We start from the raw sequence: 461,373 nt of genomic DNA, 5'->3' as shown, positions 1-461,373 counted from the left end.
AACACGCCGTCGAAGAGCACGCGTTCCAGTTCGAAGTACGGGCGCAGTGCCTCGGCATCCACCGAGAAGCGTTCGGCGCGTACCTTTTCCGACCAGAACTGCCAATCCCAGGAGCGCAGTTCGGCGTCGGCGCCGACCTCCGCCCGCATGGCGGCGGTGAGTTCGGCGGCCTCACGCTCGGCATTGGCGACCGCGGGCGGGACCAGGCGGGCGAGCATATCCTCCACCGCCGCGACGGTTTTCGCGGTCTGGTCGGCGACCGCGTAGGCGGCGTGGTCATTGTAGCCGAGCAGCGTCGCCCGCTCGGCCCGCAGCGCGGCCATGCGGGCCGCGAGTGCGCCGTTGTCACCATTGCCGTCGAAGCCGCGCTCCAGCGAGGCGGCCATGACGCGCTGCCGCACCTCCCGGTCGGCCAGTTGCGCCAGCACCGGCTGATTGGAGACGTTCTGCAGGCTCAATGCCCACTTGCCCTGGTGCCCGAGCGATTCGGCGAGTTCGGCCGCGGCGGCGACGGCCGTGGGCGCGAGCCCGGACAGTTGCGCCTCGCTGTCGAGGATCAGCGTGGCGGCATTGGCGGCCGCCAGGTTGCGCTGCCCGAATTCCGTTGCCGCCGCGGCGAGTTCGGCATTGATTTCACGAAGCCTGGCCTGGCCCGCCGCATCCAGCCGGGCACCGGCGCGAACGAATCGAATGTGGTACTGCTCCAGCAGCCGTGCCTGTTCGGCGTCCAGATCGAGTTCGTCACGCCGCTCGTACAGCGTTTCGACGCGGGCGAACAGGGCCTGGTCCAGGTGGATGGCGTCCCGATGCGCCGCCAGCCGCGGCGAGATGTCCGCCTCGATGGCCTCGATCCGTTCGGTGGAGTCGGCGGAGGCGATGTTGAAGAACACATTCGACACCCGGGTCAGCAGGGCACCCGAGCGTTCCAGGGCCTCGATCGTATTCGCGAAGGTCGGTTCCGCACCGGTGGCGGTGATGGCCGCGACCTCGGCCAGCTGCTCGGCCATTCCCCGTTCGAACGCGGGCAGGTAGTGCTCGTCGGCGATCTCCGCGAAGACGGGGAGTTCGTACGGAAGCGGGCTGCGCTCGAAGAACGGGTTGATCGTCATGGCGCAACTTTATGCGGCGCGCCCGACAGGCGGCGCCGCGACCGGAGCGCGGCTCAGCCCCGATCGCCGAGGGTGAAGGCGGCGCTGCGTCCGCGGCCGTCGAGCCTGCCGTCGCCCCAGCTGGCGCTGCCGTAGGCGTCGACCTCGATGGCGTAGTCGCCGTCGGGGAGGGCGGGCAGGCGCAGCACGGCCGCGGTGCGGCGGCCGTCCACGAGTTCCAGGTACCGGCGGGTTGCGTCGGTACCCAAGGGCACCAGGAAGATTCGTGCGTACTCGAACTTGACGCGGGCGTCACCGGCGGGTGACCAGGTGATCTCCGCCGTATCGCGGCCCGTGACCGCGACCGTCACCCGCAGGGCCGCCACGGCCCGCTCCCTCACGACGACTTCCCGGTGCCGGACGCGGGTGTTCAGGCCCGCCGGTCGACCGCGACCCAGGCGGCCAGCGCCACCGCGCTCGAGACCACCGCCACCGACGGCCAGGCCCCGATCTTCTTCGCCAGCGGATGCGAGGCTCCCATGGCTCCGATCGCCATCCCGGTCAATGCCGCCGCACCCCCGGCACCGGCGGTCTTGTACCACCGCGGCACCGCTGCGAGGGTCCCCGCCGCGAACACCGCCCCACCCAACTGCCGCTGCTTGGTCGCCTGCGCGAGCGCGAAACCACCGGTGAGCCCACCGGCCGCGAGCAACGACGTGGGAATTCGAGCCATCAGCACAACCTCCACCAGAGTTCGAACAATGCCCTTCGACAGTACTCGCGGCACGCGGGCGGATATCACCGCCGTCAGTCCATACGCGCGCAGGCTCGCAGCCGCGCCATGGTCTGCGCGTCGGGATGGTCCACGACGCGGTAGCGGGTCGGGTGGATACCCTCGACCGGCCGCAGATCGACTGCGTCGGCGAGGGTTTCCCAGGGCAGGCCGAATGTCTCGCCGGTGTCGACATCGGTGAGGGTGACGGTGTGCGCCCGTGGCAGCAGGGTCGGCACCGTATCGGTCCACGCCGCGAAGGTCGTCTCGCTGCCGTCCGGCTTGCGGGCGTGCATGAGCTGTGCCGCACGATCCTCGATCAGGCCCGCGGCGAGATCGGCCCGCAGGTATTCGTACTGCTGTGTGTACACCTGGGCGGCGAGCGTCGACTCCGCGGAACGGATCTCCCGCCACGCCGGGTGACCCCGCTCGACGCGATACGGAACCAATGCTCCCGCCGCATCGACCGTGTAGGGAACCGGCGACACCGGCCGCACCGCGTTGTCGAACAGCTCCCGGGCGACGGACAGCAGCCGCAGCACATGCTGGTCGGAGAACTCCGCGCCGACCAGCACGCCGACGTTCTCGGCGACGAAGACGATCGGCCGTGCACCGGCTTTCGCGCCGATCCCGGCCAGCCAGCCCTCCACCAGCGGCAGCGATCCGGCGTACAGATCGCCGTCGGTATCGGGCAGGTGCATCATGCCGCCCTGCGTCCCCGGGTCGTAGCGGGCGAGGGTGTCGAAGGCCAGTTCCGCCAGATTGTCTCTGGTCAGTGGGCGCGGAGGGCGTCGAGGATCATGGGGCGGGCGGTGGCTAGGGCCTGCTGCCAGTAGGGCCAGACGTGGGTGCCCTGGACGAAGTCGAAGCGGGCGGGGATGCCGAGGGCGGCGAGGCGGTCGTGGAAGATGCGGGCGGCGGTCTGGGTCATGGCCTCCAGGGCCATGGCATTGGCGGTATTGCCGAGGCCGTAGCCGATATCGGGCAGGCCGGGGACACCGTTGCCGGTGGAGATGTACATCGGTAGGCCGCGCAGCCGTTCGGCCTGCACCGTGGCGTCATTGCGCCGCCAGGCGGGATCGCCCGCCGGACCCCACATGTCGTCGACGTTGAAACGGCCCTCATCCCACATCGCCGCCCGCATGGCCTCGTGCCACAGCGGGAAGGTCGGATTCACGAACCCCGAGAAGCTGCCCGCGAAGCGGAACTGGTCGCGATGGTAGGCCGCCAGGACGAGTGCGGCATTGCCGCCCATGGAAGCGCCGACGATGCCGTTGTTGGTGCGGGATACGCCGTACCGCGCCAGAAAGGCGGGCAGCTCCCGCGTCAGGAAGGTCTCCCACCGGTACGTCACCCGCTGGCCATTGGTCCCGCTCGGCCGATACCAGTCGGTGTAGAAGCTCGACCGCCCGCCGACCGGGAACACCAATGTCACGTTGTCACCGGCGAATTGGCGCAGGGCATCGGTGTCACTGGTCCACTGGCTGTGGTCGTCCGGCGCGCGCAACCCGTCGAGCACGTACAGCGCGGCACTCCCACCCCGTGCCGCCCACTGCACCTGTACCTTGATGGGGCCCATACTCGACGGCACCCACAGTTCCTGAAAACCACCGGCCGGTGCGCGCCGCGCCGGGGCGGCATCGGCCACCGCCGCACCGAGCGAGGCCATGAGCGCGACGGCCGCCACCATCGTGACGACCACCCGCAACCACGCGTGAATCACCCCTCGATCTCCGGACCGCACGACCCCGTCCACCACGTACCTCCCACCGTAGTCCCCCTGGGAACGCTACTACTAAGCGGCGAATCCTGCTGTGGCTCAGTAGGATTTACCGGATGGCGCAAGTGGGAACGCTGGTGGGACCACCATCGACGGCGATATCGCGCCCACCCGCGCACCATCCCCCGCGGGATCCGGCGAGCCCGCCGGACCGGTCGCACTGCCGCGGCCCCGGCGCAGCCGGTGTCGCTCGGTCGGCCGGCGCCGGTACGACGGCATCCCGCGAAATCCCCGGGCGTCGCGGTTTCCCCACTATGCTCGGCCGCGACACCGACCAGTGGGAGGGGTGAGCACTGGACACCCTGTGGAGCTATATCGTCGACCATCGCCAGCAGCTGATGACGGATTCGTATCTGCACGTCTCCGCGGTGGTGCAGGCCATCGTCATCGCCTCGGTGGTGGCGGTGCTGATCGGGGCGCTGGTGCACCGCAGCCCGCTGGGGTCGGCGGCGGCGACCGCCACCGCGAGCATCATCCTGACCATTCCGTCGTTCGCACTGCTCGGGATACTGATTCCCGTTCTGGGCCTAGGGGTTCCGCCCACCATCACCGCGCTCGTGCTGTACGCGCTGCTGCCGATCCTGCGCAACACCATCGTCGGGCTGTCCGCGGTGGATCCGGCGGTGACCGATGCCGCGCGCGGCGTGGGGATGAACCGGCTGCGGGTGCTGACGCGAATCGAACTGCCGCTGGCCTGGCCCGCCATTCTCGCGGGCATGCGGGTCAGTACCCAGATGATCATGGGGATTCTCGCCATCGCCGCCTACGCCAAGGGCCCCGGCCTGGGCAATCTCATCTTCTCGGGACTGGCCCGGCTGGGCACGCCGACGGCGGTGCCGCAGGCGCTCACCGGCACGGTGCTCATCGTGGTCCTGGCCCTGCTGCTCGACGCACTCCTCGTCCTCACCGGGCGACTGACCACATCCGGGGGTATCCGTGCCTGACACCAGCAGCGTCGAACCGGCCGTCTCCGGGGCCGAGATCGTGCTCGACGCCGTCACCAAACACTATCCGGGCCAACGTGACCCGGCGGTGGACCGGGTCTCCATGACCATTCCGGCCGGGGAGACGGTGGTGCTGGTGGGGCCGTCGGGCTGCGGCAAGACCACCACCATGCGCATGATCAACCGGCTCATCGAACCCAGTTCGGGCACCATCACCATCGACGGGCGCGACACCGCGGCGGTGAACCCGGATCGGTTGCGGCGCGGCATCGGCTACTCCATCCAGCAGGCCGGACTGTTCCCGCATCTGACGGTGGCGCGGAATGTGGCCACCGTCCCCGGCCTCGTCGGCTGGGATCGCGCCCGCGTCGCCGCGCGCGTCGACGAGATGCTCGAGCTGGTGGGGCTCGATCCGGACACCTTCCGCGATCGCTATCCGCGTCAGCTGTCGGGCGGTCAGCAGCAGCGGGTCGGAGTGGCGCGGGCGCTGGCCGCCGATCCGCCGGTGCTGCTCATGGACGAGCCGTTCGGCGCGGTCGACCCCATCACCCGCGGCCTGCTCCAGGACGAATTGCTGCGGCTGCAAGCCGAATTGCGCAAGACCATCGTCTTCGTCACCCACGACTTCAACGAGGCGGTCAAGCTCGGCGACCGTATCGCGGTGCTGGGCAACCGATCCCGCATCCTGCAGTACGACACCCCGGCCGCGATCCTGGCCGAACCGGCCGACGAGACCGTGGCCGGATTCGTGGGCGCGGACGCGGCGCTCAAACAGCTCACCCTCACCCGGGTCGCGGACGTCGAACTGGGTGACTGCCCCACCGTGGTGGAGAGCTCCTCGGTCGACCTGCTGCGCGAGACGCTCGCCAGCGGGCAGCGCGACTTCGGCCTGATTCTCGACGACCACAGCCGCCCGCTGCGCTGGGTCACCCTCCCCCAGCTCGCGCACGCGACCTCACTGCGGGAGGTGGGAACGCCGGTGGGCGAGGCAGTTTCGCTGCGGTCCACCTTGCAGGAGGCACTGGAGGCGCTGCTCGCCGACAGCACCGCCAATGCCGTCGTCACCGGCCGCCGCGGCGCCTACGCCGGTCTGATCACCATCGACACGCTGGTCGCGCACCTGTCCGCCATCCGGACCGCGCACGCGCGCGCGGACGCGGGAGATTCGGCGTGACCGCGCGGGCCGAGCGGCGCGCCGAACGCATCCGGCTGGTGGCGCAGCCGCTGCTCGCGGTGCTGCTGAGTGCGGGAGTCCTGGTGTGGGCCTTCGCGCGCGACCTCACGGCCACGCAGCGGGCCAGCCTCACCGCCGACAATATCGCCACCGTCACCCGACAGCACGTTCTCATCACCGTCACCGTGGTCGCGATCGTCGTCGTGATCGCCGTACCGCTGGGCACGCTGCTCACCCGCCCCCGATTCCGGCGTCTCACACCGCTGTTCGTCGGTCTGGCGAATATCGGCGCGGCGGCCCCGGCCATCGGCCTCATCGTGCTGTTCTACCTGATCACCCGCACCACCGGCTTCTGGATCGGGGTCGCCCCCATCGTGCTGCTGTCATTGCTGCCGGTGCTGCGCAATACCATCCTGGGCTACGACGAGGTCGATCCGGCGATCGTCGACGCGGGTCGTGGCCAGGGCATGTCGGCGGCGACGGTGCTGCGGCGCATCGAATTCCCGCTCGCCGTGCCCTACATTCTGGCGGGACTGCGCACCTCGCTGGTGCTGGCGGTGGGCACCGCCACCCTGTCGTTCCTGGTGAGCGCGGGCGGGCTGGGCATCCTCATCGACACCGGCTACAAGCTGCGCGATAATGTGACGCTCTGGGTGGGCGCGCTGCTGACGGTGGCGCTCGCCCTGTTCATCGACTGGCTGGGGGCGCTGGCCGAGCGGTTCCTCGGCCCGAGGGGGTTGCGGTGAACGGTCGAATCCGGCGCGGCTGCACGGCCGTGCTGCTCGCCATCGGAATGCTGGCGGCGGCCTGCGGCCTGGAGGCGGGCAGCGCGGTGCCGCTGCGCGTCGAGCCCGGCTCTGTTCAGCCGGTTCCCGCACTGGACGGGGTGTCGATCACGGTCGGCTCCAAGGACTTCACCGAGCAGCTCGTGCTCGGGTACCTCATCGAGTTCGCGCTCTCGGCGGCCGGGGCACAGGTGCGCGACCTCACCAATATCGTCGGCTCCAACAGTCTGCGCGCCGCGCAGGAGCGCGGGCAGATCGATATCGCCTACGACTACACCGGGACGGGCTGGATCAACTACCTGGGCAACGAGACTCCGGTGCCGGGTTCCCGGGAGCAGTTCGAGGCGGTGCGGGACGCCGATCTGGCCGCACACGGCATGGTCTGGGCGGCAATGGCTCCCATGAACAACACCTATGCCATCGCGACCAGCGCCCGCACGGCCGAGGAGACCGGGGTGCGGACCCTGTCCGACTACGCGGCGCTGGTCGCCGCCGATCCGGCCGCTGCCGCCACCTGCGTCGGCACCGAATTCAATGTGCGCCAGGACGGTTTCCCGGGCATGACGCGCACCTACGGCGTCGATGCCGGTCGGGTGCCGAAGCAGATCGTGCAGGACGCGCTCGTCTATCAGGCCGTCGCCGATGCCCGCCAGTGCCGCTTCGGCTCCGTCGCCGCCACCGACGGCCGTATTCCCGCACTGGATCTGCGGCTGCTCACCGACGATCGCGGCTTCTTCCCGCAATACAATGCGGCCCTGGTCATGCGGGAGGATTTCGCCACGGCGCATCCGGAGGTGATCGAGGTGCTGACCCCGATCTCGCGACTGCTCACCAACGAGACCATCACCGAATTGAACCGGCAGGTGGATGTAGAGGGCCGCGAACCGGCGCAGGTGGCGCGCGAGTGGATGGCGGAGCGGGGATTCGTCACCATCGGGTGAGTCAGGCCGGATCGAACGGCGACCGGTCCATCGCGCATCGGGTGTCCGCCGGAGGCAGTTCGCCGGTGAACAGGTATTCCCGCTTCACCCGTTCGGCACAGGTGCTGGGCACGTACATGCTGCTGTGGCCCGTCCCCTCGACCACCACCACGCGGGCGTCGGCCAGTTGCGCGGCTCCCGCGTCCGCGCCCGCCAGCGGTGTGGCCGGGTCGAATCGGCTGTTGAGCACCAGGATCGGGGCGGCGGTCCGGCGGTTCCAGGGGCCGGTGTAGCGGTCGGCGTCCTGTGCCTGCCAGAACGCGCAGGCCATCATGTCGAAGACACCGATCCGGCCGAAGTAGGGCACCCGCCGGTCCTCGGTGACGGCGGCGCGGCTGTACACCGCGAGATCGGTGGGCACCGTGCTGTCGGCGCACTGGGTGGTGAAGAACGCCTCCGTGCGATTGCCGGTGTAGTTCGCCCCGCCGGAGACCGGCGCGATGCCCGGCAGCCCGAACACCGCGTCGAACAGCGACTGCAGCAGTTCGGCCAGCTCGGGATAGGTGGACGGGCGCGAAAGGTCCGACGCCGCATTGACGATGGCGGAGTACGTCCAGGTGTACCCGTTCAGCCGGATGGGCGCGAAGCGCGCCCGTTCGGCGATCAACCGCCATTTGAGTCCGGGGAACCCCGCGGAGAAGGCGCAGTTCGGCCCGGCCTGCGCGCACTGCCGCAGGAAGGCGTCGAAGGTCTCCGCGATACCGGTGGCCACGTCCTGGCGGGCGTCCAGCGGAACGGTGGTCCCCTGGTTCCCGTGGCCGGTGACACTGCCCTGGAAGTCCATGGACCCGTCGAACACCAGGGCCCGGACACGTCCGGGGAACATGTTGGCGTAGGTGGCGCCGAGCAGGGTGCCGTAGGAGATGCCGTGGTAGGTCAGTCGCGGGTCACCGACGGCCCGCCGCAGCAGTTCCAGGTCCCGCGCGGTATCGGCGGTCGAGGCGTGGCGCAGTATCGGGCCCGCCGATCGCGCACAGTGCTCGGCGAATTCCCGGTTGTAGGAATAGAATTCGGCCTCGCCCGCCGCATCTCCGGGCATATTCGGGAACGCGCCCAGAAATGCCAGCTGCGCATCGGTATTCGGAAAGCACCGTGCCGCCGCGCTGCGCGCCACCGCCCGCGGATCCCACGAGACGATGTCGAAGCGCGCCCGCAGCTCCGCGGAGAACAGCCAGGGCCAGCGAGCCCGTTCCCGCAGCCGATCGACGCCGGACGCGCCAGGACCGCCGAAATTGACGAACAGGGTGCCGATGCGGGCATTCGGATCCGCGGCGGGCAGTTTGATCACGGCCAGTTCGATGCCCTCGTCGCGCGGACGGTGGTAGTCCAGCGGCACCGTCGCGCTCGCGCACTCGAACCCGTCACCGCAGTCGTTCCAGTGCAGCACCGGTGTTTCCGCCGCCTCGGCCAGCGCGTCGACATGGTTGTCGACGGCGTCGGCCGCGGCGGGCACGGGCACCGCACCCAGCCCGGCCAGCACCACCGCGAGGGCGACTAGCCACGGAAATCTGCTGCGCCCCAACCGCGAAACCACACCGAGCCTTCCGAACACCGAACGACACCTGCCCGGACCACCCTGCCACAGCGTGCCCGATGACGGGAATCCCGCTGGCGGCCGGTCGAACTCAGGCCAGGGAGAGGAAGAGCTTCTCCATCTTCTTGGTGTCGACGCTGTCCGGGCCGCCGGTGGTCAGGCAGTGCTGCAGGCCGGTGGCCACCAGCGCGTAGCCGCTGCGGCTGAGCGCCTTGTTGACGGCGGCGAGCTGGGTGAGGACGTCCTCACATTCCGCGCCCTCCTCCATCATGCGGATGACGCTGGCCAAATGGCCGTGAGCGCGCTTCATCCGGGTGAGCACGGCCCTGGTGTCCTCGGGCTCTAGTCGCATGGGTCCATCTCCTTCGGCTGATCGGCCGAATCGCGGCCGGACTCGTTCATTGTATATCCCCCCGGGGGGATGTACGCTGGGTCTTGCATCCCCCCGGGGGGATAAGTGAGAGTCGAAAGGAACACCGATGTCACCCGTCACCGAGCACACGTCCCGGCACGGCACCGCGGTGCTGCGCGAACTGTCCCCACAGCACCGTGAGCTGCGCCGCAGCATTCCCGAGGTCTACAAGGGCTTCGGCGAGCTGAGCAAGGCGGCGTTCGCGCCGGGGGCGCTGGACCGCAAGACCAAGGAACTCATCGCCTTCGCCATCGGCGTGGTGGAGGGCTGCGACGGCTGCATCGCCTCGCACGGGCAGGCCGCGGCCCGCGCCGGAGCCACCCGGCAGGAGGCCGCCGAGGCCATCGGCGTCACCTTCCTCATGCACGGCGGACCCGCCACCATCCACGGCGCCCGCGCCTACGAAGCCTTCTGCGAATTCGCCGACGCGGTCGACAACGGCGACGGCCCGGCATGACCCACCACGGAAAGGTAATCCCGCATGTGTAGCCCCGTCCGCTGCCGAACCTGCGGCAAGACCACCTGGTCCGGCTGCGGCCACCATGTCGCGCAGGTCCGCGCCGCGGTCCCCGCCGACCAGTGGTGCCCCGGCCACCAGACCGATACCGACCGAGGCTGGCTGCGCCGCCTCCGCAACCGATAGCGAGCAGGTGACGAGATGAAGACGAACCCGGAACTGTCGACCACGCTGCACACCTCCTTCGCCGATGCCGTGGAACGCACCCGAACGGCCCTGTCGCAGCAGGGTTTCGGAGTGCTCACCGAAATCGACGTCCGCGCCACCATGAAGGCCAAACTCGACGTCGACATGGAGGACTACCTCATCCTCGGCGCGTGCAATCCCCCACTGGCCAACCGCGCCCTCGACGCCGAGCGCCGCATCGGCCTGCTGCTCCCCTGCAATGTCGTGGTCCGCGGCACCGGACCCGACACCGTGCTGGTGGAGGCAGCGGACCCGCGAATGATGGCGGATCTCGCCGACGCACCCGCCCTCGAGGACGTGGCCGACGAGGCCACCGACCGGCTGCGCGCCGCCATCACGGCACTCGGCGACTGAGCGTCCACTCGCCGCCGTACGCATGCGGTGCTCCCCACACTGGGAAGAACCGACAATGGCAGCGAACGAACCGGATCGCGAGACGAGGAGTTGCGATGGACAGTGCGGAACGAGTAGACCTGCGCTCACCCACCGATCCGGCGCGCGAGCAGATCGATCAGGTCGTCGGCGCACTCGGCGAGCAACAGGCACGGCTCGCCGACATCTATCAGCGGCTGCACACGCTGCGCTGCACCGCCGAGTCGGCGGACGGCCTGGTGGAGGTCACCGTGGACGCCTCCGGTGTACTCACCGACGTGCGCTTCGGCGCCGACGCCCGGCGAATCTCCCTGGAACAGCTGGGCACCGCCGTCGCGGCGGCCGGCCGCGAGGCGTCCAAGCGCGCCCAGGCGCGCACCTGGGAACTGATGGCCTCCTTCACACCGACCCCCGGCCAGCTCCCCTCCCCGGCCGCCGTGGTCCCCGGCGCGCCGAGCTTCGGGTAGGAGGCCCCGACACGCGTTGCCCGCCGACCCAACCCTTCCTGCCGATCCACTCTTCCCCGTAATGGGAATACCGTAATCGGTGCATCCCGCCGTCATCTCGGATGATCACCAGGCGGCGTGATGACTCACGTCGGTTGACCGATGCCGGGTGCGGGGAGCGATGGGATGAGTGGGTTGCTCTCCCGGCTGGGACAGCAGATCTTGCAGCGGATCAGCACGGCGCTCCAGAGCGGAGCCAATCAGGGCGCCGCCCCGCCCATGCACCATGCCGCCGGCGAACTGCGCGCGACCGGCTCGAACGCTGTGGGGGCCGATCGGCACAACATGCGAGCCGTGGAAGGGCACTTTCCTTCCGAATCGCCACGGCATGTCCCCGACACGCCACCTGCCACGGCAACCGGCTACCGGCCGAGCCGCGAAGAACTGGAGATGCGACGTGGCCTGTCGGGGCCGGATCCGGGACGGCGGGTCGACTCGCTGCACGGACCCGACGCCACGCTGGGGAACGATCTCGAGCGGGGTCAGCGCGAAAAGCAGGTCTACCGTGCCGAATCGAGCGATGGCAGCCGCTATGTAGTGAAGCCGTTCACCGGCGAGATACGAACCCGCGCCTGTATTCCGGCTGGCGGGGGCGCTCAGGGCGCACGGGAGGTCGCGACTTATCGGGTGGACCACCTGCTCGGCTGGGATCTCGTTCCCCCGGCCGGGATCGCCGACAATGCCGCGGACTTCGGCCCCAGCGCGGTAATGAAGTTCGTGGAATCGGACGAGGCTCGCAGCCTGGAGGACTATGACATCGTCGACCGGCATCGGATGGCGGTGCTCGACTACATCACGGGCAATACCGACAGGCATGCGGGCAACTACCGGACGGTTGTCGAGTCGGATCGAATCCGCCCCGTGGCGATCGACCACTCGCTGACGTTCCCGGAGTATCGAGATACGGAATTCGGTATACGGTCCGACTTCATCTCGCACTACATGAACGACCGAGGACCCGATGCCCCGAGCGACGGCTCGCTGCATTCCGACGTTCTGCGGGACGTCCGCGCGTTGCACCCCGATCAGCTGCGGTCCGCTCTCGGGGATCTCGGCCTGAGCGACGACGCCATCAAGGGGGCCGTCGATCGCCTGGTCGAGATCCAGCAGGACGGTAAGATCACCGGAAGAGAATGGCGGCCAGGCATAATCGTTTAGGAAATCGAAGCCGTATGGACGAACATCTACCGACCCTTGTCGCGATATACGACCTCGGCTCCTGGGATCCCCGGCGCGTGGCCGAGTTCCGTCTGACCGAGACCGGTACGGCGGCACTCACGTTCACGGCACCCGGGGGATGCGCTCTCGCCGAGCAATGGCATCGATCCGGTATCGAGATCCGCGGTACGGGCAGGTACGTGCACCCAGACGACGGACCCGGGTTCATGCGCGCGCTGCTGCAACCCTTCGGCATGAGCTACTACGACATCGTCGACGAATCCGACGGTCAGCGGTAGCACGGCGGAGCGCCGATCGAACTCACCCCCGGACGCGCCGTCGCGGACCGCGTGAAATCGACCGGTATGGAAATCCCGGGGAGTCACCACCCTGCGGCGTGATCATCGTCTACCGTGATCCGACAAGTCGGGCATCAGCTGTCGGGCACACCCGTTCCGGCGCGGTGCCGTACGTTCTCGCGGCCACAAGCCGCTGCGGACCCGGGAGGTGCCCGTCATGGTCGAATTGGACGCGGTAACGCTGACCACGTTCGTCATCTATCTGGTGGCGATGGTGGCGATCGGGGTGTGGGTGTATCGCCGTACGGCGACGCTCGCCGATTTCGCGCTGGGCGGCCGGAAACTCAACGCTCCCACGGCCGCACTGTCGGCACAGGCCAGTGATATGTCCGGCTGGCTGCTGCTCGGGCTGCCCGGGGCCGTGTACGCGGCCGGGATCGGCGCCACCTGGATCGCCGTCGGGTTGGCGGTGGGCACCTATCTCAACTGGTTGTTCGTCGCGCCGCGCTTGCGCACCTACACCGAGCGGGCCGGTAACGCGGTGAGCCTGTCCTCGTATTTCGAGAGCCGGTTCGAGGACCGCACGCGGCTGTTGCGGGTGGTGTCGGCGCTGGTGATCCTGGTGTTCTTCACGGTGTACGTGGCCAGCGGGCTGGTCGCCGGGGGCGTGCTGTTCGAGGAGGTGTTCGGCGTCGACTCGACGCTGGCCATCACGGTCGCGGTGCTGGTGATCGTCCTGTACGCCTTCCTGGGCGGTTTTCTCGCGGTGAGCTTCACCGATGTGGTGCAGGGCCTGCTGATGTTCTTCGCCCTGGTGCTGGTGCCCATCGTCGCCGTCGCCGGCTTCGGCGGATTCGGCGCGGTGCGAGACGCGTTGCGGGACAAGACGCCCGACCTGATGGATATGGGCGCGGAGGCGAGTTTCGCCGACGGCGTCTGGGGTGACGGCGGTTCGCTCGGATTCGTGGCCATCGTGTCGCTGCTCGCCTGGGGGCTCGGCTATTTCGGCCAGCCGCATATTCTGGCGCGGTTCATGGGCATTCGCAGCGCCGACGACGTGCCCACCGCCCGCCGCATCGGAATGAGCTGGGTGCTCATCACGCTCACGGCCGCCTGCCTGGTCGGCCTGATCGGCGTGGTGGCGCTCGACGAGCCGCTGGACAATCCCGAGACGGTGTTCATCGCGCTCACCCAGCAGGAGTTGGCGCCCTGGATCGCCGGTCTGGTGCTGGCCGCGGTGCTGGCGGCCATCATGTCCACCGCCGACAGCCAGCTGCTGGTGTCCTCCACCGCCCTGACCGAGGACTTCTACCACGCCTTCCTCAACCGCGATGCCTCCGAACGAGTCCTGGTGTGGGTGGGCCGCGCGGCCGTGGTCGCGGTCGCCGTCGTGGCCTATGTGATGGCGCTCAGCGGCGGCGCGGTCCTCGATATCGTCGCCTACGCCTGGGCGGGTTTCGGCGCGGCGTTCGGCCCGGTCATCCTGCTGTCGCTGTACTGGCCGCGCATGACGGCCGCCGGCGCGATGGCGGGCATTCTGGGCGGAGCGGTCACCGTCGTGGTCTGGCGCCAGGTCGACGCCCTGGCCGACACCGGCTGGTATGAGATCGTGCCGGGCTGGATCGTCGCCACCGCCGCCGCCCTCCTCTGCGGCCGCTTCATCGGCAGTCCGCCGGAACGCGCCTGGGAGGGCACGACCGGCGAACCCGCCCCCGCCCGCTAGGCCGCCCACACGGCCTCGAACGGCGGAAATCCGTGCGGCACCGGGCAATCCGGCTACCGCAGCAGCGACGTATCGGAATCAGGCCGGGTCACATGATGGATCGTGCGCACGGAACAGTCGCTCGACCATGGCGTGGAATTGCCGCCGCTCCTCCGGGGTGAACGGAGCCAGGAAGTCGGCCTGCGCGGTGGCGAGTTCGGCCACCGCCTGCTCCAGGGTGCGCGCCCCCGCCTCGGTCACCGCCACCAGAAAGCGCCTGCGGTCGTGTTCGTCGCGTTCCCGACGCGCGTAACCGATCGATTCGAGCCGGTCGAGCACACCGACCATGGTGGTGCGGTCCAGTCCGGCGGCCTCGGCCAACTCCCGCTGCGACATCGACCGCGCGGCGGCGAAGCCGAGCACACGCAGGTCTCGGGCGCTCAGATTCCATTGCCCCAACAGCGTTTCGGTGCGCTCGCGCAGGAACTCGCCGAGTCGCAGCATGAGATAACCGGTCGACGAGGTGACCAGTTCCGTGGGGGATTGCGAGCTCATGCGCATACCTTACGCCGCCCTTGTCAGCCTCCTGATAGTCGCCTAGCCTGATTATCAGCACTACTGACGAATTGGAGACGGTTGTGGCCGAGAGATCGAATAGCGAATCCACGCTGCGGGTGTTGCTGATGACGATGGGGTTGATCACCGCCACCCCCGCCATCGCACTGGTCGACGCATACGCCCTGGAATGGACCTACCGGGTCACCGATCCCGATCCCATGACCCTCGCGCTGCTGCAACACCGCGGCATGCTGCAACTCCTGCTGGGCGCGGCCCTGGTGTGGGCCGTCTTCCACCCCTCCGCCCGGTTCGCCGCGGCCATCGCCGCGATCGTCGGCAAATCGACCTTCCTGCTGCTGATCCTGCCGAACCCGACCATCCGCGGCGATCTCGCACCGTTCAGCATCGTGTTCGACCTGCTGTGCATCGCCGCACTCACCGGTGTGGCGATCCGGTACGCCCGTCCCCGACGCACGATCGGCGCGCTCGCCTGATGGGCGGCATGCTGCTGATCGCGGGCCGCCTGGCCGCCGTCACCGTCAGCCTCCCGACCTTTCTCTATCTCTTCCTGCAGAATCGATTCCACGCGGACAACCTGTTTCTTTGGCCCGATCTGGTGCTGTGCGTATGGCTGACCACCGCCGCGCTGCTGCCTCACCGACATGCGGTCCCGGCACTCGGCTTCGGTTTCGCGTTCGCCGCCGGGGTGATCGGGACGGCCGTGTCCTCCTACCTCACCCGCGGCGCGTTCAATGTGTTCACCGCCCTGATCGCGGCGCTATGTGTCGCCATGGGGCTGGCGTTCGCCTGGCACCGCCGGGACCGGCGGGGTACTCCCCCGCGCGCTACGGCCCGGGCGGTCCCCGCAGGCTCGTGAGGGCGACCGGGTCAGAGGTCCACGCCCAGGATCGGTCCGGCGAGAGTGAACATGGCCAGGGTGATCAAGACCATGCCGATCACGTTGAGACCGATTCCGGCCCTGATCATCTGGCCGATGCGGATATGTCCCGAACCGAAGACCACGGCGTTGGGCGGTGTCGCCACCGGCAGCATGAAGGCCGATGTCGCGGCCAGGGCCACGGGGACCGCGAGCAGCATCGGGTCCAGGCCGAGGCCGCCCGCCACACCGATGATGATCGGGAGGAAGGTGGCGGTGGTGGCGGTGTTGCTGGTCAACTCGGTGAGCAGCAGCACCAGGCCGGTAACCACGGCGACCAGCAGCAGGATCGGAATGCCGCCGAGCCCGGACACCTGATCGCCGATCCAGGTGCCCAATCCGGTCACCCGGATCTGGTTGGCCAGCGACAGCCCGCCGCCGAAGAGCAGCAGAATGCCCCAGGGGATGCCCTTGGCCGTCTCCCAGTCCAGCAGGCGTTCGCCGCGGCCGACCGGAACGATGAACAGGGCGATGGCCATGACGATGGCGATCACCTCGTCACCGATGCGGGTCAGGAACGGCAAGGCGTCGCGCAGCGCGTCGATTCCGTTGGAGCCGAACAAGGTCGGTATGAGGATCCAGGCCAGCGCGGTGGTCACGAACACCACCAGGACCGTGATCTCCCCGCGCGACATCGGCCCCAGTTCGCGGTACTGCTCGTCGATGGCCTCACGACCGCCGGGTATTTCGGACATGCGCGGCGGAAATACCAAGCGGGTCAATACGATCCAGGCCAGCACCAGGAACACCGCGGCGATCGGCACCCCGAACAGCATCCACTGGCCGAACGAGATGGCTATGCCCTCCTCGGCCAGGTTCGACACCAGCAGACCGTTGGGCGGGGTGCCGATGATCGTGCCCAGCGAGCCGATCGACGCCGCGTAGGCGATACCGAGCATGAGCGCCGCGGCGAAGTTTGGATCGCCGTCGCCGTCCCCGAGCCGCGTGGTCAGCACGATCACCGACAGGCCGATGGGCAGCATCATGACGGCGGTCGCGGTATTGCTCACCCACATCGACAAGAAGGCCGTGGCCAGCATGAACCCCGCGATGAGCCATACCGGCCGGGTGCCCACCGCACGGATGGTCCGCAAGGCGATGCGGCGGTGCAGTCCCCACTTCTGCATGGCCGCCGCCAGCAGGAAGCCGCCCAGGAACAGAAAGATGATCTTGTCGGCGTAGGGCGCGGCGGCGCCGAGCACATCACCGGTGGTCGCGTCGTCCCCGACGGCATCGAGCCCCCGCGTTCCCATCGGCGCGACATTCAGCAGCGGGAACGCCACCAGCGGCACCAGCGCCGTAGCGGGCAGCGGCAATGCCTCGGTCATCCACCACACGGCCATGAGCACGGCCACCGCCGCGGTCGACCGCGCGGGCGTCCCGAGCGAATCGGGCAGTACCCAGTACACGATCACGGCCAGGATCACCCCGAGGCCGAGGCCGATCCACCGTCGCGGGGCCGCGCCGCTGGAATCGTCCACGACGACCGCGGAATCAGTGGAATGTGACATAGCCCACCTCTCAACGCGCTGTGTCCGTGACGGTACCGGGCGGTCCGGCCCCGTACGTGCGAAACGCGTGGGTCGCCCGGTCAGCGAATGGCGAGCGCGACCAGCTGGGTGACCTGTTCGGCGCTGAAGTTGTTGTCGCTCACCAGGATCAGCGTGCGTTCACCGGTGGCGAGACGCGGCCCCCAGGTCATGCCCTCGATATTGTCGACATGGGACAGGCCGAGCTCGTCCAGGTCGGCGACCAGCCGTTTGGTGGCCGGGCGGGCGTCGGTCACGCTGGTGCCGTGCACGTCGGTGGCGGCGGTCAGGTCGGCTTCGTAGAGACGGATCTTGGTGCCGACGCCCGGGACGAAGCCGCGTTCCAGAACGAGCAGCGTCGACGGGTTCAGGGCGTCGGCGGCGAGGATGGAGACGATGCCGTTGTCGCCGCGGCCGGGTTCGGGGCGCGACGCGGCGAAGACCGGCTCGGTCGGATACAGGTACTGGGCCAGCACCGGACCGAATCGGGACTGCACGGTCAGGCGGTTGAGCGATCCGCCGCCGGTGGTGGGTCCGGGACCGTCCTCGAGCAGCGGGCCCTCGAGCGCGGTCACGAACAGGGTGCCGCCCGCGGCGAAGGTCGCGGCCTCCAAGGCGGCATTGCGGCGCGGACCCGTGTCCGGGCGCATTCGTTCGTTGTCGGGGATCGGGAGATCCCCGGCGTAGGTGCCGTCCGGGCGGGCGATCCGCACCGACGGGTCGATCAGCACACCGTCCGCGCGCTCCCCCTCCTGGGTCCAGAAGTAGTCGCCGGTCCACGGATCGACCCGAATCTCCTCGGGGTCGACGGATTTCGCCGGGTACTCGGCACCGGCGGGATCGAGCAGCGGGTGCGTGCCGGTGAAGGTGACCGGCCCGACCCCGTCGCCATCCACCGTGAAGCGCGCGGTGTAGAACCGCGCCGGATCGCGTTCCGACCGATCATCGCTGATCAGCACGTAGTCGCCGGCACTCGCGCGATAGTCGATTCCCGACAGCCCACCGAGCACCGTCCCCCGCACATCGAGATCGTGGGCGATCACCCGCTCCCCCAGCAACCGCACCCCCGGTTGCGCGTGCGCCGTCGGCGCCCCCAACACCCCCGCGACCGCCACCGCCAGTGCTACCTGCCCAGCCCTACGCCATCCATGCGCCACGGGCCACCACGCTAGCGGCGGGCCGGGACCGACAGGTGAACGGCCGGGAACCATCCGATGCCCGGTACACGCGTCACGCGCGGTGGTAGGCGGGCGGCAGCGGGTACCCGCGTTCGGTTACGCCGGACCACCGATACGACGCGCACCCGAGCATTCTCGCCGACGGCGAGTCCGCGCCGACCGAGAATCCGCGGCGTGGTTCCCGCCAGCGGTTCTCGCCCGGCCCCTGCCGGATCACTCATTCGTGGTGGTCCGGCAGTCGGCCTCGAGGGTCGATCAGGCCGGGCGGTAGGTGTTGATGACGATGCCGCTGCCGGTGCGTTTGGTGTCGACGAGGTCGAGGCGGTGCAGTAGCCCGTCGTCGGTGAACAGGCGAGCCCCTTTGCCCGCGATCACCGGGTAGATCATGAGTTCCAGTTCGTCGAGCAGATCGGCCTCGAGCAGGCGGCGGACCAGGGTGGGACTGCCCGCGGTGCCGATGTTGTTGCCCGGCTGCCGTTTCAGCTCGGCGAGGGTGGCAGCCAGGTCGGCGCCGCGCAGCAGGGTGGCGTTGGTCCAGCCGACCTCGTCGAGGGTGTCGGATACGACGTACTTCCGGACGCTGTTGATATGTCCGGCGAAGGGCTCGTCGGTGGAGGTGGGCCAGTAGTCGACCCACTCCGTATAGGTGTTGCGGCCCAACAGCATGGTGTCGGTGGCGGCGAGCACCGTTCCCATGTGCGCGCCGAAATCCTCGTCGAACAGATCGAACGACCATTGATCGGGTGATTCCACGACGCCGTCCACGGTGATGAACAAGCCGCCCACTACTTTGCGCATTGCACTGTCCCAACGTTCTCGATCCGGTCCCGGATGGACCGAACTCCTGACAGATCGAAGGTAAAACCGCTGCTCGGCCTGCTGTCAGACCACAATGCGCCGTGCGCGGGACAGAACGCGCCAACCGCTTTATGGTGAGCGAGTGATCGCAGGAACGGTGCCGCCGCACATGCTGCGCCTGATCCTCGCCGCGGCGCTCGAGGCCGGGGTGAAGGACTCCGATCTCGTACGAGTGCGCGGGATGGCGGCCATTCACGAGGACGGCGTACGACTGTCTTCCGCTATGGCGCTGGATATCTGGCAGATTGCCGGAGACGAGATGGAGGCATGGGGCGGCGGCGCGCGGATCGCGACCCTGTGGCAGCCCGGACTGCTCAGTTCATGGGACTACCTGTTCCGCACCGCCCCCACCCTGACCGGTGGTCTCACCGCTGGGGCGAACCTGCTCGCGGCGGTCCGCGACCCGCTGGAGAGCGCGGAGGTCACCATGGACGCCGCGGGCGCGGCCACCGTCGTCTACCGCACGCCCTACGCCGACCTGTCGTGTGGCTCGATGATCAACGAACTGGCGATGGGCCTCATTCTGCGCGAGGCACGCGCCGCCGTGGGTCGGCACCTCCGCCCGCAGCGGGTGACGTTCACAACCGCGCCGCCGCCGCACCACCGGCATCTGGTGGAACTCTTCGGCACCGACGACATGCACTTCGGCGCGGAGCACACCACCATCACCTTCACCGAAGCCGATGCGGCACAGCCCCTTCCGGAGGCCGATCCGGTACTGGCCGCGATCATGCGGTCCTACACCGAGACCACCATCACCTCCGCCCGCCCGATGCTGGGCTGGCTGGACCAGTTGCACACCGCGATTCGCGAAGCGCTGCAACAGGGTTCGGCGCCAACCCTCCGCGCCGTCGCACACCGCATGGCGACCAGCCCCCGTACCCTTCAGCGCCGCCTGCGCGAGGAGGACACCACCTGGCGCACCGAACTGGAACGCGTCCGCCACACCGAATCCGCACGCCTGCTGCGGGAGTCGTCACTCGGTGTCGAGTCCATCGCCACCCGGGTCGGCTACGCCGACGTGCGCGCCCTGCGCCGCGCCTTCCACCGCCTCCACGGCGTCGCGCCCAGCGAATACCGCAGGCGCACCGCACGCTGAGTTCACCGCCGCGTCTCCGTGCCGTCGCGACAGCTTCGCCGCACGGCAAAACTACCGGTCAGACCCGCGAGCGGCGTTCTGTGGACCGGATCACCACGGCCGCCGTCCGGGTGGTAGCCAGGCGGACCTCTTGGTAGGTTTCGGCGTGTTCGCGCAGCGCGGCGCATGACTTCCAGCCCTCATCCGCGGAACGTCCCCACATCCATGTCCGAGCGCCTCTTTCGTCGTCGACGGAGGCGGTAACAGCCATGTCCACCCGCAGCCGACACACGGCCGTCTCGACGGCGCGCTCGGCGGCGGCATCGATGGAGCTTGCATGACACCCACCACCACGCCACCGGTCTCGGTGTGCGTGAACGAGATACCCGACGCCGTCGTGCGCGGTCGGGGATTGCTGATCGGATACTTCACCGGGCTCGGCGTCGTGATGGCCGTCTGGGGAACACGCATACCGGCCGTTCAGGAGGCCGCGGGTCTGGATACCGCGGGTCTGGCCGCGGTCCTCCTCGCCGCCGCGGTCGGGATGGTCGGCGGCCTGCAAGTCGGCGGCCGACTGGCCGAACCGGCCCGGCTGCCACGACTTCTGACCGCGGGCGCACTCGGCCTCGCCATGAGCTTGGCGCTGCTCGGCGTCTGCCGGGACCCGATCGCTCTGCTTGCGGCGGCGCTGCTCTTCGGCGCCGCGCACGGCGTTCTGGATGTCGCGGCGAATGCGGCGGCGGTTCGGTGTCAGGACGCCTACGGTCGGCCGATCATGTCGAGCCTGCACGCGGCCTACAGCCTCGGAGCCCTGGGCGGCGCGCTGATTGTCGCTGCCGTGGCGCACAATTCGCACACCTACATCTTCACCGCCACGGCGGCCGTCGCCGTGGCGGCCACGCTCGCGGTGGCACCGGCGACCCGCCACATCGGCTACCCGGCCCCACTCCCGGAAACCTCGCAAGCGCCCGAGAAGCCCGCGGCACTGCCTCGAATTCGACTCTGGCTGTTGGGTTTGCTGGCCGCCGCGTGTCTGCTGGGTGAAGGCGCCGCCGCCGATTGGTCCGCGGTTCACCTCAGCGAACTGCACGCGTCCACCGCGGCCAGTGCTGCCGCATACGCCGGATACAGCGCGGCCATGGCGGCTGGCCGACTGGTCGGCGATCGGCTCATCGCGTACTTCGGCGCGCCGAAAGTCGTTCGGGCAGGCGCGATCCTGGCGGCAGTGGGACTCGTGGCGGGCCTGTCCGCGGGTACCGTGCCGCTCGCGCTGCTCGGCTGGGCCGCTTTCGGACTCGGCCTGTCCGTCACGATCCCGTCATTGTTCAGCGCAGCGGGCGCGGGCGGTCCGCGTGCGGTCGCCGCCGTAGCCGTGACCGGCTACCTCGGTCTGCTCGCGGGACCGGCGCTCATCGGAGCCGTGGCCGCCGTGACCACCCTGCCCGTCGCACTCGTCCTGCCCGCCGCGCTCGCCGCGGTGGTCGCCGTCCTTTCCCATCGAGCACTGGAGAACAGGTGATCACCTCACAGCCCCCTCAGCCCGCACGACTCGACGCGGTCATCTTCGACTACAACGGCGTCATCGGCCTGCAACCGACCCTCCCGATGTGGGGCGAGCTGGCCGAACTCGCCGGATTCCGGGCGGATCAGCTGGAGCACTTCCGCACCGCCTTCTGGAGCGCCCGCGAGCGCTACGATTCCGGTGACCTCGACGACGCGGCCTTCTGGACCGCCGTGCTCGGCCACCGCCCGAACCCGGACCTGCTCGAGCGATTGCGTGCCGTCGACACCGCGCTGTGGACCCGCACCGACGACCGCGTGGTCGCGCTCCTGCACCGGGCACGACAGCTCGACCTCCCGATGGTCCTGCTGTCCAACGCACCGCACCCCGTGAGCGATGCTCTCGATGCCTCCCACTGGCGTCCCCTGATGAACGATGCCCTTTACTCGGCTCGCCTGGGCATGAACAAGCCCCACCCGGACACCTACCGGAACGCGTTGTCGGCGACCGGCGTTCACGATTCGGGCGGGGTGCTGTTCATAGACGATCGCGTCGACAACTGCCGCGCCGCCGCCAGTATCGGTCTGCGCGTACTGCACTACACCGGCTCGCCCGCCGATATCGAGAACCAGCTCCGCCTCACCGTGGCCGCGTGAACCAACGGCGCGAATCAGCCGCGCGATAATGTGAAGAATGTTAGTTTCACTCCGATCGGGGCGAGAGCTACACGGCCGGAAGGGATCTCATGGCTACTACTCGGGTGCGCGGCACCGGATTGGGTGCGACGACGCTCGGCATCGGCGCGGCGTTGGTGATGCTGGCGCCGCATGCGGCGGCCGCGGGCCAGGGGTATGTGGCGATGGCGGCATCGAATCCGAAGGTCGGGTGCGACTACGCGGTCACCAGCGGTGATCTCGTCGGCGGCGGCAGCAGTTCGAGCAATGGGCTGCCGATCACCTTCTACGACAACGGCGTCGCGATCGGGACCGACGAGGTGGGCGGCGGCCTGGTGGGCAAGGCCGCCAAGGTGACTTGGACGCCGAAGACCACCGGACAGCACGTGCTCACGGCCATCGGCAGCTGGGGCGACGACCACGTGATCACGCTGACGCCACTGACCGTCCAGGTCGCCGCGAGCACCGCCACCGGCAGCTTCGGCTGCCCGTTGCCGAGCATCTCCGGATAACCCACCGCCGAGGAGGACTCGGTGACATCGGAAACCGCTACCGTCCGCGAGCGGTGACGGCGTCGGCGGCAGCAGGGACGTCGGTATCGACGGCAGCAGGGACGGCAGGGTCGGCGGCAGTAGCGGGGCGGCAGAGTCGGCGGCGGCAGCAGCGTCGGTGTCAGCGGGTGTCGGTGGCAGAGTCGGCGACAGCATCGTCGGCGGCAGCGGTGTCGGTGTCAGCGGTGTCGGCGGCAAGGAGTTTCAGCACTACCGGCCGGGAGAGCGTACCGGCGACCTGCCGGGCCAATCGGTTCGCGCTCACCCCGGCGGCATGGGACTCCCGCAGTGCGGCGGCGAGGTCGTCGCGGGCGGCCGCGGCAGCCGTCTGCGCCTCCCGCAGGCGGCGGGCGGCCGCGGCGACCACATCGCCCGCACGCACATCCTCGCTGCGCGCGGCCGCGTGCACATCCTCACTGCGCCCGGGAGCGTCATCGGTCAACGCATTGACCAGTTCGAGATCCCCGTGCCCCGCCCGCATGGCCGATCGCGCGAAATCGGCCATGAACCGCTTGGTGGCCTCGGTGTCGTCGGCCGCCTCGCCGAGCAGCAGTCGGGTGGTCTGCGGCACCGCCAGCGACCAGTTGGCCAGCCCGCACAGGGCGAGCAGCACCAAACCGGCCCGGCGTTCGTCCACACCGAACTGCTCCTGGGCCCGATTGAACTTGCGCACATAGTGATCGGCGCGCCAGCCGTCGATATCGTGCGCGTCCGCACCACGGTGCAGGCCCTCCCACAGCAGCAGCCGCAGCAGCTGCGGGTGCGCGCGGTGATAGTCGAAGAGCTTGCCCACGTATTCGCCCGGTTCGGTCTCCGACAGCGGCTGCACCACCTCGAGGAACTCGCGCATGGTGTCGATGAGGATGACGTCGAACAGCTTGTCCTTACTGCCGAACAGGCCGTAGATGCGTTCCTTGTTCACCCCCGCCGCCTCTGCGATGCGGTCCACGCGCGCGCCCGCGAGGCCGTATTCGGCGAATTCCGCGCGGGCCGCACGCAGCAGGGCCCGCCTGGTCGCGTCACTGCGCTTGGCCGGAGCGTTCATGACGGCGACTCTAACATCCACTAATCCAACTATTTGGTTGACATGTTGGTCACCGGCGTCCTACCGTCGTCACCATGCCGACCACCGCCCTGCCGAATCCGACCGACACCCAGGTCTCGACCGCCACGCACCGCGCCCACACCGCGCGCACGCTACCGGTCTTCGTGTTGTCCGCCCTGCTGGCGACGGGGCAGATGTACATACCGATTCCGCTGTTCACCGCCATGCAATCCGACTGGCAGGTGAGCGCGAGCGCCATGACGTGGATCATCAGTGCCTTCGCCTTCGGGTACGCGGGCGGCTTCGTCGCCTTCGGCCCGCTGTCGGACCGGTACGGCCACCGGCGTGTGCTGATGACCGGGATGCTCGCCGCCGCAGTGGTCACCCTATTGACCGGTTTGGCGCTCAGCGCGCCGCTCGCCATCGGCCTGCGGGTCGTCCAAGGCCTGGTGGTCGGTTCGATACCGCCCGCGATCATGGCCTATGTGGCCACTCGGATCACGCCCGCGCATCGCGCCGTGGTGACCATGTCGGTGGCCACCTCGTTCCTGGCCGCGACGGTGCTGGCGCAGATCGCGTCGCAGGCCGTGGTCGCCTCGCTCCCGTGGCGGACCATGTTCCTCGGGTCGGCGGCGGCCTTCGCGGCGCTGGCACTGGCACTGCGCGCGGTCATGGTGCCCGACGCGCCGACCGGCACGGACCGTCCGCTGCTGCACAGCTACGCCACCGTCCCCGCGGTACTGCGGATCACGCCGCTACTCCCCCTGCTGATCGCGGGCGCCCTGTCCATGGCCGTCATGGTGGGCGTCTACACCGGCATCGAGATCACCGGCCTGGTCCACGGGTCGGGCGAACTGCTCGCCCTGCGCGCGGGCGCGCTACCGGTCATGGTGGCGCTGCCGCTGCTCGCGGTGCCGCTGGCTCGGCTCACCAAACACAATCAGATCGTGCTGGGCGCGCTGGTCGCGGCGGCGGCCATGGTGGCCGCCACCTTCGAGGGTGGCCATATCGGCATCCTGACCGCACTGCTCGCGATCCTGGTCGGCGGACTCGGCGTCATCGCGCCCGCCGTCCTCCAGACCACCGGCGAACTCGGCGGCGAGGCCCGGGCGGCGGCCTCCTCGGTCGCCATGTTCAGCTTCTACGTCGGCGCCACCATCGGCCCGATCATCGCGTCGATCGCAGCGCCGCACGGGTTCTCGGCCCTGGCCTGGACCCTGGCGCTGCTCCTGCTCGTCGCGCTGGGGTGCACCCTGCTGGGCGCACGCCTCCAGCGCGGGGCGGCCTCCTCCTGATCCGAGCACTCGGCACCGGCGTCAGAACGCGTCGGAGCAACCGCAGGAACCGCGGGTGCGCAGGTCCGCGTCGAGGCGGATGATGCCGGGATCCGGTGTGCGGCTTTCTATCTGCTCGAGCAGTAGGTCCACCGCCAGCTCACCCATGCGGCGGGCCGGTTGGACCATGGTGGTCAGGCCGGGGCGGGTGTACCGGGAGTATTCGATGCCGTCGAAGGCGACCACGGCCAGATCGTCGGGCACTCGCAGTCCCGCGTCGTAGGCGGCGCGGAGCATACCCATGGCCTGGAGGTCACTGGTGACGAATACGGCCGTCGGCGGGTTCGGCCCGGCCGCCAACTCGGCCAGGGCGTGATACCCGGCCGAGCCGCCGAAATCGGTCCGCACGATGACGCCTTCGGGCAAGCCCTTGGCCGCCAGGGCATTCCGATAGCCCTGCACCCGATCCTCGGCCGTGGAGACATGCGGTCCGCTCAGGCAGGCGATCCGGGTGTGGCCGTGTCCGATGAGATGGTCCACGGCCTGCTGCGCCCCCGCGACCGAATCGCACAGCACGTGGGTGCAGCGCGCCGGATCGATAATGCGGTCCAGGGCGACCAACACCATTCCGGCCTGCTCGCAGGCGTCGGCGATACCGGTCTCCCAGGCGGAGGAAATCGCCAGCAGCCCTTCGACGCGCCGGTCGATGAACGAGCGGACATAGGCTTGTTCCCGCCCGGGATCTCCGGCGGCATTGCCGACGAACAGCGGGTATCCGCGCGCGAACGCCGCCGCCTCGATCACCGCCGACAACTCGGCGAAGAAGGGATTGGCGCCGTCCGGAATCACCATGCCGAGGGCGTGGCCGCGGTTGGTGCGCAGGCTGCGGGCGGACATATTGGGCCGGTAGCCGAGTTCGGCGATGGCGGCCTCGATGCGGGCCCGGGTCGCCGGCGCGACCTGTCGCGGACCGCCATTGATCACATAACTGACCAGCGCCGGAGACGTACCCGCCAGCCGAGCCACGTCGGCCCGTGTGACCGCCATCGAGTTATCTCCTTCTCGCGCACCGTCCATCCAAGCATCGAACCGGCCGACGGTGAAAGACCAGCCCCTTGACAGCTCGTGACCCGCATCACACACTGTCATTCAACTCGTGTTGATCAACACGAGTTGATACTACGAAACAGATTAGGTCGGTTCACGATGAATGCACGATTTCGCCGCGCTCTGATACCTGTCGCCCTGGTCACCGCGGTTGCCGCACTGACGACCGGCTGCGGCCGCGGTGATGACTCCGGCTCCGACGAGTTCAAGATCGCGATCGTCACCCGGAACTTCACCAACCCGTACTGGGCGGCGTTGCGCGACGGTGCGAAGGCCGAGGCGGAGGCGCTGGGCGTGCGGGTCGACGTCCAGGCCGGACAGTCCGAGACCGATGCCGACGGCGAGAACGCCCAGATCTCCACCATGGCGGCCCAGGGTTACGACTGTTTCGGCGTGGTCCCGGTCAACAGCACCAATGTGATCACGCCGCTGACGCCGGTCGCGCGCAAGGACATTCCGATCCTGAACCTCGACACCCAGATCGACGCGAAGGCGTCCGAGGCGGCGGGTGTCAGCTACGCCAGCTTCATCGGTTCGGACAATCTCGATGCCGGTCGGATCGCCGGTGAGCGGATGGTGCAGGCGCTGGGCGGCAGCGGCAAGGTGGTGATGCTGCAGGGCATCGCGGGCGAGCAGAACGGCATCAACCGTGACCAGGGTTTCAGCGACGCCGTGGCGGGCAAGCTGGAGATCGTGCAGAAGGCACCCGCCGACTACGAGCAGGACAAGGGCCTCCAGGTCACCGAGGCGATGCTGCGGGCGCATCCGGACATCACCGGAATCTTCGCCGCCAATGACACCATGGGACTCGGTGCGGCACAGGCGATCAAGAACGCGGGCAAGTCGGAACAGATCAAGGTGATCTCGGTCGACGGCATCCAGGCCGCTCTCGACGCCGTGCGGTCCGGGGATCTGTACGGCACGGTGACCCAATACCCCTATGCGGAAGGCCAACTCGCCGTGCAGGGGTGCCTGGCCCTGCACCAGGGCAAGACCCTGCCCTCGCGCGTCGTCGCCCCGATCGCGTTCATCGGCGCGGACAATGTCGAACAGCAGATCGAGGCGTTCCCGCGCCCGATCGTCGCCTTCGACAACCCGATCGAAGGGCTCCTGGACAAGTGACGGCCACCGTGGACACCGCATCGGTCGACTCGCGCGAGCGCGCGGGACGCACCGAGATCCTGTCCAGAATCGCGGAATTCGCGGCTCCCCTGGCCCTGGTGGTGCTCTGGGTGGTGTTCTTCATCGCCACCCCGCACTTCCTGACACTGGACAACATCAGTGATCTGCTCGTCGCCTCGACCATTCTGACCGTGCTGGCCCTGGGCCAGCAGTTCGCGATCACGGCCGGTGGCATCGACCTGTCCGTGGGAGCCAACCTGCCGTGGGCCGCCGCGATTCTCGGCTATCTGACCGCGCAGGGTTATCCGCTGGCGATCGGCATCACCGGCGCGATTCTCGGCGGGCTGGCGGTCGGCGTCGTCAACGGGGTGCTCGTCGGTCGGCTGGGCATGACCGATTTCGTGGTCACCCTCGGCATGCTGAGCGTACTCAACGGCATCACGCTGCTGTTGACGCACGGCAATACGCAGGCGGTGAGTTCCCAGTTCCTGCAACGGCTCGCACTCGACGGCATCGGCCCGGTGCGCTGGTTCTGGCTGCTGGCGCTGCTGGCCGCGCTGGCGGTGGCGGTGATCATCTTCCGGACCCGGATCGGCACGCATCTGCTCGCGACCGGCGGTCGGCTGGAAGCGGCCCGCGACACCGGTATTCCGGTGAACCGGATTCGCCTGTTCGCCTACGCCATGTCCGGATTGCTGTGCGGCATAGCCGGTGTCATGCTGGTCGCCCGCAATGGCGGGGCGGACCCATCGTTGCAGACCACCTATCTGCTGAGTTCCATCGCGGCCGTGGTGCTGGGCGGCTCATCGCTCTCCGGCGGCAAGGCATCGGTCCTCGGAACCGTCTGCGGAGCGGTGCTTTTCACCTCGCTCATCAACGGGTTCACCATTCTCGGCATCTCGCAGTACTACCAGCCGGTCGCGGTCGGCGCGGTACTGCTGCTCGCCGCGGGCATCGCCCGCTTCCGAAAGTAGGTCAGCACATGGCGATTCCACTGCTGGAGGCACGAGATCTCACCAAGTCGTTCGACTCGGTGCGCGCGCTCGCCGGGGTCAGCATGACGATTCCCGAGGGTGAGGTCACCGCGCTGGTCGGTGACAACGGCGCGGGCAAGTCGACGCTGGTGCGCTGCCTGACCGGCGTACAGCCGCCCGACACCGGGCAGATACTGTTCCGCGGCGAGCCGGTGCGCCTGCGGTCGCCGGAGCATGCCCGACGGATGGGTATCGAGACCGTCTACCAGGACCTGGCGCTCATCGACGACCTGACCGTCTGGCAGAACCTGTTCCTCAATCGCGAGCTGGTGTATCCGCTCGGCATCGTCAACCGCAAGGCCATGATCAACCGCGCCGGAGAGATCCTGCGCGACCTGGATGTCGACGTGCCGTCGGTGCGCACCACCGTCCGGCGGATGAGCGGCGGTCAGCGCCAGAGCATCGCCATCGCGCGGGCGGTGGCGTGGGGCAAGTCCATGGTCATCATGGACGAGCCCACCGCCGCACTCGGAGTCCGGGAAACGGCCGCGGTGGAACAGCTGGTGCGCGGGCTGCGCGAGCGCGGCGTCACGGTGCTGATCATCAGCCACGATCTCGACCAGGTGCTGCGCATCTGCGACAACGTCGTGGTACTGCGGCGCGGCAGATCCGTTGCCGCACATCGCATCGACGAGGTGGACGGTGACCGGCTGGTCGCGCTGATCACCGGTGCCGCACCCGGCAACCTCGATGTCGCCGAGGTGGCCTCGTGACCGTGGTGGTGCTCGGTTCGGTCAATCGGGATGTGGTGTGCGAGGTGCCGCGGCTGCCCGCACCCGGTGAGACCGTCCTCGCGGTCGGCACGCGAACCAATCTGGGCGGCAAGGGATCCAATCAGGCGGTGGCGGCGGCCAAGGCGGGCGGGCGCGTCGAGTTCGTGGCCCGAATCGGCGCGGAACCGGACCCCTCGCTACGGAAGTCGCTGCGTGAGTATGGCGTCGGACTCGAGGCGATGTGCGAGGTACCGGGTGCCCACACCGGAACGGCCTACATCACCGTCGCCTCGGGTGAGAACCAGATCGTGGTCGACCCGGCCGCCAACTTCCAGTGGGAGACCGATCCGGAACTCGATGCCGCCGCCGCGGCCCGGCTGATCGCGGACGCGGATGTGGTGGTGGCGCAATTGGAGGTGCCGGTGCGGGTGGTGGACTGGGCGGCGCGGCGCGCACGGCGGTTCATCCTCAATGCCGCCCCGGCGGCGGAACTGCCCACCGATCTCCTGCATCGGTGTGATCCGTTGATAGTCAACGAAACCGAGCTCGCGACCTTCACCGGCGCGACCGCGACGACACCGCCGGAGGCGTTCGACCAGGCGCGTGAACTGTGCCGCGGCGGCGTTCCCGCCGTGGTCGCCACCCTCGGTGCGGCCGGAGCCGTCTGGGTCCGCCGCGACGGCGGCACCGTCGTCGGCGGGCATCAGCCCGCTCCACGAATCCACGCCACCGATTCCACCGGAGCCGGGGACGCCTTCGTCGGCGCACTGGCCACCGCGCTCGCACGCGGCGACGATCTGCCCGCCGGGGTCGCCTTCGCGACCGCCGCCGCCGCGCTGGCGGTCCAGTCCCCCGGCACCCATTCCGCCTACCCCGGCCACGAGCAGATCACCGCCGCCCTCGGCACCGTTCCCCCGGCCGCCCAGCTGCCCTGATCACTCCATCCCCGCAAAGGATTTCGATCGTGCGATCCACCGGAATCATCCACGCCGACCTGCTGTCGGCACTCACCGCGCTACGGCACACCGACCTGTTCGCCGTCAGCGACTCCGGTCTCCCCGTCCCCGCCGACGTCCCGGTCATCGACCTCGGAATCAGCTACGGCCTGCCCCGGTTCGAGCCGGTACTCGACCTCATTCTGGGCGAGGTCACCGTGGAGGCGGCGTGGGGCAGCGGCGATGTCACCACCCACAACCCCGACGCCGCCACCCTGCTCACCGACCGGCTTCAGGCGAAGCTCATCGACCACGCCGAGTTCAAGGCCCGTATCGCCCAGTGCCGCTTCGTCGTTCGCACCGGCGAGGCACAGCCGTACGCCAATGTGCTGCTGCGCGCGGGGGTGCCGTGGCTGTGAATCGGTGATGCCGCGCACTCGGCCGACAGGTCGGGATTACCGAGGAGCGCCCGGATTGGCGACCTCGTCCGGGATCGACGGGTTCGGCGTAACCGTGCGGCCGTCCGAGCCGAGGGTGTAGGTGATGACCACGGGACCACCCGACGGGCAGCAGTTGGCATCGTCACCGGTCAGCCAGCGATAGCGCACCTGAACCGCACGCTCGGAGGAACCGACGACGCTCGTGTACGCCGTGGCCTTGGATGTCGCGGTGCCGAGGTAGCCGTCGTGGTCGAAGAACAGCACGTGGTAGGGCGAACTGGCCGTGCCGCCCGGTGTCGTCGCCAGCACCCAGAGCAACTCCGGACACGAGCCGACCGGCGCGTCGGTGGCGCTGTCGATGCTGTACGGATCGCCGCCCACCGAGGGGCCGAGCGAGGTGATCGCCGCATCGACCACGGTCGAACTCGGATCCAGGCACAGACCGTTGCCCGCGGTGGCGGGAAGGCCGTCGGTCGGCGAGCTCGTCACCGGCGGCTGCTTGGGCCGCGAGGTGTTCGTCGGCGCGGCGGTCACGGTGCCCGGTGCCGACGGACCGGGCGTCGGTGATCCGGTCTCCGGCGGTGTCGTGGTGTCCTGACACCCCGTCACCACTCCGGCCACGAAGAAGGCCGCCAACCCCGTACCAATGATCTTGTTCATTGAAATTCCTCCCCACCCGCCATGGCATTCACTCCGAGAACGACAGGACCACCCGCAGGAACAGGTCGGCCCGGCGGTCCAGGTTCACCTGCTTGCCCGGTTCCATCAGGCATTGGGTCATCGTGCCGTCCTGCACGGCGACCAGCGCCTGGCCGAGCGCTTCCCGATCGGTGACCGTCCGGCCGACTCTCGCCAGCAGGGTTTCGACCACCGGGAGCAGAGCCGCGGTGATCGATTCCTCGCGTGCGACCATGACCTGGCGCAACTCCGGGTTCCGCAGCGCGTGCGCGGTGAACTCGAGGCTGATGCGAAACCACTTGTCGTCCATCGGAACCGCCCGCAGGAAGTGGTCGACGACATGACGGGCGTCGCGGATGTCGGTGACCGGTTCCTGTTCGAGCACCGCGGTCACGTCGGCGAGCAGCCGCGTGGCCCGGTCCGCCCACATGGTGAGGAACACCTCGTCCATCGAGGTGAACTGCGAATAGAACGCGCCCCGGGTGTATCCGGCGCGCTCGCAGATCTGCTCGGGCTTGACACGACCGAAGCCGACTTCGGCGAACACCTCGTAGGCGGCGTCGAGCAGGCGTTGCCGGGTTTCGGCCCGACGCTTGGTGACTCGCTTCCCGACCGGGCGATCGGACGGGGTGGACGACTCGGCCGTCCTCGACGTGGCCACGCGATCGATCCCTTCTGGCGCCGACTGGTGCAGCGATACGTTACCCCGTTCGAATCAGAGCTGCATCGGATACACATCAGCCAACGGATTCAGATTTGAATGCGATACACATTCGTCTTCGATGTGTTAGCGTGACCGTCGTCGCATTCAGTGGGGAATGCGACGGTTTCGCTATCAGAGAGTGGTGGAAGATCGATGCTGAGCAGGGGTGGGCGGCGCTGGCTGCGCTCAGGTGCCGTACTGATACCCGCGGTGATCGCCGCGACAATGCTGACGGCCCCGGTCGCCCCTGTGGCGCCCGACGGCGGGACGCGCGGGGCGCAATGGCTCTCCGACTACGAGTCGGCACCGAAATACCCTGGTGTACATATTGATTGGGATGTCCCGGTCACCATGAGCGATGGCACGGTCTTGAAGGCGAACGTCTACCGTCCAGCGGATGCCGACGGTCCGATCGCCGAGCGACTGCCTACCATCGTCAACATCACCCCGTACACCAAGCTGATGCAGAATCTGGTGGATTCCGCCATCGCGATGCCCGTGCTCTACGACGTGATCACGCGGTTGGCGCAGATGATCGACCTGTCCGCCTTCGGATTCGCCGGTCTGTCCGACCTCATTCAGACCGCACCGGCCGGTATGGGCCGCATCTTCGCCGGAGTGGACCGCAAACTCATTCAGAGCGGCTACACGATGGTCGTCGTCGACGCCCGGGGAACCGGCTTCTCCCAAGGTACGTGGGACGTATTCGGACCGCGCGAACAACTGGACGCGCGGGAGATCACCGAATGGGCGGGCAGCCAGCCGTGGTCGACCGGCAAGGTCGGCATGACCGGCGTCTCGTACTGCGCGATCAACCAGCTGCACGCGGCGCAGCAGGGCTCGACGTCGCTGGCGGCGATCTTCCCGGTGGATTCCGGCAACGATCTGCTCCACGACATCGCCGGTACCGGCGGCGCGTTCGGCGCGGGCTTCCTGGTGCCGTGGTTGGGCGCGGTCAATGTGCTGAAGTTCCTCCCCGATCTGGAGTCGATCCTCGCCGGTAGGTTCGACTGGCAGTGGTTCACCGATCGAGTGGACAGCCCGCTGGTCATGGCCGATGTACTCGCCGGATTCCTGTTCAGCCAGCGCGCCGACCAGGTGCCGCAGCCGACCCTGGACCTGCTGGATCCGTCCGATCCGCAACACCGGGCCTGGCTGGGCGGGGTCGACGACATCACGACGCCGACATTCATGGTCGGCAGCTGGTACGACCTGTTCGCGTACTCGGAAGTCAAGGCGTTCAACGACATTCCGCTGCCGTCGAGTCAGAAGAAACTGCTGATGGGCCATGGCTACCACGGAACGCCGCTGGGACGTGTCGGTGAACCGGGCAAGCCGCCCCGGCTCGATGTGCTGCAACGCGCGTGGTTCGACAAGTGGCTCAAGGGCATCGACAACGGCATCGACGAATACGACCCGTACACGTTGTATCAGCAGGGCGGCGGCTGGACGAGCACCGATCAGTTCCCGAGAGCGGGAGCAGAGCACCGGAGACTCTACCTCTCCGGACGGCCCAGCGGGACAACCACATTCCCGGTGGTGCACGACGGCAGTCTCGATCCGGAGGTGCCCATCGACGCCCAACGGCTCACCGTCGCACCGGGATTGACCACGCTGTGCTCCCGGGACGCGGCCCAGATCACCGCCGGCGCCATCGCGGTACTCGACATCTGCGCTGCCGACAGCCGCATCGCGGAAACGAACGCGCTGACCTTCACCAGTGCGCCGGTCGCCGAACCCACCGAGGTCTCGGGCCCGATCGCGATTCATCTGAACACCGTGCACGACACCTCCGACGGGTACTGGACCGTCACCCTCAACGACGTCGCTCCAGACGGCCGTTCGACCTCGATCAGCTCGGGACAGCTGGTGTCCTCCTTCCGAGAGATCGACGACGCCCGATCGACGCGTTCCGCGAACGGCGACTACACCGACCCGTACCCCACGCTGGCGCTCCAGGCTCGAAAGCCCACCGTTCCGGGTGAGCCCACCACCCTCGACATCAGCCTGCTGGCCACCGATGCGATCCTGCAACCCGGCCACCGCCTGCGCGTGGACGTCTATGCCGGCAACTTCCCGCGCGGTGTGCCGATGGGCCTTACCCTGACCGACAGCCGGCTCGCCCCGCAACACCTGCTGCTCGACCCGAACGCCCCGAGCTGGATCAACATTCCGCTGGGCGGAAACCCCGGATGGTAACAACACCCGGATGCAAGCGCACCGACCATCCCGCAGTTCGACACGTTCTACCGACCCGCGCCCGAGGTGGTCGCGGCGGCGCGGCCCGGCGAGATCCTGTCCGCCCGCCGGACGGCAGTGGTCGATTCCGGGAGCGATCACCGGGCAGGTGGTGGCGTCGACCGGCTTCCTCGAAGTGCAGGTGGAACTGCAACAGGGCTGGGCGGCATCCGGCGGCCGAGAATTGCACGCCGCTCGGATTGGACGGCGCCGCAACGGAAGTCGGCATGATGGGTTACTCCGGCGGGTCCATACCCACCATGCACGCCGCGGAACTGGCCGGAATGGGTGTCCATCGTCGGTGAGACCATCGCGGGACTGTTCGGCGCACCGATCGGCAACTGACGCCGCCGGTGCGCCGACGTCGGCGCTGCGGCGCGGCGCACGATGGGTTGTGCGGGGTGGCCGTGTCACAGCCGGATCGGTCCGAGGTCGGCGGCGGTGCGGGCCAGGGCCCGGATCGCGGCGCTGTCGGAGATGGTGCGCCAGGTCAAGGCCCACTGCAACTCCGGGGCGTCGGGCATGGGTAGGAAGACGACGCCCGGCGGGCTGTTGTAGCGGGCAGCGATCTCGCCGAGGGGGTGCACACACCGTCCGGACGCGACGAGGGAAATGATCTCGTGGAAGGTACGGGCGATCGGCCCGCGCGGGATTCGTCGCCCCTGCGGGGTGCGGGTGGGAACCATGGACGCGACCCAGTATTCGGGGGCGTCCGGGCCGAAGTCGGCGACATGGTTGTCGGCCAGATCCTCCAGCGACGCGGTGCCGCGTACGGCCAACGGGTGGTCGGTGGCCACGGCCAGCACGCGGCGTCCGGTGAGGACGGTGGGGCCGACGGTGAGGTCGGGCTCGACGACCGGTAGCCACACCACGTTCACGTCGTGGTCGCCGGTGCGGAGCGCGGTGAACGGATCGGCGCCGTTGATCTCGCCGAAGGTGATGCTGCTGCCCGGATAGCGGGTGCGGAATGCCTCTGTGAGGGGCCGTAATTCGTGGCCGGCATGGCCGAACACGCCGATCTTCAGAGTGCCGCCACCGCTCAGCCCGGCGGCTTCGGCCCGGGCGAGTGCGGCTTGCAGCAGGTCGTGGACCTGCTGGAGGTCCGCGCGCAGCCGTCGACCCACCGGTGTCAGCTGTACGCGGCGGCTGGTGCGTTCGAACAGCGCGGTGCCGATGCGTCGCTCTTGCTTGCGGATGGCCTGGCTGACCCGAGCCTGAGACACGTGCAGTCGCTCGGCGGTGCGGCCGAAATGCAATTCCTCGGCCAGCGTCAGGAAGATCTCTATGTCGCGTAGCTCCACACATAACTCCGGAGTTATCAATCAGTGCACGGAGTCTACGTTGTTCGATCGCGACTCGCGTCGGAAGCTGAGTTCGTCACCGCGGCACTCGACCCGGTGGACAGCACGACAGCGGGTGACCTGTCGCACCGACTGTCATGACAGCGGGAACGCGGTGTCCTGTGCCCGTGCCCCGCATCGAACGGAGGAAGACACAATGAGCCATAAGTACGACGTCGTCGTTGTCGGTGGCGGATACGCCGGAGTGATGGCGGCCAACCGTGTGACCCAGCGTGATGATGTGGCCGTGACCGTGGTGAATCCACGTGCGACGTTCGTCCCACGGCTCCGACTGCATCAACTGGTGGGCGGAACCCACGAGGCGGCCATCGACTACTCCGACGTTCTCGCCGAGCGAGTGCGGCTGGTGGTCGACACCGCGACCCGGATCGACCCCGCCGAGCGCGACATCACCCTCGCCGAAGGCGGCACGATCGGCTACGACTACCTGATCTACGCGGCGGGCAGCGGCAGCCCCACGCCGCAGGTGCCCGGCGCAGCCGAGTTCGCCTATCCGGTAGCGACATTGGAGGCCGCACAGCGTTTGCGGTCGGTGCTGTTCGATACGCCCACGGCGGCCGCGGTGACGGTGATCGGAGGCGGTCCGGCCGGCACCGAGACCGCTGCCGAACTCGCCGCGCAGGGGCGCGAGGTCACGTTGATCTGCGGCGGCCTTCTCGTTCCGTACCTGCACCCCAAGGCGCGACGAACCGCCCGCAGGTACCTCGCCAAGTTGGGAGTCGAGGTCATCGAAGGCTCCGATGCGGCGGTCACCGCGGTGACCGCCGAGGCCGTGACCCTCGCGGATGGCCGCACGCTGGCCAGCGAGGTCACGATCTGGGCCGCCGGCTTCGGGGTACCCGACCTGGCCGCCCGAAGCGGTCTGAGCACCGACACCGCCGGGCGACTGCTCACCGATGAGACATTGACCAGCGTCGACGATGATCGCATCGTCGCGGCGGGTGATTCATCGGCACCGTCGGATCTGCCGTTCCGGATGAGCGCCTACAGCGCGTACTGCCTCGGGGCCCACGCCGCCGACACCGTATTGCACCGGATCGCCGGTGAGCAGCCCACGCCGATCGACTTCACCTTCCCCGCCATGTGTCTGAGCTTCGGCCGCGCCGCCGGCATCTATCAGCTCGGCCACAAGGACGAGACCGCGCGGCGGCTCTACTTCAGCGGATTCGCGGGGCGCGCACTGAAGGAGATCGCCTGCGAGGCAGGGATCAAGCACCTGGCGAAGGAGGCCGTCGAGCCGGGCTCGCACCGCTGGTTCAAAGACGGCAAGTATCGGCCGGCCCTGCTGGCCGAGCGTGGCGGCGCGGCCGTACCGGTCGCGTAGGACAACCGACGGTCGACTCGACGAACGCGAACACCGCGATTCCATGGACAACACACCAGAAACCGATGATCGACGGGCGGCGTACCGCGACAGCGGCGACCCCGCCGTGATCGAGTCGACCGAAACGTTTCTCGCACACCGCAATCTGCTGTTCACGGTGGCATACGAGTTACTCGGATCGGCGGTCGACGCCGAAGACGTGCTGCAGGAGACGTGGCTGCGCTGGCACGCCGTCGGCTCCGACCAGATCGTGGACTCGCGCGCCGGTCTGGTCCGGATCGTCACCCGCCAAGCGCTCAACCGACTGCGGTCGGTGCAGCGCCGCGGGGAGTCCCATGTCGGCCCATGGCTGCCCGCGCCGCTGCCGACGGCTCCGGACGCGGCACACGATGTCGAACTCGCCGAGAGTATGGCGATGGCGTTGATGCTGGTCCTCGAAACACTCACACCGACCGAGCGCGCCGTATTCGTCCTGCGTGAGGCGTTCGACCTCGGCTACGACGAGATCGCCGCCGCCGTCGGCAAGGCGCCGACGGCGGTCCGTCAGATCGCGCACCGCGCTCGCCGACATGTCGCGGTTCGCCGCCCGCACCGGGCGGTCTCGGCGGACCAGGCCCGGCAGGCGGCCGACTCGTTGCGGCACGCGCTCGAAACCGGGGAGCCTCGGGTCCTGCTCGATGTCCTGGCTCCCGACGTCGTCCTCGTCAGCGACGGCGGCGACGGACGGGCCGCGACGCGGCCCGTCCGCGGTGCCGACAGGGTCGTCCGATTCATCGTCGGGGGGATCGGCAAGAGCAAGGCAGCGCCCACCTACGAGCCGGTCGTCGTCAACGGCAACGCCGCCCTGGCCGTTCATACCGACGGTGAGCTCGACGGCATCATGGCGATCGGTACCGACGGTGCCCGTGTCACCGGCCTCTACTTCGTCCGCAACCCGGCCGAACCGAGTCGTATCGACAGTGAGAACCCGCTGACCCTACGGTGATCCCGCCGCACCGATGAATCTCGGACGGCTGCCCCGTCCCTTTCTCAGGATCCGCTGCTACAACCGAGTAGCTCGTACCAGGGGCCGACGCACACCCGCGCCGCCGTACCGGCGGCGCGCGCCGAAAGGAGCCATCATGACCGATACCGACCAGCGCGACCGTCAACCCGAGCGCGGGACGATTCAGCGAATGGACAACGTCGCCATCGTCGTCGACGACCTCCCGGCGGCCACGGCGTTCTTCACCGCACTCGGCCTGGAGCTGGAGGGTGAGGCGACGGTCGAGGGCAGCTCGGTGGACCGCCTCATCGGACTCGAGGGCGTCCGAACGGATATCGCGATGATGCGCACCCCGGACGGCCACGGACGCCTCGAACTGACCGAATACCAGTCCCCCCAGGTCCGAGACGCCGACCCACACGCCCCGGCCAACACCCTGGGCATGCACCGCGTCATGTTCGCCGTCGACAACATCGACGACACCCTCGACCGCGTCCGCCCCCACGGCGCCGAACTCCTCGGTGAACTGGTGCGATACGAGAACAGCTACCGCCTCTGCTACCTCCGCGGGCCGGCGGGCATCGTCATCGCGCTCGCCGAGCAGATCGAGTGATCGCAAGCACCTACTGGTCCGCGTCGGTCCGTAGGTATTCGAGAATCGCCAGCACCCGGCGATTGTGTGCCGCACCGGGTGGCAGCTCGAGTTTGGTGAAGATCGCGTTGATGTGTTTCTCCACCGCGCTGCGGGTGATGAAAAGCTGGTCACAGATCGCGGTGTTGCTGTGGCCCTCGGCCATGAGCGTCAGGACTACTCGTTCCCGGTCGGTGAGCCGGTGCAACGGCGATTCAGCACGGCTGTGCAGCAGCAGTTGGCGCACCACCTCGGGGTCGAATGCGGTGCCGCCCGACGCGACCCGCTCGATGGCGTCGAGGAACGTGCCGATGGCCGATACCCGATCCTTGAGCAGATAGCCGATCCCGCCGGTGCCGGTGAGGAATTCGCCGGTGTAGCGACGTTCGATGTACTGCGAGAGCACGAGAACCGCTACGTCGGGCCAGGTCCGGCGTATCTCCAGGGCGGCGCGAATGCCCTCGTCCACATGGTCGGGCGGCATCCGCACATCGGCGATGACCAGATCCGGCTGTCGGTTCCGCACCGCGGCGAGCAGTTCGGTGGCGGTGCCGACCGAATCGACGACCTCATGGCCCTCCGCAGTGAGCAATTGGGCGATGCTCTCGCGCAGAAGTGCGGAATCATCGGCCAGCGTTATGCGCACGGCACCTCCACTCGGATGATCGTCGGCCCCCCGACGGGACTGTCGACCGACAGTGTGCCGTCGAGTGCGGTGACGCGCGAGGCGATTCCGCTGAGCCCATGGCCGTTCGGATCCGCCCCGCCACGGCCATTGTCGCGGACCGACATGCGCAGCAGTCCGTCCGCCGCGGTGACGGTGATGTCGATGCGGTCGGCGGCGGCGTGCTTGATGACATTGGTGACAGCCTCGCTGGCGGCGAAATAGCAGGCGGATTCGACAGGTCGGGGCGCGCGGCCGGTCGGCCGGTAGTCGATACGGGTGGGCACCGGGGTGCGATCGGCCAGCGCCTCCAGCGCACTGCGCAGACCGTCGCGGGCCAGCATGGCCGGATAGATCCGCCAGGACACCTCGCGCAGATCGGCCAGGATATTGCCGGTTTCGGCGAGCGCCCGGCGGCGTAGATCGGCCTGGCCGGCCGGGTCGGTTTCACGTTCCGCGCGGCCGAGCAGAATGGAGAGCGCGACCACCCGCTGCTGGACACCGTCGTGGATATCGCGTTCGATCCGCCGCCGTTCCTCGTCGATGGCGTCGATGACCTCGGCGCGGGTCGCGGCGAGCTGTACGACCCGCTGTTCCAGCGCGCCGGCACCGGGACGTGCGAACAACCGCCACGCTCGGACCTCCAGACCTACCACGCCGACCAGGCCCTGAGCGGCTAGGAAACCCAGTATCAGGCCGGGCGCGGCGAGTACCGCGACCGTCGTCCAGGTCACCCGGCCCGGCTCGGGCGCGTCGAACATCGGCACCGCGCCGCCCGTCGCCGCGCCGAGGGTGATGCCGGCGGACACCACCAGGCCCGCGCAGATCAGGACCGTGATCACCGCGGCCAGCAGGCCGAGCAGTGAGCGGACCGCCAGAAAGGCCGCGGCCCGACGACCGGCGGGAGAACCTTCCAATGCGGCGGCGTACCAGACCGTCAGGCGGCGACCTTCGACGGCGGTCACCGCGCGAACCGGACGCTCCGAGAACGGAGCAGCCGCCACCGCGGCGAGATCGAGGGGCACCGTCAGTGCGCCGAGCAGCAGTCCCACCGCACCCGCGGCAGCGCGACGCAGGAGCGTGGTGCGGGGGACGGCGCCGGACTTCATGATCGGATTCTCTCCTGCCGCACCGAACGCACCTGAAGCAGCCGCCGCACCACGAAGACCGCGGCCGCGACCACGACGGTCACGATGACGAGCTTCTGCAGCACGCCGGAATAGCGCTCCACCGACGACCAGTTCTCCCCCAGCTGATAGCCCGCGAGCACGAACACCGTATTCCAGATCAGGCTGCCCGCGGTGGTCAGCAGTGTGAACCGGACCAGGCCCATCCGCTCGATGCCCGCCGGAACGGAGATCACGCTGCGGAAGATCGGGATCATCCGGCCCAGGAACACCGCCTTGTCTCCGTGCCGGGCGAACCATTGCTCGGCACGATCCACATCCGACAACCGAACCAGCGGCATCCGCGCCACGATCGCCCGCATACGATCCCGACCGAACAGGGCCCCGATGCCGTAGAGCACCAGGGCTCCGACCACCGAGCCGAGCGTGGTCCAGCACAGCACCTCGACGAGGGTGAAGCGGCCGCGGCTCGCGGTGAATCCGCTCAACGGCAGGATCACTTCACTGGGCAGTGGCGGGAAGAGGTTTTCCAGCGCGATGGCGAGACCCGCTCCGAAGCCGCCCAGGTGCTCCATCAGATCGACGGCCCAGGCCGCGATGCCGTCGAGTTCGGCGGTCGAATTCGTTGTCGTAGTCATACTTTCGACGCTATGAACACCGGCCTCGACCGACCATGCGGACAGCCACCCGGCCGGGCGCGGACGACCGGAGTGCACGGGGTGGGGTTTTCCGCAGGTCGATGCTGTGCTCAGCCCCATCGTCGGGTGGCTTGCACCCTCCTAGTGTCGAAGTCCATGCAGAACGGACTTTTTCGCACGGCAGTGCTGTCCTGCGCGGTGATCGCCGCGTCGGTGTTCTCGTCCGCGCCGGTCACGGCCGCGCCGCGGGAGGATGCGCTCGACGCGGTAGTGGACCTGGCCGCGTCCAACGCGGCGGCCGATGTGCTGCTGCGGGTTTCCGATCCAGCGGGCGCGCGGCTGTGGACGGCCCGCGGTACCGATCTCACCCATCCGGGCGCGCTCGGCCCGGACAGCCGCTTCCGAATTGGCAGCGTCACCAAGACATTCGTCGCGACCGTGGTGATGCAGTTGGTGGACGAGGGCCGCATCGCACTCGATGGAACCATCGCCGACCAGCTGGCGTACCCGGTGCCCGGCGGCGACCGGATCACCGTGCGGCAGTTGCTCAACCACACCAGTGGTTTGTACGACTACATGAAAGAACCCGGCATGTCGACGAATCGTTGGCGTGGCGACGACCGTTTCCGCGGCTACCGTCCGGAGCAACTGCTCGACACCGCGTTCCGGCACGAGCCGTACTTCGCGCCGGGAACCGATTTCCGCTACTCCAACACCAACTACATCGTGCTCGGCAAACTCGTCGAACAGGTGACAGGCAACGCCTACGGGCAGGAGATCGACCGTCGTATCCTGCGACCGCTCGGGCTGGCGCACACCCTCGTCCCCGGCCAGGACGCGAGCGTCCCCGAACCGGCCGTCCGCGCGCGGCGCACCCTGGACGACGGCACGACCGTCGACGTGACCGAGATGAACCCGTCGTTGGACTGGGCCGCCGGGGAAATGCTGTCCACGACAGCCGATCTCGACACCTTCCTGAACGCCCTACTGTCGGGTGGACTGACCAGCCCCGCCGCCCTCGCCGAGATGATGCGCACCGTCCCGATGGGCCAGGGCTTCCACTACGGGCTCGGCATCGAACGCTTCGACGCGCCGTGCGGCGGCTCGCTGTGGGGGCACGGCGGCGAACTACTGGGCTACCTCACCTACGCCTACCGCTCACCCACCCACCGCACCATGACCCTGGCCATCGCCTCCGCCCACTCCGACGAGCTGGCGACGTTCTATGCCGCGACCACGGCCGCGTTCTGCGGAAGCTGAGCAGGATCAGGGTCGACCGGCCGCGGTCGAGAGCCGCGGTGCCGATCCACCCACCGCAACGAAAAGACAGAGCCGCAGGTCATCGAACTGCGGCTCTGCATCGGAAGTGGAGCTAAGGGGACTCGAACCCCTGACCCCCACACTGCCAGTGTGGTGCGCTACCAGCTGCGCCATAGCCCCGAGTGTTTGCTCTCGGAGTGCTCCGAGTGCGCGGATGAAAATTACACGGGGCGGGGGTGTGGGGGCAAATCGGGTGGGAGGGGGGCACTCCCGGCCGCTGTGAGGCGGGCGGCCGGGAGTGCGTCCGGGGCCTGGCGTGCGGTGGCGGTCCGACGCCTGAGCAGCGGCGCCCGGAGGTTGCGGAAGATTTGGTAGCTGGATGATCGCCTGGGAAAAAATTAAAGGCGGCCGGTATCTTTCAGGACTCGGCGAGCCTGCGCGAAGAGCATGCCGACATTGACGGTTTTGCGGCAGACGGCTACGACCACCACGTCGTCTCGGCTTTCGGTGCGGATGAACAGGTGGGTGAGGTTGTCGCTGTTGACCAGGATTTCCTGGAAATAGTGGCGGTCGGTTCGTACTCCGCGGCGTTCCTTCCAAATGTCTTCGATCATGGTCACATTGCGGCCCTGGAAGATTTCCAGGGTGGCGGCGGCGAGGAGATCGAGCACCTCCTGCGGGTGGTTGTCGACGGTTTCGACCGCGAGAAGCATGCCCGTGGCCATGTCGATCGCGCCGGCGGCGATGCATTCGGGGACCTCGGAGCGCATCACCTTCACGAGAATCGCGATGCGATCGGAGAGACTGCCTTGTCCGGCGGGGGTGGAGGTGTTCATGGCTTCCTTTCTGGTTCCCGCGCGACGGGGATGATCTGTTGACCGATCCGGGCGCGCGGCGGAGGTGGTCGGAGGGTGTCGTTGATGCCGCTGGCCCCGCGGCGGCGACGCGGCAGCAGGGAGCGGCCCGAGGGTGTGCGCGGCGGCTCGGGGATCTCCCGCTGCGGCGGGGTGATCGCGAGGATGTCGTCGCCGAGCATGCGGGAGACTTCCACGGTGACCGGGTAGAGACCGCGGCTGAGCTGCATGGCGATATCGCGGCAGCTGCGGTGGCCGTTCACCCACAGCAGGATCTCCGCACGCGGATTCGGGCCGGTATCGGCCAGCAGGGTGCGGCCGCGGTCGGTGAGCGCCAGGTGGTTTCGGTGCGGTGACACCCCGGCGTGCGCGAGGGCGCGCAATCGCCGATCGGTCTCGAACAGCAGCCAGCCGGGCTCGATACCGGGTGTGGGCGGCGCGAAGACGGGTGGTGGCGGTTCGATCGGCTCCTGCCAGTAGCAGCTGCCGAGCCAGCCCGCGGCTATGGCGAACGCCCCGTCCAGCGCCGCCATCATCGCCACCACCCGCATTTCCGCGACACCGGAGGAGGTCCGTCCGGGACGGGTCAGCAGATCGCCGACGCCCGGCGCACCGGGCGAATCGACGATGACTATCCGGCCCCGGACGATATGGAAATCACCTCCCGGATCTCCGGTGACACGTAATACTCCCGTTCGCAATTCCTTTGCTCCATCGGATAATTCGAGAAGTAGCTCCCGAGCGGTCTCTCGCCCCAGGGCGAGAAATTTCCCCGTATCGGAGAAGGTCCCCGCAGTCATGGCCTAACTCCTGAAATTGGACACACGCCGATGAATACTGTTCTCGCAAAAGGGAATACATCGCAACCACATCCGATCGGAAGCGGTCACGTGCGAGATATCCTGACAGCACAGCAGTTTTAGAGCAACCGATTCCGAGGAATTGCTCGCCGGATGCGCGCGTCCCGCCGCGACATTCCGGTACCGCACCCCCGCCACCAGCACTCGGGCCGCGCCACGCGCGCCCGGGACGGTCAAGCTGCCTTGACCCACGGCGGGATTCGGCCCCGGACGCGACGCAGCGCCCGCGCGGCTCCCGCGGGCGCTCGTGCCGGGCCGATGAGGCCGACTACGGCCGCGAGAGCGGCACGGTCAGGAACGACGCAGCGCCCGCATGCCGCCGGACGTCGTACGAACTGCCCAGCAGCGCCGGATAGTCCTTCGGATTCAGGATGTGCGTCGGCATATCCCCGGTGCCCAGGGTGATCTGGAGCCGGTGCCCGGGCCGCAGCACATGGAAGGCCGGGCGCGCCTTGATGTGATACTCGGTCACCTCCCCCGGCACCACCGGCAGCAGTGATTCGCGGGTGCCGGGGTGGAATGCCCCCTGCACGCTGCCGTCCGGTGCGCGCCAGGTGCGGTCCTCGTCCAGCGCCCGGTGGTTACCGGCCAATTGCCCATCGGTGAGGGCGGTGGCTGTGCCGTCCGGAGCGATGTCCTGCACCGTGACGCTGAAGGCGGACGCGGGCCGGTTCGAGGCCGCGAAGAGGGTGAGCCCGATGGGTCCGGCCAGAACTGTCGGCTCGGTGAACGCCTCGGTGGTGTAGCTCTGATTCTCCAGTAGGCCGGGCACTTCCGGATGCGCCGGGAAACGCGCACACGGGTCGTCGGCGCCGAGCAGACTGCTCAGCAACTGGAAGACACCGGAGAAGTTGCGGGAGAACGACGCGTTGCAGATGGTTCCGGCATTGACCGGAGAGAAGTCGAGCCGGTCCGATCCGGTCGGCGCGGTGGGCGCGTCGACGGTGAGCCGCCCGCCCTCCCGGAGGTACAACCGCCGCGCCGGAGCTTCCCGCACCGGATAGGTGGCGCTTTCGATGACATTGCCGTCCAGGTCGATAGCGCGCAGCGGGGTGTCGGTCTCGTCGATGCCGTTGCGGTCCCCCTTCAGCCACCGATCGAACCAGGCCAACTGGATGGCATGCATATCGAGATCGGCGGTGCTGCGATGGATTCCGGGTTGGACGTGGAACCACGGGCCGGTGAGCAGTTGGAACCGGCCGCTCGACGGGGCGTCGGCGGGCATCGGGCCGTTCTTCCCGCGCCCGGCGTAGGCATTCTGCAATCCGGCGAAGGTGCGCGGCGTGCCGTCCTGGAGCAGGTCGTAGTGCCCGCTGATCAGATAGGTCGGAATGTCGTTGGCGGCAATCTGTTCCAGGACATTGTCCAGCGCCCGCGCCTCCCAGTACGGCCCGTTGTAGAGCTTGTCGCCGTCGAGCAGGGCATTGACGATCGACGGCCAGGTGGCGTCGTCGCGCAGATGGGTGAGCAGGTGGTCGGTGAAGACGCTCAGCATCTTGCCGGGCTCGCGGTACAGCCCGAGAATCGGATCCAGTTGCGGCAGTGTCGTGATCGGCACCGCCAGCATGGAGGACAGGAAGGCGATGTTCAGGAATCCGTCGTGATTCAGCAGGTCCTGGAAGGCATGGTTGCCGACCATCAGCGGGAACAGCGCCTTGACCGGGGAATCGGGCCCCAGCGTTCCGGCGGTGAACAACTCGCTCATGCCGAGGTACGACAACCCCCACAGACCGATCTCGCCGGTCGAATCGGGCAGCCCCGCCGCCCATTCCACGATCCGCAGGGAATCCTCACGCTCCTGCGGTTGCAGCACGCTCCAGTGGCCTCCGGAGGATCCGGTGCCGCGAATATCGACGATGACGCTGATGTAGCCGCGTTTGACGAAGTAGTCGCCGTACCCCGCGGCGTCGGCGATCTGCTCGGCCACGTCGACGACGGTCGGCAGGGCGTTCTCCAGCAGTGGGCCGAGGCCCTCGTAGGACAGCAGCCGCATCAGCCCGGTGCTGTCCTTGCCGTAGGACGTCTGGGTCATGACGACCGGAAACGGCCCGGCCGCCGGAGCCCCGGATGCGTCGACGGGGTAGCGCACGTCGGCACGCAACACCACCCCGTCGCTCATGGTGATCTCGACATTCTTGTGTTCGCCGACGCCGTACCGCTCCGGCCCCGGCTCCCAGCCGTCCGGAAGTCCGGTGCGCGCATCGGCTTTCGGGAACGTGTCGCCGGGCGGGGGCACCGCGGCGATCGGGGCGGCGGTGGGCAGGGCCGTCGCGAGGACCGCGGCCGCGACGGCGATGGCGCCGCGCAGGAATCGTGCTCTCGTACGCACAGTGGTTCGCCTCTCGTCGGCGCCGGTCACCGCTGACCGATGGCGTGGCCGACCAGGGCCTGTGCCGCGGTCGGCAGTATCTCGCTCAGGGCTTGACCGAATGCGGGATCCGTCAGCGTGGTGACCGGCTCGGTCACGGTGCAGCCGGACGGCGCGGGGACGCCGTTCAGTCGGTCGCGCAACCAGTGGAACGCACCCGGCAGATGGGAGGCGATCCCGGAAATATGTTCGGCGGCAGCCTCTCTCACATAGGTGACGCTCGGCGCGCCGTCCCGGCAGTACTGGTCGACGACCGCGTCGGTCCCGGCGATCGGAATGAGTTCGTCCCACTGCGCGTGATAGAAGTACACCGGCACCGAGGGGGTGCGCTGCCCCAGCGAATTGTCCTCGATGGCGAAGCGGATCTCCGGCAGCAGCAGCGGATCCGTGCCCTGGAAGGTGCCCAGGTAGTTGAATCCGGGGAAGAGGGTCGCGCCCATCGGATGGCACAGCACCTTCTTCGAGCCCAGCACCAGTTGGCCGAGGATGTCCACCCGCTCCCGCAGCACGCGTTCCATCTCCGGATATTCGGTCGCCAGCCCGACGAAGGAGGCGGAGATGAGACCGGCGTACATGCCGCCGTTGTTGTGCCGCACCACCGCCGCGTAATCGCCCGCCGCCACTCCGCCCGAGGCCGCGCCGACGATATTCAACTCGGGCGCGTACTCGTCCTTGATCTCGGGCACGAAGGAGGTGGGAATGGTGCCGCCGGAATAGCCCCACAGGGCGACAGGTGTACTCGCCCCACTCAATTGGGCGGGTTCGAAATTCTCGACCGCGCGAATACCGTCCAGGGTGGCCTGGGCGTTCATGCGTGATGCGCCGTACGCCGAATTCGGACCCTGGTAGTCCGGCAGCGCGACCGTCCAGCCCTGGCCGATACCGGCGGCGATGGGGATGAGGGTCTCCGCCGCGTTCACGTAATCGAAGGGAATGGCCCCGGATTGGATGACGTAGGAGGGCGCGCAGTACTGGGCCACGCTGTCCTCGGCGATCTGGTACGAAAGCAGTTTGCGCCCGCCCGCCGGTGCCGCGCCCCGCGGTTTCAAGACCGTGGTGACGGTGGCGATGGCCTCGCCGCGACTGTTGTCGGTGCGGTAGAGCAGCTGCCAGGCGTCGATGTTCAAGGGCAGCAGTCCGAAGAACGCCGGATTGACGCGACGTGCCCGCAGGATCTCGCCGGGCTGCGCGGCCGCCACGATATCGGCGGCGGGCCGGTAGAAGTCGTCCAGTTCCGGCGGCAGAGTGAGCGCGGGCGCGGGTTCGATGCGGGCACCCTGATCACCCGGGGCCGTATGGCCCGAAACCATTGCCGCCCATGGTGTCATCACGGCGATGACACCGATTACGACGACGCGCCCGACTCTGCGCACGTTCATCCCGTTGCCTTTCCCGAAGCACTGCCGACATCGATGGGCATCCAGGTGGTCCCATCGTGAATGGGAGCGTAGGCAGGGAAATAGTCCGAAACCAGATGGAATCACATTCTGCGCCGAATCGAGCGCGACGGTCATATTTCGCGCGACGCGCGGTCATTCCCTCGCGCCCCGGAAATTCCTAGGATCGTTCGCCCGCTCGGACGCGATAGGCGCCCGGTGGGCTGCCCGTCCACCGCCGAAAGGCCCGGCGGAAGGCGCTCGGTTCGGAGAAGCCCAGGCGCGCCGACAGCTCCTCCACCGTCTCCGCACCGGCGACCAGACTCGCGATGGCGGCGTCGCGGAGGATCTCCTCCTTGATGACGGTGATGGAGGTCCCCTCCTCGCCCAGTCTGCGGCGTACCGTCGGCGCGCTCAGCGAGAGCCTGGCGGCGATGTCCTCGGCACCGGGCCACGCACCGGTCAGCCCGCGCGCCAGAATGCGGCGCACCTGCTCGGACATCGACGTGCCGTACTCGCGGCGGGCGAGCAGATCCGCCGGTGCGTCCCGGAGCCACGCGAGTAGTTCCGCCTCATCGCGGACGATCGGCGACGACAGCAGCGAACTCTCGAAAACCAGTGCGGCGGTGGCACTGTCGAAGATCGGGCGGATGCCGAACACCAGGTCGTAGTCGCCGATATTGCGCGGCCGCGGGAAGGGCAGCTCCACCTGCCGCAGCGGAATGCGGCGGCCGATCCCCCAGGCCATGAAGCGGTGCGCGGAGGCCAGGAGGAAGGCGGTGATCAGGTGCTCGGGATCGTCGAGAACCGCGGTGTCGATGGTGAATCGGGTGCGTGCCCGCGCGGTGACGGCCGCCATGGGCGGCAGGCCGGGCGTCAGCCGCTGGTAGTCGGTGAAGCGGGCGAGCGCCGACCCCAGGTCCGGACAGCCCAGCAGGCCGTAGCCGATCAGCCGCAGGGTGCCGCGTGGTACCGGTCGCGGTCCGAGTCCGAACAGCTCGTCATCGCTCAACCGCCACAGCCGCCGCACGGTGTACGCCATCTGCGCCACGGTCACCCGCGCGCGATCCTGCGCGATCAGGTCCGGGGCCACGCCGACCGTCCGCAGCAGGTCGGAGGTGTCCACGCCGCGGCGTGCCGCGGTCGCCACGGCGGCACGGACGAAGCCGATGGGCACGGTACGGGCGCTCTCGGCGGTCGCGGACTTATCGCTCACCGGCTCTCCTCGGCGACGGCTGCTGCGACCGTATCAGGCACAATGCGGGCTTCGGGAGGGGCGCGACCGACCTCTCGGTCCGGAAAGGCGGCTCCTCGTCCGGAAGCGCGGCGGTCAGGCCCGGGTCGCGGTCGCCGACCGCATCCGCTCGGCGACCGTGCGGAACAGTGTGAAGTTCCCGACCACGTCCGCGGGCAGTGAATCCAGCGGCAGCGATTCCCCGCGGACGCGTACCGAGACCCAGCCCTTGTGCACGACGATGCCGCTGACCCGGGCCCATGACACCGCGCGGTGGTCCACGCCGATCTCGGTGGATGTCATCCAGAAGGGTGCGAAGTCGAGGCGTCCGCCCGACTCCAGGGTGGCCAGCGCCCGCGGCAGTTGCGCCTCGGTGACGGCGCGGTCGATCTCCGGACCCCACTGTTCCGGGTGGTCGATGGTGTGCCGCAGCACGATCGGATCGCCGCCGGTGTCGGTCACCGTGTACGGGTGCGCGGTCCGGTCGGGCACGTGGTCGGCGTCCTCGGTCACCGCCCGCCGCACCGTGGCGGTGTCGTATCGGATGGTCCGTGCGCGGCCGCCGACCACGGCCACGCAGCCGCCGTCGTACAACTCCAGCCGGGTGTCGCGATCGCGTCCGTTCACGTAGGCCGATCGGGTCAGCTCGCACACCAGGCGCACGCCGAGCATGAGCGCGCCCGCGAGACCCGGAATGACCAGGACCGCCGCACCGGTGGCCGCGCCGATCGCCGCGACCGTTCCGCAGAGCAGCAGGCCCATGACCTCGAGCGCGTGCCGCCGGGTGGGCGGCCGCACGGCGACATAGGTGTCCCGGTGCGCGCCGAGTCCCGCACCGGAGTCGCCCCGGACGGTGGCGGTGCGGATGTCGAGATCCTTGACTACGTCCATTCCCGATCAGGTGCCCACCCGCGCGGCGGCCCAAACCACCCGTGGCAACCCTCCTTGACAGAGGTGTGGAAGATGCCCCGCACACGGCCGGAGCGCAGCGGGGTCGGCGAAGATCCGGGGCTGGGGCGCACACCCCGCATTCGGTCAGGAGACGGCGGGCGCCGCGAAGATCCGGGCGATGAACGCGGCGGTGGCCTCGTGCATCGCCGCGTTCATATCGGTGTGCGCGCCGAGGCCGAAGACGGTCTGGAAGTCCACGCCGTGCGCGGCGAACTGAGCCATCAGGGCGGCGTGCAGCGGGGAGGGCACCGTGGTGTCGGTGGCGTTGACCAGCAACAGGATCGGGCGGTCGTACCCCGCGACGGGTACCTCCATGTAGCCGGTGAGCGTGCTGCGGAAACGGTCGTCCACCAGCGGCTGGGCCAGCAGGTCGCCGAGGGACAGTCCGGCCAGGCGCTCGGTGATCTGCGCCGAGCACAGCCCGCCGATGCTGTCGACCACCGCGCGACCGGTGGGGCTGAGGTAGTGGTCCACGTCGAAATCCGGTCGGGCGGCCCGCAATCCGGCGAGAATGTAGGCGGAGAAATCGGTGATCTTGTCCAGCGCGCGGGCGTTCGGCACCCACGGACCCATCAGGGGTGCGACCTTCTCCACATCGGATTCCGGATCGAGGGCGATGGTGCCGCGGAAGTCGAGTTCGGGAGCGTAGGTGTCCTGGAGGTGGGCCGCACCCAAGGCCGCCTGGCCGCCCTGTGATTCCCCGAAGACCGCCCAGGTGCGGGAGAGCCCCGGATTCGCCGCCCGCGCCGCCCGCACCAGATCGATGGCCGCGGTGGCCTCGGTACGGATCTCCAGGTAGGGGTGCGTGCCGGTGTCGAAGCGCCCCAGGCCCAGATAGTCGGGGGCCACCACCGCGATGCCCCGGGCCACCAGGTCGCGGAACAGCGGCCACAGCGGCTCGGCGTCCGGGGTGGTCTGTCCACCGCAGTTCGGCCCGAGGCCGCTGGTGCCGTGGTCGTACACCATGATCGGCCAGCCGTCGGGCGGCGGCGGTCCGGCGGGGACGAACAGCGCGCCGCTGGCGGGGACCGGTTCGCCCTGTGATCCGGTCATCCAGTAGTCGATCACCGCCCCCTGGGCCATGCCGCGCCAGCCCGCCGGTCGGGCGATGACGTCGATGAGGCCGCCGGGCGTCGCGGCGGGCGCGGCGGTGGCCGGTGCCGCCGTGGCCAGCAGGGCGACCGCCACCGCGGATCCGATCAGTGCCCGACGCAGCATGCCCATGAATCAGCCTCCCATCGCCTGTGCGGGCCGCCGCCGACCCGATCCGACGGTAGCTGATCCATAGCTAGAGAATGGCGACCGGGGCGACCGGTGTTCCGGTCGCCCCCACGAAGGGTTCCGGCATGGCGGACAGCAGAAACTCGTATCGCCGTTCCTCCGCGCACACCGCCGACAGTTCCTCGAGATTCCAGTTCTGTCCCTGCACCATCCCCATGTCGACCAGGTGCAGCGCGTGCACCGCCAGGAAGAGGTTCTCGATCTCCGGCGGGAAGATCTCGAAGACCAGCGTGTCGTTGGCGACGGCCGCGACATCGCGCGCGTGGAACCATTCCGGGCATCGAATCGACAGTCCGGGTGAGGGCATGGCGTAGGCGTCGCGATCACCGGCGAGATAGAGCCGCAGCTGTCCGGTGCGCACCAGCACCACGTCCCCGGCCCGCACCCGCACTCCCCCGAAATCCTCGGCCGCCGCCAGATCCTCCGGTGTGACAGCGTGATTCGACGGCAGGCCCGCGACGCCGTGGGCGGCCGCCACATCCAGCAGCACACCGCGCGACACGATGTGGCGCGCCTTCTCGATGCCGCTGAAGGCGCAGCCGTGGTGGGCGGTGATGCTGTCGGCGGGGCGTCCGTTGTAGATGCGGCCGCGGTAGGAGATGTGGGTCAGCGCATCCCAGTGCGTTCCGGCCTGCAATCCCATCGTCACCGCGTCGTCGCTGGTGGCGATGGTGTCGGGGCCGAACATCTCCCAGTTCACCGCGAGCATGGTGTGCAGCGGGTTCACCCGGCCGGGAATCAGCCCGGTCTGGATCCCCTGCTGGCGCAACGGCACCGCCAGCGGCACCCGCCGTCCCGTCCGCACCGTCGCGGCCGCGGCCCGCACCACCTCGTCGGTGATCAGGTTGAGCGTGCCGATCTCGTCGTCGGAACCCCAACGCCCCCAATTGTTCACGCGTTCGGCGACGGCGAGGAACTCGGACGGTAGCGCCATGGTGGGCAAACTACCGGAAAAATCGCCCGCGCCACACCGCCGCGAAGATTGCCGACCGGTAGCCCCAATGGTTCCATGAGCTCCGAAGAACCTGATGGTTTGGCATCTCGCACACCGAACGCTGCCCGCCCGAAACACTGTGCTGGCGAAAGGGGCTGCGCCGGATGCCTGCGCGCGAGAAACGCTGGTGCCATTGCGGAATCACACTGCTCGCCGCGATCGCGACCGCCGCGCTCACGAGCGCGCCCGCATCCGCACACGACGAGGGCCGGGCACCGGTCGGCGCGAACGACTGGAGCTGTACGCCCACGGCGGCGCACCCGGAACCGGTGCTGTTGGTGCACGGCACCTGGGGCAACCAGAACTCCTGGGACACACTGGCTCCCGAACTGAAGGCGCACGAGGTCTGCGTGTTCACGCTCAATTACGGACACGCCACCGCCAGCCTGCGCGGCGCGGCCCCGGGCGTCTTCGGGACGGCGGATATGCGCACCTCCGCCAAGGAGCTGGCGGCCTTCGTCGACCGGGTGCGCACCGCCACCGGCGCGGCGAAGGTCGATGTGGTGGCGCACTCCCAGGGCGGACCCCTGGTTCGGCAGTATCTGCGCTTCGAAGGCGGCGCGCATCGAGAAGACCCGAGCCGCACCAGTATCCGGCGTCTGATCAGCATCGCCGCCACCCATCACGGCACCACCGCCGAGGGTCTGCGCTACCTGTTGCCGTCCGGCAGCGCGGGTGCGGTGGCCGACAGCCTGATCGCCCGGGTGCTGGGGACCGCGGCCGCGCAGCAGCTCATCGACAGCGAGTTCCTGGCCACGCTCAACGCCGCCGGTGACACCGAACCCGGTGTCGCCTACACCGCCATCGCCAGCCGGGTGGACCGCGTGGTCACCCCGCCGGAGGCCACCTTCCTGCGCGCCGGACCGCGCGCCACCGTCACCAATGTCTGGGTGCAGGACGTCTGCCCGACCGACACCCACCACCACGGCATCCTCCCGGACTCCCCCGCCGTCTCGTATCTGGTGCACCGGGCGCTCGGCCTGCCCTACCGAGGCACGCCCTGCCCCGCGGACTGACGCTCCGACCGATCCCGCCGCAGCGCTCCCGGCCGAGGCAGTCCGGCCGGTCCGTCACCCTCTCATGACGCGCGCCGCGCGGCCACCGACGCGCCGTCGAGCTGGTGCAGCAGCTCGGCGGTGGTCGACACCGCGCCGCAGCGGCGGGCGGTGTAGTTCAGGGCCATCAGGTGCTCCTCGCGGCTGAAGTCGGCGGTGGCGTCCAGGGCCAGGAAGGGCCGCACATCGCTCATGAAGGCTTCGGCGGCGCTGAGCATGCAGCCCATATGCGCGTACACGCCGGTGACCAGGAGATGGTCGCGGTTGTAGTAGCCGAGCAGCTCGCGCAGGTCGGTGCGCTGGAAGGCGGAGTAGCGCCATTTGGTGACCTGGATGTCGCGGTCGTCGGGGCGCAGTTCGGCGATCACCTCGGTCTCCGGGCCGTGTGACATGCCGGTGCCCCAGAAGTCGGCCAGGATGCCGCGGCGGGACGGATGCTGGTCGCCCGGCTGCATGGTGTAGATGACCGGAATCCCCAACTCGTGGCAGCGGTTTCGCAGTCGCGCGATATTGGCGATGAGGGTGCGCGCCGGTTCCGCCCCGGTGTCGTAGGCGGCCAGGAAGTACTGCTGCATATCGTGGATGAGCAGCGCGGTGCGGGCCGGATCGACGGTCCACCCCACCTGGTTGGCGGTCACCTCCTCGGGCGTGGGCATCGGATAGGGCGCGATCGGCGGAATAGGCATGAGATCTCCCGAAGTCGTGTGTGGCGGTCAGGCGACGGTGACCGGTAGGTCCGCGATGCCGAGCGGGGCCAGGATGCGCTGGAACTTGCCGGTGGTCTCGGCCAATTCGGCCACCGGATCGGATTCGGCCACGATGCCGCCGCCCGCGTGCGCCAGCAGGCTCAGACCGTCGGCGGCCAGTTCGGCGCAGCGAATGCTGACCATCCACTCGCCATTGCCCGCGGCGTCGCACCAGCCCACCGCGCCCGCGTAGAAGCCGCGGTCACCCTCGAGTTCGGCGATCAGCCGCGCCGCCTCGGCGGTGGGGGTACCGCAGATGGCCGGGGTGGGGTGCAGGGCCGCCGCCAACTCCAGTGCGGAGGGGCCGTCGGCGCGCACCGTGGCGGTGATCGGGGTGCCGAGATGCCACATCTCGGGGGTGCTGGTGAGTTCGGGGGCGGGCGCGACCACCTCGGCGCAGCGGTCACGCAGCACGCCGCTGACCTGGTCGACCACATAGCGGTGCTCGTGCTGATCCTTCGAGGAGCCGAGCAGTGTCTCCGCCACCACCCGGTCGGCCCGCTCGTCGTCGAGAATCCGCCGTGCCGATCCGGCCAGCGGATGACTGAGCACCTCGGCGCCGTCGCGTCGGAGCAGGATTTCCGGGCTGGACCCGACGAGATGCCTGCCGGTGTACGGCGCGCCCGCGGCCGACAGGTCCACCAGGAAACCATTGCCCATGGGATCGGTCGACACCAGGCGGTCCAGGATCTCCACCGCCCGCGTCGCGACGGCGGCGCGGGCACGAATCGACCGGGCCAGCACCACTTTTCGAATGGGATGCGTCTCATCGGCCAGCAGCCGCACCGCCGCGGCCACCCGCCGCACGTGCGTGTCGGGCTCCGGGACGGCGGCCGCGAAGTCGAAGACCGGACGGCTACCGGCGTCGGGTACGTAGCCGGATTCGGTCACGGTGATCGAGTCCGGCGCCCACAGCGCCGCCGGGGCGTCCGGCGCGAAGGGCAGCGCGCCGACGATATGGCCGACCTCGCCCGCGCGCAGCGCCGACACCGCATCGTGTGCGGATCGGAAGACGCGGCCACCGCGCCCCGCCACCACCGTGCGGTAGGGGCGGGCGAGCACGAAGGCGGGGTCCGCGCTGTCGGTCGAATCGGTATCTGGTGTGGCGGAAATAGGGATCATCCTCTCGGGTCACATATCGAGGGTCGCGCCGCCGTCCACCCGCAGATCGTGCAGGGTGATGTGGCGAGCGTCGTCGGATACCAGAAAGCGCACGGCCGCGGCGATATCGGCGGGCCGCGCGATGCGGCGCAGCGGGATGCCGAGCCGGAACTGCTCGGGATCACCGGCCAGCAGACCGGCGTGGGCGGCATCGTCGAGGGGTCGGTCGTCGCCGTCGGCGTACAGGCCGCGCAGCATGGCGGTGTCGGTGGAACCGGGCGAGACCAGGTTCACCCGGACGCCGTGCGGGGCGACCTGGAGGGCGAGTGCGCGGGTGTAGGCGGTGGCGGCGGCCTTGGCGGCGCAGTAGGCGGCCATGCCGACGCGGGGCGTGCTCGCGGCATTGGAGGAGACCACCACGATGGCGCCGCGTCCGGCGGTGACCATCTCCCGGGCCGCCCGCTGGGTGACGTGCATGGTGCCGGTGGCGTTGACGGCGAAGCTGCGGTCCCACACCTCCGGCGTGATTTCCAGTGCTGTACCGGAATCCATGACTCCGGCGGCGTGCACCAGCACGTCGGCCGGGCCGAACTCGCCGGTGAACCGGTCGAAGGCGGCCCGCACCGACATCGCGTCGGCCACATCCACCTCGGCGGCGCGTACGGACCCGCCGGTGCGGTCGGCGATCTCGCGCGCCACCCGGTGTACCCGCGGATCACGGTCCCAGAGCGCCAACGCGTGCGCTCCGCTCGCGAGTTCGGCGGCGACGGCCGCTCCGATGCCCGCGGCCGCGCCGGTCACGACGACCGCGCGCTTACCCGAATCGATCATGAACATAAGGTTAGCCTAACCTGATAAGAATATGGGGCGCGTACCGCTCCCCGGTGTGCGCGAGTGCCGACAGAATCCGCGAAAGAAGGTGTGCCCCAATGCCATCGACCGTTCTCCCCGGCTTCACCCCGTGGCCGACCGATGAGGCGCGACGGTATCGAGAACTCGGCTGCTGGACCGGAGAGACCTTCGGCGACGTGCTCGCCGCCCGCGCGGTCACCGCCGGAGCGGCCGTCGCCGTCGTGGACGAGCGGCACCGCTGGACCTACGCCGAACTCGACCACCGCTCCCGGTCGCTGGCCACCGGGCTGGCCCGGATCGGCATCCGCCCGCGCGATCGGGTGCTCGTGCAACTGCCCAATCGCGCGGAATTCGTGGAGGTGATCTTCGCGCTCTTCCGGCTCGGCGCGCTGCCGGTGTTCTGCCTGCCCGCGCATCGGCAGGCGGAACTGGTGCCGATCGCCACGGCCAGCGCCGCCACGGCCGTCATCACCAGCGGGGTGCATCAGCGTTTCGACTATGCGGCACTGGCGGATTCGGTCCGCGCGCAGGTGCCGTCGCTGCGCCATCTCCTCGTGGTCACCGACGACGGGGACGCCGCGCTGCCGGAGGGAGCGCACGATATCGCGGAACTGCGGGACGAACCCGGTGAGCTGCCCGCGCCCGCGGCGAGCGATGTCGCCTTCCTGCAACTGTCCGGCGGCAGCACCGGCATCCCGAAGCTCATCCCCCGCACCCACGACGACTACCTCTACAGCGTGCGGCGCAGTGCCGAGATCTGCGAACTCGACACCGACACCGTCTATCTCGCGACCTTGCCGGTGGCGCACAACTTCCCGATGAGCTCGCCCGGCATTCTGGGCGCGCTGTGGGCGGGCGGCACGGTGGCCATGACCCCGGACCCCACGCCCGCGACGGCGTTCCGGGCCATCGAACGCTTCGGGGTGACCATCACCGGGCTGGTGCCGCCGCTGGCCCGGCTGTGGGTGGAGAAGGCCGAGAGCGGTGACACCCCGGACCTGTCCAGCCTGCGGGTGCTGCAGGTGGGCGGGGCCCGCTGCCAGGAGGAGTTGGCGCGCCGGGTGGGTCCGGCGCTGGGCGTGACCCTGCAGCAGGTGTTCGGCATGGCCGAGGGCCTGGTCTGCTACACCCGGCTCGACGATCCGCTCGAGGTGGTGGTGAGCACCCAGGGCCGCCCGATGTCCGAACACGATCGCGTCATGGTCGTGGACGACACCGGCGCGGAGGTGCCACCCGGCACGCCCGGAAATCTGATCACCCACGGCCCGTACACGATTCGCGGCTACTACGACAATCCCGAGGCCGATGCCCGCAGCTTCACCGCGCAGGGCTGGTACCGCACCGGCGATATGGTGCGCATCCGCCCGGACGGCAATCTGGACGTGCTGGGCCGGGCCGGGGACTGGGTGAACCGCGGCGGCGAGAAGGTCTCGGCCGAGGAGTTGGAGGCGCATCTGCTGGCCCATCCGGGAATTCGGGACGCGGTCATCGTCGGCACCCCGGACCCGGTTCTGGGACAGCGCATCTCCGCCTTCGTTCAGCCCACCGATCCGGCGGACCGGCCCACCCTGACCGGCGTACGCGCCTTCGTACGCGAGCGCGGGGTGGCGGCCTGGAAGATGCCGGACACGGTGGAGGTCGTGGACGACTTCCCGGAGACGGGCGTCGGCAAGACCAGTCGCAAGGAACTGCGGCGGCTGCTGGCCGACGGGGCACAGCGGGTTCGATAGCGCCGGCCCAGGCATCCCGGTGCGGCCGACCGCCGCCGCGGGCGGAATCCCGCCACGGTCGGCCGCCGCCGGGTGCGGCACCGCGGAGGCGGCCGGTCGCGGGCGGGTCGGCGCGCCGGGGCACGCGGTCATCAGCCCAGGGCTTCGATCCAGGACCCCAGTACGGGGTCGGAGGCCAGCGTGGGGAAGTCGATGTGCTCGAATCCGGCGGAGCGCCACGTCTCCACCAGCGACATGATGCGCACCGAATCCAGTCCGGCATCGAGCAGATTGGTCTCGTCGGTGAGCTCGGCGGGCTCCACGCCCAGCGCGGCCGCCACATCGGCGATCACGCGCGCACGCTCGGCCACGATGGTGTTCTCGTTCGTCATGATCCCTCACTCGTCTCGGTCGTAGTCGGCCACGCCGCGCTTCCAGTACCCGGCGATCAGGCTGTCCTTCGGTCCCACCCCCAGGTCGGTGCGCACCCAGCGGCGCAGCGGTTTCAGCACCCCGGCCTCCCCCGCGAGCCAGACGTACACCCGTTCCCCGGCAGGCACTTCCACACCGCGAACCGCCCTTTCGAAGGCGTCGCCGGTGCCCGGTTCGGCGTCGCCGCGGTGCACCCACCGCACCTCGACGCCGAGCGGGGCGTCGATGGCGATCTCCTCGTCCGGACCGCCCACCTCGATGACGGCCCATCCGGCCGCCTCGCGCGGCAGCCATTCCAGCCAGCGGGCGATGGCGGGCAGGGCGGTGATATCGCCCGCCAGCAGGAACCTGTCATAGTTCGTCGGCACCACGACGCCGCCGGGCGGCCCGGCGATATGCATGGGGGTGCCCGGCGTGGCGGCCAGGGCCCAGTCCGAGGCCAGACCGCCGGGGTGGATGGCGAAGTCGATATCGAGTTCCCGATCCGCGGCGCTGAAGCGGCGCACCGTGTACTCGCGCGACACCGGGCGCGGCTGGCCCCATTCCAGGGACAGGCCGTCCTTCCTCGGCAGTCGCAGCACCCCGTCGTCGTCCGGAAAGACCAGGCGCACATGCTCATCCGGCACATAGCTGTGGAAGCCGGCCAACTCCTCGCCACCGAAGGTGATGCGCACCAGACCGGCTCCCACCGCGACGGTGCGTTTCACCTCCACCGCGCACAATCCGATCGGATAGCCGACCTTGGCTCCGTGCTCGCCGGACAGCACCTCGGTGATGCGTTCGGCATAGGCGGCACGATCCATGGGCGCTACTCCCTTCCCAACAGGGGCGCGGCGGCCAGGGCCGTGACCGCGCCGAGTACCAGTACGGACAGCCCGTAGACCACGAGAGCGGTTCTGGGCGCGAAGAATTGGCCCACCAGCCCGGCCACCATGGAGCCGACGGCGGTGCCGGTGACGGCCTGCACCATGAGCAGGCCGGACACCCGGCCGCGCAGCTCCTCGGGGGCCTGCTGCTGGAGCACGGTGTAGCGCAGCACCATGTTCACCGCGCGGGCCAGGCCGAATCCGGCGAGGCCGAGGAAGACCACGGCGGCGTGCGGCGCCAGTCCGGCCACGATGACGCCGATCGGCATGAGTGCCAGCGAGATCAGCAGGGCACGGCCGGGCCGGACGCTGCGCCCGATCCAGCCGCTGGTGAGCGAACCCAGCACCGCGCCCGCACCGGGGGCGGCGTAGAGCAGGCCGAGCGTGGTCGTGCCCGCGTCGAGATCGTGTTCGGCCAGGGCGGGCAGCAGCACCAGCGGGCCGCTCACCAGCATGGCGATCAGCCCGGTCAGTAGTGCGGCGCGAATCGCCCGGTGCCGCATCGCGAACCGAATGCCGATGACCAGTTCCCGCAGCGGATGCTGGATCTCGCGGGCCGGGGGCGGCTGCGGTCCGATGGCGCGGATCAGCCCGACCGTGGCCACGGTCGCACCGGCCGCCAGGAAGAAGGCCGGCCCCACACCGGTTTTCGCGATCAGCAGACCGGCCAGGGCGGGGGTGATCATGGTGCCCAGATCGGAGGTCAGCGCGGTGAGGGCACCGGCGGCGGCCACCTTCTCCCGGCCGACCAGCATGGGGACCAGCGCCATCAGCGCCGAGCCGCTGACGCCACCGGCCAGACCGTCCACCACGCCCGCGGCGTAGATGACGGCCAGGAACGGTTCCGGCAGTAAGGCGTTCAGGCCGAGCGCGAGGAAACCGAGTCCCGCCGCGGTGCGCGACCACTGAATGACATCGCGGCGGTCGTAGCGGTCCGCGATCACCCCACCCGCCAGACTTCCGGCGAACAGGGCGACCGCGGTGACCGTGGTAACGCCGGCGACCTGCAGCGAGGAGCCGGTCAGCTGGTAGACCTGCACGGGCAGGGCCACCATGAGCAGCCCGATCCCCAGCACCGATACCAGCCGGGCCGCGAAGGCGCAGCGGAACTCCCGGCTGGCGCGCAGGGGCGAGGTATCGATGAGCAGGCCGCCGACGGCTGTCACCGGAAGCGCTCCGCGAGCAGATCGAGGGTGGCCATCACATTGCGGTAGTCGGGGCGCTGGCTGGTGGCGGGCAGGTCGTAGACCTGGCCGGACCGGAAGGCCGGGAGCGCCGCCAGCATCGGGTCCTCCCGCAGCTGGGCGATGCTGCGACCGCCGTCGAGCTGCACGACGAACAGCACGGGCGCGTCGACCACGGTGGTGGTGAGTTCCGGGCTGAACGAGACCCAGTCGGCGGCCGCCGCGCGCGTGGGGTTGCCCGCCTTGGCCTCGACCTTGTCGTCGATGGTGAAGCCGACCTCGGACAGCAGTGCGGCCAGCGGGGTGCCGGGGGCGATGACCGAGGGCTTGAGATCCTTGCGCGACTGGAAGACCGACACCGCGCCCTGCGGCACCTTGATGGTGGACTTCACCTCGGCGACCTTGTCGTTGTACGAACTGATCAGGCCCTCGACCTCGGCGGACCGGTTCACCGCGTCGGCGACCGACTTCAGCTGGTCCTGCCAGTTGGTGAGATTCGAGGGCACCAGCACGGTCGGGGCGATGGCGGTGAGCTTGTCGTAGGCGTCGATGGACTGCTGGCCCGGATAGCCCTGGCCGCCGCCGATGATCAGATCCGGCTGCTGGGAGGCGATGAACTCCAGATTGATGTCGTCGCCGGAGGGCAGCACCTCGGTGCCCTGCGCCTTGGCGTCGTCCGCCCAGGCGGCCGGGAACTCACCGGGTTTCAGGGTCACGCCGAGTACGCGCGGGTCCGCCGCCTTCACCTTGGCGCCCAGATCGTAGAGGTATCCGGCGAGCGAGCCGTTGACGACGACGATGCGCTGCGGATCGGCGGGCACGCTCACCACGCCGCGATCGGTCCGCACCTCACGGGTGCCGGATGCGCTCGCATCGTCGGAGGCGGAACTGCTACAGCCCGCCACCACCGCGATCAGCGAGAGCAGGAACAGGGCGACGGCGGCGCGGAGGCGGGCCGTCATTCGGTACAGCGACATGGATGGTGTGTTCTTTCTTTTCTTCTTCTGGGGGAGGGTCATGCGCGGATCGCCGGATCGGCGTCCAGCAGCGCCGCGACCTCGGTCCAGCCGGTCGGGGACACGATGTCGACATGCGAGTAGGGCAGGCGGCGCACCACCAGCCGCGCGCCGTCGGCCAGCCAGCCGGACAGCTGGGCCTCGGCCCGACCCGGCTGGGTGCCGGTGTCGGCGGCGTAGAGGGCCATGGAGCCGTGGTAGCGCGGCGGCGTGGAACGGGTGACCATGTCCAGCAGCGCGGTCGCGGCGGTGCGCACGGCGGCCGCGAGTTCCGGTGCGTCCGAGGGGAGTTCGGGCAGCAGCCGGTCCAGGTCGGCCGGTGCGGTCAGCGCTCGGGCGGCCTGATCGGTGAGCGTCGCCAGCGGGTGCGAATCCACCAGGCCCACATAGGCGAGCGACTCCCCCTCGGCTTCGAGGGCGGCCGCCACGGCGTGCACGATATTGCCGCCCAGCGAATAGCCGAGCAGATGGTAGGGGCCGTGCGGCTGTATGCGCCGAATGGTGCCGAGATAGTGGCGGGCCAGCTCTTCCAGGGTGTCCGCGTGGAAATTCCGGTCCCGCAGGGCGGGCAGTTGCAGGCCGATGATCGGGCGGTCCGCGCGCAGCAGCCGGGCCAGCGGCCCGAACTGCCAGGCGGTACCGCCGACCGGGTGCACGCAGAACAGTGGCGCGGCCGAACCGGTGGCGCGCAGTTCCAGGACGTGGTCCAGACGGCTGCCGAGCAGGGCGAGACCATCGAGGTGGGCATCGACTCGGGCCGCGGTGCGCGCGTCACCCCTGGCTCCGTCGGTACTCCCGGCTCCGTACGCGCTCGCTACATCCCGCGTACCCGCGACAACCGCCGCGCCCGTGGCGGGCGGAGCCGCAGCCGTGGCTGGGCTCGCATCGTCGACGTGGCCGCGCACGGCGTCGAGACCCCGCACCGAGCCGCGCGCGCTGATGCGGGCGGTGAGCGCGCGTGCTGTCGGGGCGGCGAAGATGTCGTCCAAGACGGTGTCGATTCCGGCGCGCCGCAGTCGCCCGGTGAGCCGGACCGCGGTGAGCGAGTGGCCGCCCGCCGCGAAGAAGTCGTCGTCCGCGCCGAGATCGGGTGTGGACAGCACCGCGGCCATGGCGGCGCGGATATCACCGAGCAGCGCTGTCGCCGCCTCCGGACCGGAGTGCTCCCCCACGGCAGCGCCCGCTGTCAGCACGGGGTCCGCTCCCGGATCCGAGTTCCCCGGCGCGGCGGCATCCGCTGGCCGCGTGGACTCCCCCGCGGTCGGCAGTTCCTGTCGTGCCGTAGACCGATGCGCCGCCGCGCCGTCACCGTTCCGGGCGGGATCCGAACCGCTGTCGGGCTTGTCGTGCGCGCGTGGATGGCCGCCGGAGGCACCCGGGACTGCCGGGGCGGCAGGCTCGGCGTAGACCGGGATCGGCAGGGCCTTGCGGTCGATCTTCTCGCTGGCGGTGCGGGGGATCTGGTCGAGTACCACGTACGCGGCGGGAATCATGTACGCGGGCAGTGTGGTTCGTAGTTCGGCGCGGATCGTGTCGGGGTCGAGGTCGGCGCCTGAGCGTGGGATGAGGTAGGCCGCCAGGCGTTGGTCGCCGGGGGTGTCCTCGCGGAGCAGGACCGCGGCCTGCGCGATGCCCGTGCAGGTCAGCAGGGCCGCTTCGATATCGCCGAGTTCGATGCGCTGGCCGCGCAGCTTCACCTGGCTGTCGCCGCGACCGAGGTAGTCGAGTTCGCCGTTCGGGTTCCACTTCACCAGATCACCGGTGCGGTACATGCGGGCACCGGGTTCGTAGGGGTCGGCGACGAAGGCGGCGGCGGTCAGGTCGGGGCGGGACAGGTAGCCGCGGGCCAGCTGGGCACCGGTCAGGTAGAGCTCGCCGATGGTTCCGGCCGGGACGGGGCGCAGCCGCTCGTCCAGGACGCGGGCCCCGGATCCCTTGGCGGGCTTGCCGATCGGCACCGACGCGGTATCGGCGTCGGTGGCCTCGTGGTAGGCGATGCACACCGCGGCCTCGGTCGGGCCGTACAGGTTGTGCACCCGTGCGCCGGTCAGTTCCCGCACCCGCCGCGCGGTGGCCGGGGGCAGCGCCTCCCCGCCGGTGATGACGCAGCGCAGGTCGGCGCACCCGGCCAGATCGGTCTCCTCGGCGAGCACGGTCAGCATGGAGGTGGTCATCTGCACGACGCTGACCCGCTCGGCGCGCATGAGTTCGGCCTGGTAGTAGGGATCGCGGTGGCCGTCCGGGCGGGTGAGCACGATCCGCGCGCCGACCAGCAGCGGCAGATACAGCTCCAGCAGCGAGGCGTCGAAAATGGGCGGGGTGCGGTACAGCACCGTATCGCCGGGGCCGAAACGCTGCTGCTCCCAAAGCCATTCGAAGGTGTTCACAATGGACTCGTGGCTGACTGCCACTCCCTTGGGCACGCCGGTGGAGCCGGAGGTGAACAGCAGATAGGCGGTGTGCGCGGGACGCAGTGGTGCGATGCGATCGGTGTCGGAGAGTTCGGTGTCCGCGAATCCGGCGGTGTCGATATCGTCCAGAGATTCCAGAACCAGTGCCGGAGCGGCGGTGTCGAGTATGCGTTCGCGGCGCTGGGCGGGCTGGTCGGGGTCGACCGGCAGGTAGACGCCGCCGGAGCGCGCGATGGCGTGGGCGGCGACGACCGCGTCGATGGTGCGCGGCATGGTCACCGCCACCACGGTCTCGGGGCCGATACCGCGCGCGATGAGCCAGCGCGCCAGACGATTCACGCGGGCGCGGAACTCGCCGTGGTCGATCGTGGTGTCCGCGAGCGTCACGGCCGGTGCCGTCGATGCGACGGCGGTCCCCCAGTCCGCGAGCGTGCTGCCCCGCGTTTCCCGTCGCGCCGTCGCGGCGGCCAGCGTCGCGACCGTGGCGGTGGGATCGGTGACCAGAGCGGACAGTACGGCACCGAGGTGCTGAGCCAGGCGCGCCGCCGTCGCGTCCGCGACCGCCGCCGGGTCGTGGTGCAGCAGGAGGCGGAGCCGCTCGCCGGGGCGTGCGGTGACCGTGATCGGGAAGTGGGTGAGGCTGTGCACCACTACGTCCGCGACCCGCACCTCATGGGTATCGGGTTGGCGCAGGCCCGATTTCGGGAAGTTCTCGAAGACGACGAGGGTGTCGAAGAGTCGTCCGAGTCCGGCGGCGCGCTCGAGGGTGGCTAGGCCGAGATAGCCGTGGGCCTGCATGTCGAAGCACGACCGCTGGATCTCACCGAGCTGCGCGGCGAGCGGCCGGTCCGCGTCCAGCCGCACGCGTACCGGCACCGTATTGCTGAACAGCCCAACGGTTCTCTCGATATCCGGCAGTTCGGCCGGGCGGCCGGAGATGACGGTCCCGAAGACCACATCGGTGCGACCGACATGCTCGGCGAGCACCGTCGCCCACGCGCCCTGTACGAGCGTGCTCATGGTGAGGCCGTGCCGGCGGCCCAACGCCTCCAGGTCGGCGCCCAGGGTCGCGGGTAGGTCGACGTCCCGGCCGACGGCGGGCAGGCGTCGGCCCGCCGGGGCACCGACCAGCGTGGGTGCTGGTAACCCGGTCAGGAAGTCGCTCCACCGTTCGACCGCCGTCGCGGTGTCGCGGCCGCCGAGCCAGGCCAGATAGTCGCCGTAATACGGTGGGGCGGGCAGATTTCGGTCGTCGCCGTGGTACAGCGCGAGCGTTTCGCGCAGCATGATCGGCACCGACCAGCCGTCGGCGAGCAGATGGTGGGCGATGAGCACCAGTCGGTGCGCGGTATCGGTCAGGCGGATCAGGACGACGCGCAGTAGCGGCGGTTCGGCGATATCGACGGGTTCGGCAGCCGCGCGCGACTCCAGTTCGGCGGCGGCCCGCTCGGCGTCCCCGGCCGTGCGGTCGCGCAGGTCCACCACCCGGAAGTCGGCTCGCGGCACGGCCGGAACCACCTGGACCGGCTGATCGAAGTCCTCGTAGCGGAAGGCCGCACCCAGATTCGGGTGCCGGGCCAGCATGCGCTGGAAGGCCGTCGCCAGCCGGTCCGGGGCGACCGGGCCCTCCAGGTCGAATCGCGCCGTCATGGTGTAGACGTCGGCGTCGCCATCGCGCAGTGCGTGGAAAAGCAGGCCCTCCTGCAAGGGGGACAGCGACAGTACGTCGGCGATCTCGCCGTAGCGGGCCGCCAGATCGTCCAAGCTCGCCCTTGGCAGCGTCAGGCCCCGCGCGGGTCGGCCGGGGAGCGCGGCCTCCCCGACAACCGTTGCGCTGGCGGCGAGTTCACTCAGCGCCCGGCGCGACAGCAGCTCCTGCGGTGTCAGCACGAACCCGCGCTCACGCAGGCGGCTGCTGACACTGATGGCGGTGATGCTGTCCCCGCCGACGCCGAAGAAGTCGTCGTCCACACTGACGGTGTCGTGGCCCAGCGCGGACCCGACCACCTCGCACACCGCGATCTCCGCCGGGGTGGACGGCGGACGGCCGCCGGTGTCGGACGGTGGTTCGGGCAGCGCCGCACGGTCGATCTTCCCGTTCACGGTGTGCGGCAGCACATCCACCACGACCAGTCGCGACGGCACCATGTGATCGGGCACCACATCGGCCAGCCGCGAACGCAGTTCGACCGCGTTCGGCGCGGCCCCGGCCGCGACCACGTAGCCGACGAGCGTGGGTCGTCCGGAGATCTCACGAATGTCGGCAGCCGCCGCCCGCACCTCGGGCAGCGCCCCGAGCGCGGCCTCGACCTCCCCCAATTCCACGCGGTGACCGCGGATCTTGACCTGATTATCGACGCGGCCGACGTACTCGTAGCCACGGCCGGGCACCCAGCGCGCCCGGTCGCCGGTGCGGTACATGCGCGCGCCCGGCGGTCCGTAGGGGTCGGCGACGAAACGGTCCGCCGTCGCGTCCGGACGGCCGAGATAGCCGCGCGCGAGTTGCGGCCCGGCCAGATACAGTTCACCGACCCGATGGTCGGCGACGGCCTGGAGAGCATTGTCCAACAGATGGATTCGCGCTCCCCGAACCGGCGAACCGATGGCCGGATGCGCGCCGTCGACCGGTGCGGTGAGCGCGTCGACGGTGGCCTCGGTCGGCCCGTACAGATTGACCGCCGTGATCCCCGCGCGCTGCACGGCCCGCCACAGTTCCGGCGGGCACGCCTCTCCGCCGAGCGCCAGCAGTCGCGGGCCGATATCGGCCAACCCGTGCTCCAGCAGCGCCGCCGCGAAGGTGGGGGTTCCGTCCACGACGTCGATCCCGTCCCGCGCGAAGGCCGCGACCAGCGCGGCGGGATCACGCCGGATCTCACTGTCGTACACGTGGATACGGTGGCCGTCGAGCAGCCACAGCAGTGGATCGAGCGCGGCGTCGAAGGCGAACGACGTGGTATGCGCAACGGCCAGCGGCCGTCCGGCACGCTCGGCCGTCTCGGCGTACATCCCGGCCCGATGCGCGGCCAGCAGCCGCGCCAACGCCCCATGTTCCACCAGCACGCCCTTGGGCCGCCCGGTCGACCCGGACGTGTAGATCAGGTACGCGCCGTGTCTCGCGTCCAGACCGCCGCTGGGCGACGACGGTTTCCGTGCACCCGCCCCCGCATCGACGGCGAGAGCCGACACCGTGCCGCCCACTCCGTCGCTGTCGAATGGCGCGCCTGAGCACCGGTCGAGTTCGTCGCGGAAGCCCACGGCGTTCATGTCCACGCATCGGAGCGGTGTGCGTCCTGGCTCCGGGCCCACCGCCCCGGACACGGTGACCCGGGGGTCCCGGGTGTCGGCCGCGACGGCCAGTCGGGTGGTCAGATCGCCCGCGCTGAGTACCAGTTCGGGGGCGGCGTCGTCGATGACGGCGTGCAGGCGGGGTAGCGGGTGTTCGGGATCCAGGGGTAGGAATACACCGCCCGCGCGCCACACCGCGAACAGGGCCACCACCAGGTCCGGCGTGCGGGGTAGAGCGACGCCGACCACGACTTCCGGCCCCACCCCGCGGCCGCGCAGCCAGCGGGCGAGGCGGTTGACTCGGGCACCGAATTCGGCAGCCGACCACGGGTTCTCACCCTCGTCGCCCGGTGCGAGCACCATGGCATCGGGTCGCTCGGCCACCAGACGGTCGAGAGCATCCGGCGCCAGTTCGGCGCTGTCGGTCGCCGCCGTACCGGACCGGGCGGCCAGCAGCCGGGCGCGCTCCTCCCGCGCGATGATCGCCAGCGCCCCGACCGCGGGTTTGTCACCGCCGGTGAAGGCGTCGATCACCCGGACCAGGCCGTCGATGCGCCGCCGCACATCCTCCGGATCATTGGTGCGCGCATCGGGTTCGAAGCCGAGCAGCACCGTACCGTCGGGCAGCGGGGTGACGGTCAGGCCGAGGTCCTCCGGCGGCCCACCGGCCACATTGCGCAGGACGCCGCGCGCACCGTCGAAGTCCAGGGCGAAGTCGAAGACCTTGAGGTTGATGCCGACGCCGTGCAGCAGGTCGCCCGCCCCGTAGCCGTGGAAGTCGCGGGCCAGATCGTCACCGCTGTAGCGCTGGTGCGCCCGCACCGCACGCAACGCCTCGGCCACGCGCGGCCCGAGATCGTTCAGGCGGTCGTCGGCGCGCACGGGCAGGCGCAGCGGCAGCACATTCACGGCCATGGCCGGAGTGCTCAGGGCGGCCCGGCCGACCCGTCCCATGAGCAGCATGGAGACCACCACGTCGGAGGTGCCGAGTTGCCGGTTCAGGAAGGCCGCGTAGCTCGCCACCAGTACATCCGCCCAGGTGATGCCGTAGTTCTCCGCGCATTCACGCAGCCGGGTCAGCGTTTCGGCCGACAGCACGGCCTCGGCGCGCAGGGTGCGCTCCACCGCGCCGCCAACGTGGCGGCCGCGGCCGTCGAGATCGGGCCACGGCGTGAGCTGATCGCGCCAGAATCGGCGGTCGAGTTCGAACTGCGCACCGGCGCGGTACTCCCGCTCCTCCGCCACCAGTGCGGCGATGGTGCCGAAAGTCCGCTTGGGCGCGGGCTTTCCGCGCCGCAGCGCGGTGTAGTGCGCGGCCACCCGACGCGAGAGCAGGGCCGCGCTGTAACCGTCCACGATGAGGTGGTGGTAGAGCTGCACGCACCACACCTGGCAGTCGGTGACCCGGATGAGCGTGTAGTTGTACAGCTGCCGATCCACCATGGCGCGGCAGTCCTCGGCGGCGCGCTGCCGTTCGAGGGCCACCGCCTCGTGGGCGAGCGCCACGGGTTCGGCGGCGGCGCGCAGGTCGATGGTCGGCCGCAGCACGGCCTCGGCATCGGTGACGAACTGCCGTGGCCCCTCGGCGGTTTCCCGGAAGCGCAGCCGCATGTTCTCGGCCTCGGCCACGGTGCGGCGGATGGCCTCGGCGAGCAGTTCGACGTCGACGGGAGCGTCGCCGGTGATCTCCAGTACCTCGCCGACCAGGTAGCGGCCCGACTCGGGATCGAAGCGCTGAGCGTTCCAGATGCCCAGCTGTGGTCCGGTCAGCGGCAGTCCGAGAGAGGTTCTCGCATCGTTCCGCTCCACCGACACCACGGCAACTCCCTTCATCAGCAACAACATTCGGCCCGCACCACCCCTGCGGACGACCCACCAACAGACAACTGAAGTAGGTTAGCCTAACTTAAGTTGCAATGGGGAAGCTTCGTCTCGACGCCCCCGACCGGCGGTCGTCAACCGATTCGGGCCGCGCCGCGCGCCAGTGGAACGACCAGCGGCGCACCGGTTTCCGGATCGTCGATGACCCGGCAGCCGAGCGAGAAGACCTCCCGCACCAGCTCCGCCGTGACGATCTCGCCGGGCGGTCCGGCGGCGACCACGCGCCCGTCCCGCATGGCGATCAGGTGATCGGCGTAGCGGAAGGCGTGGTTCAGGTCGTGCAGCACCGCCACCACGGTGCGGTCGGATTCCCGATTCAGCGCCCGGCACAGATCCAGCAGGTGAATCTGATGGGCGATATCCAGGTAGGTGGTGGGTTCGTCCAGCAGGATCACCGGCGTGTCCTGCGCCAGCACCATGGCGATCCACACCCGCTGCCGCTGCCCGCCGGACAGTTCGTCCACCGGGCGCGCGGACAGCTCCGCCACGCCGGTGGCGGCCATGGCGGCGGCGACGGCCTCGGCGTCGGCCTGCGACCACTGCCGCAGCAGCGACTGATGCGGATAGCGGCCGCGCGCCACCAGATCCGCCACCCGGATGCCGTCGGGCGCGGTGGAGGTCTGCGGCAGCAGGCCGATGCGCCGGGCCACCTCCTTGGCCGGATACGACGCAATGGCCTTGCCGTCCAACAGCACCGCACCGTCCTCGGGTTTCAGCAGCCGGGCCAGCGCCCGCAGCAGCGTGGACTTACCGCAGGCATTGGGGCCGATGATGACGGTGAACGTCCCATCCGGAATATCCACCGAGAGCCCGTCACTGATCACGCGGCCGCCGTAGCCGAGCCGGACCCGGTCCGCACGCAGCCGCGCCGCGGCGGCGGCCGATTCCCCAGCGGTATCGACGGTTTCGTTCATCATCGCTTCCTCTAGTTCCGTCGCGCCTCGGCCACCAGCAGATAGGCCAGGTACAGTCCGCCGATCGAGACGGTGACGACGCCGACCGGGAGCGTGGTGGGGGCGAAGGCGCGCTGGGCCATCCAGTCGCAGGCGACCAGCAGCAGCGCACCCATGGCGGCGGCCGGGGCGAGCGCGGTGGACGGGGTGCGCGCCAGGCGACGACCCAGTTGCGGTGCGGCCAGGGCGACGAAGGCGATCGGCCCGGCCACGGCGGTGGCGGTCGCGGTGAGCGCCACACTCAGCACGATCAGGAGCATGCGGGCCCGGCCCACCCGAATTCCGAAGGCGTGGGCCAGATCATCGCCCAGTTCCAGCATGCGCAACCGGGGCGCGGCCGGAATCACGGCGATGGTCAGGACGGCCAGTATGAGCAGTGCCGGACCGACCTGCGGCCAGGACAGGCCGTTCAGGGAACCCGCACCCCAGGCGGCGGCCGACATGGCCGCGTGCAGATCGGCCCGCAGAATCAGCCAGGTGTTGACCGAGGCCAGCATGGCGCTCACGCCGATACCCACGATGATCAGCCGAAAGCCGGAGACATGGTGCCGGAAGGCCAGCAGTTGAATGGCCAGCGCCGCACCGAGACCGCCGATCAGCGCACCGGCCGCGGTCTGGAAGTTGCCGCCGCCCACAGTGAGAATGACGATCAGCGCACCGGTGTAGGCCCCGGTGTTGAATCCCACGATATCCGGACTGCCCAGCGGATTCCGGGTCACCGACTGCAGGATCGCACCGCTCACACCCAGCGCAGCGCCGAGCGCCAGAGCCAGCAGTACCCGCGGGAATCGCCACTCCCACACCACCAGTCGGTCGAAGCGATTGTCACCGGAGAACAGCGCGCGCACCACCCGATCCGGCGGAATGGCGTAATCGCCCGTGCCCAGCGCCAATACGGCCACGCCCAGCGCCGCGGCGAGCAGTGCCGCGCACACCACGGCGGTGCGCAGCCCCATCCGGGCGCTGCGGCCGCGGGCGCGCACCACCAGGGTGGTCCGGCCGAAGTCGGTCTCCGTGCTCATGCCGCACCCGCCTGGGCGCGACGGGCCAGCCAGATGAGTACGGGTGCGCCGAGGAAGGCGGTCACCAGACCCGCGGGTACCTCGTCACCGGGAATGAGGATGCGGCCCAGCACATCCGCGCCCAGCACCAGGGTGGGCGCGAGCAGCAGCGAGTAGGCGATGATCCACCGCTGGTCGGGTCCGACGATCCAGCGGGCGATGTGCGGGACCGCCAGTCCGATGAAGGTGATGGGTCCGACGGCGGCGGTCGCGGTGCCGCACAGCAGGGTCAGGGCCGCGGCGGTGAGCAGCCGGGTGCGGGTGACGCGCACGCCCAGCGCGTGGGCCAGATCGTCGCCGAGGGCGACGGCATTGAGCGAGCGCGCGGCGATGACGGCGGCCACCAGTCCGACGGCGATGAAGGGCGCCGCCCCGGCGATGATGTCGTAGCCGCGCCCGGTCAGCGATCCGGAATCCCACTGGCGCATCTCGTCGAAAGCCTTGGCGTTCAGCAGGATCAGGCCCTTGGTCAGGCCGGTCAGCACCGCGGTGACCGCCACACCCGCCAGGGTCAGGCGCACCGGATCCGCACCCTGCCTGCCCGCGGTGCCCAGGCGGTAGACCACCAGCGCGATGAGCGCGGCACCGATGAAGCCGAACCACACGTAGGAGGCGATATCGGTGACGCCGAGGAAGGCGACCGCGACGGTGATCGCGAAGGCGGCTCCGGCATTGATGCCGAGCAGCCCCGGATCCGCGAGCGGATTGCGGGTGAGCCCCTGCATCAGGCAGCCCGCGACGCCGAGCGCGATGCCCGCCAGCAGACCGAGCAGGGTGCGCGGCAGTCGGTACTCGGTGACGATCAGCCGGTCCGACGAGTCGCCGCCGTGCCACAGGGCTGCCCAGACCTCGCCCACCGCAATGGATTTCGCACCGATGAGCAGGCTGAACAGGCAGACCAGCGCGAGCACCGCACCCGCCGCGAGCCAACCCCGCCAATGCCGGGTGGGCGCGGCGGCGATTGCCGGAGCATCGCTGGCCGTGCTGAGGCTTTCTCGCGGTCTGTCCATCGGGGCTTTCTCATCAGCGCGTCAGTGCAGGTCACGCGGCACGTCAACGACTCCGGTCACAATAAGCGAGGTTAGCCTAACCTACAAACCGGGGGATTTGTCCAGCCGCGCGGATATCGATGACCGGTACGGCGAATCCTCCCAGTCTTAGCGAACTCGCTTGCCCACCAGGCTTTTTCACAGCATCGCTGTGATACATCCCATATTTGTACACCGTACGAGCCCTATTCCCGGTGCTGGTGGTGGTAGTCCTTCCCACTGCTAGACGCGAGTCGGTTCCCGGTCGTTGCGAGTTGTCCGAGAACGCGATTCGATTCCTCCACCTGATGAGGAAACCCCCACGATGCGAAAACTCCTTGCTGCCTCCGCGCTGGCAACCGCCGCCCTCGGGCTGGCCAGCGGTACGGCGACCGCCGACACCTTCGTCCCGCTGCCGGACGGTGAGACGGTCGGACCCGGCGTGACCATCAAGCGGGTCGCGGAGAGCGCCCTGATCTCGCCGTCCATGGCAGCCAACGGCGCCGGACGCGTGGCCTGGGTGAGCGGCACCGTACTCGCCGACGTGACCGAGACCCCCAAGGGCGACCCCAAGCCCTTCGTCGGCGGCAGCGGTGCGCCGGGTACCAACAATTCCTCGACGCACGGCTCCTCGCGCATCAACACCGGCTACATCATCGGCTGCCAGGTCAGCATCGCAGACAACGCCATCTCCGCCGGCGTCTCGGGCGGCATCACCACCACCGGCATGAACGCCGGTGGCTCCGTCTCGGTGAAGATCGGCCCGGGCGAGGTCAAGTTCGTCGGCGTCGAGGGCTTCGACATCGTCGAGGCGGGCCAGTACCACGTCAGCTACAAGGATGTGGAACTCCAGATCCAGGGCTGCGCCGGATACGCGCAGGCGCGCGCCTACACCGTGGTCGAGATCATCGGCACCAACTACTCGAAGACCACCCTCTACGGGGCTCCGTTCAGCATCGGCTGACACCGGCCGTCTTCGTCGATCCCCCTCGTGCTGAACAGCATTCACGCTCCGAAAGAGACATCATCATGACCATCCTGAAGAAAGCCGCCGCCCGCCTGGCCGGTGTCGCGGCGACCGCCACCGTCGCGCTGGGCCTGTTCTCCCCGGGTGCCGCGCACGCCGACACCTTCATCCCGCTGCCCGGCGGTGAGATCACCCAGACGCTGCCCGACGGCACCGCCGTCACCATTCGGCTGGTGAACGAGTCGGTCAATATCAACCCGTCCATGGGCGCCACTCCGCTGCACCGCAATGTGTGGGCGTCCGGCCGGGCCGAGGTGGAGATCCACGGCGAGCACAAGTACTCGAAGATCTACCCCGGCTACGTTGTCGGCTGCCAGGTCGACATCAGCGGCGGCAATGGCACCGGTGGCGCGAACGCCGCCACCACCTGGGAGGGCAAGGGTAGCGGCGGGGTCAGCACCGGCGGCAACCTGACGCTGGGCCCCGGCCAGGCGTCCACCTTCTGGCTGCTCGACCTCGAGGGCCCGGATGCCTACGGCGAGAAGAGCTACCTGCGCGGCTTCAAGTTCACCGAGCAGCAGGCGTCGGTGAACTGGAAGGACTCCACGCTCGGCCTGTCCGGCTGCGCCGGATACGCCCAGGCCCGCGCCTTCGTCGGCGTCGAGGTGACCACCAAGTTCGGCCGTTCCGAGCTGCGCCTGTGGGGCCAGCCGTTCAGCCTGGGCTGACCAGACGGCCCTGGTGCGGCCGCGGTCCCACCCGAATCCCACGGGCGGGACCGCGGCCGCACCTCCGATCCCATCGAAATCGAGGTAGCACCGGCGGCTCTCGAATGAGACCATGGCAGCGTCACTCGGAGGCGTCCGGGGGTTTCACACCACCCTCGCTAGCGAATTCTGGGCTACATTCGCCTGAATCGAAGAACGCACCGACTACGTCGACCCGGGAGGTCCCGTCATGACTGGCCCCGAAAACTATCCCGCCCCCGAGACCGGAGTTCCGGTCAAGGAACCCACTGTCGATCTGGATATCTTTCCACCGGAACAGCATTCACGCCTCACCGTACTACTGCGTCTACTGCTCATCATTCCGCAGGCCATTGTCGTCTGGTTCCTGGGGCTGGCCGCGATCGTCGTCGTGATCTGCGGCTGGTTCGGCGCGCTCGTCCTCGGCCGCCTGCCCGATTGGTGCACGGAGTTTCTGCGTGGCTACTTTTCCTACACCACTCGGGTCTACGGCTACGGCATGCTGCTGGTGGACGCCTACCCGCCCTTCGCCTGGAATCCGGCCGACTATCCGGTCCGCGTCCTGTTCCACCCGCCGACCGAACTCAACCGGCTGGCGGTGCTGTTCCGCCTGATCCTCGCCATCCCGATCCTGATCTTCGCCAGCTGGCTGACCACCGGGTGGACGGTCATCGCCTTCTTCATCTGGCTCATCGTCCTCATCACCGGCCGCATGCCGCAGCCGGTGTTCGAGGCCACCGCCGCCGTGATCCGCACGCAACTGCGCACCAGCGCCTACGCCTATCTGCTCACCCCCACCTATCTGAAGGGGCCCTTCGGTGACGGCACGCAGCCCACCGATCCGGTGCTGGCCGCCGCGCAGCCGCCGGCCGCCTCCCCCACCCGACCGCTGTGGGTTTCGCAGGGCGGCAAGATCCTGCTCATCGTCATTCTGGTGCTGGGCATTCTGGCCAGCATCGGCCAGTCCGTCGCCCAGCCCAGCTACGACGACACCGATACGGTCGACACGTCACAGGCCGATTAGGTCGTCAGCGCGGCGATTTCGGTGGCGAGTGCCGCCGCGATATCGGTGATGTCGCGGTGCACTCGCCCACGGACCACCCACCGGCCCGCGACCATCACATCGGTGACATCGGAAGCGGTTGCGGCGTACAGGGTTCCAGCGCCATCCGCACCCGCCGTACGCGGTGAGCCGGTATCGACGACCACCAGGTCGGCGTCCCGCCCGGGTGCGATCTCCCCCGGCCCCGACCAGCCCGAGGCGGCGTGCCCGGTGGCGGCGGACAGCAGTTCCACGGGCTCGAAGCAGCCTCGGCGACCGGCGGCCAGACGTTCGTGCCATTCCAGCGCCCGGGTTTCGAACCACGGATCGACCACCGCGTTCGAATCGCTGCCCAGGCACAGCCGCACCCCGGCGTCCGCGAGCCGCCGCGCGGGGCCGATACCGTCGCCCAGATCGGATTCCGTACTGGGACACAGGCATACCCAGCTTCCGGCCAGTGCGGTGATGTCGGCGGGTTCCAGATGGGTGGCGTGGACGGCCACCGTACGGGGCGTCCACGCACCGGCCGAGGCCAGCAGTTGCGTAGGGGTGCACCCGTAGCGTTGGCGGCATTCCGCGTTCTCACGCGGCTGTTCGGAGAGATGCACGTGCAACGGGCGGTCCGCGGCCGCGGCCACCACGATGGGCAGCTGGTCGACCGGGACGGCCCGCACGGAATGAATCGCGGCTCCGGTGACGACGAGACCGGCTGCCGGACGGAAGGATTCGACGCGTCGCGCCCAGGCGTCGGCATCGCCGTCGTCGAATCGCCGCTGCACACCGGCGGTGGGCTGCTCGAAGCCGCCCGCCAGGTAGCACACATCGAGCAGGGTCAACCGGATTCCGGCGTCGACGGCCGCGGCGACCAGCGCGTGGGAGAACTCGTTGGGATCGGCGTAGCGCTGCCCGCCACCGGGATGGTGCAGGTAGTGGAATTCGGCGACGCTGGTGTAGCCCGCCGACACCATCTCCGCGTACACCGCACGGGCCAGCCGGTAGTAGGAATCCGGTTGCAGCCGTTCGGCCAGCGCGTACATGCGGTCGCGCCAGGTCCAGAAGCTGCCGCGATCGTCATGGGTGCGCCCGCGCAGAGCACGGTGGAAGGCGTGCGAGTGGGTGTTCGCGAAGCCGGGCACCACCAGGCCGGACAGCACCGTCCCGGCGCGCGGCGCGCCGGTGGACACCGCGGTGATGACGCCGTCTGCCACCTCGACGCGCACGCCGTCCGCGACGCCGTCGGGCAGCCACGCCCGCTCGCACCAGTACGCGGTCATGCGGCGAGGCTCCGTAGCACGCGAGCCAGTTCCACTGTCCCGTAATCGATATCGGCGGGTTCGGCGAACTCCTCCGGCGCGTGGCTGATACCGGTGGGGTTGCGCACGTAGAGCATCGCCGTGGGCACGAAGGGGGCCAGCACCGCGGCATCGTGCCCGGCTCCGGTCGGCAGCATCGGCGCGCCGCCGAGCAGCGCGCCGAGCCGATCCCGCAGGGCCGGATCGAAATCGGCGGTGCCCTCGAAGGACTGCTCGCGCACCTCGACCGTGCAGCCCTCGAGTTCGGCCGCCGTGCGGGCCGCGTCGGTGATCTCCGCGACCAGATCGCGCACACTGCCCGGTTCGGGCAGTCGCGCGTCCAGCCAGACGTCGACCTGGGACGCGATCACATTGGTACCGCCCGGGGTCGGCGTCAGCCGCCCCACGGTGGCCCGGGCCTCCGGTACGGCCGCGGCGCACCGCCGCGCCGCCAGCACCAGCTGGGCCGCGGCCACCATGGGATCGCGGCGGTCGGCCATGAGCGTGGTGCCGGCGTGATTGCCCTGTCCGGTGAAACGGAACCGCCAGCGCCCGTGCGGAATGATATTGCTGCCCACGGCCAGTGGCGCGTCCAGGTGCACCAGGCCGCGCCCCTGTTCCACGTGCAGTTCCACGAATGTGCCGATGCGGCCAAGAGTTTCGTCGTCGCGACCGAAGTGCTCCGGACGCGCTCCGGCGGCGCGGGCGGCCTCGGCGAAGGTGGTGCCGTCGGCATCGCGCAGGGCCAGCGCCTCCGGGGCGGCCAAGGTGCCGGTGAGCAGGCGAGATCCCAGACACGGCACCCCGAAGCGACCGCCCTCTTCCTCGGCGAACACCACGATGGCGAGCGGACGCCGCGGTGTGAATCCCTGTGCGCGCAGCAGATCGACGGCGGCCAGCGCGCTCACCACGCCCAGCGGGCCATCGTAGGCCCCGCCGCCCGGGACCGAGTCCAGGTGGCTGCCGGTGACCACCGCATCCGGTCCGGGTGTGCCGAACCAGGCCCACAGGTTGGCGTTTCGATCGGTGTGCACCGCCAGGCCGCGCGCCCGGGCGGCGGCGGTGAACCACTCGCGCAGTGCGCCGTCGGCGGCGGTGAAGACATGCCGCGAATAGCCACCGCGCACGGCATCCGCGCCGATCCGTTCGATCTCGGCCAGCAGGGTGTTGGCCGCGGGCGTCTGCACGTTCACCGGATCACCGCTCCCACAGCGGGATTCGCACATCGCGGGCGCGCGCCACCTCGTCGGCCTCCGGGTAGCCGGCGTCCACGTGTCGCAGCACACCCATCCCGGGGTCGTTGCTCAGCACCCGCTCGATCTTCTGCGCGGCGAGTTCGGTGCCGTCCGCGACGGTGACCTGCCCGGCATGGATGGACCGGCCCATGCCCACGCCGCCGCCGTGGTGAATGGACACCCAGCTCGCGCCGGAGGCGGTGTTGACCAGGGCATTGAGCAGCGGCCAGTCGGCGACGGCGTCGGAGCCGTCGGCCATGGCCTCGGTCTCGCGGTACGGCGAGGCCACCGAACCGCAGTCCAGGTGGTCGCGGCCGATCACGATGGGCGCGGACACCTCGCCGCTGGCCACCATCTCGTTGAAGCGCAGTCCGGCCAGGTGCCGTTCGCCGTAGCCGAGCCAGCAGATGCGGGCGGGCAGCCCCTGGAACTCCACCCGCTCCCCCGCCAGGCGAATCCAGCGGGCCAGGGATTCGTTGTGCGGGAACAGTTCCAGGATGGCGCGGTCGGTGGCGGCGATATCGGCCGGATCACCGGAAAGCGCCACCCAGCGGAACGGTCCCTTGCCCTCGCAGAACAGCGGGCGGATGTAGGCGGGTACGAAGCCCGGGAAGTCGAAGGCGCGCTCGTATCCGGCCAGCTGCGCCTCACCCCGAATCGAGTTGCCGTAGTCGAACACCTCGGCCCCGCGATCCAGGAAGCCCACCATCGCGCCGACGTGGGCGGCCATGGATTCGCGGGCGCGGCGGGTGAATTCGTCGGGCTTGCGCGCCGCGTAGTCGTCCCAGTCCTCGAGCGCCACCCCGATCGGCAGATAGGTGAGCGGGTCGTGCGCCGAGGTCTGGTCGGTGACCACGTCCACCTCGATCTCGCGGCGCAACAGTTCCGGCAGCACCTCGGCGGCATTGCCGATGACGGCGACCGACAGCGGCCGCCGCTCGCGTTTGGCGGCCAGCACCCGGTCCAGCGCATCGTCGAGATCGGACGCGATCTCGTCGAGGTAGCGCGTCTCCACCCGCCGCTGCGCGTGCGCCGGATTGCATTCGATACACAGCGCCACACCGTCGTTCATGGTGACGGCCAGCGGCTGCGCACCGCCCATGCCGCCCAGACCCGCTGTGACGGTGAGGGTTCCGGCCAGGCTGCCGCCGAACCGCTTGGCCGCCACGGCCGCGAAGGTCTCGTAGGTGCCCTGCAGGATGCCCTGGGTGCCGATGTAGATCCAGGATCCGGCCGTCATCTGGCCGTACATGGTGAGCCCCATGGACTCGAGCCGCCGGAACTCCGGCCACGTCGCCCAGTCCGGCACGAGATTGGAGTTCGCGATGAGCACCCGGGGCGCCCATTCATGGGTGCGCAGCACACCGACCGGCTTGCCCGACTGCACCAGCAGCGTCTCGTCCGCGCCCAGATCGGTCAGACAGCGGCCGATGGCGTCGAAACTGGCCCAGTCCCGGGCCGCCTTGCCGGTGCCGCCGTAGACGACGAGATCCTGGGGGCGTTCGGCGACCTCGGGATCGAGGTTGTTGTGCAGCATGCGCAGCGCCGCCTCGGCCTGCCAGGTGCGCGCGGTGAGTTCGCCGCCGCGGGCGGCGCGAATGGTCCTGCTCATGAGTTCGAAATCCCCTCGTCGAGAATGCGATCGACCGCACCGGCTCGGATCAGCTCCACCGCCGCGGCGATATCCGGAGCGAGATGGCGATCCGGGCCCGGCCCGGGTACGTGGGTGCGCAGCAGATCCCGCACCGCGCCGGTCACGGGCGCGGGCCGCAGCGGCGCGCGCAGGTCGAGCGCGCGTGCGGCGGTGAGCAATTCGATGGCCAGCACGGTGGTCAGCCCGTCCACGGCGCGGCGCAGCTTGCGTGCGGCCGCCCAGCCCATGGACACATGGTCCTCCTGCATGGCACTGGACGGAATGGAATCCACCGAGGCGGGGGCCGCGCAGCGCTTGAGCTCCGACACCACCCCGGCCTGGGTGTACTGGGCGATCATGTAACCGGAGTCGACGCCCGGGTCGTCGGCCAGGAACGGCGGCAGGCCGTGCGAGCGATGCACATCGAGCATGCGGTCGGTGCGACGCTCGGCGATGGACGCCACATCCGCGATGGCGATGGCCAGGAAGTCCAGTACATACGCGACCGGTGCGCCGTGGAAGTTGCCGTTGGACTCCACCCGGCCGTCGTCGAGCACCACCGGATTGTCGACGGCCGCGCGCAGTTCCCGCTCGGCCACGGTCTCCGCGTACGCCAGGGTGTCGCGCGCCGCGCCGTGCACCTGCGGGGCACAGCGCAGCGAGTAGGCGTCCTGCACGCGCGGGCAGTCGTCGCCGCGGTGGCTAGCGACGATCGCCGAATCGGCGAGCGCCGCACGCATATTCGCCGCGGACACGGCCTGCCCGGGATGCGGGCGCAAGCCCTGGAGGTCGGCGGCGAACACCCGATCGGTGCCCAACTGCGCCTCCACGCTCATGGCGGCCGTCAGATCGGCCACATCGAACAGTCGGTGCAGATCGTCGATGGCCAGCACCAGCATGCCGAGCATGCCGTCGGTGCCGTTGGTCAGCGCCAGCCCCTCCTTCTCCGCCAGCACCAGCGGGGTGAGCCCGGCCGCGGCGGCGGCCTCGGCCATGGGGCGCGGGCCGTCCGGACCGTGCACCGAGCCCTCACCCATGAGCGCCAGCGCCACGGCCGCGAGCGGGGCCAGATCACCGGAGCAGCCCAGCGAACCGTATTCCGGCACCACCGGAATCAGGCCGCTGTCCAGCAGCGCCGCCAACGCCCGCGCGGTCTCCGGCCGCACGCCGGTGTGCCCGGACATGAGGGTGCGCAGGCGCAGCAGCATCATGGCCCGCACCACCTCCGCCTCCACCGGCGTGCCCGCGCCCGCGGCATGGGAGCGGATGAGCGAGCGTTGCAGGTCGGTGCGCCGGTCCGGCGGGATATGCCGCAGGGCCAGCGCGCCGAAGCCGGTGGACACGCCGTATACCGGCCGTTCCCCGTGCGCCAGCTCGTCGATATGGCCGCGCACCTTCACCAGGTGAGCCAGATCCGGTTCGGCGAGCTCCACGCGCGCGCCGTGCCGCGCGACCGCCACCACCTCCGCCCGCGTCACAGGGTTCGCGCTCACCAGCACCCGCTGGATTCCGATCGTCATGGGCACCATTCCAGCGCCTCGAGCCGTCGCGATCGAGCACCCCGGGCCGGGTTTTGTCTGGTATTTCAGACAGAATGGACGGCGGACGGGTGAGGTGATGGCGGATGAGCGGTGATATTCCGGCGCTGCGGCGCGGTCTGCGCATCCTCGGACTGCTCGCGCAGCGGCCGCATCCGGTGCCCGCCGCGGTGATCGCCCGCGAGCTCGACATTCCCCGCTCGTCCACGTATCAGCTGCTCAACGAGTTGCAGGCGGCCGGGTACGTGGCCTATCTGGCGGCCGAGCGCAAATACGGGCTCGGCATCGGCGCGTTCGAGATCGGTTCGGCCTACCTGCGGCACGATCCGCTCGAGCGGGTGGCGGCGCCGCTGCTGCGCGGTCTGGTGGACGCGGTCGGCTGCACCGGGCACCTCGGCGTCCTGCACGGCAACGAGTCGCTGTACCTCATCGAGCAGCGGCCGCCGCGCCCGCAGACCCTGGTCACCGATGTGGGGGTGCGCCTACCCGCCCATCTCACCGCCACCGGGCGGGCCATCCTCGGGCATCTGACGCCGAAACATGTGCGCGCGCTCTTTCCGGGTCCGGCCGCGTTTCCGATGCGCACCTCCCGGGGCCCGCGCGAGCTGCGGGCGCTGCGCCACCTGCTGCGCGTGGAGGCCGCACGCGGCTGGGCGGTCGAGGACGGCTACATCACGCCGGGTTTCGCCACCGTCGCCCACGCGGTGTTCGATCACGGCGGGCGACCCATCGCCGCCCTCGGGCTCACGCTGCGCCACCACTGCCCGGACGAGGCGACCGAATGCGGTCACACCTGGCCGGAACTGGCCGCCCCGCTGCGCACCGCCGCCGCGGCCGTGACCGCCGCCATCGGCGGCCGCGCTCCGGCCGGGTGAACGCGGTTCAGACCACCGGAACCGGATCGGGTACTGCCGCCTGGGCGGCCTGCACCGCGGCCAGCGCGTTGAGCCTGCCGAAGCCGTACCTGGCGCTGTGGCCCGCCGCGTCGTATCCGCCGCCGGACCTGTCGATGCGATCGCAGGAGCCCTGGAGCAGACCCTTGACCTGCCGCCAGGTCAGCTCCGGACGCACCGACAGCACCAGGGCCGCGACGCCGGCCGCACCCGGGCAGGCGCTCGAGGTGCCGCCGAAGCTGTTGGTGAAATGTCCTGCGGCATCGCCCCATTCGGGATCGCCGGGGTTGTAGCCGTCCGCGCCGCGCCGGTCGACGGTCCAGATGCCCGGGGTGAGGGGATCGGGATGACCGAAGGGGGCATGGCCGAAGTCGTTGCTGGGGAAGGCACACCACACGGCCTTGCCGAAATCGCTGTAGACGCTGCGCTTTCCGGTGTCGTTGCAGGCCGCGACGGCGATCACGGACGGGTGGCTGGCGTAGCCGTCGTTGTCGACGGACTCGTTGCCGTTGCCCGCGGCGAAGCAGATGACGCACCCCTTGCCGCCGCGGCCCTTGGTGATCACGTAGTCGATGGCGAGCCGGGTGCTGGCGGGCATGGGCACCACCCGCTGGTGGGCCGGATCGTTCGGCCGGAACCACAGGCCGTCGGCCGGGCCCCAGCTGCACGAGATGACGTCCGCGCCGTGGTCGGCCGCCCACTGGAAGGCTTGCGCCTCCGCCTGGGAACCGAGACCCGAGGCCAGGCGAATCGGCATGAGGGCCGCGTCGGGAGCCACGCCGGACGCACCGAGTGCGCCATTGGCGCAGGCCACGCCCGCGCAGGCGGTGCCGTGATTGTCGCCGAAGTCGGGACCGGTGCCGAACGGGTCCTTCGGTCGCGGATCGTCGGTGCGCAGGGTGGCGTCGCGCGGGGCGACCACCTTGCCGGTACCGGCGAATTCCGGATGGTCGATGTCCACGCCGTCGTCGATGACGGCCACCGTCGCGCCGGAGCCGCGGGTGACGGCATGGGCCGCTTCGACATTCGCGTGCGCGTCCACGGTGACCCCGCCGATGACGGTGGTGCGCAGATGCCACTGCGGGGGAAAGACGGCCTTGCGGGCGCGGCGGCGAATGAGTTCGGGATGGGAGTAGACGACGTCGGCGCGGCGCAGCAGAGTGTTCGCGATATCGAAGGTTCGCTGTCCGGTGCCTTCCGGCGCGGCGGCGAAGTAGGCGTTCTCGGCGTAGTCCACCCGCTGTTTGATCGACAGCCTGGCCTCGCGCAGCACGGCCTCGCAGTCGCGTGGATCCGCCTCGTCGACGAACTTCACGAAGATGTTCTCGGTGTACAGCACGGGTTCGTCGCCGATCGGATCCACCAGCACGTGTCCGGCGAAACGCACCTCGGGCGCGGCGTTCAGCCGCGTCTTGCGTTCCTCGACCGACCGGGATCCGGGCGGAATGCGATACACCTCGACCCCCGCCTCGGGGTAGGTCTGCACGAGGCTCGCGTCCTCGAGCACCCCGCTGACGGGGGTGCGCACCGACCCTGCCTGCAACGGCACCCCGCGCCCGTACCGCGCGCGCACCACGATCAGATCCGGACTCTGCTCGAGTTCGAAACCGGGTTCGTCCTTCGTCCCGAAATTCGCGGTAGGCATGATGACTCCCTTTCGCCCTGCAACCCCGGACCCACCGTAGAACCTATCCCCGGCACATCGCGGTGTACCGAGTACCCGGGTACTCGATTCGCGGCGGCGACCCCGCCGTTAGTAGACGTCCGCTATCGGGCGTCGGGGACGTATCCGGCGTGGTGGGAGAACCGCCCGGGGCGGCGACTGCCCCGGGCGGCGGCGCGGCTACGGGATCAGCAGCCAGGCGAGGAGGTTGTTGATTGCCGAGGTGACGTCGTCGATGAAGCGCGGGATCATAGGTGTTCCTCCTTCGTGAAGATGCGTTATGAAGCAAGGTGATTCGTGCGGTGATCGCTATTCGTTGCCGCGCGGGGAAAGGATGGCTACCGGTCGGCATTGGCCGGAAGTCGGTGGCCGACCAGGGCGTTCGGTTTGCAAAAGTAACTTCTTTACGGAATCATTACCATCGAGCGAGCCGGGAGGTCTGGACGGAGAACACTCCGCGACAACGGCTGATGCCCCACCCGCCGCCATGACTGTGACGGGATAGCTGAAAGTAGATGGTGGCACACGAAACCGCGCTCGCACTCATTCAACTGGGCGCGGTCTTTTTCGGATTGGGACTGCTCGGACGACTGGCCGCGCGGATCGGCATGTCGCCGATCCCGCTGTACCTGATCGGCGGGCTGGTATTCGGCACCGGCGGGCTGGTCGAACTCGACCACATCGACGAGTTCATCCACCTGGCCAGCGAGATCGGCGTGGTCCTGCTGCTGTTGCTGCTCGGATTGGAGTACAGCGCAAGCGAACTCGTCACGGGTATGCGCAGATCCTGGGCGGCGGGCGTGGTCGACCTGGTGTTGAACGCGACCCCGGGGGTGCTGGTGGCGCTGTGGCTGGGCTGGGGCGTGACCGGGGCGGTGGCCATGGCGGGCGTCACCTACATCTCCTCCTCCGGCATCGTCGCCAAGGTGCTCAACGACCTCGGCCGACTCGGCAACCGGGAGACGCCGACCATTCTGTCGATCCTGGTGTTCGAAGATCTCGTCATGGCCGGATACCTGCCGGTGCTCACCGCGGTGCTGGCCGGAATCGGCTTCCTCGCCGGGCTGCAGTCGGTCGGCATCGCGCTGGCGGCGGTCACCGTGGTGCTCGTGGTGGCGCTGCGCTACGGCCGCTACGTATCCATGATCGTGGACAGCGATATTCGCGAGATCTTCCTGCTCAAACTGCTGGGTGCGGCACTGCTGATCGCCGGGGTCGCCTCCGCGCTCCAGGTCTCGGCCGCGGTGGGCGCGTTCCTACTGGGTATCGCGATCTCGGGATCGACGGCGCACAATGCCGCCAAACTCCTGGAACCGCTGCGTGATTTGTTCGCCGCGCTGTTCTTCGTCCTGTTCGGGCTGAGCACCGACCCCAGCAGCATCCCGCCCGTACTCGGCTGGGCCGTCGCGCTGGCCGTGGTGACCACCGCCGCCAAACTCTTCACCGGCTGGTGGGCCGCCCGCCGCGCCGGAGCCTCCCGCAACGGCCGCGCACGGGCGGGTGCGGCGCTGGTGGCGCACGGGGAGTTCTCCATCGTCATCGCCGGACTCGCGGTCGCGGCCGGCGCGGTACCGGCGGAATTCGCGGCCCTGGCGACCACCTACGTCCTGCTGATGGCCGTGCTCGGACCGATCGCCGCCCGCGTGGTGGAACCGCTGCTGCGCACCTTCACGCCGCCGGTGCGGGTCAGCGCCTGACGGACCTCTCGAAACCGGTGCCGTCCGGTTGTCGTGATCAGCGTTGTGCCGATCGTCTGGTGGGTAGAGGCTGGGACGCACCCGGCCGCCGACGAAAGAGGATCGATGAAATACGTACTGCTGTTCATCGAGGACGAGAAGTTCGCCGCCGAACTCGAAGCCATGTCGCCCTCGGAGCGTGAGCACGCCTACGAGCGGGTCGGCCGGTGGATGGCCGAGCACGCCGACCGGATCCGCGGCGGCTCGAAACTGCGTGCCCCCGAGACCGCCACCACCGTGCGGCTAGGCGGCGCGGAACCGATCATCAGCGACGGTCCGTTCGTGGAGGGCAAGGAGGTGGTCAGCGGCTACACCGAGATCGACGTGGCCGATCTCGACGAGGCGCTGGCCATGGTGCGGACCTGGCCCGGCTGCCCGATCGTCGAGATCAGGCCGATCGAATCCTGAGATGGGCCAGCCCACCAGCGATCCCCACACCGCCCCCTCGCACGCGGAGTTGGTGCGGACGCTGCGCGAGCACGCGGCGCGGCTGACTGCCACGCTGGTCGCCCTGCTCGGCGATGTCGGGGCGGCCGAGGATCTGGTGCAGGACGCGGTGGAGAGCGCCCTGCGGCGCTGGCCCGTCGACGGCATTCCGGACCATCCGGATGCCTGGTTGCTGACCGTGGCGCGGCGGCGCGGGATCGACATCCTGCGCCGCGAGCGCACCTACCGCGCCAAGGTCGCGCAGCTGCAATGGCCGGTCCGCGCCGAGCCCGACGATCGGCTGCGGCTCATCTTCACCTGCTGCCATCCGGCCCTGCCGCGCACCGCGCAGATCGCGCTCACCCTGCGTGTGGTGTGCGGCCTGACGACCGCGCAGATCGCCGCGGCCTTCCTGGTCCCGGAACCCACCGTGGCGCGACGTCTGACCCGCGCCAAACGCAAGATCACCGAAGCCGCCATCCCCTACCGGATTCCGGACGCGGACGACCTTCCGGCCCGGCTGGACGAGGTGCTGGCGGTCATCTATCTGATGTTCAACGAGGCGTACCTCTCCTCGACGGCCGACGCGGTGCACCGGCCTGATCTGGCCGCGGACGCGGAATGGCTGGCCGCGCTACTGGCCGAACTCATGCCCACCGAACCCGAGGTCGCCGGACTGCTGGCCCTGATCCGGCTACACCGGGCCCGCACCCCCGCCCGCTTCGACACCGACGGATTGGTGCTGCTGCGCGACCAGGATCGCGACCGCTGGGACCGCCGCGCCATCGCCGACGCCACCGCCCTGCTCACCCGCGCCGCCCGCCGCCACCGACCCGGGCCGTATCAACTCCAGGCGGCACTGGTGGCCTGCCACGCGGAGGCACCCACCTGGGCGGACACCGACTGGCCGCAACTGCTGGCCCTCTACGACATGCTGCTGTTCCTGGCCCCCTCACCGGTCACCCGCCTGCACCGCACCATCGTCTCGAGCTATGTGCACGGCCCCCGCCGAGCCCTCACCGAACTCGACCCGCTCGCCCCCGCCCTCGACCGCTACCCGCTCTTCCACGCCACCCGCGCCGAACTGCACCGCGCCCTCGGCGAGACCGCCGCCGCCCAAGCCGCCGACGAACGCGCCCGCGAACTCACCGCCAACCCGGCCCAGCAGTCGCTACTCGAGCGGCGACTGGAGTGGGGATGACGGATTCCATGCCGGCGTTGTCGTATTCCGGGCGGTACCGATCGTCTGGAGGATATGACGACAATTCAGCCGATCCCCAGCACCTATCGTCGCGTCACCCCGGCCCTGGTGGTCTCCGGTGCCGCGAAGGCCCTCGAGTTCTACACCGAGGTTTTCGGGGCCACCGAACGCATGCGCTTTCCCGGTCCCGACGGCGGTATCGCCCACGCCGAGATCGAGATCGGTGACGCGGTACTCATCGTCGAAGACGAATCGCCGATGTTCGGCACTACCGCGCCCCCGCCCGCGGGCCTGCCCGGCACACCGATCTTCCTTTTCCTCTACGTCGCCGATGTCGACGACACCGTGCGCCGCGCGGCGGAATTGGGCGCAACCGTGGTCCGCCCACCCCAGAACCAGTTCTACGGCGACCGCGACGCCCACCTCACCGACCCCTTCGGACACACCTGGACGGTCGCGACCCACGTCGAGGATGTCGCGCCGGAGGAGATGACGCGCCGCATGGCGGAGCTGAGCGGTTCGCCGGACAGCGCGGATCACTCCGGCTGAGCGGCCTGCACCACCGACCCGATCACCCGCTCGATGCGTTCGGCGGCATGGTCGGGTTCGGGTTGTCCCGCGTCGAGCCACGCGATCACGGCTTCGAGAGTGAGGGTGGGAACCAGCCGAACGGCCCACTCCCGCCACGGCCCCTCCGGAATGGCCGCGGCCAGGTGCCGCTCGGCGATATCGGCCGAGGCCGTGCGGATGCCGTCGACGACGTCGCAAAACTCCGGCTCCCGGACGGCATGCCGGAACAGTAGCCGGAAGCCGTCCGGATCGGCGGCCGCCGCGCGCAGCAGCGCCGGAACCGAACCCTCGTCGTAGTGGTCGACGCCGACCGTCTCGGCCAGGTGGGCGCAGGCGCGGTCGAGGACGGCTCGGTAGAGCTCACTCTTGGAGGTGAAGTGCCGGTAGACGATGACGTGGGTGATCCCGGCCGCCGCCGCCACATCGTCCAAACCCGTTGCGGCGTAACCACCCCGAGCGAACACCCGGGTCGCTGCGTCGAGGATCTGCGCGCGGCGCTCCGCACGCGGCAATCGGCGAACGGCCGTCATCCCACCTCCTCTTGTTAAAGAGAGAATATACAAGTAGCGTTGTTTAAATCATCTTATACAAGAGCACTTGTACTTATGGAGCAGTCATGAACCACGTGCCCCAGCTGCCGTTCGAGAAGCCGCACGCTCTCGCCGCCGCACCGGAGCTGCTCGACCTGAGGTCCCGAGGGTCCATCCACCGTGTCCGCACCGCGGTCGGCGACGAGGCGTGGCTGGTCACCGACTACGCACAGGTGCGCGCGCTGCTGGACGACGACCGTCTCGGCCGCGCCCACCCGGAACCCGAAAAGGCCGCGCGGACCGGACATTCGGCGCTGTTCGGCGGTCCACTGGGCAATATCGACACCGAGCGCGCCGATCACGCCCGGATGCGCGGCCTGCTGCGACCGCACTTCACGCCCGCACACATGCGCGCCCTGCGCCCCCGGGTCGGCGAGCTGACGACGCGATTGCTGGACGAGCTGGAGAAGCAAGACCAACCCGCCGACCTGCACGCGGCGGTGGCGCTCCCACTGCCCATTCTGGTGATCTGCGCATTGCTCGGCGTGCCCTACGAGGACCGCGACCGGTTCCACGCCTGGACGCAGGCCGCCGCCGACACCGTGGACGGAACCCGATCCGAGCAGGGTCTGGCGGCACTGTTCGACTACGGCCTGCGACTGGTCGCCCGCAAACGCGCGGACCCCGCCGACGACGTGATCTCCCGGCTGTGCGCCACCGAGGGCGTGCCCGATACCGAGATCGCGAGTCTGACCATGGCCCTGCTGTTCGCCGGACACGAGACCACCGTGGTCCAGATAGGCTTGGGTACAGCACATCTGCTGGCCGACCGCACCCAGTGGCAGACCTTGCTCACGCAGCCCGAACTGATCCCGGGCGCGGTGGAGGAGCTACTGCGGGCACCCGCGAAGGGCGGCGGAGGCATCCCCCGGTATGCCCGAACCAGCCTGGAGATCGACGGCACAACCGTCCAGGCGGGAGAGCTCGTACTCTTGGACAACGGTGCGGCCAACCACGACCCGACGGTGTTCCCCGAACCCGCACGGACGGACGTAACACGTTCGGCGGCACAACATCTCACCTTCGGACACGGCGCCCGCTACTGCCTCGGCGCACCACTGGCCCGCATCGAATTGCGGGAGGTGTTCGCCCAGCTCATCCCGCGCTTTCCGAATATGCGGCTGGCGGTGGAGCCCGAGCGACTACGGACGCGGCCGAATGTGCTCACCGGGGGGCTCCTGGAACTACCCGTGGCCTGGCGAGGAAGCGGGGCGGTGCAAGCGCCTGCCCCGCCGCTCGATTCGGCTACCGAGGCGTATCCGAGGCTCCCCGGTCATGATGCCGCGATGCCGTCGACGATCATGTCGACGGCGGCGCGAATCGTCTCCGCCGATATCTCGCGGCCCAGGTGAATGGCGTGAATGTGAACCAGGCCGCCGAGCGACAGCACGACCGTGCGCGGGTCGGCGGTGGCCGCGACCTCCCCCCTGGACTGGGCGCGGCGCACGATCTGCTCGGAGGCGGTGAGGCGGTGGTGCCAGTACTCCTCGCGCATGGCGGTGACCTCGGGGTCGTCGTCGGCCACCACGGTTCCGCGCACCAGGGCGGTTCCGGTGGGGGTTGCCACGAAACGGGCCAGGGCGGTGGCGAATTCCGCTAGATCGGTGCGGACCGAACCGGTGTCGGGGATCGGGACCTCGGCGGCAGTGCGGGAGACCAGCGCGTCGGTGAGTAGGCGGGCGAGGGTCTTCCAGCGGCGATAGATGGAGGTCTCGTGCACGCCCGCCGCGACCGCCACATCGGCGATGCGCACCTGGTCGATGCCCACCGCCTCGACCCGGGCGATGGTCGCGTCGAGTACCGCTCGCCGCAGCTTCACGCCGCGCAGCTGCGGGGGCTTCGGCTTCTTCACGCCGGGAACCTTATCGCAAGTTCTCTTGCGTTTCTGTCGGTGGCGTCCTACGGTGGCCGTATCGCAAGTCAACTTGCGATAGAAGTGAGGAATCATGTCGATGGCGACTACCCACTCCGGCCGCTGGCGCGGTGAGATCACCGACGGTGTAGCCGTTTTCCGCGGCGTGCGCTACGCCCGCGCGCAGCGTTTCGAACCACCCCGTCGACTCGGCCCGCCCGACAACCCGGTGAGTCCGGTATCCATTGCGCCGCAGACACCTTCGCGCATGGAGGCGGTTATGGGCGCACCGGAGACGCTGCCGTGGTCCGAGGACTGCCTGTCGGTGACGGTCACCGTCCCCGCCGACGCCGAGCCGGGCACACTGCCCGTGCTGGTCTGGCTGCACGGCGGGGCGTACCTGTCCGGCAGCGGCGCGTGGGCGTGGTACGGCGCGCGGCGACTGGTGCGAGAGACCGGGATCGCGGTCGTCGCCGTCAACTACCGGCTCGGCGCGCTGGGCTATCTGCGCGCCGCGGGTGTATCGCCGGGCAACCTCGGCCTGCTCGACCAGATCACGGCGCTGGAATGGGTGCGCGACACCATCGCCGACTTCGGCGGCGATCCCGAGAATGTCACCGTCGCAGGGCAATCCGCGGGCGGGCAGTCCATCGCGGCACTGCTGGGGATCCCGAGCACCCGGTCACTGTTCCACCGCGCCATCCTGCAGAGCGCACCGCTGGGACTGTCCTTCCCCGACCGCGACCGCGCGGAACGGGTGGGTCGGGCGGTACTCGACCGGCTCGACGGAGACCCGCGCACCGCACCGGTCGAGGCCGTCATGCGGGCACAGGGTGCGGCGGTGCGGACGCTGGCCGGACCCGGCGGGCTCAACGCCGCACCACCGTTCCTGCCGATCGCCGGGGTGGACCCGCTGCCGGATCGGGAAGCCTGGCGCGATGAGGTGCGACACCGGGCGCGGGCGCTGCGGGTGATCATCGGCCACACCGAGCACGAGATGGCCGCCTTCCACGGCCCGCATCCGATCTTCGCGGCGGTTCGCCGGGTCCCCGCCGTCGGGCGGCGGGTCGCGGCGGCGGTATCGAATGCGATGGGACGCAGGGTCTTCGAGGAACCGGCCCGGCTCTTCGCCGACGAGCTCACCGCCGCCGGTGCGGTGGTCCACCGCTACCGCGTCGAACCGCTGGCACCGGACGCGCCGTTCGGCGCCTGCCACTGCATCGACCTGCCACTACTGCTCGGTGACGCCGACGCCTGGCACGACGCGCCCATGCTGCGCGGCCTCCCCTTCGACCGGGTCGACACCCTCGGTGCACCCATGCGCCGCGCCTGGGGCGAATTCGTGCGCTCGGGCACCGCCGACCCACTGCGCTGGCAACCGCACACCGTCGGCTCCCGCACTGTCTTCCCCTTCCCTTGATCACGAAAGGCCCACGGATACACAGCACCGGTTCCACCCGGGTCAGCGGGTGGTGTAGCCGCCGTTGGCGAAGATGGTCTGGCCGGTGACCCAACCGCCGTCGGTGACCAGGAATTCCACCAGGGGGGCGATGTCCTCGATGCGGGTGAGGCGGCCGCCCATGGCCTGGGACTTGTGGAACTCCACCCGCTCCGGAGTCTCCTGCGGATAGAAGAAGGGGGTGTCCATCGGCCCCGGGGCGACATTGTTGACCGAGATGCCGCGGGCGGCGAACTCTTTCGCCGCGGCGCGGGTGAAGTGCTCCACGGGGGATTTGGCACCGGCGTAGGTTGAGTAGCCGTCGGTGAAGGCGGCCAGCAGCGAGGTCACGACGGTGACGATCCGGCCGCCGTCCGCCAGACGCTTACCGGCTTCCTGGAGGAAGAAGTAGGCGGCCTTGGCATTGATGTCGAACATCGAATCATATTCGGCCTCGGTGGTTTCCACGATCGGCTTGCGCAGCACCTTGCCGACGGTGTTGACGGCGATATCCACGGTGCCGAAGGCATCGACGGCCGCGTCGAACAACTGCCGCACATTCGCCGGAACGGTGAGATCGGCCTGGAACTTCACCGCCTTGCGGCCGAGTGCCTCGATGGCGGCGACGGTCTTGTCGGCCTCGGCCTCGGTGCTCGCGCTGTTGTAGTGCACCAGCACATTCGCGCCGCGTTCCGCCAGGGAGTTGCTGATCAGTCCGCCGAGGTTCTTCGCACCCGCGGCGACGACCGCCGACCTGCCTGCCAACGTGTTGCTCATAGGTCAGTCCTTCGTTCGGAGTTCGGAGATCTTCCGGTACCGACGCTAGGAGTCGGACTGACAAATGAGAAACAGAATATTTGGGTGAATCTACAAATACTGATTGTTAGCCACTCGTATGCTGGTTATCGCCCGTGGTCAGTAGATCGCGAATGGCCGAACGAGTATGCGGGAGCCACACGGCCTGCACGGGAGCCAGCGGCGGATGCTCGATCTCGACAATCCACGCTCGATCGCCGAGTGCCGAACCGGGCGGCGCGGTGACGAAGGCGACCGCATCCGGATAATCGAGCACGGCCGTCGCCGGTGTCGTGCCCTGAATCCGATCGACCACCAGCTCAGGCTCGAAACCCGCACGGCGGCAGGTGCTCAGAATGAAGTCGGTGTAGAACGACGCACCCGGTGGAGCCCATACGACGATTCGTTCCGTGCGCAGCTCACCGAGGGTGACGGTACGGCGCCCGGCCAGCGGATGTCCGCTCGCGACGGCGATCCGCAGCGGGTGATACGCGATCACCGCCGAGGCCAGGGTGGCGGGCACGGTCGTACCCCGCCGCAGCGCCAGATCGACCCGGCCGTCCAGCACCGCCGCTTCGAGCTCCTTCGGAAACATCTGGATGGCCGTCACGGACAACTCCGGCATCCCCGCGCGCACCGGCTCCAGCACCCCGTGCACCTCCTAGCCGGTGATGGCCGGCGTATGCGCCACCACGAACGGCCGCTGCTGCGCCGCCGCCGCATCCCGCACCTGCCGCGCCAAGACCTGCCCCGCCGCCAACAACACCGACGCGCCCGCCCGCAGCGCCTCCCCCGCCGCCGTCAGCCGCACCTGCCGACCCGACCGATCGAACAGCGACACCCCCAGCTGCCCTTCCAACTTGGCGACCGAACTGCTGAGTGCCTGCTGACTCACATGCAGACGCTCGGCGGCCCGACTGAAGCTGGCGACCTCCGCAACACACAGAAACTGCTGCAAACGCCGCGAATCCAGCGGCTCCCCGAGCGGCGACAACGCGGTATTCAGCATGCGCCGGATGCTACCGGCCGGTTCGCCGCTGCCCACCGCACCGACGGCGGTTCTCACCGTTCGTCGGACCGCGCTGACCGGATGCCCGCCCCATGGCCGCACCACCACGGGCTCCACGCCGAGCGACCGTCCGCGCGTTACGGTGGGGCGGCATGGACACCGTCATGATCGAACCGCCGCGGGCCGATGTGCGCGCGGAATCGGTGCACCGGTCGCGGATGCGGCCGGTCGTGGTCGCGGCGGTGGGTGTGCTGTTGTTGCAGCTGGTGATTCGGGGGTGGGTCGCCGGATCCGGGTACTTCTACTGGGACGATTTCATTCTGGTGAGCCGGGCGGCCGAGTATCCGGTGTGGTCGGCGGAGCTGCTGCTGCACGACCACGACGGGCATTTCATGCCGCTGGCCTTCGTCACCGCGTGGGTGGTGACGGCGGTGGCACCGTTGGGGTGGACTGCGGCAGCGGCCTCCATGGTGCTGCTGCAACTCGTCGCGTCGGTGGCCGTACTGCGCATGCTGCTGGTACTGCTGGGCGCGCGGTGGGTGGTGCTGGTGCCGCTGGTGTTCTATGCGTTCTGCCCGTTGACGATTCCCGCCTTCGTGTGGTGGTCGGCGGCGCTCAACGCGCTGCCGCTGCAGGGCGCGCTGGCCTGGGTGATCGCCGATGCGGTCCTGCTGACGCGGACTCGGCGGCGACGGTACGCGATTTCGGGTGTCGCGGTCTCGGCGGTGGCGCTGCTGTTCTTCGAGAAGGCGGCGATCGTGCCGTTCGCGGCCTTCGCCTTCGCGGTGCTGGTCCGGTATCTCGACGGGCGGGCAGCGCCGGTGCGCACGGTGGCGCGACGGGGTGCGGCGCTGTGGATCGGGTCCGGCGTGGTACTCACCTGCTGGTCACTGGCCTATCTCGCGGTGGTCGGGCTGCCCCGCGCCTCGGGCGGCAGTACCGAGACCCGGGAATTCCTCTCCGGGACAGCGGCATTGGATGTCACGCCCGCACTGTTCGGCGGCCCGTGGCACTGGGAGCGCTGGCCTCCGGCGACACCGTGGGCGGATCCGCCGGACTGGGCGGTGGCGGCGGCGTGGTTCGCGCTGGCCGCCGTGGTGGCGGTGACCATCCGCGCCCGCCGGCGCGTGCTCGCGGTCTGGCTGGTGGTTGCCGCCTACATCCTGCTCGCACAGCTGCCGGTGGTGCTGGCGCGCGGTGGGCCGAATACCGCTGCGGCGGAACTGCTCCGGTCACTGCGCTATTTCGCCGACTCGACGGTGGTGCTGGCCGCGGCGCTCGCCCTGATCCTGTCGACGCACGCCCGCCGCAGCACCCGTGCGCGCCCCCGCGTCACCGTCGCGGTGACGATGGTGTTCATCCTGAGCTGCCTGTGGTCCACCTACGCCTTCGTGCGCTGCTGGCAGCCCAACCCGGCGCGCACCTACATCGCGAATACCGAGGCGGCACTGCGTGATTGGCGGCAGGAACCACTGCTGGAACAAGAAGTGCCGTGGCAGGTGCTGAACCCGACGGTCTATCCGCAGAATCTGGTCAGCCGGGTGCTGTCCGCCGTCGCACCGGCGGACGCCTTCGCCACCTCCACGCCCCGGCTGCGGATGATCACCGACACCGGCGCGATCGTCGACGCCGAGGTCTGGTGGAACCGCAGCATCACTCCAGGACCCGACCGCGACTGCGGATACCGCGTCCAGGGCACCGCGCCCACCGTTCTCCCGCTCGACGGCCCCCTGCTCGATCACGAATGGACGGCCCAACTCAATTACCTCGCGAGCGGGGACGGCAGCATCACGGTCGCCCTGGAATACGGCGACTGGGTGACCGTTCCGATCCGGCGCGGGCTGAACACGGTCTATGTGCGTACGGTCGGCAGCGGCCGCGCGCTCCGGATCGGCGCGCTCACCCCGGGGCTCACGGTGTGCGTCGGCGTCGGGCCGGTCGGCGTCGCCTCCTGGGACAACTGAGTAGCGGGCCGACCGAGCCGACGATCGAGGTGCATCAGCAAACCCGGGCCAGCGGCCGGCACACTACCCAACCGGAGCCGTTGTCGCGGCCGACCTGAGTCCAGGTGGTGGTGGTGCCGCCGGAGCTGTTCGACGCCTCGGCCTGCTCACCGAAGGAGGTCGGGAGGTGGTCACGCCGCGCCCGATCCCGCTCGGCCCGCGACCGGGGGTCGTCGAACGAGTGGTGGAACCCGCGCGGGTCGATGTGATCCCATCCGGTCGAATCGCCGAAGTCCTTCGTGGGCGCGGCGCTCGCGGCTCCGGTGCCCGCGGCGAAGGCCGCGCCGGTCAGTGCGCAGGCGAGGGTGGCACCGGCCAGCAGTCGGCGGGCCCGGGTGGTCGGCATCGTGGTGCTGGACATCGAATTTGCTCCGTTCATACCGTTCGGTCGAATCGGCGGGCTGGGTAGTGGCCGATCGATCCGGTAGCTTCTTGCCGCTATTCAGTGGCGCGTTAACCAGTGTCACACCTGGGAGGGAACTCACTGTTCCCAGCACTGGGAAGGCCTCCATCGGCTCGTCGATGGTCTTTCGCCAGGTGAGATCCGCCGGATACAGTCCTTTCTCGGCAATCCGAAGAGTGACCAACAGCCCCCGGATGCGACCTTCCAGCTCTGAGAACACACCATTCAATGTGCCGCTAATCAGCGGTACATTGAATGCATTGAGGAGTTCCCACCCCTTCGGTGCGATGGCACGGAAGGCATCCGATGAACGGAGACGGGTATGCGCACTGCGAGACAGCGTGGCCGCACACCGACACTGCTGGCCACCACGGCGATCGCGGCCTCATTGAGCCTGATCCCCGCCGGTGTCACGGCCGGGTTCGCCGGTGGCGTATTCACCGCCGCGACGGCGACGGCCGCCCCGGGTGCCGACGGCTCCGCAGGTGACAGCGACACCGGCGGCGGATTCGACGGCGGTGGATTCGACGGCGGCGGGTTCGACGGCGGCGGGTTCGACGGCGGCGGGTTCGACGGCGGCGGGTTCGACGGCGGTGGATTCGATACCGACAACTGGTCGGACCCCTCGCGGACCCCCAGCGGCGATTCACCGGGCGGCGGCACACCCGGTATGGGCGGCTGGGACGGGAGCGGACCGGGTTTCGGCGGCGACACCGACGATGACCACGGATTCGGCGGCCCGGGCATGGACGGCCCCGGCATCGGAGGCGGAATCCCCGACGCCCCGGGGTTCGACGGCGGCCGTGGCGACGGGCCCGCGTGGCAGCGGGATGACCACGACTCGGATGGCGGTATCGGTCACGGCACCGGCGGCCCCGGTCACGGGGGCGGGGACGGACTCGACCTGCCGAACTTCCCGGTGCGGCCCGACATCCCGGCGCAGCCCGCCGTCCCGGTACAACCCGGCGGACCGTCGCAGCCCACGGAACCGCCCCACCCCGTGGAACCATCGGAACCCGCGGCACCCCCGCGAACCGACCAACCGCCGCAGCACGGGATTCCCGGCGGACCGCTGTTCCCCTGGGACCCGGCCTTCCCCGGCGGGCCGTGGTTCCCCTGGCTTCCCCCGCACCCCGGCTTCCCCGGCGGGCCGATCGACGACGGCGGGGATCACGACGACGATGACGATCACGATCCGGGCGGTAACAGCCTCGGCTGCACCGACTTTCCACCAGCACCGCAACCGCGGCCCACCTGGTGCGACCCCCAGCACATCCAGGTCCCGCAGCTGCTGGTCCGGCCCGGAACCGTTCACACGCCGTGGGGCGAGGTCGAGGTCCCCGTCGTGGAGTTCAGCGCTGCGGCATCCCACTTCGGCGCGACAGCACCGGCGGAGCGGCCCGGACTCACGAATCGTTGAGCACCCCGGCGAATTCGCAGGCCTCGCGACGTTCGGGACGGTAGCGCATCATCACGACGGCACTGTCGAAGGTGGTCACGTCCGTCAACCGGAGCCGCGAGGTGTCGACCGACGACGGAAACAGCGGTATGCCGCGACCGAGCAGAATCGGGTGTACGAACAGCCGATACTCGTCGATCAGATCGTTGGCGATACAGGTCGATGCCGTCTCGACGCCGCCGAACAGGATCACGGTGCCCCCGGGGCCGGACCGCAGCGCGGCGATTTCGTCGACCGCCCGGCGACCGATCACCCGGGTGTTCCACCCCGGTGCACGCAACGTACGGGACAGCACGATCTTCGGCTTGTCCTTCCAGACCCGGGCGAAGTCGGCATAGAACGGCGAGAACGCATGATCGGAATCGGCCGTCGGCCACAACGCGGCCATGATCTCGAAGGTTTCGCGGCCGTAGAGAAAGGCGTCGGCGGCGCGGAACTCGTCCAGGAACGGTGCGCACAGTTCCTCGTCCACCACCGGCCAGTGCACTTCGCGGCCCGCGCCCTCGGCGAAGCCGTCGAGGGACATCTGCATCCAGAGCGCCACGCTTGCCATCACGCACCTACCTGTGTATCCGAGCCGAAGGGACACTGAAGTCTTCGGTCATCGCGGTGCGCGGCGCATCGGTATTGCCGCGGCCGCTACTTAAGTAGCCGAGTTCGTGACCGGAGTCCCGCGCCGCCGTGGTGAGCGGTGCGCCGGACCGTTTACCGGTGCACCCGCCGGGTAGCCCGACCACTGTGTCGAAGGTATCGGCAGACGAAGATCCGGCCCCGTCACGCCGGGCGGGCGCCGGGAGAAGGAGGTTGCTATGAGTACCGTCACCGCTTCGACCGAGGTCAATGTGCCGATCCGGACGGCCTACAACCAGTGGACGCAGTTCGAATCGTTCCCCCGCTTCATGGAGGGGGTGGAGCGCATCGATCAGCTCGACGACACCCATACGCACTGGAAGGTGAAGTTCGGTCCGGTGGAACGTGAATTCGACGCCACCATCACCGAACAGCATCCGGAGGAGCGGGTGGCCTGGCACTCCGACAGCGGGCCGGAGCACGCGGGTGTGGTGACCTTCCACCGCATCGACGACACCACCACCCGGGTGATCACTCAGATGGATATCGATCCGGAGGGATTCGTGGAGAACGTCGGCGACAAGCTCGGCGTCCTCGACCTGCGGGTGAAGGGCGATCTGAAGCGTTTCAAGCAGTTCATCGAGGAGCAGGGGCACGAGACCGGGGCCTGGCGCGGGGACGTGCCGCGACCGGGAAACTGACCCGATGCGGGCTCAGCGCGCCATGCCGATGAGTTTGTCGGGATTGCCGATGGTGTAGATGCAGCGGATGCGCTCGGTCTCGGGATCTATGTCGAGCACGCCGACGCCGTAGGGCTCGCCCCGGCGGAAACAGACGACGGCCGGCTCACCGTTGATGTGGCCGAGCCGAAGGTCGAGATCGACCATGGTGCTCCGGACGCCGGGACCGGTGAGCAGGCGGGCGACCTTGGCCGCACCCTCGATGGGACGCAGTGCGGTCCGGATACGTCCGCCGCCGTCGGAATGGAAGATGACGTCGGGCGCGAGCAAGTCCATCAGAGCCGACAGATCACTGCCCCGCTGCGCGTCGAGGAACCGCTCGGTCACCCGCCGCTGCACCACCGGGTCGGCGCGGAAGCGGGGTCGGCGCGCCTGTACGTGCGACCGGGCGCGGTGCGCGAGCTGCCGCACGGCGGCCGCCTCCCGGCCGATCATGGGGGCGATCTCGGCGTGCCGGTACCCGAAGACCTCGTTCAGCACGAAGACCGCCCGCTCCAGCGGGGTCAGGGTCTGCAGCACCACCAGCATGGCCATGGATACCGCCTCGGTGCGCAGCGCGGCGTCGGCGGTATCGGCGTCGTCGGTGAGCAGCGGTTCGGGAAGCCATGGGCCGATATAGGTTTCGCGGCGACGAGCGATGTCCGACTGGCGTGCCAGGGCGGCATTGACCGCGATGCGCACCAGGTACGCGCGCGGGTTGGCGATCTCGTCCGTGCCGCGTCGCTGCCGCGGCATCCAGGACAGCCAGGTCTCCTGCAACACGTCCTCGGTATCGGCGATACTGCCCAGCAGGTTGTAGACCAGGGCGAACAGCAGATCACGATGTTCGGCGAAGGTCTCGGTCGCGGTGTCCGCGGCAGCGTCGGTCACGTCTCCTCCTCTGACGGTGTCGAGCTTAGGAGGGCCCGCGCACCGCGAAATGTGACATGGCGACCGCGTGTGATCCACATCGCACGCCGTCACATTCACCGCTCCCACCCGTCTCTCATACGCACCACCGCATTGCCGCGGTCGACGGGAGGAGACAGAGGTGCTGGAGAGAACGACGAGCCTGTGCGCACGCCATCGGCGGGCGGTACTGGTCGTGGCCACGATCGCCGTGCTACTGGCGGGCATCGCGGCCGCGACCCTGTTCGACCGTTTGAAAGGCGGCGGATTCGATGATCCGGGAGCGGAATCCCGCGCCGCCGCCGACATCCTGAGCGAACAGTTCGGCCAGGGTGAACCGAATCTGGTGCTGCTGGTGCGGACGCCGGGTTCGGTCGACGATCCGGCCGCCACCGCCGCCGCCACGGCGCTCACCGCGCGCCTCGGCGCGGAACCCGACGTCACCGGGGTGACGTCCTATTGGACGGCGGGCAGGCCGCCGGTACTGCGCGGCTCCGGCGGCGACCGCGCGCTGGTGATCGCCACCATCCTCGGCGACCCGGACCATATCGACGAGCGGATCGCCGATCTCGCCCCGCGCTACGCCGGTGCCCACGACGGACTCGAGGTGCGGGTCGGCGGCTACGCCATGTTGCAGCGGGAGATGTTCGAGCAGAGCGAGCGTGACGCCATCGCGGGTGAATCCATCGCCTTCCCGATCACGCTCGTCGCCCTGCTGTTCGTTTTCGGCAGTGTGGTGGCGGCGCTGCTGCCCCTGCTGGTCGCGATGGTCACGGTGCTGCTCACCATGGGCGCGATCTGGCTGCTCGCCGGGGTGATGGACCTGTCGGCGCTGTCGATGAACGTGGTGACGCTGCTGGGACTGGGCCTGGCCATCGATTACAGCCTGCTGATCGTGAGTCGTTTCCGCGAGGAGCTCGCGGCCGGGGACGAGCCGGGTCCGGCCTTGGCGACGACCATGCGGTCGGCGGGACGGACTGTCGCGTTCTCCGCGGTCACCGTGGCGGTGGCGCTGTCCGGGCTGCTGTTCTTCCCGTTGCAGGCGGTGCGATCGGTGGGTATCGCCGGTATCGCGGTGGCCCTGATCGCGGCGCTCAGCTCGCTGACCGTGCTGCCCGCCCTGCTGGCGGTACTGGGGCGACGGGTGGACAAGTGGCGAATCCGCAACGCCGACAGCGAGTCCCGGGATGTGCGGGAGGGTCGGTGGCATCGGCTGGCCGTCTTCGTCATGCGGCGGCCCGGTACGGTCGCGGTATCGGTGATCGCACTGCTGCTCGCGGTCGGTTCGCCGTTCCTGGGATTGCGGCTGGGCTTCCCGGACGAGCGGTCCATGCCCGAATCCTCGAGCGCCCGGCAGGTCGCCGAAACCGTGCGCGCCGACTTCGACACCAGTGAGCAGAACGCGCTGACCGTCGTACTGCCGCGGCTCGACGCCGATCCGGGCGCGTATGCCGCACGCCTCTCGGAACTGCCGCATGTGCAGCGGATCGACACCATCACCGGCGGCTATGCCGATGGCGCACAGGTGATTCCGCCGACGGCCGCGCACGCCCGGTACGGCGCGGACGGCGGCGCCTTCCTCACCGTGGTGCCCGATACCGACGATGCCGGGACGCTGGAGACGCTGGTCTCCGATATCCGCGCGGTCGATGCGCCCGGCGAGGCGCTGGTGGGCGGGGTGGCGGCGGTCAGCCTGGATGCGACCGACGCTCTCGTGCAACGGCTTCCGCTCGCGCTCACGGTGGTGGTCGCCGCCATGGTGGTGCTGCTGTTCCTGCTCACCGGCAGCGTCTTCCTGCCGGTGGTGGCGGTGCTGCTGAGCTGCCTGAGCCTCACCGCGACCTTCGGCTCACTGGTCTGGATCTTCCAGGACGGCCATCTGTCCGAACTGCTCGGGTTCACCGTCACCGGCACCCTGACCGCCACCGTCCCGATCATGCTGTTCGGGGTGGCGTTCGGCTTGGCCATGGACTACCAGGTGTTCCTGCTCGCCCGCATCCGCGAGGAGTACGAACGCACCGGCGATCCGACCGCGGCCGTGGCCAGCGGCTTGGAGCGCATCGGCCGCATCGTCACCGCTGCCGCGGTGCTCATCTCCGTGGTGTTCCTCGGCTTCCTGGTCTCCGACATCACCTTCATGAAGGCGTTCGGCATCGGCCTGCCGCTCGCGGTGCTCGCGGACGCCACCCTCATCCGGGGGTTCCTGCTGCCCGCGGCCATGCGGTTGGGCGGCCGGTGGACCTGGTGGGCACCCGCGCCGCTGCGACATCTGCACGCCCGCTTCGGTATTCGGGAGGGTGAGAGCGTCGATACCGGGGAGCGGGTGACCGTGTAGCGCACGCGCCGGTGTCCGCGCTTCCGGCCGTGGCGGGTGCGCCCGGTCGGAAGCGCATACGCCGCGTCGACTTCGCATTGAAAACGATGTTCAGTAGTATCGCCGCGTGACGATCAGCGCGCAGCAGCGGACCGGCAAACCGGGAACCGGAACGTCCACCGACGATCCGGCCGCCGCCGAAGCCGTATTCTTGGACGCGACCATGCGCCTGCTCGCACCACTGGGCGTCACGACCGGCGACGTGGTCGCCGACGTGGGTCCCGGAGCCGGAACCGCCGCCGTCGCACTGGCCCACGCCGTCGGCCCGCGCGGCCGCGTCTACGCCGTCGACCTGGACCCAGGAATGCTCGAAGCCACCATGGCCGCGGCCCACGATGCCGGTGTGGGCGATCGGATCCGGCCGGTCCTGCACGATCTGGAGGACGGCGCACCGCCGCTGCCCGAAACCGTCGACGCGGTGTGGTCGTCCTGGTGCGTACACCACGCCCGCGACTGGGATGCCGCCACCCGGGCCCTGGTCGGCATGCTGCGGCCGGGCGGCGTGCTGTGCCTGGCGGAGGGCGGGCTACCCACCCGATGTCTGCCCTGGGACACCGGCATCGGCCGCCCCGGACTGGAGATCCGGTTGGACGAGGCCCACGATCGGCATTTCACCCAGTGGTTCTTCGGCCGGGCGGGCGCGAAACGCCCCGGGCGGGGCTGGGCCGACATCCTCGCCCGCGCCGGGCTCACCGATGTCACCGCCTTCACCGAACTGGTCGACATTCCCGCACCGCTGCCCGCCGAGGTGCGCGGAGTGGTGCTGGCCGAACTGGCGGCGCGCGTCGGCCGGGCCGGACCGTTCCTCACCGCCGACGACGCCGCCGCGTGGCAGCGGCTGCTCGATCCGGACGACGCCGCCTGGCTCGGGCACCGCCACGATCTGGCCCTGCTCACCGCCCGCACCGGCTGGCGGGGGCGCAGGCCCGAGGCGTAGTCAGCTCGCCATCTCCTCGCAGCGCCGCACCACCTCGAGCACCCGGTCGATCTCCTCCGGCGTGTTGTAGACGTGCGCGCTCACCCGCACCGCGTGATCGTCGGAATCCCGACCGGCCTGGCAGTGGGCGTCGGCGCGCACCATGATGCCCTCGTCGGCGAGGACGAAACCGAGATCGTCGGACCGGACCCGCGCGTGCCGGAAGGTCACGATGCCCTCCCGGCGCTGCACCGGGGAATCCGCGCCGAGGCTGTCCTGACAGCCCAGCACCCGCACCCCGGGTAACCGGGAGAGGCCGTCGGTGAGGCGGGCGGCGAGGGCGGTGTTCCACGCCCCGATGTCGGCCAGCCCGGCCGCGTCGAGCCAGTCGAAGGCGGCCGCCAGACTCACGATGCCGGTCGTATTCGGCGTGCCCGCCCAGCCTCGCAGCGCGAAGCGGGGGCCGCGCCGATTGCGTGCCCACACCGCGCCGACACCGGGCAGCGCCAGTGCCTTGTGCCCGGAGAACACGACGAAGTCGACATCGAGATCGGCCACCGAGACCGGCCGATGACCTACGCTCTGCGCGGCGTCCAGGCAGATCGGCACGTCCGGTCCGACCGCGGCGCGCACCCGGTGCACATTCAGGTCGACACCGAACACGTGGTGCACGTGGGTGACGGCGACGAAGCGGGTCCGGTCGGTCACGAGGGACGGCAGTGCCCGGTGGTCGTAGTCCCCGGACGCGGGGTCCACCGGCATCGGCCGTACAGTGACACGAATGCCGCTGCGCGCCAGGCTGTCTCGCAGGTCGAGCCAGGGCCGCAGATTGGCTTCGTGATCACCGAACGGGGCGATGATCTCGTCACCGTCGGTGAGCGACTCCGCCAGCCAGTCCCGCGCCACCGCCCGCAGCCCGTCGCTGGTGCCGCCGACGAACTCGACCGTCGACTCGGAGCCGTTGTCGCCCAGCACCTGTCGAATGCGCTCGCGGGCGGCGTCGATGCGTCGGCCGGTGGCGGTGCCCCACGGGTAGGAGCCGCGCCCGGCATTGGCGTTGCCGGTGGTGAGGTACGCGGTGACGGCGTCGAGCACCGCCGTCGGCTTCTGTGTGGTGGCCGCGCTGTCCAGATACGCCAGTCCCGGATTGTTCGCGATGATAGGGAACTGCGCCCGCAATCCCCGCTGCCAGTGCGCCAGGCGGTGCAGGACCTCGGCCGGATTCGTCATGGTGGTCATGGCATCAGTCCCGGACCAGCGGTGCGCCCGCGTCGCGCCAGGCCACGATGCCGCCGCGCAGACTGCGCGCGTCCCGATGCCCCATTCTCGTCAGCAGCGCCGCGTAGCGGGCGGACTTCTCGCCGACCGGGCACACCAGCAGCACCGGCCGTGCCGAGCCGAACGGCAGGCCGCCGCGCAGCAGGTCGTCGAAGAGTTCGTCCACCATATTGATCGAATTCTCGATATGCAGTGCGGTGTAGGCGAATCCGCCGCGCAGGTCCACCACCAGCGGGCGTTCCCGCTCGATCCACTCGCGCGCCTCGGGCACATCCACCTGGACGGCGGCGGCGATCTCGGCGTCGGTCAGCGTATCCACCGAATTGGGGCGCGGCGGCTGCTTGAACAGGTCGGGACGGCGCTTGCGCAGATAGCTCATATAGCTCTCCACCCGGTCGCACACGATGAACACCGCGGTGCGCCGCTCGGTGAGCGTGGCGTCCAGAGCCGAAAGATGACGCAGGGCACCGAAGTACGCCGCACCGGCGGTGGGGCCGCCCAGGATGCCGCAGCGACGGTTGAGGGTGAGCATGCCGTCGATGGCCTCGGCGGCGCTCACCGCGTCCAGGGTGTCGTAGTTCTCCGGGTCGAACAGCCCGACCTCGTTGACCTCGTCGATATTTCGGATACCGGGGATGAAATCGCTTTTGGCCGCGACCAATCCGACCACCGATACGGACGGGTCGTGTTCCCGCAGCACACCCGCCACCCCCGATGACGACCCGGCCGTGCCGACGCAGGCGATGAAGACGTCCGGGGCGCGGCCGTCGAGATCCTTGATGATCTCGGTGGCGGTGCCGACCCGGTGCGCGTCCAGATTGCGCGGATTGAAGTACTGATCGGTGTGCAGGTAGCCGTTGCCCTCCTCGGTGAGCATCCGGTACATGCGGGTCAGCGGATCCTCGGTATCGGTCGGGTCCAGGCATTCGGTCTGGCCGGGCAGCTCCTCGATCTGCGCGCCGAGCAACAACAGCAGATCCTTGATCTCGGGCACCCGCATGCGGTTGGTCACGCTCTTGAACGGCAGGCCGTGCATGGCGGCGATGACCGCGAGGGCCTTGGCGGTATTGCCGCTGGACAGTTCCACGATGGCGTCGCCGCGCTCGATGGCCGCGGGCAGGTCCTCGCGCACCATGTTCCAGGCCGGGCGGTCCTTCACCGAGCCGAACGGATTGAGCATCTCCAGCTTGGCGTACAGGTCGATATGGCGCAGCCCGTGCACGGTCGGGTCGATCCGGACCAGCGGCGTATCCCCGATGGCGTCGAGAATGCTGTCGTACTTCATGAGCGGTTCCCTTTCACCGGCCAGTACTGTTCGTCCAGGCACCACGACCATCCGCCCGCGGCGCGATGGACCGCGACCGTGCGGGCGATGGGCTGCATCAGCGCGTGATCCGCAGCGAAATCCATGAAGTAGCCGGCCGTGTTCACGAAGGCCAGCAGATCTCCCGGCTCCGGCGGGCGGGGCAGCGTGACCTGACGGCGGGTGATCAGGTCGTCCTCGAGACACAGATTCCCCGCCAGGTACACACCGGTCGGCGTGCCCGGGCGCGATGGCAGCAGCACCGGATCCATCAGCACCGCATGCTCTTCCGCGCTGATATCGCGCGAGTTGGCCGCCAGCCGGACCAGCGGGTCGCCGCTGTGGGTGGTGCGCACCTCGGCGATCCGGGCCAGGGTGAGGCCGCACTGGTCGGCCAGTGCGCGTCCGGGCTCGATGTACAGGTCGTAGAGGTTTTCCAGCAGCAGCGTGGCGAACGACCGTTCCAGGCTGACGGATTCGCGATCGAGCAGCTCGTCCAGGTACCGCGCGCCGGCCGTGTCGCGGTAGGCCGGATACACGCCCAGCGCACCGCGCAGGGTTCCGGCTTCGGCGCGCAGGCCGTAGCCGTGGTTCTGCCAGGTCATGGGTGGGCGCAGGCCGAGGACCGCGGTGCCGAGTTCGGTGGTGTAGCGCTCCCATTCGCCGCGGTCGGCCAGATAGTTGACGCCGAAGCCGCCGCCGATGTCGATCGCGGTGGGGGCGAAGCCGCGCCCCAGGGCCTCGTGCATGGCCAGCAGGCAGCCTTCGAGGGCGAGCGCCTTCTCCTCGATGCCGGTGGTGTCCAGATGGTAGGAGACGCCGAGCAGGCGCAGCACGGCCCGGTGCTCGTCGAGAGTGTCCAGCACGTCGGCGAGTTCGCGGGCGTGCACCCCGAATCTGCTGGGGCGACTGAGAATCGGCACGCCCGGCGAATCGAAGGCCGAGAGCCGGATCATCACCCGCACCGGCGGCAGGCCGAAGCGGGTGACGATGGCGGCAAGCTCCCGCAGCTCCGCGCGGGAGTCGGCGTTGACCACCGCACCCACCCTGGCTGCGAGCCACAGGAATTCGGCGTCCTTGGGGCCGGTCGCCATGATCCGATCCCCGCTGAACCCGGCCGCCAGCACATGCCGCAGTTCACCGAGCGAGGCGACGTCCACCCCGCACTCCCCCGCCGCCAGCTCGCGGATCAGCGCGCTGGACCGGTTGGCCTTGTGCGCGAAGTACACCTCTCCGCTCAGCCGCCGCCGGTCGTACACCGCGCGATACTCCGCCGCGTTGGCCGTGATCTGTTCGGGTACAACAATATTCAGCGGCGAACCGAGCGCGTCCACCATGGCGGACAGTCGCTCCGGGACCGCGAGGACATCCCTGACCAGCTCGCTCATCAGCGGCGTCAGAACCAGCTCCGGCTTCACCTATACAACCCCGTCCGAGTCCGGCACCGCACCTGGCGCAAACCACCGTCTTGCTTGTAAATCCAGGGTAGCGACCAGTATGGAACCGGACCGCTCCTCATGGCATGAGAGGCAGCGAACGGGCAGCAGTCACCCCGAGGGCCAACCTCCCGGCCCGGGGGCACGGATCGAACACATGCGAAGTCAAGTTCTGACCAGTCGGAATTGATCCGATCATTTTCCGGGAGATGGCGTTTGCAAGTACATGCTCTTGGTCATTCGTATAATTCGTTGTAGCGGAGCATATTACGATTCACCTGGCCATCGGAGGATGAATACGATGCCCACCACCAAACTGAAGGAATGCCCCCAGGAACTCTGGCTCGGCGAGTACGGGTATTCGAGCAGCGGAATCTGCTATTACATGAGCGAATACGTGCGCGAGAGCATATGGAACGGGGTCAAGAAATTCTCCGAAGCGGTCGACGCGGCCAAGGAGGCGGTACCCGCCACGATCGTGAAAGCGGGCAAGGCCAAGAACCTGCGCGACAAGGGCGGTGAGGCACACGGCAAAGCCCAGCAGGCGTACAACCAGATCCCCGCCGACCTGGCCACCAACAAGGTCTACCGCGTCGGCCTCTGGTTCGGCGAGACCGGCAAGAACCCTGCCAACGGCCAGCATCAGAACCACGAGGCCGTCGTCCTCACCAGCGGCGACACCGAAGTCGTCTTCTTCGAGCCCAACTTCGGCTTCTACCACGCCGATGAGGGCACCACCCGCAAAGCGGCATTCGAAGGAGCCGTCCGCAACCTCTACACCGGCAACGGCGAACACGCCGAGAACTTCCACTACGAGGTGGACCGCAGCGTCAAATAGAGAATGTCGGCGTCACGTAGGGAGTGATCGACGCCGCTGCACGAGGCGCGAACCCGACGGAGCCGTGGATCCATGATCCGCGGCTCTTGTTCGTGACAACTCGGCAACCCACTCTCGGATAGATCGCGACACACGACCTTCTGTGGTTCGCCGATGAGCCGTGTCAACAATGTGGTGCAGGCGGGCCAGCACGGGAAATGACGTCGGCCCGATGCGACACTGGAGGCGGTAACGATTCCAGAGCGAACAAGGGAGCGCCGACACCATGGCCGCCAACCCCGACCCCGACGACCTGTTTCTCAGCGACGAGGAGCGGACGCACGCCCTCGACGCGCTCGGCAAGCACTACGCCGACGGGCGCTTGGACAGCACCGAGTTCTACGACCGCTCGGGCGCGGTCGCCACCGCCCGCACGCTGGGCGCGCTCGGGGAGGCGTTCAGCGGCCTGCCCGGCGGCGTGCCGCTGACGCGAGTCAACGGGCAGGTGGCCAAGGTCCCCGTCAACGACAACCCCCCGGCGACGGGCGGCGACAACGCGGCGGCCGAACTCGCCGCGCTCCGCGCCCGCGGCAATACCATCGACTCACTCGACTGGATCATCGTCGGCATCACCCTCATCACCTTCCTCGTCCTCCAGGTGATCGTGAGCTGGGACTACGCCTGGATCGTCTGGCCCTCGCTGATCATCACCCTGAGCATTCCGCGCATGATCCTGCGATTCAGCGATTCCGACGAAGAGGTGTACGAGGAACTGAAGAAGTCCGACGCGGCCGCCCGCAAGAAGCGACTCTCCGAAGCCACCAAGCGGATCCGGGAACTCGAGGGCGGCGGCAACACCGGCGGCTGACGGTCAGTATCGCCACACGAAATCCGGGACCTGCCCGATGACATCGTGCAGGAAGTCGGCATGGAACCAGACCTCGTCCGGTCGCAGACGGCCCGCGCGCACGGTGATCGCCCACTGACCTTCGAACCGGAATCCGACGGTGTTCGCGCGGGCGTCGGCCAGTAGCCACTCCATCATCCGTGGGCTGAGCACGTCGTAGGCGAAACGTTCGCTGGCGGCGTCGATTCGAAAGCGTTCATTGAACTCCTGGCTCTCCAGCAGCACGCCCTTGCGGCCGCGACAGGAGAACAACCCGCTGCCGAAATCCCGGCTGACGCTCAGCCACGGACGGCACGACGGCAGCGCCAGTGCGACGAACTGCCAAGAATGGACCACGGTCGACTTGTTGTTCTTGGTGGTGTACCGGTACTCCCCGAAGACAATTGCCCGCCCGCGGTGGTTGCCCCGGAACACGTCGTGGCCGACGCGATCGTTCCCGACACCGAAAGGCGCACGGAGCGAGAGTGCGCTGACAGTACGGTCGTTCGGCGTGTAGTGCAGTCCGTTGCGCACGGCCCATTGATGCAGGCGTGCCATCTCCAGCCGACGGGCCTGCTCCCGGTGCGAGGTGATCGCGACAGCGACGACGATCGGCGCGACGATCGCCGACACCGAAAGAAGCAGCAGCACCAGCATCAATTCCATGTCCGCCCCCGGCCGGCATCAGTGTGCGGGCGGAAGGGACTGCGGTGGATACGGCGGCTGGACTTGATTCCCCCGATTCCAGAGTCCGCCGATCTGCGGCGCTTGGCGAGCCCGCGCGTCGGCGATTTCGAAGTACTCCGCCGGGGCGAACGAGAACATACTCGCGAAGAGGCTCGAGGGAACCGTCTGCAACCGCGTATTGTACTGGCGCACATTGCCGTTGAAGAACCGTCGCCCGGCCGCGATCCGATCCTCGGTCTCGGCGAGCTGCCGCTGCAGATACAGGAAATTCTGATTCGACCGCAGCTGCGGATAGCTCTCCGCCAGCCCGAGGAAGCCATGCAACGCACCGCTCAGCTCGGATTCCAGTTGCCCCTGCCGACCGCGACCGACATCCGACGCCTGCCGCGCCCGCACCGCCGCCGATCGCGCGTTCACGACAGCCGACATCGCCTGCTGCTCGAATCCGGCAGCGATACGCGCGGTGTCGACGAGATTGGGAATCAGATCATGCCGCCGCTGCAGTTCGACATCGACCTGACGCCATGCCTCCTCGATCATATGGCGCTGCCGCACGAAGGTGTTGTACGCCGAGAACACCACGATGAGCACGACCATGACGACGAGAAGCAACAGGACGAAAGCAACTGCCATGATGATCAGCTTGGCAGGGGGCGACCGGAATGCGCCAACGGGCGACGACTCGGCACGAGGCACGAAATCAATGGCTGACGTTTGGACGGACATGTTACCGTCAGCATCGTGACGGAGGTCGACTTTCCCATCCTCGGCACGGAGCCGCTGCCGGTGGAGTTCGCGAACACCGACTACGGCGGCGGTGCGGAGCGCATCGACTTCCTGCGGAGCGCCGAACAGATCGATCGATGGTTCGCGGTCGTTCACCCGCCCGCGATCGAGGGTGAGATGGGGCGCGCCGGTGAGCGGGTGCGGCAGTTGCGGGACGGTGTGCGTCACCTCCTGAGCGCTGCCGCCGACCGGGCCGCACCGGATCCGCGACGACTCGACATCGTCAATGAATTCGCCCGAGCCGCACCCACATTCGCACAGATGGTGTGGACACCGGATACTGCGCCCGCAGCCCGACGGTTCGACATCGCCACCGGCGCACCGGCTCTGCTGGGCCACATCGCCACCTGCAGTATCGAATTGCTCATCGGGCCACAGTCGGACGCCCTGCGCCGCTGCTCGGGTCCGGGCTGCTCCCTGCTTTTCGTCAAGAACCACGCCCGGCGACGCTGGTGCCACCCCTCCTGCGGGCACCGCGACCGCCAAGCCCGCTACTACCGCCGTCATCATCCCCGAGAGGTGCGCCCGTGATCACCTGGCGTCGACTGCGCGAGCAGGACTTTCCCCTGCTCGCGCACTGGCTCGAACAGCCGCATGTCGCCCGCTGGTGGCATCACGAAACCTCGCCCGAAGCGGTCGCCCGCGACTTCGGACCCGCCACCCGCGGCGAGGAACCCTCCGAGGACCTCCTGGTCTTTCTCGACCGCCGCCCCGTGGGCCTGGTCCAGCGCTGCGCCCTGGCCGACTACCCCGACTATCGCGACGAGTTGGCCGCCGCGACCGAGGTGCCCACCAACACCCTGACCATCGACTATCTGATCGGCGACCTCGACCGCACCGGCCACGGCCTGGGCAGCCGCATGATCGCGGCCGTCGTCGAGGCGACCTGGACCGATCACCCCACCGCGACAACCATTCTGGTCCCGGTCGTCGCCGCCAACCGCGCCTCCTGGCGGGCGCTGGAGAAGGCCGGTCTGCACCGAGTAGCCGAAGCCGACCTGGAACCGGACAACCCGGTCGACGGTCGAACCCACTACCTCTACCGGGCGGACCGCACCCGCACCACCGCCCACACCGAACGCGACGACTCGCCTCGACACGCGGTGCGGTGAGCCGACCGGCTGGACCGCCGAGCACCCTCCCTCTGTGAAAGGCGCTCGGCGAACTTGAGAATCACAGGTACGGCCGGGCGTTTATCTCGATACCGTGACCAGCGGGGTCGCGGAAGTAGACACCCCGCCCACCATGCTCGGAGTTGATCTCGCCGGGCCGGTGGAAGTGCGGATCGGCCCAGTGCGCCACACCCCATCGCGCAGGTGGTGTTGCCGGTGCTCACCGGAGAGGTGAGTGCTTGCGAGGACGCGCAGCGGCGTGGCGTGAGTCCGACGACGCTGGCCGACGGCACCCTTTGAGTGCCGTGCCGGGACTGAGTGCCTTCGAAGCAACCGCCCCGGACAGCCCGTGGTAGGCGGCGTCAGAATGCATCGGCGAAGGTCTGGACGACTGGTTGTCGCGGGTCGTAGGTGGCCCACCCGGGGTCTCCTGCTCTCGCGAAAGCGACCCAGGCGGAATGCATCTGGGCCGCGAGGCCGACCGGGACGTCGCCGGGACCGAGCAAGCCGGTATCCCCGCGAAGCCGTGGCTCGTCGATCGTGTCGAACACGAAGGGCAACTCGACGGCATGAGCAGCGCCGAGCCGCCCGCGCAGAGCTGTCGAACGGAACCCGAACGAGTAGACGTGCGTGCGGCCACCCGAAATCCGCGCGTGTGCCTGCGCCATCCGCGCGGTGCCGGCCCAGAACAGGGTGTCGCTGAGCACTGTGGAGCGCAGTTCTCCCGGTCCGGCATTCGGCCGGTCCGCGCGAAGCTCGGCGAGCGCGGTCTCCGGGTCCGCGTACGCGCGGTCGGTGACGGCGAGTAGGTCGGCCTCGGTAGTGGACTCGAGAGTTCCTGCGGGCACGACGTAGAGACGCCCCTCCTCGGTGTTGGTACCGATCAGCAACTCGACCTCGCTCGCAGGGCCGTCGGCCAGACCGTCGGCAGGTTGAACGGGCAGTACCAGACTGAACGGGCTGAGACCGACCAGCGGATCCGTCGCAGTGGCTGTGTGCAGATCCAGACCGCTCAGCGCAGGCAAGATAGCCAGTAGACGCTCGTCCGCAATCGCGGCGAACGCCTCCACAGTCGGTTCCACACCCAGCACAGCGGCCGCCGCCGCGGTAACCCGCTGCGCCTGCTCCGGTGTGAAAGCGCCTGTGCCATTGCCGCTCTGGATGATCGCTCGATGGAACAGGCCCCTGGCGTCCGGAGCCGCGAGTAGCGCGCCGACCAGTGTGGCACCTGCGGATTGACCGAAGACCGTGACATTCTCCGGATCCCCGCCGAACGTCGCGATCGTGTCGCGCACCCAGCCGAGTGCGGCGAGCACATCGAGCAGCCCACGGTTGGCCGGCGCACCTTCCAGGTCGAGGAAGCCGGGAATGCCGAGACGGTAGTTCACTGTCACGAGGACGACGCCGTCGCGGGCAAAGGCGCTGCCGTCGTAGAGCGCGGCGCGAGTCGAGCCGGTGACGAACCCGCCGCCGTGGACGAAAACCATGACGGGACGTTTGCCGCTGTCGGCGGCAGGTGTGCGGACATCGACCGTCAAGTACTCCGCGCCCCGCACCCAGCCCGGTCCGAAGTAGGGAATCATGTCGAGCTTGCCGAAATCGCGGGCGGGCTGGGGCGCCGTCGGCCCGTACTGGGTGCCGTCGCGGACGAAGGACCAGCCGGGATGCCTTGTGGGTGGCGCGAATCGGCGTGCACCGATCGGGGCCACCGCATAGGGGATGGCACGAAAGAACTGGCCGGACTCGTCGCGACCCCCGCGCACGGCGCCCGCGGGGGTTTCAACGATCGGGTCTGGATCAACAGGCATCGGAAACACTTCCTCTCCGGGAAAGTTCAGGAGATGCGGGAGAAACCCGCCCACTCCTTGATCGAGAACTTCGACCCGGTCCGCTCGATCCGGGCCGCACCCTGGCCGCCGAAATGCGCGGGGAACACGAGTGCGTTGTTCTCGGCGGCCTGACCGAGCAGCCTGTGCCGGGTGGCGCGGGCTTCGGCCGGGTCCTCACAGAAGCAGGAATTGGTTCGCGGCTCCACGATCTGCAACGGGGTGTGCATCAGGTCCCCGACGAACAGCGCCCGGTCGGTGCCCGACTCCAGGGTGAGGACGGACGAACCTGGCGTGTGCCCCGGCGCGAGATCGAGTCGCAAGTTCTTGTCGATCCGATATGACCCGTCCCACAAATGGGCCAGCCCCGCCTGATGGATCGGCGTGACACTGTCCTCGAAGACATTCTGGTTGCCGCGGCCGAGTACGGTCTCACGCTCGTTGGCCGGATCCCAGAACTCGAAGTCCCGCAACGGCATCAGATAGGTCGCGTTCGGGAAGGTCGGTACCCACGTGCGGCCGTCCAGACGGGTGTTCCAGCCGACGTGGTCGATGTGCAGGTGGGTGTTGATCACGACATCGACGTCCTCGGGGCGGACCCCGGCGGCGGCGAGGTTGTCGAGGTAGTTCGTATCGAGGCGGCTCCACACCGGTGCGTATGGCCGTTCCTTGTGGTTGCCGACGCCGGTGTCGACCAGGATCGTGCGCCCCTCACTGCGCAGCAGCCAGGTCTGCAGCGCCGAGTGGCACTCGCCGGTTTCGAGGTTCCAGAACTCGGGTGCCAGCCAGCCGCGGTGTGCGTCCCACGCGCCGTCGGGGCTGTCGGGGAAGAACTGGCCCGGGCTCATCTCGACCGTGCCGTAGAACTCTTTGATTCGGGTGACGGTGACCTCGCCAAGGGTGATCTGTTCCATGTCGTCGAGCCTGGACATCGCGGCGCGGACCAACCACTCCCGCTGTGTCCTACCACCGCCAGGGTGTGGCTGCGCCCGACCCGTCCCCGGATACTGGAGCAATGAGCGGACCCGGACCCCTCGGCGACTTTCTCCAAGCCCGGCGGGCAAGGCTGCGGCCGGAGGACGTCGGCTTGCGCGAGACCGGACCCCGCAGGCGGGTCAGCGGTTTGAGGCGCGAAGAGCTGGCCCAGCTGGCCGGGGTCAGCGTCTCGTATTACACACGGCTTGAGCAGGGGACGTCGCGCGGGGCCTCGGCCGAGGTACTCGACGCGGTCGCGCACGCGCTGCGCCTCGACGACCACGAGCGCGCGCACCTCGACCGCCTCGCCGCCGCCGCTCGCCACACATCCCGAGTGCGCCGGCCACGTCCCGAGAGACTCGCCGATGAGACGCGCGACCTGCTCCGCGCCGTCGACGGGGTCCCGGCGCTGGTACTCGGCAGGCGCACCGACGTGCTCGCGTGGAACACTCTCGGACACGCCCTGCTGGCCGGGCACCTGGACTTCCACAGCCCGGACGACCCATCGCGCCGGCCGAATATGAGCAGGCTGGTCTTCCTGGACCCGCACAGTCGCGAGCTGTACGCGGACTGGAAACGCAAGGCCCGCGCCGTAGTCGGCAACCTGCGCATCGCCGTTGGTATGTACCCGGATGACCCGCTGCTCGCGGAACTGATCGGCGAGCTGACGATGAAGAGTCCGGAGTTCGTGACACTGTGGGGCGACCACCGGGTGACACCCTGCGACGCCGCGTCCTACGAACTGCACCATCCGGTCGTCGGCACGACGACGGTGACGCAGCAGACCCTCTCGATCGCCCGCGCCCCCGGCCAGGCACTGATCGTGTGTACGACCGCCTCCGGGTCCCCTGCCGAGGAAGCACTCGCATTGCTCCGACAGGCAGGCGAGGGCCGCGCCGCAGTGAGTACTCGCACCCCATGATGGTGTGTAGTCATCACGGTGGGGGCAGCGGAGTCAGGTTCTCGCCGTTGAGGATTGCCTGCATCCGGTGTTCGATATGACCCTTCCACTCCGGGTGGGTCAGCACATAGAGACGTTCCTCCCGAATGGCTCGCAGCACCTGATCGGCGACAACTCGCGGGCTGGTGCCGTGGGCGAACATCTGCCGCAGGTCGTCCATACTCACCTCGGGCGGAAGCGAACTCGGGCCGACGTCGGCGAAGCGGTCGGGTCGATTGCGGTCGGAATCCAGGATGCGGGTATCGACCACCCCTGGCATCAGTACCGAGATCCGCGGCTTCAATCCGCCGCCGACAAGTTCCATGTGGACCGTCTCCGACAGCGCGATCACGGCGGATTTGGTCGCGCCGTACACGCTGGACCCGCCCGCCACACCGGCCACCGACGCCGTGTTGACGATGTGTGCCTCTTCGTCCTGCTCGATCATGATCGGCAGGAAGCTGCGGTGACCGTGCACCACGCCCATCAGGTTGACGCCGAGCACCCACGACCAGTCGTCGAGCGTGCTCGTCCACGACGGCACACCACCCCCGGCCACCCCGGCGTTGTTGCACAGGATATGCACGGCCCCGTACCGCTCCAGGGTCGCCGCAGCCAGTGCCGCCACCTCGTCGGGGTTCGACACATCCGTCACGATGCCGTGCACGTCCCCACCGGCCGCCCGCAACTCCGCCGCGGTCGCCGCGAGCGCATCCTCCTCCACATCGCTGAGGACCACCCGGGTTCCGGAATCGAGGAATGCCTCGACCATCCCCCGCCCGATACCGCTGGCCGCCCCGGTGACAACGGCGACCTTGTCGCGCAGATCCCGCACCGCGCCTCCCTTTTCGCCCGGACAAGACCCTTCCCACCGTACGGCGGCGACCGGTACCGCACATCGGCCCGACGAATGATGTCGCGAATCCGGTTCGACCGCAGGCCGTTAGATGATCACGGCTGGGCGCAGTCGGCTGTTGTATTGCGGCCCTGTGCGATACGGACGCTCATCGATGGTCGGCGTCAGCGTCGAGGTTCGCGATCATGCGCCGTAGCACATCCATCATCAGCGTGAAGTCGTCCTGGCTGATCCCTCGCGCGGCGATGTCGCGGATGCGGGCGACCTCCGTGCCCGCCGCGGTGTGTACGGAGCGGCCCGCGTTGGTCAGGGCGACGGTGCCGTCGGGTTGAGCGTGGATCCACCCGCGGCCGATCAGATCGTCGGTCAGTTCGGTCAGGTTTTCGTTGTTCACCTCCCAGAACGGCCGCAGGGCATCGATCAGCTCGTCGTGACCGCGGGGACCGGCGGCGAGAGTGTTGAGGGTCTGCCACTGGCGGCGGGTGAGTCCCGCATCGCCGAGCAGGCGGCCGAAGGTCGATTCGAGCAGTTGATCCAGACGCTTGAGCTGGTAGCCGATCAACCGTTCCGATCGTTCGTCTTCCGTGTTCCCAGCGGTCGTGGTGGTGCTCTGCGCGGTATCCGAACCGCACGCCGCCAGCGATCCGGCGATGACCAGCACCAGTGTGACGGCGATGGCGCGAAGTCTCATGAGGGTTCCGTTCCTGTCGGATTTGATTGTACATCTACATGTATATGCCCAATTACAACTACTTGTAAAGACGTATCATGCCGAGGTGGACGATGTGGATCTGATCGAGCGGGCGATGGTGGCGATCAGGCGCAGGCAGAACCGACGGTCCCTGGCCCCGCCGGGCGAGCCGACCGGCCAGGCGTTCGATGTCCTGGACGCCGTCGAATCCATCCCGGACGCAACGGTTTCGACGGTCGCTTCCGCCCTCGGCGCCGACCAGCCGCGCGTGAGCCGGTTGATAACGTCAGCCGTCGACGCCGGGTATGTCGAGCGGGTGGCCGATCAACGCGACGGCCGCCGCTCCCGTCTCACGTTGACCGATGCGGGACTGGCCGTGGTCACCGCCGCACACCACCGTCGCGCCCAGACGTTCGCGGCGGCGATGGCCGATTGGACCGCCGCCGAGCGCACCCAGTTCGCGACCCTGCTCACCCGCTTCGTCGAACGACTGCCGAATCCCGGGACACCACCTCGAGAAGGCTGACCAGCGCGGGCGCTACCCCTCGCGGACCAGCTCGACTTCCTGACGGCGCACCCACTGTGATGCCCACACCGCATCTACCTCCTGATATCATCGATATCAGGAGGTAGATGCCATGACGGATATCTTGATTCGCGACGTACCCGAACCAGCGATCGAGGAGATCGATCGGCGGGCTCGGGAATTGGGCGTCTCACGAAGCGAGTTCCTTCGGCGGTGGCTCAGCAACGACTTCCGGCCCGCCACCCCGGTCACGACCGGAGACCTCAGCCGTTTCAGCGAACTCGCACAGGATCTGGGCAACCCCGAAGTAATGGGCCGAGCATGGTCGTGACCGGCCGTCCCTGGTTGATCGACAAGTCCGCACTGATGCGCCTCGGTCAATGCGCTGATGCCCACGAGTGGGCTTCGCGGATCGAGCGAGGTCTGATCAGAATCTCGACAGTCACCCTGCTGGAGACCGGATACTCCGCGAGGTCCGCATCGGACCTCGCGGAACTTCTCGACCTTCCGCCGCTCGCCCAGATGCCGATCGAGTACATGACGCCGACCGCGGAAGATCGAGCGGTACAGGTACTTCGGGAACTCGCGGACACCGGGAAGCATCGCGCACCGTCTATTCCCGATCTACTGATCGCAGCAATCGCGGAGCAGGCAAAACTCGTAGTCCTACACGCCGACAAGGACTTCGACCTCATTGCCGAGGTCACCGGTCAGCCGACAGAGCGACTCCGATTCGACGCCCCCTGACCCGAACGACTATCGGACACTTCGGCATGTCTCGACATCGGCGATATCCGCAAGTTCGCGGCAGCGAGCGGTTCAGTCGCCCTGGAGCAAGAGTCGGAACGACGGATGAGCGGGCGTCAGAGGCCGCACGGCGCGAAAATCCTTCTCATCCAACGTCAAGATGTCATTGGTGAGGTAGCGCTCGGCGAGTACGACCGTGACCGCGTCGGCCAGGTCGAGGCGGAGGCCGCGATACTGCTCGATGACCTTCTGGGCGACTCGGAGGTCATCACGGTCCACCTGCGGTACGAGCACCGCGCCCTCCTCGGCCGAGGTGAGCAGGTCATCGAGGACGAGATCGGCTGTGCGGCGGTCCTTCCCGAACCGTGCCACGAGCAGATGATCAACCTCATCCAGCACCAGCGGCGAAACAACCGCAACAGAGGTGGAGAGAAATTCGCGCGCCCGCTCGTGCAGTTCCGCGGCACGGTCGTAAGCGGCGATGATGGCCGAGGTATCAGCGATGAAGAAGCTCACTCGTCGTATGCCTCGCCGAGCAATTCCTCACTGCTGGCGGCGAACCCAGGATCGCCGGAATCGAATGACGGCCAGGGCCGAGTACGGCGTACCCGGTGCGACCGCAACAACACCAACTCGATCCCCTCGCGGATCAAATCGGCTTCCGATCGTCCCGCCGCCGCGGCCGCCTCCTTGAGACGGGCAGCCTGCTCGGGATCCAGGTACACGCTCGTTTTGGCCTTCATGAACGTAGGGTACTACGTAGGGCATCTCTCGGGTTCGTGCCTTGCCGGAAAACGACAGAGCCGCAGGTCGATGACCTGCGGCTCTGTCGTGGAGTGGAGCTAAGGGGACTCGAACCCCTGACCCCCACACTGCCAGTGTGGTGCGCTACCAGCTGCGCCATAGCCCCGTGTTCAGTTCTGTGTCAGCGGGGTGTTCCCCGCTGGCTTGAACGAAGTTACACCACCGCTGTTGCGCGGACCAAATCGCCTGGACAGGTAGGTGACAAGAGCGATCTTCGGGAGTAGGCTCGAACATATGTTCGACAGCAGGGAGGTCCAGGTGATGGGTGACGAGGAGCTGGTCGACGCATTGCGGAGGGCGCACGGGGCCGCCGCATTCGCACAGGCGGCGGAGATCACAGCCGTGCGGGAGTTGTATCGGCGGCATCGGGCGGCCAATGCGGCGCCGGGGGCCGGCGGGGTGCGGGCCGGGGAATTCGCGGCGGCCGAGGTGGCGGTGGCGGTGCAGATCTCCGAGCCGGTGGCGGCGGCGCTCATCGACATCGGGCTGGCCCTGGACGAGCTACCCGGGACGCGGAAGGCGTTCGGGGACGGGCGGATCGATCTGGCGCGGGTGCAGGTGATCGCGGAGACCACTCGCGGGCTGGCGCGCGAGGTGCGGGAAGCGGTGGAGCCCAAGCTGATCGACGCGGCGACACGCAATGATCCGGCGCGGCTGCGGCAGACAGCGCGGCGGTGGGTGGCGCGGTTGGATCCGGACGGCGAGCGGGAGCGGCGCGAGGAGCGCGAACACGATCGCGACGTGCGGATTCGCGCCGTGCAGGACGGGATGGCGGTGTTCGACGGGCTGCTGCCCGCGGTGGGGGCGCAGACCGTGGCCAATCGGCTGCGGGAGCTGTGCGGACAGGTGTGCGCCGAGGACCCGCGCACCATGCCGCAGCGTCGAGCGGACGCGTTGGTGGCCCTGGCCGACGGGTCGCAGCGGCTGTGGTGTGCGTGCGGGCGCGGTGCGCGCTGCCCGAAGTCGGCGACCGCATCCGGAGCCGAATTCGCGGCGCCGCGCGACACCACCGGACCGGCATGGACCGAACGCCCGGCGACTCACGACGATGCCGGAGCGGCCGAGACCGAACGCCCGGCGACTCCGGACAGCACCCAACCAGCGCGAAACGAACCCCCAGCGCCCGTGGGCGGCACCCGATCGGCGCAGACCGGATCCGAAGCAGCCGGCGGCGACACCGCACCTTCGTGGACCGGACCCGCGACTCGCCGCGACGACACCGCGCCGGGGCGAATCGAACCGGCCGGCGCGGCTCCCGTAGGACCCGGGGCGCAGCCGCCGCGGCCACCGCTGATCCAGATCGGGGTGTCGGCCGAGTCCCTGGCCGGGCTGCGGAACGATCCCGCCATGCTGGTGGGGTACGGGCCGATCGATACGACACTGGCTCGGGAGCTCGCGAAGTACGCGCGGTTCGAGGTGGTGCCGGAGCCGCCGGCACCGGAGGCGGGGGCGCGGCGGCCGACGTCGACGCAGTCACCCGAGGATGTGCGGGCGATCGACGGCGTGTGCCGATTTCCCGGATGCGGGATGCCCGCCACCGATGCCCAACTCGCGTACGTGGAGGCGACGAACGCCCGGCCGCGGCTCCCGGGTATGGCGCACGTGGCAGCGTTGTGCACGCGGCACCACCGGCTGAAGATGCTGGCGGACCGGGGCAGTCAGGCATGGCGGGTGCGTCGCGCGGACGCCGATCGGATCGTGTGGACCGACCCCAGCGGCGAAACCCACACCACGACGCGCGAAGGTGCGCGGTATCTGTTCCCGCACACCGATATCGACGCCCCCACCGTGCCGCCGACACCCTACGAGCGGGTACACGTGCGACCGCCGCAGCCGGTGCGCACCGTCCCGGCCGATCTCACCTACCCGATCGACGGGCACGCCCTCATCCACCCGCAGCTGTCCCGCTGCACCCCCGACAACGACATCCCCGACGACCTACCGGTGAACCACACCGCGTCGTTCCGCCGTTGACCACGCGCCCCACTGCGCGCAGGCAACCACGCGCCGACCGCGGGGTGCGCAGCGCCGCTCCACGGCGGCTCCGGGGACCTGCGCGCCCTCACCTGCCGAGCGCGACGGTCGTGTCGTCAACCGACGCCACGCCGGGATTCCGCTCGCACCGCGAGTCGTCCGATGCGGCGGGTGCGGCAGCGGGCAGCCGCCGATCTGGCACGGCTGCCTTGTCTGCGGCCCACGGGTGCGGGGCGCGACGGAACTGAACACAGCTTGTCCGGCACAGAGAGCGAGCCGCGGGTCCAGTGCCCGCGGCTCGCTCGTGTGCTCTCGCTTCGGCCGTACCCGCTCACTTGGCGGCGTCGAGCACCCAGTCCTTGTTGTTGACGTCGATCTCGCGGCCGTCCAGGAAGACCGACGGGGTGCCCGCCGCGCCGCCGCTGGCCGCCTCCAGCGCGGTGATGGCCGCTTCGGCGTGGTTGCGGGCGGAGTCGACGCGGTCGCCGGAGGTGATGCACCGCTGGGCGGATTCGGGGGCTCCGGCATCCGCGGCGATGGCGGCCAGTTGCTGGTTGTCCAGGTCGCCGCTGCCTTCGGCGGGCTGCTTGTCGGTGAAGAGGAGTGCGTGGAACTTGGCGTAGACGGGGCCGTCACCCTCCTGCGCCACGCATTCGTTGGCGGCGACGGCGCGGGTCGAGTAGTCCTTGCTGCCGGACCGCTCGTCGAGGAAGTTGACCAGGCGGTAGCGGACCGCGATCTTGCCCTCGTCGATCTGCTGGGCGATCTCCTGGCCGTAGATGCGTTCCAGGGATCCGCAGGCGGGGCACAGCGGGTCCTCGTAGATCTCGACGGTCTTGGCGATATCGGGCTTGCCGAGCACGATCGCGCCATCGGAGTCGAGGGCCACGCCGACCGCCGGGTCGTGCGCGGGACCGTAACCGTCATTGCGGATCTCGCTGTCGCCGCCGCTCCACTGGAACAGGGCGAACACGATCAGCGCGACCACCACCACGGCCACCGCCCCGAGGGCATAGGTGGTCTTGTTGGACACCGGACGCGGGGTGTAGTTCGTCGTCGGTTTGCTCACGGCCACCACTCTGCCCCAACCCACCGCGTCGCGGGTACGCAACCCGTCCGAACGCTACCGGGTCAATCCTGGGGCCGGGTCGTCGCGGCGGCCGTCGTCTCGACCAGCGGCTTGCGCTGCAACGGTTCCGGCACGATCGCCCACGCCACCGCCGCCGACGCCAGCAGTGCGCCCGTGACCGCGAGCGCGAATCCGTACGAGAGGTGTTCGGCCAGCAGGCCGACCGCGTACGGGCCGAGCACCGTGCCCAGGTCAGCCGACATCTGGAAACCCGCCAGCACCGGTCCACCGCGCCGTCCCGCGCCGACGATATCGGCGACGGCGGCCTGCTGGGCGGGGGTGAACATACCGGACCCGAGGCCCGCGACGAAGGAGGCGACCAGCAGCCAGGGCAGGTTCGCGGCGAAGCCGAGTCCGGCCGTGCCGACCGCGCACAGCAGCGTGCCGCAGATCAGAAACGGTCTGCGCCCCAGGCGATCCGACCAGCGCCCGGACTGGAACAGCACCACCGCGTTGCCCGCCGCGAACACCGTCAACGCCACCCCGGCCAGGGCCGCGTCGTAGCGCAGTACCTCCACCACCAGCAGCGGCACCAGCGCCATGCGCACCCCGAACACCGCCGCGCCATTGCCGAAGTTGGACCACAGCACCGCCCGGTACTCGGATTTGCGCACCGCCTCCCGGAAGGTCATGACCGGGGTGTCACCGAGCGCCTCGGGCCGCACCAGCGGCGAATCCCTCAGCGCCAGATACACGATGGCACTGGCCACCAGCAGTGCGACCGCGTAGATGACGAACGGCGCGCGCAATCCCAGTCCGGCCAGCGCCCCACCCACCAGCGGACCGGAGATGGAACCGATCAGGAAGCTGGTCGAGTACACCCCGGACACCCGACCCCGCTCCGTCGGCGGCGACATGCGGATCACCAGCGCCAGCGACGACACCGTGAACATGGTCGACCCGATACCGCCGAAGGATCGCAGCACCAGCAGCTGCCAGTAGCTCTGCGCCAGCGCGCACGCCCCCGTGGACACCGCCACGATCAGCAGCCCGCCCAGATAGACCGGCCGCTCCCCCAGTTTCTGCACCAACCGCCCGCTCATGGGCGCGAACAGCAGTCGCATCAGCGCGAAGGCGCTGACTATGGCCGAGGCCGCCGCGACACCCACCCCGAAGCCGCGCGCGTACTGCGGTAGCGCCGGTGCGACGAGCCCGAATCCGATGGCGATGGTGAACGCCGCCCCCACCAGCACCCAGATCTCGACCGGCAGGGATTTGGATCTGCTCACTCCGATAGCGCCTGTCGCACAACTTCCTCCGCGGCCGCCTGCACCTGGGCCAGATGCTCCGGGCCCTCGAACGATTCCGCGTAGATCTTGTATTTGTCCTCGGTGCCGGAGGGACGGGCCGCGAACCACGCGTTCTCGGTGGTTACCTTGACCCCGCCCAGGGCCGCGCCGTTGCCGCGCGCGCGGGTCTGAATGCCGGTGACTTGCTCCCCGGCGATCTCGGTCGCTGTGATCACATCCGGCGTCAACGCCGCCAACCGGGCTTTCTGTTCCGGGGTGGCGTCGGCGTCGGTGCGCGCGTATGCCGGGCTGCCGTAGCGCTTCTCCAACTCGGTGTAGCGCGTGGACGGGCTCTGCCCGGTGACGGCGGTGATCTCGGCCGCCAGCAGCGCCAGCAGGATGCCGTCCTTGTCGGTGGTCCACACGGTGCCGTCGCTGCGCAGGAAGGAGGCTCCGGCGCTCTCCTCACCGCCGAATGCCAGGCTGCCGCTGAACAATCCGGGCACGAACCATTTGAAGCCGACCGGCACCTCGTACACGTCGCGGCCCAGCACCCGCACCACCCGGTCGATCATGGCGGAGGTGACCACCGTCTTGCCGATCTTGGTGAGCGCGTCCCACCCCATCCGGTTGGCGATCAGGTATTCGATGGCCACCGCCAGGTAGTGGTTCGGATTCATCAGTCCCGCATCGGGAGTCACGATGCCGTGCCGGTCGGCGTCGGCGTCGTTTCCGGTGGAGATGTCGTAGTCGTCGCGAATCGACACCAGCGACGCCATGGCGTAGCGCGACGACGGGTCCATGCGGATGCGTCCGTCACTGTCGAGCGTCATGAACCGCCAGGTGGGGTCGACGAACGGGTTCACCACCTCGAGTTCGAGGTCGTAGCGCTGCCCGATCTCCTCCCAGTAGTCCACGCTCGCGCCGCCCATGGGGTCGGCGCCGAGCCGGATGCCCGCGCCGCGAATGGCGTCCAGATTCAACACGTTCGGCAGATCCGCGATATAGCGGTCCAGGTAGTCGTAACGCTCCACCCTGCCGGCCAGCGCGTGCGCCAAGGTCGTGCGCTTCACCTCGGACAGGCCGTTACGCAGCAGATCGTTGGCCCGCGCGGCGATGGCGTCGGTGGCGACGGTGTCGGCCGGGCCGCCATGCGGCGGGTTGTACTTGAACCCGCCGTCGCGCGGCGGATTGTGCGAGGGCGTCACGACGATGCCGTCGGCCTGATGCCGGGTGCCGCCGCGATTGTGCCGTAGCACGGCGTGACTCAAAGCCGGTGTGGGCGTGTAGCGGTCGCGCGCGTCGATGATGGCGGTGACGTCGTTGGCGGCCAGCACCTCGAGCGCGGTGGTCCAGGCGGGCTCGGACAGGGCATGCGTATCGCGGGCCAGATACACCGGCCCGGTGATGCCGCGGGTGGCGCGGTATTCCACGATCGCCTGGGTGATGGCGAGTATGTGCGCCTCGTTGAAGGCGTTGTCGAGGCTGGACCCGCGATGCCCGGAGGTGCCGAAGGCGACCAGTTGCGCCGGATCCGCGGGATCCGGGATACGGCTGTAGTAGGCCGTCACCAGGTGCGCGACGTCCACGAGGTCCGCGGCCCGGGCCGGTCGACCGGCTCGATCGTGGGCCATGCTCGGGCCTCCCTTCCGTATCGCCTGTGCCCGGCTGGTCATCAGGATCACGGCAACCCCCCGTGCGCCGCGCCCAGGAACAACTGGGCGGCACCGGCTCCGAGGAAGGCCGCGGCCAGGCTCGCCACAACGCCGATCACGACGTTCGCCACCGCATAGCTGTAAGCGCCCTCCTCAGCCAATCGAACCGTCTCGTATCCGAACGTACTGAACGTGGTCAGCGCACCGCAGAAGCCCGTTCCGGCCACGGCGAGCAGCCAGTGGTTTGCTCCCGCGCCGATCAGTGCGCCCAGAATCGCCGACCCGGTCACGTTCACCGTCAATGTGCCCAGTGGGAAGACACTAGCGAATCGACGGGCCATCGCGCGATCCGCCAGATAGCGAACCGGCGCTCCGACCATGCCGCCGAGCGCCACGAGCAACATCGTCACGCGCGCTCCCCCTGCCAGGATTCCACCGGCGAGAGTGTCACGGTGAGCGAATTCAGCAGGTCCGCATTGGTTTCCACGAACCGCCGCAGCGCGTCGGTGTCGTCGACGATCATCACGAGCACGGGTAGCCGGTCGGCCAGATCCAATAGTCGAGTGGTGTGGATATCCGCCGACGCCCCGAATCCCTCGATGCCGCGCCACACGCTCGCCCCGGCCAATCCGGCATCTCGGGCACGCCGCACGATCTCGTGGTAGCGGGGGCGATGCTGCCACCGGTCGTCCTCGCTCAGCAGCACGGTGAGCCGCGAGGCGGGTCGCCAGCGCGCACCCGTCGGGTCGTTCATCGCCTGCCCCCTTTCGCCGTGCCTGTCCCGGTCCGTCTCCACCACCGCGTCGCGCCCGCCCCGATCACGACCGCGCCCACCGACGCCACCACCGTTCCCCCGAGATAGCCGAGCGCGGAAACCGTCCGCCCCGATTCGAGCAGTGTACGAACTTCCACACCGAAGGTGGAGAAGGTGGTGAAACCGCCCAGTACCCCGACGCCCAGAAAGAGCCGCGGTAGCCGCCGCGCAACCCAGATCTCGGTCACGCACACCATGAGGACGCCGATGGCGAAGCACCCGACGACATTGACGGCCATGGTCTGCCAGGGAATGTCCCCGCGCCGGGGCAACCACGCGGCCACACCGTAGCGCAGGCTCGACCCCAGCGCGCCGCCTGCGGCGATGGCGGCGAGAGCCGGTGCGTCGGATCGCGCGAACGTTGCGACCACCACCCCTCCGCCTCGATAGCCAATTCGTTGCTGTTCGGCGTGTTGCTGAGGCCGAACGACACCTCGGGACTGCGAGGATAGTGCCGCCATCTCAGCGTTGTCCCATCGGCCTGGAGGAGCGAAGTTGACGGTACGGCAGTCGATCAGGGGGTTGCTGGTCCGGAGCTCTGTTATCGCCGCGGCCGTAGCGGCGGCTCTGGCGAGCAGTCTCGGCGCGACTCCGGTCGCCCACGGCGCCATCTATCCCTTCCCGGACCCCGACGCGTTCTATGCGCCCCCGGGCAATATCGGCGCCTTCGCCCCCGGCGATGTCATCAACAGCCGCATCGTCCCCGCCCACGGCTATCCGGGCGCGACGGTGTGGCAGCTGAACTACCGCTCCACCAACTCCGCGGGCGCCCCCATCTCGGCGGTGACCACGCTCATCCTCCCCGGCGGTGGCGGACCGCGGCCCATCGTGTCGTATCAGCCGTTCGTGAATTCCCTGGGCACGCAGTGCGCTCCGTCGCACAGCCTGTTCGACGGCAGCCTGCAGGAGGCTCCGGCGCTGAATCTGCTGCTGGCCCGCGGCTGGGCGGTGGCGGTGCCGGATCACCTCGGGCCGACCAGTGCGTACGGGGCGGCCCGGATGGGCGGGCAGATCACCCTCGACGGCATTCGGGCGGTGAAGCGCTTCGCCCCTGCGGGACTGGGTGATTCGCCGGTCGGCCTGGCCGGATATTCGGGTGGCGCCATGGCGACCGGCTTCGCGGCGGCACTGGCGGCGGAGTACGCGCCGGAGCTGCCGATCGTCGGGGTGGCCATCGGTGGCGTACCGGTGAATCCCGGCAAGATGGCCCTGCAGATCGGCAATGCGCCGCATCCGCTGTTCGGGCTCGGCTTCGCGGTGGCGGTCGGGCTGGAGCGCGAGTACCCGGCGGAGATGAACCTCGACGACGCGCTCAGCCCGGCCGGTCTGGCATTGCGCGCGCAGATCGCCAATGCCTGCGTGGGCGAGATCATCAACGCGGGCGCGAACCACTCCATCGGCGAGATGTTCCGCCCCGGAATGGAAGCCAGCGCCAACAACATTCGCATCCTGCACGAGAACAGCCTGGAGATCCATCCCGGTGTGCCGCGCGCGCCGGTCTATCAGTGGCACGGCGGCAACGACCAGGTGCCGCTGGATCTGGCGCTCAGCGTGGCGGGACGCTACTGCCACGCCGGGACCCCGGTGCTGTTCGACGTGATCCCGGGAGCCGATCACGGCACGGCCATCTTCTCCGGAGCGCCGCGCGCCTTCAACTACCTGTCGGATCGTTTCGCGGGCCTCGCGGCCCCGTCCAACTGCTGAGCACGGACCGCCGCCGCGCCGGGCAGGGCGCAACGGTAACCCGCGCGGGCCATCGGGACCCACGCACCGCGTCGAGAAGTGCCCCGTCCGCGATCGCGGACGGGGCACTCCGGTATCGCGCGCACCGCTGCGGCGCGTGGCGCTGGGACTCAGTGCGCCAGTACGGGTTCCCCTTCGGCCGGGACCGGCACGGTATTCGGCATGATCACGCCGGTGATGATCGCGCCGACCAGGAAGATGCCCGCCGCCCACCAGAAGGTGGTGGTGTAGCTCTCCACGGCGGCCTGGGCCAGCACGCCGGGGTTGGGCGGCAGGTGATCGGCGACGTAGCCGTCGAAGGCGCTGGCCGCCAGGGTGCTCAGCAGTGCGGTGCCGATGGAGCCGCCGACCTGCTGGCTGGTGTTCACCATGGCCGAGGCGACGCCCGCGTCGGTGTGGTGCACCCCGGCGGTGGCGCCGGCGAAGGCGGTGGACATGGCCGCACCGAGACCGACGCCCATGATGATCAGGCTCGGCAGGATGTGGCTGGCGTAGCCGGTGTCCACGCCGATACGGGTGAGCAGCACCATGCCCAGGGTGGCGAGCAGGTAGCCGGACACCACCGTCACCCGCGGCCCGACCCGCGGCAGCACCAGCGACGGCACCGTGGTGGAGGAGATCACCATGCCCGCCACCATCGGCAGGAACGCCACGCCGGTCACGATCGGGGTGTACCCCAGCTGCTGCTGCATGTAGTAGGTGAGGAACAGGAACATGGCGAACATGCCGATGCCGATGGCGAATACGGTGAGGTAGGACGCCCCGCGAGTGCGGTCGGCGATCACCCGCAGCGGCAGCAGCGGATGCGCTACCCGCTGTTCGATCCAGAAGAACACCGCCAGCAGCACCGTGCCGCCGATCAGGAAGCCGAGCGTGGCCGAGTCGGTCCAGCCGTCGGATTCGGCCTTGGAGAAGCCGTAGACGATGGCGAACAGCGCCGCGGTCACGGTGATGGTGCCGGGAATGTCGAGTTTCGGCCGCTCCGCGGTGGTGACGTGCTTGGCCAGCAGCAGCACCGCGCCGATCAGCGCGACGGCCGCGAAGATCAGGTTCACGTACATGACCCAGCGCCAGGAGGCCCATTCGGTGAGTGCTCCGCCGAGCAGCAGACCGAGTGCGCCGCCCGCACCGGCGATGGCGCCGAAGATGCCGAATGCCTTGGCGCGTTCGCCCGGTTCGGTGAAGGTGACGGTCAACAGCGACAGCGCGGCCGGGGCCAGCAGCGCACCGAAGACGCCCTGGGCGACCCGGGAGGCGACCAGCATCTCGAAGTTGGCGGCCGCCCCGCCCACCGCGGAGGCGACGGCGAAGCCGACCAGGCCGACGATGAAGGTGGTGCGCCGCCCGAACAGATCGGAGAGCCGTCCGCCGAGCAGCAGCAGGCTGCCGAAGGCGAGCGCGTAGCCGGTGATCACCCACTGCCGGTCGGCGTTGGAGAAGCCGAGATCGGCCTGCGCCTCCGGTAGCGCGATATTCACCACGGTCGCGTCGAGCACGACCATGAGCTGGGCGACGCCGAGTACCGCGAGCACCCACCAGCGCAGGGCGTGGGAGCCGCGACGACCGGTCGGCGGAGCCGGTTTCGCTATGTCGATGGTGGAAGTCATGCGGTGTCCTCGTCCCGTACACTTAGTGGAGGAAGGCCCTCCGGTTTCCTGTCAGAAGTTACCATCAAAACGGAGAGATAGCCTCCACTTAATCCCGAAGGTTGCTAGCATATGGGTGTGAATCACGCCACCACCACGGCCGCAGCGGCCGCGACGACCCCCTCGGGTCGTCCCGCCACGGGACAGCCCACCCGTCGCCTGCGCGCCGACGCCGCCCGCAATCAGCAGCGGATCATCGCCGCCGCGCGCGAGCTGTTCGCCGAGCACGGACTCGAGATCACCCTCGACGACGTCGCCGACAAGGCGGGAGTCGGCGTGGGCACCGTGTACCGCCGCTTCGCCAACAAGCAGGAACTGATCTCGGAGGTGTTCGACCAGAACGTCAACGAGTTCGCCGCGGCGGTGGAAACCGCCCTGCACCATCCCGACCCATGGACGGGCCTGGTGGATCTGTTCGAGTACGCCTGCCGCCACATGGCCACCAATCGCGGCCTGAGCGAGGTGCTGCTCGAGATGAAGGACAGCATGGAGCGCTTCGAGTGCATGCGCGACCGCGTCCGGCCCGGCATGTTCCAGGTGGTGCAGCGCGCCAAGGACGCCGGAGCGCTGCGGCCCGAGATCGAGTCCGGCGACTTCTTCGCCATGGTCAATATGGTCGACGCGGTCGCGGGTTTCGCCCGACCGGTCAACCCGGACGTCTGGCGGCGCTACATGGCGCTCATCCTCAACGGCGTGCGCGGCGACGCGGTCCCCCGCATCCCCCTCGACGTGCCACCGCTCACCGAGGAGGAGGTGGAGCGAGGCAAGGCGGCCATGTGCATGAGCCGCAAACGGTAGCGCCGATCACATGTCCGGTTTAGAGTTGGACACATGACCAACTCTTGGGTGAACTGGGCCGGGGATCAGCGCTGTACTCCGGCAGCCATCGCCGAACCGGGCTCGCCCGAGGAAGTCGCCGCCCTGCTCGCGCGGGCGGAGGCCGCCGGGCACACCGTCCGGGTGGCCGGATCGGGCCACTCGTTCACCGACACCGTCTGCACCGACGGCACCCTCATGCGGCTGTCGAAGCTGAACCGGATCCACTCGGTGGACCGCGCCAGCGGACTCGTGCGCGTCGACGCCGGCCTGACGCTCAATGCCGCCAGCAATTCCCTGCACCCGCTCGGCCTGGCCTTCCCCAACCTGGGTGATATCGACGTGCAGACCATCGCGGGCGCGACCGCGACCGGCACGCACGGCACCGGGGCCAAACTCCAGAACCTCTCCGCCGCCCTGCATTCGGTCGAGATGGTGCTGGCCGACGGCAGCCGGGTGGAACTGAACGAGCGGACCGATCCGGACGGCTGGCGCGCGGCGCGGGTGAACATCGGCGCACTCGGCGTGGTCACCGCGGTGACGCTGCAGATGGTGCCCTCCTTCGTACTCGAGGGCATCGAACGGCCGCTCCCGCTCGAGGACGTGCTGGCCGATCTGGATTCCCACGTGGACGGCAACGAGCACTTCGAGTTCTACATGTTCGCCCACAGCGACATCGCCATGACCAAGCGCAACAACACCGTGCAGCTGCCGGAGCAACCGCGCGGGCGGGCCGTCGAATGGTTCTCCGACATCCTGATCAACAACCACGTATTCGACGCGCTGTGCCGCCTCACCCGCCGCACCCCCGCGCTCATCCCCCGGGTGCAGCAGTTCTCGGCGCTGGCGGGTAGCTATCGACGCCAGGTGGAACGCTCCTATCGGGTGTTCGCCAGCCCGCGGCTGTTCCGCTTCACCGAGATGGAGTACGCGATCGCGCGCGAACACTCCGTGGACGCCATTCGCGAGATCAAGGAGGTGGCCAAGCGGTTCGACACCGTCATGCCCATCGAGGTGCGGTGGGTCGCGCCCGACGACGCCTTCCTCTCCCCCGCCGGTGGGCGTGCCACCTGCTATATCGCGGTGCACCAGTACGCCGGGATGGAGTACGAGCCGTACTTCCGGGCCTGCGAGGCGGTCTTCGACCGGTACGGCGGTCGCCCGCACTGGGGTAAGCGGCACTTCCAGACCGCGGCGACCCTGGCCGAGCGGTATCCGGAGTGGGAGCGGTTCGCGGCGGTGCGCCGGCGCTTCGATCCGAACGGCCGCTTCGCCAATCCGTACCTCGATCGGGTACTCGGCCCGACACGCTGACCTGCGACAACTCCCGTTCCTGCCCGGTCGGTTCCGGATAGTTCCGGACCGACCGGGCTTTTTCATGTGGAACGGGCGTAGGATCATTTGCTGAAAGATCGCTCGTCGAAGTACCCCGAACCAGCGCGCCCGGTCCGGGCGTGCCACACCTACGGAGGTTTCGATGTCGCTCATGGACAAGGCCAAGGAGGCCGCGCAGAAGGCCAAGGAGCAGGCCGACCGCATGGGGAACAAGATCGAGGATCAGGCCGACGAGTTCGAATCCAAGTTCTACGAGGCGACCGGCGACGCCAAGCGCCGGGCGACCGAGGCACGGGACAAGGCCGAAGGCGCCATGCGCGACGCCAAGGACAAGCTCGGCGGCGGCCGGTAGGCGGGAGCACGCGTGGCCGACGAGGACAACAATCTCACCGCGACATCCGACGAACTCGCCGAGAACATCAGCGATACCGCTGGCGAGTGGGCCGAACGCGCCGGGGACGCGGCGGGGCAACTGGCCGAGAAGGCCAGCAGCGCCGCCGCCGAACTGGCCGACCGCGCCCAGACGGCCGCGGCCGAATTCGCGGATATGGCCAAGGCATTGGCCGACAGGCTCGCGGGTGAGGACATCCAGAAATCGCTCGATCAGGCTCGTGCGAATCTCGAGGGCGCGGCCGCCGACGCCATGCGGGCGCTCAACGAGATCGTCGAGAACCTGAAGAACAAGATGGGCGATTCGTAGCACCGCGGGTTCTCGACCCCGACCGTCTGCGGGCCGGGGTCGAGAACCCGTCCACACGGGGGATTCACAGGGGACATGCCAACACCACAGAGGACGGAGTACGTGAGCGCACCGAGCAGCGTTTCATCCGATACGAGCGCGGTTCACCCTCGATCCGCCGTCGAACCCAGGGTGTTCTGGCCCGCCGCCATCGTGGTGGTCGCGTTCACCGTCTACGCCATCGTGTTCCGCGAAACCGCCGCCGAGCAGGCGAAAGCCTTGCAGGACAATGTGATCGGCGGCATGGGTTGGTACTACATCGTCATCGTGTCCCTGTTCGTGGTGTTCGCGATCTGGTTGGGGCTGGGCCGATTCGGCAGCATCACCCTCGGCGACGACGGGGAACCGGCCGAGTATTCGATCACCGCCTGGCTGGCCATGCTGTTCGCCGCTGGGATGGGAATCGGGCTGGTGTTCTGGGGTGTGGCCGAACCGCTGTTCCACTACGACGATCCCCGCCCGGGCGTGGGCGATACGGACGCCCAGCGCGCCGACGCCGCCATGGTGCAGACGTTCCTGCACTGGGGAATCCACCCGTGGGCCATCTACGTGGTGGTGGGACTGGCCATCGCGTACTCGATCCACCGCCGCAAGCGTCCGGTGTCCATTCGATGGGCGCTGGAATCGCTCGCTCCGGAACGCATTCGCGGCTGGCGCGGTGACCTCATCGACATCGTCGCGGTGATCGGAACCGTATTCGGTGTGGCCACCTCGCTCGGGCTGGGCGTGCTCCAGATCTCGGCGGGCCTGAACTACCAGGGCTGGATCAACCAGCCCGGCAAGGGCTTTCAGGTGGTGCTCATCATCGCCGTGACCCTGCTGGCCACCGTCTCGGTGGTGACGGGCGTGGACCGGGGCATCAAATGGCTGTCGCAGATCAATATGGGGCTGGCGGGCATGCTGCTGCTGTTCGTGCTGGCGGTCGGTCCGACGCTGTTCATCGTGAACGACCTGGTGCAGAACATCGGCACCTACCTCCAGCAGTTGCCCAAGATCAGCCTCTACACCGGCGCGACCGAGGGCCCGAAGGGCACCAACTGGACGCAGCAGTGGACGGTCTTCTACTGGGGCTGGTGGATCTCCTGGGCACCCTTCGTGGGCGTGTTCATCGCCCGTATCTCGCGCGGGCGCACCGTGCGTGAATTCGTGGCCGGAGTGCTGTTGGTGCCGACGCTGCTGACCTTCCTCTGGTTCAGCGTCTTCGGCGGTGCCGGGCTGTTCCGCGAGATGTTCGGCGGCGGTGGACTCGTCGGGCCGGAGGGTCCCGATCGCGACAGCGCGCTGTTCTCCCTGCTGCACACGCTGCCTGGCGGCGCGCTCACCGCGGGCATCGCGATCCTGGTGATCGTGCTGTTCTTCGTCACCTCCGCCGATTCCGGTGCGCTGGTGGTGAATATGATCTCCTCCGGCGGCAATCCGGAGCCGCCGGTATGGAGCCGGGTGTTCTGGACCTGCTCCATGGGCACCGTGGCCATCGCGCTGCTGGTGGCCAGCGGCGAGGGCGCACAGGCGCTCACCACCCTGCAGACCGTGGCGGTGCTCATCGCACTGCCGTTCAGCGTGGTCATGCTGGCCATGTGCGTGGCCCTGGTGCGCACCTTCCGCAGCGACCGCGCGACCCGCACCGGCCGGACGCCGAAACGCGCGGGGGTGGGCTGAGTCACGAACCACCCCACCGACGTTGGCAACTTCACAGCTAATAGACCCGGTCGCCGAGGCGAAATCGCGGCTCGATCCGCCTTAGACTGCGCGCGGCACTAGTGAACCGGCGCGGATTGGATTCAGCGGATCATGTTCAAGGGTTTCAAAGAGTTCCTGATGAGGGGCAATGTCATCGATCTGGCGGTGGCGGTCGTCATGGGCACAGCCTTCACCGCCATCGTGACCTCGGTCACCAAGGGGCTGATCGAACCCCTGCTGGCGATTCTGGGCACCAATGGTGAACTGGGCCTGGGCTTTCAGATCGTCGGCGACAAACCCGCCACCTTCGTGGCGGTGGGGCCGATCATCAGCGCGGCCATCAATTTCGTCATGGTGGCGGCGGTGCTGTACTTCGTGCTCATCCTGCCGATGAACCACCTGAAGAAGCGGTTCGCCACCCCGACCGAGGTCAAGGCCGATCCCACCGAGCTGGAGTTGCTCGCCGAGATCCGCGACCTGCTGGTGGCGCAGCGCGCCGCGGGTGACGGCAAGCACGCGCTGGCGGCGCGTGCCACCGGCGACGGGCCGAACGGCGATTCGGCCACGAAGTAGCGCGAACGGCCGTGCCCGGCGCGGACATTCTCCGTTTCGGGCTATCGTCGTTAGCCGAACCATTGCCAACACGCGAGGCGAGGAGGCGCGACGATGGACCGGGTCCCCCACGGGCAGGTGCCCGCACCCGATTCCGACAGCGCGGACGCCCCGCTGCCCGGACGCTGGGCCATGCTGGCGGTGCTGTGCGCGAGCCTGCTGCTGGTGGCCATGGACGCCACCATCCTGAATGTGGCGCTGCCCTCGCTCATCCAGGACATGCAGCCCAGCCCGATCGAACAGCTGTGGATCATCGACATCTACGGTCTCGTCCTGGGCGGCCTGCTCATCACCTGCGGTGCGCTGGGCGACCGGCAGGGCCGAAAGCGCTTGTTCCTCATCGGCTTCGTGCTGTTCGGCCTCGCCTCGGTGGTGGCGGCGACGGCGCAGCAGCCCTGGCAGCTGATTCTCGGGCGGGTGCTGCTCGGCATCGGCGGGGCCATGGTCATGCCGTCCACGCTGTCGCTGATCCGCACCATCTTCACCGACGACCACGAACGCACGCTGGCCATCGGCATCTGGGCGGCGGTGGCCGGGGCAGGCGCGTGCGTGGGCCCGGTCGCCGGTGGTGTGCTGGTGGAGCACTTCGGATGGTCGGCCGCGTTCTGGATGAACGTTCCGGTGGTCGTGGTGACGGTGGCGGCCGGTATCGCGCTGCTGCCGGAGTACCGCGCGCCGCAACAGGGTGGCCTCGACCTCACCAGTGCGGCGCTGTCCATCGCCGGTGTGGTGGCGCTGGCCTGGAGCATCAAACACCTCGCCGCGGGCAGTGTGACGGTGCTCGACGCGGCGATGCTGCTGGTGGCGCTGGCGCTGCTGGCATTGTTCACGCTGCGGCAGCTGCGCTCGGCCGATCCGCTGCTGGATGTGCGGTTGTTCCGCAATCGCACCTTCCTGGCGGCGGCGCTGGCGACACTGGTGGCCATGCTCGCCATCGGCGCGGCGCTGTTCCTGATCTCGTTGTGGCTGCAGTACATTCACGGCTATTCACCGCTGGAGGCGGGTGTTCGCACCATTCCGGCGGCGGTGGCGACGCTGTTGGGGTCGCTGGCCACGCCGTGGCTGCTGCGCCACGTCGGGGTGCGCACCGTGCTCGGCGTGGGATTGTTCGCCCTCGCCGCCGGTTTCGCCGTGCTGGCGATCTCGCCGGAGCCCACCGTGTACCCGGTGGTGGCGCTGGTGCTGGTCGCCCTCGGGCTCGGGGACGGGCTCGCGGTCACGACCGCCGCCGCGGTCATGGTGGCGGCGGTGCCGCCCGAGCGTGCGGGTCAGGCCGGTGCCGTCGAGGAGACCAACTACGAACTCGGCATCGGTTTGGGGGTGGCGCTGCTCGGCAGTATCCACGCCCGGATCTTCGCCGCCCATATGACGGGTTTGCCGCTGCGCGGCGATGATCTCGAGACCGCGCAGGGCTCCGTCGGCGGTGCCGCCTATGTGGCGAGCCGTGCGGACGGTCCGATCGCCGAGCAGATCCTCACCACCGCCGGCCACGCTTTCGACCTCGCCCTCACCACCACGGCGTGGATCTCGGTGGCGCTGGTCGGCACGGTGGCGCTGCTCGCGGTGACCCTCGTCCCTCGCGGCTTCAAGGCCACCGCCAGCCACTGACAGCCTCGACTGGTATCCGCAGCCCACCCGATCGTCGACCGGGCACGATCGTCGACCGGGCACGGTTGCCGACCGGACACGGTTGCCGGGTGCGAGGTTGTCGGTCACGGGGGTTGTCGGTCACGGGGGTTGTCAGCCGCGGGCGGGGGCGGCGTCGGCCAGTAGGACCGTTTTCAGTTGGGCCAGGCCGGATCTGATGCGGGCCTTGGCGGCGGGTTCGCCGATGCCGAGGCGGGCGGCGACCTGGCGGTAGGTGAGGCCGCAGTAGAAGGCCAGTATCACCGATTCGCGTTGGCGTGGGGTGAGGGCGGTCAAACCCGTTCGTACCGCGTGTTCTTCGTGGCGACGCACGATCTCCTCGGCCACCACGTCGGCCGGGCGGCGGTAATCGCTCGCACCCCAGCGGTTTTCGTACCCGTAGGCGGTGCGTTCGCGGCGCACGCGGTCCACCGCCTGATGGTGGGCCAGGGCGCACAGCCAGGTGAGGGCGTTGCCGCGCGCCGGGTCGAAGGCGGCGGCGCTGCGCCAGACCTGGAGGTACACCTCATGACAGGTCTCCTCGGCGTATCCGATGTCGCGCACGACGGCCCGCACCCGGGAGAACACCAGTGTGCGGGTGGCGCGGTAGAGCCGGTCGTAGGCGTCGCGGTCGCGGTCGCCGACGCGGCGGAGCAGATCGTCGTAGTCGCTGCCGCGGCGGATCGGGCGGGCGGCGGCGGGTGCCGCCGTGGTACACGGTGGTTGTGACATGAGTGAAGCCCCCGGGTGGATATGCAGGATCGCGGACGGGCGTCGAGGTTCTGGACGCTCGCTTGTCATTGCGGAATCCATCCGGGGACAGGGGATCTCGGCTCCGCAGTGCTCAGGCTACTCCGTCGGCGAAATTCACATCGGGGATCTTCGCCAGGTCACTCAGATTCGCAGACCCAGCTCCACGATGCCGCGGGCGACGGCGTGCACGGTGACCCGATTGCGCCGGGCGTGGGCACGAATGAGCTCGAACGCCACGGCGGTCGTGGTGCCGTGCGCGTGGGCGATGACGCCCTTGGCCTGTTCCACCACGATCCGCGAGGTCAGCGCGTGCCGCAGTTGGGCGGTGGTGCGCTGGTGCTGGCGCACCTGATGTCTGCTGAGAATGTGTTCGGCGGCCATGGTGGCCAACAGTGCGGCACGGTGCACGTCGCGCCGCGACCACGGTCGCGGCGCATGCGAATACAGGCTCAGCACACCGGCTTCGGTGTCGTCCACGCGCATGGGGATGGCCGCCACGGCGCAGATGCCGTGCCGTCGCGCCAGATCGGCGTACTCCGGCCAGATGTCACGGTAGCGCTCGATCTCGGTGATGGTCATGGGCGCTCGGCACGAGAAGGCCACCGCGCCGGGGCCGTCGCCCCGATCCCACTGGCAGGCTTCGAGTTCCAGCAGTTCCTCGGGCAGCGCCCCGAACAGTTCCGGCTGATCGGGCAACCGGACCGCGACGGTGACCCCGTCGGGCTCCAGTACGCCCATGGCGCTGCGCAGGACCAGCAGCTCACCGTCTGACACCGCCATCACCCCGATCGCCGGACATACGTCTCCGCCGCGAAAAAGAACCCGTGCCGCGCCGCCCAACATCCCATCGTATGAGAACGTGAAGCTTCAACGGAATAGCCGTCTCATTCCGGCTCGAAACATATGCTCCGGTCCACCACGCCCCGTGCCACCTGGACCAGCGAAAGCCCGTGGGAGAAGGCGTATCCGCGCATCCGCGCGTAGGCGTCGGTCACCTCGATGCCGAGCTGGGCGCTGGCCATCCCCGCGGCCTGGTGGATCCACCGGCTCGACGACGGCTGCCCCCAGCGCCGCGTCTCCCCCTCTGCCGCCAGGACGAGGCTGGCGGTGACCAAATCGGCGACGTGCAGGCTCGCCGTCACCAGCCGGGGCCCGGGCCGCCCGATCGCGTCCCGGTACAGATCGAGCGCGCCGAGCCTGGCTCCGCCCAGGCGCAGCGGAATCGCCAGCAGGGATCCGCGCGGGGCGGCATCACCCAGCGCCTCGGCGAATCCGGGCCAGCGCTCGACCTCGGTGGCCAGGTCGGGAACGGCGACCGGCACTCCGTCGTCCACCGCCGACACCGCCGGCCCTTCCCCGGCGGTGGCCTGCGCGGCCTCCACCCGGTCGGCGATCTCGTCACTGGCGCACCAGGGTTGCAGTCCGGCATCGCGCTCCTCGAGCACGATGGCCGCCCGCCGCACCGGCAGCACGTGCACGCAGGCCCCGCACACGGCCACCAGTCCGCCGCCGCCGTCGCGCACCGACCGGAGGAACTGTCCGGTCAGCTGATCGAACTGTGCAGCACCCATCGCACCGAACCACCCCACGACACCTTGTTGGCAGCCAGTATCCGCAGGGTAGCCCGGCCGGTCCAGAGTCGAAAGTCCCTCGTGCACAGCACGATCGGTCGGTACGTTCCCGATGCGGCGGCTACGATTCCGCGACCGTCCGGTGCGGGACACCGAGCCGGGACAGTCCGCGCAGATCGTAGGTGTGCGTGGCGACGGCCCCGAACAGCAGGCCGATCCCGAGTCCGAGCACCGTCATCCAGATGCCCTGGCTCAGTCCCGCTTCCAGATGGCCGTCGAAGAACAGGATCGCGCGCACGGCCAGGTAGATCTGGTGCATGGGCTCGAAGGCGGCCAGATCGGCGATGTAGCGCGGGGTCGCCTCGATCGGAATGGACCCGGACGAGGACGGCAGTCCGAGCACCACGAACAGGACCATGTTGACCACCAGCCCCGGCGTGCCGAAAGCGGCCAGCACCGACAGCCCGGTCACCGCGACCGCGACCACGGCCAGGGTGCCGTACAGGAACAGCGTGAGCGGATGGTCGACGGGCATGTCCAGCAGGGTGGCGATGCCGAGGAAGATGGCGGACACGATGGGCGCGGTCACCACCGCGACGCCCCATTTGAGCAGCAGCGTACGCCAGCGACTGATCGGCGCGGGCGGCGAATTCCGGTAGTAGGGACCGTATTCCGCGGGCGCGTAGCCGAGCGAGGAGTCCACCAGCGAGTGGATGATCATGGCACCGCTGAAGCCCGCGAACAACAGGATGAGCGTGTAGAAGAAGGCCGACAGCCCCTGTCCGGTGCCCTCGGGCAGCGGACGGTAGGGCGCGATGTCGATGTTGATCGGCTCGGCGAGCTGCAGGCGCGCGGCCCCGGTGAGCGCGGCGGCCGCGGTCTCGCTACCCGGCGGCGGTCGCAGCTGCGCCTCCACCCGCTCGGTGAGCTGGGTGCCGACGGTCGCGTTCACCTCGCGCATGGCACGATCGGTCACCCGCTGCATGATCGAGGCCGCGTAGGTGCCCGCGCGCGGGTTGGTGTTGACGGTGATGATGGGCCGTTCCACCTCGCCGGGCACCACGGCGGCCGCGCCGAGAATGGCCATCCGCTTGGTGAAGTCCCCGGGGATGATGATGGCCCCGTAGACCTGTCCGTGCTGGAGTTGCCGCCGGGCCTCGTTGATGCCGAGCAGGCGCAGGTCGATCTTGTCGGCCGGAACCTTCTCGACCATGGCCGCGGTGATCTGGTCGCCGAAGTTGACGGGCTGCCCGTCGAGGGTGTCGCCGACGTCCTGATTGACCAGCGCGACCGGGAAGTCGTGCAGATTCTTCTCCGGGTCGGCGGTGTAGCCGAGGTACATGGTGCCCAGCAGTGCGGCGAGCAGGCTCACGACCGCGATCGGGAAGGCCCATCCGCGCGGGGAGAGGTGGCGTCCGGGTGCGGGGGCCGTCGCGGCGGCGGGTTGGTCTTGGGGTGCGTTCGTCTCATCCACGTGCGCACCGCTTTTCGCCTCGGGGGCGCTCTGGTTCGTCATAACCTTCGCCAATGTAGGCAGTGACTACAAAGTAGTCAATGCCAACATCGCGGATGTGTCGGATATCCTGTGCGGACCATGTCCATCCGTTCTCGCTACCACCACGGTGATCTGCGCTCGGCGCTGCTCCAACGCGCCGAGGCCACCTTGCGCAAAGTAGGGGTGGACGGCCTGTCGCTACGCCAGCTGGCCCGCGATATCGGCGTCAGCCACGCGGCCCCGAGCCGCCACTTCCGCGATAAGCAGGCCCTGCTCGACCAGCTCGCCGCCACCGGCTTCGACCGGCTGGGCGAATGCTTCGCCCACACCGTCACCGACGGACCGGTGACCGAACGCCTCTACGGCATGGCCCGCGCCTACCTGCGCTTCGCCGTCGAGAATCCGGAACTGCTAGCCCTCATGTTCGCCCGCAAACAACGCTCCACCTCCCCCGAACTGTCCGCGGCGGTGCAGCGCGCCTTCGCGGTGCCGGTGGACCTCATCGCCGTGGGACAGGCCGAGGGCGAGATCGTGGCCGGTGACCCCAAACGTCTCGGTCTGACCGCCATCGCCGCACTACAGGGCGTCGCCACCATCGTGGCCTCGGATTTCACCAGCGACTACGACGCCGACCAGCTGCTGACCGATATGGTCCGCCACCTCACCCACGGATTGCGTCCCCGCCCCTGAGCGATTCCCGCCCCGGCAGCCGCCCGGCTACGGTGTGTGACGTGACAGTGGAGGGCAGGCAGTACGGCGGGCGGGCCGTGGCCGAGCGCAGGGCCGAGCGACGGCAGCGCTTCCTGGACGCCGCGACCAAGATCTTCGCCGAACGCGGCTACGCCAACTGCTCGCTGGCCGACGTGTGCGCGGCGGCCGGACTGTCCAAACGACAGTTCTACGAGGAGTTCGAGACCCGCGAGGACGTCCTCGTCGCCGCCTACGACCGGATCCAGGACGAGGCCGGGGCCGCCATCGCCGCGGCGCTGGGCGATCTCGCCGGCGGCGATCCCACCGCCGCCGTCACCCAGGTGCTGGCGGCGTACCTGGCCTCCATCGACTCCGACCCGTACCGCGCCAAGGTGGCCTTCATCGAAGTGGTCGGCGTGAGCGAGCGTATGGAACAGCATCGTCGCGCCCGTCGCCACGCCTGGGGCCGGGTGGTGCTGGCGGCGCTGGAACCCATTGCCGGATCCGGTGCGCGGGTGCGCGGCAATCCGGCCCTGGCCACCAGCGCCCTCATCGGCGCGATCAACGGCCTGGCGCACGAATGGCTGCTGGAGCAGCCGCGCCCACCGGTCGACGAGCTCGTGGAACTGCTGGTGCCGATCGCGGTCGCCCTCATCGACCGCTGACGGCCGGATCAGCCGAGCTGGCGTTGGAAGTAGGTGTACTCCAGCGCGGTGGTGTACGCCCGCTCGTCATTGTTCGAGCCGCCGCCGTGGCCGCCCCGAGTGGCCTCGTAGAACAGGTACGGGTGCCCCTGTTCGGCCAGCCGCGCGGCGAATTTGCGGGCGTGCTGCGGGCCGACCCGGTCGTCGGTGGTAGTGGTCCACACCAGCGGTTCCGGGTAGACCACCCCGGGCTTCAGCTGGGCGTAGGGCGAGATGGAGGCGAGGAAGGCGCGCTGCTCCGGATCGGCCACCGTGCCGTACTCGTCCACCCAGGACGCCCCCGCGGCGATCTCCTCGTAGCGCAGCATATCCAGCAGCGGCACCGCGATATCGACGGCATTCCACAGGTGCGGGCGCTGCACGCCGACCAGCAGTCCGCCGTTCGAGCCGCCCTGGATGCCGAGGTGGCGCGGCGTGGTGATGCCTCGGGCGATGAGATCCTGTGCCACGGCGGCGAAGTCGTCGTAGGCGCGCTGCCGGTGCACCCCGCGCGCCGCCTCGTGCCAGCGCGGCCCGTATTCACCGCCGCCGCGAATATTCGCCAGCACGTAGACGCCGCCCCGCTCCAGCCACAGGCGGCCCAGCACCCCGTCGTAACCGGGTGTGGACACCGAACCGAACCCGCCGTAGGCCGACAGCACGGTGGGATTGGTGCCATCGAAGGCCATCCCGGCGGGCCGGACCACGAAGTAGGGCACGCGGGTGCCGTCCGGCGAGGTGGTCTTCCTCTGCTCCACCACGTAGCGCGACGAATCGAACCGGGCCGGAGCCATTTTCACCGGGGTGGCCACGCCGCTGGCCGTATCCAGGCTCAGCAGCGTGGTCGGGGTGAGGAACGAGGTCACCGACAGATAGGCGATATCGCCCGCCGCGTCGGCGTCCACGGCCTCCACGGTGGCGTTCTCGGGTACGGGAACCGGTGCGGCGGACCAGGTTCCGTCCGGAAGCGGGGTATGGACGGTGGCGCGCCCGCGCACATCGTCGAGCGAGGTGACCACGATCCGGTCGCGGGTGACGAGGACGCTGCCCAGCGCCTCCCGCGGGCCGGGCACGTACACCGGCACCGGCCGCATCCGGCTCGGGTCGGCGGTGAGCTCGGCCACCCGCAGCGACAGCAGGCTTCCGGCGGCGTGGGTGACGCCCGCGACGGTCCAGTCCTGCCGCAGACCGATCAGCAGTCGATCGCCGATCAGGCCCTCCAGGTCGTGCTTGGGCGGGATGCCGAGCAGTTCCGGCGCGCGGCCGTCGAAACGGCTCACCTCGTGCTCGAAGAAGGTGGTGCCGCGCCGGATCAGGCTCATCCGGCCGCCCGATCCGTCCTCCAGCAGCACCGGCTGAGTGGCGAGTTCGTCGGCGGGGTCGCCGCGCAGCACCTCCACGGCGGCGTCGAGTGGCTGGCCGCGCCGCAGCTGTTTGACGATATAGGGGTAGCCGGAGGCGGTGACCTCGCCGGGCCGCCACTCCCGCGAGACCAGCAGCGTATCGAGGTCGAGCCAGGCCACGTACTGCTTCCCGCGGGGCAGCGCGAACCCATTGTCGACGAATGCGCCTGTGGTGCGGTCGAATTCCCGGACGGTCACGGCATCCTCGCCGCCCTCGGACAGGCGCACCAGACATCGGGTGTGCCGGATCGGATCGCAGTCGATGCCCTTCCACACCCAGTTCTTGCCGTCCGCCCGCGCGACCGCGTCGAGGTCCAGCACCGTGGTCCAATGCGGTTGCGGTGACTCGTAGTCGGCTCGGGTGGTCTCGCGCCAGATACCGCGCGGATGCTCGGCGTCCTGCCAGAAGTTGCCGACCCGTCCGTGTTCGAGCCTGGGCACGGGGATCCGATCGGGCGAGTTGCCGAGTTCCCGGGCCACCGCGAGGTTGCCGGGGAAGTCCGGATGCCGTTCCAGCACATCGAGAGTCCGCGCGTTCTGGTCGGCCACCCACTGCCGCACCCGGGGGCTGTCGAGTTCCTCCAGCCACAGGTGCGGATCCTGTGCACCGTCCGCCGTACCGCATGCCGCGATCACCGCGACCACCACGGCCGCCAGCGCCGTCCGCCACCACCTGCCCACGCCACCCATGAAGCCCCCTTCGGTATCGGAACCACCCTGTCCACCCACGGTCGAGAATGACCGATGGTCGACGACGCGGTGGCGTGGCGCGCGGGATCGGTGTGTCAGCCGCGCGCCCGGTCGGCGATATCGAGCGCCGCGAGGTACCCGAACACCAGCGCCGGACCGATGGTCGCCCCCGGTCCAGCGTAGGTATGGCCCATGACCGGCGCACTGGTGTTGCCGGCCGCGTAGAGCCCCGCGATCACCGAGCCGTCGGCCCGCAGCGCGCGGCCGGCGGCGTCGGTGTCGATGCCGCCCTTGGTGCCGAGGTCGCCCGGCACCAGCCGCGCCGCGTAGAACGGGCCCTTGGTCAGCGGCCCGAGGCTCGGATTCGGCTTGTTGGCGATATCGCCGTAGTAGTGGTCGTAGACGCTCTCGCCGCGCTGGAAGTCCTCGTCCGCCCCGTTGTCCGCGAAGCCGTTGAAGCGCTCGACGGTGGCGGTCAGGGCGGCGGCGGGCACGCCGATCCGCTCCGCCAGTTCCGCGATGGTGGCCGCCTCGACCAGCACGCCGGACTCCAGCCACGCCTTGGGCAGCGGGGCGCGGCCGGGCAGCGTCGCGAACATGTACCGGTTGCGGTACTTCTTGTCGAAGATCAGCCAGGCGGGAATGTGCTCGCCCGGACCGTCGCCCTGCCCGAAGTCGCCGCCGTACATGCGATGCACCGCTTCGACATACGGCAGCGATTCGTTCATGAACCGCTCTCCTCGGGCGTCGACGATGATGCTGCGCGGCAGTGACCGTTCGGTCAGCGCGAACCACGGCCCCTCGGGCAGCGGGATGGCGGGCCCCCACCACGCGTCGTCCATGAGGCGCACGGCCGCACCGAGTTTCAGCGCGGCGGTGATGCCGTCACCGGTGTTGGTGGGCGCGCCGGTGGTCCACTCCGAACCGACGGGCTCACGCTGGTACTTGCGCCGCATCTCGGCATTGTGCTCGAAACCGCCGCAGGCCAGGATGATTCCGTGCCGGGCCCGCCACACCTCGGAGCGACCGTCGCGCTCGACGCGGGCGCCCACCACGCGATCGTGCTCGGTGATGAGTTCGGTGAGCGCGGTGCCGAGTTCCACGGGCACCCCGGCCGTTCGCAGCCCCAGCATGAGTTCGCCCATGAGGGCCGCGCCGAGGCCGCGCAGGCGGCGACCGCGCAGGTACGCCCCGATGGCCCGCGCACCGACCCGCAGCATGGCGGCCGGACCACGCCAGGTGCGCAATCCCACACTGATCCAACGGTATTCGGACTGCTTCACCACGACATTGGTGGGCGCGGTGCTGTAGGGCGGATGCAGGGTGGCGGCGTCCGCGCCGAGGCGGCGGGTGTCGAAGGGCAGCGGCTCGCAGGAGCGTCCACCCGCCCGGCCGCCGGGGGCCTCCGGATAGTAGTCGGAGTAGCCGCGCACCCATTCCAGATGCAGTGGGGCGGTGTCGATCAGGAAGTTCAGGGCTTCCGCGCCGCGGTCCAGGTAGGCGTCGATCCGGGCCGGATCGGCGTGCGGCCCGACAATGCCGTGCAGGTAGCGGCGGGCCTGTTCGAGGTCGTCGGCCGGGGCCTGCTCGCGCAGCACCCGATTGTCGGGAATCCAGACACCGCCGCCGGACCGCGCGCTGGAACCGCCCCAGTACGAAGACTTTTCGATGACGACCGGGTGCAGGCCGTGGGCGGCGGCGGTCAGCGCGGCGCTCATACCCGCCGCACCCGAACCCACCACGAGAACGTCGACGACGCGCTCGGCAGTTTCCGCATCCGAGCCCGAAATCTTCACGACGGTCCTTTCAGATCTTGTGCGAGCGGAAGGTTACCCGCCGGTCACCAGCCGGGCGAATCGGGCCGCACGCCCCGTCGGGCGAGCGGCTAGATTGACTGCGGGTCGGACAGTCCGAACGGGAGAACACAGGTCCATGGAACGCAACCGCGGCATCGCCGCCACCGGCGCACTCGCCCGCGCCGCCGTCCGGCTGTCGGTCGCGGCCGGGGTCGCCGCACTCGCCACGACGGTCGCGATCACTCCGGCCGGGGCGGAGCCGGCCGGATGCGCCGCCGTCACGACAACCGCACTGCCGCTGCGGATTCCGGTGCTGGACTGGGCGGAGAGCATCGGCGTCGATGCCCGCGGCGATATCTGGGTGGGGCGCATGTATCGCAACGCGGTGGAACGCTACAGCCCCTCCGGTGAACTCACCGCGACGGTCCCCGTGGCCTTCCCCGGCGCGATCGCCTTCGGCCCCGACGGCCTGCTGTACGTGAACACCGGCAATGCGCCGTTCTCGGCCCTCACCCGCTCCGGCGGCGTCGTCCGTCTGGATCCGACGGCCGCCGGCCCCCGACCGGAGCCCTTCGTGAGCGGCCTCGGCATGGCCAATGGCGCGGACTTCGACGCGGCGGGCAACCTCTACGTCGGCGACACCACCGCCGGGGTGATCCGCATCCGTCCCGACGGCACCGTCGACACCGCGTGGACCGAGCGCGCCCCGAAAACCGTCAGCGCCGCCGGCCTCGCCGTCAACGGCATTGCCGTACACGGTGATTCGGTCTACGTCACGATCATGAGCAGTCCGGCCGCCCGGGTGCTCCGCGTCCCCCTCGACGATCCCGGCCGTCCGACCGTGGCCGCCGACCTCGCGGCCACCCCGTTCACCGCCCCCGCCCTTCCCGACGATCTCACCGTCGGCCCGGACGGCCGACTCTACGTCGCCACCACCAGCGGCCACCTGGTGCGCCTCGACCCGGACACGCACACCACCTGCACCGTACTGACGGGCGAACCCATGACCGCGGTGACCACCGTCCCCGACTCCGACCGGGAACTGCTGGTGAGCACGGAAAGCGGCACGGTGCTGCGGGTCCGGCTCGGCTGAACGCCGGTGGCCTACGATCGACCCACCGCCGCCCGAGCGGCCCACCGGGATTCGCTCCGACCCCGGCAGCGGGCGCGCCGAGGAGCTGACAGGTGACCACCGAACAGATTCGGCGCCTCGAAGGGGCCATGGTGGACGGCCGCCGGTGGCGGGTGGGGACGCATCGGACAACGGTCGTCGAGCAGCCGGGGCTGGGGGCGATGGCGCAGCGGGTCGTCTGGGCGGCCTTCGATGCGGATGGCGCTGTCGTTACGTCGTTTCGGATCGATAACGATGGTGCGTACCTCGACATCGAGGGGGCGGCGCTCGAACTGCCCGACGACGCGCTCGTCGGTGTGGCGCATCCGCTGCACCTCGGCGACGCCCGCGCACGGTGGCGCGCGGTGTACTCCGAGCGCGGGCTGGCGCAACCGTTCGCTCAGCTCGATCGTGACGTGTACGCCTGCACGGCGGCGGAGGCCGCGTCGAATCGCTTGGCCCGCTTCGACAATCGCCGGGTGGCCACGGCACGGGTGTTCGGACTTCAGCGGTTCGGCTGGGTCCTCGCCGACCGGTGGGCGCACCGCCGCGTCGACGCCCGCCACGACGTGACGCTCACCCTCGACCGCGGCATTCGGGGCGGGTTCCACGACGACCCCGACGAGCTGCGCATCTTCGGAGTGGAGGTGAGCGGCGGCGTCTTCGGGGCATTGGAGCCCGTCGCCGCCTCGGAGCTGCTGCGACAGCTGGAACGGCTCTCCCGCTGACGCTGTTACTGTCGATGGGACCACTGGCGCGGCGCTGTCGCATCTCGCGCCGCGCCGACGAGAATGGTCCTCCCGTGAAATACCTCCCCCGCGTCATCCTGTTCCTGGCGATTCCCGCCCTGCTGTTCCTCCTACCCTGGTGGACGCTGGTCGCCGCGCCCACCGACGGCGCGAGCACGCTGTTCTGGCTGGGTACGGCGGTATTCCTGCTGGGCTACGCCGTGCTGCCGACGACCATGATGCTCGGGCACGGGAGCAGACAGTCGGATGCGGCGTCGATCGTGGGCGACACCCTGCTGGGCGTGATGTGGGTGCTGTTCAGCTGGTCGGCGATCGGCCTGGCGGCCGGGGTGGGGTTGTCGGTCGCGGGCGTGGACGATCCGGCGCGCTCCCGACTCGTCGCGGCGGGGGTGCTCGGCGTCTCGGTGGCGCTCAGCGTCTGGGGCGTCGTCGAGGCACGTCGGGTGCCCCGGGTACGCACCGTGGAGGTGCCCATCCGCGGGCTCGGCGCGGGCCTGGACGGGTTGCGGGTCGCGGTCGTCACCGATACCCACTACGCCGCCACCGACCGGCTGCGCTGGTCCGAACGCGTGGTCGAGGTGGTCAATGCGCTCGAACCCGATATCGCCTGCCATGCGGGCGACCTCGCCGACGGCGCGGTGGAGAAGCGGCACACCCAGGTCGACCCGCTCGGCAAGGTGGAGGCCCGCCTGGGCCGCTACTACATCACCGGCAACCACGAGTACTTCGGCGACGCCCAGGGCTGGATCGACCACATGACCTCGATCGGCTGGCAGCCCCTGCACAACCAGCACGAAACCCTCACCCACGGCGGCGACAGCCTCGTCCTGGCGGGCATCGACGACCCCACCGGCACCACCCTCCCCGGCCACGGCCCCGACCTCACCGCCGCCCTGGACGGCGCGAACCGCGACCTCCCCGTCATCCTGCTCGCCCACCAGCCCAAGCAGATCATCGAAGCCCAGGCGGCGGGCGTAGCCCTGCAGATCTCCGGCCATACCCACGGCGGCCAGATCTGGCCCTTCCGCTACCTGGTCCGCCTCGACCAGCCGGTGGTGGCGGGTCTGTCCCGGCACGGCGCGACCCAGCTCTACACCAGCCGCGGCACCGGCTTCTGGGGCCCGCAACTCCGCGTCTTCGCCCCCAGCGAGATCACCCTGCTGATCCTGCGTGCGGAACGGACCGACTCCGGCCGATGATCGTGAGGCACGGATGCCAGCGGACGGGAAGGTCGATCCCGGCCTGCGCGGCCGGGCCGCTCAGTCGCGGGGCGGGGCGGCCAGGCGGAGCAGGGCGGCACGGAGGTCCGGGCGGGGGCCGCGGTCCGTCAGTTCCATGAGCGCGGTTTCGGCGATGGCGGCGACGAGCAGGGTGGCGACCGGTTCGGGGTCGCTCCAGCCGAGCGCGGTGAGATCGGCGGTGAGGACGCCGGCGGCCCGCCTGTTGCGTTGTGCCACTTCGTCTCCGAGGGCGGCCTCGGTGCGGGCCTGGACGAGCAGGGCCTTGGTGGCCGGTTCGGCGAGGCAGCCGTCGAGGTACGCCTGGATACCGGTGGCGAGGCGTTCGGCCCCGGGCCGGTGGTCGGCGATCCGGTCCTGTACGCGCTCGAACAGGTGGTCGTGGAAGGCGCGGTGCAGGGCGAGGATGTAGTCGTCGCGGCTGGGCCAGTGCTGGTAGAAGCTGCCCTTGGCCATATCGGCGGTGGCGGTGATGGAGTTGACCGACAGTTTGGACAGGTCGGAGGTGGCCAGCAGGGTGCGGCCGGCGTCCAGCAGGGCGCGGCGGCCCGGTTCGGCGGATCTCATGACACCGATCCTGCCCGGTGCTCGAGAAACGGCCGCACCGCGTCGAGGAACAGCCCCGGGTGCTCGCTGAACGGTTCGTGCCGGGTGGGCAGCGTCGAGATGCGGGCGTGCGGCAGGGCGCGGGTGATACCGCGTCGGTTGAGCGGCCACGGATTGATCGGATCGCGCGTACCCCACACCACCTGAACCGGGGTGTGCGGCAACAGCGGAGCCTCGGCGACCAGGTCGCATCGCGGATCGGCGAGGCTGCGCCACAGCGAGCAATAGACGGCCAGCCGCACCGGATCGTCCGGAACCCGTTGCGCCCGTTCGTAGATGGCGCGGTGTCCGGCGTCGCGCAGCGGTCCCAGGTAGGCGCGGGCACTGGGCCGGACGAGGTGGCGCGCCAGTGCGGGCCGCCCCATCGCTCGACAGACCAGACGGGTCGCGACGGTCGCCGGGGTGAATCCGGCGGGCTGCACCAGCACCACCGCCCGCACCCGTTCCGGCCGGAGCTGTGCCGCGCGCACCGCGGCATAGCCGCCGACACTGTTGCCGATAATGGCAACGCGTTGAATTCCCCTCCGCCCCAACGCATCGACCACCTCGACCGCCACCTCTCCGAGGCTGTCCGCGGTCATCTCCTCCGGGTGCGCGGCGGACGAATCGCCGTAGCCGGGCCAGTCGACACCCGCTACCGGCAGCTCCCGAGCGAATTCCGCCGCGACGGCATCGAAATCGCGATGATCGCCCGGATTGGCATGCAGCAGTAGCACTCCCGGCACATCGCCACGTTCCGGACCGGACAACCACACCGCCACGCTGCCGTGGCGCGTATCGATGTCGAGGCGGGCAGGGCGGTTCATCGCACGCCCCCGTGCTCGACCGGCGGCGCCAACGGCCCGAGCAGCGGTGCGACCACGGTGCAGTCCACCGGCCGCGCCCGCTCCGGGTCCAGGGCATTGATCACCTCCGCGACCGCGACCGGGTCGGATGTCAGGCCGTAGTGCTCGCTGAAGTCGGTGGCGCACACATCCTGCAGCACCACGCTGCGCGCGTTGGGCCCCTCCAGAAGTCCGGTCGTGTACGGGGTGGCGATCTCGTCGTATCGGCTGACGATGCCGACGAATTCGGTGTCGGGCAGCAGCCGGGGGTCGGCGCGCAGCAGGTCGATCATCGGCGAACCCGGCGACATCTGGCACGGTCCGCAGTCCGCGACGATCGCCGCCGCGTCCGGCAGATCACGGACGCGGTCGCCGAGCATGGCCAGCCCGCTGACGGTCGTCCCGTGAAACGGCCCACCCAGGCCGATCAGGCGGGCGATGGTGGACGCGCCATCCAGGTGGTGCATGTAGAAGAAGGGCACCGCGGCACCCATCGAATGCCCCACGACATCCACCCGGGCCGCACCGGTCGCGGTGCGCACGCGGTCGATGAACGCGCCGATCTCGGCGGCGCTGCGCTCGACCGGAGCCAGCGCGCCCACCGCGGGCCCGAGCGCACCCGTGCCGTAGGTGGTGGTGAAGACGCAGTATCCGGACCGCGCGAGCAGGGGCGACAGCGTCTGCCAGGTCACGGTCTCATTGCCCAGCCCGTGCAGCAGTACCACCGGGCGCGGATGACGCTCGTTCGGGCGACAGGACCAGTCGTTCGCACCCGGCGGCGGCTGGCCCGGGGCGGCGGCCTGTGCTGCCAGTCCGGCCAGATAGCTGTAGGGCACCGGCTCGTCCCGCTCGGCCGCGGCCGTACCCGCGGCCCCACCCAGGAGCACCGTCGCCGTGGCGACCAGTGCCGCGCATCGTGTCACGAATTCCACCGCATCCCTTCCTGCCGAAGCACCGGGCGGTCACCACATCGACGGAGTGACCGACCGGTCGGTCATAGGCTACCGCGTGTGACACCGCCCTGGGAAGGGCGTTCGGAGAACGGAATTGCGAGCCGCTACCTCTTTCGCGCGACGTAGTAGCTGTTGAAGATGTCCGCCTCGATGTGCTTCACCTCGACGGAGGCGAATCCGGCGTCGTGCAGCATGCGGGTCGCGAGCTGCTCGCCCCACATGGTGCCGAGCCCGTCACCGTCGAGCGCCAGCGACACCGTCATACAGTGCATGGTGGAGATGGTGTACATGGACGGGCCGAGCGGATGCTCCATGTTCTCCTCCAGATTGCTGGAGGCCTGGATATCCACCATCAGGAAGGTGCCGTCCTCCCGGAGCGCATCGGCGATGCCGCTCAGTACGCGCGCGGGATGCGCCTGATCGTGGATCGAGTCGAAGGCGGTGATCAGGTCGTAGCTGTCGACCACGCCCAGATTCGTCACATCGCGCACCTCGAATCGGGTGTTGGTCACGCCCATCGCCGCCGCCTCCGCACGACCGGTGGCGATGCCCTCCTCGGAGAAGTCGTAACCGACGAACCGGCTGTTCGGAAATTCCCGGCCGAGCAGGTTCAGCGCATGCCCACTGCCGCAGCCGATATCGGCGACGTCGATGCCCTCCCGCAGCAGCTCGGGCAGACCCGGCACCAGCGTGATGGTGACATCGATCAGCGCGACATCGTGGATCGCGGAGCTCTCCTCCGCCATCAGCTGCTGGAACCGGCCGTACTTGGAGTAGGGCACGCCGCCGCCCCGCCGGAAGCAGTCGACGACATCGGATTCGACGCTCGCCGCCAGCGGGATGTACTGAGTGAAGGCGGCGACATTCTCCGGACCGGCTGCCCTGGTCAGCGCCGCCGCATGTTCGGGGGGCAGGGCGAAGGTACGGCTGCCCGGGTCGTAGTCGACGATCTTCCCGACGGTGAGCGCGGACAACCACTCCCGCACATAGCGCTCGTTCAGATTCGCGGCGCGAGCGATTTCCGCACTCGTCGCGGGGGGCAGACCGCTCATGGTGTCGAACAGCCCGGTCTGATGGCCGATACTGACCATGAGCGTCAGGAAGCCATCGTTGATCAGTTCCAGCATGCGGTTGCCGAAGGCCTCCGCCCGGGCGGCGAATTCCGGATCCTCCGATCCGGTCGCGGGGGCGGCTGCGAGTGTTTGAGTACCGTCGGACATGACATCTCGATTCCGAATGATTCGACCTGTTGATCAGCGCGGTCGACGAGCGCCGATCGCCCCCACCGCTTCCTTGTGACACCCACCCCACCCGCGGTGATGCCGACTATGCGCCGCACCCGATCTTCCCGAGACGTGATGCGCATCACATAGTAACCCCGGCGGTAGCAGCCGACAAGGCGAGCGAACCGCCCGCGCCGTCCCGACCGGAACGGCGCGGGCCAGGTCAGGCCGCCTGCGCCAGGCGCGGCCAGGTATGCGGCTGGTCGCGCAGCCACCGCAGGTTCTCCCGCACGGCATCGCGCCAATCCTGGGTCGGCAGGTATCCCAGCTTCGCCGTGGCGTAGTCGCTGGGGCACCACCAGTCCTCGGCGACGTGCACCAGGGACCGGGTCAGGAACGGATCCGCGCCGGGCAGCACCGGATGCAGCGCCTCCATCAGTCCACCGAAGGCGTATCCGGCGCGGTAGGGAACGCTGAACCACGGCGCGGGCGCGCCGATCTCGGCCGCTATGAACTCGATAACCGTTCGGGCGGTAGGGAATTCGGGTCCGCAGATATTGAACGACTCGTACGGATCGAGTCCCGGCGCGAGCGCCGCGCGCGCCACGCCCTCGCCGAGATCGTGGTCCCCGACCAGGGCCAGACGGGCACGTCCGCCGTTCAACCAGGGCACCAGCCGGGTAGGCAGGCGGGGTGCGAGCGCGGACACCAGACCGAGCGCATTCCCCGCCCCGACGAAGTGTCCGAGCCGAAGCGTGACCATTTCCGTTCCCGCACCGCTGCTTTCGCGCAGGTGCCGGTCGAGATCGATCAAGCGGTCGGCATGCGGCCAGAATCCCGTGTACCTGGCCGGGGCGAAATCGCCGACCGCCGTACCGTCCCGGCTCGGCGTGGCGATAGCCACCGTGGCGGCCAGCACGAAGCGACGGGCACCGGCCGCCACCGCCTGATTCACGAGGTCGACCGCGGGCTCCAGGAAGTGGGTGCGCTCTTCGCGGCGATGACCCCAGAAGGCACCCCAGGTGCCGAGGTGGCAGATCACATCGACATCGCGCACCACGTCGCGGCGGTAGCCCGGATCGAGCAGGTCGCCCGATCGCACCTGGCCGGTGAACCAGTCGGGCAACCGAATCGGGTTGCGGCAGGCGGCAATCGGTTCGGCATCGGCGCGCGTGGACAGTGCCCGCAGGGCGCGGCCGCCGAGGAACCCGGTGGCTCCGGTGACCAGTACCCGGGTGCGGTCGGTGGTGCTCATGCCAGGCCCTTCAGCTCGACGGCGGGAGTGGCCGCATCGATGTCCGACCGGTTCTTGCCGATACGCAGTTCACCGGCGCGCAGGGCGAGCACGGCCGCCGCGAGTGCGAAGATCCCGCAGACGAACAGCGCCCGCTGGAAGCCCGCGGTGAATGCCTCCGGCGGTGCCGTCGCCGCGGCGAGCAGCTCGTTGGTACGCGAGGTCGCGATGGCGGTCAGAATCGCCAAACCCAGTGCGGCGCCGAGCTGTTGCGAACTGTTGAGCAGTCCGGCCGCCAGGCCCGCCCGGTCGGCGGGCACCCCCGCGTTGGCCGCGGTCGTCACGGCCACGAATACCGCGCCGAGTCCGATGGACACCACCAGCAGGCCGGGCAGCAGATCCGACCGGTAGTCGCCGCCGACCGGAATGCGGGACAGCTGGAACATGGCGGCCGCGGCGATCAGCGCACCCGCCACGATCACCGGCCGGGTGCCGACGCGTTCGAACAGCTTGGCGGACACGCCCGCGGCGATACCCATGCCCACGGTCACCGGTAGATACGCGGCACCGGCCTGGGTCGGCGAGAAGCCGAGCACATTCTGCATGTAGAGGGTGAGGAAGAAGAACATGGAGACGAATCCGGCGAAGGCCAGCATCTGGGTGGCGTCGGCGGCGGCCAGGCCGCGAACCCGGAAGATGGAGAAGGGGAACAGCGGATTGCGGTGGCGCAGTTCGTTTCCGATGAACGCGGCGAGCAGCAGCGCCGCCCCGGCGAAGCAGGCGAGGGTGACGGCGGTGGTCCAACCCTGCTCGGGCGCGCGCACCAGTGCGTAGACGAGCAGCAGCATGCCACCGGTGCCCAACAGCGCACCGGCGGCATCGAAATCGCGCACCCGCTCGCGGGGGCCGTCGGCGGGCAGCAGCCGGTGCGCGGCGGCGATGATGGCCAGGCAGACCGGCAGATTCACCAGCAGCACCCACCGCCAGCCGGGACCGTCCGACAGCACGCCGCCGAAGAAGACCCCGGTGGCGGCGGCCAGGCCGGAAACCGCGCCCCAGACGCCGAGCGCCCGATTGCGGTCGGCCGTGGACCGGAAGGTGGTGGTGAGGATGGACAGCCCGGCCGGGGCCATCAGGGCCGCGCCCACGCCTTGCAGGACGCGCGCAGCGACCAGCATCTCGGGGGTGACGGCGAGTCCGCCCGCGAGGGAGCAGGCCGCGAACAGGACGGTTCCGGCGACGAGCATGCGGCGGCGTCCGACCAGGTCGGCCAGCCGCCCGCCGAGCAGCAGGAAGCCGCCGTAGGTGAGCAGGTAGCCGCTCAGCACCCACTGCACGCCGTGCGCCGTGAAGGGCAGGTCCGCGCGGATCGAGGGCAGGGCGACATTGAGGATCGAGGAGTCGACGATATCGAGGAATTGGACCGCGCAGAGGAGTAGCAGGATCAACCGGCCGCGGGCCGAGGTCAGGGTGGAGTCGGTTTCGGCAACCATGATTCACCTTCGATTGGACTGTTTAGTCCAATCGAAGGTAGCAGCCTTTGGACTATTCAGTCCAGAGTAGTGACGGGCCGTCCGCCCACAGCGAAATCAGGCGGCCTCCATCCGCAGCCGCACCAGCCCGGCCTCCACCGCCAATCGCAGCGAGACGGGGTCCCGCCGCGCATGCCCCAGCAGCAACCCGCCCTCCAAGCTCGCCAGCAGTCCGGTCGCCAGCGCCGCCGAATCGGCGCCCGACCGCAACTCACCCCGCTCGACCATGCGCGCGATGGCATCGGCGAACAGCCGCTCCCACGCGTCGAACGCCGACGCGACCTGCTGCCGCGCGGCCTCGTTCCGATCCCCCACCTCACCGGCCAGGGTCCCGATCGGGCATCCGGCCATGGTCTGCTCGTACACCGCCACGAACCCCGCGAGCGCCTGCTCGAGCTCCTCCAGACTCGCCACCCGACCCAGCAACCGAGTCAATTCCTCGATCACCCGCCCGCACCGATACCCCACCGCGGCGGCGATCAGATCGTCCCGATCGGCGAAGTAGTGGTACAGCTGGCTCTTGCTCGCCCCCGTCGCCGCGCGCACCACATCCAGACTCGTGGCATCTACCCCGCGTTCGCCGATGAGTTCGGCCGCCTGCTCGACAATCCGCTCCCGGGTCGCGCGCCCCCGGGTGGTCTTCGGGTCATTCGACATACCACGATGGTAGTCCAGTTCTGGACCACTCGGTCCATACCGCTGCCGTCGGCGAATTCCGCACGAATATCGACGCATACTCGATACCCCTTCCGCCGGAATTCCTGAAATTTACGACATATATACGAATGCGGCGGCGCATGCCCATGGCAATGCACCGCCGCGTTCGTGATGGATCAGGCGAAGATTCCGACGATCGAGCCGATCAGCTTGACGATCGCGGTGCCCAGGTCCAGGCCGCTCCCGAGCACGCCGGAACCGCTGTTGAGCACCGAGGAACCTGCATCGATTCCGCTGACGAAGTTAATCATTTCTGAACCACCTGTACTGATGAGGAGGGTTTTCGGGGACAAGGGGAAAGCTAACACCGGCAATTTCGGTCGACAACCCTTGTAATCGAAAGAAGGACACCGCTGATCACAATAATCAAATCGAGCCGAATACATCCCGATCAGCCGGGCCCCAACCCTGGCCACTACCGGCTCCCATAGATTCCGCGAATAGTTCGACAATTGCAGTTATTGGGCCGTTATTAACTTGGAATTCAGAGAATCCGGGCATTGTGAGTCCGGTCACCGAGCTGCCCCCGATCTCAGGGGCATGGCCTCCGGGGCACAGAAGATCCGGATTCCGCCACCGGCCCGGCTTTTCTACCGTCTGCCGTACGACGCGACGATCGCGTCGATCTGTCGAAGGTTGTGCATAGCTCCATGGAGGACGGTCATGGTTTCGAGGATCGGTTCAGCAGCGGTTCGTTTCGGCGTGGGAGCCGCGGCGGCGGTGGCGACATGTATGGGGTCGGCCGTGGCCGCCGGCCAGCCGGGTAGCGCCGACACCGGTAGCGGCATTCTCGGCGACATCATCGGTTCCGGCAGTTCCTCCGGAAGCTCCGGCAGCGGTTCCGGCGGCAGTGGTTCCGCGGGCGGGGGCTCGTCCGACAGCGGATCCTCCGGCAGCGGCCTGCCCGGCGGCGGCGTCCAGCAGTGCAACAACTCCACCAAATCCGGCGGCGCGGGCGTAACCACCACGGTCCACCAGCTCGGCGTCGCCGGACCCACCTCGTTCGTGCTGGCCTACGAGACATACGACATTCCCGATCGGATTCAGGTCTTCTACGAGAATGCGCAGATCCACGACACCGGGTATGTCGGCGACAATGCCAACCAGGGCACGGGTTCGGCCGTGGTGACCGTCCCGGCCGGTGGTGCCACCTCGGTCACCGTCCGGGTCACCGGGCCGTCCCGGACGAAATGGGAGTACACCGTCCACTGCCCCCGCTGACCGCCGCTCAGGCCCGGTGGCGCGGATCCCGCAGAAAGCCGTCCCTCGCGGCTTCCCGATAGAGATCCACCCGCGTCCGCACGGGCCGACCGGCCTCGGCGTACTTGCGGCGGATCCGGCCGAGGTAGTCGTTGACGGTGTACTCCGACAGCCCCAGCCGCCGCGCCACCGAACCCGCCGTCTCGCCGTTCGCGTACAGCTCGAGCACCTCGCGCTGCCGCGTCGGCAAGATGATGTCCCCCAGGCCCGGGTCGGAGCCGACGGCCGGTGCCCCACTCGCCGTGGGCACCGGCCGTCCGGCGGCCGCCGCCCGCACCATCGCCACCGTCAGCTCGACCGGGTCGGACTTGAGCGCGACACCCAGTGCCCCGGCCCGCGCCGCCGCCCGAATGAGGTCACGCCGTTCCCCGGCGGTATAGATCAGCGCGCCGAGCCCGCGTTCCCGCAATGTCGTGATGTTCGCCCGCGGTGTGGACCCGTCGGCGAGCACCAGACTCAGCACGACCAGATCGAGATCCGTTGCCCGCGCGAGGAGTTCGGGCACGGTCGGCGCGATCGCGGTCACGGCGAGATCCGGCTGCTCGCCCAGCACCGCGGCCAGACCCACAGCGGTGGCCTGATGGTCTTCGACATACCCGATACGGCGTGACGCACCGGGCTCGGCGAAATCACCCGGGAGTTCGGTAGCCGCGATACCGGCCATCGATAGGATGTGGCGCAAATTCACGCATCGATATGTACCGGACGTTTATCCACGCGGCAATGAGAATTCGTGCCAGTTACCATACCGACCAAGCGCCACATTTCCGAGATATCCGAATACGCAAACCGGATATTTCCACCATCAGCGCGTGAGTACCACAATGGGAATCTCCCATTCCACCGCATCCTGCATATCCCTCAGGAATCCCCACCGCTCGATCTGCCTATCCCACAACCGTTTCCGCTCCTCCCCCGCCGCCACCGACGCGACCATCGACCACACCTCGCGCCCGACCTCGACCTCCACTCGCGGCCGCGCGACCAGATCATGAAACCAATTCGGCCCCCGCTCCCGCCCGTTGTCCGCCGCGAACACCACCAACCGCTCCCCATCCCGCGCATACCCCACCGGTACGGTTCGCCGCTCCCCGCCATCCCCCTCGGTGGTCAGCAACAACACATCGAACTCCGCGTACACCCCGCCCAACTTCCCCCCATTGGCCCGAAACTCCGCAACGGCCTCCCGCTGCACGCGGCGACTCTCCTCGTAGGACATGTGCCGATGGTAGGCACCGCGAGCTACCGGAATCGCCCCGGACTATTCCGTCGCCGATCGGTGCCGCACCGCGACGCCGTCGAGCAGCAATCCGACTCCGGTCGTGAGCAGGTCGTCGAAGGACAGTGCTGGGCTCGGCGGGCGGGCAGCGAACATCCGGTGCAATGTCGGGCGGATGCGCGGGTCGAGTAGTTCGGCGATCTCGGCCGGGACCGTGTCCGAGCCGGCGCCCGGAAACTCACCCCGATCGGCGTTCCACATCAGCGCCAGCCCCTGTGCCAAACCGGAGCAGACGAGGTAGACGGCGAGCAGATCGGTGCCGGTCAGTTCGAGTTCGTCGAGGGCCGTGAAACTGCGTTCCAGCGAGTCCAACAGGGCCGGACCGACAGGTGGTCTGGTGCGGGCGAGCACCGCGAGCAACCAGGGGTGTCGCCGATAGAGCCGCCATTCCGCGCCGGCCTCCGCGGCCAGCGTGCTCCGCCAGTCCGGTCCGGGTGCCGGCGCCGGTGTCTCCTCCATGGCCAATTCGGTCATCGCTGCCACCAGAGTCTTTCGGTCGGGGTAGTAGCGGTACAGCGCGGCGGTCGCGACACCGAGTTCGCGAGCGAGGCGGCGCATGGTGAGGCCGTCGAGACCGTCCCGGTCCGCGACGTCGATCGCGGTGGCGGCGATGTGGACGGCGGTGAGCCGGACGGGTCTGGTCCGGCGCACCGGCGTGCGCCGATCTCGGCGGGCACGGTAGGCCCGCGCTTGGCACGACCGTGAGCAATACCGGCGCATCCGCCCGCGGTCGGCCTGGACCACTTCGCCCCCGCAGTACCCGCACACCGTCGATTTCCGCACACCAACCAGTGTGACGAAAAGGTCGTCACTGTGCTGCACGACTTCTAAATTGGCTGTCGCGAACGCTGTTAACCGGCGTCGCCGCGATGCCGCACGACGGCCAGGACAGCGGTGACCGAACCACCGGAATCAGCGTTCGAACCCCTTTCCGAAATCAGCGAGTACTCGACGTAGGGAGCGATGATGCGAAAAGACCGGACACCCGAAGGGCGAGTTCTGCCTCCCCGGGGCGAGGATTGGCCGCTCGTCCGGGATCGACTGCAGGCACTGCGTGACCTCGACGTCAGCCCCGGACTGGGGCGGCTCAACATCTATTGCCACCAGGGTTCGGAGCAGCTCGCGACGGTCCGGGACGAAGCGGCGCGGGTCTTCGCGCACTCCAACGCGTTCCTCGCGAAGTATCTCGACGGTTCCGACCAGGTCGAGTCCGAGGTGCGCCGGATGGTCCTCGAGGTACTCCATGGCGGCCCGGATGCCCAGGCGTTCATCACCACCGGTGGGACGGAGAGCATTTTCTGCGCGATCCACGCCGCGCGTGAGTGGAGCCGGGTGGAGCGGCCGACGCCAGGTGTCCCCGAGGTGATCCTTCCGTATTCCGGTCATGCCGCATTCGACAAGGCCTGCCATTACCTGGGCATGCGGATCGTGCGGGTCCCGGTTCGGCCGGACTATCGGGCCGATGTGGACGCGATGGCGGCGGCGATCACCCCGAACACCATCGCCATCGTCGGATCCGCGCCGTGCTGGCCGTACGGCACGATCGACCCGATCCCGGACATCGCGCAGCTCGCGCTCGAACACAACCTCTGGATGCACATCGACGCGTGTGTCGGTGGGTTCATCAATCCTTGGCTGGAGCGTCTCGGCTACGAACTGCCCGGATTCGATTTCCGGGTGCCCGGCGTCCGGTCCATGTCGGCGGACCTGCACAAGCACGGGTACGCCGCCAAACCGTGTTCCACGGTCGCCTTCTCCTCGATCGACCTGGAGCGCTATCACTTCGTGCCGGTGGACAACTGGCCCGACGGTGAGTACAAGACGACTGGATTCGTGGGTAGCCGACCGATGTCGTCGGTCGCCACCGCGTGGGCGGTCATGCAGGTACTGGGCGAAGCGGGATATGTCGACCTGACCCGCCGCTGCATGGAGACGAAAGCGGCGCTCGTCAAGGGTATCGAGAGCATCGCCGACTTCCGATGCCTCGAGAACGACTCGACCATGGTCTACTTCCGGTCCGAGCGCCTCGACATGATGACGGTGATCGGGGGCATGGCCGACCGCGGGTACTTCCCGTTCGGTGTCTTCAATCCGGTCATGCTGCAACTCGTCGCCGAACCGGTGTCGCCGGAGGTGATCGACTCCTATCTGGACGACCTCCGGCAGGTAGCCGCCGGCGTCGCCGATGGAACCATCACCTCGACCTCGATCGCCCGATACTCATGATCGCGAATCCGACGATGAAACGATCACCGCTGGCGACATCGGCATTCCAGCTGATCCTGTTCCTGATCGGTCGCCGGATTCAGTGGTTGGCCCGGCACGACCGCGGCTTCCGGTACGACATCCGGGAAAAACGACTGGTCCTGCAGATAGCGCTGCGTGGCGGGCGCGGCATCCGCTGGTTCGAATTCCGGGACGGCACCGTCGACACCCAACGAGGCTGGCACCCCCGCTACGAAGCGGCCGCTCGCGGACACCTCGGGGAACGAGTCACCGTCCTCACCTTCGCCTCGGCCCCGACCGCGGTGCGCATCATGACCAGCGGTACCGGTGATCTGGGGGTCTACCTGAGAGCCATACGCAGCAAGGAATTGGCTCTCGACGGAGATTTCACCCTCTTCCTGTGGTTCGGATGGCTGGCCGACCAGCTCGGACCCCGTCGCTGACCACCGACGGTCGAAGTCCCAGGGCCGGGACAGCACCCCGCGTAGCACCGCGGTTCGTGCCGGTCACCTCCGGCGGGCGGGGTTCAGGCGGATCTCGATGGCATCGGAGGTCGGCTCCTTGACCGGATCGGCGGTGACGCGGACCCGCACGGGACGGCCGGTTTCGGGTTCGACGAAGGACAGGGGCGGGCGGCCGTCCTGCAGGTACTTGTCGCCCCACTGCATGAGGGACAGGAAGACGGGCAGGAGGTCTTCGCCGGAGTGGGTCAGGCGGTATTCGTCGCGGGCCCGCCTACCCGGTTCCCGATAGGGGACGCGGGTGACGACTCCGGCGGACTCCAGCTGCTTGAGGGCTCTGGACACCGCCGGGGCGGACGTGCCGATCCTGGTGACGAAGTCTTCGAATTTGGTTGTGCCGTAGAAGCATTCACGGATCACCAGGAAGACGGTCTTGGTGCTGAGCAGGCCGAGTACTCGTTCCGCCGAGCAGCCGTCGCCGATCGACCAGACGTTCCGGTCACGCAGTCGCTCCTCGAACTCCATCGCCACCTCCGCATTGTAACTAACGCTTGCGTTATTCAGCGCCGCTGTGCTTGCATCTAACTAACGATGTCGTTACCGAGATGGAGGATGCGGTGGTCGCGATAGATGGCAAGGTGGCGGTGGTGACCGGCGGGCGGCGCGGGCTCGGCGCGGCACTGGTGGACGAACTACTGCGGCGCGGAGCGCGCAAGGTGTACTCCACCGCGCGCTCCGCATACGACGACGAGCGGCCGGAAGTGGTGACCGCCGAACTCGAGGTGCGGGCGGCGGATTCGGTGGCGGCGCTGGCGAGGATGGCGACCGACACCGAACTCGTGTTCAACAATGCCGGTGTGCTGCTGCCCGCAGCCCTGCTGACAGGCGAGTTCGACACTGTCGGTGAGACGATCGACGTGAACGTACTGGGTCCGCTGCGGGTGGCACGCGCCTTCGCCCCCATCCTCGCCGCCAATGGCGGTGGCGCGCTGGTGAATATGCATTCGGTGCTGTCCTGGTTGGCGGGCAGCGGGGCTTATGGCGCGTCGAAAGCCGCGGCGTGGTCGGTCACCAACTCACTGCGTATCGAAATGGCGAGCCAGCACACCCAGGTAGTGGGCGTGCACGCGGGATTCATCGACACCGACATGGTTTCGGCTATCCAGCGGCCGAAGGCCACACCTGTCGAGATCGCCGCGCGCATTCTCGACGGCCTCGAATCCGGCGCCACGGAGGTGCTCGCCGACGACGTGACGGTGGCGGTCAAGGCCGCCCTGTCCGGATCCGTGGAGCGGCTGACCTTCCCGGCCGCCAGCTGACACCCACCACCTACCGAGGAGACGAATCACCATGCCCCTGTGGACAATTCACCACACCCCCGGAACCTTCGCCGAGGCCGAAAAACGCGAGCTCGCCACCCGCATCGCCGACCACTACGAACAGGTCGGACTGCCCCGCTTCTACGTGGTCACCCTGTTCCAAGAGGTCCGCCCCGAGAACTTCTACGTCGGCGGCGAATCCACCCCCGTCGGCGTGCGCATCACCATCGACCACATCGCCCGACGCAACCCAGACCAGGCCAGCCGCCGCCGCACCGCCCAGTGGATCCGGAGCATGCTGCAACCCCAACTGGAACGACTCCCCGGCCTGCACTGGGAGTTCCACGCCGACGAGACCAGCGAGGATCTTTGGATGATCAATGGACTGGTCCCGCCGCCGGGCGGTTCGGACGCCGAAAAAGACTGGGCAAAACGAAATTCCACCTTCGCCTACTGAGTACGCGCAGCGCGGTAGCGCTGATCCGGAATCGAAGAAGGCCCCCTGACCTGGAATCCAGGTCAGGGGGCCTTCCGAGTGGAGCTGCCGGGAATCGAACCCGGGTCCTCCGCCGCATCTTCAGGGCTTCTCCGTGTGCAGTTCGCTGTGCCTCTGCTCGGATCTCTCGGTCACGCGAACAAGCCGAGATGACGATCCCAGCCGCTGTTTGATGTCCCGTCCGACGCCGCGGCCGCGGCGGACGGTAGAGCCCTCTAGCTGATGCCAGGGACCGGGTCGAGGGCGAACCCGGGCTGACAGACACGCTCTACTGCTTAGGCAGCGAGAGCGTAGTCGCGCTGATGAGAATCGGCGCTTATAGGGTTACAGCGACGCTTATACGGTGGTCTCCTGCCTGCACCGACACGCTTCCCCTGAATCAACGTACGCAGTCGAAACCGTTCAGCCCCGAGCTGTGTTCATCGATCCAGATGAACTCCCGGTCTCGCGACCGGGCTTGTAACTTTAACACTCCGCGACCGGCGGATCATTCCATTATCCCGCTGTGGCGTGGCTGACACGAACCGCGCAGGTGAGGGGTGGTCAGCGCATGCCCTTGATGCGGCGGCCGATCTCGCGGGTGACCTCGCGCTCGGCGGTGCGGCGGGCCAGGTCCTGGCGCTTGTCGTAGTCCTGCTTGCCCTTGGCCAGGGCCAGTTCGACCTTCACCTTGCCGTCGCTGAAGTACATGGACAGCGGGACCAGGGTGAGGCTGGTCTCCTTGGTCTTGCCGGTCAACTTGTCGATCTCGCGGCGGTGCAGGAGTAGTTTGCGGGTGCGTCGCGGGGCGTGATTGGTCCAGGTGCCGTGGCCGTATTCGGGGACGTGCAGACCGCGCAGCCAGACCTCGCCGTCGTCGATGGTGGCGTAGGCGTCGACCAGCGATGCCTTGCCCTCCCGCAGGCTCTTCACCTCGGTGCCGACCAGCGCGACCCCGGCCTCGAAGGTCTCCAGGATCGTGTAGTTGTGCCGCGCCTTGCGGTTGGTGGCGATGACCTTGCGACCCTTTTCTTTCACAGCACCACTCTAAGTGGTCGGGCAACGGGATTATTCCCTGGTCGGGCCGTGCTAACCGCCGCGTTGCAGCCACAGGTAGAGCAGCAGGGTCCCGATCCACAGGGCGGACATGACGATCGTGGTCAGCCGGGGGCGGCCGCGGCGCGGTGCGCGCCGCGGCCCCAACCAGCCGGTATCCACGATCTCGTGCACTCGCGGCGGTGGGACAACTCCCGCGTCCGCCGCCTCGGCCTCTGGTGGCCGCTCGGTTTCGAGTTCGTCACCAGCGCCGTTACCGGAATCCATGTCCGAAAGGTATCCCCAACCAGGGCGTTTTATGCCTCCATTCGCACGGTCGATACCGGACCGCAGGATTGCCGGGAAGTGGCGCTGTAGCGCGCCGTCAGTCCCAGTCGGGCGGCGGCACCTCGTCGTACTCCGGCGGGGGCTCGGGCAGCGGAATGTCGTCGGGAGCGTCGAATGCCGATGCCGCCGCACGGCCGGTGCGGGTCGGCGTTCGCGGCACCTCGTCCCCCGGGAACCGCGAGGACGGCCGGGACGCTGCGCCGGCACCTCCCGCGGACGCGGGCGATGCCACACCGGCTCCGGCGACGACCTCGAGCACGCCCTCGCCGTACTTGGCGCGCTTGCCCTCGCCGATACCCGAGATGCCGCCGAGATCGGCCAGCGAGGCGGGTTTGCGGGAGGCGATCTCGCGGAGGGTGGCGTCGTGGAACACCACGTAGGCGGGGACGCCCTGTTCCTTGGCGACGCCCGCCCGCCAGGCCCGCAGCTTTTCGAACAGCTCGTTGTCGGCCGGGGACATGTCCGCGGCCGCCAGCCGGGACGCCTTGCTGGACTTGGGTGTCCGGGCAGCCTTGGCGCGTTCGGGTTCGCGGCGCAGCTTCACCTCGCGTTTCTCGAACAGCACCTGATTGCTGGCCTCGGTGAGGGTGAGCACGCCGTAATCGCCGTGCACGGCCAGCAGTCCCTGGGCGAGGAGTTGGCGGACGACGCCGCGCCATTCGATGTCACGCAGTTCGGTGCCCACGCCGAAGACCTTGAGTTCGTGGTGGGCGTGCTGTTCGACCTTGGGGTTGCGCTTGCCGACGAGGATGTCGACGATATGGCCCGCGCCGAAGCTCTGGCCGCGCTCGCGCTTCAGCCGCAGCACCGTGGACAGCACCTTCTGGGCCGCGACTGTGCCGTCCCAGGACTCGGGCGGGGTGAGGCAGGTGTCGCAGTTGCCGCACTTCTCCCCGGTCTGGCCGAAGTAGTTGAGCAACTGGGTGCGGCGGCATTCCACCGTCTCGCACAACGCCAGCATGGCGTCGAGATGCAGCTGCAACTGTCGGCGGTGCGCGGCGTCACCGTCGGACAGGTCGATCATCTTGCGCTGCTGCACGACATCGCTGAGGCCGTAGACCATCCACGCCGTGGACGGGAGCCCGTCACGTCCGGCGCGACCGGTCTCCTGGTAGTAGCCCTCCACGGATTTCGGCAGATCCAGATGCGCCACGAAGCGCACATCGGGTTTGTCGATCCCCATGCCGAAGGCGATGGTGGCGCAGACGACCAGACCGTCCTCGCGCAGGAAACGAGCCTGGTTGGTCGCCCGGGTGCGATTGTCGAGCCCCGCGTGATACGGCACCGCCTCGATGCCGTTGGCGGTCAGGAAGGCCGCCGTCTTCTCCACCGAATTGCGGGACAGGCAGTAGACGATGCCCGCGTCCCCGGCGTGCTCCGTTCGGATGAACGACAGCAGTTGCTGTTCGGGCCGATTCTTGGCCTCGATCCGGTATTGGATGTTCGGTCGGTCGAAACTCGCGACGAAGTGTTTGGCCCCGGTCAGATCCAACCGCTGGGCGATCTCCTTGCGGGTGGCCTCGGTGGCGGTGGCGGTGAGCGCGATGCGCGGCACGTCCGGCCAGCGCTCGTGCAGCATGGACAGCGCCAGATAGTCCGGCCGGAAGTCGTGGCCCCACTGCGAGACACAGTGCGCCTCGTCGATGGCGAAGACGGAGATCTTGCCGCGGTCCAGCAACTGCGCCGTGGCGTCGAGCCGCAGCCGTTCCGGGGCGAGGTAGAGCACGTCCAACTCCCCCGCCACGAATTGCGCCTCCACCGTGCGCCGTTCGTCGGGGAACTGGGTGGAGTTGAGGAATCCGGCGCGCACACCGAGGGCGTTGAGCGCGTCCACCTGGTCCTGCATGAGCGCGATGAGCGGTGAGATCACCACACCCACACCGGGTCGCACCAGCGCCGGAATCTGATAGCACAGCGATTTGCCGCCGCCGGTCGGCATGAGCACCAGCGCGTCACCGCCGGAGATCACCTGGTCGACGATGTCCGCCTGCGGCCCCCGGAAACTGTCGTAACCGAATACCCGACGTAGCACCTCGTGCGCGGCCTTGCTGCCGACGTCGGCACCAGTTGCGGACATGGTCTCGATCTCCGGGGCACTCACCCCGGCAATCCTACGGATCGCCGCCGACAGCGGAACCCCGTTGTCCGGTCTCCGCGAGACTTCGCACCGCTTCTCCGTTCTCGCACCGCGTTTCGGCCGAAAGACAACGCACCCCACCCGATTCGGGTGGGGTGCGCCGATATCGTCGCGATGTGCGGACACTCACTCCCGCACGTAGTACCGCAGCGCGGCGTAGGCCGTCAGCGCGGCGAAACCGACGCCCACCGGCAGGATGACGAACGACACCGCCGCGATGTCGTCACCGCTGATACCCGGCAGCACCCGATTGTCGAACAGATCACCCAGCGCCCGATTGATCACCAGCGGTTTGGCGATGAACAGTCCCGCCACCGCCAGCGCCGAACCCACCAGCGCGGCCAACACGGCTTCCAGGAGGAATGGCAGCTGCGTATACCAGCGGGTCGCTCCCACCAGGCGCATGATGCCCACCTCGGTCTTGCGGGCCAGGGCCGCCACCTGCACCATATTCGCGATCAGCAGCAGCGCCGCGAACGCTTGGAGCAGCGCCAAACCGAATGCGGCATTGCGCAATCCGACGAAGAAGCTGACCAGTCGGTCGACGATGTCCTTGTCATTGAGCACCGTCATCACGCCCGGCCGGGTCGCGAACTCGTCGTAGATGGCCTGGTAGTTCTCGGCGTCGGTCAATTTCACGCGGAACGACGCGGGCAGCCCCTCCTTGGTGACCTCGTCGGCCAACCCCGGCTGATCCTTGAAGGTGGTCTCCTTGACCTCCTTCACCGCCTCCTCGCTGTTGACGAACTGCACGCTCGCCACCTTGTCGTTCGCCTTCAGGTCCGCCTGCAGGGATTTACAGGGTTCGGCCAGGCAGTCCGGGTCGGTGGTGGAGACGGTGTCGTCGAGATACAGCCGGATCTCGACACGGTCCATGTAGAAGTTCTCGATCTTGTCCGCCATGCGCACCGCGAGCAGACCGCCGCCGAGCATGGTCAACGACACCGCGGTGGTGAGGATCATGGCGATGGTCATGGTGATGTTCCGGCGCAGACCGGTGAACACCTCACCGAGTAGGAATCCGACGCGCATTACCGGCCCACCCCGTATACGCCGGTCTCGTCGTCGCGCACGAGTCGGCCGCGATCGAGTTCCACCACGCGCCGCCGCATGGCGTCGACGATGGTGTTGTCGTGGGTGGCCATCACCACCGTGGTGCCCGTGCGATTGATGCGTTCCAGCAGCGTCATGATGTCCTGACTGGTATCCGGGTCGAGGTTGCCGGTGGGTTCGTCGGCCAGCAGCACCAGCGGCCGGTTCACGAAGGCACGGGCGAGCGCGACGCGCTGCTGCTCACCACCGGAGAGTTCGCTGGGCAACCGGTCCGCCTTGCCCGACAGCCCCACCATGTCCAGCGCCTCGGGCACCGCGCGGTTGATGAACGAACCCTTCTTGCCGATCACCTCCAGGGCGAAGGCGACGTTCTGCTCGACCGTCTTCTGTTGCAGCAGCCGGAAGTCCTGGAAGACACAGCCGATGCGCTGCCGCAGTTTGGGCACTTTGCGCCCGGGTAGCCGGTCCACCCGAAAGTCCGCCACCCAGACCTCGCCCGCTGTCGGCTTCTCGTCTTTGAGCAGCAAACGCATGAACGTCGATTTGCCGGAACCGGACGGCCCGATCACGAAGACGAACTCGCCTTTTCCGATATCGACGGAGACGTTGTCCAGCGCGGGTCGCGTCGAGGTCTTGTAGGACTTGGTGACGTTCCGCAGGGTTATCACGGGGAGCCAGTGTAGCCAGACGCGCCGGACACTCCGGCGCGCCGCGCGGCCTCGAGGTCAGCGCGGCGGCGGTGTCCCACCGTCCTTCGCGTCATTGTTGAGCACCGAGTTGACGATGGGGGTATACGCCGGGCGCTGCGACGCTTCGGGCTTGACGAAGACGTACAGCACGAATGTCGCGACCCATACCGTCATCAGAATCGCCGTGGATTTGCGGGCTTTCAGCGTGAAGCCCGGTGATTTACGCAGTTTCACTCAGACCCTCTCGGCGCAGCGCCGCGGCCACCCGCACCCGCAGCTCGCGCCCTACTTCGAACTGTTTGCCCGGCAGTGTCCGGGCGACCATCTTGATGTTCATCTGGTCGACGGTGAGATCTTCGACACCCATGACGGTCGGCTCGTCGAGCAACAGCGATTTGAGCTTGCGATCGGCGAAAGCCCGGCTGCCGACCTCGTGCAGGATCTCGTTGACCCGGTTGATGTCGGCGCTGGCGGGTACGGGCACGTCGATGGCCGCACGCGCCCAATCCTTCGACAGATTGATAACTTTCACGATCTGACCATTGGGTACGGTGATCACTTCGCCGTCAGCGTTGCGCAGCGTGGTGATACGCAAGGTGACGTCCTCTACCGTACCTTCAGCATCCTGTGATGAGCCCGTTACCGCAATGCGAACGACATCACCATAGCCGTACTGCTTTTCGGTGATGAGGAAGAAACCGGCCAGCAGGTCCTGCACGATGCGCTGCGCGCCGAAACCGAGCGCCGCACCGAGCACCGCCGCCGGGGCGACCAGCCCGCCGAGCTGAAAGCCCAAGCGCTGCAATACTTCCAAACCGACCAGGAAGTACACCAGGGACAGCACCACCCAGGTGAGCACCTGGGCGAGCGCATGCCGATGCTTGGCCGCCTCCGAGCGCACCAGCGAATCACTGCTGCGGAATCCGGCGTCGATCCGGCGGGTCACCCGATCGCGCACGTAGGTCACGAACCGGCTGAACAGCATCGCGCCGACGATCAGCAGTACGATCTCGAGTCCGCTCGACCGGACCCAGTTGCCGAAGTCCGAGGCGGTGCTCGCGGCGAGCAGCATCTGCATGGTTGTACCTCGAGTCAGCGCTCAGTGATGGTGCCGCAAAGGGTTACTGGTTGTCGCCGGACATCCGCCATCGGATGCCGCCCGTGCTCAGGCATCCTGATTCTGCTGCATGCGCCAGCGGATCCCGCTCTCGATGAAGGAGTCGATGTCACCGTCCAGCACCGCCGACGGGTTGTTGACCTCGTAGTTGGTGCGCAGATCCTTCACCATCTGGTACGGGTGCAGCACGTAGGACCGCATCTGGTTGCCCCACGACGCGCCCTCGTTGGTCTTGAGCGCGTCCATCTGCGCGCGCTCCTCCTGCCGCTTGCGCTCCAGCAGTTTGGCCTGGAGCACGCGCATGGCCGAGATCTTGTTCTGTAGCTGCGACTTCTCGTTCTGGCAGGTGACCACGATGCCGGTCGGGATGTGGGTCAGGCGCACCGCCGAGTCGGTGGTGTTGACGCTCTGACCGCCAGGACCGGAGGAGCGGTACACGTCGACGCGCACCTCGTTGTCCGGAATCTCGATGTGGTCGGTGGTCTCGACCACGGGTAGCACTTCGACCTCGGCGAAGGAGGTCTGACGGCGGCCCTGATTGTCGAACGGGCTGATGCGCACCAGGCGATGGGTACCCATCTCCACCGAGAGGGTGCCGTAGGCGTACGGGGTCTTGACGGCGAAGGTGGCCGACTTGATACCGGCCTCCTCGGCGTAGGAGGTGTCGTAGATCTCCACCGGGTACTTGTGCCGCTCCGCCCAGCGCACGTACATGCGCATGAGCATCTGGGCCCAGTCGGCGGCGTCCACGCCACCCGCGCCGGAGCGGATGTTGACCAGCGCCTCACGCTTGTCGTACTCGCCCGACAGCAGGGTGCGGACCTCCATGGCCTCCACATCGGCGTGCAGAGCCGAGCGCTCGGCGTCGGCGTCGGCGACGGCCTGGGCGCGGGCCTCACCTTCCTCGCCCTCGGCGAGTTCGTAGAGCACGGGGAGGTCCTCGAGCCGCTGCCGCAGGTCACGCACGCGGCGCAGTTCACCCTGGGCGTGCGAGAGCTCGCTGGTGACGGCCTGGGCGTGTTCCTGGTTGTTCCACAGCTCCGGGTCGGCGGCCTGCTGCTCCAGCTCGTCGATGCGGCGGACCAACTCGTCGATATCGAGCACCGACTCGACGGTCTTCAGGGTCGCGTCGAGTTCGGCAAGATCAGCGGAGACGTCAGGATGCACGGTGTTCAAGGCTACAGGGCCGCCTCTCCGAAACTTAAGCGCCCGGCTCGGGTGCCGCGACGGGGTTGTGCACGCATATCGCCGGTCGGGACCGGGGGAATCCGATGGGTCGACCACCCTCGGGCGGGCTGTCCCGGAGCGAGCGGCGGAATGGCGTGTCGATGGGGAGTCGTCGGCCGCAGGGTGATCCGGCGCGGCCGGTTCTCTTCAAACCTCGGAGCGCGGCCGGCCGATGCCTCGTCGCACGGCGCGCGACCCGGCTCTCTGGGATTCGCTTCGATCGATCACGGTGCACATGATACGCCGCGCTCACACCGGTGACGAGTGGAAAAGATTACCGCCCAAGGGATTACCGTGACCACCGCTCAGCCGAGCGCGCGCAGACCGCCCGGACGGCGTCCCATCAACCGGTCGAGGGCCGCGGCGGTGGGGTCGTCGGCGGGGAGGTGAACGAGAATGTGCTGGTCGTCGTCGGCGGAGAGGTCCAGGCGCTCCCAGGCCAGGCGCAATTCGCCGACCTCGGGATGGGCCAGGCGGTGAATGCCGTTGGCGGCGGCGAAACCGGGTATCGATAGCACCCGGTCGGTGAATTCCGGGCCGACGGTGACCGCGAGTTCGTCGGCCAGGGACGCGACCAGGGCGTCGGAGCGGAAGGGACCGGCCTTCAGGGTGGCGACGGTGGCGTCGGCCAGGTGCGCCCAATCCAGGTAGACGGTGCGGGCGCGAGGGTCGGTGAACACGTAGCGGGTGAAGTTGGCGGGCAGTCCCGCATCGAGCAGACCCGATGGTTCCATCAGCCCGCGATAACTCTCCGTGCAGGCCAGCACCTCACCGAGCCGGTTGAGCACGGCGGCGGGCGCGGGTTCGAGCCGGTCCAGGATGGCGAGCACGGCGGGGCGCACCTCGCGGTTGGGCTGCGCGCCGCCCAGGCAGTGGAAGCCGCGGCCGGCCTTCTGCATCTGATACAGGTGAATGCGTTCGCTCGAGGTCAGCCGCAGTGCGTCCGCCAGCGCCGACAGCACCTCCGCCGAGGGATGCCGGTCGCGCCCCTGCTCCAATCGGGTGAGGTATTCGACGCTCACCCCGGCAAGGGTGGCGAGTTCCGAGCGGCGCAGGCCGGGCGTGCGTCGCCGCGGCCCGGCGGGCAGCCCCACGGCCGCGGGCGTGACGGCCTCGCGCCGACTACGCAGGAACAACCCCATCTCGTTATCACTCACGGCTCGAACGTAACAGCGTCCGCTCCCCGGAGAGTGGCCCTGCCACTACCACTCTCGGCGCGGCCTCCCGGCCACAGCACCGCGGCGGCAGAGTCGAATTCGGCGACCGAGCAGACAGCGCGGTCCTGACGGCGGAGACGCATCGACCACAGGTCGCCACCAACACCCGTATGCGACCGCGGCCAGCCGCGCCGCTCCACTTATGAAGGAGTTCCCATGTCCGACACCCTGCGCCTCGCGGTGATCATCGCCAGTGTTCGCGAGGGCCGCTTCGGCCCGGTGGTCGCCAACTGGATCACCGAGTACGCCCGCGCTCACGGCGGCTTCGAGGTGGATCTGATCGACCTGGCGGAGATGGAGCTGCCGCACGCCCTGCCCGCGGTCTCCCCACTCATGGACCCCAACCCACCCCGCCCGGCGGGGATGGTCGACCTGACCGAACGTCTGGGCGCGGCCGACGCGTTCATCATCGTCACCCCGGAGTTCAACCGCAGCTACCCGAGTTCCCTCAAGGCCGCCATCGACTGGCATTTCACCCAGTGGAACCGCAAGGCCATCGCGTTCGTCGGCTACAGCGGCAACAGCGGCGGCATCCTGGCCATCGAGCACCTGCGCCAGGTCTTCAACGAACTCCACGCCCACACCGTCCGCAGCTACGTCTCCTTCCCCCGCTTCTACCTCCTGTTCGACGCCGAGGGAAAGCTCCTGGACCCGTCCGGGCCGGAAGAAGCCGCCACCGCCATGCTGGACGAACTCCACTGGTGGTCGGCCGCCCTGGCCGCCGCCCGCACGGAGCCGGTGAGCGTGTGATCGAGAGCAGGTCGCGGTGGAGGTGTCCGGTGGCGGGTGACAGGTTACGGTTTGGGGCGTGACCTCGTATTCCAGTGACCTCGAACTCGCCCTGCGGCTGGCCGACGCGGCCGATGGGATTACCCGTGATCGGTTCGGTGCGCTCGATTTGAAGATCGACTCGAAGCCGGATCTGACGCCGGTGTCGGATGCGGATCTCGCGGTGGAGCGGGAGATCCGGACGATACTGGCGGCAGAGCGGCCGGAGGATGCGGTGCTGGGTGAGGAGTTCGGCGGGGAGGCCGAGTTCGGGGGGCGGCAGTGGGTGGTCGATCCGATCGACGGGACCAAGAACTTCGTGCGCGGGGTGCCGGTGTGGGCGACGCTCATCGCGCTGCTCGAGGACGGCGTGCCCGTGGTGGGCGTGGTGAGCGCTCCGGCGCTGGCGCGGCGCTGGTGGGCGGCGCGGGAGGCGGGGGCGTGGAGCAGTTTCGAGTCCGGGGAGCCGAAGGCGATCTCGGTGTCGGCGGTGCCGCAGCTGGGTTCGGCCAGTCTGGCGATCTCCAGCCTGTCGGGCTGGCGTGATATCGGCCGCCGGGATCAGCTCATCACGCTCACCGACGAGGTGTGGCGGGTGCGCGGCTACGGCGACTTCTTCGGGTACGCGCTCCTGGCGGAGGGCGCGGTGGACATCGTCACCGAACCCGAACTGTCCCTGTGGGATATGGCCGCGCTGGACATTCTCATTCGGGAGGCGGGCGGCCGCTTCACCGCCCTGGACGGCACCCCCGGCCCGCACGGCGGCAGCGCGGTGGCCACCAATGGGCTGCTGCACGACGTGGTGCTGGCCGCGCTGGCGAGCTGAGTTCGCGCCGGAAACGCCGAGAACGCCCCCGCTCCATCGCGGGGGCGTTCTGCTGTCCGGAGTGGAATCAGGCGGATCCGGTGCCGCCACCATCCATGGGGCCGATCAGCACCCCGACGAGACCACCGAGCAAACCAACGACTACAGAGACGAGTCCTGACAACATGACTTCCTCCTTTCGCCTCGGTGAAAAACGTAGTGCCCCTTGACAGTTGACGCTATGAGATCGAAATAACCGCATAAAACTCCTCGTTATACAGATCTTGCAACGCAGCGAATCGCTTTGAAAACAAGGAGGTTTGAACTTCGATCATCGCAATTGCGTTGTGTCAGAACATTATCCAAGATGACGCATCATAGCCCACATTTCACCCCATGACCTGCGCGGGTCGCGGCACAGCAACAGCTCCGCACCCTGTTCGTCATTGTCGATACCGAATCCGTTGTCGATCCGCCCCACCGATTCCGGTTCGTGACACAGGCTTTCGACCTCCGCTCGCGGAATACCCACCGTGAACACCCACCGGCCGTCGGCGGGCGGACCCCACCACCAGTAGGCGTTGTGCCCGCTGTGCGGCGTCGGCAGCCCGTACGCCGCGCCGAAGCGTTCGAGGGCGGCGGCCTCCCCGTAGTTGGACGTGAGTAGTTCGGCGTCGGGTGCGACCTCGGATCGGATCTCGGCGATCTGCCGTACGAACTCCGGCCAGCCGATGGTCTCCCCCGCGTCGTAATTCACCGCCGGCACCGGCGATTCCGGAACCGCGGAGATCGGGAGCACCGGCAGGAACAGCAGCGCCGACCCGACCGCGCCGACGCCCACCACGGCACCGACGCCGACCGCGCGCACCCGACGCGCCGTGTACCACCGCTCGAGTCCCACCGCCCCGGCGGCGAGCAGCAGCGGATACATTCCACCCAGGTAGTACGCCTTCCCGCCGGCGACGGCATAGAGAGCGAACAGCACGCCGTAGGTGAGAGCGAATGCGCGATAGGGCGGTCGCCGCCACAGCCACCACAACCCGTACCCCCACAGCGGCACCAGCAGCGGTCCGATCAACCCCAATTGCAGGAGTATGAAGGTGAGCGGCGTGTCCGAGGTGCCCGACGATCCGCCCGCCAGCGACCTGCTCACCTCCCATTGCGGCCAGCCGTGCCGGGCCTGCCAGACCAGATAGGGCGATATGAGCAGGGCCGCGAGCAGGACGGCTAGAGGGAAGTACCTGGTGGCGAATATCTTTCGCGGGCCGATCGCGGCGAAGCACAACGCCGTGACGACCAGCGGGACCGCGATGAGCGCCTTGTTCAGCAGCCCGAACCCCGCGAGCGCCCCCACCGCGAGCCACAGCCGCGGGTCGGCTTCCGGTCGCAGCAATCGCAGCAGCAGAACGACCACACCCGACCACACCGCGAGATCGATGATCGTGGTACCGAACAGATGCCCGGCCGCCATGACCAGCGCCGCGGCCGCCACCGAGGCCGACGCCAGCGCTTGCGCGGCCTTCCCACCACCGAGTTCCCGTGCCGCGAGCCCGGCGCAGATCACCACGACAGTGGCTGCCACGATCACCGGAAGCCGCAGCAGCACCAGCGAATCCGCGTCGATGGTCGAGATGGCTCGAGCGATCAGCGGTGTCAGCGGCGGTTGGTCGGCGTATCCCCAGTCGAGTCGCCGCCCCGCCGCGAGGAAGTACATCTCGTCGCGGTGGTAGCCGTACCGATCGGCGACCACTCCGAGGACGACCGCGAAAACCCCCGCTACCCAGTACATATCGTTACCGTCCCACACCGGGTCCGGTTCGGCGCGGGTACCGGCGCGCCAGCTGCGGTGCCGTCGCCGGTACGCGCGAGTCAGTCCGGAATCAGGTCGAATCCGGCGGAGTTGGTGTCGATGCCGACGTCCACGTCGGTGTCGCCGCCACCGGGCGTGGGCAGTGCGGAGTTGGAGCCGACCTCGCTGGCACTGCCGCTGCTGCCGAATTCGGTGCCGATCGCGCCGGCCTCTGCCGGGGTCTGAATCGGCTGGTACGGCTCCAGCGGGATGGTGGCGGATGCGGCGGGTACGACGGCGAGGGTCAGGGCGGCGACGGCACCGGCCGTGGCCACGAGTCTCTTCATGGTGCGACCTCCTTGCGGGGGCGGATGATGCGCCCCCACGGTAGCCCAGCCCGCCTCTTTCTGAAGCGAATTTGTTTCACTAGTTGCCGCGATCTCGACACTCCGCCACCGACCAGGTGATTCGACAACTCTCGACGGCTTTCTTACTCTGAAGTAAGATAGTCTTACTCAGGAGTAAGATTGCTGGGCAGGATCACCCCACACACCCGAGAAATTTGGTGATTATGAGTACTCGAGACACCGCAACGAAGCGGGACACCTCCGCTGTCGGACTCAACCCGGTCAAGCGCGACTGGATGGGCGCGGCCATGCGGGTCATGACGACGATCACGGGATCGGAACTCGCCGAGAAGTACAAGCTGCGCAAGCCGATCGAGCGGCTCACCTACGAGGGCACCAAGACCGGTTTCCGCACCCTCGGCGCGGCCACCCGGGCGTTCGAGAAGGTGTCCGGCGGCGGCGCTCCGAAGCGGCTGCCCGCCAACGAGTCCCGGGGCAAGGACTACTTCGACCTGACCCCGACCGACGAACAGCAGATGATCGTCGAGACGGTGAAGGAGTTCGCCGAGGAGATCCTGCGCCCGGCCGCCTACGACGCCGACAACGCCGCCAAGGCCCCGCGTGATCTGCTCGAGCGGGCCGCGGAACTCGGCATCACCCTGATCAATGTTCCCGAGGAGCTGGACGGCGCGGCCTCCGAGCGCGGCGCGGTCACCAACGCGCTGGTCGCCGAGGCGCTCGCGCACGGCGATATGGGACTCGCACTGCCCATCCTGGCCCCCAGCGGCGTGGCCGTGGCGCTGTCGCAGTGGGGTACCGACGCCCAGCAGCGCACCTACCTCGGCGCTTTCACCGGCGAGAACGTGCCGCAGGCGTCGGTCGTGATCAGCGAGCCGCAGCCGCTGTTCGACCCCTTCGCGCTGCGCACCAAGGCGACCCGCTCCCCCAGCGGCTACCGCCTCAACGGTGTGAAGAGCTTGGTCCCGGCCGCCGGTGACGCCGAGCTGTTCATCGTCGCCGCCGAACTCGACGGCCGCCCCGCCTTCTTCATCGTCGAATCCGACACCGACGGTGTGGTGATCGAGGCGGATCCGGCCATGGGTCTGCGCGCCGCGGGCCTGGGTCGACTGCTGCTGAACAATGTCGCGGTTCCGGCCAACGCCATCCTGGGCGATGCCGACGCCGTGCAGCGCGCCGAGGATTACGCCGACGCGGTGCGGCTGGCCCGGCTGGGCTGGTCGTCGCTGGCGGTCGGCACCGGCCAGGCCGTGCTGGACTACGTGATTCCGTATGTGAAGGAGCGCGAGGCGTTCGGTGAGCCGATCGCGCACCGGCAGGCGGTGGCGTTCATGGTCGCCAATATGGCGATCGAGCTGGACGGTATGCGCCTGGTGACACTGCGTGGCGCGTCGCGCGCCGAGCAGGGGCTGTCGTTCGCCCGCGAGGCGGCGCTGGCCAAGAAGCTGGCCACCGACAAGGGCATGCAGATCGGCCTGGACGGCGTGCAGTTGCTCGGCGGCCACGGCTTCACCAAGGAGCACCCGGTCGAGCGCTGGTACCGCGATCTGCGCGGCATCGGCGTCGCCGAAGGCGTCGTCCTCGTCTAGCCCCGACTTCTCACACGGAGACCACAATGATCAATCTCGAACTCCCCAAGAAGCTGCGGGCCAGCGCCAATCAGGCCCATCAGGTGGCCGCGGAGATCTTCCGCCCCACCTCGCGCAAGTACGACCTCGCCGAGCACGAGTACCCGGTCGAGCTGGACACCATGGCCGCCATGGTGGAGGGCCTGTCCGACTCCGGTGCACAGGACGTCTCCGGCGCCACCGGCGGACGCAAGGCCCAGGAGGGCGAGGGCGACGGCCACGCCACCGAACTGCTGGGCAACAGCAACGGCGGCAACATGTCCGCGCTCATGAACGCCCTGGAGACCTCGTGGGGCGATGTCGGCCTCATGCTCTCCATCCCCTACCAGGGGCTGGGCAATGCGGCCATCGCCGCGGTCGCCACCGATGAGCAGTTGCAGCGCTTCGGCAAGGTGTGGGCCGCCATGGCGATCACCGAGCCGTCCTTCGGCTCCGACTCGGCCGCGGTGTCCACCACCGCGGTGCTCGACGGTGACGAGTGGGTGCTCAACGGCACCAAGATCTTCGTGACCGCCGGTTCGCGTGCCACCCACATCGTGGTGTGGGCCTCGGTGGACAAGTCCAAGGGGCGCGCCGCCATCAAGTCCTTCGTGGTGCCCCGGGATGCCAAGGGCCTCACCGTGTCCCGCCTCGAGCACAAGCTCGGCATCAAGGCGTCCGACACCGCCGAGATCCGCTTCGAGGACTGCCGCATTCCGAAGGACAACATCCTCGGTTCGCCGGAAGTCAATGTGGAGAAGGGTTTCGCGGGCGTCATGCAGACGTTCGACAACACCCGCCCGCTGGTGGCCGGTATGGCCGTCGGTGTGGGCCGCGCCGCCCTCGAGGAACTGCGCAAGATCCTCACCGACGCGGGCGTCGAGATCTCCTACGACACCCCGCCGAACAACCAGCACGCCGCCGCCGCGGAATACCTCCGCCTGGAAGCCGACTGGGAAGCCGCCTACCTGCTCTCCCTACGCGCGGCCTGGATGGCCGACAACAAGAAGCCGAACTCCCTCGAGGCCTCCATGTCCAAGGCCAAGGCCGGCCGCATGGGCACCGACGTCACCCTCAAGGCCGTCGAACTCGCGGGCCCCCTCGGCTACAGCCAGCGCACCCTGCTCGAGAAGTGGGGCCGCGACTCGAAGATCCTCGACATCTTCGAAGGCACCCAGCAGATCCAGCAGCTCATCGTGGCCCGCCGGGTGCTGGGACTGTCGAGCGACAAGCTGAAGTAGGTTCTGGGACAGGGCAACCGGCGCGAGTTCCGCGGAGCTCGCGCCGGTTTCCGTTCGCGGCATCCATCGGGGATTCCACAGTGCTGTGCCCAGCGGGGCACCTCAGCCGATGGCAGCCAGCGGAGGCCAGGGCGACAGCCATGGCCCGCCCCACTCGATATCTCACATACTGGGGCGATGTTGCCCTTCACGTTGCCCGGTCGGTTCTGGCGGGGGAATCTGCACTGTCACTCGAACCGGTCGGATGGAGCGCTGGCACCGGAGGAGGTCTGTCGGCGGTATCGGGAGGCGGGGTACGACTTCGTCGCCGTCACCGACCACTTCCGCCCGGAGTACGGGTTTCCACTCACGGATACGCGGGCCATTCGAACCGACGATTTCACCACATTGCTCGGGGCCGAGTTGGAGGCGCCGCGAATGCAATTCGCCAGTAGATGGCATATTGTCGCGGTGGGGTTGCCGGTGGGGTTCGTGCCGCCGGAGCCGTCCGAGAGTGGGCCGGAGTTGGCGCGGCGGGCGCGGGCGGCGGGGGCTTTCATCGGGATGGCGCATCCGGCGGCAGCTTTGTCGACCGTCGAGGATGCGGCGACGCTGGATGCGGCGCATGCGGTGGAGGTGTTCAATTCGCTTGCGGCACGGGAGGATCGGGGGGACAGTCTGCATCTCTATGATGTGCTGCTGGGGCGGGGGTATCGGCTCGACGCGTATGCGGCCGACGACTGTCACTTTCAGCCGCAGGATCCGGCCGGGCGCGATGCCTGGGTGCAGGTGCGTGCCGAATCCCTCGATCCTGATGCTTTGCTGATCGCGTTGAAGGCCGGGCACTACTACTCCAGTACCGGGCCGGAGATTCACGGCATCGAGATCGCGGGCGGGCGGATCGAGATTCGATGTTCGCCGGTGCACAAGATCGTGGTGACCGGATCGGTTCCCGGGGCGCAGTGGCGGATGGGTGACGGGTTGACCGAATGTCGGCTGCCGCTGGACATGTTCGCGCGCAGCCCGTACGTGCGGGTGACGGTCACCGACGTGGCGGGCAACCGGGCCTGGAGCAATCCGATTCGGCGGCAGTGAGTTTCAGGGGTTCGGTGCCGAGCGTCAGGCGCTGAACTCCTCCACCAGGCGGCGATAGGTCTCGAAGGCCGCCTTGGGGCGGTAGTCGCTGGACGTGATTCCCAACTGCGCCATGGGTTCCGGCTGAGCGGAGTTGGCGTCGCGCAGGCCGAAGAGTTCGAGATGGGTCACGTGGTGGCGGCTTCGCACCGCCGCGACGGCGCGTACCAGGTGATCGATGCTGTCGGCCTGGTGTTCGGGGGTGCGCTCCGGGCCGGTGATGCTGCCGCATTCCGAGATGTGGATCGGTACGTGAGATCCTATGCGCGCCTTGGGCAGCGACTCCTCGCGCAGCTGCTGGATGGCGTGCTTCACCTGGGAATCGATATCGCCGGGCGTGCCGTGCGGTGCGACCGGGGAGAAGGCATCGGGATACAGCGCCAGCCCGACATAGTCGACCAGGTCGGCGAATTCGTGTGCGGGTACGGCCGCCAGCTGCTCCCAAAAGGCCGCGTCACCGCCCATCCAGTCCGGTGATTCGGCCACCGAGAATCCGATGCGCACCGCGTCCAGGCCCACCGTGTCGAGCGCCTTGCGCGCGTGCGCGATGCCGCGCACCAGGGCCGTCACCACGCCGGGGGAACTGCCGTCGATCCACGGGATGTCGAAATTGGGTTCCAGCGTGATCTGGAGGTAGCGCACGATCCGCCCGTACCGGTCGATGGCCCGGTCGATGAAATTCAGCCAGCCGTCCACGTCGACGGCAGTGGGCAGGTAGCAGAGCACCAGGTCCAACTGCCGGTGCCCCTCCAGATACCACCGATCCGGCATGGTCAGCTCGCCGTAGACGCGTTCGGGGTGCAGGACCGCAGCCCGTTCCGGGTCCGGTGGAGTACCCAGGTAGTGCAGGTACTCCCGCACCACGAACGGCGCGTCCCCCTGTAGCCGCCGCACCAGATCCGCGATGGCGGCGCGGTCGTCGGGCGGCCCGGCCACCGTGCTGACCTGCCCCGCCGCGTACACACCGAAGAGCAACTCCGTGGAATCGGTCACCCGGTCCATGTAACCATCGGTGAGCGCCCGCCGGTCACCGCCCGGATCGATACACCCGATCCGCCACGGCAAAACGCCTGGTCGGTGGACGCACCCGGCCGCGCTGTCCGATCTGACCGGATTTCTGTAACGTCGGTCACACTCCACTGCTACCGTTGCGCCAATCGCAGGGTGTCGTGCGGCGTCGAACCGGCACGACCACGAGTTCGGAGGTTGATCGAGATGGCCTCGATTCTGCATTCGGTGCAGCAGCGTATGACCCACACCGGAGAGGTGATCAAGGGTCTGGGGCGGTTGCGGGAGGTCGGCATCAGCGATCCCCGCAATCCCATGGAAACCCTGCGAACCATGCGGGAGGCCAAGGTTTTCGGGCCGCAGGCCACCATGGTGCAGCATGCCGCGCGGGTGTGGCCGGACCGCCCGGCGCTGGCCGACGAACGCGGCGAGATGACCTACCGCGAACTCGACGAGGGTTCGACGGCGGTGGCCCGGGGCCTCCAGGCCATGGGCATCCAGCCGGGCATGGTGATCGGCATCCTCGCCCGCGACCACCGCGGACTGCTGCTCTCGCTGGCGGCCGCCGGGAAGCTCGGCGTGCGCTCGGCGCTGATGAACACCGGATTCGCCAAGCCGCAGTTCGCCGAGGTGTGCGCCCGCGAGAACGTCAAGGCGGTGCTGCACGACAGCGAGTTCCTCGGCCTGCTCGACGCCCTGCCGCCGGAACTGCCGCGCGTGCTCACCTGGGTGGACGAGGGACACGAGGTCCCGGCGGGGGCGACGACGCTCGACACGCTGATGGCGGAGAACTCCACCGAGCGGCTGCCCGCCCCGCAGAAGCCGGGCGGTTTCATCATCCTCACCAGCGGCACCACCGGCCTGCCCAAGGGCGCGCCGCGCACCAAGGTCGGCCCGATCGGCACCGTGCAGATGGTGGACCGCATCGACTTCCCGCGCCAGGGCACCATGGTGATCGTCTCCCCCATCTTCCACAGCACCGGCATGGGCACCTGGCTGGTCGGCACGGCACTGGGCAACAAGGTGGTGCTGGTCCGCCGGTTCGACGCCGAACGCACGCTGCGGCTGATCGACGAGCACAAGGCGGACATGCTGGTGGCGGTGCCGACCATGGTGCACCGCATGGTGGAGTTGGATCCGGCCATTCGCGAGAAGTACGACACCTCCTCGCTGCGGGGCATCGTCATCGCCGGTTCGGCACTGTCGCCCGAGCTCAGCGTGCGCACCCAGGAGGTCTTCGGCCCGGTGCTGTACAACCTGTACGGCTCGACCGAATGCGCGGTGGCGACGGTGGCGCGCCCCGAGGATCTGGCCAAGGCACCGGGCACAGCGGGCAAATCGCCGCTGACCTGCGAGGTCGCCCTGTTCGACGATGACGACAAGCGCATCCACGCCAAGAATGTCACCGGCCGTATCTTCATCCGCTCCGGCGCACCCTTCGAGGGCTACACCGACGGGCGGCACAAGCAGATCATCGACGGGTACATGTCCAGCGGCGACGTCGGGCATTTCGACGACAACGGCCTACTGTTCGTGGACGGCCGCGACGACGACATGATCGTCTCCGGCGGGGAGAACGTCTTCCCGCAGGAGGTGGAGAACCTGCTGCTGGAGCGGCGGGACGTATTCGACGCGGCGGTGGTCGGCGTGGACGATGTGGAGTTCGGAAAGCGCTTGCGCGCCTTCATCGTTCCGGAACCGGGTGCGAGCCCGGACGCCGAGGAGATCAAGGCGTACGTGAAGGGCAATCTGGCCCGCTACAAGGTGCCGCGCGAGGTGATCTTCCTCGACGATCTGCCCCGCAACACCACCGGCAAGCTGCTGCGCCGCGTGCTGGTCGAGTACGAGGTGTAGCCGGGGGTCACATTCCGACCGCATTAAGCGCTACTTCGGGTAACAGAGACCTGAGCCACAACCTTTCTGCCTGCGCTTGCTAGGCTGCAAGCGCACTGGATCTCGATGTCGCGGTCCGCCCGGCCGACTCGTCCGGCAGGGAGATCGCGGGAATGGTTGTACCCATGTCAGTTGCCCGTCCGACGGCAAACAGCGCGTTGAAAAAGGTCAGCGACACGGCGCTCAGCGTGAACGCCATGATGAAGCGGGGCCTGTTCAATCCGCTGCGCCCCGATCATGCCGTCAAATCCGCGCTGAACGTGCTCAAGTTCGGCCCGTTCGCCGGCGTCGTCATGCATGCCGCGCAGACCAACCCGCACGCCGCCATCATCGACGAGCGCGGTGAGCTGTCGGTCAAGGAGCTCGACGAACTGTCCAACGCCTTCGCGCGCGGACTCAGCGCGCGCGGGCTGCGGCCCGGCGATGTGGTGGCGGTGCTGGCCCGCGACCACCGCGGCATGGTGCTGAGCCTGCTCGCCACCGGCAAGCTCGGGGTGCGCGCCGTCCTCATGAACACCGGCTTCGCCAAGCCGCAGTTCGCCGATGTGGCGGCCCGCGAGCAGGTCAAGGCGGTCCTGCACGACAGTGAGTTCTTCGAGCTCATGAGTGCCATTCCCGAGGACATTCCGCGCATCCTCACCTGGGTGGACGAGAAGGACAACGCCGATCCGGCCATCCCCACCATCGAGTCGGTGTCGCAGGGGCAGTCCACCGCACCGATCACGCCGCCGGACAAGCCGGGCGGCATGGTCATCCTGACCTCCGGCACCACCGGCACCCCGAAGGGTGCGCCGCGCGACAAGGTGAGCCCGTTCATCTCGGCCCAGTTCCTGGATCGAATTCCGCTGCCGCGCAACGGCACCATGGTGATGGCCGCGCCCATCTTCCACGGCACCGGCCTGTCGCAGTTCACCCTGTCCATCGCACTGGGCAACAAGGTGGTCTTCCAGCAGCGCCGCTTCGACCCGGAGCTCACGATCGCCAATATCGTGAAGTACCGGGCGCAGGGCCTGACCGTGGTGCCGACCATGCTGCAGCGCATGCTCGACCTGCCGTCCGAGGTGCTAGCCAAGTACAACCCGAAGGCGTCGCTGCGCGTCATCTTCGCCGCCGGGTCGGCCATCCCGCCGGACGTGGTCACCCGCAGTCTGGACTACTTCGGCCCGACGCTCTACAACCTGTACGGCTCCACCGAATGCGCGGTCATCACCGTGGCCACCCCGGATGAGCTGCGCAAGTCGCCGACCACCGCGGGCCGCCCGCCGGTCGGCATCACCCTCGCGCTGTACGACGAGAACCGTAAGCTCATCACCAAGCCGGGCGTGACGGGCACCATCTTCATCGGCAACGCGCATTCCTTCAAGGCGTACACCGACGGCCGTACCAAGGAGTTCGTGGACGGCCTCATGTCCTCGGGCGACGTGGGTCACTTCGACGCCGACGGCCTGCTGTTCATCGACGGCCGCGACGACGACATGATCGTCTCCGGCGGCGAGAACGTCTTCCCGCAGGAGGTGGAGCACCTCATCTCCAACCGCCCCGACGTGCTGGAGGCGGCCGTGGTGGGTGTGGACGATGCCGACTTCGGAAAGCGTTTGCGCGCCATCGTGGTTCCGGGCCCGGATTCCCAGCGCGACGCCCAGGAGATCAAGGATTTCGTGAAGGAGAACCTGGCGCGCTACAAGGTGCCGCGCGAGGTGATCTTCCTCGACGAGCTGCCGCGCAATGCCACCGGCAAACTGCTGCGCAAGCCGCTGGTCGAAATGGAAGTTCCGGCGGAGTAATTCGACGCGACCACTCCGTCCGCACTCCGGCGGGTAGCGGGTGTGGAGTCCGGAATCCAGGGACCGCTATCATCAGCGGGTGAGTTTCGAGTCCGGCCGCCCTACGGCGCATTTTCGCGGTGATGCCGCGGTATTGCGCGGTGGGGCGGCCGGTTCGATTTCCGGGGCGCTGGCCGTCGCCGCGCACGGTTGGGCCTCCGGCGCCATGGCCCCCGATTCAGGCGCGCTGACTCTGCTCATCGCGGGCTGTGCCGCCGTGGGCGCGCTGACCGCCGGGGTGCGCTCGCTGCGCACCACCGCCGTCGGTCTGGTGGGCGCGCTGGTGGGCGGACAGCTGCTGGGCCACCTCGCCATGTCGTGGGGAGCCGGCGGCGGGCATCACCACCAGCAGTCGGTGTGGACGCCGTCCATGCTGCTGGCGCATATCGTGGCCGCCATCGCCGCGGCTGTCGTGATCCTGGGCGCGGAGGCCGCCTATCGGATCGTCACCGCCGTGATGGCGCGGGTGCTGCCGGTACCCGTCGTGCTGCCGGTGCTCGCGGGGCCGCCCGCGCTGCCCATCGAGCACCGCGATCGGATCGTGCTGCGGCTCTTCGCCGCCGACGCACTGCGCACCCGCGGGCCACCCGTTCTCGTTCGAGGCTGATTCTCCTTTCTCGCCCGGCACACGGACTTTCCCGTCCGTGTGATCGCGCTGTCCACGTATGCCGATGCGGCATGCGGTATTCCGCGCATCCGGGCTGCCCCTCGAACAGAAAGTCCGCTAGTGACCACCACGGATAGCGGTGTCGAGACGACACCGCCTATTTCGCCTACCCCGGAAACGGATTCATCCGCCGAATCCGCGGGCGGTAAGAAGAAAGCAGGCGGCGCTTTTCAAGCGCTGATGCTGAGACTCCATTTTTACGCGGGCGTTTTCGTCGCCCCGTTCATCCTGATCGCGGCCGTCACGGGCGCGCTCTACGCCATTGCCCCGACCCTGGAGAACATCACCGAACGGGGCCTGCTGCACACCGATTCGACCGGCCCGGTCAAGCCGCTGTCGGATCAGATCCGCGCCGCTGTCGCGCGGCAGCCGGACCTGGCGCTGGCGGCGGTCGCCCCGGCGCAGGGCACCGGGGACACCACCCGTGTGATCTTCACCGACCCGACACTCGGAGCGTCCGAGCGACGCGCCGTCTTCGTGGATCCGGTGACCGCCGAGCCGCTGGGCGACAGCGTCGTCTACGGCAGCTCGGGTGCGCTGCCCATGCGCACCTGGATCGACCAGTTGCACCGTGACCTGCATCTGGGCGAACCGGGTCGCCTCTACAGCGAGTTGGCCGCCTCCTGGCTGTGGGTGATCGCCCTGGCCGGGCTGGTGCTGTGGATCCGGCGGGTGCGCGCCCGGCGCGAGCGCCGGTCCGCGCGCTGGCTGCTGTGGCCGGATCGTTCCCGCCCGCGTGGCCGTTCGCTGAATTGGCATGCGGCCGTGGGTGTGTGGATTCTGCCGATCGTGCTGCTGCTGTCGGTGACCGGTATGACCTGGTCCACCTACGCCGGTGAGAACATCGCGAAGATCCGCGAGGAGATGAGCTGGACCACCCCGAAGGTGAGTTCCGAACTGCCGGGTGCCGCGACGCCGTCCGCGCCCGCCGCCGGGGAACACTCCCATCACGCCATGCCGGATCCGGAGGCGGCCGCGCCGTCGGTCAAGGCGATCGAGCAGGCGGATCTGGTGTACGGCGTGGTGCGCGCCAATGGCATCGAATCGCCCGTGGAGATCAGCATTCCGGCGGCGGAGGACGTGGCGTTCACCGCCAAGGAACGCCGGATGCCCGGGGTGCTCACCGTCGACTCCATCGCCGTGAACGGCGCCAGCGGTGAGGTCACCGACCTGCTGCGGTATTCCGACTGGTCGCTGGCGGCCAAGCTGACCAACTGGGGCATCCAGTTCCATATGGGCCTGATGTTCGGGCTGCTCAACCAGCTGTTGCTGCTGGCCGTCATGGTCGGGCTGATCACGGTGATCGTGCGCGGCTACCTGATGTGGTGGCGGCGACGACCGACCAGGGACGCCAAGGCGTTCGCCGTCGGCAAGGCGCCGCGGCGCGGGGTGCTGCGGCAGACGCCGCTGTGGCTGCTGCTGCCGTTCGCGGCCGCGGCCGTGGTGGTGGGCTGGTTCGCTCCGCTCATCGGGCTCAGCGTGCTCGGCTTCCTCGTCGTGGACGTGGTGGTCGGTCTGATCGCACGCCGCCGGGCCTCGGCCTAACTCACTTCCGAACTGCACCCAGCGACACGGCATTCGAGCCGTGCCGCCGGTGCGGTCCGTCCACTCCCAGGGTCACGTCGCCTGTTCACTGGCATGGAGGCGGCGCGCTGGACCCTGCGCAGCTACCGAAGGAATTCACCTGATGAAGATCAACAAGTTCGCCGCCACCTCGGCCCTGCTCGTCGCCGCCCTCGGCGTCGCCACCGGCACCGGCCACGCCGACGCGCCGACCGGGCCCGCCCCGGTCAACGTCTCCTACCAGGCGCAGGAGCGGAGCCTGACGCTCTCCACCGATATCGGTTCGCTGGAGGTCGCGAACGGTGTGCTGGCGATCAAGTCGGCCGACGGCACGGTCGTGGCGGGCGCTCCCCTCCGGGTGCGGGTGGACGACTTCGTCTTCCCCGTCGCCGCGGAGGTCTCCGGGCACACCGCGACCCTGACGCCGCAGATCGACCGCGAACATGCTGTCTACCAGCCCGTTTCGCTGCCGTTCGAGGACAAGGCCGAGTTCAAGAACGAGTACGAGCGGGAGAAGGCCGCCTGGTCCCGGATGACCTCCCGCATCGGTTTGGCGGGTACCCTGGCCGGGCTGACCACGACCGTGCTGGGCGGTCTCGTCGGCTGCGCCCTCGGCGCGGTCGCGGGCACGATCGCGACGGGCGTCGTCGCCACGCTGTTCGGTGCCGGCCCGATCGTCGGCTGCCTGGTCGGCGCGGCGGCAGGCGCGAGCCTGATCGGCATCGCGGGCACGGTGCTGATCACCGCCCCGGTGGCGGTGGCGTCGATCATCGACTACTTCAACACCATCAACGCACCGCTGCCCCAGCCCGCCGACTGAGACGAGACCGACCCCGCCCGGCCAGCGACCGGGCGGGGTCACCGCTCCTCGGTGGGGACACCCTCGGGCCACTGCTCGGCCAGTCGTACCGCGTCGGCGACCGCCAAGGGCGCGTCGCATCGGCGACCTCCCGCGCGTGATCGGCGATAAGCAGACGTCCCAGCAACACCGCGGCCGCCGCCGCCAGCAGCGCGACCGCTGTCGACCACCGCGCCAACCGGCCCGGTCCGGCGGTCAATTCTTCCCTCACCGGCGGTGACCCTACCCATCCGTCACGCGCTCGGTCGACCGCCACGATCTCGAGCCCGGGAAGCGCCGATGCCGATCACCCCCGTACGCTGCGGATCTGTGAGTCATCCCATGCCGCCGCAGCAGCCGCAGTACCCGCCGCAGCAACCGTACGCACAGCAGCCCTACCCGCAGCAGCAGCCCGGGCCGCAGTTCCCGATTCTGGTCTCCACCATGAACGATGTGCCCGGTCAGGACATCGTGCAGGTTTTCGGGGAGGTGGCCGGGTTGACGGTGCGCAGTCGCAGTATCGGGTCGAATATCGGCGCGACCTTCCGCTCCCTGGGCGGCGGGGAGATTCACGAGTACACCCAGCTGCTGTACCAGTCCCGGCACGAGGCGATCATGCGCATGTGCCAGCACGCCATCTCGCTGGGCGCGAATGCCATTGTGGCCATGCGCTTCGACTGCAACGAGATCGCGGGCACCATGAGCGAGGTGGCGGCCTACGGTACGGCCGTGCGGATCCGGCCCGTCCAAGCCGCGCCGTAGCCAGCGCGCCGTCGCCCGGCAGCGGCGTAGATTGTTCATGCTTTTCTGTATACAGATTCTGATGTAGCGTCAGGGGTTATGGAGACCCTGCTGCACTCGGACGCGTTGGCTCGGTTCGGGCATGCGCTGTCCGACCCGACGCGTACCCGAATCCTGTTGAGCCTGCGGGACGGACCCGCCTATCCGTCGGAGATGGCGGAGCGGATCGGGGTGTCGCGGCAGATCCTGTCGAATCACCTTGCCTGCCTGCGGGGATGCGGGCTGGTGGTGGCGGTGCCCGAGGGGCGGCGCAATCGGTACGAGCTGGCCGACCGGCGTATCGCGGCCGCGCTGGGGGATCTGCTGGGTGTGGTGTTGGCGGTGGACCCCGCGTGCTGCCCCGCCGCCGAAGCCCAGGACTGCTGCTGAGCACACGAGAGCGAGTACGACGATGAGCGACGCGTGCTGCGGCATCGACGAAGGCCCCGGCGAGCACGGGAACGCGGCAGCGCCGGACGCCGGAGACGAACGCCCGCAGCGGTTGTGGCAGGTGCGGGAACTCCGGCTGGCCGGTGTGGCGGGGGTGCTGCTGCTGAGCGGTTTCGCGGCGGACTGGTCCGGCTTCGAGGCCGGGGCGACCACGGCGCACCTGGCAGCGGCGGCGGTCGGCGGGACGACCTTCGTACCGGGTGCGGTGCGGGCACTGCTGCGGCGGCGGATCGGCGTCGCCACGCTGATGACGATCGCATTGATCGGCGCGCTGGCGCTGGGGCAGTTCGCCGAGGCGGCGATGCTGGCGTTCCTGTTCTCCATCAGCGAAGCCCTGGAGGACTATTCGCTCGCGCGCACCCGCCAGGGGTTGCGGGCGCTGCTCACCCTGGTGCCGGACCGGGTGCGCGTGCTGCGCGACGGCCGCGAAACCACCATCGAGCCCGGTGAACTGCTGGTCGGGGACCTGATGCTGGTGCGGGCGGGTGACCGGATCGCCAGCGACGGCATGGTGCGCGAAGGGCGTTCGAGTCTGGACACCGCCGCGGTGACCGGGGAGTCGGTGCCGGTGGAGGTCGGCCCGGGTGACGCGGTGTTCGCCGGGTCGATCAATGCCCGCGGCGCGCTGGTGGTGCGGGCGACCGCGACCGTGGCGGACAATTCGCTGGCCAAGGTCGTCCGCGTGGTCGAGGACGCCCAGCGGCGCAAGGGTTCCCGGCAGCGGCTGGCCGACCGGTTGGCCCGCCCGCTGGTGCCCGCGGTCATGGTGCTCGCCGCCGGAATCGCCGCGCTCGGCGGTGTTTTCGGCGATCCGGCGCTGTGGTTCGAACGTGCGCTGGTGGTGCTGGTCGCCGCCGCCCCGTGCGCCCTGGCCATTTCGGTGCCGGTCACCGTCATCGCCGCGGTCGGCGCCGCCACCCGGCTCGGGGTGCTGGTCAAGGGTGGCGCGGCGCTGGAAGCGCTGGGCGCGGTGCGCACGGTCGCGCTGGACAAGACCGGCACGCTGACCCGCAACCGGCCCACCGTCGTCGAGATCGTTCCCACCGCGGACCATTCTCGCGAACGGGTCCACGCGCTCGCCGCCGCGCTGGAGGCGCGCAGTGAACATCCGCTCGCCGCCGCGATTCTGGCCGACGCTCCCGCACCCGCCGCGCCCGCACGGGACGTCACCACCGTTCCCGGTGCGGGGATCGAGGGCATCGTGGACGGGCGGGCGGCCCGCCTCGGCAAGCCCGGCTGGATTCGTACCGGCGCACTCGCCGACCATGTCGATCGACTCCAGGACGCCGGTGTGACGGTCGCGCTGCTCGAATACGATCACGTCCTGATCGGACTGGTCGGCATCCGTGACGAACTGCGCCCCGAGGCCGCCGACACCGTCGCCGACCTCCACCGGGCCGGGGTGCGGGTGGCCATGCTGACCGGCGACAACGCCCGCACGGCGGCCGCGCTCGCCGCACGGGCGGGTATCGACGACGTCCATGCCGAACTGCTTCCCACCGACAAGGCCGACCACATCGCCCGGCTGCGCCGGGAGCGCCCCGGCGCGGTCGCCATGGTCGGCGACGGCGTCAACGACGCCCCCGCGCTGGCCACCGCCGATATCGGAATCGCCATGGGCGCCATGGGAACCGATGTCGCCATCGAGACCGCCGATATCGCACTGCTCGGGCACGACCTGCGCCAACTGCCGCACGCCGTCCGGCACGCCCGCCGCGCCCGCGCGATCATGCTCCAGAACATGGGCCTGTCGGCCGCGATCGTGCTGTCGCTGGTCCCGCTCGCCGCCACCGGCGTCCTCGGCCTGGCCACCGTGGTCTTCATCCACGAACTCGCCGAGGTCTTCGTCATCGCCAACGGCATCCGCGCCGCCCGGCTGCGCCGTCGTGCCGACCTGCCAACCATGCAACCGGTCGGTACTCCCCCATCGTTCGACATCCGCGCCACACGACCGTCGGCAGCCACCCCGGCCTGTGACTGCTGCGCGGAACCCGCGCCCATCGACCTGACCATTCGTCCGTCGGAACGACAGGCAGCGCGGTTCGAACCTCAGTGGTTCGGTAACCGCGGGTGACGACGCGCGGGTGCCGGGCCGTGGGCGATGCCGAGCAGGGATGCGGCGCGGGAATGCAGGGAGCAGATCCCCGGATCGCAATCCCGGTGTAGGGCCAGCACGTTCGAGAGGTCCAGTCTGGTCAGGTTCTCCAATTCGACCGAGCAGTCGACGAGTTCGAGCGAGCGGGGCGCGAAGTACTCCATTGGCTCACCTTCGGTGATGCTTTCCGGTGGCACGGTGCCGACCGGCGGCGACGGGGACGAGGACCGCGTCGTCTTCCATCCACGTCTGTGTGTCGGGAGTACGGCGATCGTTCGTTACCGATGCCGCGGCGGACACGCGCGCGACGCGCCCGCGCACTCTCCGGCGCTGAGCTATTCGGCGGGCTGCTCGTCCTCCGGCGGGGTGGGTGGGACCTGGACGGGGCGCAGGCGGACCCAGGTGAAGAACACGGCGGCGGCGATGAGCATGCCGATGCCGGTCCACTGGTTGATGTCGATCCCGCCGGTTTTGGCCTCCTGTTCGGCGGCGTCGTAGGTCAGGCCGGTCACCAGGACGATGAGGCCGTAGCAGGCGAGCAGTGCGCCGACGATGGTGCGGATATCGAACAGCATGGCGGGCCTTTCCTATCCGGCGGGTGCGGTCAGCCGACGAAGATATTGAGGGCGATGACGATGACCAGGGCGATACCGGCCAGCAGGACGGGCCGCTGGTACCAGGGCAGCGTGTCCGATTCCGGGTCGGTGCGCACCTCTTTGGGAGTCTCGGAGTAGACCAGGCCGACCAGTTCCGCCGCGGGCCTGGGCTGCGACACCTGGGTGACGACCACGCTCACCACGATATCCACCGCGAACGCCACGCCCGCCGCCACGAAACTCGAACCCTGCCCGGACAAATGGAAGACACCGGCCTCGTGCAGGATGAAAACGACGATGGCGGAGGCGGTTCCGGCCACCAGGCCCGCCCACCCGGCGGCCGGTGTCATGCGCTTCCAGAACATGCCCAGGATGAAGGTCGCGAACAGCGGTGCGTTGAAGAAGCTGAACAGCGTTTGCAGATAGTCCATCATATTGCCGAAATTCCCGGCGATGAACGCGGTGCCGATGGCGGCGACGGTGGCGCCGACGGTGGCCAGGCGGCCCACGCGCAGGTAGTACCCGTCCTCCCGGTCCTTGACCACGTACTGCTGCCACAGGTCGTAGCTGAACACGGTATTGAACGCCGAGACATTGGCCGCCATACCGGCCATGAACGCCGCGAGGAGTCCGGCCAGCCCCACCCCCAGCAGCCCGTTGGGCAGCGTGTCCTTCATGAGGTACAGCAGCGCCTGGTTGTAGGTGGTGTCACCCTGGTAGTCCGGATTCGCCGCGGTCTGCGCCTTGAGGTCGATGATCTGCGGCACCAGCACCGCGGAGATCATGCCCGGGATGACGACGAGGAAGGGGATGAACATCTTCGGATACGCGCCGATGATCGGCGTGCGCCGCGCGGCGGAGATCGAGTGCGTCGCCATGGCGCGCTGCACCTCGACGAAATTGGTGGTCCAGTAGCCGAACGACAGCACGAAGCCGAGGCCGAACACGATGCCGAGAATGGACATGAAGTTGTTCGCGAAGCCGGACAGCTCATTACCCGGCCACGCCTCGACCTGCTGCGCGCCGCCGGGACCGGCGATCACCTTGTCGCGCAGGCCATCCCAGCCACCCACCTTGTGCAGACCGACCAGTGTCAGCGGCAGCAGGGCGGCCACGATCACGAAGAACTGCAGCACCTCGTTGTAGATGGCCGCCGACAGCCCGCCCAATGTGATGTAGGAGAGCACGATCACCGCGGCCGCCATCACCGACACCCACAGCGGCCAGCCCAGCAGCACATTGAGGATGGTGCCGAGCAGATACAGGTTGACCCCGGCGATGAGCACCTGCGCCACCGCGAAGCTGAGCGCGTTGACCAGGTGCGCACCCGGTCCGAAGCGCCGCCGCATGAATTCCGGGACGCTGCGCACCTTGGAGCCGTAGTAGAACGGCATCATCACCACGCCCAGGAACAGCATGGCCGGCACCGCGCCGATCCAGAAGTAGTGCATGGTCGGCATGCCGTACTCCGCGCCGTTGGCGGACATGCCCATGATCTCGACCGCGCCGAGATTGGCGGAGATGAAGGCCAGACCGGTCACCCAGGCGGGCAGCGAACGTCCGGACAGGAAGAAGTCGATACTCGACGAAACCCGCTGCCGGGCCAGCAGACCGATGCCGAGAACGAAGACGAAATACAGCGCTACCAGCGCGTAGTCGACGGGATCGGCATCCAGCCGCAATTGCCCGTCGGCGAGTACGGCGGTGAGGGGTGCGGCGGAACCGGCGACGTGGAACGGCATACAGCTCTCCTGACGAGACGATCGGGCGGAGACGAACAACCGTGCGGCGAATACTAACTGTCCAGTCCGTAGCGCCGGTGATGATCGCGTGGGACACGCCTGGCATCGGGTCACACGCCCAGCCCTCGAAGTCGAAGCCTCACAGCGCAGCATGCACAGCGAACCTTGCGAAAAGCAGTCCTACGCGTTCGTCCAAGTCCGATACGGGAAGCTTGTTTTCGTGACATGATCGACTCTGCTACCCGGGACCGTATGGCCGTACACGGGGTTCACCTCACCCCCAACGAGCCGCGCCCAGTGCGCACCGGGTGACCTCATGGCGGAGGAATCGCGGACCTACGATGAAGTGGCGGCTTCATCGGGGACGGAGCGGACAAAGGGGGCGGCTGGTGGGCAGGGAGGCAGGGCCAACGGAGAGGTCCGGTCGACTATTCGGATCCTGTTGGCGCACCGTGCTGTTCGGATTTCTGCTCTGCCTGCTGACCCTGCTGCTGCTCCTGGCTTCCCGCTCCTTCGGCGTGTTCACGCTCAGCGTTTCCGTCATCGCCAGCGTGACCATGATCGGGGTGGGGCTGCGCCGCTACGCACCTCCGCAGCCGTTGCCGTGGTATCTGCTCTCGATCTCCGCCGTGCAGTTCACCATCGGGACGGTACTGCGGGATGTCACACACTCGCAGACGCATCCGTTCGACGACCTGTTCACGCTCACCGGATACTGCGGTATCGGCGCGGCGGCGGTGCTGTGGCTGCGGCCCCGCAAGCGCAGCACCGATCACGATCTGCTGCTGGATTCCGCGCTCATCGGATTGGGCGCGCTGCTGGCCTCGTGGACCTTCCTCATCTCGCCGATCCTGCACGCGGCCGAGCGGATCTCGTTCACCACGCTGACCGCCGCCACCTACCCGGTGGTGGACGCGCTCCTGCTGACCGTGGTCGCGCATTCGGTGGTGACCTCGGCGCGTTCGGAATACTCCCTGCGTCTGGTGCACCTGGCCATGCTGATCATTCTGGCGGGCGATCTGGGCTACAACCTGGAGACGGCCGGATCGGCGGTGATCGAGCACGAGATCCTGCTGGTGCCACTGCAACTGGCGTACACGCTGATCGGGGTGGCGGCCCTGCACCCCACCATGGTCACGCTCGGGGAACCGCGGCGAATCCTGTCGCACCGGTCACGGCAGCGGGCCAGCATCATCGCCATCGTGCTCATCGTGGCGTCACTGGTGCCGGTGGTGGGTTCGAGCCTGGATCCGGTGGACCGGCTGGTGGTGTCGTCGCTGTTCGCGCTGCTGCTGGCCGGAATGCTGCTGCGCAGTGAGCGTGCCATCGAACGCAGCGCGCGCAGTGAGCGGCGGGCGCAGTATCAGGCCGATCACGACATGCTGACCGGGCTGCTCAATCGCGCGGCACTGCTGCGGGCGCTGCACCGCAATCGCGAGCACTGGGGTGAGGCGCCGCTGGCGCTGCTGTTCATCGACCTGGACGGGTTCAAACGGGTCAACGACAACTACGGGCACGCGGTGGGTGACGAGTTGATCGCCAATGCGGCGGCGCGGATTCGGCGCATCATCCGGCGCGACGACGCCGCCGCCCGCTACGGCGGTGACGAATTCGTGGTGCTCACTCCGGTGGGACGGCAGCAGGCCACCCTGCTGGCGGAGCGGCTGCTGGCCGCGCTCGGTGAGCCGTTCGAGCTCAGTGCGGCGGAGGTGCGGATCGCGGCCAGTATCGGTGTCGCGTGCAGCGGCGGACGGGGCAGTGACACCACCGTGTACGACCTACTGCGCGAGGCGGATTCGGCCATGTACCAGGCCAAGGAGTTCTCGCTCGGCTACGTGTTCCAGGACGAGGCGCCCCCGGTCCAGCCCGCCGATCCACCGGCCTGGCAGCGGGAGACGGCGGTCTGAGCGACCCCGCCCAGCCGGTCGCGCGGCGGCGCGACGGACCGGGCGGGACGGCGGGTCAGTTGCTGCCGAGCTCGTCGAGCAGGCGGCGGGCGTTCTCCAGTTCGGCCTGCAACTGTTCCACCTTGGCGCGCTGGGCGCCGCGCACCGCCTCGAGTACGGAGTCGACCACCTCGGCCACCTCCGGGTGCAGGATCTTGGCCGCCTGCGCTACCGACGAACTCGGCACCGAGAGACCGCGAATGGTGCGCTTCTTGCCGTTGACGACATCGAGGGTCCATTCACCGTCGGCGGTGCCGGAGAGGGTGACGGTCACCTCCGGGGCCTTGGCCTTGCGGGATGCGGCGGCGGCATTGCGGGCGGGGCGGGACCCGGCGGGCTTGGCCGCCTTGCCCGTGTCGTTGTTGGAGGTGGCGGCGGTGCCCGCGGGCTCCGGCCCCGAGCCGGGCTGCGCCGCTGCGGGATCGGGCGTGGGCGATGCGCTCGGCTGGGCCGATGGCATGGTCGCGGGCGACGACATCGTCACAGTGGAATCCTTCCTGGTTGCCGTTGTCGGTTTCGCTACAGGCGGTTTCGCGTCGGTCGTTGTCGCGGCGGCCGCGGCCTTGGCCGCGGTCGCCTTCTTCCCGGCCGCGGCGTCCTTCTGGGGCCGGGCCGGTTTGATCAGGGTGACCTCGGTGGGGCCGAAGGCCATCACATCTTTCGAGCCGGTCGGTTTTATCTGTAGGAAATCGCCCTCGGAGGGATCGCCGAGTGCGAGCACCTTCCCGGACCGCCCCTCCGGCACCCCGACCGCCGCGGCCGTGAACCACACCATCGGCGGACGGCCGGCCTCGATATCCGTGGCGATCTGCCGAATCTCGCTATCCGACAAGGGCTGTGGCTTGGTGCGGCGGGACGACATGGGGCACTCCGAGCGGTGGTGGACACTTGCGTGCCCAAGAGCATGCACCATGGCACCGACAAATCCACAACGGAGAGTTCGGCCCGCTGCTGATCCTAAGCGCTGCGCGACCCCCGCCGGGCGGGTTTGGCCCGAGCCCGGAGCAGCCTCCCGGCAACCGGTAATTCGAGTTCAGAGCTGTTCCACATCCCGCAGCACGCACGCCACGGTGTCCGGCCGCCGCACCGGATCGAGCCGAGTTTCGGTGGTGAAGTTCTCCGTCGCCCCCGGCTGCACCAGCACCTCGGTGCGGGTGCGCTCCAGTACGGTCGACTCCGGCGTGACGAAGCTGACCACGACCGCGTAGCGGTGCTCGACGTCATCGCGGTTGCTCACCACCCCGGCGGCCCGCCACCCGGCCGCCGTGCCCCCGCACTCGGTGACGAAGACACTGCGCTGCGCGTTCGACGCGTCCGTCGCGGCCGGTTCCGCACCGAACGCCTCGGTGGTGGTGTCGTCCCGATGGGCACATCCCGACGCCAGTACCGCACATGCACCTGCGACACCGGCCAACCACACGCGGCGGGCGATCATCGAATCTCCCTTTCCCCAGCACACTTCCGGCCCCCGAACCTCGGTTGCCGTCCATTAGCTGCGCGAAGAGTACCCCACCACACCGGCGTGTCGTCACATGACGCGTGGGTCGTGTCGCAATCACGCAATCGGCGCACGCGGACCCGCTACTATGGGCGAGTTTTCGCCAAGAGTTAACTGTTGCAGTGTTCCGGTACCCGGCGGCAAAGGTGGCTCGTGAGCAATCCCCAGCGTCACAGGTTTCTGGCCAGCGGTCTCACCCTCGCGCTCGGAGTGCTGGTCGGAGGCGGTTATCTGCTGTTCGACGTGATGCGGGTGCGACCACCCGGATCGACGTACACGGTGACCATCCAATTGGACCGGTCGGGCGGTTTGCAGGCGGGTAACAATGTCACCTGGCGGGGCTACCGGATCGGCGAGATCGCGGCCGTCGAACTCACCGACGCCGGTGCCGCGGTGGCGGTGCGCGCGGAAGTCGACAACCGATACCGGATTCCGAAGGATACGGCCGTCCAGGTGCACGCGCTGTCCGCCGCCGGGGAGCAGTACATCGACTTCGTGCCCAATACCGACCGGGGTCCCTACCTCGACGACGGTGCGGTAGTGCCGTTCGACGCCGCCCGCACCTCCACCCCGGTGCCGCTCTCGGAGGTCCTGATCGACTCCAGCGAGCTCATCGCCCAGATCGATCCGGACAAGTTCGCCGTCATCCTGGACGAACTCGATATCGCGCTCAGCGGCGGACCGGACCAGTTCCGCGCCTTCGTGAACGGCATCAGCCTGGCCGTGGCCGGGTTGGACAATCTGCTGCCGCAGACCACCAATCTCATCACCAGCCTGCGCACCATCGCCGCCACCACCTCCCAGGCCCAACCGGATCTGGGCACGCTGACCCGCAATTCGCGCATACTCATCGATCAGGTCACCGCCGCCGACGCCGAGATCCGGGCACTGCTCGACGACGCGCCGGGCATGATCGACGTGGCGGCGCGGACGCTGGACCGCAATGCCGACCCCATCACCAGCCTGGCCACCAATCTCAGCGCCGTGGTCCGCGCGGCCCAGCTGCGTATTCCGGCGCTGCGGGCACTGTTCCCGTCGCTGCTGATCGGCACCTCCGCCATGGGCGTGCCCGCGCACGACGGCGAGTTCTACACCATCGTCGACATCTGGCCGCGCCCGTTCTGCCAGTACCCGACCAAGCAGACTCCCCAATACGTGGTGCAGGACGGTACCTTCCGCCGCTGGAACTACTGCGTGAATCCGCCCGCCGAACAACAGATTCGCGGCTCGGGCAATGCGCCGCGGCCGAATGTGCCCGACAATGGCGCGAATCAGCCCACGGGGGTGGATCCGAACGAACGGACGCTGCCGCCGGTGCGCTGACCCGGCAGGCTGCCCGGAATTCCCGGCGGGAATTGTGCAACCGACAAGACCGGCCGCACGGGTATTCCACCGAGCGGATCGGCGTCCATATCGTGGGCCGATGAACGCGATTCGCACCCGGCAGCACGATGCCGTCCTCACCGTGGAACTGGATAATCCGCCCTACAACTTTCTCACCGGCGAGATGATGCGCGACCTGGAAGCACTGCTGCACCGGCTGGCCGACGACGAGACGGTGCGGGCGGTCGTGGTGACCAGCGCGCTGCCCGGGGTGTTCGTGAGCCACTACGACGTGGCCGAGATCCTCGCCGGGGCCGAGGCCAGCCCGCTGCCGCTGAGTCCGGCGCTGGCCGGTGCGGCACTGCGAACCACGCGCGCGGCCAGCCATCTGCCCGGGGCGCAGGCGGTGCTCGGGCGCGGGATGACCGCCGGGCTCACCGATATCCTGCGCTATCACGAGGTGTGCCGCCTGATGCGGCGATCGGACAAGGTCTTCGTCGCCGCGGTGAACGGCCACGCCATGGGCGGCGGCTGCGAACTCGTCCTGTCCTGCGATATCCGGCTGATGGCCGACGGGCCGTACCGCATCGGGCAGCCGGAAATCCTGGTCGGGCTGATTCCGGGCGGCGGCGGCACCCAGCTGCTCACCCGCTCGCTCGGGGCGGCGCGGGCGCTGGAACTGTGTCTGGAGGGCGCGCCGATCGACGCCGCCACCGCGCGGGATATCGGGCTGGTGAACCGGCTGGTCGATCCGGATCGGCTGCTCGCGGAGGCACTCGATACCGCGCGGCGGTTGGCGCGGCGCTCCCCCGTGGCCGTCGCCGCCGTCAAACGCGCTGTGCACGAGGGCGGTTCGGCCGGGTTGGAGGCCGGACTGCATGTGGAGCGGGCCGGATTCCTCGCCGCCGCCTCGCAGCCGCAGACGCGGGACGCCATGCGCGCCTATCTCGCCGATGTGCGGCGCAACGAGGCGGCGGGGAAGGATCTCACCGCGTTCATCGAGGAGCGGCTGCCGGATTGGCATCGGGGTACGGCCGGGGAATCCTAGGACGGCGCGGGTGAATTCGCCGGGGGTGGCCGTGACTGTTGGATTCCGCACACTTCCTACCAAGCAAACGCTTGGCTGATAACGTCGGAGGGGCAGGAGGACGGTGACGGACATCGATCGCAGCGCGGCGACGATGGAGCGCCGCAGCGCCCTACCGGTCCGCGTGGACGCGGCCGATCGGGGACTATCAATGGGGATGTACCGGGGGCAATTCGATGCCGCCCGAGGCTTTTCGAGCATGGGCGCAGGCCGTCTCGCGCCGCCCGTCCACCGCCAGTGCGAGAGACAGGAATGGGTACATGAGCACCACCACGCAGGTTCCGGATCCGAATCACCCGCTGCTGCCCCTGGCGCGGGCCTACACGAGTTACTTCACCCCGACGGTGAGCGGGCTGGAGAATCTGCCCGCCTCGGGTCCGGCGCTGGTCATCGGCAATCACTCGTCCATCTACTGGGCGCCCGAGGTGTGGATCACGTTCATGGCCATGATGGAGCGTCGCCCCACCGAGCCGACCTTCGGGGTCGCGCACGAAATCCTTTTGCGCGCACCGTTTCTCGGTGACAGTCTGCGGCAGTTCGGCGTGATTCCCGCGTCCCAGGAGGCGGCCGCGGCCGGACTCAAGGACGGCGGCGCGGTCATGGTGTACCCCGGTGGCGACTGGGAGGCGTGCCGTCCCTGGACCGAGCGCGGCAAGATCGATTTCGCCGGGCGCAAGGGATTCATCCGGCTGGCCCTGAAACTGGGGGTGCCGGTCATCCCCGCGGTCGCCAACGGCGGCCACGATTCCATCTTCGTCCTCAGCCGCGGCGAACGCACCGCCAAGCTCTTGCAGCTCGACAAGCTGTTCCGCGCCAAGGTATTCCCCTACACCGTCGGCCTCCCCTTCGGCATCGCCCCGGTGATACCGCAGATCCCCCTGCCCGCCACGGTCGACGTCAGCTTCCTCCCACCCCTGGACTGGTCCACCGAACCCGGTGACCCCGAGGACACAGCCGCGGTGGCCGCCCACTACGAATCAACAGTGCGCACCATGCAAACCGAACTCGACCGCCTCCGAGCCGAAACCCCCAACCCGGTGTCCGCGGGCATCAAGAACCACCTCGCGGCCCTCCCCGGACCGCTGTCCGGCTTGGCGAACCTCCTGTAGGACGACATACCGCCCGACGGACAGCCGTGGCCCGGAGAGACCTCCTACTCTCCGGGCCGCTTCCGCGCCGGGGCGACCGCTGTCGATGCACGCTCGGGCAGAGTGCGCGGATGCCGCAGTGGTGGGCCCACCGTCCCGAAATGCTCGGCCGCCAGCGATATTCCATGCTCTGATACTGCCGCGCGGGATACCACGCGCCGACGTCGTCACGCGGAACCCACGCCAGCGCCAGCCCACGCGTTGACATCGCCGCTCGGCACCTCCACACCAGCGGCACGCCACGCGCCGACGTCGCCGCGTGGTGCCCACGCCAGCGCTGGCGTGGGCGCTGATGTTGACGCGCGCTCGTCGCGGCGAGTGTGGTGCCCGGTCGGCGGTATCCGGGGCCTCGGGCGCTTCCGAAGGGAGGGCGAAACGCACGGGCGCGCGACGTTGCCGGGTCGCTGTGGTCGGTGGTCGTCGAATGTCGTGCGATCCACCTCGATCGAGCATCGGCGGGCTGTTGCCGTGCGGAGGTGGGGAATACGCGGTGAGAGCGACGCTATCCGTGCACGTCCACCACGAGGGCGGTGGCGTTGTCGGTGCCGCCGGAGGTGAGGGCGGTTTCCACCAGGGAGTCGGCGGTGAGGCCGGGGGTGGTGGGGTCGGTGAGCAGGGCTTTGACGGTGGCGATGTCCAGGGGCTTGTGGACGCCGTCGGTGGTGAGGAGGAAACGGCCGGTGCTGGAGCCGGTGGCGGCCTGGCCGATGTCCTCGGCGCGCGCGGTGCGGGCGGAGGTGGTGACCAGGTGGCCCATCCCGGGCAGGGGTTCGTGGCCACGCAGGCGGAAGTATTCGGCGACGGTGTGGTCGGTGGTGATCTGGTGCAGGACACGGCCGTTCCAGCGGTAGACGCGGCAGTCGCCGACCCAGGCGATATCGCACGGGCCGTCGGGGCGACCGTCGGCGGGCAGCACCGCGACCGCCAGCACGCTGTCACCGCCGGACTCGGGTAGCTCGCGTTCCAGTTCGGTTCGGGCGGCGAGGATTCCGGCGCGCGCCCCCTCGGTGACCGCCACCCGTGCCGCCGTGCGGGCCACGATGCGGGCCGCCCGGGCCGCGCCCAGATGGTCGCCGACGCCGTCCGCCACCACCACCGCGGTGCGCCCGACCCGGCGATCGGTCACCGTGGCGACCGCATCGGCGTTGATCTCGCGCCGTCCGCGCTTGCTGACCGCCTCCCCCGCGACCCGCACCGCCCGCCCCTCCCCGTCCGGACCTACCGACGTGACGGCTCCGACCTCGATGGCTGCGCTGTGCATGGCCCGACCTCCTCGGACTCGCGGGTGCTGCCGATCAGCACAACCCATAGTCAACAGCCTCGAGCCGTGTTCCGCGCCAGAATTACCTGTGTAGTTGCTATGTGATCGGATTGTCACCTAACCGGTCGTCGGTCGGCTGACCTGCTGCGGAGCCGTTATCGAGCGCACACAGCCGGGCCCGCAGGATCGGGCCGAGTTCGGCTGCCTTGTCGGCGCTCAACATTCCGGTATGCCAGGCGTCAACGGGGATTTCCTCGATACGGCCGGTGATGTACCGCCGCCAGGTCGCGGTGAACCCGTCCCGGTTCGGCTCGCGGGCGGAGGTGAACAGCAGGGCGTCGCCGGTGAAGTGGCGCGGGTCGTAGGGCAGCGGTTGGGAGAAGCTCTCCAGGACGCGTTCCACCTGCGGTGCCGTCAGGATGCCGGCGCGGCTGATCCGATCGGAGACCAGGGCGTAGAAGTCCTCGACCCGGTCGATGTCGGGAATGTCGGACAGGCCGAGCGCCTCTCGCCAGCCGCCGAGAATCCGGCCGACGGTCTCGGCCACCTCGCGCGGTCCCGGTTCCGGCAGTTCGACGGGTTCGGTGGTGATACCGGCGTCCACCAGGGCGAGCAGGCCGACCGGGTGGCCGAGTTCCTGCAGCCGGGCGGCCATGGCGTGGGCGATCTGGCCGCCGAGGGACCAGCCCAGCAGGTGGTAGGTGGTGTCCGGGAATCGCTTGAGGAGTTCGCGCACGTACCGATCGGCGTATGCGCCAACGGATTCCAGCCGAGGTTCGTCGGCGACGATGTAGGGGTCCTGGAGGCCGTGTACGGGGCGGTCCGGCTCGAGGTGACCGACCAGTGCGCCGTACACCCAGGCCAGACCGCCGCCGGGATGGACACAGAACAGCGGCGGGCGGGTGCCCGTGGAGCGCAGGGGGGTCAGGACGCCGAGCGAGATGTTCATGGTGTCCGCGCCGCTGTCGAGGGCGTGTGCGAGTGCGGCCGGGCTGGCGTCGGAGAAGAGGTGGCCGTACCGCAACTGCCTGCCGGTGCGGGACCGCAGCAGCGTGACGACCCGCACCGCGCTGAGCGAGTTCCCGCCGAGTGCGAAGAAGTCGTCGTCCGCGCCCACCCGGTCGACCCCGAGCACCTCGGCGAACACCGCCGCGACCAGCCGCTCGGTGGCGGTGGCCGGTGCGCGGAAGGTACGTGCCGCGAGCACCGGTTCCGGCAGCGCGCGGCGGTCGACCTTGCCGCTGGCGGTCATCGGCAGGGCGGTGAGCGCCATGACGGTATCGGGCACCAGATAGCCGGGCAGACGCCGGCCCAGCTCCCGGCGCACCCGATCCGGGTCCACGGTGTGCTCCGGCCGCGCCGTCACATAGGCCACCAGGCGCGCCCCGGCGGCGTCGTCGGGGGTGTGCACGACGACGGCCGCCTGCTCGATGGAGTCCAGCTCGGTCAGCGCCGCTTCGACCTCGCCGAGCTCCAGCCGTTGGCCGCGCACCTTTACCTGGAAGTCGGCGCGGCCCACGAAGGTCAGCACTCCCCGTCCACCGACATGGTCGGGGGCTGCGGCACCGCGCTCAGCAGCTGCCCCCGGACTCGCTCCGGGCCGAACCGGGCCGGAGGCGCCCGGCCCTTGCCGGAACTCGGGTACGGCCGAGTCGAATCCGCCGACCCCGGCACAGGTGTCGCCGGTCGTCCAGCGCACCAGGTCGCCGGTGCGGTACAGACGCGCGCCGGGTGGGCCGTAGGGGTCGGCGACGAACCGGGCCGCGGTGGCGGCGGCGCCGCCTCGATAACCGCGTGCCACACCGGGTCCCGAGATGTACAGCTCGCCGACCACGCCCGCGGGCACCGGGCGCAGCCAGCCGTCGAGCACCGTGACCGCGGCTCCGGGGATCGCCGAACCGAGGGTGACCGGGGTGTCGGGCAGCAGTTCGGCGCTGGCGGTCGCCCAGATCGTCGTTTCGGCGGGGCCGTAGAGGTTGTGCACGCGCCGCCGCCGCGCCGTATCGGTGCGCGACCAGCGCGACACCAGTCGGGACGGACACCGGTCCCCGCCGGTGAGCACCACCCGCAGGTCGTCGAGTCCGTCCGGGTCCACCGAGAGCGCCACTGCGGGTGTCAGGAAGGCGTGGGTGACGCGCTGTGCGCGCAGCACCCGCGCGAGCGGCTCACCGCCGAACGCGTCCGGGGGCGCGACGACCAGTGTGGCGCTGCCCGACAGCGCCAGCAGCAGTTCGAGCACGGCGGCGTCGAATGTCCGTGCCGCCACGGCAACTACGCGCGAATCCGGGTCGACATCGTATTCGCGCTGGTCCGTCGCCACCAGGGCGGCCAGACCGGAATGCGGGACCGCCACCCCCTTCGGGCGGCCGGTGGAGCCCGAGGTGTACACGACGTAGGCCGTCGTGGTCGGCAACAGCAGTCCGAGACGATCCGTATCGGATACCGCGGTCGCGTCGAACCGCGTCAGGTCGATCGCGTCGAGACGAATCGTCGGCACACCGGGCACCTCGAAGCCCAGGTCGTGCACCGCGAGCAGGCAGCGTGCTTCGGAATCGGTGCATACGAACAGGTTTCGTTCCGCGGGGTGCGCGGGATCCACCGACACGAAGGCCGCACCGGCCTTGGCGACGGCCCAGACGGCCAGCACCCAGTCCAGTGAGCGCGCGATGCCGATGGCGACCACCGCTTCGGGTCCGACGCCGTGCCCGATCAGGCAGCGCGCCAGCCGGTTCGAGCGCTCGTCCAGCTCGCGGTAGGACAGTCGCCGGTCACCGTCGACGACCGCGTCGCCCTCGGGATGGCCCGCCACGGCCGCCTCCAGCAGCTCCGGCATCGTGATCGTGGCGAGTTCGAGGTCCGGGCCGTGCCCGTATTCGGTCAGGAGGCGCTGCCGCTCCGCGATCGCGAGGATGTCGATATCCCGCACGGGCACGGCGGGATTCGCGGTGATGGCGCGTAGCACCCGCAGCAGGCGTTCGGCGACGTCGGCGACCGTCCGCGCGTCGAAGAGGTCGGTGGCGTAGCCGATGTGCACTCCGAGCGCGCCGTCGGCGTCGGCGATATCGGTCAGGGTGAAGGTCAGGTCGAAACGTTCGATGCCGGTGTCGGTCCCGACGGGCGTCACCGACACCTCCGGCAACTCCACCCCGGCCGGATCGAGGTTCTGGAAGGCCAGCATCACCTGGAACAGCGGGTGGTGGGCCTGGGTCCGAGGCGGATCCAGCGCCTCCACCACCTGTTCGAAGGGAATCTCCGCGTGTGCGAAGGCATCCAGGTCGACGCCGCGAACCTCGGACAACAGTTCGGTGAAGGGCACCGACTCGTCCACGCGGGTGCGCAGCACGAGCGTATTGACGAACATGCCCACCAGATCGTCGAGTTCGGCCGCGCCGCGCCCCGCGACCGGTGTGCCCACGGCGATGTCGGCACTGTTCGACAACCGCGCCAGCAGCACCGCCAAGGCCGCGTGGAACACCATGAACATGGTCACCCCGCGCGTGCGCGCCAGCTCCCGCAGAGCGGTGACCACCGCCGGGTCCACGGTGAACCGATGGGTGGCTCCCCGATGGGAGGCCACGGCCGGGCGCGGGCGATCGACGGGCAGCTCCAGGACCTCCGGCAGACCGCGCAGCCGCTCGGTCCAGAAGTCGAGTTGCCGCGACAGCGGTGCGTCCGGGTCGTCCGCCGTGCCCAGCGATTCGCGCTGCCACAGGGTGTAGTCGGCGTACTGCACCGGCAGCGGGGCCCACTCCGGCGGCCGCCCGGCGCAGCGCGCGGCGTAGGCGGTGGCCAGGTCTCGCGCCAGCGGAGCCATGGAGAAGCCGTCCGCGGCGATATGGTGCACGACCCACACCAGCACGTACTCCTCGGGACCGGTCGACAGCAGTCGCACCCGCAGCGGAACCCGCTGCCCCACATCGAATCCCACCGATGCCGCGGCGGCGACCGCGGCGGTCACGGCGGTGGGTTCCACCGGCCGCGGCGTCAGGTCGATCTCCGCCACGGCGGGCAACTCCTCGACCGGGACGACCACTTGGAACGGCACACCGTCCACATCCGGGTACCGCGTGCGCAGCACCTCGTGGCGGCCCAGCACATCCCGGACGGCGGCCGCGAGCGCCGGCACGCGCACCGCGCCGGACAGCCGCAGTGCCAACGGGATGCTGTAGGCCGCGGATTCGGGGGCGTACCGGTTGACGAACCACATGCGCTGCTGCGCGAACGACAGCGGCACCCGCTCCGGCCGCACCCGCGCGGCGATCCGCGGCACGTCCACCGTCGCAGCGCTGGTGCGGGTGTCGAGCAGCGCCGCCAGCTCCGCGACCACCGGCCGCTCGAACACGTCGCGTACGCCGACGCCGAGACCGGTCTCGTCGGCCAGTCGCGCCGACAGCCGGGTCGCCGACAGCGAATTGCCGCCCAGGGCGAAGAAGTCGTCGTGGCGGCCGATCCGCTCGGCCTCGAGCACGGCCGCGAACACGCGGGCCACCAGCTCTTCGGTGCGGGTGACCGGCGCGCGGTACTCCGCCCGCTGCCACACCGGTTCGGGCAGGGCCGCCTTGTCGACCTTGCCGTGCACCGTGACCGGCAGCCGATCCAGCACCGTGACCGCGTCCGGCACCATATAGCCGGGCAGGCGCCGACCCAGCGCGCGCCGCACCGTCGCCGGGTCGGGCCGGTGTCCCGGCGCGGCGACCACGTAGGCCACCAGGCGCGCACCGGCACCGCCGTTCGGGGTGTGCACGACGACGGCGGCCTGTTCGACGTCCGCCAGCTCGGTGAGGGCGCTTTCGACCTCACCGGGCTCCATCCGCTGACCGCGCACCTTCACCTGGAAGTCGACCCGGCCCACGAATTCCAGTACGCCGGAGCCGGATTCCGTGTCCGGCAGCCACCGCACCAGGTCGCCGGTGCGGTAGAGACGCTCCCCCGCCGTTCCGAACGGGTCGGCGACGAAGCGCGCGGCGGTCAGGCTCGCACGGCCTCGGTAGCCCCGCGCCACACCGGGTCCGGAGACGTACAGTTCACCCGCCACCCCGGCGGGCACCGGCCGCAACCACGAATCCAGCACCACCACACCCATGCCCGGGATCGGCCCGCCGATCACCACCGGGCGACCGGGTGTCAGTTCGGCGCCCGTCACCCAGACGGTCGCCTCGGCCGGACCGTACAGATTGCGCACCGTGCGCCGACCCGCGGTATCGGTGCGCGACCAGCGCGAAACCAACTGTGGCGCACAGCGATCACCGCCGGTCATGACCATGCGCAGCTCATCCAGACCCTCCGTTTCCACGGTCAGCGCCACCGCGGGCGTCATGAACGCGTGCGTGATGCGCGCGGTGCGCAGCAGCGCGGCCAGCGCCGGGCCGCCGTACACGTCGTCGGGTGCGATCACCAGCAGCGCGCCGCCCGAGACCGCCGACAGGAATTCGAGGACGGCCGCGTCGAAGGTCCGCGCGGCGACCGCCAGCACCCGCGAATCGGGCCGTACCTCGTGGTCACGGAGCTGCGCGGCGGCCAGGGCCGCGAGTCCGGCATGGGTGACCTGCACACCCTTGGGGCGTCCGGTGGATCCGGAGGTGTAGATGAGGTAGGCGGTATTGCCGAGCCGAATGCCGCGGTGGCGTTCGGCGTCGGTGACCGGTGTGGGCGCGCACGCCGCGATCGCGTCCGCGCTGCCCGGGTGGTCCAGCACCAGCCAGGCCACGCCGTCGCGCGGCAGTGCCGCCGCATGGCCTTCGGTCGTGATCCCGATGCGCACAGCGGAATCCGTGCAGACGAACCGATTGCGGTCGAGCGGGTGGCCGGGGTCCAGCGAGAGGAACGCGGCACCGGCCTTGGCGATGGCCCAGACCGCCAGCACCCATTCCGGGGAGCGCGGCAGGCCGATGGCGATAACCGACTCGGGGCCGACGCCCTGGCCGATCAGGTAGTGCGCCAATCGATTCGAGTGCCGGTCGAGTTCGCGGTACGTGAGGGTCCGATGGCCGTCGGTGACCGCGGCGCCGTCGGGATTGCGGTTCACCGCCGCCGCCAGTAGGTCCGGCATGGTCACGGCGGCCGTGGCCGGGTTGCCGCGGCGTCCCCAGTCGCGGACGAGCCGATCGTGCTCGGCGGGCGACGGCAGGCCGAGGGCACGTACCGGCGTCTCCGGGGCACGGGCGACCGTGCGCAGGGTCTCGTGCAGCCGGGTGGCGAACGCCGTGACGGCGGTCTCGTCCAGCACGTCCGGACGGTACTGCAATCGAATCCGCAGGCCGTCCTGTGCGATGACACTGCAGGTGAGCGGATAGTGGGTGGAGTCGGCGGCGCTCACGCCGGTGACGGCGACGGCGCCCGGACCGGTGAGCCGACGCACGGCGTCGACGTCGACCGGGTAGGACTCCAGCACCATGACGGTGTCGAACAGGGCGTCGCTGCCGGCGAGCGCGTGAATCTCGGTGAGCCCCAGGTGCTGATGGTCGAGCAGGGCCGCCTGTTCGTCGTGTACGCGGGTCCACAGCCGGGCGACCGGCTCGGCCGGGCGCAGTCGCACCCGGGTCGGCACCGTATTGATGAACAGGCCGATGGCGCGGTCGGCACCGGGCAGCTCACCGGGACGACCCGACACCGTCGTACCGAACACCACATCGCCGCGTCCGGTGAGCCGCGCGATCAGCACGGCCCACACCGACTGGAGGATAGTGTTGAGGGTGACGCCCGCGGCGGCGGCCGCGGCGGTCAGCTCTCGGGTTTCGTTGTCCGCGACGGTGATCCAGTGGTCGGCGACGATCCCGGTGTCGGCGGTGGCACCGGCGATCAGGGTGGGTTCGACGCCGTCCAGCGCGCGAGCCCAGGCGGCGCGGGCCGCGTCCCGGTCCCGGGTCGCCAGCCAGGCCAGGAAATCTCGATACGAGCCGGGAGCCGTCGGCGCGTCCTCGCCCAGATACGCGGCGAACAGCTCGGTGAGCAGCAGCGGGCAGGACCAGCCGTCGAGAATCGCATGGTGGTTGGTCAGGATCAGGGCCCACCGCTCGGGGCCCGTTGCGACGACGGTGCAGCGCAGCAGCGGGGCCGCCGCGAGATCGAAGCGCCGGCCCTTCTCGGCGGCGGCCAGCTCCGCAAGCGCCGCCTCGCTATCGGTCGCGTCGGTGAGATCCACGAATTCCCACGGTATTTCGGCGTCATCGCAGATCACGGCCACGGTGGTGCCGTCGCGGCCGCTGGCGAACGCGCTGCGCAGGCTCGGGTGACGTTCCAGAACCACCGCCCCCGCCCGGCGCAGCCGGTCGACGTCCAGGTCGCCGAACAGTCGCAGCAGCACCTGTGAGGCGTACAGATCGTCGGCGGCGGCCCATCGGGCGTGGAACAGCAGCCCGGCCTGCAACGGAGTCACCGGCCAGATATCGCTCAGCGCCGGATACGCCCGCTCCAACCCATCGATCTCGGCTTGCGTCAACCGCACCAGATCGAAGTCGGACGGCGAATGTCCACCCGCACCGGGCAGTTCGGCGTACTCGGCGATCGCGGTCAACGCCCCCGACCACAACTGCGCCAACTCCTCGACCTCGGACCGGTCGAGCAGCGTACGCGGGAACCGAATGCTCCCCCGCAGTCGGTCGCCCACCGCGATCGCACTGATGTCCAGGGCCACCGTCACCGGTGTCTCGGGATCGGGTGCCACCGCGAGTTCGCCCAGCCCGCCGTGGATCTCGTCGTCGCCGGTATCGGAGATCCGGCCGAGGTAGTTGAAGGCGATGCGGCCCGGCATCCGATCCGGCAGCTGGGCGGCGGTCTCGGGATTGAGGTACCGCAGCAGGCCGTAGCCGATGCCCTTGTCCGGGAGGGCGCGCAGAGTCTCCTTCACCGACCGCACCAGTGCGGCCGTACCGGCGCTGCCGGTGAGCGGCCCGTCCGGGTCGAGCCCGGTCGTATCGAGGCGTACCGGGAACATGGAGGTGAACCAGCCGACCGTGCGCGACAGGTCCGCACCGGGCACGACCTGCTCCTCGCGTCCGTGCCCCTCCAGTCGCACCAGCACCGACGGCTCCGCGATGCCGCGCCGGTGACGCCAGATGCGCACGGCCGCGGCCAGACTCGCCAGTAGTCCGTCGTTGACGCTGCCGTGGAAGACGGTCGGCACCGTCGACAGCAGTGCGCGGGTGACCGACTCGGGCAGTTCGATGCCGACCTGGTCCAGTACTTCGACGGTATCGATCCCCGAATCCAGGTCGCGCCCGCCCCACAGCGGGTCCGGACCGGTCACCATGGCGTGCCAGACGAGTAGTTCGGCCGTGCGGGACGCCTCGCCGGCGGCGGTCACCAGGCCGTGGGCCCAGCGCCGCAGGGAGGTGCCCACCGGCGGCAGGGTCGGCGCGCTGCCGGCGGTGGCCTGGGCCAGGGCCGCGAGCAGGTCCGGCACCAGGATTCGCCAGGACACGCCGTCGACGACGAGATGGTGCGCCACGATCAGCAGCCATCCGGGTGCGCCGTCGGCGGGCGCGAGCCAGACCATTCGCACCATGTCGCCGGTGCTCGGATCCAAGCGCCGCAGCGCCGAATCCAGTTCCACCGCGGCGATATGGGTGACGGTCCGGCGGCCTCGTTCGGAGTCGACGTCGACGGCCGGGTCGAGCGCACGCCGGTGCAGTACCGTCGCCGCGTTCACCGCATCGGCCGCGGCGATATGCAGGGACCACTCCCCCGATCCGTCGTGGCGCAGCGTCGAGCGAAGCGCGTCGTGCCGCTCCAGCACTGCGCCGACGGCCGCGAGCAGGTCCGATTCGTGGACACCGGCCGGGAGCCGCAACACCACGTGCTGGTCGAAACGCTGGAAACCCCTGCCCCACTCCACCATCCAGCGGGCGATCGGCAGCAGGGGCAGCTCGCCCACTCCGCCGCCGGGCAGCTCGGTCGCGGCGGCTGCCGCGTCCGCGGCGGTCCGGGCGACCGTCGCGAGACGGGCCGCGGTCCGCTGCTCGAACACCTCCCGTGGACCGAACACCACGCCCCGTGCCCTGGCTTTCGCCACGACCTGGATGGAGACGATGGAATCGCCGCCCAAAACGAAGAAGTCGTCGTCCACGCCGACCCGGTCGGTCCCGAGCACGTCGGCGAACACCTCGGCGATGATCCGCTCGGTCGCGCCGGCGGGCGCGCGGTAATCTCGTTGCGCGAGAGCGGGTTCGGGCAGGGCCCGGCGGTCGACCTTGCCGCTGCTGTTCAACGGCAGTTCGTCGAGCACGGTCACCACATCCGGCACCAGGAACGCGGGCAGCCGCCGGGCCACCGATTCGCGCACGCCGGAAGGGTCGAGGACGCTGCCGGGCGCGGCCGCGACATAGGCCACCAGCCGCGGCGCGGCGGCGTCGCCCGCCGGATGGTGCACCATCGCGACGGCCTGCCCCACCCCCGCCACTTCGGTCAGCGCGGATTCGACCTCACCGAGTTCCAGGCGCTGACCACGCACCTTGACCTGGAAGTCGGAACGCCCGACGAACTCCAGTTCCCCGGCACCGGAACCCGATTCGCCGGTGATCCAGCGCACCAGGTCGCCGGTGCGGTACATGCGCTGCCCGGGCCGCCCGTGCGGGTCGGCCACGAACCGGGTCGCGGTGAGGCCCGCGCGGCCCCGATAGCCGCGCGCCAGGCCGGGTCCCGAGACGTAGAGTTCACCGACCACGCCCGCGGGCACGGGCCGCAGCCAGGTGTCCAGGACAGCCACCGACATGCCGGTGATGTTCGCGCCCACCGTGATCGGCGCATCCGCGCGCAACTCGCGGCTCCCGGTCACCCAGATGGTGGCCTCCGCCGGACCGTACAGGTTGTGCACGCGCCGCCGCCGGGCCGGGTCGGTGCGCGACCACCGCGCCACCAACTGCGGTGGGCAGCGGTCGCCGCCGGTCAGCACGACCCGCAGCGCGTCGAGTCCGTCGGCGTCCATCGACAGCGCCACCGCGGGCGTGAGGAACGCGTGGGTGATGCGCCGCGACCGCAGCAGGTCCGCCAACGGCGGGCCGCCGTAGGTCTGCTCGGGCGCGACGACCAGCGCGGCGCCGCCGGAGACCGCGAGCAGCAGTTCCAGCACGGCCGCGTCGAAGGTGCGCGCCGCGACCGCCAGCACGCGCGAATCCGGGTCGACGGCAACGCGGTTCCGGTGGTCGGCCACCAGGTTCGCCAGTCCGGCATGGGTGACCTCCACCCCCTTCGGGCGGCCCGTCGAACCGGAGGTGTAGACCACATAGGCCGTGGTGGACGGTCGCACCGCACCGCGGTCCGCGGCCGTCACCGGTGCGGGCGCGCACGCCGCGATCTCGTCCGAGGTGGCGGTCGCGTCGAGGACCAGCCACGACACCCCGTCCACCGGGAGGTCGGCGGTGTGCGCGGTCACGGTGAGACCGACCCGCACCCGGGAATCGGCGCAGATGTAGCGATTGCGGTCGATCGGGTGGCCCGGGTCCACGGACAGGAAGGCCGCGCCGGTCTTGGCGACCGCCCAGACCGCCAGCACCCAGTCCAGGGAACGGGGCACGCCCACCGCCACCACCGACTCGGGGCCGACGCCGCGGCCGATCAGGAAGCGTGCCAGGCGATTCGCCTGCTCGTCCAGCTGCCGGTAGGTGAGGGTGCGATCGCCGTCCACCAGCGCCGCACCGTCCGGATTGCTCGCCACGGCCGCCGCCAGCAGGGCCGGCAGCGGAGTGCCCGCCCCGGCGTGGACGTCGTCCCCGGCGCACGGCGGCAGCTGACGCTCCCGCTCCGGCAGCGGGTCGATGTCGCGCACCGTGGCGGCGGTCTCGGTGCCGATGATATGCAGCACCCACCGCAGTTGCCGGGTGAACTCGGCGACGGTGTCGGCGTCGAAAATCGCCGTGTGGTACTGGATTCGCAGGCGCAGAGTGTCCTGGACGGTGGCAGTGCAGGTCAGCGGGTAGTGAGTGGCGTCGTCGGCGACGATGCGCTCGACGGTGAGGCCGCCGTCGCCGATGCTGTGTTCGATGCCGTCGGCGTCCACCGGGTACGACTCCAGCACCATGAGGGTGTCGAACAGACTGTCCTGCCCGGTGAGCGCGTGAATCTCGCGCAGGCCGACATGGTGGTGGTCGAGCAGCGCCGCCTGTTCCTGGTGCATGCGAGCCCAGAGCTGGGCCACGGATTCGTCGGGGCGCAGGCGAACCCGGGTCGGAATCGTATTGATGAACAGGCCGATGGTGCGCTCGGCGGCGGGCAGGTCGCCGGGACGCCCGGAGACCGTGGCCCCGAAGACCACGTCGGTGCGTCCGCTCCACCGTGCGATCATGATCGCCCAGGCCGACTGGAGCACGGTATTGACGGTCACGCCCGCCGCCGCGGCGGCGGCCAGCAGGTCGCGGGTTTCGCTGTCGTCCAGCGTGATCGCGTGATCGGCCACCGCGAGCGGGCCGGTGCCGAGGGTGGCCCCGGCGGCGAGAAGGGTGGGTTCGGCGCCGTCGAGCGCGGCGGTCCAGGCGGCGCGGGCCGCGTCCCGGTCCCGGGCCGCCAACCAGACGAGGAAGTCACGGTACGAACCGGACGGCGTTCCCGGCGCATCGGCGTAGTGGCCGAACAGATCGGTGAGCAGTAGCGGCCAGGACCAGCCGTCGAGGATCACATGGTGGTTGGTCAGCACCAGCGCCCAGCGGTCGGCGGGGAGTGCGGCGACCGTGCACCGCAGCAGCGGTGCGGCGGTGAGGTCGAAGGGGGCCGCCTTCTCCGTCGCGGCCAACCGCGCCAGCGCGGTGTCCGGATCGGGATCGTCGGTGAGATCCACCACCCGCCACGGCAGTTCGACGTCGTCGCGGAGCACCGCCACGGTGCTGCCGCTGTCGGTGGTGTGGAACGCGGTGCGCAGGCCGTCGTGGCGGGCCAGCAGCGTGGCCGCCGCGCGGCGCAGCCGGTCGACGTCCAGATCACCGGACAGTCGCAGCATCAGCTGTGCGACATAGGCGTCCGCGTCGGCGTCGACCAGGTGGGCATGGAACAGCAGTCCGGCCTGCAACGGAGTCACCGGCCAGATATCACCCAGGGACGGGTACGCGACCTCCAACGCGTCGATCTCCGATTGCGTGAGCCGCACCAGCTCGAAGTCGGACGGCGAATGCCCACCCGCACCGGGCGTTTCGGCACACTCGGCGATCGCGGTCAATGCCTGCGACCACAGCTGTGCGAACTCCTCGACCTCGGACCGATCGAGCAGCGTACGCGGGAAGCGGAAGCTGGCCCGCAGCCGATCGTCGATGGCGATCGCGCTGATGTCCACCGCCACCGTCACCGGCATATCGGGATCCGGTGCGGCATCGAGCTCGCCCAGTCCGCCGTGCACTTCGCTGTCGCCGGTGTCGGCGGCGGAGACGCGGCCCAGATAGTTGAAGCCGATCCGTCCGGGCATGCGATCGGGCAGTCGGGCGGCGGTGTCGGGATTGAGATAGCGCAGCAGGCCGTAGCCGATGCCCTTGTCCGGGAGGGCGCGCAGGGTCTCCTTCACCGACCGCACCACCGTGGCGACGTCCGCGAGGTCGACGCCGGTCAGATCGAAGCGCACCGGGAACATCGAGGTGAACCAGCCCACGGTGCGGGACAGGTCCGCGCCGGGCACCACCTGTTCCTCGCGCCCGTGCCCTTCCAGCCGCACCAGCACCGTCGGTTCGTCGATGCCGCGGCGCGCCAGCCAGAGTCGCACGGCCACGGCCAGACCGGCGAGCAGCCCGTCGTTGACGCCGCCGTGGAATACGGTCGGGACCGTGGTCAGCAGGGTGTGCGTGACCGCCTCGGGCAGCTCGACACGCACCTGGTCGAGCGTCTCGGCGGTATCGACCGCGGGGTCGAGGTCCCGTCCGCCCCACAGCGGGTCGGGTCCGTCGACGATGCCCTGCCAGAGCTCCAGTTCCGCCAGCCGAGCCGGTTCCGCGGCCGCCGCGACGAGGCCGTGCGCCCACCGCCGCATCGAGGTGCCCACGGGGGCGAGAACGGGGGCCGCGCCGGTACGCACCCGGTCGAGTGCCGACAGCAGATCCGGGACCAGCACGCGCCAGGACACGCCGTCGACCACCAGGTGGTGCACCACCACCAGCAGCCAACCGGGCGTATCGCCGGGGTCGAGCCAGACGAACCGCACCATCGCCCCGGCGGCCGGATCGAGCGCTCGCAGAGCCGAATCCAGCTCCGCGGCGGCGATATTCGTGACGGCCTCCAGGCCGTCGGATACCAGCTCCGGGTCGATCGGCCGGTGATGCAGCCGCGACGCGGCGGCGACCGTGCTCGGCGGCGCGACCGAGATCCACCACTGTCCGGACGCATCGCACCGCAGCGTCGAGCGCAGCATGTCGTGGTGGTCCAGCAGCGCGCCCAGCGCGTCGTGCAGCCCGGTTTCGGTCACGCCGTCGGGCAGCCGCAGCACCACGTGTTGCTCGAAGCGCCGGAAGCCCTTCCCCCACTGCACCATCCAGTGTGCTACCGACAGCAGCGGCAGTTCGCCCACACCGCCGCCGGGCAGCTCCGCCAGCGTGACCCCGGCGGCCGCGGTGGTGTCGGCGACGGCCGCCAGGCGCGCCGCCGTCCGCTGTTCGAAGACGTCGCGCGGGCCGAAGGCCACGCCCCGGGCCCGCGCCTTCGCCACCACCTGGATGGAGACGATGGAATCGCCGCCCAGGGCGAAGAAGTCGTCCTCCGCGCCGACCCGGTCGATGCCCAGCACCTCGGCGAACACCTCGGCCACCACCTGTTCGGCGGGGGTGGCCGGTGCCCGGAACTCGTGCGGGGCGAGCACCGGTTCCGGCAGTGCGCGGCGGTCGATCTTGCCGCTGCTGGTCAGTGGCAGTTCGTCGAGCACCGTCACCACATCGGGAACCAGATAGCCGGGCAGGCGTCGGCGCACCGACTCCCGCACCGCTGCCGGATCGAGCTCGGTTCCGGGCGCGGCGACCACGTAGGCCACCAAGCGCGCTCCGGCGGCGTCCTCGCTGCCGTGCGCGAGCGCGACGGCCTGCGCCACGCCGGTCACCCCGGTCAGCGCGGCCTCGACCTCACCCGGTTCCAGACGCTGACCGCGGACCTTCACCTGGAAGTCGGACCGGCCGACATACTCCAGAATCCCGGTGGCGGAGTCGGATTCGCCGCCGTGCACCCACCGCACCAGATCGCCGGTGCGGTACAGCCGCTCGCCGGGCCGCCCGTAGGGGTCGGCGATGAAGTGTCCCGCCGTCAACCCCGCGCGACCCCGATACCCGCGTGCCACACCGGGGCCCGACACGTACAGCTCACCCACCACGCCGACCGGAACCGGCCGCAGCGACGAATCCAGCACCCGCATTGACATGCCCGCGATACCCGCGCCGAGGGTGATCGGGTCACCCGCGCGGAGTTCGGGGCTGACGGTCACGATGACGGTGGTTTCCGTGGGGCCGTAGACATTGAAGAAGCGCCGCGCACGTGCGGTGTCGGTGCGCGACCACCGTGCCACCAGATCCGGTGGGTAGTGCTCGCCGCCGACCGTGACCACCCGCAGTGCGTCGAGCCCGTCGGGGTCCACCGACCGTGCCACCGCCGGGGTCCAGAAGAGGTGGCTGATGCGTTGGGCGCGCAGGAGTTCGGCCAGCGGTTCGCCGCCGTAGACATCGGCGGGCGCGAGCACCAGCGTCGCGCCGGTGGGGACGGCGAGCAGGATCTCCAGTACGGCGGCGTCGAAGGTGCGGGCGGCCACGCCCAGTATCCGCGACTCGGTGTCGATCGCGTACCGCTGCGCCTGGGTGGCGGCGACCGCGGACAATCCGGCATGGGTGACCGCGACGCCCTTCGGACGGCCGGTCGACCCCGAGGTGTAGACGATGTAGGCGAGGGCGTCGGGATGGAGCGCACCGCGCCGATCCGCGTCGGTCACCGGTGTGGCGGGCTGGTTGCGAACCCGCTGCGCCACTTCCGGAGCGTCCACGACCAGCCATTCGGGCACCGCGTCCGACAGCTCCGCACGGTGGCGCTCCCGTGTGATCCCCACACGCACCTCGGAATCGGCGCACAGGAACCGATTGCGCTCGCCCGGATGCGCCGGATCGAGGGAGAGGAATCCGGCCCCGGCCTTGGTGACGGCCCAGACCGCCAACACCCATTCCAGCGACCGCGGTATGCCGATGGCGACCACCGACTCGGGGCCGACCCCGCACTCGATCAGGTAGCGCGCCAACCGATTCGTGTGTTCGTCCGCCTCCCGGTAGGTCAGGCGGCGTTCGCCCGCGACGACCGCGTACCCGTTCGGATTCGCCGCCACGGCCCGTGCCAGCAGTTCGGGCAGCGTGCCGCCGGCGGAGGCCGGGACGGTGTCGGCGCGGCCCCATTCGGAGAGCAGGCTGTGCCGTTCGGAGGCCGAGAGGATGTCGATATCCCGCACGGCGCGGTCGAAATCGGCGGTGCAGGCGCTCAGTACGCGAATCAGCCGCTGCGCGAGCGCGGACACCGTGGCCTCGTCGAACAGATCGGTGGCGTAGCCGATCGCGATCGGCATGGCCCCGCGTTCGTCGGGGGTGTCGGCGGCGGTGAGGGTCAGATCGAACCGTTCCACGCCGGTGTCGGCACCCGATGCGACGACATCGACTCCGGGCAGGGCGATGTCGGCGTCGGCGAGATTGTGGAAGGCCAGCATCACCTGGAACAGCGGGTGCCGGGACTCGCTGCGCGGCGGATCCACCGCCTCCACCACCTGTTCGAACGGAATCTCCGCGTGCGCGAACGCTTCCAGGTCGACGTCGCGCACCTCGGCCAGCAGGTCGGCGACCGTGGCCGACTCGTCGATCCGGGTACGCAGCACCACCGTGTTCACGAACATGCCGACGAGACCGTCGAGTTCGGCCGCGCCGCGCCCCGCGACCGGCGACCCGATGGCGATATCGGCGCTGCCCGACAGCCGCGACAGCACGACCGCCAGGGCGGCGTGGACGATCATGAACACCGTGACGCCGCGGGCGCGGGCGGTGTCGTGCAGCCCGGCGACCACGCTCGGCGCCACCGTGACGTGGAGGGTGGCTCCCCGATGCGACGCCACGGCCGGGCGGGGACGGTCGGTCGGCAGGTCCAGGGTGTCCGGCAATCCGTCCAACTGCTCGGACCAGTACCGGAGCTGCCGTGTCAGTAGCGAGGTCGGGTCGTCCGCCGAGCCGAGGAGCTCACGCTGCCACAGGGTGTAGTCGGCGTACTGCACCGGCAGCGCCGCCCACGCCGGGTGCCGTCCGGCGGACCTGGCCCGATACGCCTCGGCCAGATCGCGGGCCAGCGGACCCATCGAGAAACCGTCCGCGCCGATGTGGTGCACCACCCACACCAGCACGAACTCCTCGGGCCCCACCGACAGCAGCCGCACCCGCAGCGGAACCCGCTGCGCGACATCGAATCCCACCGCCACCTCGGCGGCGACGGTCGCAGCGACAGCGGCGGCTGCCACGGGACGCGGGGTGGTGTCCACCTCCGCCGCGGCGGCAAGCTCAGCGACCGGCACCACCGACTGGTAGGGAACCCCGTCCGCGTCGGGGTAGCGCGTGCGCAGCACCTCGTGGCGGCCGAGCACATCCCATACCGCCGCCGACAGCGCCGCCACGTCCACACGACCGGTCAGCCGCAGCACCATGGGAATGCTGTAGGCGACGGAGTCCGGTGCGAAGCGGTTCACGAACCACATGCGCTGCTGCGCGAAGGACAGCGGCACCCGTTCCGGGCGCGTCCGCGGCCGCAGTGGTGGAACATCCGCGCCGGTGGTCGATTCCGCCACCCGGGCGGTGAGTGTCGCCGCCAGCTCGCCCACCATCGGCCGCGCGAAAATATCGCGCAGGCCCACCGTGACGCCGATCCCGTCGGCCAGCCGCGCCGACAGTCGGGTGGCGGACAGGGAGTTGCCGCCCAGCGCGAAGAAGTCGTCATCGAGTCCGACGCGGCCGGTACCGAGCACCTCGGCGACGATGGCCGCCACCCGCTGTTCGATCGGCGTGGCGGGCGCGCGATAGGCGGCCCGGGCCGATACCGGTTCGGGCAGCGCCGCCCTGTCCACCTTGCCGTTCACCGTCAGCGGCAGCTCGTCGAGCACCAGCACCGCATCCGGCACCATGTATCCGGGCAGACGTCGGCCCACGGCTTCCCGGATCCGGGCCGGATCGAGGCGGTGGCCCGGATCGGCCACCACATAGGCCACCAGGCGCGCGCCGCCGCCGTCCGCCGGGGTGCGCACCAGCACGACGGCCCGGTCGATACCGGCGAGGTCGGTCAGGGCGGCTTCGACCTCCCCCGGCTCCAGACGCTGTCCCCGCACCTTGACCTGTCCGTCACCGCGTCCGACGAACTCCAGTTCCGCCGCGCCCGAGCCGTTTTCGTCTGTCGTCCAGCGCACGAGATCGCCGGTGCGGTACATGCGGCGTCCGGTCTCACCGCTGGGGTCGGCGACGAACCGGGCGGCGGTCTGTGCCGGGCGGCCCGCATAGCCCCGGGCCAGTCCCGCGCCGCAGACGTACAGCTCGCCCACCACACCGGTGGGAACCGGCCGCAGCCACGAATCCAGCACGCGCACCGTCATTCCGGCGACGACCGCGCCCATGGGCACCGGGGCGCCGGCACGCAGGTCGGCGCTGCCGGTCACCCAGATCGTGGCCTCGGCGGGGCCGTACAGGTTGTGCACCCGCCGTCGACCCGCGCTGTCGGTATGCGACCAGCGGGTGACCAGGGCGGGCGGGCAGGCCTCACCGGCGAGGGTAAGCACCTCCAGGTCGTCGAGCCCGGCGGGGTCGACGGTGGCGGCCACGGCCGGGGTGAGCACGGCGTGGCTGACCCGTTCGGCGCGCAGCAGGTCGGCCAGGGCTCGGCCGCCGTAGACGTCGGGCGGGCTGATCACCAGCGTCGCGGAACCCGACAGCGCCAGCAGCAGTTCGAAGACGGCGGCGTCGAAGGTGCGGGCGGCCACGCTCAGCACCCGTGCGTCCGGGGTCACTCCGAATCGCTGGCGCTGTTCGGCGCACAGGGCCGCGAGTCCGGTGTGGGTGATGGCGACGCCCTTGGGGCGGCCGGTCGAGCCCGAGGTGTAGACGATGTAGGCGGTGCCGTCCGGGTGCGGCCGAACCGTGACCGGTGTCGGCGGGTACTGCCGAATGTCGGCCGCCACGGCCGGATCGTCGACCACCAGCCAGCCGATGGTCTCGCTCGGCAGTGCCGACGCCTGCCGGGTGACGGCAATGCCCACCGGCACAGCGGAATCGGCGCACATGAAGGAGTTGCGTTCCAGTGGATGCCCGGGATCGAGCGAGAGGAAGGCCGCGCCGGTCTTGGCGACGGCCCAGACCGCCGTCACCCAGTCCAGCGACCTCGGCAGCCCGATCGCCACCACCGTCTCCGGACCGATGCCCCGGTCGATCAGGAAGTGCGCCAACCGATTCGACCGCTCGTTCAGCTCGCGGTAGGTGATCCGCCGGTCCCCGTCCACGACCGCGTCGCCCTCGGGATCGCCCGTCACGGCGGCGGCCAGCAGGAGCGGCAGGGTCACCTCGGACGAGCCGGGGTCGACGGCGACCCCGCGCCCACGGTGCGACAGCAGTCGCCGTTGCGCTGGCGGCAGCAGGTCCACGGCCCGCAGCGGCAGGGCCGCGTCGGCGGCGATCGCACCCAGCACCTGCCGTAGGCGCTGAGCGAAAGCGGCGATGGCGGCGTCGGTGAACAGTTCTGGCCGGTACTGCAACCGCAGCCGCAGCGTCTCCTGCAAGGTGACGCTGCACGTCAGCGGGTAGTGCGTGGCATCGGTCGCGTCCACGCCGTCGATGCCGATGCCGACGCGGCCGGTGAGCGTCCGAATCCGCTCGGCGTCGAGGGGATAGGACTCGAACACCATGACCGTGTCGAACAGGCGGTCGCAGCCGGTGAGTTCATGGATATCGGTGAGTCCGAGATGCTGATGCTCGAGCAGCGTCGCCTGCTCGTCGTGCATACGCTGCCACAGCCGGGTGAGGGTCTCGGCCGGGCGCAGCCGCACCCGGGTCGGCACCGTATTGATGAACAGGCCGATGGCGCGCTCGGCACCGGGCAGCTCACCCGGACGACCCGACACCGTCGAACCGAACACCACATCGTCGCGTCCGGTCAGCTGCCCGACCAGCAGCGCCCAGGCCGATTGCAGCACCGTATGGACCGTCACACCGGCGGCCGCGGCGGTCGCCAGCAGCGCCCGGGTGTCGGCGTCGTCGAGGGTGACGGCGTAGTCGGCCACCGCGCCGGACCCGGTGTCGGTGCTCGCCGCGACCAGGGTCGGTTCGGCACCGTGCAGGGTTTCGCGCCACGCCGCACGCGCCGCGTCCACGTCCCGGGCGGCCAGCCAGGCCAGGAAGTCCCGATACGATCCGGCCGCGCCGAGGGAGCGGGTGTCCGGCTCGGCGTAGCGGGTGAACAGTTCGGTGATGAGCAGCGGCCACGACCAGCCGTCGAGAATGACGTGGTGGTTGGTCAGCACCAGCGCCCAGCGGTCGGCGGCCAGCCGCGCGAGGACGAAGCGCAGCAGCGGCGCGGACGCCGGGGCGAAGCGCCGGTCCCGCTCCGCGGCGGCCAGCTCCGCGAGAACGACGGTGGCGTCCGCCACGGCGGCCGACCCGTCACCGCCCCGCCGATCGGTGAGATCCACTACCTGCCAGGGCGGTTCGACATCGTCGAGGACGACGGCGACGCTGACGCCGCTGCCGGTGGTGGTGTACGCGGTGCGCAGGCTCGGATGGGCGTCCAGGACCGCGCGCGCGGCGTCGTGCAGGCGATCCACGTCCAGCGCACCGGTCAGCCGCAGCACCAGCTGGGCGGTGTACAGGTCGACGTCGGTGTCGAGTTCGGCGTGGAACAGCAGACCGGCTTGCAGCGGCGTCACCGGCCACACGTCGCGCAGTGTCGGGTAGGCGGATTCCAGTGCGGTGACGTCGGATTGGGTCAGCGACACCAGCGCGAAGTCGGAGGGGCTGTGCCCGCCCGCGCCGGGCAGTTCGGCGTGCTCGGCCAGGCCGGTCAGCGCCTGCGACCAGGCCGACGCCAGCTCGTGCACATCCGCGCGGTGCAGCAGCGTACGCGGGTAGCGGAAATTGGCGCGCAGGCGGTCGCCGCTGACGATCGCGCTGATATCCACGGCCAGGGTCACCGGCATCTCCGGATCCGGGGTGCCGGGCAGTTCGCCCAGCCCGCCGTCGATGCCGTCATCGCCGAGTCCCGCCAGGCGGCCGAGGTAGTTGAAGCCGATGCGGCCGGGCATGCGGTGCGGCAGACGGTTCGCGCTGTCCGCGTCGAGATGGCGCAGCAGGCCGTAGCCGATGCCCCGGTCCGGGATCGAGCGCAGTGTCTCCTTGACCGTCCGCACCACGGCGTCGAGTTCGGCCCCGCCCGCCGCCACCGTGTCGGGGTCGATGCCGGACAGGTTGAAGCGCACCGGGTACATGGAGGTGAACCAGCCCACGGTCCGCGACAGATCCGCTCCCGGTACGACCTGTTCCTCGCGCCCGTGGCCCTCCAACCGGATCAGCACCGACGGGTCGTCCACACCGCGGTGGGACCGCCAGCGGCGCACCGCCACCACCAGCCCCGCGAGCAGTCCGTCGTCGACGCCGCCGTGGAATACCGCGGGCACCCGCGACAGCAGCGCACGGGTCACCGCGGGCGGCAACTCGACGCGCACCTCGTCGAGCGTGGCGGCGGTGTCGACGGCCGGGTCGAGATCGCGTCCGCCCCAGAGCGGATCGGGGCCGGACGTCATGTGCTGCCAGAGCGCCAGCTCACCGCGCCGACGCGGGGCGGTCGCCGCCGCGTGCAGGCCGTGTGTCCAGCGGCGCAGGGACGTGCCGACGGGCGGCAGCACCGGCGGTGTCCCCGATCCCGCCTGTGCGAGCGCGGACAGCAGATCGGGGATGACGATCCGCCAGGACACCCCGTCGACCACGAGGTGGTGCGCCACCATCAGCAGCCAACCGGGCGCGTGATCGCCGGGGTCGAGCCACACGCACCGCATCATCGCCCCGGCGGCCGGATCGAGCCCGGCCTGGGCCGAATCCAGTGCCGCGGCGGCGATATCCGCGATGGCCGCCCGCCCCGCCTCGGTATCCGGGTCGGTTGCGGGATCGAGCGCCCGCCGGGACAGCACGTCGGCGGCGAGCACGCTGCCGGGTGCGGGCACGACCAGCGTCCAGTCGCCGAACCCGTTGCGCCGCAGGGTGGCCCGCAGGGCGTCGTGACGGTCGAGCAGTGCGCCGACCGCCAGGGCGAGAGCCGCCGCGTCGACTTCGGCCGGGAGTCGCAGCAGCACATGCTGTTCGAAGCGCCGGAATCCGCCGCCCCACTCCACCATCCACCGAGCCACCGGCAGCAGCGGGAACTCGCCCGTACCATCGTCCACGGTGTCGCGGACGGCCTCCGGCTCGACGGTGCGCGCGATCACCGCCAGTCGGGCGGGCGTGCGCTGTTCGAACACGTCCTTCGGGCCGAACACCACCCCGCGTTCGCGGGCCTTGGCCACCACCTGGATGGAGATGATCGAATCGCCGCCCAGGACGAAGAAGTCGTCGTCGGCTCCCACCCGCTCGATGCCAAGCACCTCGGCGACGACCCGGGCGATGGTCTCCTCGACCGGTGTGGCGGGTGCCCGGAAGGTGGGCGTGTCGAACACCGGCTCGGGCAGGGCACGCCGGTCCACCTTGCCGCTGCTGCTCAGGGGCAGCGCGTCGAGAACGGTCACCGCATCGGGCACCATGTAGCCCGGCAGGCGTCGGCTCACCGCCTCCCGCACCGCCACCGCGTCCAGTTCGGACCCGGACGCCGTCACATAGGCGATCAATCGTGTCCCGGCGGCGGTGGCCTGGGCGGCGGCGACCGCCTGTTCGACCCCGTCGACCTCGCTCAGCGCGGCCTCCACCTCACCGAGCTCCAACCGCTGACCGCGTACCTTCACCTGCGAGTCGGCGCGGCCGACATAGGCCAGTTCGGCGGCGCCGGACGCCGCGTCGTCGATCCAGCGCACCAGATCACCTGTGCGGTACCGCCGTTCGCCGGGGCGCCCGTGCGGATCGGCCACGAACCGCGTCGCCGTCAGGCCCGGCCGCCCCCGATACCCGCGGGCCACGCCGGGACCGGAGACGTACAGCTCGCCCACCACCCCGGCGGGGACGGGGCGCAGCCACTCGTCCAGGACGGCGACCGACATCCCGGCGATCGGGCCGCCGATACCCACCGACCGGCCCACGGCCGGTTCCGCCCCCGTGACCCAGATGCTCGCCTCGGCCGGACCGTAGAGGTTGTGCACCGTGCGCCGCCGCCCCGGATCGGTACCCGACCAGCGCGAAACCAGCTGCGGTCCACACTGGTCGCCGCCGGTCATGACGACCCGGAGGGCGTCGAGCCCGTCGGGGTCCACCGACATCGCCACCGACGGGGTGAGGAAGGCGTGCGTAATGCGCTGGGCCCGCAGCAGATCCGCCAGCGGCGGCCCGCCGTACACGTCCTCGGGCGCGAGCACCAGTGCCGCACCGCCGGACAGTGACAGCAGCAGTTCCAGGATCGCCGCGTCGAAGGTCCGGGCCGCGACCGCGAGCACGCGCGAATCGGCGGCCACCCCGGCGCGCCGCCGCTGGTCGGCAACCAGCGCGGCCAGGCCGGTGTGCGTGACCTCCACGCCCTTCGGACGGCCCGTGGAACCCGAGGTGTAGACGACATAGGCCGTGGTCGCCGGGTGCGGCGCCGCGATCCGCTCGGCGTCGGTCACGGCGGTGCCCGCGCACGCCTCGATATCGGAGCTGGCGGCCGGATCATCGGCCACCAGCCAGGACATGCCGTCGGCGGGCAGTGCCGCCGCATACCGCTGGGCCGTGATGCCCACCCGCACAGCGGAATCCGCGCAGACGAAGCGATTGCGCTCCAGCGGATGCGCCGGATCCACGGACAGGAAGGCGGCCCCCGTCTTGGCGACCGCCCATACCGCGAGCACCCATTCCAGCGACCGGGGCAGCCCGACGGCCACCACGGCCTCCGGTCCGATCGCGCGGTCGATCAGCCAGCGCGCCAGTCGATTCGAGCGTTCATCCAGATCCCGGTAGCTGAGCCGCCGGTCCCCGTCCACCACCGCGTCGCCGTCCGGATTGCTCGCCACTGCCGCGGCCAGCAGGTCGGGCAGCAGTACGCCGTCCACGACGTGATCGTTGCGGCCCCAGACGTCGAGCAGCCGGTGTCGCTCCGATGGCGACAGCACATCGATATCGCGCACCAGGACGGCGGGATCGTGCGCCACCGTGCGCAGCACCGAGCGCAGCCGCCGGGTCAGCGCCTCGATCGTGGCCGGATCGAAAAGATCGGTGGCATAGCCGAGTTCGACCGGTATCGCCCCGGTGGCGTCCGGTGTGTCGCTCAGTGTGAAGGTCAGGTCGAAGCGCTCGATGCCGGTGTCGGCTCCCGAGCCGGTCACCACCAGGCCGGGGAAGTCGAACCGGACCTCGTCGAGATTGTGGAAGGCCAGCATGACCTGGAACAGCGGATGATGCGCCCGGCTGCGCGGCGGATCCACCGCCTCCACCACCTGCTCGAACGGAACTTCCGCGTGCGCGAACGCGTCCAGGTCCACCCCGCGCACCCGCGCCAGCAGATCGGCGAAGGGTTCCGCCTCGTCCACCCGGGTGCGCAGCACGATCGTATTCACGAACATGCCCACGAGATCGTCCAACTCGGCGACGCCGCGGCCCGACACCGGTGAGCCGATGGCGATGTCCCGGCTGCCGGACAGCCGGGACAGCACGACCGCCAGGGCGGCGTGGAAGATCATGAACACCGTGACGCCACCGGTATGCGCCAGTTCCCGCAGCCGCGCGACCACCTCGGGTTCCACCGCGAAGCCGTACTTCGCGCCGCGATGCGACGCCACCGCCGCGCGCGGGCGATCGGTGGGCAGCGCCATCACCTCGGGCAACCCGTCCAGCTGCGTCACCCAGTACCGCAGCTGCCGCGCCAGTGGCGATTCCGGATCGGTGACCGACCCGAGCGCCTCGCGCTGCCACAGCGTGTAGTCGGCGTACTGCACCGGCAGCGGAGCCCACTCCGGCTGTCGCCCCCGGCACCGTGCCGCGTACGCCGCGGCCAGATCCCGGGCCAGCACCGCGATGGAGAAGCCGTCGGCATTGATGTGGTGCACCACCAGCACCAGCACGAACTCGTCGGGACGCACCGACAGCAACCGTGCCCGCTGCGGAATGCGCTGCGCCACATCGAAACCCGTTGCCACCACATCGGCGATCACCGCGCGGGCACCGGCCTCGTCCACCGCCTGCGGCGTGAGGTCGAAGTCCACGGCCTCGGCCAGTTCCTCGACCGGCACCACCACCTGGTACGGAATGCCGGCCACCTCGGGATACCGGGTCCGCAGCACCTCGTGCCGAACGAGCACATCCCGCACCGCCGCGGTCAGCGCCGCCACCTCCACCCGGCCCGCGATCCGCAGCAGCATGGGAATGCTGTATGCCGCCGAGTCCGGGTCGAACCGGTTCACGAACCACATCCGCTGCTGCGCGTACGACAGCGGCACCCGCTCCGGGCGCGGCCGCGGGGTCAGTCGCGGCGCCGCCGCCACCCGCGCCACATCCGCGCCCGCGACGCGTTCGTCGAGCAGCGCCGCCAGCGCCCCGGCCGTCGACGCCTCGAAGATATGGCGCACGGTCAGCGCGACGCCCACGCCGTCCGCCAGCCGCGCCGCCAGTCGGGTCGCGGACAGCGAGTTGCCGCCCAGTTCGAAGAAGTCGTCGTCGACGCCCACCCGGTCGATGCCGAGCACCTCGCCGAACACCCCGGCCACCACCTCCTCCATGGCGGTGGCGGGTGCGCGGTAGGCCGTGCGGGTCAGCACCGGATCGGGCAGGGCGGCCTTGTCGACCTTGCCGTTCACCGTCAGCGGCAGGCCGTCCAGGACCATGACCACATCCGGCACCATGTAGCCGGGCAGCCGCTCGCCCAGCCGCTGCCGCATCCGGGTGCCGAGCGCCGACGGCGACATCCACCGCGGCCGCTGCTCCAGCACGTTCACCCGGTTGGCGTCGACACCGGAATCGAGACCCCGCCGCACCGCGTAGACGATGTGCAGGTCGGTGCCCTCCACCTTCGGCGACACCCGGGAGGCGACCTGGAATCCGTGCTCCCGCAACAGCTTCTCGATGCAGGCGAGGCGGTCCTCGATATCGTGCACCTCGATGACCATCCGGTCGATGCGCGGCCAGTCGTCGCATGCGATGCCGCGCAGCGCATCCAGTTCGCTGCCCTCCACATCGATCTTCAGCAGATCGATATGGTCGATGGCGTACTCGCCGATGATGTGCGACAGGGTGCGGATGGGCACGTCGACCTGTTCGAACTCCAACCGGTCGGCGATCAGCTGATCGACGTACCGCTCCCCCGGATCTCCGCTCTCACCGCGGTATTCGTTGTGCAGATAGGACTCCAGGATGCCGCGCTGTACGTGGCTGTCGCTGCCGCGCCCGGACAGTACCGACATCTCCGGGTAGTAGGTGAAGGTGTCCATCTCGGCCGCCGCGCCGATCGCGTAGGGCACCAGGGTCGCGTTCAGGCCGTGCAGGGCGGCGTTGGCCGCGAACATGCGCCGCAGTTCCGGCATCGGCTCGACCGCGACGATCCTCAGCTCCGGTGACTTGCTCTGCGCGTAGAGGGAGAACATGCCGACGTGCGAACCGATGTCGACCACACAGCCCGTTTCGGGAATGGTCAGCCCGCAGGCGCAGTACTCCGCCCGTTCGAAGATCTCCTCGTACAGGAAGCGGATATTGGACCGATTGCGGCCCACCACCGGCATGCCGTTGGGCAGCTCGTGCAGTTCATCGGCGGCGATGACGCCGTCGCGCCGCAATTCCAGGCAGCGCAGCGCCACCGGCGCGACCCCCGGATCCGGAACCATATAGGCGACAAGCTGATCCGAGGACGCGGTGGGGCGGGTGGTGACCACGGCCCGCGCCACCTCGTCCTGGGCGGCGAGCACGGCCTCGATCTCGCCCAGTTCGATGCGATAGCCGCGGATCTTCACCTGCTCGTCGGCGCGGCCGAGGTACTCCAGCACCCCGGCCTCGGTCCAGCGGACCACATCGCCACTGCGGTAGAGGCGTCCGCCACCGGCCACGTCGAAGGGGTCGGCCACGAAGCGCGCGGCGGTCAGCCCCGGTCGGTCATGGTAGCCGCGGCCGACCTGACCACCCGCCACGTACAGCTCACCGGCGGCCCCGATCGGGACCGGTCGCAGCCAGGTGTCCAGGACATAGACGCGCAGATTCGCCAGCGGCAGGCCGATCGGGCTGCTGCCCGCCGCACCGCGCCAATGTGCGGGCTCGAGCGGCTGTTTCGTCACATGGACGGTGGTCTCGGTGATCCCGTACATGTTGACCAGTGCGGGAGCGGCCGCGGTGTCCAGCAGCGGCCAGCGCCGCAGCCGGGCCGGGTCCAGGGCCTCCCCGCCGAAGATGACCAGCCGCAGCGCGCTGGCATCCTCCGCACGCGTGCAATGGGATTCGATCAGGGCGTAGAACGCCGAGGGGGTCTGGTTGAGAATGGTCACGCCCTGCGCCACGACGAGTTCCCACAGCTCCGGGGGCGAGTACGCCACCTCGCGCGGTACGACCACCACGCGGCCGCCGTACAGCAGCGCGCCCCAGATCTCCCATACCGAGAAGTCGAATGCCTGGGAATGGCACCAGGCCCACACATCGTCGGGGCCGAACCCGCCCCATGGCCGCGTACCGGCGAACAGTGCTACCGCATTCGCGTGGGTTACCGCGACGCCCTTGGGTTTTCCGGTCGTGCCGGAGGTGTAGATGTAATACGCCGCATTGTCCGGACGCACCCGCGGCGATCGGGCCCGCGCCGCTCCGTCGTGCGGCACCTGGTCGACGCGCAGGCACGGCACCCGCTCGTGGTCGACCAGATGCGCCGTGCTGTCGTCGGCGAGCACGAGGCGCGGCGCGGCGTCGGCGAGGATGTAGGCGAGGCGGTCCGGCGGTGACGCCGGGTCGAGCGGCAGGTAGGCGGCACCGGCCTCGAGTACCGCCAGCAGCGCCGTGATCAGCTCCATGCCGCGCGGAAGCGCCACGGCGACAATCGTTTCCGGTCCCACTCCGCGCTCGGCCAACAGGGCCGCGAGGTGTCGGGCGCGGGTGCCGAGTTCGGCGTAGGCGTATGCCCGGTCGCCGGATACCACGGCGACCGCGTCCGGGGCCTCGTCCGCCCGCGCCCGGAACATGTCCACCAGGGTGCGGTCCGGGTCCACCGGTAGCGCGGTGTCGTTCCACAGCCGCAGCAGCCGATCGCGTTCGCCGTCGTCGAGGACGTCGACGCGCCGCACCGGTGTGTCCGGGTCGGTGACGATCGTGTGCAGGAAACCGTGGAAGAAGCCGAGGAACCGGCGATGCTGCGCCGCGAGTTCGGCCGGGGTGTAGAGGTCGTGGTTCCCGACGAAGTCCAGGCGGGTGGCCTCGGCACCGGCGCCGGAATAGCAGCTGACCGACAGATCCGAGACCAGCCCCGGGGTCAACACCTGGAGGTGGCCGACGATCGAACCGAGGACGATCTTGGTGTCGAACATCATCAGGTCCACGAACGGCCCGAACACCTGGGATTGCGGCGTGAGGCGGCCGATATCCCGGAACATGTCCTCCTGGCGGTAGCGCTGGTGGCGCAGCGCGTCGATGAGCTGCCGCTGCGCCGATTCGATGAGCGCGCCGACGGTGTCGTACGGGCCGGTGGTGATCCGGAACGGGAGGGTATTGGCCAGCATGCCGCCGGACCGCCGCGCCGAGGTGGTGACGCGCGCCGATACCGGCAGGCCGAGAACGACATCCGCGCTGTCGGTCATGCGGCTCAGGAACAGGCCGAACGCCGCGAGGATCAGGGCGGCCGGGGTGGTCGCGTGCTTCTTGACCACGGTGTCGAGCAGGTGCGCGGTCTCGGCGGAGAGCAGCCCGCTCACCGAAACCGGGTGGGCGTCGGCCTGCCCGGTGCGACCGGCGAGGCTCACCGGCGCGGGCAGTCCCGCCAGCCGCTCCCGCCAGTACTCCCGGTCGCTGACGAAACGTTCGGAGGCACGGTACTTCTCGTCCTCGGCGACCAGCTCGGCCAGACCGTGCACCCGCGCGGGTGCGGGCTCGGCGCCCTCGACCGCGGCGGTGTACACCGCGCCGACCCGGGTCAGCAGGGTCATGGCGGCGACGCCGTCCATGGCGATGTGGTGGGCGCGCAGGTACCAGAACCAGCGGCGCTGCTCCACCCGCAGCACCGCGGTGGTGATGAGCCGGTCGGCGTACAGGTCGACCGGCTCGCTGTATTCCGCGCGCATCCACTCGTGGGCGGCGGCGACCGGGTCCGGGGCGCGGCGCAGATCCAGGCACCGGGCCGGTTCGTCCAACTCCCGATCCACCACCTGCATCGGGATGCCGTCGGTTTCGATCAGGCGCAGGCGGGCGGCCTCGAACTCCCCCGCCACGCGCCAGAACGAGGCCAGTAGCAGGTCGGGATCGAGGTCGCCGTGCAGGTCGATGCAGAGCGAATTGGTGATCGGGGTCGAGCCGGATAACTGCTGTGCGTACCAAATCCCTTGCTGGGCAGCCGATAACGGAAACGGCAGTGATCGCGGAACGGTCAACTATGCTGCCCTTTTCTCGAGTCGAGCCAGTGCTGCGAGACCCTCCAGCACATCGGCGTCGGGAATGCCGAAGTCGATCAGGCACGCGATCTCGTCCACGCCGATCTCCCGCAGCCGGGTGACCATCGAGCTGGCGGAATCCGGGGTGCCGAACAGCCCGTTGTTGCGGTAGTAGCGTTCGAAGGCGAAGTCCAGCACCTTGGCCCGCGCGTGCTCGTCCAGGCTTTCCAGCGCGGCCGAGCCCCGCCGCCACAGGTCGACGGAATCCTCCAGATAGCGTTTGAACGGCCCCTCGACGGTGCGCCGGACCCGCGCCTCGTCCTCGCCGACGAAGGTGTGCAGCATGACGGTGACGGTGCCGTCGTCGACGCCGTGGCCGTGCTCCGCCCGCGCCTTGCGATAGGCCGCCACCTTCTCCGCCAGCTCGTCTACCTCTTGGAAGAGCAAGGCGGTCAACACATTCGCGCCGAGCGCGCCCGCCATCGCGAAGCGTTCGACCCCGCCGCTGCACGTCAGCCAGGTGGGCAGTGCGGGTTGGACGGGGTTCGGGAAGATCCGCACCGAGCGCTGCTCGCCCACACCATTGGGCAGTTCGACGGATTCGCCACGCCAGAGCCGCTGCACGGTGTCCATGCCCGAGCGGGTGATCTCGACCCGATCGGCGTAGTTTCCGTCGGCGAGGACGAAGTCGTCCACGTTCCATCCGGTGGCGAACGCCACGTCGACCCGGCCGTCGGACAGATTGTCGACCACCGCCCAGTCCTCGGCCACGCGCACCGGATTGTGCAGTGGCAGAACCACGCTCCCGGCGCGAATGCGCACCCGCTCGGTGGCGGTGGCCAGCGCCGCACCCAGCACCGCGGGATTCGGGTAGAGGCCGCCGAAGCTGTGGAAGTGGCGTTCCGGAACCCAGATGGCCTTGAAATCGTGCGCATCGGCGAACCGGGCGCTCTCCAGCAGCAGCCGGTAGCGTTCCCCGGCGGCGCGCTGCGCGTCACTGGCGAAGAACAGCAGGCTGAAATCCATGGTGCGTGCCGTGTTCTCCGCGCCGGACGCGCTCACCTTGGCCGCGATATCGGCCAGGCTCAGCCCGTCGAAGATCTCCTCGGCGGTGATCTCGGTGTCGTACCGGTCCTCGAGGATGGTCATGAGTTCGGCGGCCTGCACCGAATCGAGGCCGAGGGAGGTGAGCGGCGCGTGCGGGTCGACGGAGTCCCGTTCCAGCCGCCGCGCGACCCAGTCCACGAAGTAGTCCACCACGGTGGCATTGCCCGTCACACCGCTCATAGCGCACTCTCCTCCAATGCCGTTCCGGCCGAATAGGTTTCGCGCAGCCGCTGCCGCTGGATCTTGCCGCTGGTCGTCTTGGGCACAGCGCCCTTCTCGACGAAGACGACCTGATGCAGGCTGATGGCGTGCACGCGGCTGACGATGTCGCGAATCGATCCCTCCAGGGCCGCCGCGCTACCGGGCTCCAGGGTGTCGTTCAACTCCTGGACCGCGATGACGCGGTCCTCGTTGTCGATGGTGGCGGCGAATACCGCGCAGCCGCCGGGGCGCAGCATGGGGTGGTTGGAGACGATGGTCCGCTCGACATCCTGCGGGAAGATATTGCGGCCGTGGACGATCATCAATTCCTTGCTGCGTCCGGAGACGTACAGTTCGCCCGCGCACACGAAGCCGAGGTCGCCGGTGCGCAGATACTCGGCCCCGTCCTCCCCGGCGATCGTCGCCGCGAAGGCGCCGCGGGTCTGCTCCGGCTTGTTCCAGTACCCGGCGGCGACACTCGCGCCGCGCAGCCAGATCTCGCCGACCCGGTTGTCCGGGCAGCGTCGTCCCGTCGCCCGATCGACCACGGCGACGTGCTCCGGTCGCACCGGCCCCATACTCAGCAGTTCGCGGCCGGTGGGCCATTCGATGGCGACGCCGCGTTCGAGTTCGTCGGTGGAGAACCTGCGGGGGCGCGCACCCGCGCCCACCGGGCCGCCGCTCACGTAGAGGGTGGATTCGGCCAGGCCGTAGGTGGGCACGAAGCTCTCCGCGCGGAACCCGCTCACCGCGAAGGTGTCGGCGAAGGCGCGCAGGGTCTTCGGATCCACCGGCTCCGCGCCGACGAAGGCCATCTCCCAACCGCTCAGATCCAGCAGTGCCGCCTCGGCCGGTGAGATCCGCTTCGTGCACAGGCCGTACGCCAGATTCGGGCCACCGGCGAGGACGTTCTCGCTCTCCGATATCGCCCGCAGCCAGGTGAGCGGATTGCGCAGGAATGTCATGGGCGACATGAGGGTGGCCCGCATGCCGACGAACACCGGCAGCAGCATGCCCTGGATCAAGCCCATATCGTGAAAGGGCGGCAACCACGACACCAGCGAATTGCGCTCGGTGAGACCGAAATTCGCGGTGATGAGTTCGAGGTTGTGCACGAGATTGCGGTGCAGCACCGTGACTCCCTTGGGAGATCCGGTGGAGCCCGAGGTGTATTGCAGGAAGGCGATGTCATCGGGTGTGGGCGCAGCGCACCGTATTTCGAGACCCGTGCCACCGTCTATCGAATCGATATCGATGATCCGGAGATCGCGGCCGAGTATTTCCCCGTCGACCGGCACCGCGGACAAGGGCGCGATCGCCGCCGCCGCGCCGCTGTCGCGAACGATCGCCGTCACCGCGGCCACCTGGTGCGGCGAGGTGGGCAGGGGTACGGCGACCGCGATCCGGCGTGTCGCCAGGCAGGCGAAGAACGCGTGGACGAAATGCGGTCCGGGCGGACAGAGCAGCACCACCCGGTCACCGGGCGCGGTCGTGTCGATCAGCCGCTGCGCGACGGCGGCGACTCGTTCCCACAGCCGCCGGAAATCGACCTCCTCGGTGTCCTCCCGGTAGCTCGAGAACCGAAAAGCGATTCGGTGCGGGTCGTCGGTTACTCGTGCCGATGCGATATCCACCAGGGTGGGAGGGGTCCCCATGTACGCCCGGCTCCTTCCGGATCCTCGGCTGCGCACCGGGCCGGACGCGCCGACGACCCGGGTGAACAGCGGCTAGACGGAACAGCAGCTGAAAAGACCGTGCAAGATCATAGCTTGCAGGTGACCCGGATCACGTCAGCGCGATGTCGCGGAGCGTTGTCTCCCATCCTCGGTGCCGCCGCGGGCGCGGTCACGGCGGCGGGGTGAGCACCCTGTCGATCACGTAGACGGTGGCGTCGGCCGTTCGGAAACCACCACGCAGCACCGTCGCGCCGTTGACCTCGAGACCGTGCGTACCTCGCGTGACAGTCAATTCGCGGCCCGCGAGGGTGGGATAGCTGCCCTCGAGCATTTCGGGCGGCAGGCCGATCGGAACCGTGTGATAGGCGATGATCCTCAGCAGGGCGGCGCGGTCGGCGCGCAACCATCTCGTCGTCCCCGCATCGAGCGCGCGGAACGCGCCCGCCACCGGCATGAAGACGGTGAAACTCGGGTCGGCACGAGCATGGCCGTGCGGTAGCCGGTCGGGGGTCCGATATTCCGTTCGAACCTGTCCCGTCCCCGCCACCACGACGGCCACGGCCGCGGCGATCAGCGTCGACCGCCACCACCGGGATACGGGCAGCGCCGATCGCGACCGCCGTTGATCACTAGCCGCGCCCATCACCCCCCATGGCCGCGATCAGACTGTTCGGACGCATATCGGTCCAGTGCAGCTCCACGTAATCGAGGCAGTCGCGGCGGCTGCCCTCGTGGACGACCTGCCATCCCTCGGGGATCGGCGCGAAGTCGGGCCACAGCGAGTACTGCCCTTCGGCGTTGCGCAGCACCGAGAACTCGCCCTCGTCGTTGTCGAACGGATTGGTGTCGCTCATCGTGCATTCCCTTCTGTCGGTACTTCTTCCGTCGCTGCATCGTTCAGATGACTCCGCACTACCGGACCGATCTCGCCCAGTGCCGGGGGCGAGCCCATATCGACGTGCGACCATGCGGTGACGTGCTCGTCGACCGCACCGCGCACCACCCGCCGCCACGGGGCGGCACCACCGGCCGGGGCCGGGGCCCGGGTGGGCTCCGCGGGCGGAACCGGTTCGGTGGCCGTGAAGTACAGCAGATCGCCGTCGTAGACGCCGGGGCGATACCGGTGGCCCATGGCCGTCCCCGCCAGGTACCCCGCGTACATCCGCTCCACCCGCTCGGGATCGATGGAGCCGAGCGGGCCCTGCCGTTCGCGCAGCAGTCGCGCGGCATGCTGCGGAGTGATGTGACGCGTCGCCAGGCTCTCGTCCCCCAGTAGCGCGGCCAGCAGTTCGCCCGCACTGGGATCGGTGGGTTCGGGCGCGTCGGCCAGCACCCGGCTGTCGAGCAGGGCGAGCACACCCACCTGTGCACCCGCCGCGCGGAGCTGCACCGCCATCTCATAGGCGATCAATCCGCCCAGTGACCAGCCGAGCAGGTGATAGGGGCCGTGCGGACGCACCGCGCGCAGTTCACGGATATAGCGTTGGGCCAGTTCTTCGATGGAGTCGATGCCGACGCCGTCCTCGGTGAGATGCGGCAGTTGCAGGCCGTACACCGGCCGCTCCGGTTCGACGTGCGGCAGCAGGGCCGCATAGTTCCAGGCCACGCCGCTGACCGAATGGACGCAGAACAGCGGCGGCAGCGTGCCGCGCGCTCGCAACGGCAGCAGTGGATCCAGCGCGGCCGCGACGGCATCGACAGGACCGCCCCGGTCGGCGACATATGCGGCAATCCCGGCCGGTGTGGGATCCAGGAAGAGGGCCTGCATGGGAATCCGCGCACCATGGGTGTCCCCGAGCTCCGCCACCAGCCGGGTGGCGAGCAGGGAGTTGCCGCCCAGTTCGAAGAAGTTGTCGTCGGCTCCCACCGTGTCCGACCCCAGGACGGTGGCGAAGACGGCGCACACCCGAGCTTCCAGTGGGCTGCCCGGCTCACGATAACCGGCGCTCGCGAGGAGCACCGGTTCCGGCAGCGCCGCACGGTCGATCTTGCCCGCGGGCGTTCGCGGCAGCTCCGCCAGCACCGTGATGGCCTGCGGCACCATGTATCCCGGCACCTTGGCGGCGACATGGCGGCGCAGCTCCGCCGCCGTCGGGTGGGCGCCGGGCGCACAACCCACATAGGAGGCCAGGATCGTCGTGCCGCCCGGCAGGTCGTAGCCGATGGTAATGACGGCGGCCACCTCCGGATGGGTGGCGAGGACGGCGTCGATCTCACCGAACTCGATACGGAAGCCGCGAATCTTCACCTGATGATCGGTGCGACCGAGATACTCGAGTTCCCAACGGCCCTCGAGCCGCAGCCAACGCACCAGATCACCGGTGCGGTACATGCGGGTGCCGGGCGCTCCGAACGGATCGGCGACGAATCGCGCCGCCGTCAGTCCGGGTCGCCGGTGATACCCGCGTGCCAGAGCGTTTCCGGCCAGGTACAGCTCCCCCGGCACGCCCATCGGCACCGGATGCAACCGGTCGTCCAGCACCACGACGGCGAACCCCCGCAGCGGCCCTCCGATCGTGATCGGCGCACCGGGCAGCAACGGGGCGCTCACGGTCGCCGCCACGGTTGCCTCCGATGGCCCGTAGGCGTTCAGCATGGTGCGGCGGGACGCGGTGGTGTCGTCCACCCACCGCCGCACCAGTTCCGGATCGGTGCGGTCCCCGCCGACCATGACGAACCCGAGCTGGTCGAGACCCGTGGCGTCGACGGTGGACAGCGCTGCCGGCGTGCTGAAAGCGTGCGTTATCGCGTTGGTGCGCAACAACTCTCGCAGCTCGTCACCACCGTATACCGAGGGATCGGCGAGGACCAGCGTCGCGGCCGAGCCGAGTGCGAGCAACACCTCCAGGATGGCGGCGTCGAAACTGGGGGAGGCGAAGTGCAGTACCCGTGATTCGGCGGTCACCCCGCCGCGTGCGGCCAACTCGGCGGTGAAGTCGGCGATACCCGCGTGCGTCACACACACGCCCTTGGGCACGCCGGTCGATCCGGAGGTGTAGACCAGATACGCGGGGTGGTCGAGCCGCGGCCAACCGCCGGGCTCGGCGACTCGCACCGGCGCGTCCGAATACGTCCGCACCTCGGCCGCGAAGCCGGGGTCGTCGAGCACCAGCCACCGACTCCCGTCGGGCAGGGCGTCGCGACAGTGGGCGACGGTGAGGCCGATCCGCGCGTCCGCGTCCGACACCATGTGCCGGATGCGCTCGGCCGGGTAGGACGGATCGACGGGCACGAAGGCGGCTCCGGTCTTGATCACCGCCACCATGGCCCGCACCGATTCGACGGATCGTGGGATACCCAGCGCCACATACGATTCCGGGCCGATGCCGAGTTCCAGCAGTACCCGGGCCAGCCGGTTGGTGGCACGGTCGAGTTGGTCGTAGCTCATCTGGATCTCGTGATCGCGGACCGCGACGGTGTCGGCACCCGCGGCAACGGCGGCGGCGAAGAGCGCGGGGAACGACGCCGCACCGGTCGACGCCGCACCGCGCACGGGTGCGAGCACACGCCGCTCCCGTACGTCGAGCAGATCCACGTCCCCGACCAGGGTGTCGGGTTGTGCGACGACGGCGGCCAGGATTCGCCGGAACCGCTCACACAGCTCGCGAACGGTGTCGCGGTCGAACAGATCCTCGGCGTAGGTGACGCACAGCTCGATGCCGCCCGGACCACCCCCGTCCGTTCGCGTCTCCGTGAGGGTGAACTGGAGGTCGAATTTCGCCACCTCGACGCCAGGGTCTTCGGCGACGACGCTCAGCCCGTCCAGCCGCGGTGTGCCCGGCACCGTGCTGTGCACCGACAGCATCACCTGGAACAGCGGGTGGTACGCGGCGGACCGGGTCGGTGCCAGCGCCTCCACCAGACGTTCGAAGGGTATGTCGGCGTGCGCGAAGGCATCCAGATCGGTTTCACGCACCGAGTGCAGCAGATCGGCGAAGGATCGGTCGGGCGGCACCGCCGTGCGTAGCACGAGCGTGCCCACGAACATCCCGACCAGAGGCTCGAGCCTCGGATCGACGCGACCGCCGATGGGCGTGCCCACCGAGATGTCGGTGACACCGGCGAGGCGGCTCAGCAGCACCGCCGTGACGGCGTGCAGCACCATGAAAACGCTGACACCGCTGCGATGCGCCAGATCGGTCAGGGCATCGTGCAATTCCGCGTCGATCCGAGCGGCCACGGACGCGCCTCGGTGCGAGGGTACGGCCGGGCGTGGCCGATCACTCGGCAACGCCAGGCATTCCGCCGCACCGGCAAGTCGCTCGGACCAGTAGGCCAACTGGCGTGCGGCCGGGCTCTCCGGATCCTGCTCACTGCCCAGCGTCTCGTGCTGCCACAGACTGAAGTCGGCGTATTGCACCGGCAGCGGCGGCCATTCGGGTGCGCTGCCCACGCTGCGGGCCGCGTAGGCGGCGGTCAGATCCGCCGCCAGCGGTCCGACCGAGCCGCCGTCGGCGGCAATGTGGTGCAAGACCAGCACCAGCACATGTTCGACTGCCGTGAGCCGAAGCAACCGCGCGCGAATCGGTATCTCCCGGCTGATGTCGAATCCATCGGCGGCACAGCGGCGCACGTGGTCGGACACCTCACCCTCGGTGCTGTCGACGATCGGAACCGGGGGCGTGGCGTCGGGAACCGGCACCTGATGCGGTCCCTCCGCGTCCGCCGGGAACACCGTGTGCAGCACCTCGTGGCGCGCCACCACATCGGCGACCGCCCGGCACAGCGCCGTCTCGTCCAACGACCCCCGTAGCCGCAGCACCAGCGGCACGTTGTACGCCCCGGAGCCGGTGTCGAAGCGGTTGAGCAGCCACAGCCGCTGCTGCGCCGGTGACAGCGGCACCCGCGCCGGGCGGGTCCGCGCCACCAGTTCGGGACCGCGGCCACCGCTGTCGGCGTGATCGAGCACTGCGCCCAACCCGGCCGGGGTGGGATTCTCGAATACCGCCCGCACCTCGAGACGGCACCCGGAGGCCGCCGCGATCCGCGCCACCAGCTGGGTGGCCGAGAGCGAGTTGCCGCCCAGCTCGAAGAAGTTGTGCTCGGCCAGAACTCGCTCCTGCCCGATTACCTCGGCCATCGCGGCGGCCACCACCCGCTCGCCGTCGGTGCGTGGCTCGCGCCCGCCGTCGGACCTCGTCCAGCTCGGTTCAGGCAGCGCCCGCCGGTCCAGTTTTCCGTTGGGCGACAACGGGATCGAGTCCAGCACCAGGAACAGGGCGGGCACCATGTGCGCCGGGAGCCGTACTGCGGCCGCGGCACGGAGGGCACCGGTGTCGAGGGTCCGATCGTCCAGCGCGACCACGTAGCACACCAGCTGCGCCCGACCTGCGGCATCGTAGCGAATATCCGTGTGCGCGAATCGGACTCCCTCGCAGCCCGCGACGACCGCGGTGATCTCGCCGAGTTCGATTCGGAAGCCGCGCACCTTGACCTGATCATCGGCGCGGCCGACGAAGACGAGTTCGCCGTCGGCGTTCCAGCGCACCAGGTCACCGGTGCGGTACATACGCGCACCGGGACCCCCGGACGGGTCCGCGACGAATCGTTCGGCGGTCAGCACCGGTCGGCGGTGATAGCCGCGCGCCACACCGATGCCGCCGACATAGAGTTCCCCGACCACGCCCAGCGGCACCGGGCGCATCCGCCCGTCCAGCACCATCGCGGTCACACCGCGGATCGGACGACCCAGGGCGATCGGCCGCTCGGGGTGCATCGGCGCGGAGAAGGTGGTGGCGATGGTCGCCTCGGAGGGCCCGTAGCCGTTCACCATGGCCCGGCCACCTCCCCACTGCTCCACCAGCTCCCGGTCGAACGCCTCGCCACCGACCACCAGGGTGCGCAGCCGAGGCAGCGGCCAGCGCTCGGTGTCGATGGTCGCGAGGACGGCCGGCGTGATCACGGCGTGGGTCACCGCCCGGGTCTCGAGCAGCTCGGCCAGCGCGTCGCCGCCGTAGACGTCGGTCCCGGCGATGACCATGGTCGCGCCCGCGCACCAGGCGAGCAGCAGTTCCAGCACGGACACGTCGAAGCTGGGCGAGGCCAGGTGCAGGGTGCGCGAGCCGCGGTCCACGCCGAAGCGAACCCGTTGCACCTCGGCGCAGTTGAACAGGCCGCGGTGGGTCACGGCCACGCCCTTGGGCAGGCCGGTCGAACCCGACGTGTAGATCACGTACGCGATCTCGTCGAGACGCAGCGGTCCCCTGCGTTCCCCCTCGTCGATCGCGCCGGCCGGCCACTCCGACGCGGTGTCGACCGGCAGCCACTCCACTCCGAGATCCCCGGGCAACGCGGCCCGGTCCGCATCGACGGTGAGGCCGCAGCGCACCGCGGAATCGGTCAGCATGTGCCGGATACGGTCCACCGGATGGCGCACGTCCACGGGCAGGAAGGCCGCGCCGGTCTTGGCGACGGCCAACGCCGCGACGACGGACTCCACCGAGCGCGCCAGGCCCAGCGCCACGACGTCGCCGGGTCCGACACCGGCCGCGATGAGCCTGCGGGCCAACCGGTTCGACCAGGTGTCGAGCTCGCTGTAGCTCACCGTGCGGGCATCCGCGACGAGCGCCGGATGGGTGGTGTCCACGGCGCGGGCGAACATTTCGGGCAGGACGATCGGCGACGCGGCGGGCGCGCCGCGACCGGGTGCGAGCACCGAACGCTCCCAGGCGCTGAGCAGATCGATATCGCCGACCGGGGCGTGTGGATCGTCGAGCACGCCCTCGAGCAACCGGACGAAGCGGCGGCTCAGGCGGTCCGCCGTGGTGGCGTCGAACAGATCGGTGGCGTAGGTGAGGTTCAACTCGATGCCGTCCGGATCCCCGTGTGGTGTCCGCGTTTCGGTGCAGGTGAATTGGAGATCGCACTTCGCCAGGCCCGGATCGACGGGCAGGCCCGAGACCTCCAGTTCCGGCAGCCGCACCGTGGGCACGCCCACGTTGGTGAGCGACAGGCTCACCTGGAACAGCGGATGGTGTGCGGTCGAGCGAACCGGGTTGAGCAGCTCCACCAGTCGTTCGAAGGGCAGGTCGGCGTAGGCGAAGGCGTCGAGATCGGTATCGCGTACGGCCGCCAGCACCGTGGGGAAATCGGCCGCGCCGTCGATCCGGGTGCGCAGGACCAGCGTGCCCACGAACATGCCGATCAGATCGTCGAGCGCGGCGTCGCCGCGACCGGACACGGCCGTGCCGATTGCGATATCGCCGGTGCCACCGGTCCGGGCCATCAGCACCGCCAGCACCGCGTGCAACACCATGAAGACACTCGCATCGTGCGCCCGGGCGATATCGGTGACGCGGGCGTGCAGCCGCGCGTCCACCCGTACCGACGTCGTGGCACCGCGGTGGGTGGCCACTGCCGGACGCGGGCGGTCGGCGGGCAGCTCCAGGCATTCGGGCAGCTCGGCCAGCCGCTCGGTCCAGTACCGCACCTGCGCCGCCGCGACGCTGTTCGGATCGTCCTCGCTGCCCAGCGCCTCCCGTTGCCACAGGCTGTAATCCGCGTACTGCACCGGCAGCGACGACCACTCGGGGGCACGGTCGGCGCGGCGCGCCTCGTAGGCCGCCACCAGGTCGGCGGCCAGCGGGGTCAGCGACCACCCGTCCGCGGCGATGTGATGGACCACGAGCACCAGCGCGTGGTCGTCGCGACCGACCCGGAGCAGCGCGGCCCGCAGCGGCGGTGCCGCACCCAGATCGAATCCGGTGCGCGCCACCTCGACCGCGTCGTCGACCATCGTGCGTGCGCTGGAGACGACGCGCACGAACGGAATCGGGGTGTCCGGCGGCAGGATCACCTGATGCGGTCCCTCGGCATCCTCCGGGAAGATCGTGCGCAGTATCTCGTGCCGAGCGGCCACATCGGCGACGGCATGCCGCAGCGCGTCGATGTCCAGACGCCCGAGCAGGCGCAGACCAACCGGAATGTTGTAGGCCCCGGAACCGGGCTCGAAGCGGTTGAGGAACCACAGGCGCAGTTGCGCCGAGGACAGCGGCACCCGTGCGGGCCGCGGTCGGGCTTGCAGCGCCGGGCGGGCCGGATGCGGATCGGATGCCGAATCGTCCAGTAGCGCGGCCAGTTCCGCGGGTGTCGGATGGTCGAACACCGCACGCACCGCGAGCTGCCGACCACCGGCTGCCGCGAGGCGCGCGACCAGCTGGGTCGCCGAGAGCGAGTTGCCGCCGAGGTCGAAGAAGCCCTGATCGGCCCCGATGTCGGAGCGACCGAGCACCTCGCCCATCACCCCGGCGACCACCCGTTCGGTGGCGGTGCGCGGAGCGCGGCCGGGGGTCGCCGCGGGCCAGACCGGTTCCGGCAGCGCGCGGCGGTCCAGCTTGCCGTTGGGCGACAGCGGAATCTCGGACAGCGGCACGAACGCCGCCGGAACCATGTGCGCGGGCAGCCGGCGCGCCACCGCTTCCCGCAGACATGCCGTATCGGCGTCGGTATCGCCGTTCTCCGGCGCGACGAAGCACACGATGGCCGGTGCCCCGGCGGGATCTCGGCGTACTTCGGTGTGTGCGAAGCGAATTCCGTCGACCTGCGCCGCCACCGCGCTGATCTCTCCCGGTTCGATGCGGAAGCCCCGGATCTTCACCTGATCGTCGCCGCGGCCCAGGAACAGCAGCTCGCCGTTCTCCGTCCACCGCACCACGTCGCCGGTGCGGTACATCCGCTCCCCCGGCAGCGTGGCATAGGGGTTCGCCACGAAGCGCTGCGCGGTGAGCCCCGGGCGCAGCTGGTAGCCGCGGGCCAGACCGTCACCGGCGATGTACAGATCCCCGGTGACTCCCGGAGGGAGCGGCCGCAATCGCTGGTCCAGCACCACCACGGCGGTGCCGCGGATCGGGCGGCCCAGTACCACGGGGGCCGACTCCGACATCGGGTCCGAGATGGCGCTCATGATGGTGGTCTCGGTCGGCCCGTACCCGTTGTGCAGCGCCCGACCCGGGGCCCAGCGAGCCACCAGTTCGGCGCCTACGGCTTCACCGCCCACCACGAGGCGGTGCAGGGCGGGCAACGGCCACCGGCCGGCGTCGATGCTGGCCAGTGCCGCCGGCGTGACGAAGGCATGCGTGACCTGTTCGCGGTCGAGCAGTGCCGCCAGTTCGTCGCCGCCGTACACCTCGGGCGGCACGATCACCATGGTCGCCCCGGCACACCAGGCGAGCAGTAGTTCGAGCACCGCGGCGTCGAAGCTGGGTGACGCGAAATGCAGCGTCCGGCTGCCAGATTCCACGCCGTAGCGGGTGCGCTGCTCCAGGGCGAACCCGGCGAGACCACGGTGGGTCACCGCCACGCCCTTCGGACGGCCGGTCGAGCCGGAGGTGTAGATCAGGTACGCGACGTCGTCGATACCCGGGGATCGCACCCGGTCCGCGTCCGTGACGGCCGCCGCCGACTCGAAGCCCGCCAGCTCGGCCAGGGACAGCCAGCCGATGTCCCTCGGCAGCCGCGTATCCGTCACGGCGGCGGTCACGCCCAGACGCGCACCGGAATCGGTGAGCATATGGCTGATGCGATCGGCGGGATAGCGAACGTCGACGGGCAGGAACGCCGCCCCCGTCTTGGCGACCGCTACCGTCGCGAGCACCGATGCCGCCGAGCGGGGCAGGGCGAGGGCGACGGTGTCGCCCGGGCCGACGCCGTGGGCGAGCAGCGCTCGCGCCACCCGATTCGACCGTTCGTCCAGCTCGCCGTAGGTCGGTGCGCCGTCCGCCGCGACGACCGCGACACGGTCCCGTTCGGTGGTGGCCGCGGCGAACAGCTCCGGCAGGGTGGCCGCCACCGGCCCGGCCGGACCCCGCGCCGGAACCAGGGTGGCGCGCTCCGGTACCGACAGCAGGTCCAGATCGCCGACCGGTTTGCGCGGCCGCCTGCTGACCTGGGCCAGCAGCCGCAGGAATCGGCCCGCCAGCCGCTCGGCAGTGCCGACGTCGAAGATATCGGTGGCGTAGGTCAGCCGGATGTCGATGCCGTCCGGATCACCCTGGGCGGTATGGGTTTCGGTGAAGGTGAACTGCAGATCGAACTTCGCGATGTCGAGCGCGATCTCCTCGATCGTCACCTCGATCTCGTCGAACAGCGGTACCGCCGGGAGTGAGTCGTGGACCGACAGCATCACCTGAAACAGCGGATGGTGCGCGGTGGATCGCACCGGGTCGAGTTCTTCGACCAATCGCTCGAACGGAATGTCGCTGTGCGCGAAGGCGTCCAGATCGCGATCGCGCACCGCCGCCAACAGATCGGTGAAGGCCGTAGCGCGGTCGACCGGGGTGCGCAGGGCCAGGGTGCCCGCGAACATGCCGATCAGCGGGTGCAGCCGGGCATCGGCCCGACCGGAGATCGGCGTGCCGACCACCACGTCGTCGGTGCCCGCCAGGCGGGCCAGCAGTACCGCCAACACGGTGTGCAGCACCATGAACAGGCTCGCGTCGTGATCGCGGGCGACCCGCAACAGCGCGGTGTGCGCGGCGCCGTCCAGTCGTGCCGTGACCGCCGCGCCGTGCTGGTTCCGCACGGCCGGACGCGGCCGGTCTGCGGGCAGCTCGAGGCATTCGGCCAGCCCCGACAGCGTGTCGCGCCAGTAGCGCAGCTGCCGGGCGGCGACGCTGTCCCCGTCCTCCTCATCACCCAGCAGCGCCCGCTGCCAGATGCTGAAATCCGCGTATTGCACCGCCAATTCGGGCCATGTCGGTGCGTGACCGTTCCGCCGGGCCTCGTAGGCCACGGCCAGATCACCCGCCAGCGGCGCGATCGAGCCGCCGTCGGCGGCGATGTGGTGCACGACCACCACCAGCAGCCGATCGTCGTCGACCCGCAGCAGCTCGGCGCGCAGCGGTAACTCGGTGACCAGGTCGAATCCCGTGACCGCCAGCGCGCGCAGCCGCGCCGCCAGATCGTCGGCGGCGCAGTCGAGCACGGGCACCGGGAACTCCAGCCCGTCCGCGGCCAGCACCACCTGATGTGGTCCGGTCGCGTCCTGCGGAAACACCGTACGCAGCGCCTCGTGCCGAACCACCACATCGCGCAGTGCCGCACGCAGTGCGTCCACGTCGACCGGACCGTGCAGCCGCAGCGCCATGGGGATGTTGTAGGCGCCGGAATCGGTGTCGAATCGGTTGAGGAACCACAGCCGCTGCTGGGCCGGGGACAACGGCACCCGATCCGGTCGGGGCCCGCGTTCCAGCCGCGGCAGCGCGGTGTCGCCCCGCGTCAACCGCTCGTCGACGAGCTGAGCCAGGCGTTCCGGGGTGGGATGCTCGAAGACCGCGCGTACGCCGAGTTGCCGGCCGGTCGCGGTGGCGAGCCGCGCGACCAGTCGGGTCGCCGTGAGCGAGGTGCCGCCGAGTTCGAAGAAGTCCTGGTCGGCGTGGACGCGCTCCCGGCCGGTGATCTCGGCCATGGCCGCCGCCACCAGAATCTCGCTGGGCGTCTCGGGCTCGCGGCTGCCCTCGACCGCCTCCCAGTCGGGTTCGGGCAGGGCGCGCCGATCCAGTTTGCCGCTGGGCGAGAGGGGTACCTCGGCGAGCGGAACCACGGCGGCGGGCACCATATAGCCGGGCAACCGAGCCGCGGCCTGGCTACGCACCGCTCGCACGTCCACCGGCTCCGTCGTGGTGACATAGGCGACCAGCCGGGGCGTACCGGCTCGGTCGTGGCGAACCTCGGTGTGGGCGAACCCGATTCCCGCGATCGCCGCCACCACGGAACTGATCTCGCCGAGTTCGATGCGGAAACCGCGAATCTTCACCTGGTCGTCGCCTCGGCCCACGAAGACCAGATCCCCCGCGGCGGTCCACCGCACCAGGTCGCCCGTGCGGTACATCCGCTCCCCCGGGTGCGCGGCGAACGGATTCGCCACGAAACGCTCCGCCGTGAGCGCCGGGCGCTCCAGGTAGCCGCGCGCCAGGCCCGCACCCGCCACGTACAGCTCCCCCGCCACACCGACCGGCACCGGTCGCAGCCGGGTGTCCAGCACGGCGACCGCGACACCGCGGATCGGACGACCGAGCACGACCGGCTCATCGGTCGGCAGGGCCGACGAGATCACCGGTGCCACTGTGGCTTCCGAGGGCCCGTAGGCGTTGAACATGGCGCGGTGCGCGGCCCAGCGGGACACCAGGTCGGCGCCCACCGCCTCGCCGCCGACAATGAGACAGCGCAGTGCGGGCAGACGCCAGCGGGCCGCGTCGATGCTCGCCAGCGCCGCGGGGGTGATGAACGCGTGCGTCACCGCCTGGTTCTTGAGCAGCGTCGCCAGTTCGTCGCCGCCGTAGCTGTCGGCGGGAGCCACCACCATGGTCGCGCCCGCGCACCACGCCAGCAACAGTTCCAGCACCGAGGCGTCGAAGCTGGGCGATGCGAAATGCAGGGTGCGACTCGTGGATTCGACGCCGTAGCGGGCGCGCTGCTCCAGGGCGAATCCGGCCAGTCCGCGATGCGGCACGGCCACGCCCTTGGGCACGCCGGTCGAGCCCGAGGTGTAGATGACATAGGCGATGTCGTCGACGTGCACGCCGCGCAGCCGATCAGAATCCGTGACGGGGGCCGATGATTCGGACTCCGCGATGATGTCGGCGGGCAGCCAGGAGATCGCGGGTTCGGTGGGCAACCGGTCCCGATCCGCCGCGGTCGTCACCCCCAGCCGCGCCCCGGAGTCGGTGAGCATGTGCTGGATTCGCTCGGCCGGGTGCCGCACGTCGACTGGAAGATAGGCCGCGCCGGTCTTGGCGACCGCCACGGTGGCCACCACCGACTCGACCGATCGCGCCATGCCCAGCGCGACCACCGCGCCCGGACCCGCGCCATGCGCGATGAGTATGCGCGCCAGCCGATTCGACCACTCGTCGAGCTCCCGATAGGTCAGCGTGCGGTCCGCGCAGACCAGAGCCACTCGATCCGGGTCGGCCGCAGCCAGGGCGAAGAGCTCCGGCAGGGTGAGCACGATATCCGACACCGGGCCGGACACCGGGGACAGGGCGCGTGCCTCCTCCACGGTGAGGATGTCCAGCACGCCCACCGTCACATCCGGATCGGCGATGACGGCGTCGAGTACGCGCAGCAGGCGACGGCCGAGCCCGGCCGCGGTGGTCTCGTCGAACAGATCGGTGGCATAGGTCAGGCACAGTTCCAGCCCGCCGTCGGCATCGGCACCGAAGGCGAATTGCAGATCGAACTTGGCCACGGTCGGCTGGACCCGCAGCACCGAGACGTCGAGTCCGGGCAGCCGGGGCGCGGCGGGCACGAAATCGTCCAGCGACAGGCTCACCTGGAACAACGGGTGGTAGGCGGTGGAGCGCATCGGATTCAGGGCCTCCACCAGCTGCTCGAACGGCAGGTCGGCGTGGGCGAAGGCCTCCAGGTCGGTCTCGCGTACCGTCCGCAGCAGCTCGTGGAAGGCCCGGTCGCACTCCACCGCCGTGCGCAGCACCAGGGTGCCGACGAACGCACCGACCAGCCCCTCGAGTTCGGGTTCGGTACGACCGGCGACCGCGGTGCCGATGGCGATATCGGAGCCGCCGCCGAGGCGGGACAGCAGCAGCGCGACGGCCGCGTGCAGCACCATGAATTCGGTGACATCGTGGGCGCGCGCGAAATCACGCAGCCGCGTGCCGGTTTCGGCGGCCGCGGACAGCCGCACCGCCGCGCCGCGATGGGACGCCACCGCCGGACGCGGGCGATCGGTCGGCAACTCCAGGCAGTCCGGCAGCCCGGCCAACCGCGAGCGCCAGTACCGCAGCTGACGACCGGCCACGCTGTCCGGATCGTGTTCATCACCGAGCAGCTCGGCCTGCCACACCGCGAAATCGCGGAACTGCACGGGCAGCGGCGGCCACTCCGGGGCTTGTCCGGCCCGGCGCGCCGCGTAGGCCGTCAGGAGGTCGGTCAGGAGTGGAGCCAGCGACCAACCGTCCATGGCGATGTGGTGAATGGTGAGCGCGAGGGTGAAGTCGGCGTCTCCGCTGCGCATCAGCTCGGCCCGCAGCGGCAGCTCGGTGGTGAGGTCGAAACCGGGCTCGGCGAAGGCCTCCACATCGTATTCGACCTCGAGCGGCGACACCTCCATGCGGGTCAACGGCATCGGCACGTCGTGGGCGGGAATCACCACCTGGTGCGGTCCGTGCTCGTCCTGCGGATAGAGCGTGCGCAGAATCTCGTGCCGAGTGATCACATCGAGCAGCGCCGCCCGCAGCGCCGCCTCGTCCAGCGGGCCGCGCAGTCGCAGCGCCGCCGGGATGTTGTACACGCCCGAGTCGGTGTCGAGCTGATTGAGGAACCACAGCCGCTGCTGTGCCGAGGACAGCGGAACGCGGGCGAGCGCGGTACCCGGACGCAGCCGCGGGCGGAGCGACACCGCCTCGTCCACGGCGCCGTCCAGGATGCGGGCCAGTCCTTCGGGGGTCGGATGGTCGAACACCTCGCGTACGGCGAGCCGGTGCCCGTGCGCGGCGGCGATCCGGGAAACCAGCAGCGTGGCCGACAATGAATCGCCGCCGAGATCGAAGAAGCCGTGATCGGCGCAGACCATCTCCCGGCCGAGGATGCGCGCCATCTCCGCGGCCACCAGCTCCTCGGCCGGGGTCGCGGGTGCGCGCCCGCGGTCCTCGGCCTCCCATGCCGGTTCCGGCAGCGCGCGGCGGTCCAGTTTGCCGCTGGGCGACAGCGGCACCGAGGCCAGGGGGACGATCGCCGAGGGCACCATGTGGGCGGGCAGACAGGCCGCGGCGTGCGCACGCACCGCCCGCGGGTCCACCGCATCGGCTCCCTCGCCGAGTACGTAGCAGACGATCCGCGCCCGACCACCGTCGTCCGCGCGAAGCTCGGTGTGCGCGAAGCGAACTCCCGCACATCCCGTGACGACGGCGTTGATCTCGCCGAGTTCCACGCGGAATCCACGCAACTTCACCTGATCGTCGGCGCGGCCGACGAACACCAGTTCGCCGCCCGCGCTCCAGCGCACCAGGTCACCGGTGCGGTACATCCGTTCGCCGGGACCGCCGTAGGGGTCGGCCACGAAACGGGTCGCCGTCACCTCGACACGACCCCGATAGCCGCGTGCCAGTCCCGCACCGCTGAGGTACAGCTCGCCGACGACCCCGAGCGGGACCGGGCGCAGGCGGCGATCGAGTACGGCCAGCCCGGCACCACGGATCGGGCCGCCGAGGACGATCCGCTCCCCGGGTACGAGCGCGGCGGAGACGACCGCGGCGATGGTGGACTCGGACGGCCCGTAGGCGTTGAACATGGTTCGGTCCCGCCCCCAGCGCCGCACCAGTTCGGCACTGACGGCTTCGCCGCCGACGATGAGACAGCGCAGACCGAGCAGTGGCCAGCGCCGTGCATCGACGGTGGCGAGTGCACCGGGCGTCAGGAAGGCGTGGCTGATCCGTTCTCGCTCCAGCAGTTCGGCGAGTTCTTCACCGCCGTACAGCTCGGGCGGCGCGATCACCACGGTCGCGCCCGCCCCCCAGGCCAACAACAGCTCGAGCACCGAGGCGTCGAAGCTCGGCGAGGCGAAATGCAGTGTTCGGGACTCGGATTCGACGCCGAACCGCTCGGCCATGGTGCGGGTGAAATTCGCCAGCCCGGTGTGTGTGACCGCGACGCCCTTGGGTGTACCGGTCGACCCGGAGGTGTAGATCAGATAGGCCGTATGCGAAATGTGCTGTGGGGCCGTCCGATCCGCGTCCGTGATCGGGTCGTCCGAACGGCGTGCCAGGTCGCCGGTCACCGCCGCGTCGTCGAGGACCAGCCAATCGACCGCGCCGTCGGGGAGTTCCCCGCGGTGCCCGGCGACGGTAAGTCCCACCCGGACATCCGAGTCGGTGAGCATGTGCCGCTTGCGCGGCATCGGGTAGTTCGGGTCGACCGGCAGGAACGCCGCGCCCGTCTTGGTCACCGCCACCAGCGCGTACACGGACTCTATCGAGCGGGACAGAGCAAGCGCGACAGTGCTTTCCGGTCCGACACCGGAGCCGATGAGGAGCCGGGCGAGTCGGTTCGAGATCCGGTCCAGCTCACCGTAGCTCAGCTCCCGCGCACCGGCTCGAACGCCGGGGCGGGCCGGGTCGATGGCGGCCGCGGCGGTGAAGATCTCGGCCAGCGTCCGCACCGGCGCGGCCGCCGCGCCGAGTACCGGTGTCAGGGCATGGGTTTCCTCGGCGGTGAGCAGCGGCAGCTCCCCTACGGGCAGTTCCGGTTCGATCGCCGCGACGGTGAGCAGCCGGATGAAACGCTCGACGAGGCGACGTGCGGTCTCGGGGGCGAACAGATCCGTGGCGTAGGTCAACTCGAGATCGATGCCCGCCGGGTCGCCTGTGGCGGTATGCCTTTCGACGAGGGTGAACTGAAGATCCCACCGGGCGGCTGCGGTGTCGAGTGCTGTCGCGGTCGCACGCAACCCCGGCATTTCCACCGTGTCGGCCACCGCGCTGTGTACGGACAGCATCACCTGGAACAGCGGGTGATGCGCCGCCGACCGGACCGGGGCCAGTGCCTCGACCAGCCGCTCGAACGGCAGATCGGCATGGGCGAAGGCGTCCAGATCCGTATCGCGCACGGTGTCCAGCAGTGCGGCGAACGGCGCGGCGGTGTCCACGGGCGTGCGCAGCACCAGGGTGCCCACGAACATGCCGATCAGGTCGTCGAGGCGGGGATCGGTGCGCCCCGCCACCGGTGTGCCGACGGCCACGTCGTCGGTGGCGGCGAGCCGAGCCAGCAGCGCGGCCAGGGCCGCGTGCAGCACCATGAAGACGCTCACGCTCCGACTACGTGCCATCGCCGCCACCTCGGCATGCGTATGTGCCTCGAGCCGGGTGCGGACCGTCGCCCCGCACTGGGACGCCACCGGCGGCCGCGGCCGGTCGGTGGGCAGGTCCAGGCATTCGGGCAGCTCCGCGAGGCGTGCCCGCCAATGGGCGAGCTGACGCGCGGCCAGGCTGTCGGGATCGTCCGGGTCGCCCAGCGAATCCTGCTGCCACACCGCATAATCCGCGTACTGGATCGGCAGTGGCGGCCGGTGCGGCGCGACACCGGAGAGCCGGGCGCGGTAGGCCGCCACCAGATCCGCGGCCAGCGGCGTCAGCGACCAGCCGTCGGCGGCGATGTGGTGCACGACGACCACGAGCAGGTGCTCCTCCGGCGCGAGACGCAGCAGGCCCACGCGTATCGGCGTCTCGGCCGTCAGATCGAATCCGGCCGCGGCGAATTCTCGTGCGTCGGCGTCGGCGGTGTCGGGGGTGGACGCGATCCGCGCGACGGGCACCGCGCAGATCGGCCGCACCACCTGGTGCGGTCCCTCGGCATCCTCCGGGAACACCGTTCGCAGTACCTCGTGGCGAGCAACCACATCGGTAACGGCGGATTCCAGCGCAGGGTCCGTCAACCGGCCCGACAACCGCAGGCCGACGGCGATGTTGTACGCACCCGATGCGGCGTCCAGTCGGTTCAGGAACCACAGCCGTCGCTGCGCCGACGACAGCGGAATCCGACCCGGCCGCTGCCCCGCCGTCAGGGCCGGGCGGCCGCCGCTGCCCGCGGCCGTCTCCAACCGTGCGGCCAGCCGCGCCACCGTCGGCGCGTCGAACAGCGCCCTGACCTCGACCGCCGTCTCGAGCGATCGGCTCAGGCGGGCAGCGACCTTCGTCGCGAGCAGGGAGTTGCCGCCGCGGGCGAAGAAATCGTCGTCCAGACCGATTCGCTCCACCCCGAGCACCTCGGCGAAGACCGCCGCCACCAGCCGCTCCGCCCGGCTCAGCGGTGCGCGGTAGCGAGCGGGGGCGAAGACCGGGTCCGGCAGCGCCGCGCGGTCCACCTTGCCGGTGGCGGTCACCGGCAGCGCGTCCAGCACCACGAGCGCCGCGGGCACCATGTAGGCGGGCAGCAGGGCGGCCAGGCGGGCCCGCACGGTCTCGGGGTCCGGGGTGTGGCCCGGTTCGGGTGCGAGGTAGGCGACCAGCCGGTCACCGCCGTCGGCATCCGGACGGGTGACGACGACCGTGGCGGCGATGCCCTCCTGAGCGAGCAGCGCGGCCTCGATATCACCCAGCTCGATCCGGAACCCCCGGATCTTGACCTGAAAGTCGGTGCGCCCGTGGTACTCCAGCTCTCCGGTCGTGGTCCAGGCCGCGAGATCGCCGGTGCGATACATGCGTTCGCCCGGGGCGGCGAACAGGTTGGGCACGAATCGTTCCGCGGTCAGCGCCCCCGCTCCGACATAGCCGTGCGCCAGCTGCACACCCGCGAGATAGAGTTCACCCACCACGCCGGGCGGAACCGGCCGCAGCCGTGCGTCCAGCACGTAGGCCCGGGTATTCCATTCCGGGCGGCCGATCGCGACCGTCGCGGTATCGCGGTCGTCCACCCGATGCGCGGTCACCGAGACCGCGGCCTCGGTGGGGCCGTACAGATTCCACAACTGGACGTGTGGATTGACCCGGCGGAAGCGCTGTGCCGTCGCCGCGGGCAGTGTCTCGCCGATGGCGAGTACCAGCCGCGTCGTGGCGGGCAGGTCGGCGGGCGATCCCGCCAGCAGCGCGGTCAGCAGAGACGGCACCAGATGCAATACCGACACCCGCTGTGCGCCGATGAGGGTGCGCAGATACGCCGGATCGCGATGGCCGTCCGGGGCGGCGATCACGGTGCGACCGCCGACCAGGGCCGCCGAGTACAGCTCCCATACCGACAGGTCGAAGGTCGCGGCGGTCTTCAACAACACCGTGTCATCGCTGTCGAGGCCGAATGTGGCTTGTTTCCAGAGCAATTGGTTCACCACCGCACGATGGGGTACCGCGACGCCCTTCGGGCGACCGGTGGACCCCGAGGTGAACACGATGTAGGCGGTGTGCTCCGGTCGCAACGGGGAACGCCGCTCCCCGTCGAGCACCGGGTAGGGCGGCAGTGCGGACAGGTCCAGGGCATCGATCGCCACCACCGGCACGGTGGTCGACGGCAACCCGGCGCCGTCGGCGACGGTGCTCAGCAGCACATGTGGTCCGGCGCCGCGCAGGATCCGATCGAGGCGTTCCGCAGGTTGGTCCGGGTCGATCGGAATGTACGCGCCCCCGGCCGTCAGCACCGCGTACATGCCGACCATCAGCTCCGTGGAGCGGCGCACCGCCAGCGCCACCCGCGTTTCCGGGCCCACCCCCAGTGAGATCAGGTGGCGCGCGAGGCGATTCACCCTCGCCGAGAACTCCCGGTAGGTCAGGGTCAGGGGTTCGCCCGTGCCGTGATCCGCCACCAGAGCCACGGCGGCCGGTGTCCGCGCGGCTTGCGCGGCGAAGAGCGAGGCCAGCGTCTGGCGGTCCGGCACCGCATGATCAGTGGCGTTCCACTCACGCAGAATTCGCGTCGCCTCGACGGTGCCCAGCAGATCCAGATCACCGACCGGCAGGTGCGGACGGGCGACGGCGTCGGTGAGGACGCGCGTGAAGCGCGTCGCGAGATCGGCGACCGTCGTCTCGTCGAACAGGTCGGTGGCATAGACGATGTGCCCGGCGATCCCGGTCGGCGCTCCGGTGTCGTCGTAGTGGTCGGTGAGCACCAATTGCAGATCGAACTGCGCGACACCGGTCTCGATCGCCGATCCGGACACGGTCAGCCCGGGCAGGTCGACCGTGACGGCACCCAGGTTCTGGAAAGAGAAGCCGATCTGCACCAGCGGATGCCGGGCGGTGGAGCGGACCGGATTCAATTCCTCCACCAGCCGCTCGAACGGCAACCGCGCATGCGCGAAGGCGGCCAGGTCGGCGGTTCGCTGCCGGGACAGCAGCGCCCGGAAGGACTCGCCCGGATCCAGCCGGGCGCGGAATACCACCGTATTGACGAACATGCCGATCAGAGCGTCCAACTCCCGTTCGCCGCGCCCCGCCACCGGTGTGCCCACCGCGATGTCGTCGCCGCCGGACATACGGGCCAACAGCACCGAGAACGCCGCGTGCACGACCATGAACGGTGTGGCATCGGTGTCGCGGGCCAGTCGCAGCAGTTCCGTATGGACAGCGGCATCGATCGTGACGGCAACCTTGGCGCCCCGGAACGACTGCACGGCCGGGCGCGGTCGGTCGTACGGCAGCGACAGTTCGTCGGGGAGGTCGGTCAGCTGATCGCGCCAGTAGGCGAGCTCGGCCGCGGCCGCGCTGTCGGGGTCGGTCGCGTCGCCGAGTGCCTCGCTCTGCCACACGCTGTAGTCGGCGTACTGGACCGGCAGCGGGGACCAGTCCGGGCCGTGACCGGACAGTCGCGCGGTGTACGCCGTGGAGAGGTCGGCGAGCAGCGGCGCCAGCGACCAGCCATCGGCGGCGATATGGTGGATGACGACGACAAGCACGTGCTCGTGCGCTGCGACGCGCAGTAGTTCGATGCGTAGTCCCGGCTCCACGGTCAGGTCGAAACCGACGCGGGCGATGGCACGCAGGCACGCGTCCGATTCCTCGGCGCGGACGTCGCGCACGTCGAGGCGCGGGGTGACCGCCTCCGGGGGCAGGATCAACTGCCGCGGACCGTCCGAGCCATCCGGGTATACGGTGCGCAGCGGCTCGTGACGAGCGACGAGATCGGCGACGGCCGCCCGCAGCGCGTCGCTGTCCAGCTCACCGCACATACGCATGGCGAACGGGATGTTGTAGGTGTGGGCGCGCTGGTCGAATCGGTTGATGAACCACAGGCGTTGCTGTGCCGGGGACAGCGGAATGCGCGCGGGACGCGGCCGGACCGCCAGCCGCGTGTCCCGGCCGTCGGGGTGCAGCGCCGCGACCCGCTCGGCCAGCGCGGCCACCGTGGACTCCTCGAGCACCAGCCGGATCGGCACGGTGACACCGAGCTCCGCGCCCAGACGCGCGGCCACCCGGGTGGCGCTCAGGGAATTGCCGCCCAGGGCGAAGAAGCCGTCGTCCAGGCCGACCCGCTCCACCTCGAGCACCTCGGCCAGCACCGCCGCGGTGGCTCGCTCCGCCCGGCTGACCGGGGCACGATAGGCCACCGTCACCGCGACCGGCTCGGGCAGCGCCCGGCGATCCAGCTTTCCGTTGGCCGTCAGCGGAATGGCATCGAGCGGCACGAACGCCGCGGGCACCATGTAGTCCGGGAGCCGTCGTGCCAGATCTGTGCGCAGCTCCGGGAGATCCAGCGCCACGGTCGATTCGGGTACCAGATAGGCCACGATCCGCGGATTGTCGGTCTCGTCGTGTCGCAGGATCACCGCCGCCTGGCGCACCCGGCTGTCGGCCACCAGCGCCGCCTCGATCTCACCGAGTTCGATGCGGAAACCGCGCACCTTCACCTGTTCGTCGGCCCGGCCCAGATACTCGAGTTCGCCGGCGGCGGTCCACCGCCCGAGGTCGCCCGATCGGTAGAGCCGGGTACCGGGCGGCCCGAACGGATCGGCGACGAACCGAGCGGCGGTCAGCCCCGGCTGGCCGAGGTACCCGCGTGCGAGCTGGCCGCCGCAGACATGGATTTCCCCGGCGACGCCGAGCGGCACCGGCCGTAGCCGCTTGTCCAGCAGGAGGATTCCCAATCCCGGCAGTGCCCGGCCGATGCCGCCGCCGGATGCCGCGACGTCACGGTCGAGCGCACGGTGTGTGACGTGCACCGTGGTCTCGGTGATGCCGTACATGTCGACCAGCCGCGGCGCGGTGTCGTCGTGGCGGCGGTACCAGTCGGCGAGGCGGCGCGCGTCCAGCGCCTCACCGCCGAAGACGATGTAGCGCAGCGATAGTGGTGCGGCGTCGGGATCGGAGTCGGTTCGTTCGACATCGGCGAGCTGGTGGAAGGCCGACGGCGTTTGATTGAGCACGGTGACCCGCTCGCGGCGCAGCAGAGCCAGGAAGGTCGCCGGGGATCGCGACGTCTGGTAGTCGACCACGACCAGGGTGCCGCCGGTGAGCAGCGGCCCCCACAGTTCCCAGACCGAGAAGTCGAAGGCATAGGAGTGGAACAGCGTCCATACGTCGTCGGGCCCGAACCCGAAGGCGGGCGCGGTGTTCCGAAACAGGGTCACCACATTGGCGTGCGGGATCTGCACGCCCTTCGGGCGGCCGGTCGAGCCCGAGGTGTAGATGACGTAGGCGATGTGCTGCGGGGCCAGGGTGGCCGGCCGCTCGGCGGCCGTGATCGGCGCACCGTCGGTCTCGGCCGCGTTCCAGCGCTCCAGATCGACGACCGGAAGCTCCGGAGGCAGTGTCAGGGCCGCGGTTCCGGCGGTGACGACGCAGGTCGGACGAGCATCGGAGAGCATGTAGGCGATGCGGTCGGCCGGATAGTCGGGGTCGACCGGCAGGTAACCACCGCCCGCTTTGATCACGGCCAGCAGCGCGACGACCAGCTCGGGCGAGCGGGGCAGTGCGACGGCGACCAGCGCCTCCGGACCGACGCCCCGCCGAATGAGCTCGCGTGCCAGGCGATTTACCCGATCGTCCAATTCCCGATAGGTCAGGGTGCGGCCGTCGCCGCGCACCGCCACGGCCGTGCCGTGCGCGGCGACGGCGGCGTCGAAGAGGTCGGCGAGGGTGGCGGTGGGAGCGAAGCCGCCGTCGGCGGCGACCGCCGGCGTCAACGCCCAGTCCCGCAGCACCAGCTGTCGCTCGGCGGCGCCCAGCACCGACAGCTCCGACACCCGGGTCGGCGGTGCGGCACTGAGGAAATCGGCGAGAAAGGCCAGGAAGCGCCCATGGTGCGCACGCAGTTCGTCGACGGTGTAGCGCGCCGGGTTGCCGATGAAGTCGATATGCAGCTCGCCGTCTCCGGAGCCGTTGTAGATGTTGACCGACAGATCCTCCACCGGTCCGGTCGACAGCAGATGCATGGTGGCGGCCGCGTTTCCGAAGCGAATGCCGTTGTGGAACAGCATGATATTGACCACCGGCCCGAGGAACCCACGGTCCGTACCGGCCGCGCCCCGGTCGCGGGCCATATCCTCGTGCCGATACCGCTGGTGCCGCAGCGCGTCACGAATGCCGGGATCGACCCGACCCACGAGATCCTCGATCGAGTGGTCGCCGGTGACCTCGAAGTGCAGTGGAACCACATTCGATACGTAGCCCGCCGACATCCGCAGCCCGGCGGTGGTGCGTGCGGTGACCGGCAGGCTCAGGGTGACCTCCTGACGGCCGGTGACGGCGGCCAGATACGCGACCACCCCGGCCGTCAACAATGCCGGGCGCGAAGCTCCGAAGCGCGAACGTACCGCCGCGAGTTCGGCGGTCGCGGCCGGGTCGAGCAGGCCGCCCTCGATCAACCGTTCGGCCCCCACCGGACCGTGGCGGTCGCTGAGGCTGAATTCGGAACCGATGGCGGCCAAACGTTCGCTCCAGAACTGCCGGTCCCGTTCGAACTGCTCGGAGTCCCGGTAGTCGCGTTCGGATTCGTAGATCGAATACAGGTCCCTGGCCACCGCCGGGCTCGCGGCGGTGCCGCCGATCAGCGCGGTGTAGTGTTCGGCGATCCGCGCGACCAGCAGCATCGCGCCGTAGCCGTCGATGGCGATGTGGTGCATCTTGGCGTACCACAGGTATTCGTCGTCCCCTACCCGCAGCGCGGCGGTCTCGAACAGCCGATCACCCAGGACGGGGATCGGAACGGCCGCGTCCCGTCGCATCCAGGACATCGCCGCCGCGCGTGGGTCGGCACAGGATCGGAAGTCGTGCGATACCACCTCGATCGGGCTGTCGGGACCGACCAGCTGCCGCGGTTCCCCCGCCACCTCCACAATGCGCAGCCGCAGGCTCTGCAAATCGGCAGCACACAGCCGCATGGCCCGACCGAGAACGGATGCGTCGAATTCGCCGTGGATTTCGACGTACTGGGCAACGGTCAAGGGCACCTGCGGAGCAATGTGCTGCGCGTTCCAGATCCCGATCTGAGCCTCTGACAAGGGGAAAGAGAATTCGGTGTTCGATGCGTCACGACCTGCGGGCTCCGAGGCCAAGGCGGTCATCAAAACACTCCAATCGCCGATAGAAACCGTGGACTATCTCCGGACATGGCAGCAACTTCCCTGCAACGAGCTAGACAGGAAGTCGCACCGAACACCCGGACGGATTGGTCGGTTCACTGAAACGATTTGGCAATCGCCATAATTCAGACAAAATGCGCGGTCACTGGCGCGATGCGCTCGGTGCCACGCACGTGATCACGGTCGGTATGACCGCGATCCGCTGTGTGCAGCCGTGCTCAGCGCACGGTGATCACGCGGTTGTGCCACCCGGTGGAGCCGTCGGGGAAGGGCGGGGTGCGCTGCTCGGTCTGCCGCTCCCCCGTGCCGTCGGTGGCCCGGACGCGCAGGGTGTGCGTGCCCGATGTGGCCGTCCACTGCCAGGTCCACTGCCGCCAGGTGTCGACGGAATACTCCGCGGCGAGGGTCGCGGGCTGCCAGGGCTGGTTGTCGACCTGCACCTCCACGCTCGCGATACCGCGGCGCTGCGCCCAGGCGACTCCGGCGACCGTCAGCGGCCCCGCGGGCACGGTGGCGAACGACGCGGGAACGTCGATCCGGGAGGCGATCTTGATCGGGGCGCGGTCGGCCCAGCCGCGCTCGGTCCAGTAGGCCCGGGCGCGGTCGAAACGAGTCACCTCGAGATCCACCACCCATTTGGTGGCGGAGACATAGCCGTACAGTCCGGGCACGATCAGCCGTGCCGGATAGCCGTGATCGATCGGCAGGGCCTCGCCGTTCATGCCGATCGCGAGCAGTGCGTCCCGGCCGTCCAGCACCGTCGACAGCGGAGTTCCGGCCGTGAACCCGTCGATACTGCGGGACAGCAGCATATCGGCGTCTGGCCGCACCCCGGCCTCGGCGAGCAGGTCGGCCAAGGGATAGCCGAGCCAGCGGGCCGTGCCGACCAGGTCGCCGCCGACCTCGTTGGACACACAGGTGAGCGTGATGACGCGCTCCACGGCGGGGCGTCGGCGCAGCTCGTCGAAATCGAATTCCACTGTGCGGTCCGTCATTCCGTGTATCCGCAGTCGCCAGTCGGCACTGGCCAACGCGGGCAGTTGCAGTGCGGTGTCGACCCGGTAGAAGCGGTCGTTGGGGGTGAGCAGCGGGGCGATTCCCGGAACGGGCACTTCGGCCTCCGGCGGGATGGGCGGCGCTGTCCGGCGGGCAACGGGGAGCACGAATCGCGCCCGATCGGCCACCACGTCGCGCAGGCGCGCACCCAGCCAGCGACCGGTCGCCGCCGCACCGGCCGCGACCGCGCCCACGGCGACCGCGCCGGTCAGGAATCGCCGCCGCGACAATCCCTCCGGTTCCCCCGGGCGGGGCGTCGCGGTCCACACCAGGGCGCGCAGGGCCAGGATGCCGGCGACGATCCCCACCACGGTGGGTAGTGCGAACCACGGTGTGGCAGTGGGCCGTTGCAGCGCCGCCAGCGCGGTGACACCGCCCAGCAGGAGTAGGAGCGCACTGCCGATGGGCCGACGGCGTTCGAGCAGGCCCGCGATGGCCGCGCCGATGGACATCACCACGGCCATGGAGACGAACAGTGCCAGCTTGTCATTGCTGCCGAAGCGTCGAATCGCCGCTTCTTTCAAGGCGGTCGGCGTATTGTCGACCATGGTCGCGCCGAGTGCGAAGAACGGTGAGGACGCCGGATCGACGAATACCGCGACCAGATGCCCCACCCCGAGCACCGTGGCGGCACCGAGCATCCCGGCCAGCGCGGCCCGACCGCGACCGATCCCCGTGGCCGACGAATTCGGTCGGGAGCCGACGGTGGCACTGTTCGGATTCGACATCACGACTCCTTCGGATCGAGTCGGCTCAGGTGAGGTTGAGGCTGGCCACCGGTGGCGTCGTCGGCTGCGGGGAGCCGCCGGAGGGTTCGACGGTGATGGCCAAGGTGTCGGCGGGACCGAAACCGGCGATCACCGGCATGGTCGACAGCGCGTCCACGACGGCGGCCGACCGCGGCTCGCCGCCCAGCTCGACCAGCCAGATCTGATAGCAGCGGCCGACGGGCGGAACCGGTACATCCCGAAGGTCGACCGCCGCGGCACCCAGTAGCGCAGACGAGCGCACCACCACCTCGCCGCCGCCCGTGACCACGGCGGTGCGGGTCACCGCGTCTGGCTGCCGTTCGATCGTCGCCGCCGTCACCTCCCCGGAACCCGTTGGTTCCCAGGGGCGTTGGACGACGAAGCCGATGCCCGCGCCGAGGGCGATCACCAGCACCACGGCTGCCGCGAACCAGTCCAGCCGGGAGAACGGCCCCAGGCCACCATGTATCCGGTACCCCACACCGCGCCCACCGGCGGCGCGGATGACCCGGTCGAGGGCGCGCAGCAGCCGGCCTTCCAACTCCGCTGGGGGAGAGACCGAATCGACCACGGTGAGATCGGCCACGGTGTCACGGATAGCGACGACAGTGGCGTCGAACTCGGCGGCGGTGAATCGGTCGGCCCGCTCTCGGCGCGCCTCGATGGCCGCGCGCTCCGCATCGGACACGGCGTCGATCGCGTACGGGTAGGCGAGTTCGAGCAGGTCCAGATCGGGCCGCTCGGTGGTGCTCATCGGAGGTCACCTCCTGTCAGGCAGGCCGCCAGGCGCTTGAGCCCGTCGCGGATACGGGTTTTCACGGTGGGCACGGGTGTGCCCAGGTGGTCGGCGACCTCCGAATAGGTGCGCCCGCTGTAGTAGGCCAGCGCGAGGGTTTCCCGCTGCAACGGAGTCAGCGTCTCCAGGCAACTGCGCACGGCCCCCTCGTCGAAACTCTGCTCCACGGCTTCCAGTACGACGTCGTGGTCACGGCCCAGATGCAGGTGGCCGTAGGCGTTTTCCCGCCCGGTCGCCGACCGCTCCATGCGGATGCGGTCGACGGCCCGGCGATGGGTCAGCATCATCAGCCAGCCCATGGGACTGGCCATCCGCTCGTCGTAGCGACCCGCCAGCGACCACGCCTGGAGGTACACCTCCTGGGTGATCTCCTCGGCGGTGGATCGGTTGCGCAGCATGCGCAAGGCCAGGCCGTAGACGCGGTGGCTGGTCAGGCGGTACAGCTCGGTGAACGCCGCCCGATCGCCCCCGCCCACCGCCGCCAGCAGGCCGACGAGGCGTTCGGCGAGCTCCCGGTCCCGTCCCGGGCGGTCGGCGGGACAGGACGGCTGCGCCACCGCGGTCTGCTCCAGATCACGGAACAGCGGAACAACCGTCGAATGCTCGTCATCGGTCATGCGGGCACCTGCGGTATTCCTGCGAACTCGGCCGAGTTGAACGGGATTCGCGGCGTCGGCATCAGACTCTCGTTTCCTGGCGGCGTGGTGGACGTGAGCGACCATGGGCGTATCGGACCGTGCGCTCAGGCGGGCGGCATCAGCACGGAGTCGATCATGTAGACCGTCGCATTGGCGGTCTTGACCCCACCGCAGACGACCGCGGCGTCGCCGACCTTGATGTCGTCCCCGTTCCGGGTGACCGTGACCGATCCGCCCTCGACGGTCTGATGCGTTCCGGCGATCTCGTCGGGCGCGATCTGCCCGGGGACCACGTGGTAGGTGAGGATCTTGGTCAGCGTCGCCGAATCGGTCTTCAGGCCGTCCACGGTCTCGCTCGGGATCTTGGCGAAGGCCGAATCGACGGGCGCGAAAACGGTGAACTGCCCGCCGTTCAGGGTGTCGACCAGGTTCACCTCCGGGTTGAGCTTGCCCGACACCGCCGACACCAGGGTGGTGAGCATGGGGTTGTTGGAGGCCGCCACGGCGACCGGATCCTGCGCCATACCGCTCACCGAACCCGCGCCGGTGGGCACCTGTTCGGCGTACTCCATACAGCCGGGACCGACCAGGTCCGAGGCCGCGTCGGCGGTGGTCGTCGCGGCCGCCGTCGTGGTGGTCGACGAGGTCGCGGCGGTCGAATCGGACTGGTCATCGGAGCACCCGGTCACGACCGCGGTGGCGGCGGCCAGGGCGACGGCCACCGCGAGGGTGCGCTGCGACATCTTCATGATCATCTTCTTTCGTCGTGCGGCCCGCTTGCGCGACCGCGGAATTCGGGACGGGAGGGACTTCGGCCAGCCATGCCGGTCGGATTGGTGTCCTTTCCGCTCGGGCCTTCGCCTGGTCACCGGCCGCGGGTCGGGGGCGGCAGCGACCGGTGACGTCCAGCTGCGGGGCGGCTGAGACCCCGAGTACTCATGGCCGTCCACGAGTACCGAGAGGACTTCGCCCAGCCCCCGCCCGCGGTTTGGTGCCCGACGAGATTTCTTCGGACGACCACCGAAACGGACAAAATCCGCGCACAGACCAAACCGCGACGACGAGCGCGCCGAAATCGAGACAGGCGTGGCCGACGCACCGCTGCCCGGCGGGCAGTCGCCCGTCCACGCCCGCCCCACCGCACACCCGCGGTCATCCCGGTGACCGTTCGAGGGAGACAACCCGCTATGGCAGACGACCAGCGCTACTCGGTCCCTACCGACGATGCCCCTGAACGCGACGTCGCCCCGGCTTGTCCCCTACCCCGCGCGCGACCATCGTCCACCTTCAGCCGACGGCTCGCGGAGCTGCTCGCCAAGGTCGCGGCCGCGGACCGCGACGCCTTCACACAGTTCTACCGGTCCACTCAGGAACGTGTTTTCGGCTTGTCACTGCGCATCGTGCGCCGCCGCTCGGTGGCCGAGGAGATCACCCAGGAGGTGTACCTCCAGATCTGGGCCGAGGCGAGTCGGTACGACGAGCGGTTGGCCAGCCCGCTCGGATGGCTGATGATGCTCACCCACCGCCGTGCCGTCGACCGGGTCCGATCGGAATCGCACGCGCATCTGCGCGAGCTGGCGTACGGGTACCGCGCCATCGGACGCGACCACGACGCTGTCGCCGAGGCGGTGGGCCAGCGGTCCGAGGAGCGCGCGGTGGCGCGGTGTCTGACGACGCTGACCGATACCCAGCGCGACACTCTCGCGCTCGCCTACTACGACGGCCGCACCTACAGCGAAGTCGCCGAACACCTCGGCATTCCGCTGTCGACGGTGAAAACCCGTATCCGCGCGGGGCTGGAGCGCCTGCGGAACTGTCTGACAGGATCGGTGACCGATGTCTGACCCGCACGACACGGACCTGCTCGAGCTCGCATTCCCCTACGCGCTCGACGCACTCACCGAGGGTGAACGGGGCGCGGTCGAGCATGCGCTGGACACGGCCGATCCGGCTGTCGCGGAGGGCTTTCGCGACATGGTCCGCGATATCCGGGAGACCGTGGCAGCCATGACGGTCGTCGACGCGATTCCCGCTCCCGCCCATCTCGAGGGCGCACTACAGCGCGCTCTGGACACCGGTGCGCCACGGCTCACGGCGCTGCGTCGGGCTCGGCGACGGTCGCTGTGGTGGGTGGCGGCGGCCGTCATGCTGGTCGCGATCTCGATCACCGCCGGGGCGGCGCTGCTGCGCACACCCGCGCCGGACCACGGCATCACCGCACAGCAGATCCGCACCCAGGCCGATGCCCGCATCACCACGGTCCCGGTCACCGGCGGCGGTACGGCGACCGTCAGCGCGTCGGCGGAATTGGACGCGGCCGCCGTGTCCTTCGCGGCCGTGGCGGCGGCTCCGACCGGACACACCTATCAGCTGTGGCTGCTACCGGCCGACGGTCGACCACGTTCGGCCGCGGTCCTCGATGCCCTGCCCGCCGAGGCCGACCCCGTGGTGGTGCCGCTCGACCGCGCCGAAGGACTCGCGCTGTCGGTGGAGCCCGCGGGCGGGTCGCCGCAGCCCTCCACCGAGCCGGTTGTCGCCGTGCCGCTGCGGTGAGCGGCCGCTACTCCCGAGCGTCCTCGTGGGTGCCGGTCGGCGGTTCGGCGCACAGCGCGTGCAGGGCGGTCGTCATCGCGGCCACCGTGGACTCCACCGTGCTGCGCTCGAAAAGCTCTGCGGCATACACCATCTCGCCCCGGATTCCGGCGTACTCGCCGTTCGGGCCGTATTCCTCGCGCAGGTTCAGCAGCAGTTCCCAGGGGGTGTGGCGGACCGGGACGGGGTGGTGGCGGATGGTGAGGCCGGTGTCGGCGGTGTCGATTCGGGTGCCGCGCAGGTAGGTCACCATGACCTGGAACAGGGGATGGTGGGTGCGGGAGCGTGGCGGGTTGAGCAGGGCCACGAGGTCGTCGAAGGGGAATTCCTTGTTGTCGTAGGCGGCGAGGACGCGTTCGCGGACCTGCGCCACCAGGTCGCCGGGGGTGGGAGCGGCGGACAGGTCGACGCGGACGACGGCGGTGTCGACCACGCAGCCCACCAGGTCGTGCAGGCCCGCGGTGTCCCGGGCGCTCAGGGCCACGCCGATGGGCAGGTCGGGGCCCGCGCCGCGATCGTGCAGGGCGAGGGCGAGGGCGGTGTGGACGAGCATGTAGACGCTGGCGCGGTGGGCGCGGGCGGTATGTGCGAGCTCGCGGTGGGTGGCGGCGTCCAGGTGGATGGGGAGCGACGCCGCGCTGTTGTCGCGGCGGCCCGCGCGGGGGCGGTCGGTGGGCAGCACCGGGTGTGGTGGCAGGCCGTCGAGTGCCGTGCGCCAGTAACGCGCCTGTCGTTCGAGGAGGGGGCCGTCGGCGTGCGTCAGTTGCCGGAGCCACAGCGTGTAGTCGGCGAATTGGGTTGCGGGAGCGTCCCATCGGGGCGGGTGGCCGACCGCCCGCGCGCGGTAGGCGGTGAGCAGGTCGTGCTGGAGCACGGCCAGGGATTCGCCGTCGCCCGCGACATGGTGCAGGACGCCGAGCAGGATGTGGTGTTCGGGGCCGGTGCGATAGAGGCGGATGCGCAGCGGTGGACGCGTGGTGAGGTCGAAGCCCACGGCGAGTTCGGCGTCCACCGCCCGGTCGACGCTGTCACCGGCGGGCAGGTCGACGATCCGGAAGTCCGGGTGTGCGGATGCCGCCGGCAGGATGTGCTGCACGGGCCCGTCCGTGCCGTACGGCAGGACGGTGCGCAGGATTTCGTGCCGTTCGACCACATCGGTGACCGCCGCCGCCACGGCCGTCGGATCGAGCGGCCCGGATATCTCGAGGCCGGTGGCGATCAGGTAGTCGGGGCGGTTGCCGCCGAGGTAGTTCACGGTCCACAGGCGTTGCTGGGCGGGTGCGAGCGGGATCGGATCGGTACGGCGCACGGCGGCAAGGCCGTTCGGGAGGCGTTCGGGCGCACGGTCGGCGAGCGCCTGCTCGAGTGCCGCGACGGTCGGCGACTCGAACAGGTCGCGCAGCGATACGGCGACCCCGAGCCGGGACCGCAGCGCCGCGACCACCCGGATCGCCGACAGCGAATTGCCACCGAGCGCGAAGAAGTCGTCGGTGACGCCGACCTCCGCAATGCCCAACGCCGCCGCGAACTCGCGCACGAGGACCCGCTGGCGCGGTGTGCCGGCCGGAATCCGATCACCGTTCGCGGGTGCGGGAAGCGCGTTCACGTCGATCTTCCCCATGGGCGTCAACGGCAGCGCGTCCAGGGCCACGATGGCCGAGGGCACCAGGTAGGACGGCAGCGTCGCCGCCAGCCGGGTCCGCAGCGCGGCGGTGTCGACCGTATCGGTGGCGACGATGTGCGCGATGAGCGACTGCCCGCTGGCGGCCCGGCGCGCGGTGACGATCGCGGCGTCGACGCCGGGCTCGCGCCGCAGCGCCGCCTCCACCTCACCCGGTTCGACGCGAAAACCGTTGACCTTCAACTGCCGATCGGCACGGCCGAGGAAGTGCAGCAGGCCGTCGGTGTCCCAGCGCCCGAGATCGCCGGTGCGGTACATGCGCCCACCGGCGGGCCCGAACGGGTCGGCGACGAAGCGCTCCGCGGTGTGGGCCGGGGCGCGGTGGTAGCCGTTGGCCAGTCCCGCCCCGGACAGGTAGATCTCCCCGGCGACACCGACCGGCACCGGTCGCAGCGCCGAGTCCAGCACCGCGACCCGGGTATTGTCGGCCGGACGTCCGACGGGTACGGGTCGGTCCGCCGCCATATCCGCCGGAATCGCGAAGCCGAGCGCGTAGCTCGTCGCCTCGACGGGTCCGTATAGATTCGTCACCACGGGCGGGCGCGCGCCGCGCCGTACCGTCGCGGCGGCGCGCGGCGGCAGCACGTCACCGGCGGACGCGATCATCCGCAGTCCGGCGAGCGCATCCGGTATCCGCTCGGCCAGCAGGTCGAACAGCCCGGCGGGCAGCATGATCGAGGTGACCTCGCCCGCGCGCAGGATCTCGGTGTAGTCGTGCACGTCGAGGACGCCGGGGCGGGCGATGACCGTCGTCCGTCCGGTGAGCAGCGGCAGCCACAGCTCCCAGACCACCATGTCCCAGTTGTGCGGCAGGTGCATGAGCATGCGCCGGTGCCCGTCGTCGCGGCCGATCCGGTCGCGGGCGCGGGCCACGATATTGCGATGGGTGACCTCGACGCCCTTGGACGCACCGGTCGAGCCGGAGGTGAACATGAGGGTGGCGACGGCATCGGCCGATACCTCTACGCCGAGGTTGCCGTCGTCGAATTCCGCTGCCGCGCCGTCGAGTTCGTGTAGCACCAGCTCGGTTTCGGTGAAGGCCAGCAGCCGTCGCACCTGCGCGGGCGGATAGCGGTCGCTGATCGGCACGCACAGTGCGCCCAGTTTGGCGATGGCGAGGAAGGCGACCACCAGATCGACCGACCGCGGCAGCGCCAGACCGATCGGCACACCGGGTCCCGCGCCGCGGGTGCGCAGCCACCGGGCGACCCGGTTGGCGCGCGCATTCAGCTCGGCGTAGGTGACTTCCGTTCCGTCGTACCAGAGGGCGATGTCGTGGGCGTGCTCCCGTACCGTCGTCTCGAAACACCGACCGAGGCCCGCGTTCTCGATATCGGTGTCCGCGCCGCGTCCGGCGGCCAGCAGTGCGGCGCGGCGGGCGGGCGGCAGCAGTTCGAGCCGACCGACCGGGGACGGGTGCGGCGCGGTCAGCGCCGCCGCGGCGGTGCGGATGCGCGCCCACAGCTCGTCGATATCGGCGAGGGCGTCGATGCGGTCCAGATGCGCGCCGATGCGGAAGTCCAGGTCCTCGGCTCCGGGCACCACGACCACGGTGAGCGGAAAGTGCGTGCCGCCGATGACATCAACGGAGGTGACCCGCACGTCGGCGTCCGAGCCGTCGAGCAGCGGGGTGTCGAACAGCGCGGTGTCGAGCGGGAAGTTCTCGAAGACGAGCGAGGTGTCGAACAGATCGCTCACCCCGGCCGCCGCCATGATGTCGGGCAGTCCGAGATGATCGTGGTCCATCAGCGCCACCCGGTCGCGCTGTATCCGCGACGCCAGTTCGAGCGGCGTCCCCGCGGGATGGCGGCGCACCCGCAGCGGCACGGTGTTCATGAGCAGTCCGACGGTGTCGTGCAGATCGCCGGTGTCGCGGCCGGAGACGGTGATGCCGAAGACGACGTCGTCGGTGCCGGTGAGGTCGGCCAGCACCAGCGCCCACAGGGCCTGGATCATCGTATTGAGGGTCAGGCCGTGCGCGCCGGCCCGCTCGCGCAGCGCGGTGACGACGGAGGCGGGCAGGGTGAACCGGTGTTCGGCGGGTCGCCGCCACCGCCCCGGGTCGGCGCGGGCGACCTTGCCGGGTTCGGCACCGCGCAGCGCCCGCGCCCAGGCCGCACGGGCCCGCTCGCGATCCAGGGTGGCGGACTGGTCGAGAAATGCGGCGAAGGCCGGGGCGGCGGGCAATCCGTGCCCGTAATAGCTCAGCAGCAGTTCGCGCAGCAGGATGCCCAGCGACCAGCCGTCGAGCAGCGCGTGGTGGTGGGTGATCAGCAGGGTGGCCGACCGGGGGCCGGTGCGCACCAGGGTGGCGCGCAGCGGTGGGGCCGCGAGCGGATCCATGCGAGCGTCCTCGGCCAGTGCCACGCGCACCGCGCCGTCCCATTCGGTGGACGGACGGTCAGGAGTCGCACGGTCGGCAGCCGCGCTGTCAGCGAGATCTACTACGCGCCACGGTGTTTCCAGGTCGGTTCGGATCTCGTACCGCGGGCTGTCACCGTCGACGACGAAGCGCCCCCGCAAGTGTGGATGCCGGTCGAGCACCGTGCGCAGGGCCGCGGCCAGCCGCTCCGCATCGATCGGGCCGTCCAGTGTCAGCACGGCCTGGACGAGATAGGGGTCCTCGCCCTCCCCCGCCTGGAACAGCGAGTGGAACAGCAGCCCGGCCTGCAAGGGTGTCGTCGGCAGGACGGTGCGGCCGTCCGGGAGAGCCGGATCGGGGCGGGCGGCGCTCGGCGGGAGCGGCGCGGCATCGCGGGCCAGTGCGCGAATGTGCTGTCGCTCGAACACATCCCGCGGCGTGAGGGCGAATCCGGCCGCGCGGGCGCGGTCCGCCAGCCGGATGGCGAGAATACTGTCACCACCGATGGCGAAGAACCCGTCCTCGGCCCCGAAATCGTCGTGCCCGAGCACCTCCGCGAATACCGCGTGCAAGCGCGTCTCGGCGTCGGTGCGGGGGCGGGCGTCGGGCGTGCCCGTGGCGGTGGCGAGTGCGCGCAGTCGGCGTTCGTCGACCTTGCCGTTGGGGGTCGTCGGTATGGCGTCGACGGGCACGATCGTGGCGGGCACCGCATGGGCGGGTAGCCGTTCGGCGATTCCCGTGCGCACCGCGCCGATATCGACGCCGTCCCCGGTGACGAAGGCCGCCAGCCGCCGATCCCCGGGCCCGCGCGCCACGGTCAGCACCACCGCCGCCCGCACGGCCGGGAGCGCGCACAACGCGGCCTCGATCTCGCCGGGCTCGATCCGGAAGCCGCGGATCTTGACCTGACGGTCGGCGCGCCCGAGGTACTCGAGCGTCCCGGACTCGGTCCATCGCGCGATATCGCCGCTGCGGTACATGACCGCGCCGGGTGCGCCGAAACGGTCGGCCACGAATCGGGCCGCGGTAACGGCCGGTCGGCGCAGGTACCCGGCGGCTACGCCCGGACCGGCCACATAGAGTTCTCCCGGCACTCCCGGCGGGCACGGGCGCAGGGCGGCATCGAGCACGTATACCGCCAGATCGGCCAGGGGCGTACCGATGTCGCCCGCCGCGGCGGCGTCGGCCAGGGTGGCGCCGGTGGTGAACACCGTGGTCTCGGTGATGCCGTACATATTGACCAGCCGCGGCCGTCGCGGATCGTGCCGCGACCACCACTCGGCCAGCCGCCACGGCTCCACCGGCTCCCCGCCGAAGATGATGTGACGCAGGGCGAGCCGGTCGCCGTCGACCGGTCGGTCCGCCTCGGCGTCGACCAGCATGCCGAATGCGGACGGCGTCTGATTGAGCACCGTAACCCGCTGTGCCACCAGCAGATCCAGAAAATCGCGCGGTGAACGCGCCACCTCGGCGTCGACCACGACGAGCTTGCCGCCGTGCGCCAGCGCCCCCCACATCTCCCAGACCGAGAAGTCGAATGCGGTGGAGTGGAACAGGGTCCAGACATCATCCGCGCCGAAGTCGAACCACGATCGGGTCGCGGTGAGCAGCCGGACCACGTTCGCGTGCGTGACCACCACGCCCTTCGGCGTCCCGGTGGTGCCGGAGGTGTGGATGACATAGGCGGGGTGCACCGGTCCGGGCCGTCGCGGCTGTCGGGGCGCGACCTGCGGCGGGTCGCCAATCCGCAGTACATGCCGCGCCGCAATGGATTCCGGAAGCAAGACGTCCGTCCCGGCGATGACAAGCGTCGGGGCCACATCGTCGACGATGGTGCGCAATCGCTGCTCCGGATAGGCCGGATCCAGCGGCACATACCCCGCGCCGGTCTTCAGCACCGCCAGGATCGCCACCACGAGATCGACCGAACGCGGCAGCGCGAGACCCACGAAATGCCCCGGGCCGACGTCGTATCCGGCGAGAACGCGGGCCAGCCGCTGTGCGCGCAGATCGAGTTCGCGATAGGTGAGCGCGGTATCGCCGTGCACCACGGCGGGAGCGGAGGCTTGCGCGACCGCCGTGCGCTCGAACAGATCGACCAGGGTGTCCGACGGTGCGACGGTGACCGCGGGTCCGGCCGGATCGGACACGGTCCGCAGTCGGGCCAGCGGACGGTCCCGCGGCGCGGCGGCCAGAGCGGCGAGGGTTTCGGTCAGCCGCCGGTGGTGTGCGGTCAGGTCGTCGTCGGAGTAGCGCAGGGTATTCGACTCGAGCACCACCGACAGCGTCGGATCACCGTTGTCGTAGAGGCTGATGTTCAGATTGTCGGAGCGCCCGGCGGCGAGATGGCGCAGGGCGGCCGGTTCGGAGCCGAAGCGCAGATCCTTCTGCATGGGCATCACATTGACGGTGGGGCCGATGACGCCGCCGCCGAGCCCGCTCGCGCCCAGCTCCGCGAGCATCTCACCGTACTGAAAACGCTGGTGGCGCAGGATGATCAGCGATTCCGCGCGCACGGCCGCGAGTAGATCGCCGACCGTGGCGGCCGGGTCGACCGTGATCCGCAGCGGGAGCACATTGGCGGTCATGCCGAGCGCGTGCCGGGAACGCTTGGCGGGGACGGCCAGACCGAGGGTGACCGTGCGGACCCCCGAATCAGCGTGCAGCAGTAGGGCGATGGCCGCGAAGGCCCAGACCGGCCACGGTGTTCCGGAGGATTCCGCGCGGGCGCGCAGCGCTTTCCACTCGGACTCGCCCAGCACACCGGCACGGCGGAGGAATCGCGCGCCATCGGTGATCGGCGGCGACCCGCCGAACTGCGGTGCGTCATAGGGTTCGTCGGTCGCGAGCCGATCCGCCCAGAACTCCCGGTCGGCCGTGAACCGCGTGGAGACGCGGAATCGCTCGTCCTCGGCGATCAGGTCGGCCACCCGGTCGAACACCGATTCCGCCACCCGATGCCCGCGCAGCAGCGCGGTGTAGGTGTCGGCCACGCGGCGAATGAAGGCGGCCGAGGACGCGCCGTCGAGGATCAGGTGGTGGGATCGGATGAACCACAGCGTGCCCGCATCGCCGAGGTCGAGCAGGTGATGTTCGAACAGCGGTGTACGGCTCAGGTCGAAGGGCCGGTCCAGGGCCGCGTCCATATGGCGCGCCGCCGCATCGTGCGGATCGGCGGCAGCACGAAAGCTGGTGCGGTGCAACGGCCAGTCGGGCAACTCCTCGACCACTTGCACAGCGGTGCCGTCGGCGGTGGTCTCGAAGCGCACCCGCAGGGTTTCGGCTCCGGCGACGACGATCCGCAACGCTCGCTCGAACACCGCGTCGTCGATCGCGCCGTGTATGTGCACGTAGCCGCCGACGATCAGGCGTCGGCCGGTGTCGTCGAGTTGCTGTGCGACCCAGACCTGTTGCTGTGCGCGCGTGAGCGGAAAGCGTGCGGTCACGCCAGCTCCTCGATCGTCAGGTGCGGGTCGCTGGCGATGGTGGTGAGCAGTCGCCGCATGGCGGCACCGATCTCGGCGATCTTCGCCAGATCGAAGACGTCGCACAGATAGCCTATTCGGACGCGCAGTTCGCTTCCCGGTTCCACGGTGACGGTCAGCGGATAGTGGGCGGCGTCGGTGACTTCCAGTCGCGCACCGGTCACGCCATCGACGGCGGCGGCCGCTGCGCTGAGCTGTTCGGTGTCCACCGGATAGGACTCGAAGGCGAGAACGGTATCGAACAGCGGGTCGCGGAACCCGGCGGCGGTGTGGATCTCGGTGAGGCCCAGCTGATGATGCTCGATCAGCTCCGCCTGTTCGGCCTGCACCGCCAGCAACAGGTCCGCCACGGACGTGCCCGCCACGATGCGCACCCGTACCGGCACGGTGTTGATACACAGTCCGACAATCGATTCCACGCCGGGCACCGTGGCCGGGCGCCCCGAGACGGTAGCACCGAACACCACGTCGTCGCGTCCGAGTGCGCGCCCCAGCTGGATCGCCCAGGTCACTTGCAGCACGGTGTTGACGGTGACCCCGAGTTCCGCGGCGGTGACGCCGAGTGCGGTGGTGGTCGCCGCATCGAGGGACCACCGGTGATCCGCCGTCGTCACCGCGCTGTCGTGGCTCCGGATCCCCGGGGCGACCAACGTCGGCGCGCGCACGCCATCCAGCGCCCGTCGCCAGGCTCGCGTGGCGACGACCGTATCTCGCCCGTGGTTCCAGGCGAGGTAGTCGCGGAAAGTGCCCGGCGGGGCAGGCAGCGACTCGTCGGTGGCGTAGAGCGCCAGCAGATCACGCAGCACCAGTGGGACGGACCAGCCGTCGAGCAGGATGTGGTGATACGTCACCACCAGAACGTGCTCCGCGTCGGCGACGCGGGCCAGCGTGAAGCGCAGCAGCGGCGGGTGGGCCGGATCGAATCGGCGCGCCCGCTCCCGCACGGCCAGCTCCGCCAGGTCGTGCTCCGTCTGCAGGGCCACGTCCCGCCAGGGCAGTTCGACCGTTTCGGGCACCACTTGCCGGGGCGTGCCGGCGGTGTCGAAAACGAAGGCCGCGCGCAGGTTCGGGTACCGCTCGAGAATGCGCTGCCCGGCCTGCCGTAACCGATCGCGGTCGATCGGCCCGCTCAGTCGCACGACCGTCTGCACGTTGTAGACGTCGGCGATATCGGTGTCTCCCGGCGCCGCGACGGTGGCGTGGAAGAGCAGACCGGATTGCAGCGGTGCGAGCGGCCACACCTCGGTGAGGCGCCCGTAGTCCCGCTCCCAGCCGAGGATGTCGTCATGGCGCACCCGCACCAGCGGGAAATCCGACGGGGTGTGCCCGCCGGCGTCCGCGGCGCGCGTGTGCGTCGCGATCGCGTCGAGCGCGGTCACCCACAGTCGGGCCAGTTCCGACACCTCCGTTTCGTCGAGAAGTGTGCTGGGGTAGGCGAATCCCGCGTGCAGGGTGGCGCCCGCCACGATCGCGTTCACTTCGAGCGCGGCCGCCGCGGGCAGATCCGGGTCGGGACGGGCGTCCGGTGTCGCGAACACCCCACCGTCCCGGTCCTCGACGCGGCCGAGGTAGTTGAAGGCGACCTGCCCGGGCATGGCGTCCGGAAGCTGTTCGCCCGTATCGGGATTGAGGTAGCGGAGCAGACCGTAGCCGATCCCGTGCTCGGGAACGGCGCGCAGTTGCTCCTTGATCGTCTTGAGCGCCGTCCCGGTCGCGGCGGTCCCGGCCAGCGCCGCGTCGATGCCGAGCTCGCCGAGGTCGAGACGCACCGGGTAGAGGGAGGTGAACCAGCCGACCGTGCGGGACAGGTCCGCACCCGGCGCGAGCTGCTCCGCGCGTCCATGACCTTCCAGCCGCAGCAGCGACACCGGGGCGTCCGTGCCCCGTCCGGCTCGCCATGCCGCGAGGGCGACGGCCAGCGCGGCGATCAGGATTTCGTCGACCCCGGCGTGGAAACGCGCGGTAGCGGTGCGCACCAGCGCCGCGGTGACCGCGTCGTCCACGGTGATGTCCACGGTCGCGAGGCGATCGGCGGTGTCGATGACGGGGTCGAGCGGCCGCACGGTCAGCGGCGGTTCGACCGTCGCGCAGACCCGCCGCCAGTGGGCGAGTTCGGCGATCCGGTCGGGTGCGTGCGCAGCGTCGAGCAGCGCGTGTGCCCAGCGCCGCATGGACGTGCCGACCGGCTCCAGCCGCGGCACGGCCCCCTGGGCGGCGGCCGCCAGCGCGGTGAACAGGTCGGGCAGCAGGATCCGCCAGGAGACGCCGTCCACGGCGAGGTGGTGCGCGCAGATGATCAACCGGTCCGGTCCGCTCCCCTGTTCCGGGGTGAGGTGGACGAACTGCACCATCACCCCGGCCGCGGGGTCGAGCCGGTCCAGCGCGGCGTCGACGGCCGTGGCGGTCAGCGTGCGCACGGCCTCCGAGTCGGTGGCGTCCACGGTGATGTGCCGCACCGACTCCGCGGCCGCGAGCGCGCCCACCGGTTCTGTCCGGAAGCGCCATTCACCGGACTCGTCGCGGAACAGCCTGGCGCGCAACATATCGTGGCGGTCGATGAGCGCCGTGGCGGCGGCGACCACATCGTCGTAACCGGTGCGCGCGGGCAGTTCGACGGTCAGTGTCTGGTTGACCCGGCGGAAGCCGCCGCCGCGTTCGATCAGCCACCGCACGACGGGCGTGAGCGGGATGTCACCGACACCGCCGCCCGGAAGTTCCGGCAACGCGTTCGGCACGTCGGCGTCGCTGCCCAGCAGCCTTGCGACAGCCGCGATCCCGGCGACCGTGCGGTTCTCGAAGATCTCGCGCGGGGTGACGTGCAGGCCGCGGGCGCGCGCCCGGGCGGCGAGTTGGATGGAGATGATGCTGTCGCCCCCGAGCGCGAAGAACGAGTCGTCCACGCCCGGCCGGTCGACGCCGAGCACTTCGGCGAAGAGGTCGGCCACCAGATGTTCGACCGGGGTGCGCGGAGTGCGGTCCGAGCGCGGGGCCGGGACCGGATCGGGAAGCGCCGAAAGATCCAGTTTGCCGTTGCCGGTCAGTGGGATCGCGTCGACCGGCACGATGGCAGCCGGTCGCAAGTACACCGGAAGGCGCTCCGCGAGGTGGGCTTCCAGTACGTCCACGATGGGCGTGGCTGTCGAAGCGGGCATCACGTAGGCGATCAACCCATCGGCCCCGGAAGGAGCGGTGCGGACCACGGCGACCGCCCGCGACACCGACTCGTGTTCCAGCAGTACGGCTTCGACCTCACCCGGCTCGATGCGATAGCCGCGAATCTTCACCTGGTGATCGGCGCGGCCGAGGTATTCGAGCTGTCCGTCGGCATTCCAGCGCGCCAGATCGCCGGTGCGATACAGGCGAGCGCCGGGCGCACCGATCGGATCGGCCACGTAACGTTCGGCGGTGGTCGCCGGGCGAGCATGGTAGCCGCGGGCGAGTTGGATGCCGGACAGATAGAGCTCACCCCGGACACCGACCGGAGTCGGTCGCAGCCGGGAATCCAGCACGCGCACGGTCATTCCCGGCAGGCCACGGCCGATCACACTGGCCCGCGTCGACTCGGCGTGTGCCCGCCCCACCACGAAGTGGGTGGCGTGCACGGTCGCCTCGGTGATGCCGTACAGATTCGAAATCCGGGTTGCCCCGGCCGGATCGGTGTCGTACCACGCCCGCAGCCGTCGCGGGTCCACCGCTTCGCCACCGAGCACGATCTGCCGCAGCGCCGGTGCGGCGGTGCGACCGAAACCGGAGTCCAGCAGTGCCGAGAAGGCCGACGGGGTCTGGCTCAGCACCGTGACGCGCTCACGGGCAAGCAGTTCGGCGAACTCGCCGGGCGACCGTGTCAGTCCGTCCTCCACGACGACGAGCGTGCCGCCGCCGGACAGCGCGCCCCACAGCTCCCACACCGAGAAGTCGAAGGTGTGCGAGTGGAACATGGTCCACACATCGGTGTGATCGGCGCCGACCAGGGTTCGGGCGGCGGTGAGCATGCCGACCACATTGCGATGGGTGACGCACACCCCCTTCGGGCGGCCGGTGGAGCCCGAGGTGTAGAGCACGTAGGCGGTATCGTCCGGACGTGGCGGCAGCGGAACGCGATCGGCCGCCGCTGTCGTCCCTCCGTTTCGTGCCGACCCACCTACCCGGTCGCGCCCGGCAGCTGCCGAGCCGTCGCGGGCTCCCGTGCCGGCGGAATCCTGCGCGGCGGCTATTTCTCCGGCCCCGTCGAGAACCACCTGCGGCAGCCCGTGCGCGGGCAGCGCGGCGTGATCGGCCACGGAGGTGACGACGCAGACCGGATCGGTTTCGGCGAGTACGAATTCCAGGCGTCGCGTCGGATCGCCCGGATCCAGCGGTACGTATCCCGCCCCGGATTCGAGCACGCCGAGCAGCGCCACGATCAGTTCGACGGAGCGTGAGACACCGACGGCCACCAGCGATCCGGCTCCGACGCCGCGGACGGCGAGGGCCCGCGACAGCGCCGCGACGGCCGCACCGAGGGCGCGGTAGGTCAGGGTGCGGTCCCCGCAGCGCACCGCGACGGCGTCGCCGCGCGCGGCAACCTGGGCGCGAAAGAGGTCGACCAGGGTCGCTTCCGGCAGCCGCACGGCCGGACGCTGCCAGTCCCGCAGCACGCGAAGCCGCTCCGCCTCGTCGAGCACCTCGATGTCGGACACCGCGGTCGCCGGATTCGCGGCGAGCGCCTCCAGTACCCGGGCGAACCGCTCACCCAGACGCACCACGGTGGCCTCGTCGATCTGATCCGGCCGCCAGCCGGTGAGCAGGTGCAGCCGGTCGGTCTGCCGAACGGTCAGCGTGAGCGGGTAGTGCGTCGCCTCCCGGGAGCGCACCCCGGTGATGGTGAGGTCGGCGTAGGCGAGGGCGTCCGCGCGCAGCTGTGCCGCGTCGACCGGATAGGACTCGACGACCACGAGGGTGTCGAACAGTCCGGTCTCGCCGAAGCCGGTCTGTGCGCCGATCTCGGGCAGGCCCAGGTGATGGTGCGCCGTGAGCCCGAACTGTTCCCGCTGCACGCGGCGCAGCAGTGCGCCCACGGACTCCCCCGGCAGCAGACGAATCCGCACCGGGATCGTATTGATGAACAGCCCCACCATGTTCTCGACGCCCGCGAGTTCGGCTGGACGACCCGAGACCGTGGTGCCGAAAACGATGTCGGTGCGATCGACGGTGCGCGACAACAGAATCGCCCACGCTGCCTGGACGACGGTGTTGACGGTCACCTCGAGCTCGGATGCCAGGCGGTGCACCGCACGGGTACGGTCCTCGTCGAGGTCGAACGCCCGCTCCCGGGGCAGGGCCGCGGGGGCTGGCGCGATGGCGTCACCCGTGAGCAGTGTCGGCTCCGCGAGCTCCGCCAGCGCCGGCGCCCATGCCTGTCGGGAGGCCGAGTCGTCCTGTCGGGAGCGCCATTCCACGTAATGGCGGTACGGGCGCGGCGATTCGAGCTCGAAACCGGCGTAACCGGCCATGATCTCACGCAGCAGCAGCGGAATGGACCAGCCGTCGAGCAGCAGATGATGGCAGGTCACCGCGAATTCGGTGCGGCCGTCCGCGAGGCGGAGCAGCAGGAAGCGCAGCAGCGGCGGCGCGGTGAGATCGAACGGTGTGGTGCGGTCGGCGTCGAGCAGGCGGTCGTAGTCCTCGGCCGCCACCGTCAGGTCCACCTCATGCCACGGCAGGACCGCATCGCCGGTGACGATCTGGACCGGCGCGCCGTCGCTGGCGACCTCGAACGCGGTGCGCAGGTTGGCGTGTCGATCCAGCACCGCCGCGGCCGCGGAACGCAGCCGCGCCGCGTCCACCGCTCCCTCCAGGCTCAGCACCAGCTGCACCGTGTACACATCCACCGTGCCCGGATCGAACAGGGCGTGGAACATCATGCCCGCCTGCAACGGTGTGACCGGCCATACCTCCCGCAGTGTCGGGTACCGCGCCTCCCAGGTATCGATATCGCCCTGGGAGACGACCGTCAGCGGGAAATCGGACGGGGTGTATCCGCCGCGGGTGCGCGGGTCCCGCGCATGCCGGGCCACGGCGGCGAGCGCCGCCCGCCAGAGCTCGACCAGTTCCGCACCGTCGGCGTCACCGAAAATGCCGCGCGCGTAGCCGAAGCTGGTCACCAGGCGGTTGCCGAGGACGATGGAGTCCACCTCCACCGCTCCCAGCGCGCCGCGGCGGGAGTCGGGCCGGATGATCAGCCTGCCGAATTCGGTGGACGGCAGGAAGCCGATTCCGGCCAGTTCGGCGGGAATGTCGAGCCCGGTGATGTGCCCGAAGTAGTTGAACGAGATCTGGCCGGGCTCGCCCGACGGCAGCGCGGCGGCGGTGTCCGGGTTGAGGTGGCGGAGCAGACCGAAGCCGAAACCGTTGTGCGGCAATGCCCGCAGCTGTTCCTTGACGGCTTTGAGGGCGTGTCCCATGGCGGGTCCACCGGCGAGGGCGTCGTCGAGATCCACGCCGCTCAGGTCCAGTCGAGCCGGGACGATGGAGGTGAACCAGCCGACGGTGCGGGACAGTTCCGTCCCGGGTACCGCGTCCTGTTCGCGGCCGTGGCCCTCCAACCGCAGCAGTACCGTGCGTTCGTCCTCGTCGCGCCGGGCGCGCCAGCGTGTCACCGCCAGCGCGAGCGCCGTCAGCAGGGCGTCGGCTACCCGGGCCCGGTAGCGGTCGGGAATGGCGGTGAGCAGGGCCTCGGTATCGGCCTCGTCGAGTTCGACACTGGTGTGCGCCACCTCGGTGGCCATATCGAGGTGTGGGTCGAAGGGCCGGTCGCCGAACGATGGATCCGGGCCGGTCACGATCTCGCGCCAGCGCGGCAGTTCGGCGGTCACCGATTCGCTGTGCGCGGTGTCGACCAGCGCGTGCGCCCAGCGACGCATGGACGTACCCACCGCGGGCAGCCGAGGCGTGGTGCCCGCTGCGACGGCCGCCCAGGCGGCGATGAAATCGGGCAGCAGGATGCGCCAGGAGACGCCGTCGACGGCGATATGGTGCGCGGCGATGATGAGCAGGCCGGGGGCGGTCGCCGAATCCGGTGTCAGCCAGACGAATCGCAGCACCTCGCCGGTGGACGGGTCGATGCGGTCGACGGCCCGGTTAACCTCGGCCGTGGCCAGGGCCAGCAGGTCGTCGTGTCCGAGATCGGCGGCGTGCTCCACCCGGTGGATGCGGGAGTCCACGTCGACGCTGCCGGGTGGGGTCACCAGGACGCGCCAGTCGCCGGAGTCGTCACGGTAGAGGCGCGAGCGCAGCATGTCGTGGTGGTCGACCACCGCCGTGATGGTGGACACCAGTGCGGCGCGGTCGATTCCGGCGGGCAGTTCGAGGGTCATGGACTGGCAGAAGCGGTCGAAGGTGCCGCCGCGCTCGACCAGGAACCGGATGACCGGCGTGAGCGGCAGTTCGCCGACACCACCGCCCGGCAGCTCGGCGAGCGGTGGAACCTCCTCCACACCAGCGGTTTCGGCGATGGCCGCCAGCCGGGCGACGGTGCGGTGTTCGTACACCTGCTGCGCGGTGACGGCGACGCCGCGGGCCCGTGCCCGGGAGACCAGCAGAATGGACATGATGCTGTCGCCGCCGAGCGCGAAGAAGGATTCGTCGACGCCGATGCCGTCGCGGCCGAGCACCTCGGCATAGGCTGCGGCCAGGGCGGTTTCGGTCTCCGTGCGCGGAGCGCGGAAGGCCACCGGCTCGACGTCGGGGACGGGCAGCGCCGTGCGGTCCACCTTGCCGGAACGGTTCACCGGGAACTCGGCGAGCCCGATGATCGTCGCGGGCACCAGGTGCCGGGGCAGCAGGTCGCGCAATCGCTGGTCCAGGGCGGCGGTGTCGATGCGGTGACCGGCGGCCGGGGTGACATAGGCGACCAGTCGGCCACCGGAATCGCCGCCGTGCGCGACCGCGACCGCCTGTGCCACGGATTCCTGTGCGGTGAGCGCTGCTTCGAGTTCACCGAGTTCGATGCGGATACCGCGCAACTTCACCTGGAAGTCGGCGCGGCCGAGGTATTCGAGCTCGCCGCGTCCGGTCGACCGCACGATATCGCCGGTGCGGTACAGGCGCTGGCCGGGACCGCCGAAGGGGTCGGCGACGAAACGGGCCGCGGTGAGCGCGGCGCGGCGTACATAGCCGCGGGCGAGGGTCGCGCCGCCGAGGTACAGCTCGCCCGGTAGGCCGGTCGGCACGGGGCGCAGGCAGGCGTCGAGCACGTGGGCGCGGACGCCCCACGCGGGTGCGCCGATCGGCACCGCGGCGGTGTCGTGCTCGCCGACGGCATGCCGGGTGACGGCGATGGTCGCCTCGGTCGGGCCGTAGAGATTGTCGACGTGCGCGCCCGGTGCGACGGTGGGCAGGGTGGCGGCGAGGGCAGGGGTCAGCGCCTCACCGGCGAGCAGCACCCGGCGCACGCTCGGTGCCAGCGGTGCGGGCACGGCGCGCCGGTGCGCGGTGAGCGTGGACGGTGTGAACTGCACCGTGGTGACGTCGTATTCGGTGATGGTGCGGGCCAATTCGGCCGGGTCGCCGTACCTGCCGGAACCTTCGATCACCAGTCGCGCCCCGGTGGTGAACGGCCACAGCACTTCCCAGGCCGAGACGTCGAAGGTCAACGCGGTCTTGCGCACCACCGCGTCGGTATCGTCCAGCGGGTGCAGCCGCCGCATCCAGGCGAGGTGATTGCGGACGGCGGCATGGGTGACGCCCACGCCCTTGGGTTCGCCGGTGGAGCCGGAGGTGAACAGCACGTAGGCGAGGTGGTCCGGACGCAGCGGGGCGATGCGGTCGGCATCGGTAATTGTGGTGTCCGCTTCGCCCGCGAGGTCGAGTTCGTCGATGTGGATGACGCGGACACCGGCCGGGGCCTCGAATCCGGCCGCCCGCGTGGTGAGTACGCAGTTCGGGCGTGCGATATCGAGGGTGCGGGCGTGCCGGGCACGCGGGTGTTCCGGATCGAGCGGCAGATACGCGGCACCGGTCGCCACCACCGCGTGGACCGCGAGGATCTGTTCCGGCGAGGGGCCGATGGCGATTCCCACCAGCTGTTCCGGCCCGGCTCCCAGGGTGATCAGCTTGCGCGCCAGTCGATTCGAGTCGCGATGCAGCTGCGCGTAGGTCATGCGGGTGTCGGACCCGACGAGCGCGATCGCCTCCGGTGACCGGGTCGCCTGCGCGGCGAAGAGATCGGCGAGAGTGGCGGGGGTAGCGCTCTCTGCCGGGGGCTCGTCGCCGATGAGGTGGTCGATCTCGTCCGGCGCGGCGATATCCACCCGCGCGATGGGCGTGTGCGGCGCGTGGGCCAGCCGCCCCAGCAGCCGGCCGAAGCGGTCTCGGTGGGAGCGCGGTGCGCCGGGAACGGCGATCCGCCAACCGCCGTCCGCCCGATCGTCCACGCATACGATGAAGGCGTCCCCGCTCCCGGACCAGGCCGAAATCCGTGCCGCCTCGATCCCGTCGGCAGCGGAGCCGCCCAGCATGCGCACGGCCAGCGGCCACCGCCCGTGCACCGGCGCATCCGGCCACGGCTCGTCGATATCCGGGAGATAGCGGTGCCTGCGCGCCTTGCGCAGCTCCCGCCCCACCAGTCGGGCAATGGCATCGAACCCGGCCCCCGGCGGCACCGGAATACGCAGCGGCACAGCGGTATCCCCGTTGTCCAGTGCGACGACGACGGAATCCGCCATGGCGAGCCGAGTCCCGTACACCGCCAGCGCGGCCAGCACCACCGCCGGTGTTCCGCCCCCACAGGCACGCGCCAGCCTGGTGAGTTCCCGCGACCCATCCACGGCCGCCCACAGCGGCGCGGCCGAATCGCCGAGCGTAGCCCTATCGAGCGTCGTAGTCGCGGAACCACTGTCCGCCGCGGCGTGCGGGTTCGGCGCTGCGATGCGACCGGACTCCTCCCTCGTGGGCTGGCGCACGGTGACATCGACTGTCGTCGTGTGAGATGTTCCGGGTGGCGATGGCCGTGTGGTCGCCTGGGACTCGGCGGAGTGGTTCGCGGGCATCGCGTCATCCGCCGTCGCGGGCGGTGGCGCGGGGAGAGGTTCGGGGCGGGCGGCGGTGGCGAGGGCGTGTTCCCAGTACTCGCGGTCGGCGGCCCACGCGCCGGATTCGCGGTATCCGCGTTCGTCTTCCCAGCGGTCGGCGGACGCGCCGCTCAGGTCAGCGATAGTCATGGAATCCTTGTCCGGTCTTGCGGCCGAAATGTCCGGCGGTGACGAGCGCCGCGAGCGCGGGCGGCACCCGGTAGTGCTGCTCGCCCGTCTCGCGCCGCAGCACCTCGATGGTGTCGGCGACGTTGTCCAGGCCGATCAGATCCGCGGTGCGCAGCGGACCCATGCGATGGCCCAGGCATTGTTCGAAGAGGTCGTCGACGGTGGCGGCGGTCTCGCCCGCGTCGAGCAGGGCGGCGGCCTCCGCGATGCTCAGCATGAGCAGCCGGTTCAGGACGAAGCCGGGGCGGTCGCCGACCACGATCGGCTGCTTGCCGAGTGCGGTGAGCAGATCGGTGGCGCGGGCCATGGTGTCGGGCGAGGTGGCCGCACCGCGCACGACCTCCACGGCGTCGGTCAGTGGGGCCGGATTCATGAAGTGCAGGCCGAGCACCCGGTCCGGGCGGGCGGTCGCGGCGGCCAGCCGGGCGATGGGAATGGCGGAGGTGATGGAGGCGAGCACGGTGTCGTCGGGACACACGCGGTCGAGGTCGGCGAACAGCTTCTCCTTCAACTCGATCCGCTCGACGGCGCATTCGATGACGAAGTCGGCCGCGTCGAATTCGTCGATGGTGTCGGACCAGCGCACCCGGCGGGCGGTGTCGAGCGCGGTGCGGCGATCACCGCGGCCCAGCAGCAGGGCCAGGCGCACCGCCTCGTCGAGTCCGCGGCGCGCCCGCTCCACGGCGGTCGGATCGGGTTCGACCACGATCACCTCGCGCCCGGCCTGCGCGAGGCATTGTGCGATGCCCGCGCCCATGGTGCCAGCGCCGAGCACACCCACGACTCCGGTCACCGGATCACCTCCGCTTCGGCGATGCGACGCACCGCGATATCGGGCACCGGATCCTCCGGCGTCTCCCGCAGGCCCCGCAGCAGGCGGACCAGATCGGCGAGCAGCTGCCGTGCGGTCGATTCGTCGAAGAGTTCGGTGGCGTACGACAGTTCCAGCACGGAGAGGTCATCGGTTGCCCGATCGAGCGCCAATTCCGTTGTTTCGGTAGGGGTATCGCCGAAGCGCAGGGCTGCGGCACCGGCGGGCCCCGCCGGTGCCTCCAAGGTTGCGGCGGCCCGCGCGCACAGGTCGGATCCGGTGGGCTCGTCGGCGAGGTCCATGCGGGCCACGCCGTTCGGCAGCGCCACGGCCACCTCGTCCGAACCGGAGTACCAGCTCAGCAGCGCCACCCAGGCGGCGAGCAGGTCCGCGTCCGCGGGCGCGGACTCCAGCCGCTCGCGCACCACGCCGGGCGTGTAGCCGGTATGTGTTCCGCGCGGGCGGTCCGTCGGAATATCCAGTGCCGCCGTCTCTTCCGCCTCGGCCAGCGGTGCGGGCGCGGGGGCGATCAGCTCCTCGATCGACCGTTCCGGGGCGGAATCCACCACCTCGGTGAGGATGTCGAGGTAGGCGGCCGCGAAGCCCGCGGCGGTGCGCTGCGTGAAGAGTTCGGTGCTGTACTCGAAGCAGGCCAGCATGTCGTGGTCGTCGCTGCGGTCGTAGGTGATCAGGCTGAGGTCGAATTTCGCGGTGCCGGGCGGCAGTCCACCGAAGGCGTTGTGAATCGAGTGCTCCAGGTCGAAGAACTCCGTCTCCTCCCCGCTGAGCGGATTGGCCGCGCCGGTACTGGTGAGGTCCTGGTGGACGTAGAGCACATCGAAGATCGGGGTGCGGGACAGGTCGCGCTGATCGTCGAGCGCGTGCACGACGCGCTCGAAGGGGATCTCCTGATTCTCCAACGCTCCCAGGACGATCGCGCGCACCCGCTCCAGCATGTCGGCCAGCGTGGCGGGACCGGAGAGGTTGGCGCGCAGGGCAACGGTGCTGTTGAAGAAGCCGATGAGTCCCTCCAGCTCGCGGCGGGTCCGACCGGTCGTAGGCGTGCCGACGACGAGATCGCGCTGCCCGCTGCGCCGGGCGAGCAGCAGATAGAAGGCGGCCAGCAGCACCACGAACAGTGAGACCGATTCCCGTTTGGCGACGGTGCGGGCCGCGGCGAGCAGCGCCGCCGGAACCGTGAACGGCTCCAGTTCACCGGTGAACGTCTTGCGGGCCGGACGCGGGAAGTCGGTGGGCAGCCGCAGTTTCGGCGCATCACGCAGCACGTGCACCCAGTAGTCCAACTCGTGGTCGAGGGCACCGGAATCGAGCAGCTCGCGATGCCAGCGCGCGTAATCGCGGTAGCGGATCGGCAGCGGCTCCAGTTCGGCGGTGCGCCCCTCCTGTCGCGCGGCGTAGAGCACCGGGATCTCGCGGGCGAGAATCCCCGGGGTCTGGCCGTCGGTGACGCAGTGGTGGCAGACCACCTGTAGCACATGGGTATCGGCGCTCAGTGTCACCACGAGCACCCGCACCATCGGGTCGCGGGCCAAGTCGAATGGCCGGACGGCGGCCTCCTGGATGAGCGCACGCGCCCGGGCGACCGGATCGGGGTCGCCGGAGACGTCCACGACACGGAAGAAGTCCACCAGCGCGGGGCGCACCCGCACCGCCGGGAGGCCGTTCTCCTCGACCAGGTTGTAGCGCAACGGTTCATGGCGCTCGGCGAAATCCTCGAAGGTGCCCTTGACGGCGTCGATATCGATCGGCCCGCGCAGCAGGTTGACCACCGGGTAGTTGTAGAGGGTGGTGTCGGGCACGAGCTGGTGGTGGAACCACATGCGCTCCTGTCCGGGCGACATGACCAGCTCATCGGTGCGGGTGATGGGCGGCACCCCGCGCACCGCCGGGCTCGCCGCGGGCTCCGCCGTGCGCGCACCGGTACGCAGCAGGTCGGCGAAATCGGCGACCGTGGGCCGCTCGTACACATCGAGCAGCTTGGGCCGGAACCCGAACGTCTCCTCCACCCGCTCGACCAGCTGCACGGCGATGATCGAATTGCCGCCGACGTCGAAATAATCGTCGTCCGGCCCGATCTCGGCCTCCGCATGCAACAGCTCACGCAGCACGCCACTCAGCCACGCGGTCGCATCCTCGGGTACGGGCGTGCGCCGGGTGCGGGCGGCAGCCTCGTCGGACGCGCTCGCATCGGCAGGGGCGGCGGTCACCGCGCCCACCGTCGCAGCGACATCGGCAGCGGTCGCAGTCCCGCCGACACCGGCAGCAGCAATCGCAGTCGCGGGCACTCCGGTATCCGTCACGGTCCCGCCACTACCAGCACCCGTCGCAGTCGCGGCTGGGTCGCTGACGGAAGCGGTCTCGGTCGCGCGGGTCGTGGCGGCATCGGACGCGGCGGGAGTGGTGGCTGCACCGGTCGAGGTGGGGGCGGCGGCGGTGGGAAGATCTACCCAGCATCGTGTTCCGTGCATCGGATGTCCGGGCAGTCGCACCCGGCGGCCCTCGACCGCCTGCATCCCCCAATCGAGGTCCACCCCCCGCTCGTAGAGACGGGCCAGGATGCCGAGCGGTCCGCCGGAATCCGGCGCGCCGAACAGCACTTCCGCATCGGAGCGGTTTGCGAGATCCTCGGCCAGGAAACGACCCAGCACACCGTCCCGGCTGGGGTCGACGAAGACCACCGAGCCGTCCCGCAACAGAGTCTCCGCGGCGGTACGCAGCCGCGCCCGGTCCACCGTGGGTGTCGCCGCCGCGGCGGCCAACTCCCCCGCATCCACCCTCTCGCGCGAACCCAGCAGATAGCGAGCGAGGAACTTCGACGCTCCTCCGCTGAGCACCGCTCCGAACCGAATCCCCCAGTCGCGCAGCAGGTCATGAGCCGCGAGCTGCCCGGCGAGCGCATCCGCGACCGCGCCGACGGCAGGCAACTGCACGGGCAGCGAGGCCCCCGCCGAGTGCGTAGGCCCCTCTCCGACCGCCCCACTCGCATCGACGGAACCTGCTGCGGTCGAATGCGTTCCTTCGGCACCCGCACCGGCCCCGACGCGCGGATCAACCGGCGTCGCACCCGGCGAGAGCAGCAGCGCCACTCGCGGCGCGGCCGGCCGCGCGCCGGCCTGATCGACGGCGCTACCGCGCATGTCGAGCGCATCCGCCAATTCGGCATTGCCGCTTGCGGTTACCGCGACACGGTGTCCGAAGTGCGCCCGGCCCCGACCGAGGGTGTGCGCGACATCCGCGAATTCGACCGCACCGCCCCGCACATGTCGCGCGAGCGTGCCACAGAGTTCCGCCAACGCGGCGGGAGTTCGAGCCGACACCCCGACGAGCCGCCGAACCGGCGCACCGTCCACCCGCCCGACATCATGCGGCAAACGTCCGCCCTCGAGGTCCGCGTTCCGCCCTCGGCCGACGTCATCCGCCAGCACCCGACCGTTCTCAGCGGGACCCGCACACAGTGACCGCCCGCCTTCCTCGCTCCGCCCCCGTCCGGCACTGTGTCGCAGGTCCGCATTCGCACGGTCGACGAATTCTTCCGGTCGCAGCGCGCCCCGCGCTCCCGAACCACCGCTGGTCGCTCGCGGCACCTCACCATTCGTGGTCAGCACCCCCGCCTCGCGGTCCCGCGGCACGACATCATCCACCGGTGGATGCCCATCCGCCCCACTCACCGCCCGTCCGACATCCTCGGTGCGGGTCCGCCCAACCATCCCGGGCTGCCCGACATCCGACCGCTGTGGGGAGTCGGCGGGCGCACGGTTGCCGGAGGCTGCCGGTGGCAGCGCACCCCGCTCCGCCGTGCCACCGCTGTTCGACTGGGGCACATCGTCATTCGCGGCCAGTGCCCCCGCCGCGCGCACGTGCGGCACGGTGCCGTCCGCCCTCGGACCCGGATCGGTCGCCGGTAGCGCAGTGGTCGGCGACGGCATTGCCACGGCAGACCCGGCGGTCGTGCGGGCCGCGATATCGGGGCGCGGCTCGGCGTCGTCCGGCGGCGGGGCCACGCACTCGACCCGTTGTCCTCGATCGCCTGTCAGGGCCGTCTGCGCCACGGTTGCGGGCGCAGGTTGGCGCGCGTCCGGCGCTTGCTGGATGACGCAGTGGGCGTTCGCGCCGCCGAGGCTGTAGGAGCTCACGCCCGCCAGGCGGGGGGTGCCGCCCGGCCAGGGGCGCGGCGTAGTGACCACTTCGATTCCGGCGGCGGCCAAGTCGAGGTCGCCGGTGGGGCGGTGGAAGTGCAGGGACGGGAAGAGTTGACCGTGGGCGACGGAGAGGACAGCTTTGACCAGGCCCGCTACTCCGGCGGCGTGATCGAGGTGGCCGATATTGGTTTTGACCGAACCGATCGGCAGTGGTGTGTCGCGGTCGGCGAAGGCGGTGCGCAGGCCCTCGAGTTCGACGGCGTCGCCCAGGCGGGTGGCGGAACCGTGTGCCTCGAGGTACCCGGCGGTGCGGGGGTCGACTCCCGCCTTGCGCCAGGCGCGGTCGATAACCCTGGCCTGGGTGGCGGCGCTCGGGGTGCTGATGGTGGCGCTGGAGTGTCCGTTGTGCAGGACAGCGCTGCCGCGGATGACGGCGTAAATCGGTGCGCGGTCGGCGCGGGCGCGCGCGAGGGTGGTCAGCAGCAGGGCCGCGCCGCCCTCACCGGGGACGGTGCCGTCGGCGTCGGAGTCGAAGGCTCGCACCTGGTTGCCGGGTGAGGCGATCTCGGTCATGGTCCGCGCGGTCCAGGCCGGGGAGCCGCCCGCGCGTACGCTCACACCCCCGGCGAGCGCGTAATCCGCGTCGCCGCCACGCAATTCCCGGCAGGCGTGGTGCACGGCGATGAGGGAGGCGTTGCAACCGCTGTCGACGGCGTAACACGGACCGTCGAAACCCAGCAGATGCGCGATTCGGGCCGGGGTGGCGAAGGGCAGATTGCCCAGCATGGCGAGCGGTCCCGGATCGACGGCCATGGCGTGATAGCCGGGCATGGGCGCGCTGAACACCACCGCCGTGCTCGCCGACCGCAGGGTGTCGGGGGCGTATCCGGCGTCCTCGACGGCGCGGTAGGCGAGTTCCAAGGCGATCCGCTGTTGCGGATCCATCAGCGCCGCTTCGCGTTTGGACAGCCCGAAGAAGGCGTAGTCGAAGGTGTGGATATCGGTGAGGTGGCCCATGGGCAGGTACCGGACGCGGCGGTCCAGGCCGGTCGCCTCGGCGCGGGAATCCGGCATGGGGCCGATGGAATCGCGTCCGGCGGCGAGATTGGCGCGGAACTCGTCCAGGTTCGCCGCGTCCGGGAAGCGCGCGCCGATCCCGATGATGGCGATGTCGTCGTCACGTAATGCTGGCGTGGTCACGATGTCCTTCACACCTCGAATGCCAGGGGGATGTCGGCCGCCGCGGCGGGTTCGGCGGTGTGCGCCGGGTCCGCGGGCAGCGCGGCGGCCTGCGCGGCCACGGTGTCCAGATCGAACAGCAGGCCCACCGAGATCGCGCCCGGCCAGCGCGCCTCCAGCCGCATGTGCAGCGCGACCACACGATGGGAGTTGCCGCCGACGTCGAGAAAGCGGTCCTCGCGGTCGAATTCGTCGTGCAGCAGCACTTCCGACCAGATCGCGCCGATCGCGCGCTCGGCCTCGGACCAGTCGTCCCGCGAAACCGGCTGCCGATCAACGGGTTTGTGCAGCAGCGCGCGCAGGGCCGATTCGTCGAGCTTGCTGCTGCCCGCCGCGATCGGCAGCGCGTCGATGGGGACGAAGCGCGCCGGAACCGCCTCGGGCATCAGACGTTCTGCACAGAACTCGGCCAACGCACTCGATGCGGGCGGGACGGCGGTGCTGTCCACCGGCACCCAGAAGCCGGCCAGATATACGGTGTCGTCGACATCGGTGACCGGCAGTACGACCGCTTCACGCACGGCCGGATGGGCTTCCAGCACCGTCTCCACCGCACCGCGTTCGATGCGCACACCGCGAACCTTGAGCTGACTGTCGGCGCGACCGTGGAATTCGATATCGCCGTGGGCGTCCGTGCGGGCGAGGTCGCCGGTCAGGTACATGCGCGCACCCGGTGCGGTGGCGAACGGGTCGGCCACGAAGCGGGTCGCGGTCAGGCCAGGCTGGGCGGCGTAGCCATCGGTGATCTGTCCGCCGCCGAGGTACAGGTCGCCCCGCGTGCCACTGCGGACCGGACGCAGCCGATCGTCCAGCAGGTGCGCCGTGCTGCCCGCGGTCGGCCTGCCGATCGGCACCAACTGTCTCGGGATGTCCGCGACGGTGTGCACGATGCAGGTGACGGTCGCCTCGGTGGGTCCGTATTCGTTGTACAGGGCGGCGGCAGGCAGGATCTCGCGGTGCTCGTTTACCACGCGCGCCGGAAGCGCCTCCCCGGCCAGCGTCACAATGCGTAGTGTCGACCGCAGTTCGACCAGGCGTGGCAGCAGCAGCCGATAGAACGACGGGGTGGCGACGAGGTGGGTCACCGCGTGGCGACGGGCGAGCGCGGCGACCGCGTCCGCGTCGCGCAGCATCCGGGCGTCGGGCAGCACGCTCGTGCCGCCCACCGTGAGCGCCCAGGCCAGCGCCATCAGGGAACCGTCCCAGATCAGCCGCATGGCCGAGAAGGTGACCAGTTCGCCATCGGTGTACGGGTAGTCCCGCGAGCCGATCAGGATGGCGAGATTCGCGCGGGAAACCACCACCACCTTGGGCACGCCCGTGGAGCCGGAGGTGGTGATGGCGTAAGCGGGCGCTCGCGACAGCGGCCGACCCGGCAGTGGCATCTCGGACGATTCCGCCCGCACGGCGACGTCGAGCAGTGGCGGACCCCCCGTCGCGTCCGCCACTGCCGCCGCCATCCCGCCCGGCGTGAGCGGATCGCGGCCGTCGATGATCACGGCCCCGCAATCCACCGCCGCCAGCAACGCGCCCAAGGACGCCTCACCACCGGGGCCGGGTTCGATGACGCACCAGGCCGCCGCCGCGCGCTGGGCCGCGATCATCCCGATCAGGGTATCCAGGCTCTGTTGCTGGTAGACGACGACCGTCTGCCCGGGACGCACCCCGGCGGCGAGCAGCCGACGCGCCAACGACGCTGTCGCGGTGTCGAGTTCGCGGTAGGTGACCGAGCGCTCCCCCACCACGAGGGCGGTGCGATCGGGTACCCGGTCGGCTTGGCGCAGGAACCCGTCGAGCAGGTCGGCGCTCGGCACATCGGTACTCGGTATATCAACGCTCAGCGGGTCCGTGTTCATCGGACCACCTCGACATGATCGGTGCCGCCGATAGTCGCGGCCGGAGCCGTGCGGGCGAGCAGTATGCGGTCCCCCGCGCGCTCGACCACGTCGTATCCGGCGAAACGCAGGGTCACCAACATGACCCGGTTCAGCGGTGTGGCAACGAATTCCGCGGCCGAGCGCAGACCGGCCGCGGCGGCGCGCCGCACCACCTCGGCGATGAAGGCGGTACCGACACCGCGCGACATGACCCGGCAGGACATGAGCAGCAGGAGCAGGACCGAATCGGATCCGCGCCGTTCGGTCACCGCCAGCCCGATGGTGCCGTAGCCACCGAAGCGGTCGGTGAGCGAGGCGACGAGCACCTCGTGGCGCGGGGAGGCGCACAGGGCCCGCAGTTCGGCGAGGTCGAAGGTGACGCCGGTGGTATTGAGCTGGTGGGTGCGTTCGGTCAGCTCGTGTGCGCGCACCAGATCGGCTTCGGTGGCCGGGCGCACCGTCATGACCAGATCCAGCGAGGCGAGGAAATCGGAGTCCGAACCGCCGAATTCGGCCTGGGACTCCTGGCGTTCGCGTTCCGCGCGGTACAGCGCGCGACGCTGCCTCGCCTCGGATGTCGCGGTGGCGGGCGTGAATTCGGGTAGCTCCGGCAGCTCGGTAATGCGCTCGGCCGGGTAGCAGCGCACCTCCGGGAGGGCGGCGGCCACCTCGGCCAGCTCGACCGGATCGTTGTCGACGAAGGCGATGGTGTCGCGTCCGATATTCAGTGCCGCGGCGATGCGGCGGACGGCCTCCGACTTGGGGCCCCAGCCGATCTCGACGGCCGAGAACATGTCCTCGATACCGTGGGCGCGCAAATGCGCCGTGGTGGCGGCCGGTTCACCGCGACTCGCGACCGCGTGCAGGATGCCGCGCTCGTCGAGAGTCCGGATGGTGTGCAGCACTTCGGCTTTCGGTGCGCCACCATCGGCTTCCAGGACGACGCCGGGCCACACCGTGTCATCGAGATCCCAGACCAGGCATTTCACCGTCGTCATCACAGCCTCCGCAGCAGTCCGGCGCTCCACGCGGCGACCGGGCTGCTGTTCAACAGCAGTGCGTACGCATCGGTCGCACGGGTGGGTGCGGCGGCTTCGAGATTGACCAGCATGTCCATCGAGCCGAGATGGCCGTAGGCCGCCAGATTGGCGTGGCAGACCTTGTCGACCGGGCGGTCGAGCGCCTCCTCCCAGAAGGCGAACGCTCCCGCCGACAGGTTCTGCATGAGCATCGACCCCGGCGCGCCGTGAGGAACTTCGTTGCGGCGCAGCAGTTCCGGGATGATCGTGTCGAATCGCTTCTTGCTCTCCACGGCGAGCCGGAAGGAATAGCTGGACTCGTCGGCGCACTCCTCCACCCAGTCCTCGGAGTCGGTGTCGCGGTAGTCGATGCGGAACAGATCGGCGTATTTGCCTTCACTGCGCACGATCTGGTCGACGAACTCCCAGCGACCCGGACCGGAGGTGGTGACCAGCACCGCCGCCGCACCGTCGCCGAGCAGCGTCATGGGGGCGCGATAGCGGTTGCGGGTGGGTGTCTTGGCCGCGGTGACCACGAGGGCGGTGCGGCAGTGGGTTTCGGCGCGCACCAGGGCGGCGGCCAGGGTCAGTGCCGAGGAGATGGAGACGCAGCCGAGATCGCCGACCGCCGTGGTGAAGGCGCGGGTGGCGCCGAGCCGGTGTTGCAGCCGGGTCGCCTCCGAGGCCAGCAGGTAGTGCGGTGCGCGGCCGGTGACCAGGATCAGCGCGTCCAGGTCGGCGGCGTCGAGCGCGGCCTCGTCCAGGGCAATGCGTGCCGCCTCGGCGGCGAGATCGACCTCGGTCATGGCGTCGGCCGTGCGCACCGTGTCGATGCCCAGGGCCAGGGCATGGTCGCGGCGGTGCGCGGGCAGTTCGGACAGTTCCGCCAGGGTCGCGACCTCGGCCACGGTGTCCGGGAACCAGGTCGCGACCGGACCCAGCAGTACGCGGTCGTGCGTCATCGCGCACCCCGCACGACATGTTCACCCATGGCCACCTCGGCGACCTCCTGTGCTCCCTCGATGATTTGCATGACCTTGGCGTCGCGATAGAACCGGCCGACGCGACCGTCCGGTGCGCAGCCCGCCGCGCCGAGCACCTGCACGGCGCGCTCGCTGACCGTGGCCGCGGCGGCCGCGGCCGCGTATTTGGCGGTGATGGTGGCGATCAGCGCCGCCGGGGATCCGGCGATCCGGGCGTCGGCCGCGCGTTCGCACAATGCTCGAGCGCCTTCGACGTCCGCCCAGCCGCGGCCGAGCGTGGCGCGGATCAACTGGTGTTCGGCGAGCGCCGTGCCGCCCTGGACGCGGGTGGCGGCGTGAGCGGCGGCATCGTCGAGGCAGGCGCGGGCGAGCCCGACGCAGCCCCAGGCAACGGTGTAGCGGCCGTGATCCAGCGCGGTGCCGATGACGTGGGAGAGGCCGAATCCGGGCGGTGCGATCAGCTGGGTGGCGGGGATGCGCACCCGGTCGAACCGAATGGTCGCCAGCCGCGCGCCGCGCAGGCCGAGGCCACTGTCGGCGGGCTCCACCGCGACGCCGGGACGGTGCCGATCCACCAGTGCCGCGCACAGGCCACCCGGGGCGGAGCCGGGTGCGGTCGGCCCGGATGCCGGATCGGGCGATCCACCCACCTTGCCGAGTACGAGGTACACGTCCGCGCGCTGGCCGAAGGTGACCCACAGTTTGGTGCCGGTCACCAGGAAATCCTGGCCGTCGGGTGCGAAAGTCGTAGCGACAGCGGATAGTTCGGTGCCAGCACCGGCTTCGGTCGCCGCCAGCGCGGCAATGAGCTCACCGGAGGTGAGCCGGGGCAGCCACTCGCCGCGCTGCGCGGCCGTACCCCAGCGGTCCACCGCGGCGGCGACCATTCCGTGCACCGTCAGCAGCGAACGCAGGCTGGTGCACGCGTGCCCCAGCGTCGCGGCCAGTTCGCCCAGCTCGCGCGCATCGCATCCGGCACCGCCGAATGCCACGGGCCGATCCGCGCCGAGCACCCCGGCCCGCGCCGCCCGCTCGACCATGGCATCGGGCAGCCCGTCGCGATCCCACCGCGCACCGTCCACGGCCGCGGCCCGGACGAGGTCGTCCACCGCGATCACGAGCGACTGTCCCTGCCCCGCTTGCGCTCGACGAAGGCGGCCGCCCGCGCCGCGCTGCGAAAGTTGTCCAGCTCGAGATCCTCGACCTCGACCGTGATGCCGTACGTCTTCTCGACGTGCACGACGATCTCGAGCGCCCGCAGCGAATTCACCAGTCCGAGCGCGAAAATATCGTCATCCGGCGACAATTCGATCTCGGCCATCGACCCGAAGTAGGCCAGCAGCTCCTTCGCCAGCTCCGCACGCCGCGCCTCGACCCGTTCCAGGTCTCCCACGAATGTTTCCCTCTCGCCGTGATCCCGCGGCGAGCTCCTCCCGATCCCTCACCGCGTAGACAACGACACCATCGCGGGTGATGGCGAACAAGCCCCGGTTTCTACGGGCGAAACGGGCACAACGTGGCCTCGAGTCCACTGGGTACTGTTCCCCTACGAATCGTTTCTCATCCCGAATCGTTCGAAGGAGGGACGAATGGACAGGCCAGGATCGGACTCGCTCGGCACGAAGCTGGACAGACTGGCCGAGGCGCTGACGGAGGGGCACGCCGCCATCCGAGCCGACGGCGTCTACGTCGATGTCAGGGCGGACGGCCAGGTCACCACCGTGCACATCGACGAGGACGCCTTTCCGGGCGGGCGGCGGCTGGGTCCGCTGCTCACGCGCCTGCTCAACAGCGCCCGCGAGCAGGCGCAGGCTCAGGTCGAAGATCTGGTTCGCGAGGTGCGCGACGATCCCCGGACAGCGGCGGTGATCGAACAGATCGGGGACGCACCCCAGCGCGACCTGCCACCGCCGCCCGCGAACATGGGCTACGGCTCCGGCGACGATGAGGACTACCACCCGCTGCGGCCGAAACCGCGCATCGCGGCCGACTGACCGAGCGTCCGGCGCGAGGGCCCTGCGACTCGCGTCCAGTACAGTTACCAGCGGAAACGGACCAGACTGACCGAAGCGGGGATCGGCCGATGAGCTACGACGCCGAGGATTTCATCTTCGTCGACCGGGAACGGGTTCGTGGTCTGGTGTCCGCGATGAACACCGCCGCGGACACGCTGGGCGGGATCCGCGCCGACGACCAGACGCTGTCCTCGACGCTTGCCCTCAACCCACTGCTGCCCGGCACCGGGATCGACGCGGCATGCATGACCGGCTCCACCAATGCCACGATCGCCATGACCGCGACCACCGAACAGGTCCGGGTGATGGCCGTGCGCACCGGCAACGGCCTGTCCGCGGTCCTGGCGCAAGACGCGGACTCCGCGAGCCGGATCCCCCGGTAGCGAGGACCGGCCATGAGCGAGTCCCCCACTCCCACCGTGTCGCAGGTGCGCGACTGGCAACTCGAGCAGCTCGAGCAGCAGGGCAGCTTCTGGACCCAGCAGGCGAGCAAGTTCCAGACCGAACTCGACGTCGCCTACAACGATATCGGCAACTCCGCCGACTACCTGGTCGGCAAGTTCGGCAACGGTCTGCGCGACAAGAGCGTGACCGTCCGCGACACCGGCTACCGGACCATCGGAGCGCTGCAAGCGGCCGGCACCGCGATCAGCAACGGTCTCGAGCCGCTACGGTTCGCTCAGAAGACGGTGACGACGCTGCTGACCGCGATCACCTCCGGCGGCTTCCTCTGGGGTGAGGACGGCACCGTGACGCTGTCGCTGGCGCAGACGGCGAACGCGCTCTCCGGTGACGCGGACAGCGCGGCCATCAAGCTCGCGGCGCTGGAACGCCAGGCCGACGAGTACACCCGCGCCCTGCAAGCCGGACTGTCCGGGGCGGGGGCGGCCGCGCAGAGCGTCGTCACTGGCATCGACACCGCATTCGCGGAGCTGCCCAATGCCGGTGCCGCGCCGTCGGTCGACGGCAATACCGGTGCGGACCTGGGCACGGAAGTCGCCAAGGAGGGCCCGGTGTCGCCCGAGGCCATGACCCGCATCGAGCAGGCTCTCGACCAGGTCAACCTTTCCGGCGACGACCAGGCGGCACTGGCAGCCGGTGCGACCGTCGTCGTTCCCGCCTCCACGCTCGAGTTCACCCAACGCCTCCTCGAGACCGCCGGACCGGAGGGCTTCGCCGAACTCAGCGAGCAACTGCGGACGCAGGGACCCGAGGGCGAAGCCAGGGCGCAGGCCCTGGGCAATGCGGTCATGCTGCTGTCGAACGAGAAGGTCGTCGGCGTCGGCGCGGACGGGACCCAGACCCCCGGCGGCTACGACCGGCTCCCCGGCGACGTCCAGCAAATGATCTCCACACGGGTGAGCCTCAGTGGCTCGGCACCGGACGACAATGCCAGCCAGTACCCCGACATGGGGCTGCCGGGCATCGCGAACCAGGGCGCGTTCCTGTCCCAGCAGGGCCGGTTCCTCGATGCCCTCGCACAGTCGGACCCGGGTTACCAGCCCGGCGCGAAACTGTCGACCGAACTGCACCGGCAGGGCCTGCATCTGGCCTGGCTGGAATCGCACAACATTCAAATGGGTCCGGACTCCGGTGTCCCCCTGGATGATTCGCTCACCGACGCGATCGAGATCGCTTCCCGCAACCACGAGGGCACCACCGCCATCCTCACCGGCGAGAGCGGACCGGAGATCCTGGGCGACGGCTACCACCCCGACACCGCCATGCTCTCGCTGCTGCAACGCGAATCCAGCGACCCGAACAGTCCGCTGCTCGGGGCGATGACCGACTGGATTCCAGAGAACGCGCACGTCACCGTGCCGCCGGAGCACCCCGACCATCAGGCGCAGGTCGACCAGGCCACCCAGGCCGGGCGTGCCGCGCGCGGACTCGCCGACATCATCTCCACCACCAACTCCGCCGACGGCACCAACAACTATCAGGTACTGCTGTCCGGCAAGAATCCCGACGATCTCGGCACGCTGGACAGTGCCGGGATGTCGCCCGAAGCATCCAAGCAGGTCGCGGAGGCGCTACAGCCGTTCGTCGGCAAGCTGGTCGGCATGCCCGATGATCTGGCCGGAACCCTCGGATTCGGCAACGATGTCGGCCCCAAGGACGCCGTGCGAGTACTGAGTGTATTGTCCACCGATCCCGACGCCAGTCAGATCATCAACGGCGCGGCTCTAGCGGAGTCGCAGCGGATGGACAAGGTATTCGTCACGCCCGGTATGCCCGGTGCCGGTGATCCCGATATCGGCCGGTACGCCAACCGGATGGAATGGGCAGTCACAGAGGCACTTGCGACTGAGTACAGCGAACGCACCGGCGAAGCCAGAGACGACGCCGCCGACAAGTCCGCGAAATGGAGTGCCGCCTACACCGCCGCGCAGATCATGACCGGTGGATTCGGCCCCGGCGGGGCCGCCGTCGCGGCGGCATCCGAACCGTTCAAACTGGGTGTGTTCCCGTTCGACCCCGAACAGGTCGACCCGTACGACCCACTGAAGTACAACCTCCGGCCCGACCAGGTCGGCCAGTACGACCCATTGACCGCCAAGGGCAGTGATTTCAGCGCGACCACCTTCGGCGATCTGAACCACCGCCAGTACACCGCCCTGCTGGAACTCACTAATCAAGGCAGGATCGACATCAATGATGTGCCACCGGAATACAAGGACGCCACGGGACAACGTTTCAAGACATACACCGACTACAGCGCCGACATCAAAGGCCAGCCGCAGGAAGACCGGACCGACTCCGCATATCGTGTGAGCGAACTGCTCACGAAGGCCGGTGTGGACACTGCGAAATTCGACACCTACGGCCAGACAGCCGACCGAGGTGAGACCGTGACACTCAAAGACGCGATCGCTCCCCTCGATCGCGAGGAATCGGTCAACAATGTTCTCGCTGGCCTCGCCGCACCCCAGGACCCCAAGGACACATGGCCCACAGGATGATACGACGACGACCGGCACGACTCACCGCGACCGTCGGCGCGATGATGCTCCTCATCACCGGGTGCGGCGGGAGTGACACAAGCAATACCCCGACAACCAGCAGCAGCGCGCGACCCTCGGGCAGCGTTTACGAACCTCCCGACGAGGTCCGCAACGCCACTGTGGTGTGGTCGGCCGAACCCGGCATCGACCTGTTCTCCACCGCAGCCACACTGGCGCGCGCGGCGAGGGAATCCGACATCATCGGCAGCTACGCCGGACTCGAACACACATACCCCGGCTACGCCAAGGCACTGGATCGGCCATACGCGACCCACTACGACGTCGAGAGTTACCGCGGAACCATCGCCGGAACCATGCTCCACCACATCCAGCGAATCCAGGACACCGGAGACGGGTACCTCGTCGAGTACTGCGCCCTACCGAACGCCTACGGTCAACTCGATGACGGCCGGTACCGGAGGTGGTATGGCCGAGGATCAGCTCTGGCAGCACGATTCACCCGCAACGACGACGCACCCGCCCCCGCGACCACCACACCCACGGCCACACCGAACCCAGCACCCGACCCGATGCATTGGCAGGCACCCACCTACAACGTGTTCACTGGATGGACCGTCTCCTACGTCGTGAACGACACATCGTGCGATGACTGGGCCCTGAGCCTGTACCCGGACGCACCGGTCGAGAACGAGATCAGCTACAGCGACACACCACCACCCGTACAACCCGCCTACCCGGGCTGGCCCACCCAACCGGACTAGGCCACCCGCATGATTGGCAACTCGAGACGCTGAACGACCTCCAGGGATCCCGATGATCTCACCGTCATCAGGGATGCGGCTGCTTGCCGGGGTGTTTCCGAAGCCGAGATCATCCGCGAGGCAATCCACCGGGCGGCGCAGAAACCGCGACTATGGTCCGAACCGTCGGATGGGATCGTGATCGCGGATACCTCGGGCGGCCGACAGCAGTGGATGCGGCCCTGGCGGCCGAATACCACGCCGACGCGGGATTGATGTTGGATCGACGTGAATTCCGCGCGATGTGCCCATTCACCGGCTTCGAACATTTTCGCGTCATGCTCGACGACGGCTGACTGGAGTTCGGCCCGCGGACTGGGGAGTGATTGTTCGGCGGTGGGTTTCGGCCTTGTCCATGTGTTGAGGTTTCGGGGGTCGTGTCGGGTTCGGGGTGTTACTGCAGAGATGTGAAGAGATGAGTGTGGTGGCGGTGGGTGACTTACCTGGCTTTCGCTGACGCCGGGTTGGGTGCCGCACCCTTCTACCCCAGCCGACGGACTGGCTGGGGTTGCGTTCTCGAGATGGTTGTTACCGGGGTGGTTGTTATTGGCGTAAGTGGTCGCCTCGGGTCGGGTCCGGCCGCTGGGCGTTTTGCGGGGGCACCGTGCGGCGTGAGGATCTGAGCGGTCGTGGTGGTCGGTGGCGTTTCGGTCGATCCGTCGCGGGGCCGGGCGATCACACGCACCCGCACCCTGCCGACCCAACGGCAGAGGCATCGGCCGACCGACGACCGAGGGCTTCGGCTGGCCAAGCGTCGAGAGCGTCTGCTGCCCCTTCGTTCGAGGCATCGGCTGGCCGCTCACTGGGGGCGCCGGGTGACCCAACGAAGGAGGCGTCGGCTCGCCGATCACCGGACGCGACGGCTGACCCGACGTCGGCTGACTCAGTGTTGGAGGTGTCGGTTGGCCGACCACCGGGTGCGTCGACCGTGCGAGCGCACGGGACATCGGCTGGCCGAGCGTTGGGGATGCCGATTGGCTGAGCGTCGGCGGCGACTGCCCGCCCGGGGCACCGGTGAGCCACTGCTCCGGATGATGATGCAGATTCACCCGGAGAACCCGCCCCGGATCGATCCGCGTCGGCGGCGCCCACACCACACGACCCGGATACCGGCCACTGCCGACACCACCGCCACGGTTGCCGCCGCCACCGAGGCCGCCACCGATACCGCCGATGCTGCCGCCGCGGCTGCGGCCGCTGCCGTCGCTGCCGCTGCTGTTGCCGCCGTTGCCGCCGTTGCCGCTGCTGTTGCCGGCGTTGCTGTGGTTGCCGCTGCCGCTGTTGCCGCCGGCGATGCCGTCGCTGATGTTGCCGCGTCCGAGGGTGGCCCACCCGGTCGGGTCGTCGCCGTCCTCGGGGATCTGGGCGTGGCAGCGGTCGCACACCAACGTCAGGTTGTCGATATCGGTACGACCACCCCGCAACCACGGCACCATATGATGCACCGCGCACATCGTCGCGGGAGCCTCACAGCCCGGACGGGTGCAGCCTCGATCAGCGGCGATACACGCCAACCGCTGCCACGGCGACGCCAACCGATACTTCCCCCGACCCAGATGTAACGGGAATCCTTTGCCGTCGAACAGCATCAGCAACGGATAGCTGCCCTCGGCCATCCGCAACGCGTCGGGGATCGACATCACCGATCCCGACGCGGTATGGGCGTACCCGGTTCCGGCCTGCAGGTCGGTGAGACTCATCGTCAACACCACCGACACCGGCACACCCCGATGCGATCCCAGGTTCTCCGGACCGCCTCCGGCGGCGAGGAACGCTTTGAGCGCGTCGTGGTTACGCTGCCCGGCACTACGCCGGTCTCGCCGCGCCGCCGCCTCCACCGCATCCTTGTCGACGGCTGCGGGTCCCATGCGGGGGCTGTCGGGATCTTCGGGGTTGCACATGCCCGGACGCGCCCACTTCGCCAAGACGACATCCAACAGGGCACGCAGCTGCGGATCGAGCACGCCTTTGATCTCGCTCATACCGTCCACACGTTGCTTGCCGACCCAGAGCTCGCGGTGCCGCGCCCGGTCGTCGTCATTGGTGAGCACCCCGTCCGGGTCCAGACACGACAACAGCACGTGCCCGACCTTGCTCACGTACTCCGGCGGCATCTGCACCGCCGCGCGCGCGAGCTGCTGCTCGGCCTCGGTCTTCGTCTCTTCCGGAACCGCGTTGGGGATGCGGTCCATCACCCGCATGATCACCCGCGCGTGCTCGGGCGAGATCGTGCCCTCGGCCTGCAACCTCGCGGTGGTCGGCAACAACGCCGGGGCCGGTTCCCCGCAGAACGCACGCGGCCGCAACGGGATCGAGGCCCGTACCCGCGCCCCCGCCTCGGCCGCCGACAGGCGCAACACATCGATCAGATACCCGCGCATGCCCTTGGCTCCGGCGCGCTCCCACAGATGTCGGGACTCGACTTCGGCGATCATGCGGTGCGACAGTGCCGCCATCCGACAGCGAACGGATTCCACTTCCCGCATGACGTCCACGAGAGCGGTGTCGGACAGTCCGGTGAGATCGGTCGCGAGCAGGGTGTCCATCGCGGCCGATACATCGGCTGCGGTATCACCGCCTCGCGTTTCCCCCTCCGGAATCATGCATCTATTCTATCGCGAATTCCATTGCGGCAGAATAGCAATACTCATGTGATATCAGAATCTTCAGATGCTCACTCCTATCTTCGATGCGGCAGCACACGGGATTTCGACGATCCCCAGCTGCCATTCCGGCACATGAGGGATGATTCCGAAGTCGGAGACGATGTCGAAACGTGCCGCAGGATCTCGAATTTCGCAAACTACCCACCCGAACAGATTCACGTTCGGTCCCGCAGGAGAATTCGGCGTAGACGGCGATAGGTGGGTGCCATTGCACGCAAGCGTCGAAGGACTCATCGACGAACTTCCGTTGAGCGCTTTCGAACCCGTGATCGAGATTCGCGGCCTAGCCGACACCTGGTGGCGAGGATCGGACTCGCTTATCGCGATCTATACCGGAGAGGCCGAATACTTGGGCGCAAGGGTTTCGCGTCGCCCGCGTGTACGCCGGTCTCGACGAATGGGGACTGAGCGGAGGATGACGGCGGGCGAATCCGCCACGTCATCGCCAATTCCGAGATTCCGCCAGGCCGCGGCGCAGCTGCCGCCCTCGCTCGGCTGCGCCCGCATCCGGGAACTGTGGGACGCCTGGCAGCGGCTCGCCGAACTCACCGTCGGCTACGACGACCTCACCGACGAGGCCGCCGCCGGGCACCCGCGCAACCCAGCCGTCAAGTAACGCCGCAGGTAGGAGGCCGATAGATCGGTACACGGCCGGAATCCACCGCGGCTCTCCCTCGCCCGTGGGGGCACGATGTCATATCCCCGAGAACATCCGCCGCCGCGACCAGCACGGCACGGCGCGGTGCCGACTGTGGTCGTCGTCGTGGTCGGTATCGCCGCGGCGGTGTGGGTGGTCGTGTTCGGTGCGACGCTTGCCGTCCTGCTCGGCGGCGTCGACCGATACGAGTCCACGACGCCTCGGTACACGGAGTACTCGCAGGTGACTCCTACCGCGTCGGGCGGGCCGGACTCGGAGAGTTCACCGGTGGCAGCGCCGCCAGTGGTCGCCACGCCGCCGTCCGCGACCGCACCACCCGCCACCCCGACCCGGCCACCGACCACCGCCGAGACACCGCCGATCGCGCCAGCCGCACCGGTGCCGCAGGCCGCGCCGACGGAACCTCAAATCGCACCGCCCGCAGCGGATTCCGGATGTCACCCGTCCTACGACCCCTGCCTGCCGATCGTCAGCGATGTGGACTGCGCCGGTGGGAGCGGCAACGGGCCGGTGTACACACCGGGACCCGTGCGGGTCATCGGGCCGGACGAGTACGGGCTCGATCGCGACCGCGACGGGGTGGGCTGCGAATAGCGCGGAGGAGTGGACGAGCCACCGCTCGACGGGTCGCGTTCAGGACCAGACGTCGAATGGGATATGTCCCACCGCGATGCCGCTGCGGGGGTCGAGCAGGCGGCCCATGCGTTTGAGGGCGCTGAGGGTGTAGGAGCGTTCGGTGATGCGCAGGGTCGGAAAGTGGTGCAGGAGGCGGGATTCCAGGGCGATCAGCTCCTGGGGGGTGCGCAGCCAGGCGATCAGCAGGACATTGCTGTCGTCGTCGGCGGTCACCACGCAGAGCCGGATCTCCGGCCACTCGGGTAACGCCGCACCGAGGGCGTCCAGGTCGGTGGCCGGGATGCGCGCGCGGATATTGGTGTTCACCCGCCAGCCCGCGGCCTGCTGGGCGAAATCGCAGCGGAAGATCAGGCGGCCGGAGCGGGTCATCTCCGAAATGCGGCGGCGCACCGTGGCGTCGCTGAGACCCGTGTCGGCGGCCAGTTCGACCGCGCTGCGGCGGGCGTCGGCGCCTAGGGCGAGCACCAGTTCCCGATCGCCGCGGCGGCGGCGCGGCGCTCCCGGTGCGCGCTCGTCGCCCTCGGTCAGCACCGCCTCCTGCGTCGGGTCCAGGGCGCGGGGACGCCAGTGGCTGCCGTCGGAGTACTGGTGCACGGCCACGGCCAGGCGGGCCTCCTCGATGCCGGGGTGCTCGGCCAGCCAGCGGACGCGGAAGTCGTCCAGGGCGGCGGGTGATTCGGCCGCGACCGACAGTTGCAGGTCGTAGCGCCCGCTGGTCCGGTCGACCGCGAACACGCAGCCGTACGTGCTGGACCGGGCGGAGACCTCGGCGACCGTATCGGGGCGACATCGCAGCCGCATGTAGCCGACCGTCGCGAACTCCGGCGCGTACGCGGTCGTCCAGGCCAGGCCGGTATCGGTGAGGTGCTGCCAGCGGCGGGCCGCCGTGGTGGCGTCGATGCCGAGGGACGCGCCGATCAGGGACCAGGGTGCCCGCGGGCTGATCTGCAGCGCGTTCACCAGGTCCAAGTCGCGCTCGCCGAACTCGACCGCGGCGTCGAAACCCTGCGCGGGGGTGTTACCGATGTCGGATTCCGGCGTTTCCGATGTGCTGTAGAACACATGACCCATTGTGACAGCACCGCCACGCCAAGAGGAGGACCCACGGGTTTGCTGCGTACCACTCGAATCACGGTGTTGCTGTTGTCGGCAGCTTGGATCGCCGACTACATCGACCGCATCGTCATCAACTTCGCGCTGCCCGCGATCGGCGACGACCTGAACCTCGACCACACCCAGCTGGGCATGGTGGTGTCGGTGTTCTTCCTCGCCTACGCGGGCATGCAGATTCCCGCCGGGTTGCTGGCCGACCGTTACGGCGCGCTCACGATGGGCACCATCGGCCTGCTCGCCTGGTCGGTCTTCACCGGACTGACCGCGGTGGCCTGGTCGTTCTCCACACTGCTCGCCATGCGTTTCCTGTTCGGGCTGGTGCAGGGCGTCTTTCCCCCGGCGGCGCTGAAGGCGCTGTCGGAACGCAGCCTGCCCGAGCAGCGCACCACCGCCAGCGGCTGGACCAATGCCTCCAACGCGGTCGGCACCCTGCTGGCCGCCCTGGTGGCCGCGATCCTGCTGCCCACCGTGGGCTGGCGCATCATGTTCGCCCTCATCTCGCTGTTGGGCGTCGCGGTACTGCTGGCGTGGCGACGCTGGATGCCCGACCCGCTGCCGGAGGCGGTGGCCGCACCCGATGCCCGACCAGTGCGCGACGACCGGTTGCGACGGCTGGTCATGCGCTCACCGGCGCTGCTGGGCTTCGCGGTGATCTTCTTCGGCTACGACGCGATCGTGTGGGGGCTGAGTGCCTGGATGCCCACCTATCTGCACGACGAGTACGGCGTCTCGACCAGCACGGCCGCGCTGATCGGACTGCCCGCCACGGTTTTCGCGGCCGTGGGAACGGTGGCGGGCGCGCGGCTGTCGGACCGCATCGGCGGGCGGCCCCGGCGCATCGTGATACCGGCCATGATCGGCACCGCCGCGCTGGCCGTGGCCCTGCCGTACGCCGGGTCGGTACTCGTCTTCGTGATCGCGGCGACAGTGCTGGGCACGGTGGCGTCGCTGTGCTACATGCCCGCCTTCGCGGTCCCGCTGCGGGCACTGCCCACCGAGCTGCTGGGTTCGGCCACGGCGGTGATCATCTTCGGCGGCCAGCTCGCCGGAGTCGTCACTCCCCTGCTGTTCGGCGCGGTCACCGACCACGTCTCGTACACCGCGGCCTTCGCGACGCTGACCCTCGGACCGGTGCTGGCCATCGCGGCGGCGGCCGTCGTGCCGCAGACCGCCGATGCCTTCCGCGCCCTGCTGCCGCAACCACCCGCTCCCGAGCCGAAGGAGACCCTCGCATGACCATCACCCCGGACCAATTGCCGCACAACGGTTTCCCCACGCCGGACGGGACGGTCGATCCGCACTGGCAGCAGGTGTACCGGCACCTGCACGCGCATCCGGAACTGTCCGGCGCGGAATTCGACACCGCCCGGCTGGTCGCCGACGAGCTACGTGCCCTGCCCGGCTGGGAGGTGAGCGAGGGCATCGGCGGCACCGGTGTGGTCGGCGTGCTGCACGGCGGACCCGGCCCGGTGATCTGGCTGCGCGCCGATATGGACGCGCTACCCGTACAGGAGGACACCGGACTGGACTACATGTCCCGGAACCCCGGTGTGATGCACGCCTGCGGGCACGACATGCACGTCACCGCCCTGCTCGCCGCCTGCGCACGGCTCGCCGCCGAACCCTTCGCCGGCACCGTGGTGGCCATCTTCCAGCCCGCCGAGGAGACCGGCGGCGGGGCGCGCGCCATGCTCGACGACGGCCTGCTGGAGCGGGTGCCGCGACCGCGAATCTGCTTGGGCCAGCATGTGAGTCCGCTGCCCGCGGGGCTCATCGCCAGCAAGGGCGGCCCCATCATGGCGGCCTCGGATTCGGTGCGCATCGTGCTCAGCGGCAAGGGCGGTCACGGGTCCACCCCGCACCTGGCCGTGGACCCGGTGTCCATGGCGGCGTCGCTGGTGCTGCGCCTGCAATCGTTGACCGCGCGACAGACGGCCCGGCCGTCCTCGCCGGTGCTCACAGTGGGCGCGCTGCACGCGGGAACCCGGCCCAACATCATTCCCGAGACCGCCGAAATGCTGTTGACGCTACGCACTTTCAGCGACAGCGCCCGGCAGCTGATGCTGGACGGGATCGAGCGGCTCGCCCGGGCCGAGGCGGAGGCCGCCGGTGCGCCGGAAGCGCCGCGGATCGAGTGCTACGACCGCTTCCCCGTCACGGTCAACACCCCCGCCGACACCGATCGCGTGCTCGCCGCGTTCACCGCCGCCGGGCTCCCCGCGCTCACGCTGCCGCACCCGCAGACCGGCAGCGAGGACTTCGGCGTACTCGGCACCGCGGCCGAATGCCCCTCGGTGTTCTGGCATATCGGCGGATACCCCCTGGACCGATTCTCCGAGGAGGACCGGGCGGTCATGCTCGCCGACCACACCCTGCCCGCGAGCATCCCCGCCAATCACTCGCCGCACTTCGCGCCCGATCCGGAACAGACCCTGCCCGCGGCCACCGCCGCGATGGTCACCGCCGCGCGCACCGAACTCGCCGTCGAGGCGTAACCCCCGGCCGTCCCTGTCGGACGGCATGCACCACCCATGATGAGGAACAACAGATGAGTATTCGTCGAGCAGCCCTGACCACGGCCCTCCTGGCCGCGAGCGTCGTCACCGGCACCGCGACCGCGACGGCGGCACCGGAGCCCGCCGCCGAACCGGTTTCCTTCCGCGCCAACCTGATCGGCGACACCGTGGTCACCACCCTCGACCACGCGTCCTTCGCCCTGGCCGCGGATACCCGGTCGGTCACGATCAGCGATACCGCCGGACGCCCGCTCCAGGTGGTCCCGCTGTCGTTCACCCTCGACGGCCAACGGCTGCCGCTGCGGCAGCAGATCTCCGCCGACGGCCGCACCCTGCGGCTGACCCCGGAACTCGACGGCCTGGACCGTACGGCGCTGCGACCGGTGGCCTCACCGCTGGAAAACCAGCTCGCCATGAACGATCTCATCAACGCCGTCAGCCTGGGCACCTCGGTCGGCAGCCTGATCGGCACCGCGATCGGCGCGGTCGCGGGCGTCGGCGTGGGCATCGCGCTGGCCGGTGCCTCCTGCCTGGTGTTGAGCCTGGGCTGTGTGGTGGCGGTGCTGCCCATCGTCAGCATGGTCGCCGCGGCCGGTGGTCTCGCCGGTCTCATCCTCGGCGGTGGCCCCACCGCGGCGGCAGCGGCCTTCGACTACTGGACCACACTCAACGCGGCTCCGGGCGAGAGCCGGTACGCCCCGCACCTGCCGGGCGTCCAGGCACCCGCGAACTGAGTGGACGGAGACCGATGATGCGCATTCGCACAACAGCTTTCGCCGCGATCGTGACCGCTGGGGCGGTGGGCGCGGCGGCCACACCCGCCGCCGCCGCCCCACCGACGGCGCACTACAGCTCCGTCGTCGCCGACGGCTCCGTCACCACCACCCTGGACGGCGCGACGTTCGCGCTCACCGCGGACGGGCGGACGGTGCTCGCCCACGACCCGACGGGACACGAGGTCCTGCGCCTGCCACTGGCGTTCGAACTCGACGGTGCGGTGCACCCGATCCGGCACCGCATCGACGATGCGGGACGCACGCTGGTGCTCACCCCGGACCTCGGGCCGCGCCCGATCGCCTCACCCATGGAAAACCAACTGGCACTGGGTGAATGGGCCGGAAACATGACCAAGGGCGCACTGGTCGGCACCCTCGGCGGATTCGTGCTGGGCGCGCTGGTGGGCGCCGCGCTCGGCCTCGGCTCATGCCTGGTGGTCGGTCCGGGCTGCCTGGCGACCACACCGGCGGCGATCATGGCCTTCGCCGCCGGTGGCGGCCTGCTCGGCACCCTGGCCGTTGGCGGCGTGGCCCTGGCCGACGGTCTGTGGAAATACATCACCACCCTGCAGGCCGCACCGGGTGAGAGCGCGTACGCCGACGACGACGGCCTACTCGACCCCAACGGCACCGGCGTCCCCGACGCCAACCTGCGCCTGCCGCCGCTGCCGTTCAAGGCGTTGATGAGCGGTTCCGCAGGGCGCTGACAGGCCGGACGCGGCCTGCCCCGGCTTCTTCGGGCTGTTGTTCGATCAGCCCGTGTGTTGCACTGGAAGGAACTCGACGGGAGGCGGAGTCATGGACTCAATCCTGTACTGGAATTCCATTGCGCTGGAAGCTAATCGAGTAAGTCACAGTAATGGGGCCGGGGAACAGACCGGGCCGCCGCTCAGCGCACGCGCGTTGGCGATGGTGCATCTGGCCATGCACGACGGGTACATCGGCGCACTGGGTGCGGGCACGAGATATTGCCCGTACCTGCCGGATTCGGCACCGGCCCCACCGGGCGCGGCCGCGGACGCGGCGGTGGCCGGAGCGGCGCATCGAACGCTGACATCCTTGTACCCGAGCCAGACACGAGCGTTCGACGAGGCGCTGGCGTACCCGGGCCTCAGCGGTCCCGGCGTCGACGAGGGGTTGAAGTACGGCCGCCTGATCGCCGAACGAATTCTCGACGACCGCTCGGACGATCCCGGGGTCGGTGACGACGGCTATCGGCCCGCACCCGAGCGCTATCGGCACCGCCCGGACCCGTTCAATCCGGACCAGGGTTTCCACGGGCCGTTCTACGGTGCGCGCTCGAAACTGTTCGCCGCGACCCGTCGCCACCAGATCGATCCACCGCACCGCGGTGACGACGTATATCTCGAATCGCTGCGAATCGTGCGGGCCACCGGCGTAGCGCCCGAACTGCTGAGCACCATCCCGCAATTCCTCATCGACGGTCTGCCGCCCGACCGGCGTCGCCGCACCGAGGAACGCACCCTCATCGGCATGTTCTGGGCCTACGACGGAGCTCATGGCATCGGCACCCCGCCGCGGTTCAACAACCAGATCCTCCGGAAGGTCGCCGCCCGCCGGAACACCTCCACCGAGGACAACGCGCGCTTGTTCGCGCTCGTCAATGTGGCCATGGCCGATGCCGGCATTCTCGGGTGGGAGGAGAAGTACCGCCACGACCTGTGGCGACCCGTGGTCGGCATTCGGGAGCACGACCCGTCGCTGGGACCGGCCGCACGCGAGGGCGACAACGACATCACCACCGACTGCCAGACCGACTGGCGTCCACTCGGCTCACCGGCATCGAATACGACCAATCGCAACTTCACCCCGAACTTCCCCGCCTACCCGTCCGGCCACGCGACCTTCGCCGCCGCCGCATTCCACATCGCCCGCCGCTTCTACGGCATACCCGCCGACGACCAGAATCCCGACACCCTCACCGAGGGCCTCACCTTCATCTCCGACGAACTGAACGGCGTGACCACGGACAACACCGGCGCGGTCCGCCCCCGCCACGTCCGCACCTTTCCCGACGGCCTCCACCAGATGATCGTCGAGAACGGCCGCAGCCGAATCTGGCTGGGCGTCCACTGGGAATTCGACTTCGCCCCGAGACCCCTCGGCATAGGCGGCCTACCCCTGGGACTGGCGATCGCCAACGACATCTTCGACACCGGCATGCGGAAGTCCACGGTCGGCCCGCGCTGACACCCATTCCTTCGGCGTGACTATCGGAAGTCGAGCAGACCATGTCCGAGCAGCGGGGCCGTTCTTACAGGAACAGCACGGGTACCGTCACACTCCAGAACGGGCTCGACCCGACCGATACCGGAGTAAAGGCGGTTATCGGCACGGTGTTCAGTGTTACCCACGTCGCATCCTGTTGATAGGGAAGATCGAACTGGACCGGCGCACCGCCGGTGCGGTCGGCGTCGATGCGGTCCAGGCGGCTGTAGATCAGATTCCATGGGTTGCGGTCGGTGGAGGAGAAGGGAACCAGGGTGACCGAACAGGTGGCCGGTGCCTCTGTGCCAGGAATCGTCGGCCGGATCCCCCGCGGTTGAATGTGCGCGATGACGCGGTGCGGGTCCGTCTGGTCGCGGTCGACCCACAGGGTGTAGTCGACATAGCAGTTCAGGGTGTCGCCCATCGCCCAGGTGTCGACTGGTCCGGGGACCGCCCCGGGCGGGAGCGGAAGGCCCGGCAGGGCGTGCGCGACCGATTCGCCGCCTACGAACGGTGTGGCGACGAGCAGTCCCGTGCTCACCGTGGCGACCGTCAGCACCGCGGCGGATAACTTACGGAAATACATGACTCTCCCGGGAACGATGAATATGTGAGGCAGCTCTCGGTTCGACACACATCGAAACGATGAAAATCCAGGACGGCGGGCAACCGACATCGCGACTGCAATTCACTGCCGTTGGGTACCGTGAGCTGCGAGAAGAGTAGCAGTCGGTGATCATCCGCCCAGCGGCGGACCGGTCTCGGTGACGTATCGACGCGGGGCGTCAATCGACCGGATCCGGCCAGCGCCGCGATCTTCCGCATCCCGGCCCGATCCGCTTCCACGACCATGAACCGCGCCCGCAACCCCAGCGGCTCGGCTACCTCGGACAGCCGCGCCTCCACGGGCGAGGCGAGCGAGACGACAATGCCGCCCGCGCCGTCCCGATCACAGACGCCCCGCGTGCCTTGGCGATCTGCACCGCCAGTTGCCGTCCCCGGACGCGAACAACGTGACCCCCGGCCCGACCGCCTCGACCACACCTGACACATCCCAGCCCAGCCGCACGATCGCTCCGCCAGCCCGCCATTGAACCGATGGCGGCGCGCGGTCCGGCTCGGATCGGCATGTCTCGTACTGCCCGCCGCGGAGGTGCCGTCGGCGGCGCTGGAGACGGCGCGCGATATCGCGCCGGATGTCGAAGGTGAACGGATCGGTGAAGGCTTCCGCGGCGAAGTTCGCCGACCGATACGCCGTGACCACGGTGTGGCCCAGCGGATGATCTCATCCGCCGCGGTGCGCGGCACATCCGGACTTCGGGCCGTAATCGGCGAAAGTGTTGCGGGGGTAGCGTTTCAGTGACTAGCTTTGCGAGAACCGCTGGCGGTTAGCCAGACCTGTGAGTAGGCGAGAATTCGGTGATCGGCAGCAGTTTCCTCCGCAAGATCTCAGTACGGTGGCGGCGGACCGTCAGCGTCCGGACCAGAGTGCTGGTCATTGTGCTCATTCCGAGTATCGCGTTGCTCGCGATCGGGATAGGCGGATCCGCCTATCTGGTGCAGAGCGGGCGGGAGGCCAATCGGTTCGCCGAACTGGCGCGCGGCACCTCCGGGCCGTCGATCATGATGATCGAGGCGTTCCAGGAGGAGCGTCGGCTCTCGCTCTTGTTCCTGGCCGGAGACGATTCGGCCGGATTCGCCTTGCCGGCGGCGCGCAAGCAGTCCGATGCGGGGTACGCGGCGGTGGTGGCCCAGGCCAATGCGCTCTCGGAGCTGCGGCCCGACCTGAAAGACGGGTTCTTCCGGGTCGGTGTCGGTCAGAAGGTGCCAGCCCTGCGGGCCGCGATCGATGCGCGCGCGATTCCGGCCGCCGATGCGTTCACCGCGTACAGCATGGCGGTCGCGGCCATTGTCAACGGCTGGCTCATCTCGGCGGACGTCGCGCCCGATTCCCATATCGCGGTCGAACTGTACAAGTCGGTACATGCGCTGCGGGCCGCCGAATCCATCTCGCAGACCAGCGGTTTGGGCTCATTGGTGATGCTCACCGGGGAGCTGTCGCCGGAGCTGCTGGTGGAGTTGACCGGATACATCGGCGACGGGCGCGGCGAGGTCGCCTACGTCGGGTCGGTGCTGCAGGGAGCGCACCTGGACCAGTGGAAGGCGATCACCTCCAGTACGGAATGGCAGCGGCTGCGCGCTATGGAGGACGCGATCATCCAGCGCGGCCCGGTCGCAGCGGCCGGCGACAGCGGTCGATCCTCCGGCGAATCCGCCGAGCGGCTACCGCTGACGCTGGCCGAATGGCAGCAGGTCGCGGGTAAGGTCCGGCGCGATCTGCTGACCCTGTGGGAGACCCAAAGTGTCGACGCGCATTTCGAGGCGACCGAACAGGGCAATCGGCTCGAGCGAGACTCGCTGTCCGCCGGGGCGGGCGTGCTCGCGCTCGCGCTGCTGGCCTTCCTCGGTGCGCTGGTACTGGCCAACAAGTTCATCGCGCGCCTGCGCCGGCTGCGCCGGGACACCCTGGAATTGGCCGATGAACGGCTGCCGGACACCATCCATCGGCTGTCGGCTGGTGAGGAATTCGACCAGGACGCCAACCGGCTGGACTTCGGCTCCGACGAGATCGGCCACGTCGCCGACGCTTTCAACCGCGCACACCGGGCGGCGGTGGACGCGGCGGTGGCCGAGGCCAAGACCCGGGCGGGCGTGAACGCGGTATTCGTGAAGATCGCCCACCGGTCCCAGGGCGTCGTGCACCGCCAGCTGGCCCTGCTCGACAAGGCCGAACGAGAGGAACCGGATTCGGACCGGCTGAAACTGCTGTTCCAGCTCGACCATTTGGCGACCCGGGCCCGGCGCAACTCCGAGAACCTCATCGTGCTCGGCGGTGAACAGCCGGGACGCAAGTGGCGCAATCCGGTGCCGCTGGTCGATGTGGTTCGCGGCGCGGCAGCGGAATCGTTGGACTACACCAGAATTCACGTCCGCAAGCTACCGGAGACGCAGATCGTCGGACCCGCCGTCACCGATATCATCCACCTGCTGGCGGAACTGGCCGACAATGCCAGCGCCTTCTCCCCGCCGGAGTCGCCCGTCGAGGTCACCGGCGGTCTGGTCGGCAAGGGGATCGCCATCGAGATCTCCGATCAGGGCCTCGGCATGACCGAGGAGGAGATGGCCGCCCGCAACGCAATGCTGGCGCAGCCACCGGATTTCAGCGTCGCGACCCTGGCCGGAGACATCCGGCTCGGCTTGTTCGTCGTCGCGAAACTGGCGGCCCGCCACGGTATTACGGTCCGGCTCACGGAGTCCGACTACGGCGGCGTGAAGGCCGTGGTGCTGATCCCGAGAGCGCTCACCACCGCCGCTCTGGACACGGGTGCGGCCGATTCCGTGCGGGAGAACCGAATTCCGGCACAGCCCGAGTACACATGAACGATTCGGACGAGTCGTGGTACGACGAGGATGCCGGGCCGGTGGTGCGGCTCTACGCGGTGACGCGGGGCCGATCCGGGACCCGCCGCACCGATGTGGACATGGTCACCCGGGTGGTGACGTCCAGCCTGGGCAGGCTGCGCCGCCACGAACCCGAATACGCGGCCATCGTGGAGTTGACGCGATCGCCGCTCTCGGTGGCCGAGATCGCCGCCCGGCTGCACCTGCCGATCACCGCGACCAAGATCCTGGTCGGGGATCTCATCGGTGACGGCGTCCTCGACTTCCGTGCTCCCGCCGCCGGCGCGGGGGCCGCCGACGACCTCACCGTGCTCCGTGCGGTCCTGAAAGGGATTCAGGCCCTGTAACAGTCGGCGGCAGCTATCTCGGCGGCTGGGACCAGCCGAAGGTGAGCTCCACCGCGCGCTTCCAATTGCCGTACTCGGCTTTCACGTGTTCGGGATCCGCCTGCGGCTGCCATTCGGCCGCGCGATGCCAGTTGCGGCGCAGCACCTCGAGGTCGGCCCAGTAGCCGACGGCCAGCCCGGCGGCGTAGGCGACGCCCAGCGAGACGGTCTCGATGACCATGGGGCGCTTGACCGGAACGTCGAGGACATCGGCCACGAACTGCATGAGCAGGTGGTCGGTGGTCATGCCGCCGTCCACCTTGAGCGCGGTCGCCTGGAGCCTGGAGTCGGCATTCATGGCGTCGACGACCTCGCGGGTCTGCCACGCGGTGGCCTCGAGCACGGCCCGGGCCAGGTGCCCCTTGGTGACATAGGAGGTGAGCCCGACGATGATGCCGCGGGCCTCGCTGCGCCAGTGCGGCGCGAACAGGCCGGAGAAGGCGGGCACGATATAGCAGCCGCCGTTGTCGTCGACGGTGCGGGCGAGCGTCTCGATTTCCGGTGCGCTGGAAATCAATCCGAGCCCATCGCGGAACCACTGGACCAGTGACCCGGTGACGGCGATGGAGCCTTCCAGCGCGTACATGGCCGGCGCGTCGCCGATCCGGTAGCCGACGGTGGTGAGTAGACCATGAGTGGACCGGACCGGCGACCGGCCGGTGTTCATGAGCAGGAAACCGCCGGTGCCATAGGTGCATTTGGTGTCCCCGCGGGAGAAACAGGTCTGCCCGAACAGCGCCGCCTGCTGATCGCCGAGCGCGGCGGCGATGGTGATGCCGGGAACCACGCGCCGCGTGACGCCGTAGACCTCACTGGAGGAGCGGATCTCCGGCAGCATGGCCGGGGGAATGTCGAAGAAGGCCAACAACTCCCGGTCCCACTCCAGGGTCTCGAGATTCATCAGCAGGGTCCGGCTGGCATTGGTGACGTCGGTGAGGTGGATGCCGCCGTCGACGCCGCCGGTCAGATTCCAGATCAGCCAGGTCTCCATGGTGCCGAACAGGACGTCGCCGCGTTCGGCGCGGGCCCGCAATCCGGGGACGGAGTCGAGCAGCCAGCGCAGCTTGGGCGCGGAGAAGTAGGTGCCCAGCGGCAGCCCGCTCAGCTCGGGCACGCGGTGGGCGTCGGGCCGATCGCTCAGCGATCGCACCAGATCCGCGGTGCGGACGTCCTGCCACACAATGGCCTTGCCCACCGGATGCCCGGTGTGGCGGTCCCAGACGACGCTGGTCTCGCGCTGATTGGTAATGCCGAGCGCGACAATCTGCTCGCGGGCGATGTTCGCATCGCGCAGGGCGCGGGGAATGATGCGATCGACATTGCGCCAGATCTCCATCGCGTCCTGTTCGGCCCAGCCGGGCTTGGGAAAGTAGTGCTGGTGTTCGCGCTGCGCCACCGAGACCAGCCGACCGGCTGGGTCGAACACTATGCAGCGGGTCGAGGTCGTCCCCTGATCGATGGCCATCACATAGCGCTGCGTCATTGGGCGCGCCCTTTCTGCGGGTAGAGCGAATCGGGGCCCTCGCGCCCCGGGATTTACTTGTTCTCGACCAGATCTCGCGACACCGCGCGGGCGGCGTCACGCACGTAGCCGAGCAGCGCCGGGTCCGGTCCCCGTCCGGTCGGGAAGATCCGTTCGGCGGCGCCGGAGATGCCGATCGCACCGACCACCAGGCCGCCGTGCGAGCGGATCGAGGCGGCGATGCTCGCCTCGCCGGGCTCGAGCTCGCCGTACTCGCCGGCCCACGCGTTGTCCCTGACATCCGCCAGCGATTTGGCGAGCAGCGCCGGTTGGATCACGGTGCGGCGGGTGAGCGACTCGAGCTTCCCGGCGCGGATGCGGGCCGCCAGATCACTGTCGTAGGCGAGCAGGATCTTGCCGAGCGCGGTGGCGTGCAGCGGCAGCAGCGCGCCCACATCGAGGGTCTGCGGGGTGTCGTCCGGCCGGAAGACATGGTGCGCCACGAGAACACGGTCCTGGGACGCCACACCGATCCGGACGGCCTCACCGCTGCGCGCGGCGAGAGCGTCGGCCCAGTTGATCGCCCGCGAACGCAATTCATTGGCGTCCAGGTGACCGGCGCCCAAGTACCGCAGTGCCGTACCGAGCCGGTACTTCCCGCCGCCGCGATCCTGTTCGACGAAGCCGATGGCCTGCAACGTCCGCAGGATGCCGTGCGCGGTCCCCTTGGCGAGCTCGAGCGAGCTGGCGATATCACCGACACCCAGACCGCCCGAACTGCGGGCGAGCAATTGCAGCATCGCGCCCGCACGCTCGATCGATTGCACCGGGCCCGGCATAGCGGACAACGTATTCCATCGAACGCGGTCCGACAATGTCGAACGCCGAACCGCCGTGGGCCCACGGTCGGCGCCCCATCATGACCTGCGCCTTCTTCGATGTGATCTAGGTCATAGCGCCTTTCGGCAGCGTAACGCGCAGATTCGGCGGAATCGAGCGTTCGACATTGTCGAACCGACCGGATTGTATGTGCGCCACGTCACCGTAGAGTTCTGCGCACTTTCGGGGTCCGGGCAACGTGGTCCGGGACCACCCCACGGACGATTGGAGCAATCGTGGGTCTCGCAGAGGTTTTCGTCAGCGAGGTGTTCGGCACGGGAGTGCTGATACTGCTCGGCGGCGGAGTCGTGGCCAATGTCCTGCTGGCGAAGTCCAAGGGTGCCGACGGCGGCTGGCTGCTGATCAATTTCGGATGGGGATTCGCCGTGATGGCGGGCGTCTACGTCGCCTTCAAGTCCGGCGCGCACCTCAATCCCGCGGTGACACTCGGGATTCTGAGCAGCGGGGCCCAGGAGTACGCCCCGGGCGTCGCCATCTCGTTCGGATCGACGGTGGCCTATGTGGCCGGGCAGCTCCTCGGCGCGTTCCTCGGCGCCTGTCTGGTATTCGTGGCGTACAAGCAGCATTTCGACGCCGAGACCGACGAGGGCAAGAAGCTGGCCGTCTTCTCGACCGGCCCGGCCATCCGCAGCTACGGCTGGAATCTCGCCACCGAGGCGATCGGCACCTTCATCCTGGTCCTGGTGGTGCTCTCGTTCGGGAAGACGCCCTCCGGTCTCGGCCCCCTCGCGGTCGCGCTGCTGGTGGTCGGTATCGGCGCCTCGCTCGGCGGCCCGACGGGCTACGCCATCAACCCGGCCCGCGACCTCGGCCCGCGCATCGCGCACGCGGTGCTGCCGCTGCGGCGCACCGCCCCGGAGCCGGTCCACGCGCACTCCGCGAGCCTGGGCGCGGCCGCCCGACCGGCGCCCGAGCCCGCGGCCGGATCCAGTGACTGGGCCTACTCCTGGGTCCCGGTCGTCGGCCCGCTGATCGGCGGCGTGCTCGCCGGGCTCGTCTCGCAGCTCATCTTCTGATCGAATCACGCGCAGCACCAAACAGTTTCGCCGAAGGAGAAATCCCCATGTCACGATACGTCGCAGCGATCGACCAGGGCACCACCTCGACCCGCGCCATGATCTTCGACCACGCGGGCACGGTCATCGCCGTCGACCAGCGCGAGCACAGTCAGATCTTCCCGCGCGCGGGCTGGGTGGAACACGATCCGGCCGAGATCTGGGAGAACACCCGCGCGGTGGTCGCGGGCGCACTGGCCAAGGGTGATCTCACCGCCGCCGATATCGCCGCGGTCGGCATCACCAACCAGCGCGAGACCACTGTGGTCTGGGATCGCGCCACCGGGGAACCGGTCTACAACGCGATCGTGTGGCAGGACACCCGCACCGACCGCATCGCCGAGGAGCTGGGCCAGCTCGGCGGCGGGCAGGAACGGTACCGGGAAAAGACCGGATTGCCGCTGGCGACGTACTTCTCCGGACCGAAGATCAAGTGGATTCTGGACAATGTCGACGGCGCCCGGGAACGCGCGGAGGCGGGCGAACTGGCCTTCGGCAATATGGACACCTGGATCCTGTGGAATATGACCGGCGGCACGGACGGCGGCGTGCACGCCACCGATCCGACCAATGCCTCGCGCACGCTGCTGATGGATCTGGAGACGCTGCAATGGGATTCGGAGATCGCGGCGGAGATGGGCGTGCCGCTGTCACTGCTCCCCGAAATCCGTTCGTCCTCCGAGGTGTACGGCACGGTGCGCGCCCGCGGCGCGCTGGCCGGCGTGCCCATCGCGGGCATTCTCGGCGATCAGCAGGCCGCCACCTTCGGCCAGGCCTGCCTGACGCCCGGCGAAGCCAAGAATACTTACGGCACCGGTAATTTCGTGCTGCTCAATACCGGAAACGACAAGGTGCTCTCCAACAACGGCCTGCTGACCACCGTCTGCTACCAGCTCGGCGACGCCAAGCCGGTGTACGCGCTGGAGGGGGCCATCGCGGTGACCGGTTCGCTGGTGCAGTGGCTGCGCGACAACCTCGGCATGATCGGTTCGGCGGCCGAGATCGAGGAGCACGCGCGGACCGTCGAGGACAATGGCGGCGCGTACTTCGTGCCCGCCTTCTCCGGCCTGTTCGCGCCCTACTGGCGCTCCGATGCCCGCGGCGCGATCGTCGGGCTGACGCGCTTCGTCAGCAAGGGTCATCTCGCGCGGGCCGTCCTGGAGGCCACCGCCTTCCAGACCCGCGAGGTCATCGACGCCATGAACGCCGACTCCGGTGTCGCGCTCACCTCGCTCAAGGTGGACGGCGGCATGGTCGTCAACGAACTGCTCATGCAGTTCCAGGCCGACATCCTGGGAGTCGAGGTCATTCGCCCGGTCGTCGCGGAGACCACCGCGCTCGGCGCGGCCTACGCCGCCGGTCTCGCCGTCGGATTCTGGGAGAGCGAGGACGCCATCCGGACGAACTGGGCCGAGGACAAGCGCTGGCGGCCCGCCCTCGACGAGACCCGCCGGGAAGCCGAGTACCGCAACTGGAAGAAAGCCGTCACCAAGACCTTCGATTGGGTCGAGGACTGACCTTCCACCCCTCCCGGCCTGAGCAACGGACGAGGACGCGTCCGGCACATACGAAAACGGCCCGGAACCTTAAGGTTCCGGGCCGCTTCGTCAGTAGCGGGGACAGGATTTGAACCTGCGACCTCTGGGTTATGAGCCCAGCGAGCTACCGAGCTGCTCCACCCCGCGTCGGTGGGTACTACGCTACCCAGTACTTGGGGGTAGTACCTAATCCGCTGGCGGGAGGGGGTTTTGCGGTGGTGAAGGTGGGGTCAGCGGCTGTCGCCGAGTAGGGCCGGGGCGGCGCGCCAGGCGCGGGCCAGGCCGAATTCGGCGACGCTGCGGATCAGGTCGCGGAAGGTCGCGTCGGTGGCGCCGTCGGTTCGGGCCAGTTCCGCGTGCAGGCGCAGGGATTCGTCCAGGGTTTGGTAGAAGATGTCCACGACCAGGCAGGTGAGGGCGCGCTCGCGGATGCTGAGGTGGGGGCGGGCCCAGCGTTGGGCGAACTGGTCCTCGGTGAAGGCGGCCAGGCCGGGGTCCAGGCGTTCGAGGTCGCGGACCGTGCGAGCCAGTCCGTCGGACGGCGGTGTCGGGGCGACCGGGTCGGTATCCCTCGCCGCGGGCAGGCCCAGGTCGGTCAGGCGCTGGAAGGCCGAGACCACGATGGGGTAGCCCACGTAGGGGGCCAGATGGCGGAAGAGTTCCCGGACGGCTTCCGGGTCGACCTCATTGGTCAGGGCCATACCGATGTGCATGGCCAGCGGCTGATCCAGATGCGGGTGACACAGGTCGGCGGTCAGGCAGATGAACGCCTTCTCGCGCACGGTCAGATTCGGCAGGCTCCACAGGCTGTGGCCCGCGCCGACGGCGAGTTGGGCGAAGACGGGATCGAGGTCGGTCAGAGCGTCGGCTCCGGCGAGCTGGGTCATGGCGGGAACTCCGTTCAGGACAGGCCGAGCGCGCGCAGGCGCAGGGCATCGAGGGTGCGTTGGGGTAGCACCCGGCCGAGGGTGCTCATCAGGCGGGACTTCTTGCCGACCGGATACCGGACGCGGGGCCTGCGGGCGGTCACCGCGTGCAGGATGGCCTGGGCGACCACGTCCGGGCTGGAACCGGCCCGCTCCTCACGCAGCGAGGCGGCGGTCATGGATCGGTACGCCGCACCGTAGAGTCGCCGCCCCTCCTCGCCGATCGCGGCCAGCCGCGGGTCGACCTCGTCCTCCAACTTGTCCACGGCGGCGGTGTGGATGGAGCCGGGTTCGATCAGGACCGCGGTCACGCCGTATGGCGCGACCTCCATCCGCAGGGCGTCGTTGAGCGAACGGATGGCGTGCTTGGACGAGCACAGCGGCCCGCCGAAGGGCAGCGTGATCCAGCTGCCCACCGAGCCCACCGTGACCACTCGACCACGCGTAGCCCGCAGCTTGGGCAGCATGGCCTGGGTGACCGCCACCTGACCGAACACATTGACCTCGTACTGAAGTCGCAACGCGTCGAGGGATACGAACTCCAGCGGCCCGGTGACACCGATGCCCGCATTGTTGACCAGGGCGTCCAGTCGGCCGATGCGTTCGGCGGCGTCGGCGATCTGACCGGCATCGGTGACATCCAGCAGCAGCGGGGTGACGGTGGGACCGAGCGCTTCGCCGTCGGCCTCCTTGCGCACACCGGCGTAGACGGTGCAGCCCTCGCGGGCCAACAGCAGGGCGGTGGTGCGGCCGATTCCGGTCGAAGCGCCGGTCACCAGCACGGTTTTCGATGATGTCGGGGGCTCGGGTGGTCTGGTCATGGCGGAACCGTAGGACGAGTGCCGAGGCGACCGCGTCCGTCGAATGACCGATCCGCATCCGGCGCGGATCGGTCGTCGGCGCACGTCCCGGCGAACCATGGGCGGACCAGATGCCCGCGGCCTGCGGGTACGGGTTCGTCCCCCACCGGCAGCAGCGGCCGACCGCCGACGCTTCCCGGGAGACCGGCGGCATCGAAATTCCGGTGCGCCCGGAATTCCCTCGACGACAGGGGAAGTCACGACGGGCGGCATACTTGTCCGGCGCTACGGAGTATCAGTCGACCGACGGAAGCGAGCACCGGTACGTACGGAGTACCGTCCGCGACCATGGAGCTGGTCAACGATCACATGGCGCTGAAAGCTCGGGCGCTGCCGAGGACCGATGACGGATTTCCAGTGCTCGCGGACGAGGTCGGCGACCGGCGATCAAAGCCAATGGCATTGCCGCCCAACCGATCATCTACCGCAAGATGAGACGTCCTCAGTTCAGCTCCGGGAACCTGCTCAGCTCGGCGCGCGAGGAGACCCCCAACTTGGGAAACGCCTTGTACAGGTGGGAGGCGACGGTGCGGGGACTCAGGAACAGTTGAGCGCCGATCTCGCGATTCGACGCCCCGGTGACGGCCAACCGCACCACCTGCTGTTCCTGCGGGGTGAGCGCGCCCAGCGGGTCGCCGATACCGGCCCCGGGGACTGTGACGCCGGTGGCGCGCAGTTCGGCGGACGCCCGGGCGGACCAGGGTGCGGCGCCGAGCCGGTCGAATGTTTCCAGGGCGATCCGAAGATGGGTGCGCGCCTCGGCGCGGCGGCGATCGCGGCGCAGCCACTCCCCGTAGACCAGGCGGGTACGCGCCTCGTCGAAGGGCTGCCGCTCCCGGGCGTGCAGCACCAGCGCCCGCTCGTACAGCGCGCCCGCGGCGTCGTCGGGGGCCAGCAGCGCGCGAACCCGGTGCAGCACCGCGAGCGGACCGGCCCGCCCGGCGGACCGCGCCCACTCCGCGTAGCGGGCGAGCCGATCGTGGGAGCGCGCCGGATCACCCACCCGGACCGCGGCCTCGACGTAATCCGGCCAGGAGTACCGCCACAGGAACGCATGGCGGGTGGGGCCGGACATCGCGCGATCCACTCGGTCGAGCATGGATTCGAAACGACCCGACCCCAGGTCCAGCATGCCCCGCGCGGATTCGACCCAGCAGGCGGCGGGCATCCACTGCGTCGGGTCGGCGTCTCGGATCGCCTGCTCCGCCAGCGCCTCGCACTCCGCCTCGTCGCCCGCCACCGCCGACAGCCAGGCGTTCGCACCCGCCAGATAGCCACGCCACATGGGCTGACCGACATCGGCGGCCAGGGCCAGTCCCGCGGCCGCGGTGGCCCGCGCGGACCGGTGGCGACCGTCGAGCAGCTGCGCCAGCGTGAGGAGCAGCATGGCCTGCGGCATTCGCCCCAGCCGACCCTCCGCCCGGCACTCCTCGACGAGCTCGGTCGCACCCTCGAGCATGGCGCCGAAATCGGCGCGGGCGAGACTCTGGAAGGTGATGAGGAAGCGCAGCTCGTTCGGCACGGTCTCGTCCAGGCCGGCTACGGGATAGGTCAGCGTGGTCACGTCGTCGCCCTCCAGAATGAGGCGGAAGGCGAGGTTGATGGTTCGCACCACCGCCGACAGGCCGTCGCCGTCCGGGGACAGTTCCTCGGTGCGGCGGGCCAGGGTGAGCTGGTCCGGGTGGGCGGCGCTGGCCCAGGTGTAGTAGCCGGCCATGCTGAGCAGCGACAGTCTGGTGGTGAGGTCGTCGGCGGCCGCCACGGCCTGGTGGAGCAGCCGCACGGCGTGCAGCGGACGGCCCGCCTCGACCTCCAATTTCGCTTGTACGTAGGCGAGTTCGGCCCGGACCGCACCCCGCGGCGGGATGGCGTCGGCTCGCTGCCGCGCCTTCTCCACGAGTTCGGCCGCCCGTTGCCACATGCCCGCTTCGATCGCGGCGGCGGCCGCGGCGGTGCCGCGGCGCACCGCGTGGCCGACGTCGGCGGACAGCTCGGCGGCGCGTGCGTAGGCCGCCGACACCGCCGCCTGTCCACCGCGCCGCCGAGCCCGCAGCGCGAGACCCTCCAGTCGTTCGGCCACGTCCTCGTCGGGTTGCAGTGTGACCGCGGCCAGGTGCCAGGCTCGCCGGTCGTCGTCGGATGCCTCGGCCAGCGCCCGGTGTGCGGCCATTCCGGCGGCGACATCACATGCCAGCAGCACCGCGGTGCGCACCAGTGGGTGATGGAACGCGACGCCGTCCGGACCCACCCGCACCAGTCCCGCGTGCTCCGCGGCGGCGAAGTCGGCCAGGGTGGCGCCGAGCAGACCGACGGCGCGCTCGAGCAGTCGGAGTTCGTCGTGGTTGCCCAGGGTCGCGACCAGCAGGCAGCAGCGGGTGGCCGGGGGCAGCCGCGCGATCCGGTCGCGGAAACCGAGCAGCACCCGATCGGTCACCGCGGTCGCCGTGCCGAGCGAGAACGACATCGGAACCGACGCGCCCCGGCGCTGCGCGGGCGTCAGCATGCGTGGAATCTCGATGAGCGCCAGCGGGTTTCCCTCGGTCTCGGCCAGGACCTGAGCCCGGACCGCCGGCGGCAGGTCGGCCGCCCGCTCGGCGAGCAGCGCCCGCGCCGCCTCCTCGTCCAACCTGCCCACCCGCAGCTCCGGCAGCCCGCTCGCGGGAAAACCGTCGGCACGGGCGGCGAACAGCATCGTGACGGGTTCGGCGTGCAGGCGGCGCGCGGCGAACAGCAGCGCGTCCGCCGACTCACCGTCCAGCCATTGGGCATCGTCGATCAGGCACACCACCGGACTGGACGCCGACAGTTCCACCAGCAGTTCGAGCGTCGCGAGACCGACCAGGAAGCGATCGCCCGAGACGGCGTCCTCCAGGCCGAACGCGGCGCGCAGCGCGTGCGCCTGCTGCCGCGGCAACGCGTCGACCCGATCGAGGATGGGACGGAGCAGCAGATGCAGCGCGGAGAAGGGCAGATCGGCCTCCGACTCGGCTCCGGCCACCCGCAGCACCCGCGCCCGCACTCGCGCGGCGGCGGTCTCCAGCAGTGCCGACTTCCCGATACCCGCCTCGCCGCGCACGATCAGTGCACCGCCCTCACCATGCAGAGTTTCCGACAGCACCGACAACTCCACCTGCCGCCCGTACAGCATCACTCTCCAAAACAGTTGGCCGCCACGTGGATAACGGAAGGTATCACCGGTCGTCGCGGCGCGCCGGGCAGTGCGCGGCTGGGCGGTGGATCAGCGGGTGGTGGGCGTGAGTTCGCGGACCACGTTCGCGCTCAGGAAGTCCGGCGCCTTGATCACGTACCGGAGCATGAAGCGAATGAAGGCGGGCATGCCGGCGGCCGTGGGATCGCGGTAGACGTGCGGATTGTCGACCTCGTAGGTGCGCCGCCGCGTCTCGAGCTGGAAGTGTCCGGCCGCGAGCACATTTCGCACCCAATCGGATTCGGCACCGTAGGTCAGCGCGATCACGAAGCCACCGTCACGGCGGAACGCCCACAGCGGAGTGCGGAAGACCTTGCCGGATTTGCGTCCGCGATGCACCACCACCGCCCATCCGGGCGCCCACGGCGCGATGAACTTGGTGATGCGATTGAGTCCGGCCTTGTTGACACGAGCGACCCAGCGTGGAGCAGGCATATCAGAAACTCCTCACTTGTGGAATTATCTGCCCAGATTACCGCCCTCACACGGCAGAAGTCAACGCTTGTAGAATTCCTGACACCATGCCCCCGATCGGACGCAGACCAGGAAAAACCGATACCCGCGAGGTGCTGCTGGCCACGGCCCGCCGCCGCTTCGCCGCCACCGGCTACGAGCGGACCAGCGTTCGCGAGATCGCGGCCGAGGCGGGCGTCGACCCGGGCCTGATCCGCCATTACTTCGGCAGCAAGGCCGAACTCTTCCGCGCCACCATGGGGTGGCCGTTCCAACCCGCCGATATCGCGGCTCGCATCGTCGACGGCGACCCGGAACAACTCGGAGAACGCCTGACCCGCGTCTTCTTCGAGATCTGGGACAACCCCGACACCCGGGCCCCACTGCTCGCCATCCTGCGCGGAGCCGCCACTCACGACGAGTCCGCGACACTCGTCCGCCAGTTCATCCAGGGCCGCGTCTACTCCGAAATCGCCTCCGCCCTACCGTTTCCCGACGCGGAACTGCGCATCGACCTGGCCATGGCGCACCTCGTGGGCGTCGCCTACCTCCGCTACATCCTGCGGGTGGAACCGGTGGCCTCCGAACCGCGCGAGGGCCTCGTCACCCGCATCGCACCCGCGGTCTCGCTGCACCTCGCTGTCGCCCCGAGTACCGACACTTCCGCCTGAGCACGAAGACCACGGACCAACGGCCAGAGACGCACCCGCTCGGCTTCCCTCGAATGGGAAGGCACGTCCAACTCCTGTGACACACTCAATAACGTACCGCTGTATAGCGGCACGGTGTTTAGAGGGAAGTTATCTCGGGTTGTCGCCGCCGACGACGGCGACCCGTTACACACGTCGTGCCACCGCCGTGACGAATACGCGCTGTCGGGTATCTGCCTCGGGTGCCCGGAGTCGCGCTGAAAGGGTCTTGATGTCTGCGAACACAATAGGTTTCGCGTTACTCCTCATCGGAGTGATGATGTTGGTTTCCAAGATCATCCGCGTGAAATGGCGATTGGCGCAGAAGCTGTTCATTCCGAGTTCGATCATCGGCGGTGTGCTCGCGCTGCTGATCGGCCCCGATGTGCTCGGTCGGATCGCTTCGGCGGTGGGTTTCGACGGGATGGCCGATGCCGGCCTGTTCACCACGGAGATCCTCGACGTCTGGAGCAGTCTGCCGGGGTTGCTCATCTCACTGGTATTCGCCGGTCTGTTCATGGGGCACCGCCTGCCGTCGCCGAAGGAGGCCCTGAACATCGCCGGGCCGCAGATCTCTTTCGGTATGACCATCGCCAGCGGCCAGTACGTCGTCGGCCTGCTGCTGGCGATACTGGTGCTGGTCCCGCTGTTCGATGTACCCGTCTGGACGGGCACGCTGATCGAGATCGGCTTCGAAGGCGGGCACGGCACCGCCGCCGGGATGGCCGACACCTTCGCCGAATTCGGCTTCGCGGAGGCACAGGACCTCGCCCTCGGCATGGCCACCATCGGCATCCTCTCCGGGATCATCGTTGGTATCGCCCTGATCAACTGGGGTGTGCGCCGCAACAAGACGCAGATCCTGCACAGCGATGCCTCGCCCTCGGTGGCCGAACAGGCCGGGATCGTGGAGAAGGAGCGCCGCCGCGCCGCGGGCACGCTGACCGTGCAGCCGTCGTCCATCGAAACGCTCACCCTGCACTTCGGTCTGCTGGCCATGGGTGTGTTGATCGGCTGGCTGTTGCTCACCGGCATCCAGTGGGTGGAATCGAAGCTGTGGGCCGATAGTTTCGAGCTGTTCTCCTATGTCCCGCTGTTCCCGATCGCCATGGTCGGCGGCATCATCGTCCAGCTGGCCATCCAGGCCTTCGATCGCGACGAGATCGTCGATCAGCAGCTGATCGAACGGCTGCAGGGCTTCTCGCTCGACGTCCTGGTGATCGCGGCGCTCGGCACCCTGTCACTGTCGGCCATCGCGTCGAATATCGGACCATTCCTGCTACTGGCAGGCGCGGGCCTGGCCTGGACGGTGGGCGCCTTCATCTTCCTGGCACCGCGGATGCTGCCGAACTTCTGGTTCGAGCGCGGCATCGCCGACACCGGCCAGGCCCTGGGTGTCACCTCCACCGGACTCATCCTGCTCCGCGTGGTCGACCCCAACCTGGAGACACCCGCCTACTCCGCCTTCGGTTACAAGCAACTCCTGCTAGAACCGTTCTTCGGCGGCGGACTGGTCACGGCCGGCGTCATTCCGATCATCGCCAACTTCGGTGTGGGTTGGGTACTCGGCCCGATGCTGGTGCTGCTCGTGGCATCGCTGTCGATCGGCATGCTGTACTTCGGGCGACAGCGAACGCCCGCGCCGACGGTGGCCACGGATCAGGTCACGACCGGCTGATTCGGTACGGACAGGGCGCTGAGCCGGGACTACCCGCTCGGCGCCCTCGTCGTATGCCCGGTGCTCGCCGCGGGCGTTCGGCGCGGGCGGATCCGGATCACGTCACCTGAATTCCACGCTGAGCGAGCCACCGTTGCGGATCCACGGCCGAACCGTTCTGCCGTACCTCGAAATGCAGGTGCGGACCGGTGGACCGGCCCTCATTACCCATCCGGGCGATCTGCTGTCCGGCGCTGACCTGCTGCCCGGGCTGGACGGAGTAGCTGTCGACATGGCCGTAGATCGTCTCGGTACCGTCCGAGTGCCGGATCTTCACCCATTGGCCGAACCCGCTCGCCGGTCCGGCGGCCACCACCACTCCGTCGGCAGCGGCGAGGATCGGGGTGCCGATCGCGTTGGCGATATCGACACCGTTGTGGTGCTTGCCCCATCGAGGACCATATCCGGAGGTGAAGGTACCTCGGGCGGGCAGCGCGAAACGGCCGCTGCCCGCGCTGCCACCGACACCGGTATAGCTGGACGGATTCTGTCCGGCGAGGTTGTAGAGGTACTGGTTGGTGAGTTGGTTGATGTGGGCGGCGGTCTGTGCGGAGTTGCCCTGGCCGGTGCCGACGATCTGATGGGCGTACTGGAGCGCGCGAGTGAGGATCTGGTGGGCTTTGCGCTGTCCCGCCGGGGTGTAGGTGTCCGGCCCCAGGGTGGCCAGCGCGACATTCGTCTCGCGGATGAGATGCCGGAGCTGGGCGCGGTCGACGGTATTGGCCCCGGCGAGGTTGGTGATGTAGTTGGCGAGCCGGTTGTCGAGATTGGTGAACGCGGTGGCGGCGTGCCGTTGGAACAGGGAGGCGGCGGTGTGGCCGGCGGCGGTCGCGCCGGTGCCGCCGGTCTTCCCGGTGGCCACGTCGAGGCCGGTGGTGGGTGCGGCGGCGGCTTCGCGTGCGCCGTAGAGGGCGGCCAGCACCTTCAGGATTCGCAGGGCTCGCTCGGCCTGCGGAGACAATCCGACGGTGACGGGCTCGTCGTCGGGGCCGGTGACCGTGGTGTCGGATATCCCGCTACCGCTACCGGTGCCGGAGTCGGTCGTGTGCGGGCTGGCCGCGCTCGCGGTGGGGGATTGCGGCGTGGACAGGGCCTGCGACAGGGCGGGTAGCAGCTGCGCCAACGCGTCCTCGATACCGGACCGATCGGCATCGGCCGCATCGCTGTCGGCGTCGCTATCGGCCTCGCTGTCTCGGTCGAGCCCCGGGCTCGACCGCTCGCGGGGCACGCCGAGCCCCTCGGGGAGCGGCGTCCCGGCTACCGACACCGAGGTATCCGGTCCGGTCACCGCGGCCACGGGGACGATCGCACCGGGCTGCGCCACAACCGCGTTCGGGAGCGACGCCGGACCAGCCACCGGCGTCACCGCCGACGGTGTTGCGGCCGAAGTGCCCGGGCTCGGCCCGGACGTCGACGCGGGCGCGGTGGGTGCCGAGGCGGGCGCGGTGGTTCCTCCGGCGTGATTTCGCCTGGGCGTCCACGGCGTCGCCGTTATCTGTCCCGCACCGTCGTCCTCATCGAAGCCCACCGACAGCGAAGAGTCCGGCACATCCGCGGTCTCGTCGACGAGCTCGGCACCGGCCCCCGGTTCGGTACTCACGGTCATCACTCCCCCGCCCCGTCCGAAGCCACCGCCCACATGGCCATCCGATGCCTCCTCGACCCGCTCGGGGAACCGTCCGACAACCATCCTGACCACCCGCGCCGCCACACGAACCACCACCGCTGGGAACACCCGGGCGACCGGGCCGGAGCGGGTCCGGGTGACAGATCCGAGCCGCTACGCTACCGACCGAGAGCACGGTCGAATCCCGTTCGCGCGGAGGCCTTTTCGCTACCCGTGAATCCGAACCGAGGGATACGGGGGAATCCCGACAGCCGTCGCGGCACGGCGCGGTCGCGGCCTGCGGCCGCCCTCAGTAGTCCCATGGACCCGGTCCCTCATCGGGGTGTCCGTGGCCGAGGACCGAAATCCGGTGTGCCGTATGGTCGGCCAATGCGCGATTCCGCTCGGTGGGCGCGTCGTAGTATCGCGCGACCGCCGCGCTGTGCGCCTCGGCCGCCTCGGTACCGATGACGTGCCGGGTCGCGGCACCGACCGATCGCCACCGGTCCGCCGGGATGACGGTACGCAGCGCCCCCGGGGTGTCCCAGTGTCGGCGTACGAGATCGACGAATGCCGAGTCGACCTCCGCGTCGACTCGCGGCCCCGGCGCATCCCGGGCGAGCTTGCGCGCCGCGACCTGGGCCCGCGCGGCGAAGGCCAGATGCTCACGCAGGTCCCGCTCCGATCCGACCGGATGGTTGTGCACCGATTCCCAGGCGGCCAGGGCCTGTCGCACCCGGTTCGGCACATAGGTGTTCTGCGACATCGACGCGTTCTGCACGGCGATGGCACGGTCGGCGTGCAACGCGTCGTCCGGACGGACTCCGATGGTGGCGAGCGCGCCGTTGAGTTCCGCCTTGGGGATTCCGGAATCCATGAGCGAGTCGATGACCTCGGCGACGGCCAGCGGCGTGTCCACACCGCCGTGCTTCTCGGCGCGATAGCGCGCCGCACGCTCCCAGGAGTCACGGTTCGCCTTCGCCCATCGCTGCCGGTGCAGTGACAGCGAGCTGTACTCCGCGAAGTCGAGCGCCGTGCTCCGACGTCTGCGCGCGTAGGGCGACAACGGATTCCGTGTCTTGCCCAACAGCCACGCGGTGGCCGGTGACTTGTTGACCGTGGACACGGCGGCCAGCCCGACGAGCAGCCCCGCTCCGGATGACAGCGAATTCGCCGCGCCCACGGTGCCCATGCCGAGCGCCGCCGGGGCGGACGAACCGGAACCGGACGGGGAGCCGCCCTGCGCCGTCAGCGCGACCCGGTTCGCTATCCACGCGGCGCCGCGATCCAGGCCCCGCTTCAATCGCCGCAGTTGCCAGATCGCCACGATCTCGACGACCCCACCGATGGTGAGAACGGCCAGCACCTGGTCCCCGGCCAGCCGGAACAGATTCCCGAGAAACAGCACATAGACACCGAGGAAAACGGTGTAGACGACCATGCGCGCGGCGGCCATTCCGATATCGACGATATTGCGAACGAGGAAGGTCTGCGTCGGCCCGTAGACGAATCCTCCGGCCGCGAAGCCGAAGATCGCCATGAACCCCTGATACACCGCGTCCAGCGCGGACCGGATGATCTGCAAGCCCAGATAGGCCGCGAACGCCAGCAGCGACGTGCCGAAGACGAGCAGCGACAACCCGGTACCCAGCTGGGCCGCTCCGGGATTCTCGATGGCCGCGTGCGCGGTGGTATCCCCACAGTCCCGAAGCCCGTCGGCGACCTCGGACACCTCACCGGACCGGATTCCGGCGGACCAGGCCGCCTGGCAGCTGTACCGTCCGTCCACGACGTGCCCGAAGTTCCACACCTGCACCGGCCGCCGCGCGAAGTTGTCCGCCAGGTCGCCCTGCACCGCGGCCACCAACCCACTCGGTTGCGGGTTGCCGTCGCCGTTGAGCCCCGCCGCGACCGACAGCCCGATATCGCGCCCGTGTACCAGCAGTCCGTCGGAGGACAGCACCGCCGCGAGCGGTTCGGCGAGGAAGAGCGGGCCGAGCACAGCCACGGCGAGCATGGCGACCGTCTGCGCGGTGGCCCTGGCCCGATACCCGCGCACGAGCAGCCAGGCCACCACGACCGCCCCGATCGTGGCGGCGGTGAGCAGAACGATCGGAGTCGCCAGCTGTGCGGCCACACCATCCGCGACACCGATCAGTGCGTCGGCGAAGAGATCGAGCCACCGAAAACTGAGGACATATCCGATAAGCCAGATCGCCGTGGTGACGATCACCATGTATCCGGCGAATTCCAGGGTGATCAGCAGTGCCCACATCCCGCCGCCGGGATTGAGCAAGGACCCGTGATCGGTGGCGAAATGGTACTCCGACAGCGGCACTCCGGAAGTGTCCCGGATATCCATCCAGCCGAGTCCGCTGTTCACCGCGGCGCCGGGCGCCGCAGCGCCCGGTTGTGCGGTCGCGACGGTCCCCAAAGCGCCCGGGACCAGCACGAACAGGACGAAGCAGGACGCTGTCCAGGCTGCGCGACGCCGCGATGGCTTTTCCCGAATCCATCGCCGAATATCCGGCGCAATGTACACGCGGATAACGTACCGACGGATAGCGATCGATTACAGGATCGCGCTTTTGTCGATCAGGCGAACAACCAGTGAATTCGAAGCGAGGAATTCAACCGTTATTCACGGATCGTATATTTGTCGCGTTCACCCCGTCACGAACCGTTTCCCATGTCGAGCACCCGCTTGACCCGGATGTCGCCGGCGCGTGGGAGCCCCTGCCGCACGAAGCCACCGGCCGACGGATCGCCAGTGACGATCTGACCGTCGCCCACGACGACGCCGACCCGAGTCGGCGCGTTGTCCCGGTACTCCCAGAACACCAGATCGCCCGCCGAGGCCGCGGACGGATCGACGCGCTGCCCGCATACCCCCTGTCCGGCGATCGTGGTCGGCAGCACCGGTGCGCAGCCGGGCCGGTCGGCGTTCGGGGTGGGCGCTGCCACCAACACACACGTACCGGTGGTGGTGGCGGCCAACGCGGCCGAGTAGACGACGGACCGGGACAGATCCGCTGGCCCGGACGCGCCGTCGTCCCCTTCCGTCCACCGCCTTCCCTCCTGCGTCATCGCGAGCTGCCCGGCGCATGCCCCGGCGGGGCCGGTGTTGGGTGTCCGCAAGGCGGGGAGCTGGTAGGGGGCCGAGCGCATGGCCTCGACGCAGTCCCGTTGCCACTGGGAGACTTCGGTGTCGTCGGGGTCCACGGTGATGGCGGCGTACGGATTCGTCGACGGCCGTGCGGTGAGGGCCGCCGCGCCGGTCGGGGGCACGGTGGAGGTCACCGGCGTCTCGGTGAGCGAGGGGTCCGGCCCCAGCGCGGTATCGCACTGATAGTGCAGGTCCGCAGAGGCCGATTGGCCAGCCGTTCCGATCACGAGACTCAGCAGGATCAGGACCCCGGCGATCATCAGCCCGAACAGGATCATCACCAGGATCGGAAAAGGAACCATGGTGACGAGGAACATGAGTCGACGCCGATCGGTCGATGCCATGTCACGAATCCCACGGATCGAGACCAGCTTCCGGATCCAAGTGATCCAGATTGGAGATGCGCCGGGCGATCTGGTCGACCGCCACCCGGTTCTCCTCGACGGGGTTGTTGTAATAGCGCAGGACGGCGTCCCGGTGCTGGTTCGCCAGCTCGGACCCGATGTGATGGCGAGTGTTCGCGCCGACCTGGTTCCACCGGGCCGGTGAGATGGCCGCCTGCAGGGCCGCCGCCGAATCCCAGTTCGCCCGTACGTCGTTCACGAATGCCCAGTCGATATCGGATTGGCCGCCGATGAAATGCGGTACCCGCGAATGCCTGGCGAAGTTGGTCGCGGCGACATGCGCCTGCGCCACGAACGCCCGGTGTTCGCGCAGGCTCCGCCCCGGTTCGATCGGGTGGTTGTTCACCGATTCCCACGCCGCCAATGCCTTCTGCAATGGTGCGAATCCGTACGGGTTCTGCGACTTCGACGCGTTCATGACCGCGACGGCCCGGTCGACGTGCAGAGCGTCCATCGGATCCACGGCTCTGCCGTTGAATCGGAGTTCGGCCAGCGCGCCGTTGAGCTCCGCCTTGGGAATGCCCGAGTCGTACAGGCCGTCGATGATATTGGCCACCTTCAGCGGATCGTCCACGCCGCCCGCCTTCTGCGCGCGCCGCTCCGCCGCCCGCAGCCACGATTCCCGGTTGTGCAGCAACCATTTCTGCCGGTGCAGCAGCCATGGCGTGTATTCCATCCGGGCGAGCTCGGCGCGCTGGCGCTGGCGGGCGTACGGCGCCAGCGGATTCAGGGTGCGACCGAACAGCCACTCGGTCGCCGGCGAGCCGCTGATCGTCGACAACGCCGCGAAACCGGCCAAGGCACCCAGACCACCGCCCGCCGCACCCGCCGCGACAGCCTCACCCATTCCCAGCGCCCGGCCGCCACCGCCACCGCCACCGCCCCCTCCCCCGGAGCCCTGGCCGATCTGGCCCTGGGTCGCGAGCGCGAAGCGGTTCGCCACCCAGTCGTTGCCCTTGCGGAGATTCTTGCTCAACCGGCGCAGCTGGCTGAAGGCCACGAGTTCGACGATGGCCCCGATCACGAACACCGCCATCACCTGCCCCCTGGCCTGATCGAACACATTGGCCAGGAACAGCACATAGACACCGAGAAAGATGGTGAACACGGCCATCTGCGCCGCCGCCATCACGGAGTGGACGAGATTCCGGATCAGGAAGGTCTGTGTCGGGCCGTACACGAATCCGCCCGCGGCGAACCCGAAAATGGCCATGAATCCGTGATAGATGGTGTCGAGCGCCGACTTCATCACCTTGAGAGCCAGATACACGGCGAACAGCAGCAGGATGGTCCCACAGATCAGCAGCAACACTCCGGTGCCGATCTGCCCGGCACTCGGATTGTCCGCCGCCGCACGGGCGTAGGTGTCATTGCACGCCTCCAGCCCCTCCTTCACCTGCCCCGAGTCCCCGGCACGCATCCCCGAGGACCATTGCGCGCGACACGACATCCGATCGTCGATCACATGCCCGAAGTTCCACACCTGGAGCGGCTTCCGAGCGAAGCTGTCGGCGAGGTCGCCGCCCACACTTTCGACCATGACGCTCGGATTCGGGTTGTTGTGGCCGTGCAGGCCCGCCGCCACCGCGATGCCGATATCGCGGCCCTTGGCGAGCAAGCCGTCCGACGCCAGCACATCCGCCAGCGGCTCCGCGAGGAACAGTGGCCCGAACACGCCGACCGCCAGCATCGTCACCACCTGCATCGTCGCCTTGGCGTGGTAGCCGCGGACGATGAAATAGCCGACGAAGAACGCGCCGATGGTCGCCGCGGTGACCAGCAGGATGGGGGTGGCGATCTGACCGGTCAGGGCGTCGGCCACCCCGGTCAGGGCCTGGGCGAACATATCGAGCCAGCGGAAGCTCAGCGCGAAGCCGATCAGCCAGATGGCGGTGGTCACCAGCACCATGTAGCCCGCGAACTCGAGCTCCAGGACCAGCGCCAGCGCGGTCTTGCCCGGGTCGAGCACGCTGCCGTAGTCGGTGACGAAACGGTAGTCCGAGAGCAGGACACCATCCGAGTCGCGGATATCCATCCAGCTCAGACCGCTGTTGGCGGTTCCCTGGGCCAGGGTGTCCGATTGTGCGACGGCCACCGCGCCGAGCATGGCGGGCAGCACGAGCGTCACGAAGGCCACGAACAGCGCCCACGCTGTCCGGCGACGCCACGGCGAACCGGCCAGCCAACCGCGGAACCGCCGGGCGACCGCGCGAGGCCGCCAGCGCTCGCTATCCCAGAAGGTCAACTCCCAGGCCATATCCCGACGCCGGCGGGTACTCATCGCGCGTCCCGGCGCTCCAGCGACGCGGACTGGCCGGACACCGTCGGCGTGCTGGTGATGGCCTCGGCTCGGTCGCCGCGGGCGGGACCGAGTATCTTGCCCCGGCCGATCCGGCTCAGTGCGTCGCGCATGAACATCTCACCGCGCCGTTCCGGGGGGACCTGCCGCCCCTGGCCGACCGGCGGAGACGTCTCCTCCCGCAGGATTTGCAGCAGGAACGGCGCTTCGTCGAGGTCGACACCGAGCCATTCCAGGCTGTTGCGAGCGAGGGTCTCGTCCCGTTGCCGGAAGACGAAACGGTTCGGGATCAGATTGTGCGCCGCGCCCTGGAAGTCGGTGGCCGGGTCGTGCGAGGCCAATCCGATGGCGGCCAGATGCTTACGTCCGTCGCGGCTGAAGTCCGAGGTGACCGCCGCGCCCACCTGCGTCTGGGTGAAGTGGTGGGCCTCGTCCCCGACCAGGAGGCCGAATCTGCCGTTGTCGGTCAGGAACGCCTCCCGCGCGGCGACCCCGACGAGTTCGTAGAGCGCGGTGCCGAGGCGCTTGGTCAACGGCAGCCGGTGGTAGAGATGCGGTGTGGTGAGTTCCTCGGCGGTGGGCAGGGCCAGGCCGTGACTGCGCACGACCGTCGCCGCCGCGGTCAGTCGCAGCGGTTTCAGCGTCGGATCGAACAGCACCGGAACCCGGTCGACGACGGCGCCGAGGCGGGCCGCCAGATCCGCGTACTCCGGACCCGAACCCGGCTCGTCCCGCAGCCGGTGCGCCGCCCGCACCAGATCCAGCATGGAGTGGATGCCGTGCTCGGCGCGCCCCTTCTCGGTGAGCATATTGCTGACGACCGCACCGGCGCTCGCCGTCGGCGACAGGTCGAGCATCGGCAGCAGCGAGTCGAGCGCTCGCTCACCGGCCACCTTGGCGTCGAAGAGCCGCAGCGGATCCAACGACACCGTCGGATTGGTCAGGTCGATCACCACCGCGTCGTCGATGGCGGCGGCGAAATGCGCCCACTCCCCGACCTGACTGCGGTCGATGGCCAGGAACTGGCCACCCATGTCGTGCACGAGCACCGCCATCAGCTTGAGGAAGAACGACTTGCCCGAACCGAGTTCCCCGGTCACCGCGAAGGACGCGGACAGATCGTGCAGCGCCGCCTCCATGATGCCGAAGTGGATGGGCTCGTATTGCCCGGACAGCAGGTTGATTCCGATCACCGGGCCGCTGTCGTCACCGATGTCACTCGAGGTGAACGGGACGAAGCCCGCCCACATGTCGGAGGGGACGATGTGGGCGAAATCCTCGTAGGCCCGGCGCACGGGACTGCCGGGGATCAGCATCGACCACAGATCCACCTGTGCGCCCACCGGCGCCGTCAGTTCGACCTGAAACCGCTTGTAGCGGCGCTTGAGTGCGTTGACCGCATCGAGTGTCGCCTCCCGCGAGGGACCGCCGACCGCGATGACGGTCGTGAACGACACCTCCGACTCGCCGCCGTTCACCTCGAAGTGTTGGTTGTACTCGTTGAGCAGCTGTGCCTTCGACATCAAGGTGTTCTGGGCGAAGGAGACCTCGGTGTCGCGCTGTTCCATCTGTTCGCCGAGCCGTCGGAGGCCGAGCTCGTTGTTCTGCAATACCTCGTCGGCCGATCTGGTGGACACCCGCATGCCCCAGTCGACGGTCACGTCACCGAGACCGTCGAGCATGGCGAGGAATTCGCTGCCGCCCGGAAAGGTCATGCCGCCGTAGGGAAAAGAGCGCGGTGTCAGCACCGACTGATAGGACGGGCGGTCGGCGCTGTCCGGCTGCACCACCTTGATCACCGGGGTGAACGACGGCCGGAATCGCCGGGTGTTGTCGGCCTGCGCGCCCTCATCCAGTGCGGCGGAACGGAATACCGCCGCGGTGGCGTCCTCGAGCACCCCGACCCGGGTGGGCGCGGCCGGATCCCCGACCGCGCCGCGGGACAGGTAGTGCTCCCACAGCCACTGGAACAGTGCGGCCGGGACCGGGGTCGGCCGGAAGTCGCTGCCGATCCGGGACAGGATCTTGCTCGCCTCCTCGTCGTAGGTGGCCAGGTCGGTCCGCGAGACGGCGGCGACATCGACGGAGCTGTTGCCACGCCACAATCCGGCCAGCGACGATATCCCGGTCGACGTGGAACCCACCGGGATGGACAGCAGATAGATCCGGGTCTGCGGCACGATCGCCTGGATACGCTCATAGGAGGCGACGACCTCCGCGGCGTAGTCCTCGCACTCGTCGAGGTCGACGCCCTCGACCATCTTCCGCAGCACATCGAGGGTCTCGAGCCGGGCCTGGATGCCGAGCAGCAGCGACCCATTCGGCACATTCGTGATCAGGGCGTGGTGCGCCAGCTTCACGTCGTATTTGTCGCGCGGCGAGCGCAGGCCGTATCCGAGCGGCTCGATGAAGTAGGTCGCCGTGACCAGGCCGGCGTGAGTGAACTGCAGGTTCCCGCGGATCGCCGCGGTCGGCTGAATATCGCGCCCGGACGCCATCATTGTTCGTTCCGAGGTTCATCCCGGGTCGGATCGACGGTCCGCCCGGCGGCCAGTTCGAGTATTCCGCTCGCCAGCGCGCGGGCCGGCGGCTCCGGTCGCGGTACCCCGTCGAGGTCGGGCAGGATGACGACGACGGAGTCCTCGATGTACACGGAGTAGCGGGCCGAGTCCGGGCTGACCGGCATTCCGGAGGCGGACACCGGTTTCCGGATCAGGATCAGCCGACCGAACCACAGCACCCGGGAGGTCAGCCGCACCCCGGTATCGGGCACCAGACCGAGTGCGAACACCACGATCACGGTGAGTACCAGGCCGAGGATGAAGACCACCGCGGGATTACCCGGAATCGACATGGCGGCGATCGAGGTGACCAGCATGAGCGCGACGCCCGCGGCGACCTGCGGCAGCGTATACGGCCCGAAGGGGATCTTCTGCCCGTTCTGTGCCTTGCCGATCACGGTGGGCACGCGCTTGATCGGCGTGAAGACGCGGATGACCTCGGCCATCAGTACCCTCCGACGGGCCGATCGGGAATGACGGTACCGACCTCGGCACGCGAATAGTTGATGAGCGTGGGCAGCACCCAGATCAGGACTCCGGCCAGGATCGCCGAGCCGGCGACGGCCAGGACCTTCCCCGGCGAGAGGCGCTCCTTGACGGCTTCGCTGATCAGCACACCGATACCTACGATCGCGATCAGGATGAGGCCGGCCCAGCGAACGAACAGCAATATGCCGTAAAGCATATTGGTGAGACTGCTACCCATGGTCGCTCCCGTCAGTTCTGCGTCGCCGGCGGTACGGTGACCGACGGCGACGGCGCGGTGGTCGACGCCGAACTCCGCGGCGTGTTCGGGGCCACGCCGCCGGCTACGACGGTGATCGGATCCGGCAGTGCCGGAATGGAATCGATGGTCTGCACCTGCCACTGCTCCTCGACGCGCACCATCGTCAGCGGGTAGTCCAGCGGCGCCAGGGTGTCGTCGCCGACCGCCGGGGTCACCGTCGCCAGCACGCGGGCGCTCGTTCCGGTGGTTCCGCAGCCGGAGTCCTGAGCCGACACCGAGACCGACTCGAGTTCGGCGAACGGCGCGGGTCGCAGAGCGGTGATGTCGGAATCGTGGCTGGTGTATCGGGTCACGTCGCCGGAGCCGGTGAGGAAGACGTCGAGGAAGCCGGCGGCGACGTGGGCGAGCGGCGACTCCTCACCGCAGGGCGAGGAGTACACCGTGAGCAGATCCTGGCCCTCGGCGGGCGGTGCGACCAGCCACGGCCGCGAGAGTGCGCGCAGCCGACCGTGATTCACCGCGACCCCCACCCGGTAGTACTGCGGCATCGGTGCGGCGGACGTCTGCTTCCCGCCCGTGGCCCGCGTCCCGGTTTCCGGACGGACCGATACCGTCACCGACCAGATCTCGATCGGTGTCGCGGCCCGGGTTCGCCGCACGGACACCACGGCGGGGTCGGAGACCTGCCGAGCGGTCGCCGGCAGCCCGATCGACTCGGCGCCCCCGATGAAATCGGCGATCCGGTCCTGGTCCCCGGCCGTCGCGCCCAGATAGGCGACCACGAATTCCTGCGCGAAGGATCCGGCCAGTTGGGCATTGCCCACGATCGCCACCGTCGTATCGTCCGACGGGCCGGGCGGCGCTTCGGAGAACAGGCTCAGGACCGCGTGCCCGCCGCCGAGTATCGCGAGCCCGGCCAGCACGGTGAAGATCACGTTGTCGCGACGGCGTCGGGCGATCATGCGGCGTAGCAACGCATCCCCCGAATCCACCCGCGCGTCCGCTGCTTTCCTCACCCGTCAGAGCGTAATGAGACACCGAAGTCCGAGCCGCGGCGTTGTTCCCACCGCTGGGGAGCCGATTACGACGCCCGAACGAACCGGTCCCGCCTGGAGATGTGCCGGCGCAAGTGGTCGTCGTATCCGAGCGGCTCGGGCAGTCGGCACGGCCCCGCGCGACTGGACGGACTGTCACAGCGATCGTCGGCCAGACGTAATTCACCGATCACGAGCTGGCTGCGGGAGTAGCCGGGATACGGGTAGAGCCGCAACCGCGTCGAGAGATAGTCGCCGGAGTAGCCGAGTGTCCGCACCGTCACCTCGGCGGTCTCCCCGGCTCGGATACCGTCCCGCACCGCGACCAGTCGATCGCGGTCGTCGGGATGAAACACATCCACGGGGCGGTACAGGAACTCCCACCGCACCCAGGGCGCCGGATCCGTCAACCAGTGCGAGATCGAGGTGTGCTCGAGTTGTACGACGGCGAGGTGGGTTCCGGCCCGCCGGTGCGCTTCCCGTAGGCCGACCTGTTCCAGCGTGGGCCAGGCCGGCGGCGCCGACTGCTCCCGGATGTCCTCGATCAGCAGCCACGCGCCGCGACCCCGGGGACGAGCCGCGACCCGCCACCGACCCAGCGGTCCCGCGGAACGGCCGGCCAGGGGGCCGATGTCCACGTCGAATTGCAGTTTGTCCTCGGGACCCGGGTCGTACAGGAGATCGAGCACCTCACCGTGGCGATCGAACGCGGCGGCCCGATGGAACAGCTCCGTGACGGACATCGTGGGCACATGTTCGTCGGCCGACACTCCGCGCAGGGTGGTCATCGCATCGGGCTGGTGCACCGTTTGGCTGTCGAGGTCCCAGACCGCGCCCACCGCCGGGGGTGGCGGGGTGACCGCACCGGCGGGACCGATCCACAACTGCACCGCATGCACTCCACCGGTGGGTCCGAGCACCGGCCGGGCCCGAACCAGGTGCTGGCCGGCGGCCGTCGGCACCTCCAGATCGGTCTGCTGCGCCTGCCCACGGGCGGCCCGGACGACGTCGATGATTCCGCGAGTGGTGATGCTGTCGTACACGGCAGGTGTTCTGGTGAGCACTCGCTGCAGCACGCGGCGCACGCTCGCGAAGGCGCGCTGCTCGCCACCCACGGTCGCGACCGACATGGTGTCGGGAGCCAATGTCTCCACCGTCACCCACGGTATCGCCCGAGCTGATTCCGTCATCGGTTCCTCAGTTGCCCTACTGCTTGCTCTATTGCTGCCTCATTGCCTGACACCGGTACCGCACGGTGTGAACCTACCTGATGGCCCGATAGCCAGCGGCGCGTGGAAAAGAGACAGTTACCAAGCTGAAATATGCCGAGCTGAAACATGCCAACCTGAAACATGCATTGCCGCCATGGTCGCGCACCGCCGTGGTCGCGCCCGCGGCAGCGAAACAACGATTGTCGAGCCCATAGTCTCCGGGGCAACAGCCCACCGAGGCGGAATGTTCCCGAGTCCACCCGATTTCAGCGGCCACCAATGCCGTCGAGACGTCATGGGTTGAACCTAGAACACGTGTCCGATCGCGATCAGCGGAACCGAAGCTTTCACGTTCGAACATCACACATCGCAACCCTCCCGCATACCGATCATGAGTCACGTGACGTCCGGCACCCGGGGTTCGCAGCTCCTTGCCTCCGGCTGACACGCAGGTGTAGCGTACCGTATTGTACCGCTGTTTAGCGGTACATCGTCTAGGTAACTTCACGCGATCCACACAAGTCAGGAGCTCACACCGTGTCGAGCCATCGGGAAGGCGTGCGTTGACCATGCGGCCCACGCAACGCCGATCAGCAACTACTACGACCTCCGAACCCGAACTGCCCACGCGCACCGCACTTCCCGATTCCCCCGGTGGTGATCCGACGTCGCTGCAGATGGCGTACTTCCGTCAAGTGCGTTCCGGTGCCGCACTATCCGGTCCCGGTGAATCCGAACGCATCTTCCGGCGGCACCTGGCCCTCGCCGCCACCCGGACCACCGGAGCCGCCACCACCCGCGTGTACCACCCCGACGAGCCGAACGGCATCGGGCCGGCCGTCCAGGTGGTCAATTCCGATATGCCCCTGCTGGTCGAGTCACTGGTCTCGACGCTGCGGCGGCTCGGCGCCACCGTCACCGACGTCATCCATCCGATCTTCGAGGTGGTTCGCGATCCGAGCGGACGGCTGCTCTCGCTGGCACCGTACGAGGGCGACAGCCCGGCGACGCAGCCCGGCGGCGGGATGACCCGCGAGTCCTGGATACACATCCAGCTGAGCGCCGCGACCGACAACGGCGCACTGGCGACGATCGCGGCCGTCCTGCCGCCCCTGCTCGCCGACCTGCGCCAGATCGCGGACAGCACCGTCGCCATGCAGCGCAGGCAGTCCTTCCTCGCCGATCAACTGCACTCGGATGCTCCCCCGTACAGCGGGGCCGACCCGGCGGAGGCGCGCGAGTGCGCGCGGCTGTTGCGCTGGCTCGCCGACGACCGTTTCGTCCTGCTCGGCTACGCCCGATACGCCGTCCCCGAGAGTGCGGACCCCGAAGCCCCCGCCACCATGCGACCGGTCCCGGGCACCGGGCTCGGCATACTCGGCGCCGGATCGGCGACCAAAATCGATGTCCCCACCCCCGGACCGGATCGTGGCCTGCTGCGGCTGGCTCCGGGGGCGATCGAATCGGCGGCGCCGGGCTGGATCAATCCCTATCTCATCGGCATCGCCGAATACGACACCGACGGCCGGGTGGTGGGCGAGCAGCTGTTCGTCGGGACCTTCACCATTTCCGCGCTGCACGAGAACATCCTCGACATTCCGGTGATCGAACACCGGGTGCGCCAGGTCGTCGAATGGGCCGGGTTCGAACTCAATTCGTTCTCCGGCCGATCGATGCTGGAGGTGATGCAGTCCTTCCCACGCGTGGAACTGTTCTCCTCGGACACCCGGCGACTGTTCGACACCACGTCCGCGGTGCTTACCCTCGGTCAGCGACGACAGGTACGGCTGTTTCTGCGGCCCGATCCGCGCGGTAGGACGGTGTCGTGCCTGGTCTATCTGCCGATGGACCGATACAACACGGCCGTGCGCCAGCGGATGCAGCAGATTCTGCTGTCCGAATTCGGCGGCGACCATATCGCCTACTCCGCGCGAGCCACCGAATCCGAGCTCGTCAACATCTATTTCACGGTGCACCGCGGCAAGTACGCGGCACCCGCGGACCTCTCCGAGGCGCGACGGCAGCACCTCCAGGATCTGCTCTTCGCCACCACCCACACCTGGGCCGATCGGCTGGTTGCCGAGGCGGCGGCCACGGCCGCCGTGGACTCCAGAACCGCCAAGCGGTACGCCGACAGCTTCCCCGACGGCTACAAGGAGAGCTTCACCCCGAGTCACGCGCTGGCCGATATCCAGCGGCTCGAGGAGCTCGGCGACAACGCGATCGATATGCACCTGTCCCGGGCGGCCGACGCCGCGGTCGACGACTGGCAGTTCGCGCTCTACGTCAGCGGCGCGGGCGTATCGCTGAGCCGAGTGCTGCCGATCCTGCACAGCCTCGGCGTCGACGTGCACGACGAGCGGCCCTATCCGATCGAACTGCCGGACTCCCGGCCCCGCTGGATCTACCGGTTCAACCTGCACGCACCGCGAGAACTGCTGGACACCGCCCTGGACGGCGCCATCGACGCCGCACTCACCGCCACCGACGCCCTGTCCGCGGCGGTCACCGATGCCCAGCGGCGCTTCCCCGAGGCATTCGCGGCCATGTGGTACGGCCGCGCCGACACCGACGGGCTGAACGAACTGGTCCTGCGTGCCGGACTGCACTGGCATGAGGTGGCCGTCCTGCGCGCCTATGCGCGATACCTGCGGCAAGCGGGATTCGCCTACAGCCAGAGCAACATCACGCGGGTGCTGCTGCGGCAGCCCGGCGCGGCGCGGGCCTTCGTCGAACTCTTCGGCGCGCACTTCGACCCCGATCGCAGCGACCCCGCCCGGGCGCAGCGGATCGAATCCGAGTTGCGAGCCCGCATCGACGCCGTCACCAGCCTGGACGCCGACCGGATCCTGCGCGCCTTCCTCGGCTTGATCGGTGCGACGCTGCGGACCAACTACTACATGAGCGGGTCACCGGCCACGGTGCGGTCGCAGGCGGCGGTGTCGCGCGACTATCTGGCCTTCAAGTTCGCCCCGCGACGCATCGACGAACTGCCGAAACCGAAGCCGCAGTACGAGATCTACGTCTACTCGCCCCGCGTGGAGGGGGTGCATCTGCGCTTCGGCGCGGTCGCCCGCGGCGGCCTGCGCTGGTCGGATCGGCGGGAGGACTTCCGCACCGAGATCCTCGGCCTCGCCAAGGCGCAGGCGGTCAAGAACGCGGTCATCGTTCCGGTCGGAGCGAAAGGTGGCTTCGTGGTGAAGAATCCGCCCGCCGCGACCGGTGACCCGGCCACGGATCGGCAGGCTCAGCGCGAGGAGGGCGTGGCCTGCTACCGCACCTTCATCTCCGGCCTGCTCGACCTCACCGACAATATCGACAATCGCACCGGCGCGGTCCTGGCGCCCGACCGGGTGGTGCGCCGCGACGGCGACGACACCTATCTCGTGGTGGCCGCCGACAAGGGGACGGCGACCTTCTCCGACGTCGCCAACGAGGTCGCACACCGATACGGCTTCTGGCTCGGCGACGCCTTCGCCTCCGGCGGCTCGGTCGGCTACGACCACAAGGCCATGGGCATCACCGCCAAGGGCGCCTGGGAGAGTGTGAAGCGGCACTTCCGGGAGTTCGACATCGACGTCCAGACCGAGCCGTTCACCGTAGCCGGCATCGGCGACATGAGCGGCGACGTCTTCGGCAACGGAATGCTGCTCTCCGAACACATCCGGCTCGTCGCGGCCTTCGATCACCGGCACATCTTCCTCGACCCGAACCCCGACGCGGCCCGCTCGTTCGCCGAGCGCAAGCGGATGTTCGCCCTGCCCCGCTCGTCGTGGGCCGACTACGACGCCGAGCTGATCAGCGCGGGCGGCGGAGTGTGGGACCGCACCGCCAAGAGCATTCCGATCAGTCCGCAGGCGCGTACCGCCCTCGGATTGGATGACAGCGTCACCGAGCTGTCACCGCCGGAGGTGGTGCGCGCGATCCTGCTGGCACCGGTCGATCTGCTGTGGAACGGCGGTATCGGCACCTACATCAAGGCCGCCGACGAGACCGACGCCGATGTCGGCGACAAATCCAACGACGCCGTGCGGGTGAACGGAAGCCAGTTGCGGGCGAAGGTGATCGGCGAGGGCGGCAACCTGGGCGCCACCGCACGGGGCCGGATCGAGTTCTGCCGATCGGGCGGCCGGATGAACACCGACGCCCTCGACAACTCCGCGGGTGTGGACTGCTCCGACCATGAGGTCAACATCAAGATTCTGCTGGATCGCGTGGTCGCCGCCGGCGAACTGGACGCCGGTGACCGTGATCGGCTGCTCGCCTCCATGACCGAGGAGGTGTCCGATCTCGTCCTGGGCGACAATATCGCGCAGAACTTCCTGATGGGCCTCTCCCGCGCGGATGCGGCGGAAACGCTGGACCTGCACCGCCGCACGATCCAGGCGCTGGAGTCCGGCCACGGCCTGGACCGCGAACTCGAAGCTCTGCCCTCGGAGGCCGAACTGGCCCGCCGCGGCGCCGAAGGGCGCGGCCTGACCTCGCCCGAACTCGCGACGCTGATGGCCCAGGTGAAACTCGCCGTGAAGGCCGATCTGCTGGCCGGGTCGCTGCCGGACGACGCGATGTTCGCGGATCGACTGCACACCTACTTCCCGGCACCGCTACGCCAACGCTTCGGCCGGGCCATCGACGCGCATCCGCTGCGCCGGCAGATCGTGGCCACCGTGCTGGCCAACGAGGTCGTCGACTTCGGCGGAATCACCTACCCGTTCCGGCAATCCGAGGAGGCGGGCGCCGACACCGCCGACGCGGTGCGGGCCTTCGGGGTCGCGGTGCGGATCTTCGATCTGCACGAGCTGTGGGATCGCATTCGTTCCACCGAGATGCCGACGGCGGCCCGGGACGCGCTGGAGATGGAGACCAAACGGACGCTGGACCGCGCCTCCCGGTGGCTGCTCGGCAATCGGCCGCAGCCGCTCGACATCACCGCGGAGATCGACCGGTACGCGCCGGGGGTTCGCGCGCTCACCGCCACGGTGCCCGGGCGGCTCGGCGCCGACCACCGTGCCGACCTCACCGCACGCGCCCGAACGGCCATCGACCTGGGGGCGCCCGCGGAGTTGGCCGACGAGGTGGCCCGGCTGATCTATCTGTTCCCGCTGCTGGACGTCATCGATATCGCGGAGATCACCCACCGGGACCGCTCCGAGGTGGCCGAAATCCATTACGTGCTCGACGATCATCTGAAGATCGAACAGCTCCTCAACGAGGTGCGGCGTCTGGAACGGGCCGGCCGCTGGTCCTCACTGGCCCGGCTGGCCGTTTCCGACGACATCTACGCGGCGCTGCGTTCGCTGACCATCACGGTCCTCGACCTCACCGGACCGGACGAGTCCGCGGCGGAGAAGATCGCCCACTGGGAATCGACGCACCGCTCCAGGATCGCCCGGGCACGGGCCATGTTGGACGAGATCCACACCGGACCCGGCCACGATCTCGCGACCCTCTCGGTGGCGGCTCGACAGATCAGGAGTATGGCCAGCGGGCCGGCCGAATTCGAGCGTCGGACCTGACCGCAGCCGCCGGTGCCGTGTTCGGACACGGCACCGGCGGCTGTGGTGGTATCGGAAGCCGGCTATTCGCCGTCCGAACAGCGAATCACGCTGCGGCCGAGCACGATCTGCCGCTGAATTCCGCCCCGGGGCGTCCTCGACACGGTCCGTGCAGTGGTCAGCGGTTCGCCGGAACCCTTCTTGCACACCGTCTGTGTACGAACGATTCTGGTGGGACGTTGGCGATCGACCGGCGCGATGCGGTGCCGATCCAGATTCGGGATGACCTTTCCGGAGTTGTCGTAGCCGACTCCCGCCCAGATCATGGCCCGTGGCCCTTCGCCGGCTTCGACCAGGGCGGTCGCCATCCGCTGACACTGGACGAACAGCGGGCACGCGTGGCAGGCCGCTACGGCTTGGCGCCAGGCGTCCGGCGTACCGGTGTCCAGGTCCCAGCCGTCGGGATGCTGAGCGCACGGTGGACGCGGTATCGATGTGTTCTCCGCGTGGGTATCTCGGTCCAGTGAACGGTTCTGCGTAACAGTCATGGCAAGTCTCCGGGTACGCCGGGGAGCATCGGGCGATGCCTGCCCCGTAGCGCGCGAGTAAGCGCAAGTCCTCCATCAGGGCTGCTCAACAGTCCCCGGAAACCAGCTGCGGATGAGCTGTTCGTGAACAGTAGCCCAACGCCGAGCTGCCGAGCAACCCTTAGCGTCCCGCCATTTAGCGGCACATTGGCTAGTGTACCTCTATCCAATGTGGTTTCCTTGTCTTATGACGACGGAGTCCGAATTCACCATCGATGCACTGGCCCGCGCTGCCCACACCACCGTGCGCAGCGTGCGCGTCTACCATGAGCGCGGTCTGCTACCGGCCCCGCAGGTCCGCGGCCGGATCGGCTACTACCGACCGGAGCATCTGGTCCGGCTGCAGACCATCGGCCAGCTGCTGCGCAAGGGAATGAAACTGACCGGCATCAAAGAGCTCCTCGACGCCTGGGATCGCGGCGAAGGGCTCGATGAGGTCCTCCAGGTACGGAGCAATGCCCTCGCGGGCGGCGCCGCATACCGCCGATCCACCGACGACGACAGCCGATTGGCGACAACGCTGCAACAGCTGCGCACGACCGGCGAGACCGGACCGGATGTCAGCGCGCTACAGGCCACCCACCCCAAACTGCACGCCCTGGCAGCCGGGCTGATCGACGCCGGACTTCCCGCCGACGAGATATTCCGGCCGCTCATCCGCCTGCATGCCGATTGCAGCCGGGTCGCCGCCCGGCAGGCCGAGATCGTCCGCCGACTCGCCGAACACCGGACGGCATCCGTCGACGCCGACGGGGAAGGGCAGGAGCAGGCCGTGGAGCACGCCCGGCAACTGGCGATCGCGGCCACCGCGGAACTGGTCGCCCGATCGCTGCATGAGCGTTTGGAAGGCCAAATCCCTTCCTACCAAGGCTCATTGGAACACGACAAGCATTGAATCGCTGACGCCGGCCCGGGCCCGCGAATCAGGTGCGGCAGGGCCGGCGTCACCGAATACTGTGACACCGAACCGGATTACACGGCGACAGCGGATCAGACCGAGACGCTGGTCGTCATGGCACCCGCGATGCTGTTCGCGTTGGCAATGCGCTTCGCACGCGCCGAACCGTCGCTGCGCTCGTAGTACTGGTCGAACACCGCGGCAGCCTCACCGGGTGTCCGCGCATTCCGAAGATGCGCGTAGGCAGCCGATTCCTTGTTCTGGAGCTCATGCGAGATGTAATCGATCTGGATACGCCAATCGGTGACCGAACCGCCGCGCGCGGCCGCGAATCGCTCGAGACCCTCCAGCCGGTCGCCTCGCCACTGCGCCAAGCCCAGGGATGCCTCACCCGCGTTCCAGGCATCGGTGCGAAAGCCCGACTCCGCCTGGAGATTACCCAGGATGCCCGCCGCCTGCGCCGGTGTGAAGCCGTTGTCGAGCAGCCGCTGATACATCTCGTCCACCCGGGCGCGCTGCCCTTCGGGAATCGCCTCGGCGCTCACCGTCTGCATGAATCCACCACCGCCGGAATCATTTCCGGCGGGAGCATAGCCGCCGTAGCCGCCGGTATTCATCATCATCGGTGGTGTCGGCGCCCCGTAGGTCGGCGACGAATAGGTGATCCGCTCCGCCTCTTCCGCGACTCCGTCGGACGCCTTCTCGATGATGTCGGAGACGGCGTCCGCGGTCCGCAGCATGGCGCTCAGGAGCCGATCTTCGGCCGCTACCGACAGCCGCTCCTCGCCCGGGGCGGGCCCCTCGGCGGCGAGGGTCGACTTCAGTCCGTCCACCTCGTGATCGATATCGGACATCGCCGAACTGGCCTTGGTGGAGGTCGCGTAGGCGGACGTGTCCACTTCCCTGTTCTGCCGGTGCAATTCGGCCGCGATCGCGTCGATCTCGTCTCGGTTCGACGCATAATCGTCGGCCATGACCGACTGGTTCCCGGAATCGTCGACCAGCCCCCGCTCCGCGAACTGCTCGACCAGATCCGGCGCCCGCTCCCCCGCCCCGGACCCGAATAAATCGACCGAGAGCTGGATGGCGCGCTCAGTGGCCTCGATCACCGAATAGAGCCCCGCGGACCCACCGCGCGGATGCGGCAGCTCGACGGTCCAGTCTCGATAGTGCGCCACCCCGTCCTGGCCGTTCACCACCATGTCGGCACCCGACTCTCGGATCCGGACGAGCCCGTGGCCGGCGCGCGCACGATCATCAGCATGCTCAGCTCCTCGATCGACTCATCGGCACGGTCGGTGCCACCATCCGGCCCGACTCCTCCGACCGTTCCAGTCTCATGCATCCCCGGAGCTGGGAAGTTCTCAGTGCACCCGATACCACTTGAACGACTCGTTCGCGGTCGGGCCGTAGCGCTGGATCTGGTCGAAGAGCCAGCTGGCCGGTTCGACTATCGCCTCGCGGTCGCGGTCGTTGACGTATGCCATCGCGATGCCGACGAAAGCCGCGTGGCCGTCGGAGGTTTGGCGGTATACGACACCGCCCGAGTCGCCGTGTTCGAACCAGAGGTCCCGGGTGGTGTAGATGACGCCGTCCTCGACCTTGGTGATGGTGCCGCAGTTCCAGCCGGTGGTGGCCCCGATCTTGCAGACCTGCTGGCCGCGGCGCGGGTCCATGTCGATGGAGCTGAGACCGAAGGCGCCCATGGACGCGGACACACCGACACCGTCGTACAGGCGAATCAGCCCGAACCCCAGAGTGAGTCCGCGATCGGGTTGATACGACTCGTACCAGCCGATCGGATTGCCCTCGGCATCGGTGACGACCCCCGGTCGCCGACAGTGCCCGGCCGTGACGGCGTAGCGAGCCTTTCCGACGAATCCGGTCAACCCGACAGTGCATTGGAAACCGACGACCTTGCCGTCCTCCTCGGTCATGGTCCGAATCGCCAGCCCGGGGTGCACCACGACGGCCGGATCGGTGGCATGCGCGGTCGACGCGGGAAACAGGGTGCCCGCCGTGCCACACACCGCCGCGGAGACGAATGCCATCACCAGGCGGCGGAGGTGAGCCGGTGGCGACCAACCCAGCGTTGTCGCTCGCGATTCGTGATTCCCGCGGCTGCGCAACGTCGTGTCCGTCCTTCCTCGAACATGCCTTCCTCGAACCCGGTGCGGACTCGATTCCCGCTCGGCACAGTGGAATTCTCCCGGATTCCCAGCGCCGGGAACCCGATCGGAAGTCAGTTCGGAGGGGAGTCCGGGACGCCGTGGCGCCGAATGTCCGTAGTGGCGCGATGGAATGAGCCGCCGATGCTCTGCACATTGCGGAACGGGCAGCGGATCGGGTCGAAGCCCAGGCCGGCCAGCAGTTCGGCGATCTGGTCGTCCTGCGCCTCCACCACCACCCGTTCCCGGTCGATCACCAGGACGTCCATGCGCGCCCCCGCGTCGGCCAGGTACAGCGGCGGCCGCTCCCGAGGCGCCGGGCGCGGTGCCGGAACGAGATCCCATTCGGCGAACATGCAGCGCCGCAGACTGTCCGCGTCGACCCGGTCGGGATCGAACAGCAGGGTTCCGGGACGCAACGGCATGATCGTGCGGTCCAACCGCATGGTGTGCGGATCGTCGCTGTCGAGCACATGGATTCGGTAGGTGTCGCCGAGGTGCCTGCGCAGCCAGTCGATACCGGCCCGGTTCGTGACGTGGCTGCGCTGCGCGACGATATCGCGGCCGAAGCGCAGGAAGTCCGTGGCGGCGAAGGCGGGCTGGGTTTCGTTGATCGCCCACCGGGCGTCGGACGCACCGTCGAGCAGGCGGTCGTGGTCGAGCACCCGCGGCGCCGACACCCACCGCGCGCCCGACTCGTGATAGTGCTGCAGGAGAGGGCGATACGCCAGCACCTCACCGCGCCGAGACCGCCAGGCCATCGGCGCTTCGATGACGGTCGAGCCGACGACCAGGAGCGAGTCACGGGGCAGTGCCGAGGTGTAGCCGTCCAGGCTCGCCGGATCGACCCAGGTGGGGCGCTGGACGACGACACCGGCGTCGGTCAGCACCCGGTCGAGATTGTCCAGCTCGGCCTGCGCCGCGGCGATGATCCGGGCGGGGAACGGGCGGGCCGTCTCGAACAGCTGCCAGTACCGGCGCGGCATGGTGGCCTCGACCATTCGCCGCGCCTCCACGGGGAAGACGGTACCGACGGCGACCCCGACGATGATCTCCTCCAACGGATCCCACTCGTTGCGGGACCAGACCCGTGACGACTCGGTCGATGTCTCCGCGGTGGTTCCAGGACCGGCGTCGGTCGCGTCGGCGATTTTCTTGCCACTGTTTGAGTGCACGTTATTGATTGAACCACCATATGTGGTTAAGATGGACATCGGGCGGTGGTTCCCCTCATCATCACCGGCCTCGCCAGCACGGCTGCCGTCCCCGCAGACCGCGGCAGCTGTGCTGGCTTACAACAGCGCCGCTGTGCCGCCGCTACTGTCCATCCGGCGGTAGTGCGAGCAATCCGGCACCGGTCAGCACCGCCGTATCGCCCAACTGTGAGGGCATCACCCGCAGGCCGGACAGGAATCCGATCCGCGCATGCGCGCCTACCGCCGCACCCAGTGACTTCCAGAGCGCGGGACCTGCCGTCGCGGCCTCGCCGCCGACCACCACGCGGTCGACGTCGAACAGTGCCGCCACCGACGACAGCGCCTGTCCCAGAACGGTTCCCATGCGCTCCACCGCCGCACCGGCAGTGGCGTCGCCCGCGCCGGCCGCGGCGATGAGCGCCGCGAAACCGTCCCCCTGCCAGCCGCGCTTCTCGGCCCAGCGCACGGCCGCGGACGTGCTGGCGATGGCCTGCACACACCCCCGGGCGCCACAGTCGCAGAGATCGTCGTAGCCGGACATCACCATATGGCCGATATTGCCCGCGTTTCCGGTACGTCCCACCGCCACGAAACCACCGACCACGATGCCGCCGCTGATCCGAGAGGACACCGACACGACCAGTGCGTCCGGGACACCGCGCAGCAGGCCGTGGCGCTGTTCGGCCAGCGCGGCGCACACGCCGTCGAGCGCCATTCCCACGGTGGCCGAGGGGAATTGCTTACGCGCGGCCTCGACCAGGCCGAAGCCGACCTGCCATTCCGCGATATCGGGCGGGGCCGCCACCCCGGCGGCCATATCGACGGGCCCGGTGGTGCCGATGCCCAGACTGGTGACATCACCGCCGGCGGCCACCTCGACCAGCAGGTCGCGGCAGCTGTTCCAGGGCGCGCGCGAGGTCACCGGGATCGCCCGGACATCCTGCACCTTCCCGTCCGGTGCCACCCGACCGGCCGCGAACCGGGTCGGGCCGATCTCCAACGCCAGAACCGTCATTGTTTGTGCTCCAATCCAGCTGTTCGCCTGTTCGTCCTCGGTTCATCGGTTCAGGCACGCGGCGCCGAGAGCGCGGCCAGCGTGTTCAGGTCGCCGTTCAGTGTCTCGACGATCTCGTTGATGGCCAGCGCCGTCGCCCGAACCTCCACCCGCAGACCATCGATGTGGTCGGCCGCCAGCTCCGCGTCGGTCGCGACCGCCATCAGCGCGGTGATGTCGAGGCCCACCCCGACCGTGCGCTCGGCGATCTCGGCATTGGTCAGTTCGGCCTGGAGTTCCGCCAGATGCGCGCGGTAGGCGGTCAACGCGCTCACCCGAGCGACCAGACCGGTCCACACCCGAGCCAGGGCCGCGTGCGCGTTCTCGGTGGCCTGCCGCGCCGTCGTCGCGGTCGTGGAATCGCCGACGACGTCGGTGAGCGGCCTGGACGCGCACTCCACCCGCAATGCGTGCTGGATGATCGCGTCGAGCTCGGCGTCCAGGTCCAGCCGCAGACGATGCGACATCAGGTAGCCGCTCTGCCAGGCGGGCGAATCGGCGATGCTGTCCCGCAATTCCACGGCGCGCGCGATGAGTTCGGGAACCGGGAACGCCTCGATCGGATCGCCGCGCAGCCCCCGATCATCGCTCGGATCGGGCACATACAACCGCCTGGTCGCGGCGGCCACGGCGCGCCGGTCACTCGCGGTCAGCGATACGGTGGAACGCGCGGTGCGGCGCAGCGTCGCACCGGCGGCGACGACCGCCGCGGCGAGCACGAGGCCCCACAGCCACGGCGGTCCCGTGCCGAGGAGGAGCAGCAGCAGCGCACCCGCCCCGAGCACACCGGCGGCACCCAGCACGACGACGGAATCGCCGCCCCCGGTGATCCCTTGGTGGACCGGCGGATACCCCGCGGCGCGCCGCTGTTCGAGCCGCTGCCGCAGCTGCGCCGACAGCTGTCGCTCATCGACATAGGTCAGCCAGGTTCCGTCGAAGGTGTAGTCGATCAGGCGTGTCATCGGCTCACCCAGCACTACCACCAGGTGCGCGGACGCACCTGGTTGGCCAGGTCGACCAGATGGTAGCGGTGCATCCGGTCGTCGCATTTGCGCGCGAGCAGTCGCAGGGACTCCGAGACGCCGTGGCGCACGCCGTCTTCGGTGAACGGCACACCCAGCAGCGTCGTCTGCGGGCGCTCCGGACCGCGCCGCGTGGTCAGCCACATCAGTGCGGCGTTCAACACCAGCACGCGCATCTGCTGCGCGCGCGGTTCGTCCGCGGGCAACTCCCGCACCCGAGTCGCGGCGGCGTGCAGGTCGGACTCCTCGAGTTCGGCCGGCGGCCGGGACACCAGCAGCACGCAGCCGGTCATCCGGGCCAGCGCGTGCAGGCTCGAAGTCCGTGCCACTTCGTCCAGGACCGCTACCGCCGCGAGAGGATCGCGGGCGGCCGCCAAGCGGCGGGCCATGCCGAAAGCGGCACTGACCGCGCTGCGGTTGGTGCGCCAGACGATCGTGTAATACCGCAGCGCCACCTCGTGCCAGCGCCCGGCGTGATCATCGGCGGGTTCGGTCTCCGACCGCGAAATCCGTTCCTGCAGAAGGAGTTCAGCAGTGGCAGCCAGGGCCAGAGAGGGCGTGAGCTCCCCCGGCACCCTGGTGTGCACCGTGTCGAATCGGGTGAATGCTTCGTCGAAGTCCTCCGCCAGCAAGGCCGCGACACCCCGGTACCAGGCGATACGCCAGTCCGCGCGACTGTCGGACGCGATCCGGTCCAGCCGCTGCCTGGCGGCGACCGGATCGCCCATATCCAGATACGCACGCACCTCCGCCAGTGCGCCCTCCAGTTCGTACGAGGCCGGTGTGTCGATCTTGCCGGCCTGCGACCACTCCGCGACCATCCGCAGCGTGTCGAGTACCTGCTGCGGATCACTGGGCAGCGACCGCGACGACAGATTCACGCTCGGATCGTCGACGTCGGTCAGCGGCACCGGCAGCGCCGCGACCACACTGGACGCGTCCAGGGTCCCGTGCCGGTACACGCCGTCGGCGAGGCTGTCGGTCGGCGCGATCAGCGCCGTGGTCCCGAAACTGGTGCGCTGCGCGCTGAACAGGGTCGACGCCTGCGGGTACTCCTCGCCGGTGTCGGTCGCGAGCACGGTGGCGAGCACGCCGGTCAGCTGCGTGTGCAGTGCCTGCATGGTCGGAAACCGCAGTGCCGGATCGGGATCGGTCGCCCGCAGCAGCAGCCGGTAGAACGCCTCGTAGCGGCGCAGCACCGGCTGCTCGATCGGGGTGGGCAGATCGTCGCTGCCACCGCGCGCCCGGCGCGCTGGATCGAGGGTCAGCGCGGCCAGGGTCCGGCCGACCGTGTAGATGTCGGAGGCGACCGTGGGTCCGGTGCTGGTGAGCTCCGGGGCCTGGAAACCCGGTGTGCCGTAGAGATATCCGGCCGAATCCATGGCCGCCACCGCACCGAGGTCGATGAGCTTGACCCGTTCCCCGACCATGATGTTGCCGGGCTTCAGGTCGTTGTAGGCGAGGCCGTTGGAGTGCAGATACTCCAGTGCCGGAACGATTTCCAGGACGAAGGCGATGGCCTCGGCGACCGAGAGCCGATGCGGGGCGGCCGCGTGCAGGATGTCGTCCAGAGACCGGCCGTCGGCGTACTCCATCACGATGTAGCCGCACGGCTGCCCGTGCGGGGGCTGATGCTGAACGAAGTTGTAGATCTTCACGATATTGGGGTGCGACACCTCGGCCAGGAACTGCCGCTCGGCGACGGCGACCGCATGGGCCTCGAAGTCGCCGTAGGTCATCAGCCCTTTCAGCACCACCCATCGATCACTGACATTGCGGTCGATCGCGAGATACACCCAGCCCATACCGCCGTGGGCGAGGCAGCCCTGCACCTCGTATTGGTCCGCGACCAGATCGCCCTCCGCCAGCGCGGGCCGAAAATCGAAGGGCGCGTCACAGATCTCGCATTCGCCCGATGCCGTGGCGGGCACGGCCGGCGTGGAACGGCCGACCGGCTCGTCACACCGCCAGCAGAACCGTTTCTCTTCTCGGACAACCGGTTCGGCGAGGACCGCGGTACGCGGATCGATCGGCTCGGCGGGCGGCAGTTCCACCCAGCCCCCACCCAGTCGACGAACGCTGGGCCGCGAACGCGGGCCGCGTCCGGCACCGAGCCCGGCATCGTCGAGCGCGGCGACCAACCCGGTGGTGGACAGCTCTGGTGCGGATTCGGTGCCGTGGTCCAGCATTCGGCCCCCTCCCGGTCTGCCTCGGCGGCGTGTGCCTCGGCATTCTGCGCGCCCGGTCACCGATACGCCACGCGACCCTTCCCCACCGTGGGAATACGACGCTCGGCCGGCCTGGGAAGCGACCGTATCCTCGACGACATGGCCTGGTTCGAGCGGGAATTCATCGCTGTTCCCGACAGCCGCAAGAACCAGTTGGTGTACAAGTGGCCGGACGTCAACATCCGGCGCTTCTCCCGCGTGATCGTGAACTCCGGCGAGGTCGCGCTGTTCGTGCATACCGGACAGGTCGCGGGTCTGATGACTCCCGGTCGGCACCGGGTCGACGCCACCGAACTGCCGGGCCTGGGCGCCCTGCTGGACGCCGTCACCGGCGGCAACGCCTACCGTGCGGAGCTGTATTTCGTGGGAACCAGGGAGTTCCCGGGCAACAGGTTCGGCGGCCGGCTCGACGACATCCTGGATCCCCGCAGCGAGCAGATCGTCACCCTGCGCGTCTTCGGCGAGTACGCGCTGACCGTCCAGGATCCGGCCGCCCTGGTCACGGGGCTGATCGGCACCGTCGACCTGGCCGACCCCGACCAGGTCACCGCATGGTGCTCGGATCTGCTGCTGCGCTCGATGAAGATCGCGGTGACATCCGGGATCACCAATGGCCGGTGGCCGGTGCTCGGTCTCTCGGCGCACATGCCGGAGATCGACACCGACGTGCTGGCGGTGACGAACCGGCAGCTGCGCAGGTATGGGCTGCTGATCACCCGCATGGGCAACTTCGACATCAACCTGGCACCCGAGGATGCCGATCGGCTCAAGCGGCTGGCCAAGGACACCAGATACCTCGAACTGGTGGGCGACTTCGGGCAGTACGCGGCGGGCGAGCTGGCGATCGGAGCCGGTCAGGGCATGGCGCACGGCGGCGACGCCGCTCTGGGCGGAGCCTTCCTCGGCGCCGGGCTCGGCCTGAGCGCCGTCCACCCGCAACTCGCGGCGCGGCCCCGGTACAGTGCTCCCGGAAATACGGCGGACCGTGGGCATTCGGGTTCCGCGTGCCCACGGTGCCGGGCGGTGCACCCGGCTTCGACGGCGTTCTGCACCAGCTGCGGCGAACGGATGAGCACCGAGCGGTCGTGCACCGGCTGCGGGGCCGCGCTGCCGCCCGATGCCCGGTTCTGCGGTGCGTGCGGCACGCGGTCCGCCGACCGTTGACCCAACCGGTCTGAACTTCGGTGTGACACTTCCTGACGTACCGTTGAATATCGTGTCGTTCTATTTTCAAGGAATTCCCACTGTGGTTTCCTTGAAGGATGGCAGTCGAGGCGAAGTACACGATCGACGAGTTGGCGCGGGAAGCCGGCACCACCGTCCGCAGCCTGCGTGTCTATCACGAGCGTGGCATTCTTCCCCCACCGATGGTGAAGGGCCGAACCGGCTACTACAGCCCGGAGCATCTGAGCCGGGTGCGCACCATCAGCCGCCTGCTCAACCGAGGGATCAAGCTGAGCGGTATCAAGGAACTGCTGAAGGCTTGGGACCGCGGCGACGGGCTCTCCGACGTGCTCGGCGTCATCGACGAGACGACCGCCCGATCCGGCAAATTCCCCAATGAGACCATCTCGGCCGCCGAACTGCAGGAGCGGTACCGCGACGTTCCCGACGGCCTCGCGCGGATCGTCGCCATCGGGCTCTACCAACCCGTCGATGCCGTCACCTATCGGATCGCCAATCCTCGGCTGATCACCATCGGCAGTCGACTTACCGAGGCCGGGCTGCCGCTGAGCGAGGTCGTCGACGAGCTGGAGAATCTCTACGCCGACTGCGACCGCATCGCGCGCCGGCACGTCGACCTCTTCCACCGGATGGGCTGGGCCCGTTTCCAGCAGTCCGAGCGCACCCCGGACGACCTGGCCAGGGTCACCGAGCAGCTGGCCGCCACCCGCGTCGTTCCGGGGCGCGCGACCGTGGCGCTGGTGAGCCAGCTGGTGCTGCGCTATCTGGAGGACGACACCGCGGAATTGGCCGAACTCTACGACGATCCGGCGGATCTGACGGCGGCGCTACGTCACGAACCGTCCTGATCGAGCAGCCCCGACCGCTCCAGAAAGCTCCGGGCGCTCCCGTCCCCGTCGAAGGCCCCGGTCTCCAGAACGACACCGGTCCTGATGTCGGCGTAGCGCACGGTGGCCGAGGGTCCCACCGCCGCGAACACGTCGCCGTCGGCGACGATCGTCCGGGCACTCGAACGCCACTGCTCGACGGTGGCCGCGAGCGCATCGGACGGCGGCGTGCGCACATGGAAGGTCAGATCCCGGCCCGCCGACAGGCCCCGCAGTAACGGGTCACCGGCCGCGAGTACGCACCGTTCGCCGGACTCGGCGTGGTAGGGCCGACAGGTAGCGGCACGCAGCGGTTCGGGCAGCCGGGCGGACGCGGTCGTGGCGGCGATCGGCGTGAGCGGCGGCGAGAACCTGCCCGCGATGAGCACACCACACACCAGCAGCACGGCCAGGCCCCCGACGGTCAACAGCCAGTGCCGCGGTGAATACCGCTTCCGCTCGGTCAGGGTCCGAACCCCGGAGGCCAGACCGTGTTCGACGGCGCCCACCGCGCGGAGGGCGTCCGCGCCACCGCGGGCAGCCGCTCCGCCGAAACGGACCGCGGACTCCGCATCGTGCGCGATGCGGGCGGCGGCGGTACCGATCCCCGGATGCCGGTGCTCCGGAACCGGCGGTGCCTCGCTCGGCCGCGGATCCGCCGCCGGTCCGGCGGCCGGGGCGGGCGCGGCCAGCGGCGCACCGCAGTACGCACAGCGCGCCAGGTCGCCGTCATTACGATGCGAGCAGTAGCCGCATGTCACCGCGGACATCTCGACTCACCCCTGCGGCTTTCCGGTGATCACGATCGAGGACACGGCGGTGTCGTTCAGCGATCGATCGCCACTCGACTCGAGAATCGTCAGAATGATCTCCGATGCCCGCACCGGCGGGCTGATCTCGGTGGTCACGACGCCGCGCTGATCGAGGGTCTCCTGGGTGTAGGTGGTGAAGTTCTCGTTGTCGAACTGGTACGACACCCGGCTCGCCGTCCGGTGCCGGCTCCATTCGTCCACGCCGTCGGCGCGGATGTGGTCCCAGCCGGGCACGATCGAGATGGATTCGACGAGATAGGTCCCGCCCAGGTCGATGGTCAGCACCTGGCCGTCGACGTGATAGGCCCGCACACACGACCACGCCTTGCCCGCCTCACCCGAGAAGGCGTCCATACCGTCGGTGCTGCCCGGCGGACAGTGGCTCGTCGCCGACACCACCTCGATCGGCTTCCCACGGCTCACCTCCTCGGTCGGCTCGGCGGGCGGCGGCGCGGGCGTCGGCGCCGCCGACGTCACGACCAGTGGTTGCCCCGCCTGTTGCTGCTCACCACCGGTGGTGATGAGCACGACCAGCAGCAGGACGGCCAGCACCGCGCCGACGGACAGCAGTACCTTGGGTTTGCGCAGCTGTGGAGCGATCCGCTGCGTCAACGCACCGAGACGGCCGCCGGGCGTCGGCCGCAACAGGTCGTCGAACCGGTCCTTGCCGACCGGCTCCTCCCGCCGTTTCGGTGGGGCCTCGGTATCGCGCCGCTCCGGTGGCATCCGAGCCGGATCGGTGAACCCCTGTGCTCTGGGCTCGATGGGCCCCGAGCCGTTCAACAGCGCGTTGATCTGCTCACTGGCAGAGGACCTCCGTGCCGAACGCGGGCGGACCGGCGCCGGGCTGCCCGCCCCGGTGGGGCGCCGTGGTTCCGGAACGGTTTCCGCCTCCGCCAGCTCGCGGTCCGCGGCATCCAGGTCCGTCGCGGCCGAGCCAGTCGAAACCGGTTCGGGCGCTTCCTTTTCCGCCTCCGGCTTCGCCCCGGACGAGCCCGGCAACAGCGCGGCCAGGACCACGCTCCGATGGCGGAGGAAGACATCTCCCGGTTCCTCGTCGGGCATGCCGGGAATCGTATCGATTTCTCGGTCGCCGCCCGTTCCCAAGTGTGAGAACGCCACCGGCTACTGGTTGGGCTCGGTGATGAAATACTCTGGCGCGACATCGAATACGCGCGCCAGCGCGACGATCAGATCCAAGCGCGGTATGGCCTCACCGTGGATGAGGCGGTACAGGCCGGACTGCGATATCGGCACGTCCGGGTAGGCCAGCTCCAGGTGTTGGGCCAGTGAGTACAACGTCAGCGACCGCACCGGACCGTCGTCCTCGGTGGATACGACCGATTCCGCGACGAGTTCGGCGAGCCGCTTGGAGAACACCGACGCCGCCAGCTGTCGCGGCGTCAGTTCCTCACCGCCGCCGCCATTCCGGGATTCCGCCTCCGCTGACACGATATTCGACCTACTTTCCATCCGAGCCGGACGCGGGCCGGGCGCCCGCGAGTTCGGGTACCGGACGCTGCCGGTCCGGGGACGAGATACCGGCGGATTCGTCGACACCGGTCAGGAACCGGTCCTCGCCGATCGGTTCGATCAGATCGATCCGCACGGTGTGCATGGGGATACCGACATCGATCGCGGCCGCGCCGGTCTGATCGATGGACAGGTCGGCGGATCGCTGCCGTGGTCCGCCGGGTGCACTGATGACGATCGTGGTGGGCGCGGCCGTGGTACTCGGCACGAGCTGGTCGAAGACCGCCACGGTCGCCGGGCCCACTTCGGGCTCGGTACCGTTGCGCGCCCCGATCGGGCCGTGTGCACCGACCAGCCGCAACGACCGGGGATCTCCGACCGCGTCCACCAGGTGCTGCCACTGCCCCGGGCGGCTCGAATGGATCTCGACATCGGCGCCTACGGCCACGGTCCGGAGCACGATCTGCTGGGCGATCGGCAGCTCCGCGTGCACGTCGACGGTGCGCCGCCGCGGGTTGTACCGCACCGGATCGTAAAGGGGCAGTGCGAGATTGTGTTCGGCCCGCCCTCTGATCGCACCGAGAATCTGCCCACTGGGACCGATCGCCATGCGCAGTTGTTCCGCCGCTACCTCGAGCTGTTCTCCGACCTGCCACACGACCGGATCGACGCGGCGTGGGCGGCCGATACGGTGCCACCGTTCGCGGCCACCGACCGGTAGCGATGCCAGCAGCGCGGCGCCTTGACGGCCGGTCAGTGGATGCAGGTAAGCGGGTCGTCCGACCTGCGGCCCCGGCCCGACATAGCGCGCCAGGGCACGCACCTCGACCTCGCGGTCTTCGGCAGCGCCCGTACCGCCGTGTCGGACGCCCCGGCTGGTCAATGCCACGGTGAGGGTTGTCCGGCCGGTGTGCCACGTCCAGCAGGTATCGAGGGCATCGTCGATCCGCGCGAGATCGATCTCATAGCTGGTGACGTGGCGAGTCGGCACCGGTCCGGCCAGCATGCGCCAGCTCTCTCGCAGATCGGTCAATTCGAATCCGGTGTGCAGCGACCGGGTCGCCGCCTGCATGGCCTCGGCGGGCAGCGGATGAGCGGCGATGTCTATCTCGCGCAGCCGGGCCGCGATGCGATGTGCCGCGGAGGCAAGCGCTTTCGGCGCCGCGGCCGCCGCCGAACCACGCCGGGCGAGGGGCTCGAGGTTCCGTTCGACATCCAGACGCAGCACCAACCAGGTCAACCGCTCCCCGACCGCCGGGTCGGTGCCGATCAGCTGGTCGTACAGCATGCCGTAGCTTCCCACGGACCGAACCCGCCGGCCAGTCGTCACGATGTCGATGTCGATCGCGATGCCGTACTGGTCGAGCATCTCGGCGAGCACCGGCACCGGCACCGTGTCCTCGGTGTAGGTGGTGCCCGCGCCGATGATCGTCGGCAGATCCAGGTTCGGAGCCAGCTGGATCATCGCGATCAGGGTGTCACCCCCACGCCGGATGCCGCAGACGCCCGCGGCCACACGCACGTCGACCACCGACTCCGGTCGCACGAGTTCGCGGGCCCGGGCCGACCGACCGGCACGGTACCCGATCCAGTCGCGCACCCATCGGTAGGCGGTGCGCTGGCCCACGGGCACCACGACGACGGCTGACCACAGTGCGAGAACCAGTGCGGCGACCCACCACGGATGGGTCCGGGACAGCACGACCAGCATGAGGACGGCGATGAAAACCGCCCCGGCGACCGGGCCGGGTTCGGCGCCGAACGGTAGCCGCGGGGCCGGAGTGCCGCTCGGACCGGCGCCGCGGAACGATACGGTCACCGCGACCTCGACGACTGGGTGCCGGACCGCCGGATCCCGGCGAACCCGGGGCCGAAGCCGACCGCGAGACCCAGCAGTACGGCACCGGCGATGACCACTGTGGCGGTGATCGCGGGGCGCAGGTCTCGCGGTCGTTCGGGTGGTTTCACGGCCAGCGGCGCGGACTGGAAGAGCCCCTCCGGTCGGCTGGGCGGCGTCCGGTAGCTGAGCGCCGCCAGTGGGTCGATGAGCCCGGCGCCGACCACATTGTCCACACCGCGAGCCGGCGAATGGGCGCTGGCTTGCAGGCGCGTCGCGATCTCGGCCGGTGTCTCGCCCGGGAACCGCGACCGCAGCAGGGCGGCGACACCGCTGACATACGCGGTGGCGAAGGACGCACCGCCGATCTCGGACAGCGCGGCCGGATCGCCGACTCCGCTGACGACGCCACCACCGGGACCGAGAGATACGATGCCGGTCCCCGGTGCGGCCACCGAGACCCAGGGTCCGGCGAGCGAGCTGTCCAACGCGGCACCGGCGACGGTGGTGACGCCGACCGTGAGCACCTCGGGGGTGAACCAGCCGGGTGTGGATATGGTCTGCACCCTCCGCCAGCCGCGCGGATCCACCGAATCGGTGGGATCGACACCCGGATTCTGCTGGTTGCACCCCGATCCGCCGGTGTCACCGGCGCTGGCGACGATCAGTGCGCCACGTACCCGGACGGCGTAGCCGATGGCCGCCGAGAGCTGGGACTGATCGACCGCCTCCCGCACCGGCACGCATATCGGCAGCGCCACGGTGATCACACCCGCGCCCTGCCGGGCCGCGTGCACGATGGCGCGGGCCAGCGTGCGGACCTGGACCGCTGCCTCCGCGCCCGGCCGGAAGTGCTGCGGATCCTCGGCCGTGAACGCCGCGGACCGGTAGCGGATGGACAGGATCCGGGCCTCGGGGGCGACGCCGATGAACCCGTCCGTGGGGTCTGCTGTGCCGGCGATGATGCCGGCCACCAGGGTGCCGTGCGCGTCGCAATCGGACAGTCCCTCGCCGCCGTCGGCGACATAATCCCCACCTCCGACGACATCGCGCAGCCGGTGGCTCGGTTTCACCCCGGTATCGATCACGGCCACGGTGACGCCCGCGCCCCGGCTCAGTTCCCTGGCTCGGGACAGGTTCAAGGCGGTGTCGACCGGGGGCTGCCGCGCCGGATCGGTTCCCGGAAGAATACCGGCCGCCACGCAGCCTTTGTCCTGTTTCATCGGAAACTCCGGTTTCGGCGGCTCTTCCGCTGGTGGCGGTCCGACGACGACCTGTGGCGGCTCGACGGCGGCCGCGGGCGCCGCACCGGTGAACAGGGCGGCCGCCACCAGCGTCACGGCGCATCCGGTCGTACGCATCAGATCGCCCTCATCGCCGCATAGATGCCCATGATCCAGAACGCCAGGATCGGCACGATCAGCAGCAGCAGGTATTCGAACAGGTCGGTCACCCGCCGGGTCACCGGGGACAGCCGGACATTCGGCAACCGGACCGCCGCGAGACAACCCAGCACCGCCGCAACCAGAACGAGGACCGCGACCAGCAGCCGGACGCCGACCGTATCGTGCACGCCGACCAGCACGATTCCCAGCCCGATCACCGTCACCGCGGATCCGGTCACCAACGCGATGGCCTGCACGCGGTCCGGATACCAGCGGGCCCGCATCGCCAGGATTCCCGCGACCGCCACGGCGAGCACGATCTCGCGGATCTTGCCGGGGTGCGTCGCGGCCGCCAGCACCGTGGCGACGGACAGCGACAGCGACAGCGCCACGACCAATCCGCGCAGGCTCGTCACCGCCAGACGCGCCCGTGATTCGAAGGTGGCCTCGATGCGTCGGCGTTGCGGGTCGTCGGGTTCGCTCTCGTTGCCGGTCTCGGCGTCGAAGATGTCGGTGAGTGTCGCGGGCGCCACCTCGTTGCCCGGGTCGGGCAGATCGGGTGGCCGGATCCGGGCGATCACCGCGGCCACCCGCGGAGCCGATCCCAGCAGCATCACGATGACCAGCACCGCACCGGCCGCCACCTGGCTCGCCGACAGCTCCAGATAGGCCGCGGGCAGCGCCGCGAGAACGCCGAGGATGCCGAGCGCGGTCACCGACATCAGCGTCGCGATACCCACCCGGGTCACGCGCATCATGGTCGCCGCGGCGACGGCGGCGACCACGGCGCCCGCCGCGAGGTTGGCCGCGGTGAATCGGCCGGTTTCGTCGTATTCCGTCGGCACCAGCATGGCGCCGCCGGCGAACAGCAGCACCAGGGCGGCGAGGGCCGATCCCAGGCAGGCGCGGGGCGCGGCGAACCGCTGGCCGGCGACGACGGCCGCACCCAGGAACACCGCGCCCAGCAGCAGGGCGGGGACCGCACACCACAGGACCGATCCGCTGCGCAGCCATGCCCAGGTCAGCATGCTCGCGGCCGCCGTCGCACCGGCCACCAGCACGCCGAAGCCGACCACCGCCGACGTTCCGGCGTCGTATTCGGCGAACTCGCGCTCGTTGATCAGGGCGAGCGCGTCGGTGATGTCCTCGACGATCGGCCGGAACACTTCCGCGGACTCGACCGGCATCAGCACCAGCACGGCGCCGTCGGCGATGTCGTGGTCGGCAAGGCTGCGCCAGCGCGGAATCGGGAGCTGTCCGGGTCGGGCCAGACTCCACTGTCCGACCGGCGGGGTGAAGTCGACGTCGTCGTCCTCGACCGCCGCGGCCAGCACTTCGAGCAGATCGTCGATGAATGTCTCCACCGCGAACTTGGTGGGCACCACGACGTCCACCTGATAGGTGGCCACCATGATCGCCACCCGGACCCGGGCCACTTCCGCCGAGGTCGCCGCGTCCGCGGCCGGCGAGGCGACAGCGGTCACCGTGTCGCTCCTCGGAAGGTCGGGAACCCGTCGGACAGGGCCGCGGCCAGTTCCTCGAACGCCAATACGGTGTCGCCGTGCAGCAGTCGCAGATCGATCTCGCCGCCCTCGGCCAGATGTGGGTCGTAGGGCAGCGTGTAGGTGGGCCGTTCCGCGGTGGCGAACAACTGCTCGATCGCCGCCACGTCGACATTCGGCTTCACCGGATGCTGGTGCACGATGGCCACACTCGACCGGTGGACCAGGCGTTCGAGACCGTGGGCGGCGAGCCAGTTCAGGGTCGCGACCGCACCGGTCACCCCGCCCACCGTGGCCGGGGTGACCACCAGTGCCGCATCACTGCTGGCCAGTACCCCACCGGTCGCCGAATCGAACACACCGGTACCGCAGTCGACGACCACCAGGTTGTAATGCACCCGAAGGGTTTGCACGGCCGCCGCGTACTCGTCTCCGTTCAGCGCCCGGGTGGCATCGGTCGCCCACGGCGACGCGACGACCACCAGATTGGCGTTGTTCGTGGTGGTGTAGGCCTGGACGGCCGAGAACGCCCGGAGATCCCGGGCTTGTGCCAGATCGCGGAGGGTGAGCCCGTACGGATGTCGCACGGTCCGGGTGCCGAGATCGCTGAAGTCGGGATTGGCGTCGACCGCGACCACCCGGTCGTAGCGGATGGAGGCGAAGGTCGATCCGAGTGTCGCCGCGGTCGTGGTCCGGCCGACGCCGCCCTTCACGCTGATGACCGCGATCTGGTAGGTGCCGGGAATCTGCCGCCGGATCCGGTTGCGCCGGTCCTCGGCGCGCTGCTCGGCCGGTGACAGTCCGAAACGGAAGCCAACCTTGTTCAGTGCGCCGCGCACGCCGGTGGACGCCCGCAGGGTCGCACGGTTGGTCGCGGTGATCTCCGCCAGCAGGTGGGAGGCGGCCTGCGCGGCCGAGATGACCTCCACGCGGCCCGCCGGCTCGGACCGCTGCCCGATCGGCTCCACACCCATGGTGACCTCGGGCTCGAGTTCGCCGGTGGCCGACCATCTCGTCACGTCACGTCCCGCGTGCTCGGCGGCACCCGCGGCCTCCGATGCCGCATCGTGGGCCGCCAGGGCGCTGGATTCGCTCCCGGATCCGACGGCGGTGCTCGCGTCTCGCGGCTGCGCCTGCCCGGCCGTATTCGCGGGGTAGGCCGCCGTGGACGATGGCGGCACGGGCGAGGCATATGTCAGTGCGGCCGCGCCGGTCGAGTTCGGCGGCTGTGCCGTGGCATATGTGGATGCCGGTGCGCCGGTCCCGACGGAGGCGACCCCGGAGTGCTGCGGCGGCGCGGCCTGGGCGGTGGTCGGCGTCGCGGTATCCGCCGGGCGCGGCGTCGGCGGCGCGGCGGGTCGGTCCGAGGCGACGGACGCGTCGACGCCTGGCTGGGCACCGCCCGGTCCGGTGGATTCCGCCTGCTGCGCCGCGGCATCGGGACCAGGGGAGTCCGGGAGCAGGTAGGTGCCGTAGCCGCCCAGGTGGCGGGCCGAGTCCTGTCCCCGTCCATTGACGGTCGGTGGTCGATTCACCATGTGCCTCTTCCTCGCACGATCATTCGTTCCCTCACCGATGCCGCCACCGTTCAGACCCGGCTGGTGTCGAACCAGCTGCGGCTCGGCAACATCTCGACCAGGGCGGCGACACCGGCCGCGACGGTGGCGTCGTCACCCGGGGCGAAGGTCGCCCATTGCTGCCCGTCGTAACCGACGCCGGGCGTCGCGACGACCCGGCCGAATTCGGTGTCGAACACGCTCATACACACTCCCGCCTCCGCGGTCCCGCCGTCGTGATGTTCGAGGACCACCACCTCCGCACGCCGCAACACCTCTTCGAACACCCGGCTCAGCACACCCGCGGTGTGCGGAACCGCACCCAACTCCAGGAAGCGCTGCTTCCACTCGGCCGCGCCGTCGGACGGCGCACCGACGAATTCCTCCGGCTCGGCTGTCACCGGCTCGAATTCCACTGCGGGGCAGGGCCCCAACGCCGCGAGCAGCGCGCCGGCCACCGCGCGCAGGTCGCGGGCTTCGTTGAAGACCGGCTGTATCACCACGTGGTCGTCGTACCGCAGCGCCAGCACATGGACGTCGTCGCGACGGACCAGCGACATTCGCAGTACGCCAGCCGGAACCTCGTCGGCACCGGTGTCGATGATTCGCGCGGCGAGCTCCACATCCGGTCGATACAGGCACTCCAGCCAGTGCGCGACCTGTGGATGCACTCGGTCGCCCACGAGCACGCCCGCCTCGACGAGCTGCTCGCGTACGACCGCGTACACCCGGTCACGGTCCTCGACGCGGTAGATATTGGGCATCAGCGCGAGCACCACGGGGTAGGAGTCGATGCCGACCAACTGCTGAAGCAGCAGGGCGGCATCGACATTCAGATCTACCGCTACCGGATCCGAGTCCACTCCGCCACCCGGTGATCGATGCCATCGCGCCTAGATGCCGATAGCAAGGAACCTCGATCCCGCGTCCTTGTCCGTCGTGTTCATCAGTCCGCCGGCGCCACCGGCCGTCATGATCGCCGTCTTCAGTGACTGCAGGGCAGCGTTGTATTCGCCGATCTTCTTCAGCAGCAGATCGATCTGCGGATGCCAGCCGTTCTCCGCCGCCTCACCGGTGAAGGATGCCTTGAGCCCGTTCTCCAGGCCCATCAGGCTTTGATTGTTCTCTTCGATCGCGCCTACGATCTGCTGGAACGTCAGCGTGCTGGTATCGACGGCCTGATAGTTGTATGTCATTGCCATGACAATCGACCTCTTATGCTGTTCGTGAATAGATGTTCGGTTCGTGTGGGGATTTCGTTCTCAGAAATTGGTGTTCACCGGACTGGTCCCCGAAGGTGCGGGGACGTCCACCGCTCCATTGGTGCCCAGTGATGTCGCATTCCGGACCTGGGCGGCCGCGTCCATATCACTGGCATCGATCCTGATACCGGTGTCCTGCAGGGTCTGGATGATCTCCTGCAGTTTCACGGCGAGATCGTGGCCTTTGGTGTGCGCGTTCGTCATGGCTTCCCGCACGGCCGCACCGGCGCCCGGGCTGACGATCGCCGCCGCCAACTCGTCCTGAACGCCGAGCAGTGCCTTCAGATAGCCTTCGTGATTTCCCTGCAGAGCCATCGCATTCCGGGCAGCGGGAATCAATACATCGGGATCAGCATTAAGTGCCATTTCACTTTCCTTCCTCAGTTACCAGCACTAGGCCGCGGTGTACGTCACCGGGACCGCCCTCGTGTGACGAGCTGGCCTCGTCGTCGGCGTACTCGATGACGCCGATCACGGGTGGCTTCTCGAGGACTGGCACCTCCTGGGGCTCTCCCGGGACGTATGCCTTGCTCGACTTCTTCTCGTCGTCGCGGCGACGACGCATTCTCGCCGTGGGTGCGGTGACTCCCCGGCGTGGTGCGCTGCGGGAGACCGGTGCGCCTGACGTTCCGGCGGCCGGTGCACCGAATGCGGTACCGACGCCGGGTGGCCAACTCGACGGCATCCGGAACCCGGTCGACAGCCCGGACATGGCGCCGAGGCCGCCCCGGACCATTCCCATCGCCACCATGCCGCCCATACCGCCGTTCAAGGCGGCGAGGGTGGTCGACCCGGTCGACGTCCCCGGAAAACCCGGCTGGCCCATGGATTCGCCGCCGAACTCCGACATTCCGAGGTCGGCCATATCGGGCATTGCGGGGTCGGTCACCTGGTCCGCCGCCGACGACACCGCCTGCTCGACGTCGGGCAGTGGATTATCCGCCTGCGGGGACGGCTGCGAGGGTCCTTGGCCCGCATCACCGGTGTTCGGTGAGGACCCGCTCTGACCGCCGCCCGAATTGCCGCCGCCCGAATTGCCGCCGGTGGGCCCGCCACCAGTGCCACCCGTCGTCGGATTCGGCGCGGTGGAAAGCTTCGGGACCGGTGCCGGCCCGATAGGGGGAACAGCGGCGGAGTACGGGGAGACCGGACCGGTACCGGCGACGATCGGCGGCGGCGGAATCGGCGGCGGCAACGCCGCCACATGGGCCGACGCCTGTCCGGTGTAGTTGATCATCGAGGAGGCCGCCGTGACCCACATGGTCGCGTAGACCGCCTCGGCGGCCGCCAGCACGGCCGTGGTCGGTGCCGAGGCCGCCCCCGCGAGAGTGGCCGCCCGACATGCCTCGATCACCGCTTTGACCGCCAGAATCGACGGGAGCGGTGGCATCGTGCCCATCGCTCCCGTATACGCCCCGGCGACGCCGGCGGCATGCGCCGCCACCTGGTCGGCGACCGCGGCCTGTTGCCGCAACCAGGCGGCGTGGGTACGGAACGCGGTCGATGCGGCGTTCGCGGAGGGTCCGGCCCACGCGAACGACATCGAGTTCATCGACCCGTCGGAGGCCGCGGCCGTACCCGCGAGCACGGTGGCCAGTTGCCGGTATCCAGCCGAGGTGGCGAGCATGGGCGCCGGTCCCGGACCGGTCGACAACATGAACGAATTGAATTCCGGCGGCAGTGCCGCGAACAGGAAACCCAGCGGGAGTACCACAGGAAGCTCCGGGTCAGCCGTTGAAGGCGGCGCCGCGCGGTGTGACCACCGCGCCGCCCGTGGTATCCGTGCCCTGGTAATTGACACTGACCGGCACCAGTTCCTGCGCACCGGCCTGCAGGTGTCCCGCTCCGGTCGCGGTGAGCTCGAAGAACGGGGCGGCGTATCCGGCGAACGCCACTGCCGACAGGATGCTCACCGGGTCGATCGCGGCGGGAACCGGTGCGGCGGTCGCCGCGGCGGTCGTCATGGAACCGACGAGAGTTGTCTCCGCCGCGACCAATTCGGCGCTGGTGACAGGAAGGTGTTCCGGAGAAATGTGCAGCGTCATCGCATGAACTCCTATCGACGGATGCTGCCCCTTTCGGGCTGCACAGTCAGAACGTTAAGGCATCCCCAACAGTGGGGATAGTTCCGCGAATCGCCAGCGAAATCGGTTCTCATCACTGCTATTCCGGTTCCCAGGCCGCCTGCACGAGGTCTTTGCGCGCATGTAAAGGCTCGACGAAGATCCCGCGGCCGGGCGGCTGTTTCGTGGGCTTCACGTCGCCGATCAGAATGCCGTCGAGCTTGGAGCCGTCCATGATCAGACCGGAGGAGTTCAGGTTCTTCATCTGACCGAGAATGTTGTCGTAGAGCGCGGTGTCGGCCTGGGCGATATTGCGGGCGGCGATGACGTGCAGACCGGTGTCCCGGCCGTCGACGATGATGTCCTTGATCGGGTCGAGGGGATTCATCGCGCCGCGCTGCGCCACCATGTGGTAGTCGTCGATGACCAGGAAGATCTCGGGCCCGCTCCACCAGGACCGCTCCTTGAGCTGCTGCGAGGTGACGCCGTCCGGGGCGCGGCGGCTGCGCATCTTGGCGGCGAACGCCGGCAGCCCGTCGGCGAGATCGCGTTCGGTGGTCAGGTACCCGATCCGCTGCTCGTCGCTGATCGCGTCCATGTGCCGACGCCGATAGTCGACCAGCAGCACCCGGGCCTGGTCCGGGGTGAACTGCCGCCGGATCGATTCCAGGAACGCCGCGATCACCGTCGACTTCCCGCTGCCCGAGGAGCCGAGCACGATCATGTGCGTGGACACCCCGAAATCGACGGCGGCGACACTCAGATCGGATTCCCGTACCCCGAACGGCAACACCAGTCGCTGGGCGAGAGTCTGCGGGGCCGGGCGATTCGCGTGAATCTCGTCCCAGCCGATCCGGGACGGCAGCAGCTTCACCGCGGGAGCCTTCCGGCCGGCGTAGACCTGGGACAGATGCTCGATCGCGGCCGCGAGTCCCTCGGCCGCGGTGTCGGCCTCGCTCACCCCGTCGATCCGGGGCAGCGCGGTCAGCATGTGCAGGGCGTCGACGGAGATGCAGCGCCCCGGCCGATTCGGCGGAATCGCGGCGACCAGGCTCCGGTGGGAGTTGAAGACCGTGTCCGTGAGATCGCCGAGCCGCAGTTCCACCCGGGTCTGCAGCATATCCTTCATGGCGGGCCGGATCGCGGCCCAGCGCGAACTGCTGATCACCAGGTGGATACCGTAGTTCAGGCCCTGCAGCGCAATGGCTTCCAGCGTCGGCATGTACTCGTCGTAATACGGACCGGTGATCGTGAAGCCGATATCCCAGCCGTCGACGACCAGGAAGACATCGCCGTGCTGATCGCGGGCGGTCAACTCGGCCGCGGTCTCCGGCGCGGCCAGCCGCCGCCGGAATTCCCGCATGCTGTCGATCCCGAATTCGGCGAACAACGCCTGCCGACTCGCCAGCAGATTGTTCACCAGCGCGATGGTGCGCCGGATCCGATCCGCGTCCCGGGGCAGCGCCACCGAACCCACGTGCGGGAGATTGCGCAGTGCCGCCAGACCACCGGAGAAGTCCAGGCAGTAGAACTGCACCTGTTCCGGGGTGTGGGTGAGGGCGGCGGACAGGATGAGGGTCTGCAACGCGGTGGACTTGCCCGACTGCGGGCCGCCGACGATGGCCGCGTGCCCACCGGCTCCGGACAGATCCATCGACCACACGTCTTGGCGCTGCTGGCGCGGCTTGTCCACGACCGCGAGCGGTATCCGCAGTCCGCCCGGTTCGACGGCGGGGACCAGCCGATCCAGCGTGGGCGCCACGTTCAACGGCGGCAACCACATCTTGTGCGCGGGCCGGCCGTGCCCGGCCAGCTGTTGCAGCACCGTCTCCATCACGGTGACCGCTTCGCCCTCGGGCTCCGGCTCCGGCGTCGTCGGCTGCTCCGGTTCGGGTGCCGGTGGCCGGATATCGGCGACCGCGGCCGCCGTGAACAGCTGCGGCGGCCGATAGCCGCCGCCCGGCCGGCGGGCCCGATTCGAGGCCGCCGAACCGGCCGCGGCCGGGGTCGGCGCGGTCCACGACTCGCCGACGTACGCGGCCTGGAATCGCTGCAGCTCACCGGCACCGACACGCAGGTACCCGGAACCGGGTTTCTTCGGTAGGTGGTAGGCGTCCGCGGTGCCGATCGCATCGCGCGAGTCGCTGGTCTGGTTGGTGCGCAACGCAACCCGGTACGACAGATGCGCCTCCAGTTCACCCATCCGATTGGAGGGCACCTTCTGCGAGGACAGCAGCAGGTGGATGCGCAGCGAGCGGCCCAACCGTCCGATCGCCACGAACAGTTTGGCGAAATCCGGGTACTGCTCCAGCAATTCGGCGAACTCGTCGAGAATGATGAACAGGGTGGGCAGTGGCGCCAGGTCGGCGCCCTGTTCCCGGGCCTTCTCGTAGTCGGCCACATTGGCGAAATTGCCCGCGTCGCGCAGAATCCGCTGCCGGCGCGCCATTTCGCCGTTGATCACGTCCTCCATACGGGTGACCAGGTCGGATTCTTCCTCCATATTGGTGACCACGGCCGTCACGTGGGAGAGGCGGTCGAAGCCCAGGAAGGTCGCACCACCCTTGAAGTCGACCAGCAGCAGGTTGAGGGCGTCCGGCGAATGGGTGGCGACAGCCGACAGCACCAGGGTGCGGAGGAACTCGGATTTGCCGGATCCGGTTGCGCCGATGCACATTCCGTGCGGGCCCATACCCTCCTCGGCGGATTCCTTGATATCGAGGAACACCGTCGCACCCGCCGGATCGTGGCCGAACGGGATGTTCAACCGGGCGCGGTCGCTGTCCCGCCGCGGCGGCCACTGCCGGTCGATGCGGATCGCCCCGGGATCGGCGATGCCGACCATCTCCTGCCATGAGGTGCCGCCGCTGGCCTGCTCGGCGGCCACGGCCTCCACCACCGACGACAGCCGGTACGGGGAAACGCTGCGGGCCAACGCGGTCATGGCGGACACCGATATCCGGTCGGCGATGGCGACCTGCCGGGTGGACCGCGAGGTCACCTCCCGGATGGTCCGGTCGGCGTCGACGGTGAACCGCAGCGAGCGCGGCAGCGGTTGTTCCGTCGCACCGATCCGGATCCAGGTGCAGCCGTCGATACCGGAGATATCGCGTTCGTTCGCCGAGCCGCCGACATCGACGATCAGCACGAGATGCTTCTTGTCCACCGCGGGTTCGGCGGTGGTGGAGAACGGACCGCGGTTGAACTGGGCCAGCACCTTGGTCCTGATCTCACCGACGGTGCGGTAGACCATCCGGCCGGAGCCGATACCGTCGGTGGCGTCGCGATGTTGACTGTGCGGCAACCATTTCAGCCAACCCCACTCCGGTGCGTCCGGATCCCGCAGGGCGGCGGCCACCGCCACCTGGTCCGGGCCGTGCAGGACGGCGATCTCGGCGATCATCGACCGCACCAGCGCGGCGACCGCGTCCGGATCACCGTCGAAGATCACCTGGGGGGTGGACAGCAGATTCATCGCCACCGGCATCCCCCCGACGGTGGAGTAGGCCTTGGCGAAGCGGGTGATCTCGACGACGCCCACCGGATCGAGGTCGGAGGTGGGCGCCGCCTCCGGCACGATGACCCGTACCTGATTGGCGATCCGCCCCAACCCGATTCGCACGCGCAGGAACTGCGGGTGCGGTGCCTGGATCTCCCACATCCGCTTGCCGCCGACGAGCTTGCCTATCTCGTCCGGCCCCGGGTGCGAATACCGCAGGAAGCGGTGCAGTTCGGCTTCGGCGTCGTGCACGGTCTTGCGATGGTCGGTGATACTGCGCAGATAGTCCTTGCGGTCCTCGTTCACCTCGGCCGCGGAGCCCTTGTTGCCGCCGCCCAGCCCGCCGCTCATCATGCCGACCATCGACACCATCATCATCATGGGGAAGAACAGCATCATCGGTGACATGGCCCGCCCGCTGCGGAACATCATCACCATCATGCCGACCATCGCGGCCACCATGACGACGGGCAGGATCATCTTCAGTTTGGACGGCGGTACCGGCCGGGGCAGTTCGGTCGGCGGCTGTAGCTTCAGCTCGGCCACCGCCGGAGCCTTCGGCCCCGTCACCATTCGGGCCGGTCGTACGAACCGTCGCGTCGTGGTCATCGTCCGTCCCCGCCGAAGCCGACACCGGTGTCGTTGGATGGAATGCCGTCGTGCTGGATCCGCGCGTCCACCTGGGACAGCGTGGGCCCCACCGCGAACAGCGAGACGATCGACCACGGTGCGGGCACCGGGGTGCCGAGGTTCAGTGATCGCAGTGTCGGATCCGCCGACGGCGATCGACCGGCCTCGACGGCGATGCCGTAGCGGACTCCGCTGTCGGAGATCCACCACAACGATTCCCGCAGACCGGATCCGGGATCATCACCGGTCACCTGAATGAATCGCCCGCTGGTGCGCGGCAGGTAGGCGGCATCGGCGGTGGTGCCCGCCGAACCGGCCGCGGTCACCAGCCCGACCGGCAGCCGCTGTTCATCGGGGGCGAGCGGCAACTGCCGGCCCACCAGAAGATCGATCATGGCACTCGGTTCCGTGTCGAGACGCTCCCAGGACAAACAGGTCACCGCGTGCGTCGAGGTGTCCACCAGGCGGACGGGACGGCGGGGGTAGTGCTCGGTTCCCGGCCAGTCCCCGGGCCGTAGGTTCGCGGCGATCACGCTCGGGCTCACCGTCTGCGACGAAATGGCGCCGCGCACATCGAAATTGCGGACCATCGCCGCGAGCACCGGGCTCACCCGGACCGCGCCCGACGACGAGACCAGGTAGTACTCCGCGCCCCGGTCCGGCTGCGAGACCGTCAGCACCGACCCGACCGGCACCGTCAGGCCGGTCGAAAAGGTCATGCTGGTGCCGAAATCGGGAATCTCGGGCACCCGGAGAGCCGGAACCTCGGGTATCGCTTCGATCAGTCCGTCGGACGCGGGCATGACCGGTGCAGTGGCGTCGAGCCCGAGGGCCAGGGTCACCGCGGAGTCGGCGAGGTCGATCATGGCACGCACCGCGCCGTTCGCACCGTCGCGGTACACCAGCCAGATCGTGCGCCCGTTGCGCATCAGCCGCGCCTCGTCCGCCTCCAGTTCGCGGGCGCCGTCGCCGTCCACGGTGAGTGGGCCGCCGATCGCGGTGGTGTGCACCGGCGCCGTCGTCGCCGTCGGCACGCCGGTGTCCGGGTCCACCGGGGCGGCGGCCCCGCCCCGGGCGCGGTCGCATACCGCCCAGTACGAGTCGCGATCCGAACTGCCCACCATGCGGCCCGGTGCGCCGGGAATGCCGACCCACGGCCCGCGCGGGTACTTCGCCAGTTCGCCCGCGTCGACCCGCACCGGATCGACCGCCTGCCCGGTGATCAGCCGCGCCGAGGTCAGATTGAGCGCCGGATACATCCGGCCGCCCATGTTCACATACAGCGCCCCGGAGTCCTTGTCGGCCACGATCGGCGAGTCGCCCACCTTCTTCGCGGGCGAGAAGAACGCCAGCACGGCCGCTCCGGCGACACCGACACAGGCCAGCGCGAGGCCGATCATCAGGGCGGTCGACCGGCCGCGCTGAGGATCGTCCAGCATCGAGGCGTCGCGGCGCACCAGCGCGTGCTCGATCCGGCGGAGCAGAAAGCGCCATCCGGACACCTGGTGTTTGGACACCACCCGGAAGCGGGCCACGGTGTGCTACCTCTGCGCGGTGGGTGTCAAACCCGCCAGGGCCGCCGTGATGTCGAAGGCGTCGACGGTCATCAACTCTTGGTCGGTCATCGCCGAGATGTCCACATTGTCGCGGGTGAAACGGTAGTCCCGCTCGGCCTCGGCGGCTTCGACCACATTGCGCACGAAGCGGCCGTTGCCGGCCAGATCGATCATCCGCCGCCCCCCGGCGTCGCGGCGGGACATCTCCGCGCACCGTTCCCGCAGAATCTCCCGGGCGTCCTCGGAGATCAGCGAATCCTTCTTCTTGGCAATGTGATCCGCGATCTGCACCAGTTCGTCCGGGTCGTAGCTGGGGAAGCGGATCCGCTTGGTGAACCGCGAGGACAAGCCCTCGTTCGAGGCCAGGAACCGGTCGATCTCGTCCTCGTAGCCGGCGATGATCACCACCAGCTTGTCGCGGTCGTTCTCCATCCGGGCGAGCAGCGTGTCGACGGCTTCCTTGCCGAACGCGTCGCCGCCCGACAGTCCCTCCTGGATCAGCGTGTACGCCTCGTCGATGAACAGCACCCCACCCAGCGCCGAGTCGATCAGCGCATTGGTCTTGGGCGCGGTGTGGCCGAGATGGGTGCCGACCATATCGTTGCGGGACACCTCCACCACGTCGGCCTTCTCCACCACCCCGAGTCCGGCGAAGATCTTGGCCACCACCCGCGCGATGGTGGTCTTGCCGGTGCCGGGCGGGCCGGAGAAGATCAGGTGCTGGGATTTGGAGTCGACGGCCAGGCCGCGCTTGGCCCGGACCTGATCCATCTGCACACCGGATTTCAATCGGTCGACCTGCTCTTTGACCGATTCCATCCCGATCTGCGCCCGCAACAGCTCCGATGCCTCGGCCAGCAGCGACGCCCGCTCCTCCCGGGCCGCCGCGGCCGCGACCTCGACCGGATCGTCACCGGACTTCGGATCCCATTCGTCGGTGCGGGAAGCGATCACGGCCGGTGTGGTCTGCGGCAGCCGATAGGACTTGTCCTCGACCGCGCGCTGCCACTCCGGGCGCGCGGACCAGAGTCCGGAGCCCTGCAACCCCTTCAGCACCTTGTCACCGGCCTCGTGCTCGCCGGTGTGCCGCAACAGCATTCCGTACAGGAAGTGCGCGTCCGCCCAGATATACGACTGGTTGCCCGACGAGCTGTCCTCCACCAGCCGCCGCGCCCGCGGCAGTGCCTCGCCGAACCGGCCCAGGTGCGCCATGGCCTGGGCGGCCATCAGTTCGGCGGCGATATCGAGCAGGCCGTCGTCGAGCACCGGCCGCCGGGTCCGCATCTCGAGCACATCGGTCCAGCGTTCCGTGCGGAAGTACAGTGACATTCGGACGAATTCGGCGACCTCGTCACCCGGTACCTCGTCCAGGATCGCGGCGGCCTCCCGCCACTCCCCCGCCTCGGCGTAGGCGGCGGCCTGCGCGATGGCGATCTGGTCCCGGTCGGCCATGGCCACCCGCAGCCCGTACATCCCGATCTCGACCTGGCACCACAGGGCCCGATCGACCAGGCCGGCCCGCTGCTGGTCTCGGTACAGATTGTGTACCGACCGATAGGCACCGTAGATCACCTCGGGAGTGACCTCACCCGCCATCGCGCGCCCCAGCCAGGCATCACACATGTCCGGGTCCAGATCTGTCGCCGCCCTGAATGCGGCCGCCGCGTGCTCCTCATTGCGCATACCGCCGGCGATCAGACCCAAAGCCTGCACACCGGTGTAGAACGCGTCCTCCGGACCCGACACTCGCCCCGTCCCTTCCGCCGATCTCGTTCCCCCGCACCATAAGTCACCCCGTCGAACGTCTCACCGGACTCATTCCCACCGGTGGGAACAGGTCCGGACGTGCGGCGATGGCCGCGCGGACCCGCTACGCCTAGATCTCGGTGAGGCCGTCGTCGGACAAATCGTCGGCCGACGGTGCGTCGTCCGCCTCGTCCTCGGCGTCCGCTGCCGGTCGCGCCGCCGCCGGTTGCAGCGCGGAGCGGACACCTCGGCCCACTGCGCCGACCAACGGACCGAGGGGCCCGAGCGGGTCGGCCGCCGGTTGCCCGACGGCTTCGCCCGTAGCCGACGAATCGGGCTGTGGTGACTCCGGTTCGCCCTCGGCCTTGCTGCCGTCCGGATTCGGCTGCTCCGCCTCGGCGGCGCGCGGATCGGTCTGGGCGGGCGAATCATTCGGTGCGGGTGCGCTTTCCGGCGCCGGCGCGCCGCTCGCGTCCGCACCGTCCTCCGGTTCGCCGTTGAGGTTCTCCAGCAGTTCAGGCACCATGTTGAGCAGCGGCATGGCCATCATGGGAAGCATGGCCAGCATCGGGAGCATCGAGGCGATCCCGCCGCCGTCACCGCCACCGGATCCGGCTCCACCGCCGCCGCTGCCGGGTTTGCCGTCGCCGTCATCCTCGGAACCGGCCATATCCTTGTTCAGCTCCGCGACAGCGGTCAGCTTGTTCTGCACGGCGGCGACGGCCTCCGCGAGATGGCGCAACAGTTCCATCTCCTGGGCAGGCTTCAGTTCGGCCTTGCCGACGGCCTCGAGTTTGCCATTGAGGTCGCCGACGATGTCCTTGAAGGCGCGTAGCGTCTGATCCTCTTCGCTGGAAACGTATTTCGCGATTTCGACGACATTGCGGTCCGCCCGCAGCAACGCACCCTGGCGGGCCTCGACCTTGGTCAGGGTCTCCTTGTAGTCATCGGTGGACTCGCTCTTGCCGAGATTCTCGTAGACGACGGGGCGGATCAGGTCGTCGACGAGGGGCGGCGGACTGGTCGTGCCGATGCCGAGCAGGTTCACACAGCCCTGAATGGCGGCCTCGGCCAACGCGATGTATGCCAGCAGACCGGTCGACGCGCCGGGTGGCCGGACGAGCTCGACGGTCCAGAAATTCTTGTCCTCTTTTTTGTCGGTCTCCTCGGCCAACAGCGCGAACAGCCGTTCCTCGAGATCCGCTACCTGCTCGTCGGTCAGCTCAGCCGCCATGCCGTCGCCACCACCTCTCTGCCCCGTCCGCCCATTGTCGTTTATCCCCTACCGTGGGAAGGGCCGACAATGAGCCGGGGGCGATCCGAGAGGTGGGCGGGCGGTGAATCGATCGAATGGTGGCGGATTTGACTGCTGATGTAGACGAGACATTGCGTGTGCTGGCCGGCCTGTACGGCGAAGGACGGCCCGCGACCGGTCATTCGACGGTCATGATGCGCGATATCGCCGCCGGTATGCGCGCGCAGAGCGCGTCCGGCCTGGCCGGATACACCGAAGCCCTCGGCGCGCACACCGTTGTCGCCGACAGCCAGTCCCGCCGAGACGGCACCGTGCACACCTCCGTGGCCCGATCCGGCGACGGCACCGTGGTCGGCAGACAGCAACTCGCACACCAGCTCACCGAATTCCGGACCCGCGTGCAGGCTCTCGTCTCGGTGGGTGACGCTCGGTTCAGCGGACCCGCGCTGCTCGACACCGCGCAGCGGAGCATCGCGCAGGCGACCAGGCAGGTCACCGCCGACCTGGACGCCGCCCGCCGCTTGGCCGCGCAGATCATGCCACCGACGGTCGCGCCGCCCCGCCCGCGCACCGTGCCCGCCGAACGCCGAGTACGGCGGCGTCGGCGGATCCGCCCGGTAGCCGCGGCGCTCGGCGCCCATGCCGCGCCACCACGCGGTCCGCGCCAGCAATCGGATGGCACACCGGGGGGCGCGGCGGTATCCGCGGCCAGTGGCTGGCTCGGCACGCCGTATGTCTGGGGTGGTGGCGGCGCGAACGGCCCGAGCGGCGGCGGCTTCGACTGCTCGGGGTTGACGCAGTACGCGGTAGCACAGGCAACCGGCGGCGACGTGGTGCTGCCCCGCACCACCTACGAGCAGATCTACAGCGGCATCCGCATACACCCCAGTGATGCCCAGCCGGGTGACCTGGTGTTCCCCGGGAATTCGTTCAGCACTCGCGGACCCGAGCACGTGCAGCTCGCGGCGGGCGGCGGCAAGGTGATCGAGGCGCCGTATGCCGGGGCGCGCGTCCGCTGGTCCGATATGGACCGCAACTCCGTCGTCGTACGGGTGCTGTAACCGGGCCGTATGAGGCTGCACCCGTGGCGATTCAGATTCCGAGCGAAGTCGCGCTCTTCCTGAACTTCCTGGGGTATCCCTATCCGGATATCAACGAAGACCACGTACGGGAACTCGCCGACCAGGTACGCACCTTCGCCGAGAAGGTCCGGAACACGCACACCGCGGCGACCGGCACGATCAACGATATGGGGTCGGTGTACTCCGGCTATTCCTACGAGCAGCTCGTCACCACCTGGGCGCGCATGAGCGCGACGAATATGGCCGACCTCGATCAGGCGTGCACCGTCGTCGCCACCGCGCTGGACGCCGCCGCGGTGGTGATCGTTACGGTCAAGATCGCCGTCCTGACCGAACTCGCGGCGCTCGCGGTCGCGTACGCCACGGCCATGTCGGCGGCGGTGGCCACCTCCGGGCTGTCCGCCACCATGGGTCCGGCCATCGCCGCGGCGGCCCGGCGGCTGCTCGTCGCCATGGAACAGACCTTGCTGAGCTACCTCCTCGCCGAGGTGATCGGCCGCGCGGTCGAACCGCTCGAGGAAACCGTCGCCCGGGTGGTCAACGGGTTCGCCTACGAGTCCGCGCGCCGCGCCCTCGGTGTGCCGTCGGAGGCCGGGCCGACACAGACGCTCCGTATCGATCCCGACGAGGTGCTGCGATACGCGAAGGTGCTGGACGACCACGCGGCCGACATCACCCGGCACGCACAGGATTTCGCGAACAATGTCGCCGGTCTGGACTTCACCACGCCGGACGGCGGGCTGGACGACCGAGCCGGAACCCCCCGGACCTGGACGTCACCCGACCCCGGAGCGAACGCGGGTATGCCGGATCCGAATCCGGCCGGGGACCCGCGGTATTCCGGTAGCCCGGCCGTCACCGCGTCCCCGGCCGCCGTGGCGGCACCGGCAGCGTGGCAAGCGGCGAGCGGGTCCGGAGAACCGTCCGGCACATCGCCATTGGAATCTGCCGCCTCACCGGCGTCCGAGTCCCGGATGCAACCTCCGCCGCCATCCACACCGGACGGCACGAGCCGAACCGAGCAGACGACCGACGGCGCACGGCAACAGCCCGCTACTCCGGACCGGAGCGGCACCGGCACACCAGGACAACCGGCCGCGGCCGACAGCGGCGGCACCCCCGGACGCCTGTCGGATCAGCCGTCCGGCGACACTTCGGCACCGACCCGAGCGATACCCGGCTCATCCGATCCCGTCGGTCAGCGCCCCGACGCCGAGCCACGGTCGGACCGCCAGCACGATATCCGTAGCGCGGATTCGACTGCGGCTGGCGCGGCATCCGATTCGGCCGTCCCTCGAAGCGTCGGTTCTCTCTCCGACACAACCACATTCACTTCTCCATCGGCGTCGGCGACAGCATCGACGGCGGCGTCCGCATCGGGCGACGGCCAGCGGACCGGTAGCGGCACCGGCAATCTCGCGCCGTCCGCCGGAGCGAGCCCAGGACGTCCCCCCAAGACAACACCGTGGACACGCACCGCGAAACCCGTCGGACCGAGCACGACACCGCCGGAGCCGGACCTGGTGAGCGCGGCCCGATCCGCACAGCCGCAGCCCGAGCGCGCACCCATCACGACGCCCTGGTCGAGAACCCGGCCCGCCACCGATGTCCCCTCTCGGGTCGCCGTGCCCGCAAACACCCGACCGGCACCGAAAGTCGCGCTCCCGGGCGACGCTACCGATCCCCCGCGGACCGATCCGCCCCCGGCGACGCCGAGCGTCGTCGCCGCGCGGCCTGTCGCGGCCGCCCCCGACCACGAGGCGCCAGCGATACCGAACCGCGAAGCCGAGGCCGCCGGACCGGCCGCCCACGACCGACCGGCCGACTCAACCGGATCGGCCGACTCAACCGGACCAGGCGCCTCAACCGCCCTGCCCGAAATCGACACCGCCGGACCGGCCATACCTCGGGAAACTGCCGGGCCTGGTCGACCCGACGGACATACAGGACCCGACGGACATGCCGAGCCTGGCGATTCTGCCGAACCTACCGAACCTCGCGAATCCGTCGAACCCACCGAGCCTCGCGGGGCTGCCGGACCCAGCGGACCTGCCGGACTTCCCGGCCCCGGCGGATCCGGAGTCGTCGGCAGTCCGCGCAGACCCGGCGGCGTCACCGCACCCGACATCGGCCCACCACAATCCGTCTGACCGGCGCGTCACTGGAAGCGGATCGACGCCCCGGTCGCCGTCGCCCACACCGTGCGGACTGGGGTTCGGCCCGCCACAGAGCGCACTCGGATGCGATGCACGCACGGGGCGTACAGCGCGTCGGCGCCCGCCTCACCATGGACGATCGGGTCGTGGTCGCGCGCAGCGCCCTCGACGAGACCGAGGGGAGCGTGGAATCTCCTCGGCGAAGCGGATCTTCGTGCAGTGCGGCCGCTCGTCGGTGATCCGGCCGGTGTCCACGGTGGTCATGAGAGTGCGACGACGGGCCGTGCTCAGACTCCGGCTACTACCGTAACGTCGGAGCCTCCACGGCGGGCGGTTCCGGGGCGGTCCGGTCCGAGGCGGTGACCGGCGGCGGGTCGGCCGTGGCGGCATCGTCGGTGGGGTCGGGAGTCGGTGTGGTCTGGTCGATTCCGGTCGGATGGAAGTAGCCGACGAAGTCGCCGTACGGCCCGTTGCCGTCATCGGGGGGATTGTTCGGATCCAGCGGAACGAGCTGCCCGCTCACAATGACCTTCAGGCCCTCGTCGGTCACCACCACCAGCGCCGTCCGGTTCTCCCACTGCACCACATCGCCGGTCTGAATGCCGGGGCGGGGTTCGTCATCGGTTCCTCCGGGTGTGGGACCCACGGGTACCCACGAATTGCCCGCGGACGCCTCCGCGACCGTCCCCTCGTAGGCGCCCCGCCCGTCACTGCCGTTCGGGTTGTGCAGCTCCTTGTTCACCGCCTCGGCGACCACCGCCGGCAGTTTCTGCGATGTACCGTCCGGGAGCTTGACGTCCACCATCCCGCCACGCGGGGTGAGTGTCTGCGGCGGAGGGCCGACACCCTCGGGCGGGGTCACCGCGTCGGGCATCTCACTGCCCGGAATCGGCACCGGATTCTGGTCGGGGGCATACGGATTCCCACCGGGGTCGGTGTTCCGGGGATCCTCGTCAGGCGCGGAATCGGGTTCCTTCCGTGCGAACGGGCTGTTATTGCCGGACAAACCAGACATAAGCGCGGCCGCCGGCAGAAAGTCCATACCGCCCATGCCGGTGTTGGCGTTCTGCGCGGGGGCCTGGGTGGCAACCGGGTTCGGGGAGGGAGTATCGCCGGTACCGGCGTCGGAGTCACGGGCACCGCCGCCCGAATCGCCCGAGTCGGCACCATCGGCTCCGCGCGAAGCCTCCAGATCGCTGATTATCTGTTCCAGCTTCTCGGCGGTGAGGCCGCTACCGCCCCCGGTCTCGCCGTTCGCACCGGTCTCCCCGTTCTGGCCACCGATCAGATCACCGAACAGGTCCTCGCTGTTGTTCAGACCGTTGCCGGCGAAGGGATTGGGGTTCGGGTTGGGGTTCGGGTTGGGATTGGGGTTCGGGTTGGGATTGGGGTTCGGGTTGGGATTGGGGTCTGGGTCTGGGTCGGGGTCGGGGTCGGGATTGGGGTCCTCATCGACTCGAGCGGCAGCATCCTGGAACTCCTCGATCGCGTTGTCATATTCCGTTTCCCACGCCTCGGAGGCATCGATGATCTTCTGCACGTAGTAGTACTGCTCCCGGTCGGGATGGAGCTCGTACTGCCGAACCCCCGACTCGTTCTCGTCGAGCTCGTACAAGACGCTGGTGTGATACTGTTTCTCGGCTCTATCGAAGGATTCGACGACAATATTGCCGTCCTCATCGACTTCGACCTTCGACCCCTCCAGTTCCTCCATATGGACCAGGAGATCCAGCGAGAGATCTTCTTTCAAGTCATCCTTGATCTTTCGCAGAGCCGCCAGTATTTCTTCCTTTTTGGGCGAGAGGTCGTCGACGTCGATCTTGACCGTATCGTTCTTGTCGTCGAACAAGGATTGCCGCGAATCCATTCGCTCGGCGAATGTCTCGTGTTCGTCAGTGGTCGTCGATTGGTCCTCGATGCCCATGACCTGCTTCCACCCGTTCGTCGTCCCGATGTCCGCCAGGACGTTCGTGAACTCCGGGGCCGATTCCGGATCGCCCACGCCGATGGAGTCGAAGCCCTCTTGCATGGTTTTCTGGGTATCCTCGATCAACAGCTTCAGATCCGGGCTGGCACCGCGCGGAACGGGCAGGTTCACCACCTCGATGCGATCCCCTTCCGGAGTCAGGACCGTCCGTTCGCCGAAATCACCCCAAAGATCCAGATCAGCTAGCGTCTCGCTTTTTTCGATATCATTCTCAGTGTCCGGACTGTCTTCGTCGATTCGATATTCTTTGTCTTCCAGATCGTCCGCATCGACCGAGTCATCGGCCGAGTACGCGGTACCGTCCCCGGATACGCGGTAGTCGACAGCATCCGAATTGGGCCACACTTCGATAGGAACGTGCTGTCCGTCCACCACCTCATAAAGGGTCAGCTCTCCGTCGGGATCATCCTGAGCGTAGTAGAACCCGTCATCGGGTCGGGTATCGTTATCGGTACGGTTGCCGTCATTGTCGTAAACTACATAATTGGTATCGCCCGACATGATCTCTCCTCGCTATTCGGCGCGCAGCAGTCCACTGTCCGGTCCGACACGGAGATCAGGGACGGCGACGGGCCGTCCGGCATCACCCGCTGGCCCGACGGTTACCACCGGGGAATCGGCGAAGGCCGGATGCTTCACAATCTGCTCATATGCGTAGAACTGGTTCCGGAGTCGGCGATATCCCGGCTCTCCGTTCAGCAGCAGCACCAATTCGGTGCATCGGCGCTGAAATGCCAGTGACAGCTTGGTTTCCCGGTCCCCTGCCGCGCGGGACCGGATCGCGTCAGCAAGGGCGTTATCGGCCCGCCGCAACTCGGCCCACCACTGTTTCGGCGCGGGCTCCCCGGCTTCGAGCAGCGCCAGCATCTGTTCCCGCAGTTGTTCGACCGGTACCGCAGCCACCGGTGTGGCATCGGCTCGCCGCACCCGGTGATGGGCGTCGACAGCCAAGGCGAGACCCCGGGCCCCGCGTTCGGCACTCGGTACACCGAATGCCTCGGCCTGCGCGTCAGCGGATCCGGCGAATCCCAATCGATCGACTGTACGGGGCCCGGGACTCCGCAACTTCAGTTCGTTCGCGGGTTCGACCCGCTCGCCGACGGAAGTGTCCGGATTATCCGCTAGCAGTTGCGGATCGATGTGCTCCGAACTCACCAGCGCGGTCAGCCTGGCATTCGCTCTCGGCCCGAAGATCCGAGCGAACTCGACCAGAATCCGGGCCGGGTCGATGTGCTGTTCCCAGATGTTCCACTCGGATTCCCCCACACCCACCGCATCGTCGCGCCGCCACGGCGTGGACAGATTCCGGGGCAGGTATAGTCCGGACGGCAACCACCCCCGGCCCTCGTTCGTGGTGAGAAACAGCGCCATGCCGACCGGACTGCGCATCGCCGCGACCGACCATGCGACGCCGGGCGCCGTGGACCCGACGGCGTGCAGTACCGAAGCGAGCAGGGTGCGGGCGGCGGTCAAGTCACTGGTGTCGGCTTCCGCGTTCACCGGCCGGGGACGCTGCCGGGCGCCAGCGGTGGTCACGGCCGCTCCCACGGCCATGGGCGATATCGGCCTGGCGACACTGGCGGATCGGGCGCGCGAGGGCGCGTCGGCGGCCGCGAGCCCAGTCACCGGAGGGGGACCCGCGCCCGGACCGGAAACGGTCACCCCCGCCGGGGCCGGTGACCCGAGCCCGCCCGGACCGCCCGGCGGTGGTGGTGCGGTCCCGCTGCCGCCCGCCCGGCCGGTGTTCTCCTGTGCCCGAAAGGATTCACCAGACACTGGAGGCCGAGCCACCAGTCCGGAGTGCTGAGAATCGGAGTGGTTCCGGGCATTTGCTCCCGGGATCATCGCCGGGACCGAACCATCGTCCGGAAGATGTTGCGGCGCAACCGGTCGGCCGGTTACAGGGCCGGTCGGCACGGAGTTCGACGCTGACGGCCCTGGAGCCACGGCGGTGGGATTGGTGACCATCGGAGGGGCGACTACCGGGTTCGTGGCGGTGGGAGGTGTCGAAACGGGCACCGGCCCACCGGATGTGGGCACGGGATCGAAACCGCGCCCGCGATCACCGATATTCTGCCCGGACTCGTGGTCTCGATGCTCCAGCTCGTTCGCTGCCGCCCGCAGGATGTCGCGGGTCCGCTCGTGTCTGGCGGCCTGCCGCTCCGCCCGTCGGTGCCGCCGATCGAAATAGTCTGCCAGCGCGGCACGCATCGGTTCGGCGATGGTTCCGTACTGGGATCGAAATCTGCCGATCCAACCCTCCGGAATCCGGCCCGCCTCCCGGATTTTGGCAGCGGCCCGATCGTGCCGGTCCGCCAGTGCGCGCAGGTTATCCGGATCGAGGCGCAGCTGGTTGACCATCCGGATGTCTCCCTCCGCTGACGTACCTGCCGTTCATTCTCCTTGCTTCCCAAAATTGGGAATCTGATCCTTCGGACCGTCTCCGGAACGCCACTCGCGCACGATCTCGCCCAGCGGCCGTGGCCGATCGGTCGGATCGCTCGTCGCGATCCGGTACTGCTGCCGCGCGTCGTTGGTGCTCTCCAGCACCGCGGCCATGATCTCGTCCACCAGTTCCCGGCTGTCGAAACGCGCACACGTTCCGGGTGCCAGATACAGATTCAGCAACTGCCCCTTGGCATTCACCTCGGGAATGACCATGCCGGACGGTGACGGCCGCCGCGCGACGATGCGCTCGAACTTCTCCCGCATCGCCAGTGCACGATGTCGCAGTTCCCGCGCCATGGCCTGCGCGGCGCGCACATCGGGATGGAGCGGGCGACGCCCAGCGCTCACCGCGCGCCATTCTTTCCGGAACCACGATCGTCGCGGCCGAGATCCGGTGCGACGGCTCCCGCCGTGGGCGTGGTGGATACCGGCGGAACAGCACCGGCGGACGGCGCCGACGCGATGGGCGGCACGGTCCCCACGGGCGGTGCCGTGCCAGCAAGCGGTGTAGTCCCAGCAGGCGGTGCGACCTCGGTGGGCGACCCCACCCGCGTAGCGGGCGTGGCGGTGGCATCCGGTGATCCGGCGCTGACGCCCGGCTGCCCGGTCTCGGCACCGACGAGATCGGCTTCGGAGACGAGCACCTCGTACCGCTGTGCCACGACCGCGTCCGGCGCGGCCACCGTCTCCGGTGTCGCGGCGTAGAGCGGGTGGCCGATGATCTGCACGTGCGCGTACACCGCGTCGCGCAATTCCTGCCGGGTCACGTTCTCGCTCAACAACATCAGCACTTCGTCGCAGCGGCGTTCGTACACCAGGGCGCGCAGGAGCGCGGCCTGGTCGTCCACCCGCAGCTCACCGAGTTCGACGCGGCGCACATCGACGCGGCGCGAAAGCATGGCCGCGGCCAGCAGATCGTCGGCGTCGCGCAGCTCGTCCCACCAGTCGCGCGGCACTTCGGCGCCTTCCCGCAGCTGGTCGAGGATCTTGGTGCGCAGCCGGCGTACCGCAGCCGACTCCGGTGTCGGAGCGCTGGTCTGCCCGAGCCGGGAGTGGGCGTCGATCGCGAGCCCGAGGCAGTGGTCGCGGAGTTTGTCGTCGGGCACGCCGGCGACCTTGTCCTGCAACTGCGGCAGGCCGGTGAGCGCCAGGCGGTCCACCGTGTCCGGCGTGTGCACGCTCAGGTCCACCTCGTCGGAGGGCGGGACCGCGGACTGCATCGAGACATCGCCGAAACGTTGCCGCAGCCCGGAGTCGATCTCCGCCGAGGAGACCAGGGCCGTCAGCCTGGCACCGGATGCGGCGCCGATCGTGAGGCTGAACTCGGCCAGTACCCGCGCCGGATCCGAGATGCCCTCCCAGGCGGTCTCCGCCCCGGCCACGCTCCACGGCAGCGTGGTGCCCTGCGGCACGAAAACCCCGGCGGGCAGCCAACCCCGGCCCTCGTTCGAGGTCACCAGCACCATGGCGCCACCCGGGCCGCGCAGCACCGACACCGCCCATTGCAGTCCGAGCGCGGAAGTCCTTACGGCGGAGAGGATTCCGCCGAGCAGCGTGCGGGCCAGCACCAGGTCGTCATCCGGCCGCCCGCCGACCACGAAGTCCGGTCCGGCGGCCTTGTCCCTGGCATTGGCCAGTGCGGAGGCGAACGGCGCGATCGGCATCATCGGCAGGCCCGCGGCATTGGCGGTCGACCCGCCCGGTGTACCGGACGCGGTCTGGTCCACACCGCCGGGGATGCCGGCGGCGGGCGTCACCATCGCCGGGGGCACCACACCGCCGGGCGGCGTCGACGCGCCGGGCGTGGTTCCGGACGGTTGCGCTCCCGTACCCGTGGTGGCCGGGGTGGTCGACTGCGTGTCGCCGGGCGCTGTCGGGCTTCCGGCGGCCGAGGGGGCCGCGGCCGCCGGTGAGGTGGCTGCGGCCGCGGGTGCCGTCGGCTCCGTGGCCGGCGTGGTCGCGGCACCCGCACCGAGCCCTGTGCCGATCGGTGCGCCGCTGTGACCGGCGTCGGTATTCGTGGCTCCAGGTGCGGTGACGGCGGGAGCATCGGCCGACGGGGCTCCGTTGATCGGAGTCGGCTGACCGGCCCCGGGCGCCCCCGGCAGCTGCGATGGCGCGCCGAATTCGTCACCGGCCCTGCGGAATCCGGAGGCGATGTCCTCGTCGGTGCGTTCGTAGCTGTTCGCGGCGGCCCGCAGCGACGCGGCGGTCTGGTCGTGCTGATCGGCCAGCCGTTCCCCGGCGCGCTGGCGGGCGTCGTAGTACCGCACGAGGGCGTTGTACACCGGGTAGGCGATCTTGCCGTAGGTGGGCAGGAAGTTGTCGAGCCAGGCCGACGGCGGCTGCGCCCACTCCCGGGTGTCGCGGGCGACCCGATCGTGCTGATTCGCGAGCTGACGCAACACTTCCGGGTCGATATCCATCCGGTCCGGCATGCTCGCTCTGTCCTTTCCCGCGCCTGTGGCCTACATTCTCCGACCTTCCCAGTCGTGGGAGGTTCGGCCGCGGCGCGGATCAGCGCGGCGGTGCCGTGACGACCGGCCGACCGCCGCCCGGATCGGCGGGACCGGTGGGCGCTTCCGGGACGAACTGTGGATGTCCGAGGATCTGGGCGTGGGCGTATATGGCATCCCGCATCAGCTGTCGGGCCGCGAGACCACCGGAGGATGCCCCGGTCTCCGCGACCAGGAGTACGAGTTCGTCGCAGCGGCGTTCGAAGACCATGGCGCGCAGCACGGCACTGTCGGGTCCGGCTTTGAGTTCGCCCAGGTCCACCCGGGAGGCGTCGATCCGCCGGGTCAGCATGGCAGCGGTCAGCAGGTCGTCGGCGTCGCGCAGTTCGTCCCACAGCTCCGGTGGCACGGGCTCGTCCCGGCGCACAATCGCCAGGATCCGTTCCCGGACTTCACGAGTCATGACGGCCTCCGGCCCCGGTGCGGTCAGTGCGGCGACCTTCGTGTGCGCATCCCACGCCAGCCCGGCGCACCGTGCCGCCGTCTCACCGCCCGGGATCGCGTCGGCCCGCGCGGACAGTTCCCGCGCGCCGACCGCGCCGAGTCGGTCGACCAGGCCCGGGGCCGGTGCCCGCAGGTCCCACCGTGCCGAGGCCGGGACCGAATCCGCCATCGGCAGTTCCCGGAATCGGGCGCGCAGGTCGGGACCGATCGTCGTCGACGAGGCCAGCGCGGTGAAGCCCGCCGCGGAACGCTGCCCCCACGCCAGGCCGAACTCGACGAGCACCCGGGTCGGATCGGCTATCCCCTCCCAGGCCGCACCGGCCCGTTCGGATTCCGACCAGAGCCACGGCATCGAGACCGCCTCCGGCAGGAACAGTCCGGTGGGCAGCCAACCCCGGCCCTCGTTCGAGGTCAGGAAGGCGCTCAGGCCGGCGGGTCCACGCATCGTCGCGACCGCCCAGTCCAGGCCGAGCACGGTGGGACCGACGGCGGCGAGCACTCCGGCCAACAGCGTCCGGGCCAAAACCAGATCGCCGTCGACACGTTCGCCCACCAGGAACGACGGCGCGGCGGCGGCGACCATCGCGGCGCCGACCACCTCCTCGGCGCGTTGCGGTTCGTCACGCTCCGCCGCTGTGTCGTCCCGCCCGAGCGGGGTCGACGGCCGGTCCGGCCGGGCATCGGCTCGCTGTGGCGGCGCACCCGACGAAGTGCTTTGAGGAACAGCAGAATTCGGGCCGAACACGCCCGATGGCGACCGCGCCGCAGCGGTCGCATTGGCCGATGCCGCCGCTGCGGCGGTGCTCGCCGCACCAGCGGTGGCCGCCGTCGACTGTGAAGCGACCGCCGGCATCGGCGGCGGCGCGGTCACCACCGCGGGCGGCAGCACCTGGCCCGGCGCGACGGGTGCGTCCGCCCACCCCCCGCTCGGCGCGACGTCGAGGCCGAGCGCCGATCCGTCGCCGCCGATGTCCGCGGCCCCGTCGCCGCCGACGTCTCCGGACCCCTCGGTATCGCCGACGTCTCCGGACCTGTCGGTCCCGCCGACGTCTCCGGACCCCGTGGTGTCGTCCTCGCTCCCGGAGGCGCGCTCACCGGCCCGGCCCACAGCCGAATCCTCGGTGTCCGAGGTTGTCTCGTCGTCGTCCGGCTGGGTGACGACCGGCGCCGTCCGGCCCATCCCCGCCCCGGTCGGACCTCCGGTCCCCGTATCGGCCGACGGGTCGTGCCACGGCCCGACGGGCGGCGCACCCGGCATCGGGTCGACCACCTCCGGCCCGCCCGCTCGTTCGGCCGACGGCCCGGGGGGCTCGCGACGTTCCGGTCGCCCCGGCGCATCCTCGCCGGCGCGCGCGTCGTCACCGATGGGCATCGTGGAATCCGGCTCGCCCCAGCCCGCCGGTGGCAGCGGGAATACCGCATGCGGACCGCGGGCATACGGACTTCGCGGCTCCCCGGGAGGCCCGGCCGCGTCCGGACCCGGCGGGGCATCGATATCCGGTTCGGTCTCCGCCGACGGTGTGGCCGAGGGCGATTGCGGTTCCGGTGCCATGGGCCGATTCGGCGCCAGCGGCCCTGGCTGCCCCAAATGGTCGGCGATAGCGGTCAATTCCGGCAGTGAGACCGGACTGATCGAGTTGAGGGCGGCGGCGGCGATATCGTCAACGTCCGCGCGAGCCCGCGTGATGACGGCGGCGATCCGTCGCTCCCGCTCGGCGGCACGGTCCGCCGCCGCTTCGTCGTCCTCGTCGTCGTGCTCCGCCGCGGCGGCTCGCTGCTCGGCGCGGATGTCGCGGTCCGCGCGCTCGACGATATCGAGGATCTGATTTCTGGTCCGGTACACCACATCCGAGTAGCTGCGCAGCACATCGGCGGTGGCCGCGAGCGCATCGGAATAGGCCTGCGGATCATTGCGCTGGGCCAGCATCCGATCCTTGACCGACTGCAATCGGCCGCTCGAGCGCACCCGCTCATCGAAGTCGAGACGCGCTCGGGCCGCATCGTCGGTGTTCATCGCCCGCGATGCCTCCCGAGCGGCGGCTTCCAGTGCACTCCACTCTGCCGGGCCGATCGCGGGCCAGTTCGGGCCGACGATCTCGTCCCAGTGCGCGCTCTGTTGTTCCGGTGCCATTACCGCACGTGCATCAGATCGATTCGTACCGGGTCCGGGATGCGTTGAATACGTCCGCGGCGTCGAGCTCGGAGGTGCCGAACAGGGCGTCGACGAGTACATCGTCCGCACGGCCGGCACTGGACCGGGCGGCCGCCGCAAAGGTGGATCGCACCCATTCGAGCTGATCACACATGGCGCGGTCGAGGTCGGATTCCGGCTTGGTCTCCGGTCGCAGAGTGTCCGCGGACCCGCTCGCCACCTCGGTGGCCGTGTGCACGGCCGTCGTGAATCTGCCCGCGGCGGAGGTGATCTCCGGCGCATCGTCGATATCCAGTATCGGTCCGCCGCTGTCCGACATCGGCTACTCCGTTCCTAGGTGGCGTGCTCGGGTCAGGACCTGGTGCCGAATTCGGCGTCCTCCATGGCGCGGTAGGCCGCCTCGGTCGGCAGATCGAACGCGTCGATCGTGTAGGGCCGCGCCCCTTTGTATTCCATCTCGGCCCGCAGCCCGACCCGTGATTTCTGATGCGCCAGCCGCGCCAATTTGAGTATTTCGGCGGACAGCCAGGTCTCCCCGAACTCCCGGGCGTCGTCGGTGAGGTGCAGGCCGATGATCTCACCGTCCCGGTTGCAGGCCACACCGACCGTATTGTCCGGATTGAAGACTTCGTAGGTGCGCTTGCCCCAGTCCGGAGCCGCAGGGGTTTCCTCGTCTTCGCCGAGGTGCGTGTCGTTCATCAGCTGTTGTCCTCCGCCATCCGTGGATCCAGGGTCGCCGACAGCGCCGACCAGGTGGTGTCGTCGATGGTCATCACCTTGCGCAGCCGCCAGAACCGGGTGCCGAGATAGCATTCCCCGCTGCCGTCGGCTTCGACGTCGAGGTGATCGGGGCTCTCGGTCGTGGGGTTGAGCGTGACCGTGGTGATCGGGGGCCGCGCATCGTCGATATTGATGAGCGTGGCTCCGCCACCGGGAATGAAGGTGTGCCGGTATCGGTCGCTGCCCCCGATGGCGGTGGCAGCGCTGTTGGTGGTCAGCGTGATCTCGGGGTTGAGCATCAACTGCATGGCCCAGGAGCGGGCCACGCACTCGGGGCGGTCGGCATTGATCGCCATGCCGAGCGTGGACTCGAGATCCACGATGAGCGCCGCCTCCGCCGAGGTGATCCCGACGACCACCAGTCGCCGCGAGCTGTCCGCCGGATGCGGCAGATCCTCGGCCGACAGCGTGATCGCGTCGGAGCCGCCCTCGGCCCCGGTGGCCGGATGCACGGTGACCGTGCCGGTGGCCACCGCCACCGTGTACGCGGCGATCGGATTCGATTGTCGCGCACCGACACCCGCCAGCCGCTGCAAACCTTCCTCGTACAGCCACCGCAGGGTCTCGGTGACGGTGACGGTCCCGCCGACCTCGGTCACGATCGCGGCCCCACGGCCCCGGGCACCGTTTCCGCTTGCGCGCCACTGTCTTCCGGCACGGTGCTGTCCATGATGGCGCGATGTTGGCGCGCGGCGTCGGCGGTGCTCTCGGTGACCGCCGCCATGATCTCCTGGACGAGTTCGTCACTGGTGTGCCGCATCGTGGTCCCGGGCGCCAGGTACAGGTCGGTGAGCCGACCCATGGCGTCCACTTCCGGGATCACATCGCCACTGGGTGAGGGCCGGCGAGCGCGGATCTGGTCGATCCGTTCCCGCATATCGGCGATGCGGTGGCGCAGATCGCGGGCCATGTCCAGCGCCGCTTGCACATCGGGATGGATTTCGCTCATGCGGAGCCTCCAGCATTGTTCTGGGTCTGGGCAGCCGGGGCCGGGGTCGGCGGGGTCACGGTGGGGGCGATCACCGGTCGTTCGCCGATCACCGATTCGGTGTGCGGGGTGTCGTCGACGTACATGAGCCGGTCCGGATGCCAGGCGACGACCCGGCCCCGGTCCCCGCCGCCGCCCGCCCCGGCGCCGCCCGCGCCCGGCGCCATCGGCATCATCGGCATATAGCCACCGCGGCCCATCATCGTTCCCGTCGGGGAGGACCCGGACCGGATGGGTTCGAAGGCCGAAGGGCGGGGTGTGCCCGCGCCGCCTCCGGATGTGGCGGAGGGGGCGGCGCTCATCGGCATCGGCCCGAGCGTGTACGCCGGATTGATACCGGGACCGGAGCCGTCGAACGTCCCCGGTGGGTTGCTGCCCGGCGAGGCTCCGTCGTAGTTGCCGTAGTCGCCGTAATCACCGTAGCTGGGATAGTCGTCGTAGTAGCCGTCGTAGGAGCCCTCGGTGAGCGTCTGGTCGGCGGCCAGCATCCCGCCCTGGCTCAATGCCGACATCAGTGCCGGCAGCAGCGCCTGGAGCATGCTGGAATCACCCTCGCCGCCGCCCTCGCCATTGCCCTTGGCGGCATCCGCGGCCATGCTCCCCTCGTATCCACCGATCGCTTCCGCGGAGCGCAGATTCAACTCCTCGTACTTGGCCAGCGCGGCCGAGGTCGCGGCCTCGTTCTTCGACCGCATGGCGCGAAGCAGTTCCTTGCGGGCGGTGAGGATCTCCGACGGCGTGGGATGTTTGTCCTTGGCGATCCGGAACGCGTCGCTGTAGGCGTCGACGCGGTCGGCGAGCCGATTCAGCTGCCGCCGGATCCGATCCAGCCAGTCGTTGTGCCGGGTGAGTTCGGCCGACGCCTGCGCGCCGACCGGTGTCCAGCTCCGCAACACCTCGGCGGCCGCACCGACACGGCGACCGGCGTCGGCGGCGGCCCCGTTGTCGAAGGCGCGCAACACCTCCGCGAACCGAGCCGGGGCCGCCGGTCCCGGACCGGCGTGCAACATCTGTGCGAAGGCCAGCGGATCCACGGCGACACCGGGGTCCGGAAACGTGATGACGGGGGGCACCAGCATCGGTACGTTGCCGGGTAGCTCCGCCGGATTGCCGACCTCGGCACCGGAGGTCCCGCCGAGCAGACGGGAATTGGTCGAGTCGGTGGCCGCGTAGTCCACGGCCGCCGCACCGACTTCATGGGCGGACCGCTGCACCACACTCAACAGACCCCGCACCCCGTTGAGCAGTTGCGCCGCTTCGTTGTTGAGCTGTGGGACCATTCCGGCGGAAATCGGGTCGGAGCCGGCCGGCGTCACCCACTCGGACGGGACGGCCGCGCCGGTCACCCGCACCAGGTCGGCGAGTGCGGCGGCCGCTCCGACGAGTTCCTCCGGATCGACATTGAGCACCACGGCCTCCTCCTCCCGCCTATTGCCGCCTCGCTATCCGCGTCGGACGCTTCCCGATGGGCTCGGGGTGGCGCGGACGTGACAGCCCCAGTTCACCCAGCTGCGCGGGTGACCAGCCGCCGTCCAGTGCGGCGTCGTAGGCGGCGGACAGTCGTTCGGCGGCTTCGTGATAGGCCAGGTCGGCTTCGTGCACCTGCACGGCGAGGCCGGCTTTGCGCTCCAGATCCTCGCTCTGCGAGAGGATGTCGCGAGCCTCTCGGAGAACACCGTCACGGTCTCGTGCCATCTGCTGTTCCTGATCCGTCGAGCCACACCCTGGCTTTCCTCATCCGACGACCCCATTGTCGAACATCCCCAACCGTGGGAACGCCGATCACGACCGGGCCGGGTGCTCCCGTCGATGGTGACAGGCCGATGGCCGCCGCGGGCTACCGTCGACTCCCATGAGTCACCCAAGCCCGACTCCGTGGTCGCGCCTGCGCGAGCGACGGGACGAGGTCGGAACCTCGGGGGCTCCGGTGCCCGCACGGCCGGGTCCGGATGCGCCATCGTCGCCCGGCCGGCCGCTGGGAAAGGTTGTGCGTACCGGGGTTTCGATCGTCGGGATCGTCGTGGCTGTGCTGATTGTCGCCGTGGGCTGCTGGGCCACCGACGGGTCCGGTGGGCCGGACGAGAAACCGGTTCAAACCGGTCGCGGCAGCACACTGGGAACGGTGGTCACGGCCGAGGGTGCGCTGCTGCGAGTCCGCGGCGTCAACGGCGGTTCGACCGCGGTTCACACGAATACCGACACCAGTGTGTTCGTCCTCGGCGGGACCGAGGTGTCGGATGTCCGGCCCGGCGCCATGGTCTTCGTCCGCGGTGTCACGTACTCGGACGGGTCCATGCTCGCCGAGTTGATCATCGGCGCGTCGATGCGGTTGCCCGACTTCCGATTTCCCGACGCGCCTTTTCCGGACCCGCCGGGTCCGCCATAGTCGAATCCCTCGAACGTTTCGGCCGACCGGACCGTAGCGACCGATCTACCCGGATGCCACAGCACGGTCAGGAGCGCGACGAAGACCGTGACCGCAGCGGCGCCACAACTCAGCGTCGCCGCGAGTTCGAAGCTCGAACCGGCGGCGGTCGGCGCGACCGCATCCGCCGCCGGGTTCTGGTTGCCGGTGAGGAGCGTATCGAGCAGATCGCCGAGACTGCCGTCGAGGGCGTCGGTCCGTTCCGTGAGCGCACGGAGTTCGGACCCCTTGCCGTCCAGGTAGTACCGCACGGCCACGACGAGCAGCGCCGCGGCCGAGGCCGAGGCGAGCACCAGGCGCGACAGCGTCCGAACTGGGATCCACAGCCGCAGCAGGACCGCGGCCACGGTCACGACCAGCGCGGCGACGGCCAGAAAAGCCCATGCGCCACTGATGTTCTCCTCCGGACGGCCGTAGGCGATCGGCCAGTCGACGATATTCCCGAAGGCGTCGACGGTGACGGTGCCGTTCGGTCCCGTCGCGGACAGCCAAGGCTGGAACAGTAGTACCAGGGTGACCAGACTCGTCACCGCGATACAGAGATAGCCCCAGCCGGATCGGAGATCGAAGCGGCGCACGGTCACCGCTCGAACGAATTCCTCGTCGCCCGCGTACGGACGGGTCGGATCTTCCTGAACTTGCCAAGGCGTTTGAGTGGACATTTCTCCAGGCTCTGCAATACCCGTGTCGATCACCATTACGAACACCGACGCGAGTGTCGAATAATTTGTTCTGCAATGGGCGCCATCGGCCACTGACGATTGATTACGCTAGCTTGGCCGGAACATGAGAACAAGGCAGATCGAAGGCTTGTGACCCTATTAACAAGCACACTGCGACCCCGGTCACAATCAACACGAATTCTACTCGCCAGTAGCCGCGAGTAATTGGGATGGAGCCTGCTAGCTTTTTCCGGAATCGACGTCCGGCGATCGATATTTATTCGGTTTGCGACCGAGGATTCGTTGACTGATACACGCCAGCGCCGAGCCGATCGAGGTGATGCTGGCGAACATCGCGGCGGGCGTGAGGCTCGCGGAGGAGTACCCGACCTCACGCATGCCGGGCAGGATGAGCTGCCCGTTTCCGAACGCCCAGGCCATCAGGGAACCGACCTGACCGCCCAGGTCCCACCGGCGGGTCGTCATGGCTTTCAGGTCGGATCCCTTGCTGTTGAGGTAGACCAGCGTCGCCAATACGAATACCGCGGCGGCGACGGTGGCAATCGTCGCCAGCCGGTCCATCAGGTCGGATCGAAGGCGAAGATGGATCACCACCGCGGCCACCGAGATGACGAGGGCGGCACTGGTGAACAGCGCCCACATTCCGGTGACATCCGCGGTAGGCGATTTGAGCTGCGACCAAGCGGTCAGATAATTGGTGGTCGCGTCGATCCGGCCGAAGGCATTCGCACGTACCTTTCCCGCGGGGCCGGATGCGATGATCCACGGCTGGAACAACAGCAGAAAGGTGACGATACTGCCGGCCACCGCGATCACATAACCCCATTTGCCCGCCAACGCGGCGCGCAACACTCGAAGTACCGGGTGGCCGGCCCGCGCCAATGCCGCTCCGCTGATTCGCCGTCCCGACGGTCGTTCCGGGGAGTGCTGAACCGCCTTCGGTCCCCAAGGCGTGGGTTGCACCATAGAGTAATTCTATGGGTCTGCCCAGCCCTGGGAACTCGACATCAGCCGACCGCCGACACCGGCATCGCGGGCACCGGCTGCACCGTCGGGTCGGTCGCCGGGATGGCATCCCCCGACGTCGTACCGGAGGCACTCTCCTCGATGCCCGGCGGGTGGAAGAACCCGGCGAACGCGCCGAAATCGCCTTCGGCGTCGCTCATTTCGGGGCCGAACTCCGTCAACACACCGTCGACGATGACCTCGAGCGTGCCGCCACCCGACGGGCCGCCGTTCTCATCGCCGAACACCACCAGCAACGCCGTCCGGCCGTCCTCCCACATCGCGATATCGCCCGTCATCAACTGGTTCGGATCGACGCGGCTGCCCGGGTACTTGTCCTTCGGTTCTCCCGACTTCCCGGTCTCCATCCCGTACGCCGCCCGGGCGTCCGTGCCCTTCGTATCGGCGAAGGCGGCCTCCAGCGCGTCGTAGACCTTCGGGTACACGTACTGGGTGCGGCCGTCCTTGAAGTCGTAGAGCACCTTGCCGTCGGAACGAGTGGTACGCGGCGGCGTTCCGGAATCCTGCGGGGCGGTCGCACCCGGCGTCGGGCCGGTGTGCGGTGTGGGCTGGCCTCCAGGCGTGCCCGTGCCCTGTGGACTCTGCTGTCCGGGCGGTGTGGTCGGCTGCGGCTGCGGCGGCTGCACCTGCGGCGGTTGCACCGGTGACAATCGCTCACGATCGAAGCGCCGCGGATCGCTCTCCCTGCCCCATTGATCCCGCTGGCCGAACAGCCCGTTCTGGGCAGCCAGCAGCGGGAACAACGAACCCAGCAGGTTCGACCCCATACCTGCCAGACCGGACCCCATTCCACCGGACGGTGGCGTCACCGGTGCCGGAACCGACGGTGAGGTGGGGTCGTTCGGCCTGCTCGGATCCCGGGTGATCGGATCCCGCCCGCCCGGTGTGGACGGACCGCCCGGAGTTCCGGGAAGGCGACCGGGATCGGAGGGCTTCGACGGGTCCGAGGGGGTCGGGATATTCGGTGTGGGCAGAGTCGGCGACGGCGAACTCGGATCGTTCGGACTCGGCTGCCAGGGGGGCGTTCCGGGGTTGTAGGGGTTGCCTGGATTCTGTGGCAGTTCCTGCCACTTCTTCATGGCCTCCGCGAGTGCCTTCCGGTCCTCCTCCAGCTGCGCATTCATTCGGGCTTCCATATCCGCGATCACCTTCGCGATCTCGGAACTTGTGCCGGAGCGCTCCTCCATGGTCGACAGGTTCTCGGCGAACGCCTGCCCGAGCAGCTCGACGAAGCTCGCATCGGTACCGTCGGATGTCTGCGCCTTCAGATTGATCCCGCGGATCAGGGCGGAGATCTGCTCCCGGCCGAGTTCGGTGTTCTCGGCGGACTCGACGACCTGTTCGGCCACTTCCTCTTGGATGGCGTCGAACTGCTGCGCCGTCTGTACCAGCCTGCTCGCCGCTTCCTGATACGCGGCGGGCGTCTGGGCACCGATCTGCATGGGCACCGTCGGCAATGGCGGCACGGTCGCCTTGTCGGTCTCGAAGTTGCCTGCGTCGCCGAACAACTGCCAGTTGTCGCTCAGCCCGTCGGCCAGCGAACCGTTGCCGTCCAGACCACCTCGGGATCCGTACCAGCTCTGCAAATCGGCTGCGATGCCGTTCGGCTGGAACAGAAAGCCCACCCGTTCCCCCGGCGGGCCACTGCCCGGCCCCGGCTTGAACTGCCCCTCCCCCATGGACTCGACGTGGCCGCCGACCCAGATCCCTTGCGCCGCGGTGCGATCGGTCTCCGGCGAGCCGCCGACACCGGCCGGATCATCCGAGTCCCAGCGGCCGGGAGCCACCGACCACGCCGCCAGCCCGCCGAGACCACGCAGGAGGTTGTTCCCCAGCCCCGCCCGCGTCGCCGTGCCCCAGCGACCGCTGCGTTCGCCCGATCGGAAGAGTTCCCGGTAGCGATCCGCTCTCGTACTCGCACTGTTGGCGGCGGTTCCTTCCAACCGCTGCCGGGCTCTCGTTCTGATATCGCGACGCGCCTGGTCGGCGGCGTCGCTGCGAAGCTGTTGCCTGCTCGGCGCATTGCCGAGCGGATTCCTGGCCCGCAGGTTTTGCATGCGGCCGCCGAAATCGCTCAGGGGCTGGTTCATGACTCGCTGATGCGCCCGGTTCCCGAGTCGGTCCAGCCGTGCGTCCATACCGTTGGCAGCGGCTCTGCCAGCGCGGTTCTGCAAGAACCGCCTGCCAACACCCGCATCTTCGAACCCGTTGCGCAGCACCCGCGACAGCCCGCCGCCCGCCCCGGACCCCACCAGACCCAGACCAGCGGATACCCACGCGTTGCCGGACGTGAAATCGATCTCCCCGGCCTGGATGAAGCTGCCCGCCATACCGCCCACGGCTCCCCCGATGAGCCCGCCGGCGCCCGGCACGATCATATTGCCGACCACGGGTGCGGCGACACTGACGCCGAGCGAGAGTCCCGTCTGCCACCAGCTCATCGAGTCTCCTTACGCCGGAACCGAAGCGACGGCCGCGGTGTCGGCCTCCGGCGCCGTTCCCGCCGCCCGATCCGTCGAACCGGAGACATCGATTCCGGGCGGATGGAAGAAGCCCGCGAACGGTCCGAAATCTCCTTGGTTGTCACGCATTTCAGCGGAGAACGAGAGCAACTCACCGGCCACGATCACCTCCAGGGTCCCGCTGCTCTCGGTATCGAAAGCGACGACCAGAGCGGTCCGCTGATCCCACCGCGCGACATCGCCGGTGATGAGTTGATACGGATCCACCGGGGCGCCGAGACGCTGCTCGTTCAGCGCCACGGCGGCGCTCTCGTAGGCTGCCCGCGCGTCGGTGGTCGCGGCATTGTCGAACGCGGCATCCAGCGCGGCATACACCACCGCCGACACCTCCTGGGTGCGGCCGTCCGGGAAGGTGTACACCATCGGTTTGTCCGTGTTCGGCCGCAGCATCGGCTGGCTGCTGGAGACCTGCGTGCGGGGTGTCGTCGCCGAGGTGTTCGTCGCCGGAGTGTTCGTTGCCGGAGTATTCGCCGTCGTGGTGGCTGGTTGCTGGCCCGTGGTGGACGTCGGCGGCGCGGCCGGGCCGGACTGCACGATCCCCGGCTGTTCCGGACCGGGGTCGGAGTCGCGCCGCTCGCGTTCTTCGTCGCCCTCGGTCGGTTCTTCTCGCTGTTTCTGGTTCAGCAGGCTCGACAGCAACAGCGGGTCCAGTCCCGTCCCGGTCGACGGTGCCGCGGTCGGTGTCGGGCTCGATACCGGCGTCGGACTCGACGTGGGCGACGTCGTCGATCGCGGCGGTGGAGCCTCCGCAGGGGTGCGGTCGTCGCCGCCGACGCCCTCACGGATCGCGCTCGGATTGTCCGCACCGCTGCTCCGGCTGGCGTCGCGGATGGCGGTCGGTGTCCCGTTCAGACCGAAATCGATCGGCCGGAACTGGCTGCCCGTCGTACCGCCGTTCTGGTACTGGTTCGGATTCGGGTAGGGGTACGGATATGGGTACGGCGTGTCGTTGCCATTGCCCGATTCGTCACCATCGGATTTGTCACCGTCGCCCTCGCCCTCGTCCTTCTTGTCGTCGGCCCCGGGATCGTCGGCGGTGAGCCTTTCCACCTCGGTCGCGAGCGTCTGCAGTTCGCCGGTGGCGGCGTCCATGATTCCGGTGATCAGGGCGAGGTGGGTGTCGATCAGCTGCGACACGAACTCGTCCTCCTCCATCGGACCGGTCGCCCGCTCGATCGCCCCCTGCGAGATGAGCAGCGACAACTGCTCGACATTCATCGGATTGACGGTGGCGAAGTCCCGCAACCCGGCGACCGCGCTTTCGACTTGCGTCCGCGAGGTTTTCGATATCCGGGCCACCTCCTCGAGCAGAATCGACTTCTCCTCCTCGGTCAGGCCGAGCGCCGCGTCCGCGGCCAGCAGGTCGTCGTACTTCGTCTTCAGTTCCTTGGCGCTCGACACGTAGCTGATGATCGCGGCGCTGTCCTCACCGGAAGTCTGCTCGACGCGGGGACTGGCGGGAGCGTCCTCCGTGTCACCGCGGCCGAACATTTCCCAACTGGTGTAGACGCTTTCGGTGAAGTCCTCGTAGTTCTTCTCACCACCCGTGGACAGCAACTCCAGCCCGTCCGGCCAGTTCGCGCTGGAGCGATCCGGACCGTGGACATGGGCGGTGTAGGCGCTGTCCACGGTGAGCCGACCGTCTCTGATGAGCTTCGACGTGTAGTCCATCGTGGGGACCGGCCCGGCGGCACCTCCAGCCTGGAGGGCGCCATAGTTTTCCCTGGCGTTCATCCCTCCCCACGTGCCGGCCCCGGACCCGAGTCCGCCCATGATGAATCTGCCGGTACCGACATTCAGCCCCGTACGGGCACCGTTCCACGCGCCGGGTAGCGCCCCACGGAAACCGTTGGTGAAAAGCCCTTTTCCGCCCTCCTTGATACTCGCGCCCACGGCCTTGCCACCCGCCACCGACAGCGCCCCCCGGAAACCGAGCGAACCGATCCCGCCGCCGATCAGACCTAATGTTCCCCCCAGCGCGGCGTCCCCGATTACTTCGCCGAAACTGTTGCCCTGTCTCCAGGAATTGAGCCCCGAGGCAGCACCGCCCAGCAGCGCGGCACCGGCCGGACCGGCGATGAGGAACCCTCCTACACCGGCCGCCCCGACCAGGATGTCATCGCCGTACTCACTGAAGAAGTCACCGACGCCGTCCCAAAAGCCCATGGGCTCACCCGCCCTGGGTCAGACGGTCGGTGGCGAACACCCGTCCACGATCGATCCCGTCACGGTCTCGAGTCATCGGCAGTTCCTGATCCGTCCCGGTGGTGGACTGTGTCGACCGCGTAGTCCGGACCAGCACGCGACGCACGCGCCCATCCCGACTACACCTTGACTTCCTTTCCGACCACCCCATTGTCGAACATCCCCACCCCTGGGAACGCCGCCAGCGCCTCGGGAAGCCGCCGGGCCGCTGACACACCGACCGTGGGATCGCGATACCCGTCGACTCCGCCGGTCGAGCCGTGATACACGGCACGGACGCGGATCCATGCGCTGTCATGAATAGTTCCCGCTGCTGGCGAATCACGCTGTACCGGTTAGGTTTGCATCGCTCCGGACGGCAGAACGCCCCGCTACGGCGGATTACATGGCAGCGACCGCCGGTAGCTCTCATGGTGATCAAGAAACCTCGACGAGAATCTCCGGCAGCGTCCGGGCAACTTGGTGAATCGTATTGGCTATCACGAATATTCAGTCGTACTCCCATCTGACCGCAGTCGATATCGAATCCTTCGGACGCGAACTCGATCAGATCCGAACAGACATCGAGGACTCACTCGGACAACGAGATGCGGACTACATCCAACGGGTGATCAGGATTCATCGGGGACTGGAGACGGCGGCGCGTCTGTTGTTGTGCGCCAGCAGATACCGTGCACCACGAATCGCCGGGACAGTGCTGCTGGCGGCGGCCAAGTCCATCGAGATGATGGAACTCGGCCACAATATCGCCCACGGCCAGTGGGATTGGATGAACGATCCCGAAATCCACTCGACGAGCTGGGAGTGGGATTTCGCCGGACCCTCCGGGCAGTGGCAGCGCTCGCACAATTACGTTCACCACACCTACACCAACGTGTACGGGATGGATGAGGACCTCAGCTTCGTGGTGCTGCGGATGACCCGCGACGAGCCGTGGCGGCCCGTCCACCTGGTTCAACCGATCAGCGGTCTGGTCGTCGCGGCCGGGTTCGAATGGGCCATCGCCGTGCACGACTGGGCGCTCGAACGACGGCAGCCGAACGTTCCCCGACACAACCTGCGGTCCCAGCCGAACCGGGATTTCGCGCGAAAGTTCACTCGCCAGATCAGCAAGGATTTCCTGCTGTTCCCAGCGCTGAGCGGACGCGGGTTCCGGCATACGCTCGCGGCGAACGCATCGGCCCTACTGCTGCGCAATCTGTGGTCCTACCTGGTGATCATGTGCGGTCACTTTCCCGATGGCGCGGAGAAGTTCACCATCGAACAGCTGGAGCGGGAGACCCGAGGGGAGTGGTATCTGCGGCAATTGCTGGGGACCGCCAACTTCACCGCCGGCCCGGTACTGGCTTTCCTGTGCGGCAACCTCTGCTACCAAATCGAACACCATCTGTTCCCCGATCTGCCCAGCAATCGCTACCCCGAGATCGCCGAGCGGGTCCGCGCACTCTGCGAGAAGTATGACCTGCCGTACACGACCGGATCGCTCCCGGCACAGTTCTGGCTCGCCTACCGAACCGTGTGGAAGCTCGCGCTACCGGACCGATTTCTTCGCTCGACGTCGGACGATGCCGCCGAGACTCGCTCCGAACGGAAGTTCTTCGGGGTTTCTCTCACATCGAGCGGTCAGCGCGTCCAGCCGACCATCGACCCGGCCACCGGTGCGCGGCGCGGCCTGCGCACCGCATTGGCCGCAGCCGATGCGTCGATTCGCCGGGCCGATCGCACATTCGGCCGCTTTCGGCGGCGCTCCACCAGGTCGGCCGTCGACCAGTTCGGCGTGACACAGCGAAAGGGCAGTCGTTGACACAGCGAAGACCAGTGGTTCGGATTCTCGCCGGGGTGGCCGGCCGCAGTCTGCCGATGATGGTGGGAATGGCCGTCGGATCGGTGGACGCCCTCACGGCCCGGCTGGCGCGGAGAAGCACACATCCCGTTCCCATTCCGCAACCGATCGTCGTCGGCGTCAGCGGTGGCGCGCTCGCCGCCACGGCGGTCGCGCTCGGCATCGACCGCGACCGAGCGCGACAGCTGGCGACAGCACATCCCGAGCAGGATGTGCTGGGCCCGAGGAGCTTTCGTGCCATGCTCAGCCGCCAGGGCCTCTACCCCGAGGCTCGGATTCGTGAACTCGCCCACGCCATCGCGGGTGACCGCACCTTCGCCGACTTCGCCGTCGATCCGAAACCCGCCGACCACCAACCACACCGGTTCACGTCGTCGCTGCTGATACCCGTCTACTCGGCGAAATACGGCACCCTGCTGTTGCCACGAGACCTGCCGGTACTGGGCCTGTCCGATCTGCCCGTCGCCGACGCACTCGTCGCCGCCACCCGCATACCGGGAGCCCTGCCCGCCGCCGCGGGGCTGGAGGACCTTTTCGACGGGGGCTGCCAGTATCGGGTTCCGCACGACATCTTCGCCCCGCACCGCGCCTTGGTCCTGGACCTGTACGGACCGCGACCATACGACAGCCGAGGCGGCCTGATCTTCCCCCTGCTCCATCCATCGTTACCCGTCGTTCCCCGTCGCCCGCGTCCGTTCCACGACGAAACCGTGCGCGAGTCGACCATATTCGCCCACCAGCCCTACGGCGCAGCCCTCAAAACTCCAGTGCGAACAACCGGGGAGCTGTTCGATACCGGCTATGACATCGCCACGAAGTGGATCGATTCCCGCACCGAGGAGCAGTTGCTGAATTTCGTCGATCGGGATGGGCTGCCGGAGCGGACCGTCACCGGCACTCGAACCGAGACGATCGCCTGACGAGGGGCCACACGATCAATCGATCGACTCGTCATGCGTGCAATGGACGCGACTATCGTGAGCGTTCGGACGGTGTAGCGCCCGCGTCGTCGCGGGATGCCATCACGGCGGCCGTCATGAGAGCGGCGGCGTAGGGGCTGTGCGCTTGAATCAAGGTGAAGTACAGCAGATCAGCTGCGATCGGTTCGGGTCGATGATCCGGTGCCGACATTGGCGACCTCCCTGGGCTGAGGAGTTCCCAACGTGAGCAGCGACTTTCGCGACTGCGGACTCAACCGCGCCATGAACGTGCGCTCCGGCCACGGCCAATCCTCCAGGTTGACAACCATATTCGGCTCCGATGCCCGCGGATGGTCTGTATTCCTCCACGGTAGGTGAGTCCGAGGTGCGACGAGGGGCTAAGCATCAGGAGGTCCGGAGGAGTGCCCTGAGGAAAGGCACCTGTTCGGCGGCGCCCTCCGAGTGACGACGCCCGACGGCCGCTCGTACATCCCGCATGTAAGCCTGGGTCTCCGACAAGGCGCGATGCCGCAGGTAATTGCCGAAATCATCGTGACCGGCGAGCAATTCGGCGACGAGTGCGGTGAACCTCCGCAGCGCCCGGTCCTCGGCCGACGTCCCGATGTCCAGCGCACGCTGAAGAAGTCGCGGAGCTGAGTCGGGCGGTGCGTCCAACATGCTGGTCACCGTGGTCGCGAACCACAGCCCGACCCGGTCCTCGGCGGACAATTCACGGCCTGCGTAGCTGTCGCGGAGCTTATGCGCTTCGCGACGTTGAAAGGGCGCCACGACCTCGTCCATCAGGTAGGTGCAGAACGTTCCGGAGATGATGTCGGGAAGGAGGATGTCCGCGTAGCGACGCGTCCGCAAGTAGTCCGGTGACGGATTCCGGTGCGAGCGGCAGCCCGGATAGTGCAGCGTGTACACCCCATCCCGGGGAACACGGAGAAATCGCGATCGCTCGGTCGGTACCAACTCTCGAATCGTCAGGTCGATATCGGGGGTGAGCAGTGGCCTCGCACCGACGATCGCGATGTAGGCGCACTGCGGTAACTCATCGAGCGACAAGGTCCGCGCCGCCCGGCCGATGACGCTGGGACGGTTCGGATCGTCCGAGGAGAGCGTCCGCAACTTCCAGATGGGCTGTATCTCGCCGGGCAACCGCGGGCGCTCCTGCCTGATCAACAGCGAGCCTTGCCGCGTATCGGGCAGCTCGAGCAGCGCCTCGGCTTCCAATGCGGCCAGAGTGAGCGCACCCAGTGCACCGAGCCGGGCGCTGTTGGCGGTGAGCCAACCCCGCTCCCATTCGAATTGGTGTGGTGACTGGAAGAACTCGGCACCGGTCGGTTCCCCGGGCGTTTCGTCGGGTCGGTCGCCGATATAGCCGAATCCGGCATAGCGCATCAGTTCGGTCTCGACGGCGTTGGGGCCGGTCTCCGGCTCGTCACGGGTCCGGTCGGTGGCTCGGTGCGCGGTCCACGGAGTGACGGGAGAAGGTACCGCTGACGGTTCGGTGTCCGCCGGGAGGGCGGCCGGGGAGCGAGCACTCCACGGGGTGAGCGACGGGGAGTGGGAGCGCCGACCATCCTGCCTGTCGGCGAGGTTGCCGCCGTCCCGTGCTGTGGCACGAGAGGGCGTAGCTGTCGCGTCCCCCGGGCCGATTTCACGTCCCGGCCGCACCGTCGGCTCGAGGGTGCGCTCGAGGTGGTCTGCCTTCGCCTCGAAGTTCTCCGAGATATGGATCGTCTGTGCCGGGAAGCGACTCAGCAGGGCCGCATCGATCATGCCGCGCGCCTTGGCGAAACCCGGGTGGCCGACATCCGGATCGCGATGGGCTATCGATACATGAACGCGCCCGTCGTCGTGGATGCGATACACGATCCGTACCCGTACGGCGACGCCGTCGACATCGAATTGGACGACGAACGGGGTTCCGAGGTCTACCCGTAATTCGAGGTGCGACGGCCCACGCGCCTCCACGGCATGCAGGACCAGGGAATTCGGTCCGCCGTCCGCGCCGATCCGAGTGATCAGGCCAGCGACCGAATCCTTGTGTGCACCGCGCATGCCTTTGACTTCGCGGACGATGAGCGTCCCGGAAACCCCGTCCGTGTCCGGTCGGTCGGTCGGAGTACGCAGCTGCGGTGGCTGATCGATCGATTCGTCGTCGGAAGCGTGTACCGATGCGGTCGTACCGTCGGTTCCCTGCGGTGTGTGCGTGCGGGCCGTGCCCTCCAGACCCGTCCATTCCGCGAGCCAGGCCGTCGCAGCATCGAGGTATTCGATCAGCCACGCCAGATATGCCCTGGGTACGACCTGGTCCGGCCGCTGCACAAGGGCGATGAGGTCGTCCAGCTGTGTCTGCATGAACTGCAGCTTCCGATAGTGGTCGAAGGCCTTGCTCGACTCGACCGTGTCGTACGGGTCGACCTGGTCGGCGTCGTTCCCGGCACGGATCAGTTCCGCACCGACCGTGTTCCCTGCCGACTCCAGCTTGCCGATGTCGACCGTGCCGAGCAGGCCGGTCGCGGCGGCCTGCACGCGTGCATCTGTCGGTACCGCGTCACGTTCCGCCGCGACATCGGCGAGACGGCGATCGGCGATCCGTACCGAGTCCTCCTCCTGCGTTGCCCACCGAGTCCGGGCGGCGGCCGCCCGCACGTCCTCGGCCGCCGTCCGCGCCGCGACGCCGTGTCCCGGCATCGAGCCCTTCGGCTCGCCGGAGACGGTCGCCGTCGGAGGCGCCGCGATGTCTCCCGTGATGTGCACGGTGCCTCCGTCCGATTCCACCTTGCGCACGACCACATCCCGTCCCCGCCCGACAACGATCTCGGGTTTGCCTCCGTTGGCGATGAACCATGCGGGGGTTCCACGCGGCACCAGCAGACGCAGCGTGCCGGGTAGATGAGCGAGGAAGTACGGCGCCTCCGGGCCCGTCGTTCCGGTCAGGTATGCCGACTGCCGCCACCGGTCGCCCACCTGCAAGTCATTCAGTGCCCGCACGGCAGCGGGGTCCACCTTGCGCGTGATCCAGATCGACTCCGCCAGCGGTAGCATGAGCGCATCGATCTCGGTGACGAGACTGTCCATCTCGTCGCTCGTCCTGATCTTCCGCGTTGACCGTCGCCAGTCGGGCTCACCCCGCAGGTACCTGTTGATGGCCGCACCCTCGGTTATGTAAAGGTCGGCGAGGCGACGATGGTCCCTGCTTTCGGGCGAATGCTCCTCTCCGAAGGCCCGGGCCTCCTCGTCCGAAGCGAAGCTTCTGCCGCGCCGATCGATGATCGCGTGAACGAAGTCGGTGAGTGGAACGATTCCGTCGCCGCGTCCGGTGCGGTCCAGATGCCGCATGCCGTCGCGGAAGTCCTGGTCCCAGAACGGGTAGATCGACAGCTCGGTGGATTCACCGTCCGAACCAACCACTATGTAGGCCGGTTCTACGTCGGTTCTCCCGGCGTGGAGGCGGCTGTGGTTTCTTCGGCCGATGTGGCGCAGCTGCTGGTCGGCGGAGTCCTGACTGACGTGCAAGGGCGCTGTCACGGACCGGAGCGGGGCCAGGACCTCGGCGAGTCGCGCGAAGTTCCGGAAGCGGACCGCGATCGCGGGTTCACCGTCGGCGCTCAGCGGCACATGCCGGACCGATGCGAGCACATCGGTCAGCCATCGGGGCAGAGCAGGTGTCTCGAGCACGCGAAACGACAGCTCCCGACTCCAGTCCGGGTCGCCGTCGGCGAGGCGCACGTCGAGGCGGCCGTGGCTGGAGTCCTCCAGCACGGAGTCGGGCGGCCGGTGCTGCCCTCGGTCGTGTACGGCGATGCGAAGTCGGCGAGCGCCCGGCGTGCCGCTGATCGCGAGTACCACCCGGACGTCGTCGCCGGTCGTGCGCACACTGTGCTCCACCACATCGGCCAGGGTGAGGCCGGCGTCATCGATCCGTGCGGCGGGCCAGCCGGACAGTTGCCGCGCCAGCCAATCCCACGCTTCGGTCGCAGCGCGCGCGGGTGCATCGCGCTCACCGGGACGTGCCGGGTGATGGCGAACGATGATTTCACGATGCTCGGTCCGGCCGGTAGGTTCAGCTGCCTGTCGGCGCGGCGCGTCCCAGAGACGTGCGTCGTGCGGGTGCTCGGGGTTGCCGTGCTCGTCGTTGTGGTGGTGGAAGACGGCCCCGGCTGGCAACGGCGGCCTGGCCGCACCGGTCCCACGATGCTGCTGGGGAAAATGCGGGTCGAGTGGATCGACCTCGTCGAAGATGTTGGTGCGGGGAGGAAGCGCGGGCCGGGAGGGCTCGGCCCGCTGCGGCGAATCGGGCGTTGCCGGGTTCCTCGATTCTTCGGACTGGTCCGACGAGATCTGCTGCACGAGATCGAACAGGGCCGAGGTGGCCAGATACCGTGCCGCACGGGCAACGATGTCGTCGACCACCGGGCTGTGGGCGCTCCGGTTGACCGCCGCCGGATCGGCCGTCGCAGGTGCGGTAGGGCCCTCGAGGTCCGGCCGGCTGTCGCGGTGCGTGGTGGTGACATGGCGTTCGACCGCTTCTCCGACGATGTCGCGGGCGATGGCCGGGGTGACACTGGACAGCGGGTATCCGAGTGATGTCGCCAAGCCGTTCCTGGCTTCCGTCGCTGCGGCACCGAGGGTGTTCCGGCCTTCGGCGCCGACGATGTCGGCGATCGGCACGCCCAGTTCGACAGCGAGCCGATCCCGACGCGAGTTGAGGTGTTGCGGTGCCTGTTCGGCGGTACGCGATGAGTTCGGCATGGTCGCCGCGGGCGCGGTCGCGGCGACCTGCTGTTGTAGTGCCTCGGCGGCGGCGGATGGGATACCGGCTTGTTCCAGCAGTTCCCGGAACGGATGCTCGACATCGTTTCGTTCGAGTACGGCGAAGGCGCCGACGATCACGGAGGTGGAGATTCCCAGCAGACCGGCCAGGCGGGCGACCCCATCGGACCGCCCGTCGTCGGTGCGGGCCCGGTGGACTCCGGTCTCGGCTTCGGACAGTACGCGGGCCGGGTTGTCGGTGCTGTGGGCGTGGTTGCGGAGGAAGTCCGCGGTCGCATGCCGCAGGGCGCGCTGCTGCAGGTCGGGCACCATCGAATTGAGGTGGTGGCTCGCCTCGACGATCGCGTGCCGGTTGTCGGCGGTGGGATCGGCGCGGTGGGCGGCGGTGGCCTGTTCGTAGTGGATCACCGCCTCGCGAACCCCACGCAGGTGCATGGCGTTGCGGATCAGCGCGTCCTGCGGCGACATCACCGCCTGGGTGGTGCCGGGGGCACCGTTACGGGCGGTACGGTTCTTGCCCTGCTCGGCGATGTAGGACTGTTCGGAGACCTCGGTCCGCCACACATGCATGCCGCCCTTCGCCAGCACCTCCTCCGATACGGCGATATCGACGCCGCGCTGGCCCTGCCGGTTGATCACCAGGATCTTGCCCGGTTCACCGGCATCATCGAAGATCTTCTGCAACTGGGCTTCCCAGTCCGCGCCCCACCCGGCGATTCGATCGGCGTCCACCGCCTCGATCGCCTCCCGGGGCACGCCCTCGCGTACCAGCGCGTCCACCTGCCGGTCGACCAGGTCGTTGCGATGAACCAGGATTTCCTGGAACCGGCCACGGCCGCCATCCCAGATGCCGTACGCACTCTCGGCGATCGAGCTCAGCTTGGCGCGGGTGTTCGCCACCACTTCCGGCTCGCCCTCCACCAGCCGCTGCGGCTGGGAACGGTCGAGTTGGTGTGCGCTCTCCAGGCCGTAGATCTTCTCCAGCACCGGATTCAGGTCCGCGAGCGTGCCCGACGCGCCGGTCACTTCGTCGAAGAACCTGCCCCCCGAGCGGTAGATCTCGACCGAATCGATCCGTGTGGTGGAGTCGGCGTCGGCACGGATCTCGATCCGATGCTGTTCGGAGCTCAGCCCGCGGGCTTCGGCGGCGCGCACCTCCTTCGCCTCGATGGCCTGGGCGAGGCTCGCTGCGCCTTCCTCAGCGCTCCACCGTGATTCGCTCGAGGTCGTCGGATTGCGTTGCAGGCCGTGCTCGCCCTGATCGATGATGACGATCTTGCCCTCATCCATCACATAGTGAGTCTTGTTGCGCGTGGTGAACTCGGCCGCGGCGGCCATCTCGAGCCGGGACAGTCCCATCCCGTCCAGCCATCGCCTGCCATCCGGCAGCGCCTCGACCTTCGCCCGTCCTTCGGGCGTCAGCGAAGCCTGGCCGTCGTACCAGAACTCGACTTCGGGCGTTCCATCCGGGTGCACACCGACTTCTTCGGTGAGCTGCCGGAGCCCGAAATCCTCGTGGGACAACCGTCCCTCCGCGCGCGCGTCGGCGAGGAAGTCGTGTGCCGCGAAGACTTCGCGCGCCGTCGATTCGGGTGCGGTTCGGTCCGCTCCTTCGGATCGGAGGAATTGCCGCTCGCCGCGGTCGATGATCCCGTCTATCTCGTCGATCAGCGCACGCCGTGGCGGCAGATGACCGGCATTGGTCAGATGGCCGACCGTTTCGCCGGTCGCCACCACGATCGCCGGCCTGTCGGTGATCGGCCCGAAGCCTTGCTGTTGGTCGGCGCGGAAGACATCGATTCCATAGTCGGTCAACAGATTTCGATATTTGACGAACTCGCGGTGAGCCAGCCCGTCGGTGGTCGTCACCAGCAGGACCGAGTCGTGCTGCACGGCTCGCTGCATGGCCGCCGCCAGGAACATCAGCGACTTGCCCTCGCCCGGTTTCATCTCCACCGGACGCTCGGCCAGTGCGTACACACCCTCGAGCTGTTCGACGCGCAACACCATCCCATCCGGTACGGCATCACTGACCGTGCCGCGCCGGATGACCTCCATCGTCGCGAGCATCGACTGGTCGGAATCGCTGTCGAACAGTTTGGCCCGCAATGCCTCATCCGAGAGATTGCCGAGCCGCAGATGCTCGGCGACCCCTTCGCCGGAGTTCGCGTGGAAGTCGGCCAGCACCTCGGCCGCCCGATCACGGGCGCTTCGCGGCGAACCGTCCGGATCGCCGGTACTCGCGGTCGGGTCACCCTCGGCCGCCCCTTCGTGGGGAGCGGGTTGGACCGTCGATTCGGCGTCGGCGGCGGACGCGGCTGCTTCGTCGTGGTCTTGCCGGGGCGGTACCGGACCGTCGTCCGGAGTCGAGTGCGCCGCGCCGTCCGGTGGCGGGTGCCCCGGTCGCGCGGCGCCGCTGTCACCCTTCGGTGGCAGGTCACCGTGAGTTTCGGGGGTAACCCGGACCTCGTCCGCGCTGCGAACGGTGACCGGCGATTCGGCGACATCGATACGCGGTGGCGGTGTATCCGGTGCCGCCGAGGTCCCCGGAACCGTCCCCGTCCGCGTCGACCGCACGCCGTCGGCCGCATGCGCACTGCCGCCGTGACCCGAACCGCCGCCGTGCCCTGCTGCACCGTTCCCCCAGGGCGATCGGTTCGTCGGTGACACCGCATTCGGCGAATACGGCGGGCTGGCCGGTCCGGAGCGCTGGACCGAGTGCTGCACCGCTCCCGACTCCTCGAGCTGTCGCGGGCTGTCGGCACCGGCCACCCGGTCGTGTTCCGTCCTGTTCGGTGCATGCCGACCTGTATCCGGCGCGCCACCGTCGGTGTTCCGGATCAGGTTGTGGGCGGTGGGATCGGCCGTGGCCGAACCGATCTCGCGATCGATGGTGAAACGCTCCGCCATCTGCTCGGCGCCGAGTCCCGGCGATCGGGCCGCACGGCCGTCCTCGGCGAGTCGTGCCTGCCGCGCGGAATCGGTTCCTGGGGCGAGACCGCTCTCATCCGACCGACCCGCCGAGCCGTCCGGCACCGGTCGCGGGGGGTCGGCTGACACCACCGAATCCGAGCCGACACCGGGTGCGGTCGGGTCGACGGAGCGTGCGATTCGGATCGCGGCCCCGGTAGCGCCGACCAGGCCCGAACCGAATCCGACCTGGAGCATGGCCAGCAGGTCGGTACCGCGGAGTTGTCCGCCGTCGAGTAGCAGGGCGACGCCGCCGCCGGTGAGCGAACCGACGACACCACCGGTCGCGCTCGCCGCGAGCACCCCCATGACCTGCGGGTACGCCCGAATCGCACGCAATGCGGAGTTCGCCGCCAGCCGACTCGCCGGCCCCATCACGGCACCGCCCGCCACGGCACCCGTTATGCCACCCACCGCGCCGGCCGCGGTCGCGACCCACACCTGTTTCGTATCAACGGAATCCCGGTCGCCCTGCTCCACTTGCAGGCGCTGGGCCGCCCAGTTGACGCCACCGCCGGCGGCCACGCCGAATACCGCACCCGATGTCGCCATCGCCGATAACGGATGCGCTGCCACGAACGTCCCGTACTTGTCGCCGTACTTGGCGGCCAGTTCCAGCAGTTTCTTCCGCAAGGTGTCGCGGGCGGCCAGCATGGCCGTCTTCGATCGCGCCTTGGCGGCCGTCAGCTGTACCAGGCCGCCCGGCGGCGGCATGAGTAGCGCCGTGGCCACCTGGGTCAGCAGCACGCCGGCGATGAATACCGCCTGGTATTGCATCAGTTCGTAGGCCAGTGCGCTTTCGTACTGTTGCCGTGCCCGATCATCACAGGACTCCGCCAGCTTCCCGATGTCCTGGTCCAGTCGGCTGTATCGTTCGGAGAGCGTCTCACCGGTATAGCCGCGGATCGTATCGTCGGCCTGGAGCCCGGCCAGCTGCTCGTCACGCAGAGCTCGTAGAAAGTCGGCCGAATCGGACCAGGCGTCGCCGCACCGCCGCATGGCGTCCACATCGGCTTCGGGGATATGCCCCACCGTCCAATCCGCCAGCCAGGGTGGGAACTCCGGGGGGATGTTGACCCCCATCAGTGATCCGATCGCGCCCGGGCACGCTCGACCACCAGCCGGTGCACCGCCTTGGCCGGGCCGCACGCCCCCGCACCGCACAACTCGACCTCGGCGAAGGACTCCGCGCTCGTCGCCCGCGGATCGAGCCGACCGCCGGTAAAGCATGTTCCGCTCAGCTGTGCCCGCCACCGGCGATAGCCACGGGTGACGGCGGCCAGGGTGTCTCCACGATCCCAGGGACCGCTGACGCGGTGGTACTCGCCGATCAGGGTGCGCTGAACCAGCCGGGATGTGCGCGGACCCGCAGCGGCCGCCGCTACCTGCCCGAGGTCGGCGACAATCGTCGCGTACATGGGCTGTGCGGCGAAAACCCGCGACAGATCACCGGATCTCGCCGGGGTACCTACCCGCGCGGGCAGTCCGGCGGGATCGGCTACCGCGGCGCGGTCCAGGACGATCCATGCCCCCGGCCCGCCGGCGTACTCGTACCGTACGCGGGACACGCCGCCGCTGAGTTCGGCGATCGCCAGCCCACCGAGTTCGAGGAACGGAAACTTCCCGAGTGTCTCGTCGAGTGCCGCCGCGATCTCGTGGACGGTCGGCCCGGTGATTCCCGATGTGTCGAACCCGGCCAGGCGTAATCCGTGCCGGGCCGCGAGTTCCTCCGCGGCCGCCAGTGCGGCCGGATCTGTCCGCACTGTTCTCGGCAGCGCCGGAACAGATTTGCGCTGCGGCCGCCGGTCGTCCGTGCGCGGCTTCGCGGGAGTGTGCGGTGGGTTGCCGGGCCGCCAGGATTCCGCCGGGCCAGCGCTGATCGGTGGCTTGCGCTGCCACGGGGACCGGGGTGCGCCCGGGGTCGCGGGGCCGGTCACGCGGGGGCGGGACCACGGTGTGCTCGCCGATGTCCGTCCCTGGGTGTTCGCCGAAGCCGACGCCGGCCGTTCACCCCATCGGTACGCGGCGGGCGCCACCGGGTGTCGATTCGGGGCGGCACCCGGGACCGTGGCTCCCACTCGACCCGGCTGCCCGGCGGTGAAGGACCCGGGCGGCCCGGTCGGAGCCCCGGAGACCGATGGCGCCGAAGCGGGATCCGATGCGGCGGACCCGTCGCTCATCGGTGGAGCTGTCGCGCCGGCGGGCGGAGCCGACACCGCTTCGGGCGACCGCGGGTCGGATTCGAATGGGGTCGAGGTGGGTTGTTCGGACCCCGTGGTCGGTAGGTGGCCGGAGTTCGGGTCTTCGGCAGATGGGATCGGGCTCCGGTTCGGGTACGGACCCGGCTCCAACTCCGGCCCCGGCCCCGGCCCCGAAGGATCGAGACCGCCGGACGGACGCGGGGGCGACTGCGGCACCGCGGGATCCAGGCCGTCCGCCCGTGCTGTCCGGCGGATATCTTCGGCGAGTTGTTGATCCCGGTCCTCGAAGTCATCCGCGGTTTCCGCGATGCCGTCGCGCACCCCCTGCAGGCTCCGCACCAGACTCTCGAAGTTGGTGATTCCGTCGCGCGCGGCAGGCTCGTAGCTTTCCGCGAAGGTGCGACCGGGGTCGTCGGCGCCCCAACAGGCACCCTCCCGGGTGAGTCGGGTTCTGAGCCGGTCCAATTCGGCCCTGATTGCCCCCTCAAGGCCGTCGAGTTCCGGTAGCTGTCCACGCAAGCGGTCGGGATCGACCCGCAAAGAAGGAGCCATATCAGGTCATCCGAGCTGTGCCGATCGTCCTGCACCACACCGCACTCACCTCGAAACCGGTCACCGGCACTCGCCTCCTCCCGCCGTTCAGAATGCCGTGTTCCCAAGTCCGGGAAGGCATCCGACGGTCAGGTGCCGTGTAGCATCGACTGCCACTCTCGCTGAGAGCACCGTCCGGACCGTCGGTGTGCTCGCGTCGAACTGGAGCACGTTGGGGTGGGTTGCCCGAGCGATCGGAGTCGGCGGATCGGCCGTGCCGGGTGTGCCCGGCCGGGCTGCGGCAGCCCAGGATGAGGAGGATGGCGTGACCGACGTGGTCGGCGAGCTGACTGCCGCGCATCCGTTCGTTCGTGCTCTCGGCGCGGCGGGCCCGGCCGGATGGGAACGAATGACAGCGGTGTTCGCCCTCACGACCACGGCCGAGATCGGCGATCTCTGCTACACCGTCGGCGAGAAGACCGTATCGGTGAGTCCGCCGGAACTTGTACTCGTCCACGCGCGGGAATTGCGCACGCGGGCAGCGACATCCGGTGCGGGGCCGTGGTGGCGGATGCTGGTGTCGATGAACGCATCCGGGGCGCCGGAAGTGGACTACGACTACGGTGCCGAGCCGTTCGTCGAGGCGCACGCGCTGGGACCGGAGGCGATTCGGGCCGACCTGCGGGAGTTTCCGCGCCCGACGGTACCGGTGTGGCTGGCCGCGTTCGCCGGCCACGGTGACCGGCAACGGCGCGGCCCACGGCAGGCGGCCGAGCAGGCCCGCGCCGATCGGGAATCGGAAGTGTGGGCGGTGCTCGCGGAGAACGAGTTCCCACCCTTTCCGCTCCTGTGGTCACGGTGGGCGACTCTCGCCGCGGCGTTCGTGGCCGTAGGGTCACCGCGCGGCCCGCGAATGGTGCCGTGGACCGGTGTGTTCGAAGCTGCCACCCGCGGTGGTTCCACGCTGACGGCGCTGCCGGCCGGGCGCGCGGTGCTGTCCGGCGGACTGTGGAACGACCCGACCCTGTCCGCTGTATACAACCACGGTGCGCCGATGCCGGATCTGTACGCCGGTGCGCCGGAATGGGTGGCCGAGCCGGCGCTGAACTCGCGCGCCACGACCGGTCTGCTGTCGTTCTGCTATTGGTGGGAGTCGGGACGGTGGTATCGCGGACAGTCTCCGTCGGCCGCACGATGCGCGGACGCGGTGCCGGGCATGTGGACTGCCGACACCGTAGCGGACATCGTCACGCGGCTCTCGAGTGCCGGTTCGAGCGATGCCGGTTCGGATCGGCCCGACCGTGCCGTGCGCGAAGCGGTGGCGACACTGATCGCGGCCGCCGAGCTGGGCGCCGTAACGCGCGACCTCCTGACCGCGCTCTTCGGCGACGACGGACGCTGTGATATCGACGGCGCCTACTACCAGTACTCGGCCGCTGGACTCGTATCGACGGTGCCCGAGCCGATGCCGTCCGGTCAGGCCATTTCCCGGGTGCGGGACTATGTCACCGGGCCGGGATCGGACACCGCGGGAGACTTCCTGTCGGAGCTGGTCGCCGAGCGGTTCGAGGTGGGCTGGATGGTGTACGCGCCGGTATCCGACAAGCCGATCGCGGCCGACCGGACGATCTTCTACCTCGCCGACGACGGTGTGCTGGAGCACTCGTCGTCCGCGATCACACCGGCCGACTACATTGCGGAGTTCGCAGATCGATATGCCGCACGGCAGGGCCGAGTGCCCAACGGTTGAGGAGTTTTCCGGGAGGATCGATGGAGCGGTGGGAAAAGGACAGTCTGCGCGCCGGTGACCACGCGATACGTAATCGGGTCAACAACATCCTCGACGCCGTCGACGAGCAGCACGCGCGTCTGGCCCGCGTGGTCGAGCAGCTGGACGCGGTGCGGTGCACGGCCACGTCGGCCGATGGCCTGGTGGAGGTGACCGTCGACGTCGCCGGGGTGCTCACCGACGTCCGGTTCGCGGCGGGTGCGCTGCGCAACGAACCGGAGAAGCTGGCCGCGTCGGTCACCCAGGCGGGGCGGGCGGCAGCTCGGCTGGCGCACGACCGGCACCGGGAGCTTCTCGCCCCCGTCGCCGGCGCCGCGGAACACCTGCCCGATCTTCCGGATCTGGTGCCCGGCGCGCCGAGTCTGCGCGAACCGGACGAGCCCGGGGACTTGCCGCGATCGTGAAGCGATCAGCCCCACCAGCACCCGCAAGCCGGCGGTTGACGAAAACGGCCCCGGAACCAGTGGTTCCGGGGCCGTTCGCTAGTAGCGGGGACAGGATTTGAACCTGCGACCTCTGGGTTATGAGCCCAGCGAGCTACCGAGCTGCTCCACCCCGCGTCGGTGAACACAACATTACACACGGTCGCGGAAGGGATGCAAATCTGCTGTTCAGGGTGGTTTTTCTGGGTTGCGAAGATGATCACGGGACGGGGTTGGCGAGTGGGTCGCGCGATTCCCAGGCGGGACCCCGTCGGAAACGTGAAGCATGTCACAATTTCGGAGTGATATAGAACACATCACGGGTAGATAACAGACCGTTTGGGATTTGCGAATGCAGCATAGCTGCGCTGCATCAATGATGTTTTTCGCGTTATTCGCATCATGCAATTCAAGAGTTATCAAGACGTGATCTGTTGAGATTTACTCGTTATCGTCATGCTCGGCCCGGATCAAACCGTGATGGGCAGCCGACCCGAACCGCCGCACGCCGGAGACCCTGTCCCGCGGTACGGGCACCCCGACCTCCTGGGGACAGGGACACGACGGAGCGATCCGGCGGAGTCGGTGGGCGCAGGGAGGGACACCACCATGAAACAGAACCGGAAGATCAACACTCGCGCTCTGGGCCTCGCGGCCGTCACCGGCGCCCTTGTTGCCGTCCCGTTCGGTCTTTCCGCCTCCGCGTCGGCCGCGCCGACCCACGACTGGGACGGTGTTGCCCAGTGTGAAAGCGGCGGCAACTGGGGAATCAATACCGGTAACGGCTACTACGGTGGCCTGCAGTTCTCGCACAGCACCTGGGTCGCCAACGGCGGCACCGGCTACGCCCACCAGGCCAGCAAGGCGGAGCAGATCCGCGTCGCCGAGAATGTGCTCCAGACCCAGGGCGTCGGCGCCTGGCCCGTGTGCGGCCAGTACCTGCGCGCGGGCACCTCCGAGCCCGAGCCCGCCCCGGAACCGGCCGCCCCCGCCCCGGCTCCCGCCCCCGCGCCCGTCAATGACGCCCAGGCCCTCATCGACCAGGCCACGGCCACCGGTGGCGAGCTGGCCCGCCAGTTCGGCGTCGAGGGCCAGTACCACCAGATCCTCGCCGACAACGCCGGGCTCATCGAGTCCATCGGCGGATAAGTCGCCGCTTCGGCGCACGTTGTCCCGGAAGCGGACCTCCTCCCGCTCCAGCGGACTCGCGAAGGCGCTGCCATCTCGTGGCGATGGCAGCGCCTTCTGCTGTCTCACGGTCAGTCGCCCGAGTCGCCAGAGGCAGCCACCCAACCCTCGGGGTCCGGCGGCATCGCGACCCGTGCACGAAGAAGGGCGCTGTCGTCCACCGACGACAGCGCCCTTCTCGGTCAGCGGCGAATAGTGCCTATCCGCCGGAGTTCTCGTACGCGTCCACGGCCTGTTGCAGTCGTTCCAGGGCGCGGCCGAGCTCACCCAGATCACCCGACTTCTGGGCGTCCTGCACCGACCTCAGAGCGCTGTCGATCTGCGCGACCGCGGCGTCCCGGCCCGCGGGCGGTGGCGTCGTGCCCTGATCGGGCGGCGGTGTCGTGCCCTGGTTCGGCGGTGGCGTGGTGCCCTGCTGGCCGGGCTGGTTGGTGGCGGCGCTGCCGGTGCCGGGCAGCACCTTGTCCAGGGCCTCCTGCACCGTGGAGCCGTAGCCCACCTTGTCGCGGTAGCTGGCCAGCACCTTCACCAGCTGCGGGAAGGTCGGGGCGCCGGCACCGGCGTTGCGTTCCAGATACCACGGCTCGACGTACAGGATGCCGCCGTTGCCGACCGGCAGGGTCAGCAGATTGCCGTAGCGGATCTTGTTGACATTGCCACCGGTGAGCAGGTTGCGGTCACGGGAGACCTCGTCGGCGGTGGTCATCGACGTCTGCGTCTGTCCGGGGCCGGGGGTTTCCGAACCCGGTGGCAATTGCAGCACGGTGATCTTGCCGTAGTTCTCCGGATCCGAATGCGCCTGCAGGTACGCCGACAGGAACTGGCGGCGGAAGCCCACCATGCCGCTGGTCAGCGTGAACATCGGCTTGCCGGTCTCGGGGTCGCCGAGCAGCTGGTAGTACGGGGGCTGATGGGCGTTGGCGGCCGCACCCTCCACCGTCGGATCGTTGGGCACCGACCAGAAGGCGTTGTTGGTGAAGAACTCGCGCGGATCGTTCACGTGGTACTTCGACAGCAGTTCACGCTGCACCTTGAACAGATCCTCGGGGTAGCGGAAGTGCGCCCGCAGCTCCGGCGAGATCTCGCTCTCCGGCGTCACCGCGTTCGGGAACACGCCGCGCCACGCCTGCAGCACCGGATCGGTGGAGTCGACCTCGTACAGCTTCACGGTGCCGTCGTAGGCGTCGATGGTCGCCTTCACCGAGTTGCGGATGTAGCTGACCTCCTTGCGCGGCAGCAGTCGCCCGGTGGTCTGGTCGATACTGTCCTCGAGCACGCCGTCCAGCGAGGTGCGCTGCGCGTACGGGTAGCTGTCCAGGGTGGTGTAGGCGTCGACGATCCACACGATGCGGCCGTCGACCACCGCCGGGTAGGCGTCGCTGTCGGCGGTCAGCCACGGTGCGACCTGCTCCACGCGGTCCCGCGGATTGCGATTGAAGATGATCTTCGAATCGGGGCCGATCACGCCGGAGAACAGAATGTTGCGCTCGGCGTACTTGGCGGCGAAGGCCAAGCGGTTGACCCAGTTGCCCAGCGGCACACCGCCCGCACCGTCGTAGGTGTACTGCGAGTCGGGCTTGTCGTACTCGCGGGCGGGCTGACCGTTGGCACCGACGATGGCGTAGTCCGCGTCGCTCTTGGAGATCAGCTCGCCGTAGTAGATGCGCGGCTCGTCGACCGGAATCGCCTGCCGCTCCTTCGGAATGAACAGATCGCTGACCGTCGACAGACCGTCCACGTCGAAGACCGGGTAGCCGTAGCCGCCCGATTCGCCCGCCGCCTGCTGCGCCTGCTCGGACTCCTTGGGCGGGGCCACGTTCACGCGGTTCGCGGGCGCGGCCACGAAACCGTTGCCGTGCGTGTACACGGTGTGCTTGTTGATCCAGTCCGTCTGGTTGCCGGACAGGTTCTGCGGCTGCAATTCACGGGCCGCGACGATGAAGTCGCGCATCTCGCCGTTGACCTCGTAGCGGTCCACGTCCAGCGGATCGGGGAAGCCGTAGAAGTTCTGCAGCTGCTGGTTGCGCTGAATGAAGGTGGCCTGCATCAGGTTCGGATCGAGCAGGCGGATATTCGCGATGGTGGCGCGGTCGGCGGCCGACATGCTCGTGCCGTTGGTGTTCTGGGCGACGCCCTTGTAGTCGACGTATTCGACCTTGTCGTCGGTGATTCCGTACGCCTGCCTGGTCGCCTCGATATTGCGCTCGATGTAGGCGGCTTCCTTGGTGGCCGCGTTCGGGCGCACCGAGAACTGCTCCACCAGCAGCGGCCACACCGCGCCCACCAGCACCGAGGACAGCACCAGCAGCGCCGCCGCCATCGCCGGAACCCGCAGATCCTTCAACACGATGCCGGCGAAGAAGGCGACCGCGCAGATCACCGCGATGGACAGCAGGATGAGCTTGGCGGGCAACACCGCGTTGATATCGGTGTAGGAACCACCGGTGAAGGTGGGTTCCTTGCGTTGACTGGACAGCAGGGCGTAGCGGTCGAACCAGTACGCGATCGCCTTGAGCAGCACGAAGATTCCGGCCAGCACCGCCAGCTGCACCCGCGCCGCGGTGCTCAGCGAGCCCTCCCGGCCGGTGAGGCGCAGACCGCCGAAGACGTAGTGGGTCACCAGGTTCGCGAAGAACGCGATCAGCACGGCGACGAACAGCCAGTTCAGGACCCAGCGGTAGAACGGCAGGTCGAAGGCGTAGAAGCCGATGTCGAGATTGAACTGCGGATCCTTCTGGCCGAAGGAACCGCCGTGCAGGAACAGCTGCACCGTCACCCAGCTCGACTGCGCGACCAGACCGGACAGCAGACCGATCACCAGCGGGATGCCGACGCCGAACAGGCGAAGTCGGCTCATGACCGTGGTGCGGTAGCGGGCGATCGGATCGCCGGGGCCGGCCGGTGGCAGGAACATGGGGCGGGTGCGGTACGCCAGCAGCAGCGCCACCCAGATGATGGCGGCGACGGCGATGGTGACCACCAGGAACAGCAGGATCCGGGTCAGCAGGACGCGGTGGTACACGTCGCGGAAACCCACCTCGCCGAACCACAGCCAGTTGGTGTACGCGTCGGTGAGCCGGGGGCCCACCAGCAGCAGTGCGGCCATGACGAGTGCTGCGACCAGCAGTACTCGGCTGCGTCGAGACAGCGAAGGTAAGCCTGTCGGGGGGCGCATGCCCACGGTGCCACGCTCCTGAGTCCGGTGATCGATGGTGGTCCCACGAGACCTTTCGCGCCCCACTCTACGTAAAACACCCGGCAGTGGATGGGGCACACCCGATGTTCGCGAGCCGCGAACCCCACATGGGGAGAAACATCGCGCTCCCGCTGCCGTCGTGCAGCGTGAGCACGGGGGCGGCGGGCGGCGCGCGGCACGCGATGATGAGCGCGGGGGCGTGTGCCGCGGCAAGTCGACACGCGGCGAGGCGGGCCGTGACCCCCGCAATGGACACTCGGTATCCGATGCGAGGATTGGGCGTGTGAATCCCGAGCAATGGTCAGCGTCTGCCCTGTACCGGTGTATCCGCGAAGTGGCCGAGTTCGTCGACGGTGAAGGGTGGGATCGGCCGCCGCAGCTGTTCGCCCTGGTGCCGACCGAGGATCTGGTGGCGGCGGAGCCCGCGCTGCTGGATCAGCTCGACGGCGGCAACGCCTACACCCCCATCGCGCAGGATCCGCTGCCGGAGGACGTGTCCGGGGATCCGATGGCGCTCGACGAGTTCCTGGCCACCACCAGTTGGCCGGCCGCGGTGCAGGGGGTGGTGCTGGTGCAGGAGATCCTGGTGCTGCCGCCCACCGCCGAGCAGACCCTCGACGATGCCATCGCGCCGCTGCTCGCCGACCGTGACGCCGCCGACGCCGCGGGACGCCGCGCCGCCGACAACCACCCCGACCGCCGCGAGGCCCGCCTCTTCGCGGGTGTGCTCCGCGACGGCACCGCGCTGTCGCTGCTGCACGTTCGACCCACCGAGGACGAGGAAGACCCGTTCGGCGACCTCGACCTGCGTACCGCGCCCAACCTGGCTCCCAACATCATCGAGGCGCTGCGGCACACCTTGGAGAACGAGCCGGAGGACTGACGCCGCGGGGCGGCATCGCGCCTACTCGCAGGTGGGGAAGTCTTTGCCCGCGTTGATGCTCTCCAGGGATTCGATTGCGCCGCTGAGGGTTTCGACACGGACCAGGCGCAGGCCGTCGGGCTTGCGCTGTGTGGCCTCGTTGCAGTTGGCGGCGGGGACCAGGAAGGTTTCGGCGCCGGCCTCGCGGGCGGCGATCATCTTGTACTGAATGCCGCCGATCGGGCCGACCTCGCCCGCCGGATCGATGGTGCCGGTACCCGCCACGAACTTGCCGCCGTTGAGTTCACCCGGGGTGAGCTTGTCGATGAGCGCCAGGCTGAAGATGAGCCCGGCGGAGGGCCCGCCGACCTCGGAGAGGTTGAAGTCCACCTCGAGCGGGCCGACCGCCGCCTCGGTCGGGGTGACGCCCAGGTAGCCCTTCTCCGCATCGTCGGGCCGCGCGCCGACGGTGAGCTGGACGGTCTGCTCCACGCCGTCACGTTTGATCACGATCGGCACCGTCGCCCCGGGTTTGGCGGACGCCGCCGCGTCCAGCAGATCCTGCACCGCGGTGAGGGGTTTGCCGTCCAGGCTGATCAGCTCGTCACCCTCCTTCAGCACATCCTTGGAGGGGCCGTCCTCCGCCACCGAGCGCACCGTCACCACGGTCGGCATGTCCAGATAGTGCAGCGCCGCCAGCTCGGCATTGTCCTCGGAGCGCTTGAAATCCAGCTTGTTGGACTTGTCCACCTCGTCGCGGGAGATACCGGGCGGGTACACCTCCGCGCGCGGCACCAAGCCCTGCTGACCGCTCAGCCACAGCCCGAACGCCTCGAAGATATTCAGCCCGTCGCGAACGGAGACCGTCGTCATATTCAGGTGCCCGGTGGTCTCGTCGACCGGCACTCCCCGCACCTCGACCACGGGTTTGTCACCGACCTCACCCAGCGTGTCGAACGTCGGGCCAGGACCGAGCGCCACGAACGGGACGGTGACGGCGCTACCCACAGCCCCCAGGATCAGAATGGGGATCAGAGCGGCGAGCAGGGTGAATATCCGACGGTTCACCGGGCCAAGGGTACTGGTGATGGGCGCGATCGCGACGCACCGCTGCGCGGATTGCCCTCCGCCGGGCTCCAGTACCGTAGTGGGTATGAGTGACTATCCGTTCGGATTCTCGAACCGCGACGACGATCCGGAGCGCAAGAAGCCGGGCGACGAGTCGGGGTCCGGACCGAACGATCCGTTCGGCTTCATGATCGGCGGACCGGGCGGTGCGGGCGGCTTCGACCCGTCGCAACTCGGGCAGATGCTCAGCCAGTTGGGCGCGATGTTCAGCGGGATGGGTCAGCCGGGCGCGCAATCGGGTCCGGTGAACTACGACGTCGCCAAGCGGCTGGCCCGCCAGCAGCTGGGCGCGGGCGTCAGCCCGGTGACCGAGGGCACCCGCCGCGCCGTCACCGATGCCGCGCACCTGGCCGAACTGTGGCTGGATGCCGCCACCACGCTGCCCGCGGGCGCGACCAAGGCCGTCGCGTGGACCGCCAACGACTGGCTCGAGGAGACGCTGCCCACCTGGAAGCGGCTGTGCGATCCGGTGGCCGAGCAGATCTCGGGCATGTGGACCTCCACACTGCCCGAGGAGGCCAAGCAGTTCGCCGGGCCCATGATGGGCATGCTGAGCCAGATGGGCGGGCTGGCGTTCGGCTCGCAGCTGGGCCAGGCGCTGGGTCAGCTGGCCAAGGAGGTGCTGACCTCCACCGATATCGGCCTGCCGCTCGGCCCGGACGGCACCGCCGCGCTGCTGCCCGCCGCCGTCTCGGAGTTCAGCGCGGGTCTGGAGCGGCCGGAGAGCGAGATCCTGGTCTATCTGGCCGCGCGCGAGGTCGCCCATCAGCGCCTGTTCGCGCATGTCCCGTGGCTGCGCCAGCAGGTGCTGGGCGCGGTGGAGGATTACGCCCGCGGCATCCGCATGGACTTCTCGGCCATCGAGCAGGCCGCGCAGAGCATCGACCCGATGTCGCTGGCGGATCCGTCGAAACTGGAGGAGCTGCTGTCGCAGGGCACCTTCGAACCGCAGACCACGCCCGAGCAGAAGGCGGCGCTGGAGCGGTTGGAGACGCTGCTGGCGCTGATCGAGGGCTGGGTCGAGGTCGTGGTGACCGATGCCGTCGGCGACCGGCTCCCGGGCGCGGGCGCGCTCGCGGAGACGCTGCGCCGCCGCCGCGCCACCGGCGGTCCGGCCGAACAGACCTTCGCGACCCTGGTCGGGCTGGAGCTGCGGCCGCGCAAGGTGCGCGAGGCGGCCGCGCTGTGGCGGCGACTGACCACCGACGCGGGCATCGAGAAGCGCGATGGGGTCTGGGCGCATCCCGACCTGCTACCGCACTCCTCGGACCTGGACTCCCCCGCCGGATTCATCGACTCGGTGATCGGCGGCGGCACCGCGGCCTTCGACGATCCGCTGGCACAGCTGGCCGAGACCGAGGCCCGCGAGAAGCAAGAACGCGACGAGAAGCAGGGCAACGGCGGGAACGACCGCGACGCCGGGGACATCGACATGCGCAAGGGCGACGACGACGCCTGACAACGGCGACTACGGCCGGAGCGAACAACGCTCCGGCCGTTCGTTTTTCGGCGGACGGCGACCGTGAAAGGCGCTTGGCGAACAGCGATCGACACGCGGCGACCAGCATGCGGCGAGCGGCGAGCGGCTCGGCAGTACATGGCGCGCGGCGAGCGGCTCGGCAATGCGTGGCGCGCGGCGACCCGGCGTGCGGCGTGCGGGCGACGAGTGATCAGCATGCGGCGCGCGGGCATGCGGCGCGACGGCGACGACCAGAAGCACACGGCACACGGCACAACAGCGACCAGCACACGGGACACGGCGCGACAGCGATGAGCAAGCGGCACCCGGCGGACGACGAGCGGCAGGCGGGCGACCGACGCTGCGGCGCACGGCGACCGACACACGGCGAACACGTGGCGAGCGGCGAACAGCGCGGCGGAGCAGCATGCAGCGAACAGCATGGCGGCGCGCAATTGGTGGGGCGGCGACCGGCGCGGCGGCGACTTGTGACCAGCGAGAGGCATGCGGCGTGCGGCGTGCGGGGCGGCGGCGTGCGGCGAGAGGCGCGCGGGTGGGTCTCCGCGGGAGCGAGGTACCGTGCGTTGGGCGGGGCGGCCGTCGCCGTGCGGCGCGCGAGTAGGTGGAAGCCCGGGGGTGTTGTGCACAATGTCCCGGGCGGGCTATCGGCCTGTGGATAGCCGTTCGAGTGCCTGATCAGCAGGTGTTTTCGCGGGCTGGCGTCGGGGCCGGGGCGCGCATACTTCGGGGTATGAGCATGCGTGTCCAGGGGCCGATGCTGCACCCGCGCTATCCGGTGCTGGTGCGGCGTGACGGTGGGGTTCAGGTGGGGTGGGATCCGGGTCGGGCGCTGATCCTGCGGCTACCCGGGGTCGACACCCAGCGGGTGCTGGCCTTCCTGCGACTGTTGGACGGACTGTGCACCTATCCGCGCATTCTGTGGCGCGCACGCGAACTCGGCATCGAGGCGGATACCGTGCGCGGGGTGCTGGCGGAGATGCGGACGGCCGGACTGCTCGCCGGTGCCGGTGCCGAACGAGTGGGGGGCATCCGGCTCCTGGGCGGGGTGCATCTACACGGGCGCGGCCCGCTGTCCGACGCCCTGCTGCTCGGTCTGCGGCGGATGGGCATGCGTCCCAGTCACTCCCGTGGACAGTCACCGCCCACCGCATGGCGGCCGCAACTGGTGGTGCTGGCCGACACCCTGGTGCCCGCTCCGGATCTGGTGGAAAGGCTGGTGCGGCTGCGTATTCCGCATGTGCAGGTCTGCGTTCGGGACAGTCACGGCGTCATCGGCCCGCTGGTGCTGCCCGGTGTCACCAGTTGCCTGTCGTGCGCGGACCGGTATCGAGCCGACCGCGAACCGGAGTGGCCGCACCTGGCGGCGCAGCTGCTGGGGCGGGTCGGCCAGGCCAGCGCGGCCGGTATCGCGGCCACCGCGGGCCTGGCGCTGGCCGAGATCGAGGCCGTCGCGGCGGGCGAGCCCGACCGTCCGCCCACCGTGCTGAACGCCACCCTGGAGCTGAATTTGGATTCCCGACGGCTCGACCGCCGCACCTGGCCGCCCCACCCGTCCTGCCATTGTCGGAAAAGCCCAGTTCAGGTCGAAGTGTGATGGAGGACACTATCTATGGAGTCGATGAAGATCAGCCAATTCCCATGGCACATCGGCTGGTACGTCGGCAATGATGGGGACGTGTCTGAGATTGTGAGCCGCCGCTCCTCCCGCAATGCCAAGTTGGCCAAGATTCCACTCGGTATCGCGGGCCGGGCGGCCGTAGGGTTCGGTCGCAAACTCGCCGGGGGCGACAAGAAGGAGATCAACGCCGAGCTGAACCAGCGGGCCGCCGAACAGCTGTTCGCGGTGCTCGGTGAGCTCAAGGGCGGGGCGATGAAGTTCGGCCAGGCGTTGAGCGTCATGGAGGCCGCCGTACCGGAGGAGTTCGGCGAGCACTATCGCGAGGCCCTCACCAAGTTGCAGGCCGCCGCGCCGCCCATGCCCGCCGCCGCCGTGCACAAACAGCTGGACCAGCAGCTCGGCACCGCCTGGCGGCAGCGGTTCAAGCATTTCGACGACGAGCCCACCGCCTCGGCCAGTATCGGCCAGGTGCACAAGGCCGAATGGTCCGACGGCCGCATCGTCGCGGTGAAGGTCCAGTATCCGGGCGCGGACGAGGCACTGCGCGCGGATCTCAAGACGCTCAACCGCATGGCGGGCATGATCGGCTCGCTCATTCCGGGCGCGGATGTGAAGCCGATTCTGGCCGAGATCAGCGAGCGCACCGAAGAGGAGCTCGACTACCGCATCGAGGCGGGCCATCAGCGGCAGTTCGCCAAGGCCTTCGACGGGCATCCGCGCTTCCTGGTGCCCAAGGTGGTGGCCAGCGCGCCCAAGGTGGTGGTCACCGAATGGCTGGACGACGCCACCCCGGTCTCGACCATCATCAAGCAGGGCGAGCAGGACCCGGCGGGCACCCTGGAACTGCGCAATCGGGTGGCCGGGCTGATGGCCGAGTTCCACTTCTCCTCCCCGGCGATCGCCGGGCTGCTGCACGCCGACCCGCATCCGGGCAATTTCATGATGCTCGCCGACGGCCGTCTCGCGGTCATCGACTACGGCGCGTGCGCGCCACTGCCACAGGGCTTCCCGCCGATTCTGGGACAGATGGTGGCGTTGGCCGTGGAGGAGCGTTTCGACGAACTCACCGAACTGCTGCACGCCCACGGTTGGGTGATTCCCGGAAAGCGCCTGAGCCATCAGGAGATTCAGGACTATCTGCGGCCGTTCACCGATCCCATCCAGACCGAGACCTTCCACTTCACCCGGCGGTGGATGCAGCGGGTGGCGGGCAAGGCCACCGACATCACCAGTGCGGAGATGAAAACCGCTCGCGCCCTACAGCTTCCGGCGGAGCACGTGATGATCTTCCGGGTGCTGGGCGGCTCGGTGGGCATCTGCGCCCAGCTGGACGCCGAGGTGCCGTTCATGGAACTCATGCACGACTGGGTGCCGGGGTACGCCGAGAACCGCCGGGCGAGCTGAAAAAGACTTTCCCCCACAGCGATACAGCCATCGCGGCCGGACCCCGAACGTACAACGACCCGCTCACTGCGAAGTGAGCGGGTCGTATGTGTTCCGTCCCCCCGTTGCGGAGGGGCATCACGCCACCGCGACCTTGCGCGGGCGGCCACGCGGCCGCTTGCGGGCGATCACGACACCCTGGTCGAAGATCTCACCGCCCCACACGCCCCACGGCTCACCGCGATCCAGGGCGGCGGTCAGGCAGCCCTGACGGATCGGGCAGGAGGCGCACAGCGCCTTGGCCTCTTCCAGCTGAGCGGGGCTCTCCGCGAACCAGAGGTCGGGGTTGCCGACCCGGCAGGGGATGTTGAGAGCGACTCCCCGGCGGGTGCGGGTGGTCGGGGTCACGTTTCGGCATGTCGCGCGTTCACGGATGACCGTGGTGGACACGTCTTCTCCTTCAGCTCGTGCAGCGGTCGTTGCGTTGTCTTCCGCGAAACCGGTGCCTGTGGCTGAAGGGCCGTTGAATCTGTGGCCACGGTTTCGCTTCTGGGCGATCCGTGGCCGGAGGTCAGGGAGTGTTCCCTACCTGGGTCGACTTCGGTGTCGACGCCTGATCACGGTCGCTGGGTGGGCATTGCGGGTGCGGGCTGCCGCCGGCAGATGCACCGGACGGAGTCCGGCCTCTGCGGTGGCGCCGAAGACGGCGAAATCAGCGATCGGCTGATCAGCGGTCGGCTGCCAGTCACCCTTGGGCTTGTCCTGCATGACGATGTGCGACGGCGCATAACGTCCGGTTTCGAAAACCTTGCGGAATTCGGAGACGCCGATGCCACTGCCGCGCACGCTGGACAGACGAATCCCCTGCGCGAGGATCCCCCGGGAGGCCGACACGACGGACGGCGCAATCGCTTGCATCGACAAAGTCGTCGACATTGCGTTCGTGGTCATTGGTCTGCCTCCCTCCTGAACTCGTTGCGATCGAAAGTGTTCATGCATGCGGGGTGACACCCCGGGTGCATGACAACCACCCTAAGCGGGCGATACATCAGTGCACAACCTATTTTTGACCTGCGTTTTTGTGCCCTGTCGCACCTCTTGCGAGGCAAGCCCCCGAAGCTGGGGGCATCGCCGCGGGAACTACGAGGAGGCGCGCAGCCGCGACCGCACGATGGCGATCACCTCCGCGCCGTACGCCTGCAACTTCTTCGCCCCGATACCCGGAATGGCGACCAGAGCGCGGTCGTCGGTCGGCTGCTGTTCCGCGATGGCGGTCAGGGTCGTATCGCTGAAAACCACGAAATGCGGCAGCGACAGCTCGTCGGCCTTCTCCCTACGCCATTCCTTCAGCGCTTCCAGCAGTGCGGGATCCAGATCGGCCGGACAGCGGGAACAGCGGCCGAGCATGGTCGCGGTGGTGTTGAGCAGTGGTCGCCCGCAGATCCGGCAGGTGGGATGCACGCGTTTGGGACCGCGGCGATCGGTGGTGTGCTGGGCGATGCGCGAGGCCGGGGAGTCGTCGGGGACCAGGCCGGCGAGGAAGCGGGAGCGGCGGCGCACCTTGCGTCCCCCCTCGGTGCGGGCCAGCGCCCAGGACAGCCGCAGATGCTCCCGGGCCCGGGTGACGCCCACATAGAGCAGCCGCCGCTCCTCCTCCAGGGCCGCTTCGTCGGCGACGGTATTGTCCGGACCGAGCACGTGCGCGATGGGCAGCGTGCCGTCGGCGAGACCGACCAGGAAGACGGCGTCCCACTCCAGCCCCTTGGCGGCGTGCAGGGAGGCCAGGGTGACGCCCTGGACCGTCGGCGGATGCCGGGCCTCCGAACGGGCGGCGAGTTCGCGGAGCAGGCCGGGCAGGTCCAGGTCCGGGTCGTGGGCGGTCAACTCCTCGGTGAGTTGCACCAGGGCCACCAGCGAGGACCAGCGTTCGCGGGCCTGCGCGCCGGTGGGCTCCTCGGTGGTGAGCCCGAGCCGAGCCAGCGCGGCCCGCACCAGGGTGACCAGGTCCGCGCCGCGCGCATCGGGCAGGTCGTCGCGACCGGCGGTCTGACGCAGCGTGCTGACGGCCTGGCGTACCTCCGGCCGCAGGAAGAAGCCCTCGCCGCCGCGCACCTGATACGGGATGCCCGCCTCGGTGAGCGCCTGTTCGTAGACCTCGGACTGGGCGTTGATGCGGTAGAGCACCGCGATCTCGGCGGCGGGCACGCCCTTGCCGAGCAGTTTCGCGATGGCGCGGGCCACGGCCGCCGCCTCGGCGGGCTCGTCGTCGTACTCGGCGAAGCCCGGCTCCGGGCCGTCGGCGCGTTGGCCGACGAGTTGCAGGCGGGTGCCCGCGATGCGGCCGCGCGCCGCGCCGATGACGCGATTGGCCAGCGAGACCACCTGCGGGGTGGAGCGGTAGTCGCGCTCCAGCCGCACCACGGTCGCCTCCGGGAAGCGGCGGGAGAAGTCGAGCAGATAGGTCGGGCTGGCCCCGGTGAAGGAGTAGATGGTCTGGTTGGCGTCGCCGACCACGGTGAGATCGTCGCGCTCGCCGAGCCAGGCGTCGAGCACCCGCTGTTGCAGCGGGGTGACGTCCTGGTACTCGTCCACCACGAAACAGCGGTAGCGGCCGCGGAACTCCTCGGCCACCGCCGGAAAATCCTCGATGGCGGCGGCGGTGTGCAGCAGCAGATCGTCGAAGTCCAGCAGCATGCCGTCCGGGGTGATCTTGAGCTGTTCGTAGGCCGCGTAGACGGCCGCGACCTTGGCCGCGTCGTACGGGGTCTCGCGGTGGTGGAGGGCCACCGTGGCGGCGTAGTCCTCGGGGGCCACGAGTGTGCCCTTGGCCCATTCGATTTCGCCGAGCAGGTCGCGCACGCTGTCGGTGTCGGCGGGCAGTCCGCCGCGCTGGGCGGCCTGGGCCACGATGGGGAATTTCCGGTCGATCAGCTTCCACGGCACATCGCCGATGACCTGCGGCCAGAAATAGCGCAACTGCCGCAGCGCCGCGGCGTGGAAGGTGCGGGCCTGCACCTGGGTGGCGTCACCGCCGAGTCCGAGCGTCCGCAGCCGCCCGCGCAACTCCCCCGCGGCCCGCGCGGTGAAGGTCACCGCCAGCACCTGATCGGCGCGCACGTGGCCCGCCGCCACCAGGTGGGCGATGCGGTGGGTGATGGTGCGCGTCTTGCCGGTCCCGGCCCCCGCTAGCACGCAGACCGGGCCGCGCGGGGCACGGGCGGCCGCCGCCTGCTCCGGATCGAGCTCGTCGAGCAGGTGATCGCTGGACTGGGTGGTGGTGGCCGGCACGCGCTCCATCATGGCAGCCGCCTCCGACACCGTGCGTACCCCGCACACCACGGCTGTCCGGGAACAGGTTCCGCACCCGGCGCGTTGCACGACCCGTGACTGCAACGGACCTGACCATGTACTCGACGACCTGGTGCGGCTACTGCCGCCGACTCAGGAAGCAACTCGACGAGGCGGGGATCACCTACGAGGTGATCGATATCGAGGAGAATCCCGCGGCGGCCGAATTCGTCGGCAGCGTGAACAACGGCAACCACGTGGTGCCGACCGTGAAATATCGGGACGGGTCCACCGCCACCAATCCCAGCCTGGCCGCCGTGCGGCAGGCCCTCGCCGCGATCAGCTGATCCGACGCGCACCGGGTTCGGCGCGGACGGTCCATGAAAAAGCCGCACATCCCGTTCGGGATGTGCGGCTTCGCGCTACCGGGTCAGTCGGTGCAGACCGATTCCTTGATCACACCGCGTTCCGGGCTGGAACTGCCGGTGAACGGGAACGGCAGCGGCGGCTTGACGGCCGCCAGCTTGTCGAGCGCCGCCCGCTCCGCCTCGGGACGGGTCACCCCGGTCCCCCCGTGGAAGCGCATCTTGTCTTCGCTCATGGCGACCGCGCCGCAGCCATTGGCCCAGCTGGCCAGCACCTCACAACCCCGGTAGCCGCATTCGGCGAGCGCGGCCTGCTCGGCCGACGCCCGATCCGGATAGTTCCAGGCCGAACCGTAGGAGGTGAAGTCGCTGAACGCGCCGACGGCGATGGCACCCCAGTATCCGTCCGGGCCGGGCTCCGCCGCAGCGGTGCCCATGCCGACGGACGTGAGTGCGGCCGCCGAGACAACCAGACTCATGGCGGCCTTACTCAGAAAACCCATCGAAAAATCTCCCCATCAGAAAACGGCTTCCGACGTGAAAGCCGTTCCAGTGATCTTGACGGGGATTAGTCCTGTTTGTCCAACAAGTTCCGAATAGTGGGAATCAGCCTGCGGCAGCCCAGGATTCGACAATCGTGCGCGCGATGGAAATCGATCCCGGCAGCAGCAACCGCGCATCGCCGCCGCCACTGCCCCACGCACCGGCCGCCAGCGCCTCGCGCACCTCGGCGCGGGTGAACCAGTGCGCCTCGGCGATCTCACCGTCGGAGAAATGCAGCGGCTGTTCGGGATCGGCCTGCGCGGCGAAACCCACCATGAGCGAGCGCGGAAACGGCCACGGCTGCGAGCCCAGGTAGCGGACCTCGCGCACATCGACGCCCACCTCCTCCTTGATCTCGCGCTCCACGCACCGCTCCAGGGATTCCCCTGCCTCCACGAAACCGGCCAGCAGCGAGAACAATCCCTCCGGCCAGGTGTGCTGGCGGCCCAGCAGCACCCGGTCGCCGCCGTCGTGCACGAGGCAGATGACGGCCGGGTCGATGCGGGGGAATTCCTGATGGCCGGAATCGCTGGTGCGCGACCACCCGGCGTTCGACGCGCGCGTCGGCGTGCCGTCGTGCGCGCTGTAGCCGGCCTTGTCGTGCCAGTTCAGCAGCGCGATGGCGGTGGAGAGCAGACCGGCGCCGAAATCGTCGAGATCGAGCGTCGCCCCCACGGCACGCAGATCGGTCAGCTCCCCCTCGATCTCGTTGTCGCGCACCGCCCACAGGTGGATCTCGCCGTCCACACCCAGGAACACCGCATGCGGCGACGGCTCGGCCGACAGCGTCACCGCCTCCTCCAGCACCACCGTATTACCCTCGACGCGCACCTGGCCGCGCCGGTTCATGCGCACCAGCTTCGCCCGCCCCCATCCTTCCTTCAGGGCCTGCTCATCGGCGCGGAGATGCTCCGCCCGATCGAGCGCGGAACGCGAGAGCACGGGCACGGCATTGAGATCAAATACGGACACAGCGTCTATTTTGCCCTTCGCTTCGCTCCGGGCGGATTCGCGTCAGAGATTGGCGCGGCGGAGGTACAGGAGTTTGTCGGCGGTTTCGAGGGCGTCCACCTCGGGTTCGCCGACGCGGATGAGCTGGCCTTCGCGGACCACGCCGAGGACGATATCGCGGAGGTGGCGGGGGGAGCCGCCCACCTCCTCGGGTTCCACGTCGCGTTCGGCGATGGCGAAACCGGCCTCGGGGGTGAGCAGGTCCTCGATCATGTCGACCACGCTGGGGGTGGTGGTGGCGATGCCGAGCAGGCGGCCCGCGGTCTCCGAGGACACCACCACCGAATCCGCGCCGGACTGGCGCAACAGGTGGGTGTTCTCGGCCTCGCGGATGGAGGCCACGATCTTGGCCTTGGCATTGAGTTCGCGGGCGGTCAGGGTGACCAGGACGGCGGTGTCGTCGCGGTTGGCGGCGATGACGATCGAGGCCGCGTTCTGCACGCCGGCCAGCCGCAGCACATCGGACTGGGTGGCCGAACCGTGCACCGTCACCAGGCCCGCGTTGGCCGCGCGCTCCAACATGTCGGCGTCGGTGTCGACGACGACGATCTCGGCGGGCTGCACGCCGTCGCCCAGCATGGCGTCGACCGCGGTGCGGCCCTTGGTGCCGTAGCCGACGACCACGGTGTGATTGCGCACGGTGTGCCTCCATCGCTGAATCTTGAAAGCCTGCCGGGACCGTTCGGTCAGCACGGACAGGGTGGTGCCGACCAGGACGATCAGGAACAGCACCCGCAGCGGGGTGATGACCAGGATATTGACCAGCCGGGCCTTGTCGGTGACGGGCGCGATGTCGCCGTACCCGGTGGTGGACAGCGAAACCGTCGAGTAGTACAGCGCGTCCATGAGGGACAGCTCACCGTCGGTGTTGTCGTTGTAGCCGTCGCGCCCGATGTAGACCACGGTGGTGGCGAGGGCCAGCAGCAGCACGGCCATGCCGATCCGGCGCCACAGCAGCCGCCAGGGGCTGGTCTGCGCCTCCGGGATGCGCAGGACGCCCACCAGGGCGAAGTCGGGGCGCTCGGTGAGTCTGCCCAGGCCGGGCGAGGAGTCACCGAACATGGGAACCACCGGCCCATCCGAAAGCGTCTAGCTGCGGCACAGGACGGCAGACTACCGGTCCGATCGGCGGGATGTGATGTCCGGACGGGGCGCGTCCGGAGATCGATCCGTGTCCTCCGGTGTGTCGGGCTCGGGGCCGAGCGGTGCGGCGGCGCCGATGAGCCCGGCCAATTCGCCTGGGCCGGGCAGATGTTCGGGGGCGATGGTGCGGCCGGTGCGCACGTAGTGGAAGGCCGCTCCGATCCGGTCCAGCATCTCGGCCTCGGTGGCGCCGGTGCGCTGGGCGAGCAGCCGCGCCCAGGCCACGCGGTAGACGGCCAGCTGCACGGCGACGGCGGCCTCCTCGGCGGGTTTCGGTTCCGCGCCGGTCTTCCAGTCGACCACCACCCAGCGGCCGTCCGGTTCCCGGAAGACGGCGTCCATGCGACCGCGCAGGACGGTGCCCGCCAGTGTCGTTTCGAAGGACACCTCGACCTCGACGGGATTGCGGTCGGCCCACGGCGAGGCGAGGAACGCCTCCTGGAGGCGGACCAGGTCGGCGTCGGTGTCGCCGATGTCGGACGCGCCGGGGAGTTCGTCGACGCCGAGCAGGCGCGACGCCCCGAACCAGCGTTGCAGCCAGGCGTGGAAGGCGGTGCCGCGCCGAGCGTACGGACTGGGCGGATACGGCAGCGGACGCCGCAGCCGGGCAGCCAGTTTCGCCGGATCGGCATGCAGGTCGACCAGGGCGGTGGCGGGCAGCTGCCCCGGCAGCTCGACCTCTCGGGCGGCCTGCGTGGCCGCGGCGTGCTCGGCGAGCAGGGCGTCGACATCGGCCGCCCAGCCTTCGGGATCGGGGTCGTCGGAGTCCGATTCGCCCGCAACGGTTTCGACGTCGACGGACAGATCCGCGAGCGGATCGGCACGCCGGTGCGGCGGTCCGTCACCGCCCCTCCCACCCGCGCTCGGTTCCGCGCGCAAGTCGGCGAGGGCCGCGCGGACCAGGGCGGCGGCGTGTTCGATATCGGGGCGGCGCTTGCCGAGGGGGTCGCGGGGCCAGGTGGCGGTGGGCGGGTTGTCGGTGAACGGGTTGGGGGTGTCGGGGGGTGGTGGGTCGTCCCAGCGGTCGATGCGAACGGCGCGGGCCAGCGTGCCGGGCTGTTCCGCGGCGCGCGCCAGGTCGAGCAGGAAGTCGGAGGGGCCCTTGGGCTTGGAGCCGGTCTCGGCCCAGTGGTGCGCCGAAACGAACAGGGCGCGTTCGGTTCTGGTGAGGGCCACATAGAAGAGGCGACGCTCCTCGTCGAGGCGGCGGGCGGCCAGTGCCTTCTTGTGCGCGTCCAGGGCGCGTTCCAGATCGGCGCGATCGTGGATATCGGTGAGGTCGAGCACCGGGACACCCTCACCGGCGTCGTCGCGCTGGCGGTCCCCGCGCAGCGCGGTGGGGAGTTCCGCGAGCGCGCCCATCCAGGTGGTGGTGCCGGTGCCGGACGGGAAGGTGCCGTCCACCACGTGCGGGACCGCCACCACCTCCCATTCCAGGCCCTTGGCGGCGTGCACCGTGAGCACCTGCACCCGGTCCCGGGCGACCTCGACTTCGCCCGGCTCCAAACCGTTCTCGACCTCCTCGGCGGCGGCGAGGAAGGCGAGCAGGCCGGTCAGCGAGGCGCGATGGTCGGCGGCGTAGCCGGAGACCACCTCGGCGAAGGCGTCCAGATGCTCGCGACCCGCGCCCGCCCCGGCGGCGGCGCGCCGGGCCTGGGTCTCCACGCCCACCCCGATGGTGCGCTCCACATCCGCGACCAGTTCCGGCAGCGGCTGTCCGCTCCGCTCGCGCAGGGCGGTGAGCTCCGCGCCCAGGGCATTGATCCGCGCGAAACCCTGCGGTGAATACTGTTCCGCCGCACCGGGATCGGCAATAGCGTCGGCCAGGCCCGCCTGTTCGGAGGGTTCCGGCGCGACCTCGCGCAGTGCGTCGTCCAGTGTCCCGGTGTCGGTGATGGCGGCCTGCTGTCCGCCGGGCTGTCGAATGGACAGCTCTCGGGCACGCCGGAACAGGGCGGCGATATCCGCGACGCCGATGCGCCAGCGCGCGCCGGTGAGGATGCGGATGGCCGCGCTGCCCGCCGACGGGTCGGCGATCAACCGCAGCGTGGCCACGACATCGGCCACCTCGGGCGTATGCAGCAGCCCGCCCAGCCCGACGATCTCCACGGGTAATCCCCGCTCCCGCAGGGCCTCCGCGAGCGGGGCCGCGTCGGCGTTGCGGCGCACCAGCACCGCCGAGATGGGCGGCTGCGCACCCAGGTCGGCGGCGGCCTCCCATTCGGCCGCGATGCGTTCGGCCACCCACTCCCGTTCGTCCGCGACCGTCTCGGTGAGGGCGAAGGCGAGCACGCCGTCGGTGGCGTCGGGCCGCGGGCGCAGGGCGTCCACGGTGACGCCCCCGCCCTCGGCCGCCCGCCGCCGCAGCGGATCGGCCACCAGATTGGCCAGTTCCAGCGCCTCCGGCGGGTTGCGCCAACTGGTGAGCAGCGGCAGCACCGGCGCGGGAATGCCGGGCGCACAGGGGAAGTCGGTGGCGAAGCGGGGCAGGTTGGCCGCCGACGCACCGCGCCACCCGTAGATCGACTGCATGGGATCGCCCACCGCGGTCACCGCGAGCCGTCCGCTCCCGGCCGGGTCGTCGTCGTGATCGGATCCGATGCCGCCGAAGAGGGAGGCCAGCAGAATGCGCTGGGAGTGGCCGGTGTCCTGGTATTCGTCGAGCAGCACCAGGCGGAAACGCTCACCTTCGGCGGCCGAGACCTCCGGATGCTCGGCGGCCAGCCGGGCGGCCAGGGACATCTGCGCACCGAAATCCAGTGCGCCGCGGCGGCGCAGCTCCTCGGCGAGCCGTTCCACCAGGGGCAGCAGCGAGATGCGCTCCTCCTGCACGGCGAGCAGGTCCAGCAGGGCCTTCTTGGGTCCGCCGCGCTGCTTGGGACCCGCGGGCAGGGTGTGGATGAGGCGGTCCAATTCCCGGTGGGCGTCCCGCAATTGGTCCGGCCGCACCAGGTGCTCGGCCAGCTGCCCGGACAGCGCCAGCACGGCCTCGGTGACCGAAACCGGGGTGCGGTCGATGTCGAGGTCACCGTCCCAGGTCGAGACGAGCCGATAGGCCAGCTGCCAGAGCTGGGTCTCGCTGAGCAGGGTGGCGTTGGGTTCCACCGGCAGCAGCAGGCCGTGTTCGGTGAGCAACCGGCCCGCGTAGGAGTGATAGGTGCTGATCTCCGGTTCGGAGCCGGTGAGCAGGGCGCGCAGGTGCCCGGTGGGGTCGATATCGCGCACCAGCGGGGCTCCGGCGAGCCGGGCCAGGCGGGTGCGGATGCGGGTGGTCAACTGCTGGGCGGCTTTTCGGGTGAAGGTCAGGCCCAGCACCTGTTCGGGTTCGACCAGGCCGTTGGCGACCATCCACACCACGCGGGCGGCCATGGTTTCGGTCTTGCCCGCGCCCGCCCCCGCCACGACCAGGGTCGGGCCGGGCGGGGCGGCGATCACGGCGGCCTGCTCGTCGGTGGGCGGGGGCAGGCCCAGCGCGTCGGCCAGTTGCCGGGGGGTGATCACTCGTCGGTCACCTGCCGACCGGTGTCCTGCACCGGGCAGCTGCCGGAGACCTTGCAGTGGCGGCAGCCGTCATTGCGCATGGCGAGATAGCTGGGGCCGCGGGTGGCGGCGGCCGCGTCGTGGATCACGCCGCGCCACCGGTCGATTCCCGCCTCGTCCAGGGGTGGCTGCGCACGCTGGGTGGCGCCCTCCCTACTGGACGGCTTGGCCACGTAGACCAGGCGGGCGCCGCCGGGTTCGCCGTCACCGAGCGCGCCCTCGGCGGCGGCGACCTGATAGGTCGCCAGCTGGGCGTGGTCCTCGGCGGCCTGTTTGGAGATGGGCGTCTTACCGGTCTTGACATCGACGATCACGAAGCGGCCCAGGGCGTCTCGTTCCACGCGGTCGACGCGGCCCTTGATGCGCACCGGCAGTTCGTCGGGGCCGCGCGCGGGCAGGGTGAGGTCGATCGGCACCTCGACGCCCAGCGCGGTCAGTTCGTCGCGGGTATTGCGCAGCCAGGCCAGGAAGGTGTCGACCATGGTCTCGGTGCGGCGCAGTTCCTGGCGGGAATGCCAGTTCTCGCCCTCCCGGGAGCTGGGGTCGACCTTCTTCCACGCCTTGGCCAGTGCCGCCTTCACCTGCGCCTCGTCGACCTGTCCGGCCAGGGCCTGCACCAGGGTGTGCACCAGATTGCCCTTGAGGGCGTGCACATTGTCGCCGTCCTGGCCGCCGTGGCGTTCCAGCGCCCAGCGCAGCGGGCAGGTTTTCAGCTGGTCGACGGTGGACGGGGAGAGACCGACGGCGCCGTCCTCGATCTCCCACAGCGGATGCTCGGAGCTGAGGTCGGCGGTGCCGTACCACTCGTCGGGGTGTGCGCCGCGCACACCGGCGGCGGCGAGGCGGGCCAGTTGGCGGGCGGCGCGGTCGGCGCGATCCGGATCGGCCTCGGGATCGCAGACGGCGCCGCGTAATTCGGCGATGAGGGCGTGCATGGCGAGCGCGCGACCCGGGTCGACCGGGGCGGGGATGCGGCCCGGTGCACCGTGGTCGGTATCGGCGTCGAGTTCGGCGAGGAAGCGCGACGGGGTGAGATCCTGGTCGCCGGTGACGGATTCGACGGCGGTCACCAGCAGGGAACGGCGGGCCCGGCCGCAGGCCACCAGCAGCAGCCGCCGCTCCTCGGCCAGCAGGGGTGCGGCGCGGCTGAGACGTTCGCCGGTATTCCCAACTCCGGCAATGACATCCACCAGCTCCTCGACGCCGAGCAGGGTGCCGCGCGGGCGCAGGTTGGGCCAGATGCCCTCCTGCACACCGGCGACCGCGACGGTATCCCATTCGCGTCCCGCCGCGCCGTGCGCGCTGACGATGGTGACGGCCTCACCCGGATCGGTGTGCGGTGCACTGTCCTGCGGAATCTCCTGCTGCTCCAGGTATTCCACGAAGCCCTCGACGGTGGCGTGCGGCAACCGGTCCACATACGCCCCGGCCGCCTCGAACAGCCCGACCACCGCGTCCAGATCCCGGTCCGCCTGCATCCCGACCGCTCCCCCGCGCTCGGACTGCCCCACCCACCGCCGCTCCAGGTTCGACGCCGTCCACACCGCCCACAGCGTCTCCTCCAGCCCCTCCCCGCGCCGCCGCGCCGCGCGTCCCCGCCCCACGGCCTTCAACACCCGCCGCAGCGGCGCGGACTCCACCTCGGTGAGCCGCCCCAGCACGGCCCGATCCCCCACGCCGATAATGAGATCCCGCAGTATCTCCGCCGAGGACCGATCGAGATCGGCGAACCGCTCCGCCTCCCGCTCTCCGTCCGGCCCGGTAGCCTGCCCGACTCGGACATCTTCCCGGCCGCCGGACACTGCCGCCCCGGTGCCTGGCGTTCGGCTGTCCGCCCCGGCGTCATCGCCCGGTGCGGCCCCGCTCGGTTCGGCGCGGTCCGTCCCGGGGCGGGGCTCGCTGCCGTCGACCGTTGCCGAATCGTCCGGGGCGGAAGCGTGCGCGTCGGCATCCGGTTCGGGTCGGCGGGTGGGGTGGCCGAGTTCGAGAACCGAGCGGCGGATGCCGCGGCGCAGGCGGCGCAGGCTGATCTGGTCGGCGCCGCCGAGGGGGCCCGCGAGCAGGTCCAGGGCGTCGTCGGCGGTGAAGGCGTCGGGGCGGGGGCCGGGGTGGCGGCTGGGGTCGCTGGCCATGATGGCGCGCAGGGTGAGCAGCGCCCAGGCCGCGCCGCGGCGGCGGGCGAGCGGGACCTCCGGCGGGGGCTGGCGCACGGGGACGCCCGCCGCCAGCAGCGCACGCCGCAGGGGGGCCAGCGACAGCGGGATGGAGCGGACGATCACGGCCATCCGGGACCACGGGACGCCGTGGGTGAGGTGCGCGCGGCGCAGATGGTCGGCGACGAGAGCCGCCTCCTTGGCCGGGGTGGTGAGGACGTGGACCCGCACCTCGCCCTCGAGGGCCGGAATGTCGCCACCGCGGCCAGACTCCCGCGCACCGACTCCGGCACGGTGACCGACACCCGTATCCGCGGTGCGGGCCGTATCCGGGTACGCACTCGCTGCCGCGTCCGACGCGGCAGCACGGTCGTCTCGCGCGCCGACATCCCGGGCAGACCCAACCCAGCCCGGCCCGGCGACCCACCCGGTACGCGGCCCAGCGGCTCGGTCGGTACCAGGCGCAGCCACTCGGTCGGTCGCGGTGCTGGCCGATATGGTGGCCTGTGCGGAGTCGCGGGCCGCGTCGGGCTCGGTGGCGGGGGCGTCGACCACCCGCAGGGTGACCGGCGGGGTGCGGTGGACGCCGGTGCCGGGGAGGCGGGCGGTGATGCGGGCCAGGGCCTCCTGGATGGCGGGGGCGCTGCGGTGGTTGTCGCGGAGGATGACGCGGCGGTCCTCGGGTGCGCCGGGGTCGGCGGCGAAGCGGGCGTCCGCGCCGCGGAAGGTGAAGACGGACTGGTCCGGGTCGGCGGCGATCACCGCGGTGGCGGGGCCGCTGCCGATGGCGCGAACCAGTTGGGCCGCTTGCGGATCCAGGTGCTGGGCGTCGTCGACCAGCAGGTGCCGGACGCGGTCGCGTTCGGCGGCGAGCAGCTCCGGGTCCAGCACCAGGGCGTCCAGCGCCGCGCCCACGAGTTCGGCGGCGTCCAGGGCGGGAGCGCTGGCCTCCGGGGTCTCCATGCCGACCGACCAGCGCAGCAGCATGGTCTGCTCGTACCGTTCGGCGAAGCGGCCCGCGGCCACCCACTCCGGATGCTGTTGGGCGCGCCCCAGTTCCACCAGGTCCTCGGGTCCGAGTCCGCGTTCGGTGGCGCGCAACATGAGATCGCGCAACTGTTCGGCGAAGCCGCCGGTGGGCAGGGCGGGGTGCAGCCGCTCGGGCCAGTACTTCGCGCCGTCCTGGAGTTCTCCGCGCAGCAGCTCGCGCAGCACGATGTCCTGTTCGGATCCGGTGAGCAGCCGCGGTGGCGGATTGCCGTGCGTCGCCGCGTGCGTGCGCAGCAGGCCGAAGGCGTAGGAGTGCACGGTGCGCACCAGCGGCGCCCGGGTCGCGCCCGGCACGCCGCCCAGCTCCGGAGCCAGCGCGGCGATGCGGAGGGTCAGCGCGTTGCGCACCGCGGTGGCCGCCCGTTTGGAGTAGGTGAGCACCAGCACCGACTCCGGATCCTCGCCCGCGATGATCCGGGTCGCCGCCAGATCCACCAGCAGCGCGGTCTTGCCCGTCCCGGGACCGCCGAGCACCTGCCACGGCCGCCACCCCGGTTCCGGTCCCACGCCGTCGAACAGCTCCCGGACATCGGCGTCCCACTCCGGGGAGTGGGACGCGGTCTGCACCCGGCGCACCAATCGCACCGAGCTATCCGATCGCATCACGCGGGCTATTTCAACAGACGCCCCCGACACCATTGTTTGCCCGGTCTTCGCCGAGTGTTCTCGCACACTCCGCCGACCCGGCACCTGTCGTACCCACCCGGCAGAATGGGGCGGTGGCCGATCTCCAGGTACATCGTTTCGGGCCCTCGACAGGGCCGCTCGTGTTGGCGCTGCACGGCCTGACCGGGCACGGGAACCGCTGGCGGGCGCTGGCCGAGGAGCAGTTGCCGGAGGTCCGGATGGTGGCTCCGGATCTGCGGGGACACGGGCGATCGACCTCGCTGCCGCCGTGGGACTTCGAGACCGTCGTCGCCGATCTCGTCACCGTGCTGACCGCCGAGACCGGCAAACCCGCGGTGGTGGTCGGGCATTCGTTCGGCGGGGCGGTGGCGATCCACCTGGCGCGCGCCCGCCCGGACCTGGTGCGGGCCCTGGTCCTGCTCGATCCGGCCATCGGCATCGATCCGGTGCTGCTGCACGACATCGCCCGCAGCACGCTCGAGCATCCCGACTACGAGAGTGTCGAGGCCGCGCGGTTCGACAAGTTGGAGACCGGCTGGGCCGAGGTGGAACCGCGGCTGTTGGACGCCGAACTGGCCGAACACCTGATGCCCACCGGCGGCGGCCGGGTCGGCTGGCGGCTGTTCGCCCCGGCCGTCCTGTCGTACTGGGGGCAGCTGGCCCGCGATGTCGTGCTGCCGCCCGCGGGGATGCCGACCGTCCTGGTGCAGGCCGCGAAGGTGCGGCCGCCGTTCGTGCCGCCCGCCTTCCGCGCCGCGCTCACCGACCAGCTGGGCGACCGGCTCACGGTGCACGACTTCGACTGCGACCATATGGTGTCGGAGGCCCGTCCCGCCGAGACCGCGGCGCTGGTCCGCGCCGTGCTGGCGACCACGTGACCGCCCACCGACCGGCCTCGACGGCCACCGACGAATTCCGACACGACCGGGAGCGCATGCGATGGCGACGACCGATGCCGAGATCGAACGAGTCCGCGCACTGGTGGCCCTGATTCCGCCCGGCCGCGTCGCCACCTACGGCGATATCGCCGCGGCGGCGGGCCTGTCCACCCCGCGCACCGTCGGCTGGATCATGCGCACCGATTCCGCCGACCTGCCCTGGCACCGGGTGCTGCGCGCCGACGGCCGCCCCGCCCCGCACCTGGCGGGCCGCCAACTCCAACGGCTGGCCGCGGAGGGTTGCCCGCTCCTCGACGATCGCGTGGACCTGCGCCGCGCCCGCTTCGACCTCGCCGCCGATCAGTCCCCGGGCGACTGATCGCGGTCGGTCGCGATACCGAGAAACACCTGCACACTGTCGGAACGGTTCGGGAAGTCGGCCCGAAACATCTGCACCGCCACGGTGCGGCGGACCGCGGTCTCGGGATCGCGGAGATGCAGCAGCGGCCGGTCCCGACCGTAGGCGGGGATGCCCTCGTCCCAGATGCGCCGGAAGAATTCGTAGCGGCCCAGATCGGCGAGCAGTTCGCTCGCGGCGACACCGGTCCCGGCCCCCGCGATGAGGCCGCGCAGCCAGCGCACCAGCAGGCGGGTCTCCTGCTCCCATTCCACCAGCACCCGGCGCGAGGACTTGTCGCCGAGCAGCCAGCGCAGCATATTGCCGTCGTCGGTGATTCCGGGAAAGGCCCGCGCGAAACTGTCGTTGCAGGCGAGCACGTTCCATCCGATATCGAGGTAGGCGGCGAGGTTCGGTTCGTGCAGCATGAGCGCTCGGCGCGGATCGTCACCGAGCCCACCGCCGAGCTCGCCGCGCAGTTCGTCGGGGGCGACGCGTTCACGCACATCGAATCCGGCGAGATCGAGCAGATACCGATACTCGACGGCGGACAGCGGACCGATCTGGTGCAGACAGCGGACCAATGCCTGGAGCACTTCCTGGGTCGGGCGCTCTCGATTGCCGTTCTCCAGATGTGTGATGTAACTCGCGCTCACCCCGGCGTTGAATGCCAGCCTTTCCCGGGAGACCCGACGACTGTCCCGCAACCGCCGCAGTAAATTTCCGAGTGTCGGCGGCTGCACCTCCCCTGCTTTGTCGACGCACCCCGAATTCGCTGCCATGGTTCTCCTCCGTCCCGACCCATCGCCAGTCGTACCTAGATATAAGTCACCCGTATTTAGTTGTCCACTAATAGTTTTCACGGTATTACGGCCGCCGGACGGGAAGTTTTCGTGGCAGTACACCGCGGAACACGTCGAGCTAACGTCCGGATTCGCGTTGCCGAGGGCTTGCCCGCTCGCCGGTCGGCCACTCCTCGGGAAATCCGTACTCGAGGACCTCCCGAATCAGCGAGTGCTCGAACCCGATTCGCCCGACCGGATCGAAGCGGATGATCCCGGCGGCCTGCGCGGTGGTGATGCGGTCCAGCAGCGCGGTTTCCGAGCAGCCCAGCAGCGCCAGCAGCCCGGCCACGTCGGCGTCGTCGCCGAGTCGGGCGGTGTAGCGCAGTGTCCGGATCACCTCGGCGGGCAGCCGCTCGATCCGGGCGCGCACGATATCGCGGACGCGCGGCGGCAGTTCGCGAATATCGCCGTGCTGCGCCGCGATTCCGGCGAGTTCGCGCACGAACAGCGGATTGCCGCCGGTGCGTTCGCGTAGGGCGGCGATGGTGTCGCGGTCCACGGCCGTCCCGCCGGCCGTCCGCACCATGCGCGCCACGGTATCCGGACCGACCCCGTTCAGTTCCTCCCAGGACACGGTGCGGTCGGCCAGCGCGGTCACGGTGGCGCGCAGTTCCGGCCCGGCCTCGGCCGGGCGCAGCGTGAGGATCAGCAGCACGGGCGCGCGGCGCAGCCAGGCGGTGAGCAGGCGCAGGATGTGCAGGGTCACCGGATCGGCGTACTGCAGATCCTCGAGCACCAGGGCGACCGGCCGGGCGGCCGCGACCGTCCGGCAGCGCTGTGCGATGGTCCGGGCGACATCGAAATAGCGTGCGGCCGAGAGCGATTCGGCGAATCCAGCGGGACCGTCCAGGCTCGCCGCGATATCCGCCCAGGCCCGCGCGGGCGGCCCGCCGTCCACGCAGCGCCCGGTGGCTACGGTCCACGATCGCCGTCGCAGCTCGGCCGCGACCGACTCCGCCAGATAGGTTTTGCCCATACCCGCCGCACCGGCCAGCCATATCGGGCGGGCGCCGCGCGCCCAGGCTTCGGCGGCGGCCGCGAGCACGGCGGCGAACTGTCGCGGATACCCGGTGTGCGCACCACCGGACGGGCCGGGGTCGAGCGCCGAATCCCGCCCTGCGGCAGGTGTTTCCGCGATCGCATGCACGGTCGGGCCGACTTGGAGCGGATCCGTCTGGTTGAGGATGGCCGACTCCAGGTCCCGCAGCCGTCGTCCCGGATACACCCCGATCTCCCGCACCAGGTACTCACCGGCACGGCGCAGCGTGGCCAGCGCCTCGGCCTGCTGACCGAGCCGATACTGGGCGATGGCGAGCAGGCGAGCGCCCTCCTCCCGCCCGGGCCGCTGGTCCAGCAGCGGCCGCAGCCCGGTCACCACCTCGGTCGGGCGGTCCAACGCGAGTGCGGCCTGTGCGCGCAGTTCCGCGGCCAGCAGACGCAGGTCGGTGAGGCGGTCGGCCTCGCCGACCGCCCACCCCGCGTCCTGGAAGGATTCCAGCGCGGCACCGTCCCAGCAGGCCAGTGCGGCATCGAGCAGTCGGCACCGGTCGGCCGGGTCGATACCGGTCCCCGATTCCCGGAGCCGATCCTGGTAGACGCGCAGCAGCGCCTCGAAATGCCAGGCGTCGACCTGTTCGACCGCGAGTCGCAGCGCGTAACCGCCGCCCTCGGACACCAGGACGGTGGCCGGTGCCCGCCGATGGCGTCGCGGTTCGAAAACCGTTCGCAGCTTGTGGATCTGGACCTGGAGCACGGAGGCGGCGCTCGACGGCGGCGTCCCCTCCCAGATATCGTCCACGAGCCGGTCCACCGACAACACCCGGCCGTGCGCCACCACCAGCCGCCCGAGCAGCGTGCGCGGGAGGCGACCGCGGATGTCGACGGGCGTGCCATCGATCACGACACGCAGCGGCCCCAGCACTCGTATCCGCCGATCGTTCATCACTTTCCCGGCCCGCCAAGTATTCTCACGCATCCGAGGCCGCACCTCGGCCGTTTGCTGAATATTAACGATTTGCCGAAGTGCCAAGTCGTACTGTCCCATTGGCGTGTCGCGGGCAATGTTCGAAATCACATCCGTGGAAGTAATCCGTTGGCCACCCGAATCTTTCAGGAAGAACCACACAGAAAGTCACCGAGAAGCCGGGACCCGGAAACTGTCTGTCATGCGTGAGAACGGCTTCGCCGCCACACTGCTCGGTTATCTGTCCGACCTCACCGAAACCATTGCCCGGCGCATCGACCGAATCGTGATCGCCCGCACCCTCTCCCTCGACGAAGCCGGCGCTCCCGACGGTCTGTACCGAGACCGCTTCGGTGCGCTCTGGGAGAAGCATGCGCGCGGGTGGCGGCTGTGGCTGCGGTCCGGCGCGGCCCTCGAGGTCCTCGCGACCGAAGCGGACATCGCCCGCACCCTGCGCAGTTTCGCGCCGTTCACCCCGGTGGTCGTGTGGCTGCCGCGCCGATGACCGACCGGAGCACCGACGGCCGGATCACCGCCGACCTGTCCTATCCCGCCATCGATCGACCGGACCTGTACGACCGGCTCGATGCCGCCACGGCCGCCGGGGGCCGGGTGGTGCTGCTCAGCGCGGCGGCCGGAACCGGGAAATCGGTCACCGTCGCGGACTGGTTACGGCGGCGGCCAGCGCCCGGAACGACCGTCACCTGGGTCGACCTCGCCGACTCCGATACCGATCCGGGTGTCGCGCTGCGCGGCCGCACCGGGCCGACCCTGCTGGTCGTGGACAATGCCCAGCGGATCACCGATCCGGCCGCACTGGAACCGCGCCTGCGCTGTCTGCCGAGCACGGTGACGGTCGTGCTGTGCGCACGCACCGATCCGGCGCTGCGCTGGCACGCCTTGGAACTGTGCGGCCGGGTCACCCGGATCGGCGCCGCCGAACTGGCGTTGACCGCCGCGCAGACGCGGGCACTGTGCGCCCAGCACGGCTACCACCCGGATGACGATGAGCTGGCGGCGCTGCGGGAGTTGACCGGTGGCTGGGCGGCGCCCACGCGCATCCTCGCCGCACGGCTCGCGCTCGCTCACCCCGGCGGGCGATCGGTCGCGGCCCTGCGCACCCATCTGCCACGAGCACTGTCGGACTTCCTCACCCGGGAGGTGATCGAGCCGCTGCCCGCCGACCTGCGCCGATTCCTGCTGTGCACCGGTGCGCCCACGGCCTTCACCACCGAGCTGGCCGCGACGCTGGCCGGACCGTCGGCACCACTGCTGCTGCGGGAGTTGGAACGTCGCAATATTCCGATCGCCCGGATCGCCCGCGACGACGGAGTCTGGTTCGAGCACCATCCGCTGCTGCACGCCCAGCTCCGCGCCGACCTGCCGCGGCTCGGGGCGGAGTTCGCCGCCGGACTGGAGTCGCGGGCCGCACGATGGTTCGACGCCGCCGGTCTGCCGCTGCTGGCGCTGCCCCACCTGCTCGACGCCGGTGCGAGCGACCGACTGGCCGACCACCTGCGCCGGCACGGAATGACGATGGTGCTCGACGGCGACGGTCCGGCCCTGTTCGCGCACCTGAACCGCGGGCGGCCGGAGCTGTCCGGCGATCCCTACCTGGCGCTGCTGCGCGCGGTGGACGCACTGGGTCGCGGTGACGCCACGCTGACGGAATCGCTGCCGTCACCCGGCCATCGCGGGGCGACGTCGGTGGCGCCCGCCGCGTGGCTGACCCCGCTGGCACGCGCCGCCGATATCGATACCGCGCTGCGCACCGACCGTCCGGTGGGCAGGCCGGTCGCGGCACCGACCACCGGCCACCTCGATCTCGACTGCTATCTCACCGTCCACCTGGCGTCGGCGCGCGCACTGCACGGGGATCGCGCGGACGGGGAAGCTCGGCTGCGGCACGGGCTCACCCTGGCGACCCGGGCCAACCGGCCCGGGTTGGCCCTGCGGGCGGTGACCGGGCTGGCCGTCGCGGCGGGCCGCGCCGACGCGCTGACCGCCATGCGCGATCGCGCCGCGAAGGCCATCGCGGTCGCCGCCGAACACGATCTGGATCGGACCGTCGACGCCCTGCACGCCGCGGGCATGGCCGCCTTCGGAGCGTATCTACAGGGTGAATCCTGGCCGGCGGACCAGACCGAGGCGCTGCTGACCACCCGGGAGGACGCCGACGGCACCCCGCGCCCCGCGGCCGGATGGTCGACCCACGTCATCGGGCGGCTGCTGGACTTCCACCGATGCCCGGAGCAACGCACCGCCGCCGAGGATCTCCGCTCCGCCATGCTCGCGCTGCTCGACCGTGGTGGCCCCCTACCGGTGTCGGGATCGCGACTGCTGCTGCCGGTGGTCTGGGCGCTGTCGACGGTGCGGGCGCCGCGGACCGCGCGACTGCTGGTGGCGCACGCCCGCACCACCGGCGTCGGCATCCCGGAGGTGCCGCTCGCGCAGGCGGCGCTGGCATTGGTCGCGGGCGGAGCCACCGCCGTGCGGCCGATGCTCGCGGCAGCGCACGAACGCGCCGCGGAACTCGCGACCACCGAGCGGACCACCCTGTGGTTGCTCGACGCGGCCACCGCGGCGCTGTCCGACGCGCCGCATCCGGCCGGGGACCGGCTGCGGCGCGCTGTCGAACTCGCCGCGCCGGAGCAGGTGGTGCGGCCCTTCCTGGATGTCCCCGGAGTGATCGAGATGCTGGATGACCGGGCCGGAACCTTCGGGCGCGGGGACGATTTCGTGGACCGCATCCGTCGGCATCCGGGGATCGGCCGCACGGCGGCCGCACCGCCGCTGACCGCCGCCGAGATCACCGTCCTCACCCAGCTGCCGTCCGGGCGCACCGCCCAGCAGATCGCGGCCGACCTGGGGGTATCGATCAATACCGTGAAGACGCACCTGCACCGCCTCTACGCCAAACTCGGCGTGAACTCCCGGATGGACGCCATCGGCCGGGGCCGCCGCATCGGCCTGCTGTGAACGCGGTCCGTGCGGGCTGCACTCACCGGTGCGCCGCAGTCGGTGGCTACCAGCGCGGCGGTCCGAGTGCCGCCGATGAACCCGTGACCGGCGATGTAGCGTAGCGACTCCGCTACCCGGCCCGCGTCGACGTGGCACCCCCGCGGTCGCCGGTGTGTCACCCATCGGAGGTGAAGCACCGGCCGCGGGGTTGGGCGTAGCGTCGGATCCGTTCCGAGCGGAGGAGCCGTCAGGTGCCGAACGAGGAAGTACCGCACACCGTTCCGGCCGGCGCGCGGCCCGGTGTGGTGCGGCGCGCGCTGCTGCCGCCGCTGCTCACCGCGGCGGTGCTGCTGCTGGCCTACTTCGTGCTGCCGTTCACCGGCGTGCTCGCGGGCCGCGCACTGGTCGTGCTGGTCCTGGGCGGGCTGCTGGTGTGCGTGACGCTGGGTTGGGAGTTGCGGCGGGTGCTGCGCGCCGAGAACCCGCTCGCTCGCGGGCTGGAGGGGCTGGCCGCCGTATTCGGGCTGCATATCGTCGGTTTCGCCACGGTCTACCTGATGCTCTCCGAGGTCGATCCGGCCAACTTCAGCGAAACGCTGACCCGGCTGGACGCGCTCTACTTCTGCGTGACCGTCTTCACGACGGTGGGCTTCGGCGATATCGTGGCCGACTCCCAGCCCGCCCGGGCGGCCGTGCTCGTTCAGATGGTCGTCAACCTCGTCCTGATCGGGGCGGCGCTGCGGCTGTTCACACATGCGGTGGGGCTGCGGCAGCGGCAGTTGGATCGGCGGGAACCGGGGGTCGACCCGCCCGCGACGGGTCCGTGACCGGCGGCGAATCCACCCCGCGACAACCTCGACAAGGGGTGCCGAGTGGCCGAGACCGAGGCGCGCCCAGCGGGCGGATCCCCAGACCCGAGCGAGCTCGACGGTCAGCGCCGGGCGAGTCGACGACCGGACCCGCGTAAGCCCAACGGCCAGAGCCGGGCGAGCGGTTGTCGAACCCAGGTGAGCCACCCGCACTGGCGCCTGGCGAGCGGTTCGTCCGGAGCCCGGCCAGCGACGTACCGAACCCAGGTGAGCCACCCGCACTGGCGCCTGGCGAGCGGTTCGTCCGGAGCCTGACCAGCGACGTACCGAACCCAGGTGAGCCGAGCGACCGGGAGCCTGGTGGGTCGGTCGTCGGATCGGCCGGGCCGGGCGGTAGGAGGCGATATCCGGCCGTCCGGCGGCGACATCCGGCGAAACCCGGTACGCGCTACCCGGTGCGGCGGTTACCGTGGATTCATGTCCACCCGTCTGGCCTGCGTGGTGTTCGATGCGACCGAGCCCCGGTCGGCGGCTCGCTTCTGGGCGGAGTTGCTCGGTTGGGAGATCACGCTGGACCGGCCCGCCGAGGTGGACGTGGCCGCGCCCGATCCGGACGGGGTGGAGGTGGCGCTGACCTTCCTGGCGGCCCCGCACCCCAAGGCGGCCAAGAACCGCATCCATCTGGACCTGGCCAGCCGGTCGCTGGATCACCAACGGGTGCAGGTGGATCGGGCGCTGTCGCTGGGCGCGCGGCGGCTGGACATCGGGCAGGGTGCGGTGCCGTGGACGGTGCTGGCCGACCCCGAGGGCAACGAGTTCTGCGTGCTCGAACCACGTGAACAGTACGTCGACACCGGCGCGGTGGCCGCCATCGTGGTCGATACCCGAAATCCGTTGCGACTGGCCGAGTTCTGGTCGGCAGCCGCCGGATGGCCGCTCACCCACGACACCGCTCGCTACGCCGGAATCCGCTCGGCGACCGGGCAGGGCCCCTGGCTCGAGTTCCTCCGCACCCCGGCCGTCTGCCCCGACCGCGGCCGCCTGCACCTGGATCTGGTCGCCTTCCCCAGCGACGATCCGGCCGCGGAGACGGCTCGGCTGCGCGCCGCGGGTGCGACGCCGATCAGCTCCGGCGGTGACGAGACCGATGCGCCGGTGGCGGTCCTCGCCGATCCGGAGACCAACGAGTTCTGCCTACTACGCGCGCCCGCCGATTGACCAGCGGCCGATCACCGGCGCGGATCCCGGCACCGAACCTCAGCCACCGGAACGAGCACCGAACCACTGCCGCCGAACTACTGCCGCGGGATTCCGGCACCGCGAACCACTGCCGCCGGACCGAGGATCGAACCGCAGCGGCCAGATCGCCGGCACCGAACGCCACGGCCGATCTCAGGTATCGGACTCCGCACGACCGCAGGCCGCCTCGCCCGGCACGACTTCAGGCCGCCTCGCCCTTCTTGAGCCGCCGTCGCTCCCGCTCCGAGAGCCCTCCCCAGATGCCGAAGCGCTCGTCCCGGGCCATGGCGTACTCCAGGCACTGCACGCGCACCTCGCAGCCCGCGCAGACCCGCTTGGCCTCCCTGGTGGAGCCGCCCTTCTCGGGGTAGAACGCCTCCGGATCGGTCTGGGTGCACAGGCCGCGCTCCCGCCAGCCCGTATCGTCGAATTCGGCCTTGTCCGCGAGAGCCTCGAACGCGGCGTCGAACTTGGTGAACATCAACTTCATGGTGTGCCTCCAAGCATGCGTAGCGACAGCGGTGGGTTTCGACGGGACTGCTAGCGGCCCATGGCGCAATCGGCGACCGCGCTGAGCGGGCGGGACTGCTCACCGGCGGCGAAGATGCGGCGGGCGTGCACGGCGGCCGGAGTGGACGACCAGGGCGCGAGCGCGGTGGTGAACATGAGCTCGCACCAGGACAGCGCAGGCACCTCCCCACCCGCGAGCGTGCCCAGCAGCGACATCTCGGTGTCGTGGTCGGTCCAGGCGGCGAGCAGCCAGGCGGCGTCGAGACGGCCGAGGAATTCCTCGGCATCTTCCGGCGGGCCGTTCGGGGCGTCCACGGCGAGGTGGACGACGGCGGAAATGGCATGGCGCATACGGGCATCCAGCCCGATGCCGTTGTGCAGCAGCAGGCCCTCCAGGGCCTCCCGTAGGCCCGCGCCGCGATCGACTCGGAAATCGGTGCGCCGCTCGGCGGTGGTGAACTCGAACATGACGTTCCTTTCGCGATAATGCACGTAGGAATAGAAAATCAAGGTAGACAAGGGGTTTCGGCCTGGCGCACCGGAATTCCGGATGCGGTCCCCGCCGCGGTGGCTCGGTATTCCACGAGCGCCGCCAATGTTCCCGGTTGCCAATCCCGGCGACCGGGTACCCGGCACCAGTCCCGGGCCGGATTGTCGGAGGTCGAGAACAACCGCAGTGTCATTCCCGCCATGGTCGCCATGCCGAACAGCACCGCCGCGTCCACCTCGCGATCGGAAACGGTCAGCCGCACATCGGCCTGGCGCAGACCGGTTTCGGCGCACGCCCGCCCCGCCAGCCATACCGCGCGGGACGCGGCGGCCATACCGGCGGCCACCCGGGGGCCGCGCGGATGGGCGTGCTCGTAGTCGGAATAGGGTCCATACCACAGGGCGGTACCTTCGCCATCACATACCGCGAACGTTCCGGATCTCGGATCCCCCGCGGCGGCGACCGCGATATGCGGCACCAGCCTGATCATTCTCGACATCGGTGACTCGCTTTCGAAACACGGCCGCCCCGCACAAAGATGACGTGACCGCCCGGATCATCGAAATGCATTCTGGTGAACCGCTTCTGGTTGCGGCTTCAATGCATGTGATTGATCTAAAAGCGACAAGACCGACTTGTCCACCCGCAGCCAAGGTTTGAGCAAACCCCTAGCAGTACCCACACTGACCAGTGGTGGTACCGATGCGAGTAGCCACTCGAAGGAGAACCGCACTCTTTCGGCAAACACTGTCGCGCACCGCGTTCAGACCTTACGGTCTCCTCATGCCATATGTGCACTCGGGTTCGGCAACCGTCCACTTCCGCACGTCAGAGGTATCGGGACCCACCCTGGTGGGCGCGCACGGATTCTTCTTGGACGGGTCCGCGTTCGAACCGCTGTGCAAACCCCTGGCGGCGGCCGGGATAAACCTCGTCACGATCGACGCGCGCGGCCACGGCCGCACTCGGACGCCCGACGGTGAAATCTTCAGCTACTGGGATCTGGCCGCCGATATCCTGGCGGTCCTGGATGAACTCGATATCGACGGGGCCGTGATCGGCGGTATGGGTCAGGGCGGATTCTCCGCATTGCGCCTGGCCCTCGCCGCACCGCATCGGATTCGGGGCCTGGCGCTGATGGACACCGAGGCGGGTGAGTGCACACCGGCGGAATTGGCCTGGTACCGCGTATTCTTCGAACGCTGGTGCGGAAGTGAACCGCTCGCACCGCTCATCGCGGAATTGGCCCCGCAGCTCATCGGCGGCCAGGATCCGCGCGCCTGGCGGGAATGGACGGTGCGCTGGAGCGAATCCGATCGCACGATCGTGGGCGCGGCGGCGCGATGCCTGATGGATCGCCGCTCACTCCTGCATCGACTGCCCGAGATCACCGCACCCGCACTGGTATTGCGCGGCAGCCACGACGGCGTCAGCACCGCGCAGAAATCGGAGGCACTGGCGGCGGGGTTGCCGGGAGCCGACGGCGTGGTCACGATTCCCGGCGCCGGGCACGGTGCGGTGTGGACACATCCGGAATCGATCGCACCCCTGCTGATTCAGCTGGTACGCCGGGCGGAGGGTGATATCGATTCCGTGCGGACGCCGCGCACCGCGCCGGGCCGCGGTGCGCGAGTCGCCGTGCCGCCCGCCGCGATCGCCATGTGACGCGCGGCCGCACCGGAACGCGGACGCGGCGGCGCGGGCGGACTCAGGAACGCACGTCGACGGGATGCGTCCGCTCCGAACACCAGGTGGGCAGTCCGAGGAAGATCTGAATCTGGTCCGGATTGCTGGCGCTGTAGACCTTGAACAGCTGCACGGCGATGGAGCGGCAGCGCCCGGTCTCGGCGTCGCGCACATGCATGATGGGCCGGTCTCGCCCGTAGGCCGCCACCCCTTCGTCCCACAGCTCGCGGAACAGGTCGTAGCGGCCGAGTTCGGCGAGGAATTCGGTGGACCAGGCGGTGTCGCCGGTGCTGCCGATGAGCCCGCGCAGCCAGCGCACCGTGGTGCGCACCTCGGCTTCCCATTCCACCATGACCTGCCGGGATCTCGGATTGGCGAAGAACCAGCGCAGCATGTTCACGTCCTCGGCCAATCCCGGGAATGCGCGGTTGTAGCTGTCATTGCAGGCCAGCACATTCCAACGGGTGTCGATATAGGCCGCCAGGTGCGGTTCGTGCAATTCCAGCGCGCGGCGCATATCCGGGCCGACCTCGTCGCGCAGTCGATCGACGGAGGGAAATTCCCCGGCACCCAGTCCGGCCAGGTCGAGCAGATGTCGGCGCTCCACCTGGGAGAGGGCGTCGATGCGGTCGAGATAGCGCACCAGCGCGTCGACCACCTCGCGGGTGGGATGGTCGCGGTCGCCCTTTTCCAGATGGCTGATATAGCTGGCGCTGACTCCGGCGTTGAAGGCGAGGCGTTCCCGGGATACTCCTCGGTCGTCGCGCAGGCGACGCAGCAGCAGGCCGAACGACGGCGGGCGCACATTCTCCGAATCACGCCTGGGTTTCGCGCTCGTAACCACGACTATCCCCTTCCACAAACTCTCAGCAATCACGTTCGATGCCTGCGCGGACCCGGCGGCGCATACAGCCGGACACCCGAACCACAACGTCGAAGAACTGCGGTGATTGCCTCACCCGTCGTCAGTTCCGCTTCGGGATAGTGCCACATTTTGTTGTACATAAGACCAAAACATGGCCGTTTCTTTACTGTGTCGCCGCTGGCAAGCCCACGTCGAACAGTAGCCCGCGAACATAGGGCAATCGAAAATCCGGGACCGTCGATCCGCGTCGGGTTCGGGTCCGCCACCGCCCGCCCGCTACCATCGGCAGCCATGACCAGCCTCGTTCCGGACCGCGCCCCGTGACGACCGTCGACGCGATCGTGCTCGCCGGCGGGCGCGCCACCCGGATGGGCGGGGTGGACAAACCCGCCATCGTGGTCGGCGGGCAGTCCATGCTCGACGCCGCCCTCGGCGCGGTCGCCGACTGTGCGCGCACGGTGGTGGTGGGGCCGCAGCGACCGGAGCTGCCGCCGGAAATCCTGCAGGCGCAAGAGATTCCGGCCGGAGCCGGACCGGTCGCCGCCATCGCCGCTGGCCTGGGAGTATTGGCGGGCTGCGACTTTCCCGCCGGGCTGATCGTGGTACTGGCGGCCGACATGCCCTTCCTCACCGCGCCCGCGATCGACGAACTCCTCAGGCACGCACTCGAATCCGGCAGTGACGCGGTGTTCGCGGCCGACGAGTCGGGGCGGCCGCAGTATCTGGTCGGCGTGTGGCGGCGCGCGGCGCTGACCGCGGCGGTGAGCCGACTGGAGTCGTTGGTGAACCAGCCGATGAAGGCGCTGGTGCCGGTGGACACCGTCATGGTGCCGCTGGCGGGGGTGGCCGATTGCGATACCCCCGACCAAGTGCGCCATGCGCGCGAGGCGGTCGAGCAAACCACGGCAAACACTCCGATGACCCTGGATGAGGCGCGTAGTGTGTTGCGCCACACTGTATCCCAGCTCACTCCCCGCAGCGCCGCGATCCGGGCGGCACGCGGCGCCGCGCTCGCCGAACCACTGCTGGCCGCCGACGCCCTACCGCGCTTCGACGTCTCGGCCATGGACGGTTACGCCGTCTCGGGGGACGGGCCGTGGCAGGTGCGCCGCGATATCGGCTTCGCGGGCGGGCAGCGGCCGGTCGGGCTGCTGACCGGTGAGGCCGTCCGGATCGCCACCGGCGCGCATGTTCCCGACGGCACCACCACCGTGGTGCGCGACGAGTTCGTCCGGGTGGACGAGAGCGGCGTGCTGCATCGGCTGCCGGACGCTCCGGTGCGCGACGATGTGCGCCGCCGCGGCGAGGACTGGTTGCCGGGGACCGAGATCGCGCCCGCCGGGACACCGGTGCACGCCGCGCTGGTCTCGGCGGCGGCCAGCGCCGAGGTGCGCACGGCGCTGGTGCGCGGCCCGGTGCGGGCGCGAATCGTCATGACCGGGGACGAGATTCGCAGCGAAGGGCCGCTGCACGCGGGACAGACCCGCGATTCGATCGGCCCGATCCTGCCCGATCTGCTGGCCTGGCACGGCGTGCAGACCCAGGACCGGGTGCATCTGCGCGATGCCGCCAACGCCTTCGACGAGGTGCTGGCCGCCGCGTCCGACTGCGATCTGCTGGTGATCGTGGGCGCGACCGGCGGCGGCGCGGCCGATCAGCTGCGCGCGGCATTGGGCCGGGCGCGGGCCGGCGTGCTGGTGCGCAGGCTGCGGCTGCGGCCGGGCGGATCCACGGTGGTAGCGCAACTACGTTCCGGCGCAGTGGTTCTCGGTCTACCCGGCAATCCGTTCGCCGCCGTCGCGACACTGCTGGCGCTGTCACCGGCCCTGGTGTCCGGCCTCACCGGCGCCACGCACGAGCGCGTACTCCTGGGGCCGCTCGCCAACGCCGGTGAGATCTCCGGCCCGGTGGCGCGCATCGTCCCCGCCCGGGCGGTGCCCACCGGAGGCTGGGTGGGCGATGCGAGCATCCGCACCGCGCACCTGGCCGGACTCCTGTACCGCGACGGTCTCGTGGTGGTGCCCGCCGAGGCCCGCGACGGCGACCCCGTGGAGTTCATCCCGCTGCCCGGCTGAACCGCACCGCGGTCGCCGACCCCGGAATGACCGGGCGACCGGGCAATCGGGTGACCGGGCAATCGGGTGGCCAGGCAATCGGGTGGCCAGGCGGCCGGGCGATCGGGTGAGCAGGCGATCGGGCGGCCGGGCGGCCGGGCGATCGGGTGAGCAGGCGATCGGATGAGCGGGTGACGCGCACCGTCCAGCGCGACAGGATCGCCTCGGGCGCAGTGAGTTCGACCACTCCGGTGGGGGTGGGCCGCCTGGCGTCGCACCCGCCGGTAGGGGGTGCGGCCCGTGCCTTTGCGGCGTCGTAGGCCGAGAAACCTATTGCAAACCAACCGGTTTGCGAGTGGTTGGACGCCGGGCGAATATGGTCGGGTAGTGCTCGTGGGAGACGAGCACTACGGCACAGTCGATGGTGACGGCGCGAGTACCGCGCCGACCGACCTCCCCTTCCTCGCGGGCCGGGTCTACGACACCGAAGACAGACTGATGCAGCGCGCCTACACCTTCGCCTGCCCGGTCCCCGGCTGTCCCCATCTCCACGAGGACCGCACCGACAGCCCCCCGGAGGTCTGGCAGGCCCGCGTCAAGTCGGCCCTGGCGCGCCACCTCGCCGCGGCACACCCGGATTGGCGTCCCAGCGCCGACGACTGACAACCCGTCGGCATCCGGGGAATGGGGATATACACCCGCCACCTCGGGTGAGCCGGATCGTCCCGTGGAATCGCGGCGGGAAATCCACGAGATCGAGCAGTCGTCGAGAAGTGGCCGGATTATGCCCGCGATCCCGCAGCAAACCGATCGGCCGGGGCGGGAACGGGCTGGTCGGAAAGGCGCACGGAGTTAGCCGGAATGGCGGATAATCGCGTGTCACCGGTCACCATCAGTGTGTTAACAAATATTAAGCGGCCGAGAACCGAACGTTTCCAAAGCATCACCGGCACCGTCCCGAAACCCCCTCGAGGCGAGGCGTTTCGGCCGGTCATTACGGATTCGCGCAGGTCGAACGGGGCCGACCGGAGGCGGGTCGCTATCGCACAGTGACCGCCACGTTGCGGCGATCTCACAACTCACAACGGCGGTTCGCGCACTGTGAGAGAATCGTTTTGACGCCCGCTATGACGTCTTTACAGTCGATGCAGCAGCCCAATTTCCACAGCTCGAAGGGGGCGTCATGGCAAACCCGGGGACCGATAGCTCGTCCGCCGATGCACTGCTTCGACTGGGGAAGTATTTCAACCGCGGTGAAGTGTCCGCGGACCTGCGCACGGTCCACAAGGTGGGCGGACGCGATGCCGACGAGTTCTACCGGGATCGCTGGGCGCACGACAAGGTGGTGCGCTCCACGCACGGCGTGAACTGCACCGGCTCGTGCTCGTGGAAGATCTACGTCTCCGACGGCGTGATCACCTGGGAATCGCAGCAGACCGACTACCCGTCCGTCGGCGCGGACAAACCGGAGTACGAACCACGCGGCTGCCCGCGCGGCGCATCCTTCTCCTGGTACACGTATTCGCCCGCACGGGTGCGCTACCCCTATGTGCGCGGCGTCCTGCTCGAGCTCTACCGCGCCGCCAAGGCCGAACTCAAGGACCCGGTGCTGGCCTGGGAGTCCATCGTCGAGGATCCCGAGCAGGCGAAACGCTACAAGCACGCCCGCGGCAAGGGCGGCTTCGTGCGCGCCGAATGGTGGGAGGCCGCCGAGATCGCGGCCGCCGCCCATGTGTACACCATCAAGAAGTACGGGCCGGACCGGGTCGCCGGGTTCTCCCCCATTCCCGCCATGTCCATGGTCAGTCACGCGGTGGGCGCGCGGTTCATCTCGCTCATCGGCGGATCCATGCTGTCGTTCTACGACTGGTACGCCGACCTGCCGGTGGCCTCGCCGCAGGTCTTCGGCGATCAGACCGACGTGCCGGAGTCGGCCGACTGGTTCGACGCGGGCTACCTGATCATGTGGGGCTCCAATGTGCCGGTGACCCGCACCCCGGACGCGCACTACATGACCGAGGCCCGCTACCGGGGCCAGAAGGTGGTCGTGGTCTCGCCCGACTACGCCGACAACACCAAGTTCGCCGACGAATGGGTGCCCGCCCGCCCGGGAACCGATGCGGCACTGGCCATGTCCATGGGCCACGTGGTGCTCAAGGAGTTCTTCGTCGAGCGCGACACCCCGTACTTCCGGGACTACGTCAAGCGCTACACCGACCTGCCGTATCTGATCACGCTGGACGACAAGGACGGCGTGTGCGTACCCGGCAAGTTCCTCACCGCCGCCGATCTCGGGCACACGGGCGAGGGCGTCGAGTTCCAGACGGTGCTGCTGGACGCCGACGGGAACCCTGCCGTGCCCAACGGGTCGCTCGGTCACCGCTTCACCGAGGCGGGCAAGGGCAAGTGGAACCTGGATCTCGGGGATGTCGATCCCCTGCTGACTCTGCACGGCCGCGTCAGTGACGCCGCGGCCGTGCAGCTTCCCCGCTTCGACGACGGCACCGCCGGGGTCATCACCCGCGGCGTGCCCACCGCCGTGGTCGCGGGCAAGCGGGTGACCACCGTCTTCGATCTGCTGCTGGCCCAGTACGGCGTGGCGCGCACGGGCCTGCCCGGCAGCTGGCCGACCGGCTACGACGACGCCAGCGAGCCGTACACCCCCGCCTGGCAGGAGACCATCACCGGCGTTCCGGCCAAGCAGGCCGAGCGCATCGGCCGCGAATTCGCCGACAATGCCGAGAAATCCCAGGGCCGCTCCATGATTCTCATGGGCGCGGGCACCAACCACTGGTTCCACTCGGACCAGATCTACCGCGCCTTCTTCACCCTGACCCTGCTCACCGGCTGCCAGGGCGTGAACGGCGGCGGCTGGGCGCACTACGTGGGCCAGGAGAAATGCCGTCCGGTCACCGGTTGGTCCACACTGGCCTTCGGCCTGGACTGGCAGCGCCCGCCGCGGCAGATGCAGGGCACCGTGTTCTGGTACCTGGCCAACGACCAGTGGCGCTACGACCCGTTCACGGCGGAATCGTTCTCCTCGCCGCTGGGTGCGGGGCGCTTCGCCGGGCGCACGGCCGCCGACAATATCGCGCTCGCCACCCGGCTGGGCTGGATGCCCAGCTACCCGACCCTCAACCGCAACCCGCTCGATCTGGTGGACGAGGCCGAGGCTGCGGGCAAGACCCCGGCCGACCACGTGGTGGACGGCCTCACCTCCGGTGAGCTGCGCTTCGCCTGCGAGGATCCGGACGCGCCGGAGAACTTCCCGCGCGTGCTGACCGTATGGCGCGCCAATCTGCTCGGCTCCTCCGGCAAGGGCAACGAGTACTTCCACAAGCATCTGCTCGGCGCGGACTCCAACCTGCAGACCACCGACACCACGGGGGTACGTCCGCAGGAACTGGTGTGGCGCGAGCAGGCCGCCACCGGCAAGCTGGATCTGCTCATGTCGCTGGACTTCCGGATGACCAGCACCACGCTGTTCTCCGATATCGTCTTCCCGGCCGCCACCTGGTACGAGAAGCACGATCTGTCCTCCACGGACATGCACCCGTTCGTGCACGCCTTCTCCCCCGCCATCTCCCCGCCGTGGGAGGCCAAGACCGACTTCGACGCCTTCCACCGCATCGCCCGCGGATTCTCCTGGCTGGCGGAGAAGCATCTGGGCAAGCGCAAGGATCTGGTCGCGGTACCGCTGCAACACGACAGCGCCGACGCGCTGGCCCAGGCCGGTGGCCGCGTCCTGGACTGGAAGGCCGGGGAATGCGAACCGGTCCCCGGTAGGACCATGCCGAAACTGGTTGTGGTCGAACGCGATTACCCCAGCGTGGCGGAGAAGATGGCCGCGCTCGGACCGCTGGTCGAGACGGCCGGGCTCACCGTCAAGGGTGTCACCACCCTGCCCGATGCCGAGGTGGAGTACCTGAAGGGTGTCAACGGGACCGTGGTTTCCGGTGTGGCGCAGGGACGTCCGTCGCTGGCCAAGGACACCCACGCCGCCGAGGCCATCCTGGCGCTGTCCGGAACCACCAACGGCCGACTCGCCGTGGAGGGGTTCCACGCGCTCGAGCAGCGCACCGGCACCCGGTTGGCCGATCTGGCCGCCGAACACGAGGGCAAGCGGATCTCCTTCGCCGACACCCAGGCCCGGCCGGTGCCGGTGATCACCTCACCGGAATGGTCGGGCAGTGAGACCGGTGGGCGGCGGTACTCGCCGTTCACCATCAATACCGAGCGGCTCAAGCCGTGGCACACGCTGACCGGGCGGCAGCACTTCTACCTCGACCACGACTGGATGATCGAACTCGGCGAGCAGCTGCCGATCTTCCGGCCGCCGCTGGATATGACCGCGTTGTTCAGTGAGCCCGGCGTCGGCAATGTGAGCGAGAACGGCGTCACCGTGCGCTATCTGACGCCGCACTCCAAGTGGTCCATCCACTCCGCCTACCAGGACAACCTGCATATGCTGACGCTCTCGCGCGGCGGGCAGTCGATCTGGATGTCGGACAAGGACGCCGCCAAGATCGGTGTCGCGGACAACGACTGGATCGAGGCCGTCAACCGCAACGGCGTCGTGGTGGCGCGCGCCATCGTGTCGCACCGCATGCCCGAGGGCACGGTGTTCATGTATCACGCGCAGGACCGCGCGGTGGACGTGCCGCGCATCGAGGGCACACCGAACGGCAACGGGGCCAACGGCTCCGGGGCTGACGGCTCCGGCTTCGTCGGCAAGGGCAAGCGCGGCGGCATCCACAATGCGCTGACCCGCATCATGATCAAGCCCTCGCATCTCATCGGCGGCTACGCACAGCAGTCCTTCGCCCTGAACTACCACGGCCCCACCGGAAATCAGCGCGACGAAGTGACGACCATTCGAAAGCGCTCGCAGGAAGTGGAGTACTGACATGCGCGTCATGGCACAGCTCGCCATGGTCATGAACCTGGACAAGTGCATCGGCTGTCATACGTGCAGCGTCACCTGCAAGCAGGCGTGGACCAATCGCGGCGGCACCGAGTACGTCTGGTTCAACAATGTGGAAACCCGCCCCGGACAGGGGTATCCGCGGCAGTACCAGGATCAGGAGAAGTGGAAGGGCGGCTGGACGCTCAATCGCAAGGGCCGCCTCACATTGAAGTCCGGGTCGCGAATGAAGAGGCTGCTGAACATCTTCGCCAACCCGGACCTTCCCACGGTAAGCGATTACTACGATCCGTGGAGCTACGATTACGACAATCTGCTGTCCTCACCCCAAATCGATACCACTCCGGTGGCGCGGCCCAAATCGCTGATCACCGGTGAGGACACCAAGGTCACCTGGGGTGCGAACTGGGACGACGACCTCGGCTCCGGCCCGGAGCAGGTCGGTAGGGACCCGCTGCTGTCCAAGCTGTCCGACCAGGTCAAGCTGGAATTCGAGCAGACCTTCATGTTCTACCTGCCGCGCATCTGCGAGCACTGCCTGAACCCGTCGTGCGCGGCATCCTGCCCCTCGGGTGCCATCTACAAGCGCGCCGAGGACGGCATCGTGCTGGTGGACCAGGACAAGTGCCGCGGCTGGCGGCAGTGCGTCACCGGCTGCCCGTACAAGAAGATCTACTTCAACCACAAGACCGGCAAAGCCGAGAAATGCACCTTCTGCTATCCGCGCGTGGAGGTCGGCATCCCGACCGTGTGCTCGGAAACCTGTGTGGGGCGGCTGCGCTACATCGGCGTCATGCTCTACGACGCCGACGCGGTGCAGGAGGCGGCCTCGGTCGAGAACGACAAGGATCTGTACCCGGCACAGCTGGGCGTCTTCCTGAATCCGCACGACCCGCGGGTGGTCGCGGAGGCCGAGCGGGCGGGCATCTCCACCGAATGGATTCAGGCGGCGCAGGATTCACCCGTCTACAAGCTCATCGTCGACTACCAGATCGCGCTGCCGCTGCATCCGGAATATCGGACCATGCCCATGGTCTGGTACGTGCCGCCGCTGTCGCCGGTGGTGGACGTGCTGTCGGAGACCGGGCACGACGGGGAGGACCATTCGAATCTGTTCGGCGCGATCGACGCGCTGCGGATTCCGGTGGAGTATCTGGCGGAGCTGTTCACCGCCGGTGAGGTCGGACCGGTGCGGGCGGCGCTGCAACGACTGGCCGGGATGCGGTCGTTCATGCGGTCGATCAATCTCGGGCAGGAGCCGGATCTCTCGATCCCAGAGGCGGTGCGGCTGGAGCCCGAGGAGATCGAGGCCATGTACCGGCTGCTCGCCATCGCCAAGTACGAGCATCGGTACGTGATCCCCAGCGGCGCGACTTCCCGTGCGCACGAACTGGATTCGCTGGCCACCGGATGCAGTCTGGACACCGACGGCGGACCGGGCATGACGGCCTACGACTACATGGCGGACAAGTTCCACCTGAGCGATACCAATGGCGCCGCGCCGGAGGAGAAGTCGAACCGGATCAACCTGCTCAACTGGGACGGCAAGAAGACCGACGGGCTGGTGCCGACCCGCGACGGGGCCGCCGCCGACGGCAACGGCGTTTCGAACGGCGGCGTCGGTTCGAACGGCAGCGGAGTCTCGAACGGCGACGGGCACAACGGCACCGAGCCCCACGGCGATGGCGCGCACGCCGCCACCGACGCGGACCCCACACCCGAGCCGAGCGGAGTTCGTCGATGAAACTGCTCACCCTGCGGCGGCGGCCGGAGCCGACGGTACGGATGTCGGAGCGGGACCGCCGCCTGGTCTGGCGGACGGCGGCCCTGTGCCTGGACTACCCGTCCGAGGACATGTTGCGCACCGTGCACGAGTTCGGCGGGGCCGTAGACGAACTGCCCGCCGAAGTGCGCGCCCAGCTCGGCGAGTTCCTCGCCCACCTGCGCGAGACCGATCCGCTCGCATTGGCCCAGCGCTATGTCGAGACCTTCGACATGCGCCGCCGCGCCAGCCTGCACCTCACCTTCTACGCCTACGGCGACACCCGTAAACGCGGGATGGCGCTGCTGCGCTTCAAGCACGCCTACCGGCACGCGGGCGTCGAACTCGGCGACGAGGAACTGCCCGACCACCTCCCGGTGCTGCTGGAATTCGCGGCCACCGTGGATCCCATCGGCGGGGAACGGCTGCTCGGTGAGCACGTGCCGGTGCTGGAACTGCTGCGACTGTCGCTGTCGGACAACGGGTCTCCCTATGCGGCCGTCCTCGCCGCCGTGACGGCCACGCTGCCGCCGGTGACCACCGCCGACCGCCGCCGCATCGCCGAGCTCGCCGCCCAGGGTCCGCCGGAAGAGGAGGTGGGCCTCGAGCCCTTCGCCATGGACCCCATGATGTTCGCCGGATCGGAAGGCCGCCGATGACCACCACCCTCTGGATGACGCTGCCGTACGTGGCCTTCACCTCGTTCCTGCTCGGCCACCTGTGGCGCTACCGCAACGACCAATTCGGCTGGACCACACGGTCTTCGCAGATTTACGAATCGCGCCTGCTGCGGCTGGGCAGCCCGCTGTTCCACTTCGGCATGCTCGGCGTCATCGGCGGACATGTGGTGGGCGTGCTGATTCCCGCGTCCTGGACCGCCGCCATCGGCATCTCCGAGCACCTGTACCACGTGGTCGCCGTCTCCGCCGGAACGGTGGCCGGCGTCGCGGTGATCGTCGGCATCGGCATCCTGCTCTACCGCCGCGTCACGGTGCCCGCCGTCCGCAAGGCCACCACCCGCAACGACAAGCTCATGTACGTCCTGCTGGCGGGTGCGCTCATCACCGGCATGCTCAATACCGTGGGCAGCAACCTGCTGTGGGGCACCTACAACTACCGCGAGACCGTATCCCCGTGGTTCCGCAGCCTTTTCACGCTGCACCCGCAGCCCGAGCTCATGGTCGGCACCCCCTGGACCTTCCAGGCGCACGGCCTGATCGTGCTCGCCCTCATCGGCGTCTGGCCGTATACCCGCCTGGTCCACATGTTCAGCGCCCCGATCGGCTACTTCGTGCGCCCCTACGTCGTCTACCGCAGCAAGCCGGACGCCGCCCCGGACAAGCGCCGCTACGCCCGCGCCTGGGACTCCCCGGTCCTGCCGCCGCGCTAGTTCGGCGGCAGGCCCCGCCCACTTCAACTGGCGACGCGCAGCGGTTCGAGCCGAACCTCGAGTCGCAGCTGCAGCGCGGCGGCCAGACGTTCGAGCACGGGAATCGTCGGCATCGTGCCCCCCGCCTCGAACCTGGCCACCGCCGGTTGTTTCAGTCCGGCGAGCTCCCCCAGCTCCGCCTGTGTCAAACCGAGTTCCTCACGGCGCTGTCGCACCGCAGCACCGAGTTCGAATCGAATACGAGCCGCGTCATACGCCGCACCCGCTCCCGGGCGTCCCATGATCTCGGCGCGCTTCTCGGCCCAACTCCTTCGTTCGCCCATGGATCTCACTCCTCCTCCACGGTATGAGCCTCGGCAATGCAGCGCTCCATAGCGCGCACAGCCCGCTCGATCTCAGCGGTCTCCCGCATTCTCCGCTTCCGGAAAACCGTCAGCAGAATGATCCGCCTGTCCGACCCGACCCAGTAGGTAATCCGCACAGCGTCACGGGCGAGATGGAATCGAAGCTCACGTAGCTTCCCGTGCAATTGCCTGGTGTACGGCTCGCCCAGCAGGACTCCCCGTTCAGCCAGGAGATCGACGTAGAAGGCCACCGTCTCCTGATCGTCTTGGTCGAGCGAGTCGAACCACTCGTCGACCTCCGACTCCAGTTCCACCTCTCCCCAATTCATAACACAGACGTTATATCAGCGGCAAGGGTCGGATCGGCAGTTTCGTTGGTACAGGTCGTTCGCCGCGGTGGGGCGGGTCACCCGGGGGTGGTCATGGCTTGCAGGCGTTCCCTGGTGAACCGCTCGGCCAGCAGGGGGAGGAAGGTTTCCACCTTGGCCTGCCGCGCCACCCGGTTGTAGGTGGAGTACAGGAGGTGGTCGATGGTGTGCTCGTCGGTGTGGTCGCCGAACTCCCGCAGTAGGCGGGCGGCGGCGGCCTCGAGTGCGAGTTTCTGATCGAGAGGGAGATCGCCGCGCGGATGCGCGGCATGATCGACAGGACTCTGTGTCATCGCGAACTCCGGCAGGTGAACAATTCGGAGTCGGCGCCCACCGTGGCGGTGAACGCCATGAATAGAGATTGCCGCTGCCGCCTTGCCGGAAAACGAACACCCGGTGAACGGCCGGTGCGCTCACCAGCGGGCGGCGCGGGCCAGCCGATGCGCCTGCTCGTTGAGCGCGTGACCGCCGTGGCCCTGAATCCACTGCGCGCGGAAGGGCAGTGGCCTGCCCAGGGCGCGATCGACATGGTCGAGCACCCGATCCGACACCGGGAAGGGCAGCCCTGCGGCGGCACGTCGCCGGATCGCGGTATTGACGGCGGCCACGGCCTGCTCACAATCGGAGAGGATACGCAGTTCCCGCTCGAACAGCTCGGGCGCGGCGGCGGTTTCGCAGATGGCGATGATCTCCGATTCCACCGAACTCCGGCCGTCCACGCAGCGCCCGCCGCGGCTGCGCCCGTCCTCGGCCGCCCAGCCGTACCCACCCACCTCACCGTATCCGGAGGCGTCGGTGGCCACGGTGAGCGGTCCCGACGGTATCCCGCCCGCCGGGCGCGGGGCGATCGGCTCGCCGCCGGGTCCGGGCGGCGCCGTCGACCGCACGGCCAGCCGCAGCCGGTCCGCCAGCTCACCGCCGCCGGTGCCGAACAGCGTGAATCCGGTCCGGTCCCAGCTGTCGCGATGCTCCCACACCACCCGCCGCACGCGGTCCCACAGCGCCCGGTGCGCCCGCCCCACCTCGTCGGCGGCGGCGGTACCGCACCATTCCCGCACGGAATCGGTTGCGGCGTCGACCAGTTCGACGATGATATCGCGCGAGTCCAGATACCGGCGCAGCGCCTCCCGCCGCTGCACGCGCAGTTCGGCCAACTGCTCGTACCCCTCGACCACGCGCGGCAGCGCCGCCTCGAGCGCGGCGCCCGACAGCGGGCGCGCCGCCGCCACCGCGTCGTCGAGTTCCGCCCGCAGCGTGAGCTCCAACGCCTTGAAGGTGGCGTACCAGCGCTCCGCCACCGCCGGATGGTCCGATCCGGGCACCCGCGCCCCGCCCAGCGCGCGCCGCACCACGGCCACGAATCCCGGCTCGTCCAGGGCCAGCAGGCGCAGCGCCGCCGGACTCGGCGTATCGGTCAGCCAGCCGTGTGTCACGGCCCATCGCCACCAGTCGCGCGACGGCAGCCGGGTGCGCAGCGGATCGAGTCCGCAGGCGCGCATGGCCGACGCGAACGCCGCCTCGTACTCGGTCGGCAGCAGCAGCGACAGCACCCAGGCGCACACCTGTTCGTAGCCTTTGGGACCCGTGCGCCGCGGCGTGCGGCGGCCCGCCCGCAGCCGGGCCAGGGCGGCGACGCGCAGTGCCTGTGCGCGGTGCTCCAGCTCGGCGAGTTCGGCACGCTCCCGGCGGCTTCCGCCCCGCAGTTTCAGCAGGCACAGGTCCCGCATGAGCAGCGTTTCCCAGTAGTAGAGCGCGTTGACGCGAGGTTCGCGCAGCGCGTCGGCGTGCAGGGCGGTGAGCAGCTCCGGCGCGGCCGTCTCCTCGATCTCCGCCCAGCAGGCATCCAGCAGCGCGTCGAAATCGTTTCGCAGGGAATCGATTACGCTTTCGGAGGCGACGTTCTCGGCCACCTTTCGACGGTAGCCGCCACCCCCGACAGATCGGAGGTCCGCGCCGGTGACACCGTTCAGGCCGAGGACAGTTTCGCCAGATTGGGAAAGTTGCTGATCTCCCAGCCGCCATCCACCACCAGTTCGGTGCCGGTGATGTAGGAGGCGTCGTCACTCGCCAGGAACAGGCACGGCGCGGCGATCTGCTCCGGTGTCGCCGCCACGCCGAGCGGAATCCGTTCCAGGAACATGCGTTCGGCGGGTTCGTAGGCCAGCACCGGGGCCACCAGGGGTGTGTCCACGAGTCCGGGCAGCACCGTATTGACCCGAATCCGGTACGGGGCCAGTTCCAGCGCGGCGCTCTTGGAGAACATGACCACCCCCGCCTTGCCGGTGGAGTAGGCGCTGCCCGCGGGCATGGGGATGCGCCCGTCCAGTGACGAGATGTTCACGATGCTGCCGCCGCGCCCGGTGTCGCGCATCAGCCGGGCCTCGTGCTTGGTGCACAGGAAAACGCTCTTCTGCACCAGGTCGACGGTGAAATCCCAGTCCTCGACCGCCATATCGGTGATCGCGCCGATACGGGAGCCGCCCGCCACGTTGAAGGCCATGTCCAGGCCGCCGAACCGCGCCGCCGCCTCGGCGATCCCGGCCTCGACCTGCTCCTCCACCGTCACATCGGCGGCGACGGGCACGAAGGCGTCGCCGAAGTCGGCGGCGCGCTCGCGGAGCCCGTCGGTGTCGATATCCAGCCCGACCACCCGCGCACCGGCACTCAGCAGGGCGGCCGCGACGGCCGCCCCGATACCGGAGGCGGCACCGGTCACCACCGCCGTGCGGTCCTCGAATCCACCGTCGCTCACGCCTGTTCCCTTCGTCGTCCGGCGCGCAGGAAGCGGCCGGTGCGTTCGACGCCGAGCGCCGGTGACCGCCGCCCCGCGCCGAAGACG

Annotated in this window: 338 protein-coding genes, 4 tRNA genes, 1 other RNA gene and 7 pseudogenes (2 of these 350 running past the window's edge); 138 read left to right on the top strand and 212 right to left on the bottom strand. The window is 69.4% G+C overall.

All coding sequences use genetic code 11. The features are described from left to right. From FOH10_RS05750 to FOH10_RS05730, 5 genes are all read right to left on the bottom strand, one after another. On the bottom strand, window positions 1–1,109 hold the 5' portion of the coding sequence (locus tag FOH10_RS05750) for a M3 family metallopeptidase (RefSeq protein WP_143979927.1). 931 nt of this gene lie to the left of the window's left edge; only the first 1,109 of its 2,040 coding nucleotides appear in the window; the start codon lies at window positions 1,107–1,109; its stop codon lies off the left edge, out of view. A gap of 53 nt (window positions 1,110–1,162) precedes the next feature. Continuing rightward, entirely contained in the window at window positions 1,163–1,489 is a 327-nt protein-coding gene (locus FOH10_RS05745) for a hypothetical protein (protein WP_143979926.1), read from the bottom strand. Window positions 1,490–1,518: 29 nt separating this feature from the next. Next, window positions 1,519–1,821: a hypothetical protein gene (locus FOH10_RS05740; RefSeq protein WP_039819431.1), complete on the bottom strand. Its 303-nt coding sequence runs from the start codon at window positions 1,819–1,821 to the stop codon at window positions 1,519–1,521. Window positions 1,822–1,895: 74 nt separating this feature from the next. Next, the gene (locus FOH10_RS05735) at window positions 1,896–2,564 is read right to left on the bottom strand and encodes a hypothetical protein (protein ID WP_143979925.1); all 669 of its coding nucleotides are present in this window, start codon (window positions 2,562–2,564) and stop codon (window positions 1,896–1,898) included. Between the two features lie 68 nt (window positions 2,565–2,632). Next, on the bottom strand, window positions 2,633–3,550 hold the full coding sequence (locus FOH10_RS05730; RefSeq protein WP_143983882.1) for an alpha/beta hydrolase: 918 nt from the start codon (window positions 3,548–3,550) through the stop codon (window positions 2,633–2,635). 428 nt (window positions 3,551–3,978) lie between these two features. Between FOH10_RS05730 and FOH10_RS05725 the strand changes: the two genes are divergently transcribed. From FOH10_RS05725 to FOH10_RS05710, 4 genes are read left to right on the top strand one after another with little or no spacing between them, the layout of a single operon-like run. Beyond that, window positions 3,979–4,584 (top strand): ABC transporter permease, encoded by a 606-nt coding sequence (locus tag FOH10_RS05725; protein ID WP_411157759.1) that lies wholly within the window; start codon window positions 3,979–3,981, stop codon window positions 4,582–4,584. After that, on the top strand, window positions 4,577–5,758 hold the full coding sequence (locus FOH10_RS05720; protein ID WP_143979923.1) for an ABC transporter ATP-binding protein: 1,182 nt from the start codon (window positions 4,577–4,579) through the stop codon (window positions 5,756–5,758). Before FOH10_RS05725 ends, FOH10_RS05720 begins: the two co-directional genes overlap by 8 nt. After that, window positions 5,755–6,504: an ABC transporter permease gene (locus FOH10_RS05715; RefSeq protein ID WP_029931976.1), complete on the top strand. Its 750-nt coding sequence runs from the start codon at window positions 5,755–5,757 to the stop codon at window positions 6,502–6,504. Before FOH10_RS05720 ends, FOH10_RS05715 begins: the two co-directional genes overlap by 4 nt. Window positions 6,505–6,551: 47 nt before the next feature. Further along, complete coding sequence (locus tag FOH10_RS05710; protein WP_143983881.1) at window positions 6,552–7,484, top strand: glycine betaine ABC transporter substrate-binding protein; 933 nt, start codon at window positions 6,552–6,554, stop codon at window positions 7,482–7,484. A 1-nt stretch (window position 7,485) separates the two neighbouring features. Here FOH10_RS05710 and FOH10_RS05705 read toward each other — a convergent pair whose 3' ends face one another. Together FOH10_RS05705 and FOH10_RS05700 are read right to left on the bottom strand one after the other, a co-directional pair. After that, window positions 7,486–9,075 carry an alpha/beta hydrolase gene (locus tag FOH10_RS05705; protein WP_244961658.1) on the bottom strand — a complete coding sequence of 530 codons (1,590 nt, stop codon included), beginning with the start codon at window positions 9,073–9,075 and terminating at the stop codon, window positions 7,486–7,488. Between the two features lie 73 nt (window positions 9,076–9,148). Beyond that, the gene (locus FOH10_RS05700) at window positions 9,149–9,409 is read right to left on the bottom strand and encodes a metal-sensitive transcriptional regulator (RefSeq protein ID WP_029931973.1); all 261 of its coding nucleotides are present in this window, start codon (window positions 9,407–9,409) and stop codon (window positions 9,149–9,151) included. Between the two features lie 127 nt (window positions 9,410–9,536). Between FOH10_RS05700 and FOH10_RS05695 the strand changes: the two genes are divergently transcribed. From FOH10_RS05695 to putP, 7 genes are all read left to right on the top strand, one after another. Further along, window positions 9,537–9,926 (top strand): carboxymuconolactone decarboxylase family protein, encoded by a 390-nt coding sequence (locus FOH10_RS05695; RefSeq protein ID WP_143979922.1) that lies wholly within the window; start codon window positions 9,537–9,539, stop codon window positions 9,924–9,926. Window positions 9,927–9,950: 24 nt separating this feature from the next. Further along, window positions 9,951–10,112 carry a hypothetical protein gene (locus tag FOH10_RS34695; protein ID WP_186000733.1) on the top strand — a complete coding sequence of 54 codons (162 nt, stop codon included), beginning with the start codon at window positions 9,951–9,953 and terminating at the stop codon, window positions 10,110–10,112. Between the two features lie 15 nt (window positions 10,113–10,127). Then, window positions 10,128–10,526, top strand: a complete 399-nt coding sequence (locus FOH10_RS05690) for a DUF302 domain-containing protein (RefSeq protein WP_143979921.1) — start codon at window positions 10,128–10,130, stop codon at window positions 10,524–10,526. Between the two features lie 95 nt (window positions 10,527–10,621). Continuing rightward, complete coding sequence (locus FOH10_RS05685; protein WP_143979920.1) at window positions 10,622–11,011, top strand: YbaB/EbfC family nucleoid-associated protein; 390 nt, start codon at window positions 10,622–10,624, stop codon at window positions 11,009–11,011. 258 nt (window positions 11,012–11,269) lie between these two features. Then, window positions 11,270–12,208, top strand: coding sequence for a protein kinase family protein (locus tag FOH10_RS05680; RefSeq protein ID WP_186000732.1), 939 nt, complete (start codon window positions 11,270–11,272; stop codon window positions 12,206–12,208). Between the two features lie 14 nt (window positions 12,209–12,222). Continuing rightward, entirely contained in the window at window positions 12,223–12,507 is a 285-nt protein-coding gene (locus tag FOH10_RS05675) for a hypothetical protein (protein WP_143979918.1), read from the top strand. 217 nt (window positions 12,508–12,724) lie between these two features. Beyond that, the gene (putP, locus tag FOH10_RS05670; RefSeq protein ID WP_143979917.1) at window positions 12,725–14,230 is read left to right on the top strand and encodes a sodium/proline symporter PutP; all 1,506 of its coding nucleotides are present in this window, start codon (window positions 12,725–12,727) and stop codon (window positions 14,228–14,230) included. Between the two features lie 78 nt (window positions 14,231–14,308). Here the strand turns inward: putP and FOH10_RS05665 are convergent, their stop codons facing one another. Further along, window positions 14,309–14,764, bottom strand: a complete 456-nt coding sequence (locus tag FOH10_RS05665) for a MarR family winged helix-turn-helix transcriptional regulator (protein ID WP_186000731.1) — start codon at window positions 14,762–14,764, stop codon at window positions 14,309–14,311. Window positions 14,765–14,847: 83 nt separating this feature from the next. Here FOH10_RS05665 and FOH10_RS05660 point away from each other — a divergent pair, with 83 nt between their 5' ends. After that, window positions 14,848–15,261, top strand: coding sequence for a hypothetical protein (locus tag FOH10_RS05660; RefSeq protein ID WP_244961655.1), 414 nt, complete (start codon window positions 14,848–14,850; stop codon window positions 15,259–15,261). Between the two features lie 8 nt (window positions 15,262–15,269). Then, window positions 15,270–15,644 (top strand): hypothetical protein, encoded by a 375-nt coding sequence (locus FOH10_RS05655; protein ID WP_143979915.1) that lies wholly within the window; start codon window positions 15,270–15,272, stop codon window positions 15,642–15,644. Window positions 15,645–15,655: 11 nt separating this feature from the next. On the opposite strand, the gene FOH10_RS05650 is transcribed toward FOH10_RS05655, so the two are convergent. The 3 genes from FOH10_RS05650 to FOH10_RS05640 form a co-directional block, all read right to left on the bottom strand. Further along, window positions 15,656–17,215 carry an SLC13 family permease gene (locus FOH10_RS05650; protein WP_143979914.1) on the bottom strand — a complete coding sequence of 520 codons (1,560 nt, stop codon included), beginning with the start codon at window positions 17,213–17,215 and terminating at the stop codon, window positions 15,656–15,658. Between the two features lie 80 nt (window positions 17,216–17,295). Beyond that, window positions 17,296–18,390 carry an esterase-like activity of phytase family protein gene (locus FOH10_RS05645; RefSeq protein WP_244961653.1) on the bottom strand — a complete coding sequence of 365 codons (1,095 nt, stop codon included), beginning with the start codon at window positions 18,388–18,390 and terminating at the stop codon, window positions 17,296–17,298. Between the two features lie 276 nt (window positions 18,391–18,666). Beyond that, window positions 18,667–19,209 (bottom strand): dihydrofolate reductase family protein, encoded by a 543-nt coding sequence (locus FOH10_RS05640; RefSeq protein ID WP_143979912.1) that lies wholly within the window; start codon window positions 19,207–19,209, stop codon window positions 18,667–18,669. Between the two features lie 142 nt (window positions 19,210–19,351). On the opposite strand from FOH10_RS05640, the gene FOH10_RS05635 reads away from it, so the two are divergent. The 4 genes from FOH10_RS05635 to FOH10_RS05620 all read left to right on the top strand — a co-directional run bounded on the left by FOH10_RS05635 (window position 19,352) and on the right by FOH10_RS05620 (window position 23,034). Beyond that, window positions 19,352–20,368 (top strand): AraC family transcriptional regulator, encoded by a 1,017-nt coding sequence (locus FOH10_RS05635; RefSeq protein WP_186000730.1) that lies wholly within the window; start codon window positions 19,352–19,354, stop codon window positions 20,366–20,368. A 316-nt stretch (window positions 20,369–20,684) separates the two neighbouring features. Further along, window positions 20,685–21,866, top strand: a complete 1,182-nt coding sequence (locus FOH10_RS05630; protein WP_143979910.1) for an MFS transporter — start codon at window positions 20,685–20,687, stop codon at window positions 21,864–21,866. Beyond that, window positions 21,863–22,504, top strand: a complete 642-nt coding sequence (locus FOH10_RS05625; protein WP_244961651.1) for an HAD-IA family hydrolase — start codon at window positions 21,863–21,865, stop codon at window positions 22,502–22,504. Before FOH10_RS05630 ends, FOH10_RS05625 begins: the two co-directional genes overlap by 4 nt. An 89-nt stretch (window positions 22,505–22,593) precedes the next feature. Next, the gene (locus FOH10_RS05620; RefSeq protein WP_143979909.1) at window positions 22,594–23,034 is read left to right on the top strand and encodes a hypothetical protein; all 441 of its coding nucleotides are present in this window, start codon (window positions 22,594–22,596) and stop codon (window positions 23,032–23,034) included. A 160-nt stretch (window positions 23,035–23,194) separates the two neighbouring features. Here FOH10_RS05620 and FOH10_RS05615 read toward each other — a convergent pair whose 3' ends face one another. Beyond that, window positions 23,195–24,118 carry a TetR/AcrR family transcriptional regulator gene (locus FOH10_RS05615; RefSeq protein ID WP_143979908.1) on the bottom strand — a complete coding sequence of 308 codons (924 nt, stop codon included), beginning with the start codon at window positions 24,116–24,118 and terminating at the stop codon, window positions 23,195–23,197. Window positions 24,119–24,192: 74 nt separating this feature from the next. Between FOH10_RS05615 and FOH10_RS05610 the strand changes: the two genes are divergently transcribed. Then, window positions 24,193–25,413, top strand: coding sequence for an MFS transporter (locus tag FOH10_RS05610; protein WP_143979907.1), 1,221 nt, complete (start codon window positions 24,193–24,195; stop codon window positions 25,411–25,413). Window positions 25,414–25,434: 21 nt separating this feature from the next. Here FOH10_RS05610 and FOH10_RS05605 read toward each other — a convergent pair whose 3' ends face one another. Beyond that, window positions 25,435–26,439, bottom strand: a complete 1,005-nt coding sequence (locus FOH10_RS05605; protein ID WP_143979906.1) for a LacI family DNA-binding transcriptional regulator — start codon at window positions 26,437–26,439, stop codon at window positions 25,435–25,437. 159 nt (window positions 26,440–26,598) lie between these two features. Between FOH10_RS05605 and FOH10_RS05600 the strand changes: the two genes are divergently transcribed. From FOH10_RS05600 to rbsD, 5 genes are read left to right on the top strand one after another with little or no spacing between them, the layout of a single operon-like run. After that, entirely contained in the window at window positions 26,599–27,621 is a 1,023-nt protein-coding gene (locus FOH10_RS05600; RefSeq protein ID WP_143979905.1) for a sugar ABC transporter substrate-binding protein, read from the top strand. Continuing rightward, a complete protein-coding gene (locus FOH10_RS05595; protein ID WP_244961649.1) occupies window positions 27,618–28,595 on the top strand; it encodes an ABC transporter permease in 978 nt (325 codons plus the stop codon). The genes FOH10_RS05600 and FOH10_RS05595 overlap by 4 nt, the downstream gene beginning before the upstream one ends. 8 nt (window positions 28,596–28,603) lie before the next feature. Beyond that, the gene (locus FOH10_RS05590) at window positions 28,604–29,368 is read left to right on the top strand and encodes an ATP-binding cassette domain-containing protein (RefSeq protein WP_143979904.1); all 765 of its coding nucleotides are present in this window, start codon (window positions 28,604–28,606) and stop codon (window positions 29,366–29,368) included. After that, a complete protein-coding gene (locus FOH10_RS05585) occupies window positions 29,365–30,303 on the top strand; it encodes a ribokinase (RefSeq protein ID WP_143979903.1) in 939 nt (312 codons plus the stop codon). The genes FOH10_RS05590 and FOH10_RS05585 overlap by 4 nt, the downstream gene beginning before the upstream one ends. A gap of 29 nt (window positions 30,304–30,332) precedes the next feature. Next, on the top strand, window positions 30,333–30,722 hold the full coding sequence (gene rbsD / locus FOH10_RS05580) for a D-ribose pyranase (protein WP_143979902.1): 390 nt from the start codon (window positions 30,333–30,335) through the stop codon (window positions 30,720–30,722). A gap of 36 nt (window positions 30,723–30,758) precedes the next feature. On the opposite strand, the gene FOH10_RS05575 is transcribed toward rbsD, so the two are convergent. Next, entirely contained in the window at window positions 30,759–31,403 is a 645-nt protein-coding gene (locus FOH10_RS05575) for an LppP/LprE family lipoprotein (protein ID WP_143979901.1), read from the bottom strand. 28 nt (window positions 31,404–31,431) lie between these two features. Then, the gene (locus FOH10_RS05570; RefSeq protein ID WP_143979900.1) at window positions 31,432–32,082 is read right to left on the bottom strand and encodes a TetR/AcrR family transcriptional regulator; all 651 of its coding nucleotides are present in this window, start codon (window positions 32,080–32,082) and stop codon (window positions 31,432–31,434) included. Between the two features lie 393 nt (window positions 32,083–32,475). On the opposite strand from FOH10_RS05570, the gene FOH10_RS05565 reads away from it, so the two are divergent. Both FOH10_RS05565 and FOH10_RS36220 read left to right on the top strand, forming a co-directional pair. After that, on the top strand, window positions 32,476–34,323 hold the full coding sequence (locus FOH10_RS05565; RefSeq protein ID WP_244961646.1) for a CocE/NonD family hydrolase: 1,848 nt from the start codon (window positions 32,476–32,478) through the stop codon (window positions 34,321–34,323). A 112-nt stretch (window positions 34,324–34,435) separates the two neighbouring features. Beyond that, a pseudogene (locus tag FOH10_RS36220) lies at window positions 34,436–34,640 on the top strand (lipase family protein); the annotation flags it as partial. A 132-nt stretch (window positions 34,641–34,772) separates the two neighbouring features. On the opposite strand, the gene FOH10_RS05560 reads toward FOH10_RS36220, so the two are convergent. After that, on the bottom strand, window positions 34,773–35,663 hold the full coding sequence (locus FOH10_RS05560; RefSeq protein WP_143979898.1) for a LysR family transcriptional regulator: 891 nt from the start codon (window positions 35,661–35,663) through the stop codon (window positions 34,773–34,775). Window positions 35,664–35,859: 196 nt separating this feature from the next. Here FOH10_RS05560 and FOH10_RS05555 point away from each other — a divergent pair, with 196 nt between their 5' ends. The 3 genes from FOH10_RS05555 to FOH10_RS05545 all read left to right on the top strand — a co-directional run bounded on the left by FOH10_RS05555 (window position 35,860) and on the right by FOH10_RS05545 (window position 38,645). After that, entirely contained in the window at window positions 35,860–37,047 is a 1,188-nt protein-coding gene (locus tag FOH10_RS05555; protein WP_143979897.1) for an NAD(P)/FAD-dependent oxidoreductase, read from the top strand. Window positions 37,048–37,090: 43 nt separating this feature from the next. Beyond that, entirely contained in the window at window positions 37,091–38,032 is a 942-nt protein-coding gene (locus FOH10_RS05550) for a sigma-70 family RNA polymerase sigma factor (protein WP_143979896.1), read from the top strand. Window positions 38,033–38,168: 136 nt separating this feature from the next. After that, the gene (locus FOH10_RS05545) at window positions 38,169–38,645 is read left to right on the top strand and encodes a VOC family protein (RefSeq protein WP_244961643.1); all 477 of its coding nucleotides are present in this window, start codon (window positions 38,169–38,171) and stop codon (window positions 38,643–38,645) included. A 10-nt stretch (window positions 38,646–38,655) separates the two neighbouring features. Here FOH10_RS05545 and FOH10_RS05540 read toward each other — a convergent pair whose 3' ends face one another. The 3 genes from FOH10_RS05540 to FOH10_RS05530 are packed head-to-tail and all read right to left on the bottom strand — an operon-like array spanning window position 38,656 to window position 41,092. Then, window positions 38,656–39,309 carry a response regulator transcription factor gene (locus tag FOH10_RS05540; protein WP_143979895.1) on the bottom strand — a complete coding sequence of 218 codons (654 nt, stop codon included), beginning with the start codon at window positions 39,307–39,309 and terminating at the stop codon, window positions 38,656–38,658. Further along, a complete protein-coding gene (locus tag FOH10_RS05535; protein WP_143979894.1) occupies window positions 39,300–40,436 on the bottom strand; it encodes a sensor histidine kinase in 1,137 nt (378 codons plus the stop codon). Before FOH10_RS05535 ends, FOH10_RS05540 begins: the two co-directional genes overlap by 10 nt. After that, window positions 40,433–41,092, bottom strand: coding sequence for a DedA family protein (locus FOH10_RS05530; protein ID WP_143979893.1), 660 nt, complete (start codon window positions 41,090–41,092; stop codon window positions 40,433–40,435). Before FOH10_RS05530 ends, FOH10_RS05535 begins: the two co-directional genes overlap by 4 nt. Before the next feature lie 156 nt (window positions 41,093–41,248). Between FOH10_RS05530 and FOH10_RS05525 the strand changes: the two genes are divergently transcribed. Continuing rightward, window positions 41,249–42,352 (top strand): serine hydrolase domain-containing protein, encoded by a 1,104-nt coding sequence (locus FOH10_RS05525; protein WP_143979892.1) that lies wholly within the window; start codon window positions 41,249–41,251, stop codon window positions 42,350–42,352. Between the two features lie 107 nt (window positions 42,353–42,459). Here FOH10_RS05525 and FOH10_RS05520 read toward each other — a convergent pair. From FOH10_RS05520 to FOH10_RS05480, 9 genes are all read right to left on the bottom strand, one after another. Beyond that, window positions 42,460–42,532, bottom strand: a tRNA-Ala gene (locus FOH10_RS05520). A gap of 218 nt (window positions 42,533–42,750) precedes the next feature. Continuing rightward, window positions 42,751–43,188, bottom strand: a complete 438-nt coding sequence (locus FOH10_RS05515) for a hypothetical protein (RefSeq protein WP_143979891.1) — start codon at window positions 43,186–43,188, stop codon at window positions 42,751–42,753. Further along, window positions 43,185–44,006, bottom strand: coding sequence for a hypothetical protein (locus FOH10_RS05510; RefSeq protein WP_143979890.1), 822 nt, complete (start codon window positions 44,004–44,006; stop codon window positions 43,185–43,187). The genes FOH10_RS05515 and FOH10_RS05510 overlap by 4 nt, the downstream gene beginning before the upstream one ends. A gap of 328 nt (window positions 44,007–44,334) precedes the next feature. Then, on the bottom strand, window positions 44,335–46,395 hold the full coding sequence (locus FOH10_RS05505; RefSeq protein WP_143979889.1) for a CocE/NonD family hydrolase: 2,061 nt from the start codon (window positions 46,393–46,395) through the stop codon (window positions 44,335–44,337). A gap of 26 nt (window positions 46,396–46,421) precedes the next feature. Further along, window positions 46,422–47,744, bottom strand: a complete 1,323-nt coding sequence (locus FOH10_RS05500; protein WP_244961641.1) for a lipase family protein — start codon at window positions 47,742–47,744, stop codon at window positions 46,422–46,424. A gap of 247 nt (window positions 47,745–47,991) precedes the next feature. Further along, the gene (locus FOH10_RS05495) at window positions 47,992–49,026 is read right to left on the bottom strand and encodes an AraC family transcriptional regulator (protein WP_143979887.1); all 1,035 of its coding nucleotides are present in this window, start codon (window positions 49,024–49,026) and stop codon (window positions 47,992–47,994) included. Between the two features lie 114 nt (window positions 49,027–49,140). After that, window positions 49,141–49,935, bottom strand: coding sequence for a DUF6585 family protein (locus FOH10_RS05490; protein ID WP_143979886.1), 795 nt, complete (start codon window positions 49,933–49,935; stop codon window positions 49,141–49,143). Between the two features lie 144 nt (window positions 49,936–50,079). Further along, the gene (locus FOH10_RS05485) at window positions 50,080–51,219 is read right to left on the bottom strand and encodes an alpha/beta fold hydrolase (protein ID WP_308212908.1); all 1,140 of its coding nucleotides are present in this window, start codon (window positions 51,217–51,219) and stop codon (window positions 50,080–50,082) included. A gap of 64 nt (window positions 51,220–51,283) precedes the next feature. Further along, window positions 51,284–52,210: a cyclase family protein gene (locus FOH10_RS05480; RefSeq protein ID WP_143979885.1), complete on the bottom strand. Its 927-nt coding sequence runs from the start codon at window positions 52,208–52,210 to the stop codon at window positions 51,284–51,286. Between the two features lie 164 nt (window positions 52,211–52,374). Between FOH10_RS05480 and FOH10_RS05475 the strand changes: the two genes are divergently transcribed. Next, on the top strand, window positions 52,375–53,286 hold the full coding sequence (locus tag FOH10_RS05475) for an esterase/lipase family protein (RefSeq protein WP_143979884.1): 912 nt from the start codon (window positions 52,375–52,377) through the stop codon (window positions 53,284–53,286). A gap of 62 nt (window positions 53,287–53,348) precedes the next feature. Here the strand turns inward: FOH10_RS05475 and FOH10_RS05470 are convergent, their stop codons facing one another. The 3 genes from FOH10_RS05470 to FOH10_RS05460 are packed head-to-tail and all read right to left on the bottom strand — an operon-like array spanning window position 53,349 to window position 56,009. Next, a complete protein-coding gene (locus FOH10_RS05470) occupies window positions 53,349–54,011 on the bottom strand; it encodes an isochorismatase family protein (protein ID WP_143979883.1) in 663 nt (220 codons plus the stop codon). Between the two features lie 27 nt (window positions 54,012–54,038). After that, on the bottom strand, window positions 54,039–55,193 hold the full coding sequence (locus FOH10_RS05465) for an isochorismate synthase (protein ID WP_143979882.1): 1,155 nt from the start codon (window positions 55,191–55,193) through the stop codon (window positions 54,039–54,041). A gap of 9 nt (window positions 55,194–55,202) precedes the next feature. Next, complete coding sequence (locus FOH10_RS05460) at window positions 55,203–56,009, bottom strand: SDR family oxidoreductase (protein ID WP_143979881.1); 807 nt, start codon at window positions 56,007–56,009, stop codon at window positions 55,203–55,205. A gap of 92 nt (window positions 56,010–56,101) precedes the next feature. Between FOH10_RS05460 and FOH10_RS05455 the strand changes: the two genes are divergently transcribed. Continuing rightward, entirely contained in the window at window positions 56,102–57,754 is a 1,653-nt protein-coding gene (locus tag FOH10_RS05455) for a (2,3-dihydroxybenzoyl)adenylate synthase (protein ID WP_143979880.1), read from the top strand. 131 nt (window positions 57,755–57,885) lie between these two features. Here FOH10_RS05455 and FOH10_RS05450 read toward each other — a convergent pair whose 3' ends face one another. The 8 genes from FOH10_RS05450 to FOH10_RS05415 form a co-directional block, all read right to left on the bottom strand. Beyond that, window positions 57,886–58,125, bottom strand: a complete 240-nt coding sequence (locus FOH10_RS05450) for a phosphopantetheine-binding protein (RefSeq protein WP_039819258.1) — start codon at window positions 58,123–58,125, stop codon at window positions 57,886–57,888. Between the two features lie 6 nt (window positions 58,126–58,131). Next, window positions 58,132–58,968 (bottom strand): siderophore-interacting protein, encoded by an 837-nt coding sequence (locus tag FOH10_RS05445; RefSeq protein WP_039819257.1) that lies wholly within the window; start codon window positions 58,966–58,968, stop codon window positions 58,132–58,134. A gap of 5 nt (window positions 58,969–58,973) precedes the next feature. Next, a complete protein-coding gene (entS, locus tag FOH10_RS05440; protein WP_143979879.1) occupies window positions 58,974–60,197 on the bottom strand; it encodes an enterobactin transporter EntS in 1,224 nt (407 codons plus the stop codon). Continuing rightward, the gene (locus FOH10_RS05435; RefSeq protein WP_143979878.1) at window positions 60,194–61,192 is read right to left on the bottom strand and encodes an ABC transporter substrate-binding protein; all 999 of its coding nucleotides are present in this window, start codon (window positions 61,190–61,192) and stop codon (window positions 60,194–60,196) included. Before FOH10_RS05435 ends, entS begins: the two co-directional genes overlap by 4 nt. Before the next feature lie 38 nt (window positions 61,193–61,230). Beyond that, entirely contained in the window at window positions 61,231–68,760 is a 7,530-nt protein-coding gene (locus FOH10_RS05430) for an amino acid adenylation domain-containing protein (RefSeq protein ID WP_186000729.1), read from the bottom strand. A 122-nt stretch (window positions 68,761–68,882) separates the two neighbouring features. Then, the gene (locus FOH10_RS05425) at window positions 68,883–69,722 is read right to left on the bottom strand and encodes an ABC transporter ATP-binding protein (RefSeq protein WP_425326130.1); all 840 of its coding nucleotides are present in this window, start codon (window positions 69,720–69,722) and stop codon (window positions 68,883–68,885) included. Between the two features lie 11 nt (window positions 69,723–69,733). Then, complete coding sequence (locus FOH10_RS05420; protein ID WP_143979875.1) at window positions 69,734–70,783, bottom strand: FecCD family ABC transporter permease; 1,050 nt, start codon at window positions 70,781–70,783, stop codon at window positions 69,734–69,736. Continuing rightward, complete coding sequence (locus tag FOH10_RS05415; protein ID WP_143979874.1) at window positions 70,780–71,832, bottom strand: FecCD family ABC transporter permease; 1,053 nt, start codon at window positions 71,830–71,832, stop codon at window positions 70,780–70,782. Before FOH10_RS05415 ends, FOH10_RS05420 begins: the two co-directional genes overlap by 4 nt. 343 nt (window positions 71,833–72,175) lie before the next feature. Between FOH10_RS05415 and FOH10_RS05410 the strand changes: the two genes are divergently transcribed. From FOH10_RS05410 to FOH10_RS05400, 3 genes are all read left to right on the top strand, one after another. After that, the gene (locus FOH10_RS05410; protein ID WP_143979873.1) at window positions 72,176–72,814 is read left to right on the top strand and encodes an MspA family porin; all 639 of its coding nucleotides are present in this window, start codon (window positions 72,176–72,178) and stop codon (window positions 72,812–72,814) included. Window positions 72,815–72,879: 65 nt separating this feature from the next. Further along, window positions 72,880–73,545 (top strand): MspA family porin, encoded by a 666-nt coding sequence (locus tag FOH10_RS05405; RefSeq protein ID WP_029931914.1) that lies wholly within the window; start codon window positions 72,880–72,882, stop codon window positions 73,543–73,545. Between the two features lie 229 nt (window positions 73,546–73,774). Continuing rightward, complete coding sequence (locus FOH10_RS05400) at window positions 73,775–74,587, top strand: DUF4389 domain-containing protein (protein WP_051038263.1); 813 nt, start codon at window positions 73,775–73,777, stop codon at window positions 74,585–74,587. Here the strand turns inward: FOH10_RS05400 and FOH10_RS05395 are convergent. Genes FOH10_RS05395 through hutH form a run of 4 tightly spaced genes read right to left on the bottom strand, consistent with a single transcriptional unit; the run spans window position 74,584 to window position 80,285 of the window. Next, complete coding sequence (locus FOH10_RS05395) at window positions 74,584–75,879, bottom strand: formimidoylglutamate deiminase (RefSeq protein ID WP_143979872.1); 1,296 nt, start codon at window positions 75,877–75,879, stop codon at window positions 74,584–74,586. The two genes, FOH10_RS05400 and FOH10_RS05395, sit on opposite strands and share 4 nt — an antisense overlap. Next, window positions 75,876–77,090: an allantoate amidohydrolase gene (locus FOH10_RS05390; RefSeq protein ID WP_244961639.1), complete on the bottom strand. Its 1,215-nt coding sequence runs from the start codon at window positions 77,088–77,090 to the stop codon at window positions 75,876–75,878. Before FOH10_RS05390 ends, FOH10_RS05395 begins: the two co-directional genes overlap by 4 nt. A gap of 4 nt (window positions 77,091–77,094) precedes the next feature. Beyond that, entirely contained in the window at window positions 77,095–78,744 is a 1,650-nt protein-coding gene (hutU, locus tag FOH10_RS05385; protein WP_143979870.1) for a urocanate hydratase, read from the bottom strand. Then, window positions 78,741–80,285, bottom strand: coding sequence for a histidine ammonia-lyase (gene hutH, locus FOH10_RS05380; RefSeq protein ID WP_143979869.1), 1,545 nt, complete (start codon window positions 80,283–80,285; stop codon window positions 78,741–78,743). Before hutH ends, hutU begins: the two co-directional genes overlap by 4 nt. A 104-nt stretch (window positions 80,286–80,389) precedes the next feature. On the opposite strand from hutH, the gene FOH10_RS05375 reads away from it, so the two are divergent. Beyond that, window positions 80,390–81,178, top strand: coding sequence for an IclR family transcriptional regulator (locus FOH10_RS05375; RefSeq protein ID WP_143979868.1), 789 nt, complete (start codon window positions 80,390–80,392; stop codon window positions 81,176–81,178). A 7-nt stretch (window positions 81,179–81,185) separates the two neighbouring features. Here FOH10_RS05375 and FOH10_RS05370 read toward each other — a convergent pair whose 3' ends face one another. Then, a complete protein-coding gene (locus FOH10_RS05370) occupies window positions 81,186–82,841 on the bottom strand; it encodes a S8 family peptidase (protein WP_143979867.1) in 1,656 nt (551 codons plus the stop codon). Between the two features lie 533 nt (window positions 82,842–83,374). On the opposite strand from FOH10_RS05370, the gene FOH10_RS05365 reads away from it, so the two are divergent. From FOH10_RS05365 to FOH10_RS05350, 4 genes are all read left to right on the top strand, one after another. After that, window positions 83,375–84,556: a cation:proton antiporter gene (locus tag FOH10_RS05365; protein ID WP_143979866.1), complete on the top strand. Its 1,182-nt coding sequence runs from the start codon at window positions 83,375–83,377 to the stop codon at window positions 84,554–84,556. A 105-nt stretch (window positions 84,557–84,661) separates the two neighbouring features. Further along, window positions 84,662–85,003: a YciI family protein gene (locus FOH10_RS05360; RefSeq protein ID WP_143979865.1), complete on the top strand. Its 342-nt coding sequence runs from the start codon at window positions 84,662–84,664 to the stop codon at window positions 85,001–85,003. A 1-nt stretch (window position 85,004) separates the two neighbouring features. Beyond that, window positions 85,005–86,222 (top strand): RNA polymerase sigma factor, encoded by a 1,218-nt coding sequence (locus tag FOH10_RS05355; RefSeq protein WP_143979864.1) that lies wholly within the window; start codon window positions 85,005–85,007, stop codon window positions 86,220–86,222. A gap of 54 nt (window positions 86,223–86,276) precedes the next feature. Next, window positions 86,277–86,771 carry a VOC family protein gene (locus FOH10_RS05350; protein ID WP_143979863.1) on the top strand — a complete coding sequence of 165 codons (495 nt, stop codon included), beginning with the start codon at window positions 86,277–86,279 and terminating at the stop codon, window positions 86,769–86,771. Here FOH10_RS05350 and FOH10_RS05345 read toward each other — a convergent pair. Then, window positions 86,759–87,322 carry a TetR/AcrR family transcriptional regulator gene (locus FOH10_RS05345; RefSeq protein ID WP_143979862.1) on the bottom strand — a complete coding sequence of 188 codons (564 nt, stop codon included), beginning with the start codon at window positions 87,320–87,322 and terminating at the stop codon, window positions 86,759–86,761. The two genes, FOH10_RS05350 and FOH10_RS05345, sit on opposite strands and share 13 nt — an antisense overlap. Window positions 87,323–87,408: 86 nt before the next feature. Here FOH10_RS05345 and FOH10_RS05340 point away from each other — a divergent pair, with 86 nt between their 5' ends. Beyond that, window positions 87,409–88,734 (top strand): cytochrome P450, encoded by a 1,326-nt coding sequence (locus FOH10_RS05340; protein WP_143979861.1) that lies wholly within the window; start codon window positions 87,409–87,411, stop codon window positions 88,732–88,734. On the opposite strand, the gene FOH10_RS05335 is transcribed toward FOH10_RS05340, so the two are convergent. Next, window positions 88,656–89,234 (bottom strand): TetR-like C-terminal domain-containing protein, encoded by a 579-nt coding sequence (locus tag FOH10_RS05335; RefSeq protein ID WP_186000728.1) that lies wholly within the window; start codon window positions 89,232–89,234, stop codon window positions 88,656–88,658. The two genes, FOH10_RS05340 and FOH10_RS05335, sit on opposite strands and share 79 nt — an antisense overlap. Before the next feature lie 94 nt (window positions 89,235–89,328). Here FOH10_RS05335 and FOH10_RS05330 point away from each other — a divergent pair, with 94 nt between their 5' ends. Beyond that, the gene (locus tag FOH10_RS05330; RefSeq protein WP_143979859.1) at window positions 89,329–90,654 is read left to right on the top strand and encodes a carboxylesterase family protein; all 1,326 of its coding nucleotides are present in this window, start codon (window positions 89,329–89,331) and stop codon (window positions 90,652–90,654) included. Between the two features lie 42 nt (window positions 90,655–90,696). Here the strand turns inward: FOH10_RS05330 and FOH10_RS05325 are convergent, their stop codons facing one another. Continuing rightward, window positions 90,697–91,449: an SDR family oxidoreductase gene (locus FOH10_RS05325; protein ID WP_143979858.1), complete on the bottom strand. Its 753-nt coding sequence runs from the start codon at window positions 91,447–91,449 to the stop codon at window positions 90,697–90,699. Between the two features lie 106 nt (window positions 91,450–91,555). Beyond that, a pseudogene (locus tag FOH10_RS05320) lies at window positions 91,556–92,476 on the bottom strand (LysR family transcriptional regulator). Between the two features lie 152 nt (window positions 92,477–92,628). Here FOH10_RS05320 and FOH10_RS05315 point away from each other — a divergent pair. Next, entirely contained in the window at window positions 92,629–94,440 is a 1,812-nt protein-coding gene (locus FOH10_RS05315; protein ID WP_143979857.1) for a hypothetical protein, read from the top strand. A 34-nt stretch (window positions 94,441–94,474) separates the two neighbouring features. On the opposite strand, the gene FOH10_RS05310 is transcribed toward FOH10_RS05315, so the two are convergent. Next, a complete protein-coding gene (locus FOH10_RS05310; protein WP_143979856.1) occupies window positions 94,475–94,840 on the bottom strand; it encodes a hypothetical protein in 366 nt (121 codons plus the stop codon). Between the two features lie 364 nt (window positions 94,841–95,204). Here FOH10_RS05310 and FOH10_RS05305 point away from each other — a divergent pair, with 364 nt between their 5' ends. Then, a complete protein-coding gene (locus FOH10_RS05305) occupies window positions 95,205–96,302 on the top strand; it encodes a hypothetical protein (protein WP_143979855.1) in 1,098 nt (365 codons plus the stop codon). Here the strand turns inward: FOH10_RS05305 and FOH10_RS05300 are convergent. Continuing rightward, window positions 96,289–96,894, bottom strand: a complete 606-nt coding sequence (locus FOH10_RS05300; protein WP_244961638.1) for a dihydrofolate reductase family protein — start codon at window positions 96,892–96,894, stop codon at window positions 96,289–96,291. The two genes, FOH10_RS05305 and FOH10_RS05300, sit on opposite strands and share 14 nt — an antisense overlap. A gap of 256 nt (window positions 96,895–97,150) precedes the next feature. Between FOH10_RS05300 and FOH10_RS05295 the strand changes: the two genes are divergently transcribed. Next, the gene (locus FOH10_RS05295) at window positions 97,151–97,612 is read left to right on the top strand and encodes an SRPBCC family protein (protein ID WP_143979854.1); all 462 of its coding nucleotides are present in this window, start codon (window positions 97,151–97,153) and stop codon (window positions 97,610–97,612) included. Window positions 97,613–97,624: 12 nt separating this feature from the next. Here FOH10_RS05295 and sigJ read toward each other — a convergent pair whose 3' ends face one another. Beyond that, complete coding sequence (gene sigJ / locus FOH10_RS05290) at window positions 97,625–98,521, bottom strand: RNA polymerase sigma factor SigJ (RefSeq protein ID WP_244961636.1); 897 nt, start codon at window positions 98,519–98,521, stop codon at window positions 97,625–97,627. Between the two features lie 160 nt (window positions 98,522–98,681). On the opposite strand from sigJ, the gene FOH10_RS05285 reads away from it, so the two are divergent. Next, on the top strand, window positions 98,682–100,874 hold the full coding sequence (locus tag FOH10_RS05285; protein WP_143979852.1) for an MMPL family transporter: 2,193 nt from the start codon (window positions 98,682–98,684) through the stop codon (window positions 100,872–100,874). A gap of 106 nt (window positions 100,875–100,980) precedes the next feature. Then, a complete protein-coding gene (locus FOH10_RS05280; protein ID WP_143979851.1) occupies window positions 100,981–101,850 on the top strand; it encodes a class I SAM-dependent methyltransferase in 870 nt (289 codons plus the stop codon). Here the strand turns inward: FOH10_RS05280 and FOH10_RS05275 are convergent, their stop codons facing one another. From FOH10_RS05275 to FOH10_RS05265, 3 genes are read right to left on the bottom strand one after another with little or no spacing between them, the layout of a single operon-like run. Further along, on the bottom strand, window positions 101,851–103,068 hold the full coding sequence (locus FOH10_RS05275) for an aminotransferase class V-fold PLP-dependent enzyme (RefSeq protein WP_143979850.1): 1,218 nt from the start codon (window positions 103,066–103,068) through the stop codon (window positions 101,851–101,853). It abuts the gene before it with no gap. A 4-nt stretch (window positions 103,069–103,072) separates the two neighbouring features. Next, window positions 103,073–104,392: a pyridoxal-phosphate dependent enzyme gene (locus tag FOH10_RS05270; RefSeq protein WP_143979849.1), complete on the bottom strand. Its 1,320-nt coding sequence runs from the start codon at window positions 104,390–104,392 to the stop codon at window positions 103,073–103,075. After that, complete coding sequence (locus FOH10_RS05265; protein WP_221937927.1) at window positions 104,389–105,828, bottom strand: type III PLP-dependent enzyme domain-containing protein; 1,440 nt, start codon at window positions 105,826–105,828, stop codon at window positions 104,389–104,391. Before FOH10_RS05265 ends, FOH10_RS05270 begins: the two co-directional genes overlap by 4 nt. A gap of 319 nt (window positions 105,829–106,147) precedes the next feature. Between FOH10_RS05265 and FOH10_RS05260 the strand changes: the two genes are divergently transcribed. Both FOH10_RS05260 and FOH10_RS05255 read left to right on the top strand, forming a co-directional pair. After that, window positions 106,148–106,684, top strand: a complete 537-nt coding sequence (locus tag FOH10_RS05260; RefSeq protein WP_143979848.1) for a hypothetical protein — start codon at window positions 106,148–106,150, stop codon at window positions 106,682–106,684. A gap of 265 nt (window positions 106,685–106,949) precedes the next feature. Continuing rightward, window positions 106,950–107,531: a DUF1707 SHOCT-like domain-containing protein gene (locus tag FOH10_RS05255; protein ID WP_143979847.1), complete on the top strand. Its 582-nt coding sequence runs from the start codon at window positions 106,950–106,952 to the stop codon at window positions 107,529–107,531. Between the two features lie 3 nt (window positions 107,532–107,534). Here FOH10_RS05255 and FOH10_RS05250 read toward each other — a convergent pair whose 3' ends face one another. Next, complete coding sequence (locus FOH10_RS05250; RefSeq protein ID WP_143979846.1) at window positions 107,535–108,215, bottom strand: DUF3137 domain-containing protein; 681 nt, start codon at window positions 108,213–108,215, stop codon at window positions 107,535–107,537. Between the two features lie 18 nt (window positions 108,216–108,233). Beyond that, window positions 108,234–108,869: a LemA family protein gene (locus FOH10_RS05245; protein WP_143979845.1), complete on the bottom strand. Its 636-nt coding sequence runs from the start codon at window positions 108,867–108,869 to the stop codon at window positions 108,234–108,236. A gap of 108 nt (window positions 108,870–108,977) precedes the next feature. Between FOH10_RS05245 and FOH10_RS05240 the strand changes: the two genes are divergently transcribed. Beyond that, complete coding sequence (locus FOH10_RS05240) at window positions 108,978–109,553, top strand: CGNR zinc finger domain-containing protein (protein WP_186000727.1); 576 nt, start codon at window positions 108,978–108,980, stop codon at window positions 109,551–109,553. Next, complete coding sequence (locus tag FOH10_RS05235; protein ID WP_143979843.1) at window positions 109,550–110,134, top strand: GNAT family N-acetyltransferase; 585 nt, start codon at window positions 109,550–109,552, stop codon at window positions 110,132–110,134. Before FOH10_RS05240 ends, FOH10_RS05235 begins: the two co-directional genes overlap by 4 nt. Before the next feature lie 61 nt (window positions 110,135–110,195). Here the strand turns inward: FOH10_RS05235 and FOH10_RS35445 are convergent. From FOH10_RS35445 to FOH10_RS05220, 3 genes and pseudogenes are all read right to left on the bottom strand, one after another. After that, window positions 110,196–110,327 (bottom strand): annotated as a pseudogene (locus tag FOH10_RS35445) (VOC family protein); the annotation flags it as partial. Between the two features lie 169 nt (window positions 110,328–110,496). Next, window positions 110,497–111,942, bottom strand: coding sequence for a carboxylesterase/lipase family protein (locus FOH10_RS05225; RefSeq protein WP_143979842.1), 1,446 nt, complete (start codon window positions 111,940–111,942; stop codon window positions 110,497–110,499). Window positions 111,943–111,968: 26 nt separating this feature from the next. Then, window positions 111,969–112,874 carry an MBL fold metallo-hydrolase gene (locus FOH10_RS05220; RefSeq protein WP_143979841.1) on the bottom strand — a complete coding sequence of 302 codons (906 nt, stop codon included), beginning with the start codon at window positions 112,872–112,874 and terminating at the stop codon, window positions 111,969–111,971. A 101-nt stretch (window positions 112,875–112,975) separates the two neighbouring features. On the opposite strand from FOH10_RS05220, the gene FOH10_RS05215 reads away from it, so the two are divergent. Then, window positions 112,976–113,857 (top strand): helix-turn-helix domain-containing protein, encoded by an 882-nt coding sequence (locus FOH10_RS05215; RefSeq protein ID WP_143979840.1) that lies wholly within the window; start codon window positions 112,976–112,978, stop codon window positions 113,855–113,857. A 13-nt stretch (window positions 113,858–113,870) separates the two neighbouring features. Here the strand turns inward: FOH10_RS05215 and FOH10_RS05210 are convergent, their stop codons facing one another. Then, the gene (locus FOH10_RS05210; RefSeq protein ID WP_143979839.1) at window positions 113,871–114,710 is read right to left on the bottom strand and encodes an SDR family NAD(P)-dependent oxidoreductase; all 840 of its coding nucleotides are present in this window, start codon (window positions 114,708–114,710) and stop codon (window positions 113,871–113,873) included. Window positions 114,711–114,879: 169 nt separating this feature from the next. Further along, entirely contained in the window at window positions 114,880–115,422 is a 543-nt protein-coding gene (locus FOH10_RS05205; RefSeq protein ID WP_244961632.1) for a MarR family winged helix-turn-helix transcriptional regulator, read from the bottom strand. An 85-nt stretch (window positions 115,423–115,507) separates the two neighbouring features. Here FOH10_RS05205 and FOH10_RS05200 point away from each other — a divergent pair, with 85 nt between their 5' ends. The 3 genes from FOH10_RS05200 to FOH10_RS05190 all read left to right on the top strand — a co-directional run bounded on the left by FOH10_RS05200 (window position 115,508) and on the right by FOH10_RS05190 (window position 116,695). Further along, window positions 115,508–115,948 carry a MarR family winged helix-turn-helix transcriptional regulator gene (locus FOH10_RS05200; RefSeq protein ID WP_221937926.1) on the top strand — a complete coding sequence of 147 codons (441 nt, stop codon included), beginning with the start codon at window positions 115,508–115,510 and terminating at the stop codon, window positions 115,946–115,948. 112 nt (window positions 115,949–116,060) lie between these two features. Then, on the top strand, window positions 116,061–116,279 hold the full coding sequence (gene vapB, locus FOH10_RS05195) for a type II toxin-antitoxin system VapB family antitoxin (protein ID WP_143979838.1): 219 nt from the start codon (window positions 116,061–116,063) through the stop codon (window positions 116,277–116,279). Further along, window positions 116,270–116,695, top strand: coding sequence for a PIN domain nuclease (locus FOH10_RS05190; protein ID WP_143979837.1), 426 nt, complete (start codon window positions 116,270–116,272; stop codon window positions 116,693–116,695). The genes vapB and FOH10_RS05190 overlap by 10 nt, the downstream gene beginning before the upstream one ends. Window positions 116,696–116,767: 72 nt before the next feature. Here the strand turns inward: FOH10_RS05190 and FOH10_RS05185 are convergent, their stop codons facing one another. The 3 genes from FOH10_RS05185 to FOH10_RS05175 all read right to left on the bottom strand — a co-directional run bounded on the left by FOH10_RS05185 (window position 116,768) and on the right by FOH10_RS05175 (window position 117,605). Continuing rightward, complete coding sequence (locus FOH10_RS05185) at window positions 116,768–117,211, bottom strand: type II toxin-antitoxin system VapC family toxin (protein WP_221937925.1); 444 nt, start codon at window positions 117,209–117,211, stop codon at window positions 116,768–116,770. Then, window positions 117,208–117,438 (bottom strand): ribbon-helix-helix protein, CopG family, encoded by a 231-nt coding sequence (locus FOH10_RS05180; RefSeq protein ID WP_143979836.1) that lies wholly within the window; start codon window positions 117,436–117,438, stop codon window positions 117,208–117,210. The genes FOH10_RS05185 and FOH10_RS05180 overlap by 4 nt, the downstream gene beginning before the upstream one ends. A 94-nt stretch (window positions 117,439–117,532) precedes the next feature. Next, window positions 117,533–117,605: transfer RNA gene (locus tag FOH10_RS05175), tRNA-Ala, on the bottom strand. Between the two features lie 128 nt (window positions 117,606–117,733). On the opposite strand from FOH10_RS05175, the gene FOH10_RS05170 reads away from it, so the two are divergent. Beyond that, window positions 117,734–119,473, top strand: coding sequence for a DUF222 domain-containing protein (locus tag FOH10_RS05170; protein WP_143979835.1), 1,740 nt, complete (start codon window positions 117,734–117,736; stop codon window positions 119,471–119,473). 331 nt (window positions 119,474–119,804) lie between these two features. Here FOH10_RS05170 and FOH10_RS05165 read toward each other — a convergent pair whose 3' ends face one another. The 6 genes from FOH10_RS05165 to crcB (FOH10_RS05140) all read right to left on the bottom strand — a co-directional run bounded on the left by FOH10_RS05165 (window position 119,805) and on the right by crcB (FOH10_RS05140) (window position 124,671). Further along, window positions 119,805–120,542, bottom strand: coding sequence for a DsbA family protein (locus FOH10_RS05165; RefSeq protein ID WP_143979834.1), 738 nt, complete (start codon window positions 120,540–120,542; stop codon window positions 119,805–119,807). Between the two features lie 62 nt (window positions 120,543–120,604). Further along, on the bottom strand, window positions 120,605–121,831 hold the full coding sequence (locus FOH10_RS05160; protein WP_411157760.1) for an MFS transporter: 1,227 nt from the start codon (window positions 121,829–121,831) through the stop codon (window positions 120,605–120,607). Then, entirely contained in the window at window positions 121,828–123,465 is a 1,638-nt protein-coding gene (pgm, locus tag FOH10_RS05155; RefSeq protein ID WP_039819220.1) for a phosphoglucomutase (alpha-D-glucose-1,6-bisphosphate-dependent), read from the bottom strand. Before pgm ends, FOH10_RS05160 begins: the two co-directional genes overlap by 4 nt. A gap of 47 nt (window positions 123,466–123,512) precedes the next feature. After that, a complete protein-coding gene (gene crcB / locus FOH10_RS05150) occupies window positions 123,513–123,890 on the bottom strand; it encodes a fluoride efflux transporter CrcB (protein ID WP_228812416.1) in 378 nt (125 codons plus the stop codon). A 2-nt stretch (window positions 123,891–123,892) separates the two neighbouring features. After that, window positions 123,893–124,240 (bottom strand): DUF190 domain-containing protein, encoded by a 348-nt coding sequence (locus tag FOH10_RS05145; RefSeq protein WP_143979832.1) that lies wholly within the window; start codon window positions 124,238–124,240, stop codon window positions 123,893–123,895. Beyond that, window positions 124,237–124,671, bottom strand: coding sequence for a fluoride efflux transporter CrcB (gene crcB, locus FOH10_RS05140; RefSeq protein WP_244961630.1), 435 nt, complete (start codon window positions 124,669–124,671; stop codon window positions 124,237–124,239). The genes FOH10_RS05145 and crcB (FOH10_RS05140) overlap by 4 nt, the downstream gene beginning before the upstream one ends. Before the next feature lie 124 nt (window positions 124,672–124,795). Here crcB (FOH10_RS05140) and FOH10_RS05135 point away from each other — a divergent pair, with 124 nt between their 5' ends. After that, window positions 124,796–126,004, top strand: a complete 1,209-nt coding sequence (locus FOH10_RS05135) for a lipase family protein (protein ID WP_228812418.1) — start codon at window positions 124,796–124,798, stop codon at window positions 126,002–126,004. Window positions 126,005–126,153: 149 nt separating this feature from the next. Here FOH10_RS05135 and FOH10_RS05130 read toward each other — a convergent pair whose 3' ends face one another. Further along, on the bottom strand, window positions 126,154–127,650 hold the full coding sequence (locus FOH10_RS05130) for an MFS transporter (RefSeq protein ID WP_143979830.1): 1,497 nt from the start codon (window positions 127,648–127,650) through the stop codon (window positions 126,154–126,156). 111 nt (window positions 127,651–127,761) lie between these two features. On the opposite strand from FOH10_RS05130, the gene FOH10_RS05125 reads away from it, so the two are divergent. The 7 genes from FOH10_RS05125 (at window position 127,762) to FOH10_RS05095 (ending at window position 134,479) form a co-directional block, all read left to right on the top strand. Further along, window positions 127,762–128,487 carry a TetR/AcrR family transcriptional regulator gene (locus tag FOH10_RS05125; RefSeq protein ID WP_143979829.1) on the top strand — a complete coding sequence of 242 codons (726 nt, stop codon included), beginning with the start codon at window positions 127,762–127,764 and terminating at the stop codon, window positions 128,485–128,487. A gap of 33 nt (window positions 128,488–128,520) precedes the next feature. Further along, window positions 128,521–129,819 carry a D-arabinono-1,4-lactone oxidase gene (locus FOH10_RS05120; protein ID WP_143979828.1) on the top strand — a complete coding sequence of 433 codons (1,299 nt, stop codon included), beginning with the start codon at window positions 128,521–128,523 and terminating at the stop codon, window positions 129,817–129,819. A 163-nt stretch (window positions 129,820–129,982) separates the two neighbouring features. Next, the gene (locus FOH10_RS05115) at window positions 129,983–130,192 is read left to right on the top strand and encodes a CsbD family protein (RefSeq protein ID WP_143979827.1); all 210 of its coding nucleotides are present in this window, start codon (window positions 129,983–129,985) and stop codon (window positions 130,190–130,192) included. Between the two features lie 12 nt (window positions 130,193–130,204). Further along, complete coding sequence (locus FOH10_RS05110; protein WP_143979826.1) at window positions 130,205–130,540, top strand: hypothetical protein; 336 nt, start codon at window positions 130,205–130,207, stop codon at window positions 130,538–130,540. A gap of 171 nt (window positions 130,541–130,711) precedes the next feature. Beyond that, on the top strand, window positions 130,712–132,238 hold the full coding sequence (locus tag FOH10_RS05105) for a BCCT family transporter (protein ID WP_221937924.1): 1,527 nt from the start codon (window positions 130,712–130,714) through the stop codon (window positions 132,236–132,238). A 132-nt stretch (window positions 132,239–132,370) separates the two neighbouring features. Further along, the gene (gene mscL, locus FOH10_RS05100; RefSeq protein WP_029931862.1) at window positions 132,371–132,832 is read left to right on the top strand and encodes a large conductance mechanosensitive channel protein MscL; all 462 of its coding nucleotides are present in this window, start codon (window positions 132,371–132,373) and stop codon (window positions 132,830–132,832) included. 93 nt (window positions 132,833–132,925) lie between these two features. After that, window positions 132,926–134,479, top strand: a complete 1,554-nt coding sequence (locus FOH10_RS05095) for an MFS transporter (RefSeq protein ID WP_221937923.1) — start codon at window positions 132,926–132,928, stop codon at window positions 134,477–134,479. A gap of 132 nt (window positions 134,480–134,611) precedes the next feature. On the opposite strand, the gene FOH10_RS05090 is transcribed toward FOH10_RS05095, so the two are convergent. The 4 genes from FOH10_RS05090 to FOH10_RS05075 form a co-directional block, all read right to left on the bottom strand. Continuing rightward, window positions 134,612–135,229 (bottom strand): sigma-70 family RNA polymerase sigma factor, encoded by a 618-nt coding sequence (locus FOH10_RS05090; RefSeq protein ID WP_143979824.1) that lies wholly within the window; start codon window positions 135,227–135,229, stop codon window positions 134,612–134,614. Window positions 135,230–135,391: 162 nt separating this feature from the next. Further along, complete coding sequence (locus FOH10_RS05085) at window positions 135,392–136,024, bottom strand: GAF and ANTAR domain-containing protein (protein ID WP_186000726.1); 633 nt, start codon at window positions 136,022–136,024, stop codon at window positions 135,392–135,394. Window positions 136,025–136,134: 110 nt separating this feature from the next. After that, window positions 136,135–136,821 (bottom strand): GAF and ANTAR domain-containing protein, encoded by a 687-nt coding sequence (locus FOH10_RS05080; protein WP_051038249.1) that lies wholly within the window; start codon window positions 136,819–136,821, stop codon window positions 136,135–136,137. A gap of 121 nt (window positions 136,822–136,942) precedes the next feature. Further along, window positions 136,943–138,337 carry a YhgE/Pip domain-containing protein gene (locus FOH10_RS05075; RefSeq protein ID WP_143979822.1) on the bottom strand — a complete coding sequence of 465 codons (1,395 nt, stop codon included), beginning with the start codon at window positions 138,335–138,337 and terminating at the stop codon, window positions 136,943–136,945. 78 nt (window positions 138,338–138,415) lie between these two features. Here FOH10_RS05075 and FOH10_RS05070 point away from each other — a divergent pair, with 78 nt between their 5' ends. Continuing rightward, window positions 138,416–139,006, top strand: coding sequence for a TetR/AcrR family transcriptional regulator (locus tag FOH10_RS05070; RefSeq protein ID WP_143979821.1), 591 nt, complete (start codon window positions 138,416–138,418; stop codon window positions 139,004–139,006). Between the two features lie 41 nt (window positions 139,007–139,047). Further along, on the top strand, window positions 139,048–139,671 hold the full coding sequence (locus tag FOH10_RS05065; RefSeq protein WP_143979820.1) for a TetR/AcrR family transcriptional regulator: 624 nt from the start codon (window positions 139,048–139,050) through the stop codon (window positions 139,669–139,671). A gap of 8 nt (window positions 139,672–139,679) precedes the next feature. On the opposite strand, the gene FOH10_RS05060 is transcribed toward FOH10_RS05065, so the two are convergent. Further along, entirely contained in the window at window positions 139,680–141,782 is a 2,103-nt protein-coding gene (locus tag FOH10_RS05060) for a prolyl oligopeptidase family serine peptidase (RefSeq protein ID WP_143979819.1), read from the bottom strand. A 95-nt stretch (window positions 141,783–141,877) separates the two neighbouring features. Then, window positions 141,878–143,572, bottom strand: coding sequence for a 3-oxosteroid 1-dehydrogenase (gene kstD, locus FOH10_RS05055; protein WP_425326152.1), 1,695 nt, complete (start codon window positions 143,570–143,572; stop codon window positions 141,878–141,880). 142 nt (window positions 143,573–143,714) lie between these two features. Here kstD and FOH10_RS05050 point away from each other — a divergent pair, with 142 nt between their 5' ends. The 3 genes from FOH10_RS05050 to FOH10_RS05040 all read left to right on the top strand — a co-directional run bounded on the left by FOH10_RS05050 (window position 143,715) and on the right by FOH10_RS05040 (window position 146,637). Then, window positions 143,715–144,671, top strand: coding sequence for an SMP-30/gluconolactonase/LRE family protein (locus tag FOH10_RS05050; protein WP_186000725.1), 957 nt, complete (start codon window positions 143,715–143,717; stop codon window positions 144,669–144,671). Between the two features lie 92 nt (window positions 144,672–144,763). Next, window positions 144,764–145,417 carry a DUF4132 domain-containing protein gene (locus tag FOH10_RS05045; protein WP_143979816.1) on the top strand — a complete coding sequence of 218 codons (654 nt, stop codon included), beginning with the start codon at window positions 144,764–144,766 and terminating at the stop codon, window positions 145,415–145,417. 74 nt (window positions 145,418–145,491) lie between these two features. Continuing rightward, window positions 145,492–146,637, top strand: a complete 1,146-nt coding sequence (locus FOH10_RS05040) for a metallophosphoesterase (protein WP_244961626.1) — start codon at window positions 145,492–145,494, stop codon at window positions 146,635–146,637. Between the two features lie 60 nt (window positions 146,638–146,697). Here FOH10_RS05040 and FOH10_RS05035 read toward each other — a convergent pair whose 3' ends face one another. From FOH10_RS05035 to FOH10_RS05000, 8 genes are all read right to left on the bottom strand, one after another. Further along, the gene (locus FOH10_RS05035; RefSeq protein WP_143979814.1) at window positions 146,698–147,243 is read right to left on the bottom strand and encodes a TetR/AcrR family transcriptional regulator; all 546 of its coding nucleotides are present in this window, start codon (window positions 147,241–147,243) and stop codon (window positions 146,698–146,700) included. Beyond that, window positions 147,240–148,088 carry an alpha/beta fold hydrolase gene (locus FOH10_RS05030; protein ID WP_143979813.1) on the bottom strand — a complete coding sequence of 283 codons (849 nt, stop codon included), beginning with the start codon at window positions 148,086–148,088 and terminating at the stop codon, window positions 147,240–147,242. The genes FOH10_RS05035 and FOH10_RS05030 overlap by 4 nt, the downstream gene beginning before the upstream one ends. Beyond that, complete coding sequence (locus FOH10_RS05025) at window positions 148,085–149,038, bottom strand: alpha/beta fold hydrolase (protein ID WP_186000724.1); 954 nt, start codon at window positions 149,036–149,038, stop codon at window positions 148,085–148,087. Before FOH10_RS05025 ends, FOH10_RS05030 begins: the two co-directional genes overlap by 4 nt. A gap of 125 nt (window positions 149,039–149,163) precedes the next feature. Next, complete coding sequence (locus tag FOH10_RS05020; protein ID WP_244962043.1) at window positions 149,164–150,186, bottom strand: class I SAM-dependent methyltransferase; 1,023 nt, start codon at window positions 150,184–150,186, stop codon at window positions 149,164–149,166. Window positions 150,187–150,505: 319 nt separating this feature from the next. Beyond that, window positions 150,506–151,537: an NAD-dependent epimerase/dehydratase family protein gene (locus FOH10_RS05015; protein ID WP_143979811.1), complete on the bottom strand. Its 1,032-nt coding sequence runs from the start codon at window positions 151,535–151,537 to the stop codon at window positions 150,506–150,508. Further along, a complete protein-coding gene (locus tag FOH10_RS05010; protein ID WP_143979810.1) occupies window positions 151,534–153,009 on the bottom strand; it encodes an MFS transporter in 1,476 nt (491 codons plus the stop codon). Before FOH10_RS05010 ends, FOH10_RS05015 begins: the two co-directional genes overlap by 4 nt. 96 nt (window positions 153,010–153,105) lie before the next feature. Then, a complete protein-coding gene (locus tag FOH10_RS05005; protein ID WP_186000723.1) occupies window positions 153,106–153,705 on the bottom strand; it encodes a TetR/AcrR family transcriptional regulator in 600 nt (199 codons plus the stop codon). A 176-nt stretch (window positions 153,706–153,881) separates the two neighbouring features. Further along, window positions 153,882–154,181, bottom strand: coding sequence for a hypothetical protein (locus tag FOH10_RS05000; RefSeq protein WP_143979808.1), 300 nt, complete (start codon window positions 154,179–154,181; stop codon window positions 153,882–153,884). Between the two features lie 247 nt (window positions 154,182–154,428). Between FOH10_RS05000 and FOH10_RS04995 the strand changes: the two genes are divergently transcribed. Next, on the top strand, window positions 154,429–154,986 hold the full coding sequence (locus FOH10_RS04995) for a hypothetical protein (RefSeq protein ID WP_143979807.1): 558 nt from the start codon (window positions 154,429–154,431) through the stop codon (window positions 154,984–154,986). A gap of 7 nt (window positions 154,987–154,993) precedes the next feature. Here the strand turns inward: FOH10_RS04995 and FOH10_RS04990 are convergent, their stop codons facing one another. The 3 genes from FOH10_RS04990 to FOH10_RS04980 form a co-directional block, all read right to left on the bottom strand. After that, on the bottom strand, window positions 154,994–155,689 hold the full coding sequence (locus tag FOH10_RS04990) for a helix-turn-helix transcriptional regulator (protein ID WP_143979806.1): 696 nt from the start codon (window positions 155,687–155,689) through the stop codon (window positions 154,994–154,996). A 141-nt stretch (window positions 155,690–155,830) separates the two neighbouring features. After that, window positions 155,831–156,244: a nitroreductase/quinone reductase family protein gene (locus tag FOH10_RS04985; RefSeq protein ID WP_143979805.1), complete on the bottom strand. Its 414-nt coding sequence runs from the start codon at window positions 156,242–156,244 to the stop codon at window positions 155,831–155,833. A 42-nt stretch (window positions 156,245–156,286) separates the two neighbouring features. After that, window positions 156,287–156,955 (bottom strand): TetR/AcrR family transcriptional regulator, encoded by a 669-nt coding sequence (locus FOH10_RS04980; RefSeq protein WP_244961624.1) that lies wholly within the window; start codon window positions 156,953–156,955, stop codon window positions 156,287–156,289. 312 nt (window positions 156,956–157,267) lie between these two features. Between FOH10_RS04980 and FOH10_RS04975 the strand changes: the two genes are divergently transcribed. Together FOH10_RS04975 and FOH10_RS04970 are read left to right on the top strand one after the other, a co-directional pair. Next, window positions 157,268–158,530, top strand: coding sequence for a pyridoxal phosphate-dependent decarboxylase family protein (locus FOH10_RS04975; protein WP_143979804.1), 1,263 nt, complete (start codon window positions 157,268–157,270; stop codon window positions 158,528–158,530). A 14-nt stretch (window positions 158,531–158,544) separates the two neighbouring features. After that, a complete protein-coding gene (locus tag FOH10_RS04970) occupies window positions 158,545–158,973 on the top strand; it encodes a hypothetical protein (RefSeq protein WP_143979803.1) in 429 nt (142 codons plus the stop codon). A 63-nt stretch (window positions 158,974–159,036) separates the two neighbouring features. On the opposite strand, the gene FOH10_RS04965 is transcribed toward FOH10_RS04970, so the two are convergent. Then, entirely contained in the window at window positions 159,037–159,516 is a 480-nt protein-coding gene (locus tag FOH10_RS04965; RefSeq protein ID WP_143983865.1) for a winged helix-turn-helix transcriptional regulator, read from the bottom strand. A 92-nt stretch (window positions 159,517–159,608) separates the two neighbouring features. On the opposite strand from FOH10_RS04965, the gene FOH10_RS04960 reads away from it, so the two are divergent. Both FOH10_RS04960 and FOH10_RS04955 read left to right on the top strand, forming a co-directional pair. Beyond that, window positions 159,609–160,310: an SDR family oxidoreductase gene (locus tag FOH10_RS04960; RefSeq protein WP_425326129.1), complete on the top strand. Its 702-nt coding sequence runs from the start codon at window positions 159,609–159,611 to the stop codon at window positions 160,308–160,310. Window positions 160,311–160,341: 31 nt separating this feature from the next. After that, complete coding sequence (locus FOH10_RS04955) at window positions 160,342–160,767, top strand: tautomerase family protein (RefSeq protein WP_143979801.1); 426 nt, start codon at window positions 160,342–160,344, stop codon at window positions 160,765–160,767. A gap of 76 nt (window positions 160,768–160,843) precedes the next feature. Here FOH10_RS04955 and ssrA read toward each other — a convergent pair. From ssrA to FOH10_RS04905, 10 genes are all read right to left on the bottom strand, one after another. Beyond that, window positions 160,844–161,216: a transfer-messenger RNA gene (gene ssrA, locus FOH10_RS04950) on the bottom strand. A gap of 133 nt (window positions 161,217–161,349) precedes the next feature. Continuing rightward, window positions 161,350–161,823, bottom strand: coding sequence for an SsrA-binding protein SmpB (smpB, locus tag FOH10_RS04945; RefSeq protein ID WP_029931840.1), 474 nt, complete (start codon window positions 161,821–161,823; stop codon window positions 161,350–161,352). Window positions 161,824–161,874: 51 nt separating this feature from the next. After that, window positions 161,875–162,108 (bottom strand): WLR motif membrane protein, encoded by a 234-nt coding sequence (locus tag FOH10_RS04940; protein WP_143979800.1) that lies wholly within the window; start codon window positions 162,106–162,108, stop codon window positions 161,875–161,877. 97 nt (window positions 162,109–162,205) lie between these two features. Further along, a complete protein-coding gene (gene recQ, locus FOH10_RS04935) occupies window positions 162,206–164,245 on the bottom strand; it encodes a DNA helicase RecQ (protein ID WP_143983864.1) in 2,040 nt (679 codons plus the stop codon). Window positions 164,246–164,431: 186 nt separating this feature from the next. After that, window positions 164,432–165,337: a permease-like cell division protein FtsX gene (ftsX, locus tag FOH10_RS04930; protein ID WP_143979799.1), complete on the bottom strand. Its 906-nt coding sequence runs from the start codon at window positions 165,335–165,337 to the stop codon at window positions 164,432–164,434. After that, the gene (ftsE, locus tag FOH10_RS04925; RefSeq protein ID WP_029931836.1) at window positions 165,337–166,026 is read right to left on the bottom strand and encodes a cell division ATP-binding protein FtsE; all 690 of its coding nucleotides are present in this window, start codon (window positions 166,024–166,026) and stop codon (window positions 165,337–165,339) included. Before ftsE ends, ftsX begins: the two co-directional genes overlap by 1 nt. A gap of 57 nt (window positions 166,027–166,083) precedes the next feature. Next, window positions 166,084–166,281 (bottom strand): Rv3103c transmembrane domain-containing protein, encoded by a 198-nt coding sequence (locus tag FOH10_RS04920; protein WP_143979798.1) that lies wholly within the window; start codon window positions 166,279–166,281, stop codon window positions 166,084–166,086. Beyond that, window positions 166,268–167,125 carry a mechanosensitive ion channel family protein gene (locus FOH10_RS04915; RefSeq protein WP_029931834.1) on the bottom strand — a complete coding sequence of 286 codons (858 nt, stop codon included), beginning with the start codon at window positions 167,123–167,125 and terminating at the stop codon, window positions 166,268–166,270. The genes FOH10_RS04920 and FOH10_RS04915 overlap by 14 nt, the downstream gene beginning before the upstream one ends. Window positions 167,126–167,212: 87 nt before the next feature. Next, complete coding sequence (gene prfB, locus FOH10_RS04910; RefSeq protein WP_029931833.1) at window positions 167,213–168,331, bottom strand: peptide chain release factor 2; 1,119 nt, start codon at window positions 168,329–168,331, stop codon at window positions 167,213–167,215. 365 nt (window positions 168,332–168,696) lie between these two features. Continuing rightward, window positions 168,697–169,548: a helix-turn-helix domain-containing protein gene (locus tag FOH10_RS04905; RefSeq protein WP_143979797.1), complete on the bottom strand. Its 852-nt coding sequence runs from the start codon at window positions 169,546–169,548 to the stop codon at window positions 168,697–168,699. 216 nt (window positions 169,549–169,764) lie between these two features. Between FOH10_RS04905 and FOH10_RS04900 the strand changes: the two genes are divergently transcribed. Both FOH10_RS04900 and hisN read left to right on the top strand, forming a co-directional pair. Continuing rightward, window positions 169,765–170,358, top strand: coding sequence for an NADPH-dependent FMN reductase (locus FOH10_RS04900; RefSeq protein WP_143979796.1), 594 nt, complete (start codon window positions 169,765–169,767; stop codon window positions 170,356–170,358). A gap of 58 nt (window positions 170,359–170,416) precedes the next feature. Continuing rightward, window positions 170,417–171,202: a histidinol-phosphatase gene (gene hisN, locus FOH10_RS04895; protein WP_143979795.1), complete on the top strand. Its 786-nt coding sequence runs from the start codon at window positions 170,417–170,419 to the stop codon at window positions 171,200–171,202. 337 nt (window positions 171,203–171,539) lie between these two features. Here hisN and FOH10_RS04890 read toward each other — a convergent pair whose 3' ends face one another. Both FOH10_RS04890 and FOH10_RS04885 read right to left on the bottom strand, forming a co-directional pair. After that, window positions 171,540–172,970 (bottom strand): glycosyltransferase family 39 protein, encoded by a 1,431-nt coding sequence (locus FOH10_RS04890; RefSeq protein ID WP_143979794.1) that lies wholly within the window; start codon window positions 172,968–172,970, stop codon window positions 171,540–171,542. A gap of 80 nt (window positions 172,971–173,050) precedes the next feature. Then, window positions 173,051–173,317, bottom strand: a complete 267-nt coding sequence (locus FOH10_RS04885) for a hypothetical protein (protein WP_039809550.1) — start codon at window positions 173,315–173,317, stop codon at window positions 173,051–173,053. Window positions 173,318–173,535: 218 nt separating this feature from the next. On the opposite strand from FOH10_RS04885, the gene FOH10_RS04880 reads away from it, so the two are divergent. From FOH10_RS04880 to FOH10_RS04870, 3 genes are all read left to right on the top strand, one after another. Beyond that, window positions 173,536–174,924, top strand: coding sequence for an acyl-CoA dehydrogenase family protein (locus FOH10_RS04880; protein WP_370450306.1), 1,389 nt, complete (start codon window positions 173,536–173,538; stop codon window positions 174,922–174,924). A gap of 26 nt (window positions 174,925–174,950) precedes the next feature. Beyond that, window positions 174,951–176,183 carry an acyl-CoA dehydrogenase family protein gene (locus FOH10_RS04875; protein ID WP_039809545.1) on the top strand — a complete coding sequence of 411 codons (1,233 nt, stop codon included), beginning with the start codon at window positions 174,951–174,953 and terminating at the stop codon, window positions 176,181–176,183. Window positions 176,184–176,360: 177 nt separating this feature from the next. After that, window positions 176,361–177,257 carry a CehA/McbA family metallohydrolase gene (locus FOH10_RS04870; protein WP_143979793.1) on the top strand — a complete coding sequence of 299 codons (897 nt, stop codon included), beginning with the start codon at window positions 176,361–176,363 and terminating at the stop codon, window positions 177,255–177,257. Between the two features lie 24 nt (window positions 177,258–177,281). Here the strand turns inward: FOH10_RS04870 and FOH10_RS04865 are convergent, their stop codons facing one another. Next, the gene (locus tag FOH10_RS04865; protein ID WP_143979792.1) at window positions 177,282–178,289 is read right to left on the bottom strand and encodes a hypothetical protein; all 1,008 of its coding nucleotides are present in this window, start codon (window positions 178,287–178,289) and stop codon (window positions 177,282–177,284) included. A gap of 222 nt (window positions 178,290–178,511) precedes the next feature. Here FOH10_RS04865 and FOH10_RS04860 point away from each other — a divergent pair, with 222 nt between their 5' ends. From FOH10_RS04860 to FOH10_RS04825, 8 genes are all read left to right on the top strand, one after another. Beyond that, window positions 178,512–180,158: an acyl-CoA synthetase gene (locus FOH10_RS04860; RefSeq protein ID WP_143979791.1), complete on the top strand. Its 1,647-nt coding sequence runs from the start codon at window positions 178,512–178,514 to the stop codon at window positions 180,156–180,158. A 164-nt stretch (window positions 180,159–180,322) separates the two neighbouring features. Then, window positions 180,323–181,981 carry an acyl-CoA synthetase gene (locus FOH10_RS04855; protein ID WP_143979790.1) on the top strand — a complete coding sequence of 553 codons (1,659 nt, stop codon included), beginning with the start codon at window positions 180,323–180,325 and terminating at the stop codon, window positions 181,979–181,981. A gap of 79 nt (window positions 181,982–182,060) precedes the next feature. Then, window positions 182,061–182,627: a hypothetical protein gene (locus tag FOH10_RS04850; RefSeq protein ID WP_051036858.1), complete on the top strand. Its 567-nt coding sequence runs from the start codon at window positions 182,061–182,063 to the stop codon at window positions 182,625–182,627. Between the two features lie 240 nt (window positions 182,628–182,867). Next, on the top strand, window positions 182,868–184,232 hold the full coding sequence (locus FOH10_RS04845; protein WP_143979789.1) for a PepSY-associated TM helix domain-containing protein: 1,365 nt from the start codon (window positions 182,868–182,870) through the stop codon (window positions 184,230–184,232). Between the two features lie 142 nt (window positions 184,233–184,374). Further along, window positions 184,375–185,070, top strand: a complete 696-nt coding sequence (locus FOH10_RS04840; RefSeq protein ID WP_143979788.1) for a DUF8020 domain-containing protein — start codon at window positions 184,375–184,377, stop codon at window positions 185,068–185,070. Between the two features lie 447 nt (window positions 185,071–185,517). Beyond that, window positions 185,518–185,850 carry a YbjQ family protein gene (locus FOH10_RS04835; protein WP_039809584.1) on the top strand — a complete coding sequence of 111 codons (333 nt, stop codon included), beginning with the start codon at window positions 185,518–185,520 and terminating at the stop codon, window positions 185,848–185,850. 78 nt (window positions 185,851–185,928) lie between these two features. Further along, window positions 185,929–186,258, top strand: coding sequence for an ArsR/SmtB family transcription factor (locus FOH10_RS04830; RefSeq protein ID WP_029931816.1), 330 nt, complete (start codon window positions 185,929–185,931; stop codon window positions 186,256–186,258). A gap of 22 nt (window positions 186,259–186,280) precedes the next feature. Continuing rightward, window positions 186,281–188,392 carry a heavy metal translocating P-type ATPase gene (locus FOH10_RS04825; protein ID WP_143979787.1) on the top strand — a complete coding sequence of 704 codons (2,112 nt, stop codon included), beginning with the start codon at window positions 186,281–186,283 and terminating at the stop codon, window positions 188,390–188,392. On the opposite strand, the gene FOH10_RS04820 is transcribed toward FOH10_RS04825, so the two are convergent. The 3 genes from FOH10_RS04820 to FOH10_RS04810 all read right to left on the bottom strand — a co-directional run bounded on the left by FOH10_RS04820 (window position 188,368) and on the right by FOH10_RS04810 (window position 190,751). Further along, window positions 188,368–188,577: a hypothetical protein gene (locus FOH10_RS04820; RefSeq protein ID WP_143979786.1), complete on the bottom strand. Its 210-nt coding sequence runs from the start codon at window positions 188,575–188,577 to the stop codon at window positions 188,368–188,370. The genes FOH10_RS04825 and FOH10_RS04820 overlap by 25 nt on opposite strands. A gap of 171 nt (window positions 188,578–188,748) precedes the next feature. Next, the gene (locus FOH10_RS04815; RefSeq protein WP_143979785.1) at window positions 188,749–188,988 is read right to left on the bottom strand and encodes a hypothetical protein; all 240 of its coding nucleotides are present in this window, start codon (window positions 188,986–188,988) and stop codon (window positions 188,749–188,751) included. Window positions 188,989–189,017: 29 nt separating this feature from the next. Beyond that, on the bottom strand, window positions 189,018–190,751 hold the full coding sequence (locus FOH10_RS04810; RefSeq protein ID WP_143979784.1) for a sodium:solute symporter family protein: 1,734 nt from the start codon (window positions 190,749–190,751) through the stop codon (window positions 189,018–189,020). A 452-nt stretch (window positions 190,752–191,203) separates the two neighbouring features. Between FOH10_RS04810 and FOH10_RS04805 the strand changes: the two genes are divergently transcribed. Continuing rightward, a complete protein-coding gene (locus tag FOH10_RS04805; protein ID WP_244961622.1) occupies window positions 191,204–192,658 on the top strand; it encodes a GGDEF domain-containing protein in 1,455 nt (484 codons plus the stop codon). Window positions 192,659–192,713: 55 nt separating this feature from the next. On the opposite strand, the gene FOH10_RS04800 is transcribed toward FOH10_RS04805, so the two are convergent. Together FOH10_RS04800 and FOH10_RS04795 are read right to left on the bottom strand one after the other, a co-directional pair. Then, entirely contained in the window at window positions 192,714–193,559 is an 846-nt protein-coding gene (locus FOH10_RS04800) for a DUF6319 family protein (protein ID WP_143979782.1), read from the bottom strand. Between the two features lie 171 nt (window positions 193,560–193,730). Continuing rightward, window positions 193,731–194,132: a hypothetical protein gene (locus FOH10_RS04795; RefSeq protein WP_143979781.1), complete on the bottom strand. Its 402-nt coding sequence runs from the start codon at window positions 194,130–194,132 to the stop codon at window positions 193,731–193,733. 216 nt (window positions 194,133–194,348) lie between these two features. Here FOH10_RS04795 and FOH10_RS04790 point away from each other — a divergent pair, with 216 nt between their 5' ends. The 3 genes from FOH10_RS04790 to FOH10_RS04780 all read left to right on the top strand — a co-directional run bounded on the left by FOH10_RS04790 (window position 194,349) and on the right by FOH10_RS04780 (window position 197,714). Continuing rightward, window positions 194,349–195,518 (top strand): MCE family protein, encoded by a 1,170-nt coding sequence (locus FOH10_RS04790; protein ID WP_143979780.1) that lies wholly within the window; start codon window positions 194,349–194,351, stop codon window positions 195,516–195,518. A 100-nt stretch (window positions 195,519–195,618) separates the two neighbouring features. Next, complete coding sequence (locus FOH10_RS04785; RefSeq protein ID WP_143979779.1) at window positions 195,619–196,566, top strand: enoyl-CoA hydratase/isomerase family protein; 948 nt, start codon at window positions 195,619–195,621, stop codon at window positions 196,564–196,566. A gap of 299 nt (window positions 196,567–196,865) precedes the next feature. Next, window positions 196,866–197,714, top strand: a complete 849-nt coding sequence (locus tag FOH10_RS04780) for a lysophospholipid acyltransferase family protein (RefSeq protein ID WP_186000721.1) — start codon at window positions 196,866–196,868, stop codon at window positions 197,712–197,714. 541 nt (window positions 197,715–198,255) lie between these two features. On the opposite strand, the gene FOH10_RS04775 is transcribed toward FOH10_RS04780, so the two are convergent. The 11 genes from FOH10_RS04775 to FOH10_RS04725 form a co-directional block, all read right to left on the bottom strand. After that, the gene (locus FOH10_RS04775; RefSeq protein ID WP_143979777.1) at window positions 198,256–199,014 is read right to left on the bottom strand and encodes a PP2C family protein-serine/threonine phosphatase; all 759 of its coding nucleotides are present in this window, start codon (window positions 199,012–199,014) and stop codon (window positions 198,256–198,258) included. A gap of 97 nt (window positions 199,015–199,111) precedes the next feature. Next, window positions 199,112–227,659 (bottom strand): non-ribosomal peptide synthase/polyketide synthase, encoded by a 28,548-nt coding sequence (locus FOH10_RS04770; RefSeq protein WP_143979776.1) that lies wholly within the window; start codon window positions 227,657–227,659, stop codon window positions 199,112–199,114. Continuing rightward, window positions 227,660–228,946: a MupA/Atu3671 family FMN-dependent luciferase-like monooxygenase gene (locus FOH10_RS04765; protein ID WP_143979775.1), complete on the bottom strand. Its 1,287-nt coding sequence runs from the start codon at window positions 228,944–228,946 to the stop codon at window positions 227,660–227,662. It lies immediately after the preceding gene. After that, on the bottom strand, window positions 228,943–230,622 hold the full coding sequence (locus tag FOH10_RS04760; protein ID WP_143979774.1) for a fatty acyl-AMP ligase: 1,680 nt from the start codon (window positions 230,620–230,622) through the stop codon (window positions 228,943–228,945). Before FOH10_RS04760 ends, FOH10_RS04765 begins: the two co-directional genes overlap by 4 nt. A 190-nt stretch (window positions 230,623–230,812) precedes the next feature. Further along, complete coding sequence (locus FOH10_RS04755) at window positions 230,813–231,286, bottom strand: fasciclin domain-containing protein (protein ID WP_143979773.1); 474 nt, start codon at window positions 231,284–231,286, stop codon at window positions 230,813–230,815. Continuing rightward, complete coding sequence (locus FOH10_RS04750; RefSeq protein WP_143979772.1) at window positions 231,273–231,497, bottom strand: MbtH family protein; 225 nt, start codon at window positions 231,495–231,497, stop codon at window positions 231,273–231,275. The genes FOH10_RS04755 and FOH10_RS04750 overlap by 14 nt, the downstream gene beginning before the upstream one ends. After that, entirely contained in the window at window positions 231,494–254,581 is a 23,088-nt protein-coding gene (locus FOH10_RS04745; RefSeq protein ID WP_143979771.1) for a non-ribosomal peptide synthetase, read from the bottom strand. Before FOH10_RS04745 ends, FOH10_RS04750 begins: the two co-directional genes overlap by 4 nt. Before the next feature lie 236 nt (window positions 254,582–254,817). After that, complete coding sequence (locus FOH10_RS04740) at window positions 254,818–256,383, bottom strand: molybdopterin-dependent oxidoreductase (RefSeq protein ID WP_143979770.1); 1,566 nt, start codon at window positions 256,381–256,383, stop codon at window positions 254,818–254,820. 25 nt (window positions 256,384–256,408) lie between these two features. After that, complete coding sequence (locus tag FOH10_RS04735; RefSeq protein WP_143979769.1) at window positions 256,409–257,158, bottom strand: anti-sigma factor; 750 nt, start codon at window positions 257,156–257,158, stop codon at window positions 256,409–256,411. Next, window positions 257,155–257,817 (bottom strand): sigma-70 family RNA polymerase sigma factor, encoded by a 663-nt coding sequence (locus tag FOH10_RS04730; RefSeq protein WP_143979768.1) that lies wholly within the window; start codon window positions 257,815–257,817, stop codon window positions 257,155–257,157. Before FOH10_RS04730 ends, FOH10_RS04735 begins: the two co-directional genes overlap by 4 nt. 125 nt (window positions 257,818–257,942) lie before the next feature. After that, on the bottom strand, window positions 257,943–258,587 hold the full coding sequence (locus FOH10_RS04725; protein ID WP_143979767.1) for a fasciclin domain-containing protein: 645 nt from the start codon (window positions 258,585–258,587) through the stop codon (window positions 257,943–257,945). 438 nt (window positions 258,588–259,025) lie between these two features. On the opposite strand from FOH10_RS04725, the gene sigK reads away from it, so the two are divergent. Continuing rightward, window positions 259,026–259,682 carry an ECF RNA polymerase sigma factor SigK gene (gene sigK / locus FOH10_RS04720; RefSeq protein ID WP_143979766.1) on the top strand — a complete coding sequence of 219 codons (657 nt, stop codon included), beginning with the start codon at window positions 259,026–259,028 and terminating at the stop codon, window positions 259,680–259,682. Beyond that, window positions 259,675–260,391, top strand: coding sequence for an anti-sigma factor (locus FOH10_RS04715; protein ID WP_143979765.1), 717 nt, complete (start codon window positions 259,675–259,677; stop codon window positions 260,389–260,391). The genes sigK and FOH10_RS04715 overlap by 8 nt, the downstream gene beginning before the upstream one ends. 7 nt (window positions 260,392–260,398) lie before the next feature. Here the strand turns inward: FOH10_RS04715 and FOH10_RS04710 are convergent, their stop codons facing one another. Genes FOH10_RS04710 through FOH10_RS04665 form a run of 9 tightly spaced genes read right to left on the bottom strand, consistent with a single transcriptional unit; the run spans window position 260,399 to window position 289,678 of the window. Further along, window positions 260,399–267,919: a non-ribosomal peptide synthetase gene (locus FOH10_RS04710; RefSeq protein WP_186000719.1), complete on the bottom strand. Its 7,521-nt coding sequence runs from the start codon at window positions 267,917–267,919 to the stop codon at window positions 260,399–260,401. After that, on the bottom strand, window positions 267,916–278,157 hold the full coding sequence (locus FOH10_RS04705; protein ID WP_143979763.1) for a non-ribosomal peptide synthetase: 10,242 nt from the start codon (window positions 278,155–278,157) through the stop codon (window positions 267,916–267,918). Before FOH10_RS04705 ends, FOH10_RS04710 begins: the two co-directional genes overlap by 4 nt. Continuing rightward, a complete protein-coding gene (locus FOH10_RS04700; protein WP_244961620.1) occupies window positions 278,144–278,989 on the bottom strand; it encodes a 3-hydroxyacyl-CoA dehydrogenase family protein in 846 nt (281 codons plus the stop codon). The genes FOH10_RS04705 and FOH10_RS04700 overlap by 14 nt, the downstream gene beginning before the upstream one ends. Next, window positions 278,986–284,367, bottom strand: a complete 5,382-nt coding sequence (locus tag FOH10_RS35440) for a condensation domain-containing protein (protein WP_244961618.1) — start codon at window positions 284,365–284,367, stop codon at window positions 278,986–278,988. Before FOH10_RS35440 ends, FOH10_RS04700 begins: the two co-directional genes overlap by 4 nt. 8 nt (window positions 284,368–284,375) lie before the next feature. Next, window positions 284,376–286,262 (bottom strand): non-ribosomal peptide synthetase, encoded by a 1,887-nt coding sequence (locus tag FOH10_RS04685; RefSeq protein WP_143979762.1) that lies wholly within the window; start codon window positions 286,260–286,262, stop codon window positions 284,376–284,378. After that, window positions 286,259–287,281, bottom strand: coding sequence for an HAD-IIIC family phosphatase (locus FOH10_RS04680; RefSeq protein WP_143979761.1), 1,023 nt, complete (start codon window positions 287,279–287,281; stop codon window positions 286,259–286,261). The genes FOH10_RS04685 and FOH10_RS04680 overlap by 4 nt, the downstream gene beginning before the upstream one ends. Continuing rightward, window positions 287,281–288,264, bottom strand: coding sequence for a beta-ketoacyl-[acyl-carrier-protein] synthase family protein (locus tag FOH10_RS04675; RefSeq protein WP_143979760.1), 984 nt, complete (start codon window positions 288,262–288,264; stop codon window positions 287,281–287,283). Before FOH10_RS04675 ends, FOH10_RS04680 begins: the two co-directional genes overlap by 1 nt. Then, window positions 288,261–289,403: an acyl-CoA dehydrogenase family protein gene (locus tag FOH10_RS04670; RefSeq protein ID WP_143979759.1), complete on the bottom strand. Its 1,143-nt coding sequence runs from the start codon at window positions 289,401–289,403 to the stop codon at window positions 288,261–288,263. Before FOH10_RS04670 ends, FOH10_RS04675 begins: the two co-directional genes overlap by 4 nt. Beyond that, window positions 289,400–289,678, bottom strand: coding sequence for an acyl carrier protein (locus FOH10_RS04665; protein WP_244961616.1), 279 nt, complete (start codon window positions 289,676–289,678; stop codon window positions 289,400–289,402). Before FOH10_RS04665 ends, FOH10_RS04670 begins: the two co-directional genes overlap by 4 nt. A gap of 196 nt (window positions 289,679–289,874) precedes the next feature. Here FOH10_RS04665 and FOH10_RS04660 point away from each other — a divergent pair, with 196 nt between their 5' ends. From FOH10_RS04660 to FOH10_RS04645, 4 genes are all read left to right on the top strand, one after another. Further along, the gene (locus FOH10_RS04660) at window positions 289,875–290,279 is read left to right on the top strand and encodes a hypothetical protein (protein WP_143979758.1); all 405 of its coding nucleotides are present in this window, start codon (window positions 289,875–289,877) and stop codon (window positions 290,277–290,279) included. Window positions 290,280–290,368: 89 nt separating this feature from the next. Next, a complete protein-coding gene (locus FOH10_RS04655; protein WP_143979757.1) occupies window positions 290,369–290,683 on the top strand; it encodes a hypothetical protein in 315 nt (104 codons plus the stop codon). Between the two features lie 12 nt (window positions 290,684–290,695). Next, window positions 290,696–293,263 (top strand): TPR repeat domain-containing protein, encoded by a 2,568-nt coding sequence (locus FOH10_RS04650; protein WP_143979756.1) that lies wholly within the window; start codon window positions 290,696–290,698, stop codon window positions 293,261–293,263. 41 nt (window positions 293,264–293,304) lie between these two features. Next, window positions 293,305–294,027, top strand: coding sequence for a hypothetical protein (locus FOH10_RS04645; protein WP_143979755.1), 723 nt, complete (start codon window positions 293,305–293,307; stop codon window positions 294,025–294,027). On the opposite strand, the gene FOH10_RS04640 is transcribed toward FOH10_RS04645, so the two are convergent. Then, the gene (locus tag FOH10_RS04640) at window positions 294,024–296,669 is read right to left on the bottom strand and encodes an HNH endonuclease signature motif containing protein (RefSeq protein ID WP_143979754.1); all 2,646 of its coding nucleotides are present in this window, start codon (window positions 296,667–296,669) and stop codon (window positions 294,024–294,026) included. The genes FOH10_RS04645 and FOH10_RS04640 overlap by 4 nt on opposite strands. A gap of 478 nt (window positions 296,670–297,147) precedes the next feature. Between FOH10_RS04640 and FOH10_RS04635 the strand changes: the two genes are divergently transcribed. Both FOH10_RS04635 and FOH10_RS04630 read left to right on the top strand, forming a co-directional pair. Next, entirely contained in the window at window positions 297,148–297,348 is a 201-nt protein-coding gene (locus FOH10_RS04635; RefSeq protein ID WP_143979753.1) for a hypothetical protein, read from the top strand. Between the two features lie 75 nt (window positions 297,349–297,423). Beyond that, a complete protein-coding gene (locus FOH10_RS04630; RefSeq protein ID WP_143979752.1) occupies window positions 297,424–297,984 on the top strand; it encodes a hypothetical protein in 561 nt (186 codons plus the stop codon). A gap of 39 nt (window positions 297,985–298,023) precedes the next feature. On the opposite strand, the gene FOH10_RS04625 is transcribed toward FOH10_RS04630, so the two are convergent. Beyond that, entirely contained in the window at window positions 298,024–299,088 is a 1,065-nt protein-coding gene (locus tag FOH10_RS04625; RefSeq protein WP_186000718.1) for an Lrp/AsnC family transcriptional regulator, read from the bottom strand. Between the two features lie 48 nt (window positions 299,089–299,136). Here FOH10_RS04625 and FOH10_RS04620 point away from each other — a divergent pair, with 48 nt between their 5' ends. From FOH10_RS04620 to FOH10_RS04600, 5 genes are all read left to right on the top strand, one after another. Continuing rightward, window positions 299,137–300,375 (top strand): MFS transporter, encoded by a 1,239-nt coding sequence (locus FOH10_RS04620; RefSeq protein WP_186000717.1) that lies wholly within the window; start codon window positions 299,137–299,139, stop codon window positions 300,373–300,375. Continuing rightward, window positions 300,372–301,634, top strand: a complete 1,263-nt coding sequence (locus tag FOH10_RS04615; protein WP_143979749.1) for an amidohydrolase — start codon at window positions 300,372–300,374, stop codon at window positions 301,632–301,634. The genes FOH10_RS04620 and FOH10_RS04615 overlap by 4 nt, the downstream gene beginning before the upstream one ends. Before the next feature lie 53 nt (window positions 301,635–301,687). Continuing rightward, a complete protein-coding gene (locus FOH10_RS04610) occupies window positions 301,688–302,389 on the top strand; it encodes a DUF8020 domain-containing protein (RefSeq protein ID WP_143979748.1) in 702 nt (233 codons plus the stop codon). A gap of 14 nt (window positions 302,390–302,403) precedes the next feature. After that, window positions 302,404–303,138 carry a DUF8020 domain-containing protein gene (locus FOH10_RS04605; RefSeq protein ID WP_143979747.1) on the top strand — a complete coding sequence of 245 codons (735 nt, stop codon included), beginning with the start codon at window positions 302,404–302,406 and terminating at the stop codon, window positions 303,136–303,138. Between the two features lie 91 nt (window positions 303,139–303,229). Then, window positions 303,230–304,642, top strand: a complete 1,413-nt coding sequence (locus tag FOH10_RS04600) for a vanadium-dependent haloperoxidase (RefSeq protein WP_186000716.1) — start codon at window positions 303,230–303,232, stop codon at window positions 304,640–304,642. A 64-nt stretch (window positions 304,643–304,706) separates the two neighbouring features. Here FOH10_RS04600 and FOH10_RS34690 read toward each other — a convergent pair whose 3' ends face one another. Further along, complete coding sequence (locus FOH10_RS34690; RefSeq protein ID WP_186000715.1) at window positions 304,707–305,294, bottom strand: hypothetical protein; 588 nt, start codon at window positions 305,292–305,294, stop codon at window positions 304,707–304,709. An 854-nt stretch (window positions 305,295–306,148) separates the two neighbouring features. On the opposite strand from FOH10_RS34690, the gene FOH10_RS04580 reads away from it, so the two are divergent. Further along, window positions 306,149–308,101, top strand: coding sequence for a sensor histidine kinase (locus FOH10_RS04580; RefSeq protein WP_244961614.1), 1,953 nt, complete (start codon window positions 306,149–306,151; stop codon window positions 308,099–308,101). After that, window positions 308,098–308,469, top strand: a complete 372-nt coding sequence (locus tag FOH10_RS04575; protein WP_143979743.1) for a DUF742 domain-containing protein — start codon at window positions 308,098–308,100, stop codon at window positions 308,467–308,469. The genes FOH10_RS04580 and FOH10_RS04575 overlap by 4 nt, the downstream gene beginning before the upstream one ends. 13 nt (window positions 308,470–308,482) lie before the next feature. Here the strand turns inward: FOH10_RS04575 and glpK (FOH10_RS04570) are convergent, their stop codons facing one another. Next, window positions 308,483–309,991: a glycerol kinase GlpK gene (glpK, locus tag FOH10_RS04570; protein ID WP_143979742.1), complete on the bottom strand. Its 1,509-nt coding sequence runs from the start codon at window positions 309,989–309,991 to the stop codon at window positions 308,483–308,485. 53 nt (window positions 309,992–310,044) lie between these two features. Further along, window positions 310,045–310,809, bottom strand: coding sequence for an IclR family transcriptional regulator (locus FOH10_RS04565; protein WP_143979741.1), 765 nt, complete (start codon window positions 310,807–310,809; stop codon window positions 310,045–310,047). 276 nt (window positions 310,810–311,085) lie between these two features. Between FOH10_RS04565 and FOH10_RS04560 the strand changes: the two genes are divergently transcribed. Together FOH10_RS04560 and glpK (FOH10_RS04555) are read left to right on the top strand one after the other, a co-directional pair. Next, on the top strand, window positions 311,086–311,886 hold the full coding sequence (locus tag FOH10_RS04560; RefSeq protein ID WP_029931757.1) for an MIP/aquaporin family protein: 801 nt from the start codon (window positions 311,086–311,088) through the stop codon (window positions 311,884–311,886). A gap of 47 nt (window positions 311,887–311,933) precedes the next feature. Next, window positions 311,934–313,442, top strand: a complete 1,509-nt coding sequence (gene glpK, locus FOH10_RS04555) for a glycerol kinase GlpK (RefSeq protein WP_143979740.1) — start codon at window positions 311,934–311,936, stop codon at window positions 313,440–313,442. Between the two features lie 94 nt (window positions 313,443–313,536). Here the strand turns inward: glpK (FOH10_RS04555) and FOH10_RS04550 are convergent. The 5 genes from FOH10_RS04550 to FOH10_RS04530 all read right to left on the bottom strand — a co-directional run bounded on the left by FOH10_RS04550 (window position 313,537) and on the right by FOH10_RS04530 (window position 318,892). Then, window positions 313,537–313,610 (bottom strand) — tRNA-Met (locus FOH10_RS04550). An 83-nt stretch (window positions 313,611–313,693) separates the two neighbouring features. Next, entirely contained in the window at window positions 313,694–314,350 is a 657-nt protein-coding gene (locus FOH10_RS04545; RefSeq protein ID WP_143979739.1) for a carboxymuconolactone decarboxylase family protein, read from the bottom strand. Window positions 314,351–314,364: 14 nt separating this feature from the next. Further along, window positions 314,365–315,210, bottom strand: a complete 846-nt coding sequence (locus FOH10_RS04540; protein WP_143979738.1) for an SDR family oxidoreductase — start codon at window positions 315,208–315,210, stop codon at window positions 314,365–314,367. A 481-nt stretch (window positions 315,211–315,691) separates the two neighbouring features. Beyond that, the gene (locus FOH10_RS04535; RefSeq protein WP_143979737.1) at window positions 315,692–318,397 is read right to left on the bottom strand and encodes a helix-turn-helix transcriptional regulator; all 2,706 of its coding nucleotides are present in this window, start codon (window positions 318,395–318,397) and stop codon (window positions 315,692–315,694) included. Window positions 318,398–318,487: 90 nt separating this feature from the next. Then, window positions 318,488–318,892 (bottom strand): nitroreductase family deazaflavin-dependent oxidoreductase, encoded by a 405-nt coding sequence (locus FOH10_RS04530; RefSeq protein ID WP_143979736.1) that lies wholly within the window; start codon window positions 318,890–318,892, stop codon window positions 318,488–318,490. A gap of 86 nt (window positions 318,893–318,978) precedes the next feature. Here FOH10_RS04530 and FOH10_RS04525 point away from each other — a divergent pair, with 86 nt between their 5' ends. Both FOH10_RS04525 and FOH10_RS04520 read left to right on the top strand, forming a co-directional pair. Next, a complete protein-coding gene (locus tag FOH10_RS04525; RefSeq protein WP_143979735.1) occupies window positions 318,979–319,581 on the top strand; it encodes a TetR/AcrR family transcriptional regulator in 603 nt (200 codons plus the stop codon). A 295-nt stretch (window positions 319,582–319,876) separates the two neighbouring features. Next, window positions 319,877–321,277 carry a sodium/glutamate symporter gene (locus tag FOH10_RS04520; protein WP_228812426.1) on the top strand — a complete coding sequence of 467 codons (1,401 nt, stop codon included), beginning with the start codon at window positions 319,877–319,879 and terminating at the stop codon, window positions 321,275–321,277. A 97-nt stretch (window positions 321,278–321,374) separates the two neighbouring features. Here FOH10_RS04520 and FOH10_RS34685 read toward each other — a convergent pair. The 10 genes and pseudogenes from FOH10_RS34685 to FOH10_RS04475 form a co-directional block, all read right to left on the bottom strand. Then, a pseudogene (locus tag FOH10_RS34685) lies at window positions 321,375–321,758 on the bottom strand (M23 family metallopeptidase); the annotation flags it as partial. Window positions 321,759–321,875: 117 nt separating this feature from the next. Then, a pseudogene (locus FOH10_RS35435) lies at window positions 321,876–322,922 on the bottom strand (DUF4226 domain-containing protein); the annotation flags it as partial. Between the two features lie 310 nt (window positions 322,923–323,232). Next, entirely contained in the window at window positions 323,233–325,305 is a 2,073-nt protein-coding gene (locus FOH10_RS04510) for a hypothetical protein (RefSeq protein ID WP_143979733.1), read from the bottom strand. 290 nt (window positions 325,306–325,595) lie between these two features. Further along, window positions 325,596–326,432, bottom strand: a complete 837-nt coding sequence (locus FOH10_RS04505; RefSeq protein WP_143979732.1) for an NlpC/P60 family protein — start codon at window positions 326,430–326,432, stop codon at window positions 325,596–325,598. A 1-nt stretch (window position 326,433) separates the two neighbouring features. Next, window positions 326,434–328,773 (bottom strand): hypothetical protein, encoded by a 2,340-nt coding sequence (locus FOH10_RS04500; RefSeq protein WP_143979731.1) that lies wholly within the window; start codon window positions 328,771–328,773, stop codon window positions 326,434–326,436. Continuing rightward, window positions 328,770–331,292, bottom strand: a complete 2,523-nt coding sequence (locus FOH10_RS04495; RefSeq protein ID WP_244961612.1) for an ATP-binding protein — start codon at window positions 331,290–331,292, stop codon at window positions 328,770–328,772. The genes FOH10_RS04500 and FOH10_RS04495 overlap by 4 nt, the downstream gene beginning before the upstream one ends. Further along, entirely contained in the window at window positions 331,289–331,798 is a 510-nt protein-coding gene (locus FOH10_RS04490) for a hypothetical protein (protein ID WP_186000714.1), read from the bottom strand. The genes FOH10_RS04495 and FOH10_RS04490 overlap by 4 nt, the downstream gene beginning before the upstream one ends. Further along, window positions 331,798–332,058 (bottom strand): hypothetical protein, encoded by a 261-nt coding sequence (locus FOH10_RS04485; RefSeq protein WP_029931741.1) that lies wholly within the window; start codon window positions 332,056–332,058, stop codon window positions 331,798–331,800. Before FOH10_RS04485 ends, FOH10_RS04490 begins: the two co-directional genes overlap by 1 nt. Window positions 332,059–332,069: 11 nt before the next feature. Continuing rightward, on the bottom strand, window positions 332,070–333,095 hold the full coding sequence (locus FOH10_RS04480) for a conjugal transfer protein (protein ID WP_244961611.1): 1,026 nt from the start codon (window positions 333,093–333,095) through the stop codon (window positions 332,070–332,072). Between the two features lie 65 nt (window positions 333,096–333,160). Then, window positions 333,161–334,303 carry a GAF domain-containing protein gene (locus FOH10_RS04475; RefSeq protein ID WP_228812430.1) on the bottom strand — a complete coding sequence of 381 codons (1,143 nt, stop codon included), beginning with the start codon at window positions 334,301–334,303 and terminating at the stop codon, window positions 333,161–333,163. A 698-nt stretch (window positions 334,304–335,001) separates the two neighbouring features. Between FOH10_RS04475 and FOH10_RS04470 the strand changes: the two genes are divergently transcribed. Next, on the top strand, window positions 335,002–339,840 hold the full coding sequence (locus tag FOH10_RS04470; RefSeq protein ID WP_244962041.1) for an NAD-glutamate dehydrogenase: 4,839 nt from the start codon (window positions 335,002–335,004) through the stop codon (window positions 339,838–339,840). 62 nt (window positions 339,841–339,902) lie between these two features. On the opposite strand, the gene FOH10_RS04465 is transcribed toward FOH10_RS04470, so the two are convergent. Beyond that, window positions 339,903–340,187, bottom strand: a complete 285-nt coding sequence (locus FOH10_RS04465) for a hypothetical protein (RefSeq protein ID WP_039810334.1) — start codon at window positions 340,185–340,187, stop codon at window positions 339,903–339,905. Window positions 340,188–340,593: 406 nt separating this feature from the next. Between FOH10_RS04465 and FOH10_RS04460 the strand changes: the two genes are divergently transcribed. After that, window positions 340,594–341,301 carry a MerR family transcriptional regulator gene (locus FOH10_RS04460; RefSeq protein WP_186000713.1) on the top strand — a complete coding sequence of 236 codons (708 nt, stop codon included), beginning with the start codon at window positions 340,594–340,596 and terminating at the stop codon, window positions 341,299–341,301. A 95-nt stretch (window positions 341,302–341,396) separates the two neighbouring features. Here FOH10_RS04460 and FOH10_RS04455 read toward each other — a convergent pair whose 3' ends face one another. The 6 genes from FOH10_RS04455 to FOH10_RS04430 all read right to left on the bottom strand — a co-directional run bounded on the left by FOH10_RS04455 (window position 341,397) and on the right by FOH10_RS04430 (window position 348,933). Then, entirely contained in the window at window positions 341,397–342,506 is a 1,110-nt protein-coding gene (locus tag FOH10_RS04455; protein ID WP_143979729.1) for a phage tail tip lysozyme, read from the bottom strand. Window positions 342,507–342,668: 162 nt separating this feature from the next. Next, the gene (locus tag FOH10_RS04450; protein WP_143979728.1) at window positions 342,669–343,355 is read right to left on the bottom strand and encodes a chymotrypsin family serine protease; all 687 of its coding nucleotides are present in this window, start codon (window positions 343,353–343,355) and stop codon (window positions 342,669–342,671) included. A gap of 191 nt (window positions 343,356–343,546) precedes the next feature. Continuing rightward, the gene (locus FOH10_RS04445; protein ID WP_143979727.1) at window positions 343,547–344,647 is read right to left on the bottom strand and encodes an amidinotransferase; all 1,101 of its coding nucleotides are present in this window, start codon (window positions 344,645–344,647) and stop codon (window positions 343,547–343,549) included. 142 nt (window positions 344,648–344,789) lie between these two features. After that, the gene (locus tag FOH10_RS04440; RefSeq protein ID WP_143979726.1) at window positions 344,790–345,683 is read right to left on the bottom strand and encodes an ROK family protein; all 894 of its coding nucleotides are present in this window, start codon (window positions 345,681–345,683) and stop codon (window positions 344,790–344,792) included. Between the two features lie 50 nt (window positions 345,684–345,733). Next, the gene (locus tag FOH10_RS04435; protein ID WP_143979725.1) at window positions 345,734–346,684 is read right to left on the bottom strand and encodes a hypothetical protein; all 951 of its coding nucleotides are present in this window, start codon (window positions 346,682–346,684) and stop codon (window positions 345,734–345,736) included. Window positions 346,685–346,698: 14 nt separating this feature from the next. Further along, entirely contained in the window at window positions 346,699–348,933 is a 2,235-nt protein-coding gene (locus FOH10_RS04430) for a serine/threonine-protein kinase (RefSeq protein ID WP_143979724.1), read from the bottom strand. 138 nt (window positions 348,934–349,071) lie between these two features. Here FOH10_RS04430 and FOH10_RS04425 point away from each other — a divergent pair, with 138 nt between their 5' ends. Together FOH10_RS04425 and FOH10_RS04420 are read left to right on the top strand one after the other, a co-directional pair. Next, on the top strand, window positions 349,072–350,136 hold the full coding sequence (locus tag FOH10_RS04425; protein ID WP_143979723.1) for an SPFH domain-containing protein: 1,065 nt from the start codon (window positions 349,072–349,074) through the stop codon (window positions 350,134–350,136). A 98-nt stretch (window positions 350,137–350,234) separates the two neighbouring features. Next, the gene (locus FOH10_RS04420; RefSeq protein ID WP_051037977.1) at window positions 350,235–351,005 is read left to right on the top strand and encodes a MerR family transcriptional regulator; all 771 of its coding nucleotides are present in this window, start codon (window positions 350,235–350,237) and stop codon (window positions 351,003–351,005) included. On the opposite strand, the gene FOH10_RS04415 is transcribed toward FOH10_RS04420, so the two are convergent. The 16 genes from FOH10_RS04415 to FOH10_RS04340 form a co-directional block, all read right to left on the bottom strand. Beyond that, a complete protein-coding gene (locus FOH10_RS04415; RefSeq protein ID WP_143979722.1) occupies window positions 350,990–351,793 on the bottom strand; it encodes a hypothetical protein in 804 nt (267 codons plus the stop codon). The two genes, FOH10_RS04420 and FOH10_RS04415, sit on opposite strands and share 16 nt — an antisense overlap. 6 nt (window positions 351,794–351,799) lie before the next feature. Further along, the gene (locus FOH10_RS04410) at window positions 351,800–352,900 is read right to left on the bottom strand and encodes a discoidin domain-containing protein (RefSeq protein WP_143979721.1); all 1,101 of its coding nucleotides are present in this window, start codon (window positions 352,898–352,900) and stop codon (window positions 351,800–351,802) included. 60 nt (window positions 352,901–352,960) lie between these two features. Further along, the gene (locus tag FOH10_RS04405; protein ID WP_244961609.1) at window positions 352,961–353,287 is read right to left on the bottom strand and encodes a helix-turn-helix domain-containing protein; all 327 of its coding nucleotides are present in this window, start codon (window positions 353,285–353,287) and stop codon (window positions 352,961–352,963) included. A gap of 10 nt (window positions 353,288–353,297) precedes the next feature. After that, a complete protein-coding gene (eccE, locus tag FOH10_RS04400; RefSeq protein WP_143979720.1) occupies window positions 353,298–355,127 on the bottom strand; it encodes a type VII secretion protein EccE in 1,830 nt (609 codons plus the stop codon). After that, window positions 355,124–356,506: a type VII secretion-associated serine protease mycosin gene (mycP, locus tag FOH10_RS04395; protein ID WP_143979719.1), complete on the bottom strand. Its 1,383-nt coding sequence runs from the start codon at window positions 356,504–356,506 to the stop codon at window positions 355,124–355,126. The genes eccE and mycP overlap by 4 nt, the downstream gene beginning before the upstream one ends. Then, window positions 356,506–358,014, bottom strand: coding sequence for a type VII secretion integral membrane protein EccD (gene eccD, locus FOH10_RS04390; protein ID WP_244961607.1), 1,509 nt, complete (start codon window positions 358,012–358,014; stop codon window positions 356,506–356,508). Before eccD ends, mycP begins: the two co-directional genes overlap by 1 nt. Then, complete coding sequence (locus tag FOH10_RS35430; RefSeq protein ID WP_244961605.1) at window positions 358,011–359,570, bottom strand: MinD/ParA family ATP-binding protein; 1,560 nt, start codon at window positions 359,568–359,570, stop codon at window positions 358,011–358,013. The genes eccD and FOH10_RS35430 overlap by 4 nt, the downstream gene beginning before the upstream one ends. Window positions 359,571–359,620: 50 nt before the next feature. Then, complete coding sequence (locus tag FOH10_RS04380) at window positions 359,621–360,451, bottom strand: ESX secretion-associated protein EspG (protein WP_143979718.1); 831 nt, start codon at window positions 360,449–360,451, stop codon at window positions 359,621–359,623. A 30-nt stretch (window positions 360,452–360,481) separates the two neighbouring features. Continuing rightward, window positions 360,482–360,784, bottom strand: a complete 303-nt coding sequence (locus FOH10_RS04375) for a hypothetical protein (RefSeq protein WP_039818542.1) — start codon at window positions 360,782–360,784, stop codon at window positions 360,482–360,484. A gap of 66 nt (window positions 360,785–360,850) precedes the next feature. Further along, entirely contained in the window at window positions 360,851–361,216 is a 366-nt protein-coding gene (locus FOH10_RS04370) for a hypothetical protein (protein ID WP_143979717.1), read from the bottom strand. 1 nt (window position 361,217) lies between these two features. Then, window positions 361,218–362,507 (bottom strand): PPE domain-containing protein, encoded by a 1,290-nt coding sequence (locus FOH10_RS04365; RefSeq protein ID WP_143979716.1) that lies wholly within the window; start codon window positions 362,505–362,507, stop codon window positions 361,218–361,220. Window positions 362,508–362,577: 70 nt separating this feature from the next. Further along, complete coding sequence (locus FOH10_RS04360; RefSeq protein WP_143979715.1) at window positions 362,578–362,895, bottom strand: PE domain-containing protein; 318 nt, start codon at window positions 362,893–362,895, stop codon at window positions 362,578–362,580. A gap of 118 nt (window positions 362,896–363,013) precedes the next feature. Then, the gene (gene eccCa, locus FOH10_RS04355; RefSeq protein WP_244961603.1) at window positions 363,014–366,958 is read right to left on the bottom strand and encodes a type VII secretion protein EccCa; all 3,945 of its coding nucleotides are present in this window, start codon (window positions 366,956–366,958) and stop codon (window positions 363,014–363,016) included. Window positions 366,959–367,017: 59 nt separating this feature from the next. Continuing rightward, window positions 367,018–368,577: a type VII secretion protein EccB gene (gene eccB / locus FOH10_RS04350; protein ID WP_143979713.1), complete on the bottom strand. Its 1,560-nt coding sequence runs from the start codon at window positions 368,575–368,577 to the stop codon at window positions 367,018–367,020. A 6-nt stretch (window positions 368,578–368,583) separates the two neighbouring features. Then, window positions 368,584–370,344 (bottom strand): type VII secretion AAA-ATPase EccA, encoded by a 1,761-nt coding sequence (eccA, locus tag FOH10_RS04345; protein WP_039818534.1) that lies wholly within the window; start codon window positions 370,342–370,344, stop codon window positions 368,584–368,586. A gap of 130 nt (window positions 370,345–370,474) precedes the next feature. Continuing rightward, window positions 370,475–371,578, bottom strand: coding sequence for a hypothetical protein (locus FOH10_RS04340; protein ID WP_143979712.1), 1,104 nt, complete (start codon window positions 371,576–371,578; stop codon window positions 370,475–370,477). A 119-nt stretch (window positions 371,579–371,697) separates the two neighbouring features. On the opposite strand from FOH10_RS04340, the gene FOH10_RS04335 reads away from it, so the two are divergent. Both FOH10_RS04335 and FOH10_RS04330 read left to right on the top strand, forming a co-directional pair. Continuing rightward, window positions 371,698–372,660 (top strand): C40 family peptidase, encoded by a 963-nt coding sequence (locus tag FOH10_RS04335; protein WP_425326151.1) that lies wholly within the window; start codon window positions 371,698–371,700, stop codon window positions 372,658–372,660. A gap of 23 nt (window positions 372,661–372,683) precedes the next feature. Further along, complete coding sequence (locus tag FOH10_RS04330; RefSeq protein WP_143979710.1) at window positions 372,684–374,831, top strand: WXG100-like domain-containing protein; 2,148 nt, start codon at window positions 372,684–372,686, stop codon at window positions 374,829–374,831. 119 nt (window positions 374,832–374,950) lie between these two features. Here the strand turns inward: FOH10_RS04330 and FOH10_RS35175 are convergent. The 17 genes and pseudogenes from FOH10_RS35175 to FOH10_RS04255 form a co-directional block, all read right to left on the bottom strand. Beyond that, window positions 374,951–375,104: pseudogene (locus FOH10_RS35175) on the bottom strand (short-chain dehydrogenase); the annotation flags it as partial. A gap of 34 nt (window positions 375,105–375,138) precedes the next feature. Continuing rightward, complete coding sequence (locus tag FOH10_RS04325; RefSeq protein ID WP_143979709.1) at window positions 375,139–377,325, bottom strand: hypothetical protein; 2,187 nt, start codon at window positions 377,323–377,325, stop codon at window positions 375,139–375,141. 12 nt (window positions 377,326–377,337) lie between these two features. Continuing rightward, entirely contained in the window at window positions 377,338–378,360 is a 1,023-nt protein-coding gene (locus FOH10_RS35425; protein WP_244961599.1) for a hypothetical protein, read from the bottom strand. 588 nt (window positions 378,361–378,948) lie between these two features. Then, window positions 378,949–379,185 (bottom strand): annotated as a pseudogene (locus tag FOH10_RS36215) (type VII secretion target); the annotation flags it as partial. Between the two features lie 33 nt (window positions 379,186–379,218). Further along, window positions 379,219–379,587: a YbaB/EbfC family nucleoid-associated protein gene (locus FOH10_RS34680; RefSeq protein WP_186000712.1), complete on the bottom strand. Its 369-nt coding sequence runs from the start codon at window positions 379,585–379,587 to the stop codon at window positions 379,219–379,221. A 29-nt stretch (window positions 379,588–379,616) separates the two neighbouring features. Beyond that, window positions 379,617–381,710, bottom strand: a complete 2,094-nt coding sequence (locus FOH10_RS04310) for a type VII secretion target (RefSeq protein WP_143979707.1) — start codon at window positions 381,708–381,710, stop codon at window positions 379,617–379,619. A 79-nt stretch (window positions 381,711–381,789) separates the two neighbouring features. Next, window positions 381,790–384,363: a hypothetical protein gene (locus FOH10_RS04305; protein WP_143979706.1), complete on the bottom strand. Its 2,574-nt coding sequence runs from the start codon at window positions 384,361–384,363 to the stop codon at window positions 381,790–381,792. 13 nt (window positions 384,364–384,376) lie between these two features. Next, the gene (locus FOH10_RS04300; protein ID WP_143979705.1) at window positions 384,377–384,703 is read right to left on the bottom strand and encodes a hypothetical protein; all 327 of its coding nucleotides are present in this window, start codon (window positions 384,701–384,703) and stop codon (window positions 384,377–384,379) included. Between the two features lie 32 nt (window positions 384,704–384,735). Continuing rightward, window positions 384,736–385,083, bottom strand: a complete 348-nt coding sequence (locus FOH10_RS04295) for a hypothetical protein (RefSeq protein WP_143979704.1) — start codon at window positions 385,081–385,083, stop codon at window positions 384,736–384,738. Next, the gene (locus FOH10_RS04290) at window positions 385,083–385,763 is read right to left on the bottom strand and encodes a hypothetical protein (RefSeq protein WP_244961596.1); all 681 of its coding nucleotides are present in this window, start codon (window positions 385,761–385,763) and stop codon (window positions 385,083–385,085) included. Before FOH10_RS04290 ends, FOH10_RS04295 begins: the two co-directional genes overlap by 1 nt. After that, entirely contained in the window at window positions 385,760–386,113 is a 354-nt protein-coding gene (locus tag FOH10_RS04285; protein ID WP_244961594.1) for a YbaB/EbfC family nucleoid-associated protein, read from the bottom strand. Before FOH10_RS04285 ends, FOH10_RS04290 begins: the two co-directional genes overlap by 4 nt. After that, window positions 386,110–387,564 (bottom strand): PE family protein, encoded by a 1,455-nt coding sequence (locus FOH10_RS04280; RefSeq protein WP_143979703.1) that lies wholly within the window; start codon window positions 387,562–387,564, stop codon window positions 386,110–386,112. The genes FOH10_RS04285 and FOH10_RS04280 overlap by 4 nt, the downstream gene beginning before the upstream one ends. A gap of 16 nt (window positions 387,565–387,580) precedes the next feature. Then, window positions 387,581–387,847, bottom strand: coding sequence for a hypothetical protein (locus tag FOH10_RS04275; protein WP_029931697.1), 267 nt, complete (start codon window positions 387,845–387,847; stop codon window positions 387,581–387,583). 489 nt (window positions 387,848–388,336) lie between these two features. Next, window positions 388,337–389,332 carry a hypothetical protein gene (locus FOH10_RS04270; RefSeq protein ID WP_143979702.1) on the bottom strand — a complete coding sequence of 332 codons (996 nt, stop codon included), beginning with the start codon at window positions 389,330–389,332 and terminating at the stop codon, window positions 388,337–388,339. A 147-nt stretch (window positions 389,333–389,479) separates the two neighbouring features. Then, window positions 389,480–390,112, bottom strand: a complete 633-nt coding sequence (locus tag FOH10_RS04265) for a hypothetical protein (protein ID WP_039818572.1) — start codon at window positions 390,110–390,112, stop codon at window positions 389,480–389,482. Between the two features lie 155 nt (window positions 390,113–390,267). After that, window positions 390,268–392,727 carry a hypothetical protein gene (locus FOH10_RS04260; protein WP_143979701.1) on the bottom strand — a complete coding sequence of 820 codons (2,460 nt, stop codon included), beginning with the start codon at window positions 392,725–392,727 and terminating at the stop codon, window positions 390,268–390,270. A gap of 9 nt (window positions 392,728–392,736) precedes the next feature. Further along, window positions 392,737–394,974, bottom strand: coding sequence for a hypothetical protein (locus FOH10_RS04255; RefSeq protein ID WP_143979700.1), 2,238 nt, complete (start codon window positions 394,972–394,974; stop codon window positions 392,737–392,739). A gap of 511 nt (window positions 394,975–395,485) precedes the next feature. Between FOH10_RS04255 and FOH10_RS04250 the strand changes: the two genes are divergently transcribed. Beyond that, window positions 395,486–396,817: a fatty acid desaturase family protein gene (locus FOH10_RS04250; protein WP_143979699.1), complete on the top strand. Its 1,332-nt coding sequence runs from the start codon at window positions 395,486–395,488 to the stop codon at window positions 396,815–396,817. A 68-nt stretch (window positions 396,818–396,885) separates the two neighbouring features. Next, window positions 396,886–397,776, top strand: a complete 891-nt coding sequence (locus tag FOH10_RS04245) for a patatin-like phospholipase family protein (protein WP_186000711.1) — start codon at window positions 396,886–396,888, stop codon at window positions 397,774–397,776. A 405-nt stretch (window positions 397,777–398,181) separates the two neighbouring features. On the opposite strand, the gene FOH10_RS04240 is transcribed toward FOH10_RS04245, so the two are convergent. Together FOH10_RS04240 and FOH10_RS34675 are read right to left on the bottom strand one after the other, a co-directional pair. Further along, the gene (locus tag FOH10_RS04240; protein WP_186000710.1) at window positions 398,182–406,614 is read right to left on the bottom strand and encodes a hypothetical protein; all 8,433 of its coding nucleotides are present in this window, start codon (window positions 406,612–406,614) and stop codon (window positions 398,182–398,184) included. After that, window positions 406,614–407,294 carry a hypothetical protein gene (locus FOH10_RS34675; RefSeq protein WP_186000709.1) on the bottom strand — a complete coding sequence of 227 codons (681 nt, stop codon included), beginning with the start codon at window positions 407,292–407,294 and terminating at the stop codon, window positions 406,614–406,616. Before FOH10_RS34675 ends, FOH10_RS04240 begins: the two co-directional genes overlap by 1 nt. A 1,294-nt stretch (window positions 407,295–408,588) precedes the next feature. On the opposite strand from FOH10_RS34675, the gene FOH10_RS04235 reads away from it, so the two are divergent. Then, on the top strand, window positions 408,589–410,013 hold the full coding sequence (locus FOH10_RS04235) for a hypothetical protein (RefSeq protein WP_244961592.1): 1,425 nt from the start codon (window positions 408,589–408,591) through the stop codon (window positions 410,011–410,013). A 20-nt stretch (window positions 410,014–410,033) separates the two neighbouring features. Then, entirely contained in the window at window positions 410,034–410,456 is a 423-nt protein-coding gene (locus FOH10_RS04230; protein ID WP_143979696.1) for a YbaB/EbfC family nucleoid-associated protein, read from the top strand. An 82-nt stretch (window positions 410,457–410,538) separates the two neighbouring features. Here the strand turns inward: FOH10_RS04230 and FOH10_RS04225 are convergent. After that, window positions 410,539–410,612 (bottom strand) — tRNA-Met (locus FOH10_RS04225). 471 nt (window positions 410,613–411,083) lie between these two features. Here FOH10_RS04225 and FOH10_RS04220 point away from each other — a divergent pair. Next, on the top strand, window positions 411,084–411,623 hold the full coding sequence (locus FOH10_RS04220) for a transglycosylase family protein (protein WP_143979695.1): 540 nt from the start codon (window positions 411,084–411,086) through the stop codon (window positions 411,621–411,623). A 238-nt stretch (window positions 411,624–411,861) separates the two neighbouring features. Here the strand turns inward: FOH10_RS04220 and FOH10_RS04215 are convergent, their stop codons facing one another. After that, on the bottom strand, window positions 411,862–414,843 hold the full coding sequence (locus FOH10_RS04215) for a UPF0182 family protein (RefSeq protein ID WP_143979694.1): 2,982 nt from the start codon (window positions 414,841–414,843) through the stop codon (window positions 411,862–411,864). Between the two features lie 289 nt (window positions 414,844–415,132). On the opposite strand from FOH10_RS04215, the gene FOH10_RS04210 reads away from it, so the two are divergent. After that, a complete protein-coding gene (locus FOH10_RS04210) occupies window positions 415,133–415,741 on the top strand; it encodes a PPA1309 family protein (RefSeq protein WP_425326150.1) in 609 nt (202 codons plus the stop codon). 21 nt (window positions 415,742–415,762) lie between these two features. On the opposite strand, the gene FOH10_RS04205 is transcribed toward FOH10_RS04210, so the two are convergent. Beyond that, complete coding sequence (locus FOH10_RS04205; protein ID WP_143979692.1) at window positions 415,763–416,788, bottom strand: YlbL family protein; 1,026 nt, start codon at window positions 416,786–416,788, stop codon at window positions 415,763–415,765. Window positions 416,789–416,873: 85 nt separating this feature from the next. Between FOH10_RS04205 and FOH10_RS04200 the strand changes: the two genes are divergently transcribed. From FOH10_RS04200 to FOH10_RS04190, 3 genes are all read left to right on the top strand, one after another. Further along, window positions 416,874–418,307: a zinc-dependent metalloprotease gene (locus tag FOH10_RS04200; RefSeq protein ID WP_143979691.1), complete on the top strand. Its 1,434-nt coding sequence runs from the start codon at window positions 416,874–416,876 to the stop codon at window positions 418,305–418,307. 751 nt (window positions 418,308–419,058) lie between these two features. After that, the gene (locus FOH10_RS04195; protein ID WP_143979690.1) at window positions 419,059–419,922 is read left to right on the top strand and encodes a hypothetical protein; all 864 of its coding nucleotides are present in this window, start codon (window positions 419,059–419,061) and stop codon (window positions 419,920–419,922) included. A gap of 24 nt (window positions 419,923–419,946) precedes the next feature. After that, the gene (locus tag FOH10_RS04190; RefSeq protein ID WP_143983852.1) at window positions 419,947–421,350 is read left to right on the top strand and encodes an ABC1 kinase family protein; all 1,404 of its coding nucleotides are present in this window, start codon (window positions 419,947–419,949) and stop codon (window positions 421,348–421,350) included. Window positions 421,351–421,467: 117 nt separating this feature from the next. Here FOH10_RS04190 and FOH10_RS04185 read toward each other — a convergent pair whose 3' ends face one another. The 3 genes from FOH10_RS04185 to FOH10_RS04175 form a co-directional block, all read right to left on the bottom strand. Then, complete coding sequence (locus FOH10_RS04185) at window positions 421,468–421,737, bottom strand: WhiB family transcriptional regulator (protein WP_186000881.1); 270 nt, start codon at window positions 421,735–421,737, stop codon at window positions 421,468–421,470. Window positions 421,738–421,914: 177 nt separating this feature from the next. Beyond that, on the bottom strand, window positions 421,915–422,280 hold the full coding sequence (locus FOH10_RS04180; protein WP_029931675.1) for a hypothetical protein: 366 nt from the start codon (window positions 422,278–422,280) through the stop codon (window positions 421,915–421,917). 189 nt (window positions 422,281–422,469) lie between these two features. Continuing rightward, window positions 422,470–424,629: an ATP-dependent DNA helicase UvrD2 gene (locus FOH10_RS04175; RefSeq protein ID WP_143979689.1), complete on the bottom strand. Its 2,160-nt coding sequence runs from the start codon at window positions 424,627–424,629 to the stop codon at window positions 422,470–422,472. 83 nt (window positions 424,630–424,712) lie between these two features. Here FOH10_RS04175 and FOH10_RS04170 point away from each other — a divergent pair, with 83 nt between their 5' ends. Then, complete coding sequence (locus FOH10_RS04170) at window positions 424,713–424,964, top strand: mycoredoxin (RefSeq protein ID WP_280525739.1); 252 nt, start codon at window positions 424,713–424,715, stop codon at window positions 424,962–424,964. 83 nt (window positions 424,965–425,047) lie between these two features. Here the strand turns inward: FOH10_RS04170 and FOH10_RS04165 are convergent, their stop codons facing one another. The 5 genes from FOH10_RS04165 to FOH10_RS04145 form a co-directional block, all read right to left on the bottom strand. Further along, window positions 425,048–425,485: a DUF4189 domain-containing protein gene (locus FOH10_RS04165; protein ID WP_081592653.1), complete on the bottom strand. Its 438-nt coding sequence runs from the start codon at window positions 425,483–425,485 to the stop codon at window positions 425,048–425,050. Window positions 425,486–425,588: 103 nt separating this feature from the next. Further along, window positions 425,589–426,497 (bottom strand): NAD(+) diphosphatase, encoded by a 909-nt coding sequence (gene nudC / locus FOH10_RS04160; protein WP_143979688.1) that lies wholly within the window; start codon window positions 426,495–426,497, stop codon window positions 425,589–425,591. A 42-nt stretch (window positions 426,498–426,539) separates the two neighbouring features. Further along, window positions 426,540–427,598 carry a potassium channel family protein gene (locus tag FOH10_RS04155; RefSeq protein WP_143983850.1) on the bottom strand — a complete coding sequence of 353 codons (1,059 nt, stop codon included), beginning with the start codon at window positions 427,596–427,598 and terminating at the stop codon, window positions 426,540–426,542. 51 nt (window positions 427,599–427,649) lie between these two features. Further along, entirely contained in the window at window positions 427,650–431,177 is a 3,528-nt protein-coding gene (locus FOH10_RS04150; RefSeq protein WP_143983848.1) for an ATP-dependent helicase, read from the bottom strand. Then, window positions 431,177–435,025, bottom strand: coding sequence for an ATP-dependent helicase (locus tag FOH10_RS04145; protein ID WP_244962040.1), 3,849 nt, complete (start codon window positions 435,023–435,025; stop codon window positions 431,177–431,179). Before FOH10_RS04145 ends, FOH10_RS04150 begins: the two co-directional genes overlap by 1 nt. A 116-nt stretch (window positions 435,026–435,141) precedes the next feature. Between FOH10_RS04145 and FOH10_RS04140 the strand changes: the two genes are divergently transcribed. Both FOH10_RS04140 and FOH10_RS04135 read left to right on the top strand, forming a co-directional pair. Further along, window positions 435,142–435,927, top strand: coding sequence for an alpha/beta fold hydrolase (locus FOH10_RS04140; RefSeq protein WP_143979687.1), 786 nt, complete (start codon window positions 435,142–435,144; stop codon window positions 435,925–435,927). Between the two features lie 61 nt (window positions 435,928–435,988). After that, window positions 435,989–436,306, top strand: a complete 318-nt coding sequence (locus FOH10_RS04135; protein WP_029931666.1) for an MGMT family protein — start codon at window positions 435,989–435,991, stop codon at window positions 436,304–436,306. Here the strand turns inward: FOH10_RS04135 and FOH10_RS04130 are convergent. Together FOH10_RS04130 and FOH10_RS04125 are read right to left on the bottom strand one after the other, a co-directional pair. Further along, window positions 436,288–437,106, bottom strand: a complete 819-nt coding sequence (locus tag FOH10_RS04130; protein ID WP_143979686.1) for an MmyB family transcriptional regulator — start codon at window positions 437,104–437,106, stop codon at window positions 436,288–436,290. The two genes, FOH10_RS04135 and FOH10_RS04130, sit on opposite strands and share 19 nt — an antisense overlap. A 139-nt stretch (window positions 437,107–437,245) precedes the next feature. Next, a complete protein-coding gene (locus FOH10_RS04125; protein WP_186000708.1) occupies window positions 437,246–439,144 on the bottom strand; it encodes an ATP-binding protein in 1,899 nt (632 codons plus the stop codon). A gap of 190 nt (window positions 439,145–439,334) precedes the next feature. Here FOH10_RS04125 and FOH10_RS04120 point away from each other — a divergent pair, with 190 nt between their 5' ends. From FOH10_RS04120 to FOH10_RS04105, 4 genes are all read left to right on the top strand, one after another. Beyond that, entirely contained in the window at window positions 439,335–439,637 is a 303-nt protein-coding gene (locus FOH10_RS04120) for a hypothetical protein (RefSeq protein WP_143979684.1), read from the top strand. Continuing rightward, complete coding sequence (locus tag FOH10_RS04115) at window positions 439,634–442,111, top strand: winged helix-turn-helix domain-containing protein (protein WP_143979683.1); 2,478 nt, start codon at window positions 439,634–439,636, stop codon at window positions 442,109–442,111. The genes FOH10_RS04120 and FOH10_RS04115 overlap by 4 nt, the downstream gene beginning before the upstream one ends. Window positions 442,112–442,344: 233 nt before the next feature. Then, window positions 442,345–442,920 carry a potassium channel family protein gene (locus FOH10_RS04110; RefSeq protein WP_143979682.1) on the top strand — a complete coding sequence of 192 codons (576 nt, stop codon included), beginning with the start codon at window positions 442,345–442,347 and terminating at the stop codon, window positions 442,918–442,920. 459 nt (window positions 442,921–443,379) lie between these two features. Next, a complete protein-coding gene (locus tag FOH10_RS04105; RefSeq protein WP_143979681.1) occupies window positions 443,380–444,120 on the top strand; it encodes a VOC family protein in 741 nt (246 codons plus the stop codon). A 223-nt stretch (window positions 444,121–444,343) separates the two neighbouring features. Here FOH10_RS04105 and FOH10_RS04100 read toward each other — a convergent pair whose 3' ends face one another. From FOH10_RS04100 to FOH10_RS04090, 3 genes are read right to left on the bottom strand one after another with little or no spacing between them, the layout of a single operon-like run. Beyond that, window positions 444,344–444,700 carry a WhiB family transcriptional regulator gene (locus FOH10_RS04100; protein WP_411157470.1) on the bottom strand — a complete coding sequence of 119 codons (357 nt, stop codon included), beginning with the start codon at window positions 444,698–444,700 and terminating at the stop codon, window positions 444,344–444,346. Further along, window positions 444,682–445,119, bottom strand: coding sequence for a hypothetical protein (locus FOH10_RS04095; RefSeq protein ID WP_174385114.1), 438 nt, complete (start codon window positions 445,117–445,119; stop codon window positions 444,682–444,684). The genes FOH10_RS04100 and FOH10_RS04095 overlap by 19 nt, the downstream gene beginning before the upstream one ends. 38 nt (window positions 445,120–445,157) lie before the next feature. Next, on the bottom strand, window positions 445,158–445,640 hold the full coding sequence (locus tag FOH10_RS04090) for a hypothetical protein (RefSeq protein WP_143979680.1): 483 nt from the start codon (window positions 445,638–445,640) through the stop codon (window positions 445,158–445,160). A 284-nt stretch (window positions 445,641–445,924) separates the two neighbouring features. Between FOH10_RS04090 and FOH10_RS04085 the strand changes: the two genes are divergently transcribed. Further along, window positions 445,925–446,806, top strand: a complete 882-nt coding sequence (locus tag FOH10_RS04085; protein WP_143979679.1) for an alpha/beta fold hydrolase — start codon at window positions 445,925–445,927, stop codon at window positions 446,804–446,806. A 43-nt stretch (window positions 446,807–446,849) separates the two neighbouring features. Here the strand turns inward: FOH10_RS04085 and FOH10_RS04080 are convergent, their stop codons facing one another. Then, window positions 446,850–447,671, bottom strand: coding sequence for a helix-turn-helix transcriptional regulator (locus FOH10_RS04080; RefSeq protein WP_235204524.1), 822 nt, complete (start codon window positions 447,669–447,671; stop codon window positions 446,850–446,852). Window positions 447,672–448,012: 341 nt separating this feature from the next. Between FOH10_RS04080 and FOH10_RS04075 the strand changes: the two genes are divergently transcribed. From FOH10_RS04075 to narI, 6 genes are all read left to right on the top strand, one after another. Continuing rightward, window positions 448,013–449,767: an NTP transferase domain-containing protein gene (locus FOH10_RS04075; protein ID WP_143979678.1), complete on the top strand. Its 1,755-nt coding sequence runs from the start codon at window positions 448,013–448,015 to the stop codon at window positions 449,765–449,767. A gap of 366 nt (window positions 449,768–450,133) precedes the next feature. Next, entirely contained in the window at window positions 450,134–450,409 is a 276-nt protein-coding gene (locus FOH10_RS04070) for a hypothetical protein (protein ID WP_143979677.1), read from the top strand. 520 nt (window positions 450,410–450,929) lie between these two features. Next, window positions 450,930–454,652: a nitrate reductase subunit alpha gene (locus FOH10_RS04065; RefSeq protein WP_143979676.1), complete on the top strand. Its 3,723-nt coding sequence runs from the start codon at window positions 450,930–450,932 to the stop codon at window positions 454,650–454,652. 10 nt (window positions 454,653–454,662) lie between these two features. After that, window positions 454,663–456,414 (top strand): nitrate reductase subunit beta, encoded by a 1,752-nt coding sequence (gene narH, locus FOH10_RS04060; protein WP_244962039.1) that lies wholly within the window; start codon window positions 454,663–454,665, stop codon window positions 456,412–456,414. Continuing rightward, window positions 456,411–457,091: a nitrate reductase molybdenum cofactor assembly chaperone gene (gene narJ / locus FOH10_RS04055; RefSeq protein WP_143979674.1), complete on the top strand. Its 681-nt coding sequence runs from the start codon at window positions 456,411–456,413 to the stop codon at window positions 457,089–457,091. Before narH ends, narJ begins: the two co-directional genes overlap by 4 nt. Then, the gene (narI, locus tag FOH10_RS04050; RefSeq protein ID WP_143979673.1) at window positions 457,088–457,822 is read left to right on the top strand and encodes a respiratory nitrate reductase subunit gamma; all 735 of its coding nucleotides are present in this window, start codon (window positions 457,088–457,090) and stop codon (window positions 457,820–457,822) included. The genes narJ and narI overlap by 4 nt, the downstream gene beginning before the upstream one ends. A 23-nt stretch (window positions 457,823–457,845) precedes the next feature. Here the strand turns inward: narI and FOH10_RS04045 are convergent, their stop codons facing one another. The 6 genes from FOH10_RS04045 to FOH10_RS04020 form a co-directional block, all read right to left on the bottom strand. Next, window positions 457,846–458,145 carry a helix-turn-helix domain-containing protein gene (locus tag FOH10_RS04045; protein WP_143979672.1) on the bottom strand — a complete coding sequence of 100 codons (300 nt, stop codon included), beginning with the start codon at window positions 458,143–458,145 and terminating at the stop codon, window positions 457,846–457,848. Window positions 458,146–458,150: 5 nt separating this feature from the next. After that, window positions 458,151–458,495 carry a type II toxin-antitoxin system RelE/ParE family toxin gene (locus tag FOH10_RS04040; RefSeq protein WP_143979671.1) on the bottom strand — a complete coding sequence of 115 codons (345 nt, stop codon included), beginning with the start codon at window positions 458,493–458,495 and terminating at the stop codon, window positions 458,151–458,153. A 77-nt stretch (window positions 458,496–458,572) separates the two neighbouring features. Beyond that, complete coding sequence (locus tag FOH10_RS04035) at window positions 458,573–458,827, bottom strand: three-helix bundle dimerization domain-containing protein (protein ID WP_143979670.1); 255 nt, start codon at window positions 458,825–458,827, stop codon at window positions 458,573–458,575. A gap of 120 nt (window positions 458,828–458,947) precedes the next feature. After that, complete coding sequence (locus FOH10_RS04030; RefSeq protein WP_143979669.1) at window positions 458,948–460,444, bottom strand: RNase H family protein; 1,497 nt, start codon at window positions 460,442–460,444, stop codon at window positions 458,948–458,950. 56 nt (window positions 460,445–460,500) lie between these two features. After that, entirely contained in the window at window positions 460,501–461,286 is a 786-nt protein-coding gene (locus tag FOH10_RS04025; RefSeq protein WP_143979668.1) for an SDR family NAD(P)-dependent oxidoreductase, read from the bottom strand. Then, window positions 461,283–461,373, bottom strand: the 3' end of a protein-coding gene (locus FOH10_RS04020; protein ID WP_143979667.1) for an N-acyl-D-amino-acid deacylase family protein. Its footprint extends 1,667 nt past the window's final position; only the last 91 of its 1,758 coding nucleotides appear in the window; its start codon lies off the right edge, out of view; its stop codon occupies window positions 461,283–461,285. Before FOH10_RS04020 ends, FOH10_RS04025 begins: the two co-directional genes overlap by 4 nt.

The organism is Nocardia otitidiscaviarum, from assembly GCF_007362295.1.
In the GTDB taxonomy this organism is placed as follows: domain Bacteria; phylum Actinomycetota; class Actinomycetes; order Mycobacteriales; family Mycobacteriaceae; genus Nocardia; species Nocardia otitidiscaviarum.
The sequence above is the reverse complement of the archived record's forward strand: the minus strand, read 5'-3'. Positions and strand labels throughout refer to the sequence as shown.

Excerpts from the sequence above, each read along its gene's own strand:
- FOH10_RS05740 (WP_039819431.1), bottom strand. The coding sequence starts at position 1,821 with ATGGCTCGAATTCCCACGTCGTTGCTCGCGGCCGGTGGGCTCACCGGT.
- FOH10_RS05735 (WP_143979925.1), bottom strand. The coding sequence starts at position 2,564 with ATGATGCACCTGCCCGATACCGACGGCGATCTGTACGCCGGATCGCTG.
- FOH10_RS05730 (WP_143983882.1), bottom strand. The coding sequence starts at position 3,550 with ATGGTGGCGGCCGTCGCGCTCATGGCCTCGCTCGGTGCGGCGGTGGCC.
- FOH10_RS05725 (WP_411157759.1), top strand. The coding sequence starts at position 3,979 with ATGACGGATTCGTATCTGCACGTCTCCGCGGTGGTGCAGGCCATCGTC.
- FOH10_RS05710 (WP_143983881.1), top strand. The coding sequence starts at position 6,552 with ATGCTGGCGGCGGCCTGCGGCCTGGAGGCGGGCAGCGCGGTGCCGCTG.
- FOH10_RS05700 (WP_029931973.1), bottom strand. The coding sequence starts at position 9,409 with ATGCGACTAGAGCCCGAGGACACCAGGGCCGTGCTCACCCGGATGAAG.
- FOH10_RS05695 (WP_143979922.1), top strand. The coding sequence starts at position 9,537 with ATGTCACCCGTCACCGAGCACACGTCCCGGCACGGCACCGCGGTGCTG.
- FOH10_RS34695 (WP_186000733.1), top strand. The coding sequence starts at position 9,951 with ATGTGTAGCCCCGTCCGCTGCCGAACCTGCGGCAAGACCACCTGGTCC.
- FOH10_RS05690 (WP_143979921.1), top strand. The coding sequence starts at position 10,128 with ATGAAGACGAACCCGGAACTGTCGACCACGCTGCACACCTCCTTCGCC.
- FOH10_RS05685 (WP_143979920.1), top strand. The coding sequence starts at position 10,622 with ATGGACAGTGCGGAACGAGTAGACCTGCGCTCACCCACCGATCCGGCG.
- FOH10_RS05680 (WP_186000732.1), top strand. The coding sequence starts at position 11,270 with ATGCACCATGCCGCCGGCGAACTGCGCGCGACCGGCTCGAACGCTGTG.
- FOH10_RS05675 (WP_143979918.1), top strand. The coding sequence starts at position 12,223 with ATGGACGAACATCTACCGACCCTTGTCGCGATATACGACCTCGGCTCC.
- putP (WP_143979917.1), top strand. The coding sequence starts at position 12,725 with ATGGTCGAATTGGACGCGGTAACGCTGACCACGTTCGTCATCTATCTG.
- FOH10_RS05665 (WP_186000731.1), bottom strand. The coding sequence starts at position 14,764 with ATGAGCTCGCAATCCCCCACGGAACTGGTCACCTCGTCGACCGGTTAT.
- FOH10_RS05655 (WP_143979915.1), top strand. The coding sequence starts at position 15,270 with ATGCTGCTGATCGCGGGCCGCCTGGCCGCCGTCACCGTCAGCCTCCCG.
- FOH10_RS05650 (WP_143979914.1), bottom strand. The coding sequence starts at position 17,215 with ATGTCACATTCCACTGATTCCGCGGTCGTCGTGGACGATTCCAGCGGC.
- FOH10_RS05640 (WP_143979912.1), bottom strand. The coding sequence starts at position 19,209 with ATGCGCAAAGTAGTGGGCGGCTTGTTCATCACCGTGGACGGCGTCGTG.
- FOH10_RS05630 (WP_143979910.1), top strand. The coding sequence starts at position 20,685 with ATGACACCCACCACCACGCCACCGGTCTCGGTGTGCGTGAACGAGATA.
- FOH10_RS05620 (WP_143979909.1), top strand. The coding sequence starts at position 22,594 with ATGGCTACTACTCGGGTGCGCGGCACCGGATTGGGTGCGACGACGCTC.
- FOH10_RS05615 (WP_143979908.1), bottom strand. The coding sequence starts at position 24,118 with ATGAACGCTCCGGCCAAGCGCAGTGACGCGACCAGGCGGGCCCTGCTG.
- FOH10_RS05610 (WP_143979907.1), top strand. The coding sequence starts at position 24,193 with ATGCCGACCACCGCCCTGCCGAATCCGACCGACACCCAGGTCTCGACC.
- FOH10_RS05605 (WP_143979906.1), bottom strand. The coding sequence starts at position 26,439 with ATGGCGGTCACACGGGCCGACGTGGCTCGGCTGGCGGGTACGTCTCCG.
- FOH10_RS05600 (WP_143979905.1), top strand. The coding sequence starts at position 26,599 with ATGAATGCACGATTTCGCCGCGCTCTGATACCTGTCGCCCTGGTCACC.
- FOH10_RS05590 (WP_143979904.1), top strand. The coding sequence starts at position 28,604 with ATGGCGATTCCACTGCTGGAGGCACGAGATCTCACCAAGTCGTTCGAC.
- FOH10_RS05575 (WP_143979901.1), bottom strand. The coding sequence starts at position 31,403 with ATGAACAAGATCATTGGTACGGGGTTGGCGGCCTTCTTCGTGGCCGGA.
- FOH10_RS05565 (WP_244961646.1), top strand. The coding sequence starts at position 32,476 with ATGAGCGATGGCACGGTCTTGAAGGCGAACGTCTACCGTCCAGCGGAT.
- FOH10_RS05555 (WP_143979897.1), top strand. The coding sequence starts at position 35,860 with ATGAGCCATAAGTACGACGTCGTCGTTGTCGGTGGCGGATACGCCGGA.
- FOH10_RS05550 (WP_143979896.1), top strand. The coding sequence starts at position 37,091 with ATGGACAACACACCAGAAACCGATGATCGACGGGCGGCGTACCGCGAC.
- FOH10_RS05545 (WP_244961643.1), top strand. The coding sequence starts at position 38,169 with ATGACCGATACCGACCAGCGCGACCGTCAACCCGAGCGCGGGACGATT.
- FOH10_RS05535 (WP_143979894.1), bottom strand. The coding sequence starts at position 40,436 with ATGAAGTCCGGCGCCGTCCCCCGCACCACGCTCCTGCGTCGCGCTGCC.
- FOH10_RS05530 (WP_143979893.1), bottom strand. The coding sequence starts at position 41,092 with ATGACTACGACAACGAATTCGACCGCCGAACTCGACGGCATCGCGGCC.
- FOH10_RS05525 (WP_143979892.1), top strand. The coding sequence starts at position 41,249 with ATGCAGAACGGACTTTTTCGCACGGCAGTGCTGTCCTGCGCGGTGATC.
- FOH10_RS05515 (WP_143979891.1), bottom strand. The coding sequence starts at position 43,188 with ATGAACACCTCCACCCCCGCCGGACAAGGCAGTCTCTCCGATCGCATC.
- FOH10_RS05510 (WP_143979890.1), bottom strand. The coding sequence starts at position 44,006 with ATGACTGCGGGGACCTTCTCCGATACGGGGAAATTTCTCGCCCTGGGG.
- FOH10_RS05500 (WP_244961641.1), bottom strand. The coding sequence starts at position 47,744 with ATGGTTTCGGGCCATACGGCCCCGGGTGATCAGGGTGCCCGCATCGAA.
- FOH10_RS05490 (WP_143979886.1), bottom strand. The coding sequence starts at position 49,935 with ATGGACGTAGTCAAGGATCTCGACATCCGCACCGCCACCGTCCGGGGC.
- FOH10_RS05485 (WP_308212908.1), bottom strand. The coding sequence starts at position 51,219 with ATGGGCATGCTGCGTCGGGCACTGATCGGATCCGCGGTGGCGGTCGCC.
- FOH10_RS05480 (WP_143979885.1), bottom strand. The coding sequence starts at position 52,210 with ATGGCGCTACCGTCCGAGTTCCTCGCCGTCGCCGAACGCGTGAACAAT.
- FOH10_RS05475 (WP_143979884.1), top strand. The coding sequence starts at position 52,375 with ATGCCTGCGCGCGAGAAACGCTGGTGCCATTGCGGAATCACACTGCTC.
- FOH10_RS05470 (WP_143979883.1), bottom strand. The coding sequence starts at position 54,011 with ATGCCTATTCCGCCGATCGCGCCCTATCCGATGCCCACGCCCGAGGAG.
- FOH10_RS05465 (WP_143979882.1), bottom strand. The coding sequence starts at position 55,193 with ATGATCCCTATTTCCGCCACACCAGATACCGATTCGACCGACAGCGCG.
- FOH10_RS05460 (WP_143979881.1), bottom strand. The coding sequence starts at position 56,009 with ATGTTCATGATCGATTCGGGTAAGCGCGCGGTCGTCGTGACCGGCGCG.
- FOH10_RS05455 (WP_143979880.1), top strand. The coding sequence starts at position 56,102 with ATGCCATCGACCGTTCTCCCCGGCTTCACCCCGTGGCCGACCGATGAG.
- FOH10_RS05450 (WP_039819258.1), bottom strand. The coding sequence starts at position 58,125 with ATGACGAACGAGAACACCATCGTGGCCGAGCGTGCGCGCGTGATCGCC.
- FOH10_RS05445 (WP_039819257.1), bottom strand. The coding sequence starts at position 58,968 with ATGGATCGTGCCGCCTATGCCGAACGCATCACCGAGGTGCTGTCCGGC.
- FOH10_RS05435 (WP_143979878.1), bottom strand. The coding sequence starts at position 61,192 with ATGTCGCTGTACCGAATGACGGCCCGCCTCCGCGCCGCCGTCGCCCTG.
- FOH10_RS05430 (WP_186000729.1), bottom strand. The coding sequence starts at position 68,760 with ATGAAGGGAGTTGCCGTGGTGTCGGTGGAGCGGAACGATGCGAGAACC.
- FOH10_RS05425 (WP_425326130.1), bottom strand. The coding sequence starts at position 69,722 with ATGAACGAAACCGTCGATACCGCTGGGGAATCGGCCGCCGCCGCGGCG.
- FOH10_RS05420 (WP_143979875.1), bottom strand. The coding sequence starts at position 70,783 with ATGAGCACGGAGACCGACTTCGGCCGGACCACCCTGGTGGTGCGCGCC.
- FOH10_RS05415 (WP_143979874.1), bottom strand. The coding sequence starts at position 71,832 with ATGGACAGACCGCGAGAAAGCCTCAGCACGGCCAGCGATGCTCCGGCA.
- FOH10_RS05410 (WP_143979873.1), top strand. The coding sequence starts at position 72,176 with ATGCGAAAACTCCTTGCTGCCTCCGCGCTGGCAACCGCCGCCCTCGGG.
- FOH10_RS05405 (WP_029931914.1), top strand. The coding sequence starts at position 72,880 with ATGACCATCCTGAAGAAAGCCGCCGCCCGCCTGGCCGGTGTCGCGGCG.
- FOH10_RS05400 (WP_051038263.1), top strand. The coding sequence starts at position 73,775 with ATGACTGGCCCCGAAAACTATCCCGCCCCCGAGACCGGAGTTCCGGTC.
- FOH10_RS05395 (WP_143979872.1), bottom strand. The coding sequence starts at position 75,879 with ATGACCGCGTACTGGTGCGAGCGGGCGTGGCTGCCCGACGGCGTCGCG.
- hutU (WP_143979870.1), bottom strand. The coding sequence starts at position 78,744 with ATGAGCAGGACCATTCGCGCCGCCCGCGGCGGCGAACTCACCGCGCGC.
- hutH (WP_143979869.1), bottom strand. The coding sequence starts at position 80,285 with ATGACGATCGGAATCCAGCGGGTGCTGGTGAGCGCGAACCCTGTGACG.
- FOH10_RS05375 (WP_143979868.1), top strand. The coding sequence starts at position 80,390 with ATGAGCGGTGATATTCCGGCGCTGCGGCGCGGTCTGCGCATCCTCGGA.
- FOH10_RS05370 (WP_143979867.1), bottom strand. The coding sequence starts at position 82,841 with ATGCCTACCGCGAATTTCGGGACGAAGGACGAACCCGGTTTCGAACTC.
- FOH10_RS05365 (WP_143979866.1), top strand. The coding sequence starts at position 83,375 with ATGGTGGCACACGAAACCGCGCTCGCACTCATTCAACTGGGCGCGGTC.
- FOH10_RS05360 (WP_143979865.1), top strand. The coding sequence starts at position 84,662 with ATGAAATACGTACTGCTGTTCATCGAGGACGAGAAGTTCGCCGCCGAA.
- FOH10_RS05355 (WP_143979864.1), top strand. The coding sequence starts at position 85,005 with ATGGGCCAGCCCACCAGCGATCCCCACACCGCCCCCTCGCACGCGGAG.
- FOH10_RS05350 (WP_143979863.1), top strand. The coding sequence starts at position 86,277 with ATGACGACAATTCAGCCGATCCCCAGCACCTATCGTCGCGTCACCCCG.
- FOH10_RS05345 (WP_143979862.1), bottom strand. The coding sequence starts at position 87,322 with ATGACGGCCGTTCGCCGATTGCCGCGTGCGGAGCGCCGCGCGCAGATC.
- FOH10_RS05340 (WP_143979861.1), top strand. The coding sequence starts at position 87,409 with ATGAACCACGTGCCCCAGCTGCCGTTCGAGAAGCCGCACGCTCTCGCC.
- FOH10_RS05330 (WP_143979859.1), top strand. The coding sequence starts at position 89,329 with ATGTCGATGGCGACTACCCACTCCGGCCGCTGGCGCGGTGAGATCACC.
- FOH10_RS05325 (WP_143979858.1), bottom strand. The coding sequence starts at position 91,449 with ATGAGCAACACGTTGGCAGGCAGGTCGGCGGTCGTCGCCGCGGGTGCG.
- FOH10_RS05315 (WP_143979857.1), top strand. The coding sequence starts at position 92,629 with ATGGACACCGTCATGATCGAACCGCCGCGGGCCGATGTGCGCGCGGAA.
- FOH10_RS05310 (WP_143979856.1), bottom strand. The coding sequence starts at position 94,840 with ATGTCCAGCACCACGATGCCGACCACCCGGGCCCGCCGACTGCTGGCC.
- FOH10_RS05305 (WP_143979855.1), top strand. The coding sequence starts at position 95,205 with ATGCGCACTGCGAGACAGCGTGGCCGCACACCGACACTGCTGGCCACC.
- FOH10_RS05300 (WP_244961638.1), bottom strand. The coding sequence starts at position 96,894 with ATGGCAAGCGTGGCGCTCTGGATGCAGATGTCCCTCGACGGCTTCGCC.
- FOH10_RS05295 (WP_143979854.1), top strand. The coding sequence starts at position 97,151 with ATGAGTACCGTCACCGCTTCGACCGAGGTCAATGTGCCGATCCGGACG.
- FOH10_RS05275 (WP_143979850.1), bottom strand. The coding sequence starts at position 103,068 with ATGACCACCATGACGAATCCGGCCGAGGTCCTGCACCGCCTGGCGCAC.
- FOH10_RS05270 (WP_143979849.1), bottom strand. The coding sequence starts at position 104,392 with ATGAAGTACGACAGCATTCTCGACGCCATCGGGGATACGCCGCTGGTC.
- FOH10_RS05260 (WP_143979848.1), top strand. The coding sequence starts at position 106,148 with ATGCCCACCACCAAACTGAAGGAATGCCCCCAGGAACTCTGGCTCGGC.
- FOH10_RS05255 (WP_143979847.1), top strand. The coding sequence starts at position 106,950 with ATGGCCGCCAACCCCGACCCCGACGACCTGTTTCTCAGCGACGAGGAG.
- FOH10_RS05250 (WP_143979846.1), bottom strand. The coding sequence starts at position 108,215 with ATGGAATTGATGCTGGTGCTGCTGCTTCTTTCGGTGTCGGCGATCGTC.
- FOH10_RS05245 (WP_143979845.1), bottom strand. The coding sequence starts at position 108,869 with ATGGCAGTTGCTTTCGTCCTGTTGCTTCTCGTCGTCATGGTCGTGCTC.
- FOH10_RS05225 (WP_143979842.1), bottom strand. The coding sequence starts at position 111,942 with ATGCCTGTTGATCCAGACCCGATCGTTGAAACCCCCGCGGGCGCCGTG.
- FOH10_RS05220 (WP_143979841.1), bottom strand. The coding sequence starts at position 112,874 with ATGGAACAGATCACCCTTGGCGAGGTCACCGTCACCCGAATCAAAGAG.
- FOH10_RS05215 (WP_143979840.1), top strand. The coding sequence starts at position 112,976 with ATGAGCGGACCCGGACCCCTCGGCGACTTTCTCCAAGCCCGGCGGGCA.
- FOH10_RS05205 (WP_244961632.1), bottom strand. The coding sequence starts at position 115,422 with ATGAGACTTCGCGCCATCGCCGTCACACTGGTGCTGGTCATCGCCGGA.
- vapB (WP_143979838.1), top strand. The coding sequence starts at position 116,061 with ATGACGGATATCTTGATTCGCGACGTACCCGAACCAGCGATCGAGGAG.
- FOH10_RS05190 (WP_143979837.1), top strand. The coding sequence starts at position 116,270 with ATGGTCGTGACCGGCCGTCCCTGGTTGATCGACAAGTCCGCACTGATG.
- FOH10_RS05180 (WP_143979836.1), bottom strand. The coding sequence starts at position 117,438 with ATGAAGGCCAAAACGAGCGTGTACCTGGATCCCGAGCAGGCTGCCCGT.
- FOH10_RS05170 (WP_143979835.1), top strand. The coding sequence starts at position 117,734 with ATGTTCGACAGCAGGGAGGTCCAGGTGATGGGTGACGAGGAGCTGGTC.
- pgm (WP_039819220.1), bottom strand. The coding sequence starts at position 123,465 with ATGGCCCACGATCGAGCCGGTCGACCGGCCCGGGCCGCGGACCTCGTG.
- crcB (WP_228812416.1), bottom strand. The coding sequence starts at position 123,890 with ATGTTGCTCGTGGCGCTCGGCGGCATGGTCGGAGCGCCGGTTCGCTAT.
- FOH10_RS05145 (WP_143979832.1), bottom strand. The coding sequence starts at position 124,240 with ATGAACGACCCGACGGGTGCGCGCTGGCGACCCGCCTCGCGGCTCACC.
- FOH10_RS05130 (WP_143979830.1), bottom strand. The coding sequence starts at position 127,650 with ATGACTTCCACCATCGACATAGCGAAACCGGCTCCGCCGACCGGTCGT.
- FOH10_RS05125 (WP_143979829.1), top strand. The coding sequence starts at position 127,762 with ATGGGTGTGAATCACGCCACCACCACGGCCGCAGCGGCCGCGACGACC.
- FOH10_RS05120 (WP_143979828.1), top strand. The coding sequence starts at position 128,521 with ATGACCAACTCTTGGGTGAACTGGGCCGGGGATCAGCGCTGTACTCCG.
- FOH10_RS05115 (WP_143979827.1), top strand. The coding sequence starts at position 129,983 with ATGTCGCTCATGGACAAGGCCAAGGAGGCCGCGCAGAAGGCCAAGGAG.
- mscL (WP_029931862.1), top strand. The coding sequence starts at position 132,371 with ATGTTCAAGGGTTTCAAAGAGTTCCTGATGAGGGGCAATGTCATCGAT.
- FOH10_RS05095 (WP_221937923.1), top strand. The coding sequence starts at position 132,926 with ATGGACCGGGTCCCCCACGGGCAGGTGCCCGCACCCGATTCCGACAGC.
- FOH10_RS05090 (WP_143979824.1), bottom strand. The coding sequence starts at position 135,229 with ATGTCACAACCACCGTGTACCACGGCGGCACCCGCCGCCGCCCGCCCG.
- FOH10_RS05080 (WP_051038249.1), bottom strand. The coding sequence starts at position 136,821 with ATGGGTGCTGCACAGTTCGATCAGCTGACCGGACAGTTCCTCCGGTCG.
- FOH10_RS05075 (WP_143979822.1), bottom strand. The coding sequence starts at position 138,337 with ATGACGAACCAGAGCGCCCCCGAGGCGAAAAGCGGTGCGCACGTGGAT.
- FOH10_RS05070 (WP_143979821.1), top strand. The coding sequence starts at position 138,416 with ATGTCCATCCGTTCTCGCTACCACCACGGTGATCTGCGCTCGGCGCTG.
- FOH10_RS05060 (WP_143979819.1), bottom strand. The coding sequence starts at position 141,782 with ATGGGTGGCGTGGGCAGGTGGTGGCGGACGGCGCTGGCGGCCGTGGTG.
- FOH10_RS05050 (WP_186000725.1), top strand. The coding sequence starts at position 143,715 with ATGGAACGCAACCGCGGCATCGCCGCCACCGGCGCACTCGCCCGCGCC.
- FOH10_RS05035 (WP_143979814.1), bottom strand. The coding sequence starts at position 147,243 with ATGAGATCCGCCGAACCGGGCCGCCGCGCCCTGCTGGACGCCGGCCGC.
- FOH10_RS05030 (WP_143979813.1), bottom strand. The coding sequence starts at position 148,088 with ATGAACCGCCCTGCCCGCCTCGACATCGATACGCGCCACGGCAGCGTG.
- FOH10_RS05020 (WP_244962043.1), bottom strand. The coding sequence starts at position 150,186 with ATGCTGGAACTGATCAACGATGGCTTCCTGACGCTCATGGTCAGTATC.
- FOH10_RS05015 (WP_143979811.1), bottom strand. The coding sequence starts at position 151,537 with ATGAGCACCACCGACCGCACCCGGGTACTGGTCACCGGAGCCACCGGG.
- FOH10_RS05010 (WP_143979810.1), bottom strand. The coding sequence starts at position 153,009 with ATGGTTGCCGAAACCGACTCCACCCTGACCTCGGCCCGCGGCCGGTTG.
- FOH10_RS05005 (WP_186000723.1), bottom strand. The coding sequence starts at position 153,705 with ATGTCGAATGACCCGAAGACCACCCGGGGGCGCGCGACCCGGGAGCGG.
- FOH10_RS04995 (WP_143979807.1), top strand. The coding sequence starts at position 154,429 with ATGGTTTCGAGGATCGGTTCAGCAGCGGTTCGTTTCGGCGTGGGAGCC.
- FOH10_RS04990 (WP_143979806.1), bottom strand. The coding sequence starts at position 155,689 with ATGGCCGGTATCGCGGCTACCGAACTCCCGGGTGATTTCGCCGAGCCC.
- FOH10_RS04985 (WP_143979805.1), bottom strand. The coding sequence starts at position 156,244 with ATGTCCTACGAGGAGAGTCGCCGCGTGCAGCGGGAGGCCGTTGCGGAG.
- FOH10_RS04975 (WP_143979804.1), top strand. The coding sequence starts at position 157,268 with ATGATGCGAAAAGACCGGACACCCGAAGGGCGAGTTCTGCCTCCCCGG.
- FOH10_RS04970 (WP_143979803.1), top strand. The coding sequence starts at position 158,545 with ATGAAACGATCACCGCTGGCGACATCGGCATTCCAGCTGATCCTGTTC.
- FOH10_RS04965 (WP_143983865.1), bottom strand. The coding sequence starts at position 159,516 with ATGGAGTTCGAGGAGCGACTGCGTGACCGGAACGTCTGGTCGATCGGC.
- FOH10_RS04955 (WP_143979801.1), top strand. The coding sequence starts at position 160,342 with ATGCCCCTGTGGACAATTCACCACACCCCCGGAACCTTCGCCGAGGCC.
- FOH10_RS04940 (WP_143979800.1), bottom strand. The coding sequence starts at position 162,108 with ATGGATTCCGGTAACGGCGCTGGTGACGAACTCGAAACCGAGCGGCCA.
- recQ (WP_143983864.1), bottom strand. The coding sequence starts at position 164,245 with ATGTCCGCAACTGGTGCCGACGTCGGCAGCAAGGCCGCGCACGAGGTG.
- ftsX (WP_143979799.1), bottom strand. The coding sequence starts at position 165,337 with ATGCGCGTCGGATTCCTACTCGGTGAGGTGTTCACCGGTCTGCGCCGG.
- FOH10_RS04915 (WP_029931834.1), bottom strand. The coding sequence starts at position 167,125 with ATGCAGATGCTGCTCGCCGCGAGCACCGCCTCGGACTTCGGCAACTGG.
- FOH10_RS04900 (WP_143979796.1), top strand. The coding sequence starts at position 169,765 with ATGTCCGACACCCTGCGCCTCGCGGTGATCATCGCCAGTGTTCGCGAG.
- FOH10_RS04890 (WP_143979794.1), bottom strand. The coding sequence starts at position 172,970 with ATGTACTGGGTAGCGGGGGTTTTCGCGGTCGTCCTCGGAGTGGTCGCC.
- FOH10_RS04885 (WP_039809550.1), bottom strand. The coding sequence starts at position 173,317 with ATGAAGAGACTCGTGGCCACGGCCGGTGCCGTCGCCGCCCTGACCCTC.
- FOH10_RS04875 (WP_039809545.1), top strand. The coding sequence starts at position 174,951 with ATGATCAATCTCGAACTCCCCAAGAAGCTGCGGGCCAGCGCCAATCAG.
- FOH10_RS04870 (WP_143979793.1), top strand. The coding sequence starts at position 176,361 with ATGTTGCCCTTCACGTTGCCCGGTCGGTTCTGGCGGGGGAATCTGCAC.
- FOH10_RS04860 (WP_143979791.1), top strand. The coding sequence starts at position 178,512 with ATGGCCTCGATTCTGCATTCGGTGCAGCAGCGTATGACCCACACCGGA.
- FOH10_RS04855 (WP_143979790.1), top strand. The coding sequence starts at position 180,323 with ATGTCAGTTGCCCGTCCGACGGCAAACAGCGCGTTGAAAAAGGTCAGC.
- FOH10_RS04845 (WP_143979789.1), top strand. The coding sequence starts at position 182,868 with ATGCTGAGACTCCATTTTTACGCGGGCGTTTTCGTCGCCCCGTTCATC.
- FOH10_RS04840 (WP_143979788.1), top strand. The coding sequence starts at position 184,375 with ATGAAGATCAACAAGTTCGCCGCCACCTCGGCCCTGCTCGTCGCCGCC.
- FOH10_RS04830 (WP_029931816.1), top strand. The coding sequence starts at position 185,929 with ATGGAGACCCTGCTGCACTCGGACGCGTTGGCTCGGTTCGGGCATGCG.
- FOH10_RS04825 (WP_143979787.1), top strand. The coding sequence starts at position 186,281 with ATGAGCGACGCGTGCTGCGGCATCGACGAAGGCCCCGGCGAGCACGGG.
- FOH10_RS04820 (WP_143979786.1), bottom strand. The coding sequence starts at position 188,577 with ATGGAGTACTTCGCGCCCCGCTCGCTCGAACTCGTCGACTGCTCGGTC.
- FOH10_RS04815 (WP_143979785.1), bottom strand. The coding sequence starts at position 188,988 with ATGCTGTTCGATATCCGCACCATCGTCGGCGCACTGCTCGCCTGCTAC.
- FOH10_RS04810 (WP_143979784.1), bottom strand. The coding sequence starts at position 190,751 with ATGCCGTTCCACGTCGCCGGTTCCGCCGCACCCCTCACCGCCGTACTC.
- FOH10_RS04800 (WP_143979782.1), bottom strand. The coding sequence starts at position 193,559 with ATGTCGTCCCGCCGCACCAAGCCACAGCCCTTGTCGGATAGCGAGATT.
- FOH10_RS04795 (WP_143979781.1), bottom strand. The coding sequence starts at position 194,132 with ATGATCGCCCGCCGCGTGTGGTTGGCCGGTGTCGCAGGTGCATGTGCG.
- FOH10_RS04785 (WP_143979779.1), top strand. The coding sequence starts at position 195,619 with ATGAACGCGATTCGCACCCGGCAGCACGATGCCGTCCTCACCGTGGAA.
- FOH10_RS04780 (WP_186000721.1), top strand. The coding sequence starts at position 196,866 with ATGAGCACCACCACGCAGGTTCCGGATCCGAATCACCCGCTGCTGCCC.
- FOH10_RS04775 (WP_143979777.1), bottom strand. The coding sequence starts at position 199,014 with ATGCACAGCGCAGCCATCGAGGTCGGAGCCGTCACGTCGGTAGGTCCG.
- FOH10_RS04765 (WP_143979775.1), bottom strand. The coding sequence starts at position 228,946 with ATGAGCGGTGTGACGGGCAATGCCACCGTGGTGGACTACTTCGTGGAC.
- FOH10_RS04760 (WP_143979774.1), bottom strand. The coding sequence starts at position 230,622 with ATGGGGACCCCTCCCACCCTGGTGGATATCGCATCGGCACGAGTAACC.
- FOH10_RS04755 (WP_143979773.1), bottom strand. The coding sequence starts at position 231,286 with ATGGGCGCGGCTAGTGATCAACGGCGGTCGCGATCGGCGCTGCCCGTA.
- FOH10_RS04750 (WP_143979772.1), bottom strand. The coding sequence starts at position 231,497 with ATGAGCGACACCAATCCGTTCGACAACGACGAGGGCGAGTTCTCGGTG.
- FOH10_RS04745 (WP_143979771.1), bottom strand. The coding sequence starts at position 254,581 with ATGACCGCCTTGGCCTCGGAGCCCGCAGGTCGTGACGCATCGAACACC.
- FOH10_RS04740 (WP_143979770.1), bottom strand. The coding sequence starts at position 256,383 with ATGTCGAATCCGAACAGTGCCACCGTCGGCTCCCGACCGAATTCGTCG.
- FOH10_RS04735 (WP_143979769.1), bottom strand. The coding sequence starts at position 257,158 with ATGAGCACCACCGAGCGGCCCGATCTGGACCTGCTCGAACTCGCCTAC.
- FOH10_RS04730 (WP_143979768.1), bottom strand. The coding sequence starts at position 257,817 with ATGACCGATGACGAGCATTCGACGGTTGTTCCGCTGTTCCGTGATCTG.
- FOH10_RS04725 (WP_143979767.1), bottom strand. The coding sequence starts at position 258,587 with ATGAAGATGTCGCAGCGCACCCTCGCGGTGGCCGTCGCCCTGGCCGCC.
- sigK (WP_143979766.1), top strand. The coding sequence starts at position 259,026 with ATGGCAGACGACCAGCGCTACTCGGTCCCTACCGACGATGCCCCTGAA.
- FOH10_RS04715 (WP_143979765.1), top strand. The coding sequence starts at position 259,675 with ATGTCTGACCCGCACGACACGGACCTGCTCGAGCTCGCATTCCCCTAC.
- FOH10_RS04705 (WP_143979763.1), bottom strand. The coding sequence starts at position 278,157 with ATGACTATCGCTGACCTGAGCGGCGCGTCCGCCGACCGCTGGGAAGAC.
- FOH10_RS04685 (WP_143979762.1), bottom strand. The coding sequence starts at position 286,262 with ATGAACACGGACCCGCTGAGCGTTGATATACCGAGTACCGATGTGCCG.
- FOH10_RS04680 (WP_143979761.1), bottom strand. The coding sequence starts at position 287,281 with ATGACGACGGTGAAATGCCTGGTCTGGGATCTCGATGACACGGTGTGG.
- FOH10_RS04675 (WP_143979760.1), bottom strand. The coding sequence starts at position 288,264 with ATGACGCACGACCGCGTACTGCTGGGTCCGGTCGCGACCTGGTTCCCG.
- FOH10_RS04660 (WP_143979758.1), top strand. The coding sequence starts at position 289,875 with ATGGACAGGCCAGGATCGGACTCGCTCGGCACGAAGCTGGACAGACTG.
- FOH10_RS04655 (WP_143979757.1), top strand. The coding sequence starts at position 290,369 with ATGAGCTACGACGCCGAGGATTTCATCTTCGTCGACCGGGAACGGGTT.
- FOH10_RS04650 (WP_143979756.1), top strand. The coding sequence starts at position 290,696 with ATGAGCGAGTCCCCCACTCCCACCGTGTCGCAGGTGCGCGACTGGCAA.
- FOH10_RS04645 (WP_143979755.1), top strand. The coding sequence starts at position 293,305 with ATGATGCTCCTCATCACCGGGTGCGGCGGGAGTGACACAAGCAATACC.
- FOH10_RS04640 (WP_143979754.1), bottom strand. The coding sequence starts at position 296,669 with ATGATTCCGGAGGGGGAAACGCGAGGCGGTGATACCGCAGCCGATGTA.
- FOH10_RS04635 (WP_143979753.1), top strand. The coding sequence starts at position 297,148 with ATGACGGCGGGCGAATCCGCCACGTCATCGCCAATTCCGAGATTCCGC.
- FOH10_RS04630 (WP_143979752.1), top strand. The coding sequence starts at position 297,424 with ATGTCATATCCCCGAGAACATCCGCCGCCGCGACCAGCACGGCACGGC.
- FOH10_RS04615 (WP_143979749.1), top strand. The coding sequence starts at position 300,372 with ATGACCATCACCCCGGACCAATTGCCGCACAACGGTTTCCCCACGCCG.
- FOH10_RS04610 (WP_143979748.1), top strand. The coding sequence starts at position 301,688 with ATGAGTATTCGTCGAGCAGCCCTGACCACGGCCCTCCTGGCCGCGAGC.
- FOH10_RS04605 (WP_143979747.1), top strand. The coding sequence starts at position 302,404 with ATGATGCGCATTCGCACAACAGCTTTCGCCGCGATCGTGACCGCTGGG.
- FOH10_RS04600 (WP_186000716.1), top strand. The coding sequence starts at position 303,230 with ATGGACTCAATCCTGTACTGGAATTCCATTGCGCTGGAAGCTAATCGA.
- FOH10_RS04575 (WP_143979743.1), top strand. The coding sequence starts at position 308,098 with ATGAACGATTCGGACGAGTCGTGGTACGACGAGGATGCCGGGCCGGTG.
- glpK (WP_143979742.1), bottom strand. The coding sequence starts at position 309,991 with ATGACGCAGCGCTATGTGATGGCCATCGATCAGGGGACGACCTCGACC.
- FOH10_RS04565 (WP_143979741.1), bottom strand. The coding sequence starts at position 310,809 with ATGCCGGGCCCGGTGCAATCGATCGAGCGTGCGGGCGCGATGCTGCAA.
- glpK (WP_143979740.1), top strand. The coding sequence starts at position 311,934 with ATGTCACGATACGTCGCAGCGATCGACCAGGGCACCACCTCGACCCGC.
- FOH10_RS04545 (WP_143979739.1), bottom strand. The coding sequence starts at position 314,350 with ATGACCCAGCTCGCCGGAGCCGACGCTCTGACCGACCTCGATCCCGTC.
- FOH10_RS04540 (WP_143979738.1), bottom strand. The coding sequence starts at position 315,210 with ATGACCAGACCACCCGAGCCCCCGACATCATCGAAAACCGTGCTGGTG.
- FOH10_RS04535 (WP_143979737.1), bottom strand. The coding sequence starts at position 318,397 with ATGCTGTACGGGCGGCAGGTGGAGTTGTCGGTGCTGTCGGAAACTCTG.
- FOH10_RS04530 (WP_143979736.1), bottom strand. The coding sequence starts at position 318,892 with ATGCCTGCTCCACGCTGGGTCGCTCGTGTCAACAAGGCCGGACTCAAT.
- FOH10_RS04525 (WP_143979735.1), top strand. The coding sequence starts at position 318,979 with ATGCCCCCGATCGGACGCAGACCAGGAAAAACCGATACCCGCGAGGTG.
- FOH10_RS04520 (WP_228812426.1), top strand. The coding sequence starts at position 319,877 with ATGATGTTGGTTTCCAAGATCATCCGCGTGAAATGGCGATTGGCGCAG.
- FOH10_RS04505 (WP_143979732.1), bottom strand. The coding sequence starts at position 326,432 with ATGGCATCGACCGATCGGCGTCGACTCATGTTCCTCGTCACCATGGTT.
- FOH10_RS04500 (WP_143979731.1), bottom strand. The coding sequence starts at position 328,773 with ATGAGTACCCGCCGGCGTCGGGATATGGCCTGGGAGTTGACCTTCTGG.
- FOH10_RS04495 (WP_244961612.1), bottom strand. The coding sequence starts at position 331,292 with ATGATGGCGTCCGGGCGCGATATTCAGCCGACCGCGGCGATCCGCGGG.
- FOH10_RS04490 (WP_186000714.1), bottom strand. The coding sequence starts at position 331,798 with ATGGCCGAGGTCATCCGCGTCTTCACGCCGATCAAGCGCGTGCCCACC.
- FOH10_RS04485 (WP_029931741.1), bottom strand. The coding sequence starts at position 332,058 with ATGGGTAGCAGTCTCACCAATATGCTTTACGGCATATTGCTGTTCGTT.
- FOH10_RS04475 (WP_228812430.1), bottom strand. The coding sequence starts at position 334,303 with ATGACGGAATCAGCTCGGGCGATACCGTGGGTGACGGTGGAGACATTG.
- FOH10_RS04470 (WP_244962041.1), top strand. The coding sequence starts at position 335,002 with ATGGCGTACTTCCGTCAAGTGCGTTCCGGTGCCGCACTATCCGGTCCC.
- FOH10_RS04465 (WP_039810334.1), bottom strand. The coding sequence starts at position 340,187 with ATGGCGACCGCCCTGGTCGAAGCCGGCGAAGGGCCACGGGCCATGATC.
- FOH10_RS04460 (WP_186000713.1), top strand. The coding sequence starts at position 340,594 with ATGACGACGGAGTCCGAATTCACCATCGATGCACTGGCCCGCGCTGCC.
- FOH10_RS04455 (WP_143979729.1), bottom strand. The coding sequence starts at position 342,506 with ATGGTGGTGAACGGCCAGGACGGGGTGGCGCACTATCGAGACTGGACC.
- FOH10_RS04450 (WP_143979728.1), bottom strand. The coding sequence starts at position 343,355 with ATGGCATTCGTCTCCGCGGCGGTGTGTGGCACGGCGGGCACCCTGTTT.
- FOH10_RS04440 (WP_143979726.1), bottom strand. The coding sequence starts at position 345,683 with ATGACGGTTCTGGCGTTGGAGATCGGCCCGACCCGGTTCGCGGCCGGT.
- FOH10_RS04435 (WP_143979725.1), bottom strand. The coding sequence starts at position 346,684 with ATGACACGCCTGATCGACTACACCTTCGACGGAACCTGGCTGACCTAT.
- FOH10_RS04430 (WP_143979724.1), bottom strand. The coding sequence starts at position 348,933 with ATGCTGGACCACGGCACCGAATCCGCACCAGAGCTGTCCACCACCGGG.
- FOH10_RS04425 (WP_143979723.1), top strand. The coding sequence starts at position 349,072 with ATGGCCTGGTTCGAGCGGGAATTCATCGCTGTTCCCGACAGCCGCAAG.
- FOH10_RS04420 (WP_051037977.1), top strand. The coding sequence starts at position 350,235 with ATGGCAGTCGAGGCGAAGTACACGATCGACGAGTTGGCGCGGGAAGCC.
- FOH10_RS04415 (WP_143979722.1), bottom strand. The coding sequence starts at position 351,793 with ATGTCCGCGGTGACATGCGGCTACTGCTCGCATCGTAATGACGGCGAC.
- FOH10_RS04410 (WP_143979721.1), bottom strand. The coding sequence starts at position 352,900 with ATGCCCGACGAGGAACCGGGAGATGTCTTCCTCCGCCATCGGAGCGTG.
- mycP (WP_143979719.1), bottom strand. The coding sequence starts at position 356,506 with ATGCGTACGACCGGATGCGCCGTGACGCTGGTGGCGGCCGCCCTGTTC.
- FOH10_RS35430 (WP_244961605.1), bottom strand. The coding sequence starts at position 359,570 with ATGGTGAATCGACCACCGACCGTCAATGGACGGGGACAGGACTCGGCC.
- FOH10_RS04375 (WP_039818542.1), bottom strand. The coding sequence starts at position 360,784 with ATGACATACAACTATCAGGCCGTCGATACCAGCACGCTGACGTTCCAG.
- FOH10_RS04370 (WP_143979717.1), bottom strand. The coding sequence starts at position 361,216 with ATGGCACTTAATGCTGATCCCGATGTATTGATTCCCGCTGCCCGGAAT.
- FOH10_RS04365 (WP_143979716.1), bottom strand. The coding sequence starts at position 362,507 with ATGTTGTCGACCGGTCCGGGACCGGCGCCCATGCTCGCCACCTCGGCT.
- FOH10_RS04360 (WP_143979715.1), bottom strand. The coding sequence starts at position 362,895 with ATGACGCTGCACATTTCTCCGGAACACCTTCCTGTCACCAGCGCCGAA.
- FOH10_RS04340 (WP_143979712.1), bottom strand. The coding sequence starts at position 371,578 with ATGGCGGCTGAGCTGACCGACGAGCAGGTAGCGGATCTCGAGGAACGG.
- FOH10_RS04325 (WP_143979709.1), bottom strand. The coding sequence starts at position 377,325 with ATGTCGGGCGATACCAATTATGTAGTTTACGACAATGACGGCAACCGT.
- FOH10_RS04310 (WP_143979707.1), bottom strand. The coding sequence starts at position 381,710 with ATGCCGGACCGGATGGATATCGACCCGGAAGTGTTGCGTCAGCTCGCG.
- FOH10_RS04305 (WP_143979706.1), bottom strand. The coding sequence starts at position 384,363 with ATGGCACCGGAACAACAGAGCGCGCACTGGGACGAGATCGTCGGCCCG.
- FOH10_RS04300 (WP_143979705.1), bottom strand. The coding sequence starts at position 384,703 with ATGTCGGACAGCGGCGGACCGATACTGGATATCGACGATGCGCCGGAG.
- FOH10_RS04295 (WP_143979704.1), bottom strand. The coding sequence starts at position 385,083 with ATGAACGACACGCACCTCGGCGAAGACGAGGAAACCCCTGCGGCTCCG.
- FOH10_RS04285 (WP_244961594.1), bottom strand. The coding sequence starts at position 386,113 with ATGAGCGAAATCCATCCCGATGTGCAAGCGGCGCTGGACATGGCCCGC.
- FOH10_RS04275 (WP_029931697.1), bottom strand. The coding sequence starts at position 387,847 with ATGGCACGAGACCGTGACGGTGTTCTCCGAGAGGCTCGCGACATCCTC.
- FOH10_RS04260 (WP_143979701.1), bottom strand. The coding sequence starts at position 392,727 with ATGAGCTGGTGGCAGACGGGACTCTCGCTCGGCGTCAGTGTCGCCGCA.
- FOH10_RS04255 (WP_143979700.1), bottom strand. The coding sequence starts at position 394,974 with ATGGGCTTTTGGGACGGCGTCGGTGACTTCTTCAGTGAGTACGGCGAT.
- FOH10_RS04245 (WP_186000711.1), top strand. The coding sequence starts at position 396,886 with ATGGCCGTCGGATCGGTGGACGCCCTCACGGCCCGGCTGGCGCGGAGA.
- FOH10_RS04240 (WP_186000710.1), bottom strand. The coding sequence starts at position 406,614 with ATGGGGGTCAACATCCCCCCGGAGTTCCCACCCTGGCTGGCGGATTGG.
- FOH10_RS04230 (WP_143979696.1), top strand. The coding sequence starts at position 410,034 with ATGGAGCGGTGGGAAAAGGACAGTCTGCGCGCCGGTGACCACGCGATA.
- FOH10_RS04220 (WP_143979695.1), top strand. The coding sequence starts at position 411,084 with ATGAAACAGAACCGGAAGATCAACACTCGCGCTCTGGGCCTCGCGGCC.
- FOH10_RS04200 (WP_143979691.1), top strand. The coding sequence starts at position 416,874 with ATGAGTGACTATCCGTTCGGATTCTCGAACCGCGACGACGATCCGGAG.
- FOH10_RS04195 (WP_143979690.1), top strand. The coding sequence starts at position 419,059 with ATGAGCATGCGTGTCCAGGGGCCGATGCTGCACCCGCGCTATCCGGTG.
- FOH10_RS04190 (WP_143983852.1), top strand. The coding sequence starts at position 419,947 with ATGAAGATCAGCCAATTCCCATGGCACATCGGCTGGTACGTCGGCAAT.
- FOH10_RS04180 (WP_029931675.1), bottom strand. The coding sequence starts at position 422,280 with ATGACCACGAACGCAATGTCGACGACTTTGTCGATGCAAGCGATTGCG.
- FOH10_RS04175 (WP_143979689.1), bottom strand. The coding sequence starts at position 424,629 with ATGATGGAGCGCGTGCCGGCCACCACCACCCAGTCCAGCGATCACCTG.
- FOH10_RS04165 (WP_081592653.1), bottom strand. The coding sequence starts at position 425,485 with ATGGGTTTTCTGAGTAAGGCCGCCATGAGTCTGGTTGTCTCGGCGGCC.
- FOH10_RS04155 (WP_143983850.1), bottom strand. The coding sequence starts at position 427,598 with ATGTTCGGTGACTCCTCGCCCGGCCTGGGCAGACTCACCGAGCGCCCC.
- FOH10_RS04145 (WP_244962040.1), bottom strand. The coding sequence starts at position 435,025 with ATGCGATCGGATAGCTCGGTGCGATTGGTGCGCCGGGTGCAGACCGCG.
- FOH10_RS04135 (WP_029931666.1), top strand. The coding sequence starts at position 435,989 with ATGGCGACGACCGATGCCGAGATCGAACGAGTCCGCGCACTGGTGGCC.
- FOH10_RS04130 (WP_143979686.1), bottom strand. The coding sequence starts at position 437,106 with ATGGCAGCGAATTCGGGGTGCGTCGACAAAGCAGGGGAGGTGCAGCCG.
- FOH10_RS04125 (WP_186000708.1), bottom strand. The coding sequence starts at position 439,144 with ATGCGTGAGAATACTTGGCGGGCCGGGAAAGTGATGAACGATCGGCGG.
- FOH10_RS04120 (WP_143979684.1), top strand. The coding sequence starts at position 439,335 with ATGCGTGAGAACGGCTTCGCCGCCACACTGCTCGGTTATCTGTCCGAC.
- FOH10_RS04115 (WP_143979683.1), top strand. The coding sequence starts at position 439,634 with ATGACCGACCGGAGCACCGACGGCCGGATCACCGCCGACCTGTCCTAT.
- FOH10_RS04105 (WP_143979681.1), top strand. The coding sequence starts at position 443,380 with ATGTCCACCCGTCTGGCCTGCGTGGTGTTCGATGCGACCGAGCCCCGG.
- FOH10_RS04095 (WP_174385114.1), bottom strand. The coding sequence starts at position 445,119 with ATGTTCGAGTTCACCACCGCCGAGCGGCGCACCGATTTCCGAGTCGAT.
- FOH10_RS04090 (WP_143979680.1), bottom strand. The coding sequence starts at position 445,640 with ATGTCGAGAATGATCAGGCTGGTGCCGCATATCGCGGTCGCCGCCGCG.
- FOH10_RS04085 (WP_143979679.1), top strand. The coding sequence starts at position 445,925 with ATGCCATATGTGCACTCGGGTTCGGCAACCGTCCACTTCCGCACGTCA.
- FOH10_RS04065 (WP_143979676.1), top strand. The coding sequence starts at position 450,930 with ATGGCAAACCCGGGGACCGATAGCTCGTCCGCCGATGCACTGCTTCGA.
- narH (WP_244962039.1), top strand. The coding sequence starts at position 454,663 with ATGGCACAGCTCGCCATGGTCATGAACCTGGACAAGTGCATCGGCTGT.
- narJ (WP_143979674.1), top strand. The coding sequence starts at position 456,411 with ATGAAACTGCTCACCCTGCGGCGGCGGCCGGAGCCGACGGTACGGATG.
- narI (WP_143979673.1), top strand. The coding sequence starts at position 457,088 with ATGACCACCACCCTCTGGATGACGCTGCCGTACGTGGCCTTCACCTCG.
- FOH10_RS04045 (WP_143979672.1), bottom strand. The coding sequence starts at position 458,145 with ATGGGCGAACGAAGGAGTTGGGCCGAGAAGCGCGCCGAGATCATGGGA.
- FOH10_RS04040 (WP_143979671.1), bottom strand. The coding sequence starts at position 458,495 with ATGAATTGGGGAGAGGTGGAACTGGAGTCGGAGGTCGACGAGTGGTTC.
- FOH10_RS04035 (WP_143979670.1), bottom strand. The coding sequence starts at position 458,827 with ATGACACAGAGTCCTGTCGATCATGCCGCGCATCCGCGCGGCGATCTC.